Genomic DNA, 397,987 nt, shown 5'->3' with positions numbered 1-397,987 from the left:
GGGAAGTCAGACTACTCCAAGATGATATGATCTTGATTTCCGATTCCGTCAAGCCGCCCTGGTAGATTTCAATTCCAGTTGGTCGAGGCGGGAATAATCGCGCCCAAGGCTCTCTCTCTTTCAACCATGTTACTCGGCCACTCCTCTCTAGTTTGTCAATCAATTCCCATTCTCGATTTGAATCATGAATCCTTACGCATACTGCAATCAGAAGCAGCACTACTGGCGCAAGCAGAAATATGCTCCACTTCACAGTTCTACTTGCCATTTGTGTCTACTTGCCATTTGTGCAATATTGATGCGTTCGATTAGCAACATGAATAATTCGGTGTCGAAAATGTTCTCAACTGCGCCTTCGCAGCGCAACATAGTATTCGCAACTCGTCTAAAAAAACTGATGATTGGTAAAGCACGGGTGCCATGCCCTCGCTTGCGTGGGCATGCTGGACCTGCTCTGTCAAACTCGAGCGATCACGGTCCGGATGCATCTCACCTGGGCAGTTCTGCTCGAATAGGTACCCGACGCAATATTCTTCCAGACTCGAAGGTCACCGAAAAGGCTTCGCCGGAGCACTCTACCATCGTTACAGTACCGTGTCCGTTTTCAATGCTGCCAATCTTCATACCTTCCCGATCATAAGTACTACCGGAAATAAAGGAGTACCGATCAGCATGTGGAATCCCAAGACTTCCCTCATCTTCCGTCGACAACACATAAGCTTTTCCGGCAGCGATCAACCGACCGGTATTTGGGCATTTTACCTGAATGGAACAGACGCCCGAACTTGAGAAATTGTAGCTAACTATCGTGCAGTCATTGTACTCCGTTACAGAATACAACAGCTTCTCACCGAGCCACCCGCTTCCCAATTTCACCCCAAACCCAACGTAGGTGCCTGTGACTATCTTGTGCGGACTACTGCTCACGTATTTTCGTGGTCGTAGAACTACAACACCCACAACGACCAAGATGATCAACCACAAAGAATGACGAGCCAAGCGGTGCCTTTTCAGAAAAGCTTTCAAAGCTCATCCCCCATTTGCTCAGGATTCGTCGCGGGTCACTCGATCGTGTTCTGTCTCTCAAGTCCGCTAACGGTGGTGAGTACTTCGCGGCGCAAACTTCTTTCGAAATTGCTTGAAACGCCGCTTCACTCGAGCCTGCAGTGCAGAACGTAGAATTCAGGAGCTGTCGAAATGCTCTGCCCGACTTGTTGTGTGGATACACCACAAAAAACCAATCGCGCCAATCGGTCATCACAGCTTCTGGCGTCCACACGTGTGGCTGACAATGAGTTGGATAGGCCAACTTCAGCACGTCATTGAGCGGGACTCTATGTCGACAGTCGACTGCAATGTGGTCCATGCCTTCAATCCCGCAGCTACTCCAGCCCTCATTGAACTGAAGAAGCGACATAGAGCGTGCGAAATTGAATCGGCAATTGGAGAAAGCCAATAGCCCCAAAACGTCAATCGAAAGTCGCGCCTTTAACTTATCTACTTAGCTGAGTAATTTGGATTCATTTGTGGAGTCAATGCGCAGGTCGACCGCAACCAGGCTGCAAGTTCGGCCTTCAGAGAAGCTGCCACTTGCGGTTCGCTCTCGAGAAGGTTGTGAGTCTCTCCGATGTCGGAACGCAAGTTGTAGAGTTCGTATACATCCTCGTTGGTGGGGGACGCTAAATAGTACCTCAGCAGTTTGTAGTCTCCTTTGCGGATAAACGAACCTCCGGCAGCTTGGTCGCCGCTGACTTGACGCTCACGCGGGAAGTGACAGAAGAGTGCTCGTTCTTCAATATCTTCCTCCTGTGTCAGCAAACCCCTGATGTCGACACCGTCGAGATCGTCTTGGTCGAGTTCAATTCCCGCAAAGCTGGCGAGGGTTGGATAGAAATCGACGAGGTGGACTGGCGTCACTTCGACAACATGGGCTGGTACTTTGCCTGGCATTCTGACGATGAGTGGCACCCGCACTCCGCCTTCATAAAACGTGCCCTTCCCCTCGCGTAGCGGACCATTCACCGTAATGGGTATGTCGCTGTAGTCGTCTTTGCTGTTCTTAAAGTGAACACCACCGTTATCTCCCATGAACACGACAAGCGTACTCGAAGAGAGGTTTAGTTCATCCAGCTTGTCGAGAATACGCCCGGCGCTTTCATCGAGCGACTGAACCATCGCCCCCATGACAGGATGCCGTTGCCCCGACGAAAGAGTCGCTGCCTTTTCAGCATACTTTTTCACGTACGCTGGTTTTCCGTAATAAGGGGAATGGACATTGAAGTGAGCCAGATAGAGAAAGAAAGGTTGGTCACGATTCTCCTCGATCGTTTCCAACACTTCGTCCGTGATTTTGTCAGCGAGATAGTCTCCTTCTTCGCCCTCAATAAAGTCGTCTACCTGAAATGGAGCAAAGTATCCGTTCGGCACCCCGGGCCCTGCCCCCTTGACTGCACGCTGTCGATCAAACCCTTGCTTGACCGGGTACTTATTACGATTGCCGAGATGCCACTTACCAAAATGAAACGTCTTGTAACCATTCTCCTTCAGCATCTCCGCAATGGTCACCGTTTCGAGTGGAAGTGAATCCCGTGAAGTGGGCCAGAGTTGCTCCTTACGTGGGTTCGCACTCTTTGGAACCGCAGGATTGGCCACACTCCCGCCTGTAATCGCCTTAAACAAACCAAGCCGTGCATCCACGTATTGACCACTCATCAGTGTTCCGCGAGAAGGCGAACAGAGCGGTAGCGCATATGCCTGCGAGAAGTAAACACCCTCGCTTGCCATCTGATTCAGAGACGGAGTTTCGTAAAACGTGGAGCCATGTTCTCCTCCGTTGTGATTCCAGTCTGCCCAGCCGAAATCGTCCGCAAGAATGAAAATAATGTTCGGCTTATCATCCGCTTGAGCTGCCCCTGCCCAAACGACAGCGCTGACCAACAAGAGAGTTTTGAGCATTGTATATCCCAGTAGAACAAGACAAGGACGACAAGTGATCCCATCGCCCGACTCGAAAAACGCTCATTCTACCGCACTGTAACAAGAAATGCTCTCTCTGATCGACGCAGCCCGATTCCCAAAACTACTCATCGACATAGGCTTGCGTGGTGCGGCCTTCGAAGAACAGGCGTGCTCCGTCTCGCATTCGATCTTCTCCAATCACATGCGTGCCATGCGGCACAGAGATTGAAGACGCTTCGACAGACTTAAGAGTCACGTGGCCGAGGCTTTCTCCGATGTCGACTTTGGATCGCCTGTTGACGCTGTGAATCTCAATTCCACCTGTCCCCACTTTGAGATGCTCCAGATTGACGTTGCTGTTGCGATCAATAAACGTCACGACAACCTTCCGCGCTGATCCGCGAACTTCCAGGTAGCTGTATCGGTCAACCGAGATCCGGAGTTCACCATTGGGATCCTGGTAGGTGCCTGACACATAAGATCCGCCGGTTGGCCCGTAGACGGAAATTCGACAGTGCTTCCCGGAAAACTGTTCATCGTGAACGCCAGCGACAACGTCATCACCATAGGTGAAGTGCTCTGCTAATGAGATACCCGCCCATGCCATGCAAAGTAGAAACACAGCTGCGGATTTCATAGCACTCATCAGAATCTCCTCCAGGTTGAATAGCCGACTTGATGTTTTCTAAGCAGTGCCAAGCCTGCGAAGTCAATCAGAGCAAGCAAGTTCACCGCGTCCATCGCCGATCGAAACCTGATTACCAGCTTCGAACCATTCGAACAACCCCGACTTCATTTGCAACTCACGCTGAACCAGCCAACCCCGATGGAAGATCTGAGATTTTTCGACCCCCAGGCCGTTGAAGAAAACCTGAAACAAATTGCACAGAACCTCTGGAGATTGCGCCAAGTCTTATGAACCTCGAAAACATCGCCATCCACTGCACACTCTTCGCAACGGCGAGCATCGAGTACTGCGTCGGCATTCACCAATCTATCTGTGAGCAATCCAATGAACGGTGTCAAAATTGCAGGTCGTTTCAGAAACATTTCCCAATCATCCGGAATGGTCACCGGACTGCATGAGAGGCAAACAACATCCGTGAACGTCCAGGGGGACCAAGCTTGGACTGAGAACCACATCTACCGAGAGTTCTACATCCGAAATGGCGACCAGGAAACAGGCCCGTTCTGGTTTTGGGACAATGCAATTTCCCTTCGAAACGGACATCACGTCACCTGGCTGAATGCCCTGAAACCGAATGGCGAGAACTACGCTTTGGCGATTGAAAACCACTCAAACAATTAGTGGTCGATGGTCAACTCTTCCTGGGACATCGTGAAAGATGTTGGGAAGTACTTCTATCCTGGATTGATCACCTGGCTATTTCTGTTCGGCATGTCGACTCTGTTTGCAGATGGGAATTTTGGAGCAGGACTCGCCGCTGGCACCGTACTATGGATCATCGTTCGCGTGATTCAATACTTGCGAATATCACTCTACACCTTCGGCCTGGAAAAGCGCATCCTCAAAGCTTTGAACGAACTCAAGTGAACCCGACGGAGTGTCCGGACTCCAAGAAAGCCGAACAACTATAATCTTACATGTGCGATAAGGAGGATGTTCCTCACTCTTCAATGCCGTCCGTTCACTTATGCAAGTGCGGTTGTGAAAAATCCTCGCCAATCAACCAAAGCCAAAAAAGCTTGCATTCGAGTGAGTCTTCAACCAAGCTTGATGAATAAATTCGAAACAACATCCGCTCAAGGTGAACGATCACACCAATTAGTGCCGTTTCACGTCAACCACTTTTCAACGGGAGTAGTTTCAAGATCTAAGAGCTGAAAACGCACTAACCCTTGCAAGAGAGCCATCGAGGTCGTCAACCTGATTTGCAACCAAGAATTCTCTGCTTAGTCACTTTGCGTAATCTGACCACTGAGCGATCATGGGCCCACGAAACCACGTCACAGCGATGTCACAATTTGAAGCATGGCTTTTCCTATTCGGACTCTGGTTCGCATCACTCGGGGCCACTTTGTTCTGTGTCTTCAACTGGGTCATGTACTTCAGCGATGACGATCCACTGGGGCCGCGATCATTCCAAAGCTTCGGGAACAACTATCAGACCCTTCAGGATTCGCTTAATAGCTTTGTCCATTTCCCACACGTATTTACGGTCATCACCATTGCGACTCTCTACTATTCGATTCGAACCTCGAAGGCGATCCTAAAGACGGATTTGAACTCCAAGCACTTATGGCATAATCGCACCACGGATGACCACAAGAACAGCAAAGACAAATAGTTTTCGGAGCAACCCACACCTCAGGAGCCGCAATGACACTCAATGACCTGCTCCGTCATATCGAGCAAGCTGGCTATTTCGGATATGTCGAAGAGATTGATTTGAAAGCAATCGAGTCTTCGCAAAGAGCTGTCTTCGCAAGCCGGCGAATTCCAGGACGGGGCTATTCGGGAATCAGTTTCTGGGCCTCTTCAGCCAATGAAATGTGGTACGTGGGAGCATGGTCTGACCGCATCTACGAACTGCCATGTCCCGAAGACCTGAAAAACCTCTGCATCGATTGGCTTTCGTCTCACGATAAGCAATTCGGCGAAATCCCAGCCTACTTAAAAACTAAATACGGTTTTTCCGAGCCTCTAGAATATGATTAGGTGACGCCAGACGCCAGTATTTGAAGTTGCCGCAACACTGCGAAATTCAAATACTTCCAAACTCCCCTGGCTGCTTTCTGCGATACTGTTATGTTACAATTCGATCACTTGAGAAATAACAGCTGAGATACTCTCCGGATCAAATGCAATGTCGCGCCGCACTATCCTGACCGCCGCAAAGATCAGCCTCGCTGTGCTTATCGTAATCGCATTGTTTTCACTTCGCGGAGTGGTGGAAGATACGACAACTTCCATCTTCGCCCCTGCAGCGACGATTGACCCGGATCAATTCGAAAGGATGAGCAGTTGGAGCATCGGTCTGTACGAACTTATCGTTGTCTCCACAGTGATTGGGTTTACCATCGCAACACGCCCCCGCGACCCAATTCTGGCCTGTACCTGCCTCGCGATTGGAATCTGGTTCACAAATCACATCGGCGATGTATTCTTGATGACGATAGAAAGCTTCTCAAAGGCTTTACAGCATCCAGGCTTACAGTTGTTTTCTCATGAACCTTTGAGATTTGCATCAAACATTTTGCCAATGATCATTGTCACCGTCGTGCTCATACTCACCTGCCGGCGTGGCTTTGAGAAGAGATCCGAAACTGTACAGTCAGTTCCCCAGAATCAGTAGATAGGCGTTTGGAAATTCTGTGAATGAAACGCACATCGAACAGTCTCCATGAGTCGAATGCGAAGTTCTCCTGTCTCGATGGACTATCAAATACAAGCACGTTCCCAGCAATAACCAGATTAGGCCACGAAGCCAGCTTCGAAGCACTCGAACGTCGCAAGTTCTGGACTTAGCAAATACTTCCACACAATTGAAGTCCGATTCACCTTGAGAACTTAAAGAGCAAAGGCGAATTACTGATTCAATTCATCGAACACAGTGCTGGCAAAGTGGCATTGAAAGACTGGAGAACTGAGACCAGCGTAGATCGTCTCCAGCTCACTTGCAGTGCGTGTTTCGGCGACTGCTCTGGCGAATTTCTGGATGACTGAGTTTCGATCTTCGTCACCCATGTCGTTCAACACTTCCGCTGCCACCTCCTGCTCGTTGACTTCTAAGAGAGCAACGGCAACATCCTGTCTTCTGTAGCCATCTTCGGTGATCTGTTGATAGTATTTCATTCCTTCATCAATTCGATTTTGCTTTATCAAGTGTGCAGAAAGAACCGAAGCCATCATGTCGCGGGTGGTATCATCTTTTGCACTGTCGAGCATTGCTTCCACTTCTTGCAAACGTCCGATGTGAAGTAGCAAATACGCTCGAACGAATTCCATCGGCCAGCGGACGAGGAGTGAACGCTCATAGAGACTCGTATAAGCCTCATCCGCAATTCTCAAATGGTGCTCCGCAGCAGATTTGTCGTTGCGATCGAAGTGCGATTTACTGATGGAGTAATTCATCGTCCGCAGTCTTGCGATCGACGCCAAATCTCCATAAGTCCCGAATTTGGAAGATTGAGTTCCTATGGGCTGGTTTTCGATGACCTCAACCGCCTGGTCAAGTATTTCAGCAGCTTGTTTCAAACGGCCTTCATCGATCAGTGCTTTTGCGAGTGGCAAGGCCGTATCGGTCTTAACTTGACGATCTGTCATCTTGGAGTAAATGACGACGCGAGCAGCCAAGCTTTGCTCACTTTCCTGTGACGAAGAGAGTAAATCCTGGGCGCGATGTACTAGCTGTCGAGATTCGATCTGATCAAGAATCGGTATTGCTGACTCTGAATGTTCGCTCTGAACACACACCTGCACCATTTCAACAAACAAATTGTCTCGGTCATCACTCGACTTGATATGTTCATTGACTAATTCGAGAGCGGTATCGATTTTCTGCTGAGTACACAACAACGTCGCCAATTGGCGATATCGTGAGTTGCCCTTGTCTTCGGCCGCGAATCTCAACGCGAGGTCGATTCGATCAGCATGGAGATAGATATCCATCAAGCCGTACGACAGATGTCCTCGACTATTCGCCGCTTCAGCCAATGCGATGACTTCATCCATCTCATCGTCGAGGCCGGCTTCTTTCAAAGCGATGGTCGCGTGTCGACAAGCAGCGATCTGCAGCCCTTCCCGGCCTGAAGGCCCCAACGCAATTGCCGCTTCGCGAGACTTCAGAGCTTGCCCCATCCAACGGTAAACTCTTGCCAGATCGGCCTGAGCAATTATCTTCTGCTGCTTATCCTCGATCTGCCCTGCTGACTCCACAACACGCTGTGCCCAGACAAGAGCTTCATCGCTTAGTCTTGGCTCGTCCGCAGAAACCAAACGACTGCTCACCAAGAACTGCAACGCCCCGACGCATAGAAAGAATACGCCTGCACTCACACCAATGCCCCTGCGGTGTCCTCGCGAGACGTCCGACTCGAAGGAACGGAAAGAAGCCTGTATTCGATCAACTTCGCCGAAGAAGGTTAGATTTGGACAATTCGTAAGTTTCATCATCGAGAACCTGCCGAGTCTTGAGGAGGCTCAACGAGCCAGTTACCCGCAGATTCAATCCTACACGAAACTTGTCCGAATCAAGGAAGTCCTTTCGAATTCGATCTTGTTACCGTTTTGAATAACGCAGACAGACAAGTAAGCGTGTCACGACTCCTTTCCACAACTTCTCGAAGTCATGGGCTGAGATTGATGTCTCGTTTGGTAACGCTTGCCGCGAGGATGGTCGCAGTTGCGCTGATGACGGTGGCTTGCATGAGTCCTACGAAGAACGCAACGAACACGCGATCTGAGACGAGGCTCGCCGTCCAAGAGTCGAAGCGGTATCTGTTGGAGAATTGGGGGACGGAGCTCGTCCTGACAGCTTCGAACATTTCACCGAACGAGAGGAAATCCGGGAACTGGAAAATGACTGGAAGTAGTAGGACAGTCAAGATTGTGCATAACGCAAGGACGGGAGAATAAATCGGATGCCTTACTAAACAGGCTGCCAGAACGGCGATGCTGTAAATGATCCAGTGCAGGAGCATTGGAAAGATCCCCGAGAACAGCCCCGATGAAGTTGGGAGTATTCCTGACCCATGAAGGATCAGAATTGGCAAATCGACACAACAGATAATTACAAACAGGCCAGACAGGTATTTTAACCAGAACCATCTCATGGGAGGGATGGGACGCGATCTCCAGAAGTGATAGAGCTTTGGAGAGAAATCGGGAACAAATGTCGTCGAGCCAATTAGGAGAGCAGCGACGCTAATGATCGCGACCTGAAACGGATTCGTTCCCATCTGCCTCGCCACTCCCGCCGGGCCTTGGAACGCCAGCAATGTCAGTACAAACACAACGACTAGTCCGCTGATAGCCAAAGGCAGTGTTTGTCGGAGTTGCATCCAAACCAATGCTTTCATTTGAGATGAGAATGGAGCACTGAGGGAATTGGAAGGTTCACTTTGCTCAAGCGACGGCCAACTAATGCGCGGGAGCCAGTTCCATTCACGAAGTCGCGTTCCGTACGACCGGATGAAGTAATAGCAAACTGTTATCACCAAGAGTCCCTGTGCCCCTAAACCGACCAGCAGCCACCTGCGCAAGTGCACTGCCTCGAGATTTGGTAAGACCATCCAATAAACCGGTGACGAAGCTCCGATGATCCAACTTGGAGAAAGCGCTGCCGTCGTCGGTGCTCCGTTCATAGCCCACATAATAATTCCGAACCAGAAACTCACAATAAATGTCAACACTCCAATCATCGCTGCCCGCAATTCGGTAGCTTGATTCAGACAGGCGACCGATAACCAGAAATAGAGTGTTGTCACAACTCCGCAGGCAATGCCAGCAATCACCCAAAGTGCTTGCTGCGGGTCGAGGTTCATGCCAGTTGAAACAGAATGGAAGATTCCAATTTCGACGTCCGTCCACTCAAGTGCTGCGATCAACCCGGAGCTGAAAACAGCAACACAAATGACAGGAACAATGAGAACGATCCACCCGACGAGCAATCGGGCAGTTGCCACTTTTCTTAGCGAGACCGGCAAGTTCTTTGAAAACTCGATGGCACCGGACGCCCATTCTCCGGCGGTGACTCCCATCACGACGTATATCGGTGCAAACAGAACGTACCCATAGTACGTCGCGATGACGGCGAATTCGATTTCGCGGAGACTTTCAACAAGCGCCCCGGCACAGACTGCGAGCGCGATGAATGTGAGAGACAAGAGTTTCCACTTATTCTCGTTCCACTCTTTCCAGAGAAGCGTAGACCAGATCGACATGGCTTACTTACCTTCGTACCGAATTACAATCTGCTTTGATTTAAGCAGGAATGAGATCTACTGCAGGTTTCAATGAAACGACAGGCATCAGGTGTTATGTAACGCTGGGGACAGCGACTGATTCACGCTCTGGCCACTCGAGGCGAATCCTCTTATCCCCCATCACAAAGGCTTCGAAGATTTCGTCGAGGTTCAGATCAGACGTCCGGTAAGCGATCCCTTCCTGATCAAGAATCTGAACCGCCTTCGGAGCATTGTCGACGACAAGACTTGCCTCGTTGACCAACAGGCGTCCGTCGAGAACTTGAAATTGCGTTCCGACTTTCGAGAGGTCTTGTGAGCTGAGCGTGATCCGCTTGACATCTCTCCTTAAGTCTTCAGTAGCTGCCACTCGAACGATTTTTCCCTCGTGGAGAATGGCGACGGTGTCAGCGACAGCTTCGACTTCATAGAGCAGGTGCGAACTATATAAAACGGTTCGCCCCTCAGCTTGGAGATGCGTCACGAGATCGCGGTTAAAATCTCGCCTCATAATCGGGTCTAAACCGAGAGCGGGATCATCCAGAATGACTAACTCGGGCCGGTGAGATAGGGCCAACACAAGTCCCAGCCGCACCGTTTGCCCTTTCGAGAGATGTTTAATTCGTGTCCGAATGGGAAGCTCGAATTGTTTGACATACTCGTTGGCCAGTTTTTGATCCCATGTTGGATAGAATGGAGCGACGAAGCGAATGATTTCGTCGACTCGCATCCAGTCATACATGGTCTGATCTTCTGCGAGGTAACCAATCATACTCCGCAGCTTGACGGGATCAGTGACCGGGTTGACTCCGAGCAGAGACAACTCTCCTTCATCGGGGGTCAACAGCCCCATCATTAACTTAATCGTCGTCGTCTTGCCGACTCCGTTTCGCCCCAGAAAAGCAAACGTTTCCCCGGAAGTGACGGACAGATTGAGTCCATCGAGCACGGTGTTGTTCTGGAACGACTTACGAACATTCTGAATCTGAATCACGGGCTCAGTCATGATTGCTCCTTTGTGTTTTCGATCGCAGATACACTCTCTACCGACTCTTCTGTTTCGAGAGGTGCGGCGAGTGCGGCATCGAGTAGCGTGTGCATTGTCGAACCATCCAGACCGAGCAAGCGACCTTGCCGAACGACCTGGCCGAACTCTTCGGTGAACTTCGAACGATGCCCGTTTAAGTCTTCGAAAGGCAGATCCGACGCGACGAAGGTGCCTTCGCCGTGCCTCATTTCAAGAAATCTTTCCGCGGTCAATTTTTCGTAAACGCGAAGCACCGTGTTTTGATTGACCGCGAGATCCCGGGCCAGCTGGCGAACCGATGGAACTTGAACTCCGGGAGGAAGCTGTCCGGAAAGGCATTGCGCCCTGATCTGATCGGAAATTTGCCGTGAGATGGGAACTGCTGATCCCTTTTCAACTCGAACAAACATGGTCAGAGCCTCATCAACTGCCGGGAATCGTGAAGCTTGCTGAAGTCTCGTCGACACGAAACTCCCTGCAAGTGACTACAGTTGTATAACAGTAATCATATTACGTCAACGAAATTCGATGGGAATTTGAAAAGATGCCCGAAAATTGAATCACCGAAGTGCCCCGACAATTGTCAGGACTGCCCAGAAAGAGCTCAGTAAATCCTGATCAGTGGCTGACGACTTGGGCTGAGCATGTCGTTTTCTTAGCCAAAAGCCTTGCAAAAACAGTGTTTCGAAGAAGTACTTCAGCGGTGAGGAGATTTCCTTCGCACCGGTATCAGAGATGCTCTTGACGGAAGAGGAGAAAGGTACGCGCAAGGGACCGCATGCAGTCTTCCGCCAGAAAGATCATCCTCGGAACCATCGTTTTCCTCACGACCATGGGGATCGCGGTGGTCGGGTATTGGTTCGCCGGATGGAGCTTGCTCGAATCTTTCTACATGGTGGTCATCACAATTTATGGCGTCGGCTATGGTGAAGTTCGGCCGATTGAAGATCCATCACTGCGGATCTTCACCATTCTATTCATTGTCTCAGGATGCACTTCCGCCGTGTTCGTTATGGGCGGATTCGTACAGATGATCGCGGAAGGCGAAATCAGAAAAGCACTCGGAGCGAGGCGAATGACCGAAGGCATTAAGAAGCTCAAGAATCACGTCATTGTGTGCGGATTCGGTCGCGTCGGTCAGAATTTGACCGCAGAATTGCGGGCTGCGAGCGTCCCGTTTGTCATTGTCGACAACAACAGAGAACGACTCATTGAAGCGGAGGAACTCGGCGACCTCGTCTATCTGGGAGACGCGACTGAAGAAGCGACTCTCGAAGCTGTTGGAATCGCTCACGCGGAAACACTCGCGACCGTCCTGCCCAACGATGCAGCCAATGTCTTCATCACGCTTTCCGCCCGAGAGCTGAACGACAACGTTCGCATCATCGCACGGGGAGAATCCCAATCAACGCGACGCAAATTGATTCGATCTGGTGCGAATGAAGTTGTGATGCCAGCTGCTGTCGGTGCTCATCGAATTGCACAACTCATCAAGCTCCCGCATCAGACACTCTTGACCTGCAATTCCGATCAGACAACTCGCATGAATGATGAGTTGCAACCGTTGGGAGTCAGCATTGAAGAGTTTGTGGTCCGCGAAGGGACTGACCTCGCTCACAGATCGATCGGCGAGATCGAGCATCGCTCGGAGCGAGGTATCGTCGTGCTCTCAATACGGAAAACCGATGCAGAAGAGATCCGCGCTCCTGATCCGGACGTGCGAATCTCTCCTGGCGATGTCGTTGTTTTCATCGGGCATGTCACTGCCATGAAACGACTGAATCAGTTCAACAAGTCGAACACGGTGATCTATCGCGGCGCCCGCATTCAGTGAGCACAGGCGCAGCATGTTCTTCTCGACGATCAAATTGTCATCGCATTAAAACCGCCATCGACGATCAGATTTGCTCCCGTGACAAAGCTTCCAGCTTGATTGGAAGCAGCCAGGAGGACTGCACCTGCGAGCTCTTCCGGGCTTCCGAATCTGTTCATGGGAGTGTGGCCCATGATGCTCTCGACTCGGCTCGGTGTGAGCACTTTTCGATTTTGCTCTGCAGGGAAAAATCCGGGAGAGATCGCATTCACCCGAATTCCGAGAGGTGCAAACTCTCTGGCAAGATTTTCGGTGAGATTGAGGACCGCTGCTTTACTGGCTGAGTAGGTGAACACGCGGGAAAGCGGTTTGAGAGCAGACATGGAAGCGATGTTGATGATGCTTCCCTGAGTCTTCTGGTCGATCATGAACTTGCCCAACACTTGGCAAGCGACCCTGAGCCCGGAGAGATTGACGCGAAAAATGCGGTCCCACTCTTCGTCGCTGATCTCGAAAAACGGTGTGGCTGAATTAGTGCCAGCTCCGTTGACGAGGATGTCACACGACTTTCCATTCGATTTGAGATCTTCCGTCAAGCTGATCAAATCCTCAGCTTTGGTGGCATCGGCCTGAAAGAATTTGGCTTGCCCTGACCAGCGATCAACGACCCCCTGGCCCGCTTCCGAATTCCGTCCGACGACGTAAAGGAACGCACCAGCAGCTGCCAGAGCATCACAAATTGCCCCGCCGAGCACGCCAGTTCCGCCGATCACAACGGCAGTTTTTCCGCGCAGCCCAAACAATTGTGTGAGAAAATCTGACGGCGACTGCTTTTCCATTTTTCATCCCAAACATGAAATATCAATAGTACTTACGTCACTGACCAACTCTGCAGCTTCTCGGAACTCGCGTGAGCTTGTTTCTGTTTATCAACACTGCAAATGCTCGAACGAGTCGGTCAAATCCAGAGACGAAGCTGCTCCAGTATCCAATGACTGAAAATCAAAGGCTAGCGAATTTTCTTTGTCATGGCAGTCTTACCCATCGAGAATTCTAGGCTTTCGACGAAGGTAATCACCCCAGCCACGATCATTCGGCCCCATCCGTTCAGACCAGAGCGGAACCGATTGCCGCCCGACGAATTCGGCAACTTTGAAGCGGGGCGGTCCCATCGAGATCGCCGCATATCGCACGCTGATTGCGAAACTGATTTGCTTCTCTCACGGGGATGGACGACCATGAGTCCGATTGCGAATCCCACTTCACTCCGTTCTTCTCAGAACTCTGCTTAGATTGCCGAAGACTCTCAGATGACCGACGAAATCGACGACATTGTCAAACAGATCGAATCACAGGACGAGAAGTCTGAAGAACACTTTCAGAACTGTCAAATCCGCACGGCGATGAGAATCGCCAAAGAGACAACTCGCCTGGCGAAGACACACCAACTCGCCATTCATTACATGCGCGGGTTGTTCGATCAAATGCGGTTTGGTCACGGGCTTTTAGATCCCCAGGCAACTCGTGATGTGTCTGTCGAACTGGTGCTTCTGCTTGAAGATGAAGAGGCAGCCCGACGAATCGAGCCGTCTCTTGATCAAGGACATTACAACTGGGTTTGCTCCTGGATGTCGAGTTGTGCGTACGACAACCTCGCAGAAGCCACGGGAATGATGTCGGGATACAACTCTCCCGGGATGCATGAGTGCATCAGCGAGGGAATCCAGATCTGCCGTCAAACGGGTAAGATGGAGTGCGTCAAGTGCTTCCGGGAGTATGCTTCAGACGTCTACTTGGCTTCTGAAGATTTCGCGATGGTCAGGCATCAATGTCAGTCTCTTCTGGACTACCGAAAAGACTCGAACGACAACAAAGACCGTCGCTGGTCTGGCCATCACAAGTTAGCCAAAGTCCTGTTGCTCGAAGGCCGAGTGGAACGCGCTCTGGAAGAGCTGAAGCTGGCACTCGAATTGACCGGTGAAGAAGACGTTTACCTCAAACGTCGCTCCAAACTTCTGGTGCAGGCCACTCGGGATGAAGCACTCCTTCTCGCAGGTCAGTCACGACGACTTCGAGCAGAATCCAGCGACGAAATTCCCGCAGCGGGAGAGTGGCCGTTCTTTGAACTGCAACTCGCCTTGGGCGATTCCCTGCAAGCCCTGACCGAAGGCAATCACACACGAGCAATCGAAATCTTGACCGGTTGGGATCGGAAACTCTCCGAACAAAACTGCCTCAAAGATTGGTTCGAAGTTCGTTTGCGACTCATTTCCGCGTATCTCATTTCCCAGAACCTGAAACGGGCGAGCGCACTATCAAAAGGGCTGGAAGCCAAGGCGCATGAGGCTCAGGATTACCTCACGGTCAGCCGAATGGCGGAGCTCTTTGATCATCCCGATTCCAAGAACCCGACAGCCAGCTTGTGGCTGGATAGTGATCATGAACGATTTCGGACTGTCGGTTCTATTGTGAAGTCTGAGGACGAATCGCAATCCGTTCAAACCGATGACCGACTGGAGAATCAAACACCCGCTGAAATTGATTCTTCTACTGATTCGAACTCCGCATCTGAAGAAGCTGAAACACCACTTAGCGAGTTCATTGCGAATGCAATGTTACGTCTGCGTGACACCGACAACATCGAAGAACGCGAGCAACTTCTTGAGGAGTTTCTGGCCCACACGCCGAGTGAGATTTCCGCACCGATGGACGCAGCCTATCTGGTTCACCTCAGTCAGTTTCTGGTTCAGGGGCCGGACCAGGCACGCCGAGTCTGGCAGTGGGCTCTTGAGATTCTGGATGAATTTCCGGATCACGCCAAAACACTCAGCGTGGTTGCGACACTCGGACATTACTTCCGAACAGCAGACCCGACAAACTTCAATGACATTCTGCTTGATCAGCTCATGGATTGGTTTGAGTTGTCCACGAAACTCGACCTCAACGATGCTCAAAACTACGCCCGAGCTGGCCGGTTCTATGCAGAAGAAGGATTCGCTGGTGAGTCGGAACGCTGCTTCTCGCGCGCGTTTCGATTGAACCGACAAGATGCGTCCGTCGTGATTCCTCTCGCTGACCAATACCGAGACTCCGATCGCCCTCGTGACGCCCTGGCAGTCCTCGATCTGAGCTTACGCGAGGGAGCAGACGATCAGTCGATTGCCTGGGAAGCAGCGATGACTTCGCTTCAACTCGAACAATTTGACTCCATGCTCACGTACCTCGACCGGTTTCTGGAACTCGGTGAAGCACAAACCTGGACACACTACTATCGGGCCGTCGCACTGCTGCATCAGGGGAAGAACGCAGAAAGCCTGAACGAACTCGATGAAGAATTGAAGTACGATCCGCCGGGCGATTTCCATCTCGATTTAATTCGACTCTGCAATCTCATCGCGCTCGCCAGACACGACGAAGTCAACGCACTCTTTGAACGTGTTCTCGATCGGAAACTTTCCGAAGTCGATTACCTCTCTGCGAATGGCTTAGCGCGTCTGATGAATCAACTGTGGAAAACAGTCAGCGAAGCGTCTGATGAGTATCCGCAGAAACAACAACTGGAAGACCGATTGCTGGTCGCGGGCCTGATCCCCGAAGACTATTTCGATCGGATTCGAATGAACACCGGAGAACGGAAAACCGTCCAACTCTTCCGAGCCCACGTACACCAACCGTTGAGTGAAACATGGGCTGATTCGCATGCATGCCTCGTCGGTCAACAGGAATGGACCGACTACGAGACGGACTGGGGCGTTCTCGCTGAGAACGAAGAGCAAGCTGTGAATCTAATTCTGACGTACCAGTCGAAGTGTTCCGATCTTCCCGCCGAGATTGTCGACATTGATACCGACGAACAGGAATATCTCGACCATCCCGGAATCGTCTGGCAGGGAACACGCTGGTCGACAGCGGATCTGAACGAGATGGAGATGGATGACGATCTCCTTGAAGACGAAATCGACGACGAGTAAATTTCTGAATCCACTACTTCTCTGGATACCGCTTGAATTATGTTTCCAAACGTCCGTCCGCGCCGCTTACGTCGTCACCCTCGTCTGCGAGATCTTGTCCGAGAAACTCTGCTGACGCCCGATGACTTCATCCTCCCGCTGTTTGTCCGGCATGGTGAGAATCAGAAGATTCCGATTGCCTCAATGCCCGGTCACTTTCAGTTGTCTGTTGATCTGCTGGCACAGGAAATCAAGGAAATCGAAGAGCTGGGAATTCCCGCCGTCATTCTGTTTGGGATTCCTGAACACAAAGACGCCACCGGATCAGATGCTGTCTCTGATGATGGAATCGTTCAGCAAGCTGTGCGGGCCATTAAAGCTGTGACGGACAATCTGCTGGTGATGACAGACGTCTGCTTTTGTGAGTTCACCGACCATGGGCACTGCGGGATCGTGAATGACAAAACAGGACTGGTCGACGTCGATAACGATGCCACTCTTCGTTTGCTCGCTCAGGAAGCTGTCAGCCACGCTGAATCAGGCGCGGATCTCGTCGCTCCGAGTGGAATGATGGATGGGATGATCGAAACGATCCGTATGGGACTCGACGATAACCATTTCGAACACATCCCGATCATGAGTTACGCTGCGAAATACCAGTCGGCGTTCTACGGCCCGTTTCGTGATGCTGCCGAGAGTGCGCCCCAGTTCGGAAATCGTGCCAGCTACCAGATGGACCCCGCCAACGGCCGCGAAGCGATCCGTGAGGTCGATCTCGATGTCGAAGAAGGGGCCGATATTCTGATGGTCAAGCCGGCACTCAGCTATCTCGACATCATCACGCGAGTCAAAGAAGCTCACGCAGAGATCCCACTCGCGGCTTACAACGTGAGCGGAGAGTTCTCGATGGTCAAAGCTGCCGCTGCTCAGGGATGGATTGACGAACGGCAAGTCGCTCTCGAAATCCTCACAAGCATTAAGCGAGCGGGAGCCGACATGATCATCACCTACTTCGCCAAAGACGCCTCCCGCTGGCTCGACGAGTAGAGTTACAACCTGAAATCTGGAAATCACTTACAGAGAATTGACAGCGAGAAGTTCAAAAAAGAACGGCGCAACAGTCAATCGGAGTCCTCGGTGCTCAATTACAGGACTCAACGACCAGCCTCGGATTTGCGGCTCTTTCCCGCTTTTTGCGGGAATTTCTGACGAATGTCGGAGAAAATCGCGTTTTCAACCTCATGATCTGCGCGAATCGCTCCAGATTTCCTCCTGACACAGAGGAGAAATTTGATTCGGTCTGGATCGGCAGTTAATATAATGGTAAACATTTGTAGGAGTACATCGGCAAGGGCTTCTTCTCACCCCGTCGATTGAGATCATTTTCCAGTTGCCAGCCTCGTTGTACAACATGAAACAGGCCGCCAGGAGTTGACAGATGCTGCACCGACAACGTTCCCAAGCTGCTCACAGAGTTGAACGACAGGGATTCACTCTGGTGGAACTGCTGGTTGTGATCGCGATTATTGGAATTCTGGTCTCGCTGTTAATGCCAGCTGTCCAGCGAGCTCGCGAGTCAGCACGTCGAACGTCCTGCCTCAATAACCTCAAGCAAATCGGCTTGGCATCGCACAACTACCTCGACGCGCATAGAACGTTTCCTTCCGGATGGGTCGAACCAGAGCCGAGTGAAGATGACCCGGATGTCCAGACCTACTGTGACATCGACATTTCCAGCTACTTCACATCTCCGCTGGTGATTCCTAAAGGCAACCAGACTCCCATTACAATCCAGGATTGGACGATGGGACGATACTGGGGAGTTCATGCGTTCCTGCTCGACTTCATCGAACAAACGACCCTCGATATCGACTTCCGCCTCGACAAAACTGCGAACGATCCCGGTCTGCCTCTGAACAGTAACTGGGAATACATTCAGGCCGCCATTCCAACCTACGTCTGTCCGAGCGCAACTTATCCGGACAAGCGTCCGGGAAACCTCGGTTACTCAAGCTACCGCGGATCAATGGGATACCTCAATAATCCAGATGGCCCAGTTGAGAACGGAATCTTCTTCCGCAACAGCGGTATCGACGACTCGGACATCACCGACGGAATGTCGAACACGATCCTCTTCGGAGAGTCCCTCTTCGGTGGTTTCTGGGGAGACACTTACTCCTGCTGTGCTCGGGGACGAGACGATCTTCCCGAAGGCCGATTCGACACTTACTGGGAAGGAACTCCACCTGAAGCTCAGAACTGCGGCCTCACAGGCAATGTTCACTTCTTCGGATTCGGAAGCTACCACGGAGATCTGGTCATGATGGGGCTCGCAGACGGGTCAACTCGATCGCTCGCCAAGAACATCGATGACCTGACGTTCTTCGCACTCTGCACACGCAACGGACACGAAGCGATCGGCGAAGAGTTTTAGAGCTGAATTCTCATCGCGAAAATCGAACTCATCCCCGATACGCTGTTTGAGTCGAGCCACTAGTTCAGGTAAGCTCGAAACCATTGTTGTAGACCACTTCAGCTCGCCTGAACAATCTTAACCCGACGAGTTCAACATTCGTCAGGCCAGCGAACCGTTCCGCGCATTCACGTCCAACCGCATCGAGCGTGAGTGCACCCTCTCGCTTTCCGAACAGCTTCTCGTCATGGAGCTTTGACCAAAAATCGAACAGCTTCAAATTTGGTTTGCACTGACTCGCTCGAGCAAACTCAGCTTATTAACGCTCGCTCTAAAGTTTGAAGGCTCGGCTTCCGCCTGCATGGCCAGCTTCGAGGAAGGTGGCCAAAACCTGTCGAATCTCATCAGGCTGCAGGGGTTTGGAAATGAATCCATCCATCCCCGCTTCGAGGCACTGTGATTTGACGGACTCAATCACGTGGGCGGTCATCGCGAGAATCGGGATTCGTTTTCCGCTGTTCGATTCCAATTCGCGTTGAAGCCGCGTGGCGGTCAACCCGTCCATGTCGGGCATTTCGACATCCATCAATACCAAATCGAAATCGCCATTCCCCATTTGCTCCAATGCTTCGTGGCCGCTGGCGGCGGTGACAACTTCGTGTCCGAAGAGTTCTAACAACCCTTCCGCGACGTCGCGATTCACGTCGCTATCGTCGGTGACCAGAATTCGCAGAACTGTTTCTTGGGGGGGAGTATTCGGACTTTCACAGAACTCTTCGTGTTCGGAATCTGACTTGATGAAGGACTGCCGCAGCATGTTCACGAGCACTGTTTCAGTGACCGGTTTCTCAATCACTTGAGTGACACCCAACTCTTCAAGGCGATTGGCAGCATCGACAGCACCCGCCGGCAGCAGGACAAGAAGTCGATCGGAGTCCAGCACGCTTGACCGAATTCCATCTTCCAACAGCTCAAATTCGTGATCCGAATTGAGCATTAAGTCAAAGATGATGCGATCAAAAGCGGACTCCGGTCCCGCGAGAAGCAGTCGTGCTTCTTCGGCATCCGAACAAACGGAGACCGACAAATCGTGAGCTTCAAAGATCGCAGCAACTTCGCCCACGAACTCTCGATCTCGATTGAAATAGAACACTGAGAGATGTTCGTCTCCATCAACAAAACGCGAGCCTTCCGCACCGGTCATTTCGAACGGAATTTCAAAGTAGAACTGGCTTCCGCTACCCTCTTCACTTTCGACCCAGATCTTCCCGCCCATGAGCGAAATCAGCTGTGATGAAATGGCCAACCCCAAGCCTGTTCCTCCAAATCGTCGCGTAACCGACGCCTGTCCCTGATCGAACGCACAGAAAATTCGATCGCGTGTCTCTTCTGGAATTCCGATTCCAGTATCCGCTACGCAGAAGCGAACACGGGCGGTTCCTGCTGCATCTTCCGCGCGTTCGGCGGTCACTCGAACTTCACCAGAGGTTGTGAACTTCAGTGCGTTTCCGATCAAGTTGACGAGAATCTGGTTCAAGCGATTCGCATCTCCCATGACTCTTACAGGCACTCCCTCCAAAGCGAGACAGGAGATATCCAGCCCCTTCCGAGTCGCTGCCCCGGCGAACAGGCGAACCGCATCGGCAATCGATTCGTGCAAGTCGAACGGAATCGATTCGACATCCATTTTCCCGGACTCGATTTTTGAGAAGTCCAGAATGTCGTTCAGAATGGCCAACAGGGAATTGGCTGATTTATGGACCGTTCCAAGATAGGTTCGCTGACGGCTGTCCAAATCTGTGGAGAGTGCCAGCTCGCTCATTCCAATGATGCCATTCATCGGAGTTCGAATCTCGTGGCTCATCGCTGCCAAGAATCGACTCTTCGCTTTGTTGGCTTCTTCAGCAGCCATTTTCGAAGCGACAAGCTCCCCTTGCGCCAATCGCAACTTCGTCGCCACCCGCTCGAGTTCGAGGTTCGACTTCGCAAGCTGTCGAGCACGCTCTTGAACCGTCTGGGTACGCTCAGCCACGCGATGCTCCAGCGTCGCATTCAATTGTTCCAGTTGTTCGAAGCCTTCGGCGTTCTCGAACGCCGCACCGACGAGTGTGGCGATGAATTCTGCGATTCGTTCTTCATCGGCTCCAAAAAACACTTCACTCCCGCGATGGGTTGCATAGAGACATGCAACCGTGAATCCACGAACCTGGATCGGAACACACAGTGCAGAGAAATCCGTCTCTGCGACTCGATGTTCGAAGTCCGGCTGTCGACAGACGACTTCCTTCTTTCGAACCGCGATTTCGATCAGCTTTCGACAATCGGCGGTGATGTCTTCTTCTTCGCTTGAGATCTGCTGATTCTCATCAAACAACACCAACCGGGCTGACTCCGTCCGTAGAAGTCGGCACGATGCTGTTCGAGCCTCTCTGATGATCGCCTCTTTTGACAGCGCAGAGATGATCACACGCCCTGACTGCAACAGGGTTTCGAATCTGTCCACCAGAGATAGCGTCGTCGATGCCCGTTGCCGGATCGTCCCTCGATGAAACGAATTCGGCTGCAACGCAGAATAAGATTGTGGTGATTGATCCGGCACAAAGTCCTCGATCGAAAATCCCCATTCACGAGCAATCCGCGACCAGACCGCCAACGTCGTCGCGTACTCAGTTCGAGCTTGTTGCGCCTGTGCAACATTTAAACTCTTTTGAAACGCACGTTTCGCAACTCTGGCGCGTCCTTGCATAGTCGCCAACAGTCCCAGTTCGCGATATAGATGCGGAAGATCATTGCGGAACCTCCATCGCTGCCTCAACCCTTTACGAACCCAACGATGAGCCTCCTTGAGATATTTTCGGCGCTGAAATGGAGAGAGTGACGTTTCCATTTCTGCATTGATTCGACAAGCAGTCCCCAACCACGCATAAACCGGAACGGTATACGGATTCCGAACACCGGCCGTTTCAACGATCTGTACTGCTGACCGGAGTAACTCTTCTGCCTGCTGCGGTTGTTGATCGTTTAACAATTTGACGGCGTGTGCAATTAAAACCTGTGTACGCCCCTGCACATCAGATCGAGGACGATTAATCTCTTCTTGCAGCGTATGTTCCGGGATTAAATGTGACGCAACTCGTGCCCAAACGTCTAGAATAATCCCCGAAGCTTGTTCATCTCCGAGTGTAATTCCGGAATGATAATTTAACCTTGAAGTTGCGAGCGCAGCTTCGTATTCCCCTAATCGAAGCTGAGAGGCAGCGATTTGATATCTGGCAATGTGAACTTGCCAGAAATCACCTGTTCGTTCCAGAATCTGGATCGCCTTCTGACATTTCTCAATACATTCGCGATACCGTGACGCGGCATAATGAACCACTCCATGATAGTGCAGCGACTGTCCCTGTCCCCACAAGTCTCCGAGGCTCGTCCGAATCTGAAACGACCTCTCAACATATCGAATGCTTCGCGGATAATATCCCGTGAGCATCATTGCGGGAGCATGGTCTGAATACGCCTGTGCCAACTCGAGGCTTGGTTGATAACGTTCGCCGAGATTCATTCCTCGAAGGTGCGTCCACATCGCCAGCGTCAGGCTTCGGCAATACCAATAAGTATGTGACAACCCACTATAAAGCCGGAGGACGAGGGCTTCCCGGGGATTCGGTGGACGTCGTCCGCGATATAGTGAAGCTGGCAACATCGTATGCAGAATCTGTATCACGATCTCAAAGGCCAGCATCAGAAACAAAGAGAGTTTGCTGTTGGGAATCTTTCGACCGAGCAAGCGAAGTGCAGATTCGAATTCGAGGATTGCTCCTTCCATGTCTCCGCGTTTCCGACGAAGTTCACCACGTTTTTCGCGGACTTCAGCTTCCGCCTCCGCACCGCTCGCCAGTCGCGCAGCGATCTTCAGAATTTTCTCAGCCGAGTCGTACTTCCCGCGAAGCATTAAAACTTCGCCGAGTTCCTTCGTAATCTCGAATCGAACATCCGCACTTTCGTACCGTGCTCCTCGCTGTGCAATTAAAAATTGTTGCTCAGCGAGTTCCAGTGCATGAGACTTTCTCGCGGACTTCGCAGATTCTCTCGCAAAGCGAAGTGCTGATCTGTGGTCTCCAGCTGCGTCGAAGTGATATGCGAGTTCGGCGGTCCGATCGGGGGCGACCGTCTGCAAATGTGCGGCTGCCCGTTTGTGATGACGTTTCTTCTCCTCGCGCGGAAGATTGTCTAGCAGCGTCTCTCGAACACGATCATGCACAAACGAGCATTCGCCACTACTGAACTGACACCACATCAAGTGCCGTTTTCGCGCATCGTGAATCGCTTCGTACGCTTGCCTGGGAGTCAGCCCTGCGATCTCCATAGCCATCGACAATTCGAAGTGGCTTCCGAGCACAGCTCCGACTGACAAGAGCTGTCGAGTCTTCTCATCCAGCAGATTAAGTCTCTGCGACAAAAACTCGCCGGCATGTGTAGACGATTGAACCTTGGCGAGAGCTTCTTCGTCAACCTGCCAACCTTCATCACCTGGAATCAGCGAATTGGTTTCGACCAGGCCGTGCAACACTGCGGCAGCCATGAACGGAACGCCATCCGAAAACCGGACCAGCGTCTCGACTGCTGAATTGGGCAACGGTCCCGCCATCGATTCCACGAGACGTTGAGTGTCGTGACGACTCAGCGGCCCCAGCTTGAGATGAACGTCAGGATTCAACAAACGCATCGCGTGAGTTTCCGCCACCTCTTCCGTTCGGAATGAGATGACGAGTTGAACATATCGGCCGAGCGGCGACTGAGCGGGGTCGACGAGTTTCCAATACCGAATCAAACCCACGACGAGATCGGTGGCCCACTGGCAGTCATCCAGAATGACCACTGCTGGACGTTCTTTTGAGCCGAGAGAGCTGATCAAAGCCGCCAGTGCGCTGATTGTCTGAGACTCTTCAATTGCGACCGGGTCAAAGGAACTTGCACTCTCCACTTCGAGGAGCGACTTCATTTTCGGAACAGCTGTCCCGATGATCGAACTGCGATCCTGCAGATGCTCTTTTAGTTCCTTCAGAAATTCCGGTCTCCGTTCTCCGAGATGTTCAATCTGGCCAGCGATCGAATCGAAGAAGGGAAACGAGTGAGCACTTCCATCCGAAGTTGCGCGTCCTGAGAAAATGGTCAGCCCGTTTTGTGAAGCTCGAGACGAGAACTCCGAGATCAGACGCGACTTCCCGTATCCCGATTCGCCTTCGATGAAAACGAGCTTGCCATCGCCGGACCGACAATGCTCAATCGCATTGTCGAGTATTTCAATCTCGTTTCGTCTGGCAACAAATGCTGGGGAAACGAGTGTTTTTCGACGATCTCTTGCTCCGATGACGACATCAGGGTTGGCGTCACCCTGTTCGATGGCAGCCAGCACGTCGTCAATGTCAGCGATCAACGCACTGACTGACTGGTATCGTCCGTGCGGTTCGCGGCAAAGTGTTCGCTCCAGAATCTCATCGATAGCCCGCGGAACAACGATTCCCAGCTCACGAACTTTCGGAACAGAGTGCGTTGCCTGCCGAAGCAACAGATCGTTTAGGTTCTTCCCCTGAAACGGTGGCCGACCAGTCAGGCACTGAAAGAGCAAACATCCAGCGGAATAGATGTTTGAAAGTTCGGTGAGTGGTTCATTGATCACCCCACTCTGCTCGGGTGACAAACACTCAGCGAGTGCCAGCTTCTCGCTGTTGGAAAGGCCACTGGGACTCAGCAATTTGACCGGATCGGGCGCTCCAATTCCGTTCAGAAGTACCCGTGGTGTCTTGCCAATCTCTCTGAGAAAAATCTGATCCGCCCGAATCGATCGATGCAGCAAACTCGACTCGTGCAGGACTTCAATGGCCCGTAGCACTTCTTTGACGATACGGAGAGACATCTCCCCGTGATAAGTTTCCTGTTCGAGTAACTCCTGAAGCGTGGGGGAAGTCTCGAATTCAAGGATCACCCAGTAGCGTCCGTGCTCATATCCACAAAATAAAATTGGGATGAGATTCGGATGCGACACGCCAGCATAGATCGAGGCTTCCTGTTCGATCTGAAGCAACACAGTCTTGGAGACATCACGTGGATTGAGCGACCTCATGAACACGCGCGCGTTCGTGCGCGTGTCGATTCCGATGAGTGCCGAACTCCCTTCGATTTCGTAGAGCAGTTCCAATGCACAGAAATTGCCGTTGACCACAGGCAACTCTGTGAGCATCTCCTTCATGTTCCCGACGCGGGCACCGTCTGAATGATGATCGGCAGACGTGGCTGACATTGCGTCCCAGTTGAAGTCTGTGCTGTGTGGACCATTGGAAACGCCTGTCTCGATGCGTCTGGTGATCCACAAAGGGTCTGATTTGGACAGAAACTTTTTAAGAACTAGCACAGAATCCGCGCAAGCGGAGAGATTGATGCCGGACAGTTAAGAAATTCGCATTGCGAAAAGTGGAGAAAGCGAGGCATTCCGATTAGAGAGAGTTGATCACGTTGCCAGAGAACAACAAAGTCTTCAGATCGATTTCTTCATTACAAGGTTGACATTCGTCAAAGACATTCTGATGCTAAGCCCGTGGCGGGCAGACCAAGTTTGTATTTTGAATCCACCGAACGACAGGATCTGAATATGGCAGTTCTGCCAACGCCTTCTCACCAAGAAATCGAACAGTTCTTTTCAACCGAAGTCAAACAATTTTCTGACGCTTTATCTTCTCTTGAAAGTCGCATCTCTCCCGACGCTCAACCACAGGCCGATGAACTCCTCGAAGAGTTGACTGAGGCCATACATCGATCCCGAAAAGATTGTGAGCGCATTGAAGCTTTGATTGGCGACGACGCACAGCTGCTCCGAGAGTCTCAAAACCGCTTTCGAAACGAGATCGCTTCCGTCTTTGACCAAAGCTGGTTTATGCAGCGAGCGAAAGAGAAGCCTCGCGGCTACCCCGGTGACTTCGAAATGCTCACTGCAATTTACGACGGGAAACCAAAATCGACCGGGATTGGCGGCTATCTCGACCTGTACTTTCTCAATTCCGACCTTGCTCGGGCTGTCTGTTTCCGACTGGCAGCAATCAAGCAGTTCTTGCTCGAAGAAGCTGAGAACCGCGGAGGTCAGTTCGCAATCCTGGATGTCGCCAGCGGCCCCGGTCGCGAGTTCGCCGACGGTCTCTCGAACTGCCCGCCTATCCAGTTGACCTGTGTTGATTCTGACGAAGGAGCACTGGACTACCTCCAGCGACACATTTCTCAGGAAGCTGAGAGCTCTATCGAACTGCAGTGCGTCAAATACAACGCACTGAAAATGACTCAGGCTAAGAAAAACCTTGAGCAGTTCGGGGAATCCGATCTCATCTACAGCGTCGGGCTGTGCGATTACATCCCTGACCGGTATTTGATTCGCATGCTGGACGGATGGAGGCAATCTGTCAGCCAGGACGGAATCGTCTACGTCGCTTTCAAAGACTGCCTGAGGTATTGTGCTGCAGAGTATCAGTGGCATGTCGACTGGTACTTCTACCAGCGGACCGAAGAAGATTGCATCCGCCTCTTCGCTGAAGCAGGTTACGACACGGATCAGCTTGCAATTTCACGCGATGAAACCAACATCATCATCAATTTTGTCGCCCGAGGATCAGCTCTGTCTTCCGGATCTCAGGGCTTGCAAGGGACTGCGAACGCGACGAATTCCCAGTACCGAAATGATGCTGTGACTCCACTCGACGAGTCAACTTAGCCTCGCTGCAACGGACGCTTCCAGTCGGTGAATCATTCTCTCAGCCGAGAGAATGATTCACTTGCGCGAGCAAACTCAGCTCTTTAATGAGTGAGACCACGCAAGTGAGTGCACTGGAAAGAGCAACCTGCTCTAGAATCTTTTAATGGCACTGATTGAGATGGCGTGCGACTCGTTGGTGTGTCTGGCGTTGTCAAAGTCGCCACCGATGAAGTCGCTATTGCCAACAGTCCGATCACTCCCGAACGCATACATGTATGAGAGATCAATATCCCAGTCGGCCCAGCAGCATCCGTAACCAGCTGTGAAACCGTTCTGCGAAAACGACTGAATGAGCGGGGTCAGCGTGTTGTTCGGGATGGGATTATCGTTGTGCACATACCCGACACGGAACGTGCCGAGGCTTTCCGTTTCCAGTTCGTAACCGAATTTGAAGACGAAGCCATCTTTCCAGTCGAGCGGAAAGTTCTCAGTCACTTCAGGGAAGAACGCGAGCGATGGATCTGACAGCGTCACTTTAAATGCGTCATAGGCAGATGCCCAATCGGTCCAGATAATGTCGGCTGAGATCGTGTGAAACGGCATCAGTTCATGCTTGACCCCGAAGGCGACCGACTGTGGCCAGACAATCTCCGTATCCGCGTCGTATCTTGCTGTCCCTGCGAGCGGAATCGTGACTCGTGCTGGCCCATCGAGTTTCATGTCTGTTTCACTCTGATAGGTGACCCCCAGAGTCGTCACTTCGGTGAGATCGTATTGCAACCCCAAGGACCAGACGAACGCTGCTCCTGTTCCGCGCAAATCGAGGTAAACGGGAGTCCCTTGAGTCGGTCCGGGTTCTTGCAGGAAGTAGGGCAACCGAATTGACGTATAGGTGACGCCTACTCCGGCGGTTCCACCGATGCGAAGTCGATCAGTTGGCGCCCAGGCCAGACTGGGGAGAATTTTGGTCAGCGAGCCGAAAGAGTTGTATTCCTGGGGACCAAGAAACGGGAACGGACCATTCAGCTTATACGACTGCCCGAATCCCGCTGGCGTGAAAACACCCAGGCCGGCCGCCCAGACTCCGTCCGAACTTCTGCGCACCATCGAAAGTTGCGGCAAAGGGCTGATCGTCGAATCTGATGTCGTGCGGTTGTCTGGATCGGAATAAGAGAAATCGGTAATCAGCGTGTCGATCCCAATATCGATCAACCCATTGCCGGATACGGCTGCGATTCCGGCGGGATTGTCGTAAATCAACGCCCCGTTGTCGCGATGCGCAACGTTTGTCCCACCACGACCGATCGCCCGTGAAGAAATCCCATAGAGATAGGTTCCCTCAGCGTATCCCGACTGGGCAAAGACGACGACACAGAAGAGAGTTGCAAACGCTCGTTTGAATTGTTTCATCCTTGAGTTCCCATCAAGCGTTGCAGCATGCCATCCAACGCAGTCACTAGACTCTTTTCGCTTCGTCCGGGAATGCCATCAAACTGCAAGAAACTCTTACAACCACCACAATTGGACGGATGGTCCAACTGGTCTACGCCCTATAACCGGATCAGCCCTTCAACTTTATCGACTCCGAATGACCAGCCACGGCCGATCATAACTGTCGTCCCGAATTTAACGATTATGCCGTTTATTCACTTTGCGCCGTTATCTTTGCCCTTCTCTTGGGCATTTCCGAAACCTGACACGGAACTGTTCACTCATCCGATACGCCACCCGGTTTCGTGAAATAGCGTTTATCAAACTGCCATTTTGCCGAACATGTGAGTATTCCAATGAGATCTTCCGAACCGACGCTGACAGATGAATGCGTTCCGTTGATCGAACTCCAGAAACTGGTCGACCGGTGCCTGGGGAAACTCGAACTTGTCGACAAACTGATCAACCGTTTTAAGGGCAGCTTGCAAGACTCAAGTGAACAGTTGCAGCAAGCAATGGATCTGCGGAACTTTGTGGAGTTGGCTCAGGGAGCCCATCGTTTGAGGGGCGAAGCAGCAAACCTGAATGCAACTCGCATTGCGAAACTCGCACTGAAACTCGAAACCGCTGCGCGTGAAGAAGATGACCGGGCCTCTCAAGTTTGCCTCAATGAACTGATTGAAGCGAGCGACCAGTTTGAGATGGAGGTTCGGCCGTTCTCAATGACTCCCAAAGTCGAAGAACGCTTCCGTAGGCCGAGATACAAAGGATTCTGAAGCGATGGATATCCTCGTCGCTGATGACGACTACTCCACCACCGAAACACTTCGAAACGCACTCGAAGCGTTCGGATACGATGTGACCGTCGCCAGAGATGGAACGGAAGCATATCAGTATCTCCGAACCGGGCAGTTTCGATTGTTCATCTCAGACTGGGAAATGCCTGGGATGACTGGGCTCGAACTGTGTCGCGAAGTTCGTTCACGACACAGCGGCGGATATATCTATCTGATCCTGCTCACTTCCTACTCGAGCATGGAAGATGTCGTTCAAGGTCTGGAAGCTGGGGCTGACGACTTCATTACAAAACCGTTCAACCCGAGTGAACTACTCGTGAGAGTTCGCGCGGGCGAGAGAATTCTCGGACTCGAAAGCCGGGAGTTGACGATCTTTGCATTGGCGAAGTTGGCCGAGTCCCGTGATCAGGAGACCGGTGCACATCTCGAACGAATGCGGGAATACGCTCGCATCCTCGCTGAAGAACTCGCCCAGACAGATGAGTTTGGAGACATCGTCGATGGAGATTACATCAACCTGCTGCACCTCACGACTCCGCTTCACGACATCGGTAAAGTCGCCATTCCTGACAGCATTCTCCTCAAACCGGGAAGACTGACTCGCCAGGAATTCGAGGTCATGAAAACACATACGACTCTCGGTGCGAAAACATTGACCGAAGTCGCGACGCATCATCCCAACGCCAGCTATCTCGAAATGGCTCGAGATATTGCACTCACCCATCACGAACGAGTCGACGGGCAAGGTTACCCCAACGGACTGCGAGGGGATCAAATTCCACTCTGCGGGAGAATTACCGCCCTCGCCGACGTGTACGATGCCCTCACAAGCAAACGGGTCTATAAAGACGCCTATTCACACGATGTCGCAAAAGCGATCACCCTTCGCAACAGCGGATCACACTTTGATCCGGAAATCGTGCAGGCATTCCTTCGATGTGAGTCACACTTTCTCGACGTGAAGTCCCACTTCGAAGACTTCTGCCTCGTTCACTGACATCCAGTGACAGCGCGGCCAAGCGAATCTCCGAAACTGTTCGAATATCACCTCGGAATCGCTAACCTGTTTCATTATCGGCAAGAGTCGATGATCTCCAGGTTGGTGAATTGCGAAGGTGTTCGATGCTGAGGCAACTACTGTACTGTTTGGGAACGATTGCCACTCTCTTCTCCCCTGTTCTTGCGGGGGTCGGCGATCCACAGCTGCAAACCGATCATCCTTGGTATCCCGGTGAGTTATCTTGCTCTAGCTTCGAACGTCTTCAAGCGACACAAGCCCGTCTCTTTGAACACGTCACAGGATCTCCTCCGCAAACTGAAGAGGAGAAAGTGCTGGCTGCGTGGATGTGGAGGAATCTTCACTATGCACACGGAGAAGAAGGACGTCAGGATCTCTGGGAACGAGGATTCACCACCGGTGACACAACCACAAGAGAATTCTGGTCGGGCCTCTTCAGCCATGGATACGGTCTCTGCGGGACAACACATGCTCAGTGGACAGTCGAACTGAACGCTCTGCTCGGGCACTGTCGCAGCCGAACAGTTGGTGTGAACGGACACAATGCACTCGAAGTCTTCATCCGTGGCAACGAGTATGGACGGGGTCGATGGATTCTGCTTGATCATGATCTGTCGACTGTTGTGTTTGCCGAAGATGGCTCGCGGATGCTCTCAATCTCCGAAATCGGTAACAACCTCGCCTTAACCGATCCGAGCTTTCGCATCGAACGTCAACATGGCTGGCCGCTCGCTGGCCTTCATCCTGACGATGCCAGGGAAGTCTATCGACAAGTCCGGTTCGTGGAACATCTACCGGGCTATGCTGGACCGACTCCCAAAATCCACCTTCGCTCCGGGGAAACACTCACTCGTTTTTTCAAACCGGGACTTGAAGACGGACAGACTTTCGTCTTTTGGGGGCGAAATTATCGTGCTGGCGACATCCCCGGCCCAGAGCGCAACCGCACCTGGATTAACCAACCCGAGCGATTCTTCGAGAATCCAGACGGTGCAGGCTATCAGCGAGGACAAGCCCGCTACGGCAACGCGGTCTTTGAATATCGTCCTGACTTCAGCGATGGGAGTTTTCTGGAGGGAACTGTTTCCTCAGGTCCTCAACACGTAAACTTTGAGTTTCAATCTCCATTCTTAATCGCCGCTACTCCACCCAATGATTCTGATTGGGGAATCTACGAGGAAGGTTGCAGGAACGGACTTGTTGTCACCGCAGACATCGACATCACCCTCGGCGTATCGACCGATCGAGGTGAGACATGGACCGAAGCCAGCATGAGTTCTGGATCTGTCGACCTGACCGATGCCGTGAAAGGCTGCCAGCAATACCTGCTTCGAATTAACGAGCCAGCGACGAAATTGACGGACGCAAACCTGCTCATCAGAACTGTCTGTCAGGCCAATCCCAATCTCTTTCCGAGGCTCAAAGAGAACGGAACCAATGTCACATTCGAGGCTTCTCACATCGCGACCGTCTCTGCAGGCCCGGCGGTCGACCTTGCGTCGAAGCATCGTCTCGACAATGGAGACAACCCGTCAGTCCAGATCCTGCAACTTGCAGCCCCGCGAAACGAACCGGTCACTCATCTCTATGCGGCAGCACATATCGCTTCTGGAAATCCGCCTGATCCGACAGTCGAGTACGCGTTGCACTATTCGACCGACCTTGGAGAAACCTGGCAGCCGATCGTGGAAAACTGGAAGATCGAAAGATCGTCCGAAGAGCCGCAAGACTTCTGGTCTCAAAGCTTCTGCTATGGAGACATCAGCCTTTCTCCGCCACATTCAGGCCCGGTTCAATTTCGCTCTTCGAACTCCAAGGGGAAGCCAATTCTCCGCTTCGAAGCTCACCTCGACTATCAAATCGAACACCCCGATGCATGCCGTGTGACTTTCGAATGGGAGGAAGAAGAAGGAACACAGCGAACCGAACAGAACACGTTCTCACCTGGCCAGAAATCTGCTTGGGAAATTGAAACTGGCTCGCGAGTCCAGATGCATTCTGTGAAGTTCGAAGTCGAATAGCATCCGCGACTTCCTTCGAAAACTGGTCTCAGAGCGCGTTATCTTTCGCTCCTCAGGCAGGTGCGAGAATCCCCTCGACACCACCTCTCACCCGGAGTTCTCGCTCTCCATAGGCCTCCTGAATTGCGTAGACCTCCAATACGCAAACGAACATTCACCAAAATTTATTCGTGTGGATAACGGTCGATTCGAGAACGACTTACGAGCGCAGCCATCCTCTCCGAAGCCCGTCTGCTCCTAAATCTTGGAAGATTTCGGCAACATTTTCAGTGCTCCAGCGATATTCAAATAGCAGACGATCCTTGGCCCACCCAATTCGCTCAGTCACTCAACGACATGGCGATTCGGGGCTTTGGGATCACTCTTTGAGCTGAGTCGGTCGAAAGCGGCCCTCGCAAACAACTGTTGTTCACTGCAAAGCCGAACAGAAACTGCGAGACGAAACGGACAAGATCGACGCGTGCAAAGAGATTCCCCTCAAATGGAGTAGATGTAATGCGGAAGCGATCTCAGGAGCAGTCGCAAACAGTGGCACTGAAGGTTGATGAAGACTTTTCACTCTTTCGAAGGACGGTCCTCCTGCACCGACTTTCACAATCAAGCAATTCAGAAGAAGATCGGTCCACACAGAAGACTGTGGACTCCGACAATTGGCCGCGAGCCAGTATCGAAAGTTTCGACGGGCCACCTCTCTCCCGGAATGCGGGATGATCATTGGCATCGGGATTCCCCGCAGACCTGCTTGAACGACAAAACTTCAATCGTCAAAGACTATTTCTGCGGAGCTGACTCAGAACGCCATTCGAGAGAATAAACTCCCTCCTGCCCCAGCCCCACGTAAGCCCACTCTCCAAACGGGTCGCACACCAAATCAACGACATCATCCGAAACTGTTGTCGACCACAAGAGTTCACCATCGGCATCAAGCCAGTAGAGTGCTCCTTCGACCGTTGAAACGATGAGACGATTTGGCTCGTAGCTCGCATCAAGACGATGCACCGTTCCGTCCAGAACGTATGACCCCACGCTGGCACCATCTCCATCATAGACTTCGACACCGTGTGCGAAGCTCGCGAGATAAACCAGATCGCCATCTCCGGTCAAACGCAGCCCGCCCACGTTGGACCAGTTCTTCTCCCGCCAGATCTCCGCCCCTGAAAGATTGAAGCAGCAGACCAGCCCATGTTCCGCCGCACCAAACAGGATCGGTTCATTCGGACAGAACCGCAGGAAGGCCAGTGGACGCAGAGTTTCAAACCGTCCGATCTTGCGACGACGTTCGTTATAGAACGTCGTTGTCGCATTCACATACGAGACAGCGAGGTGATTTCCAAAAGGTGAAATCGCAATTGCGAGCGGAATCTCGGAAGGCGTAAATTCGCCGACGACCTTTAAGTTTCGATCGAACCGGAGAATGAGATCTTCTCCGCAGAGCGCCGCCCCAAAGTTACCATCATCGCTCCAACTCAACTGTGTCGGTGGACTGTGCAGGTGAGTGATGGAAGCAATCTGACCGTGACGGTCAACGCGAGAAAGGGTTCCGGTGGCATCTGCCAAGAACAGGTCGCCCGTCTCGCGAGCATAGGCCATCGCTTCGAGCGACCCGTCAGTTGTGCTGTGCCATCTCATTCGTGGCCCGAGACCGCGCCCCTTCAGCCATTTCGGAGCGTGTTGGAGTTCCGGGTCACGGGCTGGGTTCATCGCTGAGTAAATTCAGGTTGAGTGAGGATTTTCATCGCGGCCTGGATGTCAGGGTCTGCGTAGACATCGACATCGCCGATCGGACGTTCAAAAGAACCATGATCGACGACGACATCCGGTGCAAGTCCAATGCTACCCCATGTCGAGCCGTTCGGCGAGTAGAATCGGGCTGTCGTAAGCCTGATACTCGTTCCAAAGCGAGCATCGAAGATCGTCTGAACACTCCACTTTCCGTAGCTCTTGCGTCCAACGACTGTTCCTCGTCGGTGGTCTTTGATCGCCCCAGCTACGATTTCGCTCGCGCTGGCACTGTTCTCGTCGATCAACAGGACGATAGGAATTCCCCATGTTCCGTTTTGCCTCGCCCGGTAAGTCGCGTTCTGATCGGAGACGCGGCCTTTAGTCGAGACAATCACTCCCTCATCGATGAAACGATCGAGGACTTCAATCGCAGCTGTTAACAATCCACCTGGATTTTCACGGACATCCCAGATCAGTGCTCGCATCCCTTGCTGATGCAGCTTCTGGAGAGCTTCATCCATTTCGCGAACTGTGTTCTGCTGAAAGCCGGTCATCTGGATGTAGGCGATTCCGTTTTGTGAATCGATGATCTTCGCGACTGACACGCTTTTGATCTGAACTTCACGACGTTGACACGTCACTTGAAATGTTCTGTAACCATCGCGATTGACGGTCAGCTGAACACTGGACCCCGCCTTACCAGTTAAGAGATCGGCAGCTTCCTGAGTCGTTAAATTGCGGCAGTCGGTTCCGTCAACAGCCGTAATTATATCTCCGCGCTTGAGCCCCTGCTCTGATGCAGGACTTTCCGGAAGCACTTGCTTGAGAGCCATTCCCAGGCCGGTTTCGCCTTCCATCACGATTCCGATCCCGACGAACTCGCCCTTGATGTTCCCGTACAGATCTTTTCGTCGACCTGGCGTCAGAATGCTGCTGTAGTCATCGAGGCAGTTAAAGGCTCCGAAGCAGTATTCCATGATGATCGGACCGGATGACAACCCAATCTCGTCATCGCATAACTTGCAAACTTCGCGAACCACACTTTGAGCATCGAACCGATGGTTGACCGGTTTCACCTTATTGTTCCAGTACATGTCATATAACTTGCGTCGAAGCTTTTCGATTCTCTCAGGTGATGCTCCGAAGAGATTCTCCTCAACGAATCGTTCATGACCGAGCGCCAGCCAGAGACTTTCGGTTCCGTGCGAGACGAGTGTGCTGACGCTAATTGAACTGACGAAATAGGACTGGACGTTCGTCAGAACATCGTCGTAGAGACTGAGCGCTGCCTCTTGAGACATGGGCTTCAACGTCGTCTGAAAGCTGTCATCGAGATAGCGGCGCTCGATGGAGAAATTCAACTTCGCGTATCGAAGTCGCAGCTTCAAAGTCTCGTCATTGGAAAACTGTTCCAGCGCAGACTCATAAACCTTGATCGCCCCGGACCAGTCCTTTTCGCTTTCGAGGGCCTCGCCGTTGCGAAGTGCAGACTGCACATCAACAACTCTAAAGTCCTCAGCCCCTTGCAGGAGTTGCGAACTCAGAAAGAGGAATAGAATCGCCGACGGAATACCAATCGTGTTTCGTAATGAAACGATGGAGTCTCCCATCGTGGTCCTCGCTTTCACTGATCAACCGGATTCTGAACGTCTGCGAATTCCGGCTTGTTCTGTTGCGTCGTCCTCCCTCCTTGAATGTCATTCCCACCGCGGACAACGAAATGTCAGCGGCTAATCCGTCCCATGGAACTTAGTCCACAATGCACTTTTGGGCAAAAGGATACAAGCGCGAAACTTAACTGAAACTTTCCTCCAGCGATGATTTTGATCAACACCATCAGGTTGTTCCGATCATCAGTGACTCTGACAGCTGTGTCAGGATTGCACGTCATGCGAACATTGAGATCCTCTCAACTTGAGCAACCGGACAGTTCGTTGAATTGCACCCCGCAATGTTGTCACAACCCCTTCCATGGTCAGCCGGTTGCGTCGAGACAATCAATCATTCCGAACGCGGCGCCTTCAACGATCACACCTGCGCAGATTGATGCAGCGCTTGTGGCGAAACTCTTCATTCTCCTGACAGGTTGCCTTTTTTTCACCTTCGCTGTTCGACCTTCAATGAATGCGTCTCGACCATCTACTTTCATTCAAGATGGTCCGCCGTACCGTCTGAGCCTGCCTACCGTTGAATTTCCATGATCTGATCACTGGTCATTCGAAATGGAAAACTGATCGATGCCCAAGCCCTTCGCCAGAAGGCATCGCGGAGAGACGACAGAAAGTCTTCCTCGTGAGCGCCGTCAACTGGCTCACAACACTCTTCGCCGATATGATCGGAGTTTCCGATGACGAAACACAACTGACGATTTCGCCCACGAATGAAAGCCGACATTCATGAGATATTCCTTCCTCCTCGCGTTACTGATCGCCATCCCTTCGCTTCAGGCGGAAGAGCGTCCCAACGTGCTCTTCGTCATCAGCGATGATCAGTCGTGGTTGCACGCCTCCGCGTACGGATGTGAATTCGTGCAAACACCGGCATTCGATCGGGTCGCCAGCGAGGGAATTCTCTTCAACAATGCTTTCGCAGCTTCGCCTGGATGCAGCCCGTGCCGAGCAGCGTTGCTGACTGGTCGGCACATCTGGCAGATCGAAAACGCAGGGACACATGCCAGCTCATTTCCTGCCAAATACCCGACGTTTCCGGAGGTATTAGCAGAGAACGGTTATCACGTCGGATACACCGGAAAAGGTTGGGGTCCCGGTAACTATAAGGATGACGGACGTACGGAAAACCCGGCAGGCCCCGCTTACGTCGGAGAAACTCTGGAGAGCCCGTACAAAGGAATCAGCAACAAAAATTACTCAGCGAACTTCAAGAACTTCCTTGGCCAGAAGCAACCGGATCAGCCCTTCTGCTTCTGGTATGGAGCACACGAACCGCATCGCAGTTTTGAAAAAGGATCGGGTCTGAAAGCAGGCAAAGACCTCGAAAAAGTCGAAGTCCCGCCCTTCCTTCCAGATCATCCTGAAATCCGATCCGACCTCGCGGACTATGCTGTCGAAATTGAATGGTTCGATCACCACCTCGGCGAAATCCTGAACGAACTCGAAGCAGCTGATGAACTCGAGAACACATTGATTATCGTCACTTCTGACAATGGGATGGCGTTCCCTCGAGCGAAAGCCAATTGCTACGAGTACGGCATTCACATGCCGCTCGCAATTCGATGGGGCGGCATCAATTCAGAAAGCCACCTCTCCGATGCACTGGTCGCCTTCGTCGATCTGACAGCCACGATTTACGACGTCGTCGGAATTCCGCATCCATCCACCGAATATCCCCTCTCGGGTCACAGCCTGCTTCCACTCCTGAAAGGGGACGAAGACGATTCCACTGATCGGGCCTTCGTCTTCTCCGGGCGAGAGCGACATTCCTCCTCACGCTATCAGACGCTTGCCTATCCCCAGCGAGCAATGCGGACAGCTCAATACTTATACATCCGAAATTTTCGACCGGAACGCTGGCCAGCTGGTGCCCCTCAAAAACTAAATAACGATGGAACTCTCGGACCGGAACACGGCGGATACCACGATATCGACGCCTGTCCAAGCTTGAGCTTTCTGATCGAACATCGCGACGACCCGGAAGTCGAAGAGTATTTTCATTACGCAGTCGACATGCGGCCCGAGATCGAGATCTTCGACATCGTGAGCGATCCTGGTTGCTTGACGAATCTCACTGGCGAACCTGAGTTCGCAGGAACCGAAGAGCAACTCGCTAAGCAGTTCAATCAATACCTGATCGAAACAGGCGACCCACGTGTGCTCGACGGAGGCGACATCTTCGAAACCTATCGCCGATACAGTTCGCTTCGCTCATTTCCAGTTCCTGAACACGTTGCCCAACACCGTGAGGAAATGGAACAGGACGGATGGATTCCGCTCTTCAACGGCCGCGATCTCGAAGGGTGGACAGCAAGTCCTCCGGCCGATTCGTTTACCGTCGTCAATGGCATGATTCGCGCCCACGCAACTCAGGACCAGTCTCACCTGTTCTACACCGGAGACGTTGAAGCAGCTGACTTCAATGACTTCGAATTGCTCGTCGAAGGCCTGACCACCCCAGGGTCAAACGGCGGAGTCTACTTTCACACGAAGTTTCAGGAAGAAGGATTTCCGAATGCTGGTCACGAAGTCCAAATGAACGCCAGCCACAAAAACACGACTCGAACCGGCAGCTTGTTCGCGGTCCAAAATCTCGATGAACCACCCGTTGGAGACGACGTTTTCTTCACGCTGCACATCCAGGTTCAGGGTGACACCGTGCAAATTCAGGTCGACGATGAAATTGTCGTCGAATACACGGAACCTGAAGAATACCAGCACCCTCGATACACAGAGCGACGCATCGATCACGGGACATTCGCACTGCAAGCCCACGATCCCGAGAGCATCGTTTATTTCCGAGAGATCTGGGTCCGACCACTCGATTAGGACACCTGCATTCCCCGGAATCGCAGATACTTCACAATGCAACGGCGGTTCAAATACCGAACCGCCAAATCGAACATCACTCACCAGAGTGTGAAGTTCGCAATTCCAACCGAGAAACAATCTTGCAATATTCAGTCAACTGAGTATCCTGCCCACAACTTACCCGGTAGTGTAACGGTAGCACCACAGTTTTTGGTACTGTTAGTCCAGGTTCAAATCCTGGCCGGGTAATCTTCTTTAAGTCACTTTCTCACAGTGACTTACTGCTTCTCTTTGATGTGCACGCTGTACACATTCTCGGTCGGCTGCTGAGGATTCCTCCTCCCTGACTCTAAAGCTTCAGTCAGCGATCCGAACTCCTCTCAGTTGGAAGTCGACTCTTCGATCGTTGGACAGTTTGGCCTCACAATCTCTGACGCGTTCATGATTGCTGTGACTCAGACAGCCAGCTCTTTTAAACGGGAACTCGCGCAAACTTCCGTGCGAGGCACTCGATTCTTTCCGAAAAACGCTTCAGCATTCTCTGATGCCTTGATCTGGTCGATTTGCTACTGTGCCTCAATTGGAAATTCAGAGCGTCACCGCTTGTGTAGACATCTGAGGTCGTAGAATTGTTTAGCGGATTGAGTCATGTTCAGCGTTTTCTTTTGTCGCGCTTCTCTGAAGTCCTGTCTGCCCGTTCTCCTCTGTCTGACGATGCTGCCTGCCATCGGGCTGGGTCAAAAGCGAGCGAAGCCAACCGCACGTGAGGACAAGCAAGTCGCTTCAAGCGAAGCTTCGAATGCAATCGGCAACAGTGCCACTCCGGTTGACCGGATCACTGTCCCGGATGGATTCAAAGTTGAATTGCTTTATTCGGTTCCCGGTGACGATCAAGGGTCGTGGGTCACACTCTGCACCGACAACAAAGGACGAATTCTCGTCAGTGATCAGTTTGGCGGTCTTTATCGCTTTGCTCCACCAACTGCGGGAACTCCTCTCGATCCGACTCAGATCGAAGAAGTCCCTGCAAACATCCGTGCCATCAATGGAATGGTGTGGTCGCACGGAGCACTTTATGCAGGAGTCAATGATTACGAGCAGAAGATTCCTTCGGGCTTATATCGAGTGACTGACAGCGACGGTGATGACAACCTTGATCGCGTCGAACTTCTAAGAGAAGTGAAGTCCAAGGGAGACCATGGCGTTCATGCTGTCGTTCCGAGCCCTGATGGAGAATCACTGTTCCTGATCACCGGCAACAACGCTCGTCCTCCGGAACTGGCACCGAGCTCACCCGTTGTCCCAGTCTGGGGAGAAGATCACTTGCTCCCCAGCATGCCCGATGGACGTGGACACAACCGCGGTGTTCTCGCACCGGGAGGGATTATCTATCGCGTTTCTCTGGATGGAAAAAGCTTCGAAGCATACGCATCGGGATTCCGAAACATCTATGACGCAGCCTTCAATCACGAAGGGGAATTATTCACATACGATGCAGACATGGAGTACGACTTCAACACTCCCTGGTATCGACCAACTCGAATCTGCCACGTAACCAGCGGAGCGGAATTCGGATGGCGGAACGGAGCCGGAAAGCGACCTGTCTTCTATGAAGACAACCTTCCCGGAATTCTGGACATTGGTCCTGGCTCGCCGACTGGAATGACGTTTGGATATGGCGCGAAGTTCCCTGCGAAATACCAGAACGCGTTGTACGCGCTCGATTGGAGTTGGGGTCGCCTGTACGCCGTCCATCTTTCGGAAGAGGACTCCTCTTATACCGCGACAAAAGAGGAATTCGTCACTGGAGCTCCACTGCCGATTACCGACGCCATTATTCATCCGGATGATGGAGCGATGTACTTCACGATCGGAGGGCGGAGAGTACAGTCAGGGCTGTATCGTGTCACCTACGTTGGTGACGAATCGACAGCACCTGCTGAGGTAACGATCACCCAAAACGACGCAAGAGAAACTCGACACGCACTCGAGAAGTTTCACGGACATCACGATCCGAAGGCAATTGAAACTGCGTGGCCTTATCTCGCTGACGAGGATCGATTCATTCGATTCGCTGCCCGAACTGCTGTCGAGCATCAACCGGTCGAACAATGGCGAGAGAAAGCATTCAACGAAGCTGACTCAGCCATTCAAGTTGAGGCGCTCCTCGCCCTTGCTCGCGTCACTGGTGTCTGCCCACAGCATCGATCGGGTTCAGGCTTCGAAGTCGACACCACAATGCGCGATCAACTCCTCGAAAAACTGACCGCAATCGATGTCAAGAAACTGAACCTAACGCAACAGTTAACGCTCATTCGCACCGAGCAAATTGTCTTGAATCGATTCGGTCAGCCCAGCGATGAGATGATTCAGAAATTGATCAGTCAGCTCGATCCGCTCTTTCCGTCGACTTCAACGGAACTGAACTGGCTGCTGTGTGAAACCCTCGCCTGGCTTCAATCCCCTGCTGTCGCTCAAAAAGCGATCGCACTGATGGAAACAGTTCCCACACAAGAAGAACAAGTCCAATACGCACGATCGATCCGGATGCTGACCGCCGGTTGGACTCCAGAACTCCGCCAAGCTTACTTCGAATGGTTTCTCGATGCAGCGAACTATCGCGGTGGGGCCAGCTTCGAAAAATTCATGGATTTCATTCGCACAGACGCCATCGCCTCTTTGACGGAAACTGAAAAAGCTGAGATGGCCGAACTGCTGAAGCGAAAGCCGGAGAGAAAGTCTCCTCTCGATCACCTGGGACAAGTGCTCGCTGGCCGACCAGAGACGAACTGGACACTCGATCAACTCTCTGTGGCTGCTGCTCAAGAACTCGCGCACAGAAACTATTCGAATGGCCGCAAGATGTTTGCAGCAGGTGGCTGTTTCGCCTGCCATCGTTTCAAAGACGAAGGCGGAATGACCGGGCCAGACTTAACCTCAGCCGGGCGTCGATACTCTGCTCGCGATCTTCTCGATCAAGTCATCCATCCGAGCAAAGTGATCAACGATCAGTTCTCCGCGATCACTGTCGCAACGGAAGACGGCATGATTCACACCGGTGTCGTCGTGAACTTGAGTGGAGACACCATGACCTTGAACACCGATTTCGCAGATCCGAATAAACGCGTTCGGATTAATAGAAATCAAATCGAAGATCTGATCGTTTCCAAAACGTCTCCGATGCCAACTGGGTTGTTAAACCGGATGACCAAAGACGAAGTTCTGGACCTCGTCGCTTATCTCCTGAGTTCCGGAGATCCTGAACATCAGTACTTTGAGAGTAATCCCTCAGCCGAATGAGCCCTGCCGTTTTCGTGTGCGGCTTTCGACTCTTCACGTCGGGCCGCACATCGACAACGCAGATCGCCCTCCAAAAACGAGATCACTCGACGAGATAGACTTCGCGAACCGGCTCGAAGAGTTGCGTCGGGCTGAGTTCGCAACCGAGCGCGGTCACAATTCGGCAGGAGGCTGCCACGATGCCCATGTCGTGCTCTCCGTTTGCCACGAAAATCACATTGCCCCACTTGGCATAGATGGTTCCGTTGAGCGCTCCAGTTCCAAGGAGTTGTTCGCTCACGAGCACAATTGGCCGTCGATCATTTCTTGACTGATAAAGCGACACACCGTTGTAAGGACTCCCCGGCGAAGACAACGGTCTCAGGACGGTGTTTAAGATCGCCCCATTGATGACAACGCTGGGAAGCATCGAAAGCAACGGAATTGGTGGAGACGACGAACTGTCTTCATTAATGTCCGGCAGCCCCGTCGCTGGAGTGAACGACGAGTTGTCTGTGATGTAAAACATCACTCCATTCATGTTGACCGGACCGGCTCCGATCAGCAGCGAGATCTGCGTCAGCGGATGTTTGCCGCGAATGATGTAAACGCCGGGATTAAATCGAACTGGTCCAGTAACGATGTTGATGTACTCGTAAACTCCTGGATTCAAAACAACTGGTGGCGCCAAAATGGGGAGGTTGATGATGTTCACTCCTCCTCGATTCGTCGCATCAACATTAACCGGATCCACAGCAACTCGCGGGACCGGAAGGTGATCCAGAGGATCTGTGACAGGTCGTCGATTCGCTTGCAACGGACTCGGCTCACTGGCGTCGTAATGGCCGTAATTATTTGGATTGTCGACTCCGCCGACAACGTAAATGTCGCGGGCTCTCAATTTCGTCAGCGGAAGAATTGGCGTGCATGTGGACGCGTGACGTAGCCCGAGGCCGACCCGCTGTCCAACGTAAACACCATCCTCGTCGTAGCCGCTCCAGTCATTGTTAACAATGACTGCTCCGTTAACGCGAACACGTCCCAACCCGAGGACTTCCAATCCCCCCAGATGATGATTGGGAAGCGATGGAATCGCAATTGGAAGTCCGGCAATCGTGATCGGGGGCGGATTGGGATCGAGAATCACCAACGCAGAATCGACTGTCGCGTCTTCCACTCCTGCCACGGAACGTGATCTCACACTCCGTTGAGACAACTGGCTGACCAGATGCATGAAAAAGGTATCGGAGGAACGGTTGACTTCTGCTTCAAAGTAATTCGCATTCCCCGCAAATGGGCCCGTTAGCGGCGGATTGTTGACCGTCACATTCGAACCTGAGAGCCCGTGAATCTGCTGCACCATATCGACAGCACTCTGCCGGGCAATCTGTGCATTTTCATTCTGTATGTACGACAATGCGGCAGCAGTCGCACCAGCATCGGCCGCATGCTGAGTTTCGCGATACTCATACATGATGAACGAACCATCCACCACCAATCCAACGATCCCCAGAATCATCGGCATCGTCAACAAGACGAAGATCAAAGCCTTGCCGGAGCGGGAAGGAGTTGTACTGGCAGTGGATTGTTTGGACGAATTATTCATGACAACAACACTGTTAAGTTCATTCGAATTCTATCTCGCTGACCAGTTCATTCAGGATTGAAAAGCGACTTCAATATTTTTGCAGGACTGCAACAACCGAGTTAGTGTCGGATTCTTACGTCGGACGACGCTTGAAGCAGGAAAGTCTTCCCAGTGAAACTTAAAAAGGGTTGATGCGAATAGCGCAACGAAACGCTCACACGGTCATTGATGCGGCACGATCCATCCGGCCATTCCACCTGTACATTGATCTTTTCGGGAGGAATACAGACAGCTGCTTCGCGAACAATCTCACAGATCTCCGTCTGCTCGCTGGCATTCTCGTTGAATGTGTTGGGCCCCCACATACTGAATTCCGGCTCAGCATTCTCTCCTCGCACTGAGGCTGTTCGCGAGAGTCGTCGAGCTGCTTCCGCGAGAGAGTTGTTGTTCAAAACAATCAGCGAAAAATCGATGGCTGATATCAAAATGAACAGCAGAACCGGCAACACAAAAGCGGTTTCAACGATTGTTGCTCCTGACCTCTTCGAGAGAGATGCTGAGCGTGGGATTCGTCTTGTCACGTCCATCACCTCATCTCCCTACTGAAACTGCCGGTAAGTCACAGTCGCTTTGAGCGGAATTGTGTTCGGGATCGTGGGCCAAGAAACGATCGTTCGAAACTGATAGTTGGCCGAAACTGTCACCAGGAGATTGCCGTCGACTTCTGTGACTGAGGTAATCTGAATGTCGAGATCGTCGGCGGTGAACTGCGGATGATCGTCAAGTTCATCAATCACGATCGTCCGTATCTTTGCTTCCCAGTCTTGAATGGTGATGGGTGAAACGCGGTGCGTCGCTGCATAATACGTCCCGGTGTCTGCTGCGTTCGACACAGCGATTGACCAGTGAAGCGCGCGTCCATAATCAACACATCCCAGAAAGAATGTCAGGATGATTGGTAGGACGATTGCAAACTCGACCGCCGCGGCCCCGCTTCGCCGATTTTCAGATTTCCTATTTGTTGAACAGGATCGCATTTCAAGCTCGCTTGTCCTGATCTTCGATGGTTATGCAACCGGACGAAGACCACTTCACGTTTTGCATTATTGATTTCCGAAGTATTCCCAAATCTGAATGGCAGCTGGTCCTGCGAGCACAACAAACACCGAAGGAAAAATGAGGAGCAATGTTGGGATCAGAATTTTGACAACTGCTTTCTGAGCACGTTCTTCAGCCCTCATTTCGCGTTTGGTTCGAAGCAAGTCCGCATGGGACCGAAAAGCATCAGAGATTCGGGTTCCATACTGTCTGGTTTGCTGACAAAGAGTCGCCAGAGAAAGGATCTCGTCGCAATCACTCCGATGAGCAAAACTCATGAGTGCCTGATCAACTGACGCTCCAAGATTGATCTCACTGCGAACACGGGCCATCTCGTGTGACAGCACCGGGTGCGCATTTCCAATTTCCGAGGAAACTCTTTGAAGAGCAGATTCTAAACTTAACCCACTGGTCAGACATGTAATCATTAAGTCCAGAAAATCGGGAAGACCCTTAAGTAGCGTGAGGTGCCGTTTCGTCTTTTTTCGATCGAGCCAAAACCCTGGAGCCAGCATTCCGATTCCCCCGCCGATCAGTGAAATCCAGAAGGCTAGTTCAGCACCGATGAGACGGAAGGCCAAAAGCGACAACGCAATCACAGTTGGAAGCACTGTCAATCCAATCGTCACCATGAAGTAGTAAGCTTGTGCCTGCCGTCCATAGAACCCTGCGTGTCTCAGCCTGCTTTCCAATTGGCTGACGGTTCCATTCAGCGACATTTCACTGCCGGCCGGAAGCTTGGAAGCAACACTTCCGACGGTCGACTTCACAAACTTCTTGAGTTTTGACTCGGAAACTTGATTCGGGTTAAAACGCCGAGAGGCTTCTTCAACGCGCCGTTGCGTCCGATGGTCACTATTGAAGAACAAATGCGAGACCGCATAGACCACTCCTGCGAAACCGCAGAAGGCGACCATTGAACTGACGATCTGGCTAGGAAACATGATCTCACCTGGAGGTAGTGAACCAAAACACTGTCTTGTTTGTTTCTGGATGTGGAATCGACAAAGTCTGTCGCGGACATCGTTCATCAAGACGACTGACACAGTCGCTATGACCTGGGTCTTTAGTTTTACTAGTTCGTGAACACGTCGATTTAGTACTCGAAGTTAATGATCTTTCGAATCCACAAAATTCCTGTAGCAATGGCAACGATCAGGCCGACCAACAGGTACGGATAGTTCAACAAAATGCTCGCGTACTGACGGTCGAGCAGATAAATTCCGACAAACGCACCGAACGGCATGAGCGACAGCACATTGGCCTGCATGCGTCCTTCACCTGTGATCGCCTTAATCTTCATGGCAAGCTTTCCGCGTTTTCGAGAAAGCTCTGCCAAGTTCTCGAGGACTTCTGTCGGGTCTCCACCGGCTTGACGTTGCATCAGCAGCGCGACAGAGAAGAGCTGAAACTCGACGACGCCCGTCCGTTGGGCCATATCACGCAGAGTCAACTCGTAAGGCAAACCGAGATTCTGCTGTTCGCAGCAGTACGTCAGTTCATCCGAAACAGGCGAGCTCGTTTGCTTTGCCACAATCTGCAAAGCGTTTTGAATGGTTTGCCCAGCCTGGACGGAGCGTCGCATGAAATCGAAAACTTCGGGAAGCTGTTCAGAGAGCTTCTGCATACGTTTACGATGGGAAATCACAACGTGAATCCATGGAATCACCGCTCCCGTTAACATCGCCCCGAATGTAATCGAGTAATGGCAGTAGAGCGCAGGTAACACGCCAGCAACCGTTGCGAAGAGAACCGATCGACGGCAGACATCCGTCACCGTTAACCGCAGCCCTGATTGCTCGAGATACAACTCGAGTCTCTGTTGAAAGTTCGGATTGAACTCTTCCCCGGCACTCGCGCCGCCAGCTTTCCACTCCTTGAACAACCGTGACTTACTGACCTGCTCGCGGACCAGTTTTCGCTGCTGTTCGATGACCCGCTGATCGATACGTTTTCGACTGGACGAAAACATGTCCGCAATCAACATGACAACAGCGATGATGGACAGTCCGGCAGCAATCGCTGGGGGGGAGCTGAAAATTGAGGAAATATCCATGTCAGATCTCAGACAATCGCAGCGACGCGATCAATACGTTCGGGGTGGAGTTCTTTTTCTTCAAACATTTCATGTGAGAGTTCCGAGCCGGCAACTCTGAGTTGCTCCAGGCAACGTGGACGAATGCCGGTTGCACTAAACACTCCAGTGACCGCTCCATCAGCCGAGACGCCAGTTTTTCGGAAGGTGAAGATGTCATGTGATTCAATCACGCTTCCGTTCGTTCCGGTGAGCTCTGTAATTTGAGTCACTTTTCGCTCACCATTTGAAAGTCGCTCGCAGTGCACGACGATCTGAATTGCAGATCCGATGAGCTCGTTGATCAGCCAGGAAGGAAGATCAAACCCGGCCATCCCAACGAGCATCTCAAGTCGGCGAAATGAGTCGCGAGCCGAGTTTGCGTGTATTGTCGTCAAGCTTCCTGAGTGCCCGGTCGTCATCGCTTGAAGCATGTCGAACGCTTCGACTCCTCGACATTCTCCGATGATGATTCGATCTGGTCGCATTCGAAGAGAGTTTTTCAGAAGCTCACGAGCAGTGATCTCGCCTTTTCCCTCGAGATTGGGTGGTCGAGTTTCCATCCGGGCCACACGAGGTTGATCGAGCTGAAGCTCTGCAGCATCTTCGATCGTGACAATTCGCTCACGTGTCGGGATGAACCCTGAGAGAACATTGAGAAGCGTGGACTTTCCGCTGCCGGTTCCCCCAGAAACAACGACGTTCAGACGCGAACGAACGCAGGCCATGAGGAACCTGCTCATCTCTTTGGTCATCGCACCGCGGGCGATCAAGTCTTGAATTTCAAGCGGACGATTTCCAAAGCGACGGATGGAAACGAGTGCACCTGCCAGAGCCAACGGTCGAATCACGGCGTTGACGCGACTTCCATCGGACAGACGTGCATCAACCATCGGGCTGGACTCATCGAGACGGCGGCCGACTTTGCTCGCAATTCTCTGAACAATTTCGATGAGATGATCTTCGTCATGAAATCGAACGTTCGTGTCTTCGAGTTGCCCTCGTCGTTCGATGTAAACTTTTTCCGGGCCATCAATGAGAATGTCGCTGATTGTCGGATCACGCAACAGTGGTTCCAGTGGCCCCAATCCAAGCGTTTCGTCGATGACTTCTTCAACGAGCCGTTTTTGATCTTCGTGAGAAAGCACATCTCCGCGGAAGCGGCAGAGGTCTTCGATCCCGACTCGAAGTTGCCGACGCATCTCGTAATCGTTCAGCCCACTGATCGAATCGAAATCGAGGGCTTCGATCAAGTGCTTGTGAATGTCCTTTTTGATCGCCAGGAAGCGAGAGCGATTCGCATCACTCGAACCACTTCCAGGATGATTTGCAGTCTTTTGGCCGGCACTCATGATTACCCTCTAGTCAACGGAATTCAGTGACCGTTGCGGTCGCCTTAAGGAGTTCCTTCAATTCACACTGTTCAGCAATTCGACATCGACTGCCCCTTAGAGATAGAAACAACCCATTGTCTGTTTAATTAACTGAACACCTCGTTGAGCAAGCCCCACAGTCTCTCGAGCAGTTGCCGCTTTCTTGTCTTGGGTCTTCTCACTCTGGTTGCGTTCGAGCAGGCTATGTGTAATCCGATTTAGTGCCCGACTGTATTTACACTTCGGCGACTCCATCACGAGCGCAACGCCACAATTGATCGCATGATTGACCTGAGAAATCTCTTCAGGGAGCGTGTGCGAAATGGGCCGTCCCAGAATTTTCTCAGCTTGTTTTTGCTCAAGATGGCCCGGCATTCCCATTCGCGAACAGACGATTTCAATGGTCTCGTCGTTTAATCCGAGTGTCTTAAAATAGTCCAAGGCGTTTCTTGCTCGACAGACCGAAGAAAAGTCTGGACGCACAGTTAAGAGAATGGTTGTCGTTTGCTCGAGGATGCTTGAATACCCCTGCACTTCGCGGCACGATCCGAGATCGATCACTATGTCGTCATGCTTTTCCAATGCGACAGAAATGAGATGTCTCAGGTCTGACACATCAGGTTGACTTCGATCACCGTAGTGTCCGACCGATGGAAGAACTTCGAGCCCGGCACACGACTTGGACATTGACCGTTCGAGCATCGTCCCATCGACAAAGGACGAGTTCGCACAAAGTTCCTGGAGCGAGTGATTCGAGTTGATCCCCAGGAATCGACCGACATCACCCTGCTGGCAGACGAAATCAAGAAGCGCACAGCGCTGCCGATTTTGTGCAATGCCGGCAGCGAGATTCACAGCAAAAGTTGTTGTTCCACATCCTCCAACTGCGCCGACAACTCCGATCACATTTTGTGGTGTCGAGTCAATTCCGATTCGCGTCTTTGCCGAAGAGATCAACTCAGTGATCTGGGATGACATATCTCTTCGGAGATCGACGAAGTCATCAGCTCCTTGATGGAGCAATCTGATAACGTCCTCTGAAGAGTCAGCGTGACCGACGACGACCAAGAAAGAATCAAACTTCTTGCGCACGCTTTGAAGCTGTTGCCCGGCAGATTGTGAGTTTTGATCGATGACCGCAAAAACAATGTGATACTGATCACCCTGCTCGCTCGGCACCTCGTGGAGCGTCCGCCAAGGTCGCGTGACACACTCCTTAATCCGCCTGTTTGCGTTTAAGACTTCATGAAGTTGGGTTGCACTTCCAACATCGTCGCTGACAACCAGTGCTTTCATCTTAACCTCTGGGTACGCCCTTCTTGTCCACGAAGACATCAGCACTGGCTGATCTCATACGTTATCCAAGTCTCCAGAAGGCTACTTTGAAGTTAGCTGCATGGCGGGCAGAAAATTCTGAATTCAGAAATTTCCACGAACGAGAATCGTAGGAATTTATGTCGTCGAGCGGCCAGTTTCTCTTCTTCACAGGTCGTCGTCCGAAAAAAGCAACACGACAAACTTGCTCATTCGAAAACCGGTACGGGGTGTGAATTTTTCCTGTCGTGTCATGCGAAGCAGTGGACTATCTCGTCCAGACGACAGAGAACATTCATGACAATGGACATCAATAAGGGAGTGTTTGTCGAGAGCGTTGCAACACGATGATGCAAAAACGCATCATCGGAAACCCGCGAATGTCTGTCGAAATCTTTCACAGAATGGGACGACGACTAATTTAGAACGCGCCAAACGTCGGTAACTCATTGTGGAAACAACTGTTTACACCTGTCCGAAATCTCATGCCCGCAACCACAGCCGCGAGATGATTTCAGATCACTCAAGTGTGTTGCAAATCGATCATCCCAGGATCGGCAAGAGGGGTGATGACCCGGGCTGAAGATGGTGTGTGACGATTTCACCGAGAAGAGTTGTCTGCGTGACATCATAGACTTCGATGTCCGCCAAAGTTCCCGACAACCTCGGGTTCCCTTCAAAGACGACGATGCGATCACATTTTGTTCGACCGACGAGCTGTTGTTGAGTCGGCTCCGAGATCGTTTCCTTAGGAGAGTCACTCCCCAGCTGGATTAGTTCTGGCTCTTTGGCTGCTTCTGAACCTCCAACAGGTTCCGCACCGCCGTGCCACCCTGGAAGGTTTTGCGTTGAGGAGGAATCCTCCGTTTTTCGAGTTTCCTTGTTGGCCCACTTGCTCGGACCTTCTACGAGGACTTCCACTTTACGACCGATGAACTCAGCGTTGTCTTCACCACTGATTTCGTTTTGCAGCTTGAGAAGTTCGTTGTTACGTCGTTTTTTGACCAGTTCTGGGACGTCGTCTTCGTACAGAGCAAACGCCTTGGTTCCAGGCCGAGGGCTGTACTTGAAAATAAAGCTGTTCTTGAAGCGAAACTCGTTGACGGAGTCGAGGCACTTCTGGAATGCCTCTTCTGTCTCCTGACAGAATCCGACAATGAAGTCGCTGGAGACGGAACAGTCCGGGAGATACTCACGGATGCGCCCCATCATTTCTCGGTAGTCTGCAACCGTATATCCTCGTTTCATCAGCTTCAGCTGCGAATCACAACCATGCTGTAGAGGGACATGCAAGTAGCGAGAGACTTTCGGAAGGTCGCGGATTGCTTCCAGCAGATCGACCGTCATGTCTTTCGGATAGTTCGTGACAAACTTAATCCGCTCGATTCCGGGAGTGTCGTGCACGAGGGCGATGAGATCGCTCAGGCGATAGGTCTTGCCCCCTTCGGTGTGTGAGTAGGAATTGACCGTTTGCCCGAGAAACGTGATCTCCTTCACCCCCTGATTGGCGAGTGTCTTCACCTCTGAAAGAATCTGAACAGGCGATCGCGACTGCTCCGGACCGCGGGTGTTCGGCACCACGCAATACGTGCAGAATTTGTCGCAGCCGATCATAATTCTTACAAACGCCTGCCACGGGCTGGGACGCATTGTCGGATCTCGGAGCGGATCGTAGCTTTCGAAGCTGCCAGCGACTTCGTCCCGACTTCCCTCTTTTCGCTTCAGTGAGACGGCCAGTTGTTTCTTGCGCGTGCTGCGAACCTCGTCGACGAGTGTCGGAATTTCAGCAAGCTGACCGGTCCCGACGACAAGGTCGACATGCGGAGCTTTCTGGAAGACCTTGTCTTGATCCTGCTGAGCCATGCAGCCGATGACTCCGATCACCAGATTGGGGCGTTTTCGCTTCCCGTACTTAAAGCGACCGACTGAGCTGTAGGTCTTGTGCTCAGCGTGCTCGCGGACACTGCACGTGTTGAACAGAATCGTGTCTGCGGAATTCGGATCGTCGCAGAGGTCGTACCCCTGTTGCTTGAGAGCAGCCACGACAAGCTCGCTGTCCAGAACGTTCATCTGGCAGCCAACGGTTTCAATGTACAGTTTGCCGTTGTGGGGAGTGTTGGATTGAGACATTGTCAGTATGGGTGAGTGGCTGTGAAATCGTCGAAGTTGCAGGAATAAATGAGCGAACATCGCCAGCAATACAAGAACAATCGGGCGATCTCCGCTCGGCGAATGTTAAACGATCAGACCGGAAAAGTCTTGGGGAATTGCGGGCCTAGAGCAAGTTGCTCTTTCCTGTGCACTCGCTTGCACTGTTCCAGAAGTTAAAAGGCTGTGCTTGCTCGTGCGAGATCGTACTCACAAAATCAGAACATGCTCTAGCCTCACTCGATCCAGTTTCAAGAAGTCAGAACGGCAGAATTTGATTTGATGCCCGATACATGAACATCACCAACCCTGAATTTACGTGGCTTGTGAACATTAGCTGATTCGCTGTCGAAATTGTGCGTCTCAGGCAGGCAAAGGTTTGTGAATGCGATAGACTCGTCCGCGTTGACTCACCAAGCGGTGGCCATCTCTGTTCTCAACCCTTATGACATTGGCTGAAATGCTCAACATCTGCACATCTGGTGTTCTGGCAGCCACATCTATCCAGACCTCATCAGTCTTCTGGAGCGTGACCAATCTGATTGTGTTGGGGCTGCTTTCGATCGGAAATGCTGCTCTGTGGGTCACTTATGTCAACTGGACACATTCATTCCCGCAACGTTGCTCAACCCTTCAGAAGCTGCGAATCGTGCATGACTTTTTCGTGGTGCTCGTTCCCGTCGTTCTCGTCTTCTGGTTGGGGATCGCAGGTCCCGGCCTACTTTTCGGGGGAAGCTGGGAAAATTTGAATCCGTGGATGTGGGGGCTTGTCGGGTTTTGCTCAATCGGTCTGGCGAAGCTGCTTGTCCAAACGATTCGATATCAATTGAGACAGAGCCCTTCAACGATGGTGGTTACTGAGTCTCGCGTTGAAGAGATTTCCAACCGGACGAATTCATCCCTGGTGAGCTCAGGGAAATATCAACGGCTGGCCCGTCTGCCGGGGAATGAACAACTTCGCGTGGAATTTAACGAGAAAACATTCCACCTCGGGGGGCTCCCCGAAGAGCTTGAGGAGCTGACGATCCTGCACATTTCCGACTGGCACTTTCTCGGAACGATCACCAAAGAATTCTTCGTGGAAGTGTGCGAGATCATTTCCAACGACTCCGTTGACCTCGTTTGCTTTACCGGAGACCTGATCGACAGCCAGCCTCTGACAGACTGGATTCCGGACACACTGGGGAAATTGACGGGACGACTGGGCAACTACTTCATTCTCGGAAATCACGACTGGTATCAGGAGCCAGCATCAATCCGAAAGGCGATCACCGACCTGAACTGGGTCGATGTCTCATCTCGTACCGTGATGCTCGACGTCGATGGTAGCCGACTTGAAATCGGGGGAGATGAAACTCCCTGGATGGGTGAGGAGCCGAAATTTTCGACTGCTGCTGATTTCAAATTGCTGTTGGCTCACACACCGGACCGGTTTTCATCAGCCAAGCAACAGCGAGTCAATCTCGTGCTTTCGGGGCACAATCACGGCGGACAGGTGCAACTGCCGATCATTGGCCCGCTGTACTCTCCGAGTCGACACGACACGAAATATGCTTCGGGACTATTCGATGAACCCCCTTCGATGATGCACGTTTCGCGAGGACTCGCCGGACGACACCCACTGCGGATTCGATGCCTGCCGGAGGTCACGAGAATCACGCTTCACGGCGAACGTCATTCTTCCTGAGTCATGATTCGGACGCAGACTCTGAATCCGAATCTGAGGCTGTGAGAACCGCTTTGAGTCTGCGGATCGCCCGAAGATACCGCATGCCTGCCGCTGCCGGTGACAGTTCAAGTGCTTCGGCAATTTCTCCATTCCCGAGATGCTCCACGTGCCGCATCACGATGATTTCGCGCTCGTTTTCGTCCAACTGTTCGAGAGCCTGAAGGAATCGTTCTTCGAGTTCCTTGCGAATCATCGCCGCGGCGGGAGTCAGTTGATCATCTCGTAGCTGCGCAGCGAGATTGAGTGAAGAGCGATCGCCAAATGCCGGCGATTGCAACCTCTGCTCTTTGTCGACGGACCGTTTCTGAGCATGGTGTCGACGGTGTAAGTCGATCATCCGGTCTTGGGCGAGTTGCCGAACCCACAGGTGAAACGGCATCTTCGGATCGGAGACGTAATCTTTCAGGCGTCGACTCGCTTCGAGGAGAACGTCTTGCACAACATCGCTGGCATCAACTCGATCTGCGATTTGGCGATCGAGACGGAAGTGGATCAATCGGCGCAGCGCTTGACGATGCCGCTCCAGCAAGTCGTTGACGGCCGTCTCGTTCCCGTTCGCGACTTCGCGTACGAGGTTTTGAGTAATCTCATGTTGCGGCCAGATGGAGTTTTCGGACATGGCGTTCCTGATTGAGCAGGTTGAGTGAGATGGCTCGAAGTCGCACGAGTGCACACAGCCACACACCTCACCAAACAGTTTAGTCCATCTTGATGGTTTCGCAGCACCTCTCGAAACCTACTTCTGGTGATGATCACCAAATTTGTTCACACCAATTCAACAATGGAAGCGTCACAAACTTTCATCGTCTCGGACTTTGAAGAGTTGATACAGTTTCACTCGGGAGACACCGTCGAGACCAGTTGATTTTAGTTCCGGTCCCCATTTTTCCACTTCTGCCTGATATGAGTCATTCAATGCGTCCCAGTTTCTCAAAGTCACCTGAGGTGGCAAAGTGATCTCCTGTAAAACTCCCGCGTCGACAAGTTGCTGTATTCGCTGCGGAGACACAAAATCGGTGTAACCGTAGGTCGTCCGGTATCGCAGAATCTCATTCCAATTGACGAGAACGTGCGTCAGACCTTCTTGAGAAAACCGTTCTCGAATCTCTTCAGCAGGCAGCAGGTCCCATTCTTCAGAGTCACTCGCAATTGATTCGCTGGGAACTGTTTCCGCGTTCTTCGTGGTCAGCAGCAGGAGTAGGTTGCGATCGAAGACTGTGTTGTATTGAAAGTCAAAATCCGCGTCGAAGACCTGAGCTTCACCGACGAATAAAACATTGTCGTCGGGGCCAACAAACTCCTCCGCAATACGGATTGCCATGGGGACCGAATGGGTCAGCTGCTGCATCGATCGGTAGCTCGTCAGAAACGCATTATTGCCAGCGAGTCCAGCCGTGACGAAGACCAAATTGAAGACCAAGGTCCCGACGAAAATGATGCACAAGCACGAAACCCCGAATCGCTGGATGACTTGCCCCAAAGCACTCTCGGGAAGCCGACGCGATGAGAACCGCACGCACAACTCATGCCCCGCAATTCCAGCCAGAATAGCGGCGATTGGTAAGACCGGCACCCAAAACCGGTCCAGCAAATGTGTCAGCGTGTACCAGGTGAGCAGAATCCACACTAAGTAGCCGAACGTCAGCCAGATCCCCGAACGTCGATAGCAAAACAAAAGGGCCAGCGGAGCGAGACCGAATAAGAGCGGAGATTGCCAATCATTGCGAATCGTGACATCAATCGCATTCGCTTTCAGTTCGGAAACCATCAGCGACGGACTCTTGATCAAAGCAGAAGGTCGCCCGTGCGCGTGCTTCCACTTCTCGTCGAGTTGTTCTCCCCAGTCAGTTCCTCCAAAGACTGAATACACCAATGGGTAAACTGGGTTCCCGGTCTCGACTGTGTTTTTCAATGCCCAAGGACCGAAGCTGACAGCTACTCCCAGGCTGAACCAACCAGCATGGCGAAACAATAAATTCAAGCTGCGCATTCGCAGGAAAGTGACGACACCGATCGCGATGGCAAATGGAATCGCGACAAGCACGAGTCCCGGATACTTCGTGGAAATCGCGCTCCCCGCGAGAAACCCGACTAGGCAGGCCCAACGCTCTCCAAGGACAGCTTCACGTTCCTCACTCTTCGTCCAGTCGAGCCATTTCAGAAAAACGAGGAAAGTCAGAACCACATAGCAGCAAAGTGCTCCTTCTGTGTAAGCAATCGTCGAGATGCGAAACACCCAGGGCGTGGACAGGTAACAGACTGCTCCGATCGCCCCAGCCCAAGAACCGGAGAATCTTTTTCCGACTGCGAAAACTCCGCAAGCGGTGATGGGCGCAAAAGCAGCCAAGACGGTTTTGCCAACCAGACCACCCGTTGCCCAGTCGTTCTTCACGACCATTCCACACAGCGACAGCATTTCAGTAAGAAATGGGAAGCTCGTGTAGACGTTATGTGGCAAGAACTGAACTCGACCTGCGAGAAAGTATTCCTTCGGTCCCTGCAGGTGATACTCCTTCACGTCGAAGTCCGTCGACGGAAGCATCGCCCCCAGCACAATCAACACCAGAAACGGAACCGCCATCAGGAGAAACGCAAGAATTCCCATCGTGATTGTTTGCGAAGAAGTGTTTTTCGATCCCGTCGATTCGCTTCCGTTTCGTTCTGAATTTCGCAGAAGAAAATATGCCTCAAAGAGAATCGGAAGTCCGAGCGCGACAAAAAAGAGTCCACGCGAAAGTAACCCGAACCAGCCCAACCCCAACGTCAATAGCGATACGACCGAAAGGCCTGCTCCAGCCGAAATGCCGAAGCGTTCTACGGGCTTCAATTGTGATATGAGTCCGAGAGACCGAAGCAGCAAGCGTCCGAAGGCTAGAGCGGAAACGAGAATTCCGAGTGCTGGAACGATCACTCCCACACGTTCTGAAAGATATTTCAGTCCCGATTCAATCCCTGGAGCTGGCGGTGAAAACATCGCCTCCCACGCGATCCCCGGAAGATTCAAGAGGACATCGAGTCGCAGCGTTGGATCTTTCGGATCGCTGAGATTCGGAAGATCGCTGAGGAGAAAACGCGACCAGAACACGACGATCCAGATCAGACAGATTCCGGGAAGCCACCGTTGAAATGAGCTCTCCCGGTCCCCAGCCGTGAATTCCGTCTGGACGTTCTCAGTCAACGCTTGTGCCCCGCTTCTGTGCTTTCCATCTCAACCAGTGATCGGCAAGCACGATGGCAATCATGGCTTCCGCCATCGGAATGAAGCGTGGCAACAAACAGGGATCGTGGCGACCCTTTGTCTGAATGGTCGCTGGACTTCCATCGCGTGTTACGGTCTCTTGTTCAATCGGAAGGCTGCTCGTCGGCTTCACAGCAGCTCGCAAAACAATTGGCATGCCGGTGGTAATCCCACCAAGCATTCCTCCGTGCCGATTCGACTTTGTCACAATCTTGTTCGAGCCATCATCATCGGATGTCGTAAAAAGATCGTTGTGCTGGCTGCCTCGCATGTTCACGCACCCGAAGCCGATGCCGTATTCCACTCCCAAAACTGCTGGAAGAGAGAAGAGAGCTTTGGCGAAGTCTGCTTTAATCTTGTCGAAGACTGGTTCCCCGAGGCCAGCAGGGACCCCCTTCGCAACGATTGTGGCAGCGCCTCCAATGGAATCGCCTGCTTTGCGGCATTCATCAATTAAGGCGATCATTTGTTCTGCAGCAGTTGGATCGGGACAGCGAACAATGTTCGCCGAGCCGTCCGCACACTTCTCCACTTGATCGAGAGACAAGTTCGCAATGTCATCGAGTTGTGCTTGGATATCACCAACTTGGCTGACGTACGCGATGACTTCTCCGCCGAACTCTTCTTGAATCAGTTTCTTCGCAATCACTCCAGCAGCGACACGAGCGGTTGTCTCGCGAGCACTACTGCGGCCACCTCCGCGATAGTCACGAAAACCATACTTGGCGTCGAAGCTGTAGTCCGCGTGACCGGGGCGATACAGGTCTTTGATTCCCGAGTAATCACGGCTTCGCTGATCTTCGTTGCGGATCAGAATGGCGATGCTTGTTCCGGTCGTCTTCCCTTCGAAAACTCCCGAGAGAATTTCGGGACGGTCAGACTCTTTTCTTTGCGTGACAATCTTGCTTTGTCCCGGTTTTCTCCGGTCGAGATCGACTTGCAAATCATCGACGGAAATCGAAATTCCAGGCGGAACTCCGTCCACAATGACGACGTTCCCCGGACCGTGACTTTCACCGGCGGTTGTAATACGAAACAGTTGTCCAAAAGTATTTCCAGGCATGGACGGATTGTAGAAGCTACCCCACTCTGTTGGCGAGTCAGTTTTTCTGATCTGAAAACTCTGATCAGAAAGCGACGATCAACACCGAAGATCGAGCCTCGGAAAATTCCTGATGAGAATTGAAGTGGCCGACTTGACGTGAACGCATCAACCGGATTCAATCGAAAGCACGGCCTCAATACCCAACAACTTTCCCACCTGAGTAGTCAACTATGCGTATCTTCCTCACTCTGGCAGTGGTTTCACTCTGTTCGAATTTTGCCGTCGCCGCACCGGTGGAACTTAAGCAGAACGCGATGAGCGTGAAAGCGACCATCGATGGGGAAGTTTTCGCCGTCTTCAACTTCGATCCCCAACGCAAAAAGCCATTCGTGCTCCCCGTCACAGCTCCTGGAGGCTTTGAAATTCTGGAAGCTGCCGACGATACCGATGAACCCGGAGTTGCCGGGAAGCAGGTGATCATCGCCGAAGAGAACCCCACTGTCATCGAACAACAGGCAGCTGCAGAGGTCGAAGCTCCGTCGCTGGGAGACATTTACACGGTGACGACCGTCGAGAACGATCGAGTCTATCTTCCTGAATTGAGTGGCTGGCTGAGCAAGTCCGATGTTGCCCCAGTCGTTTCAACTGTCACTCGACTGATCAATGACAACCCGACTGGCGTCAAAGATCGAAAGAGTCCGCTGTATTACGACCATCCGCATCACAAAGGTGTCTGGTTGTCCGTCGACGAAGTCAACGGAATCAAGTTCTGGAACGAAGATGGAATCATTCGTAATATCAGCGTGGAACTTGTCGAAGCTTCTGGAAACCCGGCAGTGATCCAAGTCAAAAACCATTGGCTCGATGGAGACGGAGAACCTCTCCTCGAAGAGTCGACGCGAATTTCGATCCATGCAAATCGTCTCATGACATACGATGTCACTCTGAGAGCAGTCGCCGATGAAGTCGAAATTGGTGACACGAAAGAGGGAATGTTTGCAATTCGACTCCCCAACAGCATGCGGGAAATGGTTTCCGGAGGACCAGTCACCAATGCCGCAGGTAAGGTTGGAAGCGATGTTTCATGGGGACGGGAAACTCCGTGGATCGACTACAGCGGGCCGATCGATGGGCATGTCTTTGGCGTCACACTGATGGACCACCCTCAAAACCCCTGGAAATCACGTTATCACGTTCGCAACTACGGGCTGTTTGCGATCAACCCATTCGGCTCGGGAGCGTACACCAAGGGTCGAGATGATGCGCAGGAAGCTCACCACCGCGTCATGCAGCGAGGAAAAGACTCACTTCAGTTCAAGTACGGTTTATTCGTACATGCTGGCCAAGTCCCGAACGAAGACATCCAGAAGATCTACGAAGAGTTCGTCGAATCGGTGAGCGAATAGCAGGACTGCAACAGCCTCCCTCATGCCGTAATGGACGGAGTTTGTCGCGATCGATTAAGATCATCTCTTGGCATTGGAATGAATGCACCGGAAAGACGAAGAGAGTCGAGTTCCGGTCAGGTCACACAACACAAAACTCAGTCTTACTTTAGCTTCGAACGTGCGGTTTTCCGCGTACACTATTTAAGTGATGTTTCAGTTAGTCGTTGCCGATTCACTTTTATTCTGTGAGAAACGGACGTCTCATGCCCAACAATCCCGTGAGTGTTGCTCAATACCAGTGTGGTCGCCAAAAGCCGCTACTGGTCATCGCTGGTCCGTGCGTGATCGAAAACGAACGGATGATCCGGGAGACCGCCCTTCGCCTTGCCGATCTCGCCAGCACTCACGAGTTCCAGTTGGTCTTCAAGTCGAGTTTCGACAAAGCCAACCGGACCAGCATCGACAGCTTTCGTGGTCCGGGGTTGGAGAAGGGATTGGACATCCTGAAAATTGTCCACGACGAAACAGGACTCCCCGTCACAACCGATCTTCACCTTCCCGATCAGGCTGAAGCTGTCGCCGAGGTCTGCTCGATTCTGCAAATCCCAGCCTTTCTGGCCAGGCAAACCGATTTGATCGCAGCAGCTTCCGAGGCAGCTGTGAAACACTCACGAGTGATCAATATCAAGAAGCCACAATTTGTGGCTCCGGAAGACCTTATTCATGCTGTCGGAAAGTGTGAGTACCTCAATCAGAATGACATCCTGCTGACAGAGCGTGGAACGACATTCGGCTACGGTCGTCTCGTGAACGATTTCCAATGCATCCCCATCATGCAGAATATGGGATGTCCGGTGATTTATGATGCGACCCACAGTGTCCAACGCCCCGGAGGAAGCACAACCGGAGGCAATCGCGAAATGGTCCCCACACTCGCCCGCGCCGCCATCGCCTGCGGATGCGACGGCGTGTTCATGGAAACCCATCCGGACCCGGACAATGCACTCAGCGATGGCCCCAACCAAATTCGCATTGAAGACATGCCGACCATTCTTCAGCAACTGACGCAGATTCGAACACTCGTCAACAGCTTTGAAGAATAGAGCAAGTTGCTCTTTCCTGTGCACTCGCTTGCGCTGTTTCACAAGATAAAAGGCTGTGCTTGCTCGTGCGAGATCGTGCACGCACCAACAGTAGCCGGAAAATTAGCCCGGCGAGTGGCAGAGTCGTCGGCCCGATCAACTACGCGAGACGACTCACTTCATCCTGTCGGTAGCGAACTTCACCTTCGACAATCGTGTACTTCACACGGCCTTGTACGGTCTCGCCGTCGAATGGGTTGTTTCGACTTTTCGACAGGAAATTCTCAGCTCGAATCGTCCAAGTTTCATTCGGATCAATGATGGTGACATCAGCAATCGCACCGTTGGCGAGAGTTCCGGAATTCATCCCGAACAGCTTCGCGGGGCCGACTGTCAGCTTTGAGATCAGATCGGACCACGAGAGATATTTGGGTTCGATCAGCGCTCGGCAACACAACGGAAGAACCGTTTCCAATCCGGAAATGCCAAACGGAGCGTGATCCAGTTCCAGGCTTTTCTTCTCTTCAGCCAGGGGTTGATGATCGGAAGAAATCATCGCGATTGTCCCGTCTCTCAAACCGTCGATGAGAGCTTTTCGATGTTCTTCGGTCCGAAACGGCGGGTTGACCTTCAGGTTCGTGTCGTAGCTTGAAAGCCCATCATCCGTCAGCAACAGATGATGCGGGGCGACGTCGGCAGAAACCTGAATATTCCGGGACTTGGCTTGCCGGATCTCCTCCACGCTACGCATCGACGAAATCGACATGAGGTGAACTTTTCCGCCAGTGTCTTCTGCGAGAGCAATATCTCGACGGACCATGATTTCTTCCGCCGCCGCTGGCATCCCGCGAAGCCCCAGAACGGTCGAATGAAACCCTTCGTGCATCACTCCATCATGCACGAGTTCGGGAACCTGTGCATGGTTGAGAATGGGTCGATTCCACATGCTCGTGTACTGGAGTGATCGACGCATGATCTCTGGATTCGAGATGGGGCGTTTTCCATCCGAAAATCCGATTGCCCCTCCGTCTACAAGATGACCAATCTCGGCGAGTTCTTCGCCTAAGTGTCCTTTCGTCACCGAACCCAGGGGATGAACGCGACACTTTCTCGCACGCTCGGACTGACGGACTACAAACTCTGCGGATGCCCGACTATCAACCACTGGAAAGGTGTCGGGAAGACTACAGACCGTGGTAAATCCCCCGGCCAAAGCTGCGGCTGCCCCAGTTTCAATCGTCTCGTCTTCTTCATTCCCCGGTTCCCGGAACGAAACGTGACAATCAATCCAGCCGGGCGAAACGATCAGGCCTCTCGCATCAATCGTTTCAACATTGACTGACGGTGCCGGGGCCTCGTAGCGAATCCGTCCGTTCTCGATGTACAAATCGCGACTCTGATCGACTCCCTGTGAAGGATCAATCAGCCGACCACCTTGAATCAGCAAGGCACTCATTCGACTCCCTTGTCTCGAATCTGAGTTTGTGCCAGAAGATGTAGACAGGCCATCCGCACGAAGAGCCCGTTCGTTACCTGATTGAGAATCTGAGAATGCCCCCCGTCCGCGACATCTGGAGTGATTTCCACTCCTCGATTGATCGGTCCGGGCGCCAGGACGAGAACGTCTGGATGACATTTCTTCAGACGACTGCGGTTCATCCCGAACAGGTGTGCGTACTCCGCAATCGACGGGAAGAACGCCCCTCGCTGTCTTTCGAACTGCACTCGTAGCAGGTTGATCACGTCGGAGCGCTCAAGCACGTCGTCGAACCGATGGGCGACTTCGACTCCCAGCCTCTCAATTTCCGGGGGAATCAGCGTTGGAGGACCGCAAACAATCACGTTTGCCCCCAGAGCTTTCAGTCCCCAGATGTTTGATCTGGCAACCCGCGAGTGCTTGATGTCTCCGACGAGGGTGACCGTTTTTCCAGCAAGTGTTTGCAGCTGTTCACGGATCGTAAAAATGTCGAGCAAACCCTGTGTGGGATGCTCATGTGTACCATCGCCAGCATTCAGAATTCCTGCTCTCAAATGCTTGGAGAGCAACTCTGGTGCGCCCGGAGAGCTATGTCGGATGACCATAAGATCGACACCCATTGACTCGATCGTCAAGGCGGTGTCGATAAAGGTTTCACCTTTGGAAACGCTGCTGCCGGTGGCAGTCCAGTCGATCGTGTCAGCACTGAGACGTTTGGCAGCGAGGCTGAAGCTTGTTTTCGTTCGCGTCGAAGGTTCGAAGAACAGATTCCCAACAACGCAGCCGTTGAGATGTTCAAGTTTGACACGTGTGCTCTGCAATTCTTTGAAGTAAGCAGCGTGATCGAGAATCAATTCCACTTCGGACGCGTCGAGATGCTGAAGGCCGAGCAAATGACGTCGATTCCATCGCTCAATGCGCGCAGTTGCCTCATTCGAAACAGACATCAGGAAGGGATCACAGCAAGAGAATTGGACAGACGGAGCCATGATAACTTGGGAACATCAGAGCATCAATCCTCGTCGTCCCTTTTGTCCGCTGCCCTGCCTCGTTCTCTTGCTCGATCCCTGGCTGTTGTTTCTCAATGAGTGAACTTATCGCGTCCAGGCGTCACCAGTCAGAATCTGTTCTCGCCCGGTGCTCGTGTCGCTCTTCTTGACGAAGACCAGTTGTCCACCTTGAACTGTGAAGTCGTAGACTCCTGAGTCGTCGGCCGCGAGTGCTCCGTTGATGTCATCGAAGGTAACTGTCGTCCCTTCAACTTTCGCCATCGAGTCAACCACGACTTCTCCATCGCGTTGAAGTGTGGTTTCGCCGTTGGCTTTTAAGATCAACGTCCATTCACTGCCAGCTGCGGTTTTCTTCCAGATTCCGTAGGGACCGAGTGAATCTTGAAGAACCTGCCGATGATATTGCAGAACGTTTTCCGGTTCGACGCGTCCCTCGATGAGCTCCGTCAGCGTCGGAACAAACTGATAAGCCTGATTGATGCAGTACCCGAAATACTCCTGAGCCTCCTGTTCGGTCAGATATCCCGCCGGCGCGAAGGGAACAGTCATCCGGAAGTACAAGGTTCCAGTTTCGTGATTGAACCCAAGTCCAGGGACCGGATAGCTGTGATTCAGTCGAACGATAGCTGATTCGAGCGCTGCAATGCGTTCCGGAGCAACCTTGAGTGGGATCACCTGAATGAAGTGAACGACACCGTCCGATGTCGCCCAGCGGACGACGTGAACCGCCTCAAATGCTTCCTTTTTCACGGGAATTGCAATGAATCCCTGTTCCAGATCGGCTTGGCTGTTGACTCCGATTCTCTGGAAAAACTGCATCAAGTTTTCCAGCGACTTAATCTGTGAAGATTCCGGTTGCTGCGCGATAAGAGGCGAAGCAGCGACAGTCAGTAACAAAACAATCAGACTCAAGATTCTCATGAATAACCTGTTCGTGGTGGTAGTTCGACAGTCCTCAGGACGCGACGACAGACGTTAAGTCGGTACTATGTCGAAATTCGTCAATCAGCAAAATCCCGAATTTCGGTCTCTACCGCTCCAACTCGGAATCAATGATTGGTTCGCCTTCCCAGAGCCATTGATCTCCCTCCTTAATGAGCAAGCGAGACTTGCTGCCCGGTGCGGGAGAGGCATCGTTGCGCGGATACAACTTTGCGAGTTCAGACTTCGTTTGGGCATGAGCTGCCGACGTGGCGAGGTTGGTCCATTCGTTGGGATCACTCTTCAGATCGTAGAGTTCTTCGGAGCCGTCGGCGTAATGGATATATCGCCAGCGGTCCGTCACAACGGAATGGTTTCCGGGGTTGTGTGTGGTGATGGCTGGCCATTGGCGAGCAGTGGTCACATCTTCCAGTTGCGGAACAAGACTGTGTCCGTCCAAGCCTTCTGGAGCTGGAAGACCGCACAACTCAGCCAGAGTTGGATACATGTCGATGAGCTCTGCCGGCTGCGAACAGATTTCCCCAGATTGAATTCCGGGCCCGGCGAAGATCAAAGGAACACGGGTCGACTCATGCCACAAGGTGTTCTTACCAGAGATGTCTTTCTCTCCCAGATGCCAGCCATGATCTGACCACAGAACGACGATGGTATCGTCAGCGTGTCCGCTTGCTTCAAGAGCATCCAATACGCGTCCCACTTGACTGTCGACAAAACTGACAGAAGCCAGATAGGCCCGAACGAGAGGTTTCCATTGACCGGTTTCTTTCAGCCAAGAAAGCCGAACTTCCGGCAGTTTCCAATACAGATACCATGAAAAATGAGGAACATCCGAACGATCGCCTTCCGGAACCTCTGGCATGATCAGTTCGTCTTCAGGGTACAGGTCAAACCACTTTTGTGTTGCGTAGCAGGGAACATGCGGCAGAAAGAAACCGACTGAAAGAAAGAACGGCTCTTCTTGAGGTTGCTCAAGCTGTTCAACTGCCCAACTTGCAACCTTCCAGTCTCCCTTGTCTTCATCGCGATGAGGAAACGTCCCCCAGTCGACGAGCGGGTGATTGCCGCCCGGTGTCGTGACGAGTTTTTCCGGAGGACGAACACCAACGCCAGCTGACGGCCCCCAGACATCAAACTCAGCCGTTCGCTCCGGCTTGGGTGGAAAACCTCCGTGATAGATCTTTCCAGCTGTAAGCGTTTTGTATCCCTGCGACTTGAAGTGCTGCGGAAGCGTGACATGGTCGCGCAGTTCTTCGACTTTTCGGAACCAGGGCTGCAAGGCGTAGACGCCTGTCGACGACGGACGCAGCCCGGTCATGATGGCCGTTCGAGAGGAATTGCAAAGCGGCGCCTGACAATGTGCATTGGAGAAGAGAGTTCCGCGCTCTGCGAGTCGATCCATGTACGGAGTCTTCGCTTGCGGGTGTCCTCCCAGACAACCTTCCCAGTCATTCAGGTCATCGATCGCGATGAACAAAACATTGGGGCGGTCGTTAGCGGAATCGGGCTCAGCCGCTCTGACTGGCGAGAACACCGTCAGCACCAACAAGCCCATCCAACACACTCGCCTAAGGTCGCGCGCAATCATCGACAGTTCCTATTCTTCGAACGCGAAAGTCTGGAATTCGTTTGTCGATTCAAACAACCTTCTCATTCAATTGCAACAGTGCGCAGCGATCGAAGAGGCTCCTGTCGGGCTGGTTGGTTGTCTCAGTTGTTGGAAGCAGTCGATGCGGCCGGAGCTTCAGTTTTTGGCCGAGCCAGCTCGGTGAGAAATCCTCGATAGATGGCTGTCCGTTCGAGTGCTCCCAAATCACGAACGAGCGGAGTTTTCAGAAGCTCCCAAACTGTCGGAGCGGTGCCAGCCTGAACGGTATAACCTCCGAAGAGCATCGCAGCGTCTTCTTTGAGAATTGGATCAAACGCATCGGAAATGAAAACCAGAGTCTCCTCGGCAGTCGCTTGTTTCTGGACGTCTCCGATCTGCCCGAGAATCGCGACATCGAGCTCGTCTGGATCAAGCTGTTTTCGGTTCTCTCGCACCTTCGAGAGGAGATAGACCTGCTTGATCTGATCCGACGCTGCGTCCAGTTTCTTCTGATCAATCAACTCTTGGATTTGAGTCGATCGCAGATCAACCAGATCGTAAGGATAGTCGCGTGTCGCACTGATGGCTGATTCAATCTCGCTCTTCAGTGAGCTGTTTCCAGCCAGTTTGGCGCGAGTCTGCAAGAAACCTGGCAGAGTCGTTTGGAAATACGGTTCCTGATCAGCGACATCAGAAGCGGACGTTCGGTCCTGCACCATCGCCCAGATTTCGGGAACTAGTCCCTGCCGCGCAACCGCTCGCAGCAACTGAACCTGAAACGCGAGTCGTTCCTTGGCGACGTCATTCAAACGTTCACACTGGAGACGATATCTTCCAAACTCCCGACGAATCTTGCTCGAAGACCCTCCGAGATTTAGGAGCGAATCTAACTGATAGCGAACACTATCACCGCTTCGTTCACATTCGTCGAACAGTGCTTGAGTCTTCGCAGGACTTGGTGTCATCGCACGCGTTTGAGCCATTGCTTTCTCAACAGCTGCCAGTGCTTCTTCTGGCTTTCCAAGCTGTAATGCAACGAGGGCGACATCCGTACAAGCGGAGGCAGCTGTCTGATTCGGAGACGGATTTGGCAAGCCAAGATGAGGCCGCCCTTGACTATCGTAGATGTCCTTCATCGAAGGAGTCGGAGCAGCTGAGGGACTCGCAATGTTCTTGTACAACTCAAGTGCTTTGGCGTATGCGGTCTCGGAAGGACCGGAGAGTCCCTTCGATGCCAGATGTGAAGCGACGGCACACCACACTCGAACCTTGCCGGTATCAGACACTTCCTGATTCGACAATTGATTTGTCACTGTCTGAATCGCGGATTCTGGCTGCAGCTCTGTAACTCGACCTGCCCAACCTGCCAAAGCAGCGTCTCGCTGATCGACGTCTTTCGCTTCCATCGCGAAGGCGAACGCCTGTTCTGGGTAACCGTGAGAGACGAGTGTTTCCACGACTCCGACTCTGAGTGGTTCATCCATCGCGACGTGATAGGGTCGCTCGGATTCCAGCCCGATGTCGTAGGTTCGAGAATCGAGGGCGACTCGCCAGATCACCGAAGCTGTCCCCGCAGGCCCTTGGGCTTTCTGGCTTGCGATCAATTTGTTTGCATCCTCACTTTTACCCACTGCAACGAGAGCACCTGCCAGTGATGTCGCAGCATCGAATGAACGTCGCAAACCGGGCGGAAGCGAACTCGACTTCTCCAGACCATCTGCAGCACTGGTCCCAGCTGCCGCTGAGTCTCCTGCTTTCAATTGAGCCCAGGCGATTTCTGCAAGTGGCTGAACTTGATAGTGGGGTATGCTGCGGGCAGTCGTTTGCAACCGCTTGAGTTGTTCGACCGCCCGATTGATTTCACCCGACACAGCATAAGCTTCAGCGGCGAGTTGAGTTCCCACGTTCGAATTGCGATTGTCACGCCGATCCAAAGCAACGTTGGAAATTTTGTCTAATGATTCTTTGCGAATCTGAGCCAGCGAAATTTCTTTCGGTTCCGGCGGAGGACAGTCGTCGCACTCCTTCGGTTCAGGCTCAGGTGGACAATCCTGACAATAAGGAGCTGGGATAGGTCCGACGACATTCGGATCTTCTGGCGTACTGAAGACGGTGAACTTGAGGACGACACCGACCAGCGCGACCGCAGCGACACTGGCAGCGATGATCAGCCATTTCTTGCCGGAGCCTTGTTCTTCAACGACAGCTTCGATCTTCGGTCGCTTCGATTTGAAAACTGGAACGATACATTCCGAGTTGCAACACTGAACGTCTTTCCCAGCATCTTCAGGCTGCATATACCCAGACGTTTCGCACATCGGACAGACAACTTCGTAGGTCCGTGTTTTCGTGGGGCGTGGAGCAAGCTTAATGGCCCTTCGAACGGCAGAGGTATCGACTTCGAAAGGATCGTCTTCTTGAGTGTCGGCCGGCGCACTTCCGGGACGCTGAGGCTTCTTCGCGGCAGCGGCTGGTTTCTTAGCACTCGCCGGTTCCGGCTTGGATTTCCCCTTGGGAGCTGCCCCCTTCTGAGTCCCCGCTGCAGGTTTTGAAGGCGTTGCGGGCTTTGGTTTCCCAGACATTGATGCACCGCAAAACGGGCAATCTTCCACATCGTCTTCGAGAACCGACGCCTGGCAAGCGGGACAAGTGCGGAAGTCCATAGCAACTCTTCGATTAAATTCGGGGATATGATGTCTGAAATGATTATATCGCGGAGACCCTCGTGAGGGGAATTTCCCTCGAATTCGTGACCCCAGGACATGAACAGTATAACAATTCTCGTGGCACGTTAGAATTGTTTGAGGAGTCTTCCGATGAGTCTCGCCAAAACTGCAGTTTTCCCGGACAATTCAATTCCAGCGAGACAACCGGCTTCAACCTGACGCGGTGGAAAACCAGATCTGATGAGTCAACTTCTAGAATCACTGAGCCACTCAACAATGCAGAACCAGTCGATGCAAACCCGGATTCCGTTTGCGTATGCGGCAATTGTGCTCGCATCCATCACCTTCACAGGTTGTCCGCAGACGTCAACACCAGAATCGGCGTCGGCAACGGCCCCTGCTCCGAAGACTTCGACTCCTGCGACACAGCCCTCCGAATCGAACTCGAATGTGTCCGAAGTTGATCCGAACCGGAAGGAGACTCAGTGGATCGGAACGATTCCCTATGACGTCTTCTACGATCAACCTTTGACAATCGCAGCTGACTCGACAAGCCTCGCTTCGAACACTCCAGGCAACGCGACACAACAGCTTCCGGAAATGACTCCGGATCAGACTCCCGAAACTCCACCGACCGATTCGACATCTTCGGCTGCTTCGTCAGATTCTGCCAATTGGACAGAGATTCTTCCGCTTCCGATTCTGATCGATGAAACGAAAAGCATCCGCAATCGACTCTCAGAGAATCTTCAAACTGTCGGAACGTACAACAAGTCGATCAACGCCATTGCTCTTGATGGTGCGATGATGACAGCCCTCGGAGCCATCGCGACAGTTCATCAGGAAGATGACGACTGGAAAACCCGAGCGAAATTTGTCCGGGATCTTGGATACGAAATTTACATGGCTGCCGACGGAACCGGACGAACGGCCTTCTCAGCGACCGAAGAGCCTTACCTGAAACTGATCACCGCTCTCGACGGTGGAACGGTCAACGATGTCGAGGCGGAAGAGGTCGTCGATTTTGCTGATGTCGTGTACGTCTCTGACATCATGAAGCGGATCGATGCTTCCATCAACGACTTGAAAGCAAACATCAACACCGAAAGTCGACTCAAAGAAGACTCAGAAAAAACCGAGCAGGAACTTCGTGTGCTGGCGGCTTTAGCAACGATCATGAGTTCAGACGGCTACGATTCCGCCGATTCCGAACTTTATCAAAAACTGACAAGCAAATTCGTCGACGGAGCACTCTCCAGCGTGCAAGCTGTCAAAACTGAAAACTACGACGGTTTTCGCGAGGGCCTGAATCAAATGCAGTCGACCTGTGCAGAATGTCATCAACAATTCCGCAGCAACAGTTCCTCGTTCTAATCGGTTTTCAATGTCTCCATTTTCATGGATTCAGTCAGGTCGACGATCGACGCAGTTCCATGATCTGAAAACCGTTAGACTTTGGCTGCTTCAGCTCGTTCAGTTCTGTGTCGAGTACACGAACTGAGAAACCTTCACTCTGGGCCATTTGATAGAATCTCTCAGACTGATAACGTCCGGGATCACCGAGCCAGCAGACGCCGTTTTCCGAGAGCATGAAGGAGAGTAAGTTCAGGATGACACCATGCGACGGAGCATCATACGTCACTTCGCAACCGACGATTGCATCGAACTGTTGAGCAGTCGGTTCCCGCCAGTCCAGTTGAAGCGTCGCGGGGTCTGAAAACCCATTGCGAACTGCATTCATCCGACACAAATGCAACGAGGTTGGATCGTAGTCACTGAATGTCACACGATCTCCTCGCGCCAGCCCCGCCAACCCCACAAGACCAATTCCCGATCCAAGCTCAAGAACCTGTGTTCCAGGCGTCCACGGCGCTTGTGATATCAACAGACTCATTGTAATCGAAGAGGGCCACAGAAACGCCCAGTACGGTGTATAGTCGTTTTGCTCGTTCGCCTTCAGAACTTCATCGTCATCCAGGAAAAGATCCGGTTGTGCAGGACACAAAACCTTTAGTGTTGTTCCTGATACGTCGAACTCTCGGTCTTGCCATCCACCGGGGATCTCCGGAAGCGATTGCAAGTCCGCGGACAATCGAGGGAATGCCGATGGCTGATCGCCACTCTCCTCGTGTTCATTCTGTCGTTCCATCTCCAACACTTCTCTCTTCAAGAAAACACTTCTTCTTTCAACGAATCAGCAAACAGCGAGTTTGGCCGGACAAGTCAGTCCGGACTTTGAAGGAAGGTTCTCCGTCGCACTCGATGCAGTCGCTTCTATTTTTGGATGCGAATTCGAGTTTCGGACAAGAAAGAAAACAGCACAATCCTCCCGGTGGACGATTCCAGAGAAACGGGAGAGACGATGAGTGATTGGATCTATTATCTGTCGGCGATAGTCCTCCTCATCGCCAACCTCATTGCCTGGGCGGGGATTTTCTACCGTTTGGCTGGGCATTGGATCATTTTCGCAAACTGCCTGTTGTTCATGTCGCTGTTGCCCGCTCGACCGAGTGGGCTTGGATTAGGCTGGTTCGCCATTTGCCTGATCGGCCTGCTGGCTGTGCTCGGGGACTCCTTCAATTTTGCCATTCGACGACATTCCCTCTTTCGAGCGACGAAAGACATGACCAGCCGCAGCCGAATTCTCGTCGGTGCCGGGCTCGGAAGTTTGACGTGTGTCATTGCAGGCATGGCTGTCCCGATCGTTGGCTCGATGCTCGCTGTGCTCGGAGCGGTCGCTGGTGCGGCGGGAGGTGCATGGCTGGGCTCGGTCATCACCCCAAAAGCGCCGCTGCGTGAATCCGCTGAACCGATTGAATCACGACTGCTGACGCGATTCCTCACAGAAGAGCAAATCAAAATCCTTCCTCGCGTCGTCTGCGGTGGATTGATGCTTCTGATTGCCTTTTCTTCCACGTTTGTCTGATCGCCGCAATTGCCATAAACGGTATGACTCATTGCAGTCCCGAGAACTTCGCCGCTTCTGACAACTGCATTACAGATTTACGAGAACGCTTCTCCGTTAAATCCATCAAGAGAGTGAGACCAGTTCTCTACTGGCTGACTTTGACAGTTCGGAAAGAGATCGTGGACCGCCGCCGCGGATCAAGTCGAGATATTGCACAGGCCTGTTCACAACGTCCTTTCAGAACCGCTGTGAAGATTCGTCGTTAAGGAAACCTTTTCCACAGACATTCGTTATGCCTCCTCGTCGCCGTCCCCAGCAATCTGCACCGAGTTCGGTGGAGCATCATCTTCATCCGTCTCAGTTTGTCGATGCGTTTCTCTCGTATCTGCAGGCTGAATGCGGAATGTCGATGAACACGGTGAAGGCGTACAAGAATGACATCGAGCAGTTCGTCACCTGGATGAACAACTCGCATGTTGGGTCCGTCCTCGATGTCGACCTCAATGCCCTCTCGCAATTTCTGCAAGCACTTCACGAACGCAATCTGAAGCCAACGACCATCTCTCGCCGACTCGTCGCGATCAAGATGTTCTTCCGTTATCTCGTTCTGGAAGGAGTCGTCGCTGAGAGCACCGTTGACCTGATGTCTTCGCCGAAGCTCTGGCAATACCTTCCGACAGTCCTCAGCCCGGAAATGGTCGATCGGCTTCTCGACGCACCTTCGTGGGAAGACAGCTTTCCCAAACGCGACCGGGCCATTCTCACCGTTCTCTACGCGACCGGCTGTCGGGCATCCGAAGTTGCGGGGATGCAACTGCGAGACCTGAGACTCGAGGAAAACTACTGCCGCTGCCTCGGCAAGGGAAACAAAGAACGCATTGTCAATTTGAATCCGATCGCCCGCAAGGCGCTGGACGACTACCTCGACAAAGAGCGCCCGCAGCTGATCCGTCGACGCGATGCTGACGACCTGTTCGTCACCCGCACCGGACGGGGAGTAACACGGATAATGATCTGGCACGTCGTGAAGAAGTACGCGAAACGAATCGGGTGCAGCGACAAGATCAGCCCGCACACGCTTCGTCACAGCTTCGCAACTCACATGCTCGCTGGTGGAGCAGAGATTCGGGCACTTCAGGAAATGCTTGGCCATGCCAGCATCCGAACGACTCAAATCTACACCCAAGTGGAACACAGTCGTCTTAAGTCCATTCACACCAAGTGCCACCCACGCGGATAGAGCAAGTTGCTCCGTCCTGTGCACTCGCTTATGCGGTCTCACTCATCCGAGACTCGAGTTTGCTCGTGCGAGTCCGTGTAAACCATATTTGAGAACGTTCTCGCCAGATTTCGCGATGCTGACAGGGACACTTTCTGATTCGGGCCCTGAAGATTGAGAATCCACAGCCCCGCTCACCTTTTCAATTGCGGCTGACTCAATCATAATTGTTGATCTGTTCCACTGAAGATCATTTTGACCGACAGATTGACTCCCGGAGTTTCCATGCGAACACCTTCAATAGCTCTCTCTCTATTTGCATTCCCCATATTGCTCAGCACTGCAGTGATTGCAGGAGACTGGACAAACTGGCGTGGCCCCGGAATTGATGGGACCGTCGAGAGCGGGAATTACGCTGTCGAATGGTCCGACGACAAAAACCTCGCCTGGAGCATCAGCCTGCCGAGCCGAAGTGGTTCCACTCCAATCGTGCTGGGAGACAAGATCTTCGTCTCCTGTACGATCGACGAGAAAAACGGGCTGCTCTGCTTGAACCGCCAGGGTGAAACCGTTTGGCAACAAACGCTCGGGGAAGCCAAAGCTGGCAAACACAAGAAAGCCAGTGCCAGCAACCCCTCTCCTGTCACCGATGGAGAATATGTTTTCGTCTATTACAAGAACGGTGACTTCGCTGCTCTCAATCTGGAAGGAGAGATCATCTGGCAGAAAAACCTTCAAGCTGCCTACGGTGAAGACACTCTCTGGTGGGACCTTGGAACCTCGCCTGTTCTCACCAAGGACCATGTCGTCATCGCGTGCATGCAGAGTCCGCCCTCCCCTTCTTATCTCGCTGCATTTGACAAAGAGACTGGTGAGGAAGTCTGGAAAGTCGATCGTGAACTGGGTGCTCCTGAAGAAGCCGCTCAAAGCTACTCGACACCTGTCGTGACAGAATACGAGGGACAAGAGCAGATCGTGGTTCTCGGAGCCGACTTCGTTACCTGCCACTCTGCGCAAAACGGCAAAGAGCTGTGGCGTGTCGGAACATTGAACCCCGATCAGGAACGCTTCTTCCGCTCCATTGCATCGCCAGTGATCACCAACGGAATCGTCATCGCTCCATATGCTCGAGGAGCCACACTGACCGCAATCCGTATGGGTGGCAGCGGTAACGTGACACAATCACACGTCCTTTGGACGAAGAAAGACTTTTCGTCTGACGTCCCCACCCCAGCTGCGATCGACGGCAAAGTCTTTCTCTGTACAGACAAAGGGGAAGTCGGATGCATTGACGCGGAATCAGGCGAGGAACTCTGGAAGGTCGAAACTCCAAAGAATCGCCTCAAATTCAGTTCTTCCCCAATCCTCGCCGGCAACCGGTTGTATCTGGTCCGTGAGGATGCTGTGACGTTTGTCGTCGATACCGATCGCAAGAAGATCATCGCGACCAACGAACTTGGCAGTGACGAGTTCATCGTTTCGACGCCCGTCTTCACAGATGGTCAAATCCTGATTCGGACGTTCGATCATCTCTACTGCATCGGTGACGCGGCCAAGAAAGTGGTCAAAAACTGAGCGATTCGAAGACCCCGCCGGGAGTCGCAATCCGAAGAATTGTCAAAACCGGAAGAGGTTCTCTGCGATTTCCAGTCGACACAGAATGACTGTTCATTAACGTGATCCTGCGTTGCCTGTGAACCGTAGGTTGAGGCGAATCCATCACCCAACCTCGTTCACGGGCATCACACAATGGACACAGTCAAACCGTTAATCGCAATCGCTGGATTTATGTTGGCTCTCGCATTCATTCCACTTCGGAATGCGATGATGTCTCCGCCGGATGATTACTGGTTTCAAGCACGCGTCGTCGAGCAAGACGAACCCGTCCTCGTCAAGTTTGGTGCTGACTGGTGTCCGCCCTGTGTCGCCATGGACCCCGAACTTGCCCGGCTGAAATCCCGTTACTCAGGAAAGCTGCACGTCGTCAAAATCAATGTCGATGAAAAGCCGCATCTGGCCGAACATTATGGAGTTTCGGGGATTCCTCGCGTCATCCTCTTTGATCATGGTCGAGTCAAACGTTCACGAACAGGATACGCTTCCCAACAAGAATTGAGTGACTGGGTCGCCCCATACCTGTGACCAATCTACGAAGATCGCCAGTCTTCGAGCGTCGATTTCGAATGTGAAAAATGCCAACAACAGTTCATGGATTCGGAACGGCAATCTGCGACGCTCGGGGACACCTTTCTTGGCAGGACTCGACTTCGGGGAAGACGACAGACTTTGATGCTGTGGAATGCTTTTGCATCGCCTATCTTCCGGTGCTTCCACTGAAGGCCATTCACGTTTTCAGAAAGTCGTCGCCAGGACAATCTTTCAATTATTTACAACTCCCCATCCAGTGGTCTGCGGATCTCGTTATCTCTGCGTTTCTTCGCCGATGGGCTGTCATTCCGGCTCTGTGTGGCACCGGAGCCTTCCTCTTCCTCACGATGGAACTCTACGAGGGCCTTCGCAAATGGAATCAAGAGACGCTGACACTCCTCGCGATCAGTGCACTGATCGTTGTCATTTCCTGTCTCGTCTGGCCGCTTCTCAATTGGCTCGATCGAAGGAATCGTGCTCTTCGCACAGTTCTGGGTCCAAGTCCCTACGGCAGCAGCGACCCAGCGACCTGGACGACGGAACTTCTGGAAAAAATTGCCCCGCCCCATCAAATGTTCGCGACCGACAGCTATGATGAAGCGGTTGACCCACTCCTGCGCGAGCAGCAATTCGGACGCGCGATGTTGGCAGCCCGCCTGACAACAGCGATTGAGAATTCCATCCTCGGAGAAGAGATGACCGATCGAATCCTCAGAGATCCAGATGTCGTGAGAAGACTTCGAGTCGTTCAGGGAGACTCATCTCAATGGGCCAGAGAATTCGGGAGCGGACAGGTCAACAACAATCAAACAATTAACGAAACATGATGATTTCGAGCCCAGCACTTTATTGATGGCTCGGAAGACAGAAACTCTCGGAAGTTCCCAAGGCGACACGGATGACTCGCGCAGCAGCGAAACCTGATCAAGCACAGCATTATCGCAAACAGCTCGCGAAAGTTCTGCAGGATTATTGGGGATACGATTCCTTCCACGAGTTGCAGCTGCCCGCGATGCAATCGGTCCTGGCAGACCGTGACTCGCTGGTTGTGCTTCCAACCGGCGGAGGGAAGTCGCTCTGCTATCAAGCCCCAGCGATGTGCCGCGACGGAATGGCCATTGTCATTTCTCCATTGATCTCACTCATGAAAGATCAGGTCGATTCACTCAGAGAGAATGGGATTTCCGCTGCTTTTATCAACAGCACACTCACAGCTCAGGAAAAGTGGGAGATCGCCGATCAGATCAAAGGGGGAGAGATCAAACTGCTGTATCTCGCCCCAGAACGCATTCAGGCTCGCGGCCAACTAACGCGGTTGATTGAATCAGGAAACCCGTCGTTTGTCGCCGTCGACGAAGCCCATTGTGTCAGTCAGTGGGGACACGATTTCCGCCCTCACTATCGAGAACTGAGGTCGCTTCGCGAATGGTTTCCGGAAATCAGTTTTCATGGCTACACAGCCACAGCCACGAATCGGGTTCGCACCGACATCATTGAACAACTGGGTCTTCACGAACCAGAAGTTCTGATTGGCCATTTTGACCGACCGAATCTCTTCTATCGGATCGCCCAGCGAGACAATCTGCTGGAACAGGTTCAGGCGGTGATTGATAAATTCCCATCGAGGGCGGGAGTCATCTACTGCATCAGCCGCAAAGAAGTCGAACGTGTCACCGACCAGCTTCAGACTCTGGGGTATCGTGCTGCGGCCTATCATGCAGGCATGGACGATGTGGAACGGCAGGCAAATCAGGAAGCGTTCATCAAAGATGAAATTCAGATCATCGTCGCGACTGTCGCCTTCGGAATGGGGATCGACAAGCCTGACGTCCGCTTCGTGATCCATATTGGAATTCCGAAGACTCTTGAGAATTATCAACAGGAAACCGGTCGGGCTGGCCGTGACGGATTGAACTCGGAATGTCATCTCTTTTTCGGAGGCAACGACGCCCGAACCTGGAAACGCATCTTCAGCGACCAGCCGCCGAATCTGCAACAAGCCTCTCTGGAGTCGCTGCAGACAGTCGTCGATTTCTGCCATTCCCTCGACTGTCGACACCGAAGCCTGGTGCAACACTTCGGACAAGAACTACCCGAGGATTGCTCAACTGCCTGCGACCACTGCACAGACGGACGCGACTTCGAACCGGACTCGCTTCGCTACTCGCAGATGATTCTCTCGTCGATTTATCGGCAGGGAGAACAATACGCCACGAGCTATACGATTCGCGTGTTGCAGGGCCGGTCTGATGACCGTATTCGCCAAAATGCACATGATGAATTGACAACATTCGGACTTCTCCGGAACAAATCCCAAGAGACCATCAAAGCCTGGATTGGCCAGCTTGTCAGTCAGGGTTTTCTCGCAGCATCGGGAGAGTTCGGAATCCTGAAGATCACCGAGCGGGGCGGGAAATTGTTGAGAGGAGAAGTTGAGCCTCGACTCTCGAAGCCTGCACCAAAACGCTCTCAGTCTGCGTCTCGAAAGTCCCCATCTAAGCCAGCAGTACCAGCACATGCAGCGGACCTGTTCGAGGAACTCCGTATCCTTCGAACTCGCATCGCTCGCGAAAAATCTGTCGCTCCGTATCTCATCTTCGGGGATGCTGCTCTGCAGGACATGGCATTGAAGCTGCCGACGACCGAACAGGAATTTCTCGAAGTCTCAGGCGTTGGCACCAAGAAGTGCGAGCAATACGGTGAAGAGTTCTTGAACTTGATTCGCGACTCACTGGAACAGGCAAAGTCTTCTTCTGTTGCAACCGACGACTCCGATGACAGTCAAAAGTCCGAATCGCCTCGTCGACCGATTTCACAGGCGAGTTTGCGAGTCTTCCCGCTCTTCGATGAGGGGAAAACGATCGAGGAGGTTTGCGAGGAACTGGGTCGCCAACCATCGACTGTCGAGAAATACCTCATCGACTATCTACGCTCAAAAAAGACGACCGATGCCGCTCCCTGGGTGAGTCCCGAAATCATCAACACAGTCGAAGCTGCACTCGAGGAACTCAAGTCGCCCCGCTTGAAAGTTCTCTTCGAACACTTTGAAGAAGAGATCGACTACACGACGCTGCGAATCGTCGTCGAATGTTACCGCAACAAAATGTCGGATTGAGTTTGAACGAATGCCGATGTCCTTCTCGAATCGCTTCAAGTGATTGACGCGCGCCTTACTCGCGTAGCATTGCGAAACCAATTTGCAGAACGACCGTGCTGGCGGTCATTGTCCGGGAAAGATCCGATACGGTATCGTTTTCAGTCGGTGTTGGAATATCTGATTCAGGCTCAGCCCGTGAACAAGGCAGGCAACATGGCGAAAAAAGCAGCGAAATCCGAACAAGATGACATGGACTTCTCGATTGGGCTTCCAGCTTCGGGCAGTTCTGAAGTGATCACAGCTCGGAAAGCGGGCGGCATCAGCGACCTTCAGCTTTCGATTTCTCCGCGAACGACAAAGCCTGCCATCGCCCTCAGAAACCTCGCGAAAGCCATCAACGTTGCTTTGAAGATGGACTTCATTGAGACCGACCTGGACTGGGTTTACAAGGTGGCCCGCGTTCGCAAAGGCCAACTGCACATCATCCACAAAGACTACATCGGTCTCGGAGATGGAATTTTCGCCTCGTTCGGAAAAGCCATCCGCTCCTTCCGGTTAACACTCGCGGGCCCGGATGCTGCCTCACCGGAAGGGAAAGAGTGGATCACCAAACATGGAAAAGCTCCCCTCAGCGGAATGATCAGCCTGGTCGGCCGGAAACTCGACCTCCTCCAGGAATTCGAAGACATGGCTCCTCTCTACGTGCAGCAAACACTCGATCGCCTGGAAGCCAAAAGAATCATCAAGGATTGGCACCGAAATGAATGGCAGATCAAAACAACTGTCATCGGTCTCGACGTCATTCTAACTCCGCTGGCCGAAGACGAAGATGAAGAGTAGCCTGAATTGAGGCACCGTCCGAGAATCCATCAGGCGCGCAACGACAGCAAAACGATTGAGACGGTCTCGCTTGGAACTTCAGTCAATAAAAAAAGACGTGGCGAGCGTTGTTTCGCTCGCCACGTCGATCGTCAATCTGATCCACTTTCTCAGTGAACTCTTCGTTATTCCTCAGGAAGCAAAGTCGCTGGTGGAACGAACGAAGCAATGCGATGGAAGCCGGCATTCACTTGTGCTTCCATGTCAGAAACACTGGCTCCTCCGGGAACGATGATGTGATGGCCGCCGCCTATATGGGCGATGGCTTCCATCAGGTCACGGTCAGCATCGACCCCCACGCTCATCGTGTGAATCATGATCCCAGCCTGTTGAGCCTCATATGCGAGACGCAACACGTACCGCTTATGACCACTGTTGGTGGTGTAGTCCGCGCTTCCGTCGTTGTCGTAGTCCAGAAGCTGGTTCCAGCTCCAACCATACGGAAGACTTGTGCTCTCGCCGGAATCCATGGTGTTCGTATTTCCGTCGGTCATAAGCAGGATCGTTTTCTTCGACCCAGGCCGACTATACGTGTTCACCATCAGCGTTCCATCTTTCAACCCGCCACCCATGTTCGTGGAATTGGAGTAGTGGGACGCCTGCTTGTAACGCATCAAATCTTTAATCGAGAGGTAGTCATCTGTGATCGGCTCATCTCGAACATCCACATACGGGATGAGCGGATCAGGCTCATTCACCACCATTTCCATTCGGTGATTTGTGTCGTAGCTGACCATTCCGATGTGGTCGTCGAATCCGAGATCTGCGAGATAATCACAGAACAGGAAGTGCCCTTCTTTAATGGCGTGGAACGGATAGTGCCGGGTCTTCCAGAGATCCTTCGTTTCATCGTAACTTGAGTAGTACTTCAGAATGTAGTTGATCAGAGTGAGTCCGCCGTACTTTTCTCGATAGCCACGGTTTCTGAACTCTCCATAAGTTCGAACGTGGTCAATATATCCATTCCAGCTCCCAGCCTGATATGGATAGGACTGAGTGAGATTGAAGTAATCTTTCACAGCAGAGTCTGTGTCATCGAATCGGATGGTCACAGTTCCAGCTCCATCAGGAGCATCGAAGTAGTACCAGAACGAACGTCCATCAAGAAGTTCGAGATACATATAGTCAATCGGAGCGTCGGCTTCATACGTATAGTTGTATGGCCCGTAGCTTCCGTGACTTTCGTAGTCGTCTCCGCCGTTTGTGAATCCAACGTAGACTTCTCGGACTCGATACGGTGAGTTAATCGTGGCTGTCAAACGATCACCGGAAAACTCAACATCGACTCCCGATTCCGTGACAGTCACTGGGTCGGATTCTCCCGATGCGTTGAGCGTCACCCAGGCAGTCTCAATATCTCGGTTTCCGTTGATATTGACATCGTTTCCGCTGAGTCCCGTGAAGGTGTGGGAACTTCCATTTGTATAACGCACCTGCACCTGCTGAATATCTGCGCCACTTGTGACTCGGAGGTCATCGTACTGAAACTCGACAGAGGCAGTGATACCGTCTGAACTGTTTGTCACCGTCAGATACTCAGGAGTGAACGTGAGATTGCCGGTGTTGGGCATCTGCAGATCGGTCCAGACTTTCGAGAGGTTCGCGATGACCTCGGCATCCGCGAGGTGGTAGTTCGACTCATCATTGAAATAGCTATCGAAGTTCATCGAGCGGGAAAAGTCGTGAACCACAACAATGTCACGCGATTCAACATAGGCGATGGCATCTGTTCGGACGACAGCCCGTCGATCTCCGGTGACTCCGGAGAAGAAGAGCTGCAGCTTGCCGTCTGGTCTCTCAACATCGTCATTGTCGCGTCGAGCCACAACCTTCACGACATTCGAAGGAGAAGCGTTCCACTGAACACTGTACTTCCCGGTCAGGTCGTCGTACGTCCGCTTGCCGAATGTCACATCGGCATCGGGGTCAACAAACACTCCATTCAGTTGGGCAACACGCGCTGCTTCAAGACGTGCTTGGGCAAGTGCGTAGCCGGTCACATCCAGAGTATCGAGAGGTGCATTGTTAATGGCATTAGTAATCTCGAGAGACGCTGCCAACGCGGCGGCATCGACGGCATTCTGCATCCGTTGCTTGGTCAGGTTCAAGAACCCGATATCGACTGCCAGCGATACAATTGTCAAACACCCAACGAGCACCACTGCCGAGAGGATTAAAAACGCTCCTCTGCGCTCTCTTAACTCCTGAGATATGTACGCCATCCTTGACCACCATCTTTTCTGTTTCACTCTCATGAATTCACATCCTGGAACAAACTGGTAAGTGGATCCGCGACCTCATCGAGCAATGAGCCAACCGAATGAGAACCAAACAACGTTCCGAGTGATCCATCTCACGCGTATTGAAATTCAGCTCTCAAACTTTCGACTACTTCAATCCGAGTCGGAAAATGATTGACGAACGCAATGACTGTCCGTGCATAAATTTGAGGGGAAAACCGCTGACCTCCTGATAAGCGATGGTGATGCTGATATTGAAGTACTGCATGTAGTTGTCTGAGGAATCAAGATCGAACGTCTGCCCCTGATTGGGGCCTTCAGCATGCGTAATCGTGATTGCAGCGGCATCGCCATTGACCCCATTCGCTTTCAGCACGTTGCGAATGTCCAAAATGACTTTTTGGTTCGTCGTCATTCCCTGAGGAACAATTCCATTCCTGTGCATGGCTGCGAAACGACCCGCTTCGCGAACAGCCCCTGTCAGATTGGTGGAGACATCGAGCGCACGTCCCATCTCCATCACACCGAGAGCAATCGACATGAAAATCGGAGCGACGATTGCGAATTCAACCGCTGCCACCGCACGCCGATTTGACTGGCATGCCGATTTGAACCGTTTTAAAGAAATTCTCATTCGAATTACTCCTTACTCGTGACGCATCACAGATTGGCCGACCAAGACGACTCCCTTGACCCAAAACGGCGGCATAATGGCCACCTGGTCATAGGGAACAGTGACACGCACAACGAACAGCTCTCGGCGATCGAGATCGGTCAATTCAACTTGTTCAAGAGCGTCCGGATCAAACGTATCGAAGTCAAAATCCGGATCATCGAAGCAGTTCCCGTCGAGCACTTTCGTTGTGGCTTGAGCTGGGGAAATTGTTGAACTGAGAATGGTGTTCACTTTTGAAGCAACCTGAGCACTGGTGATGCCCTCCACTGCCCCGTATCGAGCTGAACGCTTCGCAGACGCATTCAGAATGTTGATGACCATATACACATGGCCGAACTCCACAATCGCTGCCAGAAAGACCGCGAAGAGCGAGCAGACGAGAGCAAATTCGACAAGTACCACCCCAGAGTTCCGTTCACTGCCAGCCCGATCCTTCCTCTCAGCCCGCCACTTGGTGAGGGATATCATATCTCTTCTCTTTCAACTTGCGCAATTCAATTGCATTTGCTTGCCCACACACTGCTGCAACTTAGATCACGCATTTTGCACGAGTTGCCGTTTTCTGCTCACAACGCAAATAAATCTCAGTATTGGGGAAATTGCTAAGAAAATTCGAATTCAGACGTCACTTCCGAAATCGTGAGAGCTTCCCACTTGAGCCTTCAGTTTGGAAAAAGCCGTTGATCGAGATCAACATGAAGCGATTTCGCCACATTGAGCGTCTGGTCGTCAGCTTTGTGATGACTGAACTGAAATTGAGGAACATGCCAGCCTCCGTAAATTCGGCCCGGTGAATTCACTCTGCGGCGAAATGAAGCACGTCAGTTCGTCACTCAAACTGCCAAAGTGCTCTGACTCATTACTTGCGCTTCAAGAAATGTCTCATTCTGCGTACTCTGGAGACCACTGCTGTTGACCACTCCGGATCCACAGGGACTCATGAACGAACTTCTCCAATACCTGTCGACGCTCTCGACACTCATCATCGCTCTGACCTGCGCGGTGCACTTGTTTGTGTTTCTGGTCTTGTGGATCTGGTCACGAAGAGATCTCAAAAAGATCGCCTCCGCGCTCTTTGATTTCACGAGAGGCATGAGTCACCAGAGCCTGCTGGATTCGACAGCTCATCTCTCGGACCAGATCGATGCGTTTCTTTCAGATGTGAACGAAGCTCTCGATGAAGATGACCGAAAAGCAGATCGCGGGATATTGCTTCAGAGAATGCGAGTTCTCGACGAAAAGCGCCGCTACCTGAATTCGATGATGTTCGAAACAGTCTACAACATGGCCCGCACCATGATTGAAGCGTATCCACTCGCAGGAGTCCTGGGGACGATTCTGGCGATCGGAGCGGCACTGCAGGCGAATCCCGGAGGGGCTGGCGAATCAACCGCGACGGTCGGACTGATTCTCGGCCGGTTCGGAGACGCTATCTGGTCGACCGCTGCCGGGCTGATCGCTGCGATGCTGTTGATGTTCATCAACAGTTGTCTCGAAACCCCATTTGGGAGGCTTTCTGAAAATCGCCGGCATGTCCGCGAGACAGTGGCAAGAGTGAAACGAGAACTGGCATTCGCTGAGCAAGCTGAGGAGATCGCATGACGACGACTCAGGGAGTGCGAAAAATGACGCTGCAGCTGACCCCGCTGCTCGACCTCCTGCTCATCGTCATCTTCGCTCAGTATATGGAGGTTCAGGAAACGCAAGTCGCTGTCGAACAGGAAGCGTCTGCAGCGCTGGTCGAACGTGATCAGGCAATTGCAGACTTGAATTCAGCGGAAACGGAACTTGCTGAATCAACTCAAAGACTCTCCGTGCTCCGCGGCGAGTTGAGCGATCAATCTCAACAACTCGCACTTGCCCAGGATCAACTCGAAACAACTCAACAGCAACAGAATGTTTTGACCGATCTTCTGGTCGAGCTGTTCGATATTCCGGAACAGGTGGTCGAACAGACCATCAACTCCACAAAACCACCTGCTGGCAGAACGACTTCCGAAGTTGAACGACTCAAAGAGAGATTTCGTCAGATTGCAGTGGAGCAGTCCGGCCGTGTCATCGAGCATCTTCTTTCATACGAAGAAATCCGAAAACGATGCGATGTCTGGGACATCCACGTCACGCCGGATAACTTTCTGACGATCTCCAGCGGCGATCAAATTCTGAAAATGCAGATCCCGATCGACATCTCGAAAGATTTCGTTCAGCAGGAGTTCATCGACAAGTTCATCGAAACCGCTCACACGCTGCCTGACCCCAAAGATCTCGTGATTATGATGCTCACTTACGATCGACGTTCTCAGCGCTGGGCCACCGAAGGTGTTCGCGATGCGCTCCCTCAAATTGTTCTCAGGATGAATTTCGAGAGCAGCAGCCGAACCCGATATGATTACGCCGATCTCGGATTCCGAATTGAATAGCTGACAAGTTTCCGGGTAACCTGAATTCAGACGCAATTTAATCAGGCGGGATGACATTCCGGTCTGTCGATCCAAGGAAACGAACGATGAAGAAACGTTACGCAGGCGGAATTGGTGTCATTCTCGTGCTCGGTTTTCTGCTGGGACAGCTGTGGAGAATCCCTGGACTGGGCACTCAATCTGATGAAGCGGGCGAAGTCGCCACGGAGAACTCCGACGACGATTCGACCATCGACTATTCCCAAGTTTCGGTCAGCAACGACCTGAGCAACTCGGTCTCTTCTCTCCCTTCTTCAGAAAATGCACCTGTCTCGCCGTTTATCACTGTGGCGATTCAGGCCGACAAATATCGACTCACCGATCCAGAAAACCCTCAAGATGGAGAAGTGATCTCGCTGGAAGAAGTTGTCGAGCTTGTGAAGAAAGCTTCCGGGAGCGAAGACGGGATTCGCCTTCGCGTCCTGTTCTATAAAAACGCTCAAGAAGGAGCCGTTGCCGATCTGCATGCAGCGATGGCTTCGGCGAACATCCCCCGGGAAGACATTCAGGAGATTTCCGATTTTGTCGATTGAGGAATCTAACCGCGCGTAGAGCGACTGGATGAACCACAACCTCCCTCGGCAACCTTCCCCAAGTTACCCGAACTGGACGACGAACGAACTTTTCGCTGCACTCGCGATCCAGCGATGAACGGTTTGAAGTTCTTATCGAATGATGCCGATTCTGCCGATGGACTCTGTTTTTCCAGATTCATCATGTGGTCCGTCTGGACTGCCCTCAAGCTAACCAAAGTGACAATCTCCATGCCGTCCCAATCACTTCACGAAGTCATTGAACAGCAACGACAGGAAATCGAAGGGTTGCGTCAACAACTGCTTCAATCTCAAAAAATGGGCTCGATCGGTGAACTTGCATCATCGATGACTCACGAATTCAATAACATCCTCACGACGATCATCAACTATTCCAAACTCGGGCTGCGCCAAAAGGATGATCAGGCACGTGAGAAAGCGTTCGACAGAATCCTAAACGCCAGTCAGCGAGCTGCCAAAATCACAACCGGTCTGCTGGCCTATTCTCGCTCGAGCGAAAGCCGCCGCGATCCACACAATCTTTCCAAACTCGTTCGCGATGTCATCATTCTCGTTGAGAAAGATCTCAAAGTTCACCGCATTCATCTGGACACCCAGTATCTCGCGGACCCCTACGCCAATGTGAACGCTGGCCAGGTCCAACAGGTGCTTCTCAACCTGATCGTGAATGCGCGACAAGCGATGGTTGCCGGGCGGACATTGACCATCAAGGTTTCTGAGTCGGTCGACGATCAGTATGCAGAGATTTCGATCAAGGATCAGGGCTCAGGAATTTCTCCTGACGTATTACCCCGGATCTTCGAACGTTTCTACACCACCAAATCTGCCGATGAGCATGGACAGGGTGGAACGGGATTGGGACTCTCTTTGTGCCGGGAAGTCATGGAAGCACACGGAGGTCGAATTCGTGTCGAAACCGCCGTCGGACATGGGACTCAATTCTCGCTGCGTTTTCCGACCGTTGCTCCCCCTGACTTCAGCTTGAAGTCGGCAGGGAAGCAAGAATCTTCCGAATCACCGACAGGGAGCCCGTCCGTTGCGGCCGCTTCTCTCTCGTAGCTCCTTCTGGCTGATCGGTTGCCTCATTCTCTGTTTCATCGTGCGAGTGGGGGTGGTCGTTTTTCGATCTGCGGAATTGTCGGACGATCCCGATTCGTACATTCAACTTGCTGAAGGACTGGCAGCAGGCAGAGGATTTTCGACTCCTGGAACAGATCAGGCGACCGCTTTCCGCCCACCGTTTTATCCGGTGTTGATCACACCGTTCGAACGTTTCGGAGGAGGTTGGGGACGAGGATTTCTCAACGTTCTCACTGCCGTGGGCGGTGTCTATTTCATTTGGAGAGCGAGCCAGAATCTCAATTTGAATCCGCTGGCCGGGCTATTTGCCTCTTTGGTTTTCGGATTCGATCCCCTGCTCGTTCGATATACATCGCTGTCGATGACCGAATCATTGACGGCATTCCTCGCAGCTACATTGATTGCTCGCCTCACGGATTTCACTGCGAGATCGTCCGCGTCGAATTTCCTCACCGGTCTTCTATTCGGAATCACCGTATTGACGCGTCCGACGTTTTGGGCCTTCGGAGGGTTAATCGCCTTGTGGTTGTGCGCAACCGAATTGAAATCTCGACTCTCGAAAAATCAACAACGCTCCGCGCGGTCGCTTCTCTTCGGCGGGCTTGGAATCTTACTGGTCGTCTCCCCATGGGTCGTTCGAAACTGGATCGCATTCGGACGTCCGGTGCTAATGACCACTCATGGAGGTTATACCGTTCTGCTTGGCAACAATGACGCTTTTTACGACGAAGTTGTGAATCAGCCGCTGGGAACAGTTTGGGATGGTCAACATGGTCCCGGTCAAGCTGTTTGGGCACACGAAGTCAATCAGGAAATGGACCGACTCGGACTTCGCACTGAAATCGAACGCGATCGCTGGATGTCTAAGAAGGCTCAGGAAACAATTCGCCGCAGGCCAACGGATTTCCTCAAGTCGTGCATGCTCCGGTTCCTCAGATTCTGGAACCTCGGACCGATGTCCCCAGCTGCGGAAGGCATCCCGTCCCCGCTTATGCGAACGATTCAAGTTTATTACGCAGTCCTCTGGACTCTCATGGCCGTCGGCATCCTTCGAATTTTTCTTTCCGGCTCCCAGACCTGGATCGCGTGGGGACCAGTTTTTTGCCTCGTCATCGCATTCACTTGCGTGCATCTGATCTACTGGAGCAATGCTCGAATGCGCGCCCCAGTCATGCCGGCAATCGCACTTCTCTCTGCGGCAGGAGTGGCAAGTTCGAAGTCTCTCCGATCAACGAAAACAGATCCTTCTCAAATCGATTCTGACTCATGCGAGGCGAGTCATTCTCAACTCAACTGAAGTGTTGTAGGCAGCATCCCGCCCAATCCTCAACAATTCACCGGCAGTTCCTGCGTTAAACTGGTGGTATTGTTCTAGTTATTCCACCTGAGAGCAATTTGCTGAATAGTCAATGGCTCCCGGATCGATCATGAGATTGACGGGCGTGTCTTCGGCTCAGTTGAGACGGTCTGTAGAGTTCCGGTGATTGTTCCTCATGGATGAGGTGAAGTGGTGTACGAAGAATTTTTTGGACTGGATAAACGACCTTTCAACAATATCCCCAATCCCGATCTCTATGTGGATCTGGAATCTTCGAAGAAGTCGCTGGATGAGTTGTTCAACTGCGTCATGCAGTCTCGCGGGATCGGAGTCCTCACCGCACCAGCAGGACTCGGAAAGACAATTCTCTGCAAGAAACTGGCCGAACTTGCAGCTTCGCGATTTCAGACGATTCTTCTCGGAACCGCAACGTTCTCGAACCGACTCGACCTGCTCCAGCACATCCTCTATGAGTTCGGCATTGAGTACGAAGGGCTCAACGAACACGAAGCTCGCCTGAAGATCATGGATGCTGCCCGCGCGATCTCGAATGAGGGACGGAATCTGCTGATCATTGTCGACGAAGCACACCTGCTTAATTCTCGTCTCTTCGAGGAACTCAGAGTTCTGGCGGACTATGCTCCAGACGGAGAGTCACTGATCCAACTCGTCTTGAGTGGTCAGTTCGAACTCGAAGAAAAACTCGTCCATCCTTCTTTGTCAGCTTTCAATCAACGCGTCGCTGTCCAAACGTGCTTGAAGCTCCTGTCGCTTGAAGAATCGATCACCTTCATTGTCGAGCGGCTCCGGATGTGTGGCGTCGCGACTCCTGGCGACGTTTTGGATGAGAGTGCCTTGGAGACCATCTGCCGTGCGAGTGATGGAAACCCGCGATGTCTCTGCCAACTCACCGATCACAGCCTGATTCTGGCATTCGCTGAGGAACTGAAGCCGTTCCAACAGGCCACTGTTCTGGCTGCGCTGGAAGATCTGAAAGAGCTTCCGCTTCACTGGAACGACGTCAGCAGTGACACCGATTCTGAACCAGAATCAACCGCGGATGCGACGCGAGAAACAGACCTCTTCCGATTGCCAGAACAATCTTCGGAAGAATTTACGTCCGCCGAATCTGACAATCAAAGCTTGGAGTCCGAACTGAGTGACTCTTTACTCGATGGCGAAGGCGATGAATCGATTGCGGAGACGACAGAGCCGTCGATCAATTTCAGCGAGACCGTCGAGTTCTCCGTTCTTGAAGTCGGAGCGGGGATTGAGTCGTCTTCCGAAACCTCACCCACGGCAGAGCAAGAAGAACAACCCGCTTGTGAACTTTCCGCTGAGCAGGACGAGCAGTCGATGATGATGGAAGAACTCATCCGAGATAAGTACGCGACTCTGGATGGACTGCAAGAGCGGGAAGAAATCGACCTCGACCACATTCTCGATTCGGAACACTATCCTCATCCGGTTGGCTATCGACATTCACTGACGTCTGCGAAGCGGTCATGTGTCGAACAGGCTGAGGTTGGTCAGGAAGATGAAATCCTGATCTCCGTTCAAGACCTCGGTCATGAAATTGCCGATGTCGTTCAGCGATCTCGTCGCTCACGTAAAAGTGATGCGAACTGGCACGGAGACACGTGGATCGAACTCGACGTCGTCCAACCCTCTCCTCTTCCGAGCGAATTCGACTCAGAGACAATAAACGACGTCAGCCCCGAGCGCGTCAGCTCAAGCGTCCCCGAACGCCAGCCAACTGCACCGCAAGAGTCGTCAAAGGTGAATCCGGAAAGCGGAAATTACCAGCCGCCACCTCGCTTTTCACGTTTGTTTGCACGTCTCAGCGAACGTCGTCGCCAGCTCAAGAATCGCCAGCAACATGACGTCTAGAGCAAGTTGCTCTTTCCGGTGCACTCGCTTGTGCTGTTTCAGTAGGTAAAAGGCTGTGTCTGCTCGTGCGAGAGAGCGCACACCAAATCGAAAGATGCTCTAATCTTCAAGCACCTTCGATCGAAATCCGATCGTGCGAATCCCGAGGAACTTGCCCTACCTGAAGTTTTTTCGAATGATAGAGGTTTGGATTCCTCAACGGTCGTCTTCATTCCTGGAAGCCGGTCATGAAGTGAAACAAAGTGCAAGTCCGTGAAGTTTGAAACCGAAAAGTCGCCAGCCCCGTACCTCAACCGCAAGGACCAGTATCGGTTAATGGGGCTGTGCGGCATGCTGCTTCTGATCGTCATTTCGATCGACTTCACATCCCGGGCTGAAAACTGGGCTTGGTTTTTCTCTGTCGGGCAAGATGCTGACGTCACCGACTTGAAAGAACTCGACCTGGAAGAGCTCGATTTTCGAATCGACGATCCCGATCAAACTCCGCTAGCGCAGGACGAGTTTCGCGTCCCTCAAGAAGCTGCCCCGGAGCCGGAAGCAGACAACATCCAACTCGATGTTTCACAAATTCCGAAAGAGCTTCTGGAAGAGGTGCAGGACCGACGCGTCGGGCTGTTAAGAACTGAAGAGCCCGCCATGGACGTTGTCCTCAAGCGAGTTCAGGTCCTCAGCGAGGAGGAACTGGAAGCTGCTGCCGTCGAGAACCCCGGATTCCGAGTTGTCTTTACCGACTCCGACATACATCGCGGGCAACTGATTCGCGTCGACGGAACGCTCTGGCGTCTTCAACGCTATCCCTATGGTGATCCCGCCACAGAAGATGACGATCTCTGGCAAGCCTGGCTCTTCACAGCCGATTCGGCGAACAATCCCTGGGTTGTCTTCCTGACTGAAAAACCGGAGTCGCTGAGTCCTGCTGAGCAAATCGATCAACCTGTAGCCGTCGTAGGCTACTTCTTCAAAAATTATGGTTACGCCACGGAACTCGGCCTGCATATCGCTCCTATGCTGATTGCAAAGACGATGAAACTGGTCGAAGTTCAGCAAGCTTCCGAAGACCAAGAGGACAATTTGGGCCGCTACATCTTTGGATTCTTGATAGCCATCGGCCTATTGTTCGGGATCATGATCTGGCGATTCACCGTGAGCGATCGTCGCTTTCAGTCTGGACGATTGGCCAAGATTGCAGAGTCCAGTCATGATGCCACGCCCGAATCCATCGCTGCTCTCGATTCGATTGAGACTCACGATCCGCATCAACTCAACATTTCAGGGAACGATCAAAACGATCGTAACGAAGAGACCACCCGCTGAAATTGGTCTCACAAAACGTTCTGTGTGTCCGATGGGCTGTCTTACAACACGTTTTCCTGGAAATGTTAAGAAATCGTTCGAGACATGCACGTTCTCCGATTTCTAGTGACCATTTTCACTAATCTGAGTTCGCAATCGGTCCGCTCAGAACTCTTTCAATCGATTGCCCACGTCGACGAGTGAGCTAAGATTGCCATTGAAGCATTGTTCTCAATTGTATTCATGGCTCGCGTGAGCAACTTGCTCGAGTGACTCAAATTCAGACAGGATCTCATGGACGCTCAGGTAATGACCTTTGTCCTGCTGCTCGTCGGATTCCTTCTTCTGGGACTGGAATTATTCCTTCCCTCTGGAGGAGTCATCGGAGTCATGTGTGCTGCCTCATTTTTAGGATCAGCGTATTTTGCGTACACAGCTTGGGCCACGTCGCATCCTCTCTATTGGAGGATCTATCTCTCGACGATGGTGATCCTCGCACCAATTACTCTCTACGGGATTTACTACCTCCTCACGCAGACGGCGTTTGGGAATCGCATTCTGCTCACCGCGCCAACCGAGGATGAAGTGACTCCCTACCAGGAAGAGCAAAACCGACTCCAAGAGCTTGTTGGAGAACGAGGGAAAGCCCTGAATCTGATGACACCCGGTGGGCTTGTAGAAGTCAACGGAGAGCGATTGCACGCAATCAGTGAAGACATGGTCATCGAGTCGGGACAATCGATTGAAGTGGTGGGGATTCGAGGAACTCGCGTCCTCGTGCGAATCGCAGACGCACTCCCTCCGCAAGATTCACGCATCACAAAGACTGATGAGGACTCCCCAGAATCCGATGACAGCCACGATCGTAACGTCGATCTTGAAACCGACCCTTTCGATCCCTTCTTGCCGCAGGAAGAAAGCTAACAAAAAAAGCATAACTCGTCCGACATGTTGAACGAGCCATGCTTTTGAAATTCATTGCTTGATGAAATCGCTCACGCCAACTCCATCATCGGGTCTTGTTTTTTTTCTTCGACTTTGTCTTCTTCGAAACTCGATTGGCAGCCTGAACGAACTCGTCGTCCAGGCGAACGAATTCAGTCGACCGAATGTCTTCGCGTCTGACTCGACCGTCGGCATCTTTCAAAAGGACGAATGGCAAGCAGACAGCTTCGACGGTCCATGGTCGTCCGCGTTCCCGTGAACGCCAGCGAATGCGAACCGGCTCGTTGGGTGAGTTGGTTTGCGAGTCGAGACACCAGAAGAATGAGGGAAACTCATACACCTGATTTAGAATCGCAACGACCAAACCACGCCGGAGATCTTCCGGAGCAACTCTCACTGCGACAGCAAAGTTCTCGTTGTTCAATGGCGTCGTGTTCATTCCGTTCGAGATCATCGTCTTCTCGTGTTTGCAGTAATTCGCGGAAGCAAACGCAGCATGTATCGAAAGAAGCGAGTTCAAGTGAGTACACGCCCGGCATGAAATGCGTGGAGCGTCGTCGGTCCGCAGCTTCGCCCAATTCGAACGCTCTCCGTTTCCTTCTCGATGTTCAGAGAATAAGAACGAACACGTTCGAGACCGAGTGGACACTCACGTCGCGATACAGGTTCACAAACGACGAAAAGAATTCAAACTCTCGAAGCTGGAAGGTCTAAAGACTCGAAGGATGTGAACGGAATCAGAATGGCGGCACAGAAGCAGCGACTTTTCAGACGTTCATCTGCGGCTGAATCGTTTCGCAATGTATCTTTAATAGAGCAGCTTTGAGGTCGTTAAACATCTGCTGGTCCGAAAACGTGCCGACAATTGCTCCGCCCGATCCTGCGAACTTCGCACTGGCTCCCACTCCACGAGCTGTCTCGATCATCAGCCGTTGAGAAGGCGAGATTGAACAAATGCTTGCTCGTGTATCGAAGTTTCGATCAATCAGTTCATGGAGCTGCGCAGTGTCACCTTTTTCGATAGCACTCTTTGCCTGCACAGTGAGGTTGGCAAACGTTTCCATAGCTTGCAAAACGTCAGGATCTCCAGCCTGATAACGCGCTCGCAGCGGATTGTGAACGACATAGGTCGGTTCACCAGCTTCCAAACTGAAGGCCACGTACACGTTCTTGAGATTCTCTGACGAGAGGCCTTCGTATCGGCCGCACTCCATTCCGTCTTCAACAGTCATGACATCAGTCGCAAAATCCATCGACACGAGGCCTTCATAGATCTGAACGACTCGGTCCTGTAAGCCTGCGGCGATTCCAAGCTCTCTTGTTTCGACGCTCAACGCTAATGAAGGTTGCACATGTTGCGGAACGTCGATGTTGTAGAACTCCATCAACGCTCGAAGCGTGGCTACGATAATTGCGCTCGACCCAGCCATTCCGACTGCACGGGGAATTGTCGTTGAATATCGAATTGAGAAATTTCGATCGTGAAGCTCGAGTTGTTTCTCATCACAGTATTCGTAAAACCGCTTGATCGTCGCTTTGATCAATCGGACTCCGCCGTAGTAGCCATGAAGTCGAACGTCATCGAAGAGATCCTTGATCGACCGAAAGCTGGACTGATCGTCCACGGATTGAACGATCTCCACTTTTGGCCAGTCGTAGAGTGTCACTTCGGCGAAGAACTGACGGATGGTGAAGGCAATCGTTTTTCCGTGATATCCGTCCGACGGGTTCCCGATCAATCCGGCCCGGGCATACGCACGTTTGCGAATAATCTCCATTACGAAACTCCTTCTTCCGAATCGAGTTTCTCTCGAAGATATGTGCGCAACCCGTCTCCGAACTGAGGATCGGAGAGAGAGAAATCGACAAACGCACGGAAGTAGCTTTCGAAGTTCCCGATATCAAAGCGTGGTTCAGTGGAAGGCAGCCGAATTCCAATCCCCTTCCCTCCTTCGCGGAGCACTCGCTGCATCGCATCGGTTAACTGAATTTCGCCACCTTTGCCGCGATCAGTTTGTTCGAGAGCTTCGAAAATCGCGGGGCTGAAGACGTATCGAGCTGCCACTGCCAGGTTACTTGGAGCTTCATCAACCGCTGGTTTTTCGATGAGACTGTCCAGTTCGAAGATGTCGTTTGTGATTGGACCGCGAGGTTTCGCGATTCCGTAATGGACGACTTCACGCGGATCAGTCAGTTCTTCGAACGCGACAACAACGTCAGCTTGCGAGCGTTCGTACTCTTCGATCATGCGCTCGACGATTCGCGACTTGGCGTGCATGCCGATAATCGAGTCACCGAGAGCGACAACAAACGGCTGCCGACCGACGAACGGTTCACCGATCAGAACAGCATGGCCCAAACCAAGCTGTTCGCGTTGACGGGTGTAGGCGTATTGAACCTGGTTGCGTTCGAAGGCAAGTTCAGCGAGATGCTCTTCTTTTCCCGATTCGCGGAGATGCTTCACGAGTTGATGGTTCACGTCGAAGAAATCTTCGATCGATGACTTTCCGTAACCGGTGATGAAGAGGATCCGTTTAATGCCCGATTCTTTTAACTCTTCGACGACATATTGGACGACGGGACGACGGCCGACCGGCAGCATTTCTTTCGGTTGACTCTTCGTCGCTGGCAACAGTCGTGTTCCCAGTCCGGCAACGGGAACAATCGCGAGATCAAGTGGCATCTGAAACTTCCTCCTGAACGTCCTGAGCTAGGTGCTCATCCTTGTGCACTCACTTGTCCGGTTTGAATCAATCAAGTTCCGTGTCTGCGTGTGCGATCCATAAAATTCGATTCGAAACTCTCATCACAGTGTTCATTCCACACTGTTTACATCCGTGTTACTTCGAAGACTCTTCATTCAACGTCGCCAACAATCCGACGATTGAGCGAACCATGGCACCGGTTCCGCCAGCGTCGCGACTTGCACATTCTTTCTCAGAATAGGCTGCGCCGGCAATATCGAGATGCACCCAGGGAACGTCATCGACGAATTTCTCGAGAAACTTTGCCGCTGTAATCGCTCCGCCCCAGCGTGTTCCGACGTTTTTGCAGTCTGCGAAGTCTGACTTCAGCTGATCCGCGTAGAAGTCGTACATTGGAAGTTGCCAGATCAGCTCATCCGAAGCACGGGCTGCCTGCACGACTTGATCACACCACTCCTGACGATTCGTAAATGCTCCGGTCACTTCCTCACCCAAGGCAATCACGCAGGCTCCGGTCAGCGTGGCGAAGTCAATGAGACGATCGGCTTTATGATCGACGGCATATGAGAGAGCATCCGCGAGAACAAGTCGGCCTTCCGCATCGGTATTGTGGACTTCGATCGTCGTCCCGTTTCTCGCTGTCAGGACTTCACCGAGTTTGTAGGCTGAAGGTCCGGTCATGTTTTCGACCAAACCGATCACCGCGAGAATGTTGACCGGCAATTCCAGTTTGGCACAGGCATGGACGATTCCGAGCACCGTAGCTGCTCCCGCCATGTCCGCCTTCATCGAGATCATGCTCGCCGACGGTTTCAAAGACAGGCCGCCACTGTCGAACGTGACTCCCTTTCCGACCAGTCCGATCGTTGGTGAATCCTTTCCAGCCCCTCGATATTCGAGAACGACAACACGCGGCGGGCGGGAACTTCCTCGAGCGACCGCCATCAATGCTCCCATCTTTTCGTTCTCGATGAGATGTTCGTCCAGGATCTTTCCGGTCACCCCGTGTGAAACAACAGCGTCGACAGCGCGAGCGGCGAATGTTTCCGGATAAATGTCGTTTGGATGTCGATTGACGAGTTCGCGTGTCAGATTGATCGACTCGCCAAGAATTCTTCCACGCTGGATGGCAACTTCGCTTGACGGGGAATTCGGAATACCGAGCAAGTGGACTTCAGTCAGCTCAAAACGATCTCGTTCTTTTCGATAAATCGCTTGCGACGCACAGGCAGTCGTCACGCATTCAGCAAACCGCTCGAGCGGTACAGTTTCTCCAAATTTCACGATGAGTTCCGAAGGAATTGCCACCACGACGGACTGCTTTTCTTTTGAGGCAACTTTTCGAAGAACTCCTGAAAGGACCTGGCAGGTTTTGGAGAGGTCCGGTGAGGACTCGTCCCCGTAATTAACGATCAAGAGCCGATCAGCCTCGATCGACGGGACATCATGGAGAGTGAGAGATTCTCCGCGCTTGCTCGGCCAGTCGTCGCGGGTCGCCAATCGAGACAGTTGGCCACCGAGGAGTTCATCCAACTCCATAAGTTCCGGGCTCAGCGACTCGCCCTCAAAACACCCAACGATCAGCCAACCGGCAGCAAATTCGGCAGGAGACGCTTCAACGACGTGAAACTTCATGATGGCGGCAACACACTAATAAGAATTGATGGATAGGGCTTACAAAAGTCTAGTTGTAGCATATTCGACTCATGCCGCCACTTGGCAGCAGACTGAGCGTCACTTACGATCCGGGAAATCTGAAACTGCTCGAAAGATCCCAAAAACAGAGTCTGTGAAATGGCGAAGAAATCAATTGCTGACGTCGATGTTTCCGGCAAGAAAGTCCTGATGCGTGTCGACTTCAATGTGCCGCTCGACGATGCGTCAAATATCACGGATGATCGACGAATCCGAATGGCTCTGCCTTCAATCGAGTCAGTTCTCGATCGCGGTGGAAGCCTGATTCTGATGAGCCACCTGGGACGCCCGAAGGGACAGGTCAAACTCGAAGACAGCCTCAAGCCAGCTGCTGAGAAACTGGCCGAACTACTGAATCGCGACGTCGCTTTCGCGTCCGATACCGTCGGTGCAGATGCACAGGCGAAAGTCGCTGCCCTGGAACCGGGTGGAATTGTGGTTCTCGAGAACGTTCGCTTTGCCAGCGAAGAGGAACTCAAGGACGAAGCAGAATCAACAACTGATGAACAGCGAGCAGCGAAGAAAGCCTTCGCTGAGAAACTCGGTTCGTTCGCAGATATCTATTGCAATGACGCATTCGGAACCTGCCATCGAGCTCACGCGAGCATGTACACCGTTCCACTGCTGATGGAAGGCAAGCCAAAGACCGTCGGTTTCCTCGTGCAGAAAGAGATCCAGTATCTCAACGATGCAATTTCCTCACCAGAACGCCCATTCATCGCGATTCTCGGTGGAGCCAAAGTCTCTGACAAAATCAAAGTCATCAAGAACCTTTTGAGCGTTTGCGACAAGGTTCTGATCGGCGGAGCGATGGCTTACACGTTCTCGCTCGCTCAAGGTGGCAAAGTCGGGCAAAGCCTCGTTGAGAAAGACAAAGTCGATCTCGCCCTCGAGTTGATCAAAGAAGGCGGCGACAAACTGGTTCTTCCGATCGACACCCACTGCGGAGACGAGTTCAAGAACCCGGACTGCAACAAAGTGGTTGTCTCCGCCGGCGAAATTCCTGACGACTACGAAGGTTTCGACATCGGACCCGAAACGGCCAAGATGTACGCAGACATCGTGAAATCGGCAGCGACGATCGTCTGGAACGGTCCGATGGGAGTCTTCGAAGTTCCTCCGTTCGATGCGGGAACGAAGACCGTCGCTGAGGCGATTGCCGAGTCCGATTCCATCAGCATCATTGGTGGAGGCGATAGCGCAGCTGCGATCCAGCAGTTCGGACTTGCCGATCAGGTGTCGCACGTCAGCACAGGCGGCGGAGCGAGCCTTGAAATGCTTGAAGGCAAGACTTTCGAAGCTTTGCAGGTCATCGACGAAGCCTAAAGCTTCTTCATCCCCGGTTCGCCGCGAATTGCACTCATCTGGACGTGGTCCAGTCCTGCTGTGCAACGGATGCCATCCATTTTGAGAGCTCCCACGACTGTCGAGACCCCGTGGCATTTTGTGAAAACCCGGTGAAGAATTTCTTCAAGAACTCTATGTTCGCAGCTTGGCGGCGGGTGAATGCTCGCCGCTGCTGTCGGGTGGAATCGCGAGATTTCCTGAATTCATATGTTGGTTTCAACTTATGGAAGCAGTATGATCTTTGTCAGGATGTGACTGCTCTTGTGGGTCTCCTATCGTCCTAAGTGCAAAGGATGTGAGGCTGCTTACAGTCTTTCCGAGAGTTTTGGCAAACACTCTCATAACCGAAGACGTTCAATAATTCAATCACGTAATCGATAGCAGTCGATGTTCTGCGTCGTTGTAAACGATTACCCCGCCCCACTTCCTAGCCATTCCATGGACTTTGACCTCAGGAGGTTCATATGACTCCACGAATTCTCTCACTTAGACTCATTCTCGGCCTTCTGATCGCCGCGATTGCTTCTCCAACACTCATCGCCACAGCTCAGGACGAACCAGCGGAAGCTGTCGACGTATACGCAGCTCCTGAAGGAACTGACGCGAACGAGCTCCAGCTCTTCCTGCGAAAGCTCGCCCGAACACCTCCTCCAGAACGAACACCTGAAGGAATCCTCGCTCATCTCCAGAAGATGGATGAGTCCTTCGTGGCGATTATGGACCGCGAGATCGATGAGGAAACGTTCCTCATGGCGGCTGAACTTCGCATGCAAGTCCTTGGCCTGCTTCCCCAGTTCGGTGACAACACCGGAGCTTTGAAGCGAGCGAAGCTGATTGAAAAACTCCAGAAGGACGAGCGACCAGAAGTCAAAGCTCTCGCAGCACGTATCGAACTTCAGGAACGAATTGGTCGATTGCCAACCCTTCCAGATGCTGCCAAGAAAGAACTGATTAAAGAACTCGCTGGCAGCTTGAAAAACGCCACAATGGAGAATCCAGAAGAACTCCAGATGGCAATCCAAGGGGCGATGCAGGCAGCACAAATGCTTGATCGTTACGGAGACACAGAGAACGCAGTCTTCGCCTACGACACATATGCTTCGATCCTCAAAGCCAAGAACGAAGCTGACCTCGACAATCTTGTTGAAACGCTCGAATCCACCGCTCGACGCCTCAAACTGCCCGGCAACGAAATCAAAGTTTCTGGCACAACTCTCGATGGATCAAAGTTCAATATCGATCAATACAAAGGGAAAGTCGTTCTCGTCGACTTTTGGGCAACCTGGTGTGGCCCATGTATTGGTGAACTTCCCAACGTCAAAGAAATGTACGAGGCCTATCACGACAAAGGCTTTGAAGTGGTCGGAATCAGTCTCGACAACGATCGCGAAGCACTGGTGGAATTCGTCAAAGACAACGACCTCAACTGGGTCACTTTGTTTGAAGACGCTCCAGAACTTCAAGGTTGGGACAACCCCATCGCCCGCTACTACGGAATCAGTGGAATTCCAACTGTTATCCTCGTCGACCGAAGCGGCAAAGTTGTGAACCTGAATGCTCGCGACGAAGTGTTGCGAACTGAGCTCGCACGACTCCTCGGACCGATCGACGATTCGAAAGAGGGCTCAGAGTAAGCTACGAAGGTCACGCATGTGATCACAAACTCTGACTTCAAAACAGCTTCGAGTAATTCAAAAGGCCGCCTGAACGTGATTCAGGCGGCCTTTTTTGCTTTCAATTCAGCTTCGCCCTGACACATGACTCCCAAGCTGTGTGAAGAGCACTACCGAGTCCAACTCCTGCCGCACAATTAAATTTTCTCTGCGACGTTTTGCCTCTCGCAAGAGACCTTTGCTAGAATTGGGTCATGCAAACGACTCGCCTCATCTCCCTCCTCGCGTTCCTGCTTCATCAACTCTTTCTCACACATCACGTGCTTGGGGAAGAGCGTATCGACTTCAATACGCAGGTGCGTCCGATTCTGTCCGATCGTTGCTTTCTGTGTCATGGGCCGGATGGAGAAAATCGCGAAGCGGATCTACGACTCGATCAGGCAGATGATGCCCATAAAAAGCTCGAGTTCGCGACCGCCCCCTTCGTCATTAAGCCCGGCAGTCCTGAGGACAGCGAAGTATTCCTGCGGATCATCTCAGATGATTCGAGCATCAAGATGCCGCCGCCTGACTCGAATCTCAACCTGACAGACGGGGAGATTGAAGTCTTGCGGAAATGGATCGAGCAAGGAGCTGAGTACGACCAACACTGGGCTTTTCAAAGACCAGTCGCTCCCGAGCTGCCGGAAGTCACTGATCCCGATTGGCCTCAGCAGGACCTCGACCGGTTCATTCTCCGTAAACTCGATCAAGCGGGTTTGGCTCCAAATCCGCCTGCGACGAAGGAGAAATGGATTCGGCGCGTCACGTTCGATCTCACTGGCCTTCCGCCCACTCTGGAAGAAATCGACAACTTCCTCGCGGACGAGTCGGATCAAGCCTACGAAAAAGTCGTCGATCGCCTCTTTCAGTCAGAACGCTATGGCGAACGAATGGCTTCCGACTGGCTAGATGTCGCACGCTACAGCGACACATACGGGTATCAGGTCGACCGGGATCGTTACGTCTGGCCTTGGCGAGACTGGGTGATCCGCAGCTTCAATAAAAATCTTCCCTACGATGAGTTCATCACCGAGCAGATCGCGGGGGACCTTCTCCCTAATGCCACGGACGATCAAATTCTTGCCACAACCTTCAATCGACTTCATCCGCAGAAGGTCGAAGGAGGTAGCACACCCGAAGAGTTCCGCATCGAATATGTTGCTGACCGAACCCAAACTTTCGGAACGGCATTCCTCGGCCTCACGTTTGAATGCTGTCGATGCCACGACCACAAATTCGACCCACTCTCCCAGGCGGAATATTTTCAGCTCTCCGCTTTCTTCGACAACATCGACGAAGCGGGTTTGTACAGCTACTTCACCCCTGCTGTTCCCACGCCCACGTTGTTGCTTTCGACACCCGATCAGAAACAGGAAATCGCTCGTCTGGAAGAAGCAGTCGTGCAGGCAGAAAAGAAGCTGCGACGGATCGCGAAAAAGAGTGCCGGTCAATTTGAACAATGGATCTCCCTGCAAAAAACCGAGAGCGTCAACGTTCCGGAACCGCTGCTGCATCTTGATTTCGAGACGGTCTCCGGACGAAATCGTTCCGTCGACGGAGTGATCGGAAAGGCCGCTCAACTCACCGGCGATGACTCAATCGACACCGAAGTCGGGAACTTCCAACGCTCTCAACCCTTCTCCATCTCATTGTGGCTGAAGACTCCGGATGTGAAAGAGCGTGCGGTGATCTTGCACCGTTCGCGTGCATGGACGGACGCAGCTAGCCGCGGATATGAACTTCTCATCGAAGAAGGGAAATTGAAGTGGTCACTGATCCATTTCTGGCCGGGGAATGCAATCAGCATTCGCACGATTGATCCAATCTCGACCAACGACTGGCACCATGTCACGATCACGTATGATGGCTCAAGTCGAGCTGACGGACTGAGTATTTTTGTCGATGGGCAGAAGTCTGAAGTCGACACGATTCGTGATGGATTGAAGAAAACGATCCAAGGAGGCGGCGGTGATAACATCGCAATCGGCGAACGTTTCCGGGATCGAGGGTTTAAGAATGGGCTCGTCGACGAGCTACGAGTCTTCGAGCGCCTGTTGACTCCCGCTGAAGTCGAGGCGATTACTTATCTTGAATCACCCGAGAAGTCTTCCAGCGACCTGTTGGTCTCTTCGCTCTCTCGCGGAGACGCACAGCGATACTTCTTGCAAACTCAGCACGCGAAGTATCAGTCGGCACTTTCGGAACTTCAGAATCAACGAAAAGCACTGAACGACTACGTTGAAGAGATTCCGGAAATCATGGTGATGCGTGAACTTCCCGAACAGAAGCCGACCTATCGACTGATCCGCGGGAACTACGACACTCGCGGTGAACAAGTCAATCCAGCGACACCAACTGTTCTTCCGCCCCTCTCCTCTTCAGGCACGGCGGACCGACGATCACTGGCACAATGGTTGACGAGTCCTGATCACCCATTGACCGCTCGCGTGACGGTCAATCGCATGTGGCAGATGATCTTCGGAAGAGGTCTTGTCGCGACACCTGAAGACTTTGGAAGCCAGGGCTCTAACCCTTCTCATCCTGAATTGCTCGACTGGCTGGCCGTTCGTTTCATGGATCAGGGATGGGATCTGCAGCAGTTGCTCAAACAGATCGTGCTTTCAGCAACCTACCGTCAGTCGTCCCAAGTCCGTCCGGATCAGATGAAAATTGACCCGGAGAACCTGCTGCTGTCACGGTCGCCAAGCTATCGCATGCCCGCTGAGATGCTGCGTGACAATGCTCTCGCTGTGAGTGGCCTGCTTGTGAATCGAGTTGGAGGTCCGCCAGCAAAACCTTACGAGGTGGCTGTCTCCTTCAAACCAGCCGAGCCAGACACGGGAGAAGGACTCTATCGCCGCAGCGTTTACACTTACTGGAAACGAACCGGTCCAGCCCCTGACATGACGACCCTCGATGCCTCCAAACGCGATGTCTGTCAGGTCAAACGTGAACGAACGTCGTCACCGCTGCAAGCACTCGTGATGTTGAACGGGCCGCAATTCGTTGAAGCAGCTCGTCTTCTCGCAGAGCGATTGATGGTGACTCACCGCCAAGATGATCAACTTCAAGTCGACGCCCTCTTGACCGATCTCTTTCGAACGTTGACGAGTCGCTATCCAACGGAACAGGAACAAGGAGTTCTTCGCCGCCTCTACGAGAACCAGTTAGCGAACTTTAAGCAACAACCTGATGACGCTGAAAAATACCTGACCGTCGGACAGCAAGAGCGCAACAAAGACCTGCCAGCGGCAGAGCATGCAGCGATCACTTCGATTGCAAATGCATTACTCAATTTGGATGAATGTGTCATCAAGCGCTAGTTAGCCCAGTACGTCTAAACCTCGAAATCAACGCTCAGAAGACCAGACATGAAAACTCATTGCGTCGGACATTCAATGTCGTCTTCCCGTCGGGACTTTCTTTCGCACGCCGGATTCGGACTCGGTTCGGTGGCGCTCTCCCAACTTCTCTCCTCACCCAGTGCGAAGGCCGAATCGGGAGCGCTTTCCGCACTGCATGTTCCTCCGCGAGCGAAGAGCGTGATCTTCCTGTTTCAGGCAGGAGGACCTTCGCAAATGGATACGTTCGACTACAAACCTGAGCTAACAAGACTTCACGGGGAAGAACTTCCTGACGAAGTCCGCAAGGGTCAGCGGCTGACCGGGATGAGCGGAAATCAATCGAGTCTGCCGCTTGTGGGATCGCCATTCAAATTCGCCCAGCATGGTGAATCGGGCGCCTGGTTGAGCGAATTGTTTCCGCACACTGCACGAGTCGTTGACGATCTCTGCTTCATCAAGAGCATGCACACTGAAGCCATCAACCATGGCCCGGCAGTCACGCATGTGCAAACAGGCTCTCAATTTCCCGGACGTCCCAGTATCGGATCATGGTTGAGCTACGGGTTGGGTTCTGAAAACGCCAATCTTCCCGCGTTCGTCGTGATGGTGACCAAAGACAAATCCGGTCAGCCACTCGTTTCACGATTGTGGGGAAGCGGCTTCCTTCCGTCTCGACATCAGGGCGTTCAGTTCCGTGCCGGTGACGAACCGGTTCTGTACATCAACAACCCTTCCGGACTTTCGACACAGAGCAAACGCAACATGCTCGATTCGCTGCGAGAGCTTCATTCGATGCAACTCAACGAGAGTCCGGACCCGTTGCTGGAAACGCGAATCTCTCAATACGAACTCGCGTTTCGCATGCAAATGTCCATCCCCGAAGCAACAAACGTCTCTTCAGAAACAGAACAGACCTTCTCGCTGTACGGGGAAGATTCCCGCAACCCCGGCACTTTCGCAGCCAACTGTTTGCTCGCCCGCCGACTGGTTGAACGCGGAGTTCGATTCGTGCAGCTTTATCATCAGGGATGGGATCATCACGGAGGGCTGCCCGGCGGAATTCGGAGACAGTGTCAGGACACAGATCAAGCCTCTGCCGCTTTGATTGAAGATCTCAAACAGCGAGGCCTGCTCGACGAAACACTTGTCATCTGGGGCGGAGAGTTCGGACGCACGAATTACTGCCAGGGTAAGCTGAGCGAGAACTTCGGACGCGACCATCATCCACGCTGCTTCTCGATGTGGATGGCTGGCGGAGGGATTCAAGGAGGAATCAACTACGGACAGACCGATTCTTTGTGCTACAATATTGAAGAGAATCCAGTGCATCTCCATGATTTTCAGGCGACACTGCTCCACCTGCTCGGGATCGATCACGAGCAGCTCACCTACAAATATCAAGGACGAAGATTTCGACTCACGGACGTTCACGGACACGTTGTCGAAGACATCCTTGCCTGATCCCACCGAATCGTTCACATTCGCTGATCAGTTGAAGCCCCGCCTTTTCTGCCAAGAGCCACAACATGACTCGCCACATCTTACGACTCACCATCGTTTGCTTGATCGGAATTGCATTGCCTGTTCACGGCGATGACGAGATTCGCTTCAATCGCGACATTCGCCCCATCCTCTCGGACAAGTGTTTTGCTTGCCACGGGCCCGACGATGCTCATCGCGAAGGCGGAATTCGCTTCGACATGCAAGACAGCGTGCTCGGTGAAGCTGATTCCGGACTGCATCCAATTGTTCCTGGAGATCCGGATGCCAGCGAGTTGATTGCCCGCATCACGTCGAAAGAAGAGTTCGTTCAAATGCCTCCGGCAGAAGCGAACAAACCGCTCACCGCCGAGGAAATCGCTCTGCTGACAAAGTGGATTGAAACCGGAGCCCAATGGGAAGACCACTGGTCCTGGGTTCCTCCCGTCGATCCGGAAGTGCCTGAAGTTGCGGACTCGTCTTTCGTCAAAAATTCGATCGACAACTTCATCTTGCGTCGTCTGGAACAAGCTTCACTGAGCCCCAATCCGGAAGCGGATCGCGCCACTCTGATTCGCCGTGTCACACTTGATCTGACCGGGCTCCCTCCGACCCCGGAAGAAGTTCAAGCATTCATCGCTGACGAGTCACCCGACGCCTACGAACGAGTCGTTGACCGATTGCTGGGTTCAGAGCGATTCGGCGAACATCAGGCCCGTTTCTGGCTCGATGCTGCACGATATGGTGATACTCACGGGCTGCACCTGGACAACTATCGCGAAATGTGGCCGTACCGCGATTGGGTTGTTTCCGCTCTCAATGACAACATGCCCTTCGATCAGTTCATTACCGAACAACTCGCTGGCGATTTGCTTCCGAATCCAACGCCGAGCCAACTCATCGCGACAGGTTTCAACCGAGCACATGTCACAACGAATGAAGGTGGGTCGATTAAAGAAGAAGTTCAGGTCCGCAATGTTGTCGACCGAGTCGTGACGTTTGGGACTGTCTTCATGGGTGCGACGTTTGAATGCACTCGCTGCCATGACCACAAATTCGATCCGTTCACGATGCAGGACTTCTATTCGATGTACGCCTACTTCAACAGCATCGACGGAAGCCCGATGGACGGTAACCGAAAAGACCACGAACCGGTTCTCGCAGTTCCCTCGCCGGAACAATCTCAGCATCTCGCAGAACTCAACGAGAAGATTGCTCAGCTTCAACAGGATAAGCAGAAAGACTGGCCGGAACTCGATGCAGAACAGACAGCCTGGGAAGTCGCATTGGCCGACGCGAGCGATCCCGATTCCGCTTCCTGGTCGATTTTGACTCCTCAGGAATTTACTTCTTCGGGAGGAGCATCGCTGGAATTACTCGAGGACCAATCGATTCTCGCGAGCGGCAAGAATTCTCCCACCGACAATTACACGGTGATTGCGAAGACTTCAGGCAATGCGTGGCAAAGTGTTCGCCTGGAAGGGCTGACTCACGAGTCACTCACGGATGCTGGAGCGGGCAGAAGTTCGAACAGCAACGTCGTGCTGACCGAATTCGAAGTCTTCACTGCCCCGATTCCGACGGACGACGCAGATCCCAAATGGTCCAAAGTGAAGCTGACCGGTGCCACCGCTGACCATGAACAATCCAATGGAGACTTCAAAGTCACCAATGCCATTGATGGAAGGAAGAAGACCGGCTGGGCGACTGAAGGCTTCGCCAAGAAAGAACCACGCACGGCAATCTTCACTGCAGAAAACCCTTTCGGATCCGAAGAAGAGTTCCTGGTTCGAATTATTCTCAAGCATGAATCTGTCTACGGGCAGCACCAGTTCGGACGTGTCAGATTGTCACTCTCGGAAGAGGCTCCGGTTCACACCAGCGTGCCGGCTGAAATCCGCACAATCGCGGGGATTGCTTCCGATGAACGAAATGATGATCAACAGAAGCAAATCACTGCTTACTTCCGCGACAATGTAACCAAGAACGCGGACTATGTTGCGGTTCGCGACGCACTGAATCAAACAACGAAAGAACGCGACGAGTTCGAAAAGACGATTCCCACGACGTTGGTGTGGAAAGAAAAATCGACTCCCGAACCTGCGTTTATCCTCACACGCGGCGAATACGATCAACCGGGCGAAGAGCTGTCTCGCCGAACGCCGTCATCATTGCCGCCGATGGATGAGGAATATCCGAACGACCGACTTGGGTTGGCAAAGTGGCTCATTGACAGTGATCATCCGCTGACGACTCGAGTCACCGTGAACCGCTACTGGCAGCAGTTTTTCGGAACCGGGCTTGTGAAGACTTCGGAAGATTTCGGTTCGCAGGGGGAACCGCCATCGCATCCGGAACTTCTCGACTGGCTGGCGGTCCGTTTTGTAGACATGAACTGGGACGTGAAACAGTTCATGAAGCTGATCGTCATGTCTCACGCTTACCGACAATCATCAGTTGTCACTCAGCAGAAACTTGAGAAGGATCGAGCCAACCGGCTGGTTTCTCGCGGACCTCGATTCCGCCTCGATGCAGAAGTACTTCGAGATCAGGCACTGTTTACGAGCGGTCTGCTCGTCGAACGACTTGGTGGTCCAAGCGTGAAACCACCTCAACCGGACGGACTCTGGTTTGCTGTTGGTTATTCCGGATCAAACACCGTTCGATTCGAAGCAGATGCCGGACCGGACAAAGTTCATCGAAGAACCATCTATACATTCATCAAGCGAACCGCGCCTCCTCCGCAGATGAATGTGTTCGACGCTCCTTCGCGAGAATCATGCACCGTTCGTCGGGAACGCACGAACACTCCGATGCAGGCGCTGCTGCTCTTCAATGATCCGCAATACGTTGAAACCGCCATCGCTCTGGCTCAACGCGGGATGCAGGAAGGCGGAGAGTCTGCGGAGTCGATCGCCGAAAGAATGCTCTGGCTAACTCTTGCCCGTGAACCGCAACCGGAGGAAATCGATCGAATCGTCGGTGCTTATAAGCAAGACCTTGAGACCTTCCAAAGCGAACCGGAACATGCCCGCGAACTCATCGAGCAAGCCAGCTTCCCGATCGACGAATCAATCGCTCTGCCTGAATTGGCAGCCTGGACGATGTGCGGCAACCTGCTGTTGAATCTCGATGAGGTCGTCACGAAGAACTAACGCATCGTCATGGATGTTCTTCGTGATCCGCATGAACGCAATTCACAGGACGGAGATCAGAAGTTTGGCCTACTCTCCACCACTCGCAGCGAGTTCGAGAGATTCGCTCGCCTGGGTGGAGGTTGTCTGAACGTTCTCCGGTGATTCGGTTGTCGCAGGCGGAGAATATTCCTCATCCGGGGTATTGATCGAGAGTTGCATCCAGCCGTCGGCGATTTCGATTTCTGTCACTTCGAGGTGACTGGGAGCACTCACGTTGTCCGACTGAATAGAAAACCGCGACGGAAATCGCGGAGTCTGAGCCAGCATTCGATTGAAGGAGTCTCTGCGAAGCTCGAAGACTGAAGTTTCATGGGATGCAATCGATTTTAGTTCGTCGATCATGACCCCGACCCCAATTTGCCGCCCTAGCAATTCGGGTTCGATGTTGACGATCACCCGATGTTCGGGGAACTCAGGTCCCCAGACCGGCCGGAATCCCAAATTCGCCTGCAGGATGACAAGGCCATTCTTCAGGCCTACTCGCAGAGGGGACCGGTCAGCCATGACCAGACTGCCGAAGCGTGGGTTTTGAATGATCATCTGTGGGGAACCGTTTTCGATCTGTACGCTTTCAAGAATCGTGTCTGGAATCATCAGCCCAGCGAGTGGAGATCGTTCAATGACATCGTTCATGAACGACTGCTGCACGCGAACGATCACCCCTTCTGTTGGGAGACTCTTCGCGTCGAATTGCCGTGTCGCAAGTTGATCTGCACCCGGACCGATGTGAACCAGCAAATGCTCATTCGTCGAGCGAGTTGCGATGTCTCTCGGATCAAATTTGAGACGACTCAAGAGTGAGCCAAACTTCGATTCCAAACTCTGATTGAGCGCAACCACCCGGGAATTCACTCGCTCGTCAAATTCACTGATGACGCGTTGGTTGAGGCGGTTGGCTGCGTTTTGTCTGACGTAAGCTTGACGCTGATTGGCCATCCGCAGAGCAGTGTCGCTGGCCAGATTTCCGAGAAGCGGAATTCCGTCGAAGGGTGTTGAGGCTGAGTAGTTCTGCTGAAAAATCTGATAGGTCGTCACCGGTGCGACCGATGCCAGTTTCATTCCGTCGAACACGACCGCTTTTCTGGAATGAAAGTGATACTGACCTCGCGACGAAATTCGCGTCCGCCGGACGTAGCTTGTTGTCTGGTTATTGGTCTGACCACTCAGTGTGACAAAGAACCGTGCCGGTCGCTGTGACTCGACCATTTCGAGATGTGCTTCGGTCGTCGTGCACTGATTGCCGAAGACTTCAGCTTCGAGGATTCGATCCCGAACTCCCCCGCATTCGGCTGTTGAGCGATTGATCCACTTCGAAAGAAACGACTTGTGGACAGCAATCGTGACTCCCTCTGTATGCGCATCAACTCGTTCGATCTGTATCGGAAGATCTTCGTCCTCGGACACGCTCTCCAAAAGCTGTTCGAACTCATTTCCAATTGAGCCTGACTCAGCTGGCTGAGACTCGGGGACTAGAAGCGACGGAGACTCGGCTGCTTCCACAGATGGGGAAAGCAATCGTGTTGACATAAGTATCAACGAAACAGCCACGATCTCAGTGGAAAATCTTGCCATGAGACTTGTCTCTGATAGGACAATGGAAATGCAGTCACGAGAAGTGAGCAGGGAAATGTCTCAAAGCCTACTCTCCGTTGAGGCTCCGCACTGAGATTTGCCACCGAATGGAATTGGGCGTCGCACTCAGGACTGGCTGTTACACAATTGAAGACGCGGATTTGAGACTGGAACGGCAAGAATTTCGAAGTCAAAATCTAGTTGCATCTTTAGAAACCCGGAACGGGTCGAGTTCGGTCGCACTCGCGATCGGTCAGGTTGGTCCGAATAATCCGAGAGAAACGAATGGCCGGATCAGCGCACTCTCCGAGACGGTTTCCGGAAAATCGTATGTGCACAGACAGCGAAATCCACTTCAACGAGTCAGAGTGAGTGCTCTGACAGGAGCGGCACACTCTCGCACGCTGGCTCAGGTGGCACACCGGTCAATTTTTGCTACGATCAACGATCGTTGAATTGTTCTCTCCGGAATGTTCAATCATTCCCAATCTGATAAGTCCTCCACTACTTCTTCCTACCCGGAGTCCTTGAATGTTTCGTGTTTTCATTTCCTGCTTCCTCGTGGGAGCTCTTTCCATCACAGCGTGCGGTGAGGAGGGATATCAGTCTCTCTTCAATGGAAAAGACCTCACCGGATGGGACGGCAATCCCGAACTCTGGTCCGTCGAAGACGGTTTGATCACTGGTAAAACAAATGGACCTGACCATCTGGATCACAACCAGTTTCTCATCTGGGACGGTGGGGAAGTTGGTGACTTCGAACTGAAACTCGAGTTTCGCGTTCTGGGAGACAACAACTCGGGCGTTCAATACCGTTCGAAGAGGCTGCCGGACGTCGGCAAGTGGTCCGTTGGCGGATATCAGGCCGATATTCACGGGAAACCAGAATACACAGGGATGCTCTACGATGAGCGCGGACGTGGGATCGTCGCTCAACGCGGTCAGAAGGTGACTGTCGACAATGAAGGGAAAAAACATGCAAGCGCTCTCGATGTCGCAGTGAAGCCGATTGACGTCACCGATTGGCATGAACTGACCATCACGTGCAAAGGAAACAAACTCAAGCACGCGATTGACGGAGTCACGACCGTCGAGATCATTGATGATCACGAAGCTGAACGAGAGATGAAGGGGCTGATCGCGTTTCAAGTTCACCGCGGCCCAGCGATGACAGCACAGTTCCGCAACATTCGCCTGAAAACACTCGACCAGAAAAAGAAGGCCGACAAGAAGACCAGCCAGTCAAAAGTACGGCCTGAAAACGCCAATCCAAAATGGATCTGGCTCAATGAAGGTGATCAACTCGCTGAGAAGGTTTTCTTTCGCAAAGAGTTCGAAGTCAAAGGAGCCATCGCGGCAGCACGACTCTACACCACTTGCGATGACCAAATGACGATCTACCTGGACGGAAAGAAAGTTCTCGAAAGCTCAAGCTGGTCGGAACCGGTTTTTTTCGACATCAATCCACTCATCGACGGAGATGCTCCGGGTGGAAAACACGTTCTTGCAGTTGAAGCCAAAAACAGCGACGGACCTGCCGGGTTGCTGGTCATGCTGAACTTTGAATCTGGCTGGCGCGACGCATGGTCGATCGTTTCTGACGGGAGTTGGCAAGCATCCGCCAAGCCGGGGAAAGGCTGGCGGAACCTCGACTTCAAAGAGTCGGACTCCTGGAAAGAAGCCAACGTGGTCGCTGAATTGACCGGCGGTCCGTGGGAGATGACAGACGAACGACTGCTTGCAGCTGCCAAACTCAAACAACCTGAAGCAACTCCAATTGATCAGCTCATCACCAAGAAGGGCTTCGAAGTCGAGTTGCTTTATTCGGTCCCCAAAGACCAGGAAGGGTCCTGGGTCAGCATGTGTACTGATCCCGAAGGACGTTTGATTGTCTGCGATCAATACGGTGGGCTCTTTCGCGTCACTCCTCCGGGAATCCGAGGAGCGACCGAAGTTGAGATTGAACCGATCAAATTGAATATCGGAGAAGCACAAGGACTTCTCTGGGCATTCGACAGCCTCTACATCGTCGTGAACTCAGGCGGAAAATTCACCAGTGGTGTTTACCGAGCGACCGATACTGACGGAGACGATCAACTGGACCAGCTGACGACATTGCGTCAGTGGCCCGGTGGAAGCGGAGAACATGGTCCTCACGCAGTCCTGCTGACTCCAGATGGCGAAGGGTTGTATATCGTCGTCGGAAACAAGACCGACTTGACGGAGTTCTCAAGCTCGCGCGTCCCACAGATTTGGGATGAAGACAACATGCTGCCTCGCGCTTACGGCCGTGGCTTCATGAAAGGCACTCCTGCTCCCGGTGGATACATCAGCCGAATTGATCCTGAAGGCAAAAACTGGGAACTGATCACTGTCGGATTTCGAAACGAGTACGACGCTGCTCTGAACGCCGACGGAGAACTCTTCACTTACGATGCGGACATGGAATGGGACATCAACACTCCGTGGTATCGTCCGACTCGCATTTCGCACGTCTTAAGCGGAGTCGATTTTGGATGGAGAAACGGTGGCGGCAAGTTCCCAGAACACTTCGCGGACACTCTCCCACCTGTCGTTAACATCGGACCGGGATCGCCAACAGGAATCGTGTTTGGCTACGGTGCGAAGTTCCCTGCCCGTTACCAGAATGCACTGTTCATCAGTGACTGGAGTTACGGGAAGATGTATGCCGTCCATTTGAAACCGGCTGGAGCGACATACAACGCCGAGTTCGAAGAGTTCATCACTGGCACACCTCTTCCACTGACCGACTTGGTCGTCAATCCGGTTGATGGAGCGATGTATTTCGCGATCGGTGGTCGAAGAGTGCAATCGGGTCTCTACCGAGTCACTTACACAGGCAAGCAGTCGACAGAACCTGCCGACGCCCATCAGAAGAATGGTGCCAAGCTTCGCGCACTTCGAGCTCGTCTGGAAAAACTGCACGGAGAAAAACATCCTCGCGCTGTCAAAATCGCCTGGAAACATCTCGGTCATCAAGACCGTGTGATTCGAACCGCAGCCCGAACAGCGATCGAACACCGCCCGGTCAGCGAATGGCAAGAGCAAGCCCTGAACGAACCTGATCCAAATGTACGAATTGAAGCACTTCTGGCATTGTGTCGAACACATCGTCGTCCGTCCAAAAACGACGCTGAAGCTGTCGACACAACGCCCCCGGACTGGAGTCAGCCCACACAAATCTCCAAAGAGGACCAAGAACTCCAAGCGAAGATTCTCATTTCTCTCGGCCAACTGAAACCAGAATCTCTTGATCGCCAACAACAGTTGGCTGCATTGCGAGTTTTGCAGCTCGCTTTGCTTCGGTTCGGCCAGCCTGCTGCGGAAGTCCGAGACGAACTCATCAAACATTTGAATCCAATGCTTCCAGCTGACAGCCCGGAAGCGAACTCCATGCTGCTGGATGTTCTGATTTATCTGCAATCTCCAGAGGCAGCTGCCAAGGGAGTTGCACTGCTCAACGAGGCTCCTTCACAAGAAGAACAGATCCTCTACGCGAAGTCACTGCGACATCTGGTCGTAGGCTGGACTCCAGAACTGCAGGAGCAGTATTTCAACTGGTTTGTGAAAGCGGCTGGTTATCGCGGAGGAGCAAGCTTCGGCATGTTTGTGAACAACATCAAAGAAGAAGCTGTCGCTCACCTCACAGACGAAGAAAAGACTCGCCTCGAACCTGTTCTCACGAAACAACCGGAAGGTCAGGTCAATCCATTGGCTGCTGAGCCACGACCGTTCGTGAAGAAGTGGACCATGGAAGAACTGCTTCCGAAAGTTGAGTCGAGCCTCGTCAACCGCGACTTTGAGCATGGCCGAAAGATGTTTGGTGCAGCGAACTGCTTCGCCTGCCATCGCTTCGCAGGAGAAGGTGGAGCAGTCGGCCCGGATCTGACTGGATTGGCTGGCCGATTCGATCGGAAGTACATTTTGGAATCGATTCTCGATCCAAGCAAAGTCATCAGCGATCAGTACTCAGCTGTCCAAATTCTAACGATCGACGGCAAGGTCGTTCATGGACGCATCGTCAACCTTGCTGGCGACTCCTTCCAGATCAACACAAACATGCTCGATCCAAATGCCCAGACCAATGTGGACAGAAAACAGATCGAAGAGATGATGCCGTCCAAAGTCTCAATGATGCCGCAGGGACTGGCAGACACTCTCAATGAGGAAGAATTGCTCGACCTGATGGCATTTCTTCTTTCACGCGGAAATCGCGATGACAAGATGTTTTCCAAACCGGAACAGGCTTCAGCGACTCCGTAGCGAGTTTTAGCGAGTCCTGTTCTTTCCGATAGATTCTCAAAACCTTCCGTGTCATCTGCTCAGACACGGAAGGTTTTTTCGAATAATTTTCGAGGCAATCGCCGACTTGTTTCGGATAGGATTTGCTTGATCTCAACAGATCGGATTGATTGACGATTGCAAGCTGGCAGGAATCTGCCAGACTTCGATAGAGCGCCTGCCGGCGCGACCTTTCTCAAATGATTTCAACGGAGTCCATCGATGCCCCCATCTGCAACGGATTATCGTCGGTTGCATGACCTGCACAAGGATCTCAAAAAGACACAAGACAAGTTGGCTCGGGGTCCTCGTCAAATTCGGGCTCGTCAGGCTCGTGTCGAAGCGGCACAGGAAGAGTTGACCCAGCTTGAACAAACTCTGCAGGAAGTGCGTGGGCTCGCTGATCGCAAGAATCTCGACCTCAAGTCCAAAGAATCTCACATGGTCGAGTTGCAGGGCAAACTCAACGCCGCAGCTTCAAACCGAGAGTTTGACATCATCCGAGGGCAAATCGACGCAGACGTCGCTGCGAAGGCTGTGCTGGAAGATGAGGTGCTCGAAGCACTCGAACGGGTTGACCGAACGCTTTCAGAGATCGCAGAGAAGAAAGAAGAAATCGCCCAACTCGAAACAGAAACACGGGATTTCGCAAATGACTTCGAACAAAAATCGGCCAAGCTCCGGGAACAAGAAGTCTCTCTGGGTGAGCAAATCAAAGAGACTGAGAAAATCGTTCCGTCGGAGATTCGAGAACAATACGACCGATTGGTCGAAGCTTACGGCCCCGAAGCAATGGCTCAAGCCAACGGCGGAGTCTGTAACAACTGCTTCACCCAGCTGACTCCACAGTCCAAGGTGCTGCTGAATTCCGGAAAGATTCTCTTCTGCGGCTCATGCGGCCGTCTGCTCTATCAGGGATGATGTCAATCTTCCTCATATGACAATGCAACACAGCGCTGCCGTCCGAGATCGCAAGAAAGCATGTGATGGATGAATCTCGACATCGAATCCGGGCCAATGTCCTCAGCTGCTTGTTCATCGCTCTTGGAATCATCTTCCCATTTCAAGCATCTTCGGAAGACTCCACTGATTCATTTCCGACGTCGAACCCTGAATGGCTGAGCCTCGAGAATGAGTTCGTCCGTGTGGCGATCAAGATGTCGGCAGGAGGGGCGATTGGCTGGTTTTCGGAAGCGAAATCCGAAGACAATCTGATCAACCATTTTGATCAGGGTCGATTGATTCAGCAGTCGTTTTACGGTGTCGTCGACGGGTCACTGTGGGCTGAGAAACCCTGGCGATGGAATCCAGTTCAGGGCGGAGACTATCAGGGCAAGCAATCGACGGTCACACAGTTTCGCGAGAAGCCAAACGAGCTGTATGTCCAAACTCTGCCGATGCACTGGGCATCCGGCGAACCGATTCCAGAAGTCGTATTCGAGCAATGGATCACTCTGGACGGTCCGCTTGTGCGAATCCGGTATCGCATGGAGTACACAGGCGACGTGAAACATCCGGTGCACGATCAGGAAATCCCGGCAGTCTTTCTCGACCGGCGATTTTCAGAACTCGTCTATTACGAAGGCGAAAAGCCATTCACCGACGATGCGTTGACTCACCGCAAACCCGGGTTTCCCAACGAGCGTTACAACTGCCCGGAACACTGGATCGCATACGTTGACGAGAACGATTATGGAGTCGGAGTGTCGGTGCCCGTCGCTGAAGTCTTCACCTGCTACCGCTTCGGCGAACGAAATCAACGGGGAGCGTGTTCGTACTTTGCTCCACTCACACAGTTTGCGATTGTGCCTGGCACTGTCTTCGAATACGAGTGTGCCCTCACCTGTGGAAAGCTCAGTTCGATCCGTGAGACGTTGATCGAGTTCCAGAACTCGAAGGCAGATGAGTGACGCTCAAACCATCTCTGGTCTTCTGAACCCGACACGTGAGTCGATTCAATCTCTTGCCAGACGGCTACTCAACAACTGGAGGAGCGAACAGAGAAGGATCGACGGAAGCTGGCTGAATTGGACGACTGGTCTCAATCGCCTGCGGACTTGGCATCGGTGGGAGATGTGTTCCCGATTGAGGCGGATAGTAGTACTCGTTCGAAGTGTGTCGCGGAACCATGCTTGTCTGTGGATTTCCGCTTCCTGTGGGCTGAGTTGGCGGAGACGACGGAACAGGTGTCGGCGCGGCTTCGGAAGGAGCACCATAGACTTCAGCCGGATACATTTCCCCAGAATGGTGATAGGTCGATCCGCTGAACTGATTTTCGCAATCGGGGCAGTAGCTGTCCGAAACTCCACCGTGATAAATCCCGCCATCGACAGGATATTCGCCACCGTAGCTGGAGAAGCCGTCGACGTATGAGCCGTCGTAAGAACTGAATTCGTCCCATCCTCCTCCGCATCCACAATCAGTCCCAAAGTCAATGGGCTGGCTGCAGTGTGAACAATGAGAAGCTGAGTGCGGGGCTGAGTTCAGGTCGCGATACCATCGCTTCAGATCTCGTTGTTGTCGCCGTTCTGCGATCGACATCCTGCGAGGATGTTTACTGTAGTGATGATTTCCCATCGCAGGCGGACAGGATTCGCTCACACAGGAGTTGTAGGAGGGTGTCCAGCCGTAGCATCCGCCCATTCCCGGACCGTAGTACTCGGGACAGCAATAGCATCCAGAAACGGAAACGCAGACAACAAGAAGGGAAAGCAGTTGAGAATGCATGTGTGATCCTCGTGATCAACTCATAGGGCGCACTGAGGAATGTGCGCAGGAGGGGTTACCTCTGCTATCGTCCGGGGGAATAGAGAAGCTTTAACGATTTTGCGTCCTGAGAGAAAAAAACTGAATCTCACCGACCGGCGGATTCTGCCGGGAAGAACATGCGATTCGAGCCGACTGTCCAATGCGGACAAACCGCATCAACCGGAACAATTCTGAGGACAACACCCGCGAATTATTTTGCTGTGCCGATCATCCAGCGTAGAATTTGATCTGAGAGAGCGAACTTTTGCAGAACATCTTGCACACCGTAAACTTGTGTCGCAAAATGAAACTTCGTCGACGGCAACTTCAACGACTCAGGAAACGAGTCGTTCAGTCAGCGTGAGCACACGAACCGGTTCGCGCGGACCTCATGAGATGCTGGTCAGGAGACGGACCGGAGAATGACGCATTCTGTCGTAATCCATACAATGGATAAGGATGCACATTCTCAACGATGACTAATTTTGACTGTCAAGTCTTACCGATTTAGCGACTGTTGTGGAATGTTTCTCTCCACTACTCATCGGTCATGGAGGATCTGAGCGGTTCCTTTGAAAAACGATTTCCTCATCCTGTCGCCGACTGACACAATTCTGGAGTCGACCCCAAATGTCGAAAAAGTATCTGAGCCTCGAAGAAGCCGCCAAAATGTTGAACGTCTCCCCCGCAGAATTGTTGCGGATGCGGGAGCAGAACGAGATCCGTGGATTTGCTGATCGCGGGAACTTCAAGTTTAAGACCGATGATGTCGAAGCACTGGCTCGTGAATTCGGAGCTGACTCCAATCCAGAGCTTCCTCTTCTTGATGAAGACGATGATCAGGATGACGTCGGAGAACAGCCAACCGTCATCTCCAAGGGTGGGCTGGAAGATCTTGACGATTCGCTGAAAAGCAGCGACAGCGACGTGAGAATCGTGGGTGGACCGGATATCGATCTCATCGATGACAGCGACAGCGATGTGAAACTCGTCGGCCTCGACAGCTCCGATGATATTCCTGTTGAGGAAGACAAAACCGCTCCCGAGATGAATCTCGGTGACAGCGACAGCGACGTCCGTCTAATGGGATCTCCTGAAGAAGCGGAGAAGAGCTCGGACGATGCTGGAAGCGACAGCGACGTGAAGCTGGTGAGCGACGACGACGATGCAAGTGACGTGACGCTGATGAGCAATGAACACGAAGCTGTCCGTGTCAGCGGAGATGAACAGTCCGTGTTCGCCGATGACGATGATTCGGGAATCTCACTCGATACCGATGACAGCTCGCTGATCGGAGAAGACAGCTCGCTCATGCTTGGAGCAGGCAGTGGTATTGCTCTCGAGGGACCAACCGACAGCGGAATCGAACTGACCGCTGACGAAGACGATGAGGGAATCACTCTCGATCTGGATGACGATTCCGGAATCTCTCTGGTCAGCGACGAAAGTGGAATTTCTCTCGACGTCGCGGACGACAGTGGAATCTCGCTCGAAGAAGACGACCACTCGGGAACAATTCCGATGATGGACGCCCTCTCAGACGATTCCGTCGCTGAGACACAATTCGAGATTCCTCCGCTTGAGGACGAAAGCCCAAGCAGTGTGTTCGATCTCGACACTGTCGATGCTGACGACAACGCCCTCAGCTCAGCTGAACTGGGAACAAGCGACAGCGTCTTCGATCTCGACGATGAAGGCTCCGCTTCTGAATTCGCATCGTCGGATGTCTTTGATGCTGAAGAAGACGATCTGGAAATCGAAGAAGATGTCTTCGGTGACGATGATGACCTCGACGTCTTTGACGCGGACGACGACGTCTTCGACGATGAAGAAGGTGATGAGTATCCATCACGGATTCGCGGCCGAGCAGGATCGGACGCTGAATGGGGAACCGGCGTTTTCGCTGGGCTGACGATTGCGAGTCTGCTGCTCCTCGTTTGCGGAGTGGTCATGATTGACCTCGTCAACACCATGTCAAACGCATCATCACCGAACCCAATTTCGGGAGCCATCCTGAATGCACTCGGTGGACTCTACAGCTAAGTCAGATCAATCGACAAAGTGATCTGAATTTGTGACAGCTACAGGTCGAATCGACATCGCGTCGGTTCGACCTGTTTTCGTTTCTGCAATGCCAGGCTCACGTTCCAGTTCAGGCCGTTTTTCATCACAGCGAATGGTCCATTCGCCCGGAATCCTGTATCCTCGATGAAATATTTCGATCCAACGAGAAAGCCCGTCTGTGCGTAATCGTCGTGAGTAAGGCAGCGCAGCAGACGATTCCTGTTCTCAAGCAAGCTCATTCACTCATCGTCTGATTTGAGACACCCTCCAGCCAGGAATTCAGAATGCTGATGAACCGATTATCCGTCTGTCTCTTCACTCTCGGATTCATCATCCCTCTTTCAATTGTTTCTGCTGATGAACCAAAACTCGAAAAAGGTGATCTGGTCGTGTCGATCGGGAACACTCTGATCGAAAGAGAGCAGGAGTACGGAGACTGGGAACTGGAACTGACTCGCCGACTTTCCGGACAGAACATCCGGTTCCGCAACCTCGGCTGGAGCGGCGACACTGTCTGGGCAGAGTCTCGCGGAATCTTCGATCCTCCCAAAGTCGGATACGAGCGGTTGATCGAACTCGCAAAAGAACTGAAGCCGAACGTCATCGTATTCGGATACGGAGGAGTGGAATCCGAAGGCGGCATTGACGCACTACCAGCATTCATCAAGCAATACGAGCAACTCGTCAACGATGTCGCCAACTCCGAAATCGAGTGCCTCCACTTGCTCCCAATTCCGCTTGAGGAGTCTTCGTTTCCGGTTCAGAACTCGGAAGCGAAAAACTTCATTCAACAGGCGAATCAAAACATCCAACTCTACGCGGACGCGATTCGGAAATTTGCGGAGAGTCGCGGAGAGGCTGTCATCGATCTCACTGCCGCATTAAATCATCGCCCTGCGGATCAACAATGGCGTGACAACGGTCTGCACCTCAATGCAACAGGCTATCAGAAAACCGCGTCTGCCTTTGTCGACGCGTTCGGCCTCGAGGATCAAGAACCTGTCGGAGATGCTGAAGAATTGCGTGCCTTGATCCGTCGCAAGAACGAACTGTTCTTTCACAGATGGCGTCCACAGAACATCACCTACCTCACTGGATTCCGAAAGCACGAGCAAGGCCAGAACGCGGTCGAAATCGCACAGTTTGATCCACTGATCGCAGAGGTGGAAAGCCAAATCTCTTCGATCATCGATTGAGGTTTCGGTTCGTCCAAGGAGGAGTTCAACATGCTCAATCGCAACATGGCCGGAATTGGATTCCTGGCGTTCATCGCATTCGTTTGTCTGTCACCTGCCCGACTGTTTTCTCAACAACAGCCCATCAGTGACGAACAGCTACGTGAGCAAGTTCTAAACGCGATTGAGCGAGGACAGCAGTATCTGATCGACAAGCAAGCTCGCAACGGAACCTGGACACCCGGGAATTTCGCAGCTTACAGCGACGGAGTGAACAGCCTTGCGACACTGGCACTGTTGAACTCTGGACTGTCACCGGATCATCCGAACGTCGATGCAGCGTTGAGCTATCTCGAGAATCCTCGAGTCGATCCCAACAAGACCTACGAAATTGCGATGGTGATCATGGCCCTCGCAGCGGGTGACAGGGCACCGGGGAAAATCGGCCGGCTCGCAGCTCGCTTGGAACGTATTCAGGAACGCGACGGCTTTTGGGGGTATGGAGATCTCGGCGGAGGAGACAACAGCAACACTCAGTTCGCAGTCTTAGGACTCCGTGAAGCGGTCTATGCTGGGGCCAGTGTCGACCGCGAGGTATGGGAACGCGTTCAGAACCACTTTATGAAAGCTCAGACCGGCAGTGTCGACAATCCCAACGGCGCAGGCTGGGCGTACACCGAAGGGGGCTCCGCGTACGGAAGCATGACCGTCGCTGGTCTGGCGTCGTTGATTATCACTCAGGAAATGCTGCAGGACGATTCTGACGTTGACGCTCAAGGTCGAATCGATTGCTGCGGAGCAGACGACAGCGAAGTCCAAAAGGCGATCGACGCTGGCGTCCGATGGCTCTCCAGTCATTTTCAAGTGCGCAGCAATCCCGGGGAAAGTGGATGGCTTTTGTACTATCTCTATGGGCTTGAACGTGCTGGCCGATTTTCTGGTCGTCGTTTTTTTGGCGATCACGACTGGTATCGCGAAGGGGCCAGATTTCTGGTCGATCGTCAAAGCCCGCGCGATGGATTCTGGATCAGCGAAACTCAACGCAATGAAATCGTTGGAACCAGCTTCGCGCTGCTGTTCCTCTCAAAGGGTCTCTCGCCGGTTCTGATCAACAAAATCAAGTACGGGCCCCGCGATCAACAAACACGTGATGTCGCTGGCAGAGCCTGGAATCAGCATCAGCGCGACGCCAACAATCTCACAACGTACATCTCCCAACGAGACCAGTGGCCAAAGCTGATGAGCTGGCAGGTCGTTGATCTGCGGGCAGCGGCGAACGGAGATGGCGTCGCATCGCTGTTGCAAAGCCCGGTTCAGCTGCTCACCGGTTCAGAAGATCTCGATACCATTCAGGGGCGCGAACTGGAACTTCTGCGGCAATACATTCTTCAAGGTGGATTCATCTTCGCGGTCAACAGTTGCCAGAGTGCCGAATTCCATGACGGATTTCGGGACCTGGTCAAACGCTTGTTTGACGATCAGTACCAGCTGTATCGACTCCCTGAGACGCACGATGTTTATCGCAGCGAAGAACTCTTCGACAACAATCCACCGGAGTTATGGGGCGTCGATGTGGGTTGCCGCACGGCGATCATGTATTCGGAGTTCGACCATGCGTGCCGCTGGAACAAGTGGACGCTCAGCGACTCTCGCGACCGTCTTCCGCAAATCAAGTCTCAGATCGATAAGTCGATGAAGCTGGGAGTAAATGTCATTGCTTACGCGACGGGGCGCGAACTTCAAGACAAACTCCGGACACCGCAGCTACTCACCGCGAGTGATCTCAATGAAATGAATCGCGGTCGCATGACGATCGCTCGCCTCCAGCACACCGGAGGCTGGGACACCGCCCCGAATGCTCTTCGTCGACTTCAATCCGCACTCGAAACTGTCGGAATCGATTCTGCTCCGCAGATGCCAAACTTACGAGCCAACGATCTGGCGATCTTCGAATACCCGATGATTTACATGCACGGCCGCAAGAACTTCTTTCTCAGCGAAGAAGAAACGGACGGCCTTCGGGCGTATCTGGAAAACGGCGGATTTCTCTTTGCCGATGCCTGTTGCGGGGCTGCCGAGTTCGACGAAAGTTTTCGACGGATGATCGAACAGATTTTCGGGGAACCGCTTTCCCGTATTCCTTCCGGGCATGAGATCTACAATTTGCAAACCGGTTACGATCTCCGCCGAGTGAATCGCAGAATCCCGCCGAATGGACAGGGAGGATCAATTCTCAATGTGAGAGACACAGTCGGCGAAGCTGTTCTCGAAGGAGTTCAAATCAACGGAAAATACGTTGTGGTCTACAGCAAATACGACATCAGTTGTGCGCTCGAACGGCAGTCGACTCCCGCCTGTGCTGGCTATTCGACCGAAGATGCTGCGAAGATCGGCGTGAATCTCGTTCTCTATGGCTTATTCCAGTAGAACTTGAATTGCACCTGCAACGCACAACTCAATTCGTCTCAGTGAAGCTGTTCGTACACTGCAGCTGAAACGTTCTAACTTCGAGCTCAAGTAACGCGATGGCACTTCTCAAGATACACGGTGGACGACTCTACGATCCGGCAAATGAAATCGATGGTGAAGTTCGTGACATCTGGATTGAAGACGGAGTGGTGATCGCAAAGTCTCAAGTGGCAGCCCGACATCCGGACCGCGAGATTGATGCGACAGGAATGATTGTCATGCCGGGTGGGGTTGATATGCACTGCCATATTGCAGGCCCGAAGGTCAATGCCGCACGAAAGATGCAGCCGGAAGACAAACGTAACTCTCCTCCCTACAAACGCACAAAGTCGATGCGTTCAGGAACGATAGGAAGCGTTCCCAGCACATTTGCAACGGGCTATCTCTACGCCGGACTCGGTTACACAACAGCCTTCGACGCAGCTGTGCCGCCGATTGCTGCTCGTCATGTTCATGAAGAATTTCAGGACACACCCGTCATCGACAAAGGCTTCTACCTGTTGATGGGAAACAATCACTATGTCCTGAAACAAATCGCTGCCGGTGAGAAAGACCGACTAAAATCGTATGTCGCCTGGCTTCTTGGAGCAGCCAAAGGGTACTCCGCCAAAATCGTCAATCCTGGCGGAGTGGAAGTCTGGAAACAGGGTGGCGGCAATGTCGGTTCACTCGACGACGAGATCGACCAGTTCCGAATCACGCCTCGCCAAATCGTTCAAGGAATCGCAGAAGCGACGAACGAGTTGGGACTTCCGCATCCACTCCACATTCACTGCAACAACCTGGGAGTTCCCGGAAACTACACAACCACTCTCGAGACTATGAAATCTCTCGAGGGGTTGCGCGGTCATCTGACGCATATTCAGTTTCACAGCTACGGAGGAGATCCCGACACTCAAGAAACCTTCTGCTCGAAAGTCCCGGAACTCGTCGAGTACGTCAACACACATGACAATCTAACCGTCGACGTTGGACAGGTCATGTTCGGAAGTACAACGTCCATGACCGGAGACGGACCGCTGGGATATTTCCTGCACAATGTCTTCGGAAGAAAGTGGTTCAGTTCTGACACAGAAATGGAAGCGGGCTGTGGGATTGTTCCGATCGAATACAAGAACAAGTCGATGGTTCACGCTCTGCAATGGGCGATCGGCCTCGAGTGGTACTTGCTGATCGACGATCCCTGGAGAGTCTCCATGAGCACCGACCATCCAAACGGTGGCTCATTCCTCGCGTACCCACAAATCATTGCCCTTCTCATGGAACGGGCTCGACGTGATGAGATGCTGCAAACAGTGCCAGCTGGCGTTCGTGATCACTGCACACTCGCCGAAATTGATCGCGAATACACTCTCTACGAAATCGCAATCATCACTCGAGCTGCCCCCGCGAGAATGTTAGGTCTCAAGCGGAAGGGGCAACTCGGACAAGGTGCTGACGGAGACGTGACCATCTATCAACCACAGGATGACCTGCAGCTGATGTTTGAGTTGCCTCGATATGTCATTCGACGCGGCGAAGTGATTGTCGACGATGGAGATCTGCGTTCCGACAGCGAAGGCAAACTGCTGTATGTCGCTCCTGAGTACGATCAGGAAGCTGTGCCGCACATCCAAAAGTGGTTTGAAGAATCGTACACCATGCAGTTCCGAAACTATCCCGTGGACTTCTCTGAACTCCATGACCACGAGCAAATCAACTGCCTGGATGACTGAAGTCGCATTGCAGGTTCTCAAGAGGAAGCAACAAGCTTGGGTGACTGCTAAAACGCGGAGAGAATCGTCAGATCACTCTGTTTCAGGGAGTGGTGGACGGATCACGATCTCGGCGAAGTCTTCATTCTGTTCCGCCCGATACCCGTGATGTCGAACGAGTTCCAGCACAGCGAGGAAGATCCCGACGATCTTCGATCGGATCGTCTCTTTCTCAAACAGAGAGCTGAACTTCACTTCCTGTTCTGCTTGAACACGCTGTGAAATCTGCTCGACGTATGTATGAATCGGTGTCTCGTCGTAACGAATGGTCGATTCGGACTCCACGTCCTGTTTCTTGAGAATTCGGCCGAGAGCACTGACCAAATCCCAAAGCTCAACTTCTTTGATGCGATCGATCGACGGGTCTTTTCCTGTCGATGGTCGTTCGTCCGCCAGTCGTGGATAACGCTCCTGCCACTCCGCAGCACGCTCCTGAAGAGCCAGAGCAGCATCTTTAAACTTCTTGTACTCAAGGAGTTGCTGCACGAGGTCGGAACGCGGGTCCTGCGACTCCTCGCTCAACTCGGGTTCGTCATCAGATGTCTCATTTGGCAGGACCATACGACTCTTGATCTCTACCAGAGTGCTGGCCATCACCACGAAATCTCCGACCAGATCGAGGTCGAGATGCTGCAAGACCATCAAGAAGTCTTGAAACTGCTGCGCGATCTCACCAATCGGCAAGTCTTTGATGTCCACTTCGTTTCGCCGCACCAGATAGAGCAGCAAATCGAGGGGACCAGTGAAGATTTCGAGTTCAACGCGATATTGATCAGACATGCCACACGAAGAATGAGGACGCACAAAACGCTTTCAATCCTCAAAGCGTAGCAAATCCCGCGAAACAAAGAGAGCGCGGAAATTCTATCTGTTTGAGTTCGCAATCACATACACAGACGTTGACTCGTTGTGAATTCACATCAGCGAACTCACTTCAGGTCAAGAACTTTCGAGTCCCCAGTTTTGACGTCTGTCACCGTGATCCCACTCGCTTCATCGCTGGCCATGACGAGTTGGTTAGTCTTGCTGCAATACTCAAAAGAAGTCCGCGACTCGACCGACCGCCCCAATTCCTGAAGCTCTCCTTTCCGCAAGTCCGACAAGCGGTAGAGCTTTCTGTTGACGACAATCAGTTCGTTGTCTTCGTCAAAAACCAGCAGCGGTTTGCCAGCGACAATCGTATGCCGCGAGAGTTCGCGTTGCCGTTCGAGGTCGTAGACAACAATCGTTCCGTCACCATATGCAGCGGCGACGAATTCGAGACTCGGCGAAATCGCCACCGACGTCATCGTCCCGGAACGAGTCGAGATCCTTCCAATCTGGTTGGCATCAAACACAATCTCACCAGTCTCGACCGACCAGACGAGTAAGGCGGAAGTCCCCCCAGCGAGCAGACGTCCCTCGTCGGCCAAAGCGATGGCAGCAGAGGTCTTCGGAATCGTCAGTCCACCCGTTGTATTTCGAGCCTCCAGACTCCAGATGCGGACGATCCCTTCGACATCAACCGTGGCAGCGAAGCGGCGATCAGATGTGGAAACGGTATCGCGAATGGCAGATGTGTGTCCTGGCACTTCGGTTGGATTGGTCAGACTTCCGTCGGATCCAAGATCATAGAAGAGTGCGCTCTTTGCGGAAGAAACCATGACCTGATTCAGTCCTTTCGAAACAACCATCCCTTTCGCTTTGGGAAGGTCAGTCCCTGACCAGAGTCGCTCGTCGCTCGAAACATTCCAGGTCTCTGTCATGCCGCGATTTCGGGACGCGACGATCATCACGCCATCTTCCGCAATCCCCACGGAACTGACATTGCCACGGACGACAACAACCTCATTTTCGCCTCCGCCTCCGGATCGGAAGAACAGAAAATAAACCGCCAGGAGAAGCACACAAGCTGCTCCCCCAATGACCGTGGCCATCCCGCCGGGGACAGAAGAAAGCCCCCCCATGTCAAAGCCAGCAAACATCGGGGCCTTCGAGACTTTCGAACGAGCCTTCTTTAGCTTTCGGCCCGCTTTGACAATCTCCGCTTCACTCCGTTCGTCACCCAGAGTCTCCAGCGACTTTAGAGCTGCACGCTTCACCATTAACTCATCATCGGCGGCGAGTTCTTCTAATTCGGTGATGGCTGATTTATCTCCCACTTCCCCGAGCAAGCTCGCAACTTGATAACGAACCTGAGGAAGCGGGTCGATCACCATATCCCGGATGACGGGCAAAGCATTGGATGACTTAAATCTCGCCAGAGAAATGAGCGCCTTGACTCGGACTTCGGATGTTTCGTGAAGCGCCGAGGTCAACACTTCGATCGCTTGTGGATCTCCCAGATCCCCTAATGCCTTCGCTGCTGACGCTCGAACGTCGTCCGCATGGTCTCGCTGCAAGACTCGTTCAAGTGCTGGGCGAGCGGCTGAATCGCCAACTGCACCGAGAGATTCCACAACACGGCGACGCAATTTGGCATCTGCGGAATCGAGAAGTTCGCAAAGGGGAAGGACAGATCGCGGATCGCGAAACTTATGAAGAACTTTGACCAGTCGATGCAGGACATCTGCATCGTGACGCCCATGAGTTTCCTTTTCCAAAAGTCCCAAAAGCTTCGGAACAATTCGCTTGTCGCCGAGCCGGGCAATCGCTTCCGCTGTTGTCAGTTGGACTTCCTGGTCGTCGCCCTCAAGGAACGGAGCGAGATTGGCGACGAAAGATTTGTCACCCAACTCTCCCAAACCAATGATCGCGTTTTGCTGAACTTCTCTCGAAGGGTCCTTCAATGCTTCCACGAGAACTGGAGCAGCCTTTTTGGACTTCGATCGAGCCAGCCCTTTGATCGCATTCTGGCGAATCTCCGGATCAGGATCAGACGCTAGCTTCATCAACGGTCGAAGTGTCTTGGGATCATCGATCTCAACCAATGCTTCGGTTGCAATTTGTCTGATCGGTAGAGAGTCATGATTAAGAATCGCGGCCAGTGCATCGACGCTGTTCTCCGATTTCAGTTCACGCAATGCCGAAATCGCAGCATGTCTCAAGGCATCTGTACTGGACGGAGAGGTTACAACTCCGAGTAACGGTTTGAGAGCAGGCTCACCCAGCCGAGCGATTGAAGAAGCAATTCGAATTCGATGCTCGGGATTGATTGTTTGAACATAGAGAAGCGGCAGGACAACGTTCGCGACGCCAAAATTCCCAGCTGCGCGAATTGCTGCTTCAACTTCCTCGGAAGAAGAACTCAAAAGAGTTCGTAGCACCGGCTCGAACCCTTGTGCGATTCTTAGTTTGCCGATTGCTCGAATCGCATCGGGACGAACCTGATCCGACATCTTGGGAAGCAACCCGAGAACAGCTTCCCCGCCAGATTGACTGTGCAGCTCGACGATTTTTCGAATCGCTTCGCGAGCGTCTTTCGACTTTCTGTAGTCGAGTGGAGTTTCCGCGTGGCGTTCAATGAGTTGAACGTACTTTTTGACTTTTCCTTTTCTCGCCTGATCGCTGCTGGTCGGACTTTCAATCAGCGTCAAATCTGTCTCGCGAATGGCATTCTGGACGACTTCAGCAAGTTGCCGACGCAAGACGTGTTCCGGAGTTTCCTCTTCTTTCTGCGAGGACTTCGATTGTCCTGAATCTGAAACTTTGAGCTTTGGAAGACGCACTGCCTTGCCGCAGGAAGGGCATCGAACTTCCGCACCAGCGAGATCGATCGGTGCTTTCACAACACGTTGACAGTGTCCGCACTGGGTCGAAACCCTGTCGGACTTCTCGACCAATTCCTCCTTCGGCGTCGCTTCACCAACATCTGCAAGCTCAACCTGATCCTGCGAGAGATTGCTTCTCCCAGTAACTGACGGTTTCGGCTCACTTGAGGCGGCGGAAAGATGATCGACACCGGACGGTGCTGACGTGCTCGCTGTCACTCCAGTTTTTCGCGAACCAATACGATCACTCGATTCACGAAGACTTGATTGCGACGGTCGATTCGTCTCAGAAGACGAAGCCCCATTTGAGACACCAACGCGAGTTCCGCAATCGCGACAACGCAGCATTGCCCGGGGGATCTTTGCTCCGCACTTCGGACAGTCACGATCAGCTTCAGGAACCAGTGGAGAATTCACTTTTGATGATTGGCTCATATCGAGAGAGTCGGTCGACAGCTAACTTACGATTGGCAAGTCGTTTGTAGCTCGATGAAAACACAAGAAACCGGAAGTCGGTTTACACCGACTCCCGGTAGTTGAATTTGTCAGACAATCAACAAATCCGACTTATTCAAAGTTTCCTTTGATGGTTGAACCGCGGATGATGTCGATTCCACCGTAGTTGGTGGTTTTCGTCAGTTCCACTGTTCCATCGAGGTATCCATCGCCAGCATCGAATGCTGTGGTTGGCTGGAAACCTGGGTTGAGGTAGCCGTCGCCGTTCAGGTCGCGGAAGGTACGAACACTTCCGTCAGCCATCAGGATGTTACAAGAAGGCTGTGAACCTGCACCGTGCAGAGCGAGCCAGTCGCGAGTGTCCTGCAACCAGATGATGCCATCGCCAGCGAGTGATCCGTCTTCGTTTCCACGATCGATACCAGCTGGTGTGTTCTCGGTTGGGAGAATGTCGAATTTCCAAGCGTGGACGCCGCCAGCTGTCAGAACAACGTCTGCTGTGGTCACGAGAACGATGTTGTCACCGGAAGACTGAGCAGGACCGTCGTTGAATGATTCAACGAGTCGTGCGTTTGCGGAAGCCAGACCTGGAAGATCTTCAACCAGAACAGCTTCGTCAGCATCCCCAGGAGCAGCGTCGCCAAGCATTGCGATTGCGCTGGAAACGATTGGTGAAGTTTCAACGACACTCAGAGTGATTGGACCGTTAGATCCGCCGAGACCTTTAGTTCCTGAAGTTGGAACGAGGTTTCCTGATCCGTCGTCGACAGTACGAACACCGGATCGAACCATGTGCCAGCTACTTGCGTAGTTGGTTGAGTAACCTTGTGTCAGGATTCGGTCAACGAGGAAAGTTCCACGAGTACCAGCTGCGAGTGAAGTCAAACCGTCAGTACTGTTGCACAATCCGGTGTCGAGACGAGAAACAGGAGCTCCGTCTTTTCCGTCGGTTGTATCTGCACCGAGAAGGTCGTTGACCTTTTCTGAGTACTGAAGAGGGTTTGATGGGCAGATCATCTCTGAAGGATAAGCTGCTCCGATGTTGACGAGGTCGGCAACCCAACCCCAAGTGTCAACACATCCGTCACGACGGAAGTCGTAAGCACCTGTGCAAAGACGCTTCTGAGGATCTTGTTCTGCGAATGTGTAGAAACCGATTCCGAACTGACGAAGGTTGTTTTTGCAAGATGCACTTCGTGCTGCTTCGCGAGCTCGCTGAACAGCTGGCACCAGCAGGGCCACGAGAATAACGATAACGGCGATCACAACTAGCAGTTCGATCAGTGTGAATCCGCGACGATCTGCGGATCGCTTCAACATTGTACGCTTCATTGAGTTTCTCCTGGGATACTCATGATGGGGACTCAACTGCTTCTAACTTCCAAACAGTTAAGCCACGAAAAAAACTAAAAACATTTCCAACTCACAACAGAACACTCTGCTGCGATAGACTTTCAATGGACTCTGAGCACTTAATCTATGAGGGCGACACTCCTTCTGTTTTGGATGATGTTTCGGCTCAAAGAGTGCAGCCCACATGAAGATCACTCGCTTCGCACTTCGAACCCGCGTTTTATGTCAGTCTCTACAGTCGCTATCCCGACAGATGTATTCGTGCCTGTTGAACTTCTACGTCACACGAAGTCCCTTCAACCACACTGCCCGCCATGGCATCTATTGATGAAAATCTTCCAGTGAAGATGAGTGGGTGAGGACGTACTCTCATTGCTCTTGATTACTGATCTGGTGCGGATGCTAGCCCTCAAAAAAGAAGATTTCGTGAACGATGTGCGAAATCATGTTTAGAATCGATTTCTGTTCTAAAGTCGCTTGAACAGCTTAAAAATTGTGCCCTTTGCCTTGGTTCGATATGCTCTGTTCACGCAAGCCAAAGTGATCGCAGCAACTTGTCTGCGGACACGTTCACAGATTCTTCACACACTCTTCCATCAATCTCGACAGAGTTCCCATGACACAATTCCGATACTCGCTCAACTCAAGCACAATCAAACCTACTCCGATTCTGGAGAAAATTCGCGTCGCTTCAGAAGCGGGCTACGACGGAATTGAGCTTTGGCATGCAGACATCGATCTACACTTGGAAGCCGGCGGAACGCTGGCGGAAATCAGACAGGCCGTCGACGATCACGGACTGGCCGTTCCTACAACAGTCATGTTGAAAGGCTGGTGCGAACCGGATGGACCTGCTGACCAGGAAGGCATCGCAGAATGCCGCAGACGTATGGAGCAGGCAGTCGCTGTTGGGGCTCCTCATTCGGTCGCTGGGCCTCCGCACTTTGATGTCGACTTCAGTCTCGCTGCTGAGCGCTATCATCGACTTCTCGAGATCGGACTCGAGATGGGCGTTCGCCCGTCGATGGAGTACCTCGGGTTTGCACAGGAAGTCAACTCGATTGCCACTGCACTGCGAATCATGAATGAATCGAAGCACCCCGAAGCAACAATCGTTCTCGACCCGTTTCACGATTTCCGTGGCGGAGCAGGACACGATGACATCGCGCAACTTCGCCCCGAACAGATCGCGGTCTGCCATTTCGACGATGCCCCAGCCTCGCCACCTGCCGGAGAACAAAGAGACCCGGATCGCGTGATGCCCGGCGAGGGAGTCATTGATCTCAAAAAGTTCATCGCCCTGCTTCGACAGATCGGCTACTCAGGTTTTATCTCGCTCGAATTGTTTCGCGAAGACCTGTGGGCAGCGGACCCACTTTCCGTGGCGAAGTCTGGCCTGAAAGCGATGAAGGCAATCTGCGACCCGAGTTGATCGATTTCCGAATGTTGCTGAAAGGAAACAAACTGGTAATCGCAGATCGATTCGGATGGTTGTACACGTTCTGACGGTTTCGCCAATCTTGCGACAGATAATTCGGTCGTCAATTCTCCGATGCTGTAAGTTGGAGTATCGCATCATCAATGACGCCATTTGCCAACTGTTGCTATCGGGAAACCGTCTATGCCCAACGATCGACGAGTCATCTGCCTTGAGTTGAACGAGCTTTCTCCTGAACTCCTCGAACTGTTCATGAATGAAGGAGAACTCCCCGCCCTCGACAGGCTACGAAACCAATCGATCGTTGCTAAAACGGATGCAGAAGCTTCAGGAAAGTGGCTCCACTCGACGACTCAGTGGCACACCATCTATTCCGGCCTTTCGCATCAGGTCCATCAACAGGACCATCTCGCACTCCCTCCAAGCCTACAAGCGTCCCCAGTTGTCCAATCGATTGCCGACTCGGGTAAGTCCATCGCCCAATGTGGGTCTTGCCTCGACGACGATGTTGACCAGCCACTCCATGACGAGCTCTGCGAGTCGACTTCGCCAATCACGCAACTGATCTCAAATGATGAACTCGAACTTCTGTCCCGGTTCTTTGTTCAACGAGCCACTGACGACCGAGACCACTCAACACCGATCGGTGCCCGGGAGGTTCTTGGACTGTTCAGTTCGTTGAGGAAACGCGGACTCACCAGTCAGACAGCACAAAGAATTCTTCGACAACTGTTCGCCGAAAGAACTCGTTCAGTCCGCTGGAAACGACCACTCCTGCTGGATGCGATTCAATGCGATCTGTTCGAAAAGCACTACACCACTCATCGTCCGACTCTCTCTGTTTTTCGCTCGCAGGCAGCTTCTCACTTTCAACGTCGCTACTGGCGATATTTCCAACCTGAACTCTTTCCGATTCGTGCTTCCGCTTCGGACCTGCTGACCTTTCGCACAGCACTTCTGGAGTGCTATCGCAGCATTGATCAAACCGTCGAAAGATTCCTCAGGCTGGACCCGCAAGCCACGATCATGGTCATCTCAGGCCTAGGACAACGTGCGTTCCCGGAACATGACGAAACAGGTTCCTCGCGAGAGTCGACATTCGTCGGACAGGGATTTCTTGAGAGACTTCTCGGCTCCAATCACAGCGTCTTCTCCGAACCGACATTCGGCCCTGAATTCCGTTTGCGATTCGAAAACCGCGAAGCTGCCACCGCTGCTGCGAATGCACTTGAGTCACTCGTAGACTCCGAAGGTCATCCGGCGTTCGAGATTCGACAGCATGGAAATCGACTGACCGGAATCGCCACCCGACGCAGCATCGCAGCAAAGGAAGAATTGCTAACCGATCAAAGAACCCAGCAGACGGTGTTGCTCTCAGAACTCATCAGAGTCGAACAAAATCCGCTCAGCAGCCACGTCGATTCCGAAGGCATCTTCTGGGTCCGACAACCTGGCATTCGACATCGAGCCGTTCAACAACCGATCTCTCTGAGACAGATCGCTCCAACAATTCTGGACATCCTCGACCTTCCCTGCCCACCTGAACTGCAAGGGACTTCGCTTTTCGAAGCTCCAGTCGAAAGCGTTTCACCAGTTCGAAGCCATCACCTTCAGACAGGACGTCGACCAGTTTCCGCGAAGTGCTAGAGCAAGTTGCTCCTTCCTGTGCACTCGCTTGAGTTGTTTCAGAAAGTAAAAGGCTGTGCTTGCTCGTGCGGGACGGTGCCAACCAAATCTGAAGATCCTCTAAGCCAGCAAGCCTCAGCGTCTGTAGCGGCGACTTGATTCGGCGAGGAATTCTCGCTCCTCGGCGGTTAGGCTCGCTTCACCAGACTCGCTGATCTTCTGCAGGATCTGATCGACTCGGTCGGCAATGTCAGAAGGAATTTGTGTCCTCATCGAGGAGCTGTTCTCTTCCTGCGGTGAAGGACGATGCACCTTCAACTTTGGTCCTCGAACGCGCCGACTCAGTTTGTTGAAAGAGAAACCCTTCGGCAGCATCGAAGAGATCTGCCAACCACGACGGTAGTAAAGGAATCCAAACAACATCCCCCCGATGTGGGCTGAGTGAGCGATGTGATCGACGCGATTCCCACCTGTGAATTGCCTGATCATCGGAAGAAAGTCCATTCCCGCAGAAATGATGACCAGCAGAATCACCGGAACAGGAATCAGACCGTAGATGTACCAGCGATGATGCGGCCAGTTCATGGCATACAAAACCAGCACCGCAGAAACTGCTCCCGAGGCTCCCACCGCAGCCACGTTCTCACCGTTGATGAGCCCCCAGATGATATAGAATACTGCCGAAAAAACCCCGGCCGCCAGATAGAACCAAAGAAACTCATACTGACCGTACTTGTACGAGACCTGTCGACCAGCGAGATACAAGAGCCACATATTGAAAACGATGTGCCAGATCGTTTCGGTGGAGTGAAGAAAATCGTAGGTCGTCAGACGCCAGATCTGGCCCTGGAGAACTTTCGTCGTTTCCAGCGTCATCCAGCGATTCAGAACAGGCGTATCGGGCAGGCGATTCTGCTCCCGAAGCTGTTTGTAGACTTCCTCGAGATTGGCGTTCTGAGGAACAATCGGGGCGTTCATCTCGAAGCGAGTTTTGAACTCGTCAAAACTCATCGGGCTTTTGATGACGAGTTGACCGATGAAGACAATCACATTGACGATGATCAGCGTCTTGACAATGTTTTGCATCCATGGGTGCGAACTCCCCCCGAACTGGTAGGAAGTCTCGTCACGCATGTAATCCCGGTTCTCAACACCCATAGCTTCAATGTGTCCCTACGAAGAGGATCGCCACCCGGTCGGATCGACAATCTTCGGTCAATTGCGATGTTCGTCTAACTTCGCATGTGGGAGGATGATAACTCACTGGACTGTGGAGACCAGTGGACAATCTCATCGAGAAGCGTTTGGAACTCAGAGTGTTGCCGAATGCCCGCGACCAGCGCGTAGAACGGGATTTGCCGCCGCTGAAGCTCGCTTTGCAATTGCGGCAGAATCATCTTCTTGAAGTAGTTCTGCTGACGTTGTCTGACCCAGACAAAGCAACCATAGAGCAGCGGAAGCGTTAAGCCCGGGACAATGTACCAGTAAGACCAGCCCAGACCCACAAGTCCATGAATGAAGATGATAGACCAGACCAGCAACATCGCTGTCACAAACAGCGGGAGTGCCCCGGCTGTGTGGAGTCGTTCGTTTGCCTGCACCAGAAACCCATACAACTGGGCGTCATGAATGCCATCTCTGAGTTCATCCTTCTGGTACGGCTTGCAAACGAGCTCACCCGATTCACGAGAGACCAAGACCATCTCTCCCTCCTCGGGCAGATAATCCGCGAGGTACTCAAGTTCCTCATACGGGCTGAACACGAAGGCTTCCTCCAATCGGAACGGCTCATCAAGAATCGTCAAATTCTACGAAATTTGGCGAATTACTTCCATGATTTTTTCATAGTCATTTTCAACTTGAATCGGGGAATTCACATAGTTGTTTCCAGATTGTCCATTTTTCCCCGTGTGATAATCCACTGTCGCGGTTGAATCTTTCAGTTGATGGCCCGTCAGGATACACACCACTCGATCGCTGGGGGCAATCACTCCCTGTTCTCTTAATAGTCGAGCCCCTGCCACGCTCGCCCCACTGGCCGGTTCGCATCCCAGTCCACCGACTCCAACCTGAGCTTTGCCGTCGAGAATATCAGGATCGTCGACTTCGCGAACGACTCCATCGCAGAAATCCAATGCTCGCAGGCACTTCATCAAATTCACCGGGCGATTGATTTCGATCGCACTCGCCAGCGTGCTCGCTCGTCGATTGTCCGCATCCATCGCCTGATAAAACTCGTTCACCAAGGCTTCGTCAGGTTGCCCACCGTTCCAGCACAGTCCCTTTTCTTCGACGAGCTGATAGAGCGTATTCGCTCCGCGAGCATTGATGACCGCCAGACGCGGCACACGATCGATTAAACCCAACTCTTTCAGCTCCATGAAGGCTTTGCCGAAAGCGCTTGAATTCCCCAGATTCCCTCCGGGAACGACGATCCAGTCGGGAACTTCCCAGTTCAGCCCTTCGAGAACCCGATACATGATCGTCTTCTGCCCCTCGAGCCGGAAGGGATTCACACTGTTGCAGAGATAAATATTCGCTGCCCGACAAACTTCTCGCACCTGCTTCAGTGCGTCGTCGAAGTCCCCCTGAATCTGAAGGGTGACCGCCCCGTAATCCAGTGCCTGAGACAGCTTTCCGTAGGCAATCTTGCCGCTGCCGACGAAAACAATCGTCTTGAAGAGTTTGGTCACGCCGGAATAAATGGCCAATGAGGCGCTCGTATTTCCGGTCGATGCACAAGCTGCCATCGACGCCCCGACAATTCGGGCATGAGTCGACGCGGCTGTCATGCCGTTGTCTTTGAAACTTCCGGAGGGGTTCAGACCCTCGTATTGCAGAAACAGATTCTTGTCGTCGACCCCAACGAACTTCGCGACATGCTCACTTTGCTGAAGCTGTGTCTGCCCTTCCCCGATCGTCACAATTTTGTCATCGGGAGCGAACGGAAGAAGTTCTCGAAATCGCCACACACCGCTGAAATCAAGCGGATTGCGACGCGATGACCAGCGACGCTCGAATTCTTTGAGGCTGCTCGGGACGGGCACACGATCCCAGTCGTACTGGATATCGAGCAAGTCACCGGTTTCGGGACAGGCCGTCAAAACCTCATCGACCCCGTAAGTGGTGGTATGAATCGGGTTGATACTGGATTGAAAAGCGAGTTCGGTAGCCATGTCTCTCTTCTTTATGACCGCGTCAGCAGCCACTCAACCGATCCGTTGATTCAATCGAATCTTCAAATCGTTGGAATCAAAAATTTCTCGTCGCCCGACTCAGGTGTTTTGCTCGAAACCGTCCTTGTACCTTGTCGCAGAACCGTTGACTGCCCAAAGACTTACTGCTCGCTCAACCATGCAACGCGCTCCTTGCGATTGATGCCCGGTTCGCTCCCGCGAACACATCACTCGTCGAACAAACGAGACGATGGCTTGTCAGGGAACGATTGTCAATGCGTCCTCACGACCGAACGCCGTCCACAGCTGATCGATCCGTTCACGATCAGGCTCTCCGTCGAAGGTGAGGTAAGCATACCGAGACCGGAAAGGCTGTCCGGGCTCCAACAAAAACTCTCCGAGCACACATGGTGAAAAAACGAAATACGGCTTCGTCGGATGCAATCGAACTGGTTGAGGGCTCCGAAAATTTTCCGGATGCGAAAACATGGCAGCACCGCACTGCTTTCCGGAAACGTGTCCGAAAACACTGACCCAGTCCGGACGTGAATGGTTCCCCTCAATCCTGTCGCTGGTCTCATTCGTCACCATCGAATGCCCCTGCTCCGAGAAGAAATCACCCGCCCCGCGAAATGCGAATCCGCCGTAATGATATTCATCAATCGTGAGCGGAGTCTCTGCGACACAGGTCTGGACCGATTCAATTTCGAAGTAATGCGGATCGGCAATCGCAAATAGACGGATCGTCCAGACTTCATCGAGGACGTCCTGATCTTCAGATTTCGTGACGATATGGGCCAACCGAACGGTCAATTCACCAAAGACCGGCCCGGAGACCATGTTCAGAACTTCCCGATGCTCGACAGTTCCGGTCTCTGCTTTCTGGTTCCAGAAATCAACCCGTTCTCCCTCGAACGTCGTCTTCGTCCAGGCGGAAAAGATGGCGTGTTGATGCAAGTGATCCGCCGGAAACTCGTCTGTGACAACCACTCCCTCCGGCGACCACGCAGGATGAATATGACCACTCCGACGAAAAACGGGATCGGCCCCCTCTGGAGGAGAAACGACATCCACGTTGTAAGCGAGCACGTTTTTGTCAGTCAGACGCATAATCACTCGCCCCGCTTCGCGTGCGACCGTGACCTTTTCCGTGGCTGGCTCTGCTGACTCACGAATGGCAAACTCTGGCGTTTCTCCCGCATTGACGGCGTCCTGCAGAATGAAAACACATCGATCCGAGTTCCCGATTCTCTGAGCTTCGGTCACTTTTTGCGTTCTAAGATCGACGACCTCCAGCTGATCTACTTTCTTCAAACTCTTTGGAATCGCAGCTTGGACGGGACAATCTGCGAGTTCAATCTCAGACGTTGGAAGCTTAAACGTGTGATCCTCAGCGACGGTCACTTCATTCAGCGTCGCCACTAAGAGAGCAATGGTGACCAATAAGATCGTGCTGTTCAGCAAACGCATGAAACAATCCTCCAGACTCGGCCATCACTCGTGAAGTGGAGACTCATCGACTGTTTTCGACGATCGCCCAACGCCATTCATCTCAGATCGATTCGACTTTCTCAAAGATTGAGAACGTCCTGCATGGAATATAACCCCGCAGGCTTCCGGACAGCAAACTTGGCAGCCGTCAGAGCACCGTAGGCATAGCTGTCGCGCGTATGACCGCGAACGTAGACTTCGAGCGTTTCGCCCATCATCCCGAAGACAATCTGGTGCTCACCGACGTTGTCTCCCGTTCTGAGTGCATGATAGCCGATTTCGGACTGCGGACGTTGACCGCTTCTCCCTTCGCGGCCATGAATGTGTTCTGTTTGGCCCATTTCCCGGGCCACAACTTCTCCAAACTTGAGAGCTGTCCCACTCGGGGCGTCTTCCTTGAACCGGTGATGCCGCTCGATGATTTCAACGTCGACGCCACCCGGAAGATTCTTCAGAGCGCGTCCCGCTTCAGCCACGAGTTTCATCGCGAGATTCACCGCGAGACTCATGCTCGGAGCAATTACAAGTGCTGTTTCTTGAGACGTCGCGACAACCGCTTCCCGTTGACTCTCTGTCAATCCTGTCGTCGCTTCGACGAGTGGAATGCGCCGTTCCGCACACACTTTGGAAATCGCGAGCGCCCCTTCAGGAGTTGAAAAGTCGATGACCGCATCGACTCGATCAGGCAGTTCAGAAGTGACCGGTACTCCAATCTCGCCAATCCCTGCAATTTGACCGGCATCCTTCCCGAGCGAAGGACTTCCCGGAGCATCGATCGCTGCCACGAGATTCAGTTCCGGATCTTGATGGCTGAGGGCAATCAAACGTTGTCCCATCCGGCCTGCGGCTCCGTTGATAGCGATATTAAATTGATCCGACATGTGACTTCGATTTTCCACTGACGAGTGATTCTCTGATCCAAACTATGCTCGAAAGCACGAGCCCAGAATAGCAAATCGGTCGTGATTACGCAGTCGATGGACCGATTTCAGCTGCAATCAGAAAGCCGAAACGAACTGCCCACCCCGCCGCTCAGTCGATCCCGAACGGAGCCGCATACACAACCCTGCCTGCCACATTTTCCAACGCGCCAGGAGTCAACTCGACAGCCATCCACGGATCGCCCGAAAACGGCGAAGCGAGCGGCTTGGCGAACTCGCTTGAAAAGCCAAACCTCGGGTAGAATTCAGGATGCCCGAGAACGATCACGATATGATGCCCTGACTCTTTGCAGAGCTTCAAACCTTCTCTGACGAGTTGCGATCCGATGCCGCGATTCTGAAATTCCGGGATGACCGCGACCGGAGCCAACGCCAAAGCATCGACCGTTCTGTCATCGCAAACGATCTCGAGACGACTGAATACAATCGTCCCGACGACCGTTTCGGAAACTTCAGCGACAAGCGATTCGACGACGCAGTTCTGGGCAGTTAGCTCTTCGACCAGAATCGCTTCCTCTTCGGTTTCGAAAGCTGCTTTACAGACCGAGTTGATCGCAGATTGATCGCTCGATGCTGCTCGCCGAACAGTCACGTCGGAATTGTTATTCACGAACGTACTCTTGGAATCGCTGTCGCAGCTTCTGAGTGACAGGTCCAGGTTTACCATCTCCGATCTCGCGACCATCGAGGGAAACAACTGGAATCACTTCCGCAGCGGTGCCAGTCAAGAAACACTCATCAGCGATGTAAATGTCATGCCGCAAGAGTGTCATTTCGACGACTTCAATCCCAGCCTCACGTGCCAGTTCCATCGCAACGTTGCGCGTGACGCCTTCAAGAATTCCCGCGTCAGTCGGGGGAGTCTTCAGGATTCCGTTCTTCACAATGAAGATGTTGTCGCCGGTACACTCAGCCACTTCTCCCTTGTGATTCAGCATCAGTGCCTCGAGAGAATCCGCGTCCGTTCCCTCAATTTTCGCCATAATGTTATTTAGGTAATTCAGCGACTTAATGCGTGGGCTCAGCGCAGTAGGATGATTGCGAATCGTGCTCGCTGTGATGATGCGCAACCCGTTTTCGTAGAGTTCTTCCGGGTAGAGCGAAATTGTGTCCGCAATGATGATGACTTGCGGGTTACTCGTCCGTCGAATGTCCAACCCGAGCGTCCCCGCTCCACGCGTGATGACGAGCCGCACGTAACCGTCAACAATCCCGTTCGCTGCCACAGTTTCATTGACTGCGTCCAGCATTTCGGACTTGTCGATCGGAATCACAAGACGAATCGCTTTCGCGCTTTCGTAGAGGCGATCGATGTGATCTTCGTGGCGAAAGACTTTTCCGGAATAGACTCGAATGCCTTCGAAGACGCCGTCGCCGTACAGCAACCCGTGGTCGTAGACACTGACAACGGCCTGTTGCTTACCGACAAGTTCACCGTTGAGATAGACCTTCTGTGTTGCCTGATCCGCCATCGTTGTCTCGACTTCCGTTAGAGCATTCTTCGAACTGGTTTCACGAACTTGAACTCGCATTCATAGTCATCCTGATACAACTCGTGACTCTCCGGGCGGATCGAACAACTCTCGATTCACACGCTTTCGAATCACTTCAGGAAGACACAGCAACAGCTGAGTCAACTCGTTTCGGCGGGTCCAAGGATCAAAGCGTATTGCTCGCACCTCAAGATGGACCTTGCGCACTGTCAAGATAGCAAAAAGTGATTCGACAGAAAGCCAGTTGCGTCGAGGACACTCGCAATGTCGAGCAAGTTCAGGAAGATTCTCTGAATTCTCCTGAGCAGCACTCACGTCGCAATTCTCTAGGCAGCTTCATTCAGAGACTGAATTCGCCCCTCGCTGAGCCGCACAATTCGCTCTGCCTGACGAGCGATGTTGTCATCGTGAGTCACCATCAAAATGGTGAGCTGTTGCTCCTCGTTCAGTTTGTGGAGCAATTCCATGATGTCGCCGCCGGTCCTGGAATCGAGATTTCCTGTCGGTTCATCTGCCAACAAGACATTCGGGCGGGCAATCAGTGCTCGAGCAATCGCAGCCCGCTGCATCTCTCCTCCGGAAAGCTCAGATGGACGATGCCGGAGCCGGTGATCGAGTCCAACCTGCTTGGCGATGGCGACCGCCTGTTCTTTGAGTTCTGACTTCCGACGCAGATATTCCCAAATCGAGTATCGAATCATGAGCGGAGAGAGAATGTTCTCCAGCAGACTCAGTTCTGGAAGCAGGTGATAAAATTGAAAGACAAAACCGAAAACGTTATTTCTCAACTCATCACGAGTTCGTTCGGGGAGATTGTCAATTCGATTTCCTTCCAGCCAGACTTCTCCCACGTCCGGGACATCGAGCAGACCGAGCAGATGCATCAGAGTGCTTTTTCCGGATCCGGACTGCCCCACGATGGACAGAAACTCACCCCGCTTCACTTTGACATCGACTCCGCGAAGAACGGGAACCTTGTGCTCCCCTTTTCGGTACGATTTGTCGAGAGCTTTCGCCCGTAAGTGAACAGGTTCATTCATCGAAATCACAGAAGGTTGAGACATGGGTCACTCGTCTTGAGGTCTCGCTGCTGACATCCATATCAACAGCCTGATGGGCCACTTTTATTCGTAGCGAAGTGCCTGAACAGGATGAAGTCGTGCTGCCCGACGGGCTGGTAACACACTCGCGAGCACAGCAATCACAATGGCGCCCAACGCAACCCAGAACACCATCATCGGTGAGACAAGTGTTGGAATTTCACGGAAGTAATAGATCGTTTCGTCAAAGACTTTTCGCCCGGTAAACCACGACAGGAACGCTTCGACCTGATTGATGTATCGCACAAACAGGAGCCCGAGGACCACGCCCACTCCACTTCCGACGATCCCCAGAGAAAGTCCATACGACAGGAAGATAAACATCACCCCTCGAGAACTCGCCCCGAGAGCTTTCAGAATTCCGATATCGCGAGTCTTCTCCACAACGATCATGAAAAAGATCGCCAGAATCCCGAATCCTGCGACGGTGATAATGAGGAACAACAGCACGTTCAGAATGGCAGATTCCATAGCCACTGCCTCAAGCAATGGACCTTGTTTCTGCTCCCATGTCAAAACTTGGAATGTCCCGGTATGCGGACTCAATCCGGAGCGAAGTTTTCGGACCACATCGCCAGCGGAATTGTAGTCTTTGAGTTTGAGTTGAAGACTTGTAACGGCACCATCGCGCCAGTCGAGTCCCTCGTTCGGTCGTGAAGGATCGGGAGAAAACAGCATTCCGCGAGCGAGTTGAAGTTGCTCCAGATTGCAGAAGACGAGGTTGGAGTCATACTCGCTCATGCCACTCTTGAAGAAGTCAACAACCGTCGCTTTGAAACTGGCTGGCTCCGGCTTGCCGGTTTTGATCGTCGTCAGTGTCACATCCTGACCGGGCTTGACCATGTAAATCATCTTGGTCTTGCCGGTCGCTTTGTCTTTATAAGGAAAACTGACGAGCCCTGCCCCCACGTAAATTCGTGCGGGGAGAGGATCCATCGGGTTGATCTGCTCAGCGATGCGTGTCGATTCAAACGGATCACGGAACGACTGAATCCCTGCGTTGGTGTCCAAGCGCTCGTGACGTTCCTCGCTGACCGACGAACCGCTGACTTGCTGAACTTCCGATGAGGAATCAGCTTCGAAGGGATCAGCCAATGAGAACGAAGAAACAGGCTCAATCGCAGTCGCTGCGTCAACTCCTGTCAACAATTCCGGAGGAGCAGCAGCGGCGGGCGACTCGAAGTTTCCATACTGGTTGTCAAACTGATCTCGGAAGTTTTCGAATTCGATCCAGTCTTGCCGGGTCGCTTTCGCATCCTCGGTCAGTTCCCAATCCAATGGTTCATTGGGATCTCGCAGGCGGCCGCGAATCAGTTCGTCGTCGAGGATGATTTCCTGCCGGCTCATCATATGCCCGGCAAACGGACTGACATGATTTTTGCCGTTGGGATCAATTCCGATCAGAGTCACCGGTCGGTACACGGTCTGCCCGCCCCAATCGAAGCTGATCATGCCGTAGATTTCGACTGTCGGAGTCATGAACTCCACTTCGGAACCAACGAGCCGTTCGACATCCGCCATCAACTGACGAGGATCGGGTGTCCCGTCGGTGTTGGTCGTCTCAATCATCACATCCGCAAGGATGGCGTGAATTCGATCCTTCATCTGGCTGCTGAATCCAGACATGACACTATTGACGACGATCATCGTCGCCACGCCCAATGTCACGCTGATGATGCTCGCGAGAGCAATCAACCGCGTCCGAAGATATCGATTTGCAATCAGAAACTTGTACATGCGCACTCCTTTGCGTTCGGCAACTCGCCGATTCTGCCGGAGTCTAAAGCACTTTTCATCGTGAGTCGAGGCGAGATTGACCGCGAGATTCTTGCTGATTGGTGTCGACTGAAGAGACTTTTTCCAAATTGAATCCGGATTACGGACGCATCACTTCACCGAATTCGGAGCTACCCCGCTAGACCACTTTCTGACTTTGTGTGCACAGGAAAGAGCAACTTGCTCTGCACAACACGAGTGCAGTGTATCGATGCAAGTCGTCTAAACAACTCGCGACTGAATCAATGCCCAGACTGGAATCGCGATGCTGCTGACGATCGCGACCCCGATCCAGATCCAACGGAAGCAGTTAACGAGCGGGGGCGATTGACTGAGATGCGACTCCCCTTCGTCAGGCAACAACTTCACCAAGCCAACTACACTCACCAGAATGGCACCAGCGAAGACCCACCCCGAAGCTGCGCCGAATTCTTCCGACCCATTTAGAAGTTGATGGACTTGCCACACCAACAACATGCCCATCGTCCCGGGCAACACACCGACAGTCGCGACAGCGATCCATTTGCCAACGGCCGACGGATCGGTTCGGCCAGCCCCTTGCTGATCATCTTCGAGGCAGATCAAAACCAGCGAAGCGAATTGCGTCACGACTGCATACAGAACGCAGACGACTCGCAAAGAATGCAACAGTACAAAGCCCAGAAACACAAACTGGTGTGCCCAGGTCACCACTCGACCGCGGAGTTCGTCAGGTTCGAGGCGTGCATTCAGGAAGAAAGAAAGCGCAGCGAAACCCAGCATTGCTGGAATATACAACTCCGGAAGTGCGAGCGGGACGTCCGGAATCTCTGCGGTCGACGCAGGAAAGTCGCTGAGAATTCGAGCAAAGTGAATGAACGCCGCATTCGACAGAAACAGCAGACCGACTCGTTGCTCAAACGCCGCTTTCGCAAACCTTCTGGAATACAACTCCTGAAACGGGAACAGCCCCGCCAGCAAACCAACACCAACTGCGAGCGCCCCGACCGGCAGAAGACGATATTGCTCCCAAAGGAACCGAGCAGCTGGATGTTGTCGAATGGAAACCTGAAGCAGATGCGCGAGATCCGTCACAACGAATGTGGTCTCTCCCGGAACTCCGTGAGGCGCCGATCGAACGATTGCAGCGACCGCTGCCAGCCAGGCAATTCCACAGAGAAAAACCATCCAGCCGACGAACAAGAACACGGGCAAACCAGTGCCAGAATTTTCGTTCGGGGAACTCTTCGAACTTCGCGAAATCCCAGCCAGACCGAGCACGGCAAGCGAAGACGCAGTCGCCAGAGAGACAAGGTCGTCACCCAACAACAGCCAGGAACCGAAAGCCAGAAAAGCGATTAGACTATTCTCGTTTTTCGATCTGTGAGGTAACCGTGTTCCAGCGATCGTCAGTAGGGCCAATTGAAGCCCCACAAGGCCAGCACCGTTCAGCAGATCCAAACGAAGGGCAATTTTGAAGACGGTCGTTCCCGGAAACAGCGGAATCGAAGCGGAGAAATGCGAATACGCCGAGGGTTCAGCTTGAGTGACAGTCAGGGTCTGGCACACAGCGAGCGTAACCAACGACACGAACTGCAAGACTGTAGCTGCGAGCAACCAGTAGCAACCTCCTTCCGAACGCGCCCCTCTGAGAGAGCGAATGGCCAGCACGATGATCGGAATCAGCGGAATGGCCAGAAGAAGGAATGCTTGAATGGACGCCACACGACACCTTGAATGAGATCACCAACGCAGTTCTGAGAAGCGTCCGGTCTTCAATGAGAAATCTTCTCAGTCCGGGGATCATATTGTGTCGAGAGGCGATTTTCGAATCAGCGATTGTGCCGCCAACTCTTGATGATGTAGACATAAAAAAAGCCCGGGAGAATCTCCCGGGCCGAGTCTGAAGACTCTATTCGTATGACGACTTACTTTCTGGCAAGTCGCTCTTCTTTTTCTTTGCGGCGACGTTCGACAACTTCCGTCTGGATGTTGCGAGGAACCTGGCTGTAACGGCCGAATTCCATGCTGAAGCCACCTTTACCCTGAGTCATCGATCGCAGCTCGTTCGCGTAATCGAACATGTTCGCGAGCGGAACTTCCGCAACGATGTAACAGGTTCCTTCGCGGGTTTCTGCGGAGTTCACCACGCCACGCTTACTTGAAAGGTGACCGGTGACAGCTCCCTGAAACTCTTCAGGAATTTCGACGTCCAAAGTCATGATTGGTTCGAGCAACGCAACCGACGCCTTTGTGAGGGCGTCACGCACTGCCTGCCAACCACAAGTTTCGAACGCTTTTTCCGAAGAGTCGACATCGTGGTAACTACCGTCATCGAGATCGACTGAAGCGTAAACCACTTCGGCCTCGATCAGCGGTCCCTTTTCAAGAGCACGTTTGAAACCAGCTTCGGCAGCAGGAATATACTGGTTTGGAATACGACCCTGTGAAATGTTGTTGTTGAAGACGTATTCTTCATCCGAACCTTCTGGGAGGCACTGCAGTTTACCCACTACGTGAGCGTACTGACCGGAACCACCCGTCTGCTTCTTGTGCTTGTAGTTGAAGTCGACATCTTTAGTCGGCATTTCTTTGTAAGCCACTTTCGGTTCCCCGATGGTGACTTCGCAGCGATATTCTCGCTTGATTCGCTCGATATAAACTTCGAGGTGCAGCTGTCCCATCCCCGCAATGATCGTTTCATTGGTTTCAGGATCAGTGCTGACCTGGAAAGTTGGATCTTCGCGACGGAATCGTTCGAGTGCTTTTCCGAGACGGTCTGCACCTGCTCGGTCGGTCGGCTCGATCGAAAGTCGAATCACAGGCTCCGGAACGTAAATGTTTTCCAGCGAGTAGTTCGCTCCTGGACCACAGAATGTATCCCCGGACGCACAATCGATTCCCACGACAGCGACAATATCGCCAGCTTCCGCGACATCGATATCTTCTCGATCGTTCGAGTGCATACGCACGAGTCGGCCGAACCGGACTTTCTGTCCAGTACGAGTGTTGATGTAACTTTCACCCTTAACGATCTTCCCTTGGTAGATGCGGGTGTACGTCAACTGTCCGAACTGTTCCAGAACGGTTTTGAATGCCATACAGACAAGTGGATCGTCGACGGAGTCCGACAGAACAACTCGTTTGGCTTCGTTTTCCTGAATTTCGCCAGCCTTGATGGCCTTTTCGGTCGCATCGACATCGATTGCTTCAACATCAACGTCGTTTGGCCGTGGCAGGAAGTAAGTCACAGCGTCCAGCAGCGATTGAACACCTTTGTTCTTGAACGCAGATCCACACATCACTGGTGTGATGTCCTGAGTCAACGTCGCTGCGCGGATGATTCCACGAATTTTCTCGGTCGGAACGTCTGCTTCTTCCAGCAGAGCTTCCATGAGTTCATCGTCGAACATCGAGAGAGCTTCGAGCATCTCCTGACGATAGGTTTCTGACTTTTCTTTCATGTCCGCAGGAATTTCCCCGCGAATCACGTCTTCCCCACGTTCACCACCAAAGGTGATGGACTGCATTTCGATGAGGTCGATCATTCCTTCGAAGTCGTTTCCGGCTCCGATTGGAATTTGAATCGGGACAGCGTTGGCTTTCAGTTTGTCTTTGATCTGACGCACAACGGAGTAGTAATCCGCTCCAGTTCGGTCCATCTTGTTGACGAACGCGATTCGTGGAACTTTGTACCGCTTCATCTGGCGGTCGACGGTCAGCGACTGACTTTGAACACCACCGACTGAGCAGAGAACGAGCACAGCTCCGTCGAGAACACGCAGGGAACGTTCAACTTCCACGGTGAAGTCCACGTGACCTGGCGTATCAATGACGTTGATGATGTGGTCTTTCCACTGAACCTGAGTCGCAGCGGAAGTAATTGTGATCCCACGTTCTTTTTCGAGCTCCATGTGGTCCATGGTCGCTCCATCACCGCCTCCACGCACTTCTTCGATTTTGTGGATACGACCGGAGTAGTAAAGAATTCGCTCGGTGAGCGTCGTCTTTCCGGAGTCAATGTGGGCGGAAATCCCGATGTTACGGACTTTATTCAGGTTCATGGCCATACCAGGCTGTCAGGATAAATGGAAAAGGAGCCACAACTCTGCGACTCAACCATCAGTAAAGAGTTACGCAATTTTGAAGAGGAAATTGGCGTTCACCGCCAAAACAAAGCAGTTTTCAGATTTCTAAGAGGTGGATTCGCAGTGGGAATCCAAGGAGTCATGCGAGACCCAGGCAGAACACTTTGCCAATTTTCAGTTGATGAATCGCTCGACGTGAGTTCACTTAACTCACTACGTCGAACAGTCTCACAAACCTGATTCCGATGGGCGTTGCCCGTCGAGGTGGCCGAGATGCTGCTCGAGTCAAACTCGAACTGCTCGAATGGGATTTCGCATGATGAATGACTCCGTCGTCAAAGTTCGACTCTCTCAACAATTCGGAGAGAGTGATCACCCTTTTATGTGAGCCAGGTGTTCGCCTCGTTGAGGAGCCTCACCCGTTCAAATTTTCGGCTGATGCCGCTTTTGTACGCTTCAAACGACTCGATCGACTTTCGACAACCTCCGCGGAACTTGGACACCATTGGTACCGAAGCTTGAGCGGCAAAATGAGAAAAGAAGAAGCAAGAGTCGTGAAAAATGGAGGGTATTGCTGAATTGACCTCCTGCACTCTCTTCGATTCACCCTACTCCATGATGTGAATCATCAGCAAGAAACCTGCAGGAAGCTGGGATTGGCTAGACCTTCAGCGATCACTTTCCATAACAGCTGGGAGGATCATAGCTATCAGGCAATTTCAGGAAAAGGGGAAATTCTGAAAATTAGAATGTGTTTTTGGTTAACCCTTGATTTCCACAGAGAGCGATCAATTTCCACACACTTTAGACAACTGCTTGACCGGTCAAGCGTTGCTCATTCCGCCAGATAAATTCCTAAAAAGACTCTCTCAACCGACTCGCGATTGCTCCACCATCCAGCTGACAAGTTGCTTCTGACAGCCGAATCTTTCCAATTGATCCATTTGCCGCTGGGCCCAGGTCGGCTGTTGAATAAATTCACCAAACTCCAGCAGTTCAGCTTCGCAACCGAGTTCTTGAGAGATCTCCCGGAACTTTTCGATGGTCGACTTGATGATCTCCCGCGTCGGAACAAGTTGGTGACTTTGACTATCGACCAGCTCGGCGTCCAATCCGTATCTAGCTGCTCGCCATTTATTCTGCCTGACCAGCATCGGATGGCAATCATGCTGGTAAAGTCCTTCGTCGATTTCATCTGAGAGCGACTTGATCAGGCAATGGATGTAAGCCACCAGCCCCAAAGCATCGTCCAAGCGACCGGGCATATCACAGATCCGCACTTCAACCGTGCCGAAGTTGTGATGCGGTCGCACGTCCCACCAGATTTCTCGGATCGATTCGATAAACCCGGTGTGAATGAGATGGTTCACGAGCCAGGCGTATTCGCTCCAGTTTCGCATAAACGGAGGCAGCCCGGCAGTCGGAAGCCCTTCCATCACTTTCGTTCGCCACGAACACAATCCCGTTTGTCGGCCTTCCCAATACGGGCTATTGCAACTTGCTGCGAGCAGAATCGGCAGGTGCCGCAAGATGCGATCACAAATCATCACCGCCTTATCACCTGAATCAACACCGACATGCACATGCAGACCGAAAGTCACCAGTTGACGGGCTGTATCCTGAAGGAGATTGACGATCCGGTTGTATCGTTCGTTGTCGCTGACCTGCTGGTCGTGCCATGAAGAAAACGGATGAGTCGCGGAAAAAAGCAGGTCGATCCCGTTTTCCTCAGCGACGGACTGAACCGCTTTCAATTGTTTTCGTAGCTGTTTCCCTGCCTCATTGACGGTTGTGCAAACGTCTGTGTTGACTTCGATGTAGCATTCCATCAACTCCGGCTTGACCGCTTCGCAGTCAGCACTCGAAAGCGCCTGGAGGATTGCCGGACACCCTGACCGCAGACTTCCCGTCTCGCGATCCACCAAAGCCATTTCGATTTCGACTCCGAGCGACGGCCCAGGGCTTTCGGAGAATGGAATTTTTGACATGCTCGAATTCACTCCAGTTGCAACGGTGCGGAATCAACCTCGCGGGAACAGTCTAGACGCAATTGGTATGCCGCAAATACCATTCAACGACGCTCCCAGCCAGAACCTTCGTTCCAACGACGAGAGCCTCTTCGTCGATATCGAAGAGTGGAGAATGCAGCGGCGGGGCGTTTTGTGGGTCTTTCGAACATCCCAGCCGGAACATCACCCCCGGAACTTTCTGCAAATAGTTGGCGAAATCCTCTCCCCCCATACTCGGTCGAGAAATTTCCTGCACGCTCTCCCGACCGAGCAATTCGCTCGAAACTTCTCGAACAATCCCCGTCAACTCCGGATGATTTTCGACACCTGGAGGACCGTGACGATGGGTCACAGTGATCGTCGTCCCGCTCGCTTCTGCGACTCCGCGCGCCAACCGCTCGAGATGCCGAATCGTATTCTCACTAATCCGTAAATCGAGCGTCCGCAGCGTTCCGCGAACAATCACCTTGTCCGGAATGACGTTCGGGTTTTGCCCCGCCTGGATTTGCCCGAAACTGACCACGACCGGATCTTGGGAATCTGTTCCGCGCGGAATGAACAGGAAAATCGAACTGATCAACTGGGCTGCTGCTGCGATGGGATCACAGGCTTCATGCGGACGAGCAGCATGCGCTCCGCGACCGAGGACTTGGACTTCCAACTCATGGCAATCCGCGGTGAATGCGCCCGAACGAACTCCAATTGTTCCGGTCTCTCGTGATGGGTCCATGTGCAGACTCATCAAAGCCTGAATCCCATCCACAGCTCCCGCTTCGACCAATTCGATCGCTCCGCGATTCGTCTCTTCCGCCGGTTGCAGCAACACTCTCCACGGAACCGACCATTCAGGGAACTGTTTCGCCAAGCTCATCAGCGTCAGCATCGTCCCGTAGGCAATCGCAGCATGAGCATCGTGCCCGCAGGCATGCATCAACCCGTCCGCCTGGCTGCAGTAGCTAGTCGTCTTCTGATCCTGAATGCGGAGCCCATCAATGTCTCCGCGAATTGCGATCACCGGTTTTTGGCCTGGTGCATCAATGATCAATCCGCGATTTCCCGGCCCGACGACAGCTTGCACATCCAGCTCTTTGAGTTTCTCAAGGAAAAACGCCGTCGTGTGAAACTCTTCGCCGCTTGGCTCAGGGTGCTGATGAAGAAATCGCCGGATCTCCCGAACGTGCTCGGCGTGTTGATCCACCATCCGACTGATTTCTTCCAGCCATGGGCGTTTTCCCAGTTGATTCACAAAAGTCTCCCAGCCATTCGTCGATCGTCCGATCTTCAATCGTAACACGTTGACTGACACGAAAAAAACTCGCCAGCGTGGAGCAACTTCATCCTCAGCGCCGATTGGCTACAATGTGATCTCATTCGAACTCAGGACAATCCCATGCCTCGTGAATATTCCAACTACCAGAAAAAAGTTATTTCCCGTTACTACGAGAACCGGGAACAGATCGACAGCCAACGCCTGAGCGAGTTGGTCACCAGCCTCTACCTCGCCACCGGTGCCAAACAGAAAGCCAAGCTTTGGAACTCGGCACAGGAAGCGATGGAACGGCTCGACGTCCCAGGCGGTCGCATTCAGCACGTCATTGCTTCTGAAGATCCGGCTGTTCTGGCAGAAGTCGTCAAAGACCTCGAATCGGGTGCAATCAAACCCAAGTAAATCGAACGGCAACCGATCGACTTCTCTGCGGTTGAATCAACAAACGCCAGATTTTTTTCACTGCCCATTTTGCTCGAATCACGAGAAAGCCACATCAATGGCGAAGCAACAACGACATTTCACTCAGACTCAACGCCGTCGTTTCACTGAGAGGCAGCGCGTCAACTTGTTGCTTGGGTGCCTTGCTTTTTCGTTGACAGTTTCTGGCTGTAGCGAAAACCCGACGAGCGAAAGTTCTGACAACTCGGCCTCATCTTTCAATGCCGTCAAACCGGACGAACAAACATCCGACGGCGAAAGTGAAGTCCCGAAAATGCTGACTGCGGACGAACTCCGCAGGCAACTTGGAGCCAACGAGAACGCTCACTTCGAAAAGACCGGTCGGAACTTCACGGTCGCAGACCTTGGAAACAGCGGAATCACAACGCTCGAACCATTGCGAGGGCTCCCTCTCAAGGTATTAAACCTTTCCCAAACGCGTGTCACCGACCTGTCTCCACTCGAAGGGATGAAGATCGAACGCATGGGAATTGCGGAAACCGACATTTCAGACATGTCCCCACTGACAGGTGCTCCGCTTGAACACCTCGATGCGACACGTTCGCAACTGGAAGATCTGTCATTCCTCGAAGGCAACACGAAGCTGACTCACCTTTATCTCGAAGGAGCGAAAGTTCTCGACATTTCCCCCCTGGCATCGAGCCCGTTGAAAGTCTTATGGCTGAACAAATGCCCGGTGGAAGACCTTTCGATCCTCACCGGCAAACAGCTCGACGAACTCAATCTTTGTGACACGCCAGTCGAAAACCTGAAAACCGTCCAGTCCATGAAGCTTGGAACCCTCTGGATGAGAAACACCAACGTGAAGGACCTCACAGGGATTTCGGACCACGGGTTGGTAAGTCTGGATGTCGAAGGAAGCGCTGTGAACAACCTGAATGCACTTTCGGGAATGACCACTCTCAAACGGCTGAACATTTCGCGAACCCAGGTCACAGACTTGAGCCCACTTGCCGACCTGCAACTCGAACGGCTGATTTTCACTCCGAATCTCATCACAACCGGAATCGAAGCAATCCGGAACATGAGTTCTCTCCAGCAAATTGACACTTCATTCGACGGCGTCGCTCGACCGATGTCCCCTTCTGAATTTTGGGAACGCTACGACGCAGGCGAATTCAATGCTGAGAGTTAACAAAACTGCAGTGAATCGGACGTTGCAGATGTGGACCGAACCCCTATAATCCGCCGAAGTTGCGATGGCAAAAGGGTTACCGTTTGCTCATCCGATACTCTGCATTGAGTGACGTTGACCTCGAATCTTTGACGGCATCGAAATTGAAGGAGCCGAAATTGAGCTGGCTCACTGGCTTTCTGAAGTCTACCGTGGGACGCAAGTTCGTCATGGCGCTCACGGGGCTGTTCCTCTGTTTCTTCCTGGTCGTGCACCTTTCAGGGAACTTGTTGCTTTATGTCGGCGGAGAGGCGTACGACAAGTATGCACACGCCCTGCACAGCAACGAAGAGTTTCTGATTCTGGCAGAAACTCTTCTCTTTGCGGCCTTCGCTCTCCATATCGTGCTCGCATTTGCGACGACCTGGGAGAACAAATCGTCACGCAAAACCGGATATCGGAAGAACGAGTCAAAACGAGATGACCGTGCACTTCCACTGCTTCTCGCCCCCGACTACACGATGATGGTCACCGGCCTGGTGGGGATGCTCTTCCTGGTTGTCCACATTTCCGATTTCAAATTGGAGATCGGCTGGGGACTCGAAGGCATGACTCCCGCCCAGAAAGCTGGCTTGATTGTCTCGGACGGAACTCGACTCATCATTTACATGGCAGGCGCCATCGCGTTAGGAATTCACGTTTCTCACGGTCTAGCGAGTGCGTGTCAGACGATCGGATTCAATCACCCAAAATACACTTCGGGAGTCGAAGTGATTTCACGCATCTTCGGAGTTGTTGTCGCTCTTGGTTTCAGCAGCTTTCCGGTGATGGCTCAAATGTACCCTGAGTGGTTTCAGTTCGTCGGAACGGTGACAACCGGCCATTAGTTTCAGTTGTTTGTGAAGTCGCAGCAGTCAGAAGATTGATTCTTCAGTTCCGAAACAACACCTCGGGAACAACACTGCTCGCTGTTGAAAAATGCCTGGCAGGAAATTGACGATGAGTCAAACGGAACTTCACTCAAATGTCCCCGGCGGCCCGCTTTCGGAAAAGTGGCAGAAGCACAAAAACGAGATGAAACTCGTTTCTCCGAACAACAAGCGTCGGTTCGACATCATCGTCGTCGGCACCGGACTCGCCGGCGCAGCTGCGGCAGCGTCACTGGGAGAACTGGGCTACAACGTCAAAGCCTTCTGCTATCAGGACTCCCCTCGCCGTGCCCACAGCATCGCTGCTCAAGGGGGAATCAACGCTGCGAAGAATTACCCGAACGATGGTGATTCCGTCCACCGGCTCTTCTACGACACCATCAAAGGGGGAGACTTCCGTGCGCGCGAAGCGAACGTGTATCGCCTCGCAGAAGTCAGCGGATCAATCATCGATCAGTGTGTCGCTCAGGGAGTTCCGTTCGCCCGAGAATATGGCGGACTGCTTGCAAACCGGACCTTCGGTGGGGCTCAGGTATCGCGAACTTTTTACTGCCGTGGCCAGACCGGACAACAGCTCCTCCTCGGAGCTTACAGTTCACTAATGCGACAAGTCTCAGCGGGCAAGGTCAAAATGTACCCTCGCCGGGAAATGCTCGACCTTGTCACTGTCGATGGCATGGCACGCGGTATCGTCTGCCGAAACCTGAAGACTGGTGAGTTCGAAACTCATGCTGCCCACGCTGTGCTCGTCTGCACCGGGGGCTACGGAAATGCGTTTTACCTGTCGACCAATGCGAAGGGTTGTAACGTCACCGCAGCTTGGCGATGTCACAGGCGCGGGGCGTTTTTCGCCAATCCATGCTTTACGCAGATCCATCCGACTTGCATCCCGGTCAAAGGGGACTACCAATCGAAACTCACTCTGATGAGTGAAAGTCTTCGAAACGACGGGCGCGTCTGGGTTCCGAAAGACCCTCAGGACAGCAGATCGCCTCAGGACATTCCGGAAGAAGATCGAGATTATTACCTCGAACGCCGGTACCCTGCCTTCGGGAACATGGTGCCTCGCGATGTTGCAAGTCGTGCAGCCAAAGAACGCTGCGACGAAGGCTACGGAGTCGGTGAAACAGGAACGGCTGTTTTCCTCGATTTCCGACGAGCTATTCAGGAACAGGGAGAAGATGCCATTCGCAGCAAGTATGGCAACCTCTTCCACATGTACCAGAAGATCACCGACGAAAACCCATACAAGACTCCGATGCGGATTTACCCAGCGGTGCACTACACCATGGGTGGACTTTGGGTCGACTACAACCTCGAAAGCACCATTCCTGGATTGTTCGTTCTCGGTGAAGCCAACTTCTCCGACCACGGAGCCAACCGACTGGGAGCGAGTGCCCTGATGCAGGGACTTGCTGACGGATACTTCATCGCTCCGTACACGATTGGTCATCACCTCGCCGGACGAACCATCAAGCCGGTCACGACCGCTCATCCTCGCTTCGAAGAAACCAAGAACGAAGCCAAGGAGCGAGTCGATAAGCTTCTCCGCATCAATGGAACCCGCACCGTTCAAAGCTTCCATCGCGAGCTTGGACAAATCATGTGGGACTACTGCGGAATGGCCCGAAATGCTGAAGGACTGAAGCAGGCAACCGACAAGATTCGCATGATTCGCGAGCAGTTCTGGAAGCAGATCCGGATTCCCGGCAGCGGAGAGTCGTTTAATCAACAGCTTGAAATGGCGGGACGCGTGGCCGACTTCCTCGAGTTTTCTGAGGTCTTTGCTCAGGACGCTCTCACGCGTGAAGAATCGTGCGGCGGCCATTTCCGGGAAGAGCATCAAACATCAGAAGGTGAAGCTCAGCGCGACGACGAGAACTTCGCCCACGTTGCTGCCTGGGAACACGTTCCAAACGGCGATTCGAAGCGGCACGTTGAACCGCTGGAGTTTGAAAACGTCAAACTCACAACCCGAAGTTACAAGTAGCGAATCAAGCCCCAGGTTGCGGCAGTCACCCATCCTTTTTTCTCGATTGATCTGACCATGAGCCACTCTGACCAGAATCTGAACCTGACACTTCGAGTGTGGCGCCAGGACGGCCCAGACAGCCGTGGGCGATTCGTGGATTACAAAGTGAATGGGATTTCGACCCACATGTCGTTCCTTGAGATGCTCGACGTTCTCAACGAACAGTTGGTCGCTGCTGGAGAAGAGCCGGTTGCGTTCGACCACGATTGTCGTGAAGGAATTTGTGGAACGTGCGGCGTGATGATCAACGGTCAAGCGCACGGCCCGGACAAAGAAACAACGACCTGCCAGCTGCACATGCGTCGATTCAAGAGCGGGCAAACAATCGTCATCGAACCATGGCGAGCCAACCCGTTCCCCGTGATCAAAGACCTCGCCGTCGATCGATCTGCCTTCGATCGCATCATTGAGTCCGGCGGATTCGTTTCGGTCAACACAGGTCAGGCTCAGGACGGGAACTGTTTGCCGATCCCACGACAGGATCAGGAAAGTTCCCTCGATGCTGCTGTTTGCATTGGCTGCGGAGCATGTGTCGCAGCATGCAAAAACGCTTCGGCGATGCTCTTCACATCGGCGAAAGTTTCCCACTTGGCACAGCTTCCTCAGGGAGACCCAGAACGGTCACAACGCGTTGTGAACATGGTCGCTCAAATGGACCAAGAAGGCTTCGGAGGCTGCAGCAACACCTATGAATGTGAAGCAGCCTGCCCGGCGGGTGTCTCCGTCGAACACATTGCCCGACTGAATCGCGAGTACATTAAAGCATCCTTCTGCTCGACTGCGGTTCCGACCACAAAATCAAAGTAAGAGGTCGGTTGCACGGTGCTCCATTTCGCATTGCGTCGAGTACCCAGTGAGAATCGCTTCGAAGTTTGCACAGGATGACCTCCGCACTTTCGCGGAGGTTTTTTCGTCGGTCGAACTGAATTCCAAAGCCGGCTTGAACTTCGGAAGACAACTTGAACAGGCCTGAGAAGAACTGAACCGGCAGCGTACCGCGAGCAAAAGCTGCTTTCGTGAGAAGAAACCGGTTCATGCGAGTGCACAGGAAAGAGCAACTTGCTCTAGAATCATTTCTCTTCACGTTCACACTCCAACATTGGCAATCTCATGAAGTATGCGTTGGTAATTCCGGATGGCTGTGCCGACGAAGCTCAAGAAACACTCGGGGGAAAAACACCTCTGGAAGCAGCCAACGTTCCAAACATGGACGAGATCGCGAAGCTGGGACGTCTCGGTCAAACCGACAACGTTCCCGAATCAATGCCGTCCGGGAGCGATGTTGGGACAATGAGCCTGTTCGGTTACGACCCGCTGGTCTATCACACAGGTCGAGCACCGCTGGAAGCTGCAGCCCAGGGAATCGAATTAGAAACCGGAGACTGGGCCATTCGGTGTAATCTCGTGACCGTCGTTGATGGCATCATGAAGAGCTTTACCGCCGGGCAGATTTCGAATGATATCGCTCGCGAACTCATCGAACTCTTGCAAAGCCATTGCTGTGGAAATCAGCACTGGAAATTTCACGCGGGGGTCAGCTACCGAAACCTGCTGATCTATCGGGCCCGTGGAGAAAAGGCCCCTTTCGCGACGGACACTTACACCGTTCCTCCTCACGACATCACTGATCAACCGATCGCGGATCATCTCCCCATGGGTTCAGGAGGATGCGATCTTCGCGCGCTCATGGAGAAGAGCGTCGAGTTGTTCCAAGGCTCTGAGGCCAACCAGAAACGTCTATCAGACGGTCTTCTTCCAGCCACGCAAGCCTGGCTGTGGGGACAAGGGTCGCGGCCGGATCTTCAACTGTTCTCCGAGAGATTCGGAGTACGTGGAGCAGTGATTACTGCTGTGGATCTGCTGCGCGGCATCGGAAAGCTGATTGGCTGGGATGTCGTCGAAGTCGAAGGTGCCACCGGGTATCTCGACACGGATTATGCTGCCAAAGGACGCGCAGCGATCGAAACACTCAACAAAGGACATGACTTCGTGGTCGTCCACGTTGAAGCGACTGACGAAGCTTCTCACGAAGGCCTTGCCAAAGAAAAAGTGACCGCACTTGAAGAGATCGACGAAAAGATCGTCGGTCCTCTCCATCGTCACCTGCGTGAGCAGGGTGACTACCGAATTTTTGTCTGCCCGGATCATCCGACATTTCTCCGCACCAAGACTCACAGCCACGGTTACGTTCCCTACGCATTCTGCGGTTCGGATGTGCGGGGGATTGGCGGAAGTGCCTATAATGAACCAGCAGCTCGACAGACAAAAGAAGTGATCGAAAAAGGCCACGACCTGATGGGCACCTTCTTCGATGTGTCGCGATCGGACTCCGAATAACTCTTCAAATCATGAGTGAGTAAAGAGAGTTCTCATTCAGCAATTTTCACTGCCGAGCCCCGTTTGGATGGCAATTATGCCTGGCTCTCAGCGTTCTATTTCAATACCGAACCGATACGCAGGAGGCCAAAGTCTGCAAGCCCTGCGAATGGTCGGTGTCTGCGTCAGTTCAGCCATCGTTGCCATGGGTCTGACATGGCTGTTACAGCGACTCTTCGGAAAACCGAACGTCGACCACAAGGGACTTTACTTTCCTCCCGCTTTCGCGTTCAGCACACTTATTCTCTTTCTCGGCAGCATCTCACTCGGCAAAGCTCTCTCGCACGTGAAACGGGAACAACAGAAACCCTTTCGCAAGTGGCTACTCACCAGCCTGATTCTGGGAAGTCTCTTTATGGGCGTGCAGTGCTACGCTCTCTGGTCGCTGTTTCCGAATGAAAGAACTTACGAGTCAGCAACAGTCGGAGTGACTGCTTTCGTCCTCTGCCTCGCGACGCTCCACGCGATCCACTTTTTTGTGGCGACGATGTTTCTCTCGCTGATCGTCACTCGATCCTGGAGCGATCGGTATGACCATGAGTATTTCTGGGGCGTTCGGGCATGCGCCTGGTTCTGGCACTTTCTGGGGGTCGTCTGGGTCGCGATTCTAGCCGTCATCGCGATCGCCCTGTGAAGAAGAGATCAGCCTCTCGTTCGAAACCCCAATCGGCCCACTTCACTCCTCTTCGGCTTGGAGAGCTTGTCAAACTCGGTCAAGCGCTTGAAGCTGCGGCTTCAATGATCGGAGGGGTTGGCCAGCTCGTTCAGATAGCGAGCCAGTACGCCCGGTACAGATTGCAACCGGTGCCATGCTTCGTGAGGGAGCATGACGTCTTCTTTGACTTCTTCGTCACTCTGATCGCCGTCGCTTTGCGTTCGACTTGAAATCGAGTTCAGCGCCGCGAGGACCTCAGTTCTGGCAAACTCGATCAGGCTGGCGACTTGTGCAGCTTGCAGTGCGTTCAGGTCGTCAGGACAAGCCGGCGGACCGCCTGGAAAAGCGGGTTGAACAAGTTCGCTGTCTTCAAGAAAGATGCTGGAATCGTCATCCGGATCGATTGGAACTCCAGCACCGGCGATGTCAATTTCCACTGGCTTGCCGACAATCAACAGACAGCGGCCGACCGCGATTTGATCCCCGGGCTGAATCATCCGCATTTTTGTGTAGTGCCCGTTTACCCGAGTCCCGTTGGTGCTGTCGAGGTCGGTGATGATCAAAGCATCTTCGTTTCCCTGAACTTTTGCATGGAAACGACTGATCCGCTCATCATTAAGCTGAACTTCGTTCTCTTCTTCGCGTCCAATCGTGAACGGCGTTTCGAGATCCCGCAAGACAACTCCCGCTTCGTGCCCCTGAATCACCTGAATCGTGACCAATGCCATCGTCCGTCCGACCTTGCTAATTCGACGTGATCAATGCGGCGGGATGGGTCTTTCGCTGGCTGACCTGTAACCACGAAAGAGAGAATCGCAACTGACTCCCCAATTGACTAACCGCTACCGCGATAATTGCAATCGTCGAAACGATCGAGACTGAACATCTCCATCGGGTAAGAAACGACCGCATTCCAATCAAACTATAACTCCAAAGCACAATTGATGGTATCGATCAAATGTTGCGCACGAGGAGGCTTCCTGAGGACAGAGAATGCTTCCAGTCCGTAGGCTTCCGCTTCCAGTTCTCGCGACAGGTCCGAAGTCATCAAAATGCAGGGCAATCGCGATTGATGTTCACGCAACCAGCGGATCGCTTCCAGCCCCGTCATCACGTGCATATGCATGTCGAGAATGACGACGTCGATGGATGTCGTGGAGACAACTTCGATGGCGTGCTCCGCACATTCAACCGCAATCGTCTGGAAATGAGGTTCGAGCAACTCGAGCACAGTCTCTCGAAAAGCGCAATCATCGTCCGCAACAAGGAGTTGCGGACTGGCATCAGACTTCGATTCTTTTGCAAGGTTCACGGTCTTCGTCCACTTTTGATGATCTTTTCCCTGTCATTCGGTAGCACACAATCTGCAAACCTGTCAATTGTTTTTCCGAACTGCTGCTCTTGAAGCTGCAATGTGAACTCATTTTTTCGCGCAGGTCGCTTCCGACAAGGGCTGTCTTCAAGGAAATTTGATCCGTCGAAATCTGACTTTGCCCAGAGGTCTCGCATTCTCAACGGGGTCTCACCGGGTATGATTTCGATATGAATCATCCGTCCTTATTGACACACATTCCGTTCGATATGGTCTCCGAAATCCCGATGAACAATCATCGTCGAACAAATTTCCTCGTCGGCTGGTGCATCGCCTGCTGCCTTGTATTCATTGCACCGGAGGCTCAAGCCCAGTTCTTCAACCCGTTCGGGAACCAAGAGCAGTTTGATCCCTCGAGCGACATCGACGATCTCGTTCTGCGGCTGCCAACCGACCATCTCGTGCAGTCCGCATTCCAGCAGGGGAACGACCTGATCGCAGAGGGAAAGGTGGCGGATGGGCTGAAGATCCTTCAATCAATCCTCGACGAATCGGTCGACTTCTTCACCACAGACGACAATGTTGTCGGTGCTCCCATTTCCCGTCTCGTTCGCTCAACGATCGAAACGCATCGTGATGAGTACGAACGACTTTATGGAGGCGAAGCTCAACGATTGCTGAAACTCGGCGTGGCTGAACAGGATCGACTCGCCATTGGAGAAGTCGCCAGACGGTTTGCTGCGACGGAAGCTGGAATCGAAGCACTCAAAATTCTGAAGCGAACACGACTTGATGTCGGGGACCTCTCTGGAGCCCAGCGAACGCATTCGACGGACGAGCTGAACGACCACATTGAGACTCTCAAAGAGAAAATCCAACTCGGTTCTGAGTCCGAGTCACCTCGCCAAACATGGACGAATCCGCACGGTAGTCCGTCTCATGCTGGCAGCTTCGGGTTCTCCCCTGTGCGTTCGAGTCAGATTTGGAATCGGTCATTGATTGACGAGTATGACTTTTTCCTCGGGGACATTAATCGCGAAGCTGACCTCGTTCAGGAATCGCTTTCAATTGCAAACGCCACCGGTTCGAGGATTCATGCTTCCGAGAAGTTGGTCAGTTTTCCGGCGGGACGAGCACTCAGCGTCGGGAATCTGGTTCTGGTTCCGGGCTATACTGCCCCCAAAGCTTACGACATCGAGACTGGTGAACTCGTTGGTGTTGGAATCAAGTCTGACGAAACGTTCGACTATCTCTTCAAAACGACTTCAAGCCCTGCTGGGCAGCGCGACCCTTTTCGCGAAGAAATGCTGTCCCTGTTCTTTTCATTGCGAGGTTGGCGGGACTTGACGTCATCTTCGCTGAGTACGGACGGCGAGTACGTATATGCGATTACAGACTGTCAGTTGGTCGGCAGTACTCAGCCCGATTTGCTGATGCGATCAAATCATCGACACGAGCTTCTTCCGCAGTCTTTCAATCAGTTGCATTGCTACGAAATCGCCACCGGGCTGCGGAACCGATGGTCGATCGGATCGATGGATGACCAGGCTGTGATTCCTTTCGATCAGGTGGTGGAACTTCCTCGACAGGTTTTCTTTTACGGGGCCCCACTTCCGGTCAACGACCAACTCTTCGTGATCGGTGAAGAACGTGGTGAAGTTCAGCTCTTCGAAATCGACAAACATAACGGAGACATTCTCTGGTCGATTGGTTTGCTCAATCCCAACCAGGATCTGGTGTTTGCCGATTCACGGCGCCTGGCAGGTCTCATGCCCGCGTATCTCGACGGACTGTTGATCTGCCCCACCGGCGAAGGAGTGCTGACCGCCATCGACCCTCTGAATCGCTCCGTGGTCTGGACGCACCAGTACCAAAAGTCAGCCCGTGCTTCTTCGCCGGATCTGTTCCTTCGAAGACGGCGTCCACGCTCGCAGAACATTTCCGATTCCATCGAACGATTGATCGACGACCAACGCTGGTTTGAGAGCAAAATTGTGACCGCGAACGGGCTTTTGTTTTTCACTCCACCCGACAGCGATGAACTTGTCGCTGTGAAGCTTGAAGACGGAACTCCGGGCTGGGAAAATCCCCTCGCTCGTGGACAGATGATTTCCATACTGGGAGTGAATGAGGACCAACTCATCGTTCTGTCGAGAAGAGAAATCCTGGCACTCTCTACTGTCGATGGCAGCCGCGAATGGAGCGTTGCAATTCCGCTTCCGTCGGGACGAGGCGTCCGCATGGGGGAAACTTACGCGCAACCACTCTCAACGGGAGAAGTCGCTTTCGTCGATCTCACGACCGGCACAATGCTCGCGCGTTCGATGGTTTCTCCGGATACTCCTATCGGCAATTTGACCGTAGCTGGAGACCGACTGGTAATGCAGACCGCTACCGAAATTTCGGCGTTCTCAAGCGAAGCAGAGATCCGCGATTCACTCGCAGAACTGGCTGATCATTCCCCGCAACGAGTCGCCACTCTCGCGGAGATCACCTTACAGCAAGGCAACTGGCAGCAAGGGTACGAAGCGTTCACGAGCATCCCGCTCGATGAGTTGCCCGAAGACAGCCGTTCCGTGCTCGCATGGGCAATGATTGAACGTTTGGCCCAATACGACGTGGAGTTCGACGTTGATGAAATCAAAAACATCGAGCCGCTCTTCACCAATGCGGAGCAGTTGTTTGAGTTTCGCAAACACCTGGCCAATCGGTTCACGAGGAATGGTCAGTACGGAGAAGCGATCGATCAGTATCTGACGATGATCAACGAGAATGAAACGCGAGGCACCACTCAAGACGCAGATGGAATCGTTGAACTCGATTCACAACGATGGGTCCTTTCAGAAGTCTTCAACATCTTTCAATCGGCTTCAGAAGACGATGCACAACTGCTGCGTCAACGGATCAATGAGTGGCTGACCGAACAATCGAACGACTCAGCCGCGATCCTTGTCATTCGTTCGTTCCCGAAAGAAGTACTCGACGTTGAGAATATCCTACAGCGACTGGAGTCGATCGAGCGGACATTAAAACGAGTGAATGAACTTTCCGTCATCTGGACACGCCTACTTAGAGATCTTCCTTCCGAAGAACAGCCTCGTGCACTTGTTGAACTCGCCAAGAATTCTCTCGTCATGAAAGAAGGCAGAAACGCGAATGCTTACCTGACGACGGCAGAACGTTTGCTCGATGGTCAGGAGAATGCACCACAAGCTGTCCTGAAAGAAATCGAAAATCTTCGCACCGCACGCGAGTGGCTTGAGCTGTTTCGGGCGGTTCCAGTGTGGCCTGAGACTGCGATTCATACGGATGATGTCAACGCTGTCGAGCTTCATCACCGCTATCAAATTCCTCAGCTGGGACCTTCTTCGATTCCCCTTGAAGGCTGGTCGTTCTTTCTCGATCAGATGGGAACCTATATCGACGTTTACGACAATGACGGGGTCAGAAGAGCACGCCTTCAAACCGGCATCCGAACGACTCGATTCCCTCTTGGTTCGCGTTTGGGACGTCACGTAATGATGCATGGCAACCTGGCACTGATCGTGCTTGCCGAGCGTTTTCTGCTGGTCGATTTTCAACTCAGCACCGAACTTCCGCGAGTTCTTCTCAATGAATCACTCGTCGAAGTCGAGGATGATTTCGCCGAACAGCGTGTCTTCTCCGACCCTTTGAATGAACCGATTCCTGGATTTCGGACGTTCCTCTCTTATCGGCAGGAGCAAGACGAGTTCACTGGCGACGTCGGTACGATGACTTCATCATTTCTTTGCTTTGGACGAGGCGTCGACCTGACCGCCATCGATCCACTGACGGGTCGTCTTCTCTGGGAACGAAGTGATCTCGAACCGGGAAGCGAAGTCTTCAATGATGATGAGTACATCATCACGAAAGCGCCGAGGTCGCAAATCGTCCGAATCTTCCGAGCAATGGATGGACGGGAAATTGGCTCTCAGGAAATTCCCGCAGAGACGATCCGAGGCCCCATCGACAGACATTTCGGTGAATGGGGACGCTGTTGGCCGGTGCTGCACACCACTTACGATTCGCGGGAATTCCAGATGTATGATCCAGTCTTAGATGAGACTGTCTGGGCTGTGAAGGTTCCGGAAGAGTTTGTCTGGACAACCGTGAATGGCTCCGACATCGGCATCCTTGATCCCGACGGAAAGTTCATCGTGCTTGACGGTCAGACAGGTGAGGAGCGACTTCAATCGCAAACAGAGATCACCAACTCTCCCAAAAGCATTGAAGTTCTCATTCGTGGAACGTCATTGATTCTGGTTCCGGGAGATGGTCCCCCTGAGTTCTACCACTTCTCTTACGCGTCCAAGACGACTCACACACTTGAAACAACCGTCAATGGAAAGGTCACCTGCATTGACCAGACAGATGGAAGCGTGCTGTGGTCAAGAGAAATTGTCGACCAGAAGTTGAACACCCTGACGCCATCGGCGTGGCCTGTTCTATTCTTCGCAGCTCCTGAAGGGAGAAGAATGGAGCTGATTGTGCTCAATCGGTTTACCGGTCGAGAGGTCTTCAACGATACATTTATCAGCGACGCCTATCTGGTTCGATGGAAAGCGTCGACACTGCCCCTTCTGATTCAGATCGGCGTGGGACGTAATACCGTCGGAATCGCCTGCGAAGAAATTGTCGCTCCCGCTGTTCCGCAGCAATCGGAAGACCCACCTGCTCAGAACGAGTGATGCGTCTCCGGCGTTCACGCTCAGAGACTTTCAGCGCGCGCTATTTAGAGATCGTGGCAAGCCTTCACTCATCAGCGCAATGACCCGAAACTGATCGCGCGACTAAATCGTTCAACGATCATTTTTCAGTGGGAGTAGACTGTGGCTTACGGTCTGACTTCTGTTCGCTTTGAATGGCCTGATAGACCTCTTCCCGATGGATACTGACCTCTTTGGGTGCTTCGATCCCAAGGCGAACCTTGTCACCTTGAATGGAGACGACCATCAATGTGATCGAATCTCCAATAATGATCTTCTCATCCTGTTTTCGACTGAGTACTAGCATAACTCCGATTCCTGTCGTGGCTCCTCTGACATCGTCCCCTTGAAAAGTCGGACGGATCACCAAACGTAGCCCACACAGGGTTCACAGGATCGGAAGGAAAGTCTTGAATTTCAGGATGTTGAAGCGAAAGGGCCAATTCTGATGGATCGACTGGGCAAAGCGAATCATTCCACTGGCTACGGTTACTTCAATTGTGACGCTGAGTGTGTGACAACTGTCACGCTCTGATCACTCGCCAGTTTCTCACTCAAATTGCATCAGGGAATCTGATGAGATTCCCTGCGTTTAGGCCGATTCATTTTTGCGAGATGAGTAAACGGCGAAACCGGTTCAATCGATAATCTTGGAGATTGGAAACTCAACAATTCCATTCGCTCCAGCGGCAATCAATTCAGGCACAATGGTCCGCACAACTGACTCTTCGATGATGGTATTCACCGCCACCCAGTCAGGGTCCGCCAAGGACGCAACCGTTGGATCTTTCAAGGCCGGAAGATTCCGCAAAATCGTCGGGAGGTCCGATCTTCGGACATTCATCATCAATCCGACTTTGCCTTCGGCAGCCAGACAGGACTTGAGCATCAATGCGATGTCCTGAAGCTTCTGTGACTTCCATTCATCAGTCATCGAAGTCTTGTTCGCGATCATACGCGTTGTGCTCTGCAGCACTTCGTCAACAATGCGAAGATCATTCGCCCGAAGTGACGAGCCTGTTTCTGTGACCTCAACGATGGCATCTGCAAGTCGCGGCGGTTTGACCTCAGTCGCTCCCCACGAAAATTCGACCGATGCGTTGACACCATGCTGTTTCAGATAGGCTTCCGTCAGCCCCACTGCTTCGGTCGCAATGCGTTTCCCCTCGAGATCTTTGACACTCTTGATCGGAGAGTCATTCGGGACACACAGCACCCAGCGAACCGGACGCCGACTGACCTTCGAGAAAACAAGCTCGCAGATTTCCGTCACATCTGCCTGAGTTTCCTGAATCCAATCGAAACCGGTAATTCCGGCATCGAGAATTCCATTCTCAACATACCGGGCCATTTCCTGAGCACGAATCAGCAGGCACTCAATTTCGTCATCATCGATGGTCGGGTAGTACGACCGAGAAGAAAACTTGATGTTGTAACCAGCTTTGCGAAACAGTTCTGCGGTGGCATCCTGCAGGCTTCCAGCTGGGATTCCGAGTTTGAGAGTTCTCTCTGACATGAGGCAATGACTCGTGGTTCGATATCGATGAATTGATGGATTAAGTCGGCGAGGCGAATGGCTTCGTTGAGAACCGAACGGTTCAAGACGTCACGCTTACTTCTTGCCGTAGACCTGTTTGGGATCGAAGACTCTCTCGCCTTCGACAGACACGGCTTTCGAATCGGGATCGACTCGTCGAAAGAAGCAGGACTGATAGCCCTCGTGGCAAGCAGCGCCTCCGATCTGATTGACCTTTACCAGAATGGTGTCTGCGTCACAGTCGAAATAGAGCGACTTCAATTCCTGAACGTTGCCGCTCTCTTCACCTTTGCGCCAGAGCTTTTGACGACTCCGACTATAGTAGCAGACTCGCTTGGTGCTCAAAGTTTCCTGATAAGCCTCTTCATTCATATACGCCAGCATCAATATGACACCCGACTCCTCGTCTTGAGCGATGACCGGGATCAGATCGTGTTTTTCAAAGTTTGGACCGTTCACGTCAGCTAACTCTCTCTTGAATTCTCATCTGAAGATCGCGTGCATCCTCGACGAATCCAGCGATCACAACCTGCTCGCTTCCGACAAATTGACCTGAGATGGTCTCGATCTGTCTCGTGTCACTGCAACTCAGCTGCTTCATGCTTCGGACATTCTCACCGAGCAAATTCACTGACTGCAGTGCACTTTCGATCTGTCAGAACGACTTTTTTATCGCAGGACACGTCTGCTGCGAACAAGTTCGAACTGAATCGACCAGCTACGAGGGCGCCAACGACAGTCGTGGCTTCTTGTCCCTCGAAATGCTCAGATTCTGTCGAGCATTCTCAGTGTTTTGACTTCTCAATGCTTTGTTCTCAGAGCTTCTCACTCGGCTGTGAGCACCAGTGTCTGAATCGACCAGCTTCCGTTCACGCGCCCTATCATTCACCAGCGGTCGTAATCTAGCACTTCCGACTGAACCACTCCAGTAAGTGCCATGCGACTCATCTCGCGTGCTGCGGGAGCATACTTGAAAACGAGAGGGCGAAAAGATTCCTGTCGATTCCTTTTCAGGCTTTCGGAGATTCTCTAGCATGCGAAGAGAAAATGGCATCTTTTCCATAGCAAAACTGATTTGAGAAACGCAATGGCCGAACAAAAGGCAACAAACGTTCATTGGCACGATCACCGGGTTTCCTCCGAAGACCGTAAAAAACTGAAGGGACACAAGTCCTGCGTGCTTTGGTTTACTGGTCTGAGTGGATCTGGAAAAAGCACAATCGCCAATACCGTCGATCACAAACTGGCAGAAATGGGCAAGCACACCTACTTGCTCGACGGCGACAACATCCGCATGGGTCTCAACAAAAACCTCGGTTTTTCTGCAGAAGACCGAGCTGAGAACATCCGCCGAATTGGCGAAGTTGGGAAACTCTTCTCAGACGCAGGGATGATCACCCTGACCGCATTCATCTCCCCATACCGAGCAGACCGTGACGCTGTCCGTGCATTGCTCGAAGACGGCGAATTCGTCGAAGTTTACGTCGACGCTTCTCTCGAGACCTGCGAAGCACGCGATCCTAAAGGGCTTTACAAGAAAGCACGTGCTGGCGAAATCAAAGGCTTCACCGGGATTGATGATCCCTACGAAGTTCCAGAAAAAGCTGAGCTGATTCTCGATTCAGACTCCAAGGGAATCGACGAATTGGCTGACGAAGTCATCGCATTTCTCAAAGAGCGTGGAACGATTTAGTAACTGAGTTGCCCACTTTCGATGAGCCATTTTGGATGGATTTTTCATCGATTCGAGTTCGCACTGCGTCGGTGATGATCTCGATCGTCGCACCCAGGAAACCGGATTCACGTCCCAAATGAGCGTTGACCGCAACATTTTTGCGGAAAAAGCAACGATTTTGTTGACATTGCCTGCGTGCGGCAATTGACATCCATTGACGGCAGAATTCTACTTAGGGCCTCAATAACTTCAATTTCAGGTCGATTTCAGACCGCCATTTGAAAGGAGCCACGATGGCGAAGAAGGCTGTAGCTGCTAAACCTCTGACCAAGACACAGATCCTCAACGAACTGTCGGAACGAACCGGCATGACCAAGAAGGAAGTCGCTGACTTCTTCGACGTCCTGGAACAAGTCATCGCTGAGAACATCGGAGCAAAAGGGCCCGGCGCTTTCACGATTCCTGGACTGCTGAAGATCGTGAAGAGAATTCGCAAGAAGCAACCTGCCAAGAAGGGTATCAATCCCCGAACTGGCGAAGAAATCATGATCGCTGCAAAGCCTGAACGAAAAGTCGTGAAGGTCACAGCACTCAAAAAACTGAAAGAGATGGTCTAAGACGCAACGAAGTCAGCAGTCTAGTCTGAACCGACTTCACTGAGGCCATCGACGACGATTGGTTTTCTTGCTCCATCGATCCCTTCGACCACTTAACATGGTCGAAGGTTTTTTTTATGCAATCACTTCCACGATCTCAAAAGACATCCCACCTCCCCGCTCTCAGCTTGAGGAATCCGCTCGAAACGGATCCTCGCCCGCAGGCTGCAATCCGCTGAATTGATTGGCGTTCTTTGATGATTCCGTCGTACTCTCTACCATGACAGGGCTGCTTTGGATGGGTTTCGCAATAAACCCTGAAGATGAACTCTGAAATCGCCAGCCACTCAACTTCGAACAGCTTCTGATCGATGTTCACTTCTGGAGAGACATGCATGGTTGTTCCCCGCCCGATTCGCGTGCTGTTGATCTGTGCGCTCGCGTTCACTGCGATTCCTATGCAGAACGCAACTGCTGAAGAACTCCCGAACATCCGCTATGCGACAGTCGACGGTCAGGAACTGCTGCTCGATCTCTATTTGCCGGACGAGATCGACAATCCGAAACTGATCGTCTGGGTTCACGGTGGAGCCTGGAGATCTGGTTCGCGAACGTCGATGCCGCTGAAAGACCTGATCGACAAGGGCTACGCAATCGCGAGCGTCGACTACCGCTTGTCACCGGTCGCACGATTTCCTGCCCAGATTCATGACATCAAAGCAGCCATCCGATTTCTCAGAGCGCACGCTTCGAAATATGGTTACGACCCGCAATCCATCGCGATTGCAGGTGCTTCCGCAGGAGGACATCTCGTCGCTCTGGTTGGAGTGACGAATGGCAACTCTGAACTCGAAGGACGAGTCGGCGATCACCTCGACCAGAGTTCGGATGTCCAAGCAATCATCGACTTGTACGGCCCCACAAATCTGACGACAATTCTGCCGCAATCGACTCCGCACGGACTCGGAGTCCGCATCCCTGCCCTGCAATTGCTGTTAGGCGGTCAACCGGAAGACAAAACTGAATTGGCCGAACTGGCAAGCCCCGTCTTTCACGTAGACGCTTCCGATCCTCCGCTACTGATGATGCATGGAGATCAGGATCCCCAGGTTCCGATCAACCAATCCTTGGAGCTTCTGGGACGGTACGAGGCGCTCTCACTCCCTTTCGAACTTGAGATCATCCATGGTGGAGTCCACGGTGGACCTCCTTTCTACGATTCCGCTCGAATTGAGCTGATGGCAGATTTCCTGCAGAAGTCCCTGAAGTAGAGCATGTTAGACCGATCCAGGTTTTCATTCACACCGGTACAATCAGAACGCTTGATGGTCTCTGCATCCGCTCAAGGATTCATGAAGGCCATTTCGAAGCCAGCTTCACCTGACTCAGCGATTTGTTGACACCGAAGGGTCAGTTGTCAGGTATTTCATGTCAGACGACTTGCGATTGCAGCCCAAGTTCAGTCGTACTGGCAAAGAATCGAAAAGAAAACCCTGAGAAATTCCCTGTCGCACCGAAACCCTCAGGCGGATAACGAGTTGGAACTCTGACTATAATTGAAATTTCGAATCTCCCCCTTTTGACTCACTGCCCTGCCACAACATTCAAATTCAATGACTGGTTTTCATCCAATCACAAGCATGGTCCAACACAACGAACAGATTGACGGCGCCAGACAATCGCATTGACGTGAGCGACCTGCACTCGTGACTCTGAACCTGAACGAAAGTCATCCATGAAACTTCTTTCATCCTTGTCTGCTCAGACCGATCATGCTTTCGTTTCAAGCCTGAGACGAATCGTCACAGCTTGCCTGATCACGAGTGCCCTGATCGTGATGACAGTTCGGGTCAGCGAAGCGCAGACGACTGAAACCGAAGAAGAAGATTATGGCCCGCGACTGCCATTCGCGATGGTGACCATCCGCAGCCTCGACCAGTCTCTCGTCAACATTGGCGAGATGTTCGAAGCCTCTGGTCGACCTGACATGACTGAGATGATCGAAGAGTTTCTCACAGATCGTGCAGGCAACCTGGACGGAATTGACCGCACTCGCCCGGTGGGTGTGATGTTCTTTCTCGACGATTCACTTCCGCCACGCCCGACACCCGTGGCTTACATCCCGATTGATGATCTCGACGCGTTTGTCAAAACCGCAGCACTTGGCCCACTGAAGCCTGAGCGAGTCGAAGGCGAAGAAGGACGGTTCAAGCTGGGAGGCGGTCGACGGGCCCTCAATATGGTCATCCAGGATGACTACGCGTTCGCGACTCCCAACGAATATCTCCTCGAGGATGAGATGCCGCATCCTCTCGATCACGTCTCCGGATTCGCATCTCGTTACGACGCGAGTGTCTCACTTCAGCTTCGAAACATTTCGCCCATCATTCGAAATGTCTTCCTCGCTACATTTCAAACGAGCGCACAAGCGGAACTCCAGCAGAGAGACGATGAGACTGCAGCCGCTCACAAAATTCGAAAAGCCAACGGACAAAGCGGGTTGGAATTCCTGACTCAACTGTTGCGGGATGGAGAACAGGTCACACTCGGTCTGCAGGCGAATCCGGAAGAACAGACCGCCGCTCTCGAATTGCTTTTCGACGCGACACCGGACAGTGAGTTCGCAAAGTTCATGACCAACATTGGAGGTCGAAAGAGTTCCTTTGAGGGACTCTACTCCGAACTGCACCCCCTCACACTCTCCGTTTCCTGGATGCTCGATCGCCGTGAACGGGAAGCGATGAGTGGACTCGTTGATGCCATGGACATTGGCTTCAAAGAGAATCTTCCGGAAACCGTTCACCCGTCGGTCGAGCGACTCGCCCAGTCACTTCGAGCGACGATTGAGCAAGAACACCTGAATGGAATTCTGCAGTTCGTCCCGTTGGAAGACCGTAAATTCGTTCTGCTGGGTGCGCTGAAACTGGTCGGAAGTAATTCCTTCGGGGAAGCTCTGCGTGAAGTCCTGAGCGAAGTCGAGTCCAACGATGCCATCGACACGATCGAACTTGATGCCCACGAGCATCAAAGCGTCGTACTGCACCGACTTCAAGGTTCGAACTCAAGTGGCGAAGACCGTCGAATCTACGGAGGCGATCCGAGTGTCTATCTAGGTACCGGAAACGGCGTGCTTTGGTTTGGTCTCGGGGGCGACGAAGTCACTTATGAACTCGATTTCGCTATCGATCAGTTTCTCGCTTCTTCAGCGGCTACCATTGGTGGAAGCACTGCCCCGTTTCAACTTGTGTTTCGAATGCTGCCGTGGCTCGACCTGCCTCCACAGGAAAACGCAGATCCGCTTCAACGGGAATTGACTGACGAAGCGATGTCGGACGGTGGAGATGCTGTGCGCATCGAAATTCGACCGACAGAGAACGGAGCACGCGCTCGCATGCAATTCGAGAACGGGTTCGTCAGACTTCTCGGCCTCTTCCTCGCCACCAAGTACGACGAAAGCCAGCTGTAACGCCGAGACTTAATTCGATTGGCGCGACAGTGAGCGTTTAATTCGGAAAGCGTCGCTCTAACTCGTTGCACTGGTCGCGATCGAGAAATCGGGTCGCCTGACCTCTGAGCAGGAGGAAGAGCTTCGCGGTCTCTTCAAGTTCTTCCGTCGCTGCGACCGCTGCGTCCAGCGATTTGCCAGCGACGACCGGGCCGTGATTGGCAAGCAGCACAGACCTGGCGTGTTTTGATTGAACTTCGACCGCTTCCGCCAGCGTTTCGTCTCCAGGTGGATAATATGGAATCAGCGGGAGCGTTCCGACTCGCATTACATAATAGGCTGTGATTGGAGGCAGAACGTTCTTGGGGTCCACATCAGCCAGACACGACACAGCCACGGAATACGTGGAATGAAGATGCACGATCGCTTGTTCTTTCGGACGTGAACGGTACATCGACAGGTGAAGAAAGGCTTCTTTCGAGGGTTTATCTCCTGAGCGAAAATCTCCATCGGGTCCCAGCCGTGAGATTCGATCAGGATCGATGCGTCCCATGCATGTGTTCGTTGGCGTGATGAAAATTTCGTCCCCGAGCCGCGCACTGATATTTCCCGAAGTTCCGAACGTCAGCCCTCGATCGAAAATCGACTTGCCTTGAATCGCAATCTGTTCCCGCAATTCCCGTTCGTTCATGGCAACATCTCCAGAGCTTCCCGAAAGAAGTGCTCGCTTCCAAAGTTTCCCGATTTCAGAGCCAGCGCCAGCGAGGGCTCAGAATCCGAAGTCGTCCATGGAACTCCCGGACAAATGGCGGGGCCGATCTGGAGTTGAGAGATCCCCAATTGACGGACGACTGCACCGGACGTTTCTCCACCTGCCAGAATCAAACGGCGAACACCGCATTCGTTGACCATGTGTTGCGCGAACGAGGCGTGAAATCGTTCGATCTTGTCAGCAACCCCTTCAGTTCCGAATTCCTGCTGAAGTTGCTGAACGGTTTCCGGGAGCGCTGAAGAAAACACAAGGAGAGGTATCGACGGATCGTGTGAATTTGACCATTCGATGACCTCTTCGAGAAGACGCTCGCTGTCGTCCATGAGTTGTCGCACGTCGATCTGAAATGCCGGTGCGAACACTTTCATGCGAGCGACCTGACGATTGGTCATTGTCGAGCAGCTGCCAGCCAGAACAAGACTTCGCCCGGTAACGGTCGGGGGAACTGCTTCCCGCTTGTGATTTTCGACAACCCCCGTTTCCCGATACATCTCCCCGAGGTAACGCCCCAGCCCGGACCCACCAGTAATCAATGGGGCATCTGCCGCGACCTTTGCCAGCGATTGCAGATGCTGTTCATCGCAAGAGTCAGAGATAATGAGTTGAATGTTTTCGTCCGCGAGCTTCTTGAGTTCTGCTCGAATTTGTTCGGGTCCTGCCTCGATGGTGCTGTAATCGATCAGACCGACCGAGCGTGTCGACTGTTGCTCGAGAACGCGGATCAGATTCGAATCGGTCATGGGATTGAGAGGATGGTTCTCCATTCCCGATTCGTTTAAGAGCTTCTGATAGACGAAAAGATGTCCTTGGTAGACCGTTCGCCCATTCGCTGGAAAAGCGGGACAGAAAATCGCCTGCGAGACTTTTAACTCGTCCATCAACGCTTCAGCGACCGGGCCGATATTTCCCTGAGGCGTTGAATCGAACGTCGAACAGTACTTGAAGTAGAACCGACCGATCCCCGATGCTCGCATGGCATTCAGGCTCGCTACCGATTCCGCAATCGCCTCGCTGACTGGAATCGACCTCGTCTTCAGGGCGATCACAACAGCATCGGCAGCGACTTCCCGGAGAGCTTTCTGAGTTGGCACGCCGAGAAACTGAGTGACTCGCAATCCGCCCTGGACGAGGTTCGTCGCGAGATCGGTGGCTCCCGTTACATCATCCGCGATACAGCCCAAAACGGGACCACGTCTTGAATCGGCATGAGCGTCTGTCATCTGCACAGTTTCCACGTTCTCGTGTTGAGATTTTTTCAATCACTGCGAGAACCGTAACGTGACGCCATCACAAATGATTGAGCCGAGACGTTAGAGATTAACAAATGAACCACACTCCGCCGAGTCATTCAGGCGATGAGAAAACGGGGTTTCTTATCGTGATCGTTTCCAAAGGATATTCCCGCGCATTCGAACGGGATAACCATTCTTTTGACGTTGAAGCTCTCGCTTGAGGACGAAGCGACGATGAATATTCGATCCCATGCCCGTTGCGGGACGCGCTTGAAGAGTGTTCGTTGGTCTTCGCGTGAAGATCGCTGCGTCGGCTGTCGTTGTTTGAAACAGACCCAGCACAGCGACGAGACAAGCAAATTTCGAGATTGACCAGACAGTTTTCGTTCCCAATAACCGGTGACTTGCGTTCATTTTCCTGTTCCTCGCGAATGAAATTTCTCGATGCGAAATCAGATTTTGACGACGCATTTTCAGCATCGCTGATCGCCATCGTCAGGCAACGTCAGCGATGTGATCCGAACGCGACATCAATTCATTCTCTACAGCGCGTTATCGGAACCGATGTGACACAGCAGAGATGACCAATCACAAAAATGGCCAAAATCATCGACTCTCACGTCGGTCGTTTCAGTTGGGAGTAGTGAGTCCTACTTTTCTTTGGAGAAAATGACGACATGTTGTCTCGGGAGTCTGCGGAATGTTCCCGCCCATCGCAGACCATGTGCGGGTACGAGAGCCTCCGCTTTCACTTGTGCTTCTGACATCTTGTGAACTTCTTTGATCGGCACGTACGGATCTTCTTTGCGGTATTCAACAAACGCGACTCGCCCTCCCAGTTTCAAAGCTTGCGAGATGTTTTGAAGCATTTCGAACGGAAAATCGAACTCGTGGTAAACGTCGACCATGACAATCAAGTCGACGGTTCCTGCCTCCAGGCGAGGTGACTTTGTTGTTCCAAGGACAGGGACCACGTTGTCAATTTCCAGGAACTTGCACTTCGCCTGTAGTGCCTCGAGCATCTCCGGCTGAATATCGACGGCCAGAACGGTCCCGCTTGGGCCGACTGCTTCGGAGAGAAGAACACTGATCACTCCAGACCCAGCTCCAATATCGGCGACTGTCATTCCGGGTTCGATGTTCAACCCTTCGATCAGCTTCGAAAGCCGTTCTTCCTCTTCACGTTCTGGTCGCTCCAGCCAGCGGATTCCCTGATGCCCCATCACGCGCGCGATCTCTCGGCCCAGATAGAATTTGCCGATGCCGTTTGGATCGTGATTCCGCTGATAGGAATACCGTAAGTCCGCAAGTGGTGCCGAGAGCGATTCGTCCTGAGCATCGACTTGAGGCGGGATGACGATCAGAAGCAAAACGAATGAAGTGAGCCATATGGTCAGGCTGCGCATGTTTATTTCTTTCAGAAGAAAGAGGATGATTGGATTCTCAGAGTGTGAATGCTTCAACGTCGTGCATGATGATGATCACTCCTCGACAAACAATTCAATCACACGACCGTCAATCCGAACTTGCAACCCGAGCGGTTGACTCGCCTGCCGCATTAATTCCTCCGCAGGAACCTGCTCGACAGTGACGGAGATTTTCTGGTTCAAATTGATCCCAGCTTCCCGAAGCTGATTATCATCAAATACAACCTCAAGCCCCTGTTGCTCAAGAAGTTGCAATAAGGAACGAAACGGTTTCCGAACCATCTGCAACGTGAACCGCTGATTGTCGATCGAATCGTTTTGAAGCTGTGACGGCGGTCGAACTCGCGGCGGACGCTCGCCGAGCATGACCGCAACTTGCTCGTGATCTTCGATTGTTCCAAAGACGCTCAGGTGATCTTCTTCACGTGCGACTTCCAGCCTAGGAAAACTCTTTTCTAAGAGTCCAATGGCACCAGCCAGTGATCCGGTGCGAGGTCGGTGATCTTTCCAGATTCCGAGTTGTTCGTCTTCCGGAACGATCTCGATTTCGGAACCGTTTCCCCAGCGGAATGTCAGATCGAACTGCGAGAGGAGGATCGTCAGCTGGTCAATCAGATCTCCGTCGCTGATCGACCCGGACCTCCAGAGATCGTGCGGAATGATCTCTGGATTGGTGATCGAAAAGCGGTACCTGGAAGCGACGTTTTGAATCAGTTCACGCGGCGTAGTGAAATCGTCCCAAACCAGCGTTGATTCTCTCAGTGTTTGAAGTTTTTGAAGCGGGGGCCCTTCGGATGCTCGGAACTCGTCATCGAGAAGGGCTATTCGTGTTCGCAGCTTTCGAATTGAATCCGGAGGACCGACGAGAATTGTGTCCGCGATAACGGTCACTTCAGCGCCGATTTCAGCAGCGATTTTTCGAATACCCTCGTCGAAGTAGTCTTCTCTCAGCGTCGCTGAAACTTGACGATGAGGATCGATGCGCCGGTCAATCAGAATTGAGATGTCTCGTTCGCTGGCCAGTTGTTTCAAAAAGGGTTGAATTTCTCGCTTGCGAGCGCTGCTCGACAGAAGAGGCTGGTCCAGAATCTCCTCAAATGCTGCATCGGTCCGCAAGCGGCGATTCGAGCGATCGGCCGCGTCACTGATGGACAGGGATGCGATGAGGAGCAGAATCACGCCATAACCGAACTGTTTCCGGTGATCGCAACTTGGAAAGGGGCAGAGAAGACGATAAATTGCGCGCACGATGCCGAAGCCTGAAATTCTGGAAAACTGAACGATCCATTGGAGGATGCCGATTTGGTCCCGGGACTTCAATCGCATTTTACGGAAATTGAAATGTTGCGGACTGGGAATGACTGAAGAAACCTCCACAGATAATGCTTCTCCCCCTTGTCGTATGGTCGTCCTGTCGGGCCCCAGTGGCAGCGGCAAAACAACGATCGTCGAACGGCTTCTCAGCGACTCTTCCGTCCCGATTCAGATGGCGGTCTCTGCGACGACACGTCCCAAACGCACCGGTGAAATCGACGGAAAACACTACCATTTCATGACTTCCGAGGATTTCGAGGCACACCGGTTGGCCGACGACTTCGTCGAGTGTGCAGAAGTTCATCGAAGCGGTTTCTGGTACGGCACCCTCAAGAGCGAGTTGACTCGAATACAAGAGTCCGGCAGCTGGGTCCTGCTGGAAATTGACGTCGAGGGGGCATTGAAGGTCATGGATTTGTACCCCGATGCGGTGTCGATCTTCTTGCAGACGCCCTCCGTCGATGAGTACGAAAGAAGGCTTCGCAGCCGGGGAACAGAATTAGAGGAAGTCATTCAACGGCGGTTGCGGACTGCGAAAGAGGAGCTAAAATCGTCCGGTACGTACCGGTATCGAGTAATCAATGATGATCTGGATCGAGCTGTGGGAGAAATCTGCACGCTCTTGAAGGATACGGAGAAGAACTTTCATGCACGATGAACTGAAGGAAGATGCGATCGCAAAGAAGGTCGGCGGACGCTTTAAGCTGTCCACGCTGATCCAAAAGCGTCTCGTTCAGTTGAATCGAGGCGCCCCGCCTCTTGTTGACTGCCCGGGCAAGCCCACCATGGGGACAGTGATCGAAGAGATCATGACTGATAAAATCTACCTCGACGTTTCGGACAATGTCGTCATCGTTCCAGATGACGCTCCCGACCTCGAAAAAATGCTGATGGACGAATCGCCTGACGTCGAAGAATAACTTTCGATCTCAGCCCATCTGAGCAAACAGATAAAATACACGAGCCTGATTCCGTCCTGATCGGAATCAGGCTTGTTTTCGTTTTACGGTCGAACTCCAACTTCGTCGACTCCATCAAGTCAAGAAGGTTGTTCTTCCCACGTCGCGAAATCTCGAAGGTGTATTCGCTGCCTCAAACCACACTTGTGAATGCGCCTCGGCAGGAATTCACAACTCCCAGCTAGAAAAACTTCTCCGGGACGCTAGCGAACGTGACTCTCGTAACTCGTGGTGATTGCATCGGGGATCGAAAATGCGTTTAATCGATGTGTCGGTTTCTTGAATCCAGTGGAATTCCTATGTCGAACTATTTGAACGCGCTCCTGTTCGCTTCCGTCAGTCTGCTGACACTTGCACCCTCGGCACTTTTGAAGGCTGACGACGAGTTTGTCGAGTTTCAGGAAGTTGTGCTTGATCCGGAGATTGGCAAAGTCTGCTATGCGGTGACACTGGCGGATGTCGACAACGATGGACTTCAGGATATCGTGGCTGTGACAGAGCGCCGGGTGTTGTGGTTTCAGGCTCCTGACTGGACACCACGTGTGATCATCGAGGACCAGACTCCTCTGGACAATGTTTGTATCGCGCCGCATGACATCGACGGAGATGGACTGGTCGATTTTGCTCTCGGAGCTGGCTGGACGAAGATTGGAACCATCCACTGGCTGACTCGCGGAGATTCGCTCGATGAACTTTGGAAAGTTCACCTGATCGGAGAAGAACGTTGGACGCACCGCATGCGCTGGGCAGATGTCCTCGGAACGGGATCGCCGCAACTTGTCGTTTCGCCGCTCAACGCAACGGCTGGCAACGGTGTTCGGTTGACCGCGTTTGAAGTCCCTGACAATCCAACAGAGGGTGGTTGGTCAGCAACAGTTCTCGATCAGGAACTCAATCGCATGCACAACCACTGGCATGTCGATGTCAACAATGATGATTCCATCGACACATTGACTGCTTCGCAAGAGGGGGTCTATCTCGTCGAGCGAACACCGGAAGGTTGGGCAAAAACTCACATCGGGACCGGGATTGATGGAGAGACTCCCGCTGATCGTGGAGCCGGTGAAGTCAAACTCGGTCGACTGGCTTCGGGTGTCGATGTGATTGCCACTGTCGAACCGATGCATGGCCATTCGCTGGTCGTTTATACCGAACCGGAAGGCGACAGAGAGCTGTGGACACGCACTGTCATCGATGCTGGATTCCAGCGAGGACATGCGATTTGGATGGCTGACATGGATGGAGACGGAAGCGATGAGATTGTCTTCGGTCACAGCGACACCCCGGAGACCTTCGGGGTGATTGTTTACAAAGCTCGCAACAATTGGGGCACGAACTGGTCTAAACACGTTGTCGATGCAGGCGGCATGGCCTGCGAAGACTTGATTGTCGAGGACCTGACCGGCGACGGATTGCCCGACATCGTGGCGGGAGGTCGTGCGACGCACAATTTGAAGTTGTACATCAACCGTGGTCCGTAAGTCGTATTCGAGCTTTCATTGAAGATGGCATGGCACAGTTTGGTTTGCGAGTATTGACTTGCACAACCTCGCGCAAGTCCATCGATTCATTGAGCTTATCGAAGACTTCTAAACGGCTCTAGCTGCGCCATGACTCCAATACTTTTGTGATCTTCGCAAGACCGCGTTCGCGAGCGTGGTCCAGGGCAGTCTTTCCTTGCGCATCGACCAGGCTCGGATCGGCACCCGCTTGAAGGAGAAGTTGGGTGACTTCGTCGCAGTCATCTCGCTGAGTCGCGTTCATGATGAGCGGAGTCACTCCAAAGAAATCAGAGTCTTCTTTGACATTTCGGCTGTTCACATTCGCCCCGGCTGCAAGAAGTCGACGGACCGACTCCGGTGCATGCTCGCTGGCCCAGTGGAGAGGTTTCCCTCCGTAGCAGTTGATTTCATCCGCTTCGACATCTGCTCCCGCCGCGACCAGTTTCTGAACGATCTCGCCATAGTTGTTATGAGCTGGCCAGTGAAGGGGCGTGTCTCCAATCCAACCTCTCTGAAAGACACTGAGCGGGTCTTTCTTGAGATGCAGATCGACGATTTCCGTCCAACCTTCACGGGCCGCGAGATTCAACGCAACTCCGGTTCCATTGGTTCCCTCCGCGAGATGAGGAATCTCATTGAGGAAATAATCCACGACGTCCTGGTGCTTTTTCCAGGCTGCTTGAATCACGGGCGGATACGAATTCATTGGATTCGTATAGACTTCTGCACCATGCTCAACGAGGAGCCGACAGACTTCCAGCTTGCCTCGACTGGCTGCGAATTGGAGTGTCGTCCAGTGGAAGAGATTGGCGTCTGCGTGACGGACAAAAACAACGGCCGGGTCAGCTGCGATGAGTGATCGAATGGCATCCAGATCGCCAGCATCGATGAGTTCGAAGACCAGTTGAGTGCTTGTCATCAGATCGCCCGCTACGAGTCACGAGTGGTGTTCGTTGACTGTAAATCCATTTTCCGGCGTTCACAACGTCAGAAAGGTTACAGCAATGACTCAGCTTAATTTGCATCGTCTCAAAAGAGCACGCTCGATCATTGAATTTGCCGAATCACACAAGTGAGAACTTTGTTCAAACCGACTTGCCCTCGAGCAAGTTGCTCTTGCCTGAGCGCTCGCTTGTGCTGTTTCGTTGAGTAAATGGCTGTGTTTGCTCGTGCGAGAGAATGCTATCCAAATTTAGACACGCTCTAATCGGCAATCAGATAGGCACGCAGCGACTCGTTCACGCGATTGGCTCGTTTATGAAAGACTTCCGGAGAAGAAGGTTTTCCAACCGGTTCAGTGAAGGTTTTAAGACGAAGTCGGCGTGTCCCCTGCTTTTGTTCGTGAGCGGGAATGTCGTGAATCTCAACTCGAACGCGCACGGGCTGCTTATCGTCTTCTTTACCCCATTTGCGGAAGAGTGTTGGAGCGCCAACCTGCAGAGTGATCTCTTCTTCTTTGACCGAGAGAATCTTTGCGTGGATGTCTTCAACGTAGCCCTTGAGCTTCATTGGCAACATCCCTCGAGCCACGCATGCCACGATCTCAGCCTGATGAACATAGGCATCTTCACCCAACTCACTCTTCTTCTGAGACTCGGCCCAATGCTCAGTCACCTGATAGCAGGTTCGGTTTCGACCAGAGTTTTTGGCATCGTACAACGCCTGGTCAGCGCGTTTGGTGACTGACTCGAAAGTGTCACCCATTTCGACTTGAGCGACTCCGAATGAAGCTGTGACTCGAAGGTCATCCCGCCCGGCGATTTCAGCGCTCGAGATGGATCTTCGCAAACGTTCTGAGCGTTCGATTGCCACTTCAAGCGGTGTTTCCGGACAGAGGATCACGAACTCTTCTCCTCCGTAACGTCCCACTTGCTCGCCCGAATAGAGCTCGTCCTGAATGAGCCGAGCCACGTCGATCAAAACGCGATCGCCGACTGCGTGCGACAATCGATCGTTGATCGCTTTGAAGTGATCGAGGTCGACAAAGACGACGGAATATGGGATTTGCGGATCTTTCTCCCATTGCTGAAAGGCTTGTGTCAGTCGCTGTTCCAATTCACCACGGTTAAACGCTCCGGTAAGTGCGTCACGAGTGGCTGCCATTTGAAGTTTTCGGAACTGACCTCGATGTCGCTTCGACTCATTTCCATCGCAGATGAGTTCCATGACTGCACGCACAGCCCCGGAATCATTCGTGACTGGCAATGTCTGGACGTCGAAGCTCTGAGAATTTCCGTCGACATCTTTGAGGTTCAAACGATGGCAAACCGGAATCGACTCTTCCAGACATCGATCAACTGGGTCCGGCTTCGCTTTGGTGGACGAGACGATCGAACGGTGCCACGTTTGGCCAATCAGCTCTCCGGGAGAGTAGCCAAACATTTTGACCGCACCCATGTTCCACATGACGATTCGCTGATCGCGATCGATCATATAGAAGGCGTCGTACAGGCTTTCGAGTGTGTGCAGATATTGAAAGACGTGACAAAAGCGGCTGGCGGCCATTTTCGCATTGTTATCGGCAGGTGCATTCGCAGCGATTGACGCATTCTCTGCATCTGTGTCGGACAGAACCGATGCTCTTTCACTGTGAAGCCAGCGTTCCAGCGCTGCAACAACGTTTCTGTCGAACCCTTTCCCAGCTTGTTCTTCCAGTGTTCGAAGAGCTTTGTTGGTGTCAAACGCCGGTCGATACGGTTGAACTGAAGTCAGTGACTCGTAGGCATCAGCGACGGCGAGAATTCTTGCTCCGAGACTCGCGGGTTTGTCCTGTGTGGATGTGCCGTCAATATTCACTCCATGTGATTGAGCCACAATATCGATGACGTCTGGATTGACCTGGCAGCACTGCAGGACTTCGACAGCGACGCGATTAAATCCTGCGATGTATTCGTATTCATCCGGACTCAGCTTGCCCGGCTTGCCGAGAATGTGGTCCGGCACGCCCAACTTGCCGATGTCATGCAGGAGAGCGGCGATCTCAATAAGTCGCAGCTGCATGTCTTCCCAACCGAGACGAGATCCAATCCCGACGGCCAAGAGTCCGACGCGTCGTGAATGCTTCAGAACGCGCACGTCACGGAAATGAATCGCGGCCAGCAAACGTCGAAGAACATGAATCGAGATAATGTCGTCGAGTTCATTCGGCGGAGTCGGAAGTTGACTTGCTTTGGAAAGCTGCAACACAGATTCCAGGAGCAAGGAGGAATTCATCGGGTGATTCCCGATTGCGGAGAGCTGTGCTGTTGAGGGGGTGGTCAGCGTGGACATTGTAGAACCGACTTCAAGCCAGGATCGAATAGGACGTTTCGCCGATCGAAACCGAGTACGAAAACCTATGCCACGCAACGGACCGGTCAACTTGCTTGAAACTTTATTCCAAGCAGGACCGTGGAGTTTGTGACGGTCGTGAGAGATGACAATCCTCGCGTCCCGAGTAACTCGTCTCGACGCCGAGCAATAAGCCTCAAAATCGGAACTTCTGATTGAATTGGCTGCATTTCGTGGAATATTCGACTGCGCCTATGAATCTTGATAGGCATGAACGAATCGAATTACGCTCTGCTCGCCGATCTCGTGGCTGTGGTCCACTTGGCGTATGCAGCCACGATCGTGATCGGTCTCTTACTGGTCCTGTGTGGTGGCATCGCCGGATGGAAATGGGTGAGAAATCGATGGTTTCGAATCATCCATCTGCTGATGATTCTCATCGTCGTCGCCGAAGCGTGGGCCGGTGTCACCTGTCCATTAACGACACTCGAAGAGTCTTTAAGAGCAAAAGCAAACCAGCCGTTCGATGGAGACGGATTCCTGGCGGGACTCGTGCATCAGCTACTCTTCTTCGATGCACCGTGGTGGGTCTTCACCATGTGTTACACCGTATGCGGGCTGTTAATTCTCGTCTCGCTGAGCTTCGTGCCGCCGGATTGGTCGAGCAGAAAGACTGCACGCCGCCTCACGAATTGATTCGCAGCAATCGCTTGAACAATCAACCGACTACTTGACCACTCTTTCGATCTGATCAACGTTCAAAACAACTTCTGCCTGAACGTAGCGATCGGGCTCCGATTTGAAACGCGTCCGATTGTCATTCGAGCTGAAGAGATAAAGCTGCTCGTCATAGAAAGCACCGAAGCGGGTGTCGCCGGGGACAGCTCGATCGGTTTCCCAGGCAATCACGGGATCGCAACCGAGAAACTGCGGAGCATAGCGATCAGGTGTCAGACGAAAGTCGTCCCGTTCCTGTTCGCTGGCCATGTGGAAAACCTGACCTTTGTATTCCACCTGCCAGCGGGAGTTGCCTTTCTCCCATCGCCGTGTTTTCCACAATGTGACGGGACAGTATCCGTCGAGCATTACAGACTGCTGGCCAGCAGGTCGGATCGTTGATTCACTCTGGTCAGCCGCAATTTCTGGAGAAGTGCTTGGCTTCGGTTGTCGTTGAGCAAGGAGGTCTGAGTAGCGAGTATTGGCCCGCATCATCAGCGAGACGTATTCGCCGGTGCTCTTAAAACCGGTTGTTCTCAGCAGTTGCGACCCATTTGGTTCGAGAAACAAGTCCGTTGGAAACTGGTGGACACCAAAGCGGCGAGCGAGGTCTGGTCGTTCGTTGACATCAATTTTGACACCGACCACCGACGAGCCCAGCTTCTCGCGAACCTGTTGCGTCGGGAAAACTTCCCGTTCCATCAACTGGCAGGGTCCGCACCACTCCGCCCCGAAGTGACACAGAATCGGGCGGTTTGTTTCCATGGCGACTTTGCGGGCTGCGTTGAGATCGCTGTGCCACAGCGTTTGAGCAGACGCCGCCTGTGCGAAGTGCAGAGTGACTACGGTCAGTGCAAAGAGTCGAGCGGACGGTAAGTGCATAGCAACCTCGCATAGTTGGAGACGACGTCACCGAAGAAACAGATGCGTTCAGAGGCAAGCGCTCCAAATTTCCTATCGACCATTGCTGTTCACGCGATGCAATTGATTTCCGATGCTCTGCAATCTTCAGAACACGGCTGAATGCGTCGTCCGGTTAGGAAACTTTCGAAGACTTGAACGATCCTGTTGGCCAGCGAGTCCGAGAGAAGAGTTCCGGCGAGATCACAGTCGAAGTGTCGATGAATACGCTTGAGTGAGATGGAAAACAGCTGAGCCCATTCCGTCAGCAAGACGAATCCAGTGAAACTGGCTCTTGAACCCACAAACAACAAGCGTCATGAAGGCCATCACTGTTCAACACGAAGATCCAATATCGCTGCAGAGAGCGTCGACAGTGCAACCGGTCGATCAGCTCTTTCTGGCGATGATTGCCATGTTGATTGCCGTCGGCGTGCTGTTTGTCGACAGTTCCAGCATGACATCTGCAAGCAGACCGGAAGAATCGATCCAACTTTCCAAGCATCTCATCTTTCTAGGAATTGGATTGGCTGCTGGGCTCGTTGCAGCCAGTCTTCCCGAACGTTTCTGGATCTGGCTGGCCCCTGTGATTTATCTGGCGACGATTGCTTTGTTGGTCATGGTTCTGTTGCCTGCGTTCGGTCATCGCGTCAATGGAGCACAGCGCTGGATTCGTTTCGGCTCGTGGAGCCTTCAGCCCTCTGAGATCGCCAAGTTATCAGTGCCGATGATGGTCTGCGCGTACCGGTTTCGATACCGCGACCGACTCAGTTCCCCGAAACTGGTTGACTTCGTGTCGATTGTACTCATCGGCGGGCTTCCGGTGTCGTTGATCATTCTCGAACCCGACCTGGGGACGTCGCTCTTTATCTGCTGTGGGATCGTGTTGGTCCTGTTTCTGACAGGTTGGCCGAAGTGGCACTTTCTTGTAGCTGGCTTGATGTGTGTTCCGATGATCGTCGGGCTCATCATTCTTCATCCGTATCAACTTGCCCGCATCAAAGGGTTCATTCAAACCTGGACGAATCCAACCGAAGCCCCGTATCAGGTGCGCCAGTCGTTGACATCGCTGGGAGTCGGCGGATTGTCTGGAACGGGTTTGGGACGTGGCTGGCAGAAACTGAGTTTTCTTCCTGAAGCGGACACGGACTTTGTCTTCGCGGCGGTCGGGGAAGAACTTGGGCTGCTCGGAACGCTTGGCGTTGTTGTGCTGTGGTGTGGTCTGTACTCGACGGGACACCGCATGCTCTCTCGATCGACAGCTTGCAGTTTTCGAGTTGTGGCTGGGACAACAATCCTCACGCTGTTAATTTTCCAAGCAGCGATTAACGTGGCGGTGGTGACGGCGATGGTTCCGCCGAAAGGGATCTCTCACCCGTTTCTCAGCTATGGAGGGAGCAACCTGGTGATGAGCCTGTTCAGCCTGGGAGTCTTCTGGAGTTTGACGAGAAGTGAAAGCGGTGCGGAGATTCTCCATCGATCAGTTGAGGATCAAAACGAACTCTTCGAAGAGAACTCGTCTGAAGCGATCGAAGTCACGGCTGATGGCTGACCAAATCGAAGCAATCTACGGAACGCTCAACTTTGCATATCTGAGCGAGTGGTGATGGAGAACTTGCATCGTTATCTGTTCTGCGGAGGAGGAAGCGGGGGGCACCTGTTTCCTGGAATCTCCGTAGCGCAAGAGATCAAAGCGAGACAACCGCAAAGCCAAATTTGCTTTCTGACGACCGGACGTGACATTGAACGCAGAATTCTGGACGACTCTGAATTCGAACAGATTCCTATCGACTCGGTCACGAGTTCTCAACTCATGAGAAACCCGGTGGTCGGCTTGCCTTCCTTCATCGGGGCTGCTCGAAGAGTTCGAAGTCTCATGCGTGAAAATCCGCCGAGAGTCGTGATCGGCCTTGGAGGTTTTGGGAGTGTTCCCGGGATTCTGGCAGCCATGAGCCTGCGAATCCCGGCAGTGATCCTTGAGCAAAACGTTATCGCAGGTCGAGCGAACTCGTTACTGGGACTCTTCTCCAACCGGATTTGCACGAGCTTTCCGCATTCTCGCGAGATGAGACTACCCAAGGTTCGCTGCGAGTGGACGGGGAATCCCGTACGAAAAGAAATACTCGAAGCCACAGCTTCTTCGAACGACACCAAGCCGCAACGTCAATTGCTGGTACTCGGAGGAAGTCAGGGAGCCCACGAAATCAACCGAGCGTTCCGCGACTTCTGTTCTCGGCATGGGGAGCTGTTGTCTGACTGGACTGTGATCCATCAAACGGGAAAGAGTGATCAGAAGGAGTTCCAAGAGTTCTACAACTCGATGCCCTTGAACATCACCTGTTCGGACTTCATTGATGAAATGGGACGTGAACTCAGCCGAACGTCTTTGGTGATCTCACGGGCTGGAGCAACGACGTTAGCGGAACTTGCTGCTATCGGACTGCCAGCGATGGTCATTCCCGATCCGAATTCGATCCGGAACCACCAGTACCTCAACGCGAACTATTACGCGCAGCGTGGCGGAGTTGACCTGGTCGAAGAAGAGCACGGCGGCGAAGAATTCTATTCAAGGTTTCATCGCGTTCTGGAATCATTGCTCAATGACTCAGACAAGCTCACGAAGATGGCCAAGAAGCAGCGGGAGTCCGGAAAACCGGATGCGACGCAACGCGTTGTCGACATCATTCTGAGTCAACGAAAACTCTGAATCGAGTCTCTTCTCAGCAGCGCAGTAACTACGCTTGCGTCGTTCGACATCGTTGAGTCACATTCCGTGAAAGCGACCGAACTTACTTAGAGCGTTTGGAGTTGAACGACCCGGTCGAATTGCAACAGGGAATTGTCCGGTGTAATTTCTGTTTTGATGTGTCTTGCAGCGAGACACACGCTCTGAGGTATGCGCGAAGGAACTCCAGGATGGCAGGTCAAGTGAAGGAGACCGGACGGTCTCATTGGAAATCTCGCTTTGGGTTTGTGCTGGCAGCTGCGGGATCTGCTGTCGGGTTGGGAAACATCTGGAAGTTTCCGTACATCACCGGCGAGAACGGAGGAGGCCTGTTCGTTCTGATCTATCTGGTGTGCATCCTGCTCGTGGGTCTTCCGATCATGATCGCGGAAATCATGATCGGCCGCGCCGCCCAGAAGCAACCAGTCGGAGCGTTCGAAGAGCTCAATGGTGGTAAAACCGTTTGGTCGGCGGCGGGGTGGATGGGCGTCCTCGCCGGCTTCATCATCTTGTCGTTCTATATCGTCGTCGCTGGCTGGTCGATGGATTACACGCTGAAGTCGATCGTCAACTTCACTCAGCCAATTGAAAAAGAAGCTGCTGCTGAAACTGATCTGTACATCGCGACGACGGACATGGAGTCGATGCAGAACTATCTGATCGACCGAAGACTCGCGGATCAGGCTCGAATGGGTGAATCACTGCTGGAACGGGAAATCTCGAAACGACAGTTGGAAGAGTTCTCGAGATTTCAGGCTGCCGTTGCCGCAGCGGACGATTCTGAAGAAGCGAGTCGGCGACTGCTGACCGATCCGGAGTTAGAAAAGACTGTCACCCATGTGAACGCTATTCAAAAACAAATTGACGAGTTGAGAGAAGGGATCGAAGAACAGGTTCGGGCTGACGTGACGGGAATCACCGACGAGGTTCTCTTCCAGCAGGTCAAAATGGAAAAGCGCCGGGAGTTGGTGCTGTCGAAAGTTGGAGTGACTTTCGGGAACCTGTATACGAACGGTTGGCAGTCGTTGATGTGGGCGTTCCTTTTCATGGCATTGACCGTGGGAGTGGTCGCTGGCGGAGTCTCGGCCGGGATTGAAAGAGCCTGTCAGATCCTGATGCCGACCTTGTTCGCGCTCATCTGCACGATGGTTCTTTACGGAGCCTTTCAACCCGGATTTTCGGCGGCGGTCAGCTTCGTCTTCAGCCCTGATCCAAGCCGACTCAAACCGAGTGGAGTTCTGGAAGCACTGGGACACGCGTTCTTCACGCTCTCACTGGGGATGGGTGCGATGATGACCTACGGCTCCTATCAAAGCACCAAGACCGGTCTCTTCAAGGAAGCTTTGATGATCACCTTTCTGGACACACTCATCGCACTTCTGGCCTGCCTGATGATTTTCCCCATCACCTTTTCGTATGGGCAAGAACCAACAGCTGGCCCCGGACTGGTTTTCATGAGTATGCCGCTTGCGTTTGCTGAAATCGGAACCGGAGGGATGCTGCTTTCGATTCTCTTCTTCGGGCTGCTCTTCTTCGCCGCTCTGACATCCGCGCTCTCTCTGCTGGAAGTCTGCGCGTCGTACTTGATCGATCAGAAAGACTGGTCTCGTCCGCAGGCAGCATTGGCGACCGGTATCATTACACTCTTGGTCGCTGTGCCGAGTGCATTTGATGGAGATCCCGACACACTCCTGGGGACGTGGCACGCTGACTACGGCAAAGGGTTCTTCGATACCGTCGATCATCTGGCATCAAACTGGATGCTGCCGCTGGGAGGTTTGCTGATCGCGGTCTACGCTGGGTGGGTCATGCCCCGCAAGCTTCAGGAAGCAGAAGTGGAAGACACTCCGAGCTGGATGTTCCAGGGATGGCTGTTCGTGATCCGAATCGTCGCTCCGGCACTCGTTGTGGTCGTGCTTCTACAGAAAGTTGGCATTTTTGACGTCGATGAGCTGGTCAGCCGGTTCTGATTCGCAGCGTGTCACTAAAACCGATGAATCTGTTCATCAATTGACGAAACCAAGCGAATTTCTTGCCAAAACTCAGGGATTAACTTGGTTTCGTCCAAGTCGAGGGAGATTCTGCGAGTTGATCCCCTGTTTGTGAGAGAATGCCTTCTCAATTGCCCGGCTTCATTTTTTCTTGGTCGTCGATTGAGCAAGCTTTGTTTATAATCAGAAAACACGGATCGGAAGTCCTGCCATCATCTTGCCGGGCGACGCATGAGGGTCGACCTGCAACCATTCTAAAAAATTCGGAGATATTTGAGATGCTGAGAACTGCACTTTGTGTCTGCGCCGTGCTGGCGTCTTCAGTGACGACAGTCCAGGCTCAAGGCTGGGGAACCATCGAAGGTCAGTTTATTCTGGAAGGGGACGTGCCTGAAGTTGCTCCACTCGTAGCTCAAGGCGACGCCAGCGCGAAAGATGCAGCTGTCTGTGCTGCCAATGCGGTCCCGAATGATGCCATGGCATTCAATGCCGATAACAAGGGAATCGCCAACGTCGTCGTCTTCATGCGACGCGCATCTTCGATTCATCCCGATCTGAAAGAGAGCAAGGAAAAGACAGTTGAGTTCGACCAGAAAGGGTGCCGATTCCTTCCGCACGCGATGGTCGTTCGAACCGACCAGACCATCACCTGCAAGTCGAGCGACGGCGTCGCACACAACGTGCACTCATCGCCATTTGCAAACTCACCAGCGAACTTCATCGTTCAACCGAACGATCAGAAGGGTGTCGAGGTCAAAGTCCCACTCGCTGAATCTCTGCCAGTGCAGGTTGTCTGCGACATTCATCCATGGATGAAAGCTTGGTGGATTGTCGTTGATCATCCTTACGCCGCTGTCACAGACGAAAACGGAAAGTTCACCATCGAGAACCTTCCAGAAGGCGAAAACGAATTCCGAGTCTGGCACGAAAACGCCGGATACATCAACCGAAAATGGATCGTGAACGTCAAAGCTGGCGAAGTCACAAAAGTCGAAACAGTGGAAGTGCCACTGAGCTCATTCGAAGAGTAATCGTCGCCGATTGCGACACACTCGACAAATCACCCGTTCGATGCCAAGTCATTGAGCGGGTGATTTTTTGTAGCAACATCCAAACACTACGAAGGCGAATCTTGATCAGACTTTGCTGAATCCCGTTCCGCAGGAATCGGACGTCCGTGTGGATCGTTCTCAGGAGCGTTAGTCTCGTGATTCAACCGCTCGCGCAAGTCTTTGTCAGTGAAGTGCTCGAGCCGCTCTGCTTTCTGATGGAGGCGATCTGCATCGATCCCCGCGTGCGAGACGAGATATTCTTCCCACAGCCGGTGCGAACGAACGAGACTTTCAGCCCGCAACCGTCCCTGGTCCGTCAGATTATATTCGCCTTGATTGACAACAAGCTGCGAGCCTGAGACCAGGCGATGCAGAACGACCTTCATCGAAACGAAGTCCGCGAGCAGTTCGCTTCGCAGCGTTTCGAAATCATGATCAATGGAGAGTTCGCGTTCCTCAATTCGATACAGAAACGCGACGACATCTTCTTCCAGGATCTGCCAGGCGAGTAAACGCTGTCTGACAAAACGAATAAGCACCCCGCTCTTCGGACTAAACACGATCGATAGAAAGAGAATCACTCCGGCGCTGACTGCCATCATGCCCGCAGTGGTTGTGCTCTCGAACCCAAACCACCCAGGCACGATGATCGCCGACAGATGACCTGTCACAGCGGAGATGACCGCGAGAATGACGCTCACGAAAATCATCGGCAGGAGCCGGTTCGTCAGCATATACGCTGCAGAAGCAGGAACGACGAGCATCGCCACGACCAAAATGTTTCCGACACTCTCGAAGCTGGCGACAGCTGTGACAGCCACGAGAATCATCAACAGATAATGAATCAACCGCGAACTGAATCCGACTGTTGTCGCTAGACCCGAATCGAAGGAACTGATCTTCAGCTCCTTCCAGAACAGCCCTACGAACAACAGATTAAGCACTGTCACCACCGAAAGCGTGACAACAGCTCTGGGAATCAGATATCCCCCGATGTCGACCAGATCCAACGGAGTCATCTCGATCGCGCCATAAAGCACACACCCAGGATCAAGATCAACATGGTCAGCTGCGCGGACAATCATGATGAGTCCCAGAGCGAACAGGGAAGTAAACACCACCCCCATCGACGCTCCCTCATCGACCTTTCCCGCTCCTCGAATCCACTCGGTGAAGAACGCAGTCAGAACACCCGCCAGGACTGCTCCAACAAACATGGGCCAACTGTTGCGACTCTCCGTCAGGAAGAATGCCGCTGCCAGCCCCGGGAGCACTGCATGACTGATGGCATCCCCGAGCATGCTCATGCGACGGAGGACTAAAAAGTTCCCAAGTAGAGCCGATGCGACCGCACACAAAACTCCTGCTGCAATGATCCAGCCGTCGAGGGCCCAACTCCAGTTTTCCAAAATGCTCATCAGTCCTCTGCTCCTGCTTTGACTGACGAGTCTGTCAACTCATGAGGACTCGCTGGGACATCCTGACCAGTTCGATCGAGAAGCAATTCCAACTCGGCAATCATGTCCGGATCGAGCACGTGTTCGATCATATCCGCCTCGCGGTCGACTCGGCTTGGGGCGATCTCTGCATGCGTGATCAGATAAAGTTCCCAAAGGCGATGTTGTCGCGTCAGCCGGATGGCTTCTGTGATTCCCGGAGATTTCAATGTGACAAACTGATTTTCGAATGCTACCAGACCGGCACTTTGTTCCCGGCGGATCGTTCCGCGCAGTCGACGTTCCGACCAGGACCTCTTTCTCAATAACTCATCGAACGAAACACCAGCGTCTTCTTTCTCTTTTCCCGATTCAAGGTTTTCGTAGACCGCCCGCAATAAGTGCTCGCGGTCGATGCGGCGATTCAGGCGAATTCTTCTCAGTCCTCGAATCAAGAGTCCTCGCTTCGAGCCGAAGATCAGGCTGATGGCAAAAAAACCGGTGCAGATCAGGACGATCATCGCACCGGATGGCAATCGGGAAAACAGAGCGCTGAACTCGGCTCCCAGCATTCCACTGACCATTCCGAGCCCGGCGGAAATCCAGGCCATGTTTGACATCTCGTCCGACCAGAATCGAGCTGCCGCTGCGGGGATGACCAGAAGCGCAATCATCAACACCAAACCGACAGCTTGCAGGCCAACGATTGTCACCACGACAACAGTTAGCATCAGAAGGATGTCCAGAAGCATGACTGGAAATCCGCGAGAGCCTGCAAATTTTTCATCGAAGCAAAGCAGCTTCAGTTCTTTGAAGAACACAAGACAGAGCCCAATGCTTCCGAATGCTGCCAGCGTGATCGTTTTGGCATCCGCGACGTTCATCGAGGCAGTTTTGCCGTAGATGAAAGCTTCCAAGCCTGCCGAGTGGCCTCCTGAAACCTGCTGAACAATTCCGAGCAATGCGACGCCTGCTCCGAAGAAAACCGAAAGCACAGCTCCCAGCGCGGCGTCATCTTTAAGTTGTGTCGACTTTCGAATACAGAGAATGGTCAACATCCCCAGAATCCCGGAGACCGTCGCCCCCAGCAGAAGAACGGTGAGCGATTTCCCGTCGTACCCCAGTTTCGTAGCCAGCAGGAAAGCGATACAAATCCCCGGCAATGTGGCGTGGCTGAGAGCGTCTCCCATCAGTGCCCGTCTTCGCAGAAGGGTGAAGCTACCGACGATCCCAGCGGCGCATCCCAGAAGCGTGGTTCCGAAAACAACCACTCGAGTGTTGTAGTCCTTCAGCAACACCACACGACGCACCTGCTCCCAAGTCGGCCAACTGCCCGCACCGTTTGCCAGCGAATTCAGACTCGACGATTCTTCGCCAGTTGCGTATTGCGAGAAGCAGCCAGACATCCAGATTGTTGCGATGAGAAGCAAGGCGATTCGCCCACAACGAATCATAAGGAACGCTCCCGTCGACGCATCGCTTCGGAAACTTCCTCGAGCAACGTCAGTCGTCCTCCGTACGTCTTTTGCAGATTGTCATTCGTGAAGACATCCTCGACCGGGCCGTGTGCCACAACCCGCATGTTCAAAAGCACCACGTAATCGAAATACTCCGGGACAGTCTGAAGATCGTGATGGATCACGACAGCGGTTTTTCCACTCTGTTTCATCTCTCCAAGAATGTCGATGATGGCACGCTCGGTGGCTGCATCGACAGCTGCAAACGGTTCATCCATCAGATAGAGGTCAGCATCCTGCACAAGAGCTCGAGCGAGAAAAACTCTCTGTTGCTGTCCTCCCGAAAGCTGACTGATCTGTCGTTTTGCGAAGTCGGCAATCCCCACACGATCGAGTGCCTCCATGGCTGCCTGACGATGTTTTCTTCGCACCGGAAGGCACCAGCCAATTTCGCCATACAGGCCCATGGTGACAACATCGAGTGCGTCGACAGGAAAGTCCCAGTCGACACTTTCTCGTTGAGGCACGTATCCAACACGGCGACGATTCTCGCGATACGACTTTCCGTAAACCAACACTTTTCCGGATGCCCGAGGAGTCAAATCCATCACCGCTTTGAGAAGCGTACTTTTGCCTGCTCCATTTGGTCCGACAACACCAATCAATGAACCCGCAGGAAGTTCAAAACCCACATCCCAGATGACCGGTTTACGATGATATGCAACTGTCAAATCTGAAACTGCGAGCGGAATCTCCTCGTTCATTTTGATGACCTGATTCTCTGTTTCCCTCAATGTGTTGGCGACCACTGTCTTTCAATCGACCGATCGAACAGCCGACGACTCGCTTGAAACGTCTTGTTTTCGGAATTGTCCGTCTGGGACCGTTCCTCCCAGAGCTTTCGTCACACTGGTGATGTTGTGATCAAGCATCCCCACGTAAGTCCCTTCGTAGCTTCCATCAGGACCCATTGCATCAGAAAAAAGCTCTCCTCCGATCTCGACGGTGTGTCCCTTGGACTGTGCTCCTTCCACGAGAGCCATGATATTCTTCCGTGACACACTGCTTTCCACAAAGACTGCCTTCACTTTACGGTCGACGATGAGATCGACCAACTCATTGATACGTTGTAAACCCGCTTCGGATTCCGTCGACAAACCTTGGACACCAACGACCTCCAGTGAATAGGCTCGTCCAAAGTAATTGAAAGCATCGTGAGACGTAATCAGAATTCGACTCGACTCCGGAATCGTCGCGATTGACGTCTTTCCGTATTCATGCAGCTTCTCCAACTGCGTGCGGTATTCGTTTGCTCGAGATTGAAACTCCGAAGCGTGCGCAGGTGAGTAGTCGGACAACGCCTTTTCGACGACATCGATGCATTGCGACCAGGCAGCCACATCCATCCAGACATGTGGATCAAGATGCCCTTCGGCCCCTTCCGGTTCTAGCAGCTGATCTTCTTGAATCAATTCTGTGACCGCGTAAACTGGCTTGGATCTCGCGACTTTCACGAAGACATCCGCCATCTTGCCTTCCAGCATGAGGCCGGAATAGAAGACGAGGTCGGCCTGCATAATCTTCTGAACGTCATCACGAGTCGCTTTGTAAAGGTGCGGATCGACTCCAGCCCCCATGATCTGCTTAACAGTTACCCGGTCGCCACCGACATGGCGGACCAGTTCGGCAACCATCCCTGTCGTTGTCACAACGTCGATCTGAGCCCCCGATTCTTGTGGGTCGTTTTTCCCTGTACCACTTGTGGAAGTGGAACTCGCTCCGCAACCGAACAAGAAACACGTGCCTATGATCAGCAACAGCTGAACCGTTTGAAAGTGACTTCTGAATCCAGAACGAACGATTTGTCGAAGCTCCATTTGTGTCTCGATTTCATTGTGAACGGCAAACAATTTGTATCATATGCTACATTGATCGCACTGTAAAAGTCGAGGTCTCCACAAAAATCGACTCATTTTACCACAAGTGGTAACTGTTCCCGACAATTATCCATTCCCTCACGTGAATTCCAGAAGCATCCCACGGTTTCAACTCTTCTGAACAGGCAGTCGAACAATCACGTGACCATGCTAAGATCTCTCAATTGTTTGCTCGAACATTCCTCGAACGAATGTCGCGAACTCGTTCCAATCGACGCGTCGAAGCAATTTCCGCGCGTCTCCTGACTGAATCCGTGCCATGAAAAAGCGAATCATCATCGGCGTGAGCGGTGCATCGGCCGTCATTTACGGAATCCGCACGCTCGAACACCTTCGAGACATTCCCGATGTCGAGACGCACCTGATCCTCTCCCAAGGAGCACGAGTCACGATTCCCATCGAAACGCGTTACTCTTGTCAGGATGTCGAGAAGTTGGCTGACGTTGTCTACCGAGAAGACAACATGGCCGCCGCTGTTTCTTCCGGGTCATTTCGAACGGACGGCATGATTGTGATCCCCTGCAGCGTGAAGAGCCTGTCTGGAATCGCAAATTCTTACGCCGACAACTTGCTCGTTCGTGCAGCTGACGTTTGCCTGAAAGAGAAGCGGAAACTGATTCTGGCTGTCCGCGAGACGCCGCTACACAAGGGGCATCTTGAACTGATGCTCAAAGCCGCCGACCTGGGGGCACTCATTCTCCCCCCCACGCCGGCATTCTATCACCACCCGGAGTCGATCGAAGACATTGTCGATCAGACGATTGGGAAAGCCCTGGACTATTTCGAAATCGAACACTCCCTCTTCAAGCGATGGGGAGAAAAGTCCGGGGACCGCAGCTACAAGTCAGACTGAAAGCTGACCGGGAAACTGCACACGGCCACATTGTCAGCCCGTCTACGCTACTCTCCGTGGTCGACAATTTTGACGATCTTCACGTCCATCGTCGTTCGCGGCAGCTCGATACTGACTTGATCTCCGACCTTTTTACCCATGAGCGCAGTTGCGATCGGGCTTGTAGTCAGAATCTTCATGACTGGCCCATCGTAGTTCTCTTCTCCAGGGCCGACGAATTCGTAAGTCTCTTCTTCATCGAGATCGATGTCGATGATCGTGACTGTCGAGCCGAAAGTCACTTCCCCTTTAGGCATGTCAGACTTGTCGACGACGCGGCAGTCCGCGAGCCTGGTTTTGAGTTGCGCAATTTTCGCGGCGATTCGGCCCTGCTCTTCGCGTTGCCCATGATACTCGGCGTTTTCCTTCAGATCGCCTTCTGCACGGGCTTCGGCAATCTTTTCAGCGATCTCGGGCATGACAACGTTTTCGAGATGTTGAATTTCCTTCTTAAGCTTGTCGTACCCTTCGCGAGTAATCGGTTGGACCATGACGCTATCTCTTCGAACTCTATGGATTGGAGAAATTTTGAATTGAGATGAGGCAAGTAACGCGAAGAGGAATTGCCTCTTCAGACTTCTTGCAACAAGTGGAAACCGTCGTTGCCACGAGCGACAGGCCCCATGTCACTCGTCGATCGTTGCTCGTCGATTCATGTCACCCGTTGTTGACACTTGCAACGAGAATCCTTGATAAATATGTAAAACAACACGGGGCACGACGATTGGGGTCGCATCCCGTGTTGTTCTCTCATTCTTAACGGATCGTCTGCGAGATGTCTATCCCTTTTTGAGGGTGAGCTCCCGACATTCGCTCGCGATCGCCTTCACATCTGGAGCAGCTTGGGCTGAGACGTTCTGCTCGCATTTGTTGCATTTTAACACAGGATTCGCCAATCTCAGAACTCCAGCTCGCTTCAGTGAGGACGCTTTATGAATTCGTGTTCTCAGTTTCGCACGAGCAAGACAATAGACCATCCAGTCTCACTGTTGATGCTCGTGCACTGATCGAGAGCGATGTGCTCGAGGAGGATTTCCCATGCGTTTCCGGATGTTCATTTCCACTTGCTGCTTCAGTCTGCTCGTCTCGATTGCTCAAGCAGGAGAAGAGAACCAGCATCTCGACATCTACTTCATCGATGTTGAAGGCGGTGCAGCAACTCTCATCGTGACACCCGCTGGCGAATCGATTCTCATCGACTCAGGATATCCCGACAACAATGGCCGAGACCGGGATCGGATTCTGGAGACGGTCAAACTTGCCAACCTCGACCATATCGATCACGCAGTCGTTTCTCACTGGCACGTCGATCACTATGGAAACCACGCGACACTTTCCTCGTTGATCCCCATCCATAACTTCTGGGATCGCGGGATTCCCGATGCTCTTCAGGAAGATAAAAACTTCGACACCCGCATCGCTGACTACCGGGCAGCGACACAAAACCAGTCGAACACATTGAGAGCGGGCGATCACTTTGAACTCGACTCCAATGGAACGCCGTTGTCAGTCACCGTTCTGACTGCCAGCCGCAATGTTATTCCGAACTCTGGCGAACCGAATCCCTTCGCCTCGGAAAGTGAAGACCGTCCGAGAGATGAATCTGACAACGCTTGCAGCTTGAGCCTGCTGTTTGAGTTCGGTGACTTCCGCTTCCTCTGCTGCGGCGATTTGACATGGGAAATTGAAGCCAAGCTGATGACTCCAAACAACCCGGTCGGAACAGTGGACCTGTTCATGGTGACACATCACGGATTGCCCACCAGCAACAATCCCGTACTCGTCAAAGCCCTCGACCCCACTGTCGCTGTCATGTGCAATGGCCCAACCAAGGGAGGCCATCCCGATTCGATCGCCACTCTTCAGTCATGTCAGTCGCTCGAACATCTCTACCAGCTGCATCGCAACGTCAAACTCGACGCCGATGCTCAAACGCCTGCCGAGTTCATCGCCAACTCAGAGCCAACCGAGAATTGTGATGGAATTGGAGTCAAGGCAAGCGTTCGTCCTGACGGGTCCAGTTATACCGTTCAAATCGGAAACGATGGGAAGCTGACCGAGTACAAGACACGAAAGAGATAGAGCAAGTTGCTCTTTCCTGTGCACTCGCTTGCGCTGTTTCACAAGTTAAAACACTGTGCTTGCTCGTGCGAGATCGTGCATACGAAATCAGAATATGCTCAAGTCGTAGCGATTGTGCGATTCGGGAGACCAATTCATCACAATCAATTTGTGACTGTTGAAGCAATGGGCGAAACTCTTCGACAGCCCCTCTCAAAATGAGTCGCGAAATTTGCGCCTCGCTCAGAAGATCACAGACTTCACGATCAGATGTGGTACGTTTGAATAACTCACCACTTTGCCGCTTCGCTCACTCCGAAGCGGCGACCATGAATGTCCTGTCGCGGCAGATCTAATCTGTCGCGACAGTTCTATTCACCGGTTATCGAAAGTCTGAACCTATGCTCAGGAACCTGACTCCCCTCGCTCTTGCAACTCTTCTTTGGATCACTGGACCCACTGATTCCGCTTCTTCAGAAGAGACCACGCACCCCGTTCAGCAATCGAATCATCAGATTCGTTCCCACAAGCAAATTCAGTCAAATCAGGTTGGGCCAGGTTGGTATTTCCGCTGTGCTCCATGTGAAAACGGCTGGGAGGTAAACCCGGTTCCACCACGAGTCGCACCTCGTGAACTTCCTCTGGCTTCAATGCCCAGACCTGTTCCCCCATCAGGAACAATCGGCCGCACCTATCAGATGATTTCGCGACCTGTCCCTGTGGAGAAACATCCGCGAACAGGCATGCTGGACGTCTATATCAACGGCGCTTACGAAGTGATTGTGCACGACATGAATTCACCGCGGATCGAGCAAAACATCGAAGGTTTTCGCGACGCAGAAGATGAGAACGTCTGGCACTTTGAATCCAACCCACTCTATCCCGGTCTCGATCACATTTACCGAGTGCAGGCAACATTCAAGAACGACGACGGAAGCGATTGGACTGATGCCCGCTACGTCCGCCTCATTATGGGCCGAGTCGTCGATCTCGACTTCTAAAGCATGTCGCTCTTTCCTATTCGCTCGCTTGCGCCGTCTCACTCATTCGAAAGCTGAGTTAGCTTGTGGGAGTCAGTTAAAACGAGTGTGGAGAAACCACCCAGTGAGATTCGAATTAACTTCGAATCCCGCGAATCAGGCGGTTCCTCACAACACTCATTGAACTGACAATTGTTTCGGGACCACTCTTTAGAGTCCCTTCTCTTCGCTCTTTCTTCTTCCACGAGTGCGAGAAAGTGATTTATTCAATGCCTGCAAGTAGCTGTAGGCACTCGCTTCGATCACATCTGTGCTGACTCCCTTTCCGTGGAAATTCAGCCCGTCAACGTCGATCGAGAGGCTGACTTCGCCGAGTGCGTCTTTTCCACTGGAAACACTTCGAACCGAGTAGTCAGTCAGCTTCGCAGTCACTCCTGTGATACGTTCGAGACATTTGAACGCGGCATCCACGGGACCATCACCCGTCGCTGCATCCTGCACAACTCGTCCGGTCTCATGCTCAAGCTCGATTGTCGCTGTCGGAATCGTGCCTGTTCCACCGAGAGTGTGGAAGTTTTTGATCGACCATTCCTGCTCAATCAAAGCACTCGACTGATTGTCGACAAGTGCAATGACATCCGAGTCGTAGATTTCCTTCTTCTTGTCCGCCAAAGCGATGAAAGCGTCAAAGACTTTCTGGAAGTCTTCATCTTTCAATGAGAATCCCAACGTTTCAATGCGATCACGGAAAGCGTGTCGCCCACTATGTTTTCCGAGCACGAGATTCTGGCCGACATAGCCGACATCTTCTGGCCGCATAATCTCATACGTCGTCCGTTCCTGGAGCATTCCATGCTGATGGATTCCGGACTCGTGAGCGAATGCGTTTTGACCAACAATCGCTTTGTTCCGTTGCACAGCCATTCCGGTCACATTCGAAATGAGTCGACTCGTCGGGTAGAGCTTCTTGGTATTGATCTTGGTCTCAACCTTGAAATAGTCCTGACGTGTCTTCAACGCCATAACCACTTCTTCCAGAGCAGCATTCCCAGCACGTTCTCCCAATCCATTCAACGTACATTCAATCTGTCGAGCCCCAGCTTCCACGCCTGCCAAACTATTGGCAACTGCCAACCCGAGGTCGTTGTGACAATGGGTGCTGATGACCGCACGATCGATGTTGGGAACGTTCGCTTTTAAGTAGGAAATCACAGTCCGAAAATGGTCTGGTGTGGCGTAGCCAACGGTATCCGGAATGTTGACAGTTGTGGCTCCCGCATCAATCGTTTTTTCCACAACCTCGCAGAGGAAATCGAGTTCCGTTCGTGAAGCGTCTTCAGGTGAGAATTCGACATTCGGAACTGTGATGTCGCTGCGAGTCGCCATCTGATCGCTCGCATACTTCACCATCTCGACAGCCCGACGGATAATTTCCTCCTTGGCCATCTTCAATTTGAACTCACGGTGAATCGCACTTGTGGCGAGAAAGACGTGAATTCTGGCGTTCTTGGCGTGCTGCAAAGCTTCCCAGGCGCGATCAACGTCTTCTTTTCGACAACGTGCCAAAGCACAAATCGTCGACTGCTCTCCATACATCTCCGCAATTTTCTGAACAGCCTCGAAGTCGCCTGGGGATGCAATCGGGAACCCTGCCTCGATCACATCGACTCCAAGTTCCACCAGCGCTTTCGCCACCTCAAGTTTTTCAGCAGTGTCCATGCTGCAGCCCGGAGATTGCTCTCCATCACGGAGAGTGGTGTCGAAAATGGTAATCGTGTCAGACATTGTGTCCCTTTCGGTGGACAATCGGGTTCTGAAAAATCACTGGTGCGAAGACTCGCAGAAAACGGAAATCAGGAAACAAAAAAACCCTGAGGCTTCGGAAAGCCTCAGGGTGAAATGGTCTGTCTATAATATCAGAGCATCAGCCTAAGACCTCCGGAGAGGAAGTAGACCTAGTAGCAGGTTGATCGAAATGGCGGATGCGTGATTCATAGGTATGAGATTAGATCGATGATTGAGCGGCGTCAAGTTTGACTCCAATCCTTTCGAAGGGAGCCACTCGACAAAACGTACAGCCTTACATTGATGTTTTCGGTCTGAAATTGACCGACTCTTCATCTGACTGCGAAAATTCAACGCTTTTCTGGACCCAAACCTCCAGGAACAAGTTCGCAGTGATTTCCGGAAAAAACGCGACTCAATCGCCGTCACGACTGAAAACTCAACGAAAATTCGCGGCTTCTTTCGATTCCGTTCTTGCGATTGAGGATCATCAACGGTTTCAGAGCGTCCGTGAATTCGAATCTGTTTGAATAAACCAACCGCGCCGCTTTCAGCCTGATTGTTTATCTCAAGAGACTGAGATTCCCAGCAGAATTGCAGAGTTTGTCGACGCAATTGGTTTCCAAACTTGCTCTCTGAGATCGCACCCGCCACATTGCACGCCTGTTTGAGTCGTGAGTTTCTCGAGCCTACAATTTTGTGAGTTCCCGTTCGTCACCACGGAACCTGAACCGACTGCCTTTAGATACGCATTGAATGGACTGCCGACATGTTTCGCGTCACGCAGGAAATTGACTTCTGTTACGGTCACCGCCTGCTCAATTACGACGGGAAGTGCAAACACCTGCACGGCCACAATGGGAAAGCCGTGATCGTCCTCCAGGGAGAGAAATTGGACGATCGCGGGATGTTGATCGATTTCACCGATATCAAAAGACGTGTTCGATGCTGGATCGAAGATAATCTCGACCATCGCATGATCCTCTGCGAACGCGATCCCATTCTCCCCTTTCTGATGGAGCAGGGAGAGCCCCTGTTCGTCATTCCTGACAATCCGACCGCAGAAAACATCGCAAAGCTCATTTACGAGCAAGCACGAGAACACGGGCTGCCAGTTCTCGAAGTCAGCCTCTGGGAAACCGTCCGGTCATGCGCAACGTATTCACAAGAGTCATCTCATTGAGATACCCAATACAAGCACGATTCGTCAGTTCTGTGAGAGCGGAATCAAACAGTCAGGCGTTTCGTTGCGGGCATTGTTGACTGTCGAAGAAATCGGGACCGCCTCAAAATTCTCCCACTCAAATGGCTGAATAAGCTCATTCAGCGCGGTCGGTTCGACTTCGTGATCAAGCCACACAGCTGCTGATTCTTCATTTAGAATCACCGGCATTCGGTCATGAATGGATGACATAAACGAGTTGGCCGCAGCTGTCAAAATGGTAAACGAGAGAATCTCTGACGGCTCATCTGAATCCGGTCCGGCAGTCTGCTTCAGAACTTCCCACAACCCCGCCATCACGAATGGAGAATCGTCCGTCTGATGGATATGGAACGGTTGTTTTTCCTTCCCGTTGCGTTTCCATTCATAGAATCCGCTCGCGGGTATGAGGCATCTTCGCCGCTTGAAAGCAGTACGGAACGACGGTTTTTCGGCGACGGTCTCCGATCGGGCATTGATCATCTTCGCCCCGATTCGCAGATCTTTGGCCCAGGACGGAATCAGTCCCCACCGCATTGGAGTCACAACGGGAGATCCGGACTCACCGAGGTGACAGACAATCGACTTTTGAGTGGGAGCGATGTTGAACCGGGTCAAGCAGGAATCGAACTCGTCAGGCTTGGAGCGTATCCCCTGCTCCGTTGTCCCAAAGAGCGATTCCAAATCGGCGGCGGTGATTCGAAGATTAAAGCGACCGCACACAAGTTCTCTCCACAGTTGTCATCGCGAGAGCGGCATCCGTGCCTCACAGACTTACCGGTGCAGGACTCTCACACTCCACATTCACTCACTTGGATCATTTTTGATTTGCTCGGCACTCACTCGCACGAGCAAACTGAGCCTTGTACTCGTTGAAACAGCCCAAGCGAGTGCAAGTTGCTTTAGTGAGCGGGAGGTGGAGAATTTTGGAAGGCTCGGTTTCGGAACATGAAATCGATGATGTTCCCTTCGTGCGGCTGGAGCCAATTGAGCTGCATCGTTTTCACCGGGCCGATGTTCAGGCGATCGATGTTGGTTGCATCCAGCAGTTGCCGCGACCAGTTTTCGTCCTCGGTGAGCACGCTGCAAACCAGAGTGGATCCGATTGTGCGAATCATTTTGTCTTGCGGGCATTCAACGACCGAAGCGAACGGGAACATGTACTCACTGTTCGCCAGGAAAGGCTCCGGGCTGCTGCAGTGGACAATCGTCGGTCGAAGAAAGTCGAATCGCTCTTCGGAGACCCAACGATCTCCATCCCGATATTTGGCAGTCACTTCCGTAACACCGTGCTCGCCGAGTTTCTCCTCGATCTGATCATTCATCGCTTCAGCCACACCTTTCGTTGTGAAGGCGGCGAGCGAAGCGTTCGGATCGGTCATCGGAAGCGGCGCGACAGGGCCAAGCTTCTCGGCAATCGCCTGAGCAATTTCTTCAGTGTGGCGAGAAGCCCAGATGCCTGAGGCATTAATACAACTTCGTCCGGAGTTCGCGAAAATGCTATCGACGAGGAGATCCAAGTGGTCTTCCCAACGATCCACCATGTCGTCGCCAATCAAGACTTTAGAAAACCCTGGACCATGTGCCTGGACACGTGGGTTCGCCGCGTATTGATCGATGGTCTGCTGGCCTCCGAAAATCATCGACCGCTCACAAGTTTCCATCAGAGCCGCCCCGCATTCGCGAGGTCCGGGGTACAGGCAGAAGACTTCCGCCGGAATCCCAGCTTCGACCATCGCTGCGAACATTCGGTATGGGGTCCACGGCTCCTGAGATCCCGGCTTGAGCACCAATCCCAGCTGCAACGGAATCAGCGGCAGCCAAAGCGTATGCACTCCCGGTGAGTTGTTCGGAAGAACGGCACCCAGCACAGGAGCTGTTGCCTGATAGCTGACCATGACACCTCGATCTCCCATCCCGTAACCGCGAGAGAGAATTTCGAAAGGCAGACCACGAGTCAGAGCTTCCAGAACTTCTTTCATGTGCTGCATCACGAATGCATTCTTCTTCATGTTGAATGCACACATGTGTTCGGGAAGTCCGGTCGTCGCTGATTGAATCCGACAGAAATCGGCAGGCGACTGAACTCCGTTTCCGAGCGGGAGTTCGGCCGACATGAACAACTCGCCAGCTTTCGCACACATCTCGCAAAGCTGTTCGATGGAGAATTCTCGAAGGCGATTTCTCGCATTCGCAGCTTTTCGCATGTCCATCTTGATCAAACCGCCGTTGGCTTGATCCATTTGCGCCAGTTCTTCGCCCGTTTCAAAGTGGACGACAGGAGCTTTGTCCATTGAGGTGTACGGTTTTCCCCAGCGAATTACGGGAATCTCAAGCATGTTCGACGACTTTCAGAAGATGGCTGGCAGCCAGCGGGAAATAAAACAATTCAACCTGTTCTCTCAGAACATCGTAGGAGTTTTCGACCGGTTGCCAAGTCCCCCGTCGTTCAACGAGCCCAGTCGCTCGCTTCATTCAGTTCTCGGTCGGCAAATCGGCAATTCGCGAGATCCGGAAAATTGGAACTGCACGACCGTTTGTTCACGAGTCAATCGGCAAAACAACGCGACCCCGCCAAAAGTCTTCTGGCAGGGTCGCGATGAGAATTTCAATTGAAATGCAGGCTAAACAGTGTTCGATGGAATCAGAAAGTCCTAGACGAACAACTCTTCGATGACGTTGCCTTCGCGGACAATCATCACTGGACGACCTGTGTTGGTGTGATATTCCTTCGTGTGGTCGATTCCGATGTTGTGATAGAACGATGCGGCGACATCATCGGGCGTGAAGCCATCGTTGAGAGGCTCCGTCGCTTTGTCGTCGGACTGTCCAAGCACTCGGCCGCCAGAAATTCCGCCACCGGCCATCAGCATGAACATGCAGCGAGGATAGTGGTCACGTCCGCCGCGTTCCTGATTAATCTTCGGAGTACGTCCGAATTCACCAGTCACATAAACAGCAGTCGATTCCAGAAGACCTTTTTGCTCCAGGCCATTCAAGAGGCCAGAGAGTCCTTCGTCCAAACTTGGAAGGAGATTGGTCTTCAGTTTGTCCCAGTTGTCGCGATGTGTGTCCCAGCCACCGGTTGAAACCGTGACGAACCGCACGCCGGCTTCGACAAGTCGAGTCGCCAGTAGACAGCTCTGACCGAACGCGCCTTCGCCATACTGGCTCGCGAACTGCGGATTCTCAAGACTCACATCGAAGGCGTCTCTGGCACGCTTCGAAGTAATCATCGAGTAGGCCTGCTGTGAAAATCGATCGAGTCCATCGAGCAGTTGATTGTCTTTCTCGAAGCCAGCGAACGTGGTGTCGAGACTGTTGAGCAAGCTCTGTCGCTTCTCAACATCCGAAATCGTCAATCCGCTTCCGAGTGAAATTCCACGCACAGAATATGGACGTCCTGCTTGCGGAGTGGAGTTGGTATGAAGTGGAGCGTACTTCACGCCGAGATACCCCGGTGTCTGAGTCGAACGCGGGATGGAAACAAACGGAGGCAAGTCTGCTGGTCCGCCGAGTTCGCGGGTCACAATTGCTCCGTAACCCGGAAACTCCAATGAGGGCAACGGACGATTTCCTGAGTTGACGTACTCTGATCCCAGTCGGTGTGCAGCGAGTGTGTGGCTGACGCCTCGAAGAATCACGAACTTGTCCATCGAAGACGCAAGCTTCGGGAGGTGCTCCGAAATTTCGATTCCCGGAATCTTCGTCTGAATCGGTTGGAATTCCCCTCGATATTCATCGGGGGCATCAGGTTTCAGATCGAAGGTGTCCATGTGCGAAGGACCACCGGGAAGATTGATGAAAATCGCCGACTTGGCTTTCGCAGCCTGGTTGACCTGTCCGGCTTCGCTCATCTTCAAGAACGACCCCAGCGACAGAGAAGAAGCACCCACTGCCCCTACTCGTAGAAAATCGCGTCGCTGCATCCCGTCGCATGTCTTATGAATCGCCATAGTTTCTGTTCCTGTTGAAAAGTTGAAATCAACTGGTGAATGATGTTCGCGGTCAGTAAATCTTTATGAAATCAGTTAACGCAGACTCACCAAGCATGGCCCCGTCTTTCGAAGCCATGCTTGGAAAAGATGACTAGTGGTTAACGAGAAACTCTTTCGTGTTGAGGAGTGCCCACATCAGGTCTTTGATCCCTGCGTTGAGGTCTTCCGAGTCTTTCAAGTGAGCCATGGCAATGGTCTGCTCAGACTCGCTTGGGAATCGACTGACAGTCCGCAGGTAAGCTTCCTCGATCAGTGCGTTGAGGTCTTGTTGTGATTTCTTACCTTCATTCGCAGTTGGTTCTGCGGTGAGCGGAAGAAGCTGAAGTTCAGTGGCTGCCAGTTGTTTCTCAAGTTTTGTGACCTGACCTTTACTGCCAGCTTTCTCGGCCTTCTTCAATTGGCGCTGCAACTGAGCCATGCGACGTTCGAGGTTTTCGACTTTCCGCTTGACACCCGCGTCTGCCGCTTTTTCCTGCGACTGACGGCTCAAGCTGGCCAGCCATCCGTTTCGATCATCGAGCATGTTCAGCGTGTCATCATCGTTTCGAACGAAGAGCGTCTGCAGAAGACTTGCTTCCGAAGAACGATCGCAATCGCAATTGCTCTCTCGAGTTGAACGTCCAAAGACTGACAACGCGTAATCGATGCCGCCTCGGGCATTACGAGGTGGAGATGTTTGAGTCAGTGCTCGGCCGTCGAGATCGTTCGTGAAGAGTTCAGCACGATCGTCGTTCAACGTCGCCATGGTAATTGCATCGTAAGCGACTTCGGCGGGGAGTCGTCGAGGGACTGCCCGACTGAAGTTTCGCTCATCATGAATGTTTGTCTCGGTCGGTTTCCATGAGCGTTGGTAGGTGTCGGAGAGGCAAATCTCCCGATGGACCCACTTCATGTCATATCCACTGTCGATGAATCCCTGTGCGAGATAGTCCAGCAATGGACCGTTGCTGGGAGGATTCCCCAGCGACAAATCATCTGTCGGCTCGACAATTCCCCGGTTGAAGTAATTCGCCCAGACACGATTCACGAATGCCTTTGCGAAGAGTTGAGTTGGACTCTGTCGAAGCCAGTCCATCAAGGCAGTCCGCGGATCGTCGATGTTGTCGACATCCACAGTCTGTTCCCCAAGCAGTCGGGCCATTTTGCCTGTAGCTTGTGCTTTCTTACCCTTCGCTTTTGCTTCCGCGATTTTCTTCTTTTGAGCACCGGTCAAGCGCGGCGTTGAGATCGTCAGCTCCGGAAACGGAATGGTCTTGCCATCTTTCAAGGCTTTTTCCATTGCCCGTCGTTGTTCGTTTCCGTTGAGGTCTTTGAGACCAAGTTCCTCGACGATCTCGTTGTACTCTTTGCGGTCCGCTCCGTTTCGAGCAAAGTTCACGCGAGTGAAGAACTGTTCAAACTCCTGAAAATCTTTCTGAGTCCACACATCGAACGGATGCTTGTGGCACTGAGCACACTGAATTCGCGTGCCCATGAAGGTGTAAGCGAAACCAATCGCGCGGTCTTCAGTCGCCCGAAAGTTGTTACGTCCCCAGAAGTAAATCAGTCCGTCCTGATCAGCATACGAAGCGTCTTCATCGCGGGCGTAGCTACTCATTCTCTCGCTGTATTCGCGATAATTCTCGCCGGGTTCCCGACTATTGGCGATCACGATGTTCTCAACGATCTGATCGTAAGGAACGTTGTTTTCAATCCGTTTGTAGATCCAGTCGTACCAGTCTTCACTGCCTCGCTGACGGTTAGAAGGATTGACATTATTGAGCGCCTGATCGTTGCAGCCCGTCCAGTCGCAAAGCTGTGTTGTCCACCAGGCTGAGTAGGCTGGTGAGTCGAGCAACTCATCGATTTTTCGCTCGCGTTTGTCAGCGGACGAATCCGCGAGGAACTCTCGAACTTCTTTCGCAGTCGGAAGAGTTCCGGTCATGTCGAGGCTGACTCGACGAAGGAATTCGGCGTCGGTACAGACATCGGAAGGAATGATTCCCATCTTGCTCAGCTTGTTCACGACGTGCTCATCAATGGCCGTCGTCGCTGCGAGTTCAGGGAAGTTGCTGCCTGTCTGATCGGAAACCGGGCGGAGAACTGGAATCGGAACAACTGCCCCGTCATAGGCGACGACAATATGCGAGTCGCCCACCTCTCCAGAACTGACGACGCCATCTTCATCAACCTGACAGATCGTTTCGTCGTTTGTCGTATATCGACACAAGCAAGTCACGTCTTCTTCGGTTCCGTCAGCCCAAACCGCAGTCACCGACAGTGGTTGATTTTGATTCTTATTCGAAAACTGAATCTCTTTGGGTGATACAACCAGAGCGTTCAACTTCAGCGGAGTCTTGACCCCTTTTGCTCCGCCTTCGATCCACTTCAGGAAAACAGTATGTTCCCACTCCCCGACATCCATTCTCTTGCCACCTTCGTGTGGCTCAATAAGAGTCGGCTTCTGAAGCGCGTAGCTGTCCAGCGGTTCGTCTGTATCAATCCGATCAGACAGCCCTTCGTGATCCATTTCGAAGTCGTACCCGAACAGCGAGAGGCGAAATCCCCCCTGCCCCTGGAACGAGCCGTGACACGCACGACCGTTACAGCCCAGACGTCCCATGAGTGGAACAACGTGCTTCTGAAAGTCCGGAATCTCAGAAACATCTGGCGACTGAAAACGATCTCGCAGACTTGCGATCACATCGTCAGCGTTCGACTCCTGAGTTGCTCCGAAGAGCATGGCTCCGGCTAATGCCAGAATCGAAAAGAATCTGAACTTCGGTCTTAGGGTAGGGCGCTTCATAGAGGGTCCTCTGTTATCTCAAGCGATCAGCAATCCGGATGAATTGACTGATCAATCAAATTCCGTCGGCGTGTCTTTGTCTTGATCTGTTCTACTGTTTCTTATCCGAAGCTTTGCTCGGAGATTGAGTTGCGGCTCTCTCGGACTTGGAAGAATCTGAATCTCGCTGTGGGGAACTGCGTTGCTCCTTCACGTTTCTCTTCGCTTGGGATTCTTCACTTCGCTGCTTCGTGACCGCTCGATTTCTCGCCGATCGCAGGAGCCGATTCAGTTCGTTCTCGGCAAGCTGATCGGTGTTGTTTTGCAAGTCGGCAATCTGTTGTTCCATACGGTCGATTCGTTCCTCGAGCTTTTTCTGCTCGTGAGCAAGTTGTGTCGCTCGGACCCGGTTTCGTTTCACCAGAAGTTTACGAATCTGCTCGCGAGCTTCTTCATCCATTCCGGACATCGAGCGTGCCACGAGAAGTCGAACGCGGGAATCGATTTTCCACAGCTCAATCTCGGTCTCGTAACGATCAGGCATTCGCTCTTTGAAACGATTGAGCCGCTCGCTGCTTTCAAACAACTCGGCAATCGCTGACTCATAACGTTGAGGATCCATCTCCTTCAGCTGTGAAATCAGTTTGTGGAGCTCGCGGTGATGCTCCTTCGCGAACTCAAGAGCAACCGTTTCCTGCTGTTTCGTGAGACTTTCCTTCTTGTCCTGAGCTTGAAGCGATGTATTCAACAAGAGGACAAGCGAAAGCACCGCAGCGAAGGAAATCTGCCAGGCAATTTTGACGCAGAACGTCATCACAATGGCCCTCCCTCAGATGAAGGCTCATCGAGTTTCATGTCGTCGATCAGAGACGATGCTTCAACCGCTGCGAACATCCAATCGGGAACATCAAGTTCCGCCGACACAAATAATGGAGACGACAACAATTCGGCTTCCGCCTCAGCATCAACGTCGTCAATGAATTCGACTTGCTCTTCCGCGCTCAATTGGGCCCAGACGTCGATGGCGTTCACGTCGTCACTGGTTACCAGTTGGTCGCGAAGCGAGCGCTCTGAATCTTGCCCCTGGAACGCTGACCCCGCTCCCCAAATCAGAACTCCCATCACACAGCTGGTCACAACAACGGCGAGCGTACGGCTGAGTTCCCAACGCGAGGACCGATCCTTCGTCCCGGGTGTCGTGACAGATCTCAATGAGACGGATGACCGTGAAACGGCTGCCGGTCGAACACTGGCCTCTTGAACTGTTTGTGTTGCACGCGACCGATGGTTCAGCGCTTGAACTCGCGAGCTTTCAGCAGAGATACGGTGACATGCTGCTTCGAGGAGAACCTGATCGACGAACGCTTCCTGTGCTGAATGGTTCGTCGTCAACAACGCTTCGAATGATCGTCGCTCTGCTTCCGACATGTCATCGCACAGATAGCGATGAGCATCGAGCAGAAAGTCATCTTGTTCAAGAAAAGGGTTCATGCGAGTTCGTTCGTTATCCAATCAACTATGTCTCGATGCGTCGAGACTCTCGTATTCTTTCAATCGTTCGTGCAGCAGTTTTAGGGCTGTCTGCATTTGAGAGAGGACTGTTCCCAGCGGCAATTCGCACTCATCCGCGATCTGCTGAAAGGTCTGCTCTCGATAAATTCGGCGTTCCACAATGTTCTGATATTTCTCTGGCAGAGTCTCAATCGCTGCCTTCACACTACTGACTCGCTCATCGGTGAGAATTTGATCGAAGGGTTGACCCTCGTCCCGCGCTGACAGCGTCTTACCGACCGCGGAATAGGCTCGCTTCTGGGTCTCCCGCCGTCGACGGAGTTGCATCGCTTCGTTAAAAGCGACTTGGAACAACCACGCTTTCTCCGCCCCCGCTTGGACGACTCCCCCTTCGGTCAAGGCTTTCTCAAATGTCATCTGAAGTGCTTCCTCTGCAACCGCAGAGTCACGAAGCAACCCCACCAGAAACACGCGAATCCGGGGCGAAAACTCCGTGTACCAAGACGTCAACAACGCCGAATCAAGTTGTTTTGACTCATTGGAATGCACGAACAAAGACCTTCATCACCCAGTAAGATGAATTCACATCGATGATTATTGAAACAATCTCCCACTTTTCCGTCGAGGCTGCACACGATTGCGTCGTAAACAGCTACTGCAAAACCACTTAAAACCTCCCGAAAAGAATGCAAATTGTCTAACCCGAGTCCAACTCCGCTCCATCAGCAAGACAATTTCCTCCGGTTTGTGCGATCGTTGGAACCGTTTCACTTTGCCTCAGTTGAACATTCCGAACATTGCAGCCGTTCCATTCAAATGGAACAAAAGTACTGGAATTAATGACGATGTGGCGGAAAGATGGAGTCGATAAGCGCGAGAGAGCAACTTGCAACTGCCTGTCCGTAATCCCGCGAGAAACCGACTTTGAGTCATTCGCTCGCCAGCACAGGGACGAGAATTCGGACAGGGTTCTGCTTAAGAGACGTGACACTTTCCACTCGTGAGGTCCAGCCACAATGTTCAGCATTCAAGTCCGAACATGCCTGCCAGTCATCGCGTGCTTGATCGGACTTTTCGGCAGCTCCATCAATGCAGATGAAGTCACACTCAAAAATGGAATTCGACTGAGCGGAACTGCCGTTCAGGTCCCCGGGCTGAACACTGCCACCATCGCAAGAAATACGACCATCGTCGGACGCATCGACGCATACTGGATGGTCGATGACGGAGTCCGCCGCTTCTTCGTTCATCGGAAGAATATCGAAGGCGACGTCCTCGAAGATGATGATCTCGCCCGGCTGGTCACTTTCGACATTCCGCAAAAGCGTTCCTCTCGCAGAACCGGTCCATCGCTGGTCGGCGGATTCACAAGCATCGAACCATTCGATCGATCCGGTTGGCGGACGGTCATTCTGCAATCGTCGGATCGAAGCGTACCGATCGTTCAGGGCATCACACAGCTGCGACCTGATTACGTCAAAGTTGAGGGACTGACGCACCAATGGGAGTACTGCCTCGACACGAAAACAATTCCGTCGGAGGTCGTCCAATCCTTGATCGAACAGGTTTCCGATCCGACCGACGTCCGTGATCGGAAAGCGATCGTCACTTTCTACGCCCAAGGACGAATGTTCGGACAAGCGAAACAGGCACTCTCCGACATCGCAGCCGATTTTCCCGACGAGCAGGACTGGGCTGAGACGACTCAAACCTATCTCGAAGAATCCCTCGCTCAAGCAGCGATCAACGAGCTCGATCGTCGCCGGGAAGCCGGCCAGCATCGACTTGCTTATTCGATTGCCCAAACGGTTTCGCAAGACCGCGTGAGCGCCAGCGTGTACCGAAAGTCTCAGGATGTGGTCCGGGAGTATGAACTGGCGATTCGCGATCGAGATCAAGTCGTGATCATGCTGGACATGCTGCAAGCTGAGATTGAAGACGAACAGGCCGCCGCCCTTCGTCCGCTGAAGTCACAACTCATCGATGAACTGCACTACGACACCATCGATCGGCTCACTCCCTTCCTTCGAGCGACTCAAGACGAAACGCTCACCCCCGATCAGAAACTGGCCCTGGCTTATTCCGGATGGGTGATCGGAGAGTCCAATGCGGTCGTCGATCTTGAAGAAGCAATCTCGCTGTGGAAAGCTCGATTCATAGTGCTGGAAATCCTCAGAAACACAAACGATCCCGTTCAGGATGATCATCTCGTCGAACAGCTTCAGTCACTTGAGTATGTCGGCATCGATCGACTGACGACGATGCTTTCGCTGCTCCCTCCTCCGCTTGAACCGCCAGTTGTTCAGCCCGGCGTAGTCACACAGCAGGTCATCAACAATCCTGAATCGACAGAGCCCGAAACTTACTCCGTCATCCTCCCTCCGGAGTATTCGCGAAACAGCCGTTACCCGCTGCTCGTGGTTCTGCGGAGTGCGGGGAGAACGTGTGAAGACGAAATCCACTGGTGGGCAGGCGATGGTCAGAACACCGGATGGGCTCAACGACGCGGATATATCGTCATCGCCCCAGAATATGCTGAAGAATCGGAAACCGTATACGATGGAAATACTCGGTCACACCAAACGGTGCTGAACGCGATCAATGACATCCGAAAGCGCTGCCGCATCGACTCCGACAGAATTTTCCTGGCCGGTCATGGCATGGGAGGAGATCTTTGCTTCGATCTCGGAATGTCTCAGCCCGACTGGTTCGCAGGCATCGTGCCGATCACCGGTCAGTGCAGTCGAATCTGCAACTACTACGACGAAAACGCTCCTCACACCAGCTGGTACATCGTGAGTGGAGAACGTGATCGAAACACACTCGACGCGAACGCGATTCCGTTGAACAGCATGATGTCGCGCGGGCATGACGTCACCTACTGTGACTACAAAGCTCGCGGTTACGAGTCGTACGGTGAAGAGCAGGAGCGTATCTTCGAGTGGATGCAATTCACGCGAAGACCAGCACTGAGCGAATTATCAGAGTGGGAAGCTTCCAGCCTGAGAAGTTCCGAGAATCAATTCTATTGGGTCGAAGCACGCGGAATGAAAGACGAACTCTTTCCGGAAGATATCTGGTCCAGTCCGCGTCCAAAAGTTTTTTCCGGTCGCGTTTCACCCGGCGGCACGATTTACGTCAACGTTCCAGCACATGGAGCGACAGTCTGGCTGTCTCCTGACGTTTTCGATTTCAGTCAGCGCTGCGAAATCCGGCTCAACTCCCGCTCTCGCCCTGCTTATCGCGACTTCGTGAAACCATCAATCCGCACCATGCTGGAAGGCTTCCGCGCACACGGCGACACGAATCGTCTCTATTGGGCACGCATCGAAATCTGAAACAGCGAGACGTCTACGTGCTAAACATCTTCAGAACGTAAACTGTCAAAACATAAACAGCATCGCGGAAATCGTCGCGATCACTCCCGCAATTCCCAGAACGATATACCAAGCAGGTTTTCGAGCGAGTCGAGGCGCTGTGTCGATTTGGAATTCCCCGCACACCGGACAAACATCTGCATCGATGTAGATCGGACTGCCGCATCCGGTGCATGGAACTGTCAGTTCATCATCAGCAGAATCCTCAGCCCATTCTCCCTCTGAGAATTCATCTGAGTAAGAGCCTTCGAAGTCTTCCTCGTCCGGACTCCAATTCATCTCGCACGTGCCTCGACCAGAACGCAGCGGAATCCGACAGCATCATCGCCCCCAGCTTTAGGAAACGGCTTCCTCGTCTTCAGCCTCAGCAGCGAATAGGGATCTTTCCAGGAGCCACCCCGAATCGTGACTTCCGTCGAAGTGCTGGAACGAAAGAGGCCATCCTGGGTCGTTCGACCTCCGGGAAAGTCGGGCGTCCAATCGTCGAGACAATATTCCCACAGATATCCATGGATGTCATAAAGCCCGAAAAGATTCGGTTTCAGCACACCCACAGCAGGGTCATTTCCCGCCGCGTTTCCGGTGTGCCACGCATAGTCATCGAGCCTGCTCGCTTGGGTTCCCTGATCCCCATCCAATCGCGGATTGTCACCAAAGCTGTAAGCCGTATTTGTGCCTCCCTTGGCACAATAGAGCCATTCCGTTTCAGTCGGCAGGCGGACGACCTGTGTCTCCCCGATCAGATTTTCCTCGCGGAGAATACTCGTCAATCGCGTGCAGAACTCGACAGCATCCTCGTGTGATATTCGTTCCGCAGAGTTTCTTGGTCCCTTCCAGCGACTTGGATTCTCTCCCATCACAGCTTCGTAGAGATCCTGGTAAACCTCATATTTGGAAATCTGAAACGGATTCGTAAACGGGATCACAATTGTCTGAGGATCTTTCGAATCATCTTGAGCAAGACTCTCCACTTTCAATGAGTCGGGGAATCCTTCCTCACCGGGACGAACAGAGACGAACTCGGAGAGAAATGTTTCGAACAAAGCTCGCTGCTTTGACGTACGTTCTTCTCCCCAAGCTTGACCGCGACTTGTTGTGATAAGAGCGATCAGCAAGCACACCACAGCCCATCGCCTCGTGGCCAAGGCCATCGCATCCTCCCCACGAGAATTCGCAATCAGTGCATTTTTCATGATGCTTCCCCGTTCGATTCCGGATCGTCCACCACCTCGACACCCGATCTTGGAACTGATGCTGGAACTTCAATCGCCTGAGGCAATCGATTTTCGATCGGAAGATTGACCGTAGACCGAACGTGCAGATCGCGTTGTGGGAACGGAATCTCGATTCCTTCCTTGGCGAACTCATTATTGATTGCTACATGCAACTCATGAATCGTCAGCAGACGAAACTCAAGATTCGGCAGAAAACCTCTCAACGTGAAGTTCAACGAACTGTCAGCGAAGCGGTCCATCACGCACACGGGCGGCGGTTCTCGAAGAAGTCGCGGATGGTTCTCGGCACACTTCAGAATAATCCGTTGGACGAGTTCGGGATCGGAGCCGTACGCAACCCCGACTTCAATCACGATTCGATTAGTCGAGTCGGTCAACGTCCAGTTCAACAATTTCCCGGTGATAAACTCGCGGTTCGGGACGATGTATTCCTTCCGATCCCAGTCAGTGATCGTCGTCGCACGAATTCGAATCTTGGTCACCGATCCGGAAATTTGATCGATGGTTACGATGTCACCCAGTCGAACCGGTTGTTCGAACAGAATGATCAAACCTGAAACGAAATTGGCAAAAATTTCCTGCAAACCGAAGCCGAGACCGAACGTCAAAGCTGCCGCCAGCCATTGGACTTTTTCCCAACCGATATCAAGTTGAGCACTGACGAGAAGGACCCCGAAAATGGCAATCAAGTACTGCGTAATGGCCCCGATCGCATAGCGACTCGACTTCTCGAGCGGTAACCATTCGAGCAGAGTGATCTCCAGCAAACCGGGAACGTTCTTCGCCGCAGTCGCTGCCAATGCAGCAATGAATAGCGCAGACACAAGACTCGGCAGCCCGAGTTCGGTCCCCGGGAGAGTCCACTGATCGAAGTACTGAAGCGCTGGTAAGACATCGCTCCAAATGTTCCAGATGATGAAGATCGACATGATCGTCAACGTCGTGTTCAACAGTCTGCGAGTCTGCGAGCTGACTTCCGCAAGATTCGATTTCTGCTCCTCCGTCTCTGGAGCGACCGAAGCTCCAGCCTCTTCCAATTTCGTTTTTGCAGCTCGACGTAACCGAGATTCTTCCAGAGCCAGACGACGCTGCCGGAGAGCCAACCACCGGAACATGATTGCCCGTGAGAACACGACAAAGAAGAAGACCGCGATCGTCTCCAGAAGATCCATCGTGATGCGGTGCGTCGCGTAATAAAACCCCATCGCAGTCAACAACGACATACCGATCGGAAACGCGATAGCGAGAACGTGAAAGATCCGCAGGAACCGATCCAACCATCCATCTGAAGATGGCTGCGACCACATCGTGGCGATTCCGTTGTGCGGATTCGTCAATCGATACAGCTTCGCCGCCAAGATTAAATACGCGCCGATCGTGATCAACCGAACAATTGTTTCCGTATCACCCACGGTTTTCCAGGCATCAAGGATCGCGATGACCACAGTCAACGGAACGACGAAGAAGATCAGCTCGTTCGTCTGCCAGTTCAAGACTTTGCAGGCATCTTTGGACCAGCCGAAGTGAGAGATGCCCAGCCCGGATGGCCGACTGACGTTTCGAACAAACTCTAAAAACGTGACGATACTGCCAACGATAATGAGGTTTTTTCCGAGCGTCGCAAATTGATGCAGCGCCTGCGGGTTGGAATCGATGACGAAAGCATTCGAAAGCCGCCAGCCCAGAAACAGAAACGGAGCCCCCACTACCGCAGACTTACTGAGTGTCATCAGCAACGATTGAATGGTCGGCTTCATCGACAGATTGAGTCGACTCGCTGCTTTCTTTCCAGTTTGCAGAATGCGTTCAGTTTGTCGGCGTCGTGTGAAAAGTAGAACTACCCACAGCAAGAGTGCGACGAAGTAGAGCGTGGGGTTCTTCTGAAAATCACCTCGAATCTGATCGAAGAAGGCCAACCAGTTTCCTCGATCGGCCAACACATGCAGACTCGCGACATCTGATGTCAGACCTCTGAGAGTGATTGGATCGTGGCTGCGAATCCACAAGACACGCTCGTCGATATATTCCGCAAACTGTTCACTCAGATTCGCGAACGAGTTCTGGGCTGCATCGTAGCTTTCGAGACTGTCGATTTTCTTATCGAATGCGACAATCACCGCGTTGAGGGCATCACGTTGGTCGAGAAATGCGGTGCGAATCTCTTTCGCAATTGCCTCTCGCTCATCTGTGTCGAGATTGTCGTTGGCTGGCACTTTTCCCAGAATCGCGTTGATCTCGTCTTCAACTTCGTCCAGCTTATTCCGTTCTTCGCGGTAGTCGAAGAAGTCGAGATACGCTTCTTCGTAGTCTTCATTGCGCAGGAGTGCTTCACTACGAAGAACACTCGGAGAAGGGAGCAACGAGCGCTGCTGGCGAAGTCGAATTCCAAAGCTTTGGCTTGTTCCGGTTCGGTCTTCACGACTTTGAAGCTGCTCAAATTCCTCTTTCAGCGAAGAAATTTGTTGATCGACTTCGGTCAATTCGCGTTCAACTTCCTGCTGGCTGGTCTGAACTTCCAGTTCGGTCTCAATGATCGCTGCCGTACGGAAATAGACGTCAGCCAGGGCGATACTCCACGGTTCGTCGGCTTCTTTCGCTGCGTTCGCCTGTTCCTTGGCGAGATTGAGCCGGTTCCGCGCATTGGAACGCCGTGCTCGATTGACCTGCTGGGAAAACTTGGTCACTTCCGCTTTCAGAATTTCGACGCGCAACAACTCTTTCTGCTGTTCGAGCCGAAGCAGGTTGTTCGCTTCTTCTGCATTGCTTAACGCCAACTCTTCCTGCAGGGCAGTCGGTTCAGCGTCCAGTTTCTGCCGAGCTGCAAGGAGCGCGAGATACTTGGACATCTCGGTGAGATTGGACTGATCCACCTCTGCAAAACGGCTCAGTTCGGTCTGGAGTTCGGTTCGCTCCGTCGGGATGGCGACGAGTCGATCTTTGATGGTTCGCTGTCGCTGAGTCCGGTCATCGATCGCCGCTTTTAACTTGTCGATGCGTGACTGAACCTGAACCAGTTCGCTGTTCTTGACCGCAAGGGCCTGTTCCAACTCGGGAAGCTCCAGAGTGTCGCTGGGCGTCTCGGGAGACAACTTCTGCGCGCGTTCAAGCTCAGCCTGAAGATTCGCTCGTCGTTCAGGAATACTCTCCAGCGAATCCTTGGCGAGCTTTTCTCTCGCTGCAAAATCTTTAGCAGCAGCCAGACTCAGCGTTGCTTTGTCCAGATTCTCCAGAGCCGATTTTTTCTGCTCTTCCGTCAGATCGGCAGAACCTTCGATCCGACTGCGGAGCGCGTCGATCATCTCGCGAGAGACCGACATCCCGGACGGATCCTGGACTCCACTCGGAGGAACCGGAGTATCGTTCGGCTGAGCCAGGACTGTGGAAAAAGAAATGGTCCACCAAAAGGTGAAGGCACAACACCATTTGGCAATCCGTAGCAACTGCATGGAATAACTCATCCGTGATCAATGGGAAGTAACACGCCACACACGTTCAGCAATCACCGTGTCTCAGAATCCATGAGAACTTGGGAATGTTCGATTCTCCGCAAGAGGTGAATCAACACACCGCTGACGTGTTCGTGCGCGTTTGTGAAATCCGTTCTAAAAAAATGCAAACAGTCCGGGAACCGGAATCGTCGTCGAAATCGTTCAACAATTCCAATTCCAGCTTTCAGACTGCTTCAGTTTATGGCAATGCCGACCTGCCGCAACGTTCGATCCCTCTCATCCGCGACCGATCCGCGCATTCTTATTCAACCAGTTCCACTTCAACGTCAATTCGTTTTCCGTTGCGGAGAACAGTCAGAGGCACGGTATCGCCGACACTGTAGTTGAGTTTCAAAGCGAGCTGCCACTCTGGAGTCGTCAATGGCAGCGGTTTGCCATCCATCGCGATGATGAAATCGCCGACGTGGACGCCAGCTTTTTTGACTGCCTTTCCTCCAGCAGTCGTTCCGTTGATGAATTTGACTTCAAGCAGCCCTTCATTTTCCGGAATACCAAAATCAGAACGCGCAGAGTCTTCAGCCGGTGGAGCCCAGGTTCGAATGTTCGGTGAAACGGAATACAGCGATCCACGCCACGAAGGATTTGTTTTCTTCCACCCCTTCTTAAGAGACAACTGGTGATCGCCTGAACGACTTCCGGTCACTGTCAGACTGACATCTTCATTCGGGAGTTGATGGAGAACGAACTGCATGTCAGCGATCGAAGTGATGACCTGACCTTCAATCGCTTCAATCTCTTCCCCGGCGACCAGCCCACTTTCGGCAGCTGGAGTCCCTTCAGCAATCGACTCAATCCGACGACCGTCATCACGCACAATCGACAGGCCGATATTTTGCGGAAGCGGATATCTCCACAATCGATCATTGTTGAACGTTCCCTCTCGCTGCGCAGCACGGTTCTCTGCATCGTGGATCATGTGACAATGAATGCAGTTCTGCCGAGTCGTGAGCCCCTCGAGCGTTGCTGCGTGATCCATCCCGGGGAGCTGAAGTGCTGACCGTGTTTCCTTCTTGGGACCGCGTTTTTCAACAAGCAGCTCACGGTTTTCGGGATAGTTCTTATGAAGCTCAAGCACTCGCTCCATCGTTTTCTTCAAACCGGCAATCGAGTTGTAAGCATCAGCCCCTTCTTCGCTCTGTGTTCCGTATCGAGCGTAAACCGTTCCGTCAGCGTTGATGAACATCGCTGCCCAGTTGAGATCGTAGTCAAACTGAAACTGATCCAGATCGACTGTCTTCATCTCGACCTGTCGAACGGGGATGAAGTGTTCACGTGCGAACTCAGCAATCACTTCGCTCCCTTGTGCCACCTCAGCGTCGAACCCAGCACAGTCGCGACACGGAACACATCGAAACGTGACAAATATTGGCTTGTCTTCTTTCTGAGCTTCTTCTCGAGCACTTGCAATGTCGTTATACGTCCAAAGATCGACAACGTTGCGTGCGTGCTCATCATTGATTCGATCAAGCAAGTCCGGAACACCGTCTTCCGCAACACTGACACTTGCCACAAGACAAAGAGATGCCGCCATCGCGAGACATCTTCGACTAAGTTCATTCATTAGGAGACTCCGTGTTGGGATTTGAAGACGTCGCATCCTGAGACTCTTCAGGATTCGAATAGTCCAGAGCGACGGCGGATGTGCGTGTTCGTAAGACAACTTCTTCTGCCTCAAGATTACCAGACAGATGGTAAGAAGGAACCGGATTCAAACTCTCATCGGTATGAAGCAACTCCCCGGAGCGGCGATCGTAAACACAGACGCGACTCATTGGGACCTGCTGGTCCATCGCGTCCTCGGGAAATCGTGATTCTGCCGTGACAAACACCGGTAAGTCGACAGGCTGATCGAGAGGAAACACCGTGTTTTCAAGCGGACGAATCCATGCAGGTTGGCCGTCTTGCCGTTCAAACAGAATCGCAATCCCGTTGACCAACTCTTTACGAAAACCTTTTCTCGTTTGTGGTGCATTCACCAAACTAGGATCACTGACTGCTTCGGAGAAAATCACGAGACAATCATTCTGACCGACGCTGCAGACAATTCGCTCGATATCTCGATCTGCGAGCTCGTCAATCTCCTCAGCAAAGAACAACTCACCCGTCTCCACGTTAAAGATTTCGACTTGCCCCTCTTCACCGAGGACTCCAAATCGGTCGCGATCGAACTCAAAAGGAATTGAAGACGTTGGAAACTGCTTGACCCACACCGGCTCATCAGTCGCCAGGTCCATCCAGCGTAATTCCAACTGACGCCCTTCACTCGAAGCAATATCTCGCTGCTGAAGTTCGAATCTCCCGAGACCATACAGCGGAGTCACGTCATCAGATTTGAGGAGTTTTTCTCCAACCTGACTTCCGTCGATCGCTGAGAGAATTTGGAGCTTCTTTTCCGAGGGACTTCGGACAATCACCCACTGATCGTCGCCGACACATTTTGCCCGCTTCGGAAGATCATAACGCCGCCAAAGTTCTTCGCCGGTCAATGGATCAAATGCAACTAGCATGCCCTTTTGTTGAATGCAGAAGTACCCCGGTCTGACCGGACCAACACTGGCAGCCTGATGCCCGAATTCGTTCAATCGTTCGTCAGTCGGCGATGGAAATCCCGATGTCGATTCCATGGGATGCGTCACGAATGAGAGCAGATAATTCGATCGATCACCGAGCGTATCAATCGTTTGTCCGCCAAGTGGCCACAACTGACGCGAGTTCGGATTTCCCTGAGCATCAAACGGGGAAAACCCCATGACCTCGCTGCCAACCTGCATGACAAGAAGTTTTCCCAGCGCCCACGCCCGTACAAGTCCTGGTTCGTATCGCAAACCTCGAACAGTTGGCGGCAGATAGGCGTTCCAGGGACGCGACCACTGACTCCCCGAGAACTGCAATCCGCGATGCCCGGGCACATCGATCCAGACGTTCCAGTCCGTCGCCACGCGCCCACACGCATCCGAAACGGTAATCGGCAGAAAATTGACGAGACTTCTACCCGAAGCTTGAATCCTTTTTCGAGGAGAACGTAACGGCCACGTATCCGAAGGCTCACTTTCTTCAGAATCCGTCGCTTCGACGGTACATGCCTCAAACTCAAGCTGAAGCAACCGTTCTTCGATCGAATTTTCCAGCAGTTGTCGCTCCAGAATGCTTTCCGAATCGACCAGATCCAACCACGGTGTTCTAGCTAGAATTCGCTGAAGCTTTCGGCTTTGTTCCGGATCATCGAACTGCAAAGTTGTCACGACCGACTTCATCAGTTGATCGAGCTGAGTTCGATCGTCAGAAGACAAACGATGAGCCAAAGTCAGCAGCTGACCAGCAAACCAACGATCAACACGCACACGCCGGTTTTTCGCCTGCCAATACCCTTTCGTTGGAAGTTCTCCAGAGAGAGTCTCTATCAAGAGCGATTCGAGCTGCGACCAGTCACTCCTTCGCAGCAGTTCCGTCAACTCTGTCGCAAAGCAGGCCGCCCGCAAATCCATCGGAAGGTTAGATGAGCGAAGTTGATCGCGGGCAGCAGTTCTAAGTTCCTCGTTCTGGCTTTCAATGGAGACCCTCTGAAGATGCTGAATCAGCAGCCCCAATTTGTCATCATCAAGATCGGAAGCGTGCAGCTCTTCGCTCAGTAGTGAACCCATCCGATCATATTCTCCTAACTCGAGTGCGAGGAGAGCCTGATCGATCCCGGTGTTCTCAGTCGGAAAAGACTGCTCTTGCTCGAAGCCCTCGGCGGATTGAAACTTGGCAATTCGATCGAATGAAATCTCGTAAACGGATTCGCCATCTTGAAAGAAGTTCCGCAGCTTGGGAGCCGATGCGTGAGTCTTCGAAATGAGTGGAGCTGACCAGTTCAATGCCGACGTCGCTTGCTCACCGGTTCGTCTCTTGATCCGAGTCCAGCCCAATGAACTATCCGGCACCAGTAGGAATTCCTGATCACGAATTCCGAACCCAGCCGGGAATCCCATCGACGAATCCCACGAAAGGTGACCTGTCTCGGTGTCATAACATCGAGCTGAGTCTTTCCCGATGACGACCACACCGGAATCGTCGCCGACGTCAGCGACATACAAACCGTCACCACGCGGACTCGACCACCGCTGCTCTCCTGAGTTCGGATTCAAGCAATGCAACAATTCCGATTCTGGGCTGCAAAGAATGAGCGAGTTTGCATCCGTGACTACCTGAACTTGTTGCCATCCGGCCCACCACTGGAACCCGGTCAGCCCAAACTCAGGACCATAGAAATCGGGCCCAATCGAAGGAACATCCGACCGCGGATATCGATACATCCAGTCGACGTTCCAGTTGGCCAGATTCACAGCGACCAGAGCCCCCGCCCCGGTTGGGCAGAATGCTGTCGCCCCGCGAATCACAATCGGACAAGCCAGATTCTGACGTCGCCAGTCCTCGTCATTCTTGCGATGCACTGCCCCGCTCTCCATGGCGGATAAGTCGATCGGCCTCATCGGCTTGCACAGCGTGAGACTCCGCTGCAGTTCGCCAGTTTGCTTATCGAGAGCAACTAACACGAAAGACGATTCCTCGCTTCGCTCAATCAGAACAAGAATGGATTCCCCGAAAACGACGGGCGGGCTGCAAGCGTAGTCCAGATCGGTGAACAACTCTCGATTCACCCAATTCTCTTCACCGGTATGGACGTCGAGATTCGAGATTTGAAAACGCCCCTCATCACTTTGACCGGGACGAGAAGAAGCTTCCAACGGAACTGCTTCGACACAGAATAAGCTCTCACCGTCGACGAGCAGATGTGAAAAGAGCGACTCACCAAACAAACGACTCAGGACACTTCGCACGAGTGTATCCGACCGCTGATTTCGGAGTCCTGTTTGTTCTTCGAGAAACGGCCGCGCCGAGAATGTTTCGGACTCCCGTGTCCAGATAACGCTTCCATCTTCTGTATCGATGCCAATCAAACCTGAAGGAACTGACACGACCATCAGGTTCTCAGCAAACGCTGCCCGCCAGGAAGCCATTGGCGTCAAACCGTTTTCCCGCAAGTCTCGCAGCCCGAACCTTTCGACATCTTTCACAGCTTGAGAGTGCTCGAGCGGAAGTTCCCAAACTGGAGCAGAAACCACTGGCACCGAAATCCCAGAGCCCTCGCCACTCAGTTCGCGATCGGATCGACCATCGCTTGAAGCAGCTGCAAGCCGTTGGATCATTGCATCACTGAGTCGTATCAGTGAACTCGAAGCTCGGCCTGAACTGACTGCTTCCGTCAGAACGGTGCTCGCTGCGAAGAAATCTCCCTGATCGAACATCACGGCAGCAACTTCTCGAACTGCTGCGTCGCAAGCAGCTGTCTGCGGAAATCGAACGAGCACGGATCTTAATTCGGTGATGTCCGACTTTGTCCGGGCGGACTTCAATGCAGCATCTGCTGTCGGCCCCGCAATCCTTCGATACGATTCCAGAACTTCCGACGGAGACGATTTGAGAAGCTGCAGCGCAGATAAACTTGAGTCTTTGAGAACTCCATTGCTCAAAACGACTGCGGATTGTTCACGTTGAAGAACGGAGGCCAGGACCGATGCAGCCGACGGATAATCCCCAGCCTGAATCGAACTTCTCACTTGACCGAAAAGCCGCTCGAGATCCCGATCACGCGGGATCACCGCTGAGAAGGAAAGGTTCACATCCTCATCGTCAGCGAGCTTCTCAACTTCTGCATTCTGATTCGTTGGGACTTGAGCCCCAACATTCGTTGCGAATACAGCAAGACTCAACAACGGAAGCAACAAGACAAATGATCGCAGAGCGTGCAAACTCACGACAGAATCGCAACTTGGACCTCGCCGAAATAGGAAGCTCGGGCGTTTCCTCAAAGTTGCAATTCTGTGATTTTGAAGCAAATCAAACTCCCAAGGCGTTTCGCAACTGGGCGAGTTCATCCTGCACAATTTCCATCGACGCTTTCAGTTCTTCGACTTCGCTCTTCAGCGACTCTACAGTGGCTTGCAGAGCGACTGTTTCAGGTCCCGAAGCCACGTTTTCCGATCGACGAGGCATTGCAGATGCAGCAGGCGAAGCGGAAGTCTCTACTGTCTCTGGAGCGGAAGCCTCAAAAGTCGGAGCTTGTTCTGAAGCGGGGTAGAGGTTGTGGTCGACTTCGATTCCACGCCGTTCGAGCGGTCCATTCGAGCGGACATATCCCTGTTCAACGAGGCTCGTCAATTCACTTCGAAGCTGATCGAGGGACTCGATACTGACCATTCTACTGGCTCTTGAGCGAAGTTCACCGAGCTGTTGCTTTCCGCGGAGCATAAGCTCGGTCATGATCGCCAGTTGCGGTTCGGTGAACGGATACCGCTTGCGAACATAGTGTCGAAACCGTTCCGTCCGACCCGACTCGGTATGCACCACTGCAATTAGACCGAGTTCGCGAAGTTGATCGAGCAAATCCCAGACAGCGTTTTCGGAGTAGTTCGTCACCGGATCGCGGTTGCTCTTCTGATTCGCTCCACTGGTTGCAGCTTTCAAAGTCAGTGGATACTGATCCGGCGTCGTCAGTGCTTTCTCGACCAGAACTCCCAGGACGCGTCGTTGCCCCTTTGTCAGTTCTCGAACCGGTTCGGCGTTCTCGTCGAGAGTGTTTTCGTAGTCTGTATCCATACGGAGAGATCCCATCCTGTCGGCTTCACAACACAACCTTGCGTCCGAAACCCTGTCTCCGATTAAATCAATGGAAGGGACGACGAACGCTCAACGACACATTCTTCACCCGACAAAGCTATCAGGTTCGAGAGGTACGGTCAAAATCCGGGAAGGGTCAGATAAGTGAATTTTGACGAGACCCAGACCACGATTTGAGACCCTCAACCGCCGTCAACTTGATCTTCGATCCACTTCAGATATTCCGGATCTCCTCCCACCGCAGAATAAGCCACGATGCAGGGAAGATCGTACGAGTGCAGTTCCCGGACTCTGGAACTCAATTGGGGAACCTTGGAATCAGACGTTTTCAGGAGCAACAAGACTTCGTCATCAACCTGAACTGCGCCTTCCCACTTGTACACCGAAACGGCTCCCGGTATGACATTTCCGCACGCCGCAAGACCTTCTTCAACAGCGACTTGCGCAATTGAAAGAGCTTCCTCGCGAGACGACGTCGTAACGTAGACCAGCACAGCAGTCACGAGCTTTTCTGCCTTTCAAAAAGGATCTCACTGGAGTCTTGAAATAAGAGACCAAAGCCATTAACGTGCGGGACTTTCCATACATCTTGGAAAATCCGTGTGAACGTCTGGCCACAATTTGCTGACGCAGCAATATGGTAACATCACGTTTCACCTGAAATCCATGCTGAAGATGCCGGTGAGGCTGTACTGACACTCTCTCGCATAAATGGATCAGGGAATCTGCCGTTTTCAGTGGTTCAATCTTAGTGGTTTAATCACTGGAACAGCCCAGAAGTTCACCACGCAAAGAATATTGACTGACATCTCTTTGTCGGATTCGCATCGAAGCAATTTCCACTGCTCTCCTGGTGAGAGTTCGGGAGCCAGTCAGCTTGAGCCGCCCAGGCTCTCGATATTGAGTGACGGAATTCAGAGACAGAGAGAATCTGCCGCAGCGATGAAAGTCGCTCGGCAAGGATGCCCCGACGTTAGGCTCGGCGACATCTTTTTTGACATAAACCACCATCCTTATTGCAATTGGGTTTCAGCGAGTCATGTCGACGATCGAAAAATTAACAGCTGCCACCAGATCTTCCATCGGCTCCACAGCATCGCGCCGCCTCAGAAGCGAAGGCATTGTGCCTGCGAACGTCTATGGCCACAAACAGACTCCGCAAGCTGTCCAAATGGAAGCGGACATCGTCCACGGGATGATTCACAGCGGCAGCAAAGTCTTCGATCTCGAAATCGAAGGCTCACTCGAGAAGGTTCTCATCAAAGACATCCAATGGGACACCTTCAGCAAGCACGTGATGCATATCGACTTCCTGCGAGTCGACCCGAACGAACGTGTTAAAGTGGAAGTTCCTGTCACTCTTCGCGGAACGTCGCCTGGCGTCCTGCAAGGGGGTATCTTGGAACAACCGATGCACACCATCGAAATCGAGTGTCTCGCGGTTGAAATCCCTGAGTCAATCACCGTCCGTATCGGAAACCTGCAACTGGGTGACTCTCTTCACGTCAACGAATTGACGGAACTGCCAGCTGGCCTCACAGTCACCAGCCCGGAAGACTCCGTCGTCGTCCACATTGCTCACGAAGCACCAGCCGTGGAACCTGTCGAAGAAGACGCACCGGAAGATCCAGCAGACGTTCCAGCGACTGCCGAAGAGTAAACAACTTCACTTCGCCTGCATGACTGCTTTCTCGCGAAGGTCTAAAGTAACTGATTGTAAAAGTGTTGTTCGGATCACCGATTCGAAACAGTGACCTGGAAGGTCGAAGCCGTGAAAGTCATCGTCGGCCTAGGAAATCCAGGTAAGAAATACGTTGGAACTCGTCACAATATCGGCTTCGAAGCACTCATTGCATTCGCAGGTCGATTCGGGGAGACCAACTGGAAGACAAAGTTTGACGCGGAAACGGCGGAAGTTCTCGCTGGAACAGAACGAGTTTTTCTCGCCGCTCCTCAAACTTACATGAATTTATCTGGGCGAAGTGTTCGAAAGATCGTCGATTTTTTTCAAGTCGATCTCTCGGACCTTTTGCTCGTTCATGACGACATGAATTTGGAGACCGGTCGCTTGCGGATTCGAGCGTCGGGTTCCGCTGGGGGACAAAAAGGACTCCAGAACACGATAGACCAACTCGGCTCGAATGAGTTTGCACGACTTCGAATCGGAATTGGTCGTCCTCCGCAAGGGATCAGCGGGGCGAACTTTGTCCTTCAAAGATTCGCGAAATCGGAAATTCCAGACATGGAAGAGTGCCTTGCGAGATCCGTTTCCGCCATGGAAACCTGGGCATTACAAGGTGCGGATGCAGCCATGAATGCATTCAATCAGTCCAGCCAGAAGGATGAATGACGGGCTGAACGAAAGTTGTTAAACTGCCAGACTTGCCGCCATCAGACGGTGACAACCAGACAGAGAATGACATCGCCGATCCCCTCTCACGATTACTTTGTGGCGTGCGAGCGATCATTGAGAATTTGATCTCATCACGGCAATAAAAACTCAATTTCCAACGAAGAACACAACACAAAATTTCAAGGGGACAACATTGGCACAGCAACGCTACGAGTGCATGTTTCTACTGGACAGCGGACGTTTTGCTCAGGATCCTGAAGGAACTGAGAACGGAGTTCGTGAAATCCTGGAACGCTGTGAAGCAGAGATTGTGACAATCTCTCCCTGGCAAGAAGGCAAGCTCGCTTACGAGATCGATGGGCACCGCAAAGGCCTGCACCTGCTGACATACTTCACGATGGACGGCAGCCAGGTTGAGACACTCAACCGAATCTGCAAGCTGAGCGATCTTGTGATTCGCCACCTGATCCTCGAGCACGAAGAGAAACTGTTCGAACTGCTGACTCAACAATTTGCGTCACATGAGGAACAGGGAGAAGAAGCCGAGGGTGAACCTGCAGAAGCGAGTGCATCGTAGACCTGCACCCTGCAATTTCGAAGACATGAGGAGGATTCGATGGCCAGCTTCAACAAAGTGATTCTTGTTGGAAATCTGACACGTGATCCACAGGTGAAGTACACAACCGGCGGAACAGCAGTGGCTGAAATCGGTCTGGCTGTGAATCGCACCTGGTACGATAAGCAGCAGAATCAGAAGCGTGAAGAAACAACTTTCGTTGACGTCACCTTGTGGGGACGCCAGGCGGAAGTCGCCGGAGAATACCTCGGGAAAGGACGTTCTGTCCTGATTGAGGGACGACTACAACTCGACTCCTGGGAAGACAAAGAATCAGGTAAGAAACGGTCCAAACTACGAGTCGTCGGTGAAAACATGACGATGCTCGGCGGTGGAGGATCGGGTCCTGGTGGGGGCGGCGGAGGAGGAGGTCGCGGCTCATCCAACTACGATTCCCAGTCCTCATCCAGTTCTGTCGATTCGTTCTACGATTCCGACTCCTCTTCGTCAGGGTCCGGATTCTCAGATGATGATGTTCCATTTTAGTTTGTCGTGAGCAGCGACGCTTTAGAATCAAGACGTTGTGACAATCAACTACGATCAGCGGTCACACGAGAGGATTGAGGAGTACACAGGTAATGGTCGTTAAGCGCAAACGTGGACAGCGAATTCGTTCCAAAGATCGCAACGGTGGCATCGAACTTCTGTTGGCAGAAGATGTCGACAATCTCGGCGAACAGGGACAGATTGTCCGTGTTAAACCCGGATACGCTCGCAACTACCTCGTCCCCATGGGACTGGCAACTGTCGCGACAGATGCGAACAAGCAGATGGTCGAAAGCCATCGCAAGCGTCAAGAAGAGCTGATGGTCGCTCGTCGTAAGCAGACCAAAGCGATCGCTGACAAAATCAAAGACTACAGCGTCACGCTGGAAGCGAACGCCACCGAAGAAGGTCAGCTTTACGGATCGATCGTGGCTGCCGATATCGCGAAGTCACTGCAGAACGCAGGCTATCCAGTCGATGCCAGCCACATCCGCATGGACGGACCGATCAAAGGCCTCGGGATGTACACCATTCCGATCGAACTCGACAAACAGATCAACACGGAAGTGAAAGTCTGGGTGGTTCCAACTGCTTCGATCAAATAGTTCAATCAACGACGTGAGCGACCTCTCGCTTCGCGAGAAACGACTCACCGCATATTGAACATTGACTCACAACATCCCGTCTTTCATTGGCGGGATGTTTTTGTTTGGTGCCTGCGAAATTTTCAATCAGCGTACGCGGGATCAATTGCAAAAGACTTCCTTGAGCGAAGTGCTCTTGCCTGTAAACTCCCCACGACTGATCGACATAATCTCCCTTTTTCGACTGCCTGCAAGAATCGCAGTCAGTTAGAGCATTTTCTGATTTGGTGTGCACGATCTCGCACGAGCAAGCACAGCCTTTTAATTTATGAAACAGTGCAAGCGAGTGCACAGAAAAGAGCAATCTGCTCTCGAGATGCAGGCGATCGAAAGAATGCAACACGATCACGGAGGGTGTGATGGCGAAATCCAAATCTGACAACGGATCATCTCTCGATCTGCTTGGCAAAGTCCCTCCTCAGGACCTCGACGCCGAACGCAGCGTGCTGGGAAGTCTGCTCTTCTCCAGCGAAGCGTTCGATGAAGTCATCCAGCACATTCAATCGCATTGCTTTTACGCGGACGCCCACCGGCGAATCTTCAAGTGCATTCACGACATGTACGAAAAGGGTGTGCGGGCCATTGATGTCGTGACCCTTGCGCACGAACTTCAAAAGCGAGGCGACTTCGAAGAAATCGGAGGAGCGGCCTACCTCAATGAAGTCATGGGTTCGGTCCCCCATGCTGCGCATGCAGAGTATTACGCGAAGATCGTTCACAACACGTGGTTGCAGCGAAGCTTGATCGACGCCTGCACGGATTCTCTCCGCGAAGCGTATCATGGTTCAGGCGACATCGAAGACATTCTGACTCGGGCTGAGAAACGAGTCTTCGAAATTGCCGAGCAACAGGAGAACATCGACAAGATCGCCATCGACGATATTCTGGACGCCACATTCCAGCGTATCTTCGAACGTATGGACCAGGAAGGAAACGTCAGCGGGCTCCACACCGGATTCAATGGTCTCGATGACTACACGAGCGGGTTCCAACCTTCCGAATTGATCGTCCTCGCAGCCCGTCCGAGTATGGGAAAAACGGCGCTCGTGTGTAACTTCGCGATGGCGGTGTCTCACGCACAACGGGGTGTACTCCTCTTCAGTCTGGAACAATCCAAGATCGAGCTTGCCGAACGTTTGCTCTGCATCAAAGCCAAGCTGAGTGGACACAAACTGAGACAAGGCGAACTCGATGAGTTCGAGCAGAGTATGCTCATGGAAGCAGCGGATGAGATGCGAAAGCTGCACATCTTCATCGACGACACCGCCGGTCGAACGATGTCACAGATCGCTGCCATCGCAAGACGACTCAAACGTCGATCGCAGCTCGACATCGTCATCATCGATTACCTTCAGCTGATTGAAACCGAAGACAAAAACATGCCGCGTGAGCAGCAGATTTCTTCGATCACTCGGCGGCTGAAGTTTCTTGCGAAAGACCTCGACATTCCCGTGATCGCACTGGCACAGTTGAACCGTGGAGTCGAACAGCGAGAAGATAAACGGCCGCGTCTCTCCGACCTGCGTGAAAGTGGTGCCATCGAACAGGATGCGGACATCGTCATGTTTCTGCACCGACCGGAAGCTTACGATCCGGAAGACCGCCCCGGTGAAGCTGACTTGATCATCGCCAAAAACCGTCATGGTCCGATCGGAACAGTCGAGCTCACCTGGCTTCGCGAGATGCTCAAATTCGGCGACAAGAGCCCCATGGGACTACCGGAAGGCATGGACTTTTAATCCGCTCTCAAAGCCTCTCCGCATTCAGTCGATCAAGCAAGTGCTTCGCGCGCCTGCTTGACTGTGTTGCGAGCTTGCTCGATGGTGGCATCCACTGCGGTCATGTGCCCCATTTTGCGCCCCGGTTTTGCATCTTCCTTCCCGTACAAATGCACTCGGAGGTTCGGATACTCCAGCGCTTGCGACCACTCAGGCTGTCCACCGTCTGGCCACAGATCGCCCAACAGATTAACCATAGCGGCAGGTTGTCGCTGGGCTGTCGAACCAAGTGGAAGATTGCAGATTGAACGGACCTGTTGCTGGAACTGACAACAGAGATGAGCATCGATCGTGAGATGCCCAGAGTTGTGAGGCCGTGGAGCGATTTCATTCACGAGCAGTTGCCCGTCGTTTGTCTCGAACAGTTCCACACACAGAACGCCAGTGGCATCGAGTGATTCCATCACCGTGCGAACGATTTCTCCTGCGTCGTCGACGAGTTTCTGATCGACGAGTTCAGGGGCAGCTGAGGAGAAGTCGAGAATGTGATTCGCGTGGTCATTAACGATCGGCGAGTAGTTGATGAAGTTCCCTCGGGAATCCCTCACGCCAATCACTGAGAGCTCGCGCGTGAAGTCAACGACACCTTCCAGGATCGCGGGCTGCCCCTCAAAGGTGGACCAGATGGCTTCCAGATCATCATTCGACTTCGCGAACTTCTGACCTTTTCCGTCGTAACCCCAGCTGGCAGTTTTCAGAATTCCCTGTCCACCGAATGCGGTCAGAGAGCTTTGCAATTCTTCGAGCGAGTCGATGCGTTTGAAGGGAGCCGTTGCGAGGCCGAACTTCTGCATCTGCGTTTTTTCTTCGAGCCGGTTTTGAGCAACTTCCAGGACTTGCGGACCGGGCCGAACAGGCACGCTGCGTTCAAGCCGATTCAATGCCTCAGTTGAGACATTCTCAAACTCCAGCGTGACGACATCAACGCTCTTCGCAAATTCGTCGAGGACATCGAAGTCCTCGTACTCAGCACACCATTCAGTATCAGCAACCGCTCCAGCTGGTGTGTTTTCTTCCGGAGAAAAGACATGCACGCGATATCCCAGCCTGCGTGCCTCGATCGCAAACATGCGTCCCAACTGACCACTGCCAAGGACACCGAGCACAGATCCGGGGGAAATCTCCTTCAACATAGCTCTGAGTTCTCCAGCACTTTTTGAGTCTGTTCGGATTGAAAGGCGTGAAGCTTCTCGCGAAGTTCCGGACGTGTCGTTGCGAGAATTCGAACGGCCAACAACGCAGCGTTCTTGCTGCCAGCATCACCAATCGCGAGAGTACCAACTGGAACCCCTCCCGGCATTTGGACGATGGAAAGGAGCGAGTCAAGCCCGTTCAACGCGCGACTCTTCACCGGAACACCCAGCACTGGAAGAACGGTCTGCGAAGCAACCATCCCCGGCAAATGAGCAGCCCCCCCTGCCCCCGCAATGATGACCTGCAAGCCTCGGCTTTCTGCGGTCTTTGCGTACTCATTCATGAGATCCGGAGTTCGGTGGGCGGAGACGACTCGGCATTCGTGCGCAACATCGAACTGAGTGAGAATCTCCGAAGCTGGTTTCATCGTTTCCCAGTCGGAAGTGCTTCCCATGATAATTCCGACCAGCACCTTTTCCTCAGACATTTTCAGTCCTCTCAATCGGCGACGCAGACAACGCGAGCACCTTGCCAACAATCACGCTCGCCAAATTACATGCGTTCACAAACATTGATCCCGAGCAAGTCCAGCCCCTGCCGGATCACTCGTCCCGCGAAATCAATCAGCTTCAACCGACTGGTTCGAACCCGTTCTTCCTCTGCCTTCAACACTGGGCAGCGGTCGTAGAATGTCGTCAATTCGCCGGCGAGTTCGAACAGGTACTGCGTGAGGATATTAGGACGATACTCGGACGCCATTGCATCGAGCGCTTCCTCAAATCGAAGAAGTTTCAGGACCAGCGAACGTTCAGCGGGTTCTTCGATGAGAATCGGCGTGTCGAGACTTCTCAACGCTTCGACATCGACTTCTCCCTTGCGGAAGATCCCCTGAATTCTCGCGTACGCATATTGCATGTAGGTCGCTGTGTCGCCGGTTTTGGCGAGCATTTTGTCCCAGTCGAACACGTAATCGCTCTCACGATTGTGATGCAAATCGGCGTACTTGATGCCCCCAATCCCCACGATTTGAGCGATTTCATCGCGTATTGACTCATCAAGCTCCGGTGCAGGTTGTCCGTCTTCGTCGGTCTTGGAATCGTCGTTGCTGGCGACAATTTCGCGAGCTTTCGCAACAGCTTCGTCGAGCAGACTCTCGAGACCAACTGTGTCTCCGGAACGTGTTTTAAAAGGTTTCCGGTCGTCGCCCATGACCGTTCCGAAGCTGACATGCACGAGTTCAACTTCGACTCCCAACCAAAGCCGGACGGTCTCGAACAGGAGTTTGAAGTGCTCACTCTGCCGGGCGTCGACGACGTACAGCATCGAATTTGCATCAAACTCACGAACTCGAAATTGCACTGTCGCCAGATCTGTCGTGGCGTAAGTGAATGCCCCGTCCGCTTTCTGAACGATAAACGGAGCGGCATTTCCCGGAATGAAAACGCAGATGGCGCCGTCACTCTCTTTCGCGAGCCCCTTAGCTTTCAGGTCCGCAACAACATCCGACAGAAGAGGCTGATAGGCACTCTCGCCCAAGGTCTTGTCAAAGTGAACATCAAGTCGCTCGTAAACGCGGTTGAGAGAATCGACGCACTCAGGCACGAACTCTTTCCAGAGACGTAAGTTTTCCGGATCACCTGCGTGCAACTTGGCTGTTTCATCACGTGCCGAACGTGCAATCCCGGGATGAGCCTCCGCCAACGCTTTCAGCTCCGGATCGCTCTCAACAGATTCAATTTTCGCACGTTGTCCTTCAATCTTGCTCTTCAGCGATTCCACTTCGGAACGCTGCTTCTTCAAAGCTTTCTTCACCTTCTTGTCAGCTGGGTCCGCATTGCCTTCATTGAAAAGCAATTCCGACTTCGCAGCTTTGAGCTTGTCTTCCAAAGCGGGCAGACTGCTGACTGCTGAGTGATAGTCACTCAACGAATTGACGAGTCGATAAAGTCGGGCAAGTTCTGCGACAGGATCTTTTTCGTAGGCAGCTTGATCAACGAAGTTTTTGTATCCGTAAATGATCATCCCGAACTGGGTTCCCCAGTCTCCGATATGATTATCGCTGATCACTCGATGGCCGAGAAATTTGAGCGTTCGTTGGAGTGCATCACCGATCACCGAACTCCTCAGATGTCCGACATGCATCGGTTTGGCGACATTCGGAGAAGAAAAGTCGAGGACCATGTCTTTCGGGGAATTGACTCGTGCAACGCCCAATCGCTCATCCGCGAAGCTTCGCTGAATCTCATTCAGCAGAAATTCGTCTTTCAGCTGTAAATTGATGAACCCCGGGCCCGCCACTTCTGGGGGTTCAACCAGATCCGAAACATTCAGTCGCTCGCAGATCTTCAACGCGAGTTCGCGCGGATTGACGCCGTTCTGTTTCGCCAGCGGCATGGCACAATTCGCCTGGAAATCACCGAACTTTCCATCTTGCGAAGGCTTCACCATCGCGGCGAACGGTTCGGGATTGTCTGTCAGATCAGCCAAGGCTGTTGCAAATCGAGACTGTAGCTCGTGAAGAATGTTCATCGAAGAAGTCAGCGTTGAACGGATATGGGTCGAAATTCAATTCACAAGCTGACTAGGTTAGCACGTGAAAATCAGAGAGGGGATAGACCGCGAGAGATTTGTCCGGATGTGCCGCAGATTCGGCCCGATGAGACCCCCAAAGGTGCCCCGAACGTTAAAGAAAATCTCCGGGTGACATCAACATTCATCAGTCCTGAATGATCTCGCCTGACTGATCAACTGTTTCTGATTGGTCGAGATCAGAAGTCAATTGCAGCACGGGATCACGCTCCCCATCTTCCCGAAACGCACCGGTCTCGAAGAAGTTCTTGACTGCCTCGATCGTTTCAGGCTGAAGACAGATAAACGAATGAAGTGCTTTGACGATCAGGAAATCCCTCGCCCCGACAAGGCGAGTACTTTCGACGGAAACGGTTCCGTCATCGTCACCGGGGATGAATGGATTCCAGCCGCGATCGTTGCCGCGAGCCCCCGCGATGATTCCGAAGTCGAAATCTGGAACTGGAAGTGAATTCACCGGCCCTTCCGGGTGAGCAATCAGTTCCTGCCCGGCCGGGCCGAAAACGACGCGAAACGCCAAATTCTTCTGCAGCAGTGTGGCGAGCTCTGCTCCCTGATTGGGTGTTCCCATCATCACCATCCGCCCGATTCGCGGATCGCGTTCTTCCTCGTAATCCCGCAGATAGGATCGGACCAAAAGCCCGCCCATACTCCAACAGGCAAAGTGAATCCTCTCCACTCCTTCGAGCGAAGCCAAAGTTTGAGAGAGATACGCAGTCGACTGCGCCAGTGGAAGACGCGTGCTGGGATAGTCGAAATTCACGACAAGATAGCCAGCTTCTTCAAGCCCGCGACACATCTTCGTCATCGACTTAGAAGATCTGGCAATCCCGTGAATCACAACGACAGCCGTCCCGGACATCGGCTCGAGTTGCTTCTCGACGATGATCTCTTCAAGTGCACGTTCGCAGTCTTCCCGCGAACCTGACATGCGTCGAACGTCGAACGGGTCGAGCAGTCGGTAATGTTCGGTCAGCACGTTTTGCTGGATTCGATAGCCACGAAAGAAGCGGACATCACCCCAGAAGAGTCGCCCTCCGAGTGTTTTTGAATCGAACTGCGGCATCTGAAGTTTTCCAGGAATCAGCGTCGAGATCTCCGGGAGTGAATCGCCCCAGAAACTTTCTGTCTCTTGAGCGAAAACGGTCCCATGCTCTGTGAAACATGAGACCGTTATCCACAAAAGACTCAACAAAAGAGCTGTCTTCAATCGAACGCCAAGTTGCGGAAACGAAACCATTTCTCAACTCAACATGGGAGGCAGTTTTGTCATCGAGACTCGCACAGGAAGCACGACATCTCTCGTCGGATTTGCCTTACTCTTCGCCGTTCTCGCTTTCAGAGACGTGACCGTTCGACCATTCGACCTGGATCGCGTCGGCCCACAAATCTTCCAGAGAATATTGTTCTCGTGCTGCCGGTGAGAATACGTGAAGCACGACATCTCCGTAATCCTGACAGATCCACTCTGTCTCGTAACCCGTTGTGCTTCGACGCTTGGTTCCTTGCTGATCCATCACGTCATCTGACTGATCAGCGATGGCATGCAGCTGCCGACGGCTTCGACCTGTGGTGATGACGAAGTAATCAAACAGCGGCGTAATGTGAGTCACATCCAGAACAATGGTGTCCTGACCTCGGAATTCATCACAAACCTGAGCAACCCGGCGTGCATTTTCCAAGGCAGTCTGTATTGCAGATTCGGTTCGAATCCCTGTGACATTTCCGCCAGATTTACTTACACGTGTTCCGGTTGTGTCGACCAAATTCGACCCCTCTTTTCTCTTTCGTCTACGATTGCTCCGTTCAGAATGACCGATCACGGTTGTCGACCACACCAAATGCTGCCATGCAGGGAACAAGTTGGCCGCTTGTGCAATCGCTTGAATAGATCGACTCGGAATCGACTTCCCTTCGTTCGCACAAGTGGTTTTCAATACTGTTCGAAAAATCCTCTGACCACATTTTTCGGTTTCAGCACCAAAATGTCCAGTGATGCTGTCTTCCGATTGTTCGTCCGGATCTTCGCGAGCATTTTAACCGCTTTTTCAGTACGCCCACCCCGTCGATCGGGTTTAAGAGAATTTCTGCTTTCTCAGAAATTCAGGGCATATTGGACGATCAATCCGGCGAAAACGACACTCACCATGCTCATCAGCTTGATGAGGATGTTCAAGCTTGGTCCGGAAGTATCTTTGAAAGGATCACCAACGGTGTCTCCGACAACCGCCGCTTTGTGAGCATCCGTTCCCTTTCCGCCATGGGCTCCCGACTCGATGTACTTCTTGGCGTTGTCCCAAGCTCCTCCGGCGTTGGACATCATGATCGCGACCGCAAACCCACTAGTGAGTCCTCCGGCCAGCATTCCCATGACTCCGCCCACACCGAGAACAAGTCCCACAGCCACTGGAACAAGCAAGCCCAGCAGCGCCGGAACGATCATCTCGCGTTGAGCAGCGCCGGTACTGATGTCGACACAAGCTGCGTAGTCCGGTTCACCGGTCCCTTCGAGAATCCCGGGAATCTCACGGAATTGGCGTCTGACTTCCTCAACCATGGTTTTAGCCGAACGACCGACAGCCTTCATTGTCATGGCACAAAAAACAAATGCCAGCATGACACCCATGAACATCCCCACCAGCACACGCGGATTCATGATCGTGACGTCGTAGTACCTGACAAAGTCTGGCATTCGCGCTGTCCGTGCTGGGACGACCATGCCTCGATCAACTAAATCGACGAGGTTCAACGTCACAACTTCTCCGACTTTGGCATCCGGGCCGATGACGTCTCGCGTTTGCTCAGACTGCACTCGTGAGATCGGCGGGAACACGAGATAGGCGTCGTTCGCTTTCACATCGTCAGTTGTTCGCACCGCCAGGACGCCAGAACGGACGACATGTGCCTGCCCTTCGGTCAGGTTCTCAGTCAGCGCAACCTCAACACTATCTGCCCAGCGATCAAATCCGACGCGAACTTCCTCGAGATAGGCGGCCAGCAGGGCCAGTGCGGTCAACGCAGCGGAACCGATGGCGAAACCTTTTCCCGTGGCGGCAGTCGTGTTTCCGAGGCTGTCGAGAGCATCAGTTCGTTGACGGACTTGTGGGTCCTGCTTGCTCATCTCCGCGTTTCCGCCCGCATTGTCCGCGATCGGCCCGTATGCGTCGGTCGCCAATGTGATGCCGAGCGTACTCAACATCCCGACAGCTGCGATGGCGACTCCATACAGCCCCATCGCAAAGACTCTCAAATCACCAAACTGAAACCCGGTGCAAGCACCAAACGCGAGTACGATCGCCACACCAATCACAACGATCGGCACCCAGACGCTGTAAAGACCTTCGGCAACACCAGCGATAATCACAGTCGCGGGCCCAGTCACAGCCTGATCGGCAATCCGCTTCGTTGGGGAGTAAACATCACTCGTCGAGTACTCAGTCCACCAGCCAATCACAATTCCGGAGAAGAGTCCCACGAGGACAGCTGCAAAAACTCCGAACAACTGCGAACCATAGCGAAGCCCTTCAGCCGCCAGTTCTTCAGACATCGACGACGAAGGCAGCACAAGCATGAGATAGACAAGCACAGCTGCGACGAGAGCCACTCCGATGCTGCTGCCATTGATTCCATTTCCGAGTGCGCGCAGAAGCTTTTTCTGGTCCGCGTTTTCATCTGTCTGAACGAGAAACACTCCCACGATGGAAAGTCCGATCCCCAGACCAGCCAGAACCATTGGAAGGAGCAACAGCATCAGCTGCATTTTGATGTGACCGTGATAGGCAGCCACACCGATCGCAGCTGAAGCCAGAATTGATCCGCAATACGATTCATAAAGATCCGCGCCCATGCCCGCCACATCGCCGACATTGTCTCCCACATTGTCAGCAATCGTTGCAGGATTTCGCGGGTCATCTTCAGGAATACCAGCTTCCACTTTCCCGACCAGGTCAGCCCCCACATCGGCTGCTTTCGTGAAAATTCCGCCTCCCACGCGAGCAAACAAAGCCTGGCTGCTGGCTCCCATTCCAAAACACAGCATCGTCACGGTGATCTCTTCCAGTGTCATATCCGCACCGAAGAGAGGAAAGATCCAGTACAGCACGCCAAACCAGAGACAGATATCCAACAGCCCCAGACCAACCACAGTCAGCCCCATGACTGCCCCACTTCTAAAGGCAACTTGAAGCCCGGAGTTCAAACTAGTTTTACATGCCTGGGCAGTTCTTGCACTCGCCAGAGTGGCAGTCTTCATCCCGCACCAGCCTGCCAGCGCAGAGAAAAAACCTCCACTCAAGAACGCAATCGGAACAACTCCAGAGAGCGCATTGAAGCCGAAGGCCACAACCATCAGCAGGAGACTCGTCACTGCGAAGAAGATTCCGACCACGCGATACTGTCGCCAGAGATAAGCATCCGCTCCCTCGCGAACATAGCCGGCGATCTTGACCATCAGGTCGTCGCCTTCATCCTGCTCCAGCATCCACTTGAAGAAGAAGTAGGCGTAATACAAAGCGGCAACTGATCCCGCGACCGCTACCAGCCAACTGAACGCAACACTGAAAACCGGAGCGGCAGCTTCGGTTGTTTCCGCTCCAAAGACCGGCCCCGAAATTAACGCAGCTGTGACTGCGGCGCCCCCTCTTAAAAGACTCTGCGGGCGATTTGACCAGAACGACTCAACACCGAACATTGACATACGCATCGTGCTCCACTGTTCTGTGACAGATTCAGTGCATCCCAGCTGGGCCGGGCTTCTGACCGCATTGATTCGAACTCGACCTCAAACTGTGAGTAATTCAGCGAGTGAAATTAACCCCTCTGAAATTCACAGTTTCAGGATCACTTCTGAAATCATCCGGGAGATCAACAATGACCATGAGTCTCGATGGACCGAAAGGACGTGATCGAATTCGATCAGTTGAAAACTCAACACCTGAACGCTCTTCGATGCTCGAAGTCTAAATCTGATGAAATCCGAATGTCAATGGCCTACAACCGGACCCAATAGTCATCGCAGTTCAACGAGTAGAACGAAAGTCTGTCGCTGCACGCTGATTTTCCAACAAAATCTTCCCGAGTGTTAGCAGAGAATTGTAGCCACAGCCTTGCCCTCATTTTCAATCAGGCTTACGCCTGTCACAATGTGACCTGTTCTCTCAACACATCTCTTGCTGAGGTCAATTGAATGCGCGCTTCCATTTACTCCGCCATCCTGGCGGGACTTGTCTGTTTTGCGTCATCAAGTACTTGCCAAGCCCAGTCCGAAGCGATCATCGATCGCGACTCGAAAGTTCAAAAGATTTCAGGTGACTTCAAGTTCACTGAAGGTCCAGTCTGGGACAGAGAATCCACTCTTTACTTCTCGGACATTCCCAACAAGACGATCCACTCTTGGACTGCCGACGACGGAGTGCAAACGCTCCGAGTCCTCGATGGAAGCTGCAACGGCCTACGAATTGACAGCGAAGGCAGAATTCTCGTTTGCCAACCAACAGGCCGCGCTGTCATCCGCATCACGCCGAACGGAGACGTTGAGACCATTGCGAGTTCGTACGATGACAAAACTTTGAACTCGCCGAACGACTTATGGATTGATCCGCAAGGAGGTGTCTATTTCACCGATCCTCGTTATGGAAACATGGACGACCTCCAACAAAGTGGGTTTCATGTCTACTACATCCCAGCAGATGGGTCACCGATCAAGAGAGTGATCGACGACCTCGTCAAACCGAACGGCGTGATTGGAACCGTCGATGGAAAGAAGCTATTTGTCGCAGACCCTGGCGCCCAAAAAACCTATGCCTACGAAATCACTGCTCCAGGCGTGCTTGGCAAGAGAACACTCGCTGCCGACGCCGGTTCCGACGGGCTCTCAGTCGATTCTCTTGGCAATCTCTACGTGACCGGTCCGTCCATTCGCGTCTTCAACACAAACGCTGAGGAAATCGCTTCCATCCCTGTTCCAGAAAACGCAGCCAACATGACCTTCGGAGGCGCCGATGGGAAGACGTTGTTCATCACCGCCCGAACAGGACTTTATTCCGTTGAATTAAAAGTCACCGACGGATCGGACCCGTTTGCGAAAGGCACTCCGTCGAAGTGATTCAAGTGGAGCTTCCTTGCACAACATCAGGAAGATCGTTCATCGACTCCAGAGCCTTGTCCGTGCTTTCCGGATCAACTTCACGACAGGTCTCTGTGAGTCGTTCGGAGATCGAATCGAGTTCAGCGACCCACTCATCCTGATCTGCTCCCACAGGACAGGTTTGGGTGAACTCCTGGCACAGAAGAATCATTCTCAGCAAGTGCCGGAAAATGACTCCTTCCTGTTTTGTCAGGTCGCGACTCGTCACGTACTTGTGAAAGTCGCCCCCATCATGCAATAGATCTCCAACGATCCAGACAGCTCGCGTTCTGAGATCTTGAATTCCCGGGTAGTCGGAGTCGAAGAGTCGTCGCAACTTATCTCCCAGCGGAAGAGCGTACTTGCGAATCTCTCGACCAAAGTTATCAAGCTCCGGTTCCGCAGAATCTGGATCGAGGTCCGACTGCGTCGCCAAGCCTCGCGAGATCAGCTCTTTATCGATACGAAATCGCGCGAGCGGCCCGGGAGGAAGCTCACTCGGTGGCGGGACCCGAACGAGTGGAACGACCGAACCGGGAACTTCCAGCAGGCTCTCCAGAATCTGAATCCGCTCAGCTGTGTCTGCGATGCCGAGATGATCAAGCAAGAAAGTTCCGTACAACGGATGGCATCCTCGAAACGAAAGAAGTAGATCGATTCGATCGGTCGGCGTCGCCGCCACTGGGAGATAGTCTTTTCGCTCGTCAGCTTGTGATGGATGATCAACTTTGGGGACAGATTCTTTCGAAGTCTCGTCAGATTCCGAATTCGTTGAGAGAGCTTCCTGGAGAAGTGCTCCAAACGTTCCGACTGACGCCTCTGTCTCTGACTCATCTTCAGCTTGTTCGACCTCAGCTTCTGCACTCTGCTCTTCATTCAACTCTGATTCGGGGGCAGACTCTTTGTCCTCCAGAAGTCCGGCGCCGAAGCCGTCGTCCTCAGCAGCAGTTTCGAAACTGTCAGTCGTCTCGATCGAGATTTCGGGAATCGGCCAGTCACGAAACACTCTTTTGACATGCTCAGGAGGTTCCGGTTCGAGATCGATAAACCCACCCGAATACAGAGTGGACAGCAACTGAGTTAGTCGCGAGTCGACCTTCTCTTTTTGCTTTGGCGGCAGCAATCGCTTGTGAGCGAACTTTCGAATCCGCGAGACCTCCGGAGAGATCTTCAACAGGTATCCAAGCAGTCTCCACGGCAGGTCACCGCGACTGGAAAGATTCGCTGGCGGAGCAGCAATCACACTCTGAAACTGATCTTCATTCCAGTACTGCTCGTTCTTCCGACGCGTCGGCATCTTCTTCTTGAGCTTCTTCTTCATCCGAATCAGATTCGGGTCTTTGGTGTCCTCCGGGATCTGATCGTACTGCGCTTTCCAGCGGGCGATTTTGACGTCATCCTCGTGAGCCATCGCAAAGACGTAACCCGCATCATCAAACTGAGGCCGACCCGCCCGCCCGAAAATCTGATGAGCCGAACTGGCATCGACGACCTTTTTCTTGCCGGGAGGTCCCTTCAACAAAGAGGTGAGAACAACTGATCGCGCAGGAAGATTAATTCCCGCAGCGAGTGTTTCTGTACACAGACAGACCGACAACAACTTCTCTTGAAAGAGCTTTTCAACACGTCGCCGGTACTTCGGAAGCATGCCTGCATGATGCACTCCAACGCCCCGCATGAGCAGTTGTTTCAGCTTCGGACCAGCTCCAACTTTCCAGTCCCATTCATCAAGCCGTGCAGCGAGTTGCTTCTGCTGCCCACTCGCCAGCAGAGATTTCCCTTTCAGTGTTTCCGCGATCGTCCAGCACTCCTGCCTATTGAAACAGAAGACCAGCGCCGGAGTTCGCTTCGTGACGTCGGTTCCGTCCTGCATCTGTTCAAGCTGTTCAGAGAGCAGTGCATCACCCACCCAATGAAAACTCAACGGAACCTTACGATCGGAACTCTGTATCAACTGCACTTTGCGATTGTGCTCCTTGCGCAACCACATGAGAAACTCAACGGCGTTTCCGACTGTCGCGGAAAGCAGCATCAACCGCACGTGCTGGGGCAGAAGTGCCAGTGAAAGTTCCCAGACAACTCCGCGCTCTGGATCATTGAAGCTGTGAAACTCATCCATCACGACCGAACTGACCTGATCGAAGTCAAACTCCGTTTGGCTCAGCAGTCGGTTTAAGAGGATCTCCGCCACGACAACCCGGATCGGAGCGTCTGGATTCACTCTTCGATTTCCGGTGATCAGACCAACTGAATCCGGAGAAAATCCCCAGCGGACAGCTGCTGCCTGAAGCTCATCAAACTTCTGTTCCGATAGCGCAATCAAGGGCGTTGTGTAATAAGCGACCTTCCCGGTATGTAGTGCTTCGAACATCGCTGCTTCAGCGATCAGCGTCTTTCCCGTTCCGGTGGGAGCACAGAGGAGAATTCCTTCCGTGTCTGAAAACCAGGAGAGGAGAGCTTCCTCCTGGACGGGATAAGGATCGAACGGAATCTGATCAAGATAGAGCGAAACCAGATCTCCACGATCAATGGACGGCACTTCTCCAGAATTGGATGTCACTGGCCAACTTTCCGTTTCGAGAGCAAGCTGCTCTTTCCTGTGCACTCGCTTGCGCGTTCTCACTCATTGACAAGCTGAGTTTGTTCGTGCGAGTCAGTGCAAAATTGATTTGAGAATATCCTGAAGCTCTCTTCGAGATCGTCTTCGCGGAATCGAACGACCGATCAAGAACATCCAATCAAGGATGTCAGGTGCCGACATAAAGAAAAACCCCGCGCCGGGCGCGGGGTTCGGTTCTACTTTCAATCCAATCAGACGAAATCAGGCATCAGATTCGTTTGAATCACTCGCTCCGACAGGAGCAAGGTCTTCAGAAGATGATGATTCCCTATAGTCACCCTGGAAGTCGAGTTGCTTCTCGCCACCGACTTCGCGAACAGAGACTTTGATCTGATTCTTTCCGTCGAATTGACCTCGGAGCAACTCTTCAGCCAATGGATCTTCGACGTAAATCTCGACGGCACGGCGAAGCGGACGAGCACCGTAATCGGTGTGATCTCGCTCACCCTGATCTGATTTACTCTTGTCGACAATCAGCTGTTTCGCTTCATCGGTCAACTCAAGCAGCAATCCGCGTTCGGCAAGCCGTTCCCGGACCTTCTTGAGTTCGAAGTCGATGATCGATTTCATGTCGTTGTCGGTCAGTTTGTGGAAGACGACAACTTCATCAAGTCGACCGATGAACTCCGGCTTGAAGCGTTTGCTCACTTCAGCCATGACGTTTTTCTTCATGTCATCATGAGCAGCATCTTCGTTCTGTCCGCCGAATCCGAATGCAGAGTTTGCAATCGATTTCGCACCAACGTTGGTGGTCATGATGAGGATCACGTTCTTAAAGTCGACCTTACGACCAAAGCTGTCCGTCAGATGTCCTTCTTCCATGATCTGCAACAGCATGTTGTAGATGTCCGGGTGTGCTTTCTCGATTTCGTCGAGCAACACAACCGCGTAAGGACGTCGACGAATTTTTTCGGTCAGTTGACCTCCTTCTTCGTAACCGACATATCCCGGAGGGGCACCGATCAGACGACTGATGTTGTGTCGCTCCTGATACTCACTCATGTCGATTTGAACGAGTGCTTCCTCATCGCCGAACATGAACTCGGCGAGTGTTTTCGCGAGCAACGTTTTTCCGACCCCGGTTGGTCCGGAGAACAGGAATGTTGCGGTTGGCCGCTTGGGATCTTTCAATCCACTACGGCTACGACGGACAGCTTTACAGACGAGCTTGATCGCTTCGTCCTGGCTGACCACTCGCTCGTGCATCACCTTTTCCATCTCCAGCAGACGCACAGTGTCTTCGCTGGAAAGTCGTGTGAGCGGCACTCCAGTCATTTTCGCGACAACTTCAGAGATGACTTCGGCGTCAACGACACCATCTGTCTCCTGTGACTTTTGTCGCCACTCGCTGGTGATTGACTCTTTCTTCTTTTTGAGCTTGTCCGCCTGATCACGAAGATTCGCGGCCTTCTCAAAATCCTGATTGGCAACTGCTTCCTCTTTTTGAGTATTCAGTCGCTCGATGTCTTCTTCGAGTTCTTTCAAGTCCGGTGGTCGAACCATCGACTTGAGTCGAACACGAGCACCAGCTTCGTCGATCACGTCGATCGCCTTATCTGGCAGACAGCGTCCGGTGATGTATCGGCTTGAAAGCTCAACAGACTTTTCGAGAGCATCGTCGGTGTACTGAACCTTATGGTGCTGCTCATATCGGTCGCGGAGTCCTTTGAGGATCTCGACAGCCTGACTCTTGCCGGGAGGATCGACGAGTACCATCTGGAATCGTCGTTCGAGAGCAGCATCTTTTTCGATGTACTTACGATACTCATCGAGTGTCGTCGCACCGATACACTGCAGCTCACCGCGACTCAGGGCTGGCTTCAACACATTGGAAGCATCGATCGCTCCCTCAGCGCCCCCAGCTCCGACGAGTGTGTGCAATTCGTCGATGAAGAGGATCACATTCTTGGCGCGACGAACTTCGTTCATCACAGCTTTGATGCGCTCTTCAAACTGTCCACGATACTTCGTTCCAGCGACCATCATCGCCAGGTCGAGGACGACAATTCGTCGATCGCGAAGCAACTCTGGAACGTTGCCATCGACAACCATCTGGGCGAAACCTTCGACGATTGCTGTCTTACCAACACCTGCCTCTCCGAGGAGAACAGGATTGTTTTTCTGACGACGGCAGAGCACCTGAGTCACGCGTTCAATTTCGTCTGATCGACCGATCACTGGATCAAGCTTGCTCTGACGAGCGAGTTCGGTGAGATCACGTCCGAAGCTGTCGAGAGCCGGAGTCTTACTCTTGGCTCCTTTGGCAGCAGTTCCGCCGCCACGCTCTGACTGCTCGGCACCTTCGAGTCCATGGCCGAGCAAGTTCAAGACTTCTTCCCGGACATCTTCCAACTTCAAACCGAGATTCATCAAAACCTGAGCAGCGACTCCCTCTTGCTCACGCAGCAATCCCAGCAAAAGGTGCTCTGTTCCAACGTAGTTGTGATTCAAGTTCCGCGCTTCTTCCATCGCGTACTCGATCACTTTTTTCGCACGAGGAGTCTGTGGCAGCTTTCCCATCGTGACGAGATCAGGACCAGACTGAACGATCTTTTCGACTTCGAGCCGAATCTTTCGCAGGTCGACATCCAGATTCTTCAGCACGTTCGCTGCAACACCTGAACCCTCTTTGACAAGACCAAGCAGAATGTGCTCAGTCCCGATATATTCATGATTGAACCGTTGAGCTTCCTGGTTTGCGAGTTGCATCACCTTGCGGGCTCGATCGGTAAATCGTTCGTACATGTATTCGCTCCTGTTCTTCTGACCCAGCCCTTTCAATTCCGCCAAAAAACGGTTTCGGCACGAATGAAAGCTTGAAATCGACCTCGTTGCATCATGCTGAAAAGGTCTCCAGCTTGAATTGTGTCTCCGGGAAAGAATGCTGATCCGTCTTGGATTCTAGTCCCGAGAAATGAACGGGACAAGATTTGCCCGAGCCTGCGCACCGAAGTTGCATTGAATATCACAAAGAAACCGCGAAAAAGTGACTCGAATGCCACAACGCCCGCCGGAACCTTCAAAACCCGGACAGGGAGACTTCATCCCAAGACGCCACCAATCGCTGCATTCAAATCAATTTCAACAAAGGCATTGAACCCGCACTTCGAGAGGTGACCATCACGCCCGCACAGCACTTCAAATGACTAAGGCGAGAGAAATCGACTGCCTCATGAAGCGAACCGCAGACGCGACTTTTCCCACCACTCGAACTCTATCCTCGCCCTCGGTGATCTCAACAAGCCTTATAGAGTCACCAAGAGAACACTGACCGGGCAACGCGTCAATAGTTCCTGATGACTCCCACGAGAACGCCAAGAACCTCGACGTTGCTGGAAAAGATGGGGCTCATCAACGAGTTGGCAGGCTCCAGACGGAAACGTCCGTCTTCGCGATAGAAATGTTTGAGAGTCGCTTCTTCGCCATCCACCAGCGCAGCCACAATCTCTCCCTGATGAGCAGTCGACTGCTTTCGGATCACCGCAAAATCACCGTCAGCGATATGATCCTCGATCATCGATTCGCCGCGGACTTTCAGACAGAAATGATCATCGTCGTTAAAGAGATGCGCGAAATCGATCTCTTCCAGATCTTCCACAGCGAGAGTCGGTGAACCAGCTGCAATCTGCCCAGCCAGCGGCAACGTCACTTTGTCCCGACCAATCGATTCCGTCAATCGAATCGCTCGAGACATGTTCTGCTCACGCGTGATGAGCCCTTTCTTCTCGAGGGCTTTAAGGTGACACATCACACCGTTGGGCGACTTGATCCCAAAACTCCCACCAATCTCCCGCACGGTTGGACCGTAACCGCGATTCACAATTCGATCTTTGATGAACTCATAAATCGCCTGCTGACGAGGCGTGAGCTTAGACTGATCGCCCATCGCGTTCTCCTTTTGAGGAAAGCCACATCCGGATTAGTGTTCGTTAATTCAGGAAATATACTCCTGTCCACGGTTCAAGTGTACCCTAGACTTCTGGATTTGGCAATATTCATGCAGATCGCAACTGGCCGGCTCGAAAGTCACTTCGATTTGTTCAGCAGTACCTGCGTCCCATCCTTGCCTGCCACGACGATATCGATGTCTCCATCACCCTCAAGATCAGCCGTTCGAATCTGCAATCCAATCCCGACTGTGCCGCTCTCGATGATGTGCTTTTCGAAGTGACCCTGTTCGTCGATCGTGTAGTAGCAGATGAGCGGAGGATCCATTCCACCCGGATCCCGTCCGTTGTGAGCACGCACACGCTTGCCGGAAATCAACTCCTCCCGTCCATCTCCGTCGAGATCAGCAAAGTGAATGCAGTGGAGTTGTGAGAATTCGTCGTCGATCACTTCTGTTCGAAACGCGATCTTGCCGTCTTCTCCGACTTCTTCTGCATAGGAGATCATCAAACCGAAGTCATGCGGATTCCCCCAGACGACGTCATTCCGTCCGTCCTGATTCATGTCTCGCACGATCACAGGATCGCTCCAATGAGCTTCCCAATCCGCGTGGTATCGCCATTGACCGACCAGTGGATCACCTTCCGGACACTCATGCCAGCCGGTGCCAGTCAGGATGTCGTCACGCCCATCGTTGTTGATATCTCCGATTCCGAATCCGTGTCCCTGCCCGGTTTCACAGATCAGATTCCGAGTCAACACTGGGACCTCAATCTCGAGCGTTGCCCCACCCTTGCCAGGAGCAGTTTGAGTCTCTGTGCTGAACTTCCAGACGATCAACGGATTGTCTTTGTTCCACGAGTTTGACACCCACTCCGGAACTCCATCTTTATCAAAGTCGTGAAGAAAGCTGGCTTCGTTCTGACCGAATCCGGTATCGACAAGCAGATGTTTCGGCCACTGAAAACCTTGCTTCAGCTGTTCGCTTCCAGGATTCTCGTACCAGTAAACCTCAGTTTGGAAGAACCCACCAGCCACGACGTCTGGCCGCCCATCGCCATTCACGTCATGGACGAAATCGCCGTTGGAGTGAACGTACCCGTTCACATCTTCAAACCCACGAACCGGTCGGGCGACCCAGTCTCCGTTGCGGAACCAGAAGCGACCTGCCGCGACATCCAGCAGACCATCACCATCGAAGTCTGCGACGGCGCACCCTTCATTGGCGTCCACGGCCAACCACCGCACATCAAATTTGACTGGGTGTTCACCAATCGCAGGCGCCACTGACAACAAGTAAATCCCCAGACAGATTGCAAAGTGTCTCATTCAACAGTTCCTCAGTGGTGACTTCTTCGAGAATGTCCAAACCGAATCTTCGCCGACTCACGCGGAAAGAATCAACTCATCAGAAAACTTTCTTGCGTTCTGCAGAGAAACTTCAGAGGCTGTTATCCGGAGATCGCAGCCGTGGCGATTGCTGGATTCGCGAACAGCTTCAAGATATGATCGAAACCAGCTCCTCGACGTCAGCAGATTCGTGTGGTACGCGACTTGCTACACAGAGAGCCAGAGACTTGGATGCTGTACTTTTAGGCGATTCATGCAAGGACATAGACAGCACGGCCAGCAACTTGCACAACTTTCAAGCAACACTGCTGAACGGAACAGCAACCTGTTCCCCAATCTCTTGCAGGAAGCAATTCAGGTAGTCCCTCTTTCAACATTTCACAAAATTTGAGAGTCGGGAACACCTCCGACTACTTCGGGCGTTTCACTTCTGACGTCCGCGCTCGAAAATCGGAAGTCACTTCGGTTGCAGGCCCTCCTGCAGATTCCTGGTTGACGTCAGGTGAACGAATTTTTCAAGGAACAAACTAGAATGAGCAGCACTAAGGCAAAACTCGAGTACATCTGGCTGGACGGATACAAACCGACTCAAAGCCTTCGCGCCAAAACCAAGATCGTCAAAGACTTTAGCGGCAAACTCGAAGACTGCCCAATGTGGAGCTTCGACGGCTCCTCAACGATGCAGGCCGAAGGTGGATCATCCGACTGCTTGCTCAAACCTGTCGCAATTTACAAAGACCCTGCCCGAAAAAACGGCTGGTTGGTCATGACAGAAGTCATGAACCCCGATGGAACTCCACACGAGTCGAATGGCCGTGCGACCATCCAGGATGACGACGACGACTTCTGGTTCGGCTTCGAACAGGAATACACGATCTGGGACATCAGTATTAACCGGCCAATCGGCTTCCCAGCTGAAGGTTACCCAGGTCCTCAAGGTCCTTACTATTGCTCAGTCGGTGCAACCAACGCCATCGGACGTGACCTTGTCGAAGAACACCTCGACGAGTGCCTCGAAGCTGGCCTCAATGTCGAAGGCATCAACGCCGAAGTGATGATGGGGCAGTGGGAATTCCAGTGTTTCTCCAAAGGCGCTCAGTCAGCTGGCGACGAAATCTGGATCGCTCGCTACCTGCTCGAACGCTGCGGCGAACGATACGGTTACAAGATCAACTGGCACTGCAAGCCAATGAAAGGAGACTGGAACGGTTCCGGAATGCACGCCAACTTCTCGAACTCCATTCTCCGAAACGCTGGCGACAAAGCAGTCTATGAAAAGATCTGCGAAGCTTTCGCTCCAACCGTCAACGATCACATCGCTGTCTACGGTGCTGATAACGATCAGCGTCTGACCGGTTTCCACGAAACCCAGCGAATCGACGAGTTCAGCTACGGCGTCTCCGATCGTGGAGCTTCGATCCGTATTCCGATCGCAACAGTCGAATCCGGCTGGAAGGGATGGCTCGAAGATCGCCGCCCAGCTTCAAACGCTGACCCATACAAGGTTGCTGCAGTCATCATCAAGACTGTCAAAGAAGCATGCAAAAACCTGTAGTCAGGTGAGGTGAGCTTCAACCGCTCATCGACGTGAGAAACGAGAAACGCCCGGCACTACACCGGGCGTTTTTCTTTTAGCTAGTTCAACTGCGATCGACGTCTCAGCAGCTATTCAAAAGTGTCACAGACTACAGCAGGGCATCTCTGGCATCGCGGACGTCAGCCATCATCTCTTGCACGGACTGATAGCGATCCTTCTTCTCTTTCTCGATCGCTCTCAGAATGATCGCTTCGAATGCTTCCGAGATATGCCTCTCCGGAGCGCGTTCGCGAGGCGGAACAGGTTCGTCGTGAATGATCAGATCGAAGGTCTTCCGAACCGTCTCCCCTCGAAACGGCTCTTTGAGAGTCATCAGCTCATAGAGCATCACGCCCATACTGAAGACGTCCGATCGCTCATCAATCCCCTTATGCCCCAGAATCTGTTCCGGTGACATGTACAACGGAGTCCCTGGCAACTGCCCGGACCGGGTGAGCGTTCTGAGTTGCTCTTTATCGTGCGTCTTGGAATCTGGATGGGGCTTGAAGTCTTCCGGTTCCCACGGTGGATCTTCAACTCCCCAGACTTTCGCGACGCCCCAATCGAGCAGAACAACTTCCCCGAACTGTCCCAGCCAGACGTTCTCCGGCTTAATATCACGATGGATGACTCCGTGGGCGTGAGCAAACGCAAGCGCCTGACTCACCTGCAGGAAGATCTCGACCAGCTCAGACATTGGATACGCTTGAACGGCACTCTGATCGCGATTGGCCAGTCGCTTAATTGCTTCGTAAAGATCTTCCCCACGCAGCAACTTCATTGAGAAGAAGAGGGAATCCCCTTTCGTTGTCCCGATCTCGTACACAGGGATTGTATTTGGGTGCGCAAGCTGGGCTGTCACTCGGGCTTCTCTCAAGAATCTACGCCGCTCTTCCTCGTCGTTTCTCAGCTCATACCGAAGCGTTTTCCTCGCCACCATGCGACCGACAATGTTGTCGAAGACCGCTTCGAGATAGGCTTTGCGTCCATTAAACAAGAGTCGCTCATCGGTGTACCTGGAATATCCTTCCTGAAACATTTCAGGCAGATCCCGATCAGTCCCGGAGAGAATGATCTGAGGATATCCATCAGTTGGGTTCGCCACGACTGATTCCTTTTGTGTTGCTGATTGAGCGCCGTGTAAGTTTTCAGGGTTTGACCCGAAGTTGACTGTCCCACAGCCTTCATCATAAAGCAACTCCAGACCATTTCCATGGCGACCCAACACGCATGCGAGCCGACCTGCCACCCAACGGGATCTGATGCGAGCATTTTCTGATCTTGTGTGCACGATCTCGCACAAGCGAGCACAGCCTCTTCACATATGAAACAGCGCAAGCGAGTGCACAGAAAGGAGCAACTTGCTCTAGAACCGTGGAATCGTCTCCTGGCCGTCGATGGTGGAAAGATGCTGCAACACGCCAAACGGAGCAACTGGATTGGAATCGATCTCTTCAGACAAGAACCTGACCGACCCGTCAGCGAACACACAATGGACACCTCCCGGATGCCCACTGCTTAACCCGGGAGAATAGGTTCCAGTCGATGGACGATTAATCCTCTCGTGCGTTGACGTCAACACGTGCTGCTGAAGAACCGGGTCCGAAACTCGCGCCCAATGCGAACCACCCTGCGACAATCCCGATTGAAGCACTGGAGCATCTTCAACATGGTCAAGCCTGCCGCTCACTTCTCCAATGAGCAGAGTTGTCGAAATCCCGTCCGTCAGATCGATAAAGCGAGTGCGGCTATTCAAGAAGAACGCCCCTCCCGGCAACTCACACCCCCTCATCTCCGAATCGTCCTCACCTTCCTCGTTCGAGATAGCTGGTATATGACACGGCAACTCCATCCACTCCGGACCAGTCATGGCTGCATAGCTCGTCGTTGCATAATTCGTCACTCCGACTCCGGGCTCAATCCGTGCAATCAATGTCGGTGAGAAATCCGACGAACAACGTACACATGGCAGTTCAGTCGCCACAGCGCTCTGATTGCTGAGGTTATTGGTGAGTCGATCGGATTGTTCAGACTCTCCCAGTGTCTTACGCAAGCCATCATGGAAGTCGATCTTCTCATAGAGGGGTTGTTGATCCAGGTGAGGCAACAACATCGCGAACCAGCCCCAACCGCTTTCGATTGAAGACTGCACTGCCCCCGGACTATCAACGTAACCGGGCGGCAAAGTTTCGTGAGCGTCGCTGTACCCGTGCAGCGCGAGGGCGATCTGCCGAAGATTATTCTTACACTCCGTCGCTCGAGCTGCCTGCCGAGCCCGGTTGATCGCTGGCACCAGCATGGTAATCAGAACCATGATGATTCCAATCGTCACCAGAAACTCCACAAGCGTGAAACCAGCCCATGAACGCTCACTCCGTGACGCAATCGACACTCGCTTCGAATCTGCCACGTTCAAGTTTTCACCTGCGTCTCTCAAATTGATACGAACCACCAGAATCGAGTTGCATTCCAACAATCCCCAAGGACCGCTCCGAATTCGAGAGAACGAGCCGTGGGTGTCCCCATTCGCCGGGAGTATCTACGATGCGAACGTCGCTCGTGTTGGAGAAAGCCGTTCACGAAACACAGAAACCGATTTCCCATGCAAATCATCGCTAGAGACTACCGTACCGCAGCGCCGATCGAAATCACGATCAACGGCGAAATCATTGAGAAGATCACGGCGATCGACTCGACACAAGCGCTTCCGTTCGTCGCCCCCGGCCTGTTCGACCTTCAAATCAACGGTTACGGCGGAATCTGGTTCAGCGACGAAAACCTGACGGTCGAGCAAGTTCTGAAGACACTCGAGCAACACTTTCAACATGGGATTACCCACCTTTTCCCCACGTTGATCACGAACTCACAAGAAGCGCTAGAACACGGGTTTTCCGTCGTTCGCAAAGCCTGCGAACAGGAACAGTGGGCCGACAAAATGGTTCTGGGATGCCACCTGGAAGGCCCCTACATTTCCAGCGAAGATGGCCCGAGAGGCGCTCACCCCATCGACCATGTTCGAAAGTGCAGCTGGGAAGAAGTCGATGCCCTTCAGCGAGCGTCCGGCGACCGCATTCGACTTGTCACTCTCGCTCCCGAATCGGAAGGCGCGGCCGAATTTATCAGACAGACAGTGAACTCGAACATTACCATTTCAATCGGACACACTGCAGCAACAGCCGACCAGATTGCCGCAGCAGTGGAAGCTGGAGCAACACTCAGCACGCATCTCGGAAACGGAGCACACGGCACACTCCGCCGCCACCCGAATTACATCTGGGATCAACTCGGCGAAAAACGTCTATCTGCCAGCATCATTTCCGACGGACATCATCTGCCTGCTTCAGTTGTCCGGTCGATCTTCTACGCAAAGGGATTAGAGAAAACGATTCTCACTTGCGACGCGTCCGGTTTGGCGGGATGCCCTCCCGGAGAGTACGACTACCACGGCGGTCGATTTGAAGTCCTCGCCGAAGGTCCAATTGTCATCGCTGGCCAGCGACAACTTCTCGCAGGTTCAGGCGTTCAGACAGATGTCTGCGTCGCAAAAATGATTGAGATGACAGGCTGCACGCTTGAGCAAGCATGGACGATGGCAACGACCAACCCGGCTCGAGTCAACGGCGTAAAATGCGCTTCCCTCACAGTGGGAGCACAAGCAGATTTGACCCTATTCGATCACTCTCCCGAGACGCACGAGTTGAAAATCAACTCAACCATCGCGCAAGGCAAGAGAGTCTTCGACTCTGAAAGCGCAAAGAATTGACGATAACTGAACCGGCAGCGACGCGAGGATGCTTCAGCGAGATTGAAGCAGGCACACGCAGATTATTTGCTCTGCGGTGAGTAATCGGTCAGCTTCATGTAAACGCTGAGTGGCCGTTCAGCGAGAATTTTTCCGTCAGCTTCCGAAGCAGCACGGGCCGTCTGCCACTCGGGATCCTGACCGAATGCTTTCCAACCAGCTTTGGCTGTTTCAGCATTGTCGTAGTCCAGAACGTAGACAAGCGTGTTCTGAGATCGTTCGTCGGTCGGCGTCCAGTAGCCGTACGACTCAAGCCCATGGCGAGCGAAGATCTTTTTCGTATGATCTCGAAACCGAGCATTCAACGCATCAAGACGATCTTCGAGAGTTGTGTAAATCCGAAGCTCGTATAACCGATCGGAACCGGGACTAACGACTTCCGGAGAATAGTCGACCTCAGTCATATAGGTGACTTCCGGAGCCTTCGCCAGAATTTTTCCGTGGTCTTCACGACTCTTGGCAGCGACTTCTTTCCATTCCGGATCGTTTCGAAATCCATCCCAGGACGCCTTCGCAGCATCGGCGTCCTTGTGCTTGAGCAGATAAATTAAGCGTTCGTCGCTCTCATCGACGGGAGTCCAGTAGGCGACGTTTTCGATCCCATGCCGTTCGAAGATTCGCATGGTGTGGTTTTTGAAACGCGAGTTGAGTGCTTCCAGTTTTCCGGGCTCGCATGTGTAAACACGCAGCTCGTAGAGCCCATCACCGGCTTGAACCGCCGAGACCAAACTCAAACACACCAGGAGCGCAGCCAAAACCACTCGCATCGTCGGACCTCTTTCCGGATAACGTCAACAGAATAGACTGACTTCGCCGAGACTCTACTCGAAGGTCGCAAACGGGCTCACTCGCTGAGCCTTTTCAACAATCGTTGCTTTCTCCGCATCGCTTTTCGCTTCTGCGTAGCGTTTTCTCAGTGCTTTCAACTTCGTGCGACGTGCTCGACGTCGAGCCAGTTCACGTGATCTTTCAATTCGCCCCATTGTGGCAATTCAACTTTCAGAGGAAACAAATGTTCACAGCACTCAAAACAGGATTGAGACGCGGAACGCAACAGAATACAAGTCGCCCTCTGCCCGGTCAACGCTTCAGTGATTCAATCTCCTGACCAATCTCCCGGTTTCTGTGTCGGTCGACCAGCCTCATACGTTCAACAGTTGCCTGAATCGAAGGCGAAAAATGCCTCTCGAATCGAAATGAAACCGACTCAACCCGTGAAGTCACATCGTCCGCCCGCCGTCGAGGACGACGCACTGGCCAGTCGTCATCTTTGTCCCCAACGCCAGATACATCACCGCATCTGCGACATCTTCGGGAGTTGAACATCGAGGGATCGGATATTCTGAAGTGAACTTCTGGATCTTCTCCTCAGTCATCCATTCTCGCAGCCATCGCGTGTCAATCGGCCCGGGACAAACAGCATTCACGCGCACTTCCGGAGCCAGGACTTTCGCCAGAGATTTGGTCATCGTGTTGATCGCCCCCTTGCTGGCACAATAGGCGATTGATGACCCGAAGCCGCTGATCCCCGCTACGGAGCTGATATTCACAATCGCCCCATCCCCTGATGCCTTCAGCATTTCCGCTGCAGCCCGCGACACAAAGAAGGTTCCTTTCAGATTGACATCCAGAATCCGATCCCACTTCTCTTCGGTCATTCCGTCGAGATCTTTGTGTTCGACGAAGTGAGTACAACCAGCATTGTTAACGAGAACATCGAGCCTTCCGAAACGCTCGGAAACCTGTTCGATCATCGACTTCACGGCAGCATCGTCGCTGATATCGCACTGAATAAGAAGTGCCTCGACTCCGCAAGCCTGCGCTTCATCAACCGTCTGTTGAGCCTCCGCCTCACTTCGTGAGTAATTGACGATGACGTGAAATCCACGCTTGGCAAACTCGAGGACGCAAGCTTTCCCGACTCCGGTCGCTGATCCAGTCACAAGTGCAACACGTTGATCCGCCATAAAATCCAACCTTTTCATCAAGACATCAATGCGTTGTCCGTGCCAACAAGGCATTTCTCGGATCGGAAGAGGTCAATCAGCACGAGCAGACACGGTAAGGAACCACTGACGAGCATTCAATCACTCAGCCAATCTGACATCGTTTGCCCCCGGTCTTCCCGATCGAATCGTCATCCTTTCTTCTATATTTCGAGTCCATTACACTTCTCAGCCAATTCAGCGAATTCTTATCCGATTCAGAGAGATCATCGTCATGGCCGAGTTTTTTCCAGAAATCCCCAAAATCCAGTACGAAGGCCCGGAAAGCAAAAATCCACTCGCTTACAAGCACTACAACCCAGACGAAATCATCGAAGGTCAGTCGATGAAAGACCTGTTCCGCTTCAGTGTGTGCTACTGGCACACATTCCGCGGAACCGGCAGCGATCCGTTCGGAGCGGGGACTTTGCAGCGACCTTGGGATGACGGAAGCGACTCAATCGAAAACGCACTGAAACGCGTTGACGTTGCCTTCGAATTCATCACAAAGCTCGATGTCCCATTTTATTGCTGGCACGATCGCGACGTCGCTCCTGAAGGCAGCTCTCTGAAAGAAAGCCACGCGAACTTTGACAAGATCGCAGCCAAGCTGAAGGAAAAGCAGGACGAAACCGGAGTGAAACTGCTCTGGGGAACCGCGAACCTGTTCAGCCATCCGCGATACATGCACGGTGCAGCTACCAGCTGCAATGCAGACGTCTTTGCTTACGCAGCGTCACAAGTCAAAAAGGCGATTGAAGTCACTTACGAACTGGGTGGCGAGAACTATGTCTTCTGGGGCGGCCGAGAAGGGTACATGAACTTGTACAATACCGATATGAATCGGGAACTCGACCATCTCGCCAAATTCATGCACATGGCGCACGACCACGCCAAGTCGATTGGTTTCGACGGACAGTTCCTCTTCGAGCCAAAGCCGAAAGAACCGACCAAGCATCAATACGATTTCGATGCAGCTGCCTGTCTGAACTTCATTGGACGCAACGGTCTGGACGGAATTGTGAAGCTCAACATCGAAACCAACCATGCGACACTCGCAGGCCATTCGATGATGCACGAGCTGGAATACGCTCGCATCCACGATGCCCTCGGTTCAATCGATGCTAACACCGGAGACATGCTGCTCGGATGGGACACCGACCAATTCCCAACTGACATTTACCTGACGACACAAATGATGCTCGTCATCCTGAAGCAGAAAGGTCTCGGCACCGGGGGAACCAACTTCGACGCGAAAGTTCGTCGTGAAAGCTTCGAACCGATCGACCTGTTCCATGCACACATCGGAGGCATGGACGCATTCGCTCGCGGAGCCAAAGTTGCCGCAGCCATCCGCAAAGACGGACTTCTCGACGAGTTCGTCAAACAGCGATACTCAAGTTTCGATTCCGGAGTTGGTTCTAAAATCGAAGACGGTTCAGCGACATTCGCAGACCTTGAATCGTACATGCTCGAAAAAGGTGAAGCGGACGCCAACACATCAGGCCGCCAGGAATACCTTGAGAATCTGGTCAACCAGTACCTGTAAGGGAACGGTTTTACTCGATCCATGAGAATTCGAAACCGCCCGTTGGCTTCACGTCGACGGGCGGTTTTCTGTTGCGCAGTCCCCGTCAAATTCGTAGCGATTGAGCGACTCTTTCGCAGAGCGGGCTATGTCGTTGGCATCGAATCAATGTCAAACAATTCGAGCCGCTGGCGGGCAACATCTGCCCACGGGCCTCGCTGATCGTGCTTGAGATATTCGGACCAATGCTCTCGTGCCGAGCTGACATCGTCCAATTCGAAAAGCGTTTCAGCGAGATGATAATGCGCGTCGGGATATTCCGGAAGAATCGTCAGCGCGACCAGAAAAGCAGTTTTCGCGGCCTGCAGATCATTCAACTCGCGATGCAGACATCCGATCTGCGTCCAGGCTTCCAGAAACTCATCGTCGTGCTCAACGGCGGTGTAATATCGCTCCAACGCGCCTTCGACGCTTCCAAGACGATAGAGACACTCTCCAATCTGGAAGTGCACATCCGAGCTTGAAGGAGACGCCATCGCTGCCAGACGAAAGGCTTCAAGAGCATCTTTCACGCGACCAGCATCGTAAAGCCGACAGCCTTCCACCAGCCAATCCCGCTTTGTGGTCAAGTCGACGGAAGATGTCGCTTCATCTTTGACGACATCGGAAAACAGAATCGACTCCGGTTCGTCGAACGTCGTCAGATCGGGTGTTTCCGGAGCGGGACGGTCGAAATCGAAAACTCGCTGACCCGATTCGGGAAGGACCAAACCGTGCGCATCGCGAACCAGCACTCCGAGGCTGTGAGCGAGAATTTCCAGCTGTTCCAGCGGACGTTCATCCCCTCGCTGAACCGACGGAAGTTTTTTCAGCCCGTCTTCCAACTCCTGTCGCTGAATCCCGGAATCGAGCAATTCACTCAGCCTGCGTGCACTACTCACTTCGCGAAAATCGAAATACGGCAGCCGATGCACCCTGCGGACGGGGTGAATCATGCCGATTCGCTCCCAACGTCGGATCACGTGGACAGAAATCCCCAGAATGGACGAAAGCATCGCCGGAGTGTAGAGGCGATGAACTTCTTCGCGGTAATCGTTCAACCCGAGTAGTGTGAGCCACTGGGATTCATTGATCACTTGAATCTCTGCCCCAGCTTCCAGCAAGCGATCGACTTGTTGCAGCTTGACCGAGGGTTGCCCGTTGTCATCGAGTGGCCAACCTTCTTCGCCAATCACAATCATCGTCAATTGACGACTGACGTGCTCGACCGCTGTTCCCCCATTTTGCTCAACAAGGCCGGCAGCTTCGGAATGCGTCATCGAAGCCAAAGTTCCGGTAAACGTCACACGTTCCCCCTGCAGACAGGGAGAACTGTCGGTGGACGAGAGATCACCGGAGAAGAGAGGCTGAGACATGGTCGATCGTGTTGACATAGGTTGCCGAAACCCGAACATATCCAACAGGTGCCTTCACGGCAAATCGATCGTCAGGAATTTCTGAAGACTTCCCCCGCTGAGCAGATTTCCGGCGGCTAATCCTCACAACCTCATGCAGCAAGTCGACGCAATTATCGTTGGTCAGGGGCTCGCCGGAACGACGCTGGCGTGGACGCTTCTCGATGCTGGCCTGGATTTCGTTGTTCTCGACCGAAAAACCCGGACTTCGGCCTCCGAAGTTGCTGCCGGGCTGATGACTCCCATCACTGGCCGCCGCTTTGCGTTTCAGCCGGATTGGGATGTCGACTGGGAAGTTGCCTCGACGTTTTATCGTTCCATTGAACAACGCATCAATGCAGAGCGACTTTTCCACAATGTTCGAATGACGCGTCTCTTCCGCTCCGATGAGGAAGCAGGCGTTTTCCACTCGAAAGCTGAAGGTCGACTGGACGAGTCCATTGACTGCAAACCCGCCGCTCATGATCCGACTCTAATCCGTGATTTTTACGGCGGATTCGAAATGTCGGGTGGGAAACTGAACGTCTCCGAATACCTCACCCTGTCTCGGGACTGGCTTCAAAATTCCGGCCGTCTGGTTTCAGCTGATCTCGACCTGCAAGCCCCGTTGACAATTCAGCAGGGACGTGTCGAATTTCCGGAGTTCGAATTGTCCTCTCGCTGGATCATTTACTGCACAGGATTTGTCTCATCTCCTGCGGAGTTTCTCTCATCGATTCAATTCAATCCCGCGAAAGGAGAGGTTTTGGACCTCGAACTGACTTCACACAATTTGCCCGAAGTGATTCATCGGGGAATCTGGATCGCCTCACAGCGAGAAGACTCGATTCGCGTCGGCGCAACCTATAAGTGGAGCGACCTGAGCGATGTCCCAACCCGTGAAGGACGGCAATGGTTGCTCGATCGTCTTAGCGAGTTCTTTGTTCCAGAGACGAGAGTCGTCGGGCACATGGCAGCTGTTCGCCCGACCATGCATGACTTTCAACCAGTTGTTGGAATCCATCCGCACTTGCCGAACGTGGGAGTCTTGAACGGGCTGGGATCGAAGGGATCGCTGACTGCTCCTCGGCTTGCGCAAGCGCTCGTCGCACAAATGCTGCATCAAACACCCGTTCCCGGAAAGGTTTCACTCTCGAGATGGTACAACTGACCGAACTTGCTCACTCGCTCCTTCGAGATGTCGTTCGAACTGGTGATCTGGCCATTGATGCCACTGCCGGGAACGGCCACGACACACTTTTTCTCAGCGAGCTTGTCGGTTCGATCGGCCGGGTGATTGCGTGCGACGTCCAACAAGAAGCGCTGGACTCCACTCACAAATTACTTCAGCAACACGACAAAGAGAACGTCGATCTCGTCCTCGAAAGCCATGCGACGTTGCTACCTCGCATTGCTGAAGAGGCTGCGCAGATCGCATCCGCCGTCATGTTTAACCTTGGGTACTTGCCGGGCGGAGACAAAACCCGAACAACAACAGCGGACTCGTCGAGTGTCGCAATTCGGGCAGCGACTCTGCTCTTAAAACCGAATGGAGTCCTGACTGTGACTGCTTATGTCGGACACCCCGGAGGACTCGACGAAGCGATTCGTGTTGAAGAACTCATTCAGACACGCTGTGAGTCGGACGAATTCGAATCACTTTACGAACCGCTAATCGACTCGAGCAGTAATGCACCGCGATTGTATGCGATCAAGCGGCGGCGCTAACGTCGAGAACACGTCGTCAAAGAGACTTCGAAAGAGATCTAACGGAACAACTGAAGCCGACGGCTTGTTTGCGTGTTGCTCGTATTGTGAGTCGGTCGAACAGTGCTCTTCGAGACAGACAATTGTTCGTCGTCCAAGTCCTGAGTGAACTGGAGATGCGGTAATCTTGGGCGAAAGATCACCATCAGCAGCAGCGGGACATACCACAGCAGGTAGACGCCCCCCTGCTGCGTGTACCAAAGCTGAGTTCCGATCACAGCAGCCGCAGATTGTGCAAGCAGCACCTCGACATTTCTACGTCCGGGGAAGAGCGTCATCAGTGTCACCATGATGAAATACAGTGCCATCACAGGCCATCGATAAGGCGATACATAGTTCGCTTCCTTCCAGAATCCGGAGGAAAACTCGCTCTGTGAAAGAACCGCCAACGGAACGTTGATCGTCCCAATCGTTTTCTGAAAGAAGGATTCCGAGTCGATCGATGTCAGAGCCAGGCTCAAGAGCAACACGACCGCCACACCCGTCAATGCCATGACGAACTTTGGAGCCCCTTTTCGCCCGTAAAATGCTGCCCAAATCGGAAGCAGGAAGAGCGGAAATACAAGTGTTCCGCAAGCAAGGCCGAGCAAGACCCCTGATACGATCGGTTTGCGAAAAGCAACAAATGCCCAGGTGATCAAAGCGGCCGGGAGAACGTGATTGAACTCGCCGACGTTGTAAGCGGTACACGGCAACAACAAATACAGCGTCGCCATCGCGACTCCGATACTCTTGTCGCCGAATAAATTCCGGCCCACAAACCACAACCCAGTGATGACTGCCGCGTGGGCGAGAATCGCCAGAAACGGAGGCCCAAAGTCTTCGAAGATCAGCGCGATCGTTGCGAGAACCGCAGTTGCAGGTCCACTCGCGACTTGCTGTGCTGCATCTTCGCTTGGGTCCGTAGCTGTCCTGCTGACAAGCTTCTCTGCTCTCTCAATCGTGACTTCGGTCGTCCTCGGCAACGACGACGTAATCGCTTGCGTCATCAAGAATGCGAAGACCGAGAAACAAAGAAAGGCCAGACCATGCGTGTTCAGGTTCTGCCCAAGGTACGGTCGGCGACCCAGAAGCGGATCGACGAGCATTCGCACCAGAAAAGTACATGCCACAACGAACAACCAGACATGCCCCAACGTCTGGGTCACATCACTCTCTGCTGCCACGAACAACAATCCGGGCGAAGCTGACAGCAGCAGTGCCAAATCCAGATTACGCAGCGAGAACACACGCATAAATCTGAAGTAGACAGCTACGATCAACAGCAGAGAAAGATAGAACCAGGTTGGTTGGTTGACGTCAAAATTCGGCAGCAACAGGTCCATTCGACACCTGCGAAAACATGATTATCACGTCCTGATTGCACAACATCGCTGCGATCAACGCATGGACCGACGTTGTGCGAGGTTGAATTGCAGACCTAATGACTGCAACACAAATCATCACCACGGATCATCAGTGCACGAATCTAAAATCGAGTCCAGTCGTTACGAAAATTCCCACTTCCGTCCTGGATCACGAACCAATTTGCATTACGCGAACTGCTGAGAAGCCGATTCCCCAACCAGACTTCTTAACAATTTGCATCGTTCATGATACATCTTTTTTCGTCTGTTTCAAAGGATCAAAGCCAGACGAGGCCCGATTGAGACACTTCTCTCTCCGATTGTGATCTTATCAACAGTCGCGAATGAGACTCTCATTCGATTCAAGTTTCGTGGTTTCGAACCAACTATCCGAACCGATTCATTGAGATTCCGGTCGATTCACAGCCTTCAGCGTGTCGGGCGAACCGGTGTTGGCTGCGATAGAAATGCGAACAGATCGATCAAATCCTCATCTGACAGCTGTTTCGTGACACCGTCAGGCATGATGGACGTTGCGATCGCCTGCAGGACTTGGATCGATTCTCGAGAGACTTCGGTCAACGAATTGTCCGCGTGTCGCATCACAACCGTCGCTGGTGTCTGGTCTTCAATTAACCCGGTCAGAATGCGGCCATCCACCGTCGCAATCTGATATTGTGTGAACTCCTCGCGGATTCCCGCCGAGGGATCGACAATCGCCAACAGCATGAAATCGAGATTGTCTCGCTCGTAGCCGGTCAGGTTGGGACCGATGACTCCTCCCTCATCAAAGATTTTATGGCAAACTCCGCAGTGCTTCGCGAAGAGAGCCTTACCCTTCGCCAAACTCCCCTCCTGGTCGTTTGATTTGGTCAGCAACGACTTCAACCGCTCGATTTCACCCAGTTTTTCTTCGGGAGTTGATCGTACTCGCCCCCAGTGCTTTTGAATCAATCGATCCACTTCAGGGTTGGCATGCAGACGCATCTGATTGACCACATCAAACCCGATGGCTTCCGCTGGAATGCGAAAAGCATCGACTTCCGCCAAGAGTTGCTCACTCCAACCCGGTCGGCTGGCAAGGACTCGGTGGGCTGTCTCGCGAATTCCATGTTCGTCGGGAAGAGCCGAGTGGTAAAGCTGACAGATTGTTGTTCCGATGCGTGGATCAGGAAAGGACATCAGCGAATTCATCGCAGCGTTCTTGATCGTGCTTCCGTACGAACCTCTCAAAAGTTTGAGGAGGACAGCGACCGACTCGGGGTGTCGACCTTCTCCGAACTCTTTAATCAACGCGAGGCGAAGACTGCTGTCCGTCTGACTGGACTCGACCGCATTCAATGCTTGATCGAGAGCCTGCTTTTCTCCCAGCCTCAGATTGAGCAGCAGATCTGATTTTCCGACGAGTTGTTGATGTTCCAGAATCTGTTGCCGTAGCTGATTCGGAATCTCAGTTAGGTCTCGCCCTTGGTATGACTCCAGAAAACTCGCGAGGAGGATGCCTCTGGTTTCAGAACCTGGAGCAAGCGCGAGCAAACGCTCGCAGTCAGCGAGCCCGGAAGCTTCTGTTTCTTCGTCGAGAATGGCGTACTGACTCAGAGCAAATCGTTTCATGAGACGCGGCAGAATTGTCTCCCGGACGATTTGAAGCTCCCAAAGCGACGAATCACTCAGCCAGTCGAAGATCTGATCCCGTGGTGATCGCGCATCCGAGGGCGTTAACAATACACCGACCTGCGGGGAATCATTTAATGGGACTGTTCCCGTGTGACCTTCAATTGCCCACCACAACATAAGAGGCATGTGCGGGTCGAGTCTGTCGTCTTCGTTCTTCAGAAGATTTTCGATGAGCGGCAGAGCGATAGCTGTTTCGAATCGTCTCGCGGAAGAAGCGAGTTGTGACCGAACCTGGATATACGGTTCCGTGGCCGAAAGTTCCTCGAGCGTTTTCGCTGTTGAGGGCGCAACCTTTCGTTGATCCCCGAGTAGTCGAATCACCCAACGACGGATATGCGGGTTCTCGTGACTCAGAAGCTCGCGCCCCCAAGCTTCATCAAATTCGCCTGCCCAGTTCAAAGCCCAGAGTGCCTCAAGTGCTCCCGGAGCAGAGCTGAAAGCAAGGTCTTTCAGTTGATCAATCGTGTCGCTTTGATCAAGTTCACTGCCGGTGAAGAACAACCGTTCGCCCAAGACTCGAACCGCTGTCTGCTTAATGAATTTGTTGGGATGATCGAAGTGCTCGATCAATTCCATATTCGAAAGCTGTGAGAGATCCCATTTCGGATCACTGTCTGATGAGTCGGCAGCTCGAATGCGATAAATTCTTCCGCTCGATTTGTGCCAGTTGTCGCGAGGATCAACATGTGTCAGACGAGTGTCGTACCAGTCTGCGACATACACCGCTCCGTCAGGGCCAACCTTAAGATCCACCGGCCGAAACCATCGGTCATCAGTTGTGGCAACTTCAGGGAGATCGACTGTTCGATAAGTCGATCCCTCGGAAATCAGCTCGCTGGCCCACACGCGATTGTGCAACGCATTCGCTGCAATGACCTGACCGTTGAACCGCTCCGGAAGTGTTCCTCCTTCATAAATCACAAACGTCTGCGCAAAACGATCCCGGTCGCCCTCATGGCCCATGTGCTGAAAGAACCCGAATGCAAACGGATTCGTCAGTGGCCCATGCTTACCCCAGTTCTTGGTTCCATAAGAGCCCTGCGGATAATACATGCCGCGCGTATTGCCGTGATTGGTGCCGGAAAAGACTCGACCGACCGAGTCAATTTCTGTCGAGAAGGTGTTTCCGCCCCCTTCCGCATAGATCTCGAAGACCTGAGTCTTGGGATTGTATCGCCAGATATTCTGGCCTTCCCACTGCACGTTTGACCCTGCTCTGGAAGTCACTTTGCCTGTCGTCGTCGATCCATTCGCTGCGTAGATCCACCCGTCCGGTCCCCAATTCAAACTGTTGGCGACGGAGTGTGTATCTTCCAAACCAAACCCGGAAAGATGCACAACCGGATCACCATCGGGAACGGCATCTCCATCGGCATCCGGATAAAACAAGAGATAGGGGGGATTCAGCACCCAAATTCCACCATGTCCTGTCAACACTGACGAGGCGATGTTGAGTCCGTCGATCACCACGCGATGCGAGTCGTAAACTCCATCGGCATCGCTATCTTCAAGAAGAGAAATGCGATCGCGGCCTCGAACGTGGTTCGGAGGCGCAGCTGGGACTTTGTCGAAGACGGCCCGCAGATGCTGGTCGTAGCGGATGACCTTGAGCCCTTCGGGGAATGGATACTGTCGATATTCCACAACCCACAGTCTTCCGCGGTCATCAAAGTGAAGCGAGAGTGGCTGCTCAATCTCTGGTTCGGATGCGACAAGATCAATCGCGAGCCCTTCATCCAACTGAAACTGCTCGACAGCGACGGTGGCTGGTGTCGGCTGGCTGTCATCTCCAACTTCGCCGCGACCTTCGAAAGATCGAATCACACGCTCGACGTCCTCGTTTCCCGCGAGATCGTCTTTGTATTGATCCCTCGATTTCTCAACGTTCTGTCCGTGCAGAATCGATCCGCTGAACAGAAGGAGCAAGATACTTCCAGCAAGCAACGATCGTGACACCTGCCTGTGTCGCGGTTTGGGCTGTTTGTCAGGGCTTTTGTTTTGCTTGTTCGTACGAGTTCGCGAAGTCCATCTCGGAAATTGCTCTCGACGAGAAACAGCTTGAGACATGGAATTTTCCAAACCAGATTGCGGGGAAGGTGGTGTTCGCGACAACGAAGACGCGAACGGAAGGAAAAAACAGACAAAGCAGTCAAGTATCCACTCAAGAGTTTGGTGACTGAATCGCTTGTATTGAATAGGATACCGGCATTCATCCCCATGGAGGAAGGTCCTGAATCAATGGCGCGTCCATCCCACCGCATTGCCAGTTTACTGTACGAGATCGACCCTGGATCACAAGTCGTTGCTTCAGGTTGGGTGAGAACCCGACGTGATTCGAAGAACGGCTTTTCGTTCATCGAACTGAACGACGGGTCGTGCATGTCCAACCTGCAAATCGTGATCGACGCCAGCGTGCCCGGTTACGAGGAGCACATTAAGGAAGCAGGGACCGGCGCCAGCATTGAGGTTCGTGGAGAACTCAAAGAGTCACCCGGTTCGAAGCAGCGCGTTGAACTGCACGCGAGCGAATTCACGCTTCTCGGCAAAGCTGACGGTGACACCTATCCGCTTCAGAAGAAACGTCACAGCTTCGAGTATCTTCGTGAAATCGCCCATCTGCGACCTCGAACGAACACCTTCGGTGCCATCGCCCGGGTTCGCAATTGCGTGTGCAGAACAATCCACGACTTCTTCCAGGATCGCGGATTCCTTTACGTTCACACGCCGATCATCACGACCAGTGACTGTGAAGGCGCCGGGGAAATGTTCACGGTCACCACGCTGGATCAGATTGCCAGTTCGAAGGGAGACTACAGCGAAGACTTCTTCGGAAAGAAGGCGTCACTCACGGTTTCCGGTCAGCTCGAAGCGGAGATCTACGCTTGCTCTGTCGGCCCTGTTTATACATTCAGCCCGACGTTTCGAGCAGAGAACTCCAACACGACGCGGCATCTGTCTGAGTTCTGGATGATCGAACCAGAGGTTCCGTTCTTCGAACTCGAAGACAATATGCAACTCGCTGAGGAGTTCATCAAAACACTGGTGCAGAAGTGCGTCGACGAGTGTGCTGAAGACATGGCGTTCTTCAACGAACGAATCGACAATGAGATCATGACCACGCTTCGGAATATCCTCGACAACGACTTCCGAAGGATCTCGTACACTGAAGCTGTCGATCTTCTGCTTGCTTCCGGAAAAGACTGGGAATACCCCGTGTCATGGGGAACCAACCTGCAGGCAGAACATGAACGTTGGCTGACAGAGGAACACTTCGGACAACCGTTGATCGTCTACGACTATCCCCGGACGATCAAGCCGTTCTACATGTACTGCAATGAAGATGAAAAAACCGTGCGGGCGATGGACGTTCTCGTTCCGCGAGTCGGGGAAATTATCGGCGGCAGTCAGCGTGAACACCGCCTCGACGTTCTCGAAAAACGGCTCGTTGAATGTGGGCTCGACGCGGAAGAATATTGGTGGTATCTCGACCTGCGACGCTTTGGTTCGGTGCCGCATAGCGGATTCGGCCTCGGTCTCGAAAGAGCGATCCTCCTACTCACGGGGATGCAGAACATCCGCGACGTGATCCCGTTTCCACGAACTCCAAAGAACGCCGAATTCTAGAGCAAGTTGCTCTTTCCAGCTCACTCGCTTGCGATGTTTCATCAGACAAAACGCTGAGCTTGCTCGTGCGAGAAAGTGCAAACTCAATCAGAAAATGTTCTAGTCGCGTTTGACTTCGCACTGCTTCTTAATGCCCGCTCCAACTCCCGTTTCCAACACCCCATCTCCAACAGCGATTCGCCAATGACTCTTCGAGAACTTCAAGACCTCATTCAAGTGATGTATTCATCGAAAGATGAGCAACGAGGGATTGATGGCACGTTCATGTGGCTTCTAGAGGAGGTCGGCGAACTGGCCGGAGCGCTCCGCGAAGGAACGCAAGAAGAGATCGCCCGTGAGTTTGCCGACGTGCTGGCCTGGCTCGCGACGATTGCCAATGTCGCCAATATTGACCTGCAGGATGCCGTTCGTGAGAAGTACGGAAACGGCTGTCCGGGCTGCGGAGCGATGGTGTGTGCTTGCGGAATTGAAGAGAAGCCGTAACGTAAAGAAAACGTCCGCAGCGAAGTTTACATTCGCTCCGGACGTTTATTGAAATCGCCGCAAATTCACTTGCAGGTGAACACTGCCCGATTAGTTGAACTGCCAGCCGTAGCTGTTGAGCTCAAGCACGAGGAAAATACATCCCGTGATGAGCGAAGCGACTGCCACGAACAGCAGGCCAACATAGACATCTGGTGCTGGATCTTCTTTCGCCATAGTTTCTCTCCCTGTCTGACTCCCAGCGATTCGCTCTCGCTGAGATGCTGAGAATGTCTGTCACGTTGTGGGTTTGTCAAAAGGGAACTGAGAAGCGTCCCCGAATATTTCAATGATCACTCAGTCTTCGCAGACTTAAGTTCCGAGGCGAGAGGTGACGTTGTCGCCTTTCTGAATAATCCCGTTCTTCGCAGGGAGAACGACTTCGCCCACTGCACTGTCTGGAGCGACATCGACGACTCGAACGCGGCCGAGCCATTCGGAATTCGCTTCGTCGGATTTCAATCGAACGACATCCAGTTCATGTCCGACGATGAGGCCATCGTCTGAACCGATCGACATCGAAACGTATTGCACTCGGTTGGCGCGATTCTTACGAACATCGCGGACGAGTCCTTCAACTGGTGGCGGTGGAAGTTTCAGCTTTTCGACAACGTCTGGATCAGTTTCCAAACCGTTGGCAGCGACAACTCGTTCGAGGTATCCAACTTTTTCCAGCTGTCGGTTGTAGTTGGTCTTCAACTCAGCGAGGTTTGTTTCGAGAGTGAATTTTTCGTCTCGAAGATCACGATTGTCAGCGACGGACTTGTCGAGTGCGACGCGGAGTTTTTCGTTCTCGATGCGTTGCTTCTCAGCTTCTTGCTGGCGGAATCGTGCTTCGGCAGCTTTCGCTTCGGCGAGACCAGTCTGCTCAGCTCTCAGAGCTTCACGACGGTTACTTTCTTCTGTCAGATTCTTGATCTGCATTTCCATCGCCTGCTGCTGGGCAGCGAGACGGCCAGCCCGTTCTTCAGCGGCTGTCAGTTGAGTTTCGAATTCGGTCTTGGCAACCGTTAACTGTCCCTGAGCATCCGTTGTCGACTGACGCTGTAGAGCGAGTTCAGATTGAACTGCTTCATACTGCCCCTTCCAGTTCTGATGCATGGAATAGACAGCACCGGCGAAGGCCATAAACAGGATGCTGAGAACCACTTGCACAACGACAAGGATTTTACCGACGTATGACATGAACGAACTCCAGCGTGATCGTGGAAAGCTTCACTGACACCGAACTCTGGTTCAATTAGTTGACCGGAGCCGGATTGTATTCTTCCAATAGTTTTTGACGTTCTTTCGCCCGATCAAGCTGCTCCTGCAACTGATAATCGGTATCTCGGAGCTGTCCGAGCACTTCCCGCAGGCGGAACATGTCCGCTTCAACTTCCCTGACCTGCTGCCCAAGCCGAACCACGTCGTCGCGTCGGGCCTGAACTTGAGTTTCTAATTTGCTCGAATCAACAGACATCCCCGTCACTTTGTTCGACAACTCGTCGAATTCGGCGTTGATGGCTGTCAGTCGAGCTCGCAGCTGATCTACATAAGCAGTCAGAGCTGCGTCATCCATTTCATTCAATTTCTGCAGTGCAGCGATCTTCTCGCGAAGAGCAGGTTCCCGCTGTTGAAGGTTCTGCAATTCCTGCTGCTGCTTCTGATAGACTTCGTCCATGATCTTGGTCAAAACTTCCGGCAGCACTTTTGAGCTGGCGACTTGACCTTGATCACTTCCGCGAACAGCCTGCCAGGCACGGTCTGCACTGGGCGAACGCGTGATCTCGTAGGCATCGAAATACTTTTCGGACATCACACCCGACCAGTCCGGTCCGCCGAAAGTTGCTGCGATGGCAAATCCGACAAATCCCAGACTGGCGACTGTCACAAAAACTGCAAGGATTTTGCTGAACGAGGTCATTCTGGAGTGAATCCAACGTTGAGAGACTGACGCGAATCATCCTCGACAATTCTCGGAACATCAGGAACCAAAAATTCGAGAATGGAAAGAAGAGGAGAAGAAATCTCAGTCGTCCGTGGTCTCTTCAAACCGCGTGTCGGCAAATTGTATGGACATGATCGACAAAGGATGTGCTGTCTGAAAACTCAAATATAAGTCTCTTGATTCGACAGTCCGCTCGCAAGGGAAAATTCTCACGAGTTCATCTCGAATTCAAAACACGAACTCTCAGGTCAACATATCTTCTGCCAGTTGTTTCAGTTTCGGCATTCGCTGACAAATGTGGAGACAGAAGTCCCGGAGTTTCACAGAGTGATTCTTCTTCGACGTTCCTGACAGCGACTGTACCGATTATATGAGCAATTCATGCCGAGGGTTAAGGGGGGTCGTATCCGCCTTCGCAGAAGGGATGGCATCGACATAATCGATACAACCCTTTCCACGCCCCTTTGATTGGTCCGTGTTTTCGAACAGCTTGGATAAAATAGTTGCTGCAAGAGGGATAGAAGCGACACCGCCCACCCAGAAACGGCCCCAGCGTCACCTGATAAAGCTTGACCATCAAAATCAGGATGAACGACGCACTCCAGGAAAGTGCCTCGCGACATCGCGACCACAGACTCTTGTCTGCCGGGATGAGTTCCTTGGAATCGCGTTCCGTCAACTCGGATTGCTGGTTGCCCGGAACAGAATCACTGGTGGACAATTGAGAATTCATCGAGCGTTGTCACCTTGAATGAGATCGGTGATTCCGTCTTTAGCGGTTCTCGCAAAAAAACAAGAAACAGAGCGCGACACGATTTAGTGACATCCGCACGAACCGCACCCGCCTCCGGATGGAGCTGGCAATGCTACTGGGCCATCACTGCCGACCGGTTGAACTTCGATGATCCCCAAACCAGCTGCGGCAGCTTGCAGCGCGAGTTTCGTACACTCCGGACCTCGCTCATTCAGAACGTACAGAACCAGCTTGCCGCTATCGAGAATGCGTTCCATTTCAATCAGCTGGAGATCGAGATCCCAGTCGCTAATCCGCTGGTGCCAGTCTGCAAACTCTTGTTCAATTTGACGTTGTGATTCAAGTTTTGACTGCTGATCATCTTCGTTCGCCAACCGGATGACTTCAAATTCCGGCTCGGGAAACTCCTGATTCGGCTCAACAGGAGGACGGACGAACTCGAGAGCAGTCCCAATTTCCTCACCGCGATGAGTCCGGAGAATGACAACGTCCCCTCGCGATACGGACAGAGAGTCCGGAACGGCAGCCCGGGCAACTTCAGGAACTGCGCCAAAGCGGACAAGTACGACTGTCATCAATTTTACCATTTGTTTTGGAGCTCAATTCGCGATCAGTGCTGAAGCTGCAAAGGACAACGTTTGAGCGAGTTGCTGTTGCCTGAGAACTCTTTGGGACTCATCGCCGATCAACGGGTGAATTGAGTACACTTTCCGGGTCATCATTTTCACTCGCTCAAGTATCTCACCCTCGTTCGCCAATGCAAGGACAAACCCCGATCTGCTACCTCGACGGAGAAGTGATTCCGTTCGCAGATGCCAAGCTTCCCATCTATGACCTCGGAGTCATGCAGGGAGCGACGGTCACGGAACGCCTGCGGACTGTGAGACACGTCCCCTATCTCGTCCGAGAGCATCTGCTCCGCATGCAAGAATCACTGCGACTCGCAGAGTTTCCAATTCCAGAGTCCCTCTCTTCGACTGGCGATGTCATTCAGCACATCGCCGAGACGAATACCCGCTTGATTCCGACAGAGTCTGACTTATCAATCGTCGTCTTTGTCACAGCCGGACAGGCGATTGGAGATGCCAACGAGATGATCGCGAGCAGTCATCCGACCGTTTGTGTTTACTCAGCGCCGCTTCCTCTCAAGAAATGGGGAAGCTGGCATCGAGATGGAATTCACCTGGTGATCCCCGATCGACGGCAAATCCCGATCGAGTGCCTCGATCCTCGCATCAAAATGCGGAGCCGGTTGCATTGGATGCTCGCAGACCAAGCAGCACGCAAAGTCGATCCCCAAGCGGTGGCATTGCTACTGAATCTCGGAGGAAAACTCACCGAAACCAGTAGCGGAAACCTGTTTGTGGTGCGGGATAATCAACTCAAAAGTCCCCCCAAGGAACAGACGTTGAACGGCATTAGCCAGCAAGTTGTCGTCGAGCTTTGCGGCCGCTTGGGTTTGGAATTCTCATTCGAGGAACTTAGCCCAGCTGATTTGACCGACGCTGATGAAGCATTTGTGACTTCGTCGACGTATTGCCTCGTCCCGGTCCGGGCAGTCAATTCGGTGGAGTGTTTTTCGTCAATTCCGGGACCTGTGACACTCCGGATCCAGAAAGAATGGAGCCAGCAAATCGGCCTCGATTTCGTATCGCAATGCGATTCGGCGAGTTCGTGATGTCGACAATGACCGCAGAGGAATCCTGACTCAGGAGTCGCTGGCGACTTTAAGCTGTTTCATCCGTTCGCGTGCCCGGTGAAGTGTTGGCCCGACGGAATTCTCGGGGATTCCCAACTCGTTGCTGATTTCGCGGTACGTTTTTCCGTCGATGTGGTAAAGCCTGACAATGCTCGCTTCCGACGATGGTAGCTGCGCGATTAAGACTCGAACTTCTTCAGAATCGGAGAGCCGTTGAACATGGTCTGCTCCGCCCTGATCGAGAGAGGACTGATGAGCATTCACATGCCCCATGGCCTCGAGCTGCTTCCTCTTGACCAGCGATTTGACAACGATTCGTCGGGAGACGACGACGAGATAAGAAGCGAGCGAAGACTTTCCGCGAAAGTGTCGAAGAACAGCGAATTCGTTCTTGAGGAGCGTGAGAAAGATTTCGGAGCACAAATCGTCGATGTCATCTTGCGTTAACCGGACACTTCGAGCGTGAGCGGTATGAGAGATGACATGCACGAACGTTCCCAGAAAACGATCAACAAATTCCTCCCACGCACCCGCTTCCCGTTCGAGACACCGCGTTAGAATCTGACGATCTGTTTCAATGAAAGGCACCTGTTCGTTCCCATTTGGGGAAATGGTTGGCTCCGTCTGCCCCGCAGAATCCCTTATCGGCCATTCTACGCGTCGACCTGAAAAACGACAACAGCGACATTTTGTCCACTACGATCATCAAGGTGAGCCGGAAAACTTCGCGTATCTATATTCGTCCACGTTGACTCCGGTGTTGACGCACTCTAACTCGTCTCACCATAATCCCATACAACTTTGATGGTCTGATGGTCGCACAAGCCTTGTCCGTTGGACACTGCGGGGTTACCCCGCGGGAGAAGCGTTGTTCCCTATTCGATGGATGAAGGTTCTCAACGCCAAGCAAGTTTGCGTTCAGAACCTTCGCCACAGGATGCGTTGTGCGGCCAACAGACCATCTTTCCTCTTTAGAGAACCTGATCGTTTCGATACGTCTTCGAAGGATCACTCACAGAATCCGAATCGGCCGCACGCAGGATTGAATTGAAGCATGGGATGGTTCGATTTCCTCCGGAAAATCTTCGGGTTCGGTCGCGCGGAATCCACACAATCCACACAAACTGTCGTCGAGGCTCCCGCTCCGCAGACTGCTCCTCCGCAAGCTTCGGAGCCGGTCGAAAAACGAGAGCCGAAGCCGCGGCCCAGCAACAATGAGCCTCGACCGGATGTGCATCTTCGGGCTTTGGATTATGTCCCGAGCACAGTTCCGACTCCACCGGATCGCGAGATCGTCTCCGAAAAGCCGTATCGGTTTGCCGTCCCTGCCCCCAGAACTGGCGAGTTTCTGGACCTCAGCCGCGACAGCGATGAACGCTGGCTCGAGTATTACGGACTCCCTCGTCTGAAAACACCGGACGATCTCGCCGACTGGTTGGGCGTGACGACGGGCACCCTCGCATGGCTGACACATCGTTTTCGCGAAGGACATCGTCCGACAGACGCGCACGACAGTCACTATCACTATAGTTGGATCGCGAAGCGTTCCGAAGGTTGGAGGCTCATTGAAGCCCCCAAGTCGAAACTCAAAGAAGTCCAGACGAAAATTCTTCGCGGGATTCTCGACTCCGTACCTGCCCACTCATCCGCTCATGGTTTCGTGCCGGGGCGGTCCATTGTTTCGAATGCCACCCCGCATACCGGAAGCAAATTCATTTTGAAGATGGATCTCGAAGACTTCTATCCGTCGGTGAAGTACTCGCGCGTCGTCGCAATTTACCGAAGTCTCGGATTCAGTCGGGAAGTCAGTTTGTGGTTAGCCCGCCTGAGCGTCTCTGCCCTGCCGTGGAGCCTCAAGTCTCCAGTCGCTGCCCACGAATATGTGACTTACACCGCTCATCATTTGCCTCAAGGGGCACCCACTTCCCCGGCACTGGCCAACCTTTCGGCATACGGCCTCGACATTCGACTGGCTGGAATGGCGAATGCCTATCGAATTCGATACACGCGGTACGCAGACGACCTCACGTTTTCCGGCCCTGGTCTTTCGATTCCCGCGTTGAACGAATTCATTCCGCTCACAAAGAAGATCATCCGTGAAGAACGTTTCTCGATGAATCGTCGGAAGCTGAAAGTGATTCGCAACTCTCAACGTCAAACCGTGACGGGAGTCGTAGTCAACGAGAAACCGAACGTCTCGCGGAAAGAGTTCGATCAGGTGAAAGCGATTTTGTACAATTGCATCAAACATGGCCCGCAATCACAGAATCGTGCAGAGATCGTAAACTTTGCGGAACACCTTCGCGGACGGATCGCACATATCTCTCAGTTGAACCCACGGCGGGGAGCGAAACTTATGCGAATGTACAGCCAGATCGGCTGGTGATCAGACTCGGCGGAGAACTTTGCACCATCGACGACGGAATCGTTCGCGGCAAATCGTCGCTTGCTGAAAGGCTCACCAGTTTGAGGCAGATGATCGGAAAGGACTCGCGGCCACAGCATGACTGTCAGTGACAACCCCTTCGAAACTCCGTCACCACGAGGAATTCGACTCGTGCAGGCGACGCTGCGAGTGACGTTGGCGTTGCAATGCTGGGGATACGCTGCCCAAAGAATTCATCATCACTCGGATTATGTACTGACAAACCTTCTTGCTCAGGCAAAAAACTGGGATGTCGATCGAATTCAACAAGTGAACGACGTCACTGCCTACGTCCTCATCGTCAGCGGATTGCTGATTCTCGTTCGACCGATTTGGCTTGTTCTGCTTCCGCTCGCAGGTTGGCAGACCGGAATGGCTGTCGCTGCCGTCGTGACGGGAACCGGTGCAGTTTCCGCTCTCGAACCAGCCATCCAGGCTGTCCGCTACATATTACCGACCGCGTTGCTTCTGGTGGACTTCTGGCCTCCGAAAGTGAAACCGGGACTGGCTGTCTGCCTGTCATCAATCGGGTTACTCCGTTTTGCAATTGCAGCGACGTTCATCGGACAGGGACTGCTTGCGCTCTATGAATTTCAACGGGGTGGAAACCTCGTCGACCTGATCAGCCTCACAGCCCAGAACTTCTTCGGAAGAGAGCTAGCGAGTGAACAGGCCCAGAACTTATTGGCAATCGTGGGCGCGGTTGATGTTGCGATCGCGGTTGCGCTGTTAAGTTCGAGGAACCGGCTGGTCGCCCTATTCGCAGTTCTTTGGGGACTGGCGACGGCGTTCAGCCACACCGTTGCATTCGGGATTGACGGTTATCCCGCAACACTCGTCCGAGCAGCGGACGTCGGCGCCGTTCTCACCGTGCTGATCTTCTGGATTGTGGCCGTCGAAGAACAAGCTGCACGGATTCTGCCAGAGGTCGAAGACGAAGACCTCCCGTGAGTGAAGGTTCGTTTTCCAACCGGGATGCTCTCCTGCGTCGGACTGTTGGATTGAGCTGACGGCTCAACTATGCTGAAGCGATCGTTGATACGTCTTTCACTCTCCAACTCTCCCTGTTCCTAGGAACTGTACATGTCAGTACCTCGCTGCCTTGGCTTACTCTCCCTGCTGCTTTTCGCGTTTCCAGTTCAAGCCTGGTCCGCCCCGCCGAATGTTGTTCTGATCATTTCTGATGACCAGGCGTGGGGAGACTACGGCTTCATGGGTCATGAAGCGATTCAAACTCCTCATCTGGACAAACTCGCCCGAGAGTCACGCACCTTTACTCGTGGCTATGTGCCTGACAGCTTGTGTCGACCGTCTCTGGTGACAATTGTCACGGGACGTTATCCGCATGAACACGGTGTCGTCGGCAACGATCCGCCTCCTCCAGCGGAACTTGCAGGCGAATCAAAGCGAACGATCACTGCCGATCCTCGTTATCTGCCAATTCGAAATCAGTACATCGAACACATTGATGACGAGACCACACTCGCTGATTACCTTCACGAGAATCTTGGGTACACATCTCACCAGTCCGGAAAATGGTGGGAAGGTCATTTCTCACGCGGTGGATTCACACAGGGGATGACCCACGGAGACCGAACCAAAGGGGGACGGCATGGCGATCTGGGACTGAAGATTGGCCGCGAAGGGATGGAGCCGGTCCTGAATTACATCGACGAAGCTGTCGATAGTGAGACTCCTTTTTTCGTCTATTACGCTCCGTTTCTGCCCCACACACCACACAATCCTCCGAAGCGATTGCTCGACAAATACACCGACAAAACGCCTCATCTGCCGGTTGCCAAGTACTGGGCGATGTGCGAATGGTTCGACGAGACGTGCGGAGAACTCTTGAATCATCTCGAAGAGAAAAAAGTCGCTGACAACACGATCGTGCTGTACGTGACCGACAACGGCTGGATCAATGAAACCGAACGAAGCGCCTACGCTCCTCGCTCAAAACGGTCTCAGTACGAAGGCGGGATCAGAACCCCGATCATGATTCGCTGGAGAGACAAAGTCACTCCGAAGATGGACACCACTCACCTCGCCAGCTCAATCGATCTCGTTCCGACCGTTCTCTCAGCTGTCGGGATCGATGTTCCAAAGTCGCTCGACGGAATTGACCTTCTGGATGAAAAGGCTGTCGAAGAACGCGATGCAATCTTCGGCGAAATCCTCGAACATGACATCCGCCACATGACCGATCCGGTGGCCAGCCTTCGCTATCGATGGATTATTGAAGGGGACTGGAAGCTGATCGTTCCACACAAACCGGTTGAGACAGACGGAAAGACAGAACTCTTCAACCTCGCTGATGACCCGCACGAAGAACACAATCTGGCCAAAGACAATCCCGAGCTGGTGAAACGTCTTCGTCGGCGAATTAATCGCTGGTGGAAAGTGAATTCGCAGGCTGCTGCAACTCAGGGATCGTAAACTTCACCGGCAAGCTGAGCAGAGATCGCATCGCAACCGACCATTTTTTCCAGCGACTCAATCGAACGCGTTCGGAGAAAACGTCGTAGTTGCGGTGTTCGATCTCGTGAAGCAACTCGCTGTAGGTTCCGAAGAATCCCTGCAGAATGCGTCGTCCGTCTGGAGAAACACATTCCAGAAGCGGAAGAGCCTTGCGGTAATAGCTCCAAGCCCGTTCAACTTCAAATTCCATGAGTTGTTTGAAGGAACGATTCTGCGCCTGCTGGACTAAATCGTCTGGCGTATAGTCAAACTGTTCCAGATCTTCGATTGGAAGATAAAGCCGACCACGTTCGGAGTCTTCGGAGAGGTCGCGAAGAATGTTAGTGAGCTGAAACGCCGTCCCGCAATCGATGGCAAACTGTTCAGCATCTTGACCGCTGTATCCCCAAATCCCGATACAGCACAGCCCGACCGCCCCGGCAACCTGATAACAATAGTGCTCCAGTTCGTCGAATGTTTGAAAACGTCGCGGAACAAGGTCCGATTCCACTCCGTCGATCACGTCGAGAAATCGCTCCAAGGGGATTTGTTTTCGTGCAGCGACATCTGTGAGAGCAGAAAGAATCGGTTCACTCGAGGTGCCTGTTTCGAACGCCTCGTGAACTTGAGCTCTCCATTCTTGCAGCTTTTGACGACGGAGATCTAATTCGAGAGTTTCGTCGTCACCAATGTTATCGGTGACGCGCATGAACGAGTAGAGCACACACATTTCTCGAAACATTGGCCGCGGCAGAGAGAGGAACGCGCAGTAGAAATTGCTTCCGCTGTTGCGGGCCAAACGTTCACAGTGCCGATAGGCTGTTTCGAGTTGGTTCGAATTCAAATGGATGAACAATTCTGTGCGGCGTGCGGGAATCACTCCGACTCAATATAGCCAAGCGACTTCAAGAACTCGTCCATCCCAGCGACGGTCTTCTCATAGTTTTCACCGTTTCCTCGGCCTTGATTGAAGAATCCGTGCGGTTCGCCTTCGAAGAGCATCAGCTCACTGCGACTCCCAACCTCTTCCATTGCCTGCTGAAACGCTTTCGCTGTGGAAACGGGAATCAATTTGTCTTCTGTCCCGAGAAAAACGATCGCTGGCGGCATGCCTGTTCGAATGTTGTGCAGGGGAGAAATTTCCAGGTAACGGTCTTTAACGCGTTCGTATCCATAGCCGTCCGGACCGTTGTCGTAGACGGGATTGAACAACACCAACGCGTTCGGAACACAACTGACCGATGTGTCTTCACCAGGTTCATTGAGTTCAGGAACAGTCGCCACTGCCGCAGCAACATGTCCCCCGGCAGACCCGCCACCGGCGGCGATTCGGTCGGGATCGATGTTTAGCTCTTCAGCGTGCGACCGCACCCATCGCATGGCCGATTTGCCGTCCTGGACACATTGAAACGGTGTCGATTGATTTCGACTCTTCACCCGATAGTCCGCAGATATGGCGACCACTCCCTGGTCAGCCAGATGGCGGCATTGTGTATAAAACTGCGACGGGGAACCGCCGTTCCACCCACCGCCAAAGAAAAAGACGATCGCTGGTCGCGGATCATCTGACGGTGCAGGCTCAAAGATGTGGAGTGACAACTCGACGTCGTCTACAGTCTTGTAAACCTGTTGGCGATCAGGTTCCGGTTTCTGATTCGTTTCAGAATCCTGCGCCGAAACGACGCTACTGAATGTCGCCAGGATGGCGAGAAGAAAGAGTCGGTACTTCATGATTGATGCCGCTCGAATTTGCAGTTTTCTCAAAGAACAAAAAGGGATCATATGTCCCCAGACCGACCCTTGGAAGGCAGTCGACAAACTGGAGCGACACGTGTCGTGGTTCATTCGAATCTTGTTCACCACGATTGTTGTCAGGAGTTCTGAAGCCCCTCTGCGACATCGGTTCGATAAGCAGTTAACCCGGGCAGAATTCCAATCAGCGTTGCCATGACAATCAAGATTGGAATCACGATGAATTCCGTTGTCGTGAAAGCACGTGGATCGATCAACAAGCCGCTTCGAGCTTCGATGATGGGTGCCGCAACGAAAACGATGGCGTGACCGAGAATCAGCCCGCCGATTCCTCCAATGAGACACAGCAGAAGTGACTCTACGAGGATCAGCGAAAAGACCGTTTGCCGACGTGCACCCAGTGCTCGCATGACCGCGATTTCACGGCGTCGATCGGACATCGAATTGTAAATGCTCACAAAGATGCCGATGCCGGAAACGATGATGATCAGGGCTGTCAGATAGAGAAGCGCGAGGCGAATATTGCCGACGAGGTTGCGCATCAACCGCGCCATAACCTGCACCGTATTCGCACCCTGAGCCTGAAAACCATCTTTCAACATCGTTTGCATCGACATTGTGGCATTTGCTCGCTGTAACTCATTTCCCTTCATCACGAGGAGGATGCTGGTCACCTCTTTCTGAATGTCCGGGAGCGGACCATGATCGTGATGTGCATGCTCTTCGGGGGATTCGTTTTCGTGCTTCAGAATCTCCTCAATTTCACTCTTATGCTTTTGAATGACTTCATCTTCTGTTTCACCGAAGAACTTCGCTTCACGTTCGATGGCTTCCCGGACCGGTTTGCTGTGATCCGACATCTGGAAGAACCCATCGATGTGCACGAAAACCGTGCGATCGTTGGGTGTTCCCGTCGGAGCGAGAACTCCGCGGACGGTAAACTCTTCGTCATGAACGTGATCATCCTGCCCAGCATGAATCATCTTGAACTTGGTCCCGGCAGACCATCCGTTGCGTTGGGCAACTTGCGACCCGACTACCGCATCCCATGTTCCACGCAGGCCATGTTCTTCATTTCCGATGCGAAACTTCTTCCCAGGAGCATATTCCAGCAGTAAGAACTGAGGAGTCGTCCCGACGATCGGAAAATCGCCGACTTCCGTCGTGTCGCCCAAATTCATTGGGATTGCATGTTCAACCGTTTTGTAATCCTTCAGCTCTTCGTAAAACCTCCACGGGAGATTCTCAATCGGGCGATCCATGCGATAAATCGTGCTCAACACGAGTTGCAGATCGCTCCCTTTGGGGCCGACGACCAGATCGTAGCCGCTTCCAGATTCCTGAAACATTTCCGTGATGACATTGTTGAGGATCAACACTGCCACCATCAACGCGACTCCCAGTGCAACGCTGAGGGCTGTGAGAAAAGACGGAACCCAACGCTGTTTCAGGCTCTTCAGTGCGATGGTGATGAGATTCATGCTGTCACCTCAATCTGATTGAAATTGCTGAGTTGTTCGATTCGATCGAACTGGCTCGACACCTCTTCCGAGTGAGTGACTAACATCAACGTGACTTTCTTTTCCTCACAAGTTTCACGGATGAGATCCAAAATCAGTTTCTGATTGGCGACATCGACACTTGCAGTCGGTTCGTCGGCCAACATCAGTCGAGGTCGGCTCGCCAAGGCCCGGGCAACCGAGACGCGTTGCTGTTCGCCCACCGACAATTGCATCGGACGGTGATGCATTCGATCTTTCAGGCCAACGCGTTCCATCAACTCGACGGCATGGGCCCGACTCTGCTTGCCCGCGAAAGCCATCCCAAGCAAGACATTCTCCAGTGCGGAGAACGCCGGCAGTAGGTGAAATGTTTGAAAGACGATTCCGATCCGCTCAGCACGGAAGCGGTCTCGGGCTGGTTCGGAGAGTTCCGTCACATTCACTCCACCGACGATGACTGATCCCGAATCAGGTCGTGTAATGCCAGAGATTATGTTCAGCAGCGTCGTCTTCCCTCCCCCGCTGCGACCGACGAGTGCAACCTGCTCACCTTCTGCCAGTTGGAAATGAGGAACGTTGATCACCGGAAGCAGGCCGCCTCCCGGTTCGCGATAGCTCTTCTTCAGATTCACGATTTCCAGCGACATGAGATCGAATCTTCCTAATTGCGTGAGCCAGGTTTCATGCTGCGATCGATGATTCTGTCGAACGCGCAAAACGGTTCCCGTGTGAGTGTAACGGATTGTATGGACCGATTCCTGATGGGAACAGTAATCAATCGCACGATCTCCGGAAGTCAGTGCACCTGTCTTAAACGAGTGAATAACTACGCCCAACACAGCTAATTTCGCTGAATGCTCTGACAGCCCGCGTTACGGAAGCGTGTACTCTTCCTGATGCTCGATCACCTTCATCGTTTTCCACTTTCCCTGAAGAAAACGGACGAGAAAGCCAATTCCCAGAACGATGATAAAAACTGTCGCGGCGATCCAGCACGAATACAAACTCTGACTGGTTTGAACGATCCACAGCGTCGGAAGGACCATCAGCAGCCAGCTCATCGTGACCGTATAGATCATTGAGAAACGCGTCTCACCGGCGCCGCGAATGGCTGAGCCAAACACAATCGCCATGGCATCGAAGAGTGTGTAGACCGCGACGAACCGCAGCAATTGAATCACGATCGGTTCAATTTCGGCGAACATGTCGCGTTCCTGACTATGCATGAATGGAGACAAGATCGTTTCCGGGATGGTCAGATAAATGCCTGCAAAGCCAATCATGTACAGGCCGGAAATCGCCATCGCGCCCCAGACGGTTCTCGTCGCGAGTTCGGGCCGCTGCTCGCCGACGCGACGCCCAACCAGAGTCAACACTGCCGTCCCCATCCCAAGCATCGGCACGAACGCGAGAGAGTTCAGCGTGAAAGCCAGATTGGTCGCTGCCTGTTCGAGTGTGCCGAGTCGACCAACCAGTGCTAAAAAAGCTGTGAATGCTCCGACATCGAGCACCATTTGGATGCCGTTCGGAAACCCGTAGAACAGCATTCGTCGTAAGAGAGGGGGATCGAAGCCGAACGTTTCGCCGAACGGATACGATTCTCGCCTGGCTGTCCGAATGAGCAGAACAGAGAAAACGACCACAGCTACGACCTGAGCGATGACCGTTCCCACTGCTGCTCCTCGAATTCCGAGTGCCGGAAATCCCGCAACTCCGAATATCAACAGGTAGTCGAGAACTCCGTTAAGAATCGAAGTCCCGACGTTCACATACATGACAGCGAGCGTCTCTTTCCGGGCTGCGAAGAATGACGAGAGGACGGTCGCAGCAAGCATTGGAAGAGCGGATGGGGCGACATAGCAGAAGTATTCCACTTCGAGAACCTGCACCCTCGACTCGTGCTCCATGAACGCAAACACTTCTTTCGAGAAGATCACAAACGGCAGAATGAATGCCGCGCCCAAGGTCGCGACCAGAAGTCCCTGCCAGATCGAAGAAGCGACTCGATCCTTTCGTTGCGCCCCTTCGTACTGAGCGACGAAAGCATTTGTATATCCAGCAATCCCCAGCGGGAGACTGAGAGACGTCCACAGCATCATCGAAGCGGGCATGGAGGCAGCGAGTGCATCGATATCGAGAACTGCCAGAAAAGCACGATCGACCGCATTCATCAACGACAGCGAACCTGCGCTGATGATGAGAGGAAATGCAACGTAAAGTAGCTCCCGCAGAGACCCTGCAGGCGCGGCAGCACCGTCACTATTCACGGTCTCTGTGTCCATAACATCGCGAAGTGCTGAATCATTGGACCCAGACACTGTTCATTGAATATCAGCGTGACGTTGATCGTCTCGGGAAAACTGAAGCAATTGCACTGTGAGTGCAAAACACTTGCTAACAATACCCGATGTCACTTCACCAAGGACTCTGCAAATGCCTCGTTATTGAACCCGACGTACAAGGTCTTGCCCTTGCGGACAATCGGCGATCTCAAATTTCCAGTGGGACCGAGCAAGTGCTTCTTCAGCAGCTCCTCGTCCGCACCTTTCGTTTTAAATTCGACGACCGACTTGCCGCGAGCCGCGATCACTTTCGAGACGGTCTCGACGAGTTCAAAAGCTGCTTCGGGACCGCGTCGTTCCTTGTTGGCGCTCGACGTTTCTTTCGGAACGATGGAATGCTCTTCGAGGAAGGCATCCATCTTCTTGCACGTTGTGCAGCCCGAACGACGGTAGTACCAGTCAACTTTGCTCGCCATAGCTTGGTCCAGTCCTGAGTTGCGGCGATTCCTCTCGAGAGAGCGACTTGCTCTCTTCATTTTCTCCTGCATCAGGAGGGCATCGCCAATTCTGACTCACTTCTTTGATATGGCCGAAATGATTGTTCGGTGAGTCGAAATCTGCAACAGTCAGGCAGTGAACTCACGAAAATTTGTTCGACAGGAACGCCTCGAATGGCCCGACCACCGGCACATGATTCCACAGTCCCGGAGATCCTCGCTGCGGCACACCACCCCCGGCACATCCGCAATCGACTTAGCCTTCAGAAGAACCCTTCCTATCTCAAAGACTTCATCTATGGAGCCATCGACGGTGCGGTGACCACATTCGCAGTCGTTTCAGGTGTCGCCGGCGCCGGACTGACCTCAAGCATTGTCTTGATTCTGGGCGTCGCCAATCTCATTGGAGACGGATTCAGCATGGCGGCCGGAAATTTCCTCGGCACTCAAGCAGAACTCGAACAGATGTCCAAACTTCGGCAGATGGAACAGCAACACATCAACGAAGTGCCGGATGGAGAGCGTGAAGAGATTCGCCAGATTTTCCGCGAGAAGGGATTCGAAGGAGAACTGCTCGACCGCGTCGTCGAAGTCATTACTGCGGATGACCATCGATGGATTGAGACCATGCTTCAAGAAGAACACGGAGTCTCTCTGACTCCTACATCTCCCTGGCGAGCGGCCACGACAACGTTTGTCGCTTTTCTTTTTGTGGGTGCAATCCCGCTGATCCCATTCGTGTTCTCGTTTGGAGGCAGCAACCTCATCGAAACGCCATTTCTGGCAAGCACCGTACTGACAGGGTTGGCGTTTTTCTCCGTCGGCGCATTCAAGTCGTGGTTCGTCGAACAGCACTGGTTGCGAGCGGGACTGGAAACGTTGCTCGTAGGAGGGCTAGCAGCAGGGTTGGCTTACCTCTGCGGACTGGCACTCGGAGGTTTGAAGTGACCGATTGTTGAGACAATTGTTAGTGGTTCAGTTCAACTCGGTCGATCGAGGTGACAAAGTACATCGGCTTCCCGAGTGGATCTTTCATGACTGGATCGACTTCACCGGAAACCTGTACGATCTCGCCCTCTTGAAGATTCTCCAAAGCTGGGCTCTTTGCGAGAGACAAATGGCCTGAAAACGGATCGCCCTGATCGGGACTTTCGGAGTATGTCACACCCCAGATACCAGTCGGCTTGTCGAGACTGGCGACTCCGCGAATCCAGCGAAACTTCTGTTCGTGATCGAAAACTCCCAGCTCGCCATCAGGTACTTTTTGAGCATTGAATTCCAACGGAAGCGCTTGCGGAGCACTGCCTCCACCTGACTGACTGGGTGCTGGTTGAGCGAAGGGATCGTTCAAAATCGCTCCTCGCTGCGGTGATGCCTGAACGGGCGGAATAAACTGAGGAGCATCCGCCGGAAAGCTGTTGATCTCAACCGCGTTCGACATCGGGTCGACATGAACAGGAGCACTGTTGCTTGAAGAGCGACTAACTTCTGGAGCAGGGTTGTACGGTGGAAAGTCGGTGTTGCCGAAGGCTGCGTTGCTCTCGCGAAGCGGCATCTGCACCGGTTGCATCTGGTCAACCTGTGAATGATTGGCCGGTGAAATCGGAGACTGGCTGTCCTGAAACTCGTACGTCGACGAACCCGAACTGTTCGGGTAGAAATTCGTTCCGCTCGAATTGTACTGGCCAGGCACGGGAACCTGATCGTTCGACCCGGAGTTATAAGGCGGAGCATCGGTTCCGTTGTTCGGGATGGGCTGCAAGCCTCCCGATCCTTCGTAAGTCGATCCCCCTTGTGGGACAACCAATCCGGGCGAAACGGTTCCATTCGGAACGGTCATTCCGGGCTGATATCCTGGATAACCTCCCTGATACTGCCCCCCAGGGTATGCTCCGCCGTATGGGCTGGGAGAATATCCGCCGTAGTAAGGGTTTGGACCGTAAACGCATCCCGTGAGCATTGTCAAAGTGAGACATGCAAACAGGAACGCGGAACGTATGAACAAGACCGATCGCATCATCCTTAACCTCGGTCGTGGAGGGAAAGAGAGAACAGAATTCGTCGTCAGTGGAATTCTCGTCAGTGAGGGGAGTCAATGAAGGGAGAAGTCGGGGTAACGAGCGAACCAATGGTTCCAGAGACCTCATTCCAACAAGGCCATCTGAATCAGATTCGGCCAATCCTGCCGAACTTCCAGCGAGGTTGTAACCGGACTGCTCGTTTGATGTCCAGATCGTTTTCCACGGAAAACATGCCGTCATTTGTATTTTTTGAGGATTTCAAGAGCCTTTTTCGGTCGAGACACCCACCTGACGCCCCTTGACGGTGAGTGAGAAATTTTGAGAGAACGCCGCCTCCCCTCCTTACGCTGGGCGTTCGCCCGAATGAAAACTCCCTTTTCACTCCACAATCCGCTCCGTCGCAGCACTCAGTCTCCACCGACTGGAATCTGCAAAACGATTGGGATCGAACATGACGTTCCGCCCGTATTCGACCGTCCTCATTCTGCTCGCACTCTCCATTTGTGCACCGGGATGTACGAATCTTCTCGCTCGTCGCGCTATCGTCAGCTTTGCAGAGAGCCTGCAGTCCGACGATCTCGAGCAAATTCGAGCCACAACCTCGGATCAGTTCGCGTCCAAAGCTCTGCGTAAACCAGAAGCGGTCAGCGACCTGAAGATGATGCGTGTTCCGAAAGGGGACGTCGAAATCATCAGCATGGAAGAAGTGGATGAGTCGACGAAGAAAGCGACCGTTCAGGTCGGAACAAAAGAACAGCATAAGATTGTCGACTTTCAACTTAAGCTCGATCCTGAGACCAGCAAGTGGGTCGTCGACGATGTTGTGATCGGTCAGCTTGATGATCGCGGCAAAGAGATCCGCCGATCGGTCACCGAGCAAATGGACCTTCTCTTGTCATGTCGCGAATTCATGGCTGATTGGCACGAGGGGTCACGTGAAGTCAAACTCAGCCACTGTACGGAAGACCTTCGCGCAGAACTCGATAAGCTTCCGACCACCTGGTTCAACAAGCTGACAGCAGACATTGTCGGAACCGACCGCAGAAGCTCCTTCCGACCAGATGCACGACTCAACGGCGACCGCGCTGTCGTTCGAGTTCCGCACACCGACGGAAGCCTCTTCATCGAATTCCACTCTGTCGACGGAAAATGGAAAGCTCAGAACCTTGCTGTCGAACCAAAGGACGAAGACTCCACCGGTGTTCGATCTCTCGTGAAGCTGGCAGCATCACTGAATCAAACCGCCGGGTTCCTCACAGCTTTCGCTTCGGGAGACTCGGTTGAAATCGAAGACTACTCATCGCCGAACTTTTACTCGCGATGTCTCATGTCCGGCGACTTCCAAAGAATTCCACTTCCTCTCGAAGAAGTCATCACTGCAGAATACGAATCCAAACAGTTCCAGGATCACAGCGAACTGCTTTTGGAATCAGCCAACGCCACGTACATGATTACCCTTCGTCACATTGACGTGACCGAGAAGGGAACCACAAAAACGCGAACCGAAACTCGCGTCGACGAGCTGACGATCTTCGAAGAAGACGGAAAGAGCGTGAAGAAGGTCTCTGCGATTCTGCTTTCGAACTCGGTCGTCAATCTCTTCGTCGAAGCGTTGCTTGATCGCGACTTGAAACAACTCCGACAGCTTTCGAGTAACGACTTCAACAATCGAGTCTGGAAGCGAGAAGCTGCCCGTCACTTTGTGATTCTGCCATACCCCGCAATTGATCCTGGTGACCCAAAAGTCTTTGCGACAGCGTATCGCGGTGACGTGACTGAGATCTCAGTCGAACAGGGATCAATGCCCATGACCTTCGTCCTGCGTCTCAGCGACGACATGATGGTTATCGATGACGTCATCATTCCCGATCATCGCTATCGTCCATCGCTAAAAGCGAATCTGGAACTGATGCTTCCCATCTACGAGTTCGCATCCGCGGTTCAGCAACGTGATGTCGATCGTCTGATCGAACACTCGGGAAGCAGCCTCGATCAGATCGTCTGGAAACAATTGAACTTCGTGCCTGACGTGTCACAACAACTCGTGCGACCACTGATGAGTGAAGTGGTTCGCATCCGCGTCGAAGAAGACTGGACAACCGTCCACACGAGCGATGGCGTCACGAACGCAGAGATTCGACTCGTCGCTGAAGGACAGTACTACCGCATCCATGACATCGTCGTCTCCGGCGAGAAGGATGATTCGCGACAGATGGCCTTCCTCGGAACGCTGCGATCAATGATCTCGGAAGGAATTCTGCTTCCAAACGGAGCGAAACCACGATCGATTATGCACGCCAACGTGCCGAAGGCAACGCCTGTTCAAGCGATTCAACAGACGAGCTTCGAACCGATCGAGCGAGAAGTTTACGAACAGTAACGTTCGCCACGCGAACTGGCTGTCCACCGATGTTGACAGCCATCTCGAACTTTCGCGGATCGCCGAACAAATAGGAGGATTAGAGGGGTTACGAACTTCGAGTTCATACCCCGAGTTGATTGCAATCCGAAAAGACCTTTGACGGTCTGTTTGTAAGAGTCGTATAGTCAAGATAGGTCCATACGGGATTCCCGTGAGATGGCCTGTTCTAAACAACAGCAGCGACTCCCTGCCTCAACAGTCTTCTCAGATTCGCAATCACATGTCTTCCGACTCCCAGAACCCTAAACCCCGCATCAGCGGCTGGATCAATTCTGATCTAGAATCTCTGGGAAAGTATGACATCACCCGATGCCTCGGCGTCGGAGGTATGGGAACCGTTTTCCTCGCCACGGATCGAGAACTGAACCGAACGGTCGCGCTCAAAGTCTTGTCGAAAGAACGGGCTGAGAACGCGATCCTCGTTCGCCGGTTTAAGTCCGAAGGACAAGCTGCGGCTCTCTTATCTCACCCCAATATGGTGGGTGTCTACGAAGCTGGCGAAGCAGATGGTTTTTTCTATCTCGCACTTGAATACGTGGACGGAATCGACGTCCACAACCTGCTTCGCAAGCGACTTGTCATCCCGGTCAAGCGTAGCCTGGAAATTGTGAAGCAAGTTGCTGCCGCTCTTCAGGTCGCCCACGAAAAGCGACTCGTCCATCGCGACATCAAACCGGCAAACATCATGATTGCCCGCGATGGAACGGTGAAACTGACCGACCTCGGCCTCGCCCGCTCACTCGACAATACTCTCGACACATCGATCACGCGTGACGGAACAACGGTCGGGACAATCGATTACATGTCCCCCGAACAGGCTGCAGATAGTAAGAAGACCGACATTCGCAGCGATCTCTATTCGCTGGGCTGTACGTGGTATCACATGCTGACCGGGCACGCTCCGTTTCCGAACGGAGACTTGACCAACAAACTAGCCGCGCATGCTAAAGCTCCTCCTCCCGACCCGCGCGATGAAAATCCTGAAGTCCCGGAAGCTGTCGTTGCTGTCATTCATCGATTGATGGCCAAACAGCCCGGCGAACGTTATCAAACTCCCAAACAACTTCTCGACGACCTGAACAGCACGACGCTGCTCATGTCACAGGACTCCGAGAATCTTCTCGCGGTCCTGATGGAAGATGATTTCGAAGGTGACGACGAGTCCGGATCGTTTGTCGTCCAGGCTGAGGACCAAGCGGAACTGCTGAAGCGAAAACCAACGCAAACGCCCTCGCCAACAACTGTTCAGCGAGTTCGCAAAGAACGCCCCGAATCAACCGAACCGGACGGGTCTGACTCAGTCGCGATTCCAGTCCCCGATTCCGAAGAAATTCGCCCGCCCGCGCGTCGATCGAACGAGCAGTCGAAGTCAAAACGGTCCGACTCAAAACCGAAGACTCCTTCGCGATCTCGACCTTCGTCATCAAGCCAGAAGACGACACCGAAAACAGCACCCGAAAAGAAGTCGTCTCGTACGAAACCGACAGCGAAAGAGACTCAACCGGGAACCAGGAACTCTCATCCACGGCAGAAGTCAAAGAGTTCCAGGCCATCGCCCAAACCGAAAACAAAAGTACTGCCACCCAGAAAGACACCGCTAACCGATACTCCTGATCAAGAGCCCCAGAAGAGTTCGAAGAAAACCAAAGTGGCCATTAACTGGGTACAGATTGGTGCCATCGCAGGCGGCGTGCTGGCACTTTTGATTTTGATCTTCATCATCGTCAAGTCACTCGACAACACCGGAGAGGTTCCGCAAACCAATCCGTATGGGGATAACTACGAATCCCCACTGCCGCCTAAAAATGGCTCGGCATCATCTCCGTCGGATTCTGAACCGCCGGAGTTAACTTCCGTCGAGACTAAAGCTCCTTCGGAAACCGAACCAGCTTCCGAGTTGGACAACGACGACGTTCCAACCATCTTAGCCGAAACGGAAGAGTCCAAGCCCCGAAGATTTCTCCCGGAGTGGATGAACCCTAATTGGAAAGTGCCGACATTGAACCGTCAGGCGACAGTCTCTGTTCGTCCTGGTGCACACGTGACCGCAGAGTCTGCCCCGAGCCTGAACAAGGCATTGCAAAACCTTTCTCGATCAATGACGACGATCGACGTCTCTTCAGTCCGACGGGAAACTTTACGACCTCAACAAGTCACCGTTCCGCAAACACTTCAAATCACATCCAGTCGTGAGCCTCCCATCTTCGTCATCCATAAGGATTCAGAATCGAATCCCGAACATGCGACAAAGAGTTGGATCCAGTTTTCAGAAGGCGCCGTGCAGATACACGGCGCCCATTTTTTTGTCTGCAACTCGGATGCATCGACTCCACTGTCCCTCTTCGAACTCGAAGGCTGTGAACTCACATTTACCGAGTGTCGCTTCACGATTGTTGGTGACGGATCAGTTCAACTGGTGGCCGCTTCTTCAAAAGCCAAACGTCTCAACAAAGTCGTCTTCGAAAATTGCATGGTCAGCGGGGAGCAAGTCAGTGCGACCGGTTCGATTCAATCTGCCCTCAGCTTCAGTGCCCGGAATTCGGTCTTCCTCAGTGAGTCAGGATCCATGTGGTCTTCTGCTGCCAATGGCTCCACGAATTCTACGCCTGATCTCACAGTCGTTCTCTCGAATTGTCTGGCTGCCACGGGAGGAACACTGTTTGATCTGACCGGAGTCAAAGAAGCTGCCAATCAGCCCTCGTTTGCAATTCGTATCGGAGTTGAACGTTCTCGGCTGGAAAACCTCGGCCCGAGCTCAGCCACGCTTCTCGACGTCAAAAACTGGTCCGGTCCATCAACGTGGGACATCGCAGAACTCAATCAAAATGGCATCGACTTCTTTGTCACCAATTCCGTCTTGGGAGACTTGAATCTCAAGAGTTCTTCGAATTCTGCATCGAGTCAGCAGGCAACACCCATCGGCTGGGACGAGATCAATGCTCCGCAGATCATCAATGAGGACGTCAGCGCATCGAACACAGCCTGCCTGCACGACGTATCGTTGGAATCGGTGACGATTTCAGAATTGGTTCAATGCGGATTGTGTTCCAACACTCAATCCGATCCGCGGAATCCAACAATCGGACCGTTTGCGGGCAAGATTCCAGTTCTTGCTTCCGAAGCGGTCGACAGAGAACTTGCCATCCTTCGCATGGCAGCTCTTGCTTCGAAAGCATCCGACCCGAATACGAAGACTGTGACGTTTGACCTCAATGGGAACCGCAAGTTACAGGGCTTCCTCGACAGCGGCGATTGCCCAAATGGTTCAACGGTTCTGCTGAGTGGATCAGGCTTGATTCAGGTCCCGCCGATCGCGCTCATCAACAGACAACTGACGCTTCAGTTTCAATCGACCTCCGGAACTCCCCTGCAATTGGAGCCCGCGCCGGGTGACAACTCGGAACCGATGTTCCACATTCACGGAGGGCTGATCTCAATTGTGGAGGGAGTTTTTTCGATCCCTCGAACTCGCGGAACGGAAGTTTCAGCACAGTTTGCGATGCTCTCAAATGGAGCGAAACTGGAAATCGTCCGGACGCACCTTCAGACCAGAATGCAGTCGAACACCTCCATACCCACGATCATCATCACTGACGACTCGGAGAGCCTCAACCAGTCTTCACCAGCCCTGACGATCCGCGATTCGATGATATCTGGCTCCGGGCCGATCGTTGAAACACGGGGAAACAGCACTCCGATCGCTGTACGAAACTCCATCCTATTCAGTGCGAGCGATCTGTTCGAACTCGGCTCAACTTCAACTCCAGCAGACTTGTTGATCGATCAGTGCACCTTGAGTGCGGCGCGTGCCTTGGTTCGAGTTCCAACTGAGGATTCGACGCAACGGTGGACTGTATTGATGACTGACTGCATCGTTGCGCCTCCAATTTCGCCGGCGACTGAACGTGCCCTCCTCGCAGGGACATCGCAAACAGAACTCAAGGATCAGTTGAACTGGTACGAACTGCGAACAGCCCATGCCACGGTTCCAAGAACTCTTATCGAAGCGACTCCTCCGCTGACCGGGAAGCTCGACACCGAATGGGCGAAGTTCTGGAGCTCGCAAAATGTGATCGACGTTATTGAAGGTCCCCAAGCTGTGCTGTTCCGAGAAGTCAGTCCATCGGAAACGAAACTGAGCCCTGCAAGTTTTCACCTGATGCCCGACAGCCTCGCTGCCCGATGGGGTGAGGATGGAACAGCAATCGGTGCTTCCGCCGATTCAGTTGGGCCGCCAAAGCCTGTTTCTGAAACGAAACCTGAGCGCAAAGGGCCAGAGCCGGTCACGCTTCCGCCAGCTCGGTTTTAAACGAGAGAATGTTGAGTTGCTGACTTTGTTGCTGAGCAACGAGTCCTTGCCGTCGCTCGTGACGTGGTCCCAATCCGAGCAGGTAAGTCGTAGTTCAATCGACTCGTTTGAGCATCAGGAGACGGAATTCGATGGCTTCATCTCCAGGAATTTCCAGTGCTTTCAGAACGAGTTGACCAGCACCCTTCTTGAGGCTGATTGTCCCTATTGAAACCGGATGGAAATCTTTCACGTACGATTCTTGCCGCTCCACTCGATCTTCTTCAGCTCCGACGAGAGGAGGATCGTTGGGGGTTTCGATGCATGCTGCGATGCTTGAGTCGCCGCACGAAAGTTCCATCACGCAGCCAACGTCGTCAGCTTTGCATGTGTAATAGAGGTCGACCTCAAACGCTCCATCTTCGACGACTTCGACATCCCACTGAATGGTATCGTCCGTGCTGACCCAGTTAGTGAAGTAGGAGCAATTCGGAAAGCGATTGGATCGTTGGATCTTCCCATGAGCGACGCCATCGCGGGCTGGAATTTGAGTTGCGATGAAGTCCGGATGACCGACGAGAAACGGACGGTCGTCCTGATCGTAGCCTTCGAGAACTGTCTTCTTCCACTGCTTCACTTGAGCTTTCAACTCTTTTGCGATCTCCGGATGATCAGCGACGACGTTCTTTTTCTGACCAGGATCTGACTGCATATCAAAGAGCTGTCCTTCATGGTCCAATCGGAAACGCTGTGTACGAGCACTGACTCGATTTCGCCAATGCGAGAAAATCGTTCGGTCCGGCCACGACGTTTCTTCTCCCGTCAGCAACGGACTCAGGCTAATTCCGTCGAGAGCCGCTGGGTGATCCTGAAGATCGATGCCACACATATCAGCCAGTGTCGGAAGCAGATCGATCGCGCCGCCAATTTCCGTGATCATCTCACCAGCTGGAATTTTGGCAGGCCAGCGCACCAGACATGGCGATCGAACTCCTCCTTCATCAGTGGACCCTTTGCGACCTTTCATCCCGCCGTTCCAGCGGTTTCCATTCGGTCCGTTATCACAGAAGTAGATGAAAATTGTGTTGTCTGCGAGATCTCGCTCATCAAGCTTCGCCAGAAGTCGGCCGACATTGTCATCGATATTCTCACACATCGCCAACGCAGCTCGTGTGTGACCGATGTCTTCTTTCTCGGGATTGTCGCTGCGCATTTCGAGTTCTTGATCGCGATGACGATCCCAGTACTTCTGAGGAACCTGCATCGGAGAGTGAGGGGTATTGTATGGCAGATAAATGAAAAACGGTTCGTCCTGATGCTCATCGATAAAGTTCATCGCCTGCGTTGTGAAGTCATCAACAGTAAACCCATTCCCCTGAACCAGTTCTCCGTTGCGCTCCAGCATCCAATCGAAGTAGTGCCCCCAGTGCCCGGAACAGAATCCGTAGAACTCGTCAAATCCCCGTCCGTTGGGATGGTACGGATACTGCATTCCGTTGTGCCACTTCCCATATGCAGCAGTGTGATAACCTGCTTCCTGAAAAACGTCTGCAATCGTTTTCTCGTCGAGATTCATCCGCTCCCCGCCGGCGGAAGTGCTGTACACTCCACTTCGCGGGTGATATCGACCTGTCAGAAATTCCGCCCGGGTCGGAGAGCAAACCGGACAGACATAAAAGCGATCAAACTTCGCTCCATCAGCTGCCAGTGAATCGATGTTTGGAGTCTTCAGATTTGTATTTCCATTGAGGCTTAAATCTCCCCATCCCTGATCGTCCGTCAGAATGACAACAACATTCGGGTGAGAATTCGTTGAGGAATCCGCCTGTGTTGTTGAGGTTGTGAGTGAATCACAAAACAGAAGTTTGAGCACACAGAGAGACGCGATGCACAACTGTCGCCAATGGGATTCAGACATAACGCGAACGCTTTCGGTGAATAGAGGAGCGAGAGCAAACTCAAAACTGCAATTCGGATCGGATGCAAAGCCATTCATCAACGACTTCGAAAATCCCCATGAAGTTCGTGGACTCCATTCTGTTCGAGTCGAGATAAAGGGTCAATCGGCCACTATAGTTCAAACTGCGAATTCGATATCGTGCTGAAGATGACACAGACAAACTCTCCATCCTCAAGAACCTCTCAAACGTGGGTTGCGATTCAGCGGAATCCGAAGTCCGGTTCTGGACGTCAGGTTCGGGAAATCAAAGAACTCATCTCTGAACTCCGAAACCGTGGAATCCGGCCGAGACTTTTCTCGCGGAGAAACGAACTCGATACAGCTGTCGCCAGTTGTTCAGCACAGCAGCCTCTTTGTGGAATTGTCGCAGCTGGGGGCGATGGCACGCTGCTTGATCTGATCAATCGGCACCCGAAGATTCCGATCGCGGTGTTGCCGCTTGGCACAGAGAATCTTTGCGCGAAGTACCTCGGAATTCCGAGAAGCGGTTCTGCAGTCGCGAAAATGGTTGCTGAAGGACATACGTCGCAATTTGATATCGGGAGTCTCATCTCAATACCGACCAATGACCAGCAAGGCGAGAGTGCTCAGGTTTCTTCGGAGACGGAAGTCACTCAACGATTCATCGTGATGGCGAGTATCGGATTCGATGCTGCGGTGATTCACCATATGCACGCTCATCGCCAAGGGAACATACATCGCCTCAGCTATCTGAATCCCATCGCACAGGTTCTGAAGAGTTACAGCTATCCGGAGCTGCGAGTGTATGTCGACGACGATCCTGTTCCAGTTGTCGGACGAAATGTGATCGTTGCGAATCTTCCGTCCTACGCACTTGGACTCCGCGTGGCATCGAATGCGGAAGGGAACGACGGACTTCTCGATGTGCGCGTTCTCCAGCAGGGTTCACTGTTGGGGATGTTTCGATACCTGGCGCTGATTTACTATCGACGTCACGAACGGGTGAAAGATGTGATTTCACGGCAAGGGTCACAAATCCGAATCGAGAGCGATCAGCCCAGCCCGATTCAGATCGATGGAGATCCCGCCGGGATGACGCCAGCGACAATCACAATTGAAAAAAGAGCCGGGGAACTCTTTGTCCCCGACTCTTTCAAAAACTCAGCTCTCAATACTTAATGACGAAAGCACTCGGACGCACCAGAGAGAGAATGACTTCACTCTCCTTCTAGCGTTCGGAATTGCTTCTTCCAGTTGTCGTCCTTTTCAGACATATCGCTCTCGTCACCGTAGTCTTCGATCAGCCCAGTCAGTTGACCTTTCAGATTCTCGATCACTTCGGCGTATTGAGGATTCTCGTATTCATTGAGCAATTCGTCGGGATCTTTTTCGAGGTCGTAGAACTCCCATTCTCCGAACTGATAGAAGTGGATCAGCTTGTAGCGCTCGGTGCGAATTCCATTGTGTTTGGCGACCATGTGAACGCTGGGATACTCGTGATAGTGATAGTAAATCGCTTCACGCCAGTCGTCAGGAGTTTCGCCTTTCAGCAGTGGGACCAGTGATCGCCCCTGCATGTCGTCCGGAATTTCTGCACCGGCCATGTCGAGAAACGTCTCTGCATAGTCGAGGTTTTGAACGAGGTCGGTATTGATCGTTCCGGGAGGAGTGACATGCGGCCACTTCACAATCAATGGCATTTTGAGGGATTCTTCGTACATCCAACGTTTGTCATACCATCCGTGATCACCCAGATAGAAACCTTGGTCAGATGAATAGATGACAACGGTGTTGTCCGCCAAACCTGCCTCTTCAAGGTAAGCCATCAACTGCCCAACGCTGTCATCCACGCCGCGAATACATCGCAGATAGTTGCGGATGTAGCGATGGTACTTCCATCGCACGAGTTCTTTTCCGTCGAGGTTGAGCTTCTTCAGCTCGTTGTTCTTGCGGTCGAAAACAGCGTTCCAGGCTTCAAGCTGTTCGGGAGTCATCTTCTGAAGATTGCGGAAGCCAGAACGGTCGGTGGATTTGCCTTTTTCAGGATCCCAACCGTGCAGTGGTGGACCGAAACAATCGAAGACGATGTTGAGATGTCCGTCGATCTCCATTTCCTGAAAACGTGCTGGGCTGGCATTATCTTCCCAGTTGTCGAACAACGTGGCAGGCTCCGGGATATCGACGTCATCGTAGAGTTCGAGATATCGAAGAGGCGGCATCCATGTACGGTGCGGTGCTTTGTGCTGGCACATCAACATGAACGGCTTGTCTTTGTCGCGATCGTTTTCGAGCCAGTTCAGAGCCATGTCTGTCACAAGATCGGTGCAGTAGCCCTCGACGACTTCTCGTCCTTCTTCTGAAATGAAGACCGGGTTGTAGTAATCTCCCTGCCCCGGCAACACTTTCCAAAAGTCGAATCCTTGAGGATCTGTTCCAAGGTGCCACTTCCCAATCATGGCTGTCGAGTAACCGACTTTTTGAAGGAGTTTCGGGAAGGTCTGCTGATCCCCATTGAAGCGGTCGGAGTTTTCACGAAATCCGTTGATGTGGCTGTGCTTGCCGGTCTGAATGACCGCCCGACTCGGACCACAAATGGAGTTCGTGCAGAAGCTGTTCTCGAAGACCATTCCTTCTGACGCCAGTCGATCGATATTGGGTGTCGGATTGACGTCCTTCAGCCATCCATCGTAAGCACCAATCGCATGAGGTGCGTGATCGTCTGTAAAGATAAACAGAATGTTCGGTCGATCGGCAGATTCGGTCCGTCCACAGAGAACGAACACCAGCATGACCAGCGGCGCGACGCGTTTCATGATGAGACTCTATTAACTGATATGTGAGTGACAGAATGCGTGAAGTTTCCCTCATCGAACTCAGTCTATTGAAATGTCTGTGACAACAACTCGATTTCTCGTTCGGCGTATCGTTTGTGAAAACTTCGAAGTATCGATGTACCCCGAAGGTTAATGACTCTCAGCCTCTTCACTGGCTGGAGCGACATAAAAGTCTTTCGCTAGCCACTTCGAGACAAGTTCTAATTCTTGCTGAGTCATCTGATCGGCGAAGCCAGGCATCGCGTTGTTTCCGTACTCTCCAGCGTAGTGTGCTTGAGGATCGGCCACCATTTGCAGAATCCACTCTGTTCCTCCGTACCCGGTCAGCACTGGCTGCAAGTCTTCGGAGAGTGCTTCGTCCGCAAGAATCCATCGATCAGAGAGACCAGACGGGTCGACAACAAGCGGATGCATGCTGTGACAGTCGACACAGGCATCGACTGATCCATTTGTAAGTTCGCCAGTGGTGAAGATTTCCATTCCACGAAGGACGACATCGCTCCCGGGAGAGAGAGCGTCCGGTCGCTGACTTTGAGTGTAGAGGAACTCGACGAGTGCTACGTAGTCGTCGGCGTTTTCCGATGCAGTCAGTGTTTCCGCATTGGAGTCCGACCAATCTTTCATGGAGCCTTCGAGGATTGCCTCCGCTGCTTCTCCTCGATCGCCTTCGATATTCGCCAAAGCTGCAAAGTGACCACCGAAGTCGGTCAGTACGGAGCGAATCCAGTCGCGTGATCCAAAGTCAATCTGGTCGCGGTTATTCGGATCGGCAAGTCCGGGTGCTTGCGGTGCTTCCGCGAAGTCGTCAAATCGTGACTCAGGCTGATGACAGCTCAAACAATACTGTTCAAAGATCTTCGGACCTTGAGTAAGGGGATCGTTGGCGAGAAGCAGCGCCGCCCCCGATGGTGGAATTCCAGTCTTGGATTCCGCCAGTGCCACAGTTCTGGCTCCGTCTCGATGAGCCTCATCGACCGCTTGTCGAAAGTCGCGTCCCTCTGGGGTGTCTGCGTACCAGTCTTCGTAATATGCCATTCCGGTCAGGACGCCAGCGATTCCCAACATGGACCACAAGTAGGCCACGTTAAATTTGTGTCCCCACTTGAAGTACGCAGTGATCGGCATCAGTGCCAGAACCGCAAACAGGGCTCCGGGAATGACAATCGCTCCGAGTGCTTCGCCGAGATGAGTCGCTTCACCCCACTGACTAACAAACTCGAACTGAAGAAACTTGAACAGGAACAGGTAATACCATTCAGGACGAGCGGCTGAGTAGGCTTCAGCCGGGTTGGCGGGGGCGGTCAGTTCGGCTCCGTGCCAGTACAACGTCGCTCCCATAATGGCAGCCAGGACTGCAAGGCACGCGACACCGTCTTTCAAGATTTGATCCGGCCAGAATACGCCGTCTTCTTCGCCCTCGTGCTTAATTGCGTGCAGGGCATGTCTTCGGAAAACGTAAATATGCAATCCGAGGAACATCACCAGCATGGCCGGAAGAACTCCCGCATGCAGCGCGAAGAACCGCGTCAGTGTATGATTTCCATAACTTGGACCACCTTGCACGAGCTGTTGAATCCACGGTCCGACAAATGGGGCCGATCCCATGATCTCCGTGGCTACTCGTGTCGCGTAATACCCTTTTTGATCCCAGGGGAGGAGGTATCCCGTCAGGCCGAGAAACATGACGATCTGCATCAGCACCAGCCCGAGCCAGAAATTGACTTCACGCGGGGCTCGATAAGCTCCGTCGATCACAACCTGCATCAGATGGAGGATCAACAAGATCATCATCGCCTGGGCAGCGAAGTGATGAATGCCTCGCACAACCCAACCAAAGACCATTTGATGCTGGATGAAGTAGACACTCTCCCAGGCAGTCGTCGCGCCGGGGCTGTAAGCCATCCAGAGGCAGAAGCCAGTGATCACCTGAATGAAGAAGGTGAAGGTCAACGTGCTTCCCCAGACGTAGCGCCATTTCGCGCCACCGGGGATCGGCTCGTTGAGCGCCTCGTGCATTAGGTCACGATATCCGGTTCGATGATCCAGCCAATCCAACAGACGATTCATTGTCTTACCCAAGCTTCGAGATTGTTCGTCATTGTCAAACAGTGAGGAGAATCAAACCGGAATTTTCTCAGCGGTTCCCGCTCGGAAATTCTCGAACTTGACCCAAATCTCGTTGTCGTTTCGCACCTCGACGTTGAGTGTATCCAATCCGCGAGGAGGAATTTCGTTGCTTCGTTCCCCATCGAGATTGAACGAACTGTCATGACACGGGCAAATGAACGCATTCGCGTCGGTCTTATAATTCACTGTGCAACCAAGGTGAGGACAACTCGCGTTGAAGGCTGTGACACTTCGGTCTTCGTCCATCTTCAAGTAGACCGCTCCGATCGCTGTCTCGGCGTAGGTCGTCCATGCATCTTGCTTCGCGCCGGTCACTTTGTAGCTTCGCGGTGGACCGCCCGGTAAGAGACTGTTTGTGGAGCCGATGAACGTGAATCCATCCGAGTCCTCATCCGAGCTTTTCTTCTTGAGGAGCGGATTGAGAAAGAAGCCTCCGCCAAAAACCAGCGGGACGGCTGTAATCACTCCACCGACAAGAACAGCGGCAAACTTCACGAGGAAGTTTCGTCGAGGAGGATTGGCCTGCTCAGTTGCATCGGGACTGTGTGTCTCTGTCATCTCGTTTGACCTTCATGATCTCGAACCGAGGCGAAAATCATAGGGAGTTCAGCGTGAATTGTCAGCGAAACTGGTCACCGAGAGTCCTTCTCAACATCGAGTTCATGGAATCTTGGCGAGACGCGTCGGCTGAGCGTTCTGGCTCAGTCAGCATCGCTGCGGGGAGGGTAACACGTTGGGAAATAAATCAGGTAGGGCTGGGGGCCTGCTGAAAGGACTCGGAAAAGGCCTTCAATAAGGTTTCGCGAGCAGTTTCCAGTGGACCGGGGAGCATCGTGCCTGCAGCTTTCTGATGGCCTCCGCCGCCGAATTGCTCGGCAATGACGGCTACATCCATGTCGGAACGGCTTCTCAAACTCGCTTTAATTCGACCATCGAGTTGCTGGACGAGCATGAAGCCCGCCTCCACTCCTTCGACCGTCAGGCACGTGTTGACCATTCCATCAGTATCCGCAGGATGAGCTTTAGTCTCTGAAAAGTCCTTACGAAGTGCAAACGTGTGCGCGAGGCGACCGTCGAATTCGACTTCCACCCGATTGAGCATGATGGCTTTCAACTTCAGCTGCGCGAGAGAAGATCGTTCGTAAAGCTCCCTGTATAAGTCATTCGGCTGGACACCGGAATCGATCAATCTGCCAGCTGCGCGATAGGTCCGACCATCCGCATTCGAAAATCGGTACCAGCCGGTGTCCGTGGCAATCGCTGCGAAGAGAGCGTCCGCCTGATGGCCTCGAGGAGGCTGTCCCATGAATTCGGCGAACTCAGAAACGAGAACTCCGGTGGCAGCCGCTGAAGAATCCTTGAACTCGACAGCTCCGAGATCGTCTGAGCTGACGTGATGGTCAATGATCACTTTCTTTGCAGGTGTTTTTTCGAGCACCTTGCCGACATCGCCCAATTGCACCCAGGCGCTGGTATCAAGAACAACATGAACATCGGTATCACAAACCGATTCCGCGGTCACATTCTGACCGATTTTGACAATTCGCTGATCAGGATCCAAAAACGAAAGATGATTTGGAGTCGCAGAAGGATTCACAATTCTGACGTCTTTACCGAGTTGCAGAAGTAATTCAGCGAAGCCAATCTCTGAACCAATCGCGTCGGCGTCAGGACGCACGTGACTGGTGAGGACAAACCGTTGATGGGTTGAGATGATGTCGGCAAGCGCTTGCCAATCGATGGGCATAAAGATTCCTTGGAGCAGTTGTGTTTTCACAGAAAATTCGTGATCGTGGCAAGCCGCACATACTGTATTGTGAGCGAACGTTCAGTTCCATTCAACTTGGGGTGATCGATGCCAAATGATGTCATTCTGACCGACGAAGAGATCGAAAAAGCACTTTCTGAGCTTCCTGGATGGGAAGTTCGCGACAACTGGCTCCGGCGAAAATACAAAACCCCGGGCTGGCCCCACACTCTCATGCTGGCCAATACGATCAGCTACATTGCCGAAGCTGCGCATCACCATCCGGATCTGGAACTCGGATACGCGCAGGTGATTTTCAAGATTCAGACTCACCGAGTGAAAGCCATCACGGAGAGCGATGTGGCGCTCGCCAGGAAAGTCCACGAGGTCGTCACCTGGCTGCCGGGCGACGACTCTCCTCTCGACGGATATCCCAAAAGCTGGATCAAGTGACCAGCGGTTTCTCACCTCAAACGTTTGTCTGGACTTCCGATCACTGCATAGAGCATGCATGACCGCTTCTAGAAAGTACTCACATGTGGAGACCGTGGAAGTCGCGAACCAAAGACGCTGAAGCAGACTACGAAAAAGCTCGCGAGCAACTTCTGGAGCGTGCTCCCATTCCCGTCCTTTGGCTGTTCGGAAAAACGGGAAGCGGAAAATCTTCGGTCGTGCGGTATCTCACCGAATCGGACGACATCGAAATCGGTCCCGGTTTCCGACCGCAGACCAAATTCTCTTCGATGTATTCCTTCCCAGACGAAGATGATCCCATTCTCAAGTTTCTCGACACACGAGGCATTGGAGAAGCTGAGTACGACCCTGACGAAGACATTGTCGCCTTCGACAAAGTGGCCCATCTGATGATCGTGACCATCCGCGCGATGGATCATGCTGTCGACGATGTCTTTCGGTCACTCTCGACCATCCGCGATGCTGTTCCCGATCGACCTGTGCTTCTCGTTTTAACAGCTCTTCACGATGCTTACCCCGGCGAACAACACCCTGAAGTCGACCCGTTCAGCGATGATCGAGCGCCTCTCCCGAACGATTTGAACCCCGAGTTAAAACGTTCCCTCGAATTGCATTACAAGCGTTTCGATGGTCTCTTCGACCGGGCTGTTCCGATCGATCTGACTCCTCCACATGAAGGATTCCATGAACCGAACTTTGGAGGAGAGCGGCTCAAGAAAGCGATACTCGATTCGCTTCCGGCTGCGTATCGCCAGAATCTTCTGCAGATGAGCGAACTCCTTGAACCGGTCACGACACTCGCCAAAGAAAAGACCATGCCCACGATCCTGGGCAGCAGCAGCCTCGCCGCAACAGCTGCGGCGGTTCCTTTTCCGTGGGTCGACATCCCCGTTGTTCTTGGAATCCAAACTCATCTCGTCTACAAGCTGGCGAGCATGCACAACATTCCCATCGACGCTGCCACGATCGCTCAAGTTTCCGGAGTCATGGGAGGACGCGTTGCGGTCACAATGGGTATTCGAGCGGGCTTAAAATTCATTCCCTGGGTTGGAATGGCTGCAAATTCCGCAGCTGCGTTTGCGTTTACCTTTGCAACTGGAATGGCCTGGAACTGGTACTTCACAAGCGTCGCACAAGGCCATGTACCCAAGGAGTCGGAGCTTAAAGAAGTCTTCCAAAGCCAACTCAAACGCGCTGCACATGTCTGGCGAACTTCGCAAGCTGAGTGAACCAAACTTCGGCTATTGCTCGAATCGATGGATCATATCCTCGCAACTGAATCGCTGATAAATTGCCTAACTGAATTACTTCACGTTCAACCGTGTTTCAAAGATGGGAGTCATGAATGAATCGCCTCGCACTCATTCTCGTGGTCGCACTGATGCATCTGTGCTGGATGCCCCTAACTGATGCCGCCGCACCCGAGCAGCAACCGAACGTGGTTCTGATCCTCGTTGACGATCTGGGATGGATGGACCTGTCGTGCCAGGGAAGCGACTACTTTCGCACTCCGAACATTGACGCACTCGCCAACGATGGAATCCGCTTCACTGATGCCTACGCTGCCTGTGCCGTCTGCAGCCCGACCAGATCGGCAATCATGACTGGACGATACCCAGCCAGAGTTGGCGTTACCGATTGGATTCGAGCACGTTTTCAGCGCGGGGGAATCGGAACTCCATCAGAAAACCCTACGGAGTTTGTCGGTGGTCCAAAACAAAAATTGCTCTGCCCTCCCAATCCGTACTGGATGGAACATGAAGAGGTCACCATCGCAGAACTTCTCGCTCCGCTTGGATACGCTTCCTGCCATGTCGGGAAATGGCACTTAGGTGACCCGGAGTGGTATCCAACTCACCAAGGATTTGACGTAAACGTTGCAGGTTGTGATCTCGGCCAACCACCTTCTTACTTCGATCCGTACACCCATGAACGTTATCACTTCGATGGTCAACTCGAACCTCGCAAAGAGGGCGAATTCCTAACGCATCGCGAAGCCGATGAAGCTGCCGAGTTTATTCGCGAACACAAGGATGAGCCGTTCTTTCTGAACTATTGCCCCTACGCCGTTCACACACCGATCCAGGCAATCGAAGAGGTCGCGAAGACTTATGAGCGAGAAGGCAAATCAGCAGTCAACGCCAAGTACGCAGCTCTCGTTGAAAGCGTGGACGATGCGGTTGGAACGATCGTTGGCGAACTCGAAAAACTCGGCCTAACAGATCGAACACTCGTCATTTTCACTTCGGACAACGGCGGACTCATTGGCCCGACCAACAATGCCCCGCTCCGCTCCGGCAAGGGATACGCTTACGAAGGCGGAATCCGCGTTCCTCTGATTATGAAGTGGCCCGGTGTCATTCCGGCTCAAACGACTTCTGACGAACCTGTCATGAGCATCGATTTGCTGCCCACCATCGCAGCTGCAACAGGTGCCACCCTTCCCAGCGACCGCACCATCGATGGTGAGTCCCTGCTGTCGCTCGTTCAATCGGGAGGAGAAGAGGGTCTCGAAGAGAGAGTGTTGACGTGGCACTTCCCGCACTATCGTCACGCTCCTGGACCTTATTCTATCATTCGATCAGGCGACTGGAAGTTGATTCGCTGGGATGAAGGTCCTGTCGAACTCTACAATCTCGACGAAGATCTCGGAGAAACGAAAAATCTGTCCGACAAACTCCCCGAGCTTCGCGTAGAACTTAACGCCAAGCTTGATGCCGAATTGAAAGCTCAAGGAGCCAAGATTCCCGTTCCCAATCCGAATTACCGTTAGTTCGCCTTCTCTAGCAGTGAAGGCCGCCGTCGATCAGTGAACGGAGCTGCCCGGTGCACCGTGTTCCGAAGATCCTGAAGTCCACAATTTCGCGCGAAGCAACTCGATTTGACTTCATGATCATTCGATGCGCAATCGTGCTGACTTCGTTCCTGATCCTCCCACTGTTTTTACCCCTCGCAACGCAGCCGTTCACCGCTGGACGAATCCTACTTGCGGTCTTCCTGGTCTTAAGTCTTGTGTTCCTGACTCTCCTCGGAGGAAGACTTATTCGAGACGTCCCCAATGAATCCGCGACAGGCATGCTGAGTCTGCTCGCTCTCACTGGGACCAGTGCTGGGGAATGGACGCTCGTCAAGCTGGTCCATCAATGGAGTGGCTTTCTCTCGGTCTGGATTGTCCGCATTCCGATTCTGATTTTGCTCTTCACCTTCGGGGGAGTTCGATGGCCTGATCTGGTGACAATCGAGCTTCTCTTCATCGCTCTGTTTGCGATGGTCTCGACATGGTCCATGTCACAGTCACTTTTTGCTGACGGTCAAAAAACTGCCGGCTTGGCCGGACTGAATATCATCACTGCGATCGACATGCTTCTCGTCGGTCCAAGGCTGGTCAACTTGTTCCTGCCTCTGATCGGATTCAGTTTCCCGACTTCCGTTTCAAATGTCGCGGACTATCTCTCAGAGCACTCGCTGTTCATGCGAATCAAGTCATTCGGATTCGGAGGAGGGTTTGGTCCGAGCATCTGGCTGAATGTCTGCATCTATCTTGGCGTGGCTGTCTGGTCGTTGCTCTCATACAGTCAACGTCTCTTCACGCGGATCGGAGAAACTCCTGAGTCGAGGCCTGCGACGCGCGAAGAAAAGAAGGCCGAGAAGGCGGAGCAAACGAAACTCCCGCGATGCTGGGACGACGCACTTGCCTGGCAAAGTTATGCCTTCTATTCCGGAGGGGATTCGAGTCTCCTTGGCCGGTCGGTTCTATATGGACTGGCATTCGTGTGCGTTTTGGTCTCCATGTCCATCTCCTGGCTTCAAGGTCTGGCAGTCCTGATCCTGCTGGTCAGCATCGCTTCGTTTATCAACGTGATGAACGTTCCTTCACAGTGCCTCGACAAAGAAGTGAAAGCACAAACGCTGCAGGCACTCACCTTGACGCCCCATACCGGCACAGAGATTTATCAAGGCTGGCATCGAGGAGCGATAAAGTTGATGATCCCGGACGTTACATACGCGATCGCAGTCATATTCTCGCTGTATTTCGTTCACCACTACCTTGCTCTGGCAGCGTTCACACTTTGCGCCGCAGCGATGATGAGCGGTCCATTCTTGATGGTCTCGCATCTCGTTCCGATGACGAAGAAAGGAATCGGAACGAGTCTGGTGGTTGTTTCGCTATTGCTCACCATCTTAAGTCTGGGAGCAGCGGCGAGCATCCAATTTCATCCAGCTGCGTTTCCATTTGTTGCTCTCCCGATCTTGTGGGTCTTCAACAAATTTCTGTTTCACGTTTACCTGGAAAAATGGTTCACCACGAAAGTCGATTCAGACGCCTGAACCTTACGCCTCAGCAGCGACCGGAAGCGGGTCCAGCCTTACAGCACAGTATTTGAACTCTGGAATTCGACCATAAGGGTCGAGCACATCATTCGTCAGAATGTTGGCCGAAGCTTCGCGGAAGTGAAACGGAATAAAGATCGTTCCTTCTTCAACGCTGTTCTGAGCACGCGCTTGCAGGACAATCTCCCCGCGTCGAGACGACACGCGCACCTGTTCACCATCTTGAAGCCCATGACGTTTCATGTCTTCAGGATGAATCACAGCGAACGCTTCCGGTTCGATGGTATCCAGCGGAAGGCTGCGACGAGTCATACTTCCTGTGTGCCAGTGCTGCAACACTCGACCGGTCGTCAACACAAGTGGATATTCTTCATCGGGAAGTTCTTTCGCAGGCTCGTATCCGCAGGCCACAAATCGCCCACGACTGCTCTTCGTCGGAAACCCGTCCCCAAACAGAATTTGAATACCGTCCGCCATTTCCGGATCAGGACAAGGCCACAGCTTTCCGCTCTCCGACAAGTTGTCGTGACGCAAAGTTTTGTAACTCTCGGTCAGACTGGCAAACTCTTCAAACACCTCAGAGACATCCCGATATTCCATCGGCAATCCCATGCGTCGGGAAAGCTCACAGATGATCTTCCAATCCTGTCGCGATTCTCCGGGAGGATCGAGCACTTGTGCTCCAAGCTGAACACGTCGATCGGTGTTTGTGTAGGTCCCGGTTTTCTCAAAGAAGGTGCTCGCAGGAAAAACGACGTCTGCAAACTCGGCCGTCTCGGTGAGGAAAATGTCCTGCACAGCGAGAAAGTCGAGATTCGCAAGTGCTCGTCGAACCTTGTTGGCATTGGGGTCCGACAGGAAGGGGTTTTCCCCCAGGATATACATCCCTCGAATTGTCCCGTCGAGCGCCCCTTTCATAATCTCAACGACAGTCAATCCCGGTTTCGGGTCGAGCGGAACACCCCAGGCTTTCTCAAACTTACCCTTAACTTCGGGATCGGAAAGTGACTGATAGTCGGGATAAACAATCGGAATCAGTCCGGCGTCGCTGGCCCCCTGAACGTTGTTTTGTCCACGCAGAGGATGAAGTCCGGAGCCCGGCTTACCAACGTTGCCGGTCATCAAACACAACGAGATCAGGCATCTCGCATTGTCGGTCCCGTGAGTGTGCTGAGAGATTCCCATCCCCCAGAACACCAGCATACTCCCACCTCCACCGGGTGGAGTCGCTTTGCCGATTGTGCGTGCAATGGCTCGAATTTCGTCCGGTGCAATTCCGCAAACCTTGGAAGCTTCCTCAGGGGAATAATTCTCCAGAACAAGCTCTTTGAGAGACTCAAAATCTTCGGTGTGTTCCGCGATGTATTCTTCGTCGATCCACCCTTCACGAATCAAAACATGCATCACTCCGTTGTAAAAGGCGACATCACTTCCGGGGCGGATCTGGGCAAAGTGATCGGCATGTTGCGCGAGTTCGAACTTCCGTACGTCGACGATAATTAACTTCGTGCCGTTCTTCACCGCTTCCTTGATGAACGTGGCAGCGACCGGATGATTGGCAGTGGTGTTCGACCCGGTCACGAGGCAGACATCTGCATTCTGAACGTCTGCAAAAATGTTCGTCACAGCCCCGGAACCAATCGTTTCCATTAATGCTGCGACGGATGAAGCGTGGCAAAGCCGTGTACAGTGATCGACGTTATTCGTCTGAAAGCCTGCCCGAATCAGCTTCTGAAAGAGATAAGCCTCTTCGTTCGAGCACTTCGCGGAACCAAAACCTGCTAAAGCGTTTCGCCCGAACTCGTTCTTGATCGACATAAGCCGAGAAGCGACGAGATCAAGTGCTTCGTCCCAGGTGGCTTCTCGAAAAGCATCGTAAACGTGTTCATCGAGAATGATTCCGCCCGGCTTGCGTCGCTTGCCAGACACCGAGGATTGAACATCCGTCGAAAGTCCCTGCTTGGGATAATAATCCTCTCGACGAATCAACGGAGTTGTTAGCCGATCTGCGTGGTGTGTGTAGTCCCATCCGTAGCGTCCCTTCACACACAGCCGACTGTGATTAACCGGACTCTCTCGACCGTCAGCTTTGACGATTTGATTGCCTTGTTTCTGGTAGGTGATCGCACAACCGACACCGCAATACGGGCAAACACTGTCAACACTGGTAATTGGAAGCTCGACATCAAACGTCGTCTTCTGGTTGACCTTGTGCAAGAGTGCATCCGTCGGGCAAACAGAAGCGCACTCACCGCACGAGACGCACGTGCTTTCGCCCATCGGATTGTTCAGGTCGAACGAAATCTGAGCTGTGAATCCCTTGCCCGTCCTGCCAATCACATCGTTCGACTGAATATCATCACACGCGCGAATGCATCGATCGCATAGAATGCACGCCTGATGGTCGACAGAAATGACCGGCGAACTTTTGTCGACAGCACGCCGCTCAGGTTTTGAATCTGGCCCACAACCATTCTTCTTACTCGAATTCAGAGCTCGCAAACGTTCGAGATTCGAATCGCATACGCCCCCATGATCATCGATCAGGTTGTATTGTTTCCCGAGATCCGTCAGCAGGTTCTGCTTCGGAAAAGTCTGTTCGCTCGGAGCTTCCGACGTCGGATACTCACTTAGTAAAAGCGAGGTCAGCATCTTTCGATGTTTTAGAACACGCGGGCTGGCAGTTTCGACTTCGAGTCCATCGCTGCACTCGCGCATGCAAGACGGAGCAAGCGTCCGGGATTTCGTATCGACCACGCACATTCGACAGACACCGACCGGATCCATTCTCTCCGAATGACACAAAATCGGGATCTCAATCCCATTCTGTTTGGCAGCCTCCCAGATCGTCGTCCCGGGTGGGACCGCGACATCTGTTCCATCGATTGAAAGATGGATTGTCTCTGCCGAGTTTGATTCAGATGGCATTGTTCGGAATCTCCTCCGGGAAATTTTTCAGCATTGACAGCACCGGAGCCAGAGCGACCTGACCGAGACCGCAAATCGATGTTTCCTGAAGTGTTTCATGGAGCTCGCCAAGGAACTCGACGTCCTCCTCGCCCAGCCCTCCTGACTCAAGCAAAGTGACAGCTTGATGAGACCCGATTCGGCAGGGCACACACTTCCCACACGACTCGTTTCGGAAGAACTGGGTCAGGTTTGTCGCGAGAGAATAGAGGTCGCGATCCTCATGAAAGACCATGAGTGCACCGGTCCCCAGCATGCTTCCCGCTTTGCGAACCGCGTCGAAATCAATCGGGGTTTCAAGCTTGTCGGGACCGAGAAACAAAGAACTCGCTCCGCCCGGCAGAAACGCTTTCACATGTTTGTCGTCCGTAACTCCGCCAGCCATTTCAATGACTTCGGAGAAGGTCGTACCCATCGGAACTTCAAAAACTCCGGGAGAACGAACGTCACCCGAAACACACATGAACTTCAAGCCGGAGAAGCCATGAATGCCCTGCTCTTCCCACCACTTGGGACCATTGCGAACGATCGACGGGACTAGTGCGAAGGTTTCCACATTGTTGATGAGTGTCGGCTTGCCCCACAGCCCGTGTTGTCCCGGATAAGGAGGTTTGTTTCTCGGTTCACCGCGTTTGTCTTCGAGTGCTTCCAGCAACGCTGTTTCTTCCCCGAGAATATATCCCCCGGGCGAAACGAACACTTCCAGATCGAAACGTTGACCGGGGCCACGAGCTGATTCACCAAGGATTCCGGACTCGTAGGCCTGCTGAATCGCTGCCTGCAGGTTAGTGGTTTCGGGACCATACTCGTGGCGGATATACACGATGCCCGTTTCCGCTCCAATCGTCATCGCTGCCAGCAACATCCCTTCGATGACCAGATGCGGAACCTGCCGTAATATCTCGCGATCTTTGAATGTCCCGGGCTCGCTTTCGTCCGCATTGCAGATGACATACTTCTCGGGTTCCGCTTCCTTGGAGACGATCTCCCACTTCAAACCGGTTGGAAACCCTGCTCCCCCGCGACCGGTCAGATTGGTCCCTTTCAAAGCTTCAACACACTTCGCCGTTGGATCAGCGTCCGAAGCTCGAAGCTGTTTCGCGACGGAATAGAAATCGTCTAATGACGAATAGGGATCACACTTCCAACCAGTTTTGCTTTCTTGAGAAGCATGGTTCTCGTCCGGCGTCGAATGACCTTCATCAGCGATGAACTCGAGCAAAGACTGCTCTGAAGAATGAAGCGTCAGCGGGGCTGCGGGACGATCATTGATTGCAAATGATGGCGCCGAATCACAGCGTCCCTGACACGAGACCTCTCGAATCTCATAGTTTAACTCGGAATTTTGCAACGTGTCTTCGAGCGAACGAGCACCCGACTGACAGCCGGCAGCTTGGCAGCAAACGTCGCGACAAACATCGATCACCAGTTTCGCAGGGGGAGTCCGACGAAACGCCGTATAGAACGAGACGAGTTCTTCGAGACGGTAAAGGGGAACGCGTTTTTCCTCTGAGATTTCTCGCAGAACACCATCGCTGAGATACCCATGATGATGCTGCCGATCGAGGAGTTCTCGTAGAAGTTCCACTCAGTTTTCCCCAATACAGAAAAGATGATTCAGACTTCGGATATAGATTCTTCCGTCAGACATGGCAGGAGATGCACGGCACTCTTCGTTCAATTCGTTCTCCGCCACAATGACTAACTCATCAGCCGGACGAACAACGGTGGTCTTCCCATCGTCATCCAGAAAATAAACATAGTCATCGGTCGCAGTCAGCGACGTGCTGAAATGCCGTCCAAAACGACCACGCCAGAGTCGTTCCCCACTGGCCGCATCAAAACAATTGGCGATCCCATGATCGTCCGCAACGAACAAAAAATCTTTGACTCGAACAGGCGAAGGAACGTAGCACTTCGCACTTGTTTCATGCCAGAGCACATGTGAATCGGTGACGTCTCCACTGCCGAGAGGATCAAGTGCCATCACATGATAGGTGGGGAATCCCGCCGAGAGAAAAACATGTCGATCGTCGGCCACCATGGAAGCGACGAACTGTTCTGTCGGACCAGTCACGCTCCACAACTCCTCCCCTGTCGCCGGGTCGTAGCTGGTCACACAATGACTGCCTGACATGATGAGTTGTTCACGACCTCCGAATTCGCGAACGATCGGGGTGACGTAGCTTCGCGTCTGGTTTGGCCGGGGGATCTTCCAACGAATCTCACCGCTGGAACGATCGAGGGCTGCGAGGTACGAGTCCCCATCGTGATCGCCATTGATGATGACCGTCTCTTTGTAGATGACCGGACAACTGCAGAATCCGTGAACGCTGGCAAACTCTCCGACTGAGGTCTCCCAGACTTGCTCTCCTTCGAAATTGTAAGCGGCCAAGATCACGGAGCCAGCAGTCACTTCTCGTGGTTTCCCGACGTTGCGGGCTTCGACCGTCTCGCCAGAGATCTTGAGAAACGCGACAAAGACGTTCTTCCCGTCCGTCGCTGGGGTGGCCGAAGCATACGAATTGAACTTGTGTCGAGACTCAAGTGGAGAAGTCAGAACCGTCTGCTGCCAGAGGATCTCGCCACTGTCCTTATCGACCGAGAGCAGTGCCCGTTCCTGTGTCTCTTCCAAACAAGTCGTCAAGAACAATCGGTTTTCCCAGACGATCGGCGAAGAGTAACCTGTTCCCGGAATAGGCGTCTTCCAGAGGATATTTTCCGAAGACTCCGCAGAGTCATTCCACGTGACAGGCAGATCTGTCTCACGACTGATTCCATCCCCGGAGGGCCCTCTCCACATGGGCCAGTTCTCCGCCCGAGCAATGCTCGGAACGGCACACAGTGCCACAAACAGCAGAAACAATCGAGAGAACTGCAACGTCACTTAAGGACCTCCTCTGACCGCTGGATCAAACAATCAATTGGATCAGACAATCAATATGATGCCCCAAATGCATCCACAAACACCTGCGACGAGAAGCAAAGCTGCTGCTCCACATCCGGCATTCCCTTTCGGAACGAAAGTGGGGTCTTCCTTCTTCAACTGTTCCGTCAACTGCTCGATAAACTCTTTTGCTTCTTTGAGCCCGACTCCGGAATAGTCTCGATAGATTTTGATCGCCTGAAGCTTGCGCCCCTTGCGAATCTCTTCAAGCACCGCTTGTCGTTGAGCATCCTCTGAATTGGAATTCGACGAGCCAGCTTCAGCCGATTGAAGAATCTCTTCCGCACTCATCCCGGATTCGAACTTTCGCTGGACATCTTCAACCGCCTGTTTGGACTCAGCAAGGCTGCTGCCCGTCCATTCGCGATAGAGCTTGACTGCTTCGATTTGATTGCCGCTTCGAAGAGTCTCTAACAACGTTTCGAGTTGGCCGGAGTCGATTTGGTGCATAGTTGCGAAATTCGGTTCCGTTGTCGTTGATGAATGATTTGCCACAGACTGGCAGACTGAAGCATAACAGAAAACTGTTCCGAATCGCCCGTACGGTCACGGAAAAGCGACCTGCTCGCCAACCAAACGCTGTCAATCGTCGATCGGCGAAGGGAGTTCCGGGGAAGGCGGATTCGTTGCATCTGCGGTGCCTTCTTCATCGGAACCGTCAGTTGCCTCGGCTTCAGATTCGGGCGGAGTCGAACTCTCTGACGGTTGTTTCTCCGGCTCGCTGGCAGGAGCAGACTCATCAGGCGTTTGAGGAGCGGGAGTCTCCGGAGCGACTTCCTGGCTCTCTGATTCTTCCGAAGCGGCGTTCTCGTCCGCTGGATCTTCGTCAGAGAACATTCCATCCCAGACCGGAATCTCGTCACTCGGCGGTCGAAGACCATAGTCCTCACCAGTCAGCACAGCCAACATGATCACAACGAGGCTGCGGAGTGAGTACTCCGGGTGGACTTCCAGAATTTGCTTGAGGTCTTCTGTCGCTTCATCCACAAGCCCGGAATCAAGTTCGGCCTGAGCTTTTTGAAGCATGAGTGCGGACCAGCGCTCGGGAAACTCAACGAGTGCAGCCATCGCAAGTCGAGTCGACAAAGCTGGCCAGATATCCAGAAAACCGCTCGGATTGGATGCTAAAGGAGGAATAGTCAGCAAGCCGCGGACAGACGATTGATTGAGGCTGTCTGCTTGTGCCGTCCACATTTCAATCGCACGAATCGGATTGAGAGCAGCGAGGTTGGCGAACCCGTTCATCTCACGCCACCGGGCAATGATTGGGTTTTCCTGTTGAGGAATCTGTTGAATCGTCGGCTCGAGTTGCTCAAGCTGCTCCCAAGCTTCGAATGTTCTTCCGACTCTAAGCAGCAAGCTGGCGTAGTTAATCTGAAGAGTTGGATCGCGAGCCATCAAGGTCCGATCTTCTTCCAGAATCTGAATCGCCAATGTCGGACAGTTGCCATTGAGTGCAATCTGCGCCATTTCAAGAATTGTGGCGTCGTTCCCGCGTGCTGTTTCGACTTCTTCCGACACTTCCGCAATCCGACCATCGAGCTCGTCGAGAGCGAGATTTCCTTGCTTGATCTGTTCAGGATCATCGGTCTGAGCAGCTGCGATGGATCGACCTGTCTTTCGGGTAAACCGCTGGGCGATTTGAGAAGCAGTGTCCAGATCTCCGACAGCTGTGAGTTGGGAAAACAGACTCAACAGATCTTCCGGAACATCACCACTTGCAATGGCAGCGTGAAAAGCGGCAAACAATGCGAGCTGTCTTCGCATCGGCAATGCCTGGACATTTCCTGTGGCTTGCATGAGCTGTTGCTCGACATCGCTCATCAACATCTGAGAATCGCGAATCAATCGATAACCGAGGGCACTGTTCGGAGATTCCTGAATCCCTTGTGCAGCAGACTGCAGGCTCAGTTCTCCCAGTGCACCAATAACACGTACGTCGACAGCCTGGCGAAGCGTACTCGCCAGCACGAAGTAGTGACGAGCCAGTTGAATCGCATTCGGCTGAACATTCATCTTTTGGATCAACCAGCGATCGTAATCCGACGGAGGCGATGGCCATGTCGGGTATCGCTCCTGCAGCTTCGCGACGGTTGTTTGATTCTCTTGGAAAGCAGCTGAGAAAAAGTTTGTCCGATTGTGTTCTTCGACATGCTCGATCAGCATCGCATCGTCGCGGTCAGCACGGCTAAAGACCGCACCGGCAGCACCCAGTCCTGTCATGATCCAGCGTTGATTGACAAACATCTGCGCGAAGACCTGATAGGCCGGCGCATCTCCCCACAGACGCAGATTAACGGAGTCGATCTTCCATTTGACGAATTCTTCGGACCAGTCGACTCCAGACTCCTGACCAGCTTCCGTGTCTGCAGTCGAAGGAAACAAGCTGTCTCGAATATCCCGATGAAGCCGAGCGTAATTTTGCTCTGCGTCGACGAAAAGTGCGTGACGGCTGTCGATAAACGGCTTCACTCCGAGCCAGATCATCAAGTCACCCTGATCCGCTCGCACGTTGAAAACTCGATCCTCGAAAACACCGGGAACGAGCTTTTCGCGTGTACTTTCGATGCGATTGGCGACTCGAGGATCAAGACCAATTCCGATTCGACGCGCATTCACGCCGAACAGCCCTCCGTTGATTGCTCCGTAAGCGAGGGCGAAGAAACACAACACCGTCACTGCCCGACCTGCTCGAGACGCAAAGACCGGCCAGGCTGCGACGCGGTACTCCATCTTGGAAGCATTGCGGTACCAGTCCTGCCCCTGAAGCGAAGCGACCACGCAATTGACAATCGCAGCGTACGGAACCAGCGGACCGAGGAACGCGGCCAAACCGTTCATCCCCAACCATCCAGCGATCCAGCCCCAGTGCATCCGACCAGCATTCAGGAAGACTGCGACAAACGAAAGAACGAGCAACGCACTCTGAGCGATCAGAAATGGATCGATCGCCAGCCAGAAATTCGGGTCTTTCATTCCGAACGCATATCGCGGGAACAAAGATTCAGACGCCCCTTGCGTCTGTGTCTCCAACATATAAGCCACGGCATTCCGGAATCCGAAAGCTGGCTGAATGGGCCAGGGGCTGATCAAAACGCCAAGTGCAATTCCTGCAATCCCGGCGAGTAACGTTTTGCGGCCAACGCCTCCTGAAAGCGAACTAGCAACGATGAACAGGGCAACAAATACCATCCCTACCCAGGCACGCGGATCAGCATTCGCCCACAGTACCATTACGACAGGCAACCACCAGATTCGCGAAGAATCAGGCCGGGCAGTGCTCCCACTCAATAAACTCAGAACGATCGACAATCCGAGGACGGTTGTCGCCATGGCTCCAGGTTGCATCACGGGAAAGACAGCGATTAAGGCAATCGCCGCACACACCGAGCTCCACCACGTCGTCACGCCTGGGATTGCTATTCTGGAGAGAACCCAGAACGCAATTCCCAATTTAATGGCGGTGACGACCGTTAATGCGGTGAAACCACCCATTCCATAGACGACTCCGAGTGCCAGATCTGAAAGCCACCCGAGATTGACCCAGGTTGTTTCAACAGTCGGAATTGCAAACGGATCAAGTCGTGGAGGGAGAAAGCCATTCTCCAGCATGTACTGGCCAGCTTTGACCTGCAACAGCACAGCCGATTCCGTCAGGTAATTCCATCCGAAGAGAACAGCCAGAAGGATGACCGCCCAGCGAAGCATGAAGTCTCCGCGACGACACTCATCTTCAAAGTATTCTGGAGTCAATTCTTCCCAATCCGGAAGCGGTTCCGGATCAGGATTGACAGCCTCAGCGCCCGGAGCGGAAGTCGATTCAGATGAAACAACCTCCTGAGTGACCTCTTGTTCCGTTTCGGAATTGGTGGATTCCTGCTTCGGTGAGCCACCACCATTTTCAACTTCGTCCGACACAGTTCTGAGTCCTTCGGGCAGTTTTCGAACCGGATTTCACGTCCTGACACAAATCACGACGAATCTTCGCCGTCACTTTGAGCACGCGTGTGAAAGCATTTTGATCGAGTCGAAGAAACAATTCTCCCTCGACAGTCACCACAATAGGACTCCATCAGCGGACCGGTCAAGCGGCAGCCGATTGTCGGTGGCTGAAGACTTCTCGCCTGATCATCACGATCCGATTGACCGATCGAAACCGACCGTTTTGATGCCGCTTCGCTCGTGCGAGAATGAATGAAACCGTTTTAGAACGGTTCCATTCAACATGCACCCCTTCTGCCTCGCGGACAAGAGCGTTTTGACTGATGATATCGCACACCGCGGGCAGCAAAAGCATTGGAAATGCTCTAGTCAGAATCGGGATTGTAGACCGGACGACGAATTCCGTCAGGTCCCATCACTGAGCCACGTCCCGTCGTCGCAGCCCCACCTCGTGCTGGTCCGCGTCCACGACCGGAAGACTGTTCAACTTCATCAATCGCCAGCATGGGACGGACCCATGAACCATCATCGAGTTCCTCTGACGTCGACAGAATGACTTCATCACCTTCATTAAAGCGGGCACTCACGAAAACATGCGTCTGCCCCACCTGTCCCAACAACTGCACTGGAAGTGATCGAACAAATCCGTCGCGAATCACCTGAATCATCCGCTCCGAATCGCTTGATCCGACGTCTGTACGGATCGCTGTAATCGGAATTTCAGCCACCGGGTGTCGTGGAATCATCTGCGACACGACCGCCTGACCAGTTTGCAGCGATCCATTCGAAGCATCCAAAAGCAATCTTGCAGTCGCGACAGATACAAAGAGTTCCCGCAGCGGATCGAATTCCGGAAGCGGTTCCAGGATTGCGTCGACCTTCGCGTCGACTTGCTTGTCTTCCACTTGAACAGGAATCGTGGCCCCAGCTTCGACCTTTCCGCGCTCAATCGGAATCTCAACAAACAATTCGTTCGGGTCCACAAGTACGAGCAACAGATCGCCAGCCTTCACCATCTGGCCTTCAGAAACGAGCCGTTGAGCCACCACGCCATCCATTGCAGCATGGACGACGGTCGAATTGCTTCGAAACTCGGCCAAGTCGAGTTTCTTTCTCGCCACATCCAAACGGGCTGCCGCAATTTTCTTCTGGTTGTCAGTCGCCAGGCTCTCTTCAATCTTTGCGAGTTCATGTTCTGACTGAGCAATTTTCAGTTCGAACTGTCGTTGCTGAGAATCAAATCGAATGACTTCAGCCTGTGCACGCACAGAATCGCCCGCTTTGAAATACACCTTTTCAACGACTCCATCCATCGGAGCCACAATCCGCAATGTGCGTGACGATTCGAGTCGAAGAGGAACTCGAAAATCGGTCGGTGGTTTCAGCGAGACAGCAACACGTTCAATCTCAATTCCTTCAAGTTCTTCTTCGCCTCGCTGCGCAAGAATCGGAGAGGACAGGCTGACAAGAAAGAACGCAAATGCCCAAAGTAGGCGGACGGAACGCGACATGTTACTCTCAATTTTCCAACAGAATCTGTTCGGCAGTCAAAGCTGGATTATCTGTCGTGTTCCGGGTTCCGGTCAACGGAATGTGTAAAGAGAGTGTGAAGAGTACCCAAAACACGCCAAATTTCTGGCAATTGGCAGAAGCCGACGACAGGGATCGATCGAATCTATGAGCCGCAACTTTGTGCTTCTGATGTTGTTCCTAAGCGTCGCAGCGAACCTGGCTGCAGGGGAACGTTACGTCGGAACTGTTTCCGCAGTAAAGCGAGATGGCAGCTCCGAACAAGTCAAAACGTTCTCAGTCATCTTCGCCCATGCGTCCGCTGACCCCGGCGACTTGCTCTTCGCAGTTTCCGAATCCCCCTCGCGAATCCCAGCTTTCCAACGCGTTGGAGTCATTCGCGGAAACAACTCATGGTTGAAACTCGACGGTCCAACGATTGGACATCGTCATCTCGACCGCATCTCGCGTCTCTTCGTTGCCATCCCTTACTTCCCGCTCGACGAAACCGCAGCCAACGAAGTCAATCATCAATGGGAAAGCGAACACGGTGAGTTTCGAATACTGGACGAAGTCGCCGTTCACGATCATCCCTGCTGGGTCATCGAAGCGACCACCGGCATTGCGCGGCGTCACCATTTCATCGTGAGAAAGTCCAACGGGATCATCGAAGAAGCAAATCAAACAGCCTTCCTTGGTCAGGGAGACCGCTTCCGAATCGACATCAAGAGAGACTCGTCATCCGAGGAGAGAACGCAAGTTCAAGAACCACTCACACGATTGTCCGAGATCGTTTCGCAAATGCGATCTGCGACGAACTCACTCCAGAACATCGATGATGTTTCGAAAATGACGATGCCACAGCTACAGCAAGTCATTCCGTTCTCAGAATCAATGAAGATCGCAGCCGCCAACACACCGTTCGAGAAAATCGTCGACGAGATCTCAACTGAGCTTCATTCGGTTCAGTCTCGTCGGGAACACTCTGAACGCTTGGCTGAAACACTACTCGGAACAACACCGGGGCCTTTTACTCTCCTTCGACTCGATGGAACGAAAATCCCATCCGACTCACTCGAAGGAACGATTACAGTGCTGCACTTCTGGAACTACGCATCGACAGAAATCGAACAGCCCTATGGACAGGTCTCCTATCTCGATTTCGCAGCGCGACGATTTGCAGATCAAAACGTGAACGTCTACGGAGTTGCCATCAGCCCCGAACTCGAAGACGCAACCACGCGAGAGGCGGCTCTCCGCAAAGTTCGTAAGTTTCAATCGTTCCTGAAATTCGAATACGAAGTCACCACCGACGCCGGAGCTGCGCTCAACAGCCTGGGCAATCCCACACGCTTTGGAGAATCGCTACCGTTGTGGGTCGTCCTCAATCCCAACGGTGAAGTCGCCCACTACCTCACCGGTTTTGACGAAGTCGACCCAGCCATCGGCCTCAAAAAATTGACCGAGGTTCTCCAGCCACTCATCGACGAATCCAACGCGAAGTGAGCCTAAATCCCGAAAGCTGCGAGCTCCCGCGAACTCAAAGAGCCCCCAAACCCTCCATTTTCACCAATCCGCAATTTCTCCGGAACGGGTTAGAGAAACTGGCAAACTTCAACTTGTCATCCCCAGCCACAATGTTGAAAGATGACACACGCCTGCAGTCGATAAACCAATCAAACGACAAGAAGTCCGACCATTGGCGGGATTCGCCTGCATGTGTCGGAATTCAATTCCTGTCGATGAAGGCTGATGTGTTCGTGAGACTCGCTGCAAGGCAAAGCTGAAGCGTCTCTCGTTCACAGCGAGCGCAAAAGTGAACCGCGACGACAAGGAGGAGCGGAATGAAAACTCTCTATCTCCCGGTATTCTGGTGCGGGTTCTCTCTCTCCGTCTCGGCCCTTTATCTGAGCAGCGAGAAGCTGTCGCTTGGACAGGATGGTGGACGTCCTCCAGTATTGATGCAGATCGATCCATCGATTCAATTGCAACAACCTTCCGTCCCTTCTCCAAATCCAGACAACACTCTGAAGCCGCTTCCTACTCCGCCATCGGCCGACCCTGAGGAACTCCACTGGCAACAAAAAGTGGACTCCTTCATATCAGCCGCTCAAGAAGCGCTTAATTGACCGGATCGTCTTTGACGATTACCAACTCTCGATCGTCGAGTGCAGCCAGACAATCGGGGAGATCGAAGTGCTGTAAAACATTCGGAAGAATCTGAGCGAGCGGCAGGTCATAGTGCTCCTCTTCTGCAACGGAGCTGTAACTTTCGATCGGATTTTTCAGTGTCACTTTCTTGATCGACGGATTGAGAACTGCCGCAAACAGAACGGGCAAAGATCCCCAGCCATTCCCGACGAGATGGACGTCTTCGTGACCGAAAGAATGGAGCCAGTCGACGACACGCAGCACGTCCAGCGTTTTCTGTCCGAGATACGGCCGATCGAGCATCAAGCTGTGAATCGCGTAGAAGTAGTCACTCCCGTAATCCGAGTGGAACGAATTTGCACCACACGTGTCCGGCATCGACTCACCAATGCCTCGCACGTCGCATGTATAAAACGAATCGTTGGGAGACTTCTCAATCAATTCCCGAACGAGCAGTTCGTCGCGCAATTCAGCATCGCTGGAAAGATGTGAAACGTAGAGGACTGCGGCGTTCGTTGATTTTGGTGGACGCGAATACCAGCGACTGTCGGACAGCCGATAAACAATCGCACTCACACCCGGTTCCGTGTTGACTGAATACGCAGTGGCCTGCGGCAGGGGATACCCACGCGATCCCAGATTTCGATAGATCTGATAATCAGGCACTTCATTCTCGGGCAGCGGAAGCCGCAAGACAGCCCGCACACGTTCGATCAACTCCTTCTGAGTCAGTTTCGGACGCGACGCTTTCAACTGCTCTGAATGTTCGCGTGTGAAGTCAGCAATCGTCTTCGCTCCATCAAGAAGCGACGCTTGACCACGCGGTGTACACCACAAGTCTTCGTCTTTCTCAATGATCAATTCCGGTTCCTGTTCGACATCACCCAGGCCGCACGCCTTAGAGAATGACTGATACATGGCCAATCGATTCTCCTCCGAGAAACCATGTTCCGTCGGCCCAACAAACAGACGAATGTTCTCACCAGCTCCCAGCTGCGAATAGATTTTCGTGAGCCTCTCCGCAGCTGCCTCTGCTCCGCGGACATCAAAGTAATCACGCTCTTTCGCCAGAATCGTGACTGGTTTCGGAGCCATTGCCACCAGAAAATCTTCGTGGTCCAATCTCAGCGCTAATGCCTTGGGCGGACACTGTTCGGTATCAGCCGGCAGCTCATTCTCGAGATTGTTGAGGAAACTCGTCACAAAACAACTTGGTGCCGCCATCGTCCATCGACTCTCAACACCACACAACCACGTGGTCATCGTGCCGCCTCCGGAGTTCCCGGTCACGCCGACCCGTTCTGCATCGATCTCCTCTCGCGACAGAAGATAGTCCAGCGCGCGAATGCCATCCCATGCTCTCCATGAACCTAAGAATTCACCGACGAGGAATTGCTGGTTTCCAGCATGCAAATGTTGTCCAACTCCCAACCGCACCGACGACTTCAAATTCTCATCGACATACTGAGAGCGTTCGCCCTGCCCGATCGGATCGTAAATCAGACAGGCCATTCCCAACCTCGCCAGTCCTTGAGAAAAACTCTGGTACGCTTCGGAAGCTTTGCCATTCGATGAGTGACCACACGTCCCGACAACTCCCGGAATCTTGCCAGTGACATTCGTGGGAAGATAAAGATTCGCCGTAACCGGAAAGTTTGGTCGGCTCTCGAAGATGATCTTTTCAACGCGATATCCATCTCGTTCCAAAACACCGGTGACTTGGGCATTGAGCGGAGTTCGCTCCGGTTCGGGACCAAACGATTCCCGGATCTTGGCCCGCACCGATTCCACATATCGCTGCGCATCTTCGGGCGACTTGATCGCTTCTTTTAAACGACGATTGCGATGTGTTACCTGCCGCACCTGATCGACAAAAAAGTTGTGGACCATTCGAGGATAACGATTGAGCGCGGGCCGCTTTTCATCTTCCGCGAACGCCGCACGTCCAGCCAATCCGGTGAGTATTCCAGAACTGAACCACCAGCTTGTGGTCGGAAGAAAGAGAGACTGGGCGAATCGACGGCGGGAGAATTTCATCTTTTCACTTTCAGTTCAAATTTGAGGCGGGACCGAATCATCTCATCTCACCACTCTGGCTGCAATCGACGATCCAACTCGCTCGCTGAGACTTCGATGAGTGACTAGAGTGTTTCTCGACATTCTCCATTCTGAAAGAGACCGATCCATGAAAACATCACTCTTACTCACAGCGATGATGCTCTCAGTCTGTGGTGCCGCACACGCTGATGACTCTCAATACGTCCTCGGTGAAGATTCACAGCGACACGATGATGTCCCGCGCGGTGAAGTTACGGAACACGTCTGGAAGAGCGAGATCTTTCCAGGCACAATCCGGCGTTATTGGACTTATGTTCCATCACAATATAATCCCGACGTTCCCACTGCTGTCATGGTCTTTCAGGATGGACACGCATACGTTGACGAAGAAGGTCAGTTTCGTGCTCCAGTCGTTCTCGACAATCTGATCCACAAGGGAGAAATCCCTGTCATGATCGGAATCTTTATCGATCCAGGTCACCATAAAGAGGAACTTCCCGAAAAGGCGGGATGGCGTCCTCGACCTGAGAATCGAAGCTTCGAATACGACACGCTCTCTGATCAGTACGCCCGGTTTCTTCTCGAAGAAATCCTGCCAGAAGTCGGCAAGAAGTACAACTTGACCGACGACCCGAATCAACGGGCGATCTGTGGAATCAGCTCTGGAGGGATTTGTGCCTGGACAGTTGCCTGGGAACGACCAGATGAGTTTCGAAAAGTCCTCAGCCACGTCGGAAGCTTCACAAACATTCGTGGCGGTCACGTCTATCCCGCGATGATCCGCAAAACGGAACCAAAGCCGATTCGTGTCTTTCTTCAGGACGGTTCCGGAGATCTCGACAACGCTCACGGAAACTGGCCACTCGCAAATCAACAAATGGCTGCTTCACTTCGCTTTGCGAAATACGACTACAAATTCGAATACGGAGTCGGCGGACACAACGGAATCCACGGAGGAGCAATTCTTCCCGATTCACTCCGATGGTTATGGCGAACTGAGTAAAGCAGTTAGCACTTTCTTGAGTTCTCGTGATTGACGTTCCACAAAGCGTCAATCACGAGGGCGAATCAGCCGAAAGGCAATCGACATTGGCCGCTCGCGATAGCTTCGAATCTGCTCCGGGCTGGAACATTTATCAACCCAGTCTTCCGGGATTCGAGGCTCTCGCATTTCGTCGACCGCAAAACCGGATCGACGAAAACTCTGGAAGTAATCACTGATCGGACGGTGATACCAGATGAACTCCGTTTGAAAGTGATTCCACGGACGATCGTGCCTTCGCTGTTGATCAAAATACGATTCAGCCCAGTGATACGAAATGCGATCCTCGACGCTCACGCGATCCGGCCCCTGCGGAAAACAGGGGTGCGAGAAGATCAGGACAGCAGTCCCCCCCGGCTTAAGTACTCGAAACATCGCCTCGACTGTTCTGTCGAGATCAGGCGTGTCCATCAAAACGTAGTTAGAAACGATCTTGTCGATGCTTTGATCTTCAACTGTCGCAAGTTGTGAGGAATCGTCGACTCGAAAATCCCCCGCAGGCACATCCCGCGATGCGATAGCGATCATCTCCGACGACACATCGACACCAATCACATTCGCATGCTGCTTCATGAGCAGGCCGACCAGATAACCGGTCCCGCACCCGACATCCAGAATCGTCAAGCCTGATGTCTCTCCCAGCAACTCGAAGAGAACGGGATCCGAGTTCAACTGACGGTTCTGATCTCCAAATTCGCCGACCTGAATTTTCCAATCCGCAGCTTTGGAATCCCAACAGTCACGGACGCGATTTAACTCTTCCGACATTTCACGCCCCCACTGATCGAACAGGCCTCAACTTCCCGGACTAGCACGAACTACAACCACAACAGTTAGCCCTTCACCAAATCCTGCTGAGTTATTTTTGGTCAGACACAACTGGCCCCGCCGCAGGCCAACTGGCTCTTTCATCCAGAAGTGCATCGAGCTCCTTCTTAGTTTCTGGATCAATCTCTTCGAATCCGCGATCACTTCGTTCCTGACCGATCGTCTCTCGCATTGCGTTGTGCATGAGATATCTTCCAGCACCGGTCGTCATGTGAATGGCATCTCGATAGACATCTTCAATCGACTCGAAATTCGAGCCCCCCTGTTGAATATTCTGATTGAGTTCGTAGAGCAACCGCATGCAGTGTGTCGACCGAAATTCCACTTCGGGAAACTTCTCCTTCAAACGATCTCGCAGTTGATCCAGGTAGAGTGGCGAGTGAGTCATCTGCGGTGACTCACTCCCGCTTTCATATTCTTCTACGAGAGTCGCACTTCGAGCCCATCCTGTATGCAAGATCCAGACTGCTTGTGGCTGGAGTTCAATCCATTTGGAAATCGCATCGACATCCTCCTCGAGGCTGGAACCATAGTGTGGCTGAACGGAAATGACGTCGTAACGCTTGGAAGTCAGTGCCGTCGGCCAGATACGGGAAGAACCGACGCACGGTGCTTCGGAATGATCAAAGATGTATGGAAGACTCTTTCCACAATCGACGTGCCAGTCGACCGATTCCGCCAGTCTCGACGGGACAGTATCCCAGGTTAAAGAGTTGCCGATGAGATAAATCTGAACCTGTGGTTCAAGAACCTCATTCGATTCAATAGTAATGTTAGATTCCGGAGTATTATTAAATCGGACTGGCGGAGTCTCGAGAGTGGCGAGTTCCCACTGATTGTTGACAACTGTATTCTTTCCCGCTTTGTGAAATCGAATCGGCGAGCGGTCAATTCTTCGAATCGTGTTGCCTTGGATCGTGAACCCGGTCGTGCCTTCATCGAGAAACATCCCATTCGACTCCGCACGACCCGCATTCAGAGGAACATCGTGAATGTTATTCCCCTCCAACAAGCTGCCCGGTTGCCGCCCGAGAGTATAAATTCCTCCTCCGTCGCTGAGCGTTTGCATCACAAAAGCAATCCGATTGTTCCGAATCACATTCGCTGCGGCGGGAGTTTCAGATTCATTCCACATCCAACCCAGCGAGATCCCCGTGTAAGGGCAGTCATGGATGTTGTTTTCTTCGATGAGCAATTCCCGTTGAAATGATGCCCAAATCGCCACGGCTCCGGGAAGAACATTGCCACAGTGACTGATCTCACAATGATCGACCCGATTCCGAGTCGGGACTTGCTCGGGTGCCGAGTTGATCCACGATTGACCTTCCACGGTGCGTGTCCGGTCTTCTCCCAGATTCAGACCATTCCCACCGATCGAATCGAACCGACATCGTGTGACACGACAATTGCGAGTTCTCGATCCGAGCCATAATCCGGTATTTCCCAGCTCAGCAAAATCACAATCAATGAATTTGCAGTCATTCGCCAGAGAAATTTCGACTGCGGCTGAAAGCATCGGTCGATTCCCCGTGGTTCGCTCCCCCTGTTCATCGCGAGGCTCATGCATCGTCGCTTGCGCACCTGCAAGACCTCCAGCCGGCATCGGGAACTTCGTCCCTGTGAAGTGAATCCCTTCGAAGACAAGACTACGAACCGGATGGTCCTCTTCCCCTTGCACGACGACGAGTTGTTCAAGGTTGGGCACTTCGATATTCGGAAGCGGCGTGTTTTCATCTGCGATGTAAACAATGGAATTCGAGGCAGCATCGAAAGCCCAGTCACCAGGTTGATCTGCAAATTTGGGGTGCCCTTCAATCCAGTATCGAGGCTGCTTTTCAAAATGATCAATCGCATAATGGGCAGCGGAGCAACCGATCGGACCAACCGACTTCAATGTGCGCGTTGAGGGATCATAAGAGGCGATGGGAAGCTGACTCGAGGACCAATCATGAAGCAGAATCAAAGTACAACCTTCAATGTCTTCATCAATACCATCCGGAAGATCGCCTTCGTTCACAGTGAAACCACTTCGTCGATCGGGAAGCGACTGTGCGATGCGAAGACTTCCAGTTCTGGGAAATCTCGCTGGCGGCCGAAGTTCCCCGTCGACTAGCACTGCTCGGAGTCGATCGACGTTGCCTGCACTGTCTGGAACTTCGAATTTCCAGCGTCCGCTTCCCAACTCTGTTTTCGATCGAAGCTCAATCGCCCCGGTTAGTGTCGCGGAGTCGTCTTTCGGACCGCGGAATGTTAGTCCGTCCCCGACAAGTTCTGAGTTGATCACCAGAGTTTCGCTCAGACGATAAACACCAGCTTGCATCTCGAGCACGACTGGCGACTTTGTTCCACTTTTCCGGAGCTGTGAAACCCTCTCCAGTGCATCGAAAAAAGTCCCGGGGTCAGCTCGCTCCACGATCAATTCAGCAGAAGCGTTCTGAGCTTCGCTTGAGCGAACGAAAGCACTTCCCAACAGGACCATGCACAGCGTGAAAGTTCCCCAGTGAACGAATCTCATCGTGTTTCCGATCGCTAAAACTTCATTGATGACTCATCGTGAGAGCCTCGAACGACTCTACCGCCAAAGTGGGTCATCCTGACCGATCCAGCTATCGAGAAGCAACCCACCACAAAGTGTTCAAGATGGATTCGTCTGCGAGGTTAGGATATAAGCAGTCGTTGCGAGTCCCCGGAAATTCAAAGCGACAAAAAGTCGACCGGGACTCGCTGTGATTTTCCACCTCCTGCAACCATATTTCGCACTACTAAAGAGCGTCCCGTGTCCGACGATTCCTCGATCCCCCCAGACTACATCCGGCTCGATCACTTTCTCAAACTTTGCGGTGCAGTCGACACCGGAGGACAAGCCAAGCAACTCATTCAAAGCGGAGAAGTACGCGTCAACGGAGCTGTCGAGAAGCGGCGACGCAGAAAGCTTGTCGCTGGCGACAGCGTGGTGATTGAGGAAGAGGAATACATCATCGAAAGCACAGACGATTAGAAATAATGCCACTCGAACGAATGACCGGCAGATACGCCAGTCGATCATTCTCCGCCGGGTTGGCTTCGTCGATCTTTGATGTTGTGCAGCAGCCCGCTGGCTCGTCCGAGAGATTGAATTCCAAAACGATCTTGAATTCGATCGCGAACGTCGTCGAGAAGTTCGCTTCGAACATCTGTCGACTCATCCTCGAAGAGAGTTCTCTGCACTTTCTCAGGTCGAGCAAGATGCCCGACTCCGACGCCGATCAATCGGACTGGGCGAGGTTGCCCCTTCGTCGCTTGTCGAAGCAAATCGTGAGCAATTTCCCAGATAGTCTGCGTGCAATCGGTTGCCCGTTCGACAGTGTGACTTCTTGTGACGGTCCGAAAGTCAGAGAATCGAATCTTGAGACTGACGGTTTTGCCTCGCAACTTATTGCGTCGAAGCCTCCGCGAAACCTGATCGGTCAATTCGAGTGCCCAACATTCAATGAGTTCAAAGTCACTCAAATCTTCGACGAACGTTCGCTCGTGAGAAATCGACTTTGCTTGCCGATCGGGAATCACGCGCCGCTCATCGATCCCCCTTGCCAGTTGATAAAAACGATCTCCGTACGTGCCGAAAATCGAGGTGAGTTGCTGACGCGACAACTGCCGGAGGTCACCGATCGTGTGAACTCCATTTTGACTGAGGACGCTTTGAGTCGATTGCCCCACTCCCCAGATTCTTCCGACCGGAAGTGGGTCGAGAAACTCCTGAATCCTTGAAGAATCTACAAAGACAAGCCCATCCGGTTTGTCGAAATCGCTTGCAATCTTTGCAAGGAATTTGTTCGGCGCCACTCCCACGGAAGCTACTAATCCGGTCTCCGAGAGAATCGCCTCTTTCAGCTTATGTGCGATTTCGATTGGCGGCCCGAAGAGATGCGTGCATCCGCTCACATCCAGAAATGCTTCATCGAGAGACAGCGGTTCGATTTCCGGAGTAAACCGGAACATGATCTGTTGAATCTCTCGCGAGACCGCTGAGTAAATCTCCATTCTCGGACGGATCGAGATCAAAGAGGGACACAATTGAAATGCGCGACGGGCTGGCATCGCGCTGTGAATTCCAAATTCGCGGGCAGCATAATTCGCAGCTGCCACCACACCTCTCCCCGTCCGAGTACCACCAACAATGAGCGGTCGGTTCTTGAGAGTTGGATTCTCGCGCTCCTCCACTGACGCGTAAAACGCGTCCATGTCGACATGTAGAATCATTCTCAAGACTTATCGAACTGAGAAATGCTTGGGTGACCAATTACCATGCTGGCAGATTAACGCCCCCGAAACAATCTCGCGCTCTCTAGGTAGTACGGACATTCAAATCAGGTCTGTGGTGAGGGCGGCGAGCCAGATGAAGCCCGCGAAGTTGGTCGCTTTCTTTTCGTAGCGTGTCGCGACTCTTCGACAACGTTTGATCCTGCCAAAGAAACGCTCAATCTGGTTGCGGTGTTTGTAAACTTCTTTGTCATAACGCTTCTTCGCTTTGCGAGTTGGGTTGGGCTTGATGCAGACCTTCGATTTCAGACGTTTGCCTTGAGTTCGAATCGCATCGGAGTCATAGGCGGCATCGGCGATGACTGTCTCGACCTGACCAGATTCAAACTCATCCAGCAGGACTTCCGCTTGAGGAGCATCACCGCATTGACCACCTGTTAGAACAAACCGCAACAACTTCCCGGCAGCATCGGTGACCGCATGAATCTTCGTACTTAATCCACCTCGACCGCGTCTCAGGCACCGTCGCTGGTGAGCGTCCTCTTTTTTTCGCCTAGCTCTCGACGACTTGTCGAGGCTGTTGGGTGGGCTTTCACGATTGAGGAATCGATGTGAATTTCCTTGAGTTCTTCATTGAGGTATTCCTCATTCAGAGCATGGAAAATATTGGCCCAAACACCCTTTTGGCACCAGCGATCAAAACGCTTCCAAACAGTATTTGACTTGCCATAGCGTTCTGGCAGATCCTCCCAGGGAATTCCTGTTTTGAGAACAAACAAAACGGCGTTGACGAACATCCGATTGTCGGAAGCGGTTCGACCTGGATCCCCCGCTTTCCCCGACAACAGATCCTGGATCGACTCCCATTGATCGTCTGTCAACTCGTGTCGCCTTGCCATCGAATCTCCTCCTTGAGATCACTCAAAAAATGGATTACCGCCTAAAACACTATCATCTTACAAAAATGAATGTCCATACTGCCTAGAGCTTCTTCAAATTTGGTTTGCACTTTCTCGCACGAGCAAACACAGCCTGTTACTTGATGTAACAGCACAAGCGAGTGCATCCGAAAGAGCAACTTGCTCTAGTAGGCTGACCCTTCTTCAGCGGGAGTGAATTTCAGAGAGACAGAGTTAATGCAATATCTCTGCCCGGTGGGAGTCGACGGCGCGTCATCGAAGACGTGACCGAGGTGCGAACCACATCCAGCGCAGGTCACTTCAGTGCGAGTCATTCCGTGAGAGTAGTCTTCGTACAGGTTGACGTTCTCACCTGCCATTGCAGCATAAAAAGCGGGCCAACCGCAGCCTGATTGGAACTTGGTCTCTGAACTGAACAGTTCTTCACCACACGCCGCACAACTGTACAATCCTTCAGCGAAGTGATCGTCAAACTCATTTCGAAATGGTCGCTCAGTTCCTTTCGCCCGGAGCACATAATACTGCTCAGGCGTCAGAATTTTCCGCCATTCCTCCTCAGTTCGCTGAATCTGCTGCTTCATGGACTCACTCTCTTTTCCGTTCCCTCAGCCCGATCTTCGGAACTTCCGTTGACCGAAGCGGTCTGAAGGTTTGATTTTTTTACTCGATGGACCTGATCGACATCGACAGCCCCGATGTCCTGAACAGTCCCGTCGGGCCAGTAAATAATAACACGATCCACCTCTGTAGCATTTCCCAGGCCAATTGTGACCGGAAGTTCGACTTGCGAGATGTAACTTCGTGTCGGCATGATCTTACCAAATCGAACCTCATCACCGAATTCCACTCGAATTTCAGCACCGATCGCGTGCAGATTTGCAGCGTCTCCTTCGAGCTCAAATCGGAGCCAGTGGTTCCCGGTCGCCTGATCATTACGCAACAGTCGCGGCTTATCTCCTGTGGACATGATCAAAATGTCCAGATCTCCGTCTCCGTCGATGTCGGCATACGCAGCACCGCGTCCAACAAGCGGAGTTGAGAATTCTTTCCCGACAGAAGAGTCGTTCAAGAGCAGAAACTCCGTCTGAAACTGAGGTCCACAGTTCCAGAACAACTGCGGTGATTGCTCATAAAACTGGCTCGGTTGCACACGATTGATATCTTCTTCGAGGTGTCCGTTGGCTGTGAACAAGTCGACTCGGCCGTCCAGATCAGCATCGAAAAAGAAAACACCAAAAGTCAAACTCAGCCGAGTACTCGGTCCCAAACCCGAGGCAATTGCCTCGTCCACAAATTGCATTGACTGCCCCGACGAGACGTACAGAGCGGTCATCTCGTTTGAAAAATTGCCAATCGCGATTCCGATCGAGTCGTTATTTCGAAACGGTGCGGAGTCAATTCCCATCGCTCCACGAGCCATTCCGTTCATGTCAAACGCCACTCCGGAAATAGCGCCGACCTCTCGAAATGTTCCATCCTGATTGTTCCGAAACAGGAGATTCTGGACGGTGTCGTTGGCTACGATGATGTCGAGCCAGCCATCCGAATCAAAATCATCGAACGTCACACCAAGCGATTTCGCCACGGGTACGTTCGTCGCTGAGTTCCGGATTTTCAGGCCTGCCGATTCCGTGACATCAGTGAATTTTCCGTCCTGATCGTTTCGGAACAAATACGGAAAAGCACCTTCGAAGTTCTGCGGGCGACCGTAGGCCCGGTCTCCCCCTGTCAGTTTGAAATCCTGCGCAAGATCGTACTCACTCGACCAAGTGACATAATTGCAGACAAACAAGTCGAGGTCGCCATCATGATCGTAGTCGAACCAGCCGCAGCTCGTTCCCCAATCTTGCTTGCCACCGGCAACGCCTGCACTGGCTGTCACATCTGAAAACTTTCCATCTCCTTCGTTTCGAAAGAGTCGATTCGGCCCGATGGCAGTCACGTAAATATCAACAAGACCATCGCCATCGTAGTCACCACAGGCCACTCCCATTCCATATAGCGAGATATCCAATCCGGAACCCGCCGTGACGTTTTCGAAATTGCCCTTCCCGTCATTTTGATAGAGGGCCAACGTCGATTCAGACGATTCTGCTTCACCCGTGAACTCTTCCCAGGTTTGTGAATTGACGAGCAGCAAGTCCTGATCTCCGTCGTTGTCAAAGTCAAAAAACGCGCACCCTCCTCCCATCGTTTCCGGAAGAAGTTTCTGACCGGCAGCTCCATTCTCATGGACGAAATCAATCGCAGCTGAGTCAGTGATGTCTGCAAACGGAATCTGCGGAATTTCAACATCCTCAGACTCACGTATTTGGACATCCGCCAACTCGGTTGGTTCGCCCACCTCGACAATTTCCGGGCGATTCAACCACCAGAAAATGCCTCCGCCGACGCCCACCAGCAGCACCAAAACCGCCAGCGACCATTTCAGCGCAAGTCCGACAATGGCATCGTTTTGCTCGTCCTGATCCGGGTCGTAATCATCTTCATATTTTTCGGACTCTTGCATCGCAATTTTCTCATCCGCTTAGAGACGTATCGAAAGACTTTCGTCCACTCAATGTTGTGTTCGGTCAAATTTCCTGAAAGCGAGCTTGCGTTGAAGAAGTTGATGAAAGCATTGCCGCCGGGACACGACGGCAATGCCTATCATCGAACCGTTTACTCTTCTGCCGCGTCACTCTCCTGCTTCTCCGAATCGTCTTTTTCCAGGAGGTATTTGACGACTGCTTCTGCAGCATGATTGGCAGCTGGATACTTTTCACGAGCAAGTCGGACCGCTCGGCCAGCAGCATTGTCATCGGGTTTGAAGCGTTCATGCAGCTCCGCGTGTTCGGCTGCTTTCTCTGGTTCATCCAACTCGAGATAGACCTGAGAGAGACCATAATGGGCAGCGAGATTTTCTGAATCGATGTCCAGAGTCTTCTGGTACTCCAGGACCGATTCTTTCCAAAGCTGACGGGCTTCATCCGTCTTTCCCTGACGCTCTCGCTGACGACCCTGATCCAGAAGGGTTCGTCCGAGAAGATTGATCACTTCGTAGTCGAGACTGAAATCAAAGCCTCGCTCGACCATGTCGGGCGTTCGCTCGTTAATCACGCTGCGAAGATTCTGAACCGCCTCGGTCAGATACCCCTGTTGACGGTTGATCACTCCGCTCAGCCATGCCCACGTCCAACGTGGATAGCCGGGTTCATCTTCATAAGCACTGGCACGTTGAAGTGCAGCCACAGCGTCGTCGAGTCGTCCTTCCTGTTCGTAGACACGAGCAAGATTGAGAGCACCGTCCCAGCGGTCCAGCTTCTCGACTTGTTCAAATGCTTCCGCTGCTTGACGAAGTTCCGCCTTGCCTTTCAACAAAAGACCGATTCCGTAGTCATTCCAACGTTGCCAGACAGGAAAATCATCCGACGGGTTTTCGACTGCGACGTCGACACCTGAAACAGGAAAGACAACCCGATCCGTCGCGAGCGTTGTGATCGGCAATTCGTTGACGTAGTCCTGTCCCTCTACCGATCCGCGAATTGGAGTTCCAACTTTGCGAGTCGCTTCGTCGACAATCTGCATGTATTCGGTATCAAACTTTCGATACTGAAGCTTGACTTCCACCTCAACAGGTGCGGTGAGTTCATCCGGGAGTTGAATCTCGTAATGAACGGTTTGACCTGCTCCCGGGGGAATCTGATGATTGTAAAGTGGGGTAAAGATGTTCTGCGGATTTCGACGGTTAATTCGATTCCCGTCTTTGTCGAGCATGAAGACGTTGACGAAGTGGCTCCAAGGGTCGACTTCGTTCCCCGCTTCCGGATCAATCGCTCCGCTGCGTCCGATGACTTTTCCGCCTGAAGTCACAGTGACATCCAGCCAGACTTCATTCGAATCGACCGTGCCTTGTGTAAACAAGTGCCCCAACTTCAATGTCCGAATGACCGTTTCCAGAAGATACTTCTTGCCAGCTTCCAGCTCTGGAACTTCTGGTCGCAATGGAGCTGTCAGTTGACCATCAATCTGAGCGTCTTCCCGAATTCCGAAGAGATCGACTCTCATCGTGCCATTCAAGAATTCCTGATGTGCCTCGATCGTATCCGGATGATCGAGCAACCAGGCGATGCCGGTATTTGCAGCAGGGAACAAGTGATCATGGACTGTTAACATCCCAGAGTCGTCGAAGAACTGCGCACCAAAGTCATTCGATTCTTCCAGCGGCATATGACAACCGTTGCAATTCTCTTGTGCCTTTGGCGGATAATAAAAGCTCCGGGCAGCATGTCCTGAGACTCCGCTGAGCAGGTAATTGTCGTAATGATTCTGACCTCTTAAGAACTCTTTGTAATTGTTCAAAGCATACGGCAAATGGACCTTGTGACAGGTCGAACAAAACTCCGCAGTCTTGTGAAACGGCTTGAGGAACGTCTTCTTGTGGAATGACGGTTTCGCCTTCACAAGCTGTTGATTCACCCAACTCAGAACAGCATTGTCGCTGTAGGCGAAAGGATAGTGCTGCGGTTCTTCGATCGTGTAGTCGGCGTTCCCTCGCGTGCTGTTCACGTTAGTAATTGCATGACAGACCGTGCACGTAATCCCAGCATGTGCTGTGGGATGATCGACGACATCAAACTCAGGATCATCGAAGGCACCGCTAAAGAATGGCACAGGATCATGACATCCCGCACACCATCGAGAAGCTTGCACACTTCCGTCCCGATCAAGACTGACTTGGCGAGTCTCCATCACACTGGTGAGATACGGAGGATTGTTAAACGAACTAAAGCGGTGAACGCTCTTTTCCCAGCCTGCGTGAACATCCTGGTGACACTCTTTGCAGTACGCATCATTCATCAAAGCATGAGCGGGAATGAAATTACCGGTCGCAGTTCGAGCCAGCGAAGGCTCAAAGTACTGCACTCCAGATTCTGGACCGACTGCGAACCACTGACGCGGATCCTGGAACTGAGCCCAAATCATGATTCCGACGAGGCTCGCGGCAAATGTTGCGTACCCCAGACCAACTCTCCACTTGATCCGAGGACCAACCAGCCGATGAAGCCAGTACATCCAGACAGCCACAAGTGGCAGGATGACATGCAGCCAGTAAATCGTTCGACGGGCAAGCGGGTTCTTGAGATCGAAGCCGCCAGCACGTGTGAGCAGCAGCCCAGTGACCAGAACCACAATCGCGACAATGAACAGGGCATATCCAATTTTGACAGCCCGACGGTTTCGACGGTTCCGGGATGCCAGCATGTGATTAATGCCGAACACAAGAAACGGGATAATAAAAATGAGGCCGAGAATGAGATGGCCAAGGAACATGTACTGATAAAAATAATTCTGATACGTCTTCCCGGTGTACCACTCCAAAGCAGTGATCGATGCCAGATACAAAGCATTGGTAGCAAGGATTGCAAGGAGTGCGAAAACGATGTGAAGAACCTTCCGCATACGATCACTGACCGCGCGAACCGGCTTCTTCTTTCCGGGAGTTGGAACAATTGCAGGCATTTCTGAAAATCTCTCTTACTACTCACGAGAAATGGCAACTCGCAGCATCGATCAGGGCCCGCGGGGGCGCATCGTCGCAATTCCATCAATGCGCAGACACAGGTCAATACCTGCAATCCATTGGTGCATCAACGAGTTACCGTGACAAAAAGTCAGGGCAGTAAGAGAGTTCGTGGGGGACGTTCAAGATCAGAACGATACCCAGCTAAACGACGCAGCTTCCCGGAGAAGAGCCCCCATCCCGTGGATGGATGGGTCTGCGTCAGTGCCAGCATTTGCACCAGAAACGGTTCAAACGAGTGAATTTCGATCACATTCGGAATCGGTGCAATCGGCTTGGACGGAGCTTGACGACAACTTGGTCCGTTGCAACCTCGTGAGTCCTCAGGCTGCGTCTCCAGAGACTGATCGAGGAAGAGAGAAAGTCTTGCTTCCATCAATCGAGAAGCTGTCCCGTTCCACGCAGAGACGTTCTGAAATTGATCGAGCCCGTCCGGATCAATCATGTTGTGCAGAATGTGGTGCGATCCGGAATCTGCCAGCCAATCTCCACACGTTGCGCATGCGTCGCGACTCAGGGTTCCCCAGAAAAGAACTCCTGCGCAGAGAGCACAAATTCGCAAATACTGAAACATATGGAGAGACATTCCATCAAAGATGGTCGAATTATTCCATGCCGATATAGAATTTTCCAGTCACATTTTTGCAAACAAAACGAGGAATCCGGGTTACGGAAAGTGATTCGTTTTCGAGAGTTTTCTTCATTTCAATGGCTGTTTTGGGCACTTCGTCCCCGTTTAGACGAATCCGAACTCACAAGCAATTGTCCTGTCGCTATGCACCCATTCGTGTCACAGAATGATTGAAACGACACCGATTGCTATGATCCATCGGTCAGTTCATGCCCATCGCCGGTCATGTGTTGAAGTGACAATCCTGTGCAGACTCTCAATCGCAGTTGAGGTATTCCCCAAAATGACCTGTCTTTCCCAGCACCCACTCTACGCTCTCGCTTTCGCGGTGATTCTGAGTTTCGGATTCGCAAATCCGGCATCTTGCCAGACGACAATCGCCGACCGTGTCGAGATGCTTCCCTCAGGGACGAACACCATCACGATCGTTCGCTTGTCAGAAATTCTGGAGACCAACCGAGCCATTGAAGAAGAATGGGAGGCACAACTTGAAGAAAGATTCCTCAGCGGGGCAGCCGCAATTCCTCCACATATCGACAATATGGTTGTCGGCTCGTTGCTTCACCTGACGGTTCTCGAAGAAGTCTGGTCCGCTTCAACTTTCCCGCTGCCTTCGGGAACCACGATGGAAGCGATTGCGAAAGCTCACAACACTACCGTCGAATCATTGCTCGGGCGTGACTCAGTGCGAATCGACGACCGAGCTTATGTCACGACTGTCTCCTCCGATCTGGCTGCGGTTTACGTGCCAGCACACCGACAGGATGCTGCACGCTGGTTTCGCTCACTCACTTCAGGAGCGAAGTCTTTGACCTCTGAGTACCTCAAGACTGCTGCCTCGACCGAAGGTCACGTCGTGATGATGATCGACCTCACCGCGATGGTGGACCCCGTCGTGTTCCGACGACAACTAAAAGAAGAAAGCCGCTACAAGAAATTTGCTTCCGTCGCTGACACCCTCGTCCCACTCATCGCAGGGGTTCATGGAGCAAAACTTGTCATGAACGTCGACGACAAAATCTCTGCGAAGCTCGACATAGAATTCGACAGCGACGTCGGCCAATCCGTCTTCAGCGTCAAAGCAATCCTGCTCGCAATTCTTGATGATCTCGGAGCTTCCATTTCCGAGCTGACTTCAGCAGAAATCTCGGCAGATGGACCGGTCGCCACTCTCAAGTGCGATCTCTCTGAGTCGAGCTTCCGGCAAATTGTTTCGTTGATCTCGCTTCCTCCGAAGACCAGCCACGAGTCCGTTCCCACACCGCCCGAACCGGAACTGACCAGCCCTGTTACTAACAAACGTCAACCCGATCCCGCAAAAGCAACTGCCGATTACGTGAAGGCCATCAACAAGATGATTGATGACCTCGAAGTCGCCAACCGCCGAGCCAATAACTACGAGCGAACAATTCTGTGGCATGAAAAATTCGCCGACCGAATCGACGCACTCGATCGAACAGGTGTCTCAAGCATCGCAGTTGAATACGGTGAGAAAATCGCCAACGCATTTCGAGCGATCGCAGCTTCTCTTCAAGGACAGCAAGTTGAAGTGAACACTCAGCAGCGATCAATTGTTTACAATACGCAGTACGATCCAGGTTGGGTTGAAGCGAGCATCTGGGGAGGAGTGGGAGTCAGAAACCCCAGCGTCAACGTGACGAGCAACCTCGAAGAAGTTCGACGCAATCAAGCTGCAGCTGTCGCTGCCGGATCGAAAGATCGAATCGCCATCTGGCAAATGATTCGAGACGAACGCAGCCGAATGTCACGCGGCACTGAGTGATCCATTTCAACGCTCCGTGAATGCAATTGCGTATACGGAGACGTTCAACGAGAGAACGAAGAACCAAAAGAAAGAGGCCGCACTCGTTCGTTCGAGTGCGGCCTCTTCAATCTTTGACTCTCAGTCAGCGACGAGCGGTGACTACTTCGCTTTCTTAGGGCCTGCTACTCCGATCACACCAACAGCAACGCGAGGTCCCGCATCACCTGAAGGCTGACTTTTCAGATCGTCTTTGCCAGCGTGAACAACAATTGAACGTCCCAGCACGAAGTGGACCTTCAGGCCTTTCACGTCAACTTTGACTTTGGCTACGCCATCATCGTCAGCTGTGATGTTTCCGAGGTCTCCGACGTGACGCTCTTCCGCGTGGAGTCCACCGTGCTCTTTGCCTTCAGGATTGAAGTGCCCACCGGCAGCTGTTCCGTCCATCGAACGCAGGTCGCCGTATTCATGAATGTGGAAACCGTGATCTCCGGGAGTCAGACCGCTCACACGTCCTCGAACCTGAGTCACTCCATTCACTTCTTTGAACGTAATCTGCCCACGGACTTTGTTGCCTTTGGTCTGCTTCAAGACAACGACCGCTTCAGTCGGCATCGCCATTTCGTGTTCATCGGCTTGGACAAGACCAGAGTGTCCGAGCACTGCAACGAGAGCAGCCAAGCATGTCAGCATTTTCATCGTAAAATCACTCCTGATTTGAATAGAAGATCAACTGTCTTCGGAAAGAAAGCGGGTGGTGTTGGGCTGTCGAATCACATCCACAGCTTGAACTCCCACCACAAGTACCACTCTCTCACATCACAGCGAGCAATTCAACGTCGACGAAATTCATTTCGATTTGGTGAAACCGGCTGATCCCGGACGTGATCGAAAATCCATCAGCCCACAATTGATGATTCAAGAATCGTATTACGGCTCAATAAACCGACTCGGAATTTCGGTTCGAAGCGAATCAGTTGCGCCCTGTTCAAAGAACTGCCCTAACTCAACGACGGAAGGTCCCAGCAGGAAAAGATAGACGGCAGGCATCAGACACAACACCGTCGGAAACAACAGCTTGAAGGCAGCAGAGTTGGCCTTTTCATCTGCTCGCTGCCGCAAAGTTTGACGCATTCCTTCAGAGTAGTCAGCGAGCGCTTGCGACACACTTGTTCCCAGCTTTTCTGTTTGAGTAAGAAGATTTGTAAACGACAGCACTTCCGGCAAATCGACGCGATGAGCAAAGTTCATCAGAGCTTGCGACAACATCCCGATCCGAGCTTGTTCGGTCACAATTTCCATCTCTTTCGCCAAAGCTGGATAGACTGATTTCAAGTCTCGACCGACTCGACGAAACGAACCGGTCACCGTCATCCCTTGAGAAACGCACATGTTCAACAAGTCGAGCATGTCGGGCATGCCGGTCGAAATCTGCCGCAATCGATCGCTCGCGCGGTTTTGAATCCAAAGGCTCGGCAACGCCCACGCCAGTGCTGTTGCAATCACCATAACCACAAGAACGGTCGTCTCAAGCTGTTCCGGAACGATGACCAAGAGGGCACCACATCCAAAGATCGGCAGCAGCAGAATCAGATACCAGACGGCACTAAAGTTCTGCCACGCATGCGGAGAATAGTAGCCAGCATTTCTCAGTGATCGAGTCAATCTTTCCCGCTTGTCTGCAGGCACCGGCATCATCGCGGAGAGCAGTGGCGTCAGCCATCCGAAAACGAAGTCGCTGTCGTCATGCGGCCCTGTTTCCATCCAGTCCGGGATATCCTCGCTCACGACCTTTTCATTCTTCTTATCTGAAGCTTCCAGTTCAGGCGATGCGACAGATGCCCGACTTCGCCTCCATTGAAAGAGTTTGACAACTCCGTACACGACGAAAACGATCGCAACACTTACGAGAAAGAAAATCTGTTGATCGAAGTTTTCCATGATTTCGCTCAGTCTGGCTTTCTTCTCTGCGCTAAACTCGTTGACTTGTCTTTAAGATCCGGAAGACCCACGCAGCCCCGATCAGGTCCAACACAATTGCCGCGATAGTAATTCGCCGTCCCCATTCAGAAGCGAAAAGATTGGTCAGGTATTCGCTGTCCCGAAACAGGAAAAACAGAACGATCGCCGGAGGCAAAATCAGCATGAGAATTGCCGTCGCCCGACTCGCGGAAGTGGCCGCCTTTAGTCGTCCGAGAAACTGAGCACGATCGCGAAGAGAATGAGCCAACCGGTCGAGCACGCTGACGAGATCTCCCCCAGTCTGCTGATGCACTGTCAACACCGTCGTCAGAATTCTCGTCGCGACGAGCCCTGTGCGATGAGGCAGTTCTTCGAATGCAGCTTGCAGATCCAACCCTAACTCAAGCTTGCGAGTACACAGTTTCAACTCATTTCCCAGCGGAGCAGGAATCTGCTGCGAGACCCAGATCAACGCCTGCTCGAGGCTCCTGCCGGCTTTGGCAGCTCGTGCGAGTTCGTCGATCATTTCAGGCAGCTGTTCAGATAGGATTTTCTGTCGCCGTGACCTCATAAAGAACAAGACCATCATCGACAGAACAGTTCCAACGACAGCAGCCACAGCAGTTGTCAGAAGATTTTCGTGAATAACAAAGACGATCCCAGAGAGTGTCACCGCCGAACAGAACACCAGCGCGAGCACCATCGGCGGAGAAATTCCGATTCCGGATTGAATCACCAGATCGTCAAAGTGACGATTCATTCCATTGCTCAACGACGGATCATCTTCGACACCGAACTCATCATGAGATTTCAGAATCGCGGAAAAATCGCTCGTCGATGTTAGTGCTGTCGTCGCCATTACATGATCTCTCAGTCGTGCTCTTTGAGGCCAACTTCTCAGTTGTTCGATCGCCGGTTCAATCCGCCGTTTGAGGCATTTTCAGTTGTCGTGCTGTGAACCACGCACGTTCCGTTTCGACGCCAGCAGCATTCATCTTCCCCACAAGCTTCGGCCGGTATCCCGTCGCGAAGAACTCTCCGCTCGCTTTGCCGTTCTCCGTTTTCCCGGTCGAGCGGTAAACAAAGATGTCCTCGAGTAGGAACTCGCCGTCTTTGACACCGACGAGCTCAGACACCTGCACAACTTTTCTCTCACCGGAACTGAGTCGAGTAATATGAACAAACAATTGAATCGCAGAAGCGATGTATTGCCGACTGACCGAGTTCGGGAGTTCGACACCCGACAATGCAATCATCAACTCCAGCCTGGCCAGTGCGTCGTTTGTATCATTGGCGTGAATGGTACTCATCGACCCGTCGTGCCCGGTGTTCATCGCTTGCAGCATGTCGAGGACTTCACCACCACGTGCTTCACCGACGATGATGCGATCCGGTCGCATACGAAGCGAGTTCCGCAACAGTTCTCGAGGCGTCACGATTCCGCGACCTTCGATGTTCGCCATCCGCGTTTCCAGACCAACGACATCATCTTGCTGCAATTGCAGCTCAGCAGTCTCTTCGATCGTGATCACACGCTCAGTAGACGGGATGAACCGACTCAGGTTGTTGAGCATGGTGGTCTTTCCTGCGCCCGTTCCACCGGAAAGAAGAATGTTCGCACGCGACTTCACTGCTGCAATTAAAAAGTCGGCCATCTCGGGAGCTAGAGTTCCCATGTCGACCATATCTTCGATCTTCACGATGTCCTTTTTGAAGCGGCGAATCGATAGTGTTGGACCGCGAAGCGCAAGCGGCGGAATGACAGCATGCAGACGCGATCCATCGGCCAGCTTGGCATCAACCATCGGCGAAACTTCGTCGATCCGGCGGCCCGCTTGCCCCACCAATCGTTGGATGAAAGACAGCAGATGCTCGTCGTTCGCAAACTCCACGGACGTTTTTTTGAGAACTCCATTCCGTTCGACAAATACCGAGTTCGCTCCGTTCACAAGCACATCACTGACGCTTGGATCATCCATCAAACCTTGAAGCGGACCAAACCCGTAGATCTCATCGAGGATCTCACGAACCATGACCGCTTGTTCATCCTCGGAGAGTCCAGCTTCACTCCGACGACAGAGGTAACTCGCCAGCGCGCTCAGTTGCGAACGGAACTCCGCCTCTCCGAGTTCTCCCGCTTTGGACAGGTCGATTACGTCAACAACCTGCCGATGCAGTGCTCGCTTCCGTTCCTGAAATTCAACTTCACGCCTGTTGACTTCAGGACTGTTCAATTGTTCGTGGACAGCAATCATGGAAGTTTCCCAGGACAACTCAAATTTCAGTACGACAAACCGGCGTCAACGTGCCGTGTCAGTTCAACGCGATAAATGTATGGATGCAGCCCGGCGTTCTCAGTGAAAGACAACTCAGAAAAGGCCGGGGAGCCCGATCCGGCTGGCACAGCAGTTCGCGTGCAGACAACAGCCTCTTGAAAGACGGCAATTGTTGACGTCGATGTCTGCTGAACCGACATCAACCGTGCACCGACCAGTCGCTTCAACACCGCTGTTCCAACGACTTCAGCTTGCTGTGATGTCTCGGCTTCTTCCGCAGTTGCTGTACACAGTCCGACGATACGAGCTTGACCGATCTTCGACTTCAGTCGATCGAACACACCTTGATCGATGGTCCAACCACAATTCTTCGAAACAGGAAACTGCTGAAAGTCGATCCATCCACCCGAATTCTCAAGCTGACTCGCTGTGATTCCAAACTCGATCTGAATTTGAACCGTCGCTGATTCGAGTCGATTGCCAAGTTCGATCACGCATCCCGTGGCCAGTGCAGGATCAGAATGAAATTCCACAACGATTTCCGGTAGCCCATCCGGTTCATTTAAGACGCTTCCGGTCGCGGAATCCCATGAATACTGATCCTCGAGTCGACTGCTCGCAGACCCTGACTCCAGAGAGAAGACTTGCTCCACTTCGTCATCATTCAGCAATCCGAGTGGCCACATAGGGATTCCAACATCGACGAATGGACGCAATCCGACAATGTCGTTTCTGATCGATGCTTCCGCCCGTTTGAGCAGGTCCGCTTTCGAACGACCAGTCAAAAACGGCATCAACAACGACACCGAATTCCGGTCGGATTCCCGGCACACTCCCGTCACAAGAACAGTGTTCGGAAAAGCATTCGTTTGCAGAAAGTTGACCTGTCCCGTCAAGGAGCTGGAAACCAGACGACCGAATTCGATCCCTGAAACCTGCGGGATCACAGGTTGCTTTCCCATGACTCGGTCTGCCGAAACGAACTCTTCGACGTTCTCACGAATCACGTTCAATCGCTCAATGTGCCAACGATCATCGAACCTGTCTCGCAACAGGTCATCGCTCGCCAATTGAGTCGCCGCAGACAAAGCGGCCGATTGAACAACTGTTTCGAGTTCTTCCTGACCGATCGAGATCCAGAAGCGATTGAGCACCAGAGCCATCGCGCCACCGAACACAACAATTGCCACAGCGACGGCCGGAATCAGACTTCCGCGTCGAGAATATGACAAGTGTTGATTTCGGAATTTTCGCATCTCTGATCTGTGGTGACTCTATCGACTGATATTTCTTCAGGGAGAATCACTTTGCTTTAGTTCTCAATGGAATTGATTGAGCTGGCCGGGTCCGCCGCCGGACCACCCGCACCCTGGCTGCTGACGTCGTTGTAGTCGTACTGCTCAATGACATACTGATCACTTCGACGACCTCCGACGAACGACGACATCCGTCGATTCGACCCGGAAAACGACTCAGTCACGAATGCGGTTTCCTTGTCAGCTTCTTCTGGTGGTTCAGGTTCCTGAAGTCCCAAAATTTGATTCAACGTCGCACGGTTCTCATCACTGACAGCAATGAAACCGTCACCTTTTCCGTCTGGATTAAAAGTTAAATTCAAAGCCCCTTTGTCCTGTGCCAGCAAGACGACATTGGCTTGTGAAGGAGTCAGTTCGAGGGTGACATCGCTCCCTTGGCTCGAAGCCCGGTTGCCTCCTCGCTGCAGACCGTTCAAAGCGAGAACTTTCACACCACGAAAAAGTGTCATGATCAATCCACCGGTCGCTTCCAGCTCAGGCAGGTCCTCAGGAGTAAAGAGAACGTCAACGTATTCGCCCGGTTGCAGCAGGCGAACAGTTCCCAAATCTGCTCCGTCAACACGAACAGTGACCGCTCGCATGCCTTGTGCAATGTCGAGAGGCGGACCTTCGTTTGGAGGATAGAGTGCGTTCGTCCGAATCGGCTCAGCTGCGGGGATTGTTTCCTTCACAATGCGGCCCAAAAGAACGCGATCTTTGATCACCGTTTCCGGCGTCAAAGACGACTCTCGCGCCCGACCGATCCCTAGATGCAACTCTGTGATCAACGTTCCAGGAGCCAGTTCGGTCAACGCCATCGGGATCTCGATGATTGGATCTTCAATGACGAACTCTTCCTTCGCAAACATATGTTTGGCGAAGTACATGCTCACCAGAAGACCAACGACTCCTAGCATTGCCATCGTCAAAAATGCTGGTGAAATACGTTTCACGATTCTCTCTCCCCATTGCCCGTGGGCGAATCGCCCCAGCGCAATACCTTTCTTCAACCACTATTCTTTGCGGACTCGCACCAGAGTCACGATCTCCTGCCCGACAAGGTTGTACCCAATCGGCCACAACAGATTCGGACTCGCCACCGTCATCGGAAGTCCTGCTTCAACGACGACTTCGTCTCCTGAGAACTCTCCAAGCTGCATTCCAATCGAAACCGCTCGAGCGAATTTCGGCCTCAGCGATTGCTTCACTTCTCGCTCTACAACCGAAGCATCGACTCCCTGCATCATCGCAATCCGAGCCCCAGCACGTGTGGCCCGGTCCAATTCAATTCGTGCGTTAAACAGCAAAGCAAATTCAAACAAACCGAAGAGCATCACGAGCAGAATTGGAAGAACGAGCGTGAGTTCCAGGCTCAAGCTGCCTGTTCTCACAACCCGTCGTCGTTCACCAATGCTGCAAGAATGACGCGACCTCATCCGGAAACCTCCGATGTGACAGCAGCAGATGCATCCCGCGCTTCATCAGCGGAAAGTTGTGTCGTCAGTTGCGGATAGAACCAGAACAGAACCACCCACGTTGCAATTCCGACCGGTCCCGCGAATGTCATCACGCGGCGATTGACTTTGTCGGACGCTGTCTCCGAACGGGGAGCACTTGCATCTTGATTTTTGCCAGTCCCCAGATACTGCCCCTTCGTCGAACGGGCTCCGCGAACGATCAAGCTCCAAAGCACCACGCCGACAGTGCTGACCAACACGATCAGAGTGCTGAGAATCAACACGTAGAGCGTCATTTGAAATCCAAGCCAAACGCTCAGTGCGCCAATCAACTTCACATCTCCACCTCCGCCGCCTCCAACAAACCAGAGGACGAAGAGAATCCCAAAGCCCAGAAGAAATCCCAGCGCAGCGGAACCAAGATGGTGCCAGCCGTAGAGCATTGACATCACCAGCTGATAAACCCAGCCAGCGAAAAACATGGGAATCGTCAACTGGTTCGGAATTTTCTTAAACCGAACATCCCACGCAATGGTCGCTGCTGTGAACAAGCTGACGGCGAAGATCAAAACTAAAATCATGAGGGGCATGCTGCTCATCCGGGTTTTCATCGAGAACGAATCCGTTCTCACAATCATCCACGATGCAACCCTACGACATGTTTCCGCAACGGGGCGCTGATGTTGCCGAAACTTCACGTCTTTCCCTTGTCGTAACAATCCAATCAATTGCTCTCACACAAATAACCCACACTCGAACAGTTGCCCGATGATCTCGGAGACGATTGCCATCGCTACGTTTGAGCACGAATTCAAACAGGCAACTGGAGGACCGTTGAGCCTCTTCGTGAGAGACAATTCCGAAGAGTTAAGATGTAGCGGTCAGCCCGAATATCTCGGAGTTGCCGGATTGTCATACCAGCATCATTCTGACCAAACTTCGGCAAGCACCTGAGTCGATGATTCCTCCCGACAAGGATGTCCGATTACTCTCGACTCAGGCGGAGACGATGCAGGAACTCGATCGCAACTTGAGCGACTTCTCAGAGCTTCATGGTTTTGTTCACGAAACTCTGTGCGAATCAGAAAATCTTCTCAGCAATCAGTTTCAAACACGAATCAAACCGCTCCGTTCCAAGGGGTCGGTCTGCGGAGTCGAATACATCCTCCGAGGGCCTCGCAGCTTGCGATTAAGTGCCATCTGGGCTGCCGATCAGAACGTTGTCTACTTCTATAACGCAATCGGCGAACGCTACCTGAAGGTCAAGCTGAGCAACCGCCTCGACGTCAGCCAGATCGAAAAGGTCGCTTGAGCAGATTTTCAGAATCGCTCGTGCAAACGACTTTTCTGAAATCAGCGATAGCACGCTTAAAGAGTCAAGATGGGTGAAGACCGTTCGACGTCGCTCTACTCAGAGTTCACAGCTGGAAACGGCTCCGGAAATTCGCCATTCAAAGCAGATGTGATGGCGTCTTGATGCTCCGACGCATCTGAGAGTGATCGAAAGTGTTCCGCGATTGATTCCGCTTGCTCGCTCTGATTGCTCAGTTTGAGAACGGCGACAAGCAAGGCAGCATCGCTCGTCATCGCTTTGCGATAAAATTGCTTCAGTAGCGTTTTGCTTTCAGTTTCCGAACGTTTCTCAGCTCGATCCATCCCGCTCCGATAAGTGTTCTCAATGCGGAGCGACTCTTCCTCAGGCGGCAGATAATGCACCAGCAGCGGAAACTGCTTCTTGAGAATCAGATAAGGCTTGGCGACTAAGAAAACTTCCCTCGCGAGTTTCGGATTCTTGAAGTGCAGTCTTTGAAAGACCTTCACTGTTTCGTCAGGCGCAACCAGATAGTTGTTCAGCGCGGCAAGTTCTTGAAACGCAATCGCTGGCTGATCATCCGAAGCAATTCTCTCAGCAACCTGATCGCGTTCTTCTTTCAAAGCTTCGAGTGCCGGAGGAAATTCTTCAGCAAGCTCCGCCCAATACGACAAAGCAAACGACAACCGGACTCCGCGCAGCGACGGGACGTATTCCAAAGCATGACGATGAAACCAGACATGCTTGGCAAGGGCTTGCGAATGTCGACCTGCGGCGAAATCGTCGCGAGCTTCCTGCAGGATCTGCTGAGGTTTCGGATCATCCGGCGGAACCCAGCCTTCGACAGTCTCGTCCTGAGCGAAAACCACTCCGACAAACAACGGGACAATGGCTACCAGATAGAGAACTTGAAAGCTTCGCATATGTTGCCTTCTCATCTCAACAAACGAGACCAACGACCAGTTTGACAGTCCCGACTTCGATCTCGTCAAAACCAGACAACCTCGAAAGAAGCACTTCAGTCTAACCCAGAAATGAAGTGAGATCAGACCGGAAATAAGGCAATCACCAAAAGAAACAACAATAGACGCACACGCAAATCGTTGAAAATGGTCTTAAGCGGTGACGAGTTCTCGACTCTCACTCGACTTCAGCGACTCTTCACTCGAGTTGCGTTCCAGAACATACAGAGCACTATGCGCTCGCCAGTTTGCGAACGAAGCCCGTTTGACAGCCCGGCTGCCGATGATCGGCAGTTCCCGCACAATCTTGAAGTTGCCTTCGTTCGCCAATTCGCGGAAATCCACCATCGACAGAAAGTGAACGTTCGGCGATTCGTACCACTCGTAGGGTAAATGGCTCGTCACCGGAGCCCGGCCTCGCAGAAGAATCTGCAATCGAACTTTCCAGTGTGCAAAGTTCGGCACAACCACCAGAGCACGGCGAGCGATCCGGAAGATTTCATTCAGCAGATCAAGCGGCCGGTCAATCTGCTGGAGTGTCTGGCTGAGAATCGCAAAATCAAAACTCTGGGCGGGGAGTTCATCGAGCCCCTGATTCATATCCGCCTGAAGCATGGGAACTCCCGCTTCGATTCCTCGAATGAAAAGTTCCTCGTCCCGCTCGACTCCCAGAACATCACACGAGTGCTCATCGCGCAAACGCTTAATCAAGCTGGCATCGCCGCACCCGAGATCGATAACTCGACTCCCCTCAACAATCTTCCGAATGATCAAATCGTTCGTGACTGCTGCCCGGGGATCAGGCATGTAGATTCTTTTCGCGCACATCTTTAGAAAGTCCCTTCCGCAAGGTCCTGATGTGTTCGAGCCAGAAACGGACTCACGAGCGAAGCAAGTTTCGGAAGCTCCCGATCGATCAAGAACGCGTCGTGCCCGTAAGGGCTGTCTAATTCACGAAACGTCACATGACGTCGAGCCTGAACCAGTGCGCGGACCAGCTCCTTGCTCTGAGACGTGGGGAACAACCAGTCGGTCGTGTAAGAGACCACCAGAAATCGGCATTTCGTCTGTTCGAACGCTTCGTAAATCGAACCGTATTTCTCAGCCAGATCGAAGTAGTCCATCGCCCGGGTCAGAACGAGATAGCTGTTGGCGTCAAAACGTTCGACGAATCGTTTTCCCTGATAGTGAAGATAACTCTCAATTTGGAATTCGGTTTCGGATCGAAGGTCGAATCGAAACTCATCGCCGTCTTGAAGCTTGCGGCCGAATTTGAGTTCGATGGACTGCTCCGAGAGATACGTAATGTGGGCAATCATCCGAGCGAGCGCGAGCCCGAAACGTGGCTTCTCTGACTGCTCGTAATACCACCCATCATGAAAGAGCGGATCGCTGTAAATCGCCCGACGTCCAACCGCGTTGAAAGCAATCCCCTGAGCATTCAGTTTCGCGCCCGAAGCGAGAATCACAGCTGCGCCGACTCGGTCAGCATGATTGATCGCCCACTCGAGGACCTGCATTCCGCCCAGACTTCCACCAACGATTGCCAACACTTTCTCGATCCCCAGATGATCGAGCAGCCCGTTGTGGACATTCACCATATCTCGAATGGTGATGAACGGAAAATCTGGTCCGTAGGGTTTCCCGGTCTCCGGACACTCCGAGCTAGGACCGGTTGTCCCCTGACATCCACCAAGGATATTCGAACAGATGACGAAGTACCGATCAGTGTCGATCGCTTTTCCAGGACCGACAAATCCATCCCACCAGCCCGGCTTCCGTTCCTCAGGAGTATGCCGCCCAGCGACATGTGCATCACCCGTCAGGGCATGGCAGATGTAGACGACGTTATCTTTAGCGGGGGAAAGTTTTCCGTAGGTTTGATACGCAACCGTGACAGGACCAATCTGCTCCCCACTCTCCAGAACAAGAGGACGAGGCGGAGAGAAGATCGTGGCGAACTGGCGGGCGACATTGCTTGAAGACGAAGTCGCCGAACCATCGGGTTGGGCCGTTTCTGTCGACATCTGATTCCAGAGTTGTACAGCAAGAATTATGCGAAGCGTGGATTATAGACCTCTGCTCGACGGAAATCGAGTTGCTTGCTCAGCTTGATGTTGTTCGAGAGAGGACCGATCTCCCTGGATGGTTGAGAGAGTCACCAAATCGCTCCTGATTCCTCAATTGCCGAGGAACCAGGAAAACAGTTTACGCCAGCCGTAATCGTTGTCGGGCAAACTCAATCGCAGCGACCAGTTGGTCGACATCTTCGGTTGTGTTGTAGACCCCGAAACTCGCTCGCACGGTCGACGAGACAGTCAGCAGATCATGCAGTGGCATCGTGCAGTGATGACCGTGACGAACAAAAACCCCCTTGCGATTCAACAGCTGGGCCAGATCTTCCGGATGGGCACCGTCGATGGTGAAACTGACGATCGCTCCACGATCTTCCAGACGCGGTCCGTAAATCTTCAAACCGGGAACCTGAGTCAGAGCGTCCATGGCGTAACGAGTCAGCCGAGATTCCTGTTCGTGAATCGCTTCGAATCCGAGTTCGTTGACGAAGTCGATCGCGGACTTAAGAGCGATGGCCTGAACAATCGGCAAGGTGCCCGCTTCGAACTTGGCTGGAGCACCAGCCCATGTCGATCCCGATTTCGTGACACGTTCGATCATATGCCCGCCGAACAACAGTGCATCCATTTCTGCGAGCAAATCTTTGCGTCCGTACAGGACTCCAACTCCAGTCGGTCCGTACAACTTGTGCCCCGAGAAGACTAGAAAATCAATCCCGTCAGCCTGCACATCGACAGGTGCATGCGGAACACTTTGTGCCCCGTCGACGACGACAATTCCGCCAGCTTCATGAACTCGATCCGCAAGACGTCGCACCGGGTTAATCGTTCCCAACACGTTGGACATTCCGGTCACAGAAAGCACGCGGGTACGCTCGTTGACGAGTTCATCGAAAGCCAGCAGGTCGAGTTGACCATCTTCCGTCAAAGGAATGTAAACAATCTTGGCCCCAGTTCTCTCTGCAACCTGCTGCCAGGGAACCAGATTGGCGTGATGCTCCATTTCGTTGAGAACGATCTCGTCGCCCTCCTGAAGATGCCGCCCTCCCCATCCAAATGCAATCATATTGATCGACATGGTCGACCCCGACGTGAAGACGATCTCCGACGCGTCTACCGCGCCGATCAGCTTCCGGATCGCTTCGCGAGTCGCTTCCAGCTCTTCGTCGATCTGAGCGCCGAATTCATAGACTCCGCGGTATGCGTTCGCGTAATGACTCTTTTGAACGCTCTCTTCTGCTTCAATCACACAAATCGGCTTTTGAGCCGATGCAGCTGTGTCCAGAAAGGTGACCGGTTGCCCGTTGGGAAGTGTTTGTCCAAAGACAGGGAACTGATCTCGAACTCCGCAAAGAGCGACTTGCTGGGTTGCCATGAGTATTCCTTAAGCTGCTTCTTCGGCAGCGATCTGCTGGACTTTTTTGACCATTCCGAACAGACCATTCTTTCGTGCTGGACTCAGGTGGCGGTCCAGCTCAAGTTGTTTGAAGATCTCTTCGACGTCTGTTGCCAGAATCGCTTTGGGCGTTTTGTGATTGTAAATGGCCATCAAAACCGCAATGAGTCCATTCACAATCATTGCATCACTATTTGCCAGAAGTTCGATGACTCGCCCTGACTCCTCGGATTCAGGAGAAGCATCGACCATGCTCGCAATTAGCCAGACATTGCTCTGGCACCCATGGACCCGATTTTTTTCAATTTTCTGGTCTTCGGGAAGCTTCGGCAACTCAAATCCCAGATCGATCAGAAAGTCACAGCGCGCTTCCCAATCCCCGAGAAATTCAAATTCCTCGATGAGTTCTTCCAGCGTCATCAACGATGCAGAAGACATTCTGTCTTCACCTCTTTTCTCACAGCTTCGATTGCGTCTGTTTGTCTTTGTTTCCTCAGGATTCTAAGACCCTGAGAACTTCGGTCCAAGGGGCGATTACATTGCCTCAACCGAAAAGTCTCTGATCCACGTGGACATTCAAGCTGTTTCGAATGCGTTTAACTACATGGGATCGTCGGTAAACTGCCCACCTTTTTCGTAGAACTCGGTCAGGTCGATGCCTCCCTTTTCCTCCTGCTCCAGAAACGCCACTCTGGCTTCCAGTCGTTGCAGTCGAGCTTCCAGTTTCGGATGAAGCGACTGCTTATGATCGACCGGTGTTAATTTCGGAACTTGAGGATACCCCAGCTGACGCTGGAGTGCTGCGAACATGTAGAGCGGGTCTTTGTTCGAATTCGCCCGTGCGATGCGGCCAGCATCGCGATCGAAGAGTGTCGGATAAGAGTGCTGATACTCCGGGTTGTTCGTCCGTCGACGCACATCTTCCGCGTGCTGTTCGGAACGCAGATAAACGAGATCCGCAAAGTCGACCGTCCCCAACTCAAAACGGATCTTGCGAATCCATTGTTGCCAGTCATCTGAGTAAGCTGGATCTTCGGAAATCGCGAGAATTCCGCGATCATAACCGAGTCGGTTTCGTGCGAGACACTCGAACTGATAGACGAACAGCGAAGCTGCAGACATCTCTTCAGAGCTTCGAAACTCAGCCTCTCGTTCCAGAATCTTCAACGCGACCCGAAAGTCAAACTTCGAATTGTCCTCTTCGGCCATTTGAATGATGAACGTCTGAAACGGCAGGAAGTAGTGTTTCAGACGAGCCATCCCATCGCTGAGCCGCCCGTTCAGTTGAATTTCCCCCATCAGAAAATCAATTGCCAGCGGAAGCTTGGTCGTCGTCAGAACTTCGTCTTTGAGTCCGGCGAGGATCTCTTGAGAGGGCGTATTGTTATCAAGCCGTTCGCGATAGACTCGGAAGAAGTAGGCTTGTTCGATGTACTCTTCTTTGCTCAAAACGCTCTGAGCCATGACGCCTTCTCCGAAATTCCAAACCCGCCACTTTCATCGACTTACTGAAGCGGGATAGGCTCAGGAGTCAGGACAAACGGAAAGACGCGGAGAGGTCGGCCCACTTCGAGTTCAGTGGGATAAGCGAGTTGAGCAGCGCGATCGGCTGCGAATTGAAGTAATGTAAAATCGAGTCCGCAGTAGCGATCACGATCCGATTCGGCAGCCACATCAGCGAATACTTCGCCCGCAGAAGCAGCATGACGACGGACACCGTGAATGCTCTCTTCACGAACCTTGATTCCGGCCGCCGCCATTTTGACCATGCCCTTCAGGAACAAACCTGTCAGAGAATCGGCTCCGGTGGCTCGCATCAATCGTTCCCACTCATCATTCGCTTCCCAGTAAAAACCGAGATTGAAGTAGTCGAGACCGATCAAATAGTTCCTGTTTTCAGACCAGCGTTCTTCTTTCAGAGCTTTCGGCGGTTGTGGTCGACGGTTGTAGCTGTGCCCCCGAGGATCACGGTATGGATGCGGAGTTCCAGATCCTGGAACATGCGTGTAGCGAGGAAGTTCTGTCGAAGGCAGGAGTCGGATGAATTTGGTCGTCGAAGTCATATCACTTTCTCGAGAAACGAGAACCGATTGAATATATTGTCAGTTCCACCCATCAAATGTGCCGGACAAGTGAATACAGACCATGGCTGATCGACAAGAGGTCAACAGACCGTGAGTCTTTCAAGACGAAATTCGCTTGCAGGAACAGGAACGCTTTCCGGAAATTGTCATCAGGGCGAGTGAGAACCATCACTGCCCAAAACGATCACTGCCCGGGACGAGCAGACTGATGCATTAGAGTGTTGAGTACACGAGGAGGGCGATCCAGCGCAACATCCGTGATCAATTCACGGCTTTTCGGTCAGCAGACCGGCGAATCCTTCCGAAAACTCGTCAAAAGATTGACGCTGCTTCTGACAAAAGAGGCCCTTGCGGAGGCTTCTTTAAACACGTCAAATCATTGAGTCCAAAGGATTAGAACACCTGCCCGAGCAAATGTGTAGATCGATTTTCGCAATTTCCCCACATTCCGCTGAACGTGGAATTCTCCACGCGACATCTGTATCAATCTGGCAAACTCTGCGGTTTTCAGCGTGGAGTCACTCCACAAAACCCTGAGAACCGCACGTCACACACGATTTGATTATCGCACAGATACCTAATAAGACAATTGCCCAAAGCCGCTGTTTCAAGCTGCAAACACCGCAATGCAGCACTCTGATCCTGCGCATCTCTCGCGAGAAAAACCAGATAAAGGCGGCGCATGCCTGTGAGATGTCAACACCCACTCACATTGACCGTGCGTGCGGCTCAATTCGTTCGCGAGATTCTCTCAGCAAACAAACGCTATTTGGACGTTAGTTGAGATGCAGAGCAGTACCACGGAGAATGTCGATCTCTTCTGCTCGCACGAAAACTCGTCCACCTGTTGCTCGGTCGATGAGCCCCAGCAAATTTGCTTCAGGTTCATCGGCACGCTCAAATTCTGCATGAGACATCATCAAGTCGATGAACTCCTGTGCAGACACCATCTTGCAGTCAGGCCGAGTCGAGCAGAACTCTCGAAGCTCTAGAAATGTTCGCATTTGCGTCGATCCAATATCCCGAAATCAACACCGCAGTCATCCAACAACTGCGACGCGACACGAGCCTTTTGCTGACTCCGCCAGCAACATCAAAAAGTGCTACCACGACCCAAGGAACACTGAAAACGAAGATTTGGTGTAGATTACTCGACATCTTCCAAAAACACAGCGAAGAAGTGCCTCAATTTCGCAGGCTTGTAAAAATTCTGCTAAGCTCAATCCCGTTCAGCAATTAGTGCCATTCAACACCGGAAAGAACAACCCATGCCAGCCTCGTCATCGGATGTCGCTTATCTGATTTTTGACGTTGAAGCAGTTGGTGATGGCGACCTGATTTCCAAAGTTCGTTATCCCAGCGAGAAGCTCTCTGCAGAGGCGGGACTGCGGAAATATCGCGACGAGCTGATTGAGCAAACCGGTCGAGACGTTCTTCCTCCAACCTTTGTGCTGCCCGCTTCCGTGGCTGTCGCCAAAGTTGGCCGAGACTTTCGGCTGATCGGCATGTCCGTTCTGGACGAGCCAAATTTCCGCCCGCATGTGATCGCAGAGGGATTCTGGAACGGCTGGCGACATTACGGACGTCCCACTTTTGTGACGTTCAACGGTCGGGGTTACGACATGCCGGTCCTTGAATACGCTGCCTACCGCTATGGGCTCTCGATTCCCGACTGGTTCAACGTCTCCGCCCCTGCGTACGAGCAGTGTCGTAATCGGTACAACTCCCGCTCGCACGTCGACATGATGGACCTCTTCTCAAACTTTGGGGCGACTCGCATGAACGGCGGCTTGAACTTGCTCGCCAACCTCATCGGAAAACCTGGGAAGTCCGGGATCGATGGGTCTCAAGTGCAGGACTTGTTCGACGCTGGTCGCCTCCAAGAAATTAACGACTACTGTCGTTGCGACGTTCTCGACACGTATTTCGTCTTCCTCCGAACGAGAGTCTTACTCGGTCTCCTCTCGATCGAGGACGAAGGAACGATCGTGGCCGAGACGAAAGCCTGGCTGGAAGAACAACGAGACAAAGACCAGGCCATCGCACACTACCTGGAAGGATGGGGAGACTGGGTTCCACCTCCCAATCCGGAATGACAACGTTGTTTCCCTAATTTCTTGTTTCCTCGTTGAAATTCTGAATTGAGAGAACATACAATCCAGATCAGATGCGTTGATTGTAGACCGGTCTGTGTGGTCGCCTTCAATCACCTGCTTCTCACCTCGTCGTGAGGAACGTTTCGAGGAGATCAATTGCCCAGACGAAAAGCTCGCTGAGAAGCGAACTTTCGGGCAAGCTGAGAACAACCTTCGCGATACCATTCACACGACGCAGTGCCTCCGAAATCCCACCTTGAAGCTCTGACACAGGATCATCAATTTCGGCAACTCATGCCAAGAACCAACTTGTCGCGGAACCTTTTCATGACAAGTCAGTTTGAATGATCAGAAAGAGAACAACTCCCCTGTCCCGACTCAATCATTGACGCAGAGGGGATTCAAGGCGATTTCAACCAAGTGATGTCAGGAACGCTCAAGGCGAGTTTATCCCTAAAGGAGAGTGAACGAAATGAAAATTCTAAGTGCAGTGGCAGCGTTGCTCGTTGTTTCTTCAGTCGCAATGGCTGGAGGACTGGAAGTCGGAGAGGGTGTCGGCGCGTTCTATGTGACAGACGTCACCGGCCCATCAGCAGGCGAAAAACTGTGCTATCGTTGCCAGTACCGCAACCGACCAGTCGTCAGCATTTTTGCTCGCGAAATGAACGACAACGTCGCGTCTCTCGTCCAGAGCGTTGACGCAACCGTCGGAGAAAACGAATCGAAGAAAATGGCTGCGTTCGTCGTTCTTCTCACCGACCAGCCAGAAGCTCAGGAAACACAGCTGAAAGACGTCGCGAAATCAAAGTCGATTTCAAAGACTCCATTGACTGTCTTCGATGGCCCAACCGGACCTCCTGCTTACAAAATCTCGAAGGACGCTGAAGTCACCGTGATGATGTGGGTCGACGGCAAACTCAAAGTCAACGAAGAGCTGAAAGCTTCAGATCTTTCGAACGACAAAATCAAAGCCCTCGTCGCCAAGACTGAAACCATCTTGAACTAGATCATTTTCAAAGTTCTTCAGCACCCGTAATACTCGAGTGCACACGAAGAACCGATCTTCAAATTCAAGCTCGATCAGGTGTTCGCAACCGCATGTTGCGAACACCTTTTTTGTTGGTCCGGCAACAACATCGACGCACATCACTGGCTTCCGGCCCTCCCACGCTCGACACGGAAGAAGTTTGCGCTATTCTGAACTCCCCATGGACACTTTCAACGGTCGCTTGCAGAGTTGCCGTTCCTAAGACCACAGCCCAGCAGACCGGGAACCCCTCACTCCGGCTACGCCACTTGATTTGAAAGCGCTGTTCGATGCCTCACCCTCCGGTTGTCACAACTTCCATTCCCGATGTTCCAGTGCAACGCGGAAAAGTCCGGGACATCTACGATTTCGGAGACCGATTGCTGCTCATTGCAACAGATCGGATCAGCGCCTTCGACTGGATCCTTCCCACAGCCATTTCAGACAAGGGACGCGTCCTCACGCAGATCAGTGCCTTCTGGTTCTCTCAGATTACACTCCCGCACCACCTTCTCTCTCTCGACCCGAGCGAGCTACCGATTCCGGAAGGAGTAAATCTCGCCGAACTCGAAGGCCGATCAATGGTCGTTCGAAAAACAAAAGTCATCCCGGTCGAGTGCGTCGTCCGAGGCTACCTGGAAGGCTCAGGCTGGAAGGAATACCAGAAATCGCAAACCGTCTGCGGAGAGCCACTCCCGCCGGGACTGCTTCAGGGAAGCCAGCTTCCGGAACCGATCTTCACACCAGCCACAAAAGCAGAGCAAGGACACGACGAGAACATCTCGTTCCAACAGATGTGTAATCTGCTCGGTGCGAACCTCGCAGAAGACTTGAGAAAGAAGAGCCTGGAAATCTATCGCACAGCGGTGAGCCGAGCCGAACAGTGCGGAATCATCATCGCGGACACCAAGTTTGAGTTCGGGCTGATCGGCAGCGAAGTCATTCTCATTGACGAAGTTCTCACTCCGGACAGTTCGCGTTTCTGGGCGAAAGAGACTTACGAACCAGGCCACGCGCAGCTTTCTTTCGACAAGCAGTTCGTCCGCGAATGGCTGGAATCAACCAACTGGGACAAGAACAGCCCGCCGCCCGAATTGCCGCCGGAGATCGTTTCACAGACGCGAAGCAAATACATCGACGCCTACGAACAATTGACCGGCGAAAGCTTCGCTTGGAAAGAGGAATAACGCGTCAACGATCCAGCCAACAGAGCAGAACGAACACCCGCCTTGAATCGCAGCGCGACAAGTGCATATGGACAGCGGTGTTCCTACTTCCGCAGTTTTACTGGTCCGAAGGTCTGTCCATTGCGTATGATGAAGTGACATCCGATTCAATATTCCTTCATTGATTGATGCACTCCTGATGATGAATCGCCGACTCATTTCTCCGACCTTCGCATTGTTGCTCCTGATCACGCAAGCTGTTGTTGGGCAGGATGAACAGAGATGGCCGGTGGCGATTGACCGAGTCCCCGATGCGTTTTCAAAGCCCGCCCCGACATCGGTTGGCGACCTGCGTGAAATGCAGGATCACCTCTCGACACTCGTTCCTCTGTTGAAAGAATGCACGGTCAACCTGAGCGTCGGAGGAGCTCAAGGCAGCGGAGTCATCGTCGATCCGAAGGGACTCATCCTATCCGCCGCCCATGTAACAGGCCCTCCTGGACGGCCCGTCTCAATCGTCACGAATGACGGCAAAACCTATCGCGGAAAGACACTCGGGCGGAACGTCATCCTCGATGCATCGATGGTGCAAATCAGCTCGAGTCGAGACGACTGGCCCTACTGTGAAATCGCAGAGGAAGCATCAAGCCCCGGCGACTGGTGCCTAGTTCTCGCTCATCCCGGCGGCTATCAGGTGACTCGCGGACAGGTCCTGCGACTAGGGCGGGTCATTCTTCAGAATCGATGGCTGATCCAATCCGACTGTGAACTGGTCGGCGGAGATTCAGGTGGACCACTCTTCGGGATCGACGGAAAACTGATCGGCATCAACACTCGGATCGGTGAAAGCACCGACTTGAACTTTCACGTCCCCGCCAGTGCTTACACGGACGGTTGGGAACGCTTTGTCGCTGGCGAAGATTTCCGCACCCACAGCGGGGCTTACCTCGGAATCGTCGGAAAAGTGAACCCTTCGGGAACGGGACTCATCATCACCGATGTCCTCGCTGGCGAGCCCGCCGATCGAGCGGGAGTCGAACAGGGAGACATCCTGCTCACCTTTGAAAATCGACGCGTTCGCTCGTTCGAACAACTGCGAGACCTCATCGGCGAAGAGCCCCCGGGAAAATCGGTCTCGCTGGAACTGCTCAGAGACGAGGAGATCGTGAACGTGAACGCTCGCCTCGGTATGAGATGGGATTGACCCCCACTTGACTGCAATGCTCGAAACGCGAAGGAGATCGTCCGAATCTTGATGTGCCTCTTCGCTCACTCTTTGAGCCAGCCTTTTCTCCAAAAGTAAAACAACAGCCCGATTCCAATGGCTGCCATCAACCCGAGAGCGTAGGGATAGCCGAACGTCCATTCAGTTTCGGGCATATTCCAGTCGGATGCTCTGTTGTCGAAGTTCATGCCGTACACGCCAGCGATAAAACTCATCGGCATGAAGATGGTCGCGAAGATTGTCAAAGTCTTCATGACCTCATTTGCTTTCATACCCGACATCGCCAGCGACAGGTCACGCAGATTCGCACACTGATCACGAAAAACTTCGGACACTTCAATCAGCTGCACAGTGTGATCGTGACAGTCCCGCAAATAGGTTTGCGTTCCGCTTGAAATCAGCGGATGCTCGTGAGTCATCAGTGACTGCAAAGCTTCTCGCAGCTGCCAGACGTTCTTACGAATCCACATGATCTCGCGGCGCAGTTCGAAGACTTCCTCAATCTCATCTCTCTGATTGAGAATCTTCTCTTCGAGTTCCTCGAGCTTTGCTCCAATCGCTTCCAGTCTTGGAAAGTAACCATCGATGATGGCATCAATCATCGCGTAGAAGAGGTAATCCGCCTGCTGTCCACGGATGCGCGTATGTTGTCGAATTCGCTCTCGGATGGGCTCAAAGCAATCCCCTTCAAGCTCCTGAAATGAGATCACGAACCCAGCCCCGAGGAACAGGCTGACCTGTTCACTCTCGATCGAATCGGTCGACTTCAACATGCGGGCCACAAAGAAAATGTGATCCTCATAGTCGTCGTACTTTGACCGCTGATGGGTATGCACCACATCTTCCAGCGCCAAGGAATGGAGCCCAAACTTCTGGCCGATTTGACCAACAGCATCTCCATTGCCGACTCCCACAACATCAAGCCACAAGACTGCCTCCTGTGGCGAATGATCGTGAATCTGCGTATGCAGCTTGGGATGCATCTCAATGCGTCGGTCATCGAGATTCTCTTTCGAAAATCGAATCTGCCGTAGCTGGACATCCAGGTTCTTTGAGTCCGAGCGAACTGTTCCCGGCGGCGAAGCATTCGGAGTACGACGACGAAAGACTGGTTTCTTCGCTCGTACTTTCCGGACAAATTTTCGAATCACAATCGTTCCCCACCTTCAAAATGAACTGACATACCGCTTTCGACTGAAATATCGCTTGGCCGTCAAGAACATCGCAAGGTTAATTTTCGTCGTCCTTAACACGATCGATTCGACATCGCCGATTGCCAATCCGCTCCGAGGACACCTCGTTGACTTGAGCAACGGCAGTGCCTATCTTCATTTCGCAACCAAAATCACTGATATGATCAATCCAGAGGCTTGCGATTGACGAGAGCGATTTGCTCTTAGCTCCTCACTCCTCTGGACTGTTTGACATGATTTTCGACCTGTTTGCTCGCGCTAATTCGCGAAGACATTTTCGAAAGCGTTCTAGGAACAACTCATGCACCAGCCTGTTCATCCACTTGCAAAAATCCTGAGTCTCTGCCTGCTCTGCGGATTCATTTCGGGATGCCCCAGCGAAACACCGCAAGCTGGTCCGGGAGTGGCCAATGGTACCAAACGAATTGTCCTGCTGACGAACGGACCCGACCCTTTTTGGGACACCTGCGAAGCGGGTGCTGTCGCTGCCGCTGAAGACCTTGGGCTCGCCGACAAAGGCTACACACTCTCTTACGAACGTGGTGATTTCACCGACAAGGGTCAGCTCGACAAGTTGAAGCAGTACAACCTCCAGTCAGACATCGCAGCTGTCGGAATTTCAGTCTACAACCCGGAAAGTGCAGCCATTGCACGCGAAATGAAAAAGCTTCGGGACAAAGGAGTCAAAGTCATCACCTTTGACGGAGACATCGACCGAGAGCAATTCCGCGATGCCCGATTCGCCTACCTGGGAACAGACAATCTGGTTGGAGGACGTGAACTCGGACGGGCGGCAAAAGCGATTGCTCCCGAAAATGCGAAGTATTCATTCTTCGTCGGCAGCACCAGCGCTGCGAACGCTGTCGCCCGCATGGATGGATTCGTTGAAGGCATGGAAGGGACCGGAACAGAAATCGAGCGACTGGCCGACGGTGCTGACAAGATCAAGAACCGCAACAACGTAGAAGGTGCTCTCGATCGAAATTCTGACCTGAACATGCTCGTCGGAATCTGGGCGTACAACACGCCGATCATCGTCCAGGTGGTCAAAGACAAGAAGATCCGAGAATCGACCCGCGTTCTCTGCTTCGACGCTGCCGAAGCCAGCATCAAAGAAATGGGTGACGGAAACGTTGACGTGATGGTGGTTCAAAACCCTTACCAGATCGGTGCCGAAAGCGTCGAACTCCTGCTGGCTCTTTCCGAGGACGATCAGGAAACTGTTGACAAATTTTACCCGAGCTACAGCCAGGAAGGCGAAGGCGATCTGCATCGAACTGACCTGCGAGTCGTTGTTCCCGACGGAAGTGCGATCACAGCCGATCTGTTCGATCCAGAAACCGTCTTCATGACCTACGACGAGTTCAAAGCCTGGTTGGCAGAACGGTCTCTCGTCAGCTCGTAAGGCAGCCACCCATTTCCAATCACGGCCACTGACCTCACTGGAACTGACTGAACCAAACACCTGGAAAGTAACGCACTCCGATGGAACTGTTAAAGAAACACCGAAATGAATTCGGTCTCGTTCTCGCCATCGCTGTCGTGACGCTTGTGACCACGTGGCTCAGCCCTTCCTATCAACAGCAACCACTCGGTAACGCCCAGTCCATCATGCGCCATGCTGCCATGCTCGGCGTTTTTGCGTTCGGCGCAGCGATCGTGATCATCGCTGGGGGAATCGACCTTTCCAGCGGATCGGTGATCGCGTTCAGCGGGACTCTCTTTTTCGGACTGATCGTCCTACTTGTCCCCAAAACCGACCGCGGACAGCCCATGACAGGCGATGTCGCCACCTGGATTCTCGTCGTTTCCGGGCTCGCGACGCTCTTCTGCGCCGTCCTCATCGGCACATTTCACGCCTGGCTGATCAACATCATCGAGCTTCCACCTTTTGTGGCAACACTCGCATCACTCGTCGGCCTTCGAAGCCTCGCTCGCCTGCTGTCGGCACGAATGACCGGAGGCGAACAGATCACCGTGAACGACGAACGGCTCCTGTCAATCGGGTCTGAAGCGTGGTGGATCCCGGTTGCGTTGTGGATCGTTCTGGCAATTGTGTTCTGGATCATGATGAACCGAACGATCATCGGTCGGCATCTGTACGCCATGGGCGGCAACGAAACCGCCGCCAAGCTCTCAGGGATTCAAACAGAACGCCTGAAATGGCTCGCCTACTGTATCGGGAGCGTCACAGCAGCGATTTCCGGCATCCTGTACGCAGCTTATGTCGGTTCCGTGAGTGCTGCGAACGCCGGACTCGGCTACGAACTCAACGCAATCGCGTCAGCGGTTGTTGGGGGATGCAGCCTCGCTGGGGGTATCGGAACCATTCCTGGCGTCATGCTGGGAGCCTTGTTCCTCCGACTTGTCATCGACTCAGTGCAAAAGCTGGCAGTCACGGATTCGGACCGAATTGAAGGTCTGGTCGTCGGTGTGCTCGTTGTTCTGGCTGTGGCAGTTAACACTCTTCGTTTCGAAGGGGGCCGCTCGAAGCAGTTCTTCCCCGGCTGGCTGGGCTTGATGAATGTCGGAATCCTGTCGTTAATCGCGGGCGTGCTCTACGCCGTCACAGCAACGGAACACGCCATTTCACGCGGCTTCACCGTCGGCCTGGGACTTCTCTTGATTCTCGCCATCCGAGCTGTCTACGAACGAGCTTCGAACCGCTCGCGGACTCGCTGACTCAAAATCAGCCCCACCAATTCGGCCAACCATGCCGAAGCCCCTCTCTCCACCCAGCCTTTGCTTGAACTCTTTGCAAAAAAGAAGTCATTTCGACAACACTTGAGACGCCAGTAAGATCAATTCGACGACATCTTCTGATTCACTCAGAACTCACTCATCGAAAAACGAAACCCACAAACCCATTAACAAAAGACACTTACAACAAACACAAAAGAATCATTCAACTTTTGGTCCGAGGTCTGCAAAGAGAAGAGTCATCTACGCTGGTCACAACAACGACCACCAACAAGACGACCCACCACCTTCTCTCAAGACGAAAGACTGACCGATGAAACTCACCACCACCGCAGCTGCCACACTCATCCTCGTCTCCACTCTGACTGTTCAAGCTCAGGCTCAGGGAATTCAAACTCAATCTGGTTTGCTCCTCGGCGTCTACGTGCAGGCAGTCAATCAGGGAATGTACGTGACAAGCACGATCCCAGGTTACTCCGCAGTCGGACGACTGCATCCCGGTGATGTTCTCATGCGTGCCACAGCAGATGGTCAAGTGATCTACAATCTCCGCTCACTCCGCGAACTCGAAATGGCAAAGTCAGCCATCGGACCTAATCGCGAAGCTGCCATCGAGTTCTTCCGACCAGGATACGGTGTCCAGTACGCCTGGGTCGAATTCACCCCTCTGATGGGACCAGCAGCTGTGAGCTCAACCGGCGTGAAGCAATACGGAGCTCAATTCAAACTCGAATCAGAAAAACCAGGAGCCCGAAACATGTTCAAGAAAGGCTCTAGCAATCCTCCACAAGGCAACCCCGGTGGAAGCCCATTCCCGAAGTTCAACAAAAACCCAGGGAACCAGAATCCTGGAAACTTCGGCAACGGTGGTGGCGGAAGCCGAAACCCAGGAAGCCTGTTCGGTCGGTGATCCTCCGAAACGTACATCCGAAATGACAAAACAATCTCCGCAGGCCACTCGTGCCCCGCGGAGTTTTTTTGTTTCAGCAACTCAACAACAACGTCAACCGAAAGAGTTGCGACGGCTTTCAACATCGCTGAAGCAACAGCAATAGATTCACGAGAGCCAATTCGAGCATTTTCTGATTTTTGTGCACGATCTCGCACGAGCAAGCACAGCCTTTTAACTTTTAAAACAATGCAAGCGAGTGCACAGGAAAGAGCAACTTGCTCTAGAAAGCTGGCGAGATTTGATCGTCTTCATCGACCGTGTTTTGCGATCGAAGCAACTCGGCAAACTGATGATCTGTCAGAAGCTTCTGAAACTCGACGCCGTAGACATGGGGATGGTCACTCTTGCGATCCATTGACGAGTGAACAAGGCGAGACTGAATCACATTGGGCCCGGCAGCTTCGGACAGAAAACGGATGAATACCGTTTCCGTTTCAATGACCCGATCCATCGCGATCATCGCTCCCCCTTTGGAGAGGTTAAGAACTCGACCTCCCAGCGACACCGAACGACACTCTCGCGTATGCTCGTGCTTGAGCAACAGTGTCGCGATCAGTCGGACAGGAACCCGATTGGATAAGCGTCGATTGTGCTTGATGCTGTCATTGCTGCAAGCATCCACTTCGATCAACCGTTCGAGCCGCACTCTCTCTGTTCGCGACAACTTCATCGTGCTCTATCCTGCACAGGTCATGTTCAAATCAGCAACACTCGCCCGTAAAAGCTCTTCTGATGAACAGTTCACCGATGGCATTTTCGAGCAGCGAGAAGCTGAGTTCCTGACCTAATTATGCGACCGACAAACCGTAAAGAGGAGAAATCTCTGGAGCAACCAGATGGAAGTCGACCATTTCTGACGATCACATCGATCAAGGTCACATAAACCATTCGTGACATGATGTGATTTGGCGAATGTGAGGAATACTCCCCCCACGACGAGCACTCACGGACGGAAATATCGGCTACAGATCGGTCACCAAGATGAATCAACGGGACAGAAATTCAACCTGTCCTCAAATGACCATCGATCATTCAAACGAAAGCCGCCGACCAGTATTGAGTGCGGAAGTTCGCGTGATTTTCCAGTCGCGTGAAGCTAGATCAACATTCAGTGAATCAACAAGCTGTTGAGCTGACAGATCGTTCTCCACGAACACCGCAACCGTCGGCCCCCACGAAGATTGAACGACACAGACCGGATCGGCAAGCTGTGCGATTCGCTTGGCCAGACCTTCCATTTCGGAGTGAGAATACCGTCCCCCTTGAACTTCCCGGAAGAACTCGCCAGCTAAGTCTCCGTAACGCTGTAGGGCGTGGCAAAACTCGGAGAAAACTTGCGATTGAATTCCCGGAAGAATGCCGGTCAACACCAGTCGACACAGCTCTCCAGTCATCTCCTGCGACATTGGCGACAATTCGGCAAACGCCTCCGCTTCCCCTTCCCCCGAGAGCCCTGAAGACTGAGGAGGAGTCACAAGAACGACCGGCCAGTTCTCCGGAAATTCAATGCGACACGCGAGTTCACCCAATGCCGCTCCCGGTGCGTGCCCGGCATCAACGAGAAAGCCTCCGGTTTGATAGCCGTGAAGCCCGATCGTCGAGCGGCTTCCTCGACGTCCCAATGAGGCCAACTCACAGAGACTCAAGTCATTCACTCCGTGAAGCGAAGCCAAACCCTCAGCGACGGCCATCGAAAGCTGTGTCCCCGACCCAAGCCCCTGGTGTGAGGGAATCTCGGAAGCGACATCGATGTCAATCGGACGATCCCAATCCGGACGTGCTTCCCGAATCGTCTTCGCAATCGCGCTCGCACGACTGCACTCATCGAACACAACTATAGACTCGCCGGAACGATCAGAATCGTCGCGTTCGGCGTCCGCAGAAAACCTGAGCGATACGCCCGGTTCGCGGATCATGAGCCCGATGCCACCAAAATGTCGACCGACTTCAGGACGGTACGAGAGGGGACCAAAATGCAATCGCGCACCGGTTTCAATCATCAAATTGAGCGATTGCATTTCGATGTCCCAAGCACCTGCTGTTCAGATGCATTCACCAACAGACACACTTCTCGAACCTTAAGAACTTCCGGAAGAATCAATACTCGTTCTCAGCTCCATCTCCTCCACCGGAGAAGACTTTCACATCAGACTTGATGACCTGCCGAATCGTTCTTTCGTCGCGTTCCTGAACCAGCTTTGCCACCGCATCATCCAGCGACATAAAGCCAAGGTCGCCCTCTATCCTGTCTCGCACCGACACTCCGCCCTTCTCTTTGTCTTTCGGGCCAACGATCAACATGTACGGGACTAAATCCAACTGGGCGTCGCGGATCTTCTTTTTGACATTCGCTGATTGCCGATCGATCGAGGTTCGAAATCCCGCCTGACGGAATCTCTGTTGGACTTCCTCGCAGAACGGAAGCATCTCGTCGTTCAGATTGAGAATGCGGATCTGCTCCGGTGCCAGCCACAGCGGAAACGCTGCTGCAAAGTGTTCAATCAACATCCCGACAAATCGTTCCATCGACCCGAACGGAGCACGGTGAATCATGACCGGACGGTGTGTCTGATTGTCGGAGCCAACGTATTCGAGCTTAAAGCGTTCAGGAAGATTGTAGTCCAGTTGAACGGTTCCAAGTTGCCATTCACGACCGATTGCATCGCTGACCATGAAGTCTGCTTTCGGTCCATAAAAGGCCGCTTCGCCCGCACACTCTGTGAACTCCAAACCTGACTCCTGGAGGACCTTTCGAAGTGTGCCTTCAGCACGGTCCCACAGGTCTTCTGATCCGACGTACTTATCCGAATCCGGATCGCGGAGCGACAGTTGGACGCGGTAGTTCTCTAACCCGACACTCGCCAGCACGAACTTCACGAGATCGAGTGTTTCCTTGAACTCCTGCTCGACCTGTTCCGGAGTACAGAAGAGATGGGCATCGTCCTGAGTCAGCCCGCGCACGCGTAGCATTCCGTTCAGTTCGCCAGATTGCTCGTGACGGTAAACGGTTCCAAACTCAGCAAGCCGAACGGGCAAGTCTCGGTACGAACGAGGTTGCGCCTGATACATCTGCACATGGTGCGGGCAGTTCATCGGCTTCAGAAGATATCGTTCCTGCTGCTTTTCCCATTTGCTGAGATAGGCGAGTTTCTCTTCATTCGCACCGGCTTTGGGAAAGTCTTCGAAGGGACATCCAATGTCCTTTGCTGCTTCCAGAAAGTCTTTCTCTACCTTCTCATCGATTTCATTCGCTGTCAGACACTGCTTCCAGTAGTCGACGAGCTGACCTGCGGGATGACCGAAGATCGGCGCGAACTGCGAGTCCCGGTAATACGGGAAGTGGCCGCTCGTTTCGTAAAGCTCCGCTCGACCAATGTGCGGCGAATAGACGGGTTGATACCCCCGCTTCAGAAGCTCCTGCTTGATGAAGTCTTCAAGCAACGCGCGAACAGTCGCCCCTTTCGGCAACCACAAACACAACCCTGAACCGACTTCCGGTGAAATCGAAAACAGACCATGCTGCTTGCCGAGCACTCGATGATCGCGACGCTTCGCTTCATCGACCTGTTCGAGATAAGCCTTCATGTCTTTCTTGTCGAAGAAGGCCGTCCCGTACAAACGTTGAAGACGCTTGTTCTTCGAATCGCCCTTCCAATAGGAACCGGCGACACTGACAAGCTTGAAAGCTTTGATCCGCCCCGCATCCGGGACATGTGGTCCGCGGCAGAGATCGACGAACTCACCCTGTCGATAGAAGCTTAAGGTTCCATGATCCGCCAAGCCTGTCTGAATGTGCTCAGCCTTCAATTCCTGATTGAGTCCAGTCACCAATTCCACCGCTTCGTCGCGATCGAGATGAAAACGCTCGAACGGTTCCGAGTCTTTAATGATCGACTGCATCTCGGCTTCGATCCGAGGAAAGTCTTCCTCGCTGATCGGAGTCTCCAAGTCGAAATCGTAGTAGAAGCCGTTGCCTGTGGTCGGCCCGAATGCCAAACCGACTCCGTCGAACAATCTCATCACTGCCCGTGCCATCACATGAGCACAGGAATGTCGCAGGACGCCGACAGCTTCTGAGTCCCGAGTCGTCAACAATTTCAGCGGAATCGGATCTGCGTCGCTGACTTCGGTTAAGGGTCGGTTCGCATCAACAATGACACCGTCAATTTCGGCAGCAACTGTTGCGTTCGCGAGGCGTTCGCCAATCCCGCGAGCGACATCCAGAGCTGAAGAACCGTCTGCGATGTCTTGAATTGTCCCGTCGGGAAGCTGAATTCTTGGCATGGATCATTTCCATGTTGAGAAGCCGCTTGAAGCGACTTCGTCGTTCTCAAATCAAAATGGCCACCGATACGAGGGGTGGCGGAAAGCACTTTGATTCTGTGTGCGCGTTCTAGGGAAGTGTCGCGACCTCGTCAACCGGGAGCAATTGACTGAACCCCAGATTCCGCGCAGCCCCCGCCCATCGGCCAATTTCACGGATTCTCAGGACTCTGCTCAGAAGTCACCTCTCACTGAATCCAAAATTGGCTCGGGCGAATGGACCAACCGCTCTGACTTGAGGAAATGACTTTGTCATTCCTCGAATGATCAAACCATTGCAGAAACCACTCGCCCGACCAGACGATGTTCGACACGGAGATTACTTCTTCGATTCCGCATGTTGCGCAGCACTGCGACCTCGGGCAGCTTCGACTTCCTGGCTCTGTCCCCAAAGATAGAAAACGAAGCCGAGCACGATGCCAGCGATCGTGGCAGACAGAACCGCTGCAGCACTTGTCGTGAACGTCGAATTCTCAGCAGCTGCTTGCGTCGTCAATACGAGTCCAATCACGCTGATCGCCAAACCCAACGCATCGGCCAGAATTTCTTTCAGGCTGAAGCCCATGTGAGCCAGAACGACAAGTTTGCCAAGGACAAGTTGCAGCGCGAAGGAAACGACTCCGGTCGCCATCAGAGCGAAGGCCAGCCAGTGAAATGCTGGAAACGAGAGTGCTTCAGCAACTGCGTAGATTGGCTTGAGAACGCCCGCTGAGAACTCCTTCGCTCGTTCATCTTCGTCAATTTTTTCAGACAGTTCGGCAACTGTTTCTTTCGCTCGATCGAGAGTCTTATCAACGAATTCGTCTTTTGCCGGTTCAACAGGTTGCTCTCCGGGAACGGATTCCGTTGTCGGTGCTTCATCTGGAGTCGTTTCGGCGGAGTCCGTTCCTGCAGGCAACACTTCATCTTGAGCGGACACCATGGTCGCTGTCAGTACACTTAAAGCGATCGCCGCTACGAACATCGTCTGAATTCTCATTACAATACCCTTCCCAGATGAAATAAAGTCCCTGTGACATGAAACGGAAATCGAACGGACGCCAATACTGGCAGTTCTTCACGTATCATTCGTGAGATTCAAGCAAATATTGTGCGAAATGGCGGGGAAGCTGACCGACTCTGCCCAATTCGTTTCCGTCGATCTTTCATGCTTCCTCCGTAATCCGTCGTTCAACCTCACCCGTGACAAGAAATCCCGATGTCTTCCGAATCCATATCTTCTCATCATCCCTCGGTCACGACAATCGTCGGCTTGGGAGGGAATCTCGGGAATGTCGCGGAAACCTTCGACCTCGCTTTGAAACATCTCGATGAGCATCGCGAAGTCAGTCTCGTCCAAACGAGCCCTCTCTACACGACGACTCCCGTCGGATCGAATGCGGGATCGGGATACGTCAACGCAGCGGCCACGATCGAGACGACACTCGCACCGGAAGAATTTCTGAGCGTCCTGCAAGAGACCGAGACGCTTTGCCACCGCAAAAGAGATGTTCGCTGGGGGCCACGCACTCTTGACCTCGATCTGATCGCGTACGGGGATCAATGTATCTCGACGGAACGTCTCATCGTTCCCCATCCAGCCTGTTTTTACCGACGGTTCGTTCTCGATCCCGTCATCGACATCGCTCCCGACTGGCGACATCCCATCATCGGCCTGACTGCTCGAGAACTTCATCTCAGACTGAAACCTCGACCTCTGAAAATCGGAATATCGTGCGACCCCGCCGTCATCGAATCACTCGATCAGTTCATCGACGACGAAGTCGTCGAACTCGTCGCTGCGGATGATCCAAACGCAGTAGTCATACTGGCGAGTGCTGAGTACTGGGTCGACTCACAGACAACGGTCTTGATCGAAACGGAAACCGAAGGAGAGAAGCAGATTGCCAAAATCCTCGAACAGGTCGGTCACGACGAAAGAGAGAGTCGAATCGGGCAGCAGGTTCACTTCATTCTTCAAATCCTCGTCGCCGTCACGGATTCACCGACGAAGATTCCTTGATGCCCCTACTCTAAAGTCGTGAGATTAGGGGGGACTCTTGCAAGGCTGAACAGGAAATTGGAAGATAATTTCGGAGCGGAAACCGTCTTCGGTAGAGACGCTCCGGGAAGAGTGACGGAACGCTGCAAATCAAGACTCCAATGTACGAAAGGACTTCGTGATGTCATTGCCTCGTCAACTGAACCTGAACGGGCTGGTTCTTGCAATCTGTGCGATGGGTATCGCCGTCGGTTGGACATATGCCCAGCGGGCTGGCGGAAGTGTTTCACCTGAGAACCTCCTTCCATACCAATCGATCATCTTCGCCCGCTCGAACGGGTCAGCACTCACGAGCGAAAGTTTCAAGCAAACCGCTTGTTACAAAGCGTTCTTCGAATCCGGTCTGATGAACAAGATCGAAGAAGCGTTTGATTCCCTGCCCGGGAGCATCCCCAACGAAGAGCAAATCGACGAGGCCATTGCTCACATTGAAGAGAACGGCTTCTCACTCGGAATCACGGTTGGGCCGACAATGCAACCCTGGGGAGTTGTCGTGGTTCACGACTGGGCAGAAGGAGCTTCCATTCTCTCCCAGTTCATCGAAATGATCCCGGAGGCGGATCTCGATTTCCAGCAGGTCGAACAGCGTGGACGATCGATCACGATGGCCATGATTCCTGACACTCCTGTCGAACTGGGATGGTGGGAAGAACAGGGACACCTGATGTTCGCTATCGGCCTTGATGCGATTCGATCGGCAATTGCCGTCGCTGACGGCGAACAGCCAAACATTCTGGAAAATCCGCTCTACGAGAAATACGTCACGTCCGACCAGGACTTTACTAGTACATCACTTGGCTGGTTCGACTTCGAACCTCTTCGTGAGATGTTCGGTCGCATGCCAATTCCATTGCCAAATCAGCAACTGACCATCAATGAAATTCTCGAAATCCTCGGGCTCGACAACTTCGACCACGCGGTCGCCAACAGCGGCTACAAAGGTGAAGCAATGTGGAGTGAACAGCATGTCGAGATTTCTGGAGAACCATCAGGGCTGATGAAGCTTCTGATGCAAAAGCCTTTCACGCTTCAAGACCTTCCACCGATTCCAGTCGGTCAAACCAGCCTGGTCGCTGCCAGCTTTGACCTCGCCGATGCCTACGACACCGCCTGGATGATGATCGACAAAGTTGCTGAGATCGCTCCTCCGGGGGAAATGGATTCCTTCTACGAGGACTATGCCGATCTTCAACAAGAACTCGGCTTCGAGATTCGAGATCTCCTGGCTGCCATCGGCAACATTCACTGTCTGTATTCAGACGCGAACCAAGGACTGTTCGGACTTGGCGGAGCAGTCCTGATGAGTGTCAACGATGCTCCACAGCTGCGAGAGAACCTGAAAAAGTTGGCCGACAGAGCAGCGATCGAATCTCGCGGAAAATTCTCGACCGTCGACGTCGAAAAACGCGGGCGAACGCTGACGATTCTCAGATTCCACGAAGCCCCTTTCCTGACACCATCGTTCTGCATTGAGGACGAATGGGTCGCGATCGGCCTTGTCCCGCAAGCTGTGGAATCGTTCCTGATGCGTCTCGATGGTGACCTTCCCAGCTGGTCTCCTTCCGCCGAACAAGCTTCCGCACTGGCCGAAGTTCCAACCGAAATCACATCACTCAGCATCATCGACCCGCGCGACACCTATCGGTTGATCATGGGCTTTGCTCCGATGCTTGTCGGTGTCGCGGAATTAGGGATTCGAGAGTCGGGAGCCTTCGACCCCGATTTTCAGCTCCCAATTTCGCCAGCAGATATTCCTCCCAGCGAGACGTTGCTCGAAGCTCTCTTCCCGAACGTGACCGTCACCACGGTTAACGAGACCGGCTGGCAGGGCTACGTCCGCGAATCCATGCCCGGAATCCCATTCCTTGGCGGCGGAAACGCAGGGACAACAGTGGCGACTTCTGCTGTGCTGGTGGCACTCCTCCTTCCAGCAGTTCAACAGGCCCGCGAAGCAGCCAGACGAACTCAGTCGAGGAACAATCTGAGACAGATTGGTCTGGGAATGCACAACTATCACGACACCCATGGCGGCTTCCCACAAGGGACCATTCCAAACGAAGATCTTAAAGTCGAAGAACGCCTCAGCTGGCTGGTTTCGATTCTGCCCTTCGTTGATCAATTTGGCCTGTACGATGACTTCGATCTCGAATCGAAATGGAACTCTGAAGAGAACGAATTCCTTGTCGACATCCCGATCCAAGTCTATGTGATGCCCGGTGAGGAAGGCTGGCAAGACGGCTACGGCACGACATCCTACGTCGGCATGGCGGGAGTCGGAGAAGATGGCCCCAATCTTCCGGTAAACAGCCCACGAGCTGGTATTTTCGCCTACAACCGACAGACTCGGATTCGTGACATTCACGACGGAACCTCAAACACGATCGCTGTCGGTGAAACGACTAAAGCGGAACCTTGGGCAGCGGGCGGCCAACCGACGATTCGCCCCTTGGACCGCCAGCCGTATATCAACGGAGGAAATGGATTCGGAAGCCACTTCAACGGCGGAGCCCAATTCCTCTTCGCAGACGGATCTGTGCGATTCATCAGCGAAAACATCGATCCTGATGTCATGGAAGCGCTCTCAACGATTCGCGGCGGCGAAGTCGTCGGCGATTTTTAGGACACGTCCTGAAACCGGTTTGACCCGACTGTACTCGCCGTGAAACAATTCGATTCGTAAATTTGAGGATCACTTCTCGATCGTTTTTCGATAAGGTTTTCGCAGACTCAGACGAGCAAACCGAACGACTTTTTCAATCACTTCCAAGGCTCTGACACCGTGTCAGAGCCTTGTTTTCACTCACGGAACTGAATCTGACCCCGATGAAATTTCACAGTAAGACGCTTCCCAACGGCCTGCAGATCATTGCTGAAATCAATCCCGATGCACAAAGCGCAGCGATTGGTTTTCTCGTCAAAACCGGGGCGCGAGATGAACAGATCGCAGACTCCGGCGTCAGCCATTTTCTGGAACACATGGCTTTCAAAGGTGATTCGCAGTATTCCGCCGAAGATGTCAATCGCATCTTTGACGAAGTCGGAGCAAGCTACAACGCGTCCACCAGCGAAGAACTGACCTTCTACTACGCTGCGATCCTGCCAGAGTACCTCGATCGCACATTTGATCTCCTCGCACGTCTCATGCGGCCCAGCCTGCGAGAAGAAGACTTCGATATGGAGAAGCAGGTTATCCTCGAAGAGATCGGGATGTACGAAGATCTTCCCGGATTCGCTGTCTATGATCAGTCGATGTCATCTCATTTTTCGGGACACCCGCTCGGACAAAGCATTCTCGGTTCCAGTGAGAGCATCACCAATCTCACTGTCGAGCAAATGCGAAACTATCACGAACAGCGATACGGAGCCGCCAATTTGATTCTGGCAGCGACCGGCAATCTCGACTGGACGCAATTTACAAGCCTCGTCGATCAGTACTGCCGGGACTGGCAATCGGGAACGCCCGGACGGACCGTTGTCGAAGCCAAGCCGGAAACGCAGGTCCAGTGGATTCCTAAACCCGGAATGAATCAAGAGCATGTCATGCAGATGTCCCCTGCCCCGCCGGCGGACAGCAACATGCGATTCGCTGCGGAGATCATCTCGACAATTGTCGGGGATGAGTCTTCAGGAAGACTGTACTGGGATCTGGTCGAAACCGGTTTGGCAGAGACAGCTGAACTCTCCTACAACGACTACGACGGAAGCGGAGCCTGGGCGATTTATCTCTGCTGTGAACCGGATCAGACTCGATCGAATCTCGACCGCATTCTCCAGACGATCACAGACATCAACGAGCACGGTCCAACTCCAGACGAACTCGAGCAGGCCCGCAACAAAGTCGCCTCCCGGATTGTTCTTTCGAGTGAACGTCCAATGGGACGACTGGTTTCCCTCGGCGGAAACTGGCTCTATCGGGGCGTCTACAGAAGTGTGACAGACGACCTGAAAGACATTCAGGAGCTCACGCTCGAAGACGTTCGGGAACTTCTCAACCGGTACCCAATCGGTCAAGTGACAACCGTTGGTCTCGGTCCCGTCGAGAGTTGATCGACCGACACGATTCACATGCGGTGGAATTTAGGCAATCCGAAACGACAGCGGATTAATGATCGCCGCGGGTGATTCGAACGACTTCTTCAAGAGTTGTCACTCCGTCGATCATTCGTTGATAGCCGGATTGCCGAAGCGTCAGCATTCCGTGCTTCAAGCCGTATTCGCGGACCACGCCCGCACTTGCCTGTTCGATGCAGAGTTGTTTGATCTTTGAGTCGTTCTTCAACAACTCATAAACTCCGCTTCGACCTGTGAACCCGATATCTCGACAGTCGCGGCACCCCACCGGTTCGTAGAGTGTTTCGATATCGGGTTTCGGGAAGTCTTCGGGCAACATGCTCGGATCGGGTTTCACCGGTCGTTTACAACGAGCACAGAGTTTACGAACAAGCCGCTGGGCCAGAATTCCTTCCACAGTACTCGCCACGAGATACGGTTCGACGCCCATATCGACGAGTCGAGTAAACGAACTTGGAGCATCATTCGTGTGCAGCGTGCTGAACACCAGGTGACCCGTCAGAGAGGCTTGAATCGCACTGGTGGCAGTTTCACCGTCTCGAATTTCCCCGATCAGCACCACATCAGGGTCGTGTCGCAAAATACTTCGCAGCCCGGCGGCAAAAGTTAAGCCGATCTTGCTATGCACCTGAATCTGGCTGATCCCCGGGAGCTGATATTCAACCGGGTCTTCAACTGTAATGATCTTCGTGCTGGGACTTTTGATCTCATTCAACGCACTGTAGAGCGTCGTCGTTTTTCCGCTTCCCGTTGGCCCGGTCACCAGAATAATCCCGTGCGGGAGCGAAATCAGTTCATGAAACTGATTGTAAACGTTCTCGGGCATCCCCACGCCACGCAGATTGAAGACCATGCGTTCCTTATCAAGCAAACGCAAGACCACGCCTTCACCGTGGAGCATCGGAATGATCGAAACACGAACGTCGATTTCACGGCCTTGGACCCGGACGTTGATTCGACCGTCCTGAGGGAGCCGCTTCTCTGCGATGTTCAGCCGCGACATGATTTTCAGACGCGTCACGATCGCCGATGCGAAGTGATTAATCTCTGGCGGAACAGGCTCGATTCGCAACATGCCGTCGACGCGAAAGCGGATCGTGAGCCCGCCTTCATGCGGTTCGAGATGGACATCACTCGCCCTCTGCTCCAAAGCTTCAATGAGCAATTCGTTCACGAGCCGAATGACCGAAGGAGCTTGTGCGGATTCCGCCAACTCCCCCATGCCTTCGGGAATCTCGTCGAGGAGATCCACCTCAGACTCGTTTCGTTGCGCGACCATCTGATTGATGGTGTCTCCGCCCACTCCGAGGTTGCGCTTGATCAACTCCAGAATTTCATCGCGACACGCCAGCACAGGTTCAATCCGGCACCGGCCCAGAGCGCTCAACTCGTCGATTGATTCCAGATTGAACGGATCACTGACGGCGACTTGAACATGCCCATTCTCGCGAGCCAGCGGCATCGCCTCATGACGAAAGATTGCTGTGGTCGGGAAGGAATTTAGAAGATCCCGGTCGACTGCGTACTCTTTCAAGTCCATGAACTCCATCCCGAGCTGATCGGCAAGGAGCTGCAGCGTTTCGTCTTCGCGGATGATCCCCATTTCGATCAGAACGCGATCGACCCGCCGTTTGGCGTCGTGGTCGTGCGCCATCTGCAGTTGCTGGTCCGTAACGAGACCTTGATCGACAAGTAGAGATCCGATGTTCATAGTGATTATCGTCGGGCAAACCGGGACGGGGGTCAAGAGGCACAATGATCAGTGGCATCGGCGGCACGAGGATTTCATGCTTCACGCCTCGCCAGTTGTTCGTCTTACCCTCCGTGTCAGAAATAAGTTTCCAGCGATTATCGCCCTCCGCGACCTCCGCTAGGTCGTCCACCCCGGCCAGAGTCTCCACCGCGATCACCACCGCCGCCACCGAAGAATGACGGACGGCCGCTGCTGCCACCACCAAACGAAGGACGTCCTCCACCGAACGGGGAACCACCGCCTCGTGATTCCATGAATGCTCGAATTCGATCTCGCTGTTCCTGCGTTGGTCCTGAGTCCGAAGATCCTGAGTTGGAACTCGAATCTGAACTGGAAGGTCTTCGCGATCCGGTGCTGCTCACATTTACGCGAGGCATGAGCGTTCCGAGAGCCGTTTGAACGACTGCCGAACTTGTATTCTGGAGTGGAACAACGCGAACCGTGCGGTTTGCCACGCGGGCCGATTCATCGATCGACTCGACGAGTGTTTTGACTTCCTGGAAGAGTGATTCATCCGCCCAGACAGCCAATTGATTAGTGTTCGTGTCAACACTGACAGCCATTTCTGGGACAGCTTCTTCTGCGTCTCGAGAGTCGCCACGACCTCCACCACTTCGTCCTCCACCGCCCATCATGGCAGCGAACGGATTGTTTCCGCCTCCCTGCTGTCGAGGTGGATCGATGTAGACCTTGTAGACGTCTTTCACAATCGTCATGACTTCCTGAGCATCAGCGTGTTCAACGGGGATCAGACGTGTGAGTTTATCCCGCATGCTGTCGGGCCATTCTGTTGCATCGAGGACCTGAAGCATCTCTTCAACTTCACGCACCTGTCCAGAAGGTCCAGACACAAACAACGCGTTCAGCCGAACATCGGGAATGATTCTGAGAGTCTGTCCCGCACTGGCGATGGAGCTCAGCCCGGTCATGTTCGCCAGACCTCCCCCAAGCGCGGAAACACTGTCCGTGATTCCGCCGAGCATGCCGGACGATGAGTACGAAGCACTGACACTGCTATAGGGCAGCAGTTCTTCGAGCATCATCGCAGTCTCAGTCGCGTCTGCTGACTGCAATGTGAAAACAGTCCAGGTTGTCCGAGGCGGAATGGCATTGATTGTCGATTCAAGCAAATCTTCAAGTTCATCGAGTGCTTCTGGATCGGAAGAATAGAGCAACAACTGATCACCGCTCACAGTGACGTTTACGTCAGCTGGCGGACGTGTGTTTGCCATTTCGGGACGCTGTGACGGAGTTTGAGGAGGAAATTGTTGAGCTGGTGATTCATTCGAACCAACGCCTGCGCTGCTCGGAGTTTCCTCACTTGATGATCCCGTGCTTGGGTTCGATCGATCCTCTTCCAGGTCTTGGGTCTCTTCATCGAGAGCATCGAGATAGCTGTCAAACAGGTCCAACAGCTCTTCGTCATACTGCTCCGATGCGTTCTGCTCAGCGGAACCTTCCGGAAGCTGCGCGACAATCAAATCTGACGACTCAGTCGTCGAAGGTTGTATTTCTTCGGGCTTCACTGGTTCTGTAAGTCGAACAGAATCCCGAGACTCTTCCTGATCGCGTGGTGAGGGTTGGCGAGCAGACGGAATGTCGTCTTGTCGTGATTCGCGAATCGGTTGTGCTTCGGAAGGAGTTCGAATGTCTCGAATCGATCGCTGCTGTGGATTGACGACACGAATTCTCGAATCTGTTCGTCGGTTCCACATCTGTTCGATCAACGGCAGAATCTCTTGTGGATCACGTCCGCTGAGAGAATAGGTTCGCACACGGTCGGTGCTTGAACGTTCTCGCGTGCCGGTTCCGTCTTCGCCAAGTTGCACAAGCAGATTCTTGACCTGCATCATCTGGTCCTGATCGCCACGAATCATCAGTTGACGACCGTAGACATCCGGCTCAATTGTCGGAGCGAATTCTCCATCTTTCAGGAACATTGCCCGAAGCGTTGCGGCAGCGGTCAGTGGGTCCATCTTGACGAGTGGATAGACAACCATTTGCTGCGAAGCGACACCGGTTCCGTCCATCTGGCGGATCAAGTTTTCGACCTGCTGATGTTGTTCCGGAGTGGCGACGATATGGATCTTGTCATTTCGTCCATCTTCGTTGACGACAACTCCGGGCACGAGCACATCAAGAGTCTTGACAACCTCTTGCGAATTGGCATTGTCGACGGTGTAAACTCGCAGGAATGGCTTGTTGCTCTCAAAGGAGAACTTGCTCGGATCTGCTGCATTATCGATCGTCCTCAGTGCTTCGTCGATCATCTGATGCTGACGGACAGTGGCGGTAATCATCAAAAGGTTTTGACGACCGTCGACTGCAATCGTAATCGGCCCATCTGTAGCGGGTCGCTGGGAACTGCTCCGTGAGCGTCCCTCGCTGATGTTCGTCACTCCCGTTGACAATCCCAAGACTCCTCTCAACAGCTGATCCGCTTCGGACGCAGCGATGTTGGTGATCTGATAGGACTTGAACGACATCGCATCCGGTCCGCCAGTTGCTGTGACGTCGTCCAGCATTTTGCGAATCCGAATCAGGTTGCTTCCGATGTCAGTAACGAGAACCGAATTCGTACTGGGGAGACCAACGACGGAACCCTGAGGCCCTTTGATCTCGTTGACTTCGGCAGCGATTTGATTGACATCGACACCTTCAAGCCGGAACAGAACTGTCAGCAGTTCGTTACGTCCTCGAGTGTCGAGTTCCTCAGGTGCCACGTTTGGAATCAGGTTGGGAGGAATCGTCCCATCGATATTTAAACAGACGAGGAAGTCGTCGCGGTAGACGAGAACATAACCCTTCGGCAAAAGGTATCCATTGAGAACATCGAGAGCTTCACGAGGAGTGTATTGCCCCTGATCGAAGTAATTGAACGTTCCGGGAGGAACGTCCATCAGGTCGAGAGATAACCCGGATTCCTGAGCGAACAGCTTGAGAACATCGACCCATGGAGCGTAGCGGAAGTTGAAGGAGAGGCGTGTTTCGCCTTGTCCTTCGCTCGAAGGTGAAGCTTCTGACGATGGAGACGCTTCCTCAGCACTGCCCCCTCCGAAAGATGCGACAGCGACAGCCCCTTCCGGTGCTTCTTCGATAATCGCTGGTCGTGATCGATACTGTGGAGTTTGAGGAGCCCCTCGCGAGAATGAAGGTCGACCGCCGCCTGCATCAGTCGGAGGAGGACCGAGTTTTTGTTCCCACTGCTTCTTCTGTTGATCGGTCAGAAGGTTCTGGACTTTCGATTCGAAGTCTTTCTGGAGTTTCTCACGATCTTCAGGAGACGCATTGAACCCAAGCTCGCGACGAGCGTCACGGTACTCGTCATTGAGTTGTTCCATCTGTTCTTTTTGAGCATCGGTGAAGTTGAGATCAGCTTGCACGTCATCCCGGCCGAGAGCTTGTGTTCCTTCGCGGTGCAGAACAATCTGATTCAATCGACTGATCTGATCCTCAGAGAGGACCTTTTTCATCTGCTCCTGTTGCTCTTCGCGGGCAGCTTCCATGGCTTGACGCATTTCGTCGCGAATTTTGTTGCGTTCATCTTCGGATTCTGCGTTTTGCATTCTTCCGAAGAGTTCGCCGAACTGCTCGCGGCCGCCACCGGACTCGGAAATTTCTTGAAGCTGTTGCAGCTGTTCGTCGGTCAGATTGATCTCAGCACGAGTCGCTTCGTTCTGAATTTCTCCGAAAACGCCTCCACGTCCCCCGGGACCACCACGTCCGGTTCGTCCACCGCCGGGACCTCCGAATCCGCCGCGACCGCCGCCAGGGCCTCCAAATCCACCACGACCACCGCCATCTGGGGCGCCAAAACCGCCACGATCACCACGTTCGCCTCGATCCCCACGACGGGACCCGTTTTCGTCCCGTCGATCACCATCATCCTGGGCGAGAACGTACTTGTCGACCTCAGCCACAAGCGAAAACGCGAGGACAAACATGACGAAGATTTTCGGGACGGAACTCATCAGACGCTCCAGATCGGGTCACTGAGCGAAGCAGATTGCTTCACTGAATCAATGACGCGAATATCTACTGAAAAATTTGGAAACTTCGAGAAAACCCTTCACTCCTTGAACGTGGATCTTCGTAAACACAATCATCTGAAACGGTTGTGTCCAACTTTTGCAGGCAACTGTGATCTCATCTCGTTCAATTTATATCAAAACGCCGCCGCTTCGCCCCATCCTGCTTTGTCGCATCCATCCAACGTTTGAAATCAGTTCTGGCTTGAGATGAACGCCAGCGACCGAATTCCAGGTTGAAAATCCTTCTATAGGAGTTTTGCTTGTTCACCGGACTACAAAGTTTCACCAGAGTTCTGAGAGTCATGCGGTCCGATTAAACATTTGCGGTGTTTCAATTGTTATGGTGAAATCCCTTCACCGAGTCTTTCAACCCCGTAGTTTCCATTTCGGACCGTGAACGATGCCGAAAACTCACAAATTACAGAAGTTCGGGATATTCCTGTTCTTAGGCTGCCTCGTCTCGATGTCGACCGAAGCACTCGCGCAACGCGGTGGCTCTCCCGACGGGATGTTCAGCCGACTGGACAGCAACGGGGATGGTCGAATCGATCAATCGGAAATCGGCCGATTGCCCGCTCCCTTTCGAGAACGCATGGAAAGCAGCGGTCTCGACTTCCGTCGGGGAGTTGACCAACAAAGCCTCATGAGAAGCTTCGAACAAGCTCGATCGTCTCGTGGAGACTCCGGCGGTGAGCGAGGCTTCGGAGGCGGCGATCGCAGTTTTGGCGGAGGTGATCGGGGTGGAGACCGAGGCAGTTTCAGAGGTCCTCCCCCAGGGTTTGGTGGAGACCGTGGCGGATTCCGTGGTCCACCTCCCGGAAGTGACCGAGGTGGCAGCGATTCCGACCGCGCCCGATACGAAGAATTCCAACGCCGTCGCGAAGAATACGAACGACGTCGACGGGAGAGCGAAGGCAGCAATGATCGAAGCCGAGATGACGACAGACGCCGTGAGGATGATCGCCGTCGTGATGACGATCGGCGCAGAGAGGATGACCGAAGTCGCGACGATGACCGTCGGGATTCACGAAGCCGAACCAGTTTCTCGATGCGGCCAAAGGAACGCGTGACGGTCGACCTTCCATCGAGCTTCACCGACGGAGACCTCGATCAGGACGGGCAGATTGGGCTCTACGAATGGAAGCAGTGGAAACGAGACGCGCTCTCGGAGTTCAACGCGTACGATCACAATCGAGACGGCTTTTTGACCCCGAAAGAACTTCAACGAGGTCCTGCTGATGTTGAGCAGATTCAAGTCATGACCCTCGCTGCGACTCAACAACGTCCAACCACAACAACATCTTCAGACTCTGCCGCAGCGACACCGCAAGCAAACACACAGCCCGTCTCGACACCAGTTCCTGATGTCGACATGGAGAGCGTGGAAGCTCGACGCGGCGCGAACACATTCCGACTGTTAGACCAGAATCGAAACGGGATGATTGATGCGGAAGAATGGGAGCGATCCAGCAAGCTGAAACCGCTATTCATCCAAGCAGGTATTGACATTAATCAACCCTTGGAACGAGAGTCATTCATCGCCTACTTCGTTCAAGTGAATGCCACATAAGCGGTTTTCCAGAACGACTTCGAAACGCATCCACTCAATATTCAACTTCAAGGGCTCGCCCATCCACCTGGCCGTTTGACTGAAGATCCCCCCACACGTCATCTTGGTGACGTGGTTGTCTTCGCCAACATGGCCGGATGGGTCGGGCGATTTTTGTCTCTCTGTTTCCGGATTTGTCTCCTGCCATGCCAGAATTTCAATACACCGCGAGAGAAATGTCGGGCCAGCAAGTCGACGGAATTCTGACTGCAGCCACAGAGAAAGAAGCGCTGGCTTCACTCGTCTCCCAGCAACTCTTCCCCATTCGCGTCGGGCTGGCAGATTCGAGTAAGAAAGCTGCCAAGCAAGTTGGAAGACGAGTCCCTCCGAAATACCTTTCGATCTTTTATTCACAGCTCGCGGACCTTTTGAAATCAGGTGTTCCGCTGTTGCGATCGCTGGAATTGCTCTCCAAACAATCGACGCACCCGGCATTGAAAGTTGTGCTTGCTGACGTGCGAGACAATGTTGCAGAGGGAAATCGACTGTACGACTCAATGAAAGCCCATCCCAAGGCATTTTCCCCACTGATGGTCAGTATGGTTCGCGCTGGCGAAGAGGGGGGTTTTCTCGAAGACGTCCTCAAGCGAATTGCTGCATTCACAGATCATCAGGAAGAACTCAAAGGCCGGGTCATTGGTGCGATGGTTTACCCGATCTTCCTGCTCGGCGTGGGTGGCATGGTCGTCACCGTCATGATGGTTTGGCTCGTTCCAAAGTTCGAACCGATTTTCGAGAACATGGCTCAGCGAGGTGAACTCCCCTGGGCAACAACTACTCTGCTTGCGATCAGTAGCTGGACTCAAAAGTACTGGGTGATTGCATTAATCGGCTTAGTTGTCGGAGGAATTCTCTTAGGGCAATGGCTCAAATCAGAGAACGGTCGGCGACAAGTCGATCAGTTTCGGCTGAAAGCGATTGGCTTGGGTGGAATCGTGCGAAGTTTGGCAATCGCCCGTTTTTGTCGCGTCCTTGGAACGCTGCTTCATAACGGAGTTCCCGTCCTGACATCGATGAATATTTCGAAGGACGCCACCGGAAATGTCATTCTGAGCGAAGCGATTGAATCCGCAGCCGACAACATTTCCGAGGGAAAATCGCTCGCTCGACCATTGGGGGCCAGTGGTCATTTCCCCGAACAGATCGTCGAGATGATTGCGGTCGGTGAAGAAGCCAACAACCTCGAGAATGTTCTCATCGACATTTCTGACAACCTTGAACGACAGACCGGGCGTCAGATTGAGATGCTGGTTCGACTCCTGGAACCGGTACTTCTGCTATTTCTGGCTGTGATCGTGCTTTTTGTCGTTGTCGCCCTATTGTTACCGATCCTTCAGAGCTCCAGCATTGTTTAAATCTGAGGTTCTTCGTTTTTCGAACTTTATTCGGCTGAAATTCAACGAAGAGCTGACCGTGTGACTTTTCACTGGAACCGTTCAGATCAAGTCAGCGTCGAAAAACGAGAGACTTCGGAAAACGAAAAAACGAGCCCCAGGAACCATTCGAGCCATCAATTTGAACCCAAAACCGCATACAATTCAGTGAGAGTTGATATCTCACCACAACAGCGTTCAAGCTCCAGCAGGATGCCAACAGATTCGTTGATCGTAAGCTTGAGCGAAGAAAGAAGATAACGTACCGAGAGCCTTGGGCCCCCGCGAACAAACGGACCGGGAAAAGCATCCTGCTCTCACCCCTTAAGCCCCACAAACATTAAATAATACCTTCGGCACTTGGTCCTGGATTGAGTGTCTCTTGTGATCATCCTGGAGGATTCCCCCATGCGTACCCACATCAAAAAAACACTCCTGAAGTCTCGTCAGCGTCGCTCCGGTTTTACGCTGCTCGAAGTTCTCATCGTGCTGGCGATCATTGGCGTGATCGCAGCGATGGCTGTTCCTCAGTTGCTTGGACAAGCCAACGTCGCCAACGAACGACAAACCCGGTCGGCAATCCTCAATCTGGAACAGGCTTCTGACCTTTACGCCGTGAACAATGGATTCGAGCCACCTACCGGTGGACAGGATGCCATTCAGATGATGATGACCAAAGATCAAGAGTCGGGAGCTGCTGCAGTCCTCGACAAACTTCCAGTCGATGCCTGGGGAGAACCGCTGTACTACGAATACCCCAACACCAAAGCAGAAACTGACCGCCCCGCAATCTGGTCGGCAGGCAAGAACCGTCAGAACGAAAACGGTTCCGGCGACGACATCAACAACTGGGATGAAATTGCTCGATGATTTGTTCGCTCAGGAAATCCATCTCTGCCCAAGCAAGATCGCAACATGAGGCCCCACGGTCAGCGTTCACACTTCTGGAACTGACTCTGGTACTCGTTGTGATCGTTGCACTCGCGGGGATGGCCTGGCCGCGAATCACGAGTTTCCTGCAAAGCGAGAGCTTGCTCGGCAACGTCGAGCAAGTTCGCCAAATGCTCGATCATGCTCGGGTCCAAGCTGTCGAAGACGGGATCACTTACCAGTTCCGGTTCGAACCGAACGGACGCAAATTCGTCCTGCTGCCTTACGATCTGCAAGTCAGCGAACAGCAATCCGGTACGTCATCCACCAGCACAGCACAATTATCTTCTACGGGCAGCCAGAATCGTCTTCCCAAGGTTCACGAACTCTCAGAGGACTGTTCGTTCTACCTGGAGAACTCTCTGAGCACAGGTGAAGTCACGCTGACGGAACGACTTCCTGACCCTTGGCTTGAGATGCTGGCCGATGGGGTGATTCATCGGGATGTCTCTTGGGCTCCTCCGATCATTTATTCACCAGATGGATCTGCAACGGATGGCAGCGTGACGATCATCGATGAAGATCGTCGCGTCATCACACTCTCAGTGAGAGGGCTTACCGGAACTGTTGTGACGTCTCGCCTCGCTGTCCTTCCGGAGACCTATGGTGCGATGCGTTAACTCGACATTCCTGAAACGAAATTCGCTCCGCGAACACAAGATCGCTTTGCTGCGTTCCGGAATTTCTCTGTTCGAGGTCGTTCTCGCACTCGCCATTTTTCTGGGTGCGACGGCGGTCATCACTCAGATCCTGAAGAATGGCAGCACCGCCGCGATTCGATCTCAACTTGTCTCCGAGGCAGTTCTTCGCTGCGAACGACGGCTAAACGAAGTCGCCTCCGGTGTTTTGCCAGCCCAGTCCGTCCAAGGTTCTCCGTTCGATGATGACCCTGACTGGTCCTGGACATTGAACGTCACCGAAACAGGGATCCCCTATCTGCTCGAACTCGAGATGATCGTCGAGCAAACCAATTCGCAGGGAGATATCGCTGCCTCCTATCGACTGAACCGGCTCTTGCGCGATCCACTCGTCTTTGAAGAAGCTGCGCTTGCTTCAGAGGAGGAATTATGAAACTCCTCCGACAATCAGTGCACAACGAATCACCTCGCGCTGGTTTCTCTCTGATCGAAGTGCTCATCGCACTGGCTCTCACGGTGTTGCTGCTCAGTGCAGTCTACTCCGCAGTCGGCCTGCATCTTCGGTTTCAGGTCGCGGGACGAGATCAGATTCATCGAGCCCAACTCATCCGAGCTCTTGTTCGAAAATTTGACAGCGACATTTCTGCCCTGGCGTTCACCATCGAAGAGGAAGAAACCGCTTCGACAGATACAGACGCATCGACATCGGAAGAATCAACCACCGACACCACGCTTGATTCGCTCAGCTCAGAATCGATCCCTCTTCCGTTCGGATTAGTTGGCACCTCTGAATATGTTCATTTATGCGTCAGCAAACCGATCCGAGAACTGACTTACGAGAGCCTTGCAACGGGAGTCACCGAGACTGGCAGAACGACCGATCTCGCGACAGTTACCTGGGGAACTGGTCCGATCGATCCCGCATTCCTGATCGATCCAACGCAGCCCGCACATCGCAATGAGGCGAATGACGCTCTCGAGCGCCGTCCACTGACTGGACTCGGACGACGCGTTCTGGATTTTTATGCATTTGATTCCGCGACAGACACTCTCACGGAATACGACATCCTCGCTCCCGAAATTACGGAAGTTCAATTCAGCTACTTCGACGGAATCGCCTGGGTCGACTCATGGGACAGCCGCACGCTGGGCTCTCTCCCTCGCGCCATTCTCGTCACCTACGGACTCTGGCAGACCCCAACAACAAGTTCGTCCTCCGGCCGCTCTTCTCAAGCAGAAGGGTCCGTCTTCCCGGTGGAACACCTGTTCCATATTCCCATGTCCATTCCGATCCTCGAATAGAGAACTAACAACGAAGCACTGCGAATTTCACTTCGCCAAACAGCAACACATTCAGAAACAAAATGATGAAAACACTCCACCAATTTGATCAGCGAGCCACGAATCGCGATGGAAGTGCGCTCATCGTTGTTCTGGTGGTCATCGTGATGCTCAGTTTGGGTGCGTACACGTTCTCTGAGTTAATGATCACGGAGTATCAGGCGGCCGACACTTACGGGCGGCAGGTGCGAGCTCAACTCTGGGCTGAATCCGGCGTCGAGTATGTCACAACGCTCCTCACTCCTGATGGCGGCGGCTTCGACAACAACCTGTATGACAACGCTGGGCTGTTCCATTTGGCGATGGACTCTGACGGTGGATTCGCCATCGTCGCGCCGCTGGAAAACTACAACTCCACAGCCGCAACCGGTCAGACAACAAGCTCGGGTCTTCGCTTCGGACTTGTGGATGAATGTGCCAAGTTGAACGTCAACGTTCTGGCAAAATTTGATCCGGAATCGGGCTTCGGTCGGGATCTGTTGCTCGGGCTTCCCAACATGACAGAGGATGTCGCCGACGCCATTCTCGACTGGATCGACGAAGACGACGAACCGCGTGAATTCGGTGCGGAATCCGACAGCTATACGCTCGTCATTCCTCGAAATGGTCCCATCAATTCGCTCGAAGAGTTACTTCTCGTGGTTGGTGTCGATCCGTTCTTGATGTATGGAGAAGATGGGAATCGAAACGGCGTTCTTGACCCGAATGAGGACGATGCCGACCAATCACTTCCTTACGACAATGCGGATGGAGTTCTCGATCTCGGTTGGTCCGCACATCTCACGGTCTCGAGCAAGGAAGGCAACTTTCGACACGCTTACGATCGCTTTGGTGAAGAACGCTTAAACGTCAACGAACCTCTTCTGACCGATCTCTACGATCTGCTTGAAGAGGAATACGGAACAGATATCGCAACGTTCATCACAGCTTATCGCCTCAAAGGACCTGCGTCGGCCTCAACACTCGAAGGAGAGCTGGACGACCTCGTGATGGAAGCAGTCGTTCCAGATGAAAACCCACTCATCGGATTCGGTGACTCGGAGTCGACGGGCGATCTTGCCACGGACCAGGCACTCGCTGATGCTGCCGAAGGAGTCGCGGATGCCCTCTTCTCTGGGGATGGCGGAGCTGTCACTCGGGGAGGAATGGATCTCTCCGAAGGTGCGAGTACTGAAATCAAATCTCTCTTCGAGTTAATCGATGCAGAAGTTGTTGTCGAAATCGAAGGCCAGGAGACAACTCTAAACAGCCCCTGGACGAGTGATCCCGGGTTATTACAGGAATCACTCCCGGAATTGATGGACTCGCTGACAGTCACAACTCAAAGCGAAATCATCGGTCGACTGAACATCAATCAAGCACGCCCGGAAGTTCTCATGGGAATTCCCGGCATTCCAGCAGATCTTCCCGGATTGATCGTCGCCACGAGAGAACGGCTCGCCAACGATTCCAGTCAGCTCGCCACCTCCGGTTGGTTGTTGACCCAAGGACTCGTCGACCTCGAAATGATGCGAATGCTCGACGGATTCATCACGACGCGCGGTGATGTCATGAGTATGCAAGTCATCGGTTACGCCGATCGTGGCGGTCCAGTCACACGGATTGAAGCGGTCGTCGATGCCACCCAGGAAATCCCTCAAGTGATCTCACAACGTGTCCTGACCGAACTGGGGCCAGGATACCGAAGAGACCAATTGCCGGCGTTCGGGCAGGATGCCAGTCCGTAGCGACATTACAGACTTTCCAGAGAACACTTACGGAGATTGACGCTCCTCAAACGGAGTCGAACAATTTCCGCTACCAACTGTTTTCATTGCCATCTGATTGCCAGACGTCAATTTGAGACCGAATTCCATGTCCACAAAACTAATCGTCGAATGGTCCCGCCATGCAGCAAGGTTTCTGCAGGCCGATACATCGGGACGTGTCTCTCACGTCGCGAAGTTTACGCATGACCAACTCAACGACATGACGACACCGGCGGACGAAATCGCCGAAGCACTGGCCTCCTGGATGAAGAGTTCCGGAGTCACCGCCGGACCGGCGATTCTGCTGCTGCCACGTGAATCTGTTGTGGCTCGTCTACTACAGCTGCCACAAGCTCCGCCGGAGGAAATTCCCGATCTGGTGCGATTTCAGGCAGCTGCCAAGTCAGCCATGCCGATCGACGATCTCGCTTTCGACTACCTGCCAGTCCACGGAGATTCGAATCACGACAGTCATGCTGTCTTGACGATCTCTTCCGAAAAGCGACAGCTCACGAGAATTCAGAACATTCTCCGAGCAATCGGAATCGACGTTGAACGAGTGACCGTTTCTCCACTGGCGATTGCGAATGTGGTCGATCGATTTTCGAATGCCAGCCTTGGCAGCGATGAGCCAGAAATGGTCATCTACCAGCGAGGTCTTGATCTTGAAATCTCGATCTTCGATCGACGTTCTCTCGTCTTCAGTCACAGCATCAGTCTGCCTGACACAGATCATCTGAAGCCACTTGAAAGTGCGCTGACGCGTTCGATTGTCGCACTCAACCAGACTCATCCGAACGTCTCCATCGATCGATGTTTTCTCGTCGGCAGCCACACTGACGACTCCATTCGCACATTCCTCGAACAACGTTTTCGCGGGAACGTGCAGCACGTTTCAATCGACGAAGCACACAGCCGAAGCCATGACGTTACCGGATTCGAACCGCTCATCGGAGCAGCCATTCCTCCGCCGGAACAGGATCTGTCGGTCGACTTGATTCATCCTCGAAAGAGAATCGAGAAACCCGACCGAAGCCGGCTCTACTGGACTGTCGGAGGAGTGCTGGCAGCTTCAGCCATGCTGTTGGGATACTTCGTGTTTCGCTCGCAGAAACTCAATCTCGAAGCAAGCATCGCAGAGATTGATTCGAAGATCTTCCAGATCAACAAGGTTCTTGACGCTGGCAAGCCGACGATTAACGCCTTCAAAAATGTCGACCTGTGGCAGCTTGGAGATGCTCCTCCAATCGACACCTGGAATGATTTGCGCAATTCGTTTCCCGGGACGGACCGAATCTACTTGAGTGAGCTGCGGTTCTCTCCACTGAGCGATCCCGCATTCAGCGGTCAGTTCAAAGGGATCGGATTCGCCAAGCAGCGATCGGATATCGAACAACTTGCGGACTCACTCGTTCGAAACGGCTTTGAGGTGATTCCGACAACTCCCCGGAACAGCGGAATCGATCCGGACTATCCGTTCACCTTTGATATGGACGTCAAACAAATTCGCGAGATCACATTGCCTCCTACCAAGGAAGAAGAGGCTGTCGAAACAGTGCAATCAAAAGACAGCGAGTCGAGCCCGTCGAAGTCCTGAAGGACGACAGCTCAATCGCACGCAAATATTTCATGACGTCACAGTCTCTCAACTGAGTTCATATCATGCAGCAGCGTGAAAAAATACTGGCAGGTCTCTTGGGCGGAGTCGTTCTCTTCTGGTTCGGCATGCCAATCTTCAAGAGCTATTTCGTCGAGCCACTCAATCAGCTGGAAGCTCAAGAGAGCGCCCGGATGCAAGAGTCTCGGACGAAAATGGCGCAACAGATCGAGCTCGCCAAGCAGGGAAAGATGCTCGAAGACTGGAAGCGAATCAGTCTGCCACCGAAGCCGACTGACGCCCACCGACTCTATCAGGACTGGCTCACAGACATCGCGCTGATGTCGGGATTTTCGAATCCCCGATTCACCCTAGAGAACCGGTCGCAAAAGGATGACACTTACGTACGCATCCCCGTGAAAATCGAAGCTGAAGCCACACTTCAGGAAGTCGCTCAATTTCTTGATCGCTTCGAATCGGTCGAACTCCTGCACAGAATTTCAAAGTGCGACATCACCAGCCCCGTTTCCGAAGGAAACCCCAAGCTGAAGGTCACTCTCACAGCGGAAGGTCTGTCCATTCAGTCAGCAGAAGATCGCAACGAACTCTTCCCGCAAGTCTCGTTGGAAGAACCGCTCGGAAAAGAAGAAACGCGGCTGACCCTGTTGAACACGCCCGAAGACTTTCCGAAAGAGGCTCCGTTTCGAATCCGGATTGGGGATGAGTTCTGTAACGTCACCGAGATGGTCGACAATGAGTGGACTTTGCAGCGAGGGGTCGCAAAGACGTTCGCAAACGATCACCCCGCCGGTTCGTCGGTAGAACTCTTCCCGATTTCATCGACAAAAGAGTCAGACCAGCGGGCTGTTCAGAACATGTGGAGTCAGTCTTTCTTTACGAAGCCGGCTCCTTCCGTCGAATACGAACCTCAACTCGCCGATCGCGAAACTCCTACAGCAATTCGAGGACGTAAGTTCGAACATCAACTCAAAGTCACCGGGTGGAACCCCGCCTTCGGACAACCTCGCTACACACTCATCAACGGCCCGGACGGACTGGACATTGACGAGCGATCCGGAACGATTACCTGGCCGGTCAGCACCTCTGTCGAAACTGGCGACCTGATGATCGAAGCTGCAGTTTGGGGATCTGCGAGCAAAGAGGCTGGCTTCACCGATACAGTCAACTTGAAAGTTCGGGACCCGAACGAGTCACCCGTAATCGATGGCCCGAAAAGCCTCACCTTCTACCTTGGCCGTGAATCGGTTGTTCCGGTTTCTGCACGCGATCCGGATGCCGACAGCAGCCTGTTGAGCTACTCCATCGCGAATGGCCCACAGGGAATGACCATCGATTCAAGAACTGGCACGATCCGTTGGAAGCCGCCGGAATCAATGGAAACGGAAGCTTCGACTGTTCAAGTGACCGTCACAGATGCAGACCCGGACGAAGAGCACCGCGCATCGACAACGGTCACCATCCCGATTTCCGTCGAAGAAGACTCAGCCAGATTCGCTTATCTCACTGCGAGTTTTACTCGATCAACCGGTGAAGATCAGGTGATGAAGGAAGCCTGGATCTTCGACCGCGCCACCAACACCCGCACCACTTTGCACGAAGGTGATCAATTCCGGATTTCTGATTTCGACATGACCGTCGCTGAAATCGGTCCGGACTACATTAAAGTCCGCAGAGATGGTGGGCTGTATCAACTCAACTTCGAACAGCCACTGGTGATGATGACGCAGCTCGCAGCTGCGGAGCGAGATTACAATCCCGTTCCAGTCGATGAATCGAATGCGCCGGAGTCTCCCGAACAACCTGCGACTTCAGAAGAAGCTGCAACGGAAACTGAATCAACGGACGAAGCTGAGGAGACCAGCGACGAGAAACCGGCCGACGATAAAGATTCTGTCAGCTAACAGCTCATAGATCCCCTACTGAACCTGAATTCTCCAATCACATCGCTATCAACGAATCATTTCATCGACGGTTCCCCGAGTGCAGAGAAACCCTCAGAATGATCTCGATGAGAACGGTTGGGAATTGATTCCCGGCGCATACGATCCGGAACACCTTGCACGGATTTCAGAATCTCTCGAGTGTATCATCAATCTTCAGGACTCCGCTGTTCGTCAAAGTGACGGGGCAGTCTACGCCGCCCGCAACGTCTTACAGCTTGTCCCAAACCTTCCCGAGCTTTGGCCTGTGCCAATCATCGTGCAGACCCTGAGAAACGTTCTCGGACCTCATTGCGGTTTGGTGAGGGCTCTCTATTTTGACAAACCGCCTCAGCAGACATGGGCACTTCCATGGCACAAAGATCTCCTCATTGCCATCACTTCTGGATGCCCTGAGGCGGAAAACTACTCACGCCCTCGACTTCGCGCAGGTGTGCTCCATACTGAGCCGCCACTTGAGGTGTTGCAGTCCATGCTGACCGTCAGAATTCATCTCGATCCAACGACGGAGTCGAACGGATGCCTGCGAGTCCTCTCGGGTTCGCATCATTCGGGAAAAGAGTTGATCATCGAAGGTTACCCGATGAAGTCCATTCATTCCCGTTCAGGTGATGCCCTCTTAATGCGCCCTTTGCTGGTTCACGCCAGTGGACGATCGAAGCCGGAGTGCAAAGAGCATCGGCGAGTTCTCCACTTGGAGTTTGCAGCCAATGAGCAACTCCCCGGAGGTGTTCGCTGGCACACTTTCCATCGTGTCGATTGAGCGAAGCCCTCACTCCGCAGCACACAGTGAATTCCGTCAGGAGATTTCTTTCTTGATCTCCAGAAGCTGCTGACGTTCTGGCATCGACTTATAGAACGGATCGAGTGGATAGCATCCAGAGACAATTCCGTTGCGAGGAGCTGTCGTGCAATCGCTGAAGGTCCGACAGATTTTCTTCCGTTTCATGACCTCTCCCGCGATGACATCAGCAGGCAATTCCGGGTACGACAACACCATTCGCCCCAACCCAACAAAATCGACATGCCCGTTTTTGACGGCATGTTGTCCGACATTCGGAAGCCATTCCTGCAAGTATGAATAGCCTGACCCAACCAGGACCATGTCCGGATTCGCTTCCTTGATTTGCCGCGTGACATTGATCTGTCTGGCGACACCAACGAGCGGGTCTTCAGGAGGAAGATAACCATCCGATGGCGGGAAGATGGCCGGACGCTGCATGTGAGGGTTGTAATACGGACTTCCACAACTGATGCAAACCAGCTTGATCTCCAGCTCACGCAGGATCTGCATGAACTGCTGAGGTTCGGTCAAATCAATCCCTGTTCCAGTCTCATCTCCGCCGAATGCGTATTTGTAATCCCCTTGCGATGACGGAATTCCAATTCGGTCTTCTCCCGGTTCGAAGGGAGAGAAGTCGAAGATGCTGACTCTCGTTCCAATTTCGAGTCCGGGTGCTTCTGCTCGAATCCCTGAAACAATTTCGCGGAGAAAACGCGTTCGATTTTCCAAGCTACCACCGAATCGGCCCGGGCGGTCATAGCCGGAGAGAATTTCATGCCCGAGGTAACCATGGCAATGTTTGATGTCGACGAACTTGTACCCAGCCTTCTGAGCACGAACCGATGCGACCACAAAATCGTCGATCAGTTTCGACAATTCATCATCACTGAGAATCGTATCGTCGCCTTCAATCGAGAACTTTTGATCCAGCACCGGATGGCGATATGCGATGCGAGGCTCGAGTCGTGATTTCTCGTTGGGACGCGCAAATCGCCCGGAGTGAGTCAGCTGAAGCCCGACTAGTAAATCGTCCGTCGTTCCAAAATGCTTGAGATGTGTTTCCTCGAGAAGCTCACGCAGAGCGACGAGTTCTCCGAGGTTCTCTTCAGTGCAGAGCAACTGATTCGGGTTCGCCCGGCCATCGTGTCGAACCGCGACCGCTTCACCACCCCAGATCAGCTTGGCCCCGCTGAGGCCGAAGTTTTCCCAACGTCGACGCGTCAGGTCCGTCGGCTTGCCGTCTTTGGTTCCATCCCAACCTTCCATTGGAAGAATACAGAAACGGTTCCCGATTGACTGGCTGGAGTGTTGAAATGTCTGGCCGAGCGCGGACTGCTCTCCCGACTCGACGTTTTCATCAAACGGGAGGTCGACATTCAGCGAATCAAGATAGGTGCGGAAATCGCTCGCTGTTTTGAGAGTGGAAACGCGCGGATAAGACATAGTTGAGTTTTCATATAAAAGAAGCCGCCGACCTCTCAGTCGACGGCTTGTCCTGAGAATTCTTCAGGAATATGTTACTCAAACAAGGTCGCTCCCGGAATCGCCATGGGTCGCAAATCAACCGGTGTATCCCAGTTGCCAATTTCCGGGACGAGTTTTTCTTCGGAGTTCCAGGCCATCTCCCAGGTCACCTCTTTGCCGGTGTACCCAGCCATACGTCCCATGATCGCCATCATGGTGCTGGTGACCATTCGCTCACCATTGTCGATCGGTTTGCCTTCGCGAATCGACTTGAACATTTCGTCATGCTCGACCTGATACATGTTGGGAGTCGGCCCCTTATAGCGCCAATCTTCCTCACCAGTGATCGAAACACCGCGACGCGTGATCGTGCCTTTTCCTTTCGAGCCGAGAACATAGAAGTTGTTCTCGTTATGACATCCGGAAATTTGCCGCTGGGCCATGAACGCACGTGTGTCGTCTTCCCAGAGATAGTTCACTTCGATGTGATCGAAGATGTTCCCACCCTTGGCAGGCACTTGTCGTCCACCGACTGCGGTACAACTGACAGGTGGCTTGTCTCCTTTGGACCAGGAAATCCAGTCGACGGTATGGCAAGCCTGCTCGACGAGTCCGTCACCTGACAACCATGTGAAGTTGTACCAGTTGCGAACCATCCATTCGAGATCGCTCATCCCTTCCGGACGAGTCGATTCATCGGGCATCGTCTTGACTGGATTCGTCAGGTAAGTTCCGTACGAGCAGAGAACGTCACCAATGTCTCCGGCGAGAACTTTTTCAAAGAAGGCACGCTTCGCGTAGTCATACCGCCAGCAGAAACCTGCCACGACAGCGAGGTTCTTTTCTTGTGCTCGCTTCACCGCTGCCATCACACGACGAACGCCCGGAGCGTCTGTGGCCATGGGCTTTTCGGTGAAAATGTGCTTCCCTTTTTCGACGGCGTATTCGAACTGCTCCGGACGAAATCCCGGAGGCGTTGCGAGAATGACAACGTCACACGAATCAATCACATATCGGAAAGCATCCAAACCAGAAAACTGGTGGTCTTCGTCGACCTGCACTCGGTCAGCGATCCCCTTCTGTGCTTTCAATGATTTGATTGAGCTTTCAATCTTCTCAGGAAATGCATCGCCCATCGCGACAAGCACAGCGTTGGGATCAGCATTCAATGCCTGATTGGCTGCGCCGGACCCGCGTCCGCCACATCCGACTAAGCCCACTCGAATCTTTTCATCACCGGCCGCATACAGCCCGGCTTGACCAGAAAATCCGCTCATTAAAGCCATTGCAGTACCCGCTTCTGCGGTGGACTTCAGGAAGGAGCGTCGTGTTGTGTCATTCGACGAATTCGACATGCTGCTGTCTCTCTTGGAAGATGCGAGGAGGGTTGAGGAAGGTCATTCTCAAAGAAACCCCAAAACAGAAAATCGTTCGGGCGCTCAAGGAGACGAGAAAGCATCCTGAAGTTGAGTTGAGCACGGTGTGTGTTTGAAAGCACTTGGCGAAATGGTCTTTGCAACTTCGCACGAGCAAACAGAACGACAACGATTGCAAACAATCCAAGCGAGCATGCAAGACAGAGCAACTTGCTCCAGAGACCACTCGATTGGCAAACTTCAGAAGCACTATTCGTCGATTCCAGATAAGTTTCGGGATCTCATCCAGATCGATATTAGCGAGAGTCCAGTACAGAGGAAACTCTTTCCCCAGTTTCCTCGTCCCTTTCACGAAATTGAAAACGACCGATCACAACCCGGTGATCTGACTCCTCGCTTGAGTCATAAACGCACTCCACTGGAATCAGGTTTTGATTGATCCAGATTTGATCGAGTGCCAGCACCGGAAACGGAAGCGGCCACGATCCTCGGTAACCGTGACCAGCTGCATCAAACAGGTTTTGATGCTGTTCTCGCAATGCATCAAACGCGTGTGATTCGGCAGGTGTATTGAAGTCCCCCATGATCAACACATGTCGATTCTTAAACGTGCCAGCGACATAGGCGAGTTCGTCGAGAATCGGACGACGCATCACGAGCGGGTTGGCAGTCATGTCAACGACGATGCACGTCAGTTCTCGACCATCAACTTCAATCGATTGCTCGCAGCCCACCGATCCATGCCCCAGCCAGTGAACGAAACTGCGTCCCTGCGGCTTCCGGCTCAACAGTCCAAGCCCTTTGTAAAGAAACGAAAACTGATAGTCGGGCAACAACCGATTCCAACGGGCCGTTTCTTCCTCCGGATGCTGACCAATCTCGACAAGCCCGATGACATCGGGTTGATGAAGTCGAACCTTCTCCAGAAACGACTCGCACGACTGCTTTCGAGAAAGATTGGCAAACATCACCGTCGCTGCATCTTCTTTGACAGCGCGGGGTGCGTCGAATTTCCACTCGCGAGCCACCCAACTTCCAACGAGCAAGACGCAACAGAGAACCCAAAAAGTCGCCCAGCGATAGCTCCGCTTGCGTGCCGACTTCAAAAAAAGAAGCCCACTCGTGACAGCGACGACAGGCAGCGGCGTCGCATAAAAGTAAGCAGAGGCGCCCCAATACGAATCTTGCACTGTGAGACGAATGACAATAGCCAGCAATGTAAAAACTGCTACTCCAAACCAGAACAGCGACACCCACAGGCTCCACATTCGGCCCTTCGAATTCTCACGCTGCTGATTCATAAACCGCATCGACTGAGTGGAAGAACGTCCGCTAGTGATCCGATCTGGAATTCCGAATCGATGTCACTTCGCCCTGCTCCGAGGTGAACAGCCTGGAGCCCTGCATTTCGGGCACCAGTATAGTCATTCGCGAAGTCATCGCCGACCATCAAGATCTGATCGGGAGCACATTCGCAGCGATCGACGAGTGCTTCGAAAAACTGCTGGCTTGGCTTTCTCCATCCAATTTCGGACGAAATCAAACGGACATCAATGTCGCACAAGACTGGATGCCCGTCCAATGCAGTGTGCAGACGACGATCAAAATTCGAAGCAATCGCAACTCCAACCCCTTCTGACTGCAGAACGGAAATCACCTCCGCTGCGTGATCGGCGAGCCGCCATGATTCCGGGAGCGAGAAGTGCCGGTAAAGTTCATTAAAGCAATCGTCAGCATTTTCGACAGGTCCCAGGACTTCTCCGACGACCCGCTTCCAGAAGTTCAGTTCGTGATCTTCGTTGGTCGAGAACGTCCGCTGGTGTTCAGCGAACGCTTTTTGGAATCGGCTTCGCACAATCTCGGTCGAGAGATCGGCCCCGAACCGGTTTCCAATGCGGGTATAAGTTTCTGCAACTCCAGGATCGGCGAAAATCAACGTTCCCACTGCATCGAACGCGATCCAGCGAATCGGAACATTGCTCGTCAGATTATTCATACATCAATCTTCGACACTGTCAGTTCAGCCAGCGCGACTGGATGATCCAATCCGAAGTTGACAATCACTTCCGGATGTAGTTCGCCGAGGACTCCCCGGACTTCGGAATCAGTTTCAAACTCCGCCACGCGTCCCGGAATGAAGGATGGATGCGTGATGGCTTTAAACGTTGCTGTCGCTCCGATTTCGAACATCAGTGAATCGATCACAGACCGAATTGAGGCATAGCTGGCATCTTTTCCCATTTCGACGATCGCGAGATGACGTTCTTCGCGGGCTCCCGTCTCCGCCTGAGAGTCCAGCACGGTGACGTTATCAAGTTCGAAGAACCGCAGAGGCAGCGGTGCACGTCGATTCTCGCGCAGGTGTTCCATCACACCCGTCATGAGATGAGTCCGCACAACGGTCATCGCCTTTAACTTTGGATTCGCAATTTTGGGATACGATTCCGGAACCGGCAGCCCAAATTTCTCGAAATGCAACTCCTCGGTCGTCATCGGCAGGCTCATGATTTCGCCGTAACCGAGACCGAGCATCACGCTTCGGAACATATCGCTCTCGTCATCTTCCGGTCGCGATTGACCGGTCGTCGCCTGTCCTGCATAACTCGGAACAATGTTCTTGTATCCGTAACCAATCGCCAGATCTTCGAAGACATCAACCATATGTTTGAAGTCCGTTCGCAGCGCCGGATAGCGAACAGTGAATCGAGAATCCGATCCATCGACAGGGCTGACGTCGAGTCTCATGCGATTGAGAGAAGCTTTGAGAGAGTCTTTATCGAGAGGCAGTCCCAGCCACCGGTTCGCTGACTCGAGGTCGATCTCAACTTCTCGAGGAGAGAGATCGGGCGAGTCAAACGTCTTTCCGTTGAGTGCTTTCACGGAGACGGACTTGGCAGTTCCTCCCATTTCTAACAGCGACGATACAAATGTGTCGAGCGATTTGACGACTGCCGACTCGCTGATGCCAGTGACATCAATGAACAGACGGCGTGAGTTTTGAGAGACTTTCGTCGATTCGCTGTTGATGATCGGCGGCATCGAGAGAATGACGCCCTTCGAGTCTTTCAGTACCGGAAAACGTCGATGGTCATGGAGCAGCTTCGCGTAAGCTGTCCCTTTGGGATGTTTCTCGAGAATCTCTCGTCCGGTCATCTGCTCACCCGGACGTCCGAGTGGCTCAAAGCGTTCCGAGTCCGGATCGATGGTCGTATATTGAAGCGGACCGGTAATCTGATCGAGGTCGTACACCCCGATCGAAGCCAGCTTGCGATCTCTGCCGACGCCCCAGTGGAGTGCTTCCTGAAGCTTCATCAACGCAACGAGTGTCGCATCGTCGATCTGTTTCATCTCGACGACGGCACACCGAATGAATGGCCGCTGACAGTCATCGCCATCAACCGACGCATCGACGACTAATTCAAGATCAGATTGACCAACTTCATACTTTGGAAGTCCCACGACTTCTTCAAAGTACCCTTTGAGAGCACGGGCGATCCCACCAACATCGAATAGATCCGGACGGGCAGCCAATAGATCGAGACGAATGACTTGGCTCTCGCCGATCCGCTCGAAGGGCTGTTCCTGTTCATGTTCACACCAGTTGCACCGCCGCGTGACTTCCGCACCGAGCGATCCTTCGACGGCATTCCCGCACACCGGACAGCGAAATCGCTCGACAGTCACGATGTCCTCAACGTCACATCCGATCTGTTCGAGGGTGTCGGCGAGTTCTTCAACTGCGTACTCTTTTCCCAGCAGCTTGTTTAGCCATTCCCCTTCGACATTAATGACAGGCACGCCATCGACTCCCGGTTTCAGCCTTTTCTGGAGCGAGCTCTCAGTGGGACCTTCCGGTCTGCTCACCAAGCATTGTTCCAGAGCATTTCTCTAGTGATATTTCAAAAACCCCCGCGAACAGCGACTCTGAACGATCGAGCCAGCCGGTTCACACGAGCAGACAGTTAACTGCAAATTGTGATGAATTCGAAAATCCATCGGTGAAAGACGAGCAGGATAGCTCGTGTTGGATGCTGAATGGAGTCCATCGGGAACATTTTAGGATCTCCCGCAACGGGCATTCACCCATTCGTGACCGAATCTTGATGCGACTGTGACCACTCTGCAAGGCGATTCAGCAACAATCGCACCTCGCCACGATCGATCGCATCCTCAGCAAATCGGACTCCTTCAATGAGTGAACTCGCTCGACCGCTGCACAGCAGAGCTGCCGCTGCGTTGGCGACGACCATTCTGCGTGCAGGTCCAGCCTGACCACTGATGATGCTTCGAATGACGTCCGCACTCTCGCCGGGCGAAGAGACTTTCAGTTCGTCAGGATGACATTCTTCCAGGCCGAAGTCGGCGGGGGTCCATACCATCAAGACCGGTGGATTGTTGCCCGTCACTTCCCAGACTCGAGTCTTTCCCCACAGCGAGACTTCATCCAGCTGATCATTGCCACAGACGACAAACGTTTTCTTGGTCCCCAGTCGACTCGCAGCTTGAGCAATTCGCTCGGCATTTCCGTCGCGGTTTGCCCCCAACAATTGAAACTCAGCACTCGCCGGATTTGTGAGCGGTCCGAGCAAGTTGAAGATGGTCCGAATTCCTAACTCAGCCCGAATCGGAGCGACGTGTTTCATCGCTCCATGAAACAGCCGGGCGTAGCAGAAGCAGATCCCCAACTCATCCAGACACTGACCCGCCAGCTCAGCCGACAAGCCAATATTCACTCCGAGTGCTTCCAAAACATCCGCAGAACCGCTTGAACTCGAAACGCTTCGATTGCCATGTTTCGCAACCGGTTGTCCACACGCAGCGACGATCAGTGCTGTCGCTGTGCTGATGTTAAACGTATGGAGTTTGTCGCCTCCAGTGCCGCAGGTATCGATCAATCCGGTTTGAGAAGTTTCGATTTTCAGCGACCGCTTTCTCATCGCAGCTGCCGCACCGGCGATTTCGGTTTCCGTTTCCCCGTCGACCGCCAGAGCAGTCAGAAACGACGAAACATCGACCGGCGAGCACTCGCCGTCCATGATCGCTCCCACCGCAGCCTGCATGGGCTCCTCTTGAATCTCTTCATTCTGAAGAATCTTCTCGATCACTGCTCGAATTGATACATGCATCAGCCGGTGTTTCCTGTCGATTCAGAAGTGAACAATGCCCAGATTCTCAGTGCTGGTGACGAGCCTTCAAAACGAATTTTTCCACGAGTGAGGGAGACTTTACTCCGCTCGATGATTCAACGCCGCTGGCCACATCAACACCCCACGGTCGAACAGCTTCAATAGCGGACTGAATGTTGTCGACTCCCAGCCCCCCAGCAAGGATGAGTGGAGGCCAGTCTTCAAAATTGTATCGAGATGCCACGAGTTCCCACGGAACGCTGTGCCCGGTTCCGCCGTACGCTCCACTGACTCGCGCATCGACCAGAAATGCCCGCACATTAACATCTCGTTCGAGATACTGATGCACTTCGTTCTCAAGATCATCGATCGTTTCTTCGTTGACTCGAATCGCTCGAACGACTTGTAGCCCCTTGAGAGACGATGCAAACTCCGGAGACTCGTCGCCGTGCAATTGCACAGTCTTGAGTCCGCAGCAATTGGCAGCTTCGAGAATCTCAGAAGTGGAGTGATTGACGAACAAGCCAATCGGCTCGATCGTTTTCGGCAAGGCTGCTGCGATCTCGCCGGCAGTCGATAAGTCCACGCGCCGTGACGATCGTGAGTAGAAATTCAAACCAATCGCGTCCGGCTGAAAAGCAGCAACTTGCAGTGCATTCTCGACCGACGTCAACCCGCACACCTTAATCCACATCGGGCGACTCCTGTGACACAGGTGATGAGGACTTGGATTGCGACAGCTTCTTTAAGGTCCGCACTCGATCGATCGTCATCGCTCCCAGCGTCACGATGACTAGAACGACAGTCTCAACGATCAACACAGTATTCGCGTTCCGATTGACCCAGCGATTGGCAGGATTCAGTTGATCGCCAAACGTTGCGGCAATCACGATGAAGATCGAGATACAAAAAATCGCAGAAACCACAATGACTGGGTAAAACGTCAAGCGATCACGCTTCACTTCGTCTCTTGAATCATGCTCGCTTGTCACTTCAATGACCTCGATCCAACTCTGAATAAAACACTGCTCTTTAAACCCTGATTGGCGATTGACTGAGGCTGAGGAATTGACTCTGCCCATAGTTTCAATTCTGCCATGAGTCTCTTCGGCTATGTTCCTCGCGTGTTTCCAAAAAGCTCGATGTGTCGCCGAGGAGAAACGGACCAGGCTCGAACTTCAGCCCCGGGAGACAACCAACTCATCCGCTGATTCAATTCGTCAACGCTCGTTCCCTGCGGCATGACGAAAACTTTTGAAGTGTCATACGACGAGAGACCAGCCAGATATTCTTCAACGGCTGACATGTCGTCTGGCACATCAACGACGAATTTGAACTGGTAGTCATATTCTCGAATCAGTCGCTCAATCACTTCAGGGCGATGTCGTCTCGCTTCGTGGCGATCCTGCCAATTCGTTCCGACTGGAGTCGAGTTCGCAAGCTTGGGGCTGATGGACATGAGATTGGCTTCCACTGGAAGAAAACAGGTTCCGGCGGTTTCAATCGTGATGTAGTGACCGCGCCGGGAAAGTTCCTTCGTCAGCGGAACCATGTCGGGAACAAGAAGTGGCTCGCCGCCCGTGAGGACAACATGCTCGCAGTTGTAATCCTCAATCAGCGCGAGAAGCTGCTCGATCGAATACTCAGTCCCTTCGGGATTCCACGAGGTATGAGGCGTGTCACAAAACCAGCATCGAAGATTACAGCCCGAAGTTCTTACGAAGCTGCTCGGAACGCCGCAATGTTGGCCTTCGCCTTGAATGGAATGAAAAATCTCGGAAATCCACATCGGAATCAGTCGCGCTCGCTTCAGCAATCACCAGCATGTCCAGTCGAATCTGCAGAGTTTACAGCATTCGATGTCGAATCGGCAGTTCCAGCCGATCGGTTCAATTGTGAATGAAACAATTGCACCGGGTACAATGTCAGACTTGCAAGCTCTGACACCGAAAACCTGGACCAGATCCGCTCGCAGACGTTCGCTCAAATCCTCAGAGAGTAAGACTCGGCGCCGTAACCAATTACCCGGAAAACACTTACAAACACGACCCAATTTTCACCTATCAGAAAGACGCAGCTATTGGCACGCAGGATGCGTTAGGTTTCTCGCATCACCTCCCTTGGTCAGACCCGACCACACAGATCCCCACTCCCTACACAATATTCCTTTTCATGGAAATCAACGGCAGGAAGCCACGATTTCCGATCGCAATTTCAGCGACCGCTGAATGAGCTCAATTTACGGAGAAGCCCAATGCTCGTCGTCTCACGCAAGAAGCACGAATTCATCCAAATCGGCGAAGATATTGTCATCAAAGTCATCAAGACCAGTCGCGGTTCGGTGAAAATTGGAATCGACGCTCCCGGCGGAACCCGCGTATTGCGAGGAGAGCTTTCGATTGAGGAACTTTTCGAACCCGCTCCCAAGCCACTTTCTCGCCGACCCCGCCAGCTTGCTCCCAAAGAACAGGATTCAATGCAACCCGTCGGTGCACTCTGATCGGTCACTCTCATTGGTGAGCGTTGATCTCTTCTGGCAGAAGCTGTTCGTCCTGTCTCCCTGCTTGGTGGCGGTGTCCGTCTATTGAAGGCGGGCACCGTCGCTTCTTAATGAGCAGACTCTGCCTCGCGCTCTGCGGTGAAGAGTTGCTCAGCGCCGTCAGAACCGGCGACTTGAAAAGTTGTCAAGAGATCTTCCAGAAAAGTTCATTTCTTCTTCCAATCTTGCCGATTGTATACCTTGCTTGGAGAAGGGTGAGTATTCCACCAAGAGTGGAATCCAGGGGGGCGCCTTTCTCCAGGATGCTTGTTTCTAACGCGAGGTCTGTCGCGTTAGAAGTAAGCCTTCTTTGCGACCCTGGCCGAAGGCGATATTGACCGACCGGCGAATTCTGCAATAGGGTGCCTCATTCTTTTTGAGCCCAAAAGTTACCTCTTGGGTACTCTTCTGAATTGAGGACCAATCATGGCGCAGGACATGGATGTCGCTTGGCCAGCACGCCTGACCGTAACAATTCTCGGCGTGATCATGCACTTCGTCGGTGTGGCGCACGCACAACTTCCAGCACAGCACACCCTCCCCTCCGCGAAAGCGCCCATTAGCCCGATGCAGGACGATGCTTCACTCAACGAAGTGAAATTCGTCGGCGAGAAAAACGGCTGGGCAGTTGGCGATCAAGGAACAGTCTGGAAATCGACCGACGGCGGCCAATCATGGTCTCTAATCCCGACCGTCGCCGGAGTGAATGACTATTCCTTTCAGAGCATCTGCTTCCTGACCGATCAGGTCGGGTGGATCGCTGGAGGCACAATTGATCCAGTTGGTGGTCAAACGCGCGGGCTTGTTCTAAAGACGCAAGATGGAGGAAAGTCCTGGAGCGTCATCTCGAGCCAACAGCTCAACTATGTGAAGACCATCCGCTTCTTTGATTTCGATCACGGCATTGTCGTCGGCGAACGCTCGATCGATGCACCTGCCGGGATTCTTGAAACAGAAGATGGCGGGCAAACCTGGACAGCAGTCAACGCAACATCGAACGCCCGTTGGAATGACGGTGCCTTTTTCGACATGCGGAACGGACTGGTCGTCGGTCCGCTCGGCCAGCAATCGATCCTCGCCAACGGAACACTGACCTACGGCAACGCGACATCCAGCCACTTGCAGTCGCTCAATGACGTCACCATCGATTCAAACGGGAACGCGTGGCTGGCCGGCGATGGTGGTCTCGTTCTCGCCAGTTCGAATCGAGGAGTCTCATGGGAAATCCCCGAAAGTGACCTTTCCAGGGAATTCAAGAAGTTCACCGACTTTCAGGGAGTCGCGCAGGTTGACTCGAAAGTCTGGATCGTCGGCTCACCGGGCTCAGTCATCTGGCACTCGGCAGACGCAGGCAAATCGTGGACACCGCAAGGAACAGGCGATCCGACGCCGCTGACATCCGTCCACTTCGTCAACGAAACGGACGGCATTGCCGTTGGACTTCTCGGACGCATTTCTCGAACAACAGACGGTGGAGCGACATGGTATCCCGTCCGTGGAGATAACAGACGAGTCGCCAGTTGGTCCGTTCATGCTTACACAAGTCGCACACCGATCGAGTTTCTGAATCGATGGAGCGGAGAGTCCGGGTATCGCACAGCGACAACCATCCTGACCAGATCCGACATTGGCCCAGATGCTCACGCTAATGACGCCAGCAACTTGCGTCTCAAGCATGCTGTCCTCAAGTCGGGAGGCAACACATCCGAAATTCACTGGAGCCTACCGCTCGAAATCCCCGGTCTCAAATCGAGCCAACCAGATTTAATCAAGGAGTGGACCTCCATTCACGATCAGCAATTGCCGCAGATCGTTCTGGGAAGTCTCGTAGCACGCATCCGAACATACCGTCCTGATCTCATTCTTCTGGATGAAGCACCACAGGAAGACGCAACGACTGAACTGCTCCACAATGCGATCCTGACAGCCATTCAGCAAGCTGCAGATCCCTCCCGATACCCGGAACACAGACTCGCGGGACTCCCCGTCTGGCAAGTCCAGAAAGTGGTGATGCAACGAGCTCCCGGCAGTCAGGGCCACTTCACACAGGATGCTTTCGAGGTCCTCCCCAATCTTGGAACAACTCTCGATATCGCGAGTGCCAACGCGAAGTCGCTGCTGGAAACGACGCGCACCTCGCAACCTCAATCGGTCTCCTATGACGTCATCTGGTCAGCTTCCGATTCCAAGAATTCAAGAGCAACTCTGTTCGGCGACCTGCAGATTCCCATCGACACAGCTGCGCGTCGGGCACTTCCGGCTGTCCGCACTGAAGTATTTGATGAACT

Annotated in this window: 302 protein-coding genes and 1 tRNA gene (1 of these 303 running past the window's edge); 128 read left to right on the top strand and 175 right to left on the bottom strand. The window is 52.8% G+C overall.

What is annotated here, in order from left to right; genetic code table 11:
- Positions 1–1,497: 1,497 nt before the first annotated feature.
- Positions 1,498–2,955 carry a sulfatase gene (locus AB1L42_RS07975; RefSeq protein WP_367053166.1) on the bottom strand — a complete coding sequence of 486 codons (1,458 nt, stop codon included), beginning with the start codon at positions 2,953–2,955 and terminating at the stop codon, positions 1,498–1,500.
- Positions 2,956–3,079: 124 nt separating this feature from the next.
- Positions 3,080–3,604, bottom strand: coding sequence for a hypothetical protein (locus AB1L42_RS07970; protein WP_367053165.1), 525 nt, complete (start codon positions 3,602–3,604; stop codon positions 3,080–3,082).
- A 366-nt stretch (positions 3,605–3,970) separates the two neighbouring features.
- On the opposite strand from AB1L42_RS07970, the gene AB1L42_RS07965 reads away from it, so the two are divergent.
- The 5 genes from AB1L42_RS07965 (at position 3,971) to AB1L42_RS07945 (ending at position 6,275) form a co-directional block, all read left to right on the top strand.
- Complete coding sequence (locus tag AB1L42_RS07965; RefSeq protein ID WP_367053164.1) at positions 3,971–4,267, top strand: hypothetical protein; 297 nt, start codon at positions 3,971–3,973, stop codon at positions 4,265–4,267.
- Between the two features lie 6 nt (positions 4,268–4,273).
- Positions 4,274–4,513 carry a hypothetical protein gene (locus AB1L42_RS07960; RefSeq protein ID WP_367053163.1) on the top strand — a complete coding sequence of 80 codons (240 nt, stop codon included), beginning with the start codon at positions 4,274–4,276 and terminating at the stop codon, positions 4,511–4,513.
- 394 nt (positions 4,514–4,907) lie between these two features.
- Entirely contained in the window at positions 4,908–5,267 is a 360-nt protein-coding gene (locus AB1L42_RS07955) for a hypothetical protein (protein WP_367053162.1), read from the top strand.
- A 32-nt stretch (positions 5,268–5,299) separates the two neighbouring features.
- A complete protein-coding gene (locus tag AB1L42_RS07950; RefSeq protein WP_367053161.1) occupies positions 5,300–5,638 on the top strand; it encodes a hypothetical protein in 339 nt (112 codons plus the stop codon).
- Positions 5,639–5,786: 148 nt separating this feature from the next.
- A complete protein-coding gene (locus AB1L42_RS07945) occupies positions 5,787–6,275 on the top strand; it encodes a hypothetical protein (protein ID WP_367053160.1) in 489 nt (162 codons plus the stop codon).
- 233 nt (positions 6,276–6,508) lie between these two features.
- Here AB1L42_RS07945 and AB1L42_RS07940 read toward each other — a convergent pair whose 3' ends face one another.
- From AB1L42_RS07940 to AB1L42_RS07925, 4 genes are all read right to left on the bottom strand, one after another.
- Positions 6,509–7,930 (bottom strand): hypothetical protein, encoded by a 1,422-nt coding sequence (locus AB1L42_RS07940; protein ID WP_367053159.1) that lies wholly within the window; start codon positions 7,928–7,930, stop codon positions 6,509–6,511.
- Positions 7,931–8,268: 338 nt separating this feature from the next.
- Positions 8,269–9,864: a hypothetical protein gene (locus AB1L42_RS07935; protein ID WP_367053158.1), complete on the bottom strand. Its 1,596-nt coding sequence runs from the start codon at positions 9,862–9,864 to the stop codon at positions 8,269–8,271.
- 94 nt (positions 9,865–9,958) lie between these two features.
- Positions 9,959–10,891: an ABC transporter ATP-binding protein gene (locus AB1L42_RS07930; protein ID WP_367053157.1), complete on the bottom strand. Its 933-nt coding sequence runs from the start codon at positions 10,889–10,891 to the stop codon at positions 9,959–9,961.
- A complete protein-coding gene (locus AB1L42_RS07925) occupies positions 10,888–11,322 on the bottom strand; it encodes a GntR family transcriptional regulator (RefSeq protein ID WP_367053156.1) in 435 nt (144 codons plus the stop codon). The genes AB1L42_RS07930 and AB1L42_RS07925 overlap by 4 nt, the downstream gene beginning before the upstream one ends.
- A gap of 368 nt (positions 11,323–11,690) precedes the next feature.
- Here AB1L42_RS07925 and AB1L42_RS07920 point away from each other — a divergent pair, with 368 nt between their 5' ends.
- The gene (locus AB1L42_RS07920; protein WP_367053155.1) at positions 11,691–12,746 is read left to right on the top strand and encodes an NAD-binding protein; all 1,056 of its coding nucleotides are present in this window, start codon (positions 11,691–11,693) and stop codon (positions 12,744–12,746) included.
- A 29-nt stretch (positions 12,747–12,775) separates the two neighbouring features.
- On the opposite strand, the gene AB1L42_RS07915 is transcribed toward AB1L42_RS07920, so the two are convergent.
- Complete coding sequence (locus AB1L42_RS07915) at positions 12,776–13,564, bottom strand: SDR family oxidoreductase (RefSeq protein WP_367053154.1); 789 nt, start codon at positions 13,562–13,564, stop codon at positions 12,776–12,778.
- A gap of 170 nt (positions 13,565–13,734) precedes the next feature.
- The gene (locus tag AB1L42_RS07910; RefSeq protein WP_367053153.1) at positions 13,735–13,911 is read right to left on the bottom strand and encodes a hypothetical protein; all 177 of its coding nucleotides are present in this window, start codon (positions 13,909–13,911) and stop codon (positions 13,735–13,737) included.
- Between the two features lie 124 nt (positions 13,912–14,035).
- Here AB1L42_RS07910 and AB1L42_RS07905 point away from each other — a divergent pair, with 124 nt between their 5' ends.
- The 3 genes from AB1L42_RS07905 (at position 14,036) to AB1L42_RS07895 (ending at position 19,109) form a co-directional block, all read left to right on the top strand.
- Entirely contained in the window at positions 14,036–16,696 is a 2,661-nt protein-coding gene (locus AB1L42_RS07905) for a hypothetical protein (RefSeq protein WP_367053152.1), read from the top strand.
- A gap of 39 nt (positions 16,697–16,735) precedes the next feature.
- Complete coding sequence (hemB, locus tag AB1L42_RS07900) at positions 16,736–17,722, top strand: porphobilinogen synthase (RefSeq protein ID WP_367053151.1); 987 nt, start codon at positions 16,736–16,738, stop codon at positions 17,720–17,722.
- Positions 17,723–18,113: 391 nt separating this feature from the next.
- The gene (locus AB1L42_RS07895) at positions 18,114–19,109 is read left to right on the top strand and encodes a DUF1559 domain-containing protein (RefSeq protein WP_367053150.1); all 996 of its coding nucleotides are present in this window, start codon (positions 18,114–18,116) and stop codon (positions 19,107–19,109) included.
- Positions 19,110–19,419: 310 nt separating this feature from the next.
- Here AB1L42_RS07895 and AB1L42_RS07890 read toward each other — a convergent pair whose 3' ends face one another.
- On the bottom strand, positions 19,420–25,386 hold the full coding sequence (locus tag AB1L42_RS07890) for a response regulator (protein ID WP_367053149.1): 5,967 nt from the start codon (positions 25,384–25,386) through the stop codon (positions 19,420–19,422).
- 348 nt (positions 25,387–25,734) lie between these two features.
- Here AB1L42_RS07890 and AB1L42_RS07885 point away from each other — a divergent pair, with 348 nt between their 5' ends.
- Positions 25,735–26,841, top strand: a complete 1,107-nt coding sequence (locus tag AB1L42_RS07885; RefSeq protein WP_367053148.1) for a class I SAM-dependent methyltransferase — start codon at positions 25,735–25,737, stop codon at positions 26,839–26,841.
- Between the two features lie 132 nt (positions 26,842–26,973).
- Here the strand turns inward: AB1L42_RS07885 and AB1L42_RS07880 are convergent, their stop codons facing one another.
- A complete protein-coding gene (locus tag AB1L42_RS07880) occupies positions 26,974–28,233 on the bottom strand; it encodes an outer membrane protein transport protein (RefSeq protein WP_367053147.1) in 1,260 nt (419 codons plus the stop codon).
- Positions 28,234–28,610: 377 nt separating this feature from the next.
- Between AB1L42_RS07880 and AB1L42_RS07875 the strand changes: the two genes are divergently transcribed.
- The 3 genes from AB1L42_RS07875 (at position 28,611) to AB1L42_RS07865 (ending at position 32,090) form a co-directional block, all read left to right on the top strand.
- Positions 28,611–29,030: an Hpt domain-containing protein gene (locus tag AB1L42_RS07875; RefSeq protein ID WP_367053146.1), complete on the top strand. Its 420-nt coding sequence runs from the start codon at positions 28,611–28,613 to the stop codon at positions 29,028–29,030.
- A 4-nt stretch (positions 29,031–29,034) separates the two neighbouring features.
- Positions 29,035–30,048 carry an HD domain-containing phosphohydrolase gene (locus AB1L42_RS07870; protein WP_367053145.1) on the top strand — a complete coding sequence of 338 codons (1,014 nt, stop codon included), beginning with the start codon at positions 29,035–29,037 and terminating at the stop codon, positions 30,046–30,048.
- Positions 30,049–30,173: 125 nt separating this feature from the next.
- On the top strand, positions 30,174–32,090 hold the full coding sequence (locus AB1L42_RS07865; RefSeq protein ID WP_367053144.1) for a hypothetical protein: 1,917 nt from the start codon (positions 30,174–30,176) through the stop codon (positions 32,088–32,090).
- Between the two features lie 771 nt (positions 32,091–32,861).
- Here the strand turns inward: AB1L42_RS07865 and AB1L42_RS07860 are convergent.
- The 3 genes from AB1L42_RS07860 to AB1L42_RS07850 all read right to left on the bottom strand — a co-directional run bounded on the left by AB1L42_RS07860 (position 32,862) and on the right by AB1L42_RS07850 (position 36,206).
- Positions 32,862–33,791 carry a hypothetical protein gene (locus AB1L42_RS07860; protein WP_367053143.1) on the bottom strand — a complete coding sequence of 310 codons (930 nt, stop codon included), beginning with the start codon at positions 33,789–33,791 and terminating at the stop codon, positions 32,862–32,864.
- The gene (locus AB1L42_RS07855) at positions 33,788–35,422 is read right to left on the bottom strand and encodes a S41 family peptidase (RefSeq protein ID WP_367053142.1); all 1,635 of its coding nucleotides are present in this window, start codon (positions 35,420–35,422) and stop codon (positions 33,788–33,790) included. Before AB1L42_RS07855 ends, AB1L42_RS07860 begins: the two co-directional genes overlap by 4 nt.
- 571 nt (positions 35,423–35,993) lie before the next feature.
- Positions 35,994–36,206 (bottom strand): hypothetical protein, encoded by a 213-nt coding sequence (locus AB1L42_RS07850; RefSeq protein ID WP_367053141.1) that lies wholly within the window; start codon positions 36,204–36,206, stop codon positions 35,994–35,996.
- A 2-nt stretch (positions 36,207–36,208) separates the two neighbouring features.
- Between AB1L42_RS07850 and AB1L42_RS07845 the strand changes: the two genes are divergently transcribed.
- From AB1L42_RS07845 to AB1L42_RS07835, 3 genes are all read left to right on the top strand, one after another.
- Positions 36,209–38,311 (top strand): sulfatase-like hydrolase/transferase, encoded by a 2,103-nt coding sequence (locus AB1L42_RS07845; protein ID WP_367053140.1) that lies wholly within the window; start codon positions 36,209–36,211, stop codon positions 38,309–38,311.
- Between the two features lie 160 nt (positions 38,312–38,471).
- Positions 38,472–38,542 (top strand) — tRNA-Gln (locus AB1L42_RS07840).
- Positions 38,543–38,941: 399 nt separating this feature from the next.
- Positions 38,942–41,593 carry a heme-binding protein gene (locus AB1L42_RS07835; RefSeq protein ID WP_367053139.1) on the top strand — a complete coding sequence of 884 codons (2,652 nt, stop codon included), beginning with the start codon at positions 38,942–38,944 and terminating at the stop codon, positions 41,591–41,593.
- An 82-nt stretch (positions 41,594–41,675) separates the two neighbouring features.
- On the opposite strand, the gene AB1L42_RS07830 is transcribed toward AB1L42_RS07835, so the two are convergent.
- From AB1L42_RS07830 to miaB, 8 genes are all read right to left on the bottom strand, one after another.
- A complete protein-coding gene (locus AB1L42_RS07830; RefSeq protein ID WP_367053138.1) occupies positions 41,676–43,178 on the bottom strand; it encodes a pilus assembly protein TadG-related protein in 1,503 nt (500 codons plus the stop codon).
- Positions 43,179–43,279: 101 nt separating this feature from the next.
- The gene (locus AB1L42_RS07825) at positions 43,280–43,747 is read right to left on the bottom strand and encodes a TadE family protein (protein ID WP_367053137.1); all 468 of its coding nucleotides are present in this window, start codon (positions 43,745–43,747) and stop codon (positions 43,280–43,282) included.
- 12 nt (positions 43,748–43,759) lie between these two features.
- On the bottom strand, positions 43,760–44,197 hold the full coding sequence (locus tag AB1L42_RS07820) for a TadE/TadG family type IV pilus assembly protein (RefSeq protein WP_367053136.1): 438 nt from the start codon (positions 44,195–44,197) through the stop codon (positions 43,760–43,762).
- Between the two features lie 66 nt (positions 44,198–44,263).
- On the bottom strand, positions 44,264–45,202 hold the full coding sequence (locus AB1L42_RS07815; RefSeq protein ID WP_367053135.1) for a type II secretion system F family protein: 939 nt from the start codon (positions 45,200–45,202) through the stop codon (positions 44,264–44,266).
- 152 nt (positions 45,203–45,354) lie between these two features.
- Positions 45,355–46,314: a type II secretion system F family protein gene (locus AB1L42_RS07810; protein ID WP_367053134.1), complete on the bottom strand. Its 960-nt coding sequence runs from the start codon at positions 46,312–46,314 to the stop codon at positions 45,355–45,357.
- Positions 46,315–46,322: 8 nt separating this feature from the next.
- Positions 46,323–47,684, bottom strand: coding sequence for a CpaF family protein (locus AB1L42_RS07805; protein ID WP_367053133.1), 1,362 nt, complete (start codon positions 47,682–47,684; stop codon positions 46,323–46,325).
- Positions 47,685–47,780: 96 nt separating this feature from the next.
- Positions 47,781–49,001: a hypothetical protein gene (locus tag AB1L42_RS07800; RefSeq protein WP_367053132.1), complete on the bottom strand. Its 1,221-nt coding sequence runs from the start codon at positions 48,999–49,001 to the stop codon at positions 47,781–47,783.
- A 561-nt stretch (positions 49,002–49,562) separates the two neighbouring features.
- Positions 49,563–51,149, bottom strand: a complete 1,587-nt coding sequence (gene miaB, locus AB1L42_RS07795; RefSeq protein WP_367053131.1) for a tRNA (N6-isopentenyl adenosine(37)-C2)-methylthiotransferase MiaB — start codon at positions 51,147–51,149, stop codon at positions 49,563–49,565.
- A 478-nt stretch (positions 51,150–51,627) separates the two neighbouring features.
- On the opposite strand from miaB, the gene AB1L42_RS07790 reads away from it, so the two are divergent.
- Complete coding sequence (locus AB1L42_RS07790) at positions 51,628–52,854, top strand: metallophosphoesterase (RefSeq protein ID WP_367053178.1); 1,227 nt, start codon at positions 51,628–51,630, stop codon at positions 52,852–52,854.
- Position 52,855: 1 nt separating this feature from the next.
- Here AB1L42_RS07790 and AB1L42_RS07785 read toward each other — a convergent pair whose 3' ends face one another.
- From AB1L42_RS07785 to aroC, 3 genes are all read right to left on the bottom strand, one after another.
- Complete coding sequence (locus AB1L42_RS07785) at positions 52,856–53,515, bottom strand: sigma-70 family RNA polymerase sigma factor (protein WP_367053130.1); 660 nt, start codon at positions 53,513–53,515, stop codon at positions 52,856–52,858.
- Between the two features lie 171 nt (positions 53,516–53,686).
- Positions 53,687–56,074, bottom strand: a complete 2,388-nt coding sequence (locus tag AB1L42_RS07780; protein WP_367053129.1) for a phospholipid carrier-dependent glycosyltransferase — start codon at positions 56,072–56,074, stop codon at positions 53,687–53,689.
- On the bottom strand, positions 56,067–57,197 hold the full coding sequence (gene aroC / locus AB1L42_RS07775) for a chorismate synthase (RefSeq protein WP_367053128.1): 1,131 nt from the start codon (positions 57,195–57,197) through the stop codon (positions 56,067–56,069). Before aroC ends, AB1L42_RS07780 begins: the two co-directional genes overlap by 8 nt.
- A gap of 212 nt (positions 57,198–57,409) precedes the next feature.
- On the opposite strand from aroC, the gene AB1L42_RS07770 reads away from it, so the two are divergent.
- Positions 57,410–58,585, top strand: coding sequence for a PmoA family protein (locus AB1L42_RS07770; RefSeq protein ID WP_367053127.1), 1,176 nt, complete (start codon positions 57,410–57,412; stop codon positions 58,583–58,585).
- Between the two features lie 245 nt (positions 58,586–58,830).
- The gene (kdsA, locus tag AB1L42_RS07765) at positions 58,831–59,670 is read left to right on the top strand and encodes a 3-deoxy-8-phosphooctulonate synthase (RefSeq protein ID WP_367053126.1); all 840 of its coding nucleotides are present in this window, start codon (positions 58,831–58,833) and stop codon (positions 59,668–59,670) included.
- Positions 59,671–59,809: 139 nt separating this feature from the next.
- Here the strand turns inward: kdsA and AB1L42_RS07760 are convergent, their stop codons facing one another.
- From AB1L42_RS07760 to AB1L42_RS07740, 5 genes are all read right to left on the bottom strand, one after another.
- Positions 59,810–61,105 carry a dihydroorotase gene (locus tag AB1L42_RS07760; RefSeq protein ID WP_367053125.1) on the bottom strand — a complete coding sequence of 432 codons (1,296 nt, stop codon included), beginning with the start codon at positions 61,103–61,105 and terminating at the stop codon, positions 59,810–59,812.
- On the bottom strand, positions 61,102–62,073 hold the full coding sequence (locus AB1L42_RS07755) for an aspartate carbamoyltransferase catalytic subunit (RefSeq protein WP_367053124.1): 972 nt from the start codon (positions 62,071–62,073) through the stop codon (positions 61,102–61,104). The genes AB1L42_RS07760 and AB1L42_RS07755 overlap by 4 nt, the downstream gene beginning before the upstream one ends.
- 147 nt (positions 62,074–62,220) lie before the next feature.
- Positions 62,221–63,057, bottom strand: coding sequence for a YbjN domain-containing protein (locus AB1L42_RS07750; RefSeq protein ID WP_367053123.1), 837 nt, complete (start codon positions 63,055–63,057; stop codon positions 62,221–62,223).
- A 109-nt stretch (positions 63,058–63,166) separates the two neighbouring features.
- On the bottom strand, positions 63,167–64,663 hold the full coding sequence (locus tag AB1L42_RS07745; protein ID WP_367053122.1) for a sulfatase: 1,497 nt from the start codon (positions 64,661–64,663) through the stop codon (positions 63,167–63,169).
- 122 nt (positions 64,664–64,785) lie between these two features.
- Positions 64,786–67,245: a hypothetical protein gene (locus AB1L42_RS07740; RefSeq protein ID WP_367053121.1), complete on the bottom strand. Its 2,460-nt coding sequence runs from the start codon at positions 67,243–67,245 to the stop codon at positions 64,786–64,788.
- Positions 67,246–67,620: 375 nt separating this feature from the next.
- Between AB1L42_RS07740 and AB1L42_RS07735 the strand changes: the two genes are divergently transcribed.
- Positions 67,621–68,703, top strand: a complete 1,083-nt coding sequence (locus tag AB1L42_RS07735) for a hypothetical protein (RefSeq protein WP_367053120.1) — start codon at positions 67,621–67,623, stop codon at positions 68,701–68,703.
- Positions 68,704–68,737: 34 nt separating this feature from the next.
- Here the strand turns inward: AB1L42_RS07735 and AB1L42_RS07730 are convergent, their stop codons facing one another.
- Positions 68,738–69,478, bottom strand: coding sequence for a methyltransferase (locus AB1L42_RS07730; RefSeq protein ID WP_367053119.1), 741 nt, complete (start codon positions 69,476–69,478; stop codon positions 68,738–68,740).
- A 213-nt stretch (positions 69,479–69,691) separates the two neighbouring features.
- Between AB1L42_RS07730 and AB1L42_RS07725 the strand changes: the two genes are divergently transcribed.
- The 7 genes from AB1L42_RS07725 (at position 69,692) to AB1L42_RS07695 (ending at position 77,541) form a co-directional block, all read left to right on the top strand.
- On the top strand, positions 69,692–70,255 hold the full coding sequence (locus AB1L42_RS07725; protein ID WP_367053118.1) for a hypothetical protein: 564 nt from the start codon (positions 69,692–69,694) through the stop codon (positions 70,253–70,255).
- A gap of 274 nt (positions 70,256–70,529) precedes the next feature.
- Positions 70,530–71,477, top strand: coding sequence for a site-specific tyrosine recombinase XerD (xerD, locus tag AB1L42_RS07720; RefSeq protein ID WP_367053117.1), 948 nt, complete (start codon positions 70,530–70,532; stop codon positions 71,475–71,477).
- A gap of 264 nt (positions 71,478–71,741) precedes the next feature.
- Positions 71,742–73,031, top strand: a complete 1,290-nt coding sequence (locus tag AB1L42_RS07715; RefSeq protein WP_367053116.1) for a PQQ-binding-like beta-propeller repeat protein — start codon at positions 71,742–71,744, stop codon at positions 73,029–73,031.
- A 174-nt stretch (positions 73,032–73,205) separates the two neighbouring features.
- A complete protein-coding gene (locus AB1L42_RS07710; protein WP_367053115.1) occupies positions 73,206–73,598 on the top strand; it encodes a thioredoxin family protein in 393 nt (130 codons plus the stop codon).
- Between the two features lie 50 nt (positions 73,599–73,648).
- Positions 73,649–74,431: a hypothetical protein gene (locus AB1L42_RS07705; RefSeq protein WP_367053114.1), complete on the top strand. Its 783-nt coding sequence runs from the start codon at positions 73,649–73,651 to the stop codon at positions 74,429–74,431.
- Positions 74,432–74,502: 71 nt separating this feature from the next.
- Positions 74,503–76,719 (top strand): DNA helicase RecQ, encoded by a 2,217-nt coding sequence (gene recQ / locus AB1L42_RS07700; protein WP_367053113.1) that lies wholly within the window; start codon positions 74,503–74,505, stop codon positions 76,717–76,719.
- A gap of 195 nt (positions 76,720–76,914) precedes the next feature.
- On the top strand, positions 76,915–77,541 hold the full coding sequence (locus AB1L42_RS07695) for a hypothetical protein (protein WP_367053111.1): 627 nt from the start codon (positions 76,915–76,917) through the stop codon (positions 77,539–77,541).
- Positions 77,542–77,705: 164 nt separating this feature from the next.
- Here AB1L42_RS07695 and AB1L42_RS07690 read toward each other — a convergent pair whose 3' ends face one another.
- The 3 genes from AB1L42_RS07690 to AB1L42_RS07680 form a co-directional block, all read right to left on the bottom strand.
- The gene (locus AB1L42_RS07690) at positions 77,706–79,802 is read right to left on the bottom strand and encodes a vWA domain-containing protein (RefSeq protein ID WP_367053109.1); all 2,097 of its coding nucleotides are present in this window, start codon (positions 79,800–79,802) and stop codon (positions 77,706–77,708) included.
- A 166-nt stretch (positions 79,803–79,968) separates the two neighbouring features.
- Positions 79,969–80,454, bottom strand: a complete 486-nt coding sequence (locus AB1L42_RS07685; RefSeq protein WP_367053107.1) for a TadE/TadG family type IV pilus assembly protein — start codon at positions 80,452–80,454, stop codon at positions 79,969–79,971.
- A gap of 12 nt (positions 80,455–80,466) precedes the next feature.
- A complete protein-coding gene (locus AB1L42_RS07680; protein WP_367053105.1) occupies positions 80,467–80,964 on the bottom strand; it encodes a TadE/TadG family type IV pilus assembly protein in 498 nt (165 codons plus the stop codon).
- A gap of 471 nt (positions 80,965–81,435) precedes the next feature.
- Between AB1L42_RS07680 and AB1L42_RS07675 the strand changes: the two genes are divergently transcribed.
- From AB1L42_RS07675 to AB1L42_RS07640, 8 genes are all read left to right on the top strand, one after another.
- On the top strand, positions 81,436–82,098 hold the full coding sequence (locus tag AB1L42_RS07675; protein ID WP_146510681.1) for a MotA/TolQ/ExbB proton channel family protein: 663 nt from the start codon (positions 81,436–81,438) through the stop codon (positions 82,096–82,098).
- Positions 82,095–82,916 carry a hypothetical protein gene (locus tag AB1L42_RS07670; protein ID WP_367053102.1) on the top strand — a complete coding sequence of 274 codons (822 nt, stop codon included), beginning with the start codon at positions 82,095–82,097 and terminating at the stop codon, positions 82,914–82,916. The genes AB1L42_RS07675 and AB1L42_RS07670 overlap by 4 nt, the downstream gene beginning before the upstream one ends.
- Positions 82,917–83,002: 86 nt before the next feature.
- Positions 83,003–83,488 (top strand): hypothetical protein, encoded by a 486-nt coding sequence (locus AB1L42_RS07665; RefSeq protein WP_367053100.1) that lies wholly within the window; start codon positions 83,003–83,005, stop codon positions 83,486–83,488.
- Positions 83,489–83,671: 183 nt separating this feature from the next.
- Positions 83,672–84,568, top strand: a complete 897-nt coding sequence (locus tag AB1L42_RS07660; protein WP_367053098.1) for a HAMP domain-containing sensor histidine kinase — start codon at positions 83,672–83,674, stop codon at positions 84,566–84,568.
- On the top strand, positions 84,546–85,886 hold the full coding sequence (locus AB1L42_RS07655) for a glycosyltransferase family 39 protein (protein WP_367053096.1): 1,341 nt from the start codon (positions 84,546–84,548) through the stop codon (positions 85,884–85,886). The genes AB1L42_RS07660 and AB1L42_RS07655 overlap by 23 nt, the downstream gene beginning before the upstream one ends.
- A gap of 213 nt (positions 85,887–86,099) precedes the next feature.
- Positions 86,100–87,797 (top strand): AAA family ATPase, encoded by a 1,698-nt coding sequence (locus AB1L42_RS07650; protein ID WP_367053093.1) that lies wholly within the window; start codon positions 86,100–86,102, stop codon positions 87,795–87,797.
- A gap of 252 nt (positions 87,798–88,049) precedes the next feature.
- Complete coding sequence (locus tag AB1L42_RS07645) at positions 88,050–89,111, top strand: hypothetical protein (RefSeq protein ID WP_367053091.1); 1,062 nt, start codon at positions 88,050–88,052, stop codon at positions 89,109–89,111.
- A gap of 273 nt (positions 89,112–89,384) precedes the next feature.
- Positions 89,385–90,014, top strand: coding sequence for an NfeD family protein (locus tag AB1L42_RS07640; protein WP_367053089.1), 630 nt, complete (start codon positions 89,385–89,387; stop codon positions 90,012–90,014).
- A gap of 85 nt (positions 90,015–90,099) precedes the next feature.
- Here the strand turns inward: AB1L42_RS07640 and AB1L42_RS07635 are convergent, their stop codons facing one another.
- The 4 genes from AB1L42_RS07635 to AB1L42_RS07620 form a co-directional block, all read right to left on the bottom strand.
- The gene (locus AB1L42_RS07635) at positions 90,100–90,474 is read right to left on the bottom strand and encodes a hypothetical protein (RefSeq protein ID WP_367053087.1); all 375 of its coding nucleotides are present in this window, start codon (positions 90,472–90,474) and stop codon (positions 90,100–90,102) included.
- Positions 90,475–90,802: 328 nt separating this feature from the next.
- Positions 90,803–91,813 carry a GHMP kinase gene (locus AB1L42_RS07630; protein ID WP_367053085.1) on the bottom strand — a complete coding sequence of 337 codons (1,011 nt, stop codon included), beginning with the start codon at positions 91,811–91,813 and terminating at the stop codon, positions 90,803–90,805.
- Positions 91,813–92,718: a UTP--glucose-1-phosphate uridylyltransferase gene (locus AB1L42_RS07625; protein ID WP_367053083.1), complete on the bottom strand. Its 906-nt coding sequence runs from the start codon at positions 92,716–92,718 to the stop codon at positions 91,813–91,815. The genes AB1L42_RS07630 and AB1L42_RS07625 overlap by 1 nt, the downstream gene beginning before the upstream one ends.
- A gap of 157 nt (positions 92,719–92,875) precedes the next feature.
- Entirely contained in the window at positions 92,876–94,375 is a 1,500-nt protein-coding gene (locus tag AB1L42_RS07620) for a leucyl aminopeptidase (protein WP_367053081.1), read from the bottom strand.
- A gap of 159 nt (positions 94,376–94,534) precedes the next feature.
- Here AB1L42_RS07620 and AB1L42_RS07615 point away from each other — a divergent pair, with 159 nt between their 5' ends.
- The 5 genes from AB1L42_RS07615 to AB1L42_RS07595 all read left to right on the top strand — a co-directional run bounded on the left by AB1L42_RS07615 (position 94,535) and on the right by AB1L42_RS07595 (position 105,415).
- Positions 94,535–95,761 carry a phosphoglycerate kinase gene (locus tag AB1L42_RS07615; protein WP_367053079.1) on the top strand — a complete coding sequence of 409 codons (1,227 nt, stop codon included), beginning with the start codon at positions 94,535–94,537 and terminating at the stop codon, positions 95,759–95,761.
- 485 nt (positions 95,762–96,246) lie between these two features.
- Complete coding sequence (locus AB1L42_RS07610; RefSeq protein WP_367053077.1) at positions 96,247–97,416, top strand: TlpA disulfide reductase family protein; 1,170 nt, start codon at positions 96,247–96,249, stop codon at positions 97,414–97,416.
- Positions 97,417–97,649: 233 nt separating this feature from the next.
- A complete protein-coding gene (locus tag AB1L42_RS07605) occupies positions 97,650–100,760 on the top strand; it encodes a DUF1553 domain-containing protein (RefSeq protein ID WP_367053075.1) in 3,111 nt (1,036 codons plus the stop codon).
- A 75-nt stretch (positions 100,761–100,835) separates the two neighbouring features.
- Positions 100,836–102,242, top strand: a complete 1,407-nt coding sequence (locus AB1L42_RS07600; protein WP_367053073.1) for a DUF1501 domain-containing protein — start codon at positions 100,836–100,838, stop codon at positions 102,240–102,242.
- A 65-nt stretch (positions 102,243–102,307) separates the two neighbouring features.
- On the top strand, positions 102,308–105,415 hold the full coding sequence (locus AB1L42_RS07595) for a PSD1 and planctomycete cytochrome C domain-containing protein (RefSeq protein ID WP_367053071.1): 3,108 nt from the start codon (positions 102,308–102,310) through the stop codon (positions 105,413–105,415).
- Positions 105,416–105,484: 69 nt separating this feature from the next.
- Here the strand turns inward: AB1L42_RS07595 and AB1L42_RS07590 are convergent, their stop codons facing one another.
- Positions 105,485–107,029, bottom strand: a complete 1,545-nt coding sequence (locus AB1L42_RS07590) for a hypothetical protein (protein ID WP_367053069.1) — start codon at positions 107,027–107,029, stop codon at positions 105,485–105,487.
- Between the two features lie 531 nt (positions 107,030–107,560).
- On the opposite strand from AB1L42_RS07590, the gene AB1L42_RS07585 reads away from it, so the two are divergent.
- From AB1L42_RS07585 to AB1L42_RS07575, 3 genes are all read left to right on the top strand, one after another.
- The gene (locus AB1L42_RS07585; RefSeq protein WP_367053067.1) at positions 107,561–111,313 is read left to right on the top strand and encodes a family 16 glycoside hydrolase; all 3,753 of its coding nucleotides are present in this window, start codon (positions 107,561–107,563) and stop codon (positions 111,311–111,313) included.
- Positions 111,314–111,553: 240 nt separating this feature from the next.
- Positions 111,554–112,252 (top strand): hypothetical protein, encoded by a 699-nt coding sequence (locus AB1L42_RS07580; RefSeq protein ID WP_367053065.1) that lies wholly within the window; start codon positions 111,554–111,556, stop codon positions 112,250–112,252.
- Between the two features lie 65 nt (positions 112,253–112,317).
- Complete coding sequence (locus tag AB1L42_RS07575) at positions 112,318–113,241, top strand: hypothetical protein (protein WP_367053063.1); 924 nt, start codon at positions 112,318–112,320, stop codon at positions 113,239–113,241.
- A gap of 64 nt (positions 113,242–113,305) precedes the next feature.
- Here AB1L42_RS07575 and AB1L42_RS07570 read toward each other — a convergent pair whose 3' ends face one another.
- Positions 113,306–114,058, bottom strand: coding sequence for a hypothetical protein (locus AB1L42_RS07570; protein WP_367053061.1), 753 nt, complete (start codon positions 114,056–114,058; stop codon positions 113,306–113,308).
- A 651-nt stretch (positions 114,059–114,709) separates the two neighbouring features.
- On the opposite strand from AB1L42_RS07570, the gene AB1L42_RS07565 reads away from it, so the two are divergent.
- From AB1L42_RS07565 to AB1L42_RS07550, 4 genes are all read left to right on the top strand, one after another.
- Positions 114,710–116,122 (top strand): helix-turn-helix domain-containing protein, encoded by a 1,413-nt coding sequence (locus AB1L42_RS07565; protein WP_367053059.1) that lies wholly within the window; start codon positions 114,710–114,712, stop codon positions 116,120–116,122.
- Between the two features lie 311 nt (positions 116,123–116,433).
- A complete protein-coding gene (locus AB1L42_RS07560) occupies positions 116,434–117,339 on the top strand; it encodes a GDSL-type esterase/lipase family protein (RefSeq protein WP_367053057.1) in 906 nt (301 codons plus the stop codon).
- A 30-nt stretch (positions 117,340–117,369) separates the two neighbouring features.
- Positions 117,370–119,745, top strand: coding sequence for a DUF4159 domain-containing protein (locus tag AB1L42_RS07555; RefSeq protein ID WP_367053055.1), 2,376 nt, complete (start codon positions 117,370–117,372; stop codon positions 119,743–119,745).
- A 98-nt stretch (positions 119,746–119,843) separates the two neighbouring features.
- Positions 119,844–121,502, top strand: coding sequence for a formylmethanofuran dehydrogenase subunit A (locus tag AB1L42_RS07550; RefSeq protein ID WP_367053053.1), 1,659 nt, complete (start codon positions 119,844–119,846; stop codon positions 121,500–121,502).
- Between the two features lie 72 nt (positions 121,503–121,574).
- Here AB1L42_RS07550 and AB1L42_RS07545 read toward each other — a convergent pair whose 3' ends face one another.
- From AB1L42_RS07545 to AB1L42_RS07535, 3 genes are all read right to left on the bottom strand, one after another.
- Positions 121,575–122,321: a segregation/condensation protein A gene (locus tag AB1L42_RS07545; protein WP_367053051.1), complete on the bottom strand. Its 747-nt coding sequence runs from the start codon at positions 122,319–122,321 to the stop codon at positions 121,575–121,577.
- A gap of 149 nt (positions 122,322–122,470) precedes the next feature.
- Positions 122,471–125,665 (bottom strand): HEAT repeat domain-containing protein, encoded by a 3,195-nt coding sequence (locus AB1L42_RS07540; RefSeq protein ID WP_367053049.1) that lies wholly within the window; start codon positions 125,663–125,665, stop codon positions 122,471–122,473.
- A 132-nt stretch (positions 125,666–125,797) separates the two neighbouring features.
- The gene (locus tag AB1L42_RS07535) at positions 125,798–127,018 is read right to left on the bottom strand and encodes a DUF1559 domain-containing protein (protein WP_367053047.1); all 1,221 of its coding nucleotides are present in this window, start codon (positions 127,016–127,018) and stop codon (positions 125,798–125,800) included.
- 637 nt (positions 127,019–127,655) lie between these two features.
- On the opposite strand from AB1L42_RS07535, the gene AB1L42_RS07530 reads away from it, so the two are divergent.
- Positions 127,656–128,471, top strand: a complete 816-nt coding sequence (locus AB1L42_RS07530) for a sugar phosphate isomerase/epimerase (RefSeq protein WP_367053045.1) — start codon at positions 127,656–127,658, stop codon at positions 128,469–128,471.
- Positions 128,472–128,660: 189 nt separating this feature from the next.
- Entirely contained in the window at positions 128,661–130,124 is a 1,464-nt protein-coding gene (locus AB1L42_RS07525) for a hypothetical protein (RefSeq protein WP_367053043.1), read from the top strand.
- Between the two features lie 114 nt (positions 130,125–130,238).
- On the opposite strand, the gene AB1L42_RS07520 is transcribed toward AB1L42_RS07525, so the two are convergent.
- The 13 genes from AB1L42_RS07520 to AB1L42_RS07460 form a co-directional block, all read right to left on the bottom strand.
- Positions 130,239–131,261, bottom strand: coding sequence for a rhomboid family intramembrane serine protease (locus AB1L42_RS07520; protein WP_367053041.1), 1,023 nt, complete (start codon positions 131,259–131,261; stop codon positions 130,239–130,241).
- Positions 131,262–131,335: 74 nt separating this feature from the next.
- Positions 131,336–131,866 (bottom strand): hypothetical protein, encoded by a 531-nt coding sequence (locus AB1L42_RS07515; protein ID WP_367053039.1) that lies wholly within the window; start codon positions 131,864–131,866, stop codon positions 131,336–131,338.
- A gap of 45 nt (positions 131,867–131,911) precedes the next feature.
- A complete protein-coding gene (gene thrC, locus AB1L42_RS07510; RefSeq protein ID WP_367053037.1) occupies positions 131,912–133,279 on the bottom strand; it encodes a threonine synthase in 1,368 nt (455 codons plus the stop codon).
- Positions 133,280–133,537: 258 nt separating this feature from the next.
- On the bottom strand, positions 133,538–134,749 hold the full coding sequence (locus AB1L42_RS07505; RefSeq protein ID WP_367053035.1) for a PmoA family protein: 1,212 nt from the start codon (positions 134,747–134,749) through the stop codon (positions 133,538–133,540).
- A 101-nt stretch (positions 134,750–134,850) separates the two neighbouring features.
- Positions 134,851–135,651 (bottom strand): 4-hydroxy-tetrahydrodipicolinate reductase, encoded by an 801-nt coding sequence (gene dapB, locus AB1L42_RS07500; protein WP_367053033.1) that lies wholly within the window; start codon positions 135,649–135,651, stop codon positions 134,851–134,853.
- Positions 135,652–135,802: 151 nt separating this feature from the next.
- Positions 135,803–136,321: an N-acetyltransferase gene (locus AB1L42_RS07495; protein WP_367053031.1), complete on the bottom strand. Its 519-nt coding sequence runs from the start codon at positions 136,319–136,321 to the stop codon at positions 135,803–135,805.
- A complete protein-coding gene (gene ilvE, locus AB1L42_RS07490) occupies positions 136,314–137,183 on the bottom strand; it encodes a branched-chain-amino-acid transaminase (RefSeq protein WP_367053177.1) in 870 nt (289 codons plus the stop codon). The genes AB1L42_RS07495 and ilvE overlap by 8 nt, the downstream gene beginning before the upstream one ends.
- 347 nt (positions 137,184–137,530) lie before the next feature.
- The gene (locus AB1L42_RS07485) at positions 137,531–138,268 is read right to left on the bottom strand and encodes an ABC transporter ATP-binding protein (protein WP_367053029.1); all 738 of its coding nucleotides are present in this window, start codon (positions 138,266–138,268) and stop codon (positions 137,531–137,533) included.
- A 60-nt stretch (positions 138,269–138,328) separates the two neighbouring features.
- Positions 138,329–140,041, bottom strand: coding sequence for an FtsX-like permease family protein (locus AB1L42_RS07480; RefSeq protein WP_367053027.1), 1,713 nt, complete (start codon positions 140,039–140,041; stop codon positions 138,329–138,331).
- A 261-nt stretch (positions 140,042–140,302) separates the two neighbouring features.
- The gene (locus tag AB1L42_RS07475) at positions 140,303–141,784 is read right to left on the bottom strand and encodes a hypothetical protein (RefSeq protein WP_367053025.1); all 1,482 of its coding nucleotides are present in this window, start codon (positions 141,782–141,784) and stop codon (positions 140,303–140,305) included.
- A 203-nt stretch (positions 141,785–141,987) separates the two neighbouring features.
- Positions 141,988–144,123, bottom strand: a complete 2,136-nt coding sequence (gene fusA / locus AB1L42_RS07470) for an elongation factor G (RefSeq protein WP_367053023.1) — start codon at positions 144,121–144,123, stop codon at positions 141,988–141,990.
- Positions 144,124–145,016: 893 nt separating this feature from the next.
- Entirely contained in the window at positions 145,017–146,135 is a 1,119-nt protein-coding gene (locus AB1L42_RS07465; protein ID WP_367053021.1) for a YbdK family carboxylate-amine ligase, read from the bottom strand.
- 52 nt (positions 146,136–146,187) lie between these two features.
- A complete protein-coding gene (locus AB1L42_RS07460) occupies positions 146,188–147,402 on the bottom strand; it encodes an amidohydrolase (protein WP_367053019.1) in 1,215 nt (404 codons plus the stop codon).
- Between the two features lie 144 nt (positions 147,403–147,546).
- On the opposite strand from AB1L42_RS07460, the gene AB1L42_RS07455 reads away from it, so the two are divergent.
- From AB1L42_RS07455 to AB1L42_RS07425, 7 genes are all read left to right on the top strand, one after another.
- Positions 147,547–147,825 carry a hypothetical protein gene (locus tag AB1L42_RS07455; RefSeq protein WP_367053017.1) on the top strand — a complete coding sequence of 93 codons (279 nt, stop codon included), beginning with the start codon at positions 147,547–147,549 and terminating at the stop codon, positions 147,823–147,825.
- Between the two features lie 97 nt (positions 147,826–147,922).
- On the top strand, positions 147,923–149,020 hold the full coding sequence (locus tag AB1L42_RS07450; protein ID WP_367053015.1) for a hypothetical protein: 1,098 nt from the start codon (positions 147,923–147,925) through the stop codon (positions 149,018–149,020).
- Between the two features lie 158 nt (positions 149,021–149,178).
- The gene (locus AB1L42_RS07445; protein WP_367053013.1) at positions 149,179–149,886 is read left to right on the top strand and encodes a succinate dehydrogenase cytochrome b subunit; all 708 of its coding nucleotides are present in this window, start codon (positions 149,179–149,181) and stop codon (positions 149,884–149,886) included.
- A gap of 112 nt (positions 149,887–149,998) precedes the next feature.
- Positions 149,999–151,918, top strand: coding sequence for a fumarate reductase/succinate dehydrogenase flavoprotein subunit (locus AB1L42_RS07440; RefSeq protein WP_367053011.1), 1,920 nt, complete (start codon positions 149,999–150,001; stop codon positions 151,916–151,918).
- 57 nt (positions 151,919–151,975) lie between these two features.
- Positions 151,976–152,767: a succinate dehydrogenase/fumarate reductase iron-sulfur subunit gene (locus tag AB1L42_RS07435; RefSeq protein WP_367053009.1), complete on the top strand. Its 792-nt coding sequence runs from the start codon at positions 151,976–151,978 to the stop codon at positions 152,765–152,767.
- A 303-nt stretch (positions 152,768–153,070) separates the two neighbouring features.
- Complete coding sequence (locus AB1L42_RS07430) at positions 153,071–154,297, top strand: cofactor-independent phosphoglycerate mutase (protein WP_367053007.1); 1,227 nt, start codon at positions 153,071–153,073, stop codon at positions 154,295–154,297.
- A gap of 76 nt (positions 154,298–154,373) precedes the next feature.
- Positions 154,374–154,970 (top strand): cytochrome c oxidase subunit 3, encoded by a 597-nt coding sequence (locus AB1L42_RS07425; protein WP_367053005.1) that lies wholly within the window; start codon positions 154,374–154,376, stop codon positions 154,968–154,970.
- 101 nt (positions 154,971–155,071) lie between these two features.
- Here AB1L42_RS07425 and AB1L42_RS07420 read toward each other — a convergent pair whose 3' ends face one another.
- Together AB1L42_RS07420 and AB1L42_RS07415 are read right to left on the bottom strand one after the other, a co-directional pair.
- Positions 155,072–155,719 carry an FHA domain-containing protein gene (locus AB1L42_RS07420; RefSeq protein WP_367053003.1) on the bottom strand — a complete coding sequence of 216 codons (648 nt, stop codon included), beginning with the start codon at positions 155,717–155,719 and terminating at the stop codon, positions 155,072–155,074.
- A gap of 194 nt (positions 155,720–155,913) precedes the next feature.
- Positions 155,914–156,303, bottom strand: coding sequence for a response regulator (locus AB1L42_RS07415; RefSeq protein WP_367053001.1), 390 nt, complete (start codon positions 156,301–156,303; stop codon positions 155,914–155,916).
- A 230-nt stretch (positions 156,304–156,533) separates the two neighbouring features.
- On the opposite strand from AB1L42_RS07415, the gene AB1L42_RS07410 reads away from it, so the two are divergent.
- Entirely contained in the window at positions 156,534–161,012 is a 4,479-nt protein-coding gene (locus AB1L42_RS07410) for a PQQ-binding-like beta-propeller repeat protein (protein ID WP_367052999.1), read from the top strand.
- 118 nt (positions 161,013–161,130) lie between these two features.
- Here the strand turns inward: AB1L42_RS07410 and csrA are convergent, their stop codons facing one another.
- The 3 genes from csrA to hisI all read right to left on the bottom strand — a co-directional run bounded on the left by csrA (position 161,131) and on the right by hisI (position 163,026).
- Positions 161,131–161,337, bottom strand: a complete 207-nt coding sequence (gene csrA / locus AB1L42_RS07405; protein ID WP_367052997.1) for a carbon storage regulator CsrA — start codon at positions 161,335–161,337, stop codon at positions 161,131–161,133.
- A 330-nt stretch (positions 161,338–161,667) separates the two neighbouring features.
- Positions 161,668–162,546, bottom strand: coding sequence for an ATP phosphoribosyltransferase (hisG, locus tag AB1L42_RS07400; RefSeq protein WP_367052995.1), 879 nt, complete (start codon positions 162,544–162,546; stop codon positions 161,668–161,670).
- 96 nt (positions 162,547–162,642) lie between these two features.
- On the bottom strand, positions 162,643–163,026 hold the full coding sequence (gene hisI / locus AB1L42_RS07395) for a phosphoribosyl-AMP cyclohydrolase (protein WP_367052992.1): 384 nt from the start codon (positions 163,024–163,026) through the stop codon (positions 162,643–162,645).
- Positions 163,027–163,654: 628 nt separating this feature from the next.
- Here hisI and cysC point away from each other — a divergent pair.
- Entirely contained in the window at positions 163,655–164,260 is a 606-nt protein-coding gene (gene cysC, locus AB1L42_RS07390) for an adenylyl-sulfate kinase (protein ID WP_367052990.1), read from the top strand.
- A 275-nt stretch (positions 164,261–164,535) separates the two neighbouring features.
- Complete coding sequence (locus AB1L42_RS07385) at positions 164,536–164,859, top strand: HU family DNA-binding protein (RefSeq protein ID WP_146510612.1); 324 nt, start codon at positions 164,536–164,538, stop codon at positions 164,857–164,859.
- 136 nt (positions 164,860–164,995) lie between these two features.
- Here AB1L42_RS07385 and AB1L42_RS07380 read toward each other — a convergent pair whose 3' ends face one another.
- Positions 164,996–165,235 (bottom strand): hypothetical protein, encoded by a 240-nt coding sequence (locus tag AB1L42_RS07380; protein WP_367052988.1) that lies wholly within the window; start codon positions 165,233–165,235, stop codon positions 164,996–164,998.
- Here AB1L42_RS07380 and AB1L42_RS07375 point away from each other — a divergent pair.
- Both AB1L42_RS07375 and AB1L42_RS07370 read left to right on the top strand, forming a co-directional pair.
- Positions 165,234–166,109: an alpha/beta hydrolase gene (locus AB1L42_RS07375; RefSeq protein ID WP_367052986.1), complete on the top strand. Its 876-nt coding sequence runs from the start codon at positions 165,234–165,236 to the stop codon at positions 166,107–166,109. The genes AB1L42_RS07380 and AB1L42_RS07375 overlap by 2 nt on opposite strands.
- Before the next feature lie 464 nt (positions 166,110–166,573).
- Positions 166,574–168,304, top strand: a complete 1,731-nt coding sequence (locus AB1L42_RS07370; RefSeq protein WP_367052984.1) for a hypothetical protein — start codon at positions 166,574–166,576, stop codon at positions 168,302–168,304.
- Between the two features lie 37 nt (positions 168,305–168,341).
- On the opposite strand, the gene otnC is transcribed toward AB1L42_RS07370, so the two are convergent.
- The 5 genes from otnC to AB1L42_RS07345 form a co-directional block, all read right to left on the bottom strand.
- Positions 168,342–168,974, bottom strand: coding sequence for a 3-oxo-tetronate 4-phosphate decarboxylase (gene otnC / locus AB1L42_RS07365; RefSeq protein ID WP_367052982.1), 633 nt, complete (start codon positions 168,972–168,974; stop codon positions 168,342–168,344).
- The gene (gene otnK, locus AB1L42_RS07360; RefSeq protein WP_367052980.1) at positions 168,971–170,275 is read right to left on the bottom strand and encodes a 3-oxo-tetronate kinase; all 1,305 of its coding nucleotides are present in this window, start codon (positions 170,273–170,275) and stop codon (positions 168,971–168,973) included. Before otnK ends, otnC begins: the two co-directional genes overlap by 4 nt.
- Positions 170,276–170,428: 153 nt before the next feature.
- Positions 170,429–170,701: a hypothetical protein gene (locus AB1L42_RS07355; RefSeq protein WP_367052978.1), complete on the bottom strand. Its 273-nt coding sequence runs from the start codon at positions 170,699–170,701 to the stop codon at positions 170,429–170,431.
- Positions 170,702–170,937: 236 nt separating this feature from the next.
- Positions 170,938–171,693 (bottom strand): methyltransferase domain-containing protein, encoded by a 756-nt coding sequence (locus tag AB1L42_RS07350; RefSeq protein WP_367052976.1) that lies wholly within the window; start codon positions 171,691–171,693, stop codon positions 170,938–170,940.
- Between the two features lie 75 nt (positions 171,694–171,768).
- Positions 171,769–172,962, bottom strand: coding sequence for a hypothetical protein (locus AB1L42_RS07345; RefSeq protein ID WP_367052975.1), 1,194 nt, complete (start codon positions 172,960–172,962; stop codon positions 171,769–171,771).
- A 109-nt stretch (positions 172,963–173,071) separates the two neighbouring features.
- Between AB1L42_RS07345 and gmk the strand changes: the two genes are divergently transcribed.
- The 3 genes from gmk (at position 173,072) to AB1L42_RS07330 (ending at position 175,468) form a co-directional block, all read left to right on the top strand.
- The gene (gmk, locus tag AB1L42_RS07340; protein WP_367052973.1) at positions 173,072–173,686 is read left to right on the top strand and encodes a guanylate kinase; all 615 of its coding nucleotides are present in this window, start codon (positions 173,072–173,074) and stop codon (positions 173,684–173,686) included.
- Positions 173,676–173,948: a DNA-directed RNA polymerase subunit omega gene (locus AB1L42_RS07335; RefSeq protein WP_367052971.1), complete on the top strand. Its 273-nt coding sequence runs from the start codon at positions 173,676–173,678 to the stop codon at positions 173,946–173,948. The genes gmk and AB1L42_RS07335 overlap by 11 nt, the downstream gene beginning before the upstream one ends.
- A 338-nt stretch (positions 173,949–174,286) precedes the next feature.
- The gene (locus AB1L42_RS07330; protein ID WP_367052969.1) at positions 174,287–175,468 is read left to right on the top strand and encodes a VCBS repeat-containing protein; all 1,182 of its coding nucleotides are present in this window, start codon (positions 174,287–174,289) and stop codon (positions 175,466–175,468) included.
- Positions 175,469–175,586: 118 nt separating this feature from the next.
- On the opposite strand, the gene AB1L42_RS07325 is transcribed toward AB1L42_RS07330, so the two are convergent.
- Positions 175,587–176,408: an ankyrin repeat domain-containing protein gene (locus AB1L42_RS07325; RefSeq protein ID WP_367052967.1), complete on the bottom strand. Its 822-nt coding sequence runs from the start codon at positions 176,406–176,408 to the stop codon at positions 175,587–175,589.
- 284 nt (positions 176,409–176,692) lie between these two features.
- Entirely contained in the window at positions 176,693–178,702 is a 2,010-nt protein-coding gene (locus AB1L42_RS07320) for a diguanylate cyclase (protein ID WP_367052965.1), read from the bottom strand.
- 327 nt (positions 178,703–179,029) lie between these two features.
- Between AB1L42_RS07320 and AB1L42_RS07315 the strand changes: the two genes are divergently transcribed.
- On the top strand, positions 179,030–179,455 hold the full coding sequence (locus AB1L42_RS07315; RefSeq protein WP_367052963.1) for a DUF2784 domain-containing protein: 426 nt from the start codon (positions 179,030–179,032) through the stop codon (positions 179,453–179,455).
- A 30-nt stretch (positions 179,456–179,485) separates the two neighbouring features.
- Here the strand turns inward: AB1L42_RS07315 and AB1L42_RS07310 are convergent, their stop codons facing one another.
- Positions 179,486–180,358 (bottom strand): thioredoxin family protein, encoded by an 873-nt coding sequence (locus tag AB1L42_RS07310; RefSeq protein WP_367052961.1) that lies wholly within the window; start codon positions 180,356–180,358, stop codon positions 179,486–179,488.
- A 313-nt stretch (positions 180,359–180,671) separates the two neighbouring features.
- Between AB1L42_RS07310 and AB1L42_RS07305 the strand changes: the two genes are divergently transcribed.
- The 4 genes from AB1L42_RS07305 to AB1L42_RS07290 all read left to right on the top strand — a co-directional run bounded on the left by AB1L42_RS07305 (position 180,672) and on the right by AB1L42_RS07290 (position 186,123).
- Positions 180,672–181,928, top strand: coding sequence for a putative peptidoglycan glycosyltransferase FtsW (locus AB1L42_RS07305; protein WP_367052959.1), 1,257 nt, complete (start codon positions 180,672–180,674; stop codon positions 181,926–181,928).
- 54 nt (positions 181,929–181,982) lie between these two features.
- Positions 181,983–183,083: a UDP-N-acetylglucosamine--N-acetylmuramyl-(pentapeptide) pyrophosphoryl-undecaprenol N-acetylglucosamine transferase gene (locus tag AB1L42_RS07300; protein ID WP_367052957.1), complete on the top strand. Its 1,101-nt coding sequence runs from the start codon at positions 181,983–181,985 to the stop codon at positions 183,081–183,083.
- 209 nt (positions 183,084–183,292) lie between these two features.
- Entirely contained in the window at positions 183,293–185,071 is a 1,779-nt protein-coding gene (locus AB1L42_RS07295) for a sodium-dependent transporter (RefSeq protein ID WP_367052955.1), read from the top strand.
- A 299-nt stretch (positions 185,072–185,370) separates the two neighbouring features.
- Complete coding sequence (locus AB1L42_RS07290; protein WP_367052953.1) at positions 185,371–186,123, top strand: hypothetical protein; 753 nt, start codon at positions 185,371–185,373, stop codon at positions 186,121–186,123.
- Positions 186,124–186,209: 86 nt separating this feature from the next.
- On the opposite strand, the gene AB1L42_RS07285 is transcribed toward AB1L42_RS07290, so the two are convergent.
- The 4 genes from AB1L42_RS07285 to AB1L42_RS07270 are packed head-to-tail and all read right to left on the bottom strand — an operon-like array spanning position 186,210 to position 190,746.
- Complete coding sequence (locus AB1L42_RS07285; RefSeq protein WP_367052951.1) at positions 186,210–187,562, bottom strand: metal ABC transporter permease; 1,353 nt, start codon at positions 187,560–187,562, stop codon at positions 186,210–186,212.
- Positions 187,562–189,034 carry an iron chelate uptake ABC transporter family permease subunit gene (locus AB1L42_RS07280; RefSeq protein WP_367052949.1) on the bottom strand — a complete coding sequence of 491 codons (1,473 nt, stop codon included), beginning with the start codon at positions 189,032–189,034 and terminating at the stop codon, positions 187,562–187,564. The genes AB1L42_RS07285 and AB1L42_RS07280 overlap by 1 nt, the downstream gene beginning before the upstream one ends.
- Positions 189,031–189,801 (bottom strand): ABC transporter ATP-binding protein, encoded by a 771-nt coding sequence (locus AB1L42_RS07275; RefSeq protein WP_367052947.1) that lies wholly within the window; start codon positions 189,799–189,801, stop codon positions 189,031–189,033. Before AB1L42_RS07275 ends, AB1L42_RS07280 begins: the two co-directional genes overlap by 4 nt.
- 51 nt (positions 189,802–189,852) lie before the next feature.
- Complete coding sequence (locus AB1L42_RS07270; protein ID WP_367052945.1) at positions 189,853–190,746, bottom strand: zinc ABC transporter substrate-binding protein; 894 nt, start codon at positions 190,744–190,746, stop codon at positions 189,853–189,855.
- 487 nt (positions 190,747–191,233) lie between these two features.
- On the opposite strand from AB1L42_RS07270, the gene AB1L42_RS07265 reads away from it, so the two are divergent.
- The gene (locus tag AB1L42_RS07265) at positions 191,234–191,827 is read left to right on the top strand and encodes a UbiX family flavin prenyltransferase (protein ID WP_367052943.1); all 594 of its coding nucleotides are present in this window, start codon (positions 191,234–191,236) and stop codon (positions 191,825–191,827) included.
- A 47-nt stretch (positions 191,828–191,874) separates the two neighbouring features.
- On the opposite strand, the gene greA is transcribed toward AB1L42_RS07265, so the two are convergent.
- Positions 191,875–192,357 carry a transcription elongation factor GreA gene (greA, locus tag AB1L42_RS07260; protein ID WP_367052941.1) on the bottom strand — a complete coding sequence of 161 codons (483 nt, stop codon included), beginning with the start codon at positions 192,355–192,357 and terminating at the stop codon, positions 191,875–191,877.
- Between the two features lie 547 nt (positions 192,358–192,904).
- Between greA and AB1L42_RS07255 the strand changes: the two genes are divergently transcribed.
- Both AB1L42_RS07255 and AB1L42_RS07250 read left to right on the top strand, forming a co-directional pair.
- The gene (locus AB1L42_RS07255) at positions 192,905–193,948 is read left to right on the top strand and encodes an MBL fold metallo-hydrolase (protein WP_367052939.1); all 1,044 of its coding nucleotides are present in this window, start codon (positions 192,905–192,907) and stop codon (positions 193,946–193,948) included.
- 380 nt (positions 193,949–194,328) lie between these two features.
- Positions 194,329–194,928, top strand: coding sequence for a hypothetical protein (locus tag AB1L42_RS07250; RefSeq protein WP_367052937.1), 600 nt, complete (start codon positions 194,329–194,331; stop codon positions 194,926–194,928).
- Between the two features lie 189 nt (positions 194,929–195,117).
- Here the strand turns inward: AB1L42_RS07250 and AB1L42_RS07245 are convergent, their stop codons facing one another.
- Positions 195,118–196,692 (bottom strand): 2-isopropylmalate synthase, encoded by a 1,575-nt coding sequence (locus AB1L42_RS07245; protein ID WP_367052935.1) that lies wholly within the window; start codon positions 196,690–196,692, stop codon positions 195,118–195,120.
- A gap of 769 nt (positions 196,693–197,461) precedes the next feature.
- Between AB1L42_RS07245 and AB1L42_RS07240 the strand changes: the two genes are divergently transcribed.
- The gene (locus tag AB1L42_RS07240) at positions 197,462–197,875 is read left to right on the top strand and encodes a 6-carboxytetrahydropterin synthase (RefSeq protein WP_367052933.1); all 414 of its coding nucleotides are present in this window, start codon (positions 197,462–197,464) and stop codon (positions 197,873–197,875) included.
- 24 nt (positions 197,876–197,899) lie between these two features.
- Here the strand turns inward: AB1L42_RS07240 and AB1L42_RS07235 are convergent, their stop codons facing one another.
- The 8 genes from AB1L42_RS07235 to AB1L42_RS07200 all read right to left on the bottom strand — a co-directional run bounded on the left by AB1L42_RS07235 (position 197,900) and on the right by AB1L42_RS07200 (position 206,716).
- The gene (locus AB1L42_RS07235; protein WP_367052931.1) at positions 197,900–198,616 is read right to left on the bottom strand and encodes an SOS response-associated peptidase; all 717 of its coding nucleotides are present in this window, start codon (positions 198,614–198,616) and stop codon (positions 197,900–197,902) included.
- A gap of 179 nt (positions 198,617–198,795) precedes the next feature.
- Positions 198,796–200,232, bottom strand: a complete 1,437-nt coding sequence (locus AB1L42_RS07230; RefSeq protein WP_367052929.1) for an aldehyde dehydrogenase family protein — start codon at positions 200,230–200,232, stop codon at positions 198,796–198,798.
- Positions 200,225–200,368: a hypothetical protein gene (locus tag AB1L42_RS07225; protein WP_367052927.1), complete on the bottom strand. Its 144-nt coding sequence runs from the start codon at positions 200,366–200,368 to the stop codon at positions 200,225–200,227. The genes AB1L42_RS07230 and AB1L42_RS07225 overlap by 8 nt, the downstream gene beginning before the upstream one ends.
- 179 nt (positions 200,369–200,547) lie before the next feature.
- Positions 200,548–201,849, bottom strand: a complete 1,302-nt coding sequence (locus AB1L42_RS07220; RefSeq protein ID WP_367052925.1) for a DUF1501 domain-containing protein — start codon at positions 201,847–201,849, stop codon at positions 200,548–200,550.
- A gap of 133 nt (positions 201,850–201,982) precedes the next feature.
- Positions 201,983–204,676, bottom strand: coding sequence for a DUF1549 domain-containing protein (locus AB1L42_RS07215; RefSeq protein WP_367052923.1), 2,694 nt, complete (start codon positions 204,674–204,676; stop codon positions 201,983–201,985).
- 91 nt (positions 204,677–204,767) lie between these two features.
- Positions 204,768–205,472 carry a hypothetical protein gene (locus tag AB1L42_RS07210; protein WP_367052921.1) on the bottom strand — a complete coding sequence of 235 codons (705 nt, stop codon included), beginning with the start codon at positions 205,470–205,472 and terminating at the stop codon, positions 204,768–204,770.
- Positions 205,469–206,146, bottom strand: a complete 678-nt coding sequence (locus AB1L42_RS07205; RefSeq protein ID WP_367052919.1) for a hypothetical protein — start codon at positions 206,144–206,146, stop codon at positions 205,469–205,471. Before AB1L42_RS07205 ends, AB1L42_RS07210 begins: the two co-directional genes overlap by 4 nt.
- A 21-nt stretch (positions 206,147–206,167) precedes the next feature.
- The gene (locus AB1L42_RS07200; RefSeq protein ID WP_367052917.1) at positions 206,168–206,716 is read right to left on the bottom strand and encodes an RNA polymerase sigma factor; all 549 of its coding nucleotides are present in this window, start codon (positions 206,714–206,716) and stop codon (positions 206,168–206,170) included.
- Positions 206,717–207,183: 467 nt separating this feature from the next.
- Here AB1L42_RS07200 and AB1L42_RS07195 point away from each other — a divergent pair, with 467 nt between their 5' ends.
- On the top strand, positions 207,184–209,505 hold the full coding sequence (locus tag AB1L42_RS07195) for a hypothetical protein (protein WP_367052915.1): 2,322 nt from the start codon (positions 207,184–207,186) through the stop codon (positions 209,503–209,505).
- A 45-nt stretch (positions 209,506–209,550) separates the two neighbouring features.
- Here the strand turns inward: AB1L42_RS07195 and AB1L42_RS07190 are convergent, their stop codons facing one another.
- From AB1L42_RS07190 to cutA, 7 genes are all read right to left on the bottom strand, one after another.
- A complete protein-coding gene (locus AB1L42_RS07190; protein WP_367052913.1) occupies positions 209,551–209,823 on the bottom strand; it encodes a hypothetical protein in 273 nt (90 codons plus the stop codon).
- Complete coding sequence (locus tag AB1L42_RS07185) at positions 209,820–210,737, bottom strand: formylglycine-generating enzyme family protein (protein ID WP_367052911.1); 918 nt, start codon at positions 210,735–210,737, stop codon at positions 209,820–209,822. Before AB1L42_RS07185 ends, AB1L42_RS07190 begins: the two co-directional genes overlap by 4 nt.
- Positions 210,734–214,225: a mechanosensitive ion channel domain-containing protein gene (locus AB1L42_RS07180; RefSeq protein ID WP_367052909.1), complete on the bottom strand. Its 3,492-nt coding sequence runs from the start codon at positions 214,223–214,225 to the stop codon at positions 210,734–210,736. Before AB1L42_RS07180 ends, AB1L42_RS07185 begins: the two co-directional genes overlap by 4 nt.
- A 304-nt stretch (positions 214,226–214,529) precedes the next feature.
- Positions 214,530–215,849 (bottom strand): Trx7/PDZ domain-containing (seleno)protein, encoded by a 1,320-nt coding sequence (locus AB1L42_RS07175; RefSeq protein WP_367052907.1) that lies wholly within the window; start codon positions 215,847–215,849, stop codon positions 214,530–214,532.
- A complete protein-coding gene (locus tag AB1L42_RS07170; RefSeq protein WP_367052905.1) occupies positions 215,842–220,086 on the bottom strand; it encodes a PQQ-binding-like beta-propeller repeat protein in 4,245 nt (1,414 codons plus the stop codon). The genes AB1L42_RS07175 and AB1L42_RS07170 overlap by 8 nt, the downstream gene beginning before the upstream one ends.
- 82 nt (positions 220,087–220,168) lie before the next feature.
- Positions 220,169–220,942, bottom strand: a complete 774-nt coding sequence (locus tag AB1L42_RS07165; RefSeq protein ID WP_367052903.1) for a DUF480 domain-containing protein — start codon at positions 220,940–220,942, stop codon at positions 220,169–220,171.
- A 188-nt stretch (positions 220,943–221,130) separates the two neighbouring features.
- Entirely contained in the window at positions 221,131–221,451 is a 321-nt protein-coding gene (gene cutA / locus AB1L42_RS07160) for a divalent-cation tolerance protein CutA (RefSeq protein ID WP_367052901.1), read from the bottom strand.
- 536 nt (positions 221,452–221,987) lie between these two features.
- Here cutA and AB1L42_RS07155 point away from each other — a divergent pair.
- The 6 genes from AB1L42_RS07155 to dnaB all read left to right on the top strand — a co-directional run bounded on the left by AB1L42_RS07155 (position 221,988) and on the right by dnaB (position 226,786).
- Positions 221,988–222,608 carry a 50S ribosomal protein L25 gene (locus AB1L42_RS07155; protein ID WP_367052899.1) on the top strand — a complete coding sequence of 207 codons (621 nt, stop codon included), beginning with the start codon at positions 221,988–221,990 and terminating at the stop codon, positions 222,606–222,608.
- Between the two features lie 90 nt (positions 222,609–222,698).
- Positions 222,699–223,298 carry an aminoacyl-tRNA hydrolase gene (pth, locus tag AB1L42_RS07150; RefSeq protein WP_367052897.1) on the top strand — a complete coding sequence of 200 codons (600 nt, stop codon included), beginning with the start codon at positions 222,699–222,701 and terminating at the stop codon, positions 223,296–223,298.
- 196 nt (positions 223,299–223,494) lie between these two features.
- A complete protein-coding gene (gene rpsF, locus AB1L42_RS07145) occupies positions 223,495–223,878 on the top strand; it encodes a 30S ribosomal protein S6 (protein WP_367052895.1) in 384 nt (127 codons plus the stop codon).
- A 39-nt stretch (positions 223,879–223,917) separates the two neighbouring features.
- Positions 223,918–224,403: a single-stranded DNA-binding protein gene (gene ssb, locus AB1L42_RS07140; protein WP_367052892.1), complete on the top strand. Its 486-nt coding sequence runs from the start codon at positions 223,918–223,920 to the stop codon at positions 224,401–224,403.
- A gap of 92 nt (positions 224,404–224,495) precedes the next feature.
- Complete coding sequence (rplI, locus tag AB1L42_RS07135) at positions 224,496–225,008, top strand: 50S ribosomal protein L9 (RefSeq protein ID WP_367052890.1); 513 nt, start codon at positions 224,496–224,498, stop codon at positions 225,006–225,008.
- A 398-nt stretch (positions 225,009–225,406) separates the two neighbouring features.
- A complete protein-coding gene (gene dnaB / locus AB1L42_RS07130) occupies positions 225,407–226,786 on the top strand; it encodes a replicative DNA helicase (protein WP_367052888.1) in 1,380 nt (459 codons plus the stop codon).
- A 32-nt stretch (positions 226,787–226,818) separates the two neighbouring features.
- On the opposite strand, the gene AB1L42_RS07125 is transcribed toward dnaB, so the two are convergent.
- The 6 genes from AB1L42_RS07125 to AB1L42_RS07100 all read right to left on the bottom strand — a co-directional run bounded on the left by AB1L42_RS07125 (position 226,819) and on the right by AB1L42_RS07100 (position 235,250).
- The gene (locus AB1L42_RS07125; RefSeq protein ID WP_367052886.1) at positions 226,819–227,958 is read right to left on the bottom strand and encodes a 5-(carboxyamino)imidazole ribonucleotide synthase; all 1,140 of its coding nucleotides are present in this window, start codon (positions 227,956–227,958) and stop codon (positions 226,819–226,821) included.
- Positions 227,952–228,446 (bottom strand): 5-(carboxyamino)imidazole ribonucleotide mutase, encoded by a 495-nt coding sequence (purE, locus tag AB1L42_RS07120; RefSeq protein WP_367052884.1) that lies wholly within the window; start codon positions 228,444–228,446, stop codon positions 227,952–227,954. Before purE ends, AB1L42_RS07125 begins: the two co-directional genes overlap by 7 nt.
- Positions 228,447–228,511: 65 nt before the next feature.
- Complete coding sequence (gene argS, locus AB1L42_RS07115) at positions 228,512–230,488, bottom strand: arginine--tRNA ligase (RefSeq protein ID WP_367052882.1); 1,977 nt, start codon at positions 230,486–230,488, stop codon at positions 228,512–228,514.
- A gap of 187 nt (positions 230,489–230,675) precedes the next feature.
- Complete coding sequence (locus AB1L42_RS07110) at positions 230,676–231,788, bottom strand: hypothetical protein (RefSeq protein ID WP_367052880.1); 1,113 nt, start codon at positions 231,786–231,788, stop codon at positions 230,676–230,678.
- A gap of 76 nt (positions 231,789–231,864) precedes the next feature.
- Positions 231,865–232,314 carry a ribosome silencing factor gene (rsfS, locus tag AB1L42_RS07105; RefSeq protein ID WP_367052878.1) on the bottom strand — a complete coding sequence of 150 codons (450 nt, stop codon included), beginning with the start codon at positions 232,312–232,314 and terminating at the stop codon, positions 231,865–231,867.
- Positions 232,315–232,643: 329 nt separating this feature from the next.
- Complete coding sequence (locus AB1L42_RS07100; RefSeq protein ID WP_367052876.1) at positions 232,644–235,250, bottom strand: sodium-translocating pyrophosphatase; 2,607 nt, start codon at positions 235,248–235,250, stop codon at positions 232,644–232,646.
- Between the two features lie 483 nt (positions 235,251–235,733).
- Here AB1L42_RS07100 and AB1L42_RS07095 point away from each other — a divergent pair, with 483 nt between their 5' ends.
- Positions 235,734–236,651: an SMP-30/gluconolactonase/LRE family protein gene (locus tag AB1L42_RS07095; RefSeq protein ID WP_367052874.1), complete on the top strand. Its 918-nt coding sequence runs from the start codon at positions 235,734–235,736 to the stop codon at positions 236,649–236,651.
- A gap of 1 nt (position 236,652) precedes the next feature.
- On the opposite strand, the gene AB1L42_RS07090 is transcribed toward AB1L42_RS07095, so the two are convergent.
- From AB1L42_RS07090 to AB1L42_RS07075, 4 genes are all read right to left on the bottom strand, one after another.
- The gene (locus AB1L42_RS07090) at positions 236,653–239,232 is read right to left on the bottom strand and encodes a DEAD/DEAH box helicase (protein ID WP_367052872.1); all 2,580 of its coding nucleotides are present in this window, start codon (positions 239,230–239,232) and stop codon (positions 236,653–236,655) included.
- A gap of 261 nt (positions 239,233–239,493) precedes the next feature.
- Entirely contained in the window at positions 239,494–242,037 is a 2,544-nt protein-coding gene (locus AB1L42_RS07085) for an ATP-dependent Clp protease ATP-binding subunit (RefSeq protein WP_367052870.1), read from the bottom strand.
- A 538-nt stretch (positions 242,038–242,575) separates the two neighbouring features.
- Positions 242,576–243,178: a transcriptional repressor LexA gene (gene lexA, locus AB1L42_RS07080; protein ID WP_367052868.1), complete on the bottom strand. Its 603-nt coding sequence runs from the start codon at positions 243,176–243,178 to the stop codon at positions 242,576–242,578.
- Between the two features lie 140 nt (positions 243,179–243,318).
- Positions 243,319–244,509, bottom strand: a complete 1,191-nt coding sequence (locus AB1L42_RS07075; RefSeq protein WP_367052866.1) for a VCBS repeat-containing protein — start codon at positions 244,507–244,509, stop codon at positions 243,319–243,321.
- Between the two features lie 553 nt (positions 244,510–245,062).
- Between AB1L42_RS07075 and AB1L42_RS07070 the strand changes: the two genes are divergently transcribed.
- On the top strand, positions 245,063–246,085 hold the full coding sequence (locus AB1L42_RS07070) for a glutamine synthetase beta-grasp domain-containing protein (RefSeq protein ID WP_367052864.1): 1,023 nt from the start codon (positions 245,063–245,065) through the stop codon (positions 246,083–246,085).
- A 130-nt stretch (positions 246,086–246,215) separates the two neighbouring features.
- Here AB1L42_RS07070 and AB1L42_RS07065 read toward each other — a convergent pair whose 3' ends face one another.
- A complete protein-coding gene (locus AB1L42_RS07065) occupies positions 246,216–247,211 on the bottom strand; it encodes a serine/threonine-protein kinase (RefSeq protein ID WP_367052862.1) in 996 nt (331 codons plus the stop codon).
- A gap of 261 nt (positions 247,212–247,472) precedes the next feature.
- Positions 247,473–248,516 carry a DUF1559 domain-containing protein gene (locus AB1L42_RS07060; RefSeq protein ID WP_367052860.1) on the bottom strand — a complete coding sequence of 348 codons (1,044 nt, stop codon included), beginning with the start codon at positions 248,514–248,516 and terminating at the stop codon, positions 247,473–247,475.
- Positions 248,517–248,708: 192 nt separating this feature from the next.
- Here AB1L42_RS07060 and AB1L42_RS07055 point away from each other — a divergent pair, with 192 nt between their 5' ends.
- On the top strand, positions 248,709–249,869 hold the full coding sequence (locus AB1L42_RS07055) for an amidohydrolase family protein (protein WP_367052858.1): 1,161 nt from the start codon (positions 248,709–248,711) through the stop codon (positions 249,867–249,869).
- 62 nt (positions 249,870–249,931) lie between these two features.
- On the opposite strand, the gene AB1L42_RS07050 is transcribed toward AB1L42_RS07055, so the two are convergent.
- From AB1L42_RS07050 to AB1L42_RS07040, 3 genes are all read right to left on the bottom strand, one after another.
- Complete coding sequence (locus AB1L42_RS07050; RefSeq protein WP_367052856.1) at positions 249,932–250,675, bottom strand: NIPSNAP family protein; 744 nt, start codon at positions 250,673–250,675, stop codon at positions 249,932–249,934.
- Positions 250,676–250,729: 54 nt separating this feature from the next.
- Positions 250,730–250,891, bottom strand: coding sequence for a DUF6800 family protein (locus AB1L42_RS07045; protein WP_197441121.1), 162 nt, complete (start codon positions 250,889–250,891; stop codon positions 250,730–250,732).
- 237 nt (positions 250,892–251,128) lie between these two features.
- Positions 251,129–251,875, bottom strand: a complete 747-nt coding sequence (locus AB1L42_RS07040; protein ID WP_367052853.1) for an SDR family oxidoreductase — start codon at positions 251,873–251,875, stop codon at positions 251,129–251,131.
- A 253-nt stretch (positions 251,876–252,128) separates the two neighbouring features.
- On the opposite strand from AB1L42_RS07040, the gene xylA reads away from it, so the two are divergent.
- Positions 252,129–253,442: a xylose isomerase gene (xylA, locus tag AB1L42_RS07035; protein ID WP_367052851.1), complete on the top strand. Its 1,314-nt coding sequence runs from the start codon at positions 252,129–252,131 to the stop codon at positions 253,440–253,442.
- Positions 253,443–253,567: 125 nt separating this feature from the next.
- Here the strand turns inward: xylA and AB1L42_RS07030 are convergent, their stop codons facing one another.
- Positions 253,568–254,836, bottom strand: a complete 1,269-nt coding sequence (locus tag AB1L42_RS07030; RefSeq protein WP_367052849.1) for a tetratricopeptide repeat protein — start codon at positions 254,834–254,836, stop codon at positions 253,568–253,570.
- A gap of 133 nt (positions 254,837–254,969) precedes the next feature.
- Between AB1L42_RS07030 and AB1L42_RS07025 the strand changes: the two genes are divergently transcribed.
- Together AB1L42_RS07025 and AB1L42_RS07020 are read left to right on the top strand one after the other, a co-directional pair.
- Positions 254,970–256,025 (top strand): FAD-binding oxidoreductase, encoded by a 1,056-nt coding sequence (locus tag AB1L42_RS07025; RefSeq protein ID WP_367052847.1) that lies wholly within the window; start codon positions 254,970–254,972, stop codon positions 256,023–256,025.
- Positions 256,013–256,582, top strand: coding sequence for a class I SAM-dependent methyltransferase (locus tag AB1L42_RS07020; protein ID WP_367052845.1), 570 nt, complete (start codon positions 256,013–256,015; stop codon positions 256,580–256,582). The genes AB1L42_RS07025 and AB1L42_RS07020 overlap by 13 nt, the downstream gene beginning before the upstream one ends.
- A gap of 38 nt (positions 256,583–256,620) precedes the next feature.
- On the opposite strand, the gene AB1L42_RS07015 is transcribed toward AB1L42_RS07020, so the two are convergent.
- Together AB1L42_RS07015 and AB1L42_RS07010 are read right to left on the bottom strand one after the other, a co-directional pair.
- Complete coding sequence (locus AB1L42_RS07015; protein WP_367052843.1) at positions 256,621–257,946, bottom strand: hypothetical protein; 1,326 nt, start codon at positions 257,944–257,946, stop codon at positions 256,621–256,623.
- A 450-nt stretch (positions 257,947–258,396) separates the two neighbouring features.
- Positions 258,397–261,600, bottom strand: coding sequence for a PVC-type heme-binding CxxCH protein (locus AB1L42_RS07010; protein WP_367052841.1), 3,204 nt, complete (start codon positions 261,598–261,600; stop codon positions 258,397–258,399).
- A 282-nt stretch (positions 261,601–261,882) separates the two neighbouring features.
- Between AB1L42_RS07010 and asnS the strand changes: the two genes are divergently transcribed.
- The gene (gene asnS / locus AB1L42_RS07005) at positions 261,883–263,268 is read left to right on the top strand and encodes an asparagine--tRNA ligase (protein ID WP_367052838.1); all 1,386 of its coding nucleotides are present in this window, start codon (positions 261,883–261,885) and stop codon (positions 263,266–263,268) included.
- Between the two features lie 183 nt (positions 263,269–263,451).
- Positions 263,452–263,751, top strand: a complete 300-nt coding sequence (locus AB1L42_RS07000; RefSeq protein ID WP_367052836.1) for a MazG nucleotide pyrophosphohydrolase domain-containing protein — start codon at positions 263,452–263,454, stop codon at positions 263,749–263,751.
- A gap of 90 nt (positions 263,752–263,841) precedes the next feature.
- Here the strand turns inward: AB1L42_RS07000 and AB1L42_RS06995 are convergent, their stop codons facing one another.
- From AB1L42_RS06995 to AB1L42_RS06975, 5 genes are all read right to left on the bottom strand, one after another.
- The gene (locus AB1L42_RS06995; RefSeq protein WP_367052834.1) at positions 263,842–263,967 is read right to left on the bottom strand and encodes a hypothetical protein; all 126 of its coding nucleotides are present in this window, start codon (positions 263,965–263,967) and stop codon (positions 263,842–263,844) included.
- A 135-nt stretch (positions 263,968–264,102) separates the two neighbouring features.
- A complete protein-coding gene (locus tag AB1L42_RS06990; protein WP_367052832.1) occupies positions 264,103–264,975 on the bottom strand; it encodes a hypothetical protein in 873 nt (290 codons plus the stop codon).
- A 55-nt stretch (positions 264,976–265,030) separates the two neighbouring features.
- Positions 265,031–265,696 carry a hypothetical protein gene (locus AB1L42_RS06985; protein WP_367052830.1) on the bottom strand — a complete coding sequence of 222 codons (666 nt, stop codon included), beginning with the start codon at positions 265,694–265,696 and terminating at the stop codon, positions 265,031–265,033.
- 415 nt (positions 265,697–266,111) lie between these two features.
- Positions 266,112–266,453, bottom strand: coding sequence for a membrane protein insertion efficiency factor YidD (yidD, locus tag AB1L42_RS06980; RefSeq protein ID WP_367052828.1), 342 nt, complete (start codon positions 266,451–266,453; stop codon positions 266,112–266,114).
- A gap of 83 nt (positions 266,454–266,536) precedes the next feature.
- On the bottom strand, positions 266,537–267,049 hold the full coding sequence (locus AB1L42_RS06975) for a hypothetical protein (protein ID WP_367052826.1): 513 nt from the start codon (positions 267,047–267,049) through the stop codon (positions 266,537–266,539).
- 182 nt (positions 267,050–267,231) lie between these two features.
- On the opposite strand from AB1L42_RS06975, the gene AB1L42_RS06970 reads away from it, so the two are divergent.
- A complete protein-coding gene (locus tag AB1L42_RS06970; protein WP_367052824.1) occupies positions 267,232–268,152 on the top strand; it encodes an aminotransferase class IV in 921 nt (306 codons plus the stop codon).
- Between the two features lie 30 nt (positions 268,153–268,182).
- On the opposite strand, the gene AB1L42_RS06965 is transcribed toward AB1L42_RS06970, so the two are convergent.
- Positions 268,183–268,761, bottom strand: coding sequence for a sigma-70 family RNA polymerase sigma factor (locus AB1L42_RS06965; RefSeq protein ID WP_367052822.1), 579 nt, complete (start codon positions 268,759–268,761; stop codon positions 268,183–268,185).
- 466 nt (positions 268,762–269,227) lie between these two features.
- Between AB1L42_RS06965 and AB1L42_RS06960 the strand changes: the two genes are divergently transcribed.
- The 3 genes from AB1L42_RS06960 (at position 269,228) to AB1L42_RS06950 (ending at position 273,034) form a co-directional block, all read left to right on the top strand.
- Positions 269,228–270,559 carry a reverse transcriptase domain-containing protein gene (locus AB1L42_RS06960; protein WP_367052820.1) on the top strand — a complete coding sequence of 444 codons (1,332 nt, stop codon included), beginning with the start codon at positions 269,228–269,230 and terminating at the stop codon, positions 270,557–270,559.
- A 117-nt stretch (positions 270,560–270,676) separates the two neighbouring features.
- Entirely contained in the window at positions 270,677–271,549 is an 873-nt protein-coding gene (locus AB1L42_RS06955) for a hypothetical protein (protein ID WP_367052818.1), read from the top strand.
- 132 nt (positions 271,550–271,681) lie between these two features.
- The gene (locus tag AB1L42_RS06950; RefSeq protein ID WP_367052816.1) at positions 271,682–273,034 is read left to right on the top strand and encodes a sulfatase; all 1,353 of its coding nucleotides are present in this window, start codon (positions 271,682–271,684) and stop codon (positions 273,032–273,034) included.
- Here AB1L42_RS06950 and AB1L42_RS06945 read toward each other — a convergent pair.
- From AB1L42_RS06945 to AB1L42_RS06920, 6 genes are all read right to left on the bottom strand, one after another.
- Positions 272,982–273,935: a phytoene/squalene synthase family protein gene (locus AB1L42_RS06945; RefSeq protein WP_367052815.1), complete on the bottom strand. Its 954-nt coding sequence runs from the start codon at positions 273,933–273,935 to the stop codon at positions 272,982–272,984. The two genes, AB1L42_RS06950 and AB1L42_RS06945, sit on opposite strands and share 53 nt — an antisense overlap.
- A complete protein-coding gene (locus AB1L42_RS06940) occupies positions 273,932–274,786 on the bottom strand; it encodes an alpha/beta hydrolase fold domain-containing protein (protein WP_367052814.1) in 855 nt (284 codons plus the stop codon). Before AB1L42_RS06940 ends, AB1L42_RS06945 begins: the two co-directional genes overlap by 4 nt.
- 140 nt (positions 274,787–274,926) lie before the next feature.
- The gene (locus AB1L42_RS06935; RefSeq protein WP_367052812.1) at positions 274,927–276,288 is read right to left on the bottom strand and encodes an ABC transporter permease; all 1,362 of its coding nucleotides are present in this window, start codon (positions 276,286–276,288) and stop codon (positions 274,927–274,929) included.
- Positions 276,285–276,956, bottom strand: a complete 672-nt coding sequence (locus AB1L42_RS06930) for an ABC transporter ATP-binding protein (protein WP_367052810.1) — start codon at positions 276,954–276,956, stop codon at positions 276,285–276,287. The genes AB1L42_RS06935 and AB1L42_RS06930 overlap by 4 nt, the downstream gene beginning before the upstream one ends.
- A gap of 225 nt (positions 276,957–277,181) precedes the next feature.
- Positions 277,182–278,627, bottom strand: coding sequence for an MATE family efflux transporter (locus AB1L42_RS06925; RefSeq protein ID WP_367052808.1), 1,446 nt, complete (start codon positions 278,625–278,627; stop codon positions 277,182–277,184).
- Positions 278,628–278,719: 92 nt separating this feature from the next.
- Positions 278,720–279,067: an ArsC family (seleno)protein gene (locus AB1L42_RS06920; protein ID WP_367052806.1), complete on the bottom strand. Its 348-nt coding sequence runs from the start codon at positions 279,065–279,067 to the stop codon at positions 278,720–278,722.
- A 195-nt stretch (positions 279,068–279,262) separates the two neighbouring features.
- Here AB1L42_RS06920 and AB1L42_RS06915 point away from each other — a divergent pair, with 195 nt between their 5' ends.
- Entirely contained in the window at positions 279,263–280,036 is a 774-nt protein-coding gene (locus AB1L42_RS06915; RefSeq protein WP_367052804.1) for a VIT1/CCC1 transporter family protein, read from the top strand.
- Positions 280,037–280,055: 19 nt separating this feature from the next.
- On the opposite strand, the gene AB1L42_RS06910 is transcribed toward AB1L42_RS06915, so the two are convergent.
- The gene (locus AB1L42_RS06910; RefSeq protein WP_367052802.1) at positions 280,056–281,108 is read right to left on the bottom strand and encodes a hypothetical protein; all 1,053 of its coding nucleotides are present in this window, start codon (positions 281,106–281,108) and stop codon (positions 280,056–280,058) included.
- Positions 281,109–281,560: 452 nt separating this feature from the next.
- Here AB1L42_RS06910 and AB1L42_RS06905 point away from each other — a divergent pair, with 452 nt between their 5' ends.
- Both AB1L42_RS06905 and AB1L42_RS06900 read left to right on the top strand, forming a co-directional pair.
- On the top strand, positions 281,561–283,489 hold the full coding sequence (locus AB1L42_RS06905) for a hypothetical protein (protein WP_367052799.1): 1,929 nt from the start codon (positions 281,561–281,563) through the stop codon (positions 283,487–283,489).
- A gap of 262 nt (positions 283,490–283,751) precedes the next feature.
- Positions 283,752–287,840 (top strand): protein kinase, encoded by a 4,089-nt coding sequence (locus tag AB1L42_RS06900; protein WP_367052797.1) that lies wholly within the window; start codon positions 283,752–283,754, stop codon positions 287,838–287,840.
- 94 nt (positions 287,841–287,934) lie between these two features.
- On the opposite strand, the gene AB1L42_RS06895 is transcribed toward AB1L42_RS06900, so the two are convergent.
- Entirely contained in the window at positions 287,935–289,737 is a 1,803-nt protein-coding gene (locus AB1L42_RS06895; protein WP_367052795.1) for an arylsulfatase, read from the bottom strand.
- A 189-nt stretch (positions 289,738–289,926) separates the two neighbouring features.
- On the opposite strand from AB1L42_RS06895, the gene AB1L42_RS06890 reads away from it, so the two are divergent.
- Entirely contained in the window at positions 289,927–290,919 is a 993-nt protein-coding gene (locus AB1L42_RS06890) for a diacylglycerol kinase family protein (protein ID WP_367052793.1), read from the top strand.
- Positions 290,920–290,957: 38 nt separating this feature from the next.
- On the opposite strand, the gene AB1L42_RS06885 is transcribed toward AB1L42_RS06890, so the two are convergent.
- The 4 genes from AB1L42_RS06885 to AB1L42_RS06870 all read right to left on the bottom strand — a co-directional run bounded on the left by AB1L42_RS06885 (position 290,958) and on the right by AB1L42_RS06870 (position 296,448).
- A complete protein-coding gene (locus tag AB1L42_RS06885; protein ID WP_367052791.1) occupies positions 290,958–292,553 on the bottom strand; it encodes a sulfatase in 1,596 nt (531 codons plus the stop codon).
- A 150-nt stretch (positions 292,554–292,703) separates the two neighbouring features.
- Positions 292,704–294,641, bottom strand: a complete 1,938-nt coding sequence (locus tag AB1L42_RS06880; RefSeq protein WP_367052789.1) for a cytochrome b N-terminal domain-containing protein — start codon at positions 294,639–294,641, stop codon at positions 292,704–292,706.
- 51 nt (positions 294,642–294,692) lie between these two features.
- Complete coding sequence (locus AB1L42_RS06875) at positions 294,693–295,259, bottom strand: Rieske 2Fe-2S domain-containing protein (RefSeq protein ID WP_367052786.1); 567 nt, start codon at positions 295,257–295,259, stop codon at positions 294,693–294,695.
- A gap of 187 nt (positions 295,260–295,446) precedes the next feature.
- Complete coding sequence (locus AB1L42_RS06870) at positions 295,447–296,448, bottom strand: bifunctional oligoribonuclease/PAP phosphatase NrnA (RefSeq protein ID WP_367052784.1); 1,002 nt, start codon at positions 296,446–296,448, stop codon at positions 295,447–295,449.
- A gap of 108 nt (positions 296,449–296,556) precedes the next feature.
- Between AB1L42_RS06870 and AB1L42_RS06865 the strand changes: the two genes are divergently transcribed.
- The 4 genes from AB1L42_RS06865 (at position 296,557) to AB1L42_RS06850 (ending at position 301,251) form a co-directional block, all read left to right on the top strand.
- The gene (locus tag AB1L42_RS06865) at positions 296,557–296,901 is read left to right on the top strand and encodes a 4a-hydroxytetrahydrobiopterin dehydratase (protein ID WP_367052782.1); all 345 of its coding nucleotides are present in this window, start codon (positions 296,557–296,559) and stop codon (positions 296,899–296,901) included.
- An 83-nt stretch (positions 296,902–296,984) separates the two neighbouring features.
- Positions 296,985–298,151, top strand: coding sequence for a hypothetical protein (locus AB1L42_RS06860; protein WP_367052780.1), 1,167 nt, complete (start codon positions 296,985–296,987; stop codon positions 298,149–298,151).
- A gap of 116 nt (positions 298,152–298,267) precedes the next feature.
- Positions 298,268–299,695 (top strand): sulfatase, encoded by a 1,428-nt coding sequence (locus tag AB1L42_RS06855; protein ID WP_367052778.1) that lies wholly within the window; start codon positions 298,268–298,270, stop codon positions 299,693–299,695.
- A gap of 53 nt (positions 299,696–299,748) precedes the next feature.
- Positions 299,749–301,251 carry a hypothetical protein gene (locus AB1L42_RS06850; protein ID WP_367052776.1) on the top strand — a complete coding sequence of 501 codons (1,503 nt, stop codon included), beginning with the start codon at positions 299,749–299,751 and terminating at the stop codon, positions 301,249–301,251.
- A 3-nt stretch (positions 301,252–301,254) separates the two neighbouring features.
- Here the strand turns inward: AB1L42_RS06850 and fdhF are convergent, their stop codons facing one another.
- The 7 genes from fdhF to AB1L42_RS06815 all read right to left on the bottom strand — a co-directional run bounded on the left by fdhF (position 301,255) and on the right by AB1L42_RS06815 (position 312,621).
- Positions 301,255–304,182, bottom strand: a complete 2,928-nt coding sequence (gene fdhF, locus AB1L42_RS06845; protein WP_367052774.1) for a formate dehydrogenase subunit alpha — start codon at positions 304,180–304,182, stop codon at positions 301,255–301,257.
- Positions 304,172–305,809, bottom strand: coding sequence for an NADH-ubiquinone oxidoreductase-F iron-sulfur binding region domain-containing protein (locus tag AB1L42_RS06840; protein WP_367052772.1), 1,638 nt, complete (start codon positions 305,807–305,809; stop codon positions 304,172–304,174). The genes fdhF and AB1L42_RS06840 overlap by 11 nt, the downstream gene beginning before the upstream one ends.
- Positions 305,810–307,108, bottom strand: coding sequence for a PQQ-binding-like beta-propeller repeat protein (locus AB1L42_RS06835; protein WP_367052770.1), 1,299 nt, complete (start codon positions 307,106–307,108; stop codon positions 305,810–305,812).
- A gap of 42 nt (positions 307,109–307,150) precedes the next feature.
- Positions 307,151–307,618, bottom strand: coding sequence for a ribosomal protein L7/L12 (locus tag AB1L42_RS06830; protein ID WP_367052768.1), 468 nt, complete (start codon positions 307,616–307,618; stop codon positions 307,151–307,153).
- A 132-nt stretch (positions 307,619–307,750) separates the two neighbouring features.
- Positions 307,751–311,086 (bottom strand): hypothetical protein, encoded by a 3,336-nt coding sequence (locus AB1L42_RS06825; RefSeq protein WP_367052766.1) that lies wholly within the window; start codon positions 311,084–311,086, stop codon positions 307,751–307,753.
- Positions 311,087–311,252: 166 nt separating this feature from the next.
- Positions 311,253–311,465 (bottom strand): hypothetical protein, encoded by a 213-nt coding sequence (locus AB1L42_RS06820; protein ID WP_367052764.1) that lies wholly within the window; start codon positions 311,463–311,465, stop codon positions 311,253–311,255.
- A 10-nt stretch (positions 311,466–311,475) separates the two neighbouring features.
- Positions 311,476–312,621 (bottom strand): HlyD family efflux transporter periplasmic adaptor subunit, encoded by a 1,146-nt coding sequence (locus AB1L42_RS06815; protein ID WP_367052762.1) that lies wholly within the window; start codon positions 312,619–312,621, stop codon positions 311,476–311,478.
- A 166-nt stretch (positions 312,622–312,787) separates the two neighbouring features.
- Here AB1L42_RS06815 and AB1L42_RS06810 point away from each other — a divergent pair, with 166 nt between their 5' ends.
- Together AB1L42_RS06810 and AB1L42_RS06805 are read left to right on the top strand one after the other, a co-directional pair.
- The gene (locus AB1L42_RS06810) at positions 312,788–314,125 is read left to right on the top strand and encodes a TlpA disulfide reductase family protein (RefSeq protein WP_367052760.1); all 1,338 of its coding nucleotides are present in this window, start codon (positions 312,788–312,790) and stop codon (positions 314,123–314,125) included.
- Positions 314,126–314,463: 338 nt separating this feature from the next.
- Positions 314,464–314,748 carry a hypothetical protein gene (locus AB1L42_RS06805; protein ID WP_367052758.1) on the top strand — a complete coding sequence of 95 codons (285 nt, stop codon included), beginning with the start codon at positions 314,464–314,466 and terminating at the stop codon, positions 314,746–314,748.
- On the opposite strand, the gene AB1L42_RS06800 is transcribed toward AB1L42_RS06805, so the two are convergent.
- Positions 314,741–316,807, bottom strand: coding sequence for an acetylxylan esterase (locus AB1L42_RS06800; RefSeq protein WP_367052756.1), 2,067 nt, complete (start codon positions 316,805–316,807; stop codon positions 314,741–314,743). The genes AB1L42_RS06805 and AB1L42_RS06800 overlap by 8 nt on opposite strands.
- 148 nt (positions 316,808–316,955) lie before the next feature.
- On the opposite strand from AB1L42_RS06800, the gene AB1L42_RS06795 reads away from it, so the two are divergent.
- Positions 316,956–317,831 (top strand): alpha/beta hydrolase-fold protein, encoded by an 876-nt coding sequence (locus AB1L42_RS06795; RefSeq protein ID WP_367052754.1) that lies wholly within the window; start codon positions 316,956–316,958, stop codon positions 317,829–317,831.
- A gap of 48 nt (positions 317,832–317,879) precedes the next feature.
- Here AB1L42_RS06795 and AB1L42_RS06790 read toward each other — a convergent pair whose 3' ends face one another.
- Both AB1L42_RS06790 and AB1L42_RS06785 read right to left on the bottom strand, forming a co-directional pair.
- A complete protein-coding gene (locus AB1L42_RS06790) occupies positions 317,880–318,638 on the bottom strand; it encodes a methyltransferase domain-containing protein (RefSeq protein ID WP_367052753.1) in 759 nt (252 codons plus the stop codon).
- Between the two features lie 91 nt (positions 318,639–318,729).
- The gene (locus tag AB1L42_RS06785; RefSeq protein WP_367052752.1) at positions 318,730–321,213 is read right to left on the bottom strand and encodes a right-handed parallel beta-helix repeat-containing protein; all 2,484 of its coding nucleotides are present in this window, start codon (positions 321,211–321,213) and stop codon (positions 318,730–318,732) included.
- A 261-nt stretch (positions 321,214–321,474) separates the two neighbouring features.
- On the opposite strand from AB1L42_RS06785, the gene AB1L42_RS06780 reads away from it, so the two are divergent.
- The gene (locus AB1L42_RS06780; protein WP_367052751.1) at positions 321,475–321,696 is read left to right on the top strand and encodes an RNA-binding S4 domain-containing protein; all 222 of its coding nucleotides are present in this window, start codon (positions 321,475–321,477) and stop codon (positions 321,694–321,696) included.
- 44 nt (positions 321,697–321,740) lie between these two features.
- Here the strand turns inward: AB1L42_RS06780 and dinB are convergent, their stop codons facing one another.
- The 7 genes from dinB to AB1L42_RS06745 form a co-directional block, all read right to left on the bottom strand.
- Complete coding sequence (gene dinB, locus AB1L42_RS06775; RefSeq protein WP_367052750.1) at positions 321,741–322,937, bottom strand: DNA polymerase IV; 1,197 nt, start codon at positions 322,935–322,937, stop codon at positions 321,741–321,743.
- A 102-nt stretch (positions 322,938–323,039) separates the two neighbouring features.
- A complete protein-coding gene (locus tag AB1L42_RS06770; protein WP_367053176.1) occupies positions 323,040–323,456 on the bottom strand; it encodes an IS5 family transposase in 417 nt (138 codons plus the stop codon).
- Positions 323,453–323,836, bottom strand: a complete 384-nt coding sequence (locus AB1L42_RS06765; protein ID WP_367052749.1) for an IS5 family transposase — start codon at positions 323,834–323,836, stop codon at positions 323,453–323,455. Before AB1L42_RS06765 ends, AB1L42_RS06770 begins: the two co-directional genes overlap by 4 nt.
- A 185-nt stretch (positions 323,837–324,021) precedes the next feature.
- Positions 324,022–324,438 (bottom strand): peptide-methionine (R)-S-oxide reductase MsrB, encoded by a 417-nt coding sequence (gene msrB / locus AB1L42_RS06760; RefSeq protein ID WP_367052748.1) that lies wholly within the window; start codon positions 324,436–324,438, stop codon positions 324,022–324,024.
- The gene (locus tag AB1L42_RS06755) at positions 324,435–326,366 is read right to left on the bottom strand and encodes a CRTAC1 family protein (protein ID WP_367052747.1); all 1,932 of its coding nucleotides are present in this window, start codon (positions 326,364–326,366) and stop codon (positions 324,435–324,437) included. The genes msrB and AB1L42_RS06755 overlap by 4 nt, the downstream gene beginning before the upstream one ends.
- Before the next feature lie 152 nt (positions 326,367–326,518).
- Positions 326,519–329,359: a tetratricopeptide repeat protein gene (locus tag AB1L42_RS06750; RefSeq protein ID WP_367052745.1), complete on the bottom strand. Its 2,841-nt coding sequence runs from the start codon at positions 329,357–329,359 to the stop codon at positions 326,519–326,521.
- Between the two features lie 152 nt (positions 329,360–329,511).
- Complete coding sequence (locus AB1L42_RS06745; RefSeq protein ID WP_367052744.1) at positions 329,512–329,994, bottom strand: hypothetical protein; 483 nt, start codon at positions 329,992–329,994, stop codon at positions 329,512–329,514.
- 340 nt (positions 329,995–330,334) lie between these two features.
- Here AB1L42_RS06745 and AB1L42_RS06740 point away from each other — a divergent pair, with 340 nt between their 5' ends.
- Positions 330,335–331,834 carry a hypothetical protein gene (locus tag AB1L42_RS06740; RefSeq protein ID WP_367052742.1) on the top strand — a complete coding sequence of 500 codons (1,500 nt, stop codon included), beginning with the start codon at positions 330,335–330,337 and terminating at the stop codon, positions 331,832–331,834.
- Positions 331,835–331,975: 141 nt separating this feature from the next.
- On the opposite strand, the gene AB1L42_RS06735 is transcribed toward AB1L42_RS06740, so the two are convergent.
- The 8 genes from AB1L42_RS06735 to AB1L42_RS06700 form a co-directional block, all read right to left on the bottom strand.
- A complete protein-coding gene (locus AB1L42_RS06735; protein ID WP_367052738.1) occupies positions 331,976–332,515 on the bottom strand; it encodes a superoxide dismutase family protein in 540 nt (179 codons plus the stop codon).
- A 231-nt stretch (positions 332,516–332,746) separates the two neighbouring features.
- Positions 332,747–333,757 (bottom strand): type II secretion system F family protein, encoded by a 1,011-nt coding sequence (locus AB1L42_RS06730; RefSeq protein ID WP_367052734.1) that lies wholly within the window; start codon positions 333,755–333,757, stop codon positions 332,747–332,749.
- Positions 333,758–333,788: 31 nt separating this feature from the next.
- On the bottom strand, positions 333,789–334,637 hold the full coding sequence (locus AB1L42_RS06725) for a type II secretion system F family protein (protein ID WP_367052730.1): 849 nt from the start codon (positions 334,635–334,637) through the stop codon (positions 333,789–333,791).
- A 58-nt stretch (positions 334,638–334,695) separates the two neighbouring features.
- Complete coding sequence (locus AB1L42_RS06720) at positions 334,696–336,033, bottom strand: CpaF family protein (RefSeq protein WP_367052727.1); 1,338 nt, start codon at positions 336,031–336,033, stop codon at positions 334,696–334,698.
- A gap of 26 nt (positions 336,034–336,059) precedes the next feature.
- Positions 336,060–337,310, bottom strand: coding sequence for a hypothetical protein (locus tag AB1L42_RS06715; RefSeq protein ID WP_367052723.1), 1,251 nt, complete (start codon positions 337,308–337,310; stop codon positions 336,060–336,062).
- Between the two features lie 56 nt (positions 337,311–337,366).
- A complete protein-coding gene (gene cpaB / locus AB1L42_RS06710; RefSeq protein ID WP_367052720.1) occupies positions 337,367–338,302 on the bottom strand; it encodes a Flp pilus assembly protein CpaB in 936 nt (311 codons plus the stop codon).
- A gap of 60 nt (positions 338,303–338,362) precedes the next feature.
- Complete coding sequence (locus tag AB1L42_RS06705; protein WP_367052716.1) at positions 338,363–338,785, bottom strand: TadE/TadG family type IV pilus assembly protein; 423 nt, start codon at positions 338,783–338,785, stop codon at positions 338,363–338,365.
- On the bottom strand, positions 338,782–339,405 hold the full coding sequence (locus AB1L42_RS06700) for an A24 family peptidase (RefSeq protein ID WP_367052713.1): 624 nt from the start codon (positions 339,403–339,405) through the stop codon (positions 338,782–338,784). The genes AB1L42_RS06705 and AB1L42_RS06700 overlap by 4 nt, the downstream gene beginning before the upstream one ends.
- A 359-nt stretch (positions 339,406–339,764) precedes the next feature.
- On the opposite strand from AB1L42_RS06700, the gene AB1L42_RS06695 reads away from it, so the two are divergent.
- Positions 339,765–340,118, top strand: coding sequence for a hypothetical protein (locus tag AB1L42_RS06695; RefSeq protein WP_367052710.1), 354 nt, complete (start codon positions 339,765–339,767; stop codon positions 340,116–340,118).
- Positions 340,119–340,213: 95 nt separating this feature from the next.
- Here AB1L42_RS06695 and AB1L42_RS06690 read toward each other — a convergent pair whose 3' ends face one another.
- The 8 genes from AB1L42_RS06690 to AB1L42_RS06655 all read right to left on the bottom strand — a co-directional run bounded on the left by AB1L42_RS06690 (position 340,214) and on the right by AB1L42_RS06655 (position 347,585).
- Positions 340,214–341,041, bottom strand: a complete 828-nt coding sequence (locus AB1L42_RS06690; RefSeq protein ID WP_367052707.1) for a hypothetical protein — start codon at positions 341,039–341,041, stop codon at positions 340,214–340,216.
- Positions 341,042–341,233: 192 nt separating this feature from the next.
- Positions 341,234–341,908, bottom strand: a complete 675-nt coding sequence (gene metW, locus AB1L42_RS06685; protein ID WP_367052705.1) for a methionine biosynthesis protein MetW — start codon at positions 341,906–341,908, stop codon at positions 341,234–341,236.
- A 2-nt stretch (positions 341,909–341,910) separates the two neighbouring features.
- Positions 341,911–343,107, bottom strand: a complete 1,197-nt coding sequence (locus AB1L42_RS06680; protein ID WP_367052702.1) for a homoserine O-acetyltransferase — start codon at positions 343,105–343,107, stop codon at positions 341,911–341,913.
- A gap of 181 nt (positions 343,108–343,288) precedes the next feature.
- Positions 343,289–344,530, bottom strand: a complete 1,242-nt coding sequence (locus AB1L42_RS06675; RefSeq protein ID WP_367052700.1) for a SufS family cysteine desulfurase — start codon at positions 344,528–344,530, stop codon at positions 343,289–343,291.
- Positions 344,531–344,539: 9 nt separating this feature from the next.
- The gene (locus AB1L42_RS06670; RefSeq protein ID WP_367052698.1) at positions 344,540–344,989 is read right to left on the bottom strand and encodes a SufE family protein; all 450 of its coding nucleotides are present in this window, start codon (positions 344,987–344,989) and stop codon (positions 344,540–344,542) included.
- Between the two features lie 162 nt (positions 344,990–345,151).
- A complete protein-coding gene (locus AB1L42_RS06665; protein ID WP_367052696.1) occupies positions 345,152–346,015 on the bottom strand; it encodes a hypothetical protein in 864 nt (287 codons plus the stop codon).
- Positions 346,016–346,056: 41 nt separating this feature from the next.
- Entirely contained in the window at positions 346,057–346,614 is a 558-nt protein-coding gene (locus AB1L42_RS06660; RefSeq protein WP_367052693.1) for a DUF309 domain-containing protein, read from the bottom strand.
- Positions 346,615–347,411: 797 nt separating this feature from the next.
- Positions 347,412–347,585, bottom strand: coding sequence for a hypothetical protein (locus AB1L42_RS06655; RefSeq protein ID WP_367052690.1), 174 nt, complete (start codon positions 347,583–347,585; stop codon positions 347,412–347,414).
- 318 nt (positions 347,586–347,903) lie between these two features.
- Here AB1L42_RS06655 and AB1L42_RS06650 point away from each other — a divergent pair, with 318 nt between their 5' ends.
- From AB1L42_RS06650 to AB1L42_RS06635, 4 genes are all read left to right on the top strand, one after another.
- Positions 347,904–348,731, top strand: a complete 828-nt coding sequence (locus AB1L42_RS06650) for a ribonuclease H-like domain-containing protein (RefSeq protein WP_367052688.1) — start codon at positions 347,904–347,906, stop codon at positions 348,729–348,731.
- A 472-nt stretch (positions 348,732–349,203) separates the two neighbouring features.
- On the top strand, positions 349,204–349,737 hold the full coding sequence (locus AB1L42_RS06645) for a hypothetical protein (protein WP_367052686.1): 534 nt from the start codon (positions 349,204–349,206) through the stop codon (positions 349,735–349,737).
- Positions 349,738–350,048: 311 nt separating this feature from the next.
- Positions 350,049–350,945, top strand: coding sequence for a phosphoribosylaminoimidazolesuccinocarboxamide synthase (locus tag AB1L42_RS06640; protein WP_367052684.1), 897 nt, complete (start codon positions 350,049–350,051; stop codon positions 350,943–350,945).
- 178 nt (positions 350,946–351,123) lie between these two features.
- Entirely contained in the window at positions 351,124–352,128 is a 1,005-nt protein-coding gene (locus tag AB1L42_RS06635; protein WP_367052682.1) for a trypsin-like peptidase domain-containing protein, read from the top strand.
- Positions 352,129–352,193: 65 nt separating this feature from the next.
- Here the strand turns inward: AB1L42_RS06635 and corA are convergent, their stop codons facing one another.
- The gene (gene corA, locus AB1L42_RS06630; RefSeq protein WP_367052679.1) at positions 352,194–353,300 is read right to left on the bottom strand and encodes a magnesium/cobalt transporter CorA; all 1,107 of its coding nucleotides are present in this window, start codon (positions 353,298–353,300) and stop codon (positions 352,194–352,196) included.
- Between the two features lie 343 nt (positions 353,301–353,643).
- On the opposite strand from corA, the gene AB1L42_RS06625 reads away from it, so the two are divergent.
- From AB1L42_RS06625 to AB1L42_RS06615, 3 genes are all read left to right on the top strand, one after another.
- A complete protein-coding gene (locus AB1L42_RS06625; protein ID WP_367052677.1) occupies positions 353,644–354,747 on the top strand; it encodes a substrate-binding domain-containing protein in 1,104 nt (367 codons plus the stop codon).
- A gap of 80 nt (positions 354,748–354,827) precedes the next feature.
- On the top strand, positions 354,828–356,024 hold the full coding sequence (locus AB1L42_RS06620; RefSeq protein WP_367052675.1) for an ABC transporter permease: 1,197 nt from the start codon (positions 354,828–354,830) through the stop codon (positions 356,022–356,024).
- A gap of 331 nt (positions 356,025–356,355) precedes the next feature.
- Positions 356,356–356,952, top strand: a complete 597-nt coding sequence (locus AB1L42_RS06615) for a hypothetical protein (RefSeq protein ID WP_367052672.1) — start codon at positions 356,356–356,358, stop codon at positions 356,950–356,952.
- A gap of 262 nt (positions 356,953–357,214) precedes the next feature.
- Here AB1L42_RS06615 and AB1L42_RS06610 read toward each other — a convergent pair whose 3' ends face one another.
- The 4 genes from AB1L42_RS06610 to AB1L42_RS06595 form a co-directional block, all read right to left on the bottom strand.
- A complete protein-coding gene (locus AB1L42_RS06610) occupies positions 357,215–357,664 on the bottom strand; it encodes a PilZ domain-containing protein (protein ID WP_367052670.1) in 450 nt (149 codons plus the stop codon).
- 358 nt (positions 357,665–358,022) lie between these two features.
- On the bottom strand, positions 358,023–359,012 hold the full coding sequence (locus tag AB1L42_RS06605; protein ID WP_367052667.1) for a beta-ribofuranosylaminobenzene 5'-phosphate synthase family protein: 990 nt from the start codon (positions 359,010–359,012) through the stop codon (positions 358,023–358,025).
- Positions 359,013–359,091: 79 nt separating this feature from the next.
- The gene (gene thrS / locus AB1L42_RS06600; RefSeq protein ID WP_367052665.1) at positions 359,092–361,278 is read right to left on the bottom strand and encodes a threonine--tRNA ligase; all 2,187 of its coding nucleotides are present in this window, start codon (positions 361,276–361,278) and stop codon (positions 359,092–359,094) included.
- Positions 361,279–361,636: 358 nt separating this feature from the next.
- Entirely contained in the window at positions 361,637–362,296 is a 660-nt protein-coding gene (locus AB1L42_RS06595) for a hypothetical protein (RefSeq protein ID WP_367052662.1), read from the bottom strand.
- A gap of 219 nt (positions 362,297–362,515) precedes the next feature.
- Between AB1L42_RS06595 and folK the strand changes: the two genes are divergently transcribed.
- The 3 genes from folK to AB1L42_RS06580 all read left to right on the top strand — a co-directional run bounded on the left by folK (position 362,516) and on the right by AB1L42_RS06580 (position 367,405).
- Positions 362,516–363,319, top strand: a complete 804-nt coding sequence (gene folK / locus AB1L42_RS06590) for a 2-amino-4-hydroxy-6-hydroxymethyldihydropteridine diphosphokinase (protein WP_367052659.1) — start codon at positions 362,516–362,518, stop codon at positions 363,317–363,319.
- A gap of 160 nt (positions 363,320–363,479) precedes the next feature.
- Positions 363,480–365,978, top strand: a complete 2,499-nt coding sequence (locus AB1L42_RS06585; RefSeq protein WP_367052657.1) for a DUF1559 domain-containing protein — start codon at positions 363,480–363,482, stop codon at positions 365,976–365,978.
- A gap of 203 nt (positions 365,979–366,181) precedes the next feature.
- Positions 366,182–367,405: a pitrilysin family protein gene (locus AB1L42_RS06580; RefSeq protein ID WP_367052654.1), complete on the top strand. Its 1,224-nt coding sequence runs from the start codon at positions 366,182–366,184 to the stop codon at positions 367,403–367,405.
- Positions 367,406–367,460: 55 nt separating this feature from the next.
- Here the strand turns inward: AB1L42_RS06580 and AB1L42_RS06575 are convergent, their stop codons facing one another.
- Both AB1L42_RS06575 and AB1L42_RS06570 read right to left on the bottom strand, forming a co-directional pair.
- Positions 367,461–369,140: an ATPase, T2SS/T4P/T4SS family gene (locus AB1L42_RS06575; RefSeq protein WP_367052651.1), complete on the bottom strand. Its 1,680-nt coding sequence runs from the start codon at positions 369,138–369,140 to the stop codon at positions 367,461–367,463.
- Between the two features lie 137 nt (positions 369,141–369,277).
- Positions 369,278–373,153, bottom strand: a complete 3,876-nt coding sequence (locus tag AB1L42_RS06570) for a secretin N-terminal domain-containing protein (RefSeq protein ID WP_367052649.1) — start codon at positions 373,151–373,153, stop codon at positions 369,278–369,280.
- A 460-nt stretch (positions 373,154–373,613) separates the two neighbouring features.
- Here AB1L42_RS06570 and AB1L42_RS06565 point away from each other — a divergent pair, with 460 nt between their 5' ends.
- The 10 genes from AB1L42_RS06565 (at position 373,614) to AB1L42_RS06520 (ending at position 385,173) form a co-directional block, all read left to right on the top strand.
- Positions 373,614–374,783: a hypothetical protein gene (locus AB1L42_RS06565; protein WP_367052647.1), complete on the top strand. Its 1,170-nt coding sequence runs from the start codon at positions 373,614–373,616 to the stop codon at positions 374,781–374,783.
- Between the two features lie 185 nt (positions 374,784–374,968).
- Complete coding sequence (locus AB1L42_RS06560) at positions 374,969–376,177, top strand: type II secretion system F family protein (protein WP_367052644.1); 1,209 nt, start codon at positions 374,969–374,971, stop codon at positions 376,175–376,177.
- Between the two features lie 426 nt (positions 376,178–376,603).
- Positions 376,604–377,065: a type II secretion system protein GspG gene (locus tag AB1L42_RS06555; protein WP_367052642.1), complete on the top strand. Its 462-nt coding sequence runs from the start codon at positions 376,604–376,606 to the stop codon at positions 377,063–377,065.
- Positions 377,062–377,745 carry a hypothetical protein gene (locus AB1L42_RS06550; RefSeq protein WP_367052640.1) on the top strand — a complete coding sequence of 228 codons (684 nt, stop codon included), beginning with the start codon at positions 377,062–377,064 and terminating at the stop codon, positions 377,743–377,745. Before AB1L42_RS06555 ends, AB1L42_RS06550 begins: the two co-directional genes overlap by 4 nt.
- Positions 377,729–378,196, top strand: coding sequence for a hypothetical protein (locus AB1L42_RS06545; RefSeq protein ID WP_367052638.1), 468 nt, complete (start codon positions 377,729–377,731; stop codon positions 378,194–378,196). Before AB1L42_RS06550 ends, AB1L42_RS06545 begins: the two co-directional genes overlap by 17 nt.
- Positions 378,193–379,065 carry a prepilin-type N-terminal cleavage/methylation domain-containing protein gene (locus tag AB1L42_RS06540; protein ID WP_367052636.1) on the top strand — a complete coding sequence of 291 codons (873 nt, stop codon included), beginning with the start codon at positions 378,193–378,195 and terminating at the stop codon, positions 379,063–379,065. The genes AB1L42_RS06545 and AB1L42_RS06540 overlap by 4 nt, the downstream gene beginning before the upstream one ends.
- 62 nt (positions 379,066–379,127) lie before the next feature.
- Complete coding sequence (locus AB1L42_RS06535) at positions 379,128–380,831, top strand: hypothetical protein (RefSeq protein ID WP_367052634.1); 1,704 nt, start codon at positions 379,128–379,130, stop codon at positions 380,829–380,831.
- A 127-nt stretch (positions 380,832–380,958) separates the two neighbouring features.
- A complete protein-coding gene (locus AB1L42_RS06530) occupies positions 380,959–382,449 on the top strand; it encodes a hypothetical protein (RefSeq protein WP_367052632.1) in 1,491 nt (496 codons plus the stop codon).
- Between the two features lie 65 nt (positions 382,450–382,514).
- Positions 382,515–384,371: an Ig domain-containing protein gene (locus AB1L42_RS06525; protein ID WP_367052630.1), complete on the top strand. Its 1,857-nt coding sequence runs from the start codon at positions 382,515–382,517 to the stop codon at positions 384,369–384,371.
- A 79-nt stretch (positions 384,372–384,450) separates the two neighbouring features.
- Positions 384,451–385,173 carry a phytanoyl-CoA dioxygenase family protein gene (locus AB1L42_RS06520; protein ID WP_367052628.1) on the top strand — a complete coding sequence of 241 codons (723 nt, stop codon included), beginning with the start codon at positions 384,451–384,453 and terminating at the stop codon, positions 385,171–385,173.
- Between the two features lie 36 nt (positions 385,174–385,209).
- On the opposite strand, the gene AB1L42_RS06515 is transcribed toward AB1L42_RS06520, so the two are convergent.
- The 9 genes from AB1L42_RS06515 to AB1L42_RS06475 all read right to left on the bottom strand — a co-directional run bounded on the left by AB1L42_RS06515 (position 385,210) and on the right by AB1L42_RS06475 (position 394,949).
- Positions 385,210–386,637, bottom strand: a complete 1,428-nt coding sequence (locus AB1L42_RS06515) for an NADH:flavin oxidoreductase (protein ID WP_367052626.1) — start codon at positions 386,635–386,637, stop codon at positions 385,210–385,212.
- A gap of 74 nt (positions 386,638–386,711) precedes the next feature.
- Positions 386,712–388,013, bottom strand: coding sequence for a Gfo/Idh/MocA family oxidoreductase (locus AB1L42_RS06510; protein WP_367052623.1), 1,302 nt, complete (start codon positions 388,011–388,013; stop codon positions 386,712–386,714).
- A 317-nt stretch (positions 388,014–388,330) separates the two neighbouring features.
- On the bottom strand, positions 388,331–389,335 hold the full coding sequence (locus AB1L42_RS06505; protein WP_367052621.1) for an endonuclease/exonuclease/phosphatase family protein: 1,005 nt from the start codon (positions 389,333–389,335) through the stop codon (positions 388,331–388,333).
- A complete protein-coding gene (locus AB1L42_RS06500) occupies positions 389,332–390,030 on the bottom strand; it encodes an HAD-IA family hydrolase (protein ID WP_367052619.1) in 699 nt (232 codons plus the stop codon). Before AB1L42_RS06500 ends, AB1L42_RS06505 begins: the two co-directional genes overlap by 4 nt.
- Positions 390,027–391,898 (bottom strand): phenylalanine--tRNA ligase subunit beta, encoded by a 1,872-nt coding sequence (pheT, locus tag AB1L42_RS06495; RefSeq protein WP_367052617.1) that lies wholly within the window; start codon positions 391,896–391,898, stop codon positions 390,027–390,029. Before pheT ends, AB1L42_RS06500 begins: the two co-directional genes overlap by 4 nt.
- A 215-nt stretch (positions 391,899–392,113) precedes the next feature.
- Positions 392,114–393,160 (bottom strand): anthranilate phosphoribosyltransferase, encoded by a 1,047-nt coding sequence (gene trpD, locus AB1L42_RS06490; RefSeq protein ID WP_367052615.1) that lies wholly within the window; start codon positions 393,158–393,160, stop codon positions 392,114–392,116.
- Positions 393,161–393,206: 46 nt separating this feature from the next.
- Positions 393,207–393,854, bottom strand: coding sequence for a phosphoribosylanthranilate isomerase (locus tag AB1L42_RS06485; protein ID WP_367052613.1), 648 nt, complete (start codon positions 393,852–393,854; stop codon positions 393,207–393,209).
- Positions 393,844–394,122, bottom strand: a complete 279-nt coding sequence (locus tag AB1L42_RS06480) for a hypothetical protein (RefSeq protein ID WP_367052611.1) — start codon at positions 394,120–394,122, stop codon at positions 393,844–393,846. The genes AB1L42_RS06485 and AB1L42_RS06480 overlap by 11 nt, the downstream gene beginning before the upstream one ends.
- A gap of 149 nt (positions 394,123–394,271) precedes the next feature.
- Positions 394,272–394,949, bottom strand: a complete 678-nt coding sequence (locus AB1L42_RS06475; protein WP_367052609.1) for a 7-carboxy-7-deazaguanine synthase QueE — start codon at positions 394,947–394,949, stop codon at positions 394,272–394,274.
- A 465-nt stretch (positions 394,950–395,414) separates the two neighbouring features.
- Here AB1L42_RS06475 and AB1L42_RS06470 point away from each other — a divergent pair, with 465 nt between their 5' ends.
- Positions 395,415–395,660 carry a carbon storage regulator gene (locus AB1L42_RS06470; RefSeq protein ID WP_367052607.1) on the top strand — a complete coding sequence of 82 codons (246 nt, stop codon included), beginning with the start codon at positions 395,415–395,417 and terminating at the stop codon, positions 395,658–395,660.
- A 465-nt stretch (positions 395,661–396,125) separates the two neighbouring features.
- A protein-coding gene (locus AB1L42_RS06465) for a YCF48-related protein (RefSeq protein WP_367052605.1) crosses the window boundary here: on the top strand, positions 396,126–397,987 show its 5' portion. It continues 1,432 nt past the right edge of the window; 1,862 of the gene's 3,294 nt are visible here — the first part of the coding sequence; it begins with the start codon at positions 396,126–396,128; its stop codon lies beyond the right edge, outside the window.

The organism is Thalassoglobus sp. JC818 (assembly GCF_040717535.1).
In the GTDB taxonomy this organism is placed as follows: Bacteria; Planctomycetota; Planctomycetia; order Planctomycetales; family Planctomycetaceae; genus Thalassoglobus.
This window is presented reverse-complemented; position numbering and strand designations above follow the sequence as displayed.

Bases quoted from the DNA above. Each gene is read 5' to 3' on its own strand.
- AB1L42_RS07975 (WP_367053166.1), bottom strand. From the start codon at position 2,955: ATGCTCAAAACTCTCTTGTTGGTCAGCGCTGTCGTTTGGGCAGGGGCA.
- AB1L42_RS07970 (WP_367053165.1), bottom strand. From the start codon at position 3,604: ATGAGTGCTATGAAATCCGCAGCTGTGTTTCTACTTTGCATGGCATGG.
- AB1L42_RS07965 (WP_367053164.1), top strand. From the start codon at position 3,971: ATGAACGGTGTCAAAATTGCAGGTCGTTTCAGAAACATTTCCCAATCA.
- AB1L42_RS07960 (WP_367053163.1), top strand. From the start codon at position 4,274: ATGGTCAACTCTTCCTGGGACATCGTGAAAGATGTTGGGAAGTACTTC.
- AB1L42_RS07955 (WP_367053162.1), top strand. From the start codon at position 4,908: ATGGGCCCACGAAACCACGTCACAGCGATGTCACAATTTGAAGCATGG.
- AB1L42_RS07950 (WP_367053161.1), top strand. From the start codon at position 5,300: ATGACACTCAATGACCTGCTCCGTCATATCGAGCAAGCTGGCTATTTC.
- AB1L42_RS07945 (WP_367053160.1), top strand. From the start codon at position 5,787: ATGTCGCGCCGCACTATCCTGACCGCCGCAAAGATCAGCCTCGCTGTG.
- AB1L42_RS07935 (WP_367053158.1), bottom strand. From the start codon at position 9,864: ATGTCGATCTGGTCTACGCTTCTCTGGAAAGAGTGGAACGAGAATAAG.
- AB1L42_RS07930 (WP_367053157.1), bottom strand. From the start codon at position 10,891: ATGACTGAGCCCGTGATTCAGATTCAGAATGTTCGTAAGTCGTTCCAG.
- AB1L42_RS07925 (WP_367053156.1), bottom strand. From the start codon at position 11,322: ATGTTTGTTCGAGTTGAAAAGGGATCAGCAGTTCCCATCTCACGGCAA.
- AB1L42_RS07920 (WP_367053155.1), top strand. From the start codon at position 11,691: ATGCAGTCTTCCGCCAGAAAGATCATCCTCGGAACCATCGTTTTCCTC.
- AB1L42_RS07915 (WP_367053154.1), bottom strand. From the start codon at position 13,564: ATGGAAAAGCAGTCGCCGTCAGATTTTCTCACACAATTGTTTGGGCTG.
- AB1L42_RS07910 (WP_367053153.1), bottom strand. From the start codon at position 13,911: ATGCGGCGATCTCGATGGGACCGCCCCGCTTCAAAGTTGCCGAATTCG.
- AB1L42_RS07905 (WP_367053152.1), top strand. From the start codon at position 14,036: ATGACCGACGAAATCGACGACATTGTCAAACAGATCGAATCACAGGAC.
- hemB (WP_367053151.1), top strand. From the start codon at position 16,736: ATGTTTCCAAACGTCCGTCCGCGCCGCTTACGTCGTCACCCTCGTCTG.
- AB1L42_RS07895 (WP_367053150.1), top strand. From the start codon at position 18,114: ATGCTGCACCGACAACGTTCCCAAGCTGCTCACAGAGTTGAACGACAG.
- AB1L42_RS07890 (WP_367053149.1), bottom strand. From the start codon at position 25,386: ATGTCAGCCACGTCTGCCGATCATCATTCAGACGGTGCCCGCGTCGGG.
- AB1L42_RS07885 (WP_367053148.1), top strand. From the start codon at position 25,735: ATGGCAGTTCTGCCAACGCCTTCTCACCAAGAAATCGAACAGTTCTTT.
- AB1L42_RS07880 (WP_367053147.1), bottom strand. From the start codon at position 28,233: ATGAAACAATTCAAACGAGCGTTTGCAACTCTCTTCTGTGTCGTCGTC.
- AB1L42_RS07875 (WP_367053146.1), top strand. From the start codon at position 28,611: ATGAGATCTTCCGAACCGACGCTGACAGATGAATGCGTTCCGTTGATC.
- AB1L42_RS07870 (WP_367053145.1), top strand. From the start codon at position 29,035: ATGGATATCCTCGTCGCTGATGACGACTACTCCACCACCGAAACACTT.
- AB1L42_RS07865 (WP_367053144.1), top strand. From the start codon at position 30,174: ATGCTGAGGCAACTACTGTACTGTTTGGGAACGATTGCCACTCTCTTC.
- AB1L42_RS07860 (WP_367053143.1), bottom strand. From the start codon at position 33,791: ATGAACCCAGCCCGTGACCCGGAACTCCAACACGCTCCGAAATGGCTG.
- AB1L42_RS07855 (WP_367053142.1), bottom strand. From the start codon at position 35,422: ATGGGAGACTCCATCGTTTCATTACGAAACACGATTGGTATTCCGTCG.
- AB1L42_RS07850 (WP_367053141.1), bottom strand. From the start codon at position 36,206: ATGTCGGCTTTCATTCGTGGGCGAAATCGTCAGTTGTGTTTCGTCATC.
- AB1L42_RS07845 (WP_367053140.1), top strand. From the start codon at position 36,209: ATGAGATATTCCTTCCTCCTCGCGTTACTGATCGCCATCCCTTCGCTT.
- AB1L42_RS07835 (WP_367053139.1), top strand. From the start codon at position 38,942: ATGTTCAGCGTTTTCTTTTGTCGCGCTTCTCTGAAGTCCTGTCTGCCC.
- AB1L42_RS07830 (WP_367053138.1), bottom strand. From the start codon at position 43,178: ATGAATAATTCGTCCAAACAATCCACTGCCAGTACAACTCCTTCCCGC.
- AB1L42_RS07825 (WP_367053137.1), bottom strand. From the start codon at position 43,747: ATGGACGTGACAAGACGAATCCCACGCTCAGCATCTCTCTCGAAGAGG.
- AB1L42_RS07820 (WP_367053136.1), bottom strand. From the start codon at position 44,197: ATGCGATCCTGTTCAACAAATAGGAAATCTGAAAATCGGCGAAGCGGG.
- AB1L42_RS07815 (WP_367053135.1), bottom strand. From the start codon at position 45,202: ATGTTTCCTAGCCAGATCGTCAGTTCAATGGTCGCCTTCTGCGGTTTC.
- AB1L42_RS07810 (WP_367053134.1), bottom strand. From the start codon at position 46,314: ATGGATATTTCCTCAATTTTCAGCTCCCCCCCAGCGATTGCTGCCGGA.
- AB1L42_RS07805 (WP_367053133.1), bottom strand. From the start codon at position 47,684: ATGAGTGCCGGCCAAAAGACTGCAAATCATCCTGGAAGTGGTTCGAGT.
- AB1L42_RS07800 (WP_367053132.1), bottom strand. From the start codon at position 49,001: ATGAAAGCACTGGTTGTCAGCGACGATGTTGGAAGTGCAACCCAACTT.
- miaB (WP_367053131.1), bottom strand. From the start codon at position 51,149: ATGTCTCAATCCAACACTCCCCACAACGGCAAACTGTACATTGAAACC.
- AB1L42_RS07790 (WP_367053178.1), top strand. From the start codon at position 51,628: ATGCTCAACATCTGCACATCTGGTGTTCTGGCAGCCACATCTATCCAG.
- AB1L42_RS07785 (WP_367053130.1), bottom strand. From the start codon at position 53,515: ATGTCCGAAAACTCCATCTGGCCGCAACATGAGATTACTCAAAACCTC.
- aroC (WP_367053128.1), bottom strand. From the start codon at position 57,197: ATGCCTGGAAATACTTTTGGACAACTGTTTCGTATTACAACCGCCGGT.
- AB1L42_RS07770 (WP_367053127.1), top strand. From the start codon at position 57,410: ATGCGTATCTTCCTCACTCTGGCAGTGGTTTCACTCTGTTCGAATTTT.
- kdsA (WP_367053126.1), top strand. From the start codon at position 58,831: ATGCCCAACAATCCCGTGAGTGTTGCTCAATACCAGTGTGGTCGCCAA.
- AB1L42_RS07760 (WP_367053125.1), bottom strand. From the start codon at position 61,105: ATGAGTGCCTTGCTGATTCAAGGTGGTCGGCTGATTGATCCTTCACAG.
- AB1L42_RS07755 (WP_367053124.1), bottom strand. From the start codon at position 62,073: ATGTCTGTTTCGAATGAGGCAACTGCGCGCATTGAGCGATGGAATCGA.
- AB1L42_RS07750 (WP_367053123.1), bottom strand. From the start codon at position 63,057: ATGAGAATCTTGAGTCTGATTGTTTTGTTACTGACTGTCGCTGCTTCG.
- AB1L42_RS07745 (WP_367053122.1), bottom strand. From the start codon at position 64,663: ATGATTGCGCGCGACCTTAGGCGAGTGTGTTGGATGGGCTTGTTGGTG.
- AB1L42_RS07740 (WP_367053121.1), bottom strand. From the start codon at position 67,245: ATGTCTGGGAAACCAAAGCCCGCAACGCCTTCAAAACCTGCAGCGGGG.
- AB1L42_RS07735 (WP_367053120.1), top strand. From the start codon at position 67,621: ATGCAAACCCGGATTCCGTTTGCGTATGCGGCAATTGTGCTCGCATCC.
- AB1L42_RS07730 (WP_367053119.1), bottom strand. From the start codon at position 69,478: ATGGAACGACAGAATGAACACGAGGAGAGTGGCGATCAGCCATCGGCA.
- AB1L42_RS07725 (WP_367053118.1), top strand. From the start codon at position 69,692: ATGAGTGATTGGATCTATTATCTGTCGGCGATAGTCCTCCTCATCGCC.
- xerD (WP_367053117.1), top strand. From the start codon at position 70,530: ATGCCTCCTCGTCGCCGTCCCCAGCAATCTGCACCGAGTTCGGTGGAG.
- AB1L42_RS07715 (WP_367053116.1), top strand. From the start codon at position 71,742: ATGCGAACACCTTCAATAGCTCTCTCTCTATTTGCATTCCCCATATTG.
- AB1L42_RS07710 (WP_367053115.1), top strand. From the start codon at position 73,206: ATGGACACAGTCAAACCGTTAATCGCAATCGCTGGATTTATGTTGGCT.
- AB1L42_RS07705 (WP_367053114.1), top strand. From the start codon at position 73,649: ATGCCAACAACAGTTCATGGATTCGGAACGGCAATCTGCGACGCTCGG.
- recQ (WP_367053113.1), top strand. From the start codon at position 74,503: ATGACTCGCGCAGCAGCGAAACCTGATCAAGCACAGCATTATCGCAAA.
- AB1L42_RS07695 (WP_367053111.1), top strand. From the start codon at position 76,915: ATGGCGAAAAAAGCAGCGAAATCCGAACAAGATGACATGGACTTCTCG.
- AB1L42_RS07690 (WP_367053109.1), bottom strand. From the start codon at position 79,802: ATGGCGTACATATCTCAGGAGTTAAGAGAGCGCAGAGGAGCGTTTTTA.
- AB1L42_RS07685 (WP_367053107.1), bottom strand. From the start codon at position 80,454: ATGAGAATTTCTTTAAAACGGTTCAAATCGGCATGCCAGTCAAATCGG.
- AB1L42_RS07680 (WP_367053105.1), bottom strand. From the start codon at position 80,964: ATGATATCCCTCACCAAGTGGCGGGCTGAGAGGAAGGATCGGGCTGGC.
- AB1L42_RS07675 (WP_146510681.1), top strand. From the start codon at position 81,436: ATGAACGAACTTCTCCAATACCTGTCGACGCTCTCGACACTCATCATC.
- AB1L42_RS07670 (WP_367053102.1), top strand. From the start codon at position 82,095: ATGACGACGACTCAGGGAGTGCGAAAAATGACGCTGCAGCTGACCCCG.
- AB1L42_RS07665 (WP_367053100.1), top strand. From the start codon at position 83,003: ATGAAGAAACGTTACGCAGGCGGAATTGGTGTCATTCTCGTGCTCGGT.
- AB1L42_RS07660 (WP_367053098.1), top strand. From the start codon at position 83,672: ATGTGGTCCGTCTGGACTGCCCTCAAGCTAACCAAAGTGACAATCTCC.
- AB1L42_RS07640 (WP_367053089.1), top strand. From the start codon at position 89,385: ATGGACGCTCAGGTAATGACCTTTGTCCTGCTGCTCGTCGGATTCCTT.
- AB1L42_RS07635 (WP_367053087.1), bottom strand. From the start codon at position 90,474: ATGAACACGACGCCATTGAACAACGAGAACTTTGCTGTCGCAGTGAGA.
- AB1L42_RS07630 (WP_367053085.1), bottom strand. From the start codon at position 91,813: ATGGAGATTATTCGCAAACGTGCGTATGCCCGGGCCGGATTGATCGGG.
- AB1L42_RS07625 (WP_367053083.1), bottom strand. From the start codon at position 92,718: ATGCCACTTGATCTCGCGATTGTTCCCGTTGCCGGACTGGGAACACGA.
- AB1L42_RS07620 (WP_367053081.1), bottom strand. From the start codon at position 94,375: ATGAAGTTTCACGTCGTTGAAGCGTCTCCTGCCGAATTTGCTGCCGGT.
- AB1L42_RS07615 (WP_367053079.1), top strand. From the start codon at position 94,535: ATGGCGAAGAAATCAATTGCTGACGTCGATGTTTCCGGCAAGAAAGTC.
- AB1L42_RS07610 (WP_367053077.1), top strand. From the start codon at position 96,247: ATGACTCCACGAATTCTCTCACTTAGACTCATTCTCGGCCTTCTGATC.
- AB1L42_RS07605 (WP_367053075.1), top strand. From the start codon at position 97,650: ATGCAAACGACTCGCCTCATCTCCCTCCTCGCGTTCCTGCTTCATCAA.
- AB1L42_RS07600 (WP_367053073.1), top strand. From the start codon at position 100,836: ATGTCGTCTTCCCGTCGGGACTTTCTTTCGCACGCCGGATTCGGACTC.
- AB1L42_RS07595 (WP_367053071.1), top strand. From the start codon at position 102,308: ATGACTCGCCACATCTTACGACTCACCATCGTTTGCTTGATCGGAATT.
- AB1L42_RS07590 (WP_367053069.1), bottom strand. From the start codon at position 107,029: ATGGCAAGATTTTCCACTGAGATCGTGGCTGTTTCGTTGATACTTATG.
- AB1L42_RS07585 (WP_367053067.1), top strand. From the start codon at position 107,561: ATGTTTCGTGTTTTCATTTCCTGCTTCCTCGTGGGAGCTCTTTCCATC.
- AB1L42_RS07580 (WP_367053065.1), top strand. From the start codon at position 111,554: ATGCCCCCATCTGCAACGGATTATCGTCGGTTGCATGACCTGCACAAG.
- AB1L42_RS07575 (WP_367053063.1), top strand. From the start codon at position 112,318: ATGGATGAATCTCGACATCGAATCCGGGCCAATGTCCTCAGCTGCTTG.
- AB1L42_RS07570 (WP_367053061.1), bottom strand. From the start codon at position 114,058: ATGCATTCTCAACTGCTTTCCCTTCTTGTTGTCTGCGTTTCCGTTTCT.
- AB1L42_RS07565 (WP_367053059.1), top strand. From the start codon at position 114,710: ATGTCGAAAAAGTATCTGAGCCTCGAAGAAGCCGCCAAAATGTTGAAC.
- AB1L42_RS07560 (WP_367053057.1), top strand. From the start codon at position 116,434: ATGAACCGATTATCCGTCTGTCTCTTCACTCTCGGATTCATCATCCCT.
- AB1L42_RS07555 (WP_367053055.1), top strand. From the start codon at position 117,370: ATGCTCAATCGCAACATGGCCGGAATTGGATTCCTGGCGTTCATCGCA.
- AB1L42_RS07550 (WP_367053053.1), top strand. From the start codon at position 119,844: ATGGCACTTCTCAAGATACACGGTGGACGACTCTACGATCCGGCAAAT.
- AB1L42_RS07545 (WP_367053051.1), bottom strand. From the start codon at position 122,321: ATGTCTGATCAATATCGCGTTGAACTCGAAATCTTCACTGGTCCCCTC.
- AB1L42_RS07540 (WP_367053049.1), bottom strand. From the start codon at position 125,665: ATGAGCCAATCATCAAAAGTGAATTCTCCACTGGTTCCTGAAGCTGAT.
- AB1L42_RS07535 (WP_367053047.1), bottom strand. From the start codon at position 127,018: ATGAAGCGTACAATGTTGAAGCGATCCGCAGATCGTCGCGGATTCACA.
- AB1L42_RS07530 (WP_367053045.1), top strand. From the start codon at position 127,656: ATGACACAATTCCGATACTCGCTCAACTCAAGCACAATCAAACCTACT.
- AB1L42_RS07525 (WP_367053043.1), top strand. From the start codon at position 128,661: ATGCCCAACGATCGACGAGTCATCTGCCTTGAGTTGAACGAGCTTTCT.
- AB1L42_RS07520 (WP_367053041.1), bottom strand. From the start codon at position 131,261: ATGGGTGTTGAGAACCGGGATTACATGCGTGACGAGACTTCCTACCAG.
- thrC (WP_367053037.1), bottom strand. From the start codon at position 133,279: ATGGCTACCGAACTCGCTTTTCAATCCAGTATCAACCCGATTCATACC.
- AB1L42_RS07505 (WP_367053035.1), bottom strand. From the start codon at position 134,749: ATGCGTTTGCTGAACAGCACGATCTTATTGGTCACCATTGCTCTCTTA.
- dapB (WP_367053033.1), bottom strand. From the start codon at position 135,651: ATGTCGGATCAATTTAATATCGCTATCAACGGAGCCGCAGGCCGGATG.
- ilvE (WP_367053177.1), bottom strand. From the start codon at position 137,183: ATGGCGGATCAGGCAACACAGAAGGTCTATCTCAACGGTGAACTTGTC.
- AB1L42_RS07485 (WP_367053029.1), bottom strand. From the start codon at position 138,268: ATGTCTCAACCTTCTGTGATTTCGATGAATGAACCTGTTCACTTACGG.
- AB1L42_RS07480 (WP_367053027.1), bottom strand. From the start codon at position 140,041: ATGTACAAGTTTCTGATTGCAAATCGATATCTTCGGACGCGGTTGATT.
- fusA (WP_367053023.1), bottom strand. From the start codon at position 144,123: ATGAACCTGAATAAAGTCCGTAACATCGGGATTTCCGCCCACATTGAC.
- AB1L42_RS07465 (WP_367053021.1), bottom strand. From the start codon at position 146,135: ATGTCAAAAATTCCATTCTCCGAAAGCCCTGGGCCGTCGCTCGGAGTC.
- AB1L42_RS07455 (WP_367053017.1), top strand. From the start codon at position 147,547: ATGCCTCGTGAATATTCCAACTACCAGAAAAAAGTTATTTCCCGTTAC.
- AB1L42_RS07450 (WP_367053015.1), top strand. From the start codon at position 147,923: ATGGCGAAGCAACAACGACATTTCACTCAGACTCAACGCCGTCGTTTC.
- AB1L42_RS07440 (WP_367053011.1), top strand. From the start codon at position 149,999: ATGAGTCAAACGGAACTTCACTCAAATGTCCCCGGCGGCCCGCTTTCG.
- AB1L42_RS07435 (WP_367053009.1), top strand. From the start codon at position 151,976: ATGAGCCACTCTGACCAGAATCTGAACCTGACACTTCGAGTGTGGCGC.
- AB1L42_RS07430 (WP_367053007.1), top strand. From the start codon at position 153,071: ATGAAGTATGCGTTGGTAATTCCGGATGGCTGTGCCGACGAAGCTCAA.
- AB1L42_RS07425 (WP_367053005.1), top strand. From the start codon at position 154,374: ATGCCTGGCTCTCAGCGTTCTATTTCAATACCGAACCGATACGCAGGA.
- AB1L42_RS07420 (WP_367053003.1), bottom strand. From the start codon at position 155,719: ATGGCATTGGTCACGATTCAGGTGATTCAGGGGCACGAAGCGGGAGTT.
- AB1L42_RS07410 (WP_367052999.1), top strand. From the start codon at position 156,534: ATGAATCATCCGTCCTTATTGACACACATTCCGTTCGATATGGTCTCC.
- csrA (WP_367052997.1), bottom strand. From the start codon at position 161,337: ATGCTAGTACTCAGTCGAAAACAGGATGAGAAGATCATTATTGGAGAT.
- hisG (WP_367052995.1), bottom strand. From the start codon at position 162,546: ATGTCAGAGAGAACTCTCAAACTCGGAATCCCAGCTGGAAGCCTGCAG.
- cysC (WP_367052990.1), top strand. From the start codon at position 163,655: ATGGCCGAACAAAAGGCAACAAACGTTCATTGGCACGATCACCGGGTT.
- AB1L42_RS07385 (WP_146510612.1), top strand. From the start codon at position 164,536: ATGGCGAAGAAGGCTGTAGCTGCTAAACCTCTGACCAAGACACAGATC.
- AB1L42_RS07375 (WP_367052986.1), top strand. From the start codon at position 165,234: ATGGTTGTTCCCCGCCCGATTCGCGTGCTGTTGATCTGTGCGCTCGCG.
- AB1L42_RS07380 (WP_367052988.1), bottom strand. From the start codon at position 165,235: ATGCATGTCTCTCCAGAAGTGAACATCGATCAGAAGCTGTTCGAAGTT.
- AB1L42_RS07370 (WP_367052984.1), top strand. From the start codon at position 166,574: ATGAAACTTCTTTCATCCTTGTCTGCTCAGACCGATCATGCTTTCGTT.
- otnC (WP_367052982.1), bottom strand. From the start codon at position 168,974: ATGAACGAACGGGAATTGCGGGAACAGATTGCGATTCAAGGCAAGTCG.
- otnK (WP_367052980.1), bottom strand. From the start codon at position 170,275: ATGACAGACGCTCATGCCGATTCAAGACGTGGTCCCGTTTTGGGCTGT.
- AB1L42_RS07355 (WP_367052978.1), bottom strand. From the start codon at position 170,701: ATGAACGCAAGTCACCGGTTATTGGGAACGAAAACTGTCTGGTCAATC.
- AB1L42_RS07350 (WP_367052976.1), bottom strand. From the start codon at position 171,693: ATGCGCAGCCTGACCATATGGCTCACTTCATTCGTTTTGCTTCTGATC.
- gmk (WP_367052973.1), top strand. From the start codon at position 173,072: ATGACTGAAGAAACCTCCACAGATAATGCTTCTCCCCCTTGTCGTATG.
- AB1L42_RS07335 (WP_367052971.1), top strand. From the start codon at position 173,676: ATGCACGATGAACTGAAGGAAGATGCGATCGCAAAGAAGGTCGGCGGA.
- AB1L42_RS07330 (WP_367052969.1), top strand. From the start codon at position 174,287: ATGTCGAACTATTTGAACGCGCTCCTGTTCGCTTCCGTCAGTCTGCTG.
- AB1L42_RS07325 (WP_367052967.1), bottom strand. From the start codon at position 176,408: ATGACAAGCACTCAACTGGTCTTCGAACTCATCGATGCTGGCGATCTG.
- AB1L42_RS07320 (WP_367052965.1), bottom strand. From the start codon at position 178,702: ATGAATTCCTCCTTGCTCCTGGAATCTGTGTTGCAGCTTTCCAAAGCA.
- AB1L42_RS07315 (WP_367052963.1), top strand. From the start codon at position 179,030: ATGAACGAATCGAATTACGCTCTGCTCGCCGATCTCGTGGCTGTGGTC.
- AB1L42_RS07310 (WP_367052961.1), bottom strand. From the start codon at position 180,358: ATGCACTTACCGTCCGCTCGACTCTTTGCACTGACCGTAGTCACTCTG.
- AB1L42_RS07300 (WP_367052957.1), top strand. From the start codon at position 181,983: ATGGAGAACTTGCATCGTTATCTGTTCTGCGGAGGAGGAAGCGGGGGG.
- AB1L42_RS07295 (WP_367052955.1), top strand. From the start codon at position 183,293: ATGGCAGGTCAAGTGAAGGAGACCGGACGGTCTCATTGGAAATCTCGC.
- AB1L42_RS07290 (WP_367052953.1), top strand. From the start codon at position 185,371: ATGCTGAGAACTGCACTTTGTGTCTGCGCCGTGCTGGCGTCTTCAGTG.
- AB1L42_RS07285 (WP_367052951.1), bottom strand. From the start codon at position 187,562: ATGAGCATTTTGGAAAACTGGAGTTGGGCCCTCGACGGCTGGATCATT.
- AB1L42_RS07280 (WP_367052949.1), bottom strand. From the start codon at position 189,034: ATGATTCGTTGTGGGCGAATCGCCTTGCTTCTCATCGCAACAATCTGG.
- AB1L42_RS07275 (WP_367052947.1), bottom strand. From the start codon at position 189,801: ATGAACGAGGAGATTCCGCTCGCAGTTTCAGATTTGACAGTTGCATAT.
- AB1L42_RS07265 (WP_367052943.1), top strand. From the start codon at position 191,234: ATGAAAAAGCGAATCATCATCGGCGTGAGCGGTGCATCGGCCGTCATT.
- greA (WP_367052941.1), bottom strand. From the start codon at position 192,357: ATGGTCCAACCGATTACTCGCGAAGGGTACGACAAGCTTAAGAAGGAA.
- AB1L42_RS07255 (WP_367052939.1), top strand. From the start codon at position 192,905: ATGCGTTTCCGGATGTTCATTTCCACTTGCTGCTTCAGTCTGCTCGTC.
- AB1L42_RS07250 (WP_367052937.1), top strand. From the start codon at position 194,329: ATGCTCAGGAACCTGACTCCCCTCGCTCTTGCAACTCTTCTTTGGATC.
- AB1L42_RS07245 (WP_367052935.1), bottom strand. From the start codon at position 196,692: ATGTCTGACACGATTACCATTTTCGACACCACTCTCCGTGATGGAGAG.
- AB1L42_RS07240 (WP_367052933.1), top strand. From the start codon at position 197,462: ATGTTTCGCGTCACGCAGGAAATTGACTTCTGTTACGGTCACCGCCTG.
- AB1L42_RS07230 (WP_367052929.1), bottom strand. From the start codon at position 200,232: ATGCTTGAGATTCCCGTAATTCGCTGGGGAAAACCGTACACCTCAATG.
- AB1L42_RS07225 (WP_367052927.1), bottom strand. From the start codon at position 200,368: ATGAAGCGAGCGACTGGGCTCGTTGAACGACGGGGGACTTGGCAACCG.
- AB1L42_RS07220 (WP_367052925.1), bottom strand. From the start codon at position 201,849: ATGGCGATTCATAAGACATGCGACGGGATGCAGCGACGCGATTTTCTA.
- AB1L42_RS07215 (WP_367052923.1), bottom strand. From the start codon at position 204,676: ATGAAGCGCCCTACCCTAAGACCGAAGTTCAGATTCTTTTCGATTCTG.
- AB1L42_RS07205 (WP_367052919.1), bottom strand. From the start codon at position 206,146: ATGAACCCTTTTCTTGAACAAGATGACTTTCTGCTCGATGCTCATCGC.
- AB1L42_RS07195 (WP_367052915.1), top strand. From the start codon at position 207,184: ATGTTCAGCATTCAAGTCCGAACATGCCTGCCAGTCATCGCGTGCTTG.
- AB1L42_RS07190 (WP_367052913.1), bottom strand. From the start codon at position 209,823: ATGAATTGGAGTCCGGACGAGGAAGACTTCGAAGGCTCTTACTCAGAT.
- AB1L42_RS07185 (WP_367052911.1), bottom strand. From the start codon at position 210,737: ATGAAAAATGCACTGATTGCGAATTCTCGTGGGGAGGATGCGATGGCC.
- AB1L42_RS07180 (WP_367052909.1), bottom strand. From the start codon at position 214,225: ATGCAGTTGCTACGGATTGCCAAATGGTGTTGTGCCTTCACCTTTTGG.
- AB1L42_RS07175 (WP_367052907.1), bottom strand. From the start codon at position 215,849: ATGAATGAACTTAGTCGAAGATGTCTCGCGATGGCGGCATCTCTTTGT.
- AB1L42_RS07165 (WP_367052903.1), bottom strand. From the start codon at position 220,942: ATGGGATCTCTCCGTATGGATACAGACTACGAAAACACTCTCGACGAG.
- AB1L42_RS07155 (WP_367052899.1), top strand. From the start codon at position 221,988: ATGTCGACGATCGAAAAATTAACAGCTGCCACCAGATCTTCCATCGGC.
- ssb (WP_367052892.1), top strand. From the start codon at position 223,918: ATGGCCAGCTTCAACAAAGTGATTCTTGTTGGAAATCTGACACGTGAT.
- rplI (WP_367052890.1), top strand. From the start codon at position 224,496: ATGGTCGTTAAGCGCAAACGTGGACAGCGAATTCGTTCCAAAGATCGC.
- dnaB (WP_367052888.1), top strand. From the start codon at position 225,407: ATGGCGAAATCCAAATCTGACAACGGATCATCTCTCGATCTGCTTGGC.
- AB1L42_RS07125 (WP_367052886.1), bottom strand. From the start codon at position 227,958: ATGTTGAAGGAGATTTCCCCCGGATCTGTGCTCGGTGTCCTTGGCAGT.
- purE (WP_367052884.1), bottom strand. From the start codon at position 228,446: ATGTCTGAGGAAAAGGTGCTGGTCGGAATTATCATGGGAAGCACTTCC.
- argS (WP_367052882.1), bottom strand. From the start codon at position 230,488: ATGAACATTCTTCACGAGCTACAGTCTCGATTTGCAACAGCCTTGGCT.
- AB1L42_RS07110 (WP_367052880.1), bottom strand. From the start codon at position 231,788: ATGGTTTCGTTTCCGCAACTTGGCGTTCGATTGAAGACAGCTCTTTTG.
- AB1L42_RS07100 (WP_367052876.1), bottom strand. From the start codon at position 235,250: ATGCGTATGTCAATGTTCGGTGTTGAGTCGTTCTGGTCAAATCGCCCG.
- AB1L42_RS07095 (WP_367052874.1), top strand. From the start codon at position 235,734: ATGCGCGCTTCCATTTACTCCGCCATCCTGGCGGGACTTGTCTGTTTT.
- AB1L42_RS07085 (WP_367052870.1), bottom strand. From the start codon at position 242,037: ATGTACGAACGATTTACCGATCGAGCCCGCAAGGTGATGCAACTCGCA.
- lexA (WP_367052868.1), bottom strand. From the start codon at position 243,178: ATGGGCGATCAGTCTAAGCTCACGCCTCGTCAGCAGGCGATTTATGAG.
- AB1L42_RS07075 (WP_367052866.1), bottom strand. From the start codon at position 244,509: ATGAGACACTTTGCAATCTGTCTGGGGATTTACTTGTTGTCAGTGGCG.
- AB1L42_RS07070 (WP_367052864.1), top strand. From the start codon at position 245,063: ATGAGCAGCACTAAGGCAAAACTCGAGTACATCTGGCTGGACGGATAC.
- AB1L42_RS07055 (WP_367052858.1), top strand. From the start codon at position 248,709: ATGCAAATCATCGCTAGAGACTACCGTACCGCAGCGCCGATCGAAATC.
- AB1L42_RS07050 (WP_367052856.1), bottom strand. From the start codon at position 250,675: ATGCGAGTGGTTTTGGCTGCGCTCCTGGTGTGTTTGAGTTTGGTCTCG.
- AB1L42_RS07045 (WP_197441121.1), bottom strand. From the start codon at position 250,891: ATGGGGCGAATTGAAAGATCACGTGAACTGGCTCGACGTCGAGCACGT.
- AB1L42_RS07040 (WP_367052853.1), bottom strand. From the start codon at position 251,875: ATGGCGGATCAACGTGTTGCACTTGTGACTGGATCAGCGACCGGAGTC.
- xylA (WP_367052851.1), top strand. From the start codon at position 252,129: ATGGCCGAGTTTTTTCCAGAAATCCCCAAAATCCAGTACGAAGGCCCG.
- AB1L42_RS07030 (WP_367052849.1), bottom strand. From the start codon at position 254,836: ATGTCTCAGCCTCTCTTCTCCGGTGATCTCTCGTCCACCGACAGTTCT.
- AB1L42_RS07025 (WP_367052847.1), top strand. From the start codon at position 254,970: ATGCAGCAAGTCGACGCAATTATCGTTGGTCAGGGGCTCGCCGGAACG.
- AB1L42_RS07020 (WP_367052845.1), top strand. From the start codon at position 256,013: ATGGTACAACTGACCGAACTTGCTCACTCGCTCCTTCGAGATGTCGTT.
- AB1L42_RS07015 (WP_367052843.1), bottom strand. From the start codon at position 257,946: ATGGACCTGTTGCTGCCGAATTTTGACGTCAACCAACCAACCTGGTTC.
- asnS (WP_367052838.1), top strand. From the start codon at position 261,883: ATGGCGCGTCCATCCCACCGCATTGCCAGTTTACTGTACGAGATCGAC.
- AB1L42_RS07000 (WP_367052836.1), top strand. From the start codon at position 263,452: ATGACTCTTCGAGAACTTCAAGACCTCATTCAAGTGATGTATTCATCG.
- AB1L42_RS06995 (WP_367052834.1), bottom strand. From the start codon at position 263,967: ATGGCGAAAGAAGATCCAGCACCAGATGTCTATGTTGGCCTGCTGTTC.
- AB1L42_RS06990 (WP_367052832.1), bottom strand. From the start codon at position 264,975: ATGTCATACGTCGGTAAAATCCTTGTCGTTGTGCAAGTGGTTCTCAGC.
- AB1L42_RS06985 (WP_367052830.1), bottom strand. From the start codon at position 265,696: ATGACCTCGTTCAGCAAAATCCTTGCAGTTTTTGTGACAGTCGCCAGT.
- yidD (WP_367052828.1), bottom strand. From the start codon at position 266,453: ATGAATTCTCAATTGTCCACCAGTGATTCTGTTCCGGGCAACCAGCAA.
- AB1L42_RS06975 (WP_367052826.1), bottom strand. From the start codon at position 267,049: ATGACAGTCGTACTTGTCCGCTTTGGCGCAGTTCCTGAAGTTGCCCGG.
- AB1L42_RS06970 (WP_367052824.1), top strand. From the start codon at position 267,232: ATGCAAGGACAAACCCCGATCTGCTACCTCGACGGAGAAGTGATTCCG.
- AB1L42_RS06960 (WP_367052820.1), top strand. From the start codon at position 269,228: ATGGGATGGTTCGATTTCCTCCGGAAAATCTTCGGGTTCGGTCGCGCG.
- AB1L42_RS06955 (WP_367052818.1), top strand. From the start codon at position 270,677: ATGACTGTCAGTGACAACCCCTTCGAAACTCCGTCACCACGAGGAATT.
- AB1L42_RS06950 (WP_367052816.1), top strand. From the start codon at position 271,682: ATGTCAGTACCTCGCTGCCTTGGCTTACTCTCCCTGCTGCTTTTCGCG.
- AB1L42_RS06940 (WP_367052814.1), bottom strand. From the start codon at position 274,786: ATGAAGTACCGACTCTTTCTTCTCGCCATCCTGGCGACATTCAGTAGC.
- AB1L42_RS06935 (WP_367052812.1), bottom strand. From the start codon at position 276,288: ATGAATCTCATCACCATCGCACTGAAGAGCCTGAAACAGCGTTGGGTT.
- AB1L42_RS06930 (WP_367052810.1), bottom strand. From the start codon at position 276,956: ATGTCGCTGGAAATCGTGAATCTGAAGAAGAGCTATCGCGAACCGGGA.
- AB1L42_RS06920 (WP_367052806.1), bottom strand. From the start codon at position 279,067: ATGGCGAGCAAAGTTGACTGGTACTACCGTCGTTCGGGCTGCACAACG.
- AB1L42_RS06915 (WP_367052804.1), top strand. From the start codon at position 279,263: ATGGCCCGACCACCGGCACATGATTCCACAGTCCCGGAGATCCTCGCT.
- AB1L42_RS06910 (WP_367052802.1), bottom strand. From the start codon at position 281,108: ATGATGCGATCGGTCTTGTTCATACGTTCCGCGTTCCTGTTTGCATGT.
- AB1L42_RS06905 (WP_367052799.1), top strand. From the start codon at position 281,561: ATGACGTTCCGCCCGTATTCGACCGTCCTCATTCTGCTCGCACTCTCC.
- AB1L42_RS06900 (WP_367052797.1), top strand. From the start codon at position 283,752: ATGTCTTCCGACTCCCAGAACCCTAAACCCCGCATCAGCGGCTGGATC.
- AB1L42_RS06895 (WP_367052795.1), bottom strand. From the start codon at position 289,737: ATGTCTGAATCCCATTGGCGACAGTTGTGCATCGCGTCTCTCTGTGTG.
- AB1L42_RS06890 (WP_367052793.1), top strand. From the start codon at position 289,927: ATGACACAGACAAACTCTCCATCCTCAAGAACCTCTCAAACGTGGGTT.
- AB1L42_RS06885 (WP_367052791.1), bottom strand. From the start codon at position 292,553: ATGAAACGCGTCGCGCCGCTGGTCATGCTGGTGTTCGTTCTCTGTGGA.
- AB1L42_RS06880 (WP_367052789.1), bottom strand. From the start codon at position 294,641: ATGAATCGTCTGTTGGATTGGCTGGATCATCGAACCGGATATCGTGAC.
- AB1L42_RS06875 (WP_367052786.1), bottom strand. From the start codon at position 295,259: ATGACAGAGACACACAGTCCCGATGCAACTGAGCAGGCCAATCCTCCT.
- AB1L42_RS06870 (WP_367052784.1), bottom strand. From the start codon at position 296,448: ATGCCCATCGATTGGCAAGCGCTTGCCGACATCATCTCAACCCATCAA.
- AB1L42_RS06865 (WP_367052782.1), top strand. From the start codon at position 296,557: ATGCCAAATGATGTCATTCTGACCGACGAAGAGATCGAAAAAGCACTT.
- AB1L42_RS06860 (WP_367052780.1), top strand. From the start codon at position 296,985: ATGTGGAGACCGTGGAAGTCGCGAACCAAAGACGCTGAAGCAGACTAC.
- AB1L42_RS06855 (WP_367052778.1), top strand. From the start codon at position 298,268: ATGAATCGCCTCGCACTCATTCTCGTGGTCGCACTGATGCATCTGTGC.
- fdhF (WP_367052774.1), bottom strand. From the start codon at position 304,182: ATGCCATCTGAATCAAACTCGGCAGAGACAATCCATCTTTCAATCGAT.
- AB1L42_RS06830 (WP_367052768.1), bottom strand. From the start codon at position 307,618: ATGCACCAAATCGACTCCGGCCAACTCGAAACGTTGTTAGAGACTCTT.
- AB1L42_RS06820 (WP_367052764.1), bottom strand. From the start codon at position 311,465: ATGCTTTTGCTGCCCGCGGTGTGCGATATCATCAGTCAAAACGCTCTT.
- AB1L42_RS06815 (WP_367052762.1), bottom strand. From the start codon at position 312,621: ATGTCGCGTTCCGTCCGCCTACTTTGGGCATTTGCGTTCTTTCTTGTC.
- AB1L42_RS06810 (WP_367052760.1), top strand. From the start codon at position 312,788: ATGAGCCGCAACTTTGTGCTTCTGATGTTGTTCCTAAGCGTCGCAGCG.
- AB1L42_RS06805 (WP_367052758.1), top strand. From the start codon at position 314,464: ATGAAAACTCTCTATCTCCCGGTATTCTGGTGCGGGTTCTCTCTCTCC.
- AB1L42_RS06800 (WP_367052756.1), bottom strand. From the start codon at position 316,807: ATGAAATTCTCCCGCCGTCGATTCGCCCAGTCTCTCTTTCTTCCGACC.
- AB1L42_RS06795 (WP_367052754.1), top strand. From the start codon at position 316,956: ATGAAAACATCACTCTTACTCACAGCGATGATGCTCTCAGTCTGTGGT.
- AB1L42_RS06790 (WP_367052753.1), bottom strand. From the start codon at position 318,638: ATGTCGGAAGAGTTAAATCGCGTCCGTGACTGTTGGGATTCCAAAGCT.
- AB1L42_RS06785 (WP_367052752.1), bottom strand. From the start codon at position 321,213: ATGAGATTCGTTCACTGGGGAACTTTCACGCTGTGCATGGTCCTGTTG.
- dinB (WP_367052750.1), bottom strand. From the start codon at position 322,937: ATGATTCTACATGTCGACATGGACGCGTTTTACGCGTCAGTGGAGGAG.
- AB1L42_RS06765 (WP_367052749.1), bottom strand. From the start codon at position 323,836: ATGGCAAGGCGACACGAGTTGACAGACGATCAATGGGAGTCGATCCAG.
- msrB (WP_367052748.1), bottom strand. From the start codon at position 324,438: ATGAAGCAGCAGATTCAGCGAACTGAGGAGGAATGGCGGAAAATTCTG.
- AB1L42_RS06755 (WP_367052747.1), bottom strand. From the start codon at position 326,366: ATGCAAGAGTCCGAAAAATATGAAGATGATTACGACCCGGATCAGGAC.
- AB1L42_RS06750 (WP_367052745.1), bottom strand. From the start codon at position 329,359: ATGCCTGCAATTGTTCCAACTCCCGGAAAGAAGAAGCCGGTTCGCGCG.
- AB1L42_RS06745 (WP_367052744.1), bottom strand. From the start codon at position 329,994: ATGTTTCAGTATTTGCGAATTTGTGCTCTCTGCGCAGGAGTTCTTTTC.
- AB1L42_RS06740 (WP_367052742.1), top strand. From the start codon at position 330,335: ATGACCTGTCTTTCCCAGCACCCACTCTACGCTCTCGCTTTCGCGGTG.
- AB1L42_RS06735 (WP_367052738.1), bottom strand. From the start codon at position 332,515: ATGAAAATGCTGACATGCTTGGCTGCTCTCGTTGCAGTGCTCGGACAC.
- AB1L42_RS06730 (WP_367052734.1), bottom strand. From the start codon at position 333,757: ATGGAAAACTTCGATCAACAGATTTTCTTTCTCGTAAGTGTTGCGATC.
- AB1L42_RS06725 (WP_367052730.1), bottom strand. From the start codon at position 334,637: ATGGCGACGACAGCACTAACATCGACGAGCGATTTTTCCGCGATTCTG.
- AB1L42_RS06720 (WP_367052727.1), bottom strand. From the start codon at position 336,033: ATGATTGCTGTCCACGAACAATTGAACAGTCCTGAAGTCAACAGGCGT.
- AB1L42_RS06715 (WP_367052723.1), bottom strand. From the start codon at position 337,310: ATGCGAAAATTCCGAAATCAACACTTGTCATATTCTCGACGCGGAAGT.
- AB1L42_RS06705 (WP_367052716.1), bottom strand. From the start codon at position 338,785: ATGAGGTCGCGTCATTCTTGCAGCATTGGTGAACGACGACGGGTTGTG.
- AB1L42_RS06700 (WP_367052713.1), bottom strand. From the start codon at position 339,405: ATGAGCAGCATGCCCCTCATGATTTTAGTTTTGATCTTCGCCGTCAGC.
- AB1L42_RS06695 (WP_367052710.1), top strand. From the start codon at position 339,765: ATGATTCCTCCCGACAAGGATGTCCGATTACTCTCGACTCAGGCGGAG.
- AB1L42_RS06690 (WP_367052707.1), bottom strand. From the start codon at position 341,041: ATGCGAAGCTTTCAAGTTCTCTATCTGGTAGCCATTGTCCCGTTGTTT.
- metW (WP_367052705.1), bottom strand. From the start codon at position 341,908: ATGTGCGCGAAAAGAATCTACATGCCTGATCCCCGGGCAGCAGTCACG.
- AB1L42_RS06680 (WP_367052702.1), bottom strand. From the start codon at position 343,107: ATGTCGACAGAAACGGCCCAACCCGATGGTTCGGCGACTTCGTCTTCA.
- AB1L42_RS06675 (WP_367052700.1), bottom strand. From the start codon at position 344,530: ATGGCAACCCAGCAAGTCGCTCTTTGCGGAGTTCGAGATCAGTTCCCT.
- AB1L42_RS06670 (WP_367052698.1), bottom strand. From the start codon at position 344,989: ATGTCTTCTGCATCGTTGATGACGCTGGAAGAACTCATCGAGGAATTT.
- AB1L42_RS06665 (WP_367052696.1), bottom strand. From the start codon at position 346,015: ATGGCTCAGAGCGTTTTGAGCAAAGAAGAGTACATCGAACAAGCCTAC.
- AB1L42_RS06660 (WP_367052693.1), bottom strand. From the start codon at position 346,614: ATGACTTCGACGACCAAATTCATCCGACTCCTGCCTTCGACAGAACTT.
- AB1L42_RS06655 (WP_367052690.1), bottom strand. From the start codon at position 347,585: ATGGTGTCTGCACAGGAGTTCATCGACTTGATGATGTCTCATGCAGAA.
- AB1L42_RS06650 (WP_367052688.1), top strand. From the start codon at position 347,904: ATGCCAGCCTCGTCATCGGATGTCGCTTATCTGATTTTTGACGTTGAA.
- AB1L42_RS06645 (WP_367052686.1), top strand. From the start codon at position 349,204: ATGAAAATTCTAAGTGCAGTGGCAGCGTTGCTCGTTGTTTCTTCAGTC.
- AB1L42_RS06640 (WP_367052684.1), top strand. From the start codon at position 350,049: ATGCCTCACCCTCCGGTTGTCACAACTTCCATTCCCGATGTTCCAGTG.
- AB1L42_RS06635 (WP_367052682.1), top strand. From the start codon at position 351,124: ATGATGAATCGCCGACTCATTTCTCCGACCTTCGCATTGTTGCTCCTG.
- AB1L42_RS06625 (WP_367052677.1), top strand. From the start codon at position 353,644: ATGCACCAGCCTGTTCATCCACTTGCAAAAATCCTGAGTCTCTGCCTG.
- AB1L42_RS06620 (WP_367052675.1), top strand. From the start codon at position 354,828: ATGGAACTGTTAAAGAAACACCGAAATGAATTCGGTCTCGTTCTCGCC.
- AB1L42_RS06615 (WP_367052672.1), top strand. From the start codon at position 356,356: ATGAAACTCACCACCACCGCAGCTGCCACACTCATCCTCGTCTCCACT.
- AB1L42_RS06610 (WP_367052670.1), bottom strand. From the start codon at position 357,664: ATGAAGTTGTCGCGAACAGAGAGAGTGCGGCTCGAACGGTTGATCGAA.
- AB1L42_RS06605 (WP_367052667.1), bottom strand. From the start codon at position 359,012: ATGCAATCGCTCAATTTGATGATTGAAACCGGTGCGCGATTGCATTTT.
- thrS (WP_367052665.1), bottom strand. From the start codon at position 361,278: ATGCCAAGAATTCAGCTTCCCGACGGGACAATTCAAGACATCGCAGAC.
- AB1L42_RS06595 (WP_367052662.1), bottom strand. From the start codon at position 362,296: ATGAGAATTCAGACGATGTTCGTAGCGGCGATCGCTTTAAGTGTACTG.
- folK (WP_367052659.1), top strand. From the start codon at position 362,516: ATGTCTTCCGAATCCATATCTTCTCATCATCCCTCGGTCACGACAATC.
- AB1L42_RS06585 (WP_367052657.1), top strand. From the start codon at position 363,480: ATGTCATTGCCTCGTCAACTGAACCTGAACGGGCTGGTTCTTGCAATC.
- AB1L42_RS06580 (WP_367052654.1), top strand. From the start codon at position 366,182: ATGAAATTTCACAGTAAGACGCTTCCCAACGGCCTGCAGATCATTGCT.
- AB1L42_RS06575 (WP_367052651.1), bottom strand. From the start codon at position 369,140: ATGAACATCGGATCTCTACTTGTCGATCAAGGTCTCGTTACGGACCAG.
- AB1L42_RS06570 (WP_367052649.1), bottom strand. From the start codon at position 373,153: ATGAGTTCCGTCCCGAAAATCTTCGTCATGTTTGTCCTCGCGTTTTCG.
- AB1L42_RS06565 (WP_367052647.1), top strand. From the start codon at position 373,614: ATGCCGAAAACTCACAAATTACAGAAGTTCGGGATATTCCTGTTCTTA.
- AB1L42_RS06560 (WP_367052644.1), top strand. From the start codon at position 374,969: ATGCCAGAATTTCAATACACCGCGAGAGAAATGTCGGGCCAGCAAGTC.
- AB1L42_RS06555 (WP_367052642.1), top strand. From the start codon at position 376,604: ATGCGTACCCACATCAAAAAAACACTCCTGAAGTCTCGTCAGCGTCGC.
- AB1L42_RS06550 (WP_367052640.1), top strand. From the start codon at position 377,062: ATGATTTGTTCGCTCAGGAAATCCATCTCTGCCCAAGCAAGATCGCAA.
- AB1L42_RS06545 (WP_367052638.1), top strand. From the start codon at position 377,729: ATGGTGCGATGCGTTAACTCGACATTCCTGAAACGAAATTCGCTCCGC.
- AB1L42_RS06540 (WP_367052636.1), top strand. From the start codon at position 378,193: ATGAAACTCCTCCGACAATCAGTGCACAACGAATCACCTCGCGCTGGT.
- AB1L42_RS06535 (WP_367052634.1), top strand. From the start codon at position 379,128: ATGATGAAAACACTCCACCAATTTGATCAGCGAGCCACGAATCGCGAT.
- AB1L42_RS06530 (WP_367052632.1), top strand. From the start codon at position 380,959: ATGTCCACAAAACTAATCGTCGAATGGTCCCGCCATGCAGCAAGGTTT.
- AB1L42_RS06525 (WP_367052630.1), top strand. From the start codon at position 382,515: ATGCAGCAGCGTGAAAAAATACTGGCAGGTCTCTTGGGCGGAGTCGTT.
- AB1L42_RS06515 (WP_367052626.1), bottom strand. From the start codon at position 386,637: ATGTCTTATCCGCGCGTTTCCACTCTCAAAACAGCGAGCGATTTCCGC.
- AB1L42_RS06510 (WP_367052623.1), bottom strand. From the start codon at position 388,013: ATGTCGAATTCGTCGAATGACACAACACGACGCTCCTTCCTGAAGTCC.
- AB1L42_RS06505 (WP_367052621.1), bottom strand. From the start codon at position 389,335: ATGAATCAGCAGCGTGAGAATTCGAAGGGCCGAATGTGGAGCCTGTGG.
- AB1L42_RS06500 (WP_367052619.1), bottom strand. From the start codon at position 390,030: ATGAATAATCTGACGAGCAATGTTCCGATTCGCTGGATCGCGTTCGAT.
- trpD (WP_367052615.1), bottom strand. From the start codon at position 393,160: ATGCATGTATCAATTCGAGCAGTGATCGAGAAGATTCTTCAGAATGAA.
- AB1L42_RS06485 (WP_367052613.1), bottom strand. From the start codon at position 393,854: ATGTGGATTAAGGTGTGCGGGTTGACGTCGGTCGAGAATGCACTGCAA.
- AB1L42_RS06475 (WP_367052609.1), bottom strand. From the start codon at position 394,949: ATGTGGATTTCCGAGATTTTTCATTCCATTCAAGGCGAAGGCCAACAT.
- AB1L42_RS06470 (WP_367052607.1), top strand. From the start codon at position 395,415: ATGCTCGTCGTCTCACGCAAGAAGCACGAATTCATCCAAATCGGCGAA.